439 protein-coding genes, 11 tRNA genes and 6 pseudogenes (2 of these 456 only partly in view) are annotated in these 456484 nt (G+C 60.8%); 180 read left to right on the forward strand and 276 right to left on the reverse strand.

The genetic code is table 11. The features are described 5' to 3' along the window. From LG281_RS02520 to dusB, 4 genes are all read right to left on the reverse strand, one after another. Window positions 1-1423, reverse strand: the 5' portion of a protein-coding gene (locus tag LG281_RS02520; RefSeq protein ID WP_404404046.1) for an ATP-binding protein. 893 nt of this gene lie to the left of the window's left edge; the window shows 1423 of its 2316 coding nt (coding positions 1-1423); the start codon lies at window positions 1421-1423; the stop codon falls past the left edge of the window. A 287-nt stretch (window positions 1424-1710) separates the two neighbouring features. After that, the gene (ntrC, locus tag LG281_RS02525) at window positions 1711-3159 is read right to left on the reverse strand and encodes a nitrogen regulation protein NR(I) (RefSeq protein WP_404404048.1); all 1449 of its coding nucleotides are present in this window, start codon (window positions 3157-3159) and stop codon (window positions 1711-1713) included. Between the two features lie 244 nt (window positions 3160-3403). Continuing rightward, window positions 3404-4537 carry a nitrogen regulation protein NR(II) gene (locus tag LG281_RS02530; RefSeq protein WP_404404050.1) on the reverse strand — a complete coding sequence of 378 codons (1134 nt, stop codon included), beginning with the start codon at window positions 4535-4537 and terminating at the stop codon, window positions 3404-3406. After that, complete coding sequence (gene dusB, locus LG281_RS02535) at window positions 4534-5532, reverse strand: tRNA dihydrouridine synthase DusB (RefSeq protein WP_404404052.1); 999 nt, start codon at window positions 5530-5532, stop codon at window positions 4534-4536. The genes LG281_RS02530 and dusB overlap by 4 nt, the downstream gene beginning before the upstream one ends. A gap of 273 nt (window positions 5533-5805) precedes the next feature. Here dusB and LG281_RS02540 point away from each other — a divergent pair, with 273 nt between their 5' ends. After that, window positions 5806-6993, forward strand: coding sequence for a bifunctional 2-C-methyl-D-erythritol 4-phosphate cytidylyltransferase/2-C-methyl-D-erythritol 2,4-cyclodiphosphate synthase (locus LG281_RS02540; protein ID WP_404404054.1), 1188 nt, complete (start codon window positions 5806-5808; stop codon window positions 6991-6993). Then, complete coding sequence (locus LG281_RS02545; RefSeq protein WP_404404056.1) at window positions 6990-7478, forward strand: CinA family protein; 489 nt, start codon at window positions 6990-6992, stop codon at window positions 7476-7478. Before LG281_RS02540 ends, LG281_RS02545 begins: the two co-directional genes overlap by 4 nt. A gap of 71 nt (window positions 7479-7549) precedes the next feature. On the opposite strand, the pseudogene LG281_RS02550 reads toward LG281_RS02545, so the two are convergent. The 4 genes and pseudogenes from LG281_RS02550 to LG281_RS02565 all read right to left on the reverse strand — a co-directional run bounded on the left by LG281_RS02550 (window position 7550) and on the right by LG281_RS02565 (window position 11831). Beyond that, window positions 7550-8310 (reverse strand): annotated as a pseudogene (locus tag LG281_RS02550) (IS5 family transposase). Window positions 8311-8383: 73 nt separating this feature from the next. After that, on the reverse strand, window positions 8384-9595 hold the full coding sequence (locus LG281_RS02555) for a serine hydrolase domain-containing protein (protein WP_404404058.1): 1212 nt from the start codon (window positions 9593-9595) through the stop codon (window positions 8384-8386). 164 nt (window positions 9596-9759) lie between these two features. Beyond that, the gene (locus LG281_RS02560; protein WP_404404060.1) at window positions 9760-10923 is read right to left on the reverse strand and encodes a helix-turn-helix transcriptional regulator; all 1164 of its coding nucleotides are present in this window, start codon (window positions 10921-10923) and stop codon (window positions 9760-9762) included. Between the two features lie 47 nt (window positions 10924-10970). After that, window positions 10971-11831, reverse strand: a complete 861-nt coding sequence (locus tag LG281_RS02565; RefSeq protein ID WP_404404062.1) for a helix-turn-helix transcriptional regulator — start codon at window positions 11829-11831, stop codon at window positions 10971-10973. A gap of 449 nt (window positions 11832-12280) precedes the next feature. Between LG281_RS02565 and LG281_RS02570 the strand changes: the two genes are divergently transcribed. Next, window positions 12281-13237 (forward strand): transferrin-binding protein-like solute binding protein, encoded by a 957-nt coding sequence (locus LG281_RS02570; protein ID WP_404404064.1) that lies wholly within the window; start codon window positions 12281-12283, stop codon window positions 13235-13237. Between the two features lie 69 nt (window positions 13238-13306). Then, the gene (locus tag LG281_RS02575; protein WP_404404066.1) at window positions 13307-14635 is read left to right on the forward strand and encodes a surface lipoprotein assembly modifier; all 1329 of its coding nucleotides are present in this window, start codon (window positions 13307-13309) and stop codon (window positions 14633-14635) included. On the opposite strand, the gene LG281_RS02580 is transcribed toward LG281_RS02575, so the two are convergent. The 12 genes from LG281_RS02580 to eno form a co-directional block, all read right to left on the reverse strand. Beyond that, complete coding sequence (locus LG281_RS02580; protein WP_404404068.1) at window positions 14636-15073, reverse strand: type II toxin-antitoxin system RatA family toxin; 438 nt, start codon at window positions 15071-15073, stop codon at window positions 14636-14638. Between the two features lie 109 nt (window positions 15074-15182). Then, on the reverse strand, window positions 15183-16130 hold the full coding sequence (lipA, locus tag LG281_RS02585; protein ID WP_404404070.1) for a lipoyl synthase: 948 nt from the start codon (window positions 16128-16130) through the stop codon (window positions 15183-15185). A gap of 49 nt (window positions 16131-16179) precedes the next feature. Further along, window positions 16180-16431 carry a GlsB/YeaQ/YmgE family stress response membrane protein gene (locus LG281_RS02590; RefSeq protein WP_404404072.1) on the reverse strand — a complete coding sequence of 84 codons (252 nt, stop codon included), beginning with the start codon at window positions 16429-16431 and terminating at the stop codon, window positions 16180-16182. A 61-nt stretch (window positions 16432-16492) separates the two neighbouring features. Beyond that, the gene (locus tag LG281_RS02595; RefSeq protein WP_404404074.1) at window positions 16493-17533 is read right to left on the reverse strand and encodes a Gfo/Idh/MocA family protein; all 1041 of its coding nucleotides are present in this window, start codon (window positions 17531-17533) and stop codon (window positions 16493-16495) included. Window positions 17534-17551: 18 nt separating this feature from the next. Continuing rightward, window positions 17552-18991, reverse strand: a complete 1440-nt coding sequence (lpdA, locus tag LG281_RS02600) for a dihydrolipoyl dehydrogenase (RefSeq protein ID WP_404404076.1) — start codon at window positions 18989-18991, stop codon at window positions 17552-17554. A 29-nt stretch (window positions 18992-19020) separates the two neighbouring features. Further along, complete coding sequence (locus LG281_RS02605) at window positions 19021-19659, reverse strand: SGNH/GDSL hydrolase family protein (RefSeq protein WP_404404078.1); 639 nt, start codon at window positions 19657-19659, stop codon at window positions 19021-19023. A gap of 13 nt (window positions 19660-19672) precedes the next feature. Continuing rightward, window positions 19673-21034: a pyruvate dehydrogenase complex dihydrolipoamide acetyltransferase gene (locus LG281_RS02610; protein WP_404404080.1), complete on the reverse strand. Its 1362-nt coding sequence runs from the start codon at window positions 21032-21034 to the stop codon at window positions 19673-19675. Window positions 21035-21048: 14 nt separating this feature from the next. Continuing rightward, the gene (locus LG281_RS02615) at window positions 21049-22455 is read right to left on the reverse strand and encodes a pyruvate dehydrogenase complex E1 component subunit beta (RefSeq protein WP_404404082.1); all 1407 of its coding nucleotides are present in this window, start codon (window positions 22453-22455) and stop codon (window positions 21049-21051) included. A 42-nt stretch (window positions 22456-22497) separates the two neighbouring features. Next, window positions 22498-23514: a pyruvate dehydrogenase (acetyl-transferring) E1 component subunit alpha gene (gene pdhA / locus LG281_RS02620; RefSeq protein ID WP_404404084.1), complete on the reverse strand. Its 1017-nt coding sequence runs from the start codon at window positions 23512-23514 to the stop codon at window positions 22498-22500. Window positions 23515-23717: 203 nt separating this feature from the next. Continuing rightward, window positions 23718-24038 (reverse strand): septum formation initiator family protein, encoded by a 321-nt coding sequence (locus tag LG281_RS02625; protein ID WP_404404086.1) that lies wholly within the window; start codon window positions 24036-24038, stop codon window positions 23718-23720. An 85-nt stretch (window positions 24039-24123) separates the two neighbouring features. Beyond that, complete coding sequence (locus tag LG281_RS02630) at window positions 24124-24486, reverse strand: DUF4180 domain-containing protein (protein WP_404404088.1); 363 nt, start codon at window positions 24484-24486, stop codon at window positions 24124-24126. Window positions 24487-24540: 54 nt separating this feature from the next. After that, a complete protein-coding gene (gene eno / locus LG281_RS02635; RefSeq protein ID WP_404404090.1) occupies window positions 24541-25815 on the reverse strand; it encodes a phosphopyruvate hydratase in 1275 nt (424 codons plus the stop codon). A gap of 185 nt (window positions 25816-26000) precedes the next feature. On the opposite strand from eno, the gene LG281_RS02640 reads away from it, so the two are divergent. After that, the gene (locus LG281_RS02640; RefSeq protein ID WP_404404092.1) at window positions 26001-26297 is read left to right on the forward strand and encodes a YciI family protein; all 297 of its coding nucleotides are present in this window, start codon (window positions 26001-26003) and stop codon (window positions 26295-26297) included. A 13-nt stretch (window positions 26298-26310) separates the two neighbouring features. Beyond that, on the forward strand, window positions 26311-27228 hold the full coding sequence (locus tag LG281_RS02645; protein ID WP_404404094.1) for an alpha/beta fold hydrolase: 918 nt from the start codon (window positions 26311-26313) through the stop codon (window positions 27226-27228). 49 nt (window positions 27229-27277) lie between these two features. Here LG281_RS02645 and map read toward each other — a convergent pair whose 3' ends face one another. The 10 genes from map to gyrA form a co-directional block, all read right to left on the reverse strand. Continuing rightward, window positions 27278-28033, reverse strand: a complete 756-nt coding sequence (gene map / locus LG281_RS02650; RefSeq protein WP_404404096.1) for a type I methionyl aminopeptidase — start codon at window positions 28031-28033, stop codon at window positions 27278-27280. Window positions 28034-28036: 3 nt separating this feature from the next. Further along, window positions 28037-29677, reverse strand: a complete 1641-nt coding sequence (pgi, locus tag LG281_RS02655; RefSeq protein WP_404404098.1) for a glucose-6-phosphate isomerase — start codon at window positions 29675-29677, stop codon at window positions 28037-28039. A 14-nt stretch (window positions 29678-29691) separates the two neighbouring features. Continuing rightward, window positions 29692-30825: a tRNA guanosine(34) transglycosylase Tgt gene (gene tgt / locus LG281_RS02660; protein ID WP_404404100.1), complete on the reverse strand. Its 1134-nt coding sequence runs from the start codon at window positions 30823-30825 to the stop codon at window positions 29692-29694. Then, on the reverse strand, window positions 30822-31895 hold the full coding sequence (gene queA, locus LG281_RS02665; protein ID WP_404404102.1) for a tRNA preQ1(34) S-adenosylmethionine ribosyltransferase-isomerase QueA: 1074 nt from the start codon (window positions 31893-31895) through the stop codon (window positions 30822-30824). The genes tgt and queA overlap by 4 nt, the downstream gene beginning before the upstream one ends. A gap of 75 nt (window positions 31896-31970) precedes the next feature. Further along, window positions 31971-32447, reverse strand: coding sequence for a peptidylprolyl isomerase (locus tag LG281_RS02670; RefSeq protein ID WP_404404104.1), 477 nt, complete (start codon window positions 32445-32447; stop codon window positions 31971-31973). Window positions 32448-32478: 31 nt separating this feature from the next. Beyond that, window positions 32479-33075, reverse strand: coding sequence for a peptidylprolyl isomerase (locus LG281_RS02675; protein ID WP_404404106.1), 597 nt, complete (start codon window positions 33073-33075; stop codon window positions 32479-32481). Continuing rightward, window positions 33075-33563 (reverse strand): pantetheine-phosphate adenylyltransferase, encoded by a 489-nt coding sequence (gene coaD, locus LG281_RS02680; protein WP_404404108.1) that lies wholly within the window; start codon window positions 33561-33563, stop codon window positions 33075-33077. The genes LG281_RS02675 and coaD overlap by 1 nt, the downstream gene beginning before the upstream one ends. A gap of 13 nt (window positions 33564-33576) precedes the next feature. Beyond that, window positions 33577-34194 (reverse strand): LysE family translocator, encoded by a 618-nt coding sequence (locus LG281_RS02685; protein WP_404404110.1) that lies wholly within the window; start codon window positions 34192-34194, stop codon window positions 33577-33579. 49 nt (window positions 34195-34243) lie between these two features. Further along, window positions 34244-35500 carry an MFS transporter gene (locus LG281_RS02690; protein WP_404404112.1) on the reverse strand — a complete coding sequence of 419 codons (1257 nt, stop codon included), beginning with the start codon at window positions 35498-35500 and terminating at the stop codon, window positions 34244-34246. A gap of 3 nt (window positions 35501-35503) precedes the next feature. Then, window positions 35504-38281, reverse strand: coding sequence for a DNA gyrase subunit A (gene gyrA / locus LG281_RS02695; RefSeq protein ID WP_404404114.1), 2778 nt, complete (start codon window positions 38279-38281; stop codon window positions 35504-35506). Between the two features lie 305 nt (window positions 38282-38586). Between gyrA and LG281_RS02700 the strand changes: the two are divergent. Next, window positions 38587-38925: pseudogene (locus tag LG281_RS02700) on the forward strand (IS5 family transposase); the annotation flags it as partial. Between the two features lie 117 nt (window positions 38926-39042). Here LG281_RS02700 and LG281_RS02705 read toward each other — a convergent pair. Next, on the reverse strand, window positions 39043-40068 hold the full coding sequence (locus tag LG281_RS02705; protein WP_404404116.1) for a LacI family DNA-binding transcriptional regulator: 1026 nt from the start codon (window positions 40066-40068) through the stop codon (window positions 39043-39045). Between the two features lie 133 nt (window positions 40069-40201). Here LG281_RS02705 and LG281_RS02710 point away from each other — a divergent pair, with 133 nt between their 5' ends. The 3 genes from LG281_RS02710 to LG281_RS02720 all read left to right on the forward strand — a co-directional run bounded on the left by LG281_RS02710 (window position 40202) and on the right by LG281_RS02720 (window position 43072). After that, window positions 40202-41395, forward strand: coding sequence for an MFS transporter (locus LG281_RS02710; RefSeq protein WP_404404118.1), 1194 nt, complete (start codon window positions 40202-40204; stop codon window positions 41393-41395). Between the two features lie 65 nt (window positions 41396-41460). Next, window positions 41461-41919: a host attachment family protein gene (locus LG281_RS02715; protein ID WP_404404120.1), complete on the forward strand. Its 459-nt coding sequence runs from the start codon at window positions 41461-41463 to the stop codon at window positions 41917-41919. A gap of 265 nt (window positions 41920-42184) precedes the next feature. Next, window positions 42185-43072 carry a YihY/virulence factor BrkB family protein gene (locus LG281_RS02720; protein WP_404404122.1) on the forward strand — a complete coding sequence of 296 codons (888 nt, stop codon included), beginning with the start codon at window positions 42185-42187 and terminating at the stop codon, window positions 43070-43072. On the opposite strand, the gene LG281_RS02725 is transcribed toward LG281_RS02720, so the two are convergent. The 3 genes from LG281_RS02725 to rocF are packed head-to-tail and all read right to left on the reverse strand — an operon-like array spanning window position 43069 to window position 45887. After that, window positions 43069-43728: a lysozyme inhibitor LprI family protein gene (locus tag LG281_RS02725; RefSeq protein WP_404404124.1), complete on the reverse strand. Its 660-nt coding sequence runs from the start codon at window positions 43726-43728 to the stop codon at window positions 43069-43071. The two genes, LG281_RS02720 and LG281_RS02725, sit on opposite strands and share 4 nt — an antisense overlap. A gap of 15 nt (window positions 43729-43743) precedes the next feature. Then, window positions 43744-44946 (reverse strand): ornithine--oxo-acid transaminase, encoded by a 1203-nt coding sequence (rocD, locus tag LG281_RS02730; RefSeq protein ID WP_404404126.1) that lies wholly within the window; start codon window positions 44944-44946, stop codon window positions 43744-43746. 14 nt (window positions 44947-44960) lie between these two features. After that, a complete protein-coding gene (gene rocF, locus LG281_RS02735) occupies window positions 44961-45887 on the reverse strand; it encodes an arginase (protein WP_404406595.1) in 927 nt (308 codons plus the stop codon). Window positions 45888-46004: 117 nt separating this feature from the next. Between rocF and LG281_RS02740 the strand changes: the two genes are divergently transcribed. The 3 genes from LG281_RS02740 (at window position 46005) to LG281_RS02750 (ending at window position 49318) form a co-directional block, all read left to right on the forward strand. Then, entirely contained in the window at window positions 46005-46448 is a 444-nt protein-coding gene (locus LG281_RS02740) for an Lrp/AsnC family transcriptional regulator (RefSeq protein WP_404404128.1), read from the forward strand. 97 nt (window positions 46449-46545) lie between these two features. Beyond that, on the forward strand, window positions 46546-48810 hold the full coding sequence (locus tag LG281_RS02745) for an RND family transporter (protein ID WP_404404130.1): 2265 nt from the start codon (window positions 46546-46548) through the stop codon (window positions 48808-48810). Beyond that, on the forward strand, window positions 48788-49318 hold the full coding sequence (locus LG281_RS02750; RefSeq protein ID WP_404404132.1) for a hypothetical protein: 531 nt from the start codon (window positions 48788-48790) through the stop codon (window positions 49316-49318). Before LG281_RS02745 ends, LG281_RS02750 begins: the two co-directional genes overlap by 23 nt. A gap of 136 nt (window positions 49319-49454) precedes the next feature. Here LG281_RS02750 and ssb read toward each other — a convergent pair whose 3' ends face one another. Beyond that, complete coding sequence (gene ssb / locus LG281_RS02755; RefSeq protein WP_404404134.1) at window positions 49455-49931, reverse strand: single-stranded DNA-binding protein; 477 nt, start codon at window positions 49929-49931, stop codon at window positions 49455-49457. A 280-nt stretch (window positions 49932-50211) separates the two neighbouring features. Between ssb and LG281_RS02760 the strand changes: the two genes are divergently transcribed. From LG281_RS02760 to LG281_RS02775, 4 genes are all read left to right on the forward strand, one after another. After that, entirely contained in the window at window positions 50212-50457 is a 246-nt protein-coding gene (locus LG281_RS02760) for a hypothetical protein (RefSeq protein WP_404404136.1), read from the forward strand. 134 nt (window positions 50458-50591) lie between these two features. Then, on the forward strand, window positions 50592-53486 hold the full coding sequence (gene uvrA, locus LG281_RS02765) for an excinuclease ABC subunit UvrA (RefSeq protein ID WP_404404138.1): 2895 nt from the start codon (window positions 50592-50594) through the stop codon (window positions 53484-53486). A gap of 189 nt (window positions 53487-53675) precedes the next feature. Further along, on the forward strand, window positions 53676-53846 hold the full coding sequence (locus tag LG281_RS02770) for a hypothetical protein (RefSeq protein ID WP_404404140.1): 171 nt from the start codon (window positions 53676-53678) through the stop codon (window positions 53844-53846). Window positions 53847-53960: 114 nt separating this feature from the next. Further along, a complete protein-coding gene (locus LG281_RS02775) occupies window positions 53961-54110 on the forward strand; it encodes a DUF1127 domain-containing protein (protein ID WP_404404142.1) in 150 nt (49 codons plus the stop codon). Between the two features lie 63 nt (window positions 54111-54173). On the opposite strand, the gene LG281_RS02780 is transcribed toward LG281_RS02775, so the two are convergent. The 4 genes from LG281_RS02780 to tpiA form a co-directional block, all read right to left on the reverse strand. Further along, a complete protein-coding gene (locus tag LG281_RS02780) occupies window positions 54174-54374 on the reverse strand; it encodes a DUF4169 family protein (RefSeq protein WP_404404144.1) in 201 nt (66 codons plus the stop codon). A gap of 11 nt (window positions 54375-54385) precedes the next feature. Next, window positions 54386-56014, reverse strand: a complete 1629-nt coding sequence (locus LG281_RS02785; RefSeq protein WP_404404146.1) for a CTP synthase — start codon at window positions 56012-56014, stop codon at window positions 54386-54388. Between the two features lie 112 nt (window positions 56015-56126). Beyond that, complete coding sequence (gene secG / locus LG281_RS02790) at window positions 56127-56657, reverse strand: preprotein translocase subunit SecG (protein ID WP_404404148.1); 531 nt, start codon at window positions 56655-56657, stop codon at window positions 56127-56129. Window positions 56658-56808: 151 nt separating this feature from the next. Beyond that, window positions 56809-57564, reverse strand: a complete 756-nt coding sequence (gene tpiA / locus LG281_RS02795) for a triose-phosphate isomerase (RefSeq protein ID WP_404404150.1) — start codon at window positions 57562-57564, stop codon at window positions 56809-56811. Window positions 57565-57722: 158 nt separating this feature from the next. On the opposite strand from tpiA, the gene LG281_RS02800 reads away from it, so the two are divergent. From LG281_RS02800 to lexA, 8 genes are all read left to right on the forward strand, one after another. After that, the gene (locus tag LG281_RS02800; RefSeq protein WP_404404152.1) at window positions 57723-59594 is read left to right on the forward strand and encodes a SurA N-terminal domain-containing protein; all 1872 of its coding nucleotides are present in this window, start codon (window positions 57723-57725) and stop codon (window positions 59592-59594) included. Window positions 59595-59600: 6 nt separating this feature from the next. Continuing rightward, a complete protein-coding gene (trpE, locus tag LG281_RS02805) occupies window positions 59601-61106 on the forward strand; it encodes an anthranilate synthase component I (protein WP_404404154.1) in 1506 nt (501 codons plus the stop codon). Beyond that, window positions 61107-61703 (forward strand): anthranilate synthase component II, encoded by a 597-nt coding sequence (locus LG281_RS02810; protein WP_404404156.1) that lies wholly within the window; start codon window positions 61107-61109, stop codon window positions 61701-61703. A gap of 19 nt (window positions 61704-61722) precedes the next feature. After that, complete coding sequence (gene trpD / locus LG281_RS02815; RefSeq protein WP_404404158.1) at window positions 61723-62736, forward strand: anthranilate phosphoribosyltransferase; 1014 nt, start codon at window positions 61723-61725, stop codon at window positions 62734-62736. Continuing rightward, entirely contained in the window at window positions 62733-63536 is an 804-nt protein-coding gene (gene trpC, locus LG281_RS02820) for an indole-3-glycerol phosphate synthase TrpC (RefSeq protein ID WP_404406597.1), read from the forward strand. The genes trpD and trpC overlap by 4 nt, the downstream gene beginning before the upstream one ends. Then, window positions 63533-64012: a cyclic pyranopterin monophosphate synthase MoaC gene (gene moaC / locus LG281_RS02825; protein WP_404404160.1), complete on the forward strand. Its 480-nt coding sequence runs from the start codon at window positions 63533-63535 to the stop codon at window positions 64010-64012. Before trpC ends, moaC begins: the two co-directional genes overlap by 4 nt. Window positions 64013-64016: 4 nt before the next feature. Continuing rightward, window positions 64017-65207, forward strand: coding sequence for a gephyrin-like molybdotransferase Glp (glp, locus tag LG281_RS02830; protein ID WP_404404162.1), 1191 nt, complete (start codon window positions 64017-64019; stop codon window positions 65205-65207). 106 nt (window positions 65208-65313) lie between these two features. Then, entirely contained in the window at window positions 65314-66021 is a 708-nt protein-coding gene (lexA, locus tag LG281_RS02835; RefSeq protein ID WP_404404164.1) for a transcriptional repressor LexA, read from the forward strand. Here lexA and LG281_RS02840 read toward each other — a convergent pair. Then, window positions 66015-68129: a ComEC/Rec2 family competence protein gene (locus LG281_RS02840; protein WP_404404166.1), complete on the reverse strand. Its 2115-nt coding sequence runs from the start codon at window positions 68127-68129 to the stop codon at window positions 66015-66017. The genes lexA and LG281_RS02840 overlap by 7 nt on opposite strands. A gap of 76 nt (window positions 68130-68205) precedes the next feature. Here LG281_RS02840 and gltX point away from each other — a divergent pair, with 76 nt between their 5' ends. Continuing rightward, window positions 68206-69636 carry a glutamate--tRNA ligase gene (gene gltX / locus LG281_RS02845; RefSeq protein ID WP_404404168.1) on the forward strand — a complete coding sequence of 477 codons (1431 nt, stop codon included), beginning with the start codon at window positions 68206-68208 and terminating at the stop codon, window positions 69634-69636. A gap of 221 nt (window positions 69637-69857) precedes the next feature. Next, window positions 69858-71147, forward strand: a complete 1290-nt coding sequence (gene gltA, locus LG281_RS02850; protein ID WP_404404170.1) for a citrate synthase — start codon at window positions 69858-69860, stop codon at window positions 71145-71147. Here the strand turns inward: gltA and lpxB are convergent. From lpxB to LG281_RS03040, 38 genes are all read right to left on the reverse strand, one after another. Beyond that, window positions 71134-72324 carry a lipid-A-disaccharide synthase gene (gene lpxB, locus LG281_RS02855; protein ID WP_404404172.1) on the reverse strand — a complete coding sequence of 397 codons (1191 nt, stop codon included), beginning with the start codon at window positions 72322-72324 and terminating at the stop codon, window positions 71134-71136. The genes gltA and lpxB overlap by 14 nt on opposite strands. After that, entirely contained in the window at window positions 72263-73090 is an 828-nt protein-coding gene (locus LG281_RS02860; protein ID WP_404404174.1) for an LpxI family protein, read from the reverse strand. Before LG281_RS02860 ends, lpxB begins: the two co-directional genes overlap by 62 nt. Then, complete coding sequence (gene lpxA, locus LG281_RS02865; RefSeq protein ID WP_404404176.1) at window positions 73087-73896, reverse strand: acyl-ACP--UDP-N-acetylglucosamine O-acyltransferase; 810 nt, start codon at window positions 73894-73896, stop codon at window positions 73087-73089. Before lpxA ends, LG281_RS02860 begins: the two co-directional genes overlap by 4 nt. Further along, entirely contained in the window at window positions 73893-74375 is a 483-nt protein-coding gene (gene fabZ, locus LG281_RS02870) for a 3-hydroxyacyl-ACP dehydratase FabZ (RefSeq protein ID WP_404404178.1), read from the reverse strand. The genes lpxA and fabZ overlap by 4 nt, the downstream gene beginning before the upstream one ends. A 2-nt stretch (window positions 74376-74377) precedes the next feature. Continuing rightward, a complete protein-coding gene (gene lpxD, locus LG281_RS02875; protein ID WP_404404180.1) occupies window positions 74378-75397 on the reverse strand; it encodes a UDP-3-O-(3-hydroxymyristoyl)glucosamine N-acyltransferase in 1020 nt (339 codons plus the stop codon). 73 nt (window positions 75398-75470) lie between these two features. Further along, a complete protein-coding gene (gene bamA / locus LG281_RS02880) occupies window positions 75471-77789 on the reverse strand; it encodes an outer membrane protein assembly factor BamA (RefSeq protein ID WP_404404182.1) in 2319 nt (772 codons plus the stop codon). 189 nt (window positions 77790-77978) lie between these two features. Beyond that, window positions 77979-79091: an RIP metalloprotease RseP gene (gene rseP / locus LG281_RS02885; RefSeq protein WP_404404184.1), complete on the reverse strand. Its 1113-nt coding sequence runs from the start codon at window positions 79089-79091 to the stop codon at window positions 77979-77981. A gap of 68 nt (window positions 79092-79159) precedes the next feature. Beyond that, window positions 79160-80035, reverse strand: a complete 876-nt coding sequence (locus tag LG281_RS02890) for a phosphatidate cytidylyltransferase (RefSeq protein WP_404404186.1) — start codon at window positions 80033-80035, stop codon at window positions 79160-79162. Beyond that, entirely contained in the window at window positions 80032-80784 is a 753-nt protein-coding gene (locus LG281_RS02895; RefSeq protein ID WP_404404188.1) for an isoprenyl transferase, read from the reverse strand. Before LG281_RS02895 ends, LG281_RS02890 begins: the two co-directional genes overlap by 4 nt. Window positions 80785-80831: 47 nt before the next feature. Next, entirely contained in the window at window positions 80832-81392 is a 561-nt protein-coding gene (gene frr, locus LG281_RS02900; RefSeq protein WP_404404190.1) for a ribosome recycling factor, read from the reverse strand. A gap of 22 nt (window positions 81393-81414) precedes the next feature. Next, window positions 81415-82131: a UMP kinase gene (gene pyrH, locus LG281_RS02905; RefSeq protein WP_404404192.1), complete on the reverse strand. Its 717-nt coding sequence runs from the start codon at window positions 82129-82131 to the stop codon at window positions 81415-81417. Window positions 82132-82302: 171 nt separating this feature from the next. Beyond that, window positions 82303-83229: a translation elongation factor Ts gene (gene tsf, locus LG281_RS02910; protein ID WP_404404194.1), complete on the reverse strand. Its 927-nt coding sequence runs from the start codon at window positions 83227-83229 to the stop codon at window positions 82303-82305. A gap of 162 nt (window positions 83230-83391) precedes the next feature. Further along, on the reverse strand, window positions 83392-84207 hold the full coding sequence (gene rpsB, locus LG281_RS02915; protein ID WP_404404196.1) for a 30S ribosomal protein S2: 816 nt from the start codon (window positions 84205-84207) through the stop codon (window positions 83392-83394). A gap of 166 nt (window positions 84208-84373) precedes the next feature. Further along, window positions 84374-87823: a DNA polymerase III subunit alpha gene (dnaE, locus tag LG281_RS02920; protein WP_404404198.1), complete on the reverse strand. Its 3450-nt coding sequence runs from the start codon at window positions 87821-87823 to the stop codon at window positions 84374-84376. Between the two features lie 1131 nt (window positions 87824-88954). After that, window positions 88955-89641, reverse strand: a complete 687-nt coding sequence (locus LG281_RS02925; protein WP_404404200.1) for an ABC transporter ATP-binding protein — start codon at window positions 89639-89641, stop codon at window positions 88955-88957. Next, window positions 89634-90941: an ABC transporter permease gene (locus LG281_RS02930; protein ID WP_404406599.1), complete on the reverse strand. Its 1308-nt coding sequence runs from the start codon at window positions 90939-90941 to the stop codon at window positions 89634-89636. Before LG281_RS02930 ends, LG281_RS02925 begins: the two co-directional genes overlap by 8 nt. Window positions 90942-90994: 53 nt before the next feature. Continuing rightward, window positions 90995-92344 (reverse strand): proline--tRNA ligase, encoded by a 1350-nt coding sequence (proS, locus tag LG281_RS02935; protein ID WP_404404202.1) that lies wholly within the window; start codon window positions 92342-92344, stop codon window positions 90995-90997. 435 nt (window positions 92345-92779) lie between these two features. Further along, window positions 92780-93037 carry a DUF1467 family protein gene (locus tag LG281_RS02940; protein ID WP_404404204.1) on the reverse strand — a complete coding sequence of 86 codons (258 nt, stop codon included), beginning with the start codon at window positions 93035-93037 and terminating at the stop codon, window positions 92780-92782. A 3-nt stretch (window positions 93038-93040) separates the two neighbouring features. Next, the gene (locus tag LG281_RS02945) at window positions 93041-94723 is read right to left on the reverse strand and encodes a ribonuclease J (RefSeq protein WP_404404206.1); all 1683 of its coding nucleotides are present in this window, start codon (window positions 94721-94723) and stop codon (window positions 93041-93043) included. 189 nt (window positions 94724-94912) lie between these two features. After that, window positions 94913-95749, reverse strand: coding sequence for a biotin--[acetyl-CoA-carboxylase] ligase (locus LG281_RS02950; RefSeq protein WP_404404208.1), 837 nt, complete (start codon window positions 95747-95749; stop codon window positions 94913-94915). A gap of 1 nt (window position 95750) precedes the next feature. Further along, on the reverse strand, window positions 95751-97196 hold the full coding sequence (nuoN, locus tag LG281_RS02955) for an NADH-quinone oxidoreductase subunit NuoN (RefSeq protein ID WP_404404210.1): 1446 nt from the start codon (window positions 97194-97196) through the stop codon (window positions 95751-95753). Window positions 97197-97205: 9 nt separating this feature from the next. Further along, window positions 97206-98780, reverse strand: a complete 1575-nt coding sequence (locus LG281_RS02960; RefSeq protein WP_404404212.1) for an NADH-quinone oxidoreductase subunit M — start codon at window positions 98778-98780, stop codon at window positions 97206-97208. Continuing rightward, window positions 98777-100735 (reverse strand): NADH-quinone oxidoreductase subunit L, encoded by a 1959-nt coding sequence (gene nuoL, locus LG281_RS02965; protein WP_404404214.1) that lies wholly within the window; start codon window positions 100733-100735, stop codon window positions 98777-98779. The genes LG281_RS02960 and nuoL overlap by 4 nt, the downstream gene beginning before the upstream one ends. 6 nt (window positions 100736-100741) lie before the next feature. Next, window positions 100742-101056 (reverse strand): NADH-quinone oxidoreductase subunit NuoK, encoded by a 315-nt coding sequence (nuoK, locus tag LG281_RS02970; RefSeq protein WP_404406601.1) that lies wholly within the window; start codon window positions 101054-101056, stop codon window positions 100742-100744. An 11-nt stretch (window positions 101057-101067) separates the two neighbouring features. After that, on the reverse strand, window positions 101068-101673 hold the full coding sequence (locus LG281_RS02975; RefSeq protein WP_404404216.1) for an NADH-quinone oxidoreductase subunit J: 606 nt from the start codon (window positions 101671-101673) through the stop codon (window positions 101068-101070). Between the two features lie 10 nt (window positions 101674-101683). Further along, a complete protein-coding gene (gene nuoI, locus LG281_RS02980; RefSeq protein ID WP_404404218.1) occupies window positions 101684-102172 on the reverse strand; it encodes an NADH-quinone oxidoreductase subunit NuoI in 489 nt (162 codons plus the stop codon). A gap of 12 nt (window positions 102173-102184) precedes the next feature. Beyond that, window positions 102185-103216: an NADH-quinone oxidoreductase subunit NuoH gene (gene nuoH, locus LG281_RS02985; protein ID WP_404406603.1), complete on the reverse strand. Its 1032-nt coding sequence runs from the start codon at window positions 103214-103216 to the stop codon at window positions 102185-102187. Window positions 103217-103288: 72 nt separating this feature from the next. Beyond that, a complete protein-coding gene (gene nuoG / locus LG281_RS02990) occupies window positions 103289-105385 on the reverse strand; it encodes an NADH-quinone oxidoreductase subunit NuoG (RefSeq protein ID WP_404404220.1) in 2097 nt (698 codons plus the stop codon). Window positions 105386-105390: 5 nt separating this feature from the next. Then, a complete protein-coding gene (gene nuoF, locus LG281_RS02995) occupies window positions 105391-106698 on the reverse strand; it encodes an NADH-quinone oxidoreductase subunit NuoF (protein WP_404404222.1) in 1308 nt (435 codons plus the stop codon). 12 nt (window positions 106699-106710) lie between these two features. Beyond that, on the reverse strand, window positions 106711-107850 hold the full coding sequence (nuoE, locus tag LG281_RS03000) for an NADH-quinone oxidoreductase subunit NuoE (protein WP_404404224.1): 1140 nt from the start codon (window positions 107848-107850) through the stop codon (window positions 106711-106713). Then, window positions 107850-109052: an NADH-quinone oxidoreductase subunit D gene (locus tag LG281_RS03005; protein ID WP_404404226.1), complete on the reverse strand. Its 1203-nt coding sequence runs from the start codon at window positions 109050-109052 to the stop codon at window positions 107850-107852. Before LG281_RS03005 ends, nuoE begins: the two co-directional genes overlap by 1 nt. Then, entirely contained in the window at window positions 109049-109651 is a 603-nt protein-coding gene (locus LG281_RS03010) for an NADH-quinone oxidoreductase subunit C (protein ID WP_404404228.1), read from the reverse strand. Before LG281_RS03010 ends, LG281_RS03005 begins: the two co-directional genes overlap by 4 nt. Window positions 109652-109660: 9 nt before the next feature. Then, window positions 109661-110215 carry a NuoB/complex I 20 kDa subunit family protein gene (locus LG281_RS03015; protein ID WP_404404230.1) on the reverse strand — a complete coding sequence of 185 codons (555 nt, stop codon included), beginning with the start codon at window positions 110213-110215 and terminating at the stop codon, window positions 109661-109663. Beyond that, a complete protein-coding gene (locus LG281_RS03020; protein WP_231805053.1) occupies window positions 110206-110571 on the reverse strand; it encodes an NADH-quinone oxidoreductase subunit A in 366 nt (121 codons plus the stop codon). Before LG281_RS03020 ends, LG281_RS03015 begins: the two co-directional genes overlap by 10 nt. Window positions 110572-110897: 326 nt before the next feature. Continuing rightward, complete coding sequence (locus LG281_RS03025) at window positions 110898-111413, reverse strand: hypothetical protein (RefSeq protein WP_404404233.1); 516 nt, start codon at window positions 111411-111413, stop codon at window positions 110898-110900. Between the two features lie 184 nt (window positions 111414-111597). After that, window positions 111598-112350 carry an outer membrane protein gene (locus tag LG281_RS03030; protein ID WP_404404234.1) on the reverse strand — a complete coding sequence of 251 codons (753 nt, stop codon included), beginning with the start codon at window positions 112348-112350 and terminating at the stop codon, window positions 111598-111600. A gap of 272 nt (window positions 112351-112622) precedes the next feature. Further along, complete coding sequence (locus LG281_RS03035; protein ID WP_404404236.1) at window positions 112623-113195, reverse strand: outer membrane protein; 573 nt, start codon at window positions 113193-113195, stop codon at window positions 112623-112625. 383 nt (window positions 113196-113578) lie between these two features. Next, window positions 113579-113652, reverse strand: a tRNA-Cys gene (locus LG281_RS03040). 450 nt (window positions 113653-114102) lie between these two features. Here LG281_RS03040 and LG281_RS03045 point away from each other — a divergent pair. From LG281_RS03045 to LG281_RS03070, 6 genes are all read left to right on the forward strand, one after another. Then, window positions 114103-114711, forward strand: coding sequence for a molybdenum cofactor guanylyltransferase (locus LG281_RS03045; protein ID WP_404404238.1), 609 nt, complete (start codon window positions 114103-114105; stop codon window positions 114709-114711). A gap of 100 nt (window positions 114712-114811) precedes the next feature. Next, a tRNA-Asn gene (locus LG281_RS03050) sits at window positions 114812-114886 on the forward strand. Window positions 114887-115039: 153 nt separating this feature from the next. Next, window positions 115040-116053: a TerC family protein gene (locus LG281_RS03055; protein ID WP_404404240.1), complete on the forward strand. Its 1014-nt coding sequence runs from the start codon at window positions 115040-115042 to the stop codon at window positions 116051-116053. Between the two features lie 110 nt (window positions 116054-116163). Next, window positions 116164-118128: a putative bifunctional diguanylate cyclase/phosphodiesterase gene (locus LG281_RS03060; RefSeq protein ID WP_404404242.1), complete on the forward strand. Its 1965-nt coding sequence runs from the start codon at window positions 116164-116166 to the stop codon at window positions 118126-118128. 50 nt (window positions 118129-118178) lie between these two features. After that, entirely contained in the window at window positions 118179-118616 is a 438-nt protein-coding gene (locus LG281_RS03065; RefSeq protein ID WP_404404244.1) for an SRPBCC domain-containing protein, read from the forward strand. A 77-nt stretch (window positions 118617-118693) separates the two neighbouring features. Further along, window positions 118694-119062 (forward strand): ArsR/SmtB family transcription factor, encoded by a 369-nt coding sequence (locus LG281_RS03070; protein WP_404404246.1) that lies wholly within the window; start codon window positions 118694-118696, stop codon window positions 119060-119062. Between the two features lie 318 nt (window positions 119063-119380). On the opposite strand, the gene cysN is transcribed toward LG281_RS03070, so the two are convergent. The 3 genes from cysN to LG281_RS03085 all read right to left on the reverse strand — a co-directional run bounded on the left by cysN (window position 119381) and on the right by LG281_RS03085 (window position 122593). After that, the gene (gene cysN / locus LG281_RS03075) at window positions 119381-121273 is read right to left on the reverse strand and encodes a sulfate adenylyltransferase subunit CysN (protein ID WP_404404248.1); all 1893 of its coding nucleotides are present in this window, start codon (window positions 121271-121273) and stop codon (window positions 119381-119383) included. Then, entirely contained in the window at window positions 121273-122190 is a 918-nt protein-coding gene (cysD, locus tag LG281_RS03080; RefSeq protein ID WP_404404250.1) for a sulfate adenylyltransferase subunit CysD, read from the reverse strand. Before cysD ends, cysN begins: the two co-directional genes overlap by 1 nt. Before the next feature lie 133 nt (window positions 122191-122323). Beyond that, window positions 122324-122593 carry a hypothetical protein gene (locus LG281_RS03085; protein ID WP_404404254.1) on the reverse strand — a complete coding sequence of 90 codons (270 nt, stop codon included), beginning with the start codon at window positions 122591-122593 and terminating at the stop codon, window positions 122324-122326. 153 nt (window positions 122594-122746) lie between these two features. On the opposite strand from LG281_RS03085, the gene LG281_RS03090 reads away from it, so the two are divergent. From LG281_RS03090 to LG281_RS03100, 3 genes are read left to right on the forward strand one after another with little or no spacing between them, the layout of a single operon-like run. After that, window positions 122747-123793, forward strand: a complete 1047-nt coding sequence (locus tag LG281_RS03090; RefSeq protein ID WP_404404256.1) for a cysteine synthase A — start codon at window positions 122747-122749, stop codon at window positions 123791-123793. A 12-nt stretch (window positions 123794-123805) separates the two neighbouring features. Further along, complete coding sequence (cls, locus tag LG281_RS03095; protein ID WP_404404258.1) at window positions 123806-125245, forward strand: cardiolipin synthase; 1440 nt, start codon at window positions 123806-123808, stop codon at window positions 125243-125245. Between the two features lie 12 nt (window positions 125246-125257). Next, on the forward strand, window positions 125258-125977 hold the full coding sequence (locus tag LG281_RS03100; RefSeq protein WP_404404260.1) for an alanyl-tRNA editing protein: 720 nt from the start codon (window positions 125258-125260) through the stop codon (window positions 125975-125977). A 230-nt stretch (window positions 125978-126207) separates the two neighbouring features. Here the strand turns inward: LG281_RS03100 and LG281_RS03105 are convergent, their stop codons facing one another. From LG281_RS03105 to LG281_RS03125, 5 genes are all read right to left on the reverse strand, one after another. After that, window positions 126208-127329 (reverse strand): amino acid ABC transporter substrate-binding protein, encoded by a 1122-nt coding sequence (locus LG281_RS03105; protein ID WP_404404262.1) that lies wholly within the window; start codon window positions 127327-127329, stop codon window positions 126208-126210. 189 nt (window positions 127330-127518) lie between these two features. After that, window positions 127519-128313, reverse strand: a complete 795-nt coding sequence (locus LG281_RS03110; RefSeq protein WP_404404264.1) for an amino acid ABC transporter ATP-binding protein — start codon at window positions 128311-128313, stop codon at window positions 127519-127521. Between the two features lie 6 nt (window positions 128314-128319). Continuing rightward, the gene (locus LG281_RS03115; protein ID WP_404404266.1) at window positions 128320-129453 is read right to left on the reverse strand and encodes an amino acid ABC transporter permease; all 1134 of its coding nucleotides are present in this window, start codon (window positions 129451-129453) and stop codon (window positions 128320-128322) included. A 10-nt stretch (window positions 129454-129463) separates the two neighbouring features. Continuing rightward, entirely contained in the window at window positions 129464-130669 is a 1206-nt protein-coding gene (locus LG281_RS03120; RefSeq protein WP_404404268.1) for an amino acid ABC transporter permease, read from the reverse strand. 209 nt (window positions 130670-130878) lie between these two features. After that, on the reverse strand, window positions 130879-131898 hold the full coding sequence (locus tag LG281_RS03125) for an amino acid ABC transporter substrate-binding protein (RefSeq protein WP_404404270.1): 1020 nt from the start codon (window positions 131896-131898) through the stop codon (window positions 130879-130881). A 247-nt stretch (window positions 131899-132145) separates the two neighbouring features. On the opposite strand from LG281_RS03125, the gene metC reads away from it, so the two are divergent. After that, entirely contained in the window at window positions 132146-133339 is a 1194-nt protein-coding gene (metC, locus tag LG281_RS03130; RefSeq protein WP_404404272.1) for a cystathionine beta-lyase, read from the forward strand. On the opposite strand, the gene LG281_RS03135 is transcribed toward metC, so the two are convergent. Then, entirely contained in the window at window positions 133315-134085 is a 771-nt protein-coding gene (locus LG281_RS03135) for a phosphatase PAP2 family protein (protein ID WP_404404274.1), read from the reverse strand. The genes metC and LG281_RS03135 overlap by 25 nt on opposite strands. Before the next feature lie 115 nt (window positions 134086-134200). Here LG281_RS03135 and LG281_RS03140 point away from each other — a divergent pair. The 3 genes from LG281_RS03140 to LG281_RS03150 all read left to right on the forward strand — a co-directional run bounded on the left by LG281_RS03140 (window position 134201) and on the right by LG281_RS03150 (window position 136351). Then, a tRNA-Pro gene (locus LG281_RS03140) sits at window positions 134201-134277 on the forward strand. A 59-nt stretch (window positions 134278-134336) separates the two neighbouring features. Next, entirely contained in the window at window positions 134337-134642 is a 306-nt protein-coding gene (locus tag LG281_RS03145; protein ID WP_404404276.1) for an ETC complex I subunit, read from the forward strand. 152 nt (window positions 134643-134794) lie between these two features. Further along, on the forward strand, window positions 134795-136351 hold the full coding sequence (locus LG281_RS03150) for an MDR family MFS transporter (protein WP_404404278.1): 1557 nt from the start codon (window positions 134795-134797) through the stop codon (window positions 136349-136351). Between the two features lie 3 nt (window positions 136352-136354). Here LG281_RS03150 and LG281_RS03155 read toward each other — a convergent pair whose 3' ends face one another. The 9 genes from LG281_RS03155 to LG281_RS03195 form a co-directional block, all read right to left on the reverse strand. Next, window positions 136355-137503: a Gfo/Idh/MocA family protein gene (locus tag LG281_RS03155; protein WP_404404280.1), complete on the reverse strand. Its 1149-nt coding sequence runs from the start codon at window positions 137501-137503 to the stop codon at window positions 136355-136357. Between the two features lie 162 nt (window positions 137504-137665). Then, window positions 137666-138721 carry a sugar phosphate isomerase/epimerase family protein gene (locus LG281_RS03160; RefSeq protein ID WP_404404282.1) on the reverse strand — a complete coding sequence of 352 codons (1056 nt, stop codon included), beginning with the start codon at window positions 138719-138721 and terminating at the stop codon, window positions 137666-137668. A 263-nt stretch (window positions 138722-138984) separates the two neighbouring features. Further along, window positions 138985-140121: a Gfo/Idh/MocA family protein gene (locus LG281_RS03165; protein ID WP_404404284.1), complete on the reverse strand. Its 1137-nt coding sequence runs from the start codon at window positions 140119-140121 to the stop codon at window positions 138985-138987. Between the two features lie 11 nt (window positions 140122-140132). After that, window positions 140133-140879, reverse strand: coding sequence for a sugar phosphate isomerase/epimerase family protein (locus LG281_RS03170; protein ID WP_404404286.1), 747 nt, complete (start codon window positions 140877-140879; stop codon window positions 140133-140135). 13 nt (window positions 140880-140892) lie between these two features. Beyond that, on the reverse strand, window positions 140893-141975 hold the full coding sequence (locus LG281_RS03175; RefSeq protein ID WP_404404288.1) for an ABC transporter ATP-binding protein: 1083 nt from the start codon (window positions 141973-141975) through the stop codon (window positions 140893-140895). A gap of 5 nt (window positions 141976-141980) precedes the next feature. Then, window positions 141981-142904 (reverse strand): carbohydrate ABC transporter permease, encoded by a 924-nt coding sequence (locus tag LG281_RS03180; protein ID WP_404404290.1) that lies wholly within the window; start codon window positions 142902-142904, stop codon window positions 141981-141983. Continuing rightward, on the reverse strand, window positions 142901-143839 hold the full coding sequence (locus LG281_RS03185; RefSeq protein ID WP_404404292.1) for a carbohydrate ABC transporter permease: 939 nt from the start codon (window positions 143837-143839) through the stop codon (window positions 142901-142903). Before LG281_RS03185 ends, LG281_RS03180 begins: the two co-directional genes overlap by 4 nt. Before the next feature lie 106 nt (window positions 143840-143945). Beyond that, a complete protein-coding gene (locus LG281_RS03190; RefSeq protein ID WP_404404294.1) occupies window positions 143946-145193 on the reverse strand; it encodes an ABC transporter substrate-binding protein in 1248 nt (415 codons plus the stop codon). A 432-nt stretch (window positions 145194-145625) separates the two neighbouring features. Continuing rightward, the gene (locus LG281_RS03195) at window positions 145626-146915 is read right to left on the reverse strand and encodes a DEAD/DEAH box helicase (protein ID WP_404404296.1); all 1290 of its coding nucleotides are present in this window, start codon (window positions 146913-146915) and stop codon (window positions 145626-145628) included. Between the two features lie 645 nt (window positions 146916-147560). On the opposite strand from LG281_RS03195, the gene LG281_RS03200 reads away from it, so the two are divergent. From LG281_RS03200 to LG281_RS03210, 3 genes are all read left to right on the forward strand, one after another. Continuing rightward, a tRNA-Arg gene (locus LG281_RS03200) sits at window positions 147561-147637 on the forward strand. Between the two features lie 24 nt (window positions 147638-147661). Continuing rightward, window positions 147662-148093, forward strand: a complete 432-nt coding sequence (arfB, locus tag LG281_RS03205; RefSeq protein WP_404404298.1) for an alternative ribosome rescue aminoacyl-tRNA hydrolase ArfB — start codon at window positions 147662-147664, stop codon at window positions 148091-148093. A 77-nt stretch (window positions 148094-148170) separates the two neighbouring features. Further along, window positions 148171-148605 (forward strand): universal stress protein, encoded by a 435-nt coding sequence (locus LG281_RS03210; protein WP_404404300.1) that lies wholly within the window; start codon window positions 148171-148173, stop codon window positions 148603-148605. Between the two features lie 3 nt (window positions 148606-148608). Here the strand turns inward: LG281_RS03210 and LG281_RS03215 are convergent, their stop codons facing one another. Beyond that, window positions 148609-149103: a DUF192 domain-containing protein gene (locus tag LG281_RS03215; RefSeq protein ID WP_404404302.1), complete on the reverse strand. Its 495-nt coding sequence runs from the start codon at window positions 149101-149103 to the stop codon at window positions 148609-148611. Between the two features lie 66 nt (window positions 149104-149169). Further along, window positions 149170-149790, reverse strand: a complete 621-nt coding sequence (locus tag LG281_RS03220; RefSeq protein ID WP_404404305.1) for a cold-shock protein — start codon at window positions 149788-149790, stop codon at window positions 149170-149172. A gap of 269 nt (window positions 149791-150059) precedes the next feature. Here LG281_RS03220 and LG281_RS03225 point away from each other — a divergent pair, with 269 nt between their 5' ends. The 5 genes from LG281_RS03225 to LG281_RS03245 all read left to right on the forward strand — a co-directional run bounded on the left by LG281_RS03225 (window position 150060) and on the right by LG281_RS03245 (window position 152867). Further along, a complete protein-coding gene (locus tag LG281_RS03225) occupies window positions 150060-150479 on the forward strand; it encodes a VOC family protein (RefSeq protein ID WP_404404307.1) in 420 nt (139 codons plus the stop codon). A gap of 112 nt (window positions 150480-150591) precedes the next feature. After that, window positions 150592-151053 (forward strand): YcbK family protein, encoded by a 462-nt coding sequence (locus LG281_RS03230; protein ID WP_404404309.1) that lies wholly within the window; start codon window positions 150592-150594, stop codon window positions 151051-151053. A 69-nt stretch (window positions 151054-151122) separates the two neighbouring features. Beyond that, window positions 151123-151198: transfer RNA gene (locus LG281_RS03235), tRNA-Glu, on the forward strand. A 98-nt stretch (window positions 151199-151296) separates the two neighbouring features. Next, window positions 151297-151371 (forward strand) — tRNA-Glu (locus LG281_RS03240). Window positions 151372-151472: 101 nt separating this feature from the next. Next, window positions 151473-152867 (forward strand): dipeptidase, encoded by a 1395-nt coding sequence (locus LG281_RS03245; RefSeq protein WP_404404311.1) that lies wholly within the window; start codon window positions 151473-151475, stop codon window positions 152865-152867. Here LG281_RS03245 and LG281_RS03250 read toward each other — a convergent pair. After that, a complete protein-coding gene (locus LG281_RS03250) occupies window positions 152864-153253 on the reverse strand; it encodes an STAS/SEC14 domain-containing protein (RefSeq protein WP_404404313.1) in 390 nt (129 codons plus the stop codon). The genes LG281_RS03245 and LG281_RS03250 overlap by 4 nt on opposite strands. A gap of 168 nt (window positions 153254-153421) precedes the next feature. On the opposite strand from LG281_RS03250, the gene LG281_RS03255 reads away from it, so the two are divergent. After that, entirely contained in the window at window positions 153422-154168 is a 747-nt protein-coding gene (locus tag LG281_RS03255; protein WP_404404315.1) for an SDR family NAD(P)-dependent oxidoreductase, read from the forward strand. 1 nt (window position 154169) lies between these two features. On the opposite strand, the gene recJ is transcribed toward LG281_RS03255, so the two are convergent. Then, complete coding sequence (recJ, locus tag LG281_RS03260; RefSeq protein ID WP_404404317.1) at window positions 154170-155969, reverse strand: single-stranded-DNA-specific exonuclease RecJ; 1800 nt, start codon at window positions 155967-155969, stop codon at window positions 154170-154172. 115 nt (window positions 155970-156084) lie between these two features. On the opposite strand from recJ, the gene LG281_RS03265 reads away from it, so the two are divergent. Beyond that, window positions 156085-156618, forward strand: coding sequence for a hypothetical protein (locus LG281_RS03265; protein ID WP_404404319.1), 534 nt, complete (start codon window positions 156085-156087; stop codon window positions 156616-156618). 15 nt (window positions 156619-156633) lie between these two features. On the opposite strand, the gene glpX is transcribed toward LG281_RS03265, so the two are convergent. The 4 genes from glpX to argC all read right to left on the reverse strand — a co-directional run bounded on the left by glpX (window position 156634) and on the right by argC (window position 161722). Beyond that, window positions 156634-157608, reverse strand: a complete 975-nt coding sequence (gene glpX / locus LG281_RS03270) for a class II fructose-bisphosphatase (protein ID WP_404404321.1) — start codon at window positions 157606-157608, stop codon at window positions 156634-156636. Next, on the reverse strand, window positions 157608-158954 hold the full coding sequence (locus LG281_RS03275) for a homoserine dehydrogenase (RefSeq protein ID WP_404406605.1): 1347 nt from the start codon (window positions 158952-158954) through the stop codon (window positions 157608-157610). Before LG281_RS03275 ends, glpX begins: the two co-directional genes overlap by 1 nt. A gap of 321 nt (window positions 158955-159275) precedes the next feature. Next, a complete protein-coding gene (locus tag LG281_RS03280; protein ID WP_404404322.1) occupies window positions 159276-160490 on the reverse strand; it encodes an LL-diaminopimelate aminotransferase in 1215 nt (404 codons plus the stop codon). A gap of 179 nt (window positions 160491-160669) precedes the next feature. Further along, entirely contained in the window at window positions 160670-161722 is a 1053-nt protein-coding gene (argC, locus tag LG281_RS03285; RefSeq protein ID WP_404404324.1) for an N-acetyl-gamma-glutamyl-phosphate reductase, read from the reverse strand. Between the two features lie 208 nt (window positions 161723-161930). Here argC and LG281_RS03290 point away from each other — a divergent pair, with 208 nt between their 5' ends. Beyond that, window positions 161931-163217 carry a glycosyltransferase gene (locus LG281_RS03290; protein WP_404404326.1) on the forward strand — a complete coding sequence of 429 codons (1287 nt, stop codon included), beginning with the start codon at window positions 161931-161933 and terminating at the stop codon, window positions 163215-163217. A gap of 474 nt (window positions 163218-163691) precedes the next feature. Here the strand turns inward: LG281_RS03290 and LG281_RS03295 are convergent, their stop codons facing one another. Both LG281_RS03295 and ndk read right to left on the reverse strand, forming a co-directional pair. Then, on the reverse strand, window positions 163692-163982 hold the full coding sequence (locus LG281_RS03295; RefSeq protein WP_404404328.1) for a putative quinol monooxygenase: 291 nt from the start codon (window positions 163980-163982) through the stop codon (window positions 163692-163694). A 120-nt stretch (window positions 163983-164102) separates the two neighbouring features. Continuing rightward, entirely contained in the window at window positions 164103-164525 is a 423-nt protein-coding gene (gene ndk, locus LG281_RS03300; RefSeq protein ID WP_404404330.1) for a nucleoside-diphosphate kinase, read from the reverse strand. Window positions 164526-164694: 169 nt separating this feature from the next. Here ndk and LG281_RS03305 point away from each other — a divergent pair, with 169 nt between their 5' ends. From LG281_RS03305 to LG281_RS03325, 5 genes are all read left to right on the forward strand, one after another. Further along, entirely contained in the window at window positions 164695-166584 is a 1890-nt protein-coding gene (locus LG281_RS03305) for an ABC-F family ATP-binding cassette domain-containing protein (protein WP_404404332.1), read from the forward strand. 67 nt (window positions 166585-166651) lie between these two features. Continuing rightward, window positions 166652-166726, forward strand: a tRNA-OTHER gene (locus LG281_RS03310). A 92-nt stretch (window positions 166727-166818) separates the two neighbouring features. Next, the gene (locus LG281_RS03315) at window positions 166819-167688 is read left to right on the forward strand and encodes a DUF4344 domain-containing metallopeptidase (protein WP_404404334.1); all 870 of its coding nucleotides are present in this window, start codon (window positions 166819-166821) and stop codon (window positions 167686-167688) included. Between the two features lie 22 nt (window positions 167689-167710). Next, on the forward strand, window positions 167711-168130 hold the full coding sequence (locus LG281_RS03320; protein ID WP_404404336.1) for a cupin domain-containing protein: 420 nt from the start codon (window positions 167711-167713) through the stop codon (window positions 168128-168130). A gap of 4 nt (window positions 168131-168134) precedes the next feature. After that, window positions 168135-168584, forward strand: a complete 450-nt coding sequence (locus LG281_RS03325) for a GNAT family acetyltransferase (protein WP_404404338.1) — start codon at window positions 168135-168137, stop codon at window positions 168582-168584. Window positions 168585-168611: 27 nt separating this feature from the next. On the opposite strand, the gene LG281_RS03330 is transcribed toward LG281_RS03325, so the two are convergent. Together LG281_RS03330 and LG281_RS03335 are read right to left on the reverse strand one after the other, a co-directional pair. After that, on the reverse strand, window positions 168612-169061 hold the full coding sequence (locus LG281_RS03330; RefSeq protein ID WP_404404340.1) for a DNA polymerase III subunit chi: 450 nt from the start codon (window positions 169059-169061) through the stop codon (window positions 168612-168614). Further along, entirely contained in the window at window positions 169058-170557 is a 1500-nt protein-coding gene (locus tag LG281_RS03335; protein ID WP_404404342.1) for a leucyl aminopeptidase, read from the reverse strand. The genes LG281_RS03330 and LG281_RS03335 overlap by 4 nt, the downstream gene beginning before the upstream one ends. A 495-nt stretch (window positions 170558-171052) precedes the next feature. Between LG281_RS03335 and LG281_RS03340 the strand changes: the two genes are divergently transcribed. From LG281_RS03340 to rsmA, 6 genes are all read left to right on the forward strand, one after another. Further along, the gene (locus LG281_RS03340; RefSeq protein WP_404404344.1) at window positions 171053-172141 is read left to right on the forward strand and encodes an LptF/LptG family permease; all 1089 of its coding nucleotides are present in this window, start codon (window positions 171053-171055) and stop codon (window positions 172139-172141) included. Next, entirely contained in the window at window positions 172138-173217 is a 1080-nt protein-coding gene (locus LG281_RS03345; RefSeq protein WP_404404346.1) for an LptF/LptG family permease, read from the forward strand. The genes LG281_RS03340 and LG281_RS03345 overlap by 4 nt, the downstream gene beginning before the upstream one ends. A 38-nt stretch (window positions 173218-173255) precedes the next feature. Then, window positions 173256-175514, forward strand: coding sequence for an LPS-assembly protein LptD (locus LG281_RS03350; protein WP_404404348.1), 2259 nt, complete (start codon window positions 173256-173258; stop codon window positions 175512-175514). Between the two features lie 210 nt (window positions 175515-175724). Continuing rightward, entirely contained in the window at window positions 175725-176645 is a 921-nt protein-coding gene (locus tag LG281_RS03355) for a SurA N-terminal domain-containing protein (RefSeq protein WP_404404350.1), read from the forward strand. A 4-nt stretch (window positions 176646-176649) separates the two neighbouring features. Continuing rightward, window positions 176650-177651, forward strand: coding sequence for a 4-hydroxythreonine-4-phosphate dehydrogenase PdxA (gene pdxA / locus LG281_RS03360; RefSeq protein WP_404404352.1), 1002 nt, complete (start codon window positions 176650-176652; stop codon window positions 177649-177651). Next, a complete protein-coding gene (gene rsmA, locus LG281_RS03365; protein ID WP_404404354.1) occupies window positions 177648-178493 on the forward strand; it encodes a 16S rRNA (adenine(1518)-N(6)/adenine(1519)-N(6))-dimethyltransferase RsmA in 846 nt (281 codons plus the stop codon). The genes pdxA and rsmA overlap by 4 nt, the downstream gene beginning before the upstream one ends. A 301-nt stretch (window positions 178494-178794) precedes the next feature. Here the strand turns inward: rsmA and gmk are convergent, their stop codons facing one another. From gmk to LG281_RS03435, 14 genes are all read right to left on the reverse strand, one after another. Beyond that, window positions 178795-179436, reverse strand: coding sequence for a guanylate kinase (gene gmk / locus LG281_RS03370; RefSeq protein WP_404404356.1), 642 nt, complete (start codon window positions 179434-179436; stop codon window positions 178795-178797). Between the two features lie 139 nt (window positions 179437-179575). Continuing rightward, on the reverse strand, window positions 179576-180469 hold the full coding sequence (locus LG281_RS03375) for a YicC/YloC family endoribonuclease (protein WP_404404358.1): 894 nt from the start codon (window positions 180467-180469) through the stop codon (window positions 179576-179578). Between the two features lie 12 nt (window positions 180470-180481). Next, window positions 180482-181624 (reverse strand): endolytic transglycosylase MltG, encoded by a 1143-nt coding sequence (mltG, locus tag LG281_RS03380; protein ID WP_404404360.1) that lies wholly within the window; start codon window positions 181622-181624, stop codon window positions 180482-180484. A gap of 140 nt (window positions 181625-181764) precedes the next feature. Next, the gene (gene fabF / locus LG281_RS03385; protein ID WP_404406607.1) at window positions 181765-183027 is read right to left on the reverse strand and encodes a beta-ketoacyl-ACP synthase II; all 1263 of its coding nucleotides are present in this window, start codon (window positions 183025-183027) and stop codon (window positions 181765-181767) included. 30 nt (window positions 183028-183057) lie between these two features. Further along, a complete protein-coding gene (locus LG281_RS03390; protein ID WP_231804876.1) occupies window positions 183058-183294 on the reverse strand; it encodes an acyl carrier protein in 237 nt (78 codons plus the stop codon). 218 nt (window positions 183295-183512) lie between these two features. After that, the gene (locus tag LG281_RS03395) at window positions 183513-183794 is read right to left on the reverse strand and encodes a BrnA antitoxin family protein (RefSeq protein WP_404404362.1); all 282 of its coding nucleotides are present in this window, start codon (window positions 183792-183794) and stop codon (window positions 183513-183515) included. After that, on the reverse strand, window positions 183769-184047 hold the full coding sequence (locus LG281_RS03400) for a BrnT family toxin (RefSeq protein WP_404404364.1): 279 nt from the start codon (window positions 184045-184047) through the stop codon (window positions 183769-183771). The genes LG281_RS03395 and LG281_RS03400 overlap by 26 nt, the downstream gene beginning before the upstream one ends. A 55-nt stretch (window positions 184048-184102) precedes the next feature. Continuing rightward, window positions 184103-184840, reverse strand: coding sequence for a 3-oxoacyl-[acyl-carrier-protein] reductase (fabG, locus tag LG281_RS03405; RefSeq protein ID WP_404404366.1), 738 nt, complete (start codon window positions 184838-184840; stop codon window positions 184103-184105). 22 nt (window positions 184841-184862) lie between these two features. Beyond that, the gene (fabD, locus tag LG281_RS03410) at window positions 184863-185813 is read right to left on the reverse strand and encodes an ACP S-malonyltransferase (RefSeq protein ID WP_404404368.1); all 951 of its coding nucleotides are present in this window, start codon (window positions 185811-185813) and stop codon (window positions 184863-184865) included. A 565-nt stretch (window positions 185814-186378) separates the two neighbouring features. Beyond that, window positions 186379-187140 (reverse strand): ABC transporter permease, encoded by a 762-nt coding sequence (locus LG281_RS03415; RefSeq protein ID WP_404404370.1) that lies wholly within the window; start codon window positions 187138-187140, stop codon window positions 186379-186381. After that, window positions 187137-188084 carry an ABC transporter ATP-binding protein gene (locus LG281_RS03420; protein WP_404404372.1) on the reverse strand — a complete coding sequence of 316 codons (948 nt, stop codon included), beginning with the start codon at window positions 188082-188084 and terminating at the stop codon, window positions 187137-187139. The genes LG281_RS03415 and LG281_RS03420 overlap by 4 nt, the downstream gene beginning before the upstream one ends. 174 nt (window positions 188085-188258) lie before the next feature. Beyond that, entirely contained in the window at window positions 188259-188738 is a 480-nt protein-coding gene (gene rpsI, locus LG281_RS03425; RefSeq protein ID WP_404404374.1) for a 30S ribosomal protein S9, read from the reverse strand. A gap of 1 nt (window position 188739) precedes the next feature. After that, entirely contained in the window at window positions 188740-189204 is a 465-nt protein-coding gene (gene rplM, locus LG281_RS03430) for a 50S ribosomal protein L13 (protein WP_404404376.1), read from the reverse strand. 168 nt (window positions 189205-189372) lie between these two features. Further along, window positions 189373-190422 carry a COX15/CtaA family protein gene (locus LG281_RS03435; protein WP_404404378.1) on the reverse strand — a complete coding sequence of 350 codons (1050 nt, stop codon included), beginning with the start codon at window positions 190420-190422 and terminating at the stop codon, window positions 189373-189375. Between the two features lie 95 nt (window positions 190423-190517). Here LG281_RS03435 and LG281_RS03440 point away from each other — a divergent pair, with 95 nt between their 5' ends. After that, entirely contained in the window at window positions 190518-190721 is a 204-nt protein-coding gene (locus LG281_RS03440) for a DUF2842 domain-containing protein (RefSeq protein ID WP_404404380.1), read from the forward strand. Here LG281_RS03440 and LG281_RS03445 read toward each other — a convergent pair whose 3' ends face one another. Together LG281_RS03445 and LG281_RS03450 are read right to left on the reverse strand one after the other, a co-directional pair. Further along, on the reverse strand, window positions 190722-191765 hold the full coding sequence (locus tag LG281_RS03445; protein WP_404404382.1) for a polysaccharide deacetylase family protein: 1044 nt from the start codon (window positions 191763-191765) through the stop codon (window positions 190722-190724). A gap of 70 nt (window positions 191766-191835) precedes the next feature. Next, on the reverse strand, window positions 191836-193827 hold the full coding sequence (locus LG281_RS03450; protein WP_404404384.1) for a GumC family protein: 1992 nt from the start codon (window positions 193825-193827) through the stop codon (window positions 191836-191838). Window positions 193828-194003: 176 nt separating this feature from the next. Here LG281_RS03450 and LG281_RS03455 point away from each other — a divergent pair, with 176 nt between their 5' ends. From LG281_RS03455 to LG281_RS03470, 4 genes are all read left to right on the forward strand, one after another. Continuing rightward, window positions 194004-194561 (forward strand): polysaccharide biosynthesis/export family protein, encoded by a 558-nt coding sequence (locus LG281_RS03455; RefSeq protein ID WP_404404386.1) that lies wholly within the window; start codon window positions 194004-194006, stop codon window positions 194559-194561. 267 nt (window positions 194562-194828) lie between these two features. Beyond that, the gene (locus LG281_RS03460; protein WP_404404388.1) at window positions 194829-195944 is read left to right on the forward strand and encodes a glycosyltransferase family 4 protein; all 1116 of its coding nucleotides are present in this window, start codon (window positions 194829-194831) and stop codon (window positions 195942-195944) included. Between the two features lie 99 nt (window positions 195945-196043). Continuing rightward, the gene (locus tag LG281_RS03465; RefSeq protein WP_404404390.1) at window positions 196044-197561 is read left to right on the forward strand and encodes an undecaprenyl-phosphate glucose phosphotransferase; all 1518 of its coding nucleotides are present in this window, start codon (window positions 196044-196046) and stop codon (window positions 197559-197561) included. After that, window positions 197558-198841, forward strand: coding sequence for an O-antigen ligase family protein (locus tag LG281_RS03470; RefSeq protein WP_404404392.1), 1284 nt, complete (start codon window positions 197558-197560; stop codon window positions 198839-198841). Before LG281_RS03465 ends, LG281_RS03470 begins: the two co-directional genes overlap by 4 nt. On the opposite strand, the gene LG281_RS03475 is transcribed toward LG281_RS03470, so the two are convergent. Both LG281_RS03475 and LG281_RS03480 read right to left on the reverse strand, forming a co-directional pair. Then, entirely contained in the window at window positions 198838-199815 is a 978-nt protein-coding gene (locus LG281_RS03475) for a phosphotransferase enzyme family protein (RefSeq protein WP_404404394.1), read from the reverse strand. The genes LG281_RS03470 and LG281_RS03475 overlap by 4 nt on opposite strands. A 62-nt stretch (window positions 199816-199877) precedes the next feature. Then, a tRNA-Pro gene (locus tag LG281_RS03480) sits at window positions 199878-199954 on the reverse strand. A gap of 138 nt (window positions 199955-200092) precedes the next feature. Here LG281_RS03480 and LG281_RS03485 point away from each other — a divergent pair. Further along, the gene (locus LG281_RS03485; RefSeq protein WP_404404396.1) at window positions 200093-200263 is read left to right on the forward strand and encodes a hypothetical protein; all 171 of its coding nucleotides are present in this window, start codon (window positions 200093-200095) and stop codon (window positions 200261-200263) included. Between the two features lie 9 nt (window positions 200264-200272). Here the strand turns inward: LG281_RS03485 and LG281_RS03490 are convergent, their stop codons facing one another. The 6 genes from LG281_RS03490 to LG281_RS03515 form a co-directional block, all read right to left on the reverse strand. Then, window positions 200273-200770 (reverse strand): MerR family transcriptional regulator, encoded by a 498-nt coding sequence (locus LG281_RS03490; RefSeq protein ID WP_404404398.1) that lies wholly within the window; start codon window positions 200768-200770, stop codon window positions 200273-200275. 31 nt (window positions 200771-200801) lie between these two features. Beyond that, the gene (locus LG281_RS03495; RefSeq protein WP_404406609.1) at window positions 200802-201113 is read right to left on the reverse strand and encodes an integration host factor subunit alpha; all 312 of its coding nucleotides are present in this window, start codon (window positions 201111-201113) and stop codon (window positions 200802-200804) included. Between the two features lie 163 nt (window positions 201114-201276). Then, window positions 201277-202254, reverse strand: coding sequence for a beta-ketoacyl-ACP synthase III (locus LG281_RS03500; RefSeq protein ID WP_404404400.1), 978 nt, complete (start codon window positions 202252-202254; stop codon window positions 201277-201279). Between the two features lie 153 nt (window positions 202255-202407). Next, on the reverse strand, window positions 202408-203475 hold the full coding sequence (gene plsX, locus LG281_RS03505; RefSeq protein WP_404404402.1) for a phosphate acyltransferase PlsX: 1068 nt from the start codon (window positions 203473-203475) through the stop codon (window positions 202408-202410). 188 nt (window positions 203476-203663) lie between these two features. Continuing rightward, complete coding sequence (locus tag LG281_RS03510; protein WP_404404404.1) at window positions 203664-204200, reverse strand: YceD family protein; 537 nt, start codon at window positions 204198-204200, stop codon at window positions 203664-203666. Further along, window positions 204197-204724 (reverse strand): ubiquinol-cytochrome C chaperone family protein, encoded by a 528-nt coding sequence (locus LG281_RS03515; protein WP_404404406.1) that lies wholly within the window; start codon window positions 204722-204724, stop codon window positions 204197-204199. The genes LG281_RS03510 and LG281_RS03515 overlap by 4 nt, the downstream gene beginning before the upstream one ends. A 172-nt stretch (window positions 204725-204896) precedes the next feature. Here LG281_RS03515 and LG281_RS03520 point away from each other — a divergent pair, with 172 nt between their 5' ends. Next, window positions 204897-205343 (forward strand): outer membrane protein assembly factor BamE, encoded by a 447-nt coding sequence (locus LG281_RS03520; protein WP_404404408.1) that lies wholly within the window; start codon window positions 204897-204899, stop codon window positions 205341-205343. On the opposite strand, the gene LG281_RS03525 is transcribed toward LG281_RS03520, so the two are convergent. The 11 genes from LG281_RS03525 to LG281_RS03575 form a co-directional block, all read right to left on the reverse strand. Further along, window positions 205335-206534 (reverse strand): MFS transporter, encoded by a 1200-nt coding sequence (locus LG281_RS03525; protein WP_404404410.1) that lies wholly within the window; start codon window positions 206532-206534, stop codon window positions 205335-205337. The genes LG281_RS03520 and LG281_RS03525 overlap by 9 nt on opposite strands. Window positions 206535-206558: 24 nt before the next feature. Then, window positions 206559-207035, reverse strand: a complete 477-nt coding sequence (gene nusB / locus LG281_RS03530; protein ID WP_404404412.1) for a transcription antitermination factor NusB — start codon at window positions 207033-207035, stop codon at window positions 206559-206561. 2 nt (window positions 207036-207037) lie between these two features. Then, complete coding sequence (locus LG281_RS03535) at window positions 207038-207517, reverse strand: 6,7-dimethyl-8-ribityllumazine synthase (protein ID WP_404404414.1); 480 nt, start codon at window positions 207515-207517, stop codon at window positions 207038-207040. Beyond that, entirely contained in the window at window positions 207518-208129 is a 612-nt protein-coding gene (locus tag LG281_RS03540) for a riboflavin synthase (RefSeq protein WP_404404416.1), read from the reverse strand. Between the two features lie 9 nt (window positions 208130-208138). Beyond that, window positions 208139-209227 carry a bifunctional diaminohydroxyphosphoribosylaminopyrimidine deaminase/5-amino-6-(5-phosphoribosylamino)uracil reductase RibD gene (gene ribD, locus LG281_RS03545; RefSeq protein WP_404404418.1) on the reverse strand — a complete coding sequence of 363 codons (1089 nt, stop codon included), beginning with the start codon at window positions 209225-209227 and terminating at the stop codon, window positions 208139-208141. Beyond that, window positions 209224-209703, reverse strand: coding sequence for a transcriptional regulator NrdR (gene nrdR, locus LG281_RS03550; RefSeq protein WP_404404420.1), 480 nt, complete (start codon window positions 209701-209703; stop codon window positions 209224-209226). Before nrdR ends, ribD begins: the two co-directional genes overlap by 4 nt. Before the next feature lie 6 nt (window positions 209704-209709). Further along, window positions 209710-211008, reverse strand: coding sequence for a serine hydroxymethyltransferase (gene glyA / locus LG281_RS03555; RefSeq protein WP_404404422.1), 1299 nt, complete (start codon window positions 211006-211008; stop codon window positions 209710-209712). A 100-nt stretch (window positions 211009-211108) separates the two neighbouring features. Continuing rightward, window positions 211109-211297 (reverse strand): DUF6898 family protein, encoded by a 189-nt coding sequence (locus LG281_RS03560; RefSeq protein ID WP_404404424.1) that lies wholly within the window; start codon window positions 211295-211297, stop codon window positions 211109-211111. A gap of 5 nt (window positions 211298-211302) precedes the next feature. Next, a complete protein-coding gene (locus tag LG281_RS03565; protein ID WP_404404426.1) occupies window positions 211303-212586 on the reverse strand; it encodes a murein L,D-transpeptidase in 1284 nt (427 codons plus the stop codon). Window positions 212587-212831: 245 nt separating this feature from the next. Then, a complete protein-coding gene (ldtR, locus tag LG281_RS03570; protein WP_404404428.1) occupies window positions 212832-213341 on the reverse strand; it encodes a transcriptional regulator LdtR in 510 nt (169 codons plus the stop codon). 304 nt (window positions 213342-213645) lie between these two features. Further along, complete coding sequence (locus tag LG281_RS03575; RefSeq protein ID WP_404404430.1) at window positions 213646-214035, reverse strand: hypothetical protein; 390 nt, start codon at window positions 214033-214035, stop codon at window positions 213646-213648. Between the two features lie 201 nt (window positions 214036-214236). Between LG281_RS03575 and hemB the strand changes: the two genes are divergently transcribed. Beyond that, window positions 214237-215223: a porphobilinogen synthase gene (gene hemB, locus LG281_RS03580; RefSeq protein WP_404406611.1), complete on the forward strand. Its 987-nt coding sequence runs from the start codon at window positions 214237-214239 to the stop codon at window positions 215221-215223. Here hemB and LG281_RS03585 read toward each other — a convergent pair. After that, the gene (locus LG281_RS03585) at window positions 215213-217120 is read right to left on the reverse strand and encodes a putative bifunctional diguanylate cyclase/phosphodiesterase (protein WP_404404432.1); all 1908 of its coding nucleotides are present in this window, start codon (window positions 217118-217120) and stop codon (window positions 215213-215215) included. The two genes, hemB and LG281_RS03585, sit on opposite strands and share 11 nt — an antisense overlap. Window positions 217121-217688: 568 nt before the next feature. On the opposite strand from LG281_RS03585, the gene LG281_RS03590 reads away from it, so the two are divergent. From LG281_RS03590 to LG281_RS03605, 4 genes are all read left to right on the forward strand, one after another. Continuing rightward, window positions 217689-219173 carry an MDR family MFS transporter gene (locus tag LG281_RS03590; RefSeq protein ID WP_404404434.1) on the forward strand — a complete coding sequence of 495 codons (1485 nt, stop codon included), beginning with the start codon at window positions 217689-217691 and terminating at the stop codon, window positions 219171-219173. A gap of 146 nt (window positions 219174-219319) precedes the next feature. Next, on the forward strand, window positions 219320-219844 hold the full coding sequence (locus LG281_RS03595) for an RDD family protein (protein ID WP_404404437.1): 525 nt from the start codon (window positions 219320-219322) through the stop codon (window positions 219842-219844). 97 nt (window positions 219845-219941) lie between these two features. After that, window positions 219942-220703 carry an arginyltransferase gene (locus LG281_RS03600; RefSeq protein ID WP_404404439.1) on the forward strand — a complete coding sequence of 254 codons (762 nt, stop codon included), beginning with the start codon at window positions 219942-219944 and terminating at the stop codon, window positions 220701-220703. Between the two features lie 271 nt (window positions 220704-220974). Next, complete coding sequence (locus tag LG281_RS03605; protein WP_404404441.1) at window positions 220975-221994, forward strand: endonuclease/exonuclease/phosphatase family protein; 1020 nt, start codon at window positions 220975-220977, stop codon at window positions 221992-221994. A gap of 33 nt (window positions 221995-222027) precedes the next feature. Here LG281_RS03605 and parC read toward each other — a convergent pair whose 3' ends face one another. From parC to rpoZ, 9 genes are all read right to left on the reverse strand, one after another. After that, complete coding sequence (gene parC / locus LG281_RS03610; RefSeq protein WP_404404443.1) at window positions 222028-224289, reverse strand: DNA topoisomerase IV subunit A; 2262 nt, start codon at window positions 224287-224289, stop codon at window positions 222028-222030. Between the two features lie 37 nt (window positions 224290-224326). Then, window positions 224327-225046 carry a DNA repair protein RecO gene (gene recO / locus LG281_RS03615; RefSeq protein ID WP_404404445.1) on the reverse strand — a complete coding sequence of 240 codons (720 nt, stop codon included), beginning with the start codon at window positions 225044-225046 and terminating at the stop codon, window positions 224327-224329. 7 nt (window positions 225047-225053) lie between these two features. Beyond that, window positions 225054-225965 (reverse strand): GTPase Era, encoded by a 912-nt coding sequence (era, locus tag LG281_RS03620; RefSeq protein ID WP_404404447.1) that lies wholly within the window; start codon window positions 225963-225965, stop codon window positions 225054-225056. After that, window positions 225962-226669 (reverse strand): ribonuclease III, encoded by a 708-nt coding sequence (gene rnc, locus LG281_RS03625; RefSeq protein WP_404404449.1) that lies wholly within the window; start codon window positions 226667-226669, stop codon window positions 225962-225964. The genes era and rnc overlap by 4 nt, the downstream gene beginning before the upstream one ends. Next, window positions 226666-227439: a signal peptidase I gene (lepB, locus tag LG281_RS03630; protein WP_404404451.1), complete on the reverse strand. Its 774-nt coding sequence runs from the start codon at window positions 227437-227439 to the stop codon at window positions 226666-226668. The genes rnc and lepB overlap by 4 nt, the downstream gene beginning before the upstream one ends. A gap of 34 nt (window positions 227440-227473) precedes the next feature. After that, window positions 227474-227881: a holo-ACP synthase gene (gene acpS / locus LG281_RS03635; protein ID WP_404404453.1), complete on the reverse strand. Its 408-nt coding sequence runs from the start codon at window positions 227879-227881 to the stop codon at window positions 227474-227476. Beyond that, window positions 227878-228462 (reverse strand): orotate phosphoribosyltransferase, encoded by a 585-nt coding sequence (gene pyrE / locus LG281_RS03640; RefSeq protein WP_404404455.1) that lies wholly within the window; start codon window positions 228460-228462, stop codon window positions 227878-227880. Before pyrE ends, acpS begins: the two co-directional genes overlap by 4 nt. Beyond that, window positions 228459-230735 carry a RelA/SpoT family protein gene (locus LG281_RS03645; RefSeq protein ID WP_404404457.1) on the reverse strand — a complete coding sequence of 759 codons (2277 nt, stop codon included), beginning with the start codon at window positions 230733-230735 and terminating at the stop codon, window positions 228459-228461. The genes pyrE and LG281_RS03645 overlap by 4 nt, the downstream gene beginning before the upstream one ends. Before the next feature lie 91 nt (window positions 230736-230826). After that, window positions 230827-231195: a DNA-directed RNA polymerase subunit omega gene (gene rpoZ, locus LG281_RS03650; protein ID WP_404404459.1), complete on the reverse strand. Its 369-nt coding sequence runs from the start codon at window positions 231193-231195 to the stop codon at window positions 230827-230829. Between the two features lie 178 nt (window positions 231196-231373). Between rpoZ and LG281_RS03655 the strand changes: the two genes are divergently transcribed. The 4 genes from LG281_RS03655 to LG281_RS03670 all read left to right on the forward strand — a co-directional run bounded on the left by LG281_RS03655 (window position 231374) and on the right by LG281_RS03670 (window position 234762). After that, complete coding sequence (locus LG281_RS03655) at window positions 231374-231940, forward strand: NYN domain-containing protein (protein WP_404404461.1); 567 nt, start codon at window positions 231374-231376, stop codon at window positions 231938-231940. 23 nt (window positions 231941-231963) lie between these two features. Further along, window positions 231964-232650 (forward strand): uracil-DNA glycosylase, encoded by a 687-nt coding sequence (locus LG281_RS03660; protein WP_404404463.1) that lies wholly within the window; start codon window positions 231964-231966, stop codon window positions 232648-232650. An 84-nt stretch (window positions 232651-232734) separates the two neighbouring features. Then, window positions 232735-232995: a helix-turn-helix domain-containing protein gene (locus LG281_RS03665; protein ID WP_404404465.1), complete on the forward strand. Its 261-nt coding sequence runs from the start codon at window positions 232735-232737 to the stop codon at window positions 232993-232995. Window positions 232996-233064: 69 nt separating this feature from the next. Next, entirely contained in the window at window positions 233065-234762 is a 1698-nt protein-coding gene (locus LG281_RS03670) for a SulP family inorganic anion transporter (RefSeq protein WP_404404467.1), read from the forward strand. A gap of 7 nt (window positions 234763-234769) precedes the next feature. Here LG281_RS03670 and smpB read toward each other — a convergent pair whose 3' ends face one another. Together smpB and dapA are read right to left on the reverse strand one after the other, a co-directional pair. Continuing rightward, complete coding sequence (gene smpB / locus LG281_RS03675) at window positions 234770-235249, reverse strand: SsrA-binding protein SmpB (protein ID WP_404404469.1); 480 nt, start codon at window positions 235247-235249, stop codon at window positions 234770-234772. A 6-nt stretch (window positions 235250-235255) separates the two neighbouring features. After that, window positions 235256-236134, reverse strand: a complete 879-nt coding sequence (dapA, locus tag LG281_RS03680; protein WP_404404471.1) for a 4-hydroxy-tetrahydrodipicolinate synthase — start codon at window positions 236132-236134, stop codon at window positions 235256-235258. 202 nt (window positions 236135-236336) lie between these two features. Between dapA and LG281_RS03685 the strand changes: the two genes are divergently transcribed. Then, entirely contained in the window at window positions 236337-237269 is a 933-nt protein-coding gene (locus tag LG281_RS03685) for an alpha/beta fold hydrolase (RefSeq protein ID WP_404404473.1), read from the forward strand. 112 nt (window positions 237270-237381) lie between these two features. Here the strand turns inward: LG281_RS03685 and LG281_RS03690 are convergent, their stop codons facing one another. The 3 genes from LG281_RS03690 to LG281_RS03700 form a co-directional block, all read right to left on the reverse strand. Next, window positions 237382-237798 (reverse strand): hypothetical protein, encoded by a 417-nt coding sequence (locus LG281_RS03690; RefSeq protein WP_404404475.1) that lies wholly within the window; start codon window positions 237796-237798, stop codon window positions 237382-237384. A gap of 358 nt (window positions 237799-238156) precedes the next feature. Further along, complete coding sequence (locus LG281_RS03695; RefSeq protein ID WP_404404477.1) at window positions 238157-239617, reverse strand: OmpA family protein; 1461 nt, start codon at window positions 239615-239617, stop codon at window positions 238157-238159. Window positions 239618-239927: 310 nt separating this feature from the next. Continuing rightward, a complete protein-coding gene (locus LG281_RS03700) occupies window positions 239928-241247 on the reverse strand; it encodes a hypothetical protein (RefSeq protein WP_404404479.1) in 1320 nt (439 codons plus the stop codon). A 402-nt stretch (window positions 241248-241649) separates the two neighbouring features. Here LG281_RS03700 and LG281_RS03705 point away from each other — a divergent pair, with 402 nt between their 5' ends. Then, window positions 241650-242285, forward strand: coding sequence for a hypothetical protein (locus tag LG281_RS03705; protein ID WP_404404481.1), 636 nt, complete (start codon window positions 241650-241652; stop codon window positions 242283-242285). 143 nt (window positions 242286-242428) lie between these two features. Beyond that, window positions 242429-242504 (forward strand) — tRNA-Ala (locus LG281_RS03710). Between the two features lie 1059 nt (window positions 242505-243563). Here the strand turns inward: LG281_RS03710 and LG281_RS03715 are convergent. Next, window positions 243564-243857 (reverse strand): DUF4143 domain-containing protein, encoded by a 294-nt coding sequence (locus LG281_RS03715; protein ID WP_404404483.1) that lies wholly within the window; start codon window positions 243855-243857, stop codon window positions 243564-243566. A 214-nt stretch (window positions 243858-244071) separates the two neighbouring features. Between LG281_RS03715 and LG281_RS03720 the strand changes: the two genes are divergently transcribed. Then, window positions 244072-244356 (forward strand): helix-turn-helix transcriptional regulator, encoded by a 285-nt coding sequence (locus LG281_RS03720; protein ID WP_404406613.1) that lies wholly within the window; start codon window positions 244072-244074, stop codon window positions 244354-244356. Next, window positions 244346-245662: a type II toxin-antitoxin system HipA family toxin gene (locus LG281_RS03725; RefSeq protein ID WP_404406615.1), complete on the forward strand. Its 1317-nt coding sequence runs from the start codon at window positions 244346-244348 to the stop codon at window positions 245660-245662. Before LG281_RS03720 ends, LG281_RS03725 begins: the two co-directional genes overlap by 11 nt. Before the next feature lie 220 nt (window positions 245663-245882). Here LG281_RS03725 and LG281_RS03730 read toward each other — a convergent pair whose 3' ends face one another. The 5 genes from LG281_RS03730 to LG281_RS03750 form a co-directional block, all read right to left on the reverse strand. Next, window positions 245883-246257, reverse strand: coding sequence for a hypothetical protein (locus tag LG281_RS03730; protein ID WP_404404485.1), 375 nt, complete (start codon window positions 246255-246257; stop codon window positions 245883-245885). A gap of 3 nt (window positions 246258-246260) precedes the next feature. Further along, window positions 246261-246509 carry a hypothetical protein gene (locus LG281_RS03735; protein ID WP_404404487.1) on the reverse strand — a complete coding sequence of 83 codons (249 nt, stop codon included), beginning with the start codon at window positions 246507-246509 and terminating at the stop codon, window positions 246261-246263. Then, window positions 246506-247153, reverse strand: a complete 648-nt coding sequence (locus LG281_RS03740; protein WP_404404489.1) for a hypothetical protein — start codon at window positions 247151-247153, stop codon at window positions 246506-246508. Before LG281_RS03740 ends, LG281_RS03735 begins: the two co-directional genes overlap by 4 nt. Then, complete coding sequence (locus LG281_RS03745) at window positions 247150-247332, reverse strand: hypothetical protein (RefSeq protein WP_404404491.1); 183 nt, start codon at window positions 247330-247332, stop codon at window positions 247150-247152. Before LG281_RS03745 ends, LG281_RS03740 begins: the two co-directional genes overlap by 4 nt. A gap of 118 nt (window positions 247333-247450) precedes the next feature. Beyond that, the gene (locus LG281_RS03750; RefSeq protein WP_404404493.1) at window positions 247451-249070 is read right to left on the reverse strand and encodes an AAA family ATPase; all 1620 of its coding nucleotides are present in this window, start codon (window positions 249068-249070) and stop codon (window positions 247451-247453) included. Window positions 249071-249807: 737 nt separating this feature from the next. Between LG281_RS03750 and LG281_RS03755 the strand changes: the two genes are divergently transcribed. Both LG281_RS03755 and LG281_RS03760 read left to right on the forward strand, forming a co-directional pair. Beyond that, a complete protein-coding gene (locus LG281_RS03755; protein WP_404404495.1) occupies window positions 249808-250758 on the forward strand; it encodes a hypothetical protein in 951 nt (316 codons plus the stop codon). Window positions 250759-250782: 24 nt separating this feature from the next. After that, complete coding sequence (locus tag LG281_RS03760; RefSeq protein WP_404404497.1) at window positions 250783-251013, forward strand: DNA-binding protein; 231 nt, start codon at window positions 250783-250785, stop codon at window positions 251011-251013. Window positions 251014-251240: 227 nt separating this feature from the next. On the opposite strand, the gene LG281_RS03765 is transcribed toward LG281_RS03760, so the two are convergent. The 10 genes and pseudogenes from LG281_RS03765 to LG281_RS03810 all read right to left on the reverse strand — a co-directional run bounded on the left by LG281_RS03765 (window position 251241) and on the right by LG281_RS03810 (window position 256034). Next, window positions 251241-251483, reverse strand: a complete 243-nt coding sequence (locus LG281_RS03765) for a Fic family protein (protein ID WP_404404499.1) — start codon at window positions 251481-251483, stop codon at window positions 251241-251243. Window positions 251484-251489: 6 nt separating this feature from the next. After that, on the reverse strand, window positions 251490-251837 hold the full coding sequence (locus LG281_RS03770) for a mobile mystery protein B (RefSeq protein WP_404404501.1): 348 nt from the start codon (window positions 251835-251837) through the stop codon (window positions 251490-251492). Continuing rightward, window positions 251834-252301: a mobile mystery protein A gene (locus LG281_RS03775; RefSeq protein ID WP_404404503.1), complete on the reverse strand. Its 468-nt coding sequence runs from the start codon at window positions 252299-252301 to the stop codon at window positions 251834-251836. The genes LG281_RS03770 and LG281_RS03775 overlap by 4 nt, the downstream gene beginning before the upstream one ends. 290 nt (window positions 252302-252591) lie before the next feature. Further along, window positions 252592-252828: pseudogene (locus tag LG281_RS03780) on the reverse strand (IS3 family transposase); the annotation flags it as partial. 525 nt (window positions 252829-253353) lie between these two features. Continuing rightward, window positions 253354-253575, reverse strand: a pseudogene (locus tag LG281_RS03785) (IS110 family transposase); the annotation flags it as partial. Continuing rightward, a complete protein-coding gene (locus tag LG281_RS03790) occupies window positions 253488-253751 on the reverse strand; it encodes a recombinase family protein (RefSeq protein ID WP_404404505.1) in 264 nt (87 codons plus the stop codon). The pseudogene LG281_RS03785 and the gene LG281_RS03790, both read right to left, overlap by 88 nt. Beyond that, window positions 253748-254263: a GNAT family N-acetyltransferase gene (locus LG281_RS03795; RefSeq protein WP_404404507.1), complete on the reverse strand. Its 516-nt coding sequence runs from the start codon at window positions 254261-254263 to the stop codon at window positions 253748-253750. Before LG281_RS03795 ends, LG281_RS03790 begins: the two co-directional genes overlap by 4 nt. Beyond that, a complete protein-coding gene (locus LG281_RS03800; RefSeq protein WP_404404509.1) occupies window positions 254260-254550 on the reverse strand; it encodes a DUF1778 domain-containing protein in 291 nt (96 codons plus the stop codon). Before LG281_RS03800 ends, LG281_RS03795 begins: the two co-directional genes overlap by 4 nt. Window positions 254551-254596: 46 nt before the next feature. Next, a complete protein-coding gene (locus LG281_RS03805; protein ID WP_404404511.1) occupies window positions 254597-254800 on the reverse strand; it encodes a hypothetical protein in 204 nt (67 codons plus the stop codon). A 271-nt stretch (window positions 254801-255071) separates the two neighbouring features. Next, window positions 255072-256034 (reverse strand): aldo/keto reductase, encoded by a 963-nt coding sequence (locus tag LG281_RS03810; RefSeq protein ID WP_404404513.1) that lies wholly within the window; start codon window positions 256032-256034, stop codon window positions 255072-255074. Between the two features lie 145 nt (window positions 256035-256179). Between LG281_RS03810 and LG281_RS03815 the strand changes: the two genes are divergently transcribed. Both LG281_RS03815 and LG281_RS03820 read left to right on the forward strand, forming a co-directional pair. After that, window positions 256180-256311, forward strand: coding sequence for a hypothetical protein (locus LG281_RS03815; protein ID WP_404404515.1), 132 nt, complete (start codon window positions 256180-256182; stop codon window positions 256309-256311). After that, a complete protein-coding gene (locus tag LG281_RS03820) occupies window positions 256289-256993 on the forward strand; it encodes a transporter substrate-binding domain-containing protein (protein WP_404404517.1) in 705 nt (234 codons plus the stop codon). The genes LG281_RS03815 and LG281_RS03820 overlap by 23 nt, the downstream gene beginning before the upstream one ends. A 60-nt stretch (window positions 256994-257053) precedes the next feature. Here the strand turns inward: LG281_RS03820 and LG281_RS03825 are convergent. From LG281_RS03825 to LG281_RS03875, 11 genes and pseudogenes are all read right to left on the reverse strand, one after another. Beyond that, window positions 257054-257383: pseudogene (locus tag LG281_RS03825) on the reverse strand (TetR/AcrR family transcriptional regulator); the annotation flags it as partial. Between the two features lie 426 nt (window positions 257384-257809). After that, a pseudogene (locus LG281_RS03830) lies at window positions 257810-258109 on the reverse strand (transposase); the annotation flags it as partial. Next, window positions 258007-259338 carry a site-specific integrase gene (locus LG281_RS03835; protein WP_404404519.1) on the reverse strand — a complete coding sequence of 444 codons (1332 nt, stop codon included), beginning with the start codon at window positions 259336-259338 and terminating at the stop codon, window positions 258007-258009. The gene LG281_RS03835 and the pseudogene LG281_RS03830, both read right to left, overlap by 103 nt. 34 nt (window positions 259339-259372) lie before the next feature. Next, complete coding sequence (locus LG281_RS03840; protein WP_404404522.1) at window positions 259373-260461, reverse strand: hypothetical protein; 1089 nt, start codon at window positions 260459-260461, stop codon at window positions 259373-259375. Between the two features lie 777 nt (window positions 260462-261238). Next, window positions 261239-261763: a toxin-activating lysine-acyltransferase gene (locus LG281_RS03845; protein ID WP_404404524.1), complete on the reverse strand. Its 525-nt coding sequence runs from the start codon at window positions 261761-261763 to the stop codon at window positions 261239-261241. Continuing rightward, window positions 261763-263109: an HlyD family type I secretion periplasmic adaptor subunit gene (locus LG281_RS03850; protein ID WP_404404526.1), complete on the reverse strand. Its 1347-nt coding sequence runs from the start codon at window positions 263107-263109 to the stop codon at window positions 261763-261765. Before LG281_RS03850 ends, LG281_RS03845 begins: the two co-directional genes overlap by 1 nt. Continuing rightward, window positions 263106-264824, reverse strand: a complete 1719-nt coding sequence (locus tag LG281_RS03855) for a type I secretion system permease/ATPase (RefSeq protein WP_404404528.1) — start codon at window positions 264822-264824, stop codon at window positions 263106-263108. Before LG281_RS03855 ends, LG281_RS03850 begins: the two co-directional genes overlap by 4 nt. Before the next feature lie 12 nt (window positions 264825-264836). After that, the gene (locus tag LG281_RS03860; RefSeq protein ID WP_404404530.1) at window positions 264837-273182 is read right to left on the reverse strand and encodes a M10 family metallopeptidase C-terminal domain-containing protein; all 8346 of its coding nucleotides are present in this window, start codon (window positions 273180-273182) and stop codon (window positions 264837-264839) included. Then, window positions 273173-273424, reverse strand: a complete 252-nt coding sequence (locus tag LG281_RS03865) for a hypothetical protein (protein ID WP_404404532.1) — start codon at window positions 273422-273424, stop codon at window positions 273173-273175. The genes LG281_RS03860 and LG281_RS03865 overlap by 10 nt, the downstream gene beginning before the upstream one ends. Before the next feature lie 57 nt (window positions 273425-273481). Next, on the reverse strand, window positions 273482-274033 hold the full coding sequence (locus LG281_RS03870) for a hypothetical protein (RefSeq protein WP_404404534.1): 552 nt from the start codon (window positions 274031-274033) through the stop codon (window positions 273482-273484). Window positions 274034-274251: 218 nt separating this feature from the next. Continuing rightward, window positions 274252-275214, reverse strand: coding sequence for a hypothetical protein (locus LG281_RS03875; protein ID WP_404404536.1), 963 nt, complete (start codon window positions 275212-275214; stop codon window positions 274252-274254). 632 nt (window positions 275215-275846) lie between these two features. Here LG281_RS03875 and LG281_RS03880 point away from each other — a divergent pair. Next, window positions 275847-276601 (forward strand): IS5 family transposase gene (locus tag LG281_RS03880; protein WP_404400331.1). Its coding sequence is split into 2 segments (ribosomal slippage): window positions 275847-276180 and window positions 276180-276601, totalling 756 coding nucleotides; the frame shifts between segments, so codons are not numbered across the junction. 65 nt (window positions 276602-276666) lie between these two features. Here the strand turns inward: LG281_RS03880 and LG281_RS03885 are convergent. The 3 genes from LG281_RS03885 to LG281_RS03895 all read right to left on the reverse strand — a co-directional run bounded on the left by LG281_RS03885 (window position 276667) and on the right by LG281_RS03895 (window position 279885). Continuing rightward, window positions 276667-277269 carry a hypothetical protein gene (locus tag LG281_RS03885; RefSeq protein ID WP_404404538.1) on the reverse strand — a complete coding sequence of 201 codons (603 nt, stop codon included), beginning with the start codon at window positions 277267-277269 and terminating at the stop codon, window positions 276667-276669. Continuing rightward, a complete protein-coding gene (locus LG281_RS03890; protein WP_404404540.1) occupies window positions 277266-278003 on the reverse strand; it encodes a hypothetical protein in 738 nt (245 codons plus the stop codon). Before LG281_RS03890 ends, LG281_RS03885 begins: the two co-directional genes overlap by 4 nt. A gap of 433 nt (window positions 278004-278436) precedes the next feature. Beyond that, window positions 278437-279885: a tyrosine-type recombinase/integrase gene (locus tag LG281_RS03895; protein WP_404404542.1), complete on the reverse strand. Its 1449-nt coding sequence runs from the start codon at window positions 279883-279885 to the stop codon at window positions 278437-278439. A 464-nt stretch (window positions 279886-280349) separates the two neighbouring features. Between LG281_RS03895 and LG281_RS03900 the strand changes: the two genes are divergently transcribed. The 3 genes from LG281_RS03900 to LG281_RS03910 all read left to right on the forward strand — a co-directional run bounded on the left by LG281_RS03900 (window position 280350) and on the right by LG281_RS03910 (window position 282980). Continuing rightward, on the forward strand, window positions 280350-280892 hold the full coding sequence (locus tag LG281_RS03900; RefSeq protein ID WP_404404544.1) for a flavodoxin family protein: 543 nt from the start codon (window positions 280350-280352) through the stop codon (window positions 280890-280892). A gap of 107 nt (window positions 280893-280999) precedes the next feature. Further along, window positions 281000-282157 (forward strand): hypothetical protein, encoded by a 1158-nt coding sequence (locus LG281_RS03905; RefSeq protein WP_404404546.1) that lies wholly within the window; start codon window positions 281000-281002, stop codon window positions 282155-282157. A gap of 64 nt (window positions 282158-282221) precedes the next feature. After that, entirely contained in the window at window positions 282222-282980 is a 759-nt protein-coding gene (locus tag LG281_RS03910) for an SDR family NAD(P)-dependent oxidoreductase (protein WP_404404548.1), read from the forward strand. 45 nt (window positions 282981-283025) lie between these two features. Here the strand turns inward: LG281_RS03910 and LG281_RS03915 are convergent, their stop codons facing one another. The 8 genes from LG281_RS03915 to LG281_RS03950 all read right to left on the reverse strand — a co-directional run bounded on the left by LG281_RS03915 (window position 283026) and on the right by LG281_RS03950 (window position 289869). Then, window positions 283026-283424, reverse strand: coding sequence for a CBS domain-containing protein (locus LG281_RS03915; protein WP_404404550.1), 399 nt, complete (start codon window positions 283422-283424; stop codon window positions 283026-283028). A gap of 166 nt (window positions 283425-283590) precedes the next feature. After that, entirely contained in the window at window positions 283591-284559 is a 969-nt protein-coding gene (locus tag LG281_RS03920; protein WP_404404552.1) for an FAD:protein FMN transferase, read from the reverse strand. Then, on the reverse strand, window positions 284560-285783 hold the full coding sequence (gene nqrF / locus LG281_RS03925; protein ID WP_404404554.1) for an NADH:ubiquinone reductase (Na(+)-transporting) subunit F: 1224 nt from the start codon (window positions 285781-285783) through the stop codon (window positions 284560-284562). Then, window positions 285780-286382, reverse strand: coding sequence for an NADH:ubiquinone reductase (Na(+)-transporting) subunit E (gene nqrE / locus LG281_RS03930; protein WP_404404556.1), 603 nt, complete (start codon window positions 286380-286382; stop codon window positions 285780-285782). The genes nqrF and nqrE overlap by 4 nt, the downstream gene beginning before the upstream one ends. Next, window positions 286379-287038 (reverse strand): NADH:ubiquinone reductase (Na(+)-transporting) subunit D, encoded by a 660-nt coding sequence (locus LG281_RS03935; RefSeq protein ID WP_404404558.1) that lies wholly within the window; start codon window positions 287036-287038, stop codon window positions 286379-286381. Before LG281_RS03935 ends, nqrE begins: the two co-directional genes overlap by 4 nt. Before the next feature lie 2 nt (window positions 287039-287040). Further along, complete coding sequence (gene nqrC, locus LG281_RS03940; protein WP_404404560.1) at window positions 287041-287847, reverse strand: NADH:ubiquinone reductase (Na(+)-transporting) subunit C; 807 nt, start codon at window positions 287845-287847, stop codon at window positions 287041-287043. Next, complete coding sequence (locus tag LG281_RS03945) at window positions 287840-288625, reverse strand: RnfABCDGE type electron transport complex subunit D (protein ID WP_404404562.1); 786 nt, start codon at window positions 288623-288625, stop codon at window positions 287840-287842. The genes nqrC and LG281_RS03945 overlap by 8 nt, the downstream gene beginning before the upstream one ends. Beyond that, complete coding sequence (locus tag LG281_RS03950; RefSeq protein WP_404404564.1) at window positions 288625-289869, reverse strand: hypothetical protein; 1245 nt, start codon at window positions 289867-289869, stop codon at window positions 288625-288627. The genes LG281_RS03945 and LG281_RS03950 overlap by 1 nt, the downstream gene beginning before the upstream one ends. Window positions 289870-290015: 146 nt before the next feature. On the opposite strand from LG281_RS03950, the gene LG281_RS03955 reads away from it, so the two are divergent. Continuing rightward, entirely contained in the window at window positions 290016-291098 is a 1083-nt protein-coding gene (locus LG281_RS03955; RefSeq protein ID WP_404404566.1) for a cytochrome c3 family protein, read from the forward strand. Here LG281_RS03955 and LG281_RS03960 read toward each other — a convergent pair. The 6 genes from LG281_RS03960 to LG281_RS03985 are packed head-to-tail and all read right to left on the reverse strand — an operon-like array spanning window position 291063 to window position 295305. Beyond that, window positions 291063-292811, reverse strand: coding sequence for a SulP family inorganic anion transporter (locus LG281_RS03960; protein WP_404404568.1), 1749 nt, complete (start codon window positions 292809-292811; stop codon window positions 291063-291065). The two genes, LG281_RS03955 and LG281_RS03960, sit on opposite strands and share 36 nt — an antisense overlap. Before the next feature lie 11 nt (window positions 292812-292822). Then, entirely contained in the window at window positions 292823-293149 is a 327-nt protein-coding gene (locus LG281_RS03965; RefSeq protein WP_404404570.1) for a TIGR01244 family sulfur transferase, read from the reverse strand. Between the two features lie 33 nt (window positions 293150-293182). Beyond that, window positions 293183-293626 carry a DUF6691 family protein gene (locus LG281_RS03970; protein ID WP_404404572.1) on the reverse strand — a complete coding sequence of 148 codons (444 nt, stop codon included), beginning with the start codon at window positions 293624-293626 and terminating at the stop codon, window positions 293183-293185. Next, window positions 293626-294054 carry a YeeE/YedE family protein gene (locus LG281_RS03975; RefSeq protein WP_404404574.1) on the reverse strand — a complete coding sequence of 143 codons (429 nt, stop codon included), beginning with the start codon at window positions 294052-294054 and terminating at the stop codon, window positions 293626-293628. The genes LG281_RS03970 and LG281_RS03975 overlap by 1 nt, the downstream gene beginning before the upstream one ends. Before the next feature lie 40 nt (window positions 294055-294094). After that, entirely contained in the window at window positions 294095-294433 is a 339-nt protein-coding gene (locus LG281_RS03980) for an ArsR/SmtB family transcription factor (protein WP_404404576.1), read from the reverse strand. Next, window positions 294427-295305 (reverse strand): MBL fold metallo-hydrolase, encoded by an 879-nt coding sequence (locus LG281_RS03985; RefSeq protein ID WP_404404578.1) that lies wholly within the window; start codon window positions 295303-295305, stop codon window positions 294427-294429. Before LG281_RS03985 ends, LG281_RS03980 begins: the two co-directional genes overlap by 7 nt. 176 nt (window positions 295306-295481) lie before the next feature. On the opposite strand from LG281_RS03985, the gene LG281_RS03990 reads away from it, so the two are divergent. Further along, on the forward strand, window positions 295482-296024 hold the full coding sequence (locus tag LG281_RS03990; protein WP_404404580.1) for a VIT1/CCC1 transporter family protein: 543 nt from the start codon (window positions 295482-295484) through the stop codon (window positions 296022-296024). Here LG281_RS03990 and LG281_RS03995 read toward each other — a convergent pair. Next, window positions 296021-297202, reverse strand: coding sequence for a cation:proton antiporter (locus tag LG281_RS03995; protein ID WP_404404582.1), 1182 nt, complete (start codon window positions 297200-297202; stop codon window positions 296021-296023). The two genes, LG281_RS03990 and LG281_RS03995, sit on opposite strands and share 4 nt — an antisense overlap. A 482-nt stretch (window positions 297203-297684) precedes the next feature. Here LG281_RS03995 and LG281_RS04000 point away from each other — a divergent pair, with 482 nt between their 5' ends. Beyond that, the gene (locus tag LG281_RS04000) at window positions 297685-298164 is read left to right on the forward strand and encodes a GyrI-like domain-containing protein (RefSeq protein WP_404404584.1); all 480 of its coding nucleotides are present in this window, start codon (window positions 297685-297687) and stop codon (window positions 298162-298164) included. 76 nt (window positions 298165-298240) lie between these two features. Continuing rightward, window positions 298241-299191 carry a hypothetical protein gene (locus LG281_RS04005; protein WP_404404586.1) on the forward strand — a complete coding sequence of 317 codons (951 nt, stop codon included), beginning with the start codon at window positions 298241-298243 and terminating at the stop codon, window positions 299189-299191. Here LG281_RS04005 and LG281_RS04010 read toward each other — a convergent pair. Both LG281_RS04010 and LG281_RS04015 read right to left on the reverse strand, forming a co-directional pair. Then, on the reverse strand, window positions 299165-300109 hold the full coding sequence (locus LG281_RS04010) for a ribose-phosphate diphosphokinase (protein WP_404404588.1): 945 nt from the start codon (window positions 300107-300109) through the stop codon (window positions 299165-299167). The genes LG281_RS04005 and LG281_RS04010 overlap by 27 nt on opposite strands. Before the next feature lie 97 nt (window positions 300110-300206). Then, a complete protein-coding gene (locus LG281_RS04015) occupies window positions 300207-300629 on the reverse strand; it encodes an Hsp20/alpha crystallin family protein (RefSeq protein ID WP_404404590.1) in 423 nt (140 codons plus the stop codon). Between the two features lie 186 nt (window positions 300630-300815). Between LG281_RS04015 and LG281_RS04020 the strand changes: the two genes are divergently transcribed. The 3 genes from LG281_RS04020 to LG281_RS04030 are packed head-to-tail and all read left to right on the forward strand — an operon-like array spanning window position 300816 to window position 304569. Next, window positions 300816-301199: a hypothetical protein gene (locus tag LG281_RS04020; protein WP_404404592.1), complete on the forward strand. Its 384-nt coding sequence runs from the start codon at window positions 300816-300818 to the stop codon at window positions 301197-301199. Then, window positions 301196-301867: a BON domain-containing protein gene (locus LG281_RS04025; protein ID WP_404404594.1), complete on the forward strand. Its 672-nt coding sequence runs from the start codon at window positions 301196-301198 to the stop codon at window positions 301865-301867. The genes LG281_RS04020 and LG281_RS04025 overlap by 4 nt, the downstream gene beginning before the upstream one ends. Window positions 301868-301881: 14 nt before the next feature. Continuing rightward, window positions 301882-304569, forward strand: coding sequence for a GNAT family N-acetyltransferase (locus LG281_RS04030; RefSeq protein ID WP_404404596.1), 2688 nt, complete (start codon window positions 301882-301884; stop codon window positions 304567-304569). Window positions 304570-304827: 258 nt separating this feature from the next. Here LG281_RS04030 and LG281_RS04035 read toward each other — a convergent pair whose 3' ends face one another. The 3 genes from LG281_RS04035 to LG281_RS04045 all read right to left on the reverse strand — a co-directional run bounded on the left by LG281_RS04035 (window position 304828) and on the right by LG281_RS04045 (window position 306936). Further along, the gene (locus LG281_RS04035) at window positions 304828-305658 is read right to left on the reverse strand and encodes a universal stress protein (RefSeq protein ID WP_404404598.1); all 831 of its coding nucleotides are present in this window, start codon (window positions 305656-305658) and stop codon (window positions 304828-304830) included. 71 nt (window positions 305659-305729) lie between these two features. Continuing rightward, window positions 305730-306233 carry a hypothetical protein gene (locus tag LG281_RS04040; protein WP_404404600.1) on the reverse strand — a complete coding sequence of 168 codons (504 nt, stop codon included), beginning with the start codon at window positions 306231-306233 and terminating at the stop codon, window positions 305730-305732. Window positions 306234-306258: 25 nt separating this feature from the next. Next, entirely contained in the window at window positions 306259-306936 is a 678-nt protein-coding gene (locus tag LG281_RS04045; RefSeq protein ID WP_404404602.1) for a helix-turn-helix domain-containing protein, read from the reverse strand. Window positions 306937-307071: 135 nt separating this feature from the next. On the opposite strand from LG281_RS04045, the gene LG281_RS04050 reads away from it, so the two are divergent. After that, complete coding sequence (locus LG281_RS04050; RefSeq protein ID WP_404404604.1) at window positions 307072-307794, forward strand: response regulator; 723 nt, start codon at window positions 307072-307074, stop codon at window positions 307792-307794. On the opposite strand, the gene LG281_RS04055 is transcribed toward LG281_RS04050, so the two are convergent. Beyond that, window positions 307791-309347 (reverse strand): PAS domain S-box protein, encoded by a 1557-nt coding sequence (locus LG281_RS04055; RefSeq protein WP_404404606.1) that lies wholly within the window; start codon window positions 309345-309347, stop codon window positions 307791-307793. The two genes, LG281_RS04050 and LG281_RS04055, sit on opposite strands and share 4 nt — an antisense overlap. Before the next feature lie 166 nt (window positions 309348-309513). After that, the gene (locus LG281_RS04060) at window positions 309514-309945 is read right to left on the reverse strand and encodes a DUF2267 domain-containing protein (RefSeq protein WP_404404608.1); all 432 of its coding nucleotides are present in this window, start codon (window positions 309943-309945) and stop codon (window positions 309514-309516) included. Window positions 309946-310237: 292 nt separating this feature from the next. Between LG281_RS04060 and LG281_RS04065 the strand changes: the two genes are divergently transcribed. Both LG281_RS04065 and LG281_RS04070 read left to right on the forward strand, forming a co-directional pair. After that, the gene (locus tag LG281_RS04065; protein WP_404404610.1) at window positions 310238-311170 is read left to right on the forward strand and encodes a class I fructose-bisphosphate aldolase; all 933 of its coding nucleotides are present in this window, start codon (window positions 310238-310240) and stop codon (window positions 311168-311170) included. Next, complete coding sequence (locus tag LG281_RS04070; RefSeq protein WP_404404612.1) at window positions 311167-312114, forward strand: 1-phosphofructokinase family hexose kinase; 948 nt, start codon at window positions 311167-311169, stop codon at window positions 312112-312114. The genes LG281_RS04065 and LG281_RS04070 overlap by 4 nt, the downstream gene beginning before the upstream one ends. A gap of 2 nt (window positions 312115-312116) precedes the next feature. On the opposite strand, the gene LG281_RS04075 is transcribed toward LG281_RS04070, so the two are convergent. Continuing rightward, window positions 312117-312302 (reverse strand): hypothetical protein, encoded by a 186-nt coding sequence (locus LG281_RS04075; RefSeq protein ID WP_404404614.1) that lies wholly within the window; start codon window positions 312300-312302, stop codon window positions 312117-312119. 306 nt (window positions 312303-312608) lie between these two features. Here LG281_RS04075 and LG281_RS04080 point away from each other — a divergent pair, with 306 nt between their 5' ends. The 7 genes from LG281_RS04080 to LG281_RS04110 all read left to right on the forward strand — a co-directional run bounded on the left by LG281_RS04080 (window position 312609) and on the right by LG281_RS04110 (window position 320179). Then, entirely contained in the window at window positions 312609-313592 is a 984-nt protein-coding gene (locus LG281_RS04080; RefSeq protein WP_404404616.1) for a cation diffusion facilitator family transporter, read from the forward strand. 106 nt (window positions 313593-313698) lie between these two features. Next, window positions 313699-314604 (forward strand): 5-dehydro-4-deoxyglucarate dehydratase, encoded by a 906-nt coding sequence (kdgD, locus tag LG281_RS04085; protein WP_404404618.1) that lies wholly within the window; start codon window positions 313699-313701, stop codon window positions 314602-314604. After that, the gene (locus LG281_RS04090; protein ID WP_404404620.1) at window positions 314601-315737 is read left to right on the forward strand and encodes a mandelate racemase/muconate lactonizing enzyme family protein; all 1137 of its coding nucleotides are present in this window, start codon (window positions 314601-314603) and stop codon (window positions 315735-315737) included. Before kdgD ends, LG281_RS04090 begins: the two co-directional genes overlap by 4 nt. Continuing rightward, complete coding sequence (locus tag LG281_RS04095) at window positions 315737-316606, forward strand: amidohydrolase family protein (protein WP_404404622.1); 870 nt, start codon at window positions 315737-315739, stop codon at window positions 316604-316606. Before LG281_RS04090 ends, LG281_RS04095 begins: the two co-directional genes overlap by 1 nt. A 64-nt stretch (window positions 316607-316670) precedes the next feature. Beyond that, the gene (dld, locus tag LG281_RS04100) at window positions 316671-318356 is read left to right on the forward strand and encodes a D-lactate dehydrogenase (protein WP_404404624.1); all 1686 of its coding nucleotides are present in this window, start codon (window positions 316671-316673) and stop codon (window positions 318354-318356) included. A gap of 147 nt (window positions 318357-318503) precedes the next feature. Next, window positions 318504-319253, forward strand: a complete 750-nt coding sequence (locus tag LG281_RS04105) for an electron transfer flavoprotein subunit beta/FixA family protein (RefSeq protein WP_404404626.1) — start codon at window positions 318504-318506, stop codon at window positions 319251-319253. Beyond that, on the forward strand, window positions 319250-320179 hold the full coding sequence (locus LG281_RS04110; RefSeq protein ID WP_404404628.1) for an electron transfer flavoprotein subunit alpha/FixB family protein: 930 nt from the start codon (window positions 319250-319252) through the stop codon (window positions 320177-320179). Before LG281_RS04105 ends, LG281_RS04110 begins: the two co-directional genes overlap by 4 nt. Here LG281_RS04110 and LG281_RS04115 read toward each other — a convergent pair. The 3 genes from LG281_RS04115 to LG281_RS04125 form a co-directional block, all read right to left on the reverse strand. Beyond that, on the reverse strand, window positions 320176-321069 hold the full coding sequence (locus LG281_RS04115; RefSeq protein ID WP_404404630.1) for a carbohydrate kinase family protein: 894 nt from the start codon (window positions 321067-321069) through the stop codon (window positions 320176-320178). The two genes, LG281_RS04110 and LG281_RS04115, sit on opposite strands and share 4 nt — an antisense overlap. A gap of 3 nt (window positions 321070-321072) precedes the next feature. Continuing rightward, window positions 321073-321990, reverse strand: a complete 918-nt coding sequence (locus LG281_RS04120) for a pseudouridine-5'-phosphate glycosidase (protein WP_404404632.1) — start codon at window positions 321988-321990, stop codon at window positions 321073-321075. Between the two features lie 107 nt (window positions 321991-322097). Then, complete coding sequence (locus LG281_RS04125; RefSeq protein ID WP_404404634.1) at window positions 322098-322739, reverse strand: DUF1028 domain-containing protein; 642 nt, start codon at window positions 322737-322739, stop codon at window positions 322098-322100. A 128-nt stretch (window positions 322740-322867) separates the two neighbouring features. Between LG281_RS04125 and LG281_RS04130 the strand changes: the two genes are divergently transcribed. The 9 genes from LG281_RS04130 (at window position 322868) to LG281_RS04170 (ending at window position 332504) form a co-directional block, all read left to right on the forward strand. Further along, window positions 322868-324421: an ABC transporter substrate-binding protein gene (locus LG281_RS04130; RefSeq protein ID WP_404404636.1), complete on the forward strand. Its 1554-nt coding sequence runs from the start codon at window positions 322868-322870 to the stop codon at window positions 324419-324421. Between the two features lie 70 nt (window positions 324422-324491). After that, a complete protein-coding gene (locus LG281_RS04135; protein WP_404404638.1) occupies window positions 324492-325439 on the forward strand; it encodes an ABC transporter permease in 948 nt (315 codons plus the stop codon). Continuing rightward, complete coding sequence (locus LG281_RS04140; RefSeq protein WP_404404640.1) at window positions 325436-327226, forward strand: dipeptide/oligopeptide/nickel ABC transporter permease/ATP-binding protein; 1791 nt, start codon at window positions 325436-325438, stop codon at window positions 327224-327226. The genes LG281_RS04135 and LG281_RS04140 overlap by 4 nt, the downstream gene beginning before the upstream one ends. Continuing rightward, complete coding sequence (locus LG281_RS04145; RefSeq protein ID WP_404404642.1) at window positions 327223-328026, forward strand: ATP-binding cassette domain-containing protein; 804 nt, start codon at window positions 327223-327225, stop codon at window positions 328024-328026. Before LG281_RS04140 ends, LG281_RS04145 begins: the two co-directional genes overlap by 4 nt. 9 nt (window positions 328027-328035) lie before the next feature. Continuing rightward, complete coding sequence (locus tag LG281_RS04150) at window positions 328036-328860, forward strand: FadR/GntR family transcriptional regulator (RefSeq protein WP_404404644.1); 825 nt, start codon at window positions 328036-328038, stop codon at window positions 328858-328860. Next, a complete protein-coding gene (locus LG281_RS04155) occupies window positions 328857-329909 on the forward strand; it encodes an osmoprotectant NAGGN system M42 family peptidase (protein WP_404404646.1) in 1053 nt (350 codons plus the stop codon). Before LG281_RS04150 ends, LG281_RS04155 begins: the two co-directional genes overlap by 4 nt. Window positions 329910-330118: 209 nt before the next feature. Beyond that, a complete protein-coding gene (locus tag LG281_RS04160; RefSeq protein WP_404404648.1) occupies window positions 330119-331042 on the forward strand; it encodes a 2-dehydro-3-deoxygalactonokinase in 924 nt (307 codons plus the stop codon). Next, window positions 331039-331644, forward strand: coding sequence for a 2-dehydro-3-deoxy-6-phosphogalactonate aldolase (locus LG281_RS04165; protein WP_404404650.1), 606 nt, complete (start codon window positions 331039-331041; stop codon window positions 331642-331644). The genes LG281_RS04160 and LG281_RS04165 overlap by 4 nt, the downstream gene beginning before the upstream one ends. Further along, complete coding sequence (locus LG281_RS04170; protein WP_404404652.1) at window positions 331641-332504, forward strand: SMP-30/gluconolactonase/LRE family protein; 864 nt, start codon at window positions 331641-331643, stop codon at window positions 332502-332504. The genes LG281_RS04165 and LG281_RS04170 overlap by 4 nt, the downstream gene beginning before the upstream one ends. A 73-nt stretch (window positions 332505-332577) precedes the next feature. Here the strand turns inward: LG281_RS04170 and LG281_RS04175 are convergent, their stop codons facing one another. Then, window positions 332578-334095: an aldehyde dehydrogenase (NADP(+)) gene (locus LG281_RS04175; RefSeq protein ID WP_404404654.1), complete on the reverse strand. Its 1518-nt coding sequence runs from the start codon at window positions 334093-334095 to the stop codon at window positions 332578-332580. Beyond that, window positions 334092-334895: an NAD-dependent epimerase/dehydratase family protein gene (locus tag LG281_RS04180; RefSeq protein ID WP_404404656.1), complete on the reverse strand. Its 804-nt coding sequence runs from the start codon at window positions 334893-334895 to the stop codon at window positions 334092-334094. The genes LG281_RS04175 and LG281_RS04180 overlap by 4 nt, the downstream gene beginning before the upstream one ends. Window positions 334896-335097: 202 nt before the next feature. Here LG281_RS04180 and LG281_RS04185 point away from each other — a divergent pair, with 202 nt between their 5' ends. Beyond that, window positions 335098-335796 carry a FadR/GntR family transcriptional regulator gene (locus LG281_RS04185; RefSeq protein ID WP_404404658.1) on the forward strand — a complete coding sequence of 233 codons (699 nt, stop codon included), beginning with the start codon at window positions 335098-335100 and terminating at the stop codon, window positions 335794-335796. Window positions 335797-336036: 240 nt separating this feature from the next. Next, window positions 336037-336696 carry a phosphoribosyltransferase gene (locus LG281_RS04190; RefSeq protein ID WP_404404660.1) on the forward strand — a complete coding sequence of 220 codons (660 nt, stop codon included), beginning with the start codon at window positions 336037-336039 and terminating at the stop codon, window positions 336694-336696. Here the strand turns inward: LG281_RS04190 and LG281_RS04195 are convergent. Further along, window positions 336693-337001 (reverse strand): hypothetical protein, encoded by a 309-nt coding sequence (locus LG281_RS04195; protein WP_404404662.1) that lies wholly within the window; start codon window positions 336999-337001, stop codon window positions 336693-336695. The two genes, LG281_RS04190 and LG281_RS04195, sit on opposite strands and share 4 nt — an antisense overlap. Window positions 337002-337136: 135 nt before the next feature. On the opposite strand from LG281_RS04195, the gene LG281_RS04200 reads away from it, so the two are divergent. Both LG281_RS04200 and LG281_RS04205 read left to right on the forward strand, forming a co-directional pair. Beyond that, window positions 337137-337226 (forward strand) — tRNA-Ser (locus tag LG281_RS04200). Between the two features lie 242 nt (window positions 337227-337468). Further along, window positions 337469-337645 carry a hypothetical protein gene (locus tag LG281_RS04205; RefSeq protein WP_404404664.1) on the forward strand — a complete coding sequence of 59 codons (177 nt, stop codon included), beginning with the start codon at window positions 337469-337471 and terminating at the stop codon, window positions 337643-337645. A gap of 12 nt (window positions 337646-337657) precedes the next feature. Here LG281_RS04205 and LG281_RS04210 read toward each other — a convergent pair whose 3' ends face one another. From LG281_RS04210 to LG281_RS04220, 3 genes are all read right to left on the reverse strand, one after another. Continuing rightward, complete coding sequence (locus LG281_RS04210) at window positions 337658-338857, reverse strand: erythromycin esterase family protein (protein ID WP_404404666.1); 1200 nt, start codon at window positions 338855-338857, stop codon at window positions 337658-337660. A gap of 146 nt (window positions 338858-339003) precedes the next feature. Next, entirely contained in the window at window positions 339004-341484 is a 2481-nt protein-coding gene (locus LG281_RS04215) for an extracellular solute-binding protein (RefSeq protein WP_404404668.1), read from the reverse strand. Then, window positions 341468-342139: a response regulator transcription factor gene (locus tag LG281_RS04220; RefSeq protein WP_404404670.1), complete on the reverse strand. Its 672-nt coding sequence runs from the start codon at window positions 342137-342139 to the stop codon at window positions 341468-341470. The genes LG281_RS04215 and LG281_RS04220 overlap by 17 nt, the downstream gene beginning before the upstream one ends. A 189-nt stretch (window positions 342140-342328) precedes the next feature. Between LG281_RS04220 and LG281_RS04225 the strand changes: the two genes are divergently transcribed. From LG281_RS04225 to LG281_RS04240, 4 genes are all read left to right on the forward strand, one after another. Further along, window positions 342329-343294: a Bug family tripartite tricarboxylate transporter substrate binding protein gene (locus LG281_RS04225; protein ID WP_404404672.1), complete on the forward strand. Its 966-nt coding sequence runs from the start codon at window positions 342329-342331 to the stop codon at window positions 343292-343294. A 69-nt stretch (window positions 343295-343363) separates the two neighbouring features. Beyond that, window positions 343364-343801, forward strand: a complete 438-nt coding sequence (locus LG281_RS04230) for a tripartite tricarboxylate transporter TctB family protein (RefSeq protein ID WP_404404674.1) — start codon at window positions 343364-343366, stop codon at window positions 343799-343801. A gap of 12 nt (window positions 343802-343813) precedes the next feature. Beyond that, window positions 343814-345343: a tripartite tricarboxylate transporter permease gene (locus LG281_RS04235; RefSeq protein WP_404404676.1), complete on the forward strand. Its 1530-nt coding sequence runs from the start codon at window positions 343814-343816 to the stop codon at window positions 345341-345343. Continuing rightward, window positions 345340-346380 carry an AbrB family transcriptional regulator gene (locus LG281_RS04240; protein ID WP_404404678.1) on the forward strand — a complete coding sequence of 347 codons (1041 nt, stop codon included), beginning with the start codon at window positions 345340-345342 and terminating at the stop codon, window positions 346378-346380. The genes LG281_RS04235 and LG281_RS04240 overlap by 4 nt, the downstream gene beginning before the upstream one ends. 156 nt (window positions 346381-346536) lie before the next feature. On the opposite strand, the gene LG281_RS04245 is transcribed toward LG281_RS04240, so the two are convergent. The 4 genes from LG281_RS04245 to LG281_RS04260 all read right to left on the reverse strand — a co-directional run bounded on the left by LG281_RS04245 (window position 346537) and on the right by LG281_RS04260 (window position 352898). Continuing rightward, entirely contained in the window at window positions 346537-349953 is a 3417-nt protein-coding gene (locus LG281_RS04245) for an Ig-like domain-containing protein (protein WP_404404680.1), read from the reverse strand. Window positions 349954-350100: 147 nt separating this feature from the next. Beyond that, complete coding sequence (locus LG281_RS04250; protein WP_404404682.1) at window positions 350101-351483, reverse strand: HAD family hydrolase; 1383 nt, start codon at window positions 351481-351483, stop codon at window positions 350101-350103. Window positions 351484-351626: 143 nt separating this feature from the next. Beyond that, window positions 351627-352328, reverse strand: coding sequence for a glutathione S-transferase N-terminal domain-containing protein (locus LG281_RS04255; RefSeq protein ID WP_404404684.1), 702 nt, complete (start codon window positions 352326-352328; stop codon window positions 351627-351629). Between the two features lie 147 nt (window positions 352329-352475). Further along, window positions 352476-352898, reverse strand: a complete 423-nt coding sequence (locus tag LG281_RS04260) for a glyoxalase superfamily protein (protein WP_404406617.1) — start codon at window positions 352896-352898, stop codon at window positions 352476-352478. 325 nt (window positions 352899-353223) lie between these two features. Here LG281_RS04260 and LG281_RS04265 point away from each other — a divergent pair, with 325 nt between their 5' ends. After that, entirely contained in the window at window positions 353224-353988 is a 765-nt protein-coding gene (locus LG281_RS04265) for a sulfite exporter TauE/SafE family protein (RefSeq protein WP_404404686.1), read from the forward strand. Here LG281_RS04265 and LG281_RS04270 read toward each other — a convergent pair. After that, window positions 353985-354983: a DUF1624 domain-containing protein gene (locus LG281_RS04270; RefSeq protein ID WP_404404688.1), complete on the reverse strand. Its 999-nt coding sequence runs from the start codon at window positions 354981-354983 to the stop codon at window positions 353985-353987. The two genes, LG281_RS04265 and LG281_RS04270, sit on opposite strands and share 4 nt — an antisense overlap. Next, window positions 354980-357073, reverse strand: a complete 2094-nt coding sequence (locus tag LG281_RS04275) for a molybdopterin-dependent oxidoreductase (protein WP_404404690.1) — start codon at window positions 357071-357073, stop codon at window positions 354980-354982. The genes LG281_RS04270 and LG281_RS04275 overlap by 4 nt, the downstream gene beginning before the upstream one ends. A gap of 556 nt (window positions 357074-357629) precedes the next feature. On the opposite strand from LG281_RS04275, the gene LG281_RS04280 reads away from it, so the two are divergent. Both LG281_RS04280 and LG281_RS04285 read left to right on the forward strand, forming a co-directional pair. After that, window positions 357630-358409, forward strand: coding sequence for a transferrin-binding protein-like solute binding protein (locus LG281_RS04280; RefSeq protein WP_404404692.1), 780 nt, complete (start codon window positions 357630-357632; stop codon window positions 358407-358409). Between the two features lie 193 nt (window positions 358410-358602). Beyond that, window positions 358603-359397, forward strand: coding sequence for a transferrin-binding protein-like solute binding protein (locus LG281_RS04285; protein WP_404404694.1), 795 nt, complete (start codon window positions 358603-358605; stop codon window positions 359395-359397). 91 nt (window positions 359398-359488) lie between these two features. On the opposite strand, the gene LG281_RS04290 is transcribed toward LG281_RS04285, so the two are convergent. Beyond that, complete coding sequence (locus tag LG281_RS04290; protein ID WP_404404696.1) at window positions 359489-359710, reverse strand: hypothetical protein; 222 nt, start codon at window positions 359708-359710, stop codon at window positions 359489-359491. Here LG281_RS04290 and LG281_RS04295 point away from each other — a divergent pair. After that, entirely contained in the window at window positions 359694-360983 is a 1290-nt protein-coding gene (locus LG281_RS04295; RefSeq protein ID WP_404404698.1) for a surface lipoprotein assembly modifier, read from the forward strand. The two genes, LG281_RS04290 and LG281_RS04295, sit on opposite strands and share 17 nt — an antisense overlap. A gap of 295 nt (window positions 360984-361278) precedes the next feature. Here LG281_RS04295 and LG281_RS04300 read toward each other — a convergent pair whose 3' ends face one another. Next, entirely contained in the window at window positions 361279-362145 is an 867-nt protein-coding gene (locus LG281_RS04300) for a LysR family transcriptional regulator (RefSeq protein ID WP_404404700.1), read from the reverse strand. A 113-nt stretch (window positions 362146-362258) separates the two neighbouring features. Between LG281_RS04300 and LG281_RS04305 the strand changes: the two genes are divergently transcribed. After that, window positions 362259-362543: a DUF1127 domain-containing protein gene (locus LG281_RS04305; RefSeq protein WP_404404702.1), complete on the forward strand. Its 285-nt coding sequence runs from the start codon at window positions 362259-362261 to the stop codon at window positions 362541-362543. On the opposite strand, the gene LG281_RS04310 is transcribed toward LG281_RS04305, so the two are convergent. Then, window positions 362526-362648: a hypothetical protein gene (locus LG281_RS04310; RefSeq protein WP_404404704.1), complete on the reverse strand. Its 123-nt coding sequence runs from the start codon at window positions 362646-362648 to the stop codon at window positions 362526-362528. The two genes, LG281_RS04305 and LG281_RS04310, sit on opposite strands and share 18 nt — an antisense overlap. Before the next feature lie 277 nt (window positions 362649-362925). Here LG281_RS04310 and rpsF point away from each other — a divergent pair, with 277 nt between their 5' ends. From rpsF to LG281_RS04375, 13 genes are all read left to right on the forward strand, one after another. Then, complete coding sequence (gene rpsF / locus LG281_RS04315; RefSeq protein ID WP_404404706.1) at window positions 362926-363300, forward strand: 30S ribosomal protein S6; 375 nt, start codon at window positions 362926-362928, stop codon at window positions 363298-363300. 19 nt (window positions 363301-363319) lie between these two features. Next, entirely contained in the window at window positions 363320-363574 is a 255-nt protein-coding gene (rpsR, locus tag LG281_RS04320; protein WP_231802639.1) for a 30S ribosomal protein S18, read from the forward strand. Window positions 363575-363681: 107 nt separating this feature from the next. Further along, window positions 363682-364290, forward strand: a complete 609-nt coding sequence (gene rplI, locus LG281_RS04325) for a 50S ribosomal protein L9 (RefSeq protein ID WP_404404708.1) — start codon at window positions 363682-363684, stop codon at window positions 364288-364290. Between the two features lie 194 nt (window positions 364291-364484). Next, window positions 364485-365978: a replicative DNA helicase gene (locus LG281_RS04330; protein ID WP_404404710.1), complete on the forward strand. Its 1494-nt coding sequence runs from the start codon at window positions 364485-364487 to the stop codon at window positions 365976-365978. 72 nt (window positions 365979-366050) lie between these two features. After that, the gene (locus tag LG281_RS04335) at window positions 366051-366305 is read left to right on the forward strand and encodes a type II toxin-antitoxin system Phd/YefM family antitoxin (protein WP_404404712.1); all 255 of its coding nucleotides are present in this window, start codon (window positions 366051-366053) and stop codon (window positions 366303-366305) included. Next, window positions 366302-366748, forward strand: coding sequence for a type II toxin-antitoxin system VapC family toxin (locus LG281_RS04340; protein ID WP_404404714.1), 447 nt, complete (start codon window positions 366302-366304; stop codon window positions 366746-366748). The genes LG281_RS04335 and LG281_RS04340 overlap by 4 nt, the downstream gene beginning before the upstream one ends. Window positions 366749-366750: 2 nt before the next feature. Next, window positions 366751-366960 (forward strand): hypothetical protein, encoded by a 210-nt coding sequence (locus tag LG281_RS04345; protein ID WP_404404716.1) that lies wholly within the window; start codon window positions 366751-366753, stop codon window positions 366958-366960. Between the two features lie 132 nt (window positions 366961-367092). After that, window positions 367093-368226 (forward strand): alanine racemase, encoded by a 1134-nt coding sequence (gene alr / locus LG281_RS04350; RefSeq protein ID WP_404404718.1) that lies wholly within the window; start codon window positions 367093-367095, stop codon window positions 368224-368226. A 99-nt stretch (window positions 368227-368325) separates the two neighbouring features. Next, entirely contained in the window at window positions 368326-369723 is a 1398-nt protein-coding gene (gene radA, locus LG281_RS04355; RefSeq protein WP_404404720.1) for a DNA repair protein RadA, read from the forward strand. A gap of 110 nt (window positions 369724-369833) precedes the next feature. After that, window positions 369834-370478 (forward strand): CvpA family protein, encoded by a 645-nt coding sequence (locus tag LG281_RS04360; RefSeq protein ID WP_404404722.1) that lies wholly within the window; start codon window positions 369834-369836, stop codon window positions 370476-370478. Window positions 370479-370632: 154 nt separating this feature from the next. Continuing rightward, complete coding sequence (gene purF / locus LG281_RS04365; protein ID WP_404404724.1) at window positions 370633-372135, forward strand: amidophosphoribosyltransferase; 1503 nt, start codon at window positions 370633-370635, stop codon at window positions 372133-372135. Next, the gene (locus LG281_RS04370) at window positions 372135-372863 is read left to right on the forward strand and encodes an SDR family NAD(P)-dependent oxidoreductase (protein ID WP_404404728.1); all 729 of its coding nucleotides are present in this window, start codon (window positions 372135-372137) and stop codon (window positions 372861-372863) included. The genes purF and LG281_RS04370 overlap by 1 nt, the downstream gene beginning before the upstream one ends. A gap of 445 nt (window positions 372864-373308) precedes the next feature. Further along, window positions 373309-374994: a methyltransferase domain-containing protein gene (locus tag LG281_RS04375; protein ID WP_404404730.1), complete on the forward strand. Its 1686-nt coding sequence runs from the start codon at window positions 373309-373311 to the stop codon at window positions 374992-374994. Between the two features lie 51 nt (window positions 374995-375045). On the opposite strand, the gene LG281_RS04380 is transcribed toward LG281_RS04375, so the two are convergent. The 5 genes from LG281_RS04380 to LG281_RS04400 all read right to left on the reverse strand — a co-directional run bounded on the left by LG281_RS04380 (window position 375046) and on the right by LG281_RS04400 (window position 379012). Then, window positions 375046-375246 (reverse strand): hypothetical protein, encoded by a 201-nt coding sequence (locus LG281_RS04380; RefSeq protein WP_404404732.1) that lies wholly within the window; start codon window positions 375244-375246, stop codon window positions 375046-375048. Window positions 375247-375311: 65 nt separating this feature from the next. Beyond that, the gene (gene der, locus LG281_RS04385) at window positions 375312-376772 is read right to left on the reverse strand and encodes a ribosome biogenesis GTPase Der (protein ID WP_404404734.1); all 1461 of its coding nucleotides are present in this window, start codon (window positions 376770-376772) and stop codon (window positions 375312-375314) included. Between the two features lie 100 nt (window positions 376773-376872). Then, window positions 376873-377592: a tetratricopeptide repeat protein gene (locus tag LG281_RS04390; RefSeq protein WP_404404736.1), complete on the reverse strand. Its 720-nt coding sequence runs from the start codon at window positions 377590-377592 to the stop codon at window positions 376873-376875. Window positions 377593-378019: 427 nt separating this feature from the next. Beyond that, complete coding sequence (locus LG281_RS04395; RefSeq protein ID WP_404404738.1) at window positions 378020-378586, reverse strand: NnrU family protein; 567 nt, start codon at window positions 378584-378586, stop codon at window positions 378020-378022. A 6-nt stretch (window positions 378587-378592) separates the two neighbouring features. Then, window positions 378593-379012, reverse strand: a complete 420-nt coding sequence (locus LG281_RS04400) for a DUF1801 domain-containing protein (RefSeq protein ID WP_404404740.1) — start codon at window positions 379010-379012, stop codon at window positions 378593-378595. A 371-nt stretch (window positions 379013-379383) separates the two neighbouring features. On the opposite strand from LG281_RS04400, the gene LG281_RS04405 reads away from it, so the two are divergent. Further along, window positions 379384-380682 carry a Gfo/Idh/MocA family protein gene (locus LG281_RS04405; RefSeq protein WP_404404742.1) on the forward strand — a complete coding sequence of 433 codons (1299 nt, stop codon included), beginning with the start codon at window positions 379384-379386 and terminating at the stop codon, window positions 380680-380682. Window positions 380683-380822: 140 nt separating this feature from the next. Here the strand turns inward: LG281_RS04405 and LG281_RS04410 are convergent, their stop codons facing one another. Then, on the reverse strand, window positions 380823-382199 hold the full coding sequence (locus LG281_RS04410) for an FGGY-family carbohydrate kinase (protein WP_404404744.1): 1377 nt from the start codon (window positions 382197-382199) through the stop codon (window positions 380823-380825). Window positions 382200-382359: 160 nt separating this feature from the next. Further along, the gene (locus LG281_RS04415) at window positions 382360-383283 is read right to left on the reverse strand and encodes a LysR family transcriptional regulator (protein ID WP_404404746.1); all 924 of its coding nucleotides are present in this window, start codon (window positions 383281-383283) and stop codon (window positions 382360-382362) included. Window positions 383284-383390: 107 nt separating this feature from the next. Here LG281_RS04415 and LG281_RS04420 point away from each other — a divergent pair, with 107 nt between their 5' ends. Then, window positions 383391-385052, forward strand: a complete 1662-nt coding sequence (locus LG281_RS04420; protein WP_404404748.1) for a glutaredoxin domain-containing protein — start codon at window positions 383391-383393, stop codon at window positions 385050-385052. Between the two features lie 308 nt (window positions 385053-385360). Here the strand turns inward: LG281_RS04420 and rhaM are convergent, their stop codons facing one another. The 3 genes from rhaM to LG281_RS04435 are packed head-to-tail and all read right to left on the reverse strand — an operon-like array spanning window position 385361 to window position 389108. Beyond that, the gene (gene rhaM / locus LG281_RS04425) at window positions 385361-385678 is read right to left on the reverse strand and encodes an L-rhamnose mutarotase (protein WP_404404750.1); all 318 of its coding nucleotides are present in this window, start codon (window positions 385676-385678) and stop codon (window positions 385361-385363) included. 11 nt (window positions 385679-385689) lie between these two features. Further along, complete coding sequence (gene rhaI / locus LG281_RS04430) at window positions 385690-386982, reverse strand: L-rhamnose catabolism isomerase (protein ID WP_404404752.1); 1293 nt, start codon at window positions 386980-386982, stop codon at window positions 385690-385692. Window positions 386983-387005: 23 nt separating this feature from the next. After that, window positions 387006-389108 (reverse strand): bifunctional rhamnulose-1-phosphate aldolase/short-chain dehydrogenase, encoded by a 2103-nt coding sequence (locus LG281_RS04435; RefSeq protein WP_404404753.1) that lies wholly within the window; start codon window positions 389106-389108, stop codon window positions 387006-387008. A gap of 249 nt (window positions 389109-389357) precedes the next feature. On the opposite strand from LG281_RS04435, the gene LG281_RS04440 reads away from it, so the two are divergent. The 5 genes from LG281_RS04440 (at window position 389358) to LG281_RS04460 (ending at window position 394913) form a co-directional block, all read left to right on the forward strand. Next, window positions 389358-390158, forward strand: coding sequence for a DeoR/GlpR family DNA-binding transcription regulator (locus LG281_RS04440; protein ID WP_404404755.1), 801 nt, complete (start codon window positions 389358-389360; stop codon window positions 390156-390158). Between the two features lie 45 nt (window positions 390159-390203). After that, window positions 390204-391199, forward strand: coding sequence for a rhamnose ABC transporter substrate-binding protein (gene rhaS, locus LG281_RS04445; protein WP_404404757.1), 996 nt, complete (start codon window positions 390204-390206; stop codon window positions 391197-391199). 236 nt (window positions 391200-391435) lie between these two features. Then, window positions 391436-392935 (forward strand): sugar ABC transporter ATP-binding protein, encoded by a 1500-nt coding sequence (locus LG281_RS04450; protein ID WP_404404759.1) that lies wholly within the window; start codon window positions 391436-391438, stop codon window positions 392933-392935. 2 nt (window positions 392936-392937) lie between these two features. Then, on the forward strand, window positions 392938-393918 hold the full coding sequence (locus LG281_RS04455; protein WP_404406619.1) for an ABC transporter permease: 981 nt from the start codon (window positions 392938-392940) through the stop codon (window positions 393916-393918). Then, a complete protein-coding gene (locus LG281_RS04460) occupies window positions 393915-394913 on the forward strand; it encodes an ABC transporter permease (RefSeq protein ID WP_404404761.1) in 999 nt (332 codons plus the stop codon). The genes LG281_RS04455 and LG281_RS04460 overlap by 4 nt, the downstream gene beginning before the upstream one ends. On the opposite strand, the gene LG281_RS04465 is transcribed toward LG281_RS04460, so the two are convergent. From LG281_RS04465 to LG281_RS04480, 4 genes are all read right to left on the reverse strand, one after another. Further along, window positions 394910-395266, reverse strand: coding sequence for a YbaN family protein (locus LG281_RS04465; RefSeq protein ID WP_404404763.1), 357 nt, complete (start codon window positions 395264-395266; stop codon window positions 394910-394912). The two genes, LG281_RS04460 and LG281_RS04465, sit on opposite strands and share 4 nt — an antisense overlap. Window positions 395267-395271: 5 nt before the next feature. Beyond that, on the reverse strand, window positions 395272-396489 hold the full coding sequence (locus LG281_RS04470) for an NnrS family protein (protein ID WP_404404765.1): 1218 nt from the start codon (window positions 396487-396489) through the stop codon (window positions 395272-395274). Window positions 396490-396585: 96 nt separating this feature from the next. Then, entirely contained in the window at window positions 396586-397284 is a 699-nt protein-coding gene (locus tag LG281_RS04475) for a Crp/Fnr family transcriptional regulator (protein WP_404404767.1), read from the reverse strand. Between the two features lie 76 nt (window positions 397285-397360). Further along, a complete protein-coding gene (locus LG281_RS04480; protein WP_404404769.1) occupies window positions 397361-398260 on the reverse strand; it encodes an SUMF1/EgtB/PvdO family nonheme iron enzyme in 900 nt (299 codons plus the stop codon). A gap of 106 nt (window positions 398261-398366) precedes the next feature. Between LG281_RS04480 and LG281_RS04485 the strand changes: the two genes are divergently transcribed. Beyond that, on the forward strand, window positions 398367-398753 hold the full coding sequence (locus LG281_RS04485; protein WP_404406621.1) for a VOC family protein: 387 nt from the start codon (window positions 398367-398369) through the stop codon (window positions 398751-398753). Between the two features lie 56 nt (window positions 398754-398809). On the opposite strand, the gene nirK is transcribed toward LG281_RS04485, so the two are convergent. Continuing rightward, window positions 398810-399928 (reverse strand): copper-containing nitrite reductase, encoded by a 1119-nt coding sequence (gene nirK / locus LG281_RS04490; protein WP_404404771.1) that lies wholly within the window; start codon window positions 399926-399928, stop codon window positions 398810-398812. A 263-nt stretch (window positions 399929-400191) separates the two neighbouring features. Here nirK and LG281_RS04495 point away from each other — a divergent pair, with 263 nt between their 5' ends. After that, a complete protein-coding gene (locus LG281_RS04495) occupies window positions 400192-400632 on the forward strand; it encodes a pseudoazurin (RefSeq protein ID WP_404404773.1) in 441 nt (146 codons plus the stop codon). 103 nt (window positions 400633-400735) lie between these two features. Beyond that, complete coding sequence (locus LG281_RS04500; protein ID WP_404404775.1) at window positions 400736-401425, forward strand: NnrU family protein; 690 nt, start codon at window positions 400736-400738, stop codon at window positions 401423-401425. Here the strand turns inward: LG281_RS04500 and LG281_RS04505 are convergent. After that, a complete protein-coding gene (locus tag LG281_RS04505) occupies window positions 401419-401934 on the reverse strand; it encodes a DUF2249 domain-containing protein (RefSeq protein ID WP_404404777.1) in 516 nt (171 codons plus the stop codon). The two genes, LG281_RS04500 and LG281_RS04505, sit on opposite strands and share 7 nt — an antisense overlap. Before the next feature lie 184 nt (window positions 401935-402118). Between LG281_RS04505 and ccoN the strand changes: the two genes are divergently transcribed. Genes ccoN through ccoS form a run of 8 tightly spaced genes read left to right on the forward strand, consistent with a single transcriptional unit; the run spans window position 402119 to window position 408936 of the window. Then, on the forward strand, window positions 402119-403765 hold the full coding sequence (gene ccoN / locus LG281_RS04510) for a cytochrome-c oxidase, cbb3-type subunit I (RefSeq protein WP_404404779.1): 1647 nt from the start codon (window positions 402119-402121) through the stop codon (window positions 403763-403765). A 6-nt stretch (window positions 403766-403771) separates the two neighbouring features. Further along, window positions 403772-404500 (forward strand): cytochrome-c oxidase, cbb3-type subunit II, encoded by a 729-nt coding sequence (gene ccoO / locus LG281_RS04515; RefSeq protein WP_404404781.1) that lies wholly within the window; start codon window positions 403772-403774, stop codon window positions 404498-404500. After that, window positions 404497-404667, forward strand: coding sequence for a cbb3-type cytochrome c oxidase subunit 3 (locus LG281_RS04520; RefSeq protein ID WP_404404783.1), 171 nt, complete (start codon window positions 404497-404499; stop codon window positions 404665-404667). The genes ccoO and LG281_RS04520 overlap by 4 nt, the downstream gene beginning before the upstream one ends. Continuing rightward, window positions 404664-405539: a cytochrome-c oxidase, cbb3-type subunit III gene (ccoP, locus tag LG281_RS04525; protein ID WP_404404785.1), complete on the forward strand. Its 876-nt coding sequence runs from the start codon at window positions 404664-404666 to the stop codon at window positions 405537-405539. Before LG281_RS04520 ends, ccoP begins: the two co-directional genes overlap by 4 nt. Next, window positions 405536-405739: a hypothetical protein gene (locus LG281_RS04530; protein ID WP_404404787.1), complete on the forward strand. Its 204-nt coding sequence runs from the start codon at window positions 405536-405538 to the stop codon at window positions 405737-405739. Before ccoP ends, LG281_RS04530 begins: the two co-directional genes overlap by 4 nt. A gap of 12 nt (window positions 405740-405751) precedes the next feature. After that, on the forward strand, window positions 405752-406546 hold the full coding sequence (locus LG281_RS04535; protein ID WP_404404789.1) for a DUF2189 domain-containing protein: 795 nt from the start codon (window positions 405752-405754) through the stop codon (window positions 406544-406546). Continuing rightward, window positions 406543-408750, forward strand: coding sequence for a heavy metal translocating P-type ATPase (locus LG281_RS04540; protein WP_404404791.1), 2208 nt, complete (start codon window positions 406543-406545; stop codon window positions 408748-408750). The genes LG281_RS04535 and LG281_RS04540 overlap by 4 nt, the downstream gene beginning before the upstream one ends. A 12-nt stretch (window positions 408751-408762) precedes the next feature. Beyond that, window positions 408763-408936 (forward strand): cbb3-type cytochrome oxidase assembly protein CcoS, encoded by a 174-nt coding sequence (ccoS, locus tag LG281_RS04545; protein WP_404404793.1) that lies wholly within the window; start codon window positions 408763-408765, stop codon window positions 408934-408936. Window positions 408937-409199: 263 nt separating this feature from the next. Here ccoS and LG281_RS04550 read toward each other — a convergent pair whose 3' ends face one another. The 6 genes from LG281_RS04550 to LG281_RS04575 all read right to left on the reverse strand — a co-directional run bounded on the left by LG281_RS04550 (window position 409200) and on the right by LG281_RS04575 (window position 414866). After that, the gene (locus LG281_RS04550) at window positions 409200-410060 is read right to left on the reverse strand and encodes a GNAT family N-acetyltransferase (protein WP_404404795.1); all 861 of its coding nucleotides are present in this window, start codon (window positions 410058-410060) and stop codon (window positions 409200-409202) included. Beyond that, complete coding sequence (locus LG281_RS04555; protein ID WP_404404797.1) at window positions 410057-410746, reverse strand: aspartate/glutamate racemase family protein; 690 nt, start codon at window positions 410744-410746, stop codon at window positions 410057-410059. Before LG281_RS04555 ends, LG281_RS04550 begins: the two co-directional genes overlap by 4 nt. Before the next feature lie 4 nt (window positions 410747-410750). After that, a complete protein-coding gene (locus LG281_RS04560; protein WP_404404799.1) occupies window positions 410751-411593 on the reverse strand; it encodes an ABC transporter permease in 843 nt (280 codons plus the stop codon). Window positions 411594-411595: 2 nt separating this feature from the next. Further along, window positions 411596-412468, reverse strand: coding sequence for an ABC transporter permease (locus LG281_RS04565; RefSeq protein WP_404404801.1), 873 nt, complete (start codon window positions 412466-412468; stop codon window positions 411596-411598). A gap of 62 nt (window positions 412469-412530) precedes the next feature. After that, the gene (locus LG281_RS04570; RefSeq protein ID WP_404404803.1) at window positions 412531-413841 is read right to left on the reverse strand and encodes a PotD/PotF family extracellular solute-binding protein; all 1311 of its coding nucleotides are present in this window, start codon (window positions 413839-413841) and stop codon (window positions 412531-412533) included. Between the two features lie 47 nt (window positions 413842-413888). Beyond that, the gene (locus LG281_RS04575) at window positions 413889-414866 is read right to left on the reverse strand and encodes an ABC transporter ATP-binding protein (protein ID WP_404404805.1); all 978 of its coding nucleotides are present in this window, start codon (window positions 414864-414866) and stop codon (window positions 413889-413891) included. Window positions 414867-415135: 269 nt separating this feature from the next. Between LG281_RS04575 and LG281_RS04580 the strand changes: the two genes are divergently transcribed. After that, window positions 415136-415837, forward strand: a complete 702-nt coding sequence (locus tag LG281_RS04580) for a GntR family transcriptional regulator (RefSeq protein ID WP_404404807.1) — start codon at window positions 415136-415138, stop codon at window positions 415835-415837. Between the two features lie 9 nt (window positions 415838-415846). On the opposite strand, the gene pabB is transcribed toward LG281_RS04580, so the two are convergent. Beyond that, window positions 415847-417787 (reverse strand): aminodeoxychorismate synthase component I, encoded by a 1941-nt coding sequence (pabB, locus tag LG281_RS04585; RefSeq protein WP_404404809.1) that lies wholly within the window; start codon window positions 417785-417787, stop codon window positions 415847-415849. A 75-nt stretch (window positions 417788-417862) separates the two neighbouring features. On the opposite strand from pabB, the gene LG281_RS04590 reads away from it, so the two are divergent. Both LG281_RS04590 and LG281_RS04595 read left to right on the forward strand, forming a co-directional pair. Next, entirely contained in the window at window positions 417863-419131 is a 1269-nt protein-coding gene (locus LG281_RS04590) for a hypothetical protein (RefSeq protein WP_404404811.1), read from the forward strand. Between the two features lie 118 nt (window positions 419132-419249). After that, window positions 419250-419477: a hypothetical protein gene (locus LG281_RS04595; protein ID WP_404404813.1), complete on the forward strand. Its 228-nt coding sequence runs from the start codon at window positions 419250-419252 to the stop codon at window positions 419475-419477. Between the two features lie 142 nt (window positions 419478-419619). Here LG281_RS04595 and LG281_RS04600 read toward each other — a convergent pair whose 3' ends face one another. Both LG281_RS04600 and LG281_RS04605 read right to left on the reverse strand, forming a co-directional pair. Further along, window positions 419620-419853: a hypothetical protein gene (locus LG281_RS04600; protein ID WP_404404815.1), complete on the reverse strand. Its 234-nt coding sequence runs from the start codon at window positions 419851-419853 to the stop codon at window positions 419620-419622. Between the two features lie 143 nt (window positions 419854-419996). Beyond that, complete coding sequence (locus LG281_RS04605) at window positions 419997-420593, reverse strand: TetR/AcrR family transcriptional regulator (protein ID WP_404404817.1); 597 nt, start codon at window positions 420591-420593, stop codon at window positions 419997-419999. Window positions 420594-420703: 110 nt separating this feature from the next. On the opposite strand from LG281_RS04605, the gene LG281_RS04610 reads away from it, so the two are divergent. From LG281_RS04610 to LG281_RS04640, 7 genes are read left to right on the forward strand one after another with little or no spacing between them, the layout of a single operon-like run. Then, window positions 420704-421996 (forward strand): hypothetical protein, encoded by a 1293-nt coding sequence (locus LG281_RS04610; protein WP_404404819.1) that lies wholly within the window; start codon window positions 420704-420706, stop codon window positions 421994-421996. Next, on the forward strand, window positions 421993-422889 hold the full coding sequence (locus tag LG281_RS04615; RefSeq protein WP_404404821.1) for a hypothetical protein: 897 nt from the start codon (window positions 421993-421995) through the stop codon (window positions 422887-422889). Before LG281_RS04610 ends, LG281_RS04615 begins: the two co-directional genes overlap by 4 nt. Beyond that, window positions 422886-425294 carry a PEP/pyruvate-binding domain-containing protein gene (locus LG281_RS04620; RefSeq protein WP_404404823.1) on the forward strand — a complete coding sequence of 803 codons (2409 nt, stop codon included), beginning with the start codon at window positions 422886-422888 and terminating at the stop codon, window positions 425292-425294. Before LG281_RS04615 ends, LG281_RS04620 begins: the two co-directional genes overlap by 4 nt. Continuing rightward, window positions 425291-426385: a DUF3419 family protein gene (locus tag LG281_RS04625; protein ID WP_404404825.1), complete on the forward strand. Its 1095-nt coding sequence runs from the start codon at window positions 425291-425293 to the stop codon at window positions 426383-426385. The genes LG281_RS04620 and LG281_RS04625 overlap by 4 nt, the downstream gene beginning before the upstream one ends. After that, window positions 426382-427707, forward strand: coding sequence for a hypothetical protein (locus LG281_RS04630; RefSeq protein WP_404404827.1), 1326 nt, complete (start codon window positions 426382-426384; stop codon window positions 427705-427707). Before LG281_RS04625 ends, LG281_RS04630 begins: the two co-directional genes overlap by 4 nt. Continuing rightward, window positions 427704-428501: a hypothetical protein gene (locus LG281_RS04635; protein ID WP_404404829.1), complete on the forward strand. Its 798-nt coding sequence runs from the start codon at window positions 427704-427706 to the stop codon at window positions 428499-428501. The genes LG281_RS04630 and LG281_RS04635 overlap by 4 nt, the downstream gene beginning before the upstream one ends. Next, on the forward strand, window positions 428498-429916 hold the full coding sequence (locus tag LG281_RS04640; protein WP_404404831.1) for an AMP-binding protein: 1419 nt from the start codon (window positions 428498-428500) through the stop codon (window positions 429914-429916). Before LG281_RS04635 ends, LG281_RS04640 begins: the two co-directional genes overlap by 4 nt. Window positions 429917-430041: 125 nt before the next feature. Here the strand turns inward: LG281_RS04640 and LG281_RS04645 are convergent, their stop codons facing one another. The 7 genes from LG281_RS04645 to guaB all read right to left on the reverse strand — a co-directional run bounded on the left by LG281_RS04645 (window position 430042) and on the right by guaB (window position 438232). Next, window positions 430042-431715 carry an ABC transporter ATP-binding protein gene (locus tag LG281_RS04645; protein WP_404404833.1) on the reverse strand — a complete coding sequence of 558 codons (1674 nt, stop codon included), beginning with the start codon at window positions 431713-431715 and terminating at the stop codon, window positions 430042-430044. A gap of 402 nt (window positions 431716-432117) precedes the next feature. Continuing rightward, on the reverse strand, window positions 432118-432738 hold the full coding sequence (locus tag LG281_RS04650) for a YdeI family protein (RefSeq protein WP_404404835.1): 621 nt from the start codon (window positions 432736-432738) through the stop codon (window positions 432118-432120). 144 nt (window positions 432739-432882) lie between these two features. Beyond that, window positions 432883-434445: a glutamine-hydrolyzing GMP synthase gene (guaA, locus tag LG281_RS04655; protein WP_404404837.1), complete on the reverse strand. Its 1563-nt coding sequence runs from the start codon at window positions 434443-434445 to the stop codon at window positions 432883-432885. A gap of 226 nt (window positions 434446-434671) precedes the next feature. Further along, complete coding sequence (locus LG281_RS04660) at window positions 434672-435061, reverse strand: hypothetical protein (protein ID WP_404404839.1); 390 nt, start codon at window positions 435059-435061, stop codon at window positions 434672-434674. Further along, window positions 435058-436356 (reverse strand): RsmB/NOP family class I SAM-dependent RNA methyltransferase, encoded by a 1299-nt coding sequence (locus tag LG281_RS04665; protein WP_404404841.1) that lies wholly within the window; start codon window positions 436354-436356, stop codon window positions 435058-435060. The genes LG281_RS04660 and LG281_RS04665 overlap by 4 nt, the downstream gene beginning before the upstream one ends. After that, complete coding sequence (locus LG281_RS04670) at window positions 436356-436730, reverse strand: VOC family protein (protein WP_404404843.1); 375 nt, start codon at window positions 436728-436730, stop codon at window positions 436356-436358. The genes LG281_RS04665 and LG281_RS04670 overlap by 1 nt, the downstream gene beginning before the upstream one ends. After that, entirely contained in the window at window positions 436730-438232 is a 1503-nt protein-coding gene (guaB, locus tag LG281_RS04675) for an IMP dehydrogenase (protein WP_404404845.1), read from the reverse strand. The genes LG281_RS04670 and guaB overlap by 1 nt, the downstream gene beginning before the upstream one ends. Window positions 438233-438508: 276 nt before the next feature. Between guaB and LG281_RS04680 the strand changes: the two genes are divergently transcribed. Then, window positions 438509-439147: an SRPBCC family protein gene (locus tag LG281_RS04680; protein WP_404404847.1), complete on the forward strand. Its 639-nt coding sequence runs from the start codon at window positions 438509-438511 to the stop codon at window positions 439145-439147. Next, a complete protein-coding gene (locus tag LG281_RS04685; protein WP_404404849.1) occupies window positions 439147-439488 on the forward strand; it encodes an ArsR/SmtB family transcription factor in 342 nt (113 codons plus the stop codon). The genes LG281_RS04680 and LG281_RS04685 overlap by 1 nt, the downstream gene beginning before the upstream one ends. On the opposite strand, the gene LG281_RS04690 is transcribed toward LG281_RS04685, so the two are convergent. Next, complete coding sequence (locus tag LG281_RS04690; protein WP_404404851.1) at window positions 439485-440072, reverse strand: Crp/Fnr family transcriptional regulator; 588 nt, start codon at window positions 440070-440072, stop codon at window positions 439485-439487. The genes LG281_RS04685 and LG281_RS04690 overlap by 4 nt on opposite strands. A gap of 57 nt (window positions 440073-440129) precedes the next feature. Between LG281_RS04690 and LG281_RS04695 the strand changes: the two genes are divergently transcribed. Both LG281_RS04695 and LG281_RS04700 read left to right on the forward strand, forming a co-directional pair. Further along, a complete protein-coding gene (locus LG281_RS04695) occupies window positions 440130-441209 on the forward strand; it encodes an NAD(P)-binding domain-containing protein (RefSeq protein ID WP_404404853.1) in 1080 nt (359 codons plus the stop codon). Between the two features lie 72 nt (window positions 441210-441281). After that, window positions 441282-441815 (forward strand): RES family NAD+ phosphorylase, encoded by a 534-nt coding sequence (locus LG281_RS04700; protein ID WP_404404855.1) that lies wholly within the window; start codon window positions 441282-441284, stop codon window positions 441813-441815. Window positions 441816-442286: 471 nt separating this feature from the next. On the opposite strand, the gene LG281_RS04705 is transcribed toward LG281_RS04700, so the two are convergent. From LG281_RS04705 to LG281_RS04715, 3 genes are all read right to left on the reverse strand, one after another. Further along, window positions 442287-443117 carry a metallophosphoesterase family protein gene (locus tag LG281_RS04705; protein ID WP_404404857.1) on the reverse strand — a complete coding sequence of 277 codons (831 nt, stop codon included), beginning with the start codon at window positions 443115-443117 and terminating at the stop codon, window positions 442287-442289. Next, window positions 443117-444061 (reverse strand): diacylglycerol/lipid kinase family protein, encoded by a 945-nt coding sequence (locus LG281_RS04710; RefSeq protein WP_404404859.1) that lies wholly within the window; start codon window positions 444059-444061, stop codon window positions 443117-443119. Before LG281_RS04710 ends, LG281_RS04705 begins: the two co-directional genes overlap by 1 nt. Window positions 444062-444134: 73 nt before the next feature. Continuing rightward, a complete protein-coding gene (locus LG281_RS04715; RefSeq protein WP_404404861.1) occupies window positions 444135-444482 on the reverse strand; it encodes a TraR/DksA family transcriptional regulator in 348 nt (115 codons plus the stop codon). Between the two features lie 116 nt (window positions 444483-444598). Here LG281_RS04715 and LG281_RS04720 point away from each other — a divergent pair, with 116 nt between their 5' ends. Then, window positions 444599-446044, forward strand: coding sequence for an MFS transporter (locus LG281_RS04720; protein ID WP_404404863.1), 1446 nt, complete (start codon window positions 444599-444601; stop codon window positions 446042-446044). Here LG281_RS04720 and LG281_RS04725 read toward each other — a convergent pair. Continuing rightward, complete coding sequence (locus tag LG281_RS04725; RefSeq protein ID WP_404404865.1) at window positions 446041-446757, reverse strand: RlmE family RNA methyltransferase; 717 nt, start codon at window positions 446755-446757, stop codon at window positions 446041-446043. The genes LG281_RS04720 and LG281_RS04725 overlap by 4 nt on opposite strands. Beyond that, entirely contained in the window at window positions 446747-447955 is a 1209-nt protein-coding gene (locus LG281_RS04730; RefSeq protein ID WP_404404867.1) for a Ppx/GppA phosphatase family protein, read from the reverse strand. Before LG281_RS04730 ends, LG281_RS04725 begins: the two co-directional genes overlap by 11 nt. 430 nt (window positions 447956-448385) lie before the next feature. On the opposite strand from LG281_RS04730, the gene LG281_RS04735 reads away from it, so the two are divergent. The 4 genes from LG281_RS04735 (at window position 448386) to LG281_RS04750 (ending at window position 449813) form a co-directional block, all read left to right on the forward strand. Continuing rightward, window positions 448386-448805, forward strand: a complete 420-nt coding sequence (locus LG281_RS04735) for a hypothetical protein (protein WP_404404868.1) — start codon at window positions 448386-448388, stop codon at window positions 448803-448805. A gap of 117 nt (window positions 448806-448922) precedes the next feature. Continuing rightward, a tRNA-Gln gene (locus tag LG281_RS04740) sits at window positions 448923-448996 on the forward strand. Between the two features lie 188 nt (window positions 448997-449184). Beyond that, window positions 449185-449391 carry a hypothetical protein gene (locus tag LG281_RS04745; RefSeq protein ID WP_404404870.1) on the forward strand — a complete coding sequence of 69 codons (207 nt, stop codon included), beginning with the start codon at window positions 449185-449187 and terminating at the stop codon, window positions 449389-449391. Window positions 449392-449585: 194 nt separating this feature from the next. Beyond that, entirely contained in the window at window positions 449586-449813 is a 228-nt protein-coding gene (locus LG281_RS04750) for a hypothetical protein (protein ID WP_404404872.1), read from the forward strand. Here LG281_RS04750 and LG281_RS04755 read toward each other — a convergent pair. The 9 genes in view from LG281_RS04755 to LG281_RS04795 are tightly spaced (at most 9 nt apart) and all read right to left on the reverse strand, a layout consistent with a single transcriptional unit that may run on beyond the window. Beyond that, entirely contained in the window at window positions 449810-450946 is a 1137-nt protein-coding gene (locus tag LG281_RS04755) for a hypothetical protein (RefSeq protein WP_404404874.1), read from the reverse strand. The two genes, LG281_RS04750 and LG281_RS04755, sit on opposite strands and share 4 nt — an antisense overlap. Next, window positions 450946-451296 carry a hypothetical protein gene (locus tag LG281_RS04760; RefSeq protein WP_404404876.1) on the reverse strand — a complete coding sequence of 117 codons (351 nt, stop codon included), beginning with the start codon at window positions 451294-451296 and terminating at the stop codon, window positions 450946-450948. The genes LG281_RS04755 and LG281_RS04760 overlap by 1 nt, the downstream gene beginning before the upstream one ends. A gap of 2 nt (window positions 451297-451298) precedes the next feature. Then, a complete protein-coding gene (locus LG281_RS04765) occupies window positions 451299-453281 on the reverse strand; it encodes a hypothetical protein (RefSeq protein ID WP_404404878.1) in 1983 nt (660 codons plus the stop codon). Window positions 453282-453290: 9 nt separating this feature from the next. Then, entirely contained in the window at window positions 453291-454928 is a 1638-nt protein-coding gene (locus tag LG281_RS04770; RefSeq protein WP_404404880.1) for a terminase large subunit, read from the reverse strand. Next, window positions 454900-455313: a phage terminase small subunit P27 family gene (locus tag LG281_RS04775; RefSeq protein WP_404404882.1), complete on the reverse strand. Its 414-nt coding sequence runs from the start codon at window positions 455311-455313 to the stop codon at window positions 454900-454902. The genes LG281_RS04770 and LG281_RS04775 overlap by 29 nt, the downstream gene beginning before the upstream one ends. After that, a complete protein-coding gene (locus LG281_RS04780; protein ID WP_404404884.1) occupies window positions 455310-455627 on the reverse strand; it encodes a phage head closure protein in 318 nt (105 codons plus the stop codon). The genes LG281_RS04775 and LG281_RS04780 overlap by 4 nt, the downstream gene beginning before the upstream one ends. Beyond that, window positions 455624-456037 (reverse strand): DUF3168 domain-containing protein, encoded by a 414-nt coding sequence (locus LG281_RS04785; RefSeq protein WP_404404887.1) that lies wholly within the window; start codon window positions 456035-456037, stop codon window positions 455624-455626. The genes LG281_RS04780 and LG281_RS04785 overlap by 4 nt, the downstream gene beginning before the upstream one ends. Further along, the gene (locus LG281_RS04790; RefSeq protein ID WP_404404889.1) at window positions 456037-456456 is read right to left on the reverse strand and encodes an HK97-gp10 family putative phage morphogenesis protein; all 420 of its coding nucleotides are present in this window, start codon (window positions 456454-456456) and stop codon (window positions 456037-456039) included. Before LG281_RS04790 ends, LG281_RS04785 begins: the two co-directional genes overlap by 1 nt. After that, window positions 456446-456484 carry the 3' portion of a head-tail connector protein gene (locus LG281_RS04795; RefSeq protein WP_404404891.1) on the reverse strand. It continues 294 nt past the right edge of the window, so only the last 39 of its 333 coding nucleotides appear in the window; its start codon lies off the right edge, out of view; the stop codon is at window positions 456446-456448. The genes LG281_RS04790 and LG281_RS04795 overlap by 11 nt, the downstream gene beginning before the upstream one ends.

Genomic DNA, 456484 nt, shown 5'->3' on the forward strand with positions numbered 1-456484 from the left:
AGGTGCGCCGATCGAACCCGGTGGCCAGCTGGATCTGGTCCTGCACCCTGCCCCTGCGTGCCGACTGGGCGCGGTCCATGATGGGAGCGAGTTCGGGGGCGATCTTTGCGAGTTCCTGATCCATCAATTCGAGCTCATCCTGGCCGAGAGCCTCGCAGGCGCGGGAATTGACGAGCGTAATCCGTCCGAATGCGTCGAGCCCGATAATACCGGCGGAAACGCCTTCCACCACGGCTTCGGTAAACTGCCGGCGCTGGTCGTTGGTCTGGCTTGCAGCCACCAGTGCTTCGTGCTGGGACCGTAGCTGCTGGGTCATTTTATTGAAGCGCACGGTGAGATCGTGCATGTCCCCGCCTCTCCCGGGAACCGGGAGCTGCACGTCGAGATCCCCGCCAGAAACGCGGTTGGACGCGATCATCAGATTGCGGATCGGGTCGACGAGACCGTTGGCGAGCGCAATGCCGATCCAGAGCGCGGCAAGGAGGAACACGAAGGCGATGCCGACATACATCAGCGTAAAGGTGATCTGGAAGACGAGCCGGTTGGAGTCGTAGAGGCGATATTCGGTAATGTTCTCGTCGGTCAGCCGCACATATTGCAGGACTTCGGGATCCACGGGGCGCGCAACAAAAAGGAAGGTATCGGTATAGCCGCGCAATTTGACGACGGCCCCTACGAGGTTGATCGAGCCAGGAGCTATAAGTGTGGGTGTCCCTTCCCGGGCCTCCGACAGTACGGCATCCGGCACGCGCGGCGGAGCGCCTGGGACATTGATCTCTGCTCGCAAGATGGTTTCGCCGGCCGAATCGACAAGGCTCGCATAGGGTATCGAGCGTGTCGTCGCTACCGCTGTCAGGATACGCTGGAACCGCGCCCTGTCGGTTGCATAAGTATCGCGTGCATCCTCGAGTTCGGTTGCCATCCAGATGATATCGTCTCGCAGAACCTGGCTGTGTTCGAGCATATAAGAGCGCGCGACAAGCCGGGAACTTTCAACCATCGAACGAGTACGTTCGGAAAACCACTGATCGAGCCCCTGGTTGAGGGCGAGCGTGGCCACGACGGCGACGATGAAGGCGGGACCTGCGGCGATGATCGCAAACATGGCGACAATGCGCACCTGCAGGCGTGCGCCTGGCTGACGGCGCATGCGAGCCTGAACCAGCATGACGATTTCGGTGAGCACCAGCGCGATAACGAGCGTAATCAGGATCGCATTGGCGATCCAGATATAGGTCCAGACCTCGGGGCTCGGGTCGACCGGCGCGGCACCGCTCATGACGACAAAGGACGCTGAGGCCACGAGCACGGCGGCAAGCACGACGACAAACCCGATCTGCCGCATCAGCCGGTTGTTCTGGAATAGAGCCCGCCCCGGAATCTGCCGCGCGGTTTTGGACTGATCGGGGATCGCCTTGGTCATAAACGGCGCTCTAAGGCGCCTCCCTCTCTTGCCGACAACCTGGGGAGCCGAGTCTTGCGCAACTTATGCGCCCGTTCAAGCCACTTGTTGCCAAAATGCTACAGTGAGCCCCGACCCGGAGGGGCAAATCGTTCCAGTGGAACGTTTTGAGGGGCGAACGCTCGAGCCTGCGGCGAGAGCCTGGCATCGGCCCGGGGACGGGTAAGTCGCTCCAGTGAAGCGATTTATGGAGTAAACGCGGAGCGTGAGCGGCGGGCCAGGCGCGCATGCAGCAAGCGCTATTCCCTCTAAGACAATTGTCGCGACTGCTTGATAATCTCAATTCCATGATTGCGCACTTTCTTGCGCAATGTGTTGCGATTAAGGCCTAATAGTTCAGCGGCCTTGATCTGGTTGCCGCTACACAGGTTGAGGACCGTCGAGATCATGGGCACCTCGACCTTGTCGAGGATACGCTGATAGATTCCTGGTGGCGGCAGGTTGGGCTCGTGCTCGCGGAATATCTGGGCCAGCTCGGTCTCAATTACCGTCCCGATATCGGCCGGGCCGGCCTTGGCGGTGAACGTCGTACGATCAGCGAGGTTCAATTCGTTCTGGACGATCTCGACTGAAATTGTGTCATCGACATAAAGCGCAGCGAGCCGGCGCACCAGATTTTCCAGCTCGCGGACGTTACCGGGCCAGTGATATTGCTGCATCAGCCGCAGCGCCTCGGGCGCGATCACCTTGATCGGCTCGCCCTCGCGCTGGGCCTGCTTCAAGAAGCTTGCCGCCAGGTCCGGTACGTCGTCGATGCGCTCGCGCAAGGGTGGCAGGCGGATAGGGACGACGTTGAGCCGATAGTAAAGATCCTCGCGAAAGAGGCCTTGCCGGATCAGTTGGCTCAGATCCCGGTGCGTGGCGGCGACGATGCGGACATCCGTCTTGATCGAGGTCCGCCCCCCCACCATGGTGTATTCGCCCTCCTGGAGAACGCGCAAAAGGCGTGTCTGGGCATCCATCGGCATGTCGCCGATCTCATCGAGGAATAGCGTGCCCCCCTCGGCCTGTTCGAACCGGCCCGAAGAGCGGGCCGTGGCGCCGGTAAATGCGCCCTTCTCGTGTCCGAAGAGTTCGGCCTCGATCAGATCGCGGGGTATCGCGGCCATATTGATCGCGACGAACGGACCGTTCTTGCGCTTTCCGAAATTGTGCAGCGCCTTGGCGACGAGTTCCTTGCCGGTCCCGCTTTCGCCGGTGATCATTACCGTCAAATCGGTCTGCATCAGCCGGGCCAGTGCCCGGTAGATATCCTGCATCGCCGCCGAACGACCCACTAGCGGCATATTCTCCTGCTCTTCGGCACGCTTTTCCGCGTCGGCGGGCCGCGTCGCATCGGCCAGCGCGCGGCCGACGACGTTGAGCACTTCTGTGATGTCGAAAGGTTTAGGCAGATATTCGTAGGCCCCGAGCTCGGATGCCCGGATTGCCGTCATGAACGTGTTCTGCGCGCTCATCACGACGATTGGCAGATCTGGGCGCAGCTTCTTGATTTTCGGCATAACGTCGAACGCATTGCCGTCGGGCATGGAGACATCGGTAATAAGAAGGTCCCCTTCCCCCCTGGCCACCCAGTTCCACATGGTCGAGATGTTGCCGGTAGGCCTGACATCGTACCCGGCGCGGGAAAGCGCCTGGTTGAGCACCATACGGATGGCGGCGTCGTCGTCGGCGAGAAGGATAGTTTGGCCGGGCATGAAGGACCTGTTAGTACTTATGGATAGGGGGTTGACGTGTCATAGTCCAAGCAACTTTCGTGGAAAATCGCGCGCCGTGGACCAATGTCCACAAGCGGGATTTTTCGCGACAAGGGGCTGGACTATGACCCGCCCGAGGGGTTTTGCATAAATCGTCCACTGCCTTCGGTTTTCCCCTTGCCAAGGGGAGCCCTTGGCTGCGGGAAAATCCTCGACATTGAACGATTTATGCAAAATCAAACCCCTATCCATAAGTACTAACAGGTCCTTCGCTCTCATTGGGTTGAGCATCGCCGGGTTTTGCGACGGGTAACAGGATACGGAAACGGGTGCGCCCGGGGCGGCTTTCGCAGTCGATCACGCCTCCATGATCGCCTACGATTTTTGCAACAAGCGCCAGACCGAGGCCGGAGCCGCTGAGCTTGGTGGTCACGAACGGATCGAAGAGGAACGGAAGGATATCGGCGGGTACGCCGGGGCCGTTATCTTCGATAACGATCTCCAGCGGCAATGAAATGCGCTGGGATACCCCGGTGACGCTGATACGGATGCCTGGACGGAATGCTGTTGCAATCCGGATTTCCGGTTTAGCTGTTCTTTCAAGGGCTTCTGCGGCATTCTTGATCAAATTTAGGAAGACCTGAATGAGCTGGTCGCGATTGCCCAGGACCGGCGGCAGGCTCGGGTCGTATTCTTCGGAGAAGGTAATCCCCTTTGCAACGCCGTTGGCGGCAAGCAGCTTCACCCGTTCGAGCACAACGTGAATGTTGATCGGGCTGCGCTCGACGGGGCGTTCATCGCCGAAAACCTCCATACGGTCGACGAGGTCCACAATCCTGTCGGTTTCGTCGCGGATCAACCGCGCCAGCGAGCGGTCATCCCCGGTGGCCGATTGCTCAAGCAGTTGCGACGCGCCGCGAATGCCCGAAAGTGGGTTCTTGATCTCATGCGCAAGCATTGCAGCAAGGCCGGTCACGGACCGTGCGGCGCCGCGCGAGACGAGTTGCCGGTCGATCTTGTCGGCCATTGTGCGCTCCTGGAAAATCAGGGTCACATAGCCATCGATTTCGGGGATCGGACTAGCGTAGACATCCGCGATCCGGTCTTCGTTCATCCGCGAGGAGCCGATCTGTACACGGTATTCTATCATCGAGGCATGCCGGGTGAGGACGCTGTCGATGAGGCTTAGAATGGGCGAGCCGAACGCGATGAAATCCGAGAGCTTCTGGCGCGTCAGTATGCTCGACGACGCCTGGAAAAAGGCCTCAGCGGCATAATTGGCGAAGACGATAGCGCCTTCATTCCCGCAGACGATCACCGGCTGGGGCAAAGATTGCAGAATCGCGGTCTGAAGGTCGATACTCAATGCAGCACTCATGCGGCACAACTCCATTGGGCACCGATAAGGTCCGGCAGCATGGCCCTCACTTCAGCCGGATTGTCCGCGGTCATCGCCCGGCGCCGCAACGCGGGATCGCCGGAGCCAAGGGCATCGAGATACCAGCCGATGTGCTTGCGCGCGACGCGGACACCAAGCCCGGCGCCATAATCTTCGAGCATTTCGTCGTAATGATCGGCAACGAGACCGATAAGCGCGTCACCGGATGGCGCGTCGGCGACCGGCGTGCCGGAGAGCGCGGCGCCGACTTGCCCAACGATCCAGGGCTGTCCCTGGGCCCCGCGCCCGATCATAACCGCATCGGCACCGGACGCGTCCAACGCGGTGTGCGCGGCTTCGATTGACGTGATATCGCCGTTGACGACAACGGGAATGGATACAGCGTCTACGACGGGGCGCACGAGGTGCCAGCGTGCCTCGCCCTTATAGAATTGCTGGCGCGTACGGCCATGCACGGTCACCATCTTGACGCCCGCGTTTTCGGCGCTCCTGGCGATGTCGGCGGCATTCAGGCAGTCATCGTCCCAGCCGAGCCGCATCTTGACCGTCACCGGCAGGCGTGTCGCCTTGACCGTGGCTTCAATCAGCCGCAGCGCGACATCGGGCACGCGCATCAGCGCCGAGCCTGCAAACCCATTGGTGACTCGCTTGGAGGGGCACCCGAGATTGAGATCGATAATATCGGCGCCCGCCTCCTCTGCGATCCGCACGCCTCTAACCAGCCATTCCGCTTCGCAGCCGGCAAGCTGGATGACATGTGGCAGCCCCGCGCTTTTACGGGTCTTGCGGACCATATCTTCCTGTCCTGTGCTCAAACCGGCACTGGCGATCATTTCCGACACGACGAGGCCGGCGCCAAACCGCGCCGCGAGGTCGCGCATTGGCCGATCGGTAATGCCTGCCATAGGCGCAAGAAATGCCCGATTGGGCAGAGCCACGTCGCCTATGCTTATTGTGGAGGCAGAATATGCCACGCGTTATGCCTTAAAACTGTTCAAGACGCCTTCTTTGGTGACAGATTAGTCAAAATTCGCGCCAATTCAATGCCCCGTTGAGGATCGTTTTGCTAAAGTCAGAAATGCTGACCTTGTGCTACGGCGTGCCGGGAGATAGAGCGTGTCCAGAAAAGGGATCACCACTTTTTCGGTTCGGACGCGCGACCAAACAAAGACTTAGAGCCCGATTTTGATTCCATCAAAATCGGAAAAGCTCTAGAGCATCGCTTATGCTCGGGAAGGACTAAGATTATGGATCGCATAGCGGCAATCATCGTCGCGGGGGGGATGGGTGCGCGCGCCGCCATACGCGATGACGGTCTGCCCAAGCAGTACCGGCATGTCGCGGGCCGCCCCCTACTGGCACGCACCATTGACACCTTTCTCGCTATGAACCGGGTCACAGCGGTGCTGCCCGTTATCGGCTCCGAACACCGAAGTCTTTATGAGATGCTGGGCCTCTTTCACGACAAGCTTCTTCCGCCCGTTACAGGCGGAAACACCCGGCAATTGTCGGTACTTGCGGGCCTCGAGGCACTGGAAGCCGACGCGCCGGATGTCGTTTTGATTCACGACGCGGCGCGGCCGTTTGTTTCGCATGATGTCGTCGACAATGTCGTTGCCGCACTTGCCGATGCCGAAGGTGCGGTTCCGGTGACCCTCGTTACCGACACCATCAAGCGCTCAATCGACGGCAAGACGGTTGGCGGCACGGAAGACCGTACGCAACTCTTTGCCGCGCAGACTCCGCAGGGTTTCCGCTATCGCGATATCCTCATGGCACACCGGCGCGCCGTCGAAATGAGCGACGGGTTCACCGACGACGCGGCGGTTGCCGAATGGGCCGGGCTGCGTGTCGCGTTGGCTCAGGGTTCGACGCGGAATATCAAGATCACGCTGCCGAGCGATTTCGCGCGGGCCGAGCGGATGATTTCGGGAGACAGGGTTATGGAAACGCGGGTTGGCTCGGGATATGACGTGCACGCGTTCGAGCCGGGAGACGCGGTCATCCTGGGGAATGTCGCGATCCCGCATACCGCAAAGCTGAAGGGCCATTCGGATGCCGACGTCGTCCTCCACGCGCTGTCGGACGCAATCTACGGCGCGCTGGCCGAAGGCGATATCGGCGCGCATTTCCCGCCAAGCGAGGCGCGATGGAAGGGCGCGGATTCCCGGGTTTTCCTGGAGCATGCGGTGGGACGGGTTCTTGCCCGGCACGGGCGCATCCTTCATCTGGACGCGACCATTATCTGTGAGAAGCCTAAAATTGGCCCGCACGTCCCCGGGATCCGCCGCCGGATCGCAGAGATTGCCGGGGTCGACATAGGCCGTGTCGCGGTCAAGGCGACGACGTCCGAGCGTCTCGGTTTTACAGGCCGCGAAGAAGGTATCGCCGCCCAGGCGATTGCGACCATCGAACTGCCAGGAAATCACGCATGAGAATCGAGCCGGTACTTTACGACCTCGCCCAAGCGGTCAACGACAAGCTGCGCGATGCCGGCGCAACGCTGGTGACGGCGGAAAGCTGCACGGGCGGCCTGATTGCTGGTGCAATCACCGCCGTGCCGGGCTCTTCGGATATTCTCTATGGCGGTTTCGTCACCTATTCGAACGCCGCCAAGACAGCAATGATTGGCGTGCCTGAAGATCTGATCGCCCATTACGGCGCGGTTTCCCCCGAAGTCGCCCGCGCGATGGCCGAAGGCGCTCGCCGGACGGCGCAGAGCGATTTCGCGATTGCCGTGACCGGCGTTGCAGGGCCATCGGGCGGAAGCGTCGATAAGCCCGTTGGGCTTGTGCATTTTGGGTTGGCAAGCGCAACAGGGACGGTTCATGTCGAGCGCCGGTTCGGGGATATCGGACGGGATCAGGTGCGCGCGGAAACGGTCGCGACTGCACTTCAGATGATTCTCGACGCGCTATAGGTTGGCGCGGACGAAGGGCGGCGCAGCACGCACCGCCCTTCTTGCTTGGCGTATGTCTCTAGGGTCGGGACTCAATTGAGCCACCAGATGATAGTGGCGGCGATGTAGACGGCGGACAGGAAGGTGTCGGCGCGTTTGTCGTAGCGAGTTGCGATGCGGCGGAAGTCCTTGAGGCGGCAGAACATGCGCTCGATGAGGTTTCGGCTTTTGTAGGCGGTCCGGTCCCATGCATGTGGATGCTTGCGGGTCGGATTTGGCGGGATGACGGCTTGGCAGCCGCGTTCGGCCAGCCAGTCTCTGAGCTTTTTAGCGTCATAGGCGCGGTCGGCTATGAGCTGACGGGGCGTGGGAACGCGCGCCAGAAGCGGGGCTACCCCAACCAGGTCATGGGCTTGGCCGGCTGTCAAAGTGAAGGCGATGGGCCGGCCCGAAGCGTCGCTCAGGGCATGAACTTTGGTCGTCCGTCCGCCGCGCGATCGGCCGATGGCGTGCTCGAAGTCCCCCCTTTTGCCCCGGCTGCCGACCGGTGTGCCTTGACGTGAGTGGAATCGACGGCCGTGGTCGAGATCACGCCGCTGGAGCCACTCAGGGCATAGAAGACATCCTCCCACACACCCTGTTTGCTCCAGCGGTTGAAGCGGTTGTAGATCGTGGTGTAGGGGCCGTATTCCGGTGGGCAATCGCGCCAGCGCGCCCCGGTCTTGAGCATGTGAATGATCCCGGAAATCACCCGCCGGTCGTCGACCCGGCGCGCACCTCGCCGTCCCTGCGGCAAATAGGGCTCAATCCGATCCCACTCCTCTTGGCTCAACCAGAACAGCTGCCTCTTCATCAAAACCTCCGAATATCCGGAAGTCTTGAAGCACGACTATCCTCTCAACGGAATCCCCAATTGAGTACGAACCCTAGTCGAGATTGGCAACGATGCGCTCGAAGGCGGCAATGGTCTCTTCTTCCCGGCCCAGCGGCTCCATCGAGTAGGACAGTTTGACGATGACCGTGTCGCTGTCGGGATCGATGAAGATGTACTGATCATGCAGGCCGATCGCCGCGAAAGCGTTGGAGTCCGGGAGCGTCCACCATTGGTACTGATAGCCGAACGGCGCGCCTTCCGATGTCGGCTCAAAGCCGTCTTCAGGCACCGTCGCTTCCGCGAGCCAGTCGCTGGGAACGATTTGCGTGCCGTTGGCGACGCCGTCGTTGAGGATCATGAGCCCGAACCGCCCATAATCGCGGAGCGTGGCGTTGAAGCCGGCGCCGTAGAACTCGCGGCCGACATCCTCGGGGCCATCCATGATCCAATAGCCGGCCTTCTCCATGCCGGCCGGTTTCCAGATTTTCTCCGACATGTATTCAGCGCCGGTCTTGCCGATGGCGCTCTCAAGGACGCACCCCAGCACGCTCGTGTCGAGCGTTGCGTAGTTGAAAACGCTTCCGGGCTCGGTATCGGGCTCGGATTGATCCGTGGCGTAGTCGCACCAGCGGTAATTATACGCGACGAGTGCATTGTCGTGCACTTGGGTCAGCTGGGTGTCCGACCCGAACTCGTAGCGCTCCTCCCAGGCAACGCCGGAGCGCATCAGCAGGACGTCCCGGATCGAAACCCCATCATAGCCCGACCCTTCAAGCTCGGGCACATATTTCGTGACCGGATCGTCCAGGCTTTCGATATAGCCATCGGCCAGCGCCAGCCCTATGAGGGTCGAGGTGATCGACTTGGCCATGGAAAAGGAGACCAGCCGCGTATCGGGGCCGGCGCCGTTGCGATAGGTTTCATAGACGATCTCACCGTCCTTGATGACCAGAAACGCATTCGTCCGGGTCGCCTCGAGAAACCGGTCGAGAGTGACTTCGCCCTCGTCGTTCAGCGTAAACCTGTTCCCGATATCGCGCGGAGCATACAGCAATGCCCACACATCACCGGACGCTTCGACCTCCCGCGTCGCGAACAGCTTATCCATGTGCTGGAAAGTGAGATAGGTGAGGCCCGGATAGAACATATTCGCCCGGCCCTCGATGAGCGTCGGCGAGGTCCAGTCGACCACCTCGTGATTCTGGGCACTGGCCGACGAAACCGCCGCTGTAAACAGCGCTAACGTTGCGATAATTGTCTTCACGTTTTTCCTCCCAAAAAGTTTTAGCAACAATATTGTTATATATCATAACAATTGGATTGGGAATGCGCCATTCGCTCTATGTCGGCAGTACCGCAAAGGCTGTGCAAGGATGATCGTCGGTTGTGGCGTGGCGCGTCAGCAACAGAGTGGCGGATGCGCTTGGATCAGGACAACCGGCCCGCGACCAGCCGCACCACCTCGGCCTGACGGCGCACGTCCAACTTGGACATCGCGGATTTGAGCTGGTTTCGGACCGTATGGATGCTCACGGCGCGCGCCTCGGCGAGTTGGGCTTGCGTCTTACCCTCGGCGATGCCGATGACGATCTCCAATTCGGCGGCGGTCAGACCGAATCCTTTGGCAAAAGCTTTGGCTTTGGTCGAGGCCTGCATGTTGGGTGCGATCGTTATGAGAAGGCTCCGCCCCAGATATCCAAAGGTCAGCGGGAAAGGCGATACTTGGTGCTGGGCTGGATCGAAGGCGATCGCGCGCACGCCATAGCGCTCCGGACGGCCCATCGGGTCGCGTGCATTCGCGTGGGCGAGGAATGTACCGGAAACCGCGGGGTCACCCGCATTGAGCGCGCGCAGGCAACGTTCGAGTTCTCCATCCGCCCCGCTATCGGAAAACGAAACGCGCCCATCAGGGCCATCACGCAGGACGGACCCCGTGGACAGCATGTCCGCTGCGATGTCGTTGGCATAGAGCACAAAGCGATTGGCGGCTATGAGCAACAAGCCGGCCGCGGCGGTCATTTGTCCTTTCCGCAAAAGGTCGCGTTCGAGGGAATGGCTTGCCAGCACCCGCGCAACCTCGAACGCCTGTTGAAGATGCGGCGTCAGCAAACCAACCGTACTCAGCCATGGGCGTTCGAGCTTTTCCTCATCCTTGAGCCGGATATTGCCGCCGAAGGCGATCATCCGCGTGTCGTCTTTAAAGAGGATCGCGCCACCGCCCGCCGCAACGTCCTCCTGCGGGCGTATCCAGTCATTGTAGAATTCGGACTTGAACAGCTCGGCCTTCGGACACATCCATTCCGATGGAAGAACCACGCCAGGATCGGCTGTCGCAAAGCCGGGCGCCCAAGAGTTCATTTCGCCGTAGTACTGGTTGTAGCTCTCTATATATTCCGGTGCATAGCCCGACGCTGTAAGCCCGAGCGATATACCTGCAGGGATATCGAAACCGAACAAATGCGTGTGAACACCGCCGGTAACGCGCGTTAATTCTTCAAGAAAACTCTGCCATTGGCTTCCGTCGAAGACGGCGCTGTAGATCAGTGCGGTCAGCTTTCCGAAGGTCGCAATGTCAAGTTCGTAATCCGCCATAATCCAGATAGACTATTGAGATAATTAAACTTTAAAGGTGCTGGGCGCTACGACTTGAGGCGCCCGACCACCCGTACGATATCGGCCTGCCTGCGTACGCTCATCTTCGACATGGCGGATTTGAGTTGGTTTCGGACCGTATGAATGCTCACCGACCGCTCATGAGCCAGTTCCGCCTGCGTCTTTCCCTCAGCGATACCAAGGACGATTTTCGTTTCCGCCGCAGTTAGTCCGTGTTCGGTGGCCAATGCCTGCAGATCGCTGGATTCCGGTTCGGCGCGAGTGATCGTTACCAACAGGCTTTGCCCCACATATCCGAGGGTGAGCGGAAAAGGGGATACGTTGTGCATGGTCGGATCGAAGGCTATCGCACGCACGGTGTAGCCGTCCGGATACGCTGCCAAACGCATCGTGCGTGCCGGGAAGGTGGCGGAAACGCCGGGATGTCCCGCACGGAGCTTGCTCAAGCAGTGTTCGAGCATCGCTTCGGCGTGGCTGTCCGCAAACGACATGCGGCCGTTATGGCTATTGCGCAGGACTGAGCCGGATGAAAGCATGCCGGCGGCAACGTCGTTGGCATGCAGCACGAAGCCATTGTCCGCGACCAATAGCAAAGCCGTTTCGCCGCTCATATCTCCTTTATGGAGAAGGTCACGCTCCAGCGATTGACTGGCCAGAACGCGTGCGATCTCAAACGCCTGTTGCAAGTGTGGTGTTAGAAAACTGACGGTCTGCAGCCATGTGCGTTGGAGCTTGTCGGCATCCTTGAGGCGCATATTTCCACCAAAGGCGACCGTACGCTTCTCATCCTTGAAGAGTAGCGCGCCGCCGCCGACTGCAAGGTTTTCCTGGGGGACGACCCAGTCGTTATAAAACTCCGTCCTAAACAGGTCATCGTCGCCGCACATATGCTGCGAAGGTATCGCAACCCCAGGTGCACAATTGGCCCAGCCCGCCGCCCAGGCATTTATTTTTCCGTAATATTCGCGGTAGCTCTCAAGGAAATCCGGATCGTAGCCCGCCGCCAGGTGCCCGAGCGATATGCCTGCAGATATATCGAAACCGACCATATGCGTTCGAACGCCGCCGGTAACGCGTGCCAGTTCTTCAAGAAAACTCTGCCACCGATTTCCGTCGAAGACGGCGCTGTAGATCAGTGCAGTCAGATTTCCGAAGGTCGCAATGTCAAGTTCGCAGTCCCCCATAGTCCAGATAGACTATAGAGAATATTAAAATTTTAAAATAGCCCAAATGGGTCATGCGAACACGACTTCTTGTTGCGCATATTCCTGAGAGGAAATTCAGTTTCCATTCGATTCCAAGCACAACGAAAAATCAACAGGATCGGGGGCGCAAGATGGAGAAAACGCGTAACTTGCTACTTTGGGGGACGGCTGCCGTCTCGGCAGTTCTTGCAGGCTGCACGACTACGGGAACAACCGGCGGGGGCAGTACTTCGAACGCAGTCTATGCCGATGATGCCGGGACCGCGTCAGCGGCGTTGGCCGGGGGCGAGACCTTGATGGCTTACAACGCAAGCATGTCCCGCTCAGCCGTGAAGACAGGCGACGGAAACTGGGTCTGGTTGAGCGACCCTGAAGCGCCGGAAGTCTCGTTTGAGCTGAACGATCAGGGCGGCGTCGATGTGACCATTGACGGGACGACGGTGAGCTTTTCGGCGTCGGACCTGAACGGTGAGTTCGGCTGGCAATCGGGTAACAACGGGATTTACACTTGGAGCGCGGAGTCCGCCCAACAGGCTTTGGACGGTGACGGTTTCGGTGAATATCACCAAGTCTGGTCCTATTTCTGGGACACGGGCGAAGAGACGCTGAACGGATACGCCGTAATCGGCACGGAAACGACATCCGATGCCGTTGCGGCACGGACGGCCTCCGCGACCTACTCGGGATGGGCCGTCGCCGATTCCTACACGGTTGGCTCCGATAGCAATGATCGCACGCGGCTCTCAGGCGATCTCACCCTCGCGGCGGATTTCGATGCGGGAACGATCGGGGGGACGGTTGACGATATATCCGTCAAGGCTCAGTCAGGCGGCTCCTGGGGTGCGGCAACCGCGCTGACGGGCACGATCGCGCTGGAGACCGCGACGATCTCCGGTAACGGTTACACGGGGACATTGACGCCGGATGCGACGTTCTTGACCGAAACGTCTATGTCGGAATTTGACGGTACTTACGGCGGTAAATTCTACGGCCCCGATGCCGAAGAAACCGCCGGAACGATCGGGTTTTCGGGGTCGGATGGTGACGACTTTGTCGGTACCGGCTTCTTCTCGGCAGTGCAGGACTGATCTGTCCGATCCAATGCCTTGGGACTGGCGGCATGCCCGCCAGTCCTCCTCTGCTGCGCGGGGAACAGCATGGTCCACCTTTTCCACCCTATCCGCATCGCTTTTCTGGCGCTGGCGCTCATGGTGTTCGCGTTTCTGCCGTTGGGACAGGCTTTGCCCCAAAGCGGACAAGCCCCGGAGGTCGGTCCGGTGCTGGCCCGGCTTCTTGCCGAAGCGCGCTATGACGATGCGCGCAGTCTCGTCGCCAGCACGCTCGCCGGCCGGCCGGACAGCGCTCTTCACCGCGCGCAACTCGAGGGCGTCATCCGGTTGCGCGAGGGACGCATCGACGATGCCATCGCTGTTTTTCGCGCGCTTCTGGCCGCCGAACCGGATTTCACGCCGGCGCGGGTCGAACTGGCCCGCGCCCTGCGCATGAAGGGCGAAACCGACGCCGCCTACCATCACTTCGAACTTCTGGCCAATAGCGGCGTTCATCCGGCGCTTCGGCAGTTGGCGGTGGACGCGATGGAGGCGATGCGCTCAGACAGGCCCTACGGCGCCTCGGTTCGCTTTGCGCTCGCGCCGTCGACGAATTTCAACAAAGGTAGCGGACAGGAGACCTACGATTTCGGCGATCTTGTCTTCTCCATCGATGACGATTCGCGCGCCAAAAGCGGCCTGGGCGTCGCCCTCGGCGGTACGGCTTTCGGCGCGTACAGGCTCGATGAAAACAACGAGCTGACCGTTTCGTTCGATGGCGACGTGACCAAATATATCGAGAACTCAGATTTCGATCATGCCTTGGTCGGTGCGGAGCTCACCTATACGCACCGGCGCGAAGGGCTGATGGTTGGCCTCGGACCGGTCGCACGATACCAATGGAGCGGCTGGGAACCCTATTTGGCAAGCTATGGCCTCGCGATGCAGGCCGCCAGCCCGATCGGGCCGGGCGATATTGTCAGCGCAAGCTTTGAAGTGCTCGCGCGCGACTTCACCGAGCTCGACTACCGCGATGGCTGGCAAGCCACTGGCACGGTTGGCCTGCAACATCATTTTTCTCCATCCACAAGCCTATCGGTGAGCTTCGGCACGACGCTCGAGCGAACGCAAAGAGCGCATCTCGACCACAACGACGTCGTCTTCGGCGTTGTTCTCCGCAATGAATGGGATGGCGGACTGATCACATCGCTGTCCGGGTCATACGAACACCACGCCTATCTCGGCGACTATCCTGCCGCCGGAGCGCCACGCACCGACCACAAGGTTACGCTAGGGGCTACGGTAGCGCACAGGGCAATCGAAATCGCCGGGTTCACGCCACAGGTCAGCTACCAGTATTCGCGTCAGTTCTCGAATGTGAGCTTTTTCGACTATGACAGCCACGACATCAGGCTGGGGCTGACGCAATATTTCTGACTAGGAAAACCGCCGGGCGGCCTCGCTCACGAACGCGTCGATGATCTCTTCCTGCTTGGCCGCGAAGGCCGGCTCCGCGACCGAGCGGAGCAGCGGATTGGCGATCTTGAAGTCGATATCGAACCGGATATGGCTCCCCTGCCCCTGCGGAGAAAAACGCCAGAGTGAGTCCAGATGGCTGAATGGACCATCGATGGCGCGGGCGCTCAATGTTAGCGCGTCACGGTCGACCACGATGCGGCTGGTGTAGGACTGCGCGATGGGGCCGAAACGGATGTGCATACGCGCCTCGAAGCGGTTGTCGGGTGCGGCCGGGTCGCGCTTGACTTCCATATGTTCGCAATGAGGAATAAAGCGCGGATAAGCCTCGACGTCGGCGACCAGCTCGAGCATGCGCTCGGGCGCGTGCGGCGTTATCCGTTCGAACGTCCGTTGCATCAGGCAACGCCGAGCCTTGAGCGGGATGCGAAAAAGTGGGAACCGGTTTTTCGCAAAAATCTCGCGACAACAAAAACATACATCATGATGGCGATTCGAAGAAAAGCCATCATGATCTTGCCTGCCGTGCAGCGCGCAGCTCTGCAAAATCCTCGCCAGCGTGGTGCGACGAACGCGTCAACGGGCTCGATGAGACGAGCAGGAATCCCTTGGTCTTGGCAATCGTGGCGTAAGACTTGAATTCTTCCGGCGTCACGTACTTTTCGACCTTGTGGTGCTTGCGCGTGGGCTGGAGGTACTGCCCGATGGTGAGGAAATCCACATCCGCCACCCGCAGGTCGTCCATCAATTGCAGCACTTCATTCCGCGTTTCCCCCAGACCGACCATAATACCGGACTTGGTGAACATCTGCGGGTCGATCTCCTTGACCCTCTGCAACAGACGGATCGAATGGAAATAACGCGACCCCGGACGCACCGTGAGGTATTTTGACGGGACGGTTTCGAGGTTGTGATTGAAGACGTCTGGCTTTGCGGCCACGACAATCTCCAGCGCTCCCTCCTTGCGCAGAAAGTCGGGCGTCAGGATCTCAATGGTCGTCCTGGGATTGCGTGCGCGAATCGCGTGGATCACCTCGGCGAAATGCTGGGCACCGCCATCGGGCAGGTCATCGCGGTCGACCGAGGTGATCACCACGTGCTGGAGACCGAGCTTTTCGACGGCCTTGGCGACGTTTTCAGGCTCATTGGGATCGAGCGGTGTCGGCAGGCCCGTGCGCACGTTGCAGAATGCGCAGGCGCGGGTGCAGATTTCGCCCATGATCATCATGGTCGCGTGCTTCTTGCTCCAGCATTCCCCGATATTGGGACAACCGGCTTCCTCGCACACTGTGGCAAGCCCATGCTCACGCACGATGTCCCGGGTCTCGCGATAAACGGGCGAGCCCGGTGCCTTGACCCGGATCCAGTCCGGTTTGCGCAGCATTTCGGTGTCGGGCCGGTGGGCCTTTTCCGGGTGCCGCGGGCGATTTGCTGTCGTATCGAGCAGTGTAACCATGGTGCCTTTCACTCTCCGCATCGCGCCCAAGCGCCAGGCGGATGTGCCGTCAGGTGATGATACGGGCGATGACGATCACGATGATCGCACCAACCGTCGAGGTGACGATCTGACTGATGACGGGATTGCCCAGCTTGAGATCGATCTTGAGCGCGGAAAACAGATACCCGCCGACGAACGAGCCCAGGACACCGGCGATGAGGTAGGCAATCAATCCACCGCTGCCGCCGACCACAAGACTGGCGAGAAAGCCGGCAGCCACGCCGACAAGCAGAAATACGATCAACGATTTAGCGTCCATTACGACCGTCCTTTTTTGTGCGCGGCGCGTCCGGTCAATATCGGCGCTCGCGCGATTGCGTTCAAGCCATTAGGTCCGCGATCTCGACCCATTGACCGTGTTGTGCCGCCGACCGGATCGTCGCCTCGACGAGCGCGAAGCTCAGGAGATTGTCTTGGCCCGAGCTGAAATAGGCCGGCGTCTTGCCAGTCTCGATAGCCATGGCTATGGCGTTGAGCGTTCCTGCCCGGTCGGCATGATCGAGTTCGGGCAATGCAAGCTCCTCGGTTTCTCCGGTGAGATCGCGCGTGCGGACAATATCGGGCAGGTTCCCGGTCGCGCGATGATCGCGCGAGCGCCACCAGATCTCACCCTTTGAGCAGTCCATCGACCATTCTCCCGACCATGCCGTGTCCTGTGCGCCGCTCATCCATGAGCCGCGATAGCTCACCACCGTACCCTTTTCGAACTCAAGGGTCGCGACGCCGATCGGGTGATGGACGAACTGGCTGTCGGTCGTGTTCCATGTCCGGCAAGAGACGCGCTTGGGGTTGTCGCCCAGCACCATCCGCATCAGATCGAAATGATGGATCGCCATGTCCGCGAGGAGCGGGTCGGGCATATCCCAATAGCGGTAGCCGACGGAAGGAGCGTGCTTGCGGAAATCGATCGAGACCAGACTCACATCGCCCAAAGCCTTCTTGGCGACCATCTCGGCCACCTTGCGCGGCGCGGGATTGTGCCGGTAGTTCTGGCTGACCATCAGGAAGCGTCCAGCCTTCTCCGCCTTGGCGACCAACGCGCGGGCCTCGGCGAGATCGGAGGCGAAGGGCTTTTCGACGAGGACGTGGAAGCCCATGTCGAGCGCCTGGCTGACAACCGGATAATGCGCCTCGGTCCGCAGCGTTGCGAGGACGAGGTCGGCGTCGACCTTCGCCGCCGCTTCCTCGAGGCTCACAAAGCACAGGTCCGGTGCAACACCGAGTTCTGCCCGTACGCGCGCGATGGCTTCAGGACTGGGGTCGACATAGGCGGCCGGTGTCACGCGCCCCACCGTGGGCACGATCTCCTTGGCCCAGGAAAAGCCCCATCCGCCAAGTCCGACCTGAATTGCCCTGACCATACCGCCTGCGCCTCCGCGCTAGATGTTGAGCGCCTGCCCATAAGCGTCGAGCACGCTCTCCTTCATCGTTTCCGATAGAGTTGGATGCGGGAAGATCGTGTGCATCAAGTCTTCCTCGGTCGTCTCCAGGTTCATCGCTACGACAAACCCCTGGATCAACTCCGTCACTTCCGCGCCAACCATGTGTGCGCCCAGAAGCTCGCCAGTCTTGGCGTCGAAAACGGTCTTGACCAGGCCGTCCGGTTCTCCCAGCGCAATGGCCTTGCCGTTGCCGACAAACGGGAAGCGCCCGACTTTGACCTCACGCCCGGCTTCCTTGGCCTTTGCCTCGGTCAGCCCCACGCTCGCGACCTGCGGCTCGCAATAGGTGCAGCCGGGGATCTTGTTCTTTTCAAGCCCGTGGACTTTCTTGCCCGCGATCGTTTCGACCGCGATCACGGCCTCATGCTCCGCCTTGTGCGCAAGCATCGGCGGGCCGGCGACGTCGCCGATGGCCCAGATGCCCTCGACATTGGTGCGGCAATGATCGTCGACAACAATGATGCCTCGGTCGATCTTGACCCCGATCTTCTCGAGCCCGAGATTTTCCGAATTCGCCTGCACGCCGACGGCCGAGATCAGCTTTTCGGCCTTGATCTCTTTCTTCTCGCCATTCTTAAGCTCGACATGGGCTGTGACGCCGTCTTTGGTCTTGTCGACCTTCCCAACCTTGGCGTCCGTCAAAATGGTGATGCCGCGCTTTTCGAAACGCTTACGGGCGAGCCCGGCGATTTCGGCGTCCTCGACCGGCATGATCTGCGGCAGAAGTTCGATCACCGTCACCTCGGCGCCCATGGAGCGATAGAAGGAGGCGAACTCGATACCGATGGCGCCCGAGCCCATGACGGCCACGGATTTCGGCATCTTTTCAGGCTTCAATGCCTCGAAATAGGTCCAGATCTTGTCCCCGTCGGGCTCGATCCCTGGCAGAACGCGCGGACGCGCGCCGGTGGCGATGATTATGTTCTTGGCCTTATAAGTCCCTTCCCCGAGCGTCACTTTGGGCTTGGGATGCTGGGGTTCGACGGGTTTTTTCTTGGGCGCCTCGACCTTGACCTCACCGGCCTTGGTAATTGTCGCCTCGCCCCAGATGATGTCGACCTTGTTCTTTTTCATCAGGAACTGGCAGCCATCGTTCATCCGGCCCGCGATCTGGCGCGAGCGCTTGACGATTTCGGAGATGTCGAAGTCGAACCTGTCGGCCTTGAGCCCATAGTCCTTGGCGTGGCCCATATGGCCGTAGATTTCGGCCGAGCGCAGCAGCGCTTTGGTGGGGATGCAGCCCCAGTTCGAGCAGATTCCGGCCATGTGCTCGCGCTCGACGACCGCCGCTTTCATCCCGAGCTGAGACGCGCGAATAGCCGCGATATAACCGCCCGGACCGCCGCCGATCACGATGACATCGTATTGATCTGCCATACGAGAAACCTCTTTAGTGTTGGCGCGGCCTAAAGGCCGAGCAATTTCGAGACGACCGGCGCCAGTGCGTCGCCGATGGCACGTGTGTTCGCTGCGTCGAGATGGACACCGTCGAGCGGCGAAGCCTTGGCGACGGTGGCTGCGTCGAAGAAGGTGCAGCCGATGTCGTTGGCGACCCGCGCGTAATGACCCGCGAACAGGCGGCTTTCAGTGATGCCGGTTTCGAACATGGGCGAAAGGTCGGCATGCCCGGTTTCGATGCAATGCGGCGGCGCGACGAGGACGACCTCGGGCACAGGCGCCGTGGCGTCGTAGGGATGTGTTTTCACGATCTCCGCCAACCGTTTGATGCCCATCGCCGCCCCCAGCGCCGACCCGCAAATATAGGATTTGAGATCGTTGGTGCCGAGCATGATGACGACGCAATCAATCGGCTGGTGGCTCGAAAGCAGCATCGGCAGCGTTTTGGCGCCATTGCGCTCGGCAACCGACGAGAAATCGTCAAAAACCGTCGTCCGCCCCCCCAGCCCCTCGGCGATCACCCGCGCCTTGCCGCCAAGGCCCGCTTCGAGCCGGGTTGGCCAGCGGTCCTCAAGGGCATGGCGCGGGCCACCGGCGGGATCAGCGCCAAAGGTCAGGCTGTCGCCGTAAGCGAGGATGGTTTTCATCGCGGCCTGCCCCTTACGCCAGCATCATCGCCGGGGTTTCGATCAACTGCTTGAAGACCCCGAGGACTTCGGCCCCGAGCGCGCCGTCCACCGAGCGGTGATCGCACGAGAGCGTTACGGTCATGAAATTGCCGGTCTTGATCTCGCCCTTTTCGACATAGACGCGCTCTTCGCCCGCGCCGACCGCGAGGATCGTTCCATGCGGCGGGTTGATGACCGCCGAGAAGTTCGAGACGCCATACATGCCGAGGTTCGAAACCGCCGTCGCGCCGCCCTGATATTCATGCGGGGCGAGTTTTTTGGACCGGGCACGGGTCGCCAGGTCCTTCACTTCGGCGGAAATCTCCCGCAACGTCTTGGTGTCGCACGATTTCACCACGGGCGTGAAGAGCCCGCCGGGGATGGCCACGGCGACAGCGACGTCCGAGCGCTTGTGGTAGAGGATCGAATCCCCGGCCCATGTCGCATTCGCCTGCGGCACGCGCTGAAGCGCGACGGCCCAGGCCTTCATGATGAAGTCGTTGACCGAAAGCTTGTATTCGGGCTTGCCGTCCTTATCCTTCTTGGCCGCTGCGTTGATATCGGCGCGGGCCTTCAAAAGCGCGTCGATCCGGACGTCCATGTTGAGATAGAAGTGCGGAACGGTCTGCTTGGCCTCGGTTAGCCGCGCGGCAATCGTCTTGCGCATGCCGTCGGCGGGGACGAGTTCGTAAGTGCCTTCCTCATAAAGCGAGAGCACCTGCTGCTTGCCCATGCCTGTAGCCATCGGCGCGGCGGCAGCCGGAGCGCCGGCAGGTGCCTTGCCCGGAACGCCCTCTTTCTTGGCCTTCTCGATATCCGCCTTGACGATGCGGCCCTTGGGACCAGAGCCCGAAAGCGCGGCGAGATCGATCCCCGCATCCTTGGCCAGGCGCCGCGCGAGCGGCGAAGCGAAAATGCGCTCGCCACCGCTTGTGGTCGGCACAGGGCCAGCGCCCGTCGCGGGAGCGCTACCCTTGGCCACTTCGGGCGTGGCGCCAGCAGGCGCTGCCTTTGCCGCGTCCTTGGCCTCGCCATTGGATTTGGCTTCCGGCTCGGGCGCCTTTTCAGTCTTGGGAGCTTCGGGCGCCGCCTTGATATCCTCGGCGCTCTCGCCCTCTTCGAGCAGCACGGCGATCACCGCGTTGACCTTGACGTTCTCGGAGCCCTCGTCGACGAGAATTTTGCCGATCGTGCCCTCGTCGACGGCTTCGACTTCCATCGTCGCCTTGTCGGTCTCGATCTCGGCGATCACGTCCCCGGAGGAAACGCTATCGCCCTCCTTGACGTGCCACTTGGCCAGCGTGCCCTCCTCCATCGTCGGCGACAGGGCGGGCATTGTGATGTTGATGGGCATCCTATGGCCTCCCCTTAGCTGCGATAGGTGACGGCATTCACCGCCGCGATGACTTCGTCGACATTGGGCAGCGCGAGCTTCTCAAGATTGGCCGCGTAAGGCAGCGGCACGTCCTTGGCCGTCACGCGGGTGACCGGTGCGTCGAGATAATCGAAGCCCTGCTCCATCAGCCGTGCGGCAATCTCCGAGCCGACCGAACCCTGCGGCCAGCCTTCCTCGACGGTCACGCAGCGCCCGGTCTTCTTGACGCTTTCGAGTACGGTATCGAAATCCATCGGACGGATGGTCCGCAGGTCGATGAGTTCCACGTCGACCCCGGCTTCGACCAGCTTTTCGGTCGCCTGGGTCGCATAGCGCATGCCCATCGAGAACGAGACGATGGTAACGTCCTTGCCCTCGCGCGCAATCCGCGCTTTGCCAATGGGCAGGACGAAATCGTCCATCTTGGGGACCGGGCCGGTCGAACCGTAGAGAATCTCGTTTTCAAGGAAGACCACCGGATTGGGGTTCCGGATCGCTGCCTTCAAAAGCCCCTTGGCGTCCGCCGCCGAATAGGGTGCGATGACGATGAGGCCGGGCACATGGGAATACCACGCGGTATAGTCCTGGCTATGTTGCGCACCCACGCGCGCCGCCGGACCGTTGGGGCCACGGAACACCATCGGCGCCTTGATCTGTCCACCGGACATATAGAGCTGCTTGGCTGCCGAGTTGATGATCTGGTCGATGGCCTGCATGCTGAAGTTCCACGTCATGAACTCGACGATGGGCTTCAGCCCCGCAAACGCGGCGCCGACGCCGAGACCGGCAAATCCGTGCTCGGTGATCGGCGTATCGATGACCCGCTTGCCGCCGAATTCCTGCAAGAGGCCCTGGGTAACCTTATAGGCGCCCTGATATTCGGCCACTTCCTCGCCCATGACGAAAACGTCCGGGTCGCGCCGCATTTCCTCGGCCATGGCATCGCGCAGCGCTTCACGCACCGTGGTCTCGACCATTTCAACGTCGTCGGGCAGATCGGGGTCGGCAGCGGGCTTGAACTCGGGCGCCTTTGGTGCGGCATCGGCTTTCGCGGACACCTGAGGCTGGCTCGTTCCCTCCTCGGCGGCGTCCGGACCAGGCTTTTCGCTTTCCTTGGGCGTCTCGGCAGCCTTCTCGGCAATATCGCCGGCGCTCTCGCCTTCACCGAGCAGCGTCGCGATCGGGGTATTGACCTTCACCCCTTCGGTACCCTCGGCAATATGGATCTTGCCGATCGTACCCTCGTCGACGGCTTCGACTTCCATCGTCGCCTTGTCGGTTTCGATTTCGGCAATAACGTCACCGGGCGCGACGCTGTCACCTTCTTTCACGACCCATTTGGCCAGCTTGCCCTCTTCCATCGTGGGCGACAGGGCGGGCATGAGAATATCGGTTGGCATGAAACAGTCTCTCTTGAAAAGCGGTCAGGCGACCGTTTCGGATCAGGCGCTGATGGTCACGTCGGTATAAAGTTCGGACGCGTCCGGCTCGGGATCGTCGGTCGCGAAATCCGCCGCCGCTGTGACGATGGCGCGGATATCCTTTTCGATCTCCTTGAGCTCATCCTCGGTGGCATGACCGCCCTCGAGAAGGCGCTTCCTGACCTGTTCGATCGGGTCGCGTTCGGAACGCATGGTGGTGACTTCTTCCTTGGAGCGGTATTTCGCCGGGTCGGACATCGAATGCCCGCGATAGCGGTACGTCAGCATCTCGAGGATATAGGGCCCCTTGCCCGAACGGGCGTGCGCGATTGCGCGCTCGGCGGCTTCCTTGACCATGCGGACGTCCATACCGTCCACCTGCTCACCGGGAATGCCGAAGGACACGCCGCGTTGAGAGAGGTCGGTCGTCGAGGCCGAGCGCTCGATCGACGTGCCCATGGCGTATTTGTTGTTTTCGATCACATAGATCACCGGCAGGTCCCAGAGCTTGGCCATGTTGAAGCTCTCGTAGACCTGGCCCTGATTGGCCGCGCCGTCGCCGAAATAGGTGATCGAGACGTTGTCTTCCTCGCGGTACTTGATCGCGAACGCAATGCCGGTCCCCAGGCTCACCTGCGCGCCGACGATGCCGTTGCCGCCGTAAAAGCGCTTGTCGGTCGAAAACATGTGCATCGAGCCGCCCTTGCCTTTTGACAGGCCGCCCGAGCGCCCGGTCAGTTCGGCCATGATACCATTGGGGTCCATGCCAACGGCAAGCATATGGCCGTGATCGCGGTAGCCGGTGATCGAGGAATCGCTATCCTTGGCGGCCATCTGGATGCCGGTAACGACAGCTTCCTGGCCGATGTAGAGGTGGCAGAAGCCCCCGATCAGCCCCATGCCGTACATCTGGCCCGCCTTTTCTTCAAAGCGGCGGATCAGAAGCATCTCACGAAACGCGTGAAGCTCTTGTTCCTTGGTAAATTCGGGGGCGTTGGATTTAGGCTTGGCCTTGGTGGCCGTCGCTTTGCGCGCCATGCGGGACGTCTCCAAAAATGGTGGACCCAGGCCACGCGAAAAGGACGCCGCGCGGCCGCAGAATGCTTCTTACACAATATCGCCGCGTCGGTCACTGGGAAAGCGCCGTAACATATGTTATTCTCGTTTTATGTGTTTGAAAACACACTAGTAATTCCAATTAACCGGATTCTGGATAAAAAAACAAATAAATCTAAATCCAGTTAATCTTTCTCATCAGGAACGATGATGATATCGTCCGGATGAACGAGTCCGAGCAGCTCCCGGGAGCGTTCGGTGATGATATCAGGGTCGAGCCTTTGCGGCTCGAAAAGTGCGATGCGGTGCCGATACGCTTCGATCTCGGTTTCAAGGGAAGCCCTGCGCGCCTTGAGGACCTCGATCTCGGCAAGCATATCCTTCTGGCTTTCCAGCCCGAATGCGCCGGTCAGCAAATGGTAGCCCAGGTAGCCCTGAAACGCCACCAGCCCTGCGGTGATGGAGAGTTTCAGAAGGATAGATGGGCGTTTGACGCGCGTAGGCATGCTGAAGCGGAACTCGAAACGGGATGCTATCGTCCCTTATGACTCGATTAGCCTTAAGGACTGGTTTCGCATCTCCGCAATTGCGTCAGGCGGCTCTCAGCGTATCGCCGAACTCTTCGAGCGTGGCCACAAAGCGAATGTGACGGCCCGTATTGCATTCGTAGACGAAGTCCCGAAGCGCCTTGCTTTCGGCCAGGTGATCGGAGATATCGCCAATAATGGCCGCTTTGATGTTGTAGTTCATCAGCTTTTGAAAAAAGCCGCCGGCCTGTTGCGTGCTGAGGATGAAAAACTCGCGCGCAAGCCGCGTCGCGGGGATGGCAACCCAGTCGGCGCCGGTTCCGTAGGTCTCGCCGATCACCTTGAGCGCGTCCTCTTCCCCGGCGAGCATCGCGCCTTCCCGGTCAAGCTCTACGACGACTAAAGGGCCGAAAGTATGAACCTGCATGACGCCCTCCCAAACGGCACTGGGCAGGGCGGTGCGCCCTGCCCTGTTTGATCATTATCCCTTGAGGATCGACCGCCCGGCATAGGTGGCCGCCGCACCGAGATATTCCTCAATACGGATCAACTGGTTGTACTTCGCCAGCCGGTCCGACCGCGCAAGCGAACCGGTCTTGATCTGCCCGCAATTGAGCGCGACAGCCAGATCGGCAATCGTCGAGTCCTCGGTCTCGCCCGAGCGGTGCGACATCACAGCGGTATAGGACGCCTTGTGCGCGGTTTCGACCGCGTCGAGCGTTTCCGAGAGCGAGCCGATCTGGTTGACCTTGACGAGGATCGAGTTGGCAACGCCCATCTTGATGCCCGAAACCAGCCGCTCGGTGTTGGTGACGAAGAGGTCGTCGCCCACCAGTTGCACCTTGCCGCCAATCGCCTGGGTCAAGGCCTTCCAGCCTTCCCAGTCGTCCTCGGCCATGCCGTCCTCGATCGAGATGATCGGGAAGCGCGCCGTCAGGTCCTCGAGATATTTGACCATCTCGTCCGAACCGAGCGTCTTGCCCTCGCCCTTGAGGTTGTACTTACCGTCGGCAAAGAACTCGGTCGAGGCGCAGTCGAGCGCGAGGTAAACGTCTTCGCCGGGCGTATAACCCGCCTTTTCAATTGATCGCATGATGAATCCGAGCGCATCTTCGGTCGAAGAGAGGTTCGGCGCGAAGCCGCCTTCGTCGCCCACATTGGTGTTGTGGCCGTCTGCCGCGAGGTTCTTCTTGAGCGTATGGAAAATTTCCGAACCGATCCGCACGGCGTCCGCGATGGACTGCGCGCCGACCGGCATCACCATGAATTCCTGGATATCGATGGGGTTATCCGCGTGCTCGCCGCCATTGATGATGTTCATCATCGGCACGGGCAAAACGTGCGCGTTCGGCCCGCCGATATAGCGGTAGAGCGGCAACCCGCTCGATTCCGCGGCAGCCTTGGCGACCGCGAGTGAAACGCCGAGGATGGCGTTGGCGCCCAGCTTGCCCTTATTGGGCGTGCCGTCGAGGTCGATCATCGCCTGGTCGACCGTGATCTGGTCGAGCGCGTCCATGCCCTCGATCTCATTGGCGATGACGGTATTGACGTTGTCGACCGCCTTGGTGACGCCCTTGCCCGAATAGGTGTCGCCGCCATCGCGCAGCTCGACCGCCTCATGCGCACCGGTCGAGGCGCCCGAAGGCACCGCCGCGCGGCCGAAGCTTCCATCTTCGAGAACCACATCGACCTCGACGGTCGGGTTGCCACGGCTGTCGAAAATCTGCCGGCCGATGACGTCAACAATTGCGGACATGCGCGAATAGCCCTCTTTTCTGGGATGAAACCGATAGATGACCTTCTAAATAAGGTCACGCAGCTATGAAAGGCCCTTCGCGCAGAAATATTGCAGGGTGATGACGTGTTTGACGCGCCAGCGGATGACCGCCTAAGACACGGTTACGATTCCGCCGCGACGGGCTTGAGCATTGGGGGCAGGACATGAAGCAATTTGCATTGGTAGCTTACGACCACACCGACGCGGGGGCTCTCGATCGTCGCGTGGCCTGCCGGAAAGCGCACCTGGACCGTCTGAGAGACCTTGCAAGGAAGGGCAATTTCCTGAGCGGCGGCGTTATTCTGAACGATGACGGCAAGATGATCGGCTCGAACGCTCACTTCCAGTTCGACAATCGGCAGGACCTGGACGCATGGCTTGAGACGGAGCCCTATGTGACGGAGCGTGTCTGGGCGCGCGTGGACGTGCGCGAGGTAAAACTGTTCGACCCGAACGCGTGAGTAGTGTGGATCAATGACCATCTTTGAAGATGCGGACCAAAGGCTCTTGCCCGGGTTCCGACGCCAGCCGGTCGAAATCGACGGCAATGTGATTATGACGCTGTCAGCCGGGCAAGGGCCGGCCTTATTGATGCTGCATGGCGATCCGCAAACGCACTTGTGCTGGCATCACCTTGCCCCTGCGCTGAAAGGCAGGTTTAGCGTTGTCCTTACCGACATTCGAGGGCGCGGCGAGAGCCATAAGCCGGGCCATGTTGAGGGGGACAACGCCTATACCAAACGCAAAATGGCCGATGAACAGCTCGCTGTAATGAAGAAATTGGGGCACGACAGGTTTTCGCTCGTGGCCCATGATAGAGGCGCGCGCGTTGCAAGACGGCTGACATTGGACCACCCCGAAGCAGTCGAGCGTCTCGCTGTCATGGATATCATTCCGGCGCTGGATTTCTATGAGCACGTCGATGCCGGGCTTGCGCAGGACTATTTCTATTTCTCGTTCCTCACGCAGGATCATCCGATCCCCGAACGGTTGATTGCGGGAGACCCGGAAGGTTTTCTGAGCCTCATTTTGCAGGGGCTATCCGACAGTCGCGTTCCTTACGATGATCACGCCCTCGAAGCATATATGACTGCAAATGCGGCCCCCGAAGCAATCACCGCGATGTGCGAGTGCTTCCGAGCGGGGTATCATATCGACCGCAGGCATGATCGGGCGGACCGCGAGGCCGGTAAGCGCATCTCCTGCCCTACGCTCGTAATGTGGGGCGAAAAGGGCATAATCGGCAAGCACTTCGATGTCAGGGCTGTCTGGGAGCGCTGGTGTGAGCAGGTCAGTTTTGCTCCTGTACCCAGCGGCCATTTCATCCCCGAAGAGGCACCGGAGGAGGCTCTGGCGCAGTTGATCGCATTTCTCGATACCGACGTCGGATAAGCGTAAAACCGCAACTGGTGGCGGAGGGTGTTGTATCGCTTGGGCGGACCTACGCCCCGAGCGTCACCACCACCGCCCCGCGCCGGGTCGCGACAACCGTATGCTCATACTGCACGCAAGGCGCTTGCGGCACGCTCACCAGCGTCCAGGGATCTTCGGCGTCTTTTTCCTCAGCCATCTGCCCTCCCAGCGAGAGGAACGGCTCGATGGTGAAGACCAATCCATCAGCGATACGTCGACGCTCGGAACGATCTGGCCAGGTGGGGATTTCTCCGGGCTCGTCGTGCAGGCTGTCCCCCACGCCGTGGCTGGCAAGGTTGCGGATGAGCGTATAGCCGTGCATTCCAGCAAACTTGCCGATGGCCGTGCCGACATCGGCCAGCCCGCTTCCGGCCCTCACTGCGCGGATCCCCGCCCACATCGCCTTCTTGCCGTCGCGGCAGAGCTTTTCGATGCGCTTGTCGGCTCGCGGGATGATGTAGGACGCCCCGGTGTCGGCGAAAACGCCGTCCTTTTCCGCCGAAACGTCGATATTGACGAGGTCGCCAGCAGCGATCACGCGGGCGCCCGGCATACCGTGCGCGATTTCCTCATTGACCGATATGCAGGTCGCGCCGGGGAATTGATAGGTGATTTCCGGCGCCGAGCGCGCGCCGTTGTCCTCGAGCACCTTGCGCCCGATGTCGTCGAGTTCCTGCGTCGTGATTCCCGGCTCAAGCGCGGCAGCCATTGTGTCGCGCGCCACCGCGCATATCCGCCCAATGGCCTTCAAACGCGCAAGATCTTCTTCCGAGGTGATCGTCACACGTCAGCTCCTGAGCTTATGGAAATGCGCCAGCAGTCCTTGTGTCGAGCTGTCGTGACTGTCCGCCGAAGCCGTACCCTCGACCTTGGGCAGCAGCGCCTTGGCAAGCTGTTTGCCGAGCTCAACACCCCACTGGTCGAACGAATTGATGTTCCAGAGCGTGCCCTGAACGAACACCTTGTGCTCATAGAGCGCCACGAGTTTGCCGAGCGTCGCCGGATCGAGCCTGGAATAGACGATGGTATTCGACGGCCGGTTGCCCGGGAACACCTTATGCGGCAGCAGCGCCTTGATCTGCGATTTTGAAAGTCCGGTGCCCTTGAGTTCGGCCAAGACCTCTTCCTCGGATTTGCCCAGCATCAAGGCTTCCGACTGGGCAAAACAGTTCGCCACGAGTTTGTCGTGGTGCGGCGGCAGCGTCTCGTGCGGGTTGGCGGCGACGAGGAAGTCGCACGGGATGACGCTCGTGCCCTGGTGGATCAACTGATAGAACGCGTGCTGACCGTTGGTCCCCGGTTCGCCCCAGATGATCGGGCCTGTCTCCCACGGCGTCGGCTTGCCGTTAAGCGTCACGGACTTGCCGTTCGATTCCATATCCTGCTGCTGCAGATAGGCCGGGAAGCGCGAGAGGCGCTGGTCGTAGGGCAGCACCGCGTGGCTCGCGAAGCCCCAGGCATTGCGATACCACGCGCCGATCAGCCCCATGATGACGGGCAGATTTTCCTCAAGCGGCGCGGTGCGAAAATGCTCGTCCATCTCGCCCGCCCCGCGCAAGAATGCTTCGAAATTCTCGAACCCGACGGCAATAGCGACCGGTAACCCGATGGCCGACCACACCGAATAGCGCCCGCCGACCCAGTCCCAGAATCCGAAAATCCGATCTTGGCGGATGCCGAAGGTCTCGCAGCCTTCGATATTGGTCGAAACAGCGGCGAAATGGTCGATCACCGCGTCCTCGCCCAGTGCTTCGGAAAGCCACTTGCGCGCCGTATGCGCGTTGGTCATCGTCTCATCGGTCGTGAAGGTCTTGGACGCGACGATGAAGAGCGTCCTGGCCGGATCGAGTCCCTTGAGCGTATCGGCAATATGCGCGCCATCCACATTCGAAACATAATGTGCACGCAGATCGGCCCGCGTATAAGGCGCGAGCGCCAGCGTCGCCATCACCGGCCCGAGGTCGGAACCGCCGATGCCGATATTGACGACATCGGTAAACTGCTCGCCGCTATGCCCGCGAATGCCGCCGTCGCGGACATCGTCGGAAAAGCCCTTGATCCGGGCCAAAACGTCCCGCACCGCGGGCATCACATCCTCGCCGCCAACCGTGACCGGCGCATCGCCGAAATAGCGCAGCGCCATGTGCAATACCGAGCGATGTTCGGTCGAATTGATCGGCTCACCGGCCCACATCGCATCGCGGCGGGTCTCGAGGCCGACTTCGCGCGCAAAGGCAAAAAGCGCCTTCAGCGCTTGGGCATCGATCCTGTTCTTCGAATAGTCGAGAAGGATATCTCCGAAGCTTGCCGAAAATTTCGCGAACCGGTTGGGCTCATTGGCGAACATCTCGCGCATGGAGGTGCCCGAAAGGCGCTTCCTGTGTTTGACGAGATCGGCAAAAGCGGCCTTGCGGGTCTTGTTCGACATGGACAGATCCTCGATTAATCCAGCGCAGGCAGATCCCCTCGGGCCCATCCCTCGCGGACCGATGCGCAGTATGATACGAAAGTCGCATCCTCAATCGCACGCCGCATCCCGTCCATCAACTCCTGATAATAGGAAAGATTGATCTGAGAGAGGATCATCGCCCCCAGGATTTCTTCGCATTTGACGAGGTGATGAAGATAGGCGCGCGAAAAGCGCCGCGCCGTCGGGTTGGGCGAGGTCTCATCGAGTGGGCGCGGATCGTCCCGGTGCCGTGCGTTCTTGAGGTTGATGACGCCGTACCGTGTATAAACATGCCCGTGCCGCCCGGCGCGCGTGGGGTGCACGCAATCGAACATGTCGATGCCCCGCGCAACGGCGCCCAAAAGATCGTCGGGCTTGCCCACACCCATCAGATAGCGCGGCTTGTCCTCGGGCAATTGCGGTGTGATGTCTTCAAGCACCGAGAACATCACGTCCTGCGGTTCCCCGACGGCGAGCCCGCCGACCGAATAACCGTGAAATCCGATATCCACGAGCCCCGCCGCCGAGCGCGCCCGCAATCGCGGCACATCCCCGCCCTGCACGATCCCGAAGAGCGCCCTGCCCTTGGCATCGTCGAAAGCCCGCTTGGACCGCTCCGCCCAGCGCAGCGAGAGTTCCATACCGCGCTCGATCTCCGCGTGTTCGGCGGGCAACCTGACGCATTCGTCAAGTTGCATGATGATGTCGGAATCCAGCAGCTTCTGGATCTCAATTGAACGCTCGGGTGTTAGGTTATGGCTCGACCCGTCGATATGGGATTTGAACACAACCCCGTTCTCGTCGAGTTTGCGCAGCGTTGCGAGGCTCATCACCTGAAAACCGCCGGAATCGGTGAGGATCGGCCGCTGCCAGTCCATGAAGGTGTGCAGCCCGCCCAGCCGCGCCACACGCTCCGCGCCTGGGCGCAGCATCAGGTGGTAGGTGTTGCCCAGAAGCACGTCCGCGCCGGTCTCGCGCACCTGCTCGGGATACATCGCCTTCACAGTCCCCGCCGTACCCACGGGCATGAAGGCCGGCGTGCGGATGTCTCCGCGCGGCGTATCGATCTGTCCCCGCCGGGCCATGCCGTCGGTCTTGAGGAGGGTGAACGAGAAATCTTCTGTCATGAACGGGCTTTGAACAGCAGCGAGGAGTCGCCGTACGAATAGAACCGGTAGGCGTTATCGATCGCGTGCTTATAGGCTTTATGCATGGTCTCCAAGCCTGAAAAGGCCGAGACCAGCATGAAGAGCGTCGAGCGCGGCAGGTGGAAATTGGTCATCAGGATGTCCACCACGCGGAAAGCGAACCCCGGCGTGATGAAGATGTCGGTATCCCCGGAAAAGGGCCGGAGCGTCCCGGTCTCTCGCGCCGCGCTTTCGAGCAGGCGCAGGCTCGTCGTCCCCACCGCGACAACCCGCCCGCCCCTGGCCTTGGCCTTTTCGATCCGCGCGACGGTTTCGGACGAAACGACGCCCCATTCGGCGTGCATCTTGTGGTCCGCGGTATCCTCCGCCTTCATCGGCAGGAACGTGCCCGCGCCCACGTGCAGCGTCACATGTTCGATGGAAACGCCCATCGCTTCGAGCCGCGCCAGCAACTCTTCGGTGAAATGCAGCCCCGCCGTCGGCGCGGCCACGGCGCCGTCATGTTCGGCATAGACCGTCTGATAGTCCTCGGCGTCCCGCGCCTCGATCTCTCGTTTCGCCCCGATATAGGGCGGCAATGGCATCGCCCCGCGCGCCTTGATCGCCTCGTCGAGCACGGCATCGGAAAAGTCGAATGCCAGCGTTACCTCGCCCTCTGAAACCGCCTTGACAGTCGCGCAAAGCTCATCGAGCAGGCACACCTCGGACGTCGCGCCAAAGACCACCCGGTCGCCCTCCTTGAGCCGCTTGGCCGGTCGGGCAAACGCGCGCCAGGTATTGCCGTTCTCGCGCTTGTGGAGGTTGAACGAAACGTTCGCGGTATAGTCCCCGCGATGCCGTACGCCCTTCAAGTCTGCCGGGATCACGCGCGTGTCGTTGACGACGAGCACATCCCCGGCCCGCAGGATATCCGTCAGCTCGGTCACGACGCGATCCGACAACGCACCATCCGGCCCCACGATAAGCATCTTTGCACTGTCGCGGGGCGAAACCGGATGCAGGGCGATCCGGTCATCCGGCAGCTCGAAATCGAAGAGGTCGACTTTCATGGGAAACTCAAGGACACCTTCTGGGCCCGTATTCGCTGCGCCCGGGGTCTCGTCCCGGGCGCAGTGCCAATCGGTTCACGCCAGATCAGCCGCCACGCGCATGGTGACGATTTTGTCCGGATTGCGCACCGGCTCGCCGCGCTCCAGCGCGTCGATGGCGTCCATGCCCTCGATCACCTTGCCCCAGACCGAATATTGCCGGTTGAGCCATGGCGCATCGTCGAAACAGATGAAGAACTGCGAATTGGCCGAGTCCGGGTTCGCCGTCCGGGCAGCCGAAACCGTGCCGCGCACGTGCTTTTCCTCCGAGAATTCCGCTTTCAGATCCGGCTTGTCGGACCCGCCCGTGCCGTTGCCTTTCGGGCAACCAGCCTGGGCCATGAACCCGTCGATCACGCGGTGAAAGACGATCCCATCGTAGAAGTTCTCGCGCGCGAGTTCCTTCATGCGCTGGACATGGCCGGGTGCGAGGTCCGGGCGCATTTCGATTACGACCGTACCCTTGGACGTTTCCAGAACGAGCGTGTTTTCGGGGTCTTTATAGTCGGCCATTGTTCTTATCCTGACTTATATAAGGAAAATTTTATTCGCTGACGCGCAGTGACACGATCGTGTCCGGGTCTTCGACCATGCCGTTGGCGCGCGCGTCGCCCTTTTCGATCTGGTCGATATATTCCATGCCATCGATCACTTCGCCAAAGAGCGTATATTGCCCGTTGAGGTGCGGTGCGTCGGCGGTGACGATGAAAAACTGCGAGTTTGCGGAATTGGGGTCCATGGTGCGAGCCATGCCAAGTGTCCCCCGCACGAACGGCGCATCGGAAAATTCGGCGTCGAGATCCGGCAGGTCCGATCCGCCCGTACCATTGCCCAGCGGATCGCCGGTCTGCGCCATAAAGCCTTCGATCACGCGATGGAATTTGAGCCCGTCATAAAAACCGGAATTGGCCAGTTCGGTGATCCGGGCGACGTGTTCGGGGGCAAGATCAGGCCGCAGCGCGATGGTCACGGTACCGTCTTCGAGTTCGAGCGTTGCAATCGGAGCGCCTTCGGGGGCTTCAGCATTTGCCTGTGAGCCCGGCAGGAAAGACCACGCCGTCATTGCGGCAAAAAGAGCGACAAAGGCAAAGACAAGGGCGCCAACCACGCGGTTGGTCGATTTTTGGGAGTGAGCAGCCATCAGGACTCCAGAGCTTTAAGAACGTTACGTGGAACAAAGGCGGTAATGTCACCACCCATCTCCGATATCTGGCGCACAAGCGTTGCCGAAATGTGGCGGACGAAGGGGCTCGATGGTACGAACACGGTCTGAAGGTCGGGCACCATCTGCGCGTTCATCCCCACCATCTGCATTTCGTAATTGTAGTCGGTGGTATCGCGCAGTCCGCGAATGACGATATTGGCGCCCGCTCTTTGAGCCGCCTGCACCATCAGCCCGTCGAACTCGACGATCTCGATGATGACTCCGATCCGCTGGGCGATCGGTCCGGTAACCTCGGCCAGGAGTTGCGTGCGGAGGTCGGCGGAAAGAAACGGTCTTTTCGCCGCGTGCACGCCGATACCGACGACGAGCCTATCGACGAGCTTGGCGGCCCGCTCGATCACATCGAGATGGCCGTTGGTCACGGGGTCGAAAGACCCGGGATAGAATCCGACGCGTTCTGTCATGGCCCGGTTTGTGTCACGCGCGGCGTTGGAGCGCAAGCCAGATGCCGCCGCAGATGAGCACGGCGCCGGAAACGCGGTTGACCAGCCGCACGCGCGCGGCCGACAGCAAATGCCGCGCCTGCCCCGAGGCGAAGGCATAAAGCGCGTCGGTCAGCGTTGCGACAGCCATAACGATCAGCCCGAGCACCATGATCTGTTCGAACGCCGGGCGGCCCAAATCGACGAATTGCGGCAGAAAGGCGCCGAGAAACAATAACGTCTTGGGATTGGACCAGTTGACCAGCGCGCCCTGCCAGATATAGCGCCGCGCCGATTGCCGCCGGTTGGCATGGAGATCGATCTCGCCGGACGAGTTGAGCATCCTCCAGCCGATCCAGATAAGATAGCCGGCGCCCACCAGCTTGATGATCGTGAACGCCTCGGAAACGACGGCCATCACTGCCTCGAGGCCGAGTGCAACGATCAACACCATTGAAAACATGCTGATTTCCGTACCCAGAATGGTGAGCAGCCCGGCCCTGGTGCCGCCACCCAATGCGTTGGCGACCACAACCGAAACCGACGGACCGGGGACGATGGAAAAGAGAAAACAGGCGGCAATATAGGTAATCAGGATTGTGGGATCGATCATCGGGCGCACTCCAGTTCGCTGTCAAGCCATCCCCAAATCCGAGCAAAAATCAAGCGGAACCGAGTCCACCCCCGGGCAAGCGGCGCAGCAACATCCCCGCGAGCGTCACCGTGCCCAGTGCGGCCAAAAGCAGTCCTCCTGCGAGAAACGCGGCTCCCGTTCCGTAACTGACCGCGATCAGGCTGCCGAGGAACGGCGCGGAAAGCATGACGACCATGGTCACCGCCTCTCCGGCGGCGAAAACCCGTGCAATCCGGTCGGGCGGCGTATGGCGCTGGATGATGGTTCTGTAGGGTACCATCATGAAGGCGGTCGAGCCGCCCATAATGCCAGCCCCAACGAGAAATGGGAGCAAAGGAAGTGGAAACCCTGTGAGCGCTGCTGCCGCTAGGGTCACGGTTATTATGCCCGAAAGGAGCGACGATGCCGCCATAACGTTGAGCGGTTGCCGAAGCGTGAGAGCGCCGGCAATCAGCGCCCCGACCAGCCCACCTGCGCCAGAAACGGCAATTGCAATGCCGAAAGCCGTCGCATCGAACCCGAACTCCGCCATCAGGAGCGCGATAAGCGCGTCGTAGAGGAAGAAGGCGAAAAACGCGACGCCGGTATAAATGAGCGCAACGAACAGCAAACGCGTGCGCCCAAACTCGCGAACGCCGGCAAATATTGCGCCAAAGAACCCCTCGGGCTTTTGGTCTTCGGGTAACGTTGCGCGTGGCAGATCGAGCCTAATGACCATGAGCGCCGCGACCACCGAAAGCATGGCATTGATTCCGAAAACACCCTGCGCAGGCATTACCGCCAAAAGGAAACCGCCCGCCGCAGGCCCCGCGATTTTCGAGGTCTGGTTGATGGCCTGATGCAGTCCATTGGCCGTGGGCAGAAGGTCTTCGGGCGTCGAGGCCTGTATCGCCGATTGCCGCGCGGGCGTGAACGCGGAATCCACACAGCCGCGTGCAAAAACGAGCAGCAGCACCGCCGCCGGATTGGGCGCAAAGACCAGCGCAAGTGTCGCAAGCCCACGCCCAAGATTGCTTATGAACAGAACTCGTCCGAGCGGGCTGCGGTCGACCAGCAGCGCCGTAAATGGTCCGACGAGGATGTAGGGCAAGGCCAGTGCCACGGCAAAGAAGGCCAGCACAAACGGCCCTTCGCCCCAGCTATAGACCAGCAGCGCAACGATAGCGGCATAATCCAGCCAGTCGGCGAAATCCGCCGGTATGCTTGCCAGAGCGAGGCGCCGCGGCACCGGCAGCGCGAGAAGGGCGCGATAACCGCTTTGGGGCCGGGACCGCGCCGTTTCCATAGTTTACTCGCCGTCTGCCGGCCCGTCTTCCGCCGTAGCTTCGTCCTCGTCGCCGTTCCCGCCTTCGGGTTCGCTGATGCGCTCGACGGAAACTACTTTCTCGTCGGCCGCGGTATGGAAAATACGCACGCCCTTGGAGGCGCGGGAGGCGAAGCGGATGCCGTCAACCGGCACGCGGATCAACTGCCCGCCATTGGAAACGAGCATCAACTCATCAGTCTCGTCCACCGGGAACGCGGCGATCAGGCTGCCGATTTCACCGATTTTGGAAAGATCCGTCGCCTGGATGCCCTTGCCGCCACGGTTCGAGGTCCGGAAATCGTACGAGGAGGAAATCTTGCCGAAGCCCTTCTCGTTGATCGTCAGGATGAATTGCTGGGCCGCGTCCATCTGCGCATAGCGTTCGACCGACAGAGCAGTCTCGCCCGCCTCGCCGTCGCCCTCATCGGTCTCCGGCACGTCGGTTTCGGCCTCTTCGCCGGTTGCTGCGCGACGATTGGCGCCATATTGCTTCAAGAACGTATTGCGCTCGGCCGGCGTCGCCTCGAAGTGCCGCAGGATCGAAAGCGAGATCACCTCGTCACCCTCCTCCATGCTGACGCCCCGAACACCCGTTGAATCCCTCCCCTTGAAGACGCGGACATTATCGATCTCGAACCGGATTGCGCGACCGGCGGAGGTCGTGAGCAGGATATCGTCGTCCGCACTCGCGGTTTCGACCCCGACGATGCCGTCGCCCTCATCGAGCTTCATGGCGATCTTGCCGTTCTGGCGCACCTCGACGAAGTCCGAAAGCTTGTTGCGCCGGACATTGCCGCTGCGGGTTGCAAAAACCACGTCGAGCTCGCTCCAGCTCTCCTCGTCTTCGGGCAGCGGCATGATCGAGGTGATGCGTTCGCCTTCTTCGAGCGGCAGCATGTTGATGAGCGCTTTGCCGCGCGCATTGGGCGCCGCGACCGGCAATCGCCAGACCTTGAGCTTGTAGACGATCCCGCGCGAGGAGAAGAACAGCACCGGCGTATGCGTATTGGCCACGAACAGCCGCGCGACGAAATCCTCGTCCCGCATCGCCATGCCCGAGCGCCCCTTCCCGCCGCGCCGCTGCGCGCGATAGGTGGAAAGCGGCACGCGCTTGATGTAGCCGGCATGGGTGACGGTCACGACCATATCCTCGCGGGCGATCAGATCCTCGTCGTCCATATCGCCGGCGAATTCGTCGATCTGCGTAATACGCGGGGTCGCATACTGCTCTTTGACCTCGTTGAGCTCGTCGCGGATGATCCCCAGAACGCGGTCGCGCGAACGCAGAATCTCGAGGTAATCCTCGATCTGCTCGCCAAGGCTGTTGAGTTCGTTGCCGATCTCGTCGCGCCCCATCGCCGTAAGCCGCGAGAGCGTCAGCGCGAGAATCGCGCGGGCCTGCTCGTCCGAGAGCTTGAACGTGCCATCCTCGTTGATTTGGTGGCGCGGATCGTCGATCAGCCGGATCAACCCTTCGACATCGCGCGCCGGCCAGCTCCGCTCGAGCAGTTTTTCGCGCGCGGTCGCGGGATCGGGCGAAGAGCGAATGAGGCGGATCACTTCGTCGACACTCATGATCGCGACAAGCAGTCCGACCAGAACGTGCGCGCGGTCGCGCGCCTTGTTGAGCAGGAAGCGTGCCCGGCGGGTGACGACCTCTTCGCGGAACTGGAGGAAGCTCTGCAGGATCCGCTTTAAAGGCATCAATTCGGGCTTGCCGCCGTTGAGCGCAACGAAATTGCACCCGAACGAGGTCTGCAGCATCGAATAGCGGTAGAGCTGGTTGAGGACCACATCCGCAACCGCATCGCGCTTCAACTCAATCACCACCCGCATGCCCTGGCGATCGGATTCGTCGCGGATGTCGGAAATCCCCTCGATGCGCTTGTCGCGCACCATTTCGGCGATTTTCTCGATCATCGTCGCCTTGTTCACCTGATAGGGAATTTCGGTGACGATGAGCGCCTCGCGCTCCTTGCGGATTTCCTCGATCTCGACCTTGCCGCGCATAAGGATCGAGCCGCGCCCGGTTTCGTAGGCCGATCGGATGCCGGACTTGCCCAGGATGATCCCCGCGGTCGGGAAATCCGGCCCGGGCATGATCTGCATCAGCTCTTCGACGGTGATGTCGGCATTGTCCATCACCGCGAGACAGGCATCGATTACCTCGCCGAGATTGTGGCTCGGGATATTGGTGGCCATGCCCACGGCGATGCCGCCGCCGCCATTGACCAGGAGGTTTGGGAACCGCGCGGGCAGCACCGAAGGCTCCTGCACCGAGCCGTCATAGTTGTCGCGGAAATCGACAGTGTCCTTGTCGAGATCGTCCAGCAGTTCCTTGGCAACCTTTTCCATGCGCGCTTCGGTATAACGCATGGCCGCCGGCATATCGCCATCTACAGAGCCGAAATTCCCCTGGCCGTCGATGAGCGGCACGCGCATCGAGAACGGTTGCGCCATGCGCACAAGCGACATGTAGATCGCCGCGTCGCCATGCGGGTGATATTTACCCATCACCTCACCGACCGTCACGGCGGACTTGCGGTAGGATTTATTGTGCTCGAACCCGAGCTCGTGCATCGCGTACAAAATGCGCCGGTGCACGGGCTTGAGCCCATCGCGCACGTCCGGAAGCGCCCGGCTCACGATGACGCTCATGGCGTAATCGAGATAAGACTGGCGCATTTCGTCGGTAATCGAAACAGGATTGATGCCGGAAGGCAGAATGCCGCCAGCGTCGTCTTCTGGAGTGTCTGTCACAATACTCAGTCTGTATCGTTCGCGTTAGCGTGAGATGTAGGCGATTCCGGAAGGAAATGCCAATGATAGCGCCTCGATATGGGGCGTTAAAGACCGAGAGTCCACACAAAAGCGTCAGCGCGCTCTTGTTTCCGGTGCGATCGCTGCGAGGGGCGGCAAACGCCCCCACACGTCGGATTGCAATCCGGCTCCAAACGGCAGAGTTCCTAATTTGCCCATAAGCAACCTTCGCCTCTAGGTCGCGCGGGCTCCTGAATTTTTCAGGAGCAGGAATTCGGATTCAGGACTGCTTTTTGGAGGCAGCTATGCGTGCTTTGGACTGTCTGGTGCTACGGGATGACCAATGGGAGCGGATTGCGCCGCACATCATAGGGAACGAACATACGCGCGGCACCTCCGGGCGCGACAATCGCATGTTCGTCGAGGCGGTGCTGTGGGTGGCACGCACGGGGTCGCCATGGCGCGAGTTGCCGGAGGTTTTTGGCGAGTGGAACAGCGTTTTCCGCCGTTTCAGCCGCTGGAGCCATAAAGGCATCTGGTGGCGCGTTTTTGCGGCCATGTCCGACGATCCGGAGTTCGAGTATGTGATTGTCGATTCGATGATCGTGTTCACCCGTCGGCACGCAGGGCTCTCGAATAAGGGAGGCCTGAAGATCAAGCCCCCTACGGCGCTGGCTGCGTAGTTCGCGTGCGCCGCGACATTTCTTTCCCCATCGCCCGCCTTCCCGGGAAGGGCTTTGCGATCGAGGGTCGGCCCGAACCTATCGCGCTTGCGGCGGTCCACCCGGCGGCGCTGTCGATCCCCGCACGACGAGTTGGAGCGGCAGTTCGACCGTACGGGCCGGTTCATCCAGCAGCAACCGCGCCGCTGCGGCCCCCTTCTCCCACGCAGGTTGCCGGATCGTCGTCAGCTTGGGTGAGCATAATGCCGCTTCAGGTACGTCATCGAATCCAATCACGCTGACATCCTCGGGGACGCGCAGGTTCATGGCTTCGGCGATGGCGAGGACGGTTATCGCGAGTTTATCGGACATCGCAAGAATGCCGGTTACCGGGTCCGGGCCGCCCAGCAGGCGTTCCATGGCGCTCCGAATAGCGTGCGGTTCGCTCCCGGTATGCTCGATCGTCAGCGCATCGGCCGGTAGGCCCGCTGCGGCCTCGCGATAACCGCGCGCGCGTTCGGGAGCGGCGCCGCAATAATATTCTCCGGTCAGACCGGGCGAGCCTGTGAGAAACGCCGCCAGACGGTGGTGTCCCAGGTCGATGAGGTGGCGCGCAGCCATCCGAGCGCCCGCCCTGTCGTCTATGATGACGCCGCTCGCCTTACCATCCGACGGCGCATCCACGCGCACGGTGGGCAGCCCACGCGTTGCGGCCTTGGTGGCCAGCGGGTCGCCCTCCTCGGCGCACAGCACGATAAATCCGTCCACCAGGGCATCGGAGATAACGCGGTCGGCGACCGCGCCGTCCTGGGTGGAAATGAGCGAGATCGTGCTGCCCGTCTCGCTCATGGCATCGGTCACCCCGCTCATGAACAGCCGGGCAAACGGGTCGTCGAAGAAATAATGCGAAGGGTTGGAAGTGACGATGCCGATAGCGCCGGCCTTGCCGGCCCGCAGAACGCGTCCGGCCGGATTCGGACCTCGATAGCCAAGCGTTTGTGCAACCTCGTGCACCTTCTCGCGCAATTCCGGCCGCACCAGTTCTGGACGATTGAACACGTTGGAAACCGTGCCCTGCGATACACCGGCGGCTTGAGCGACATCTTTGAGGCGGGGCTTGGCCATGTCGGTCGGCAGTCTCCTCCCTGTCGATCTGAATCGATTCAATACAGGATTGACGTCGCTTGCACACTATGCTCATTTTGAATCGATTCAAAATACTTTTCTATACGCGAGACTCAACGAACGGGAGCACCTCATGATCGAGCGGGTTCTGCGGCAGCGGCCGCGCCGCGTGCGCTTTGCCGGAATTGCGCCAGAGCGTGTCGCGGTCTCGGCGCTGTTCCTTGCCAACGGCTTCCTGATCGGAAACTGGGCGCCCAAGGTGCCGCTGCTGATGGAGCGGCTCGCGATCGGCGAGGCGATAGCGGGCATTCTCGTGCTTGTCCTCGGCCTGGGCTCGGTTGTCGTCATGCCCGTTTTCGGCGCGCTGACCGCCCGCAACGGATCGGCCTACGCGGTGCGGATCGCTGCCGTGCTGGTCCTGCCGACCCTGCTGCTGGTTACGCTTGCGCCCAATGTCTGGCTGGTGGGCGGCGCCATTTTCCTCTTCGGCGCCTTCGTCGGTGGCATGGATGTTGCGATGAACGCCAATGCCGTTGCGGTCGAAAAGCATATGCGCAAGGCGATCATGTCCTCCTGCCACGGTTTCTGGAGCCTTGGCGGGCTCATCGGCGCCGGATCCGGCGGCATTCTGGCGTCGGTCATGGGTGAAGTCGGGCACGCCCTCGTCCTGACCCTTGCCGCGACGGCTGTGGTCGCGTTCGCGTTCCCTCGGATCGTCAAGGATCGCCCGACACCCGAGGCCAGGGCAGCAACACGGCTCGTGCTGCCGAGTTCGCCCCTGCCCTACCTCCTGGGGCTGATGGCGCTGTTTTCCATGGTCCCCGAGGGTGCGATTCTCGATTGGGCAGCCGTCTATCTACAGAAGGAAATGGGTGCGGACATCTCTTTTGCCGCGTTCGGGTTTGCGGCGTTCTCGGGCATGATGGCCATGGTGCGTTTTGCCGGCGATACGATCCGCCACAAACTCGGTGCCGTCACCACCCTGCGCGTGAGCAGCGGCTTCGCGCTGGTCGGGCTCGTCATTGCCGGTCTGGCCCCCAATATCGGGATTGCGATCCTCGGCTTTGCCGTTGCCGGCATCGGCATCGCCAATCTGGTTCCCATCGCTTTTTCGGCGGCCGGCAATCTGCCCGGTATCCCCGCGGGAATCGGCATGTCGGTCGTAACCGTCATGGGCTATTCGGGTATTCTGGTTGCACCGGGCGCGATCGGATTTATCGCCGAGCGCACTTCATTTTCAATCATTTACGTCTGTCTTGCTTCCCTTCTCCTTGTTACACTGGCCTTGTCAGGTCTTGCTAAGTCCGCTGATTTTTCGTCAGACTGAAAAGGCGGGAACAGCGGTGCATCCTGCGAGTTGCCTTCGAGACGACCGATACAAGGAGACGTGGCATGCAGGAGATGGATTTCAGGTTGGACAAGAAGGTCTGGGTGCTCGTCGCCGATGGCGAAAAGGCTCTCTTCTTCGAAAACACCGGAAATCGGAAAACGCCCAACTTCAAGGTCGTCCGGGAACTCGAACAGGATAACCCTCCGACCCGCGAACAGGGCACGGATGCGCCGGGACGGTATAACGACAGTGGCGCCAACCAGCGCAGTTCGGTCGAGCAGACCGATTGGCACCGTCTGGCCGAAGAACGGTTTGCCAAGGATGCCGCGGAATTGCTCTACAAATACGCGCATAACAACCGCTTCAAGGAGATCGTTCTGTGCGCTGCGCCGCGCATTCTGGGCGAATTGCGCAAGGAGTTGCATCCAGAAGTCTTGAGCAGGGTGATCGGTGAAGTGCCCAAAACGCTCACCAATCATCCGGTCGAGAAGATCGAGGCTATTCTCAGCAGTACGCCCTAGGGCCTGTTGATACTATGGATAGGGGTTTGATTTTGCATAAATCGTTCAATGCCAAGCGTTTTCCGCAGGGCGGGGTTATCTCCCGTGCTGCGGGAAACGCGCCGGTAGTGGGCGATTTATGCAAAACCCTCCGGGCGGGTCATGGTCCGGCCCCTTGCCGCGAAAAATCCGCCTTGCAGGCGCCAGCCTGTGGCGGCGCGTTTTCCACGAAAGGTTCTCGGACTATGACCCGTCAAACCCCGATCCATAGTGCCAACAGGCCCTAATGGTTCGCACGTTGCACGGCGCTTATAAGCCGACCCGTATATCCCGGTCCGGCTGGACCGCGATTGTCTGGCGCACTGTTAAAGCGATGGCGAACATGGATACGTCGCTGCGCTGCGCCGGCGTCGCCTTTTTTGGCTTCCTTTCGATCTTTCCGGCCATCGCAATCGGCGTTCTTCTTGTGGGTCTGCTGGCCGATCCTGGTTTTATCGATGAGCAGCTCACCCGAGTCGCGGTCTTTGTTCCTGAAATTGCGCTGAGTGTCATCGAGGAGCGCCTGCAGAGCCTCGTCGATCAACCGCAAGACGGTTTGAGGTTGGGACTCATAATTTCCACACTGATTGCATTCTGGAGCGGTTCGCGCGGCACGAACGCGCTCATTTATGCCGCAAGCGCGGCTTACCACGAGTCCGAAGACAGAGGATTCTTCGCCTGGGTTTTGATGTCGATCGGTATCACGGTCGGTGGCGCAATGTTTCTGATCGTTGCCTTGTCGCTCGTTGCCGCCTTGCCTGCGGTCATTGCCTTCCTACCGCTACCCGGATCGGGTGACTCAATCGCGTTATTCGTACGCTGGCCCATCCTGCTTGCTCTGGCAGTGATCGCGTTCTCCCTGCTCTACCGGTTTGCTCAGGGCAAACGCCGCGTAAGGCTGCGCTGGATCTGGCCGGGTGCCCTGCTGGGCTCGCTGCTCTGGATCCTGGGTTGCCTGTTGTTCTCGCTCTATGTCGAGAATTTCGGCACCTTCGAAACCAGCTTCGGCTCGCTCGCCGCGGCGGTCGTCCTGCTGCTCTGGCTTTATAATTCCGCGCTTATGTTCGTTCTCGGCGCGACGCTCAACGCCGAAATGGAGCTGCAGGCCCGGCTCGAAGCGAATTTGCGGTCTTAATCTGAACTCCGCACGAAAAACGTCCCGGCAAGCTCCGGCGCGCGTGCGCCACAATTCTCGCTTTGCAGGTCTTCGTTACTTTGCGTGTCCGGCACGAAAAGTCCGGTCCCGACACTTTCGGCGTCGATGGACATGCCGTCCCCGAAGTCCCCATGCAGATTGCCTTGTGTCATAGTCGCGGTGCCTGAAACCGGGCCGCATGTGTAATTTGCGCCCGCACCTAAAAAATCTACCTTGTAACCGGTGTCAGGCGTTCCGGTAATCTGGATTTCGAGGCCGCCCTGTAGCGCATCGTCATAAGTGCCCGCCCATCCGGGAAACAGATCGTAGGTCTGGGTGAGGCTACCGATCCGCTCGCGATAGGCCTTTCCGATGCAGGCAGCATCGCTACCGCAGGCGTTTCTCTGCGCAATCCACTGGTGTTGAGCGGTCCTGAGATTACTTGCTCCTTCGCCGTTATTTGCCGAAAGCGCCGCCCGATAAACATGCGCCAGTTCGGTATCGAATGCGCTGAGCAAATCGGAATTGCAGACCGCTGTCTCGGTTGCGTCGGAAGCCTTGGCGCAGTCGAACGATTGCGCAGCAGCCGGGCCTGCCAGGATTGCCAGAAGCCAGATTGGTGCCCTAGCGAGCAGTCCTAGGACCTGTCGTTTCATATTGCGTCCCCGTGCTTAGATGGAAAGCACCTTGTCGAACACCTCCAGGGCGTCGTCAATCTGCTCTTTTGTGATCACCAGCGGCGGCGCGATGCGGATCGTATCGGTGTGGGTGTCCTTGGCCAGTATCCCTTGATCGCGCAGCTTGTAGCAGAACTCCCGCGCCCCACCGGCCTCACGATGCAGGTCGACCGCCAGCATGAGCCCCCGCCCCCGAACCTCGCGAATATGGTTGGACTTGATCGATTTCAGCCCCTCAAGAAAATACGGCCCGAGATTGGCCGCGTTCTCGATCATCCCCTCTTCCACCAAAACCTTCAGCGCCATCCGCGCAACCGCGCAGGCCAGCGGATTGCCGCCGAAGGTCGATCCATGCTGTCCGGGTTTCAAGACACCCAACACTTCGGAATTCGAAAGCACTGCCGAAACCGGATAGTAACCGCCCGAAAGCGCCTTGCCCAAAAGCGTGACATCGGCCTCGATTCCCTCGTGCTCTTCGGCGAGCAGCTTGCCGGTTCGCCCGAGCCCTGTTTGAATCTCGTCTAATATAAGCGTGACATTATGTTCTGTGCATAAGTCCCTGACGCGCTTGAAATATCCCGCCGGCGGGATGATTACCCCGGCCTCCCCCTGGATGGGCTCCACGAGGAACCCCACCGTATTGGGTGTGATCGCTTTTTCGAACGCCTCCGCGTCCCCGAACGGGATGATCTTGAACCCTGGCGCAAACGGTCCGAACCCGTTGCGCGCGTCCGGGTCGGTCGAGAACCCGACGATGCCCATCGTGCGCCCATGGAAGTTGTTGGCGCACACGATGATCTCGGCCTTATCCTTTTCGACGCCCTTGACCTCATACCCCCATTTGCGCACCGCCTTGATCGCGCTCTCTACGGCCTCCGCGCCGGTATTCATCGGTAGTACCTTATGCGAGCCCGTCAGCTCCGCGATTTCCTGATAGAAGTGCCCGAGCTGGTCATTATGAAAAGCCCGCGAGGTGAGCGTCAGTTTTTTCGCCTGCTCGACAAGCGCCTCGAAGATGCGCGGGTGGCAGTGCCCCTGGTTGACCGCCGAATAGGCCGAGAGACAATCAAGATAGCGCTTGCCCTCGACGTCGTAGACAAAAACCCCTTCGCCTCTGACGAGCGCCACATCGAGCGGCTTGTAATTATGCGCGCCGAGGCTGGATTCCAGTGCGATCAGATCCTGCGTGATTGTCATCTTTAGTATCCCTTCTAAGCGGGTTGCGTCGGGCGGTCGAAAATGCGGCGGCCGAAGGCGCTGGCGGTCAGTTCGACCATCAGCCTTGCGCTTTTCCCCCGGTCGTCGAGGAAAGGGTTGAGTTCGACCAGGTCGAGGCTCGCCATGCGTCCGGTGCGTCCGATCATCTCCATGGCCAGGTGCGCCTCGCGAAAGGTCGCGCCGCCCGGAACGATCGTACCCACGCCCGGCGCGATATCCGGCTCGATGAAATCGACATCCAGGCTCACATGCAAAAGCGCGTCATCCCGTTCGGCCTCTGCAAGAATTCGCCGCATCACCGCGCCGATCCCGTGCTCGTCGATCACTGCCATATCGTTGACGTCTGCCCCGCGCGCGTCGAGCAACTCCACCTCCGCCGGGTCGATCGAGCGCGCACCGACAAGGTGGAAGTTGGCCGGCGGCAGCTTCGGGCATTCGAGCAGCCCTTCGAAGCCCGGCTCCCCGCAAAAGAACGCCGCCGGCATGCCGTGCATATTGCCCGACGTCGACGTCGCGGGCGTATTGAAGTCCGAGTGCGCATCCAGCCAGATCACGTGCAGCTTGCGGCCCAGCGCCGCCGCATTGGCGAGCGCCGCCGCGACGGTGCCGAACGCGATGGCGTGATCGCCGCCCAGGAACACCGCCGTCCGCCCCTCTTCGAGCGCTTGCCGACCGGCGGCGTCGAGCGCGCGGGCGAATCCGGTGACGATTTCGGGGTTCCTTGCGTTTCCCGGAAAGCCGATTTCGACCTCGTGCGGAACGACATCGCCGGCGTCCGAGACGCTGTGCCCCAGTGCCGTAAGCGCCTCGGCGATCCCCGCGACTCTCAGCGCCTTTGGGCCCATCGAGCAGCCGGGCCGGCTTGCGCCCTCTTCGAGCGGGGCACCGATGAGCGTGATCGACTGAGATGGCCGCTGAATCATGGAACTCCCCTGTTGCTTATCTCCAGACTGCCGCGCCTCTCCGCCGGCGAATAGTTGGTAGAATGCGCAATATTGCCCTATATTCGCGCAATTCGATGAACGCGACTGAGCAAAATGATCAATCTCGACGACACCGACCGCCGCCTCATCGGCCTTTTGCGCGACGATGCCCGCCTTCCCGTTGCCAGTCTCGCCGCGGCGCTGGGCATTTCGCGCGCCACCGTCAAGGCGCGCATGGACAAGCTCGAAGCTGCGGGTGTTATCCAGGGTTACACGGTCATCCTCACCCAGGACACCGCCAATGCGCCGGTCCGGGCCATCGCCATGATCGAGGTCGAAGGCCGTGTCACCGACAAGGTCGCCAAAGCCCTGGCGGGATTTCCACAGATCCGCGCGCTATCGAGCACGAATGGCCGCTGGGACCTCGTCGCGGAGATCGAAACGGCGTCGCTTTACGATTTCGACAAGACATTGAATGCCATTCGGCTTATCGAGGGCGTCACGCTCACCGAAACCAGCATCCTTCTGGCGTCCCGATTGCGCCGCGAGCGCAATTGACATTCATCCGGACCCCTCCGTGCTGGACGGCACGCGGCCAAGCCATTACCACTGGCTGATCGTTTTGTTTGACTCGCCGGAAAGGGGTCGTGGAATAGTGTCTATCGGTTTCGGACTGGAGCGCCTGGGCCTTCTGACGCTCAAATGGCCACGCATCGCCGCCGCCATCGTTCTGGCATTCTCGGCGCTCTGTATTTTCGGCCTCTTCCGGTTCGAGATCGATAGCGATCTGTTGCGCCTCTATCGCGGCACCGGGGCCGAGTACGAGCGCTATATGCGACTCTCGGAAAGCTTCGAGACCTTCGAGAACGACGTTTACCTGTTTGTCGAGAGCGACGATCTGACCGACCCGGCGGTCATCGAGGAATTGCGCTATCTCGGGCTCGAACTCGAGGTCAACCCGTTCGCCGCCGGCACACTGTCGCCCTTCTCGCTGCGGCAGCCGACAGAGGACGGTGCCAGTGTTCCGGCGGTCCCCGAAGGCATGGAAACGCGCGCCGAGGTCGAAGCGGCCCTCACACAGTTGCGCGAGACCGACCCGATCATGCGGAATCTGATTTTCGCGGACAATTCGGGAATGGTGATGATCTTCTTCCCGGATCCGGACAAGCTCGCCGCCGAAGGTGAGCGTGCCATGATCGCCAGCCTTCAAGACCTCGTTTCCTTTTACGAGACCGACGACATTTCCCTGCACCTCACCGGTCCGCCGGTCTGGAAACAGGAGCTCCTCAACGCCGCCAAGGGCGACCAATGGATATTCATGGTTGTCGGGCTCGTCCTGGGCTTCATCACCGCGCTTTTGAGCTTCCGCACCTTCTGGGGCGCCCTGATCGCGACGCTCACCCCCGCCGTCAGCGCGTTCTGGCTCATGGGGACGGTCACGCTCTTGTTCGGCGCGTTCACCTTCCTCACCAATATCGTTTCGGTCCTGGTGCTGGTCATCGCCTTTGCCGAGAGCATGTATTTCTGCCTTTACTGGCTGCGCATGTCCCAGGAAGGCATTGAACCCCGCGCGGCGCTGCAGCGCACCGTCGAGCGCGTCAGTCCGGCTTGCGCGCTCACCACACTCACGACGATCATCGCCTTCGCAACGCTCACCCTCGCCCCCGGGCAGGGGCTTCAGGAGTTCGCGATTTCAGGCGCCATCGGTATGTGCGTGGCCTTTATCGCGCTTGCCACCGTGCTGCCGCTCACCCTGCTACTGGCGCTGAAGCTGGGCTACAAGCTGCGCAAGCCCCCCTCGGTGGCGCTGACCGCGCCGATCCCCATGGCACGACGGCTTGCGCGTGTGATGCCGCGCAAGATTGCGTTCGCCTCCGTCGGCATCGCGATTTTGCTGCTCATCCCGCACTTCTCCCTCGAGCCGCGCTTTGCGTTCCAGCACTTCCTGCCCTCGAACAGCGAATCCCTCGCGATCAGTAGCGAAATTGACGAGGGTGTCGGCGGTGTCAGCCCGATCTATGTTCGCGTGCCGCTCTCGGGGACAAGCGCAACGATGACCGACGCGGATTACGAGCGCCTCCAGACCGCGCATCGCATCGCAGAACGGTTTTTCGGAAAAGGCAAGGTGATCTCTGCTGCGAGTTTCGACCAGTACACCGATAAGGGATTTTCGCGCGAAGAGGTTTTCGAAGCGATCGGAGACTTCCTGCGGGCCCGGCTCGTTTCCGGCGACGGTTCGCAAGCCCTCGTCACCGGTTTTTCCCCGACTTCGGAAAATGCCGAACAGACCGAAGCACTCGTCGCCGATCTGCGCGCGGGCCTCGATGCGGCAGGGTTGAGGGATGCTGAGATAACAGGTTTCCGTGTGTTGTCCGCGTTTGCGAGCACGGAGATGATCGGCACGCTGCAGATGAGCCTGGGGCTCGCCGTTGTTCTCTCGATCGTCCTGATCGGTGTGGCGTTCCGATCCTGGAAGATGGCGCTGATCGCGATCGTGCCCAACAGCCTGCCCATTCTTTTCACCGAGTTCGTGCTCTATTCATCGGGCATTCACCTGCAATTTACGACAGTGATTTCGCTGACCATCGCCTTCGGCATCGCGGTCGATGATACGATCCACTTCCTTGCCCACTATGCCCGGGCGCGGGAGCGTGGCGAAACGATCGGCGGCGCCGTGGACACGACGCTCGACCGTGTCGGTCCGGCGCTGATCGCCACGACGCTGATTCTTGTCGTAGGCTGTTCGGTCCTGATCGTGTCGGTTCTGCCGCAGGTGGCGATGTTCGGGATGCTCTCGGTCATCACGCTGCTCGCGGCGCTGGTCGGCGATATTATCGTTCTGCCCGCCATCATCATCGGCGGGTCACGCCTGTTTGCGCCTCGGAGAGAACTATCGCATGAAGAAGTTACGTCGTCCTAGCCTGGCCCTTGCCTTCGGCCTTGCAACCATTGCGCTCGGTGCCGCACAGCCGGCTTGGGCCGCACAGGAAGATATCGATCTGCTCAAGAGCTATGTGGGGGACTGGCGCGGCCGCGGCGTCGCGCAGGTGGCCTCGACCGGCGAAAACGAAACCATGGTCTGCCGACTTGGCATCCGGGATTCGGGCACCGCTCGCGTCGCCTTCGACGGCCGGTGCACCGTTGCCGGACGCACGCTCGCCGTCGCCGGGACGCTGGCCTATGTCGAAGAACACGGCCGATACGAGGCGATCATGTCCTCGGTCGCCAGCTTTCAGGGTGTGGCCGTCGGAGAACGCGAGGGCAACGATATCAGCTTCGATCTCATCGACCGCAATGCCGACGACGGCGAGAACACCATCGCCGCCGGCATCAATCTTCTGGGCCAGCAAATCGTCATGGACCTTACGATCACCGACAACGAAACCGGTGATGTGACAACGGCGAATGTGCCTTTCGCCGGACAGTAGCGAGAGGAAGCCGGCCACAAATGACAAACAGGGCAATCGTGCGAAGGATATGGGCCCGTTTGCCCCCTCCCCCGTCATCACCCGATGCCCTGAAATAACAAAGGGCGGCCTTGTGCCGCCCCTTTCTTTGTTCCGATCAGAACGGGATATCGTCGTCCATGCCGCCCGGCTCGAAGGCGGGCTGGCTGGACGGACGCCGGTTTTCGGCCTGTCGCGGGCTGGAATATCCGCCCCCGCCGCCCCCGAAATCCCCGCCCTCACCGCCTCGGCCGTCGAGCATGACGAGGGTGGAATTGAACCCCTGCAACACGATCTCGGTCGTATACTGGTCCTGACCGTCCCGTTCCCATTTGCGGGTCTGGATCTGGCCCTCGATATAGACCTTCGAGCCTTTGCGCAGATAGTTCTGCACCACCTTGACCAGCCCTTCGGAGAAAATCACCACCCGGTGCCATTCGGTGCGCTCGCGCTGCTCGCCGGTGTTGCGGTCGCGCCAGCGTTCGGAGGTCGCGATGCGCAGATTGGCGACCTGGCCGCCATTGGGCAGGTTGCGCACTTCCGGGTCGGCGCCCAGATTGCCCACCAATATCACCTTGTTGACGCTTCCCGACATCGTCTTTGCCTTTCGTTCTCTCTGGCCGAGATCATCCGGCCGCTTTTCGTGCCGCGCACTATAGTCGGTCCACACCCCGGCGCGAAACCGCGCGCTGGGCTTTTACACAGGCACGGGACGCTCTATATGTTCTATTTTTGTTCATATTATACAGGTGGAGTCAATTCCCCTGCCGGCGATTGCGCATATCGCTGGCACATGAAGAAAAGGGCTTGACGCGATTCAACGTGTTCCTATTATGTTCTTGCATTGTCGGCATGCGACGGCAGGGAACGCGCTAATGGCTTTCGCCTTCGATACACTCGGTTATACTAAAGCTCTTGAGGCAGCGGGCGTGGAACGCTCACAGGCAGAAGCGCGTGCCGGTGCCGCAAGGAATTTTATTATGATTATGGCCGAACTGGTGACGAAAACCGACCTGAACGACGCTTTGGAGCGGCACACGCTCAAGTTCACGGTTCGCCTTGGTGGTCTCTTGATCGCAGGGATCGGTGCGCTTGCGCCTCTTCAGCGCCATCCGGTTTAAAAACTGCCGGACGGCTCTCTTGCAGCACGTTGGCAATGTGCTTAAGTGAACCGGGTGCCGCCTCGGGCCCGCTTCCCGACACGATATAACAACCGTCCCCTCACTAAGGGACAGCAACTTCCTTGGACTGGCCCATGACGGATTTTTCGAACCCCAATCGCGACATCGTCATTCGTGGCGCCAAGGAGCACAACCTCAAGAATGTCGATGTCCGCCTGCCCCGCGACAAGCTTATTGTGATGACCGGACTTTCAGGGTCGGGCAAATCCTCGCTGGCGTTCGATACGATCTATGCCGAGGGGCAACGCCGCTATGTCGAAAGCCTTTCGGCCTATGCGCGTCAATTCCTCGAGATGATGCAGAAGCCCGATGTCGAGCAGATCGAGGGGCTTTCGCCCGCGATTTCCATCGAGCAGAAGACGACCTCGCGCAACCCGCGCTCGACGGTCGGCACGGTCACCGAGATCTACGACTACCTCCGCCTGCTCTTTGCGCGCGTCGGCATCCCCTATTCTCCCGCCACCGGCCTGCCCATCGAGAGTCAGACCGTCTCCCAGATGGTGGATAAGGTGCTCGCGCTCGATGAAGGCACGCGGCTTTATCTGCTCGCGCCGATTGTCAGGGGCCGCAAGGGCGAGTACCGCAAGGAACTTGCCGATCTGATGAAAAAGGGCTTCCAGCGCGTCAAGATCGACGGAACCTTTTATGAGATCGAGGATGCACCGGCGCTCGACAAGAAGCTCAAGCACGATATCGAGGTTGTCGTCGACCGTGTCGTAGTCAATTCCGATATTTCCAGCCGGCTGGCCGAGAGTTTCGAGACCGCGCTGCGGCTTGCGGACGGTATCGCCTTTGCCGAGTTCGCCGACCAGACCGAGGACGACGGGACACCGAAGCGCCTGACATTCTCGGAGAAATTCGCCTGCCCGGTTTCCGGCTTCACCATCGCCGAGATCGAGCCGCGGCTGTTTTCATTCAACAATCCCTTCGGTGCGTGCCCGACCTGCTCGGGGCTCGGCACAGAGGCCAAGATCGATCCCATGCTGGTGGTTCCGGACCCCACGCTGTCGCTGCGCGATGGCGCCATCCTGCCATGGTCCAAGACCTCCTCGCCCTATTACATGCAGACGCTTCAAGCCGTTACGCGGCATTACAAGGCCTCAACGGGCACGGCCTGGCAGGATTTGCCCGAGGAGGTCCAGAACGCTGTCCTGTTTGGGACCGGCTCGACGCCGATCGAGTTCGTTTATGACGACGGGTTGCGCAAATATACGACCAGGAAGCCGTTCGAAGGTGTCGTCGGCAATCTTGAGCGGCGGTATCGGGAGACCGAGTCCTCGGCGGCGCGCGAAGAAATCGAGCGCTATATGGCAGCGGCCCCCTGCCCGTCATGCGATGGCAATCGCCTCAAGCCCGAGGCGCTCGCGGTCAAGATCGATGGCTGGCACATCGGCCGGGTCGCCGATCTTTCGATCAAGGCGGCGGCGGAGTGGTTCGAGGCCTTGCCCGCAAAGCTCAACGATACGCAATTGGCCATCGGCGAACGTGTGCTCAAGGAAATCCGCGAGCGGCTGGCATTCCTCAACGATGTCGGGCTTGAATATCTGACGCTTTCGCGCAATTCGGGCTCGCTTTCGGGTGGCGAGAGCCAGCGCATTCGCCTTGCCAGCCAGATTGGCTCGGGGCTGACCGGCGTTCTCTATGTGCTCGACGAGCCGTCAATCGGCCTCCATCAGCGGGACAATGCGCGACTGCTCGATACGCTGCGCCGCCTGCGTGACCAGGGCAACACCGTGATCGTGGTCGAGCACGACGAGGACGCGATCCTCACTGCAGACCACGTGCTCGACATCGGCCCGGGCGCGGGCGTGCATGGCGGGCATATCGTCGCCCAGGGTACACCCGACGACATCATGGAAACGCCTGATAGCCTCACCGGCCAATATCTTTCCGGGCGGCGGGCCATCGCCGTGCCATCGGAACGGCGCAAGCCCAAAAAGGGCCGCAAGCTCTCACTGACTGGCGCGACAGGGAACAATCTCAAGGACGTTTCGGTCGATATCCCGCTCGGCATGTTCGTGACCGTCACCGGCGTTTCGGGCGGCGGCAAGTCTACGCTCACCATCGATACGCTCTACCAGGCGGTCGCGCGGCGCCTGAATGGCGCACGCGTGCACCCTGCCCCACACGAAAGCCTTACGGGACTGGAATTTCTCGACAAGGTCATCGACATCGACCAGAGCCCCATTGGCCGCACGCCACGGTCAAACCCGGCAACCTATACAGGTGCGTTCACGCACATCCGCGAGTGGTTCGCCAATATGCCGGAAGCCAAGGCGCGCGGTTATGCGCCAGGGCGGTTCTCGTTCAACGTCAAGGGCGGGCGCTGCGAGGCATGTCAGGGCGACGGCGTCATCAAGATCGAGATGCACTTTCTGCCTGACGTTTACGTCACGTGCGACGTCTGCAAGGGACACCGCTACAACCGTGAAACCCTTGAGGTTCAGTTCAAGGGCAAGTCGATCTCCGACGTTCTGGAATTGACTGTGGACGAAGGCGTCGAATTCTTTTCAGCGGTGCCCGTCATCCGCGACAAGCTCGTCACGCTCCAGCGGGTCGGGCTCGGCTACGTCAAGATCGGTCAGCAGGCAACGACCCTATCGGGCGGAGAGGCCCAGCGCGTCAAGCTCGCCAAGGAACTCTCCAAGCGCGCCACGGGCCGCACGCTCTACGTCCTCGATGAGCCGACCACGGGGTTGCACTTCCACGATGTCGCCAAGCTCCTCGAGGTGCTGCAGGAACTCGTGGAGACTGGAAACACCGTCGTTGTCATCGAGCACAATCTCGAAGTTATCAAAACGGCGGACTGGATCATCGATCTGGGTCCCGAGGGTGGCGATGGCGGCGGCGAGATCGTTGCGGTTGGAACACCAGAGGATGTGGCGGGCAATCCCCGCTCGCATACGGGACGTTTCCTCAAGGAAGTCATGGAGCGTCGCCCGGCACGGATGGGAACGGCTGCCCAGTAGCCGTTTGGCGTAATTTTCGCCCATCGTAGCCGGCACGATTGTCATCGTAGCCGTCAGGATGGTGTCATTGTGTCATCGTAGGATGACGGGTCCATGCGGCCTGCGCATGGGCGTGTTGCAAGCACCTCGATTCACGTTTCCTCGATTCGCTCCTATCTTAGGGCCGTGCCGCAACAGCATGGAGGCACCATGTTCATACGCATAGCCTGGGGCCATAAAGTCGTGCCCCTCCAACCCGCTAGCGGGCGCGACGGCCTGCGCCGTATCGCGTTCACCGATCGACGGAAGTATGACGATCTCGGTATTCCACCGCGCGACTTCGATAAAATGACCCGCGGCCTATTCGATCGTCAGGACTGAACCTCCCTCCTTTCGAGACATGCAGAAATCGCATAACGGACTTGAACAAAACCCCAGTGCACAAGTCGAGATTAAGCGATTATATCAGGGGCAACAAACGAAAGGAGATTTTCCATGGGTATCCGTAAGACGCTTAAAAAGTGGTCGGCTTACCAGCAGACGGTCCGGGAGCTCAACGCTCTGGGTAACCGCGAACTCAACGACCTGGGCATCACACGCGGTGACATCGACCGCATCGCCCGCGACCACGCTAGCCGCCTGTAAACGCGGCTAGCGACGACTAAATCAAACTGCCAAAACAGGCGTCCTTCCAAGGGCGCCTTTTTTTTATTGCTCGGAGTTATCCCCGCGACCGGTTTCTCGCTTATGCTGGTCGACGCGTTTGGCATCGAGCGCATTCTTGGCGTCGGAAAGGTTCCGTTCGGCCTTGGTGCGTCCGAACTGGATGCGATTTTGCGCCGCCTTTGCGTCTTTTTCGGCCCGCGCCTTGCGTTTGCGCGCCTGCCGGAGATTGACGATCTCGGCCAAGGCAGGCACTCCTAAACGAGCCGGCTCTGCTCGACCGCGGCCGCGATGAACGATTTGAACAGCGGATGCGGCTCGAACGGGCGGGATTTGAGTTCGGGGTGGTATTGAACGCCGATGAACCAGGGATGGTCCGTCCGTTCGACGATCTCCGGCAGCTTGCCGTCCGGTGACAACCCTGAGAACAATAAGCCGTTTGCTTCCAATACCTTACGGTATTTCATGTTGACTTCATAGCGGTGTCGGTGGCGCTCGGAAATCCGGTTGGTGCCATATATGTCGGCCACGCGCGAGCCGCGCACGAGCTGCGCCGGATAGGCCCCCAGCCGCATGGTGCCACCGAGGTCGGTGTCCTCCCCGCGCTGCTCCATGTTGTTTTCCTTGACCCATTCGGTCATTAGTCCAACGACGGCTTCCTTGGTCGGTCCGAACTCGGTCGAAGACGCTTTGGGCAGGTGCGCGGTGTTACGCGCGGCTTCGATGCAAGCCATCTGCATCCCGAAGCAAATCCCGAAATACGGCACATCCCGCACACGCGCGAACCGCGCCGCGTTGATCTTGCCTTCAGAACCGCGCTCGCCAAAGCCCCCCGGCACGAGGATGCCGTGGATGCCCTCAAGGTAGGGTGCTGGATCGTCATTCTCGAAGACCTCGGAATCGATCCATTCGAGCTTGACCTTGACGTTGTTGGCGATGCCGCCGTGCACCAAGGCCTCGGAAAGCGACTTATAGGCATCCTTGAGGCCCGTGTATTTGCCGACAATAGCGATATTGACCGTGCCCTCGGGATTGTGAACACGCCTGGAAATCTCCCGCCAGCCGTCGAGTTCGGGCGCCGGGGCGTCCTTGATTCCGAAAGCCGCCAGCACTTCGTCGTCGAGCCCTTCCTCATGATAGGCGATCGGCACGTCGTAGATCGAGGCGACGTCGAGCGCCTGAATCACAGCCGAAGGCCGCACATTGCAGAACAGGGAGAGCTTGCGCTTCTCACTCTCGGGAATCGGCCGGTCGCAACGAACCAGCAGCACGTCGGGCTGGATGCCAATCGAACGCAACTCCTTAACCGAGTGCTGGGTTGGCTTGGTCTTGAGTTCCCCCGCGCTCGGGATAAACGGCATCAGCGTCAAATGTACGAAAACCGCATCGCCACGCGGCAGCTCGTTTCCAAGCTGGCGGATCGCCTCCAGGAACGGCATCGCCTCGATATCGCCCACCGTGCCGCCAATTTCGCAAAGAACGAAATCGAACTCGTCATTGTCCGAAGTGACGAAGTTTTTGATTTCGTCGGTGACGTGCGGGATCACCTGAACTGTCGCGCCCAGATAGTCGCCGCGGCGTTCCTTGGCCAAGATATCCGAATAGATACGGCCGGTGGTGACGTTGTCCTGCTGGTTCGCCGAACGCCCGGTGAAGCGCTCGTAGTGTCCCAGATCGAGGTCCGTCTCCGCACCGTCGTCGGTGACGAACACCTCGCCGTGCTGATAGGGCGACATCGTGCCCGGATCGACGTTGAGATATGGATCGAGCTTGCGCAGGCGGACCTTGTAGCCGCGCGCCTGCAGCACCGCGCCGAGCGCTGCCGAAGCCAAACCCTTGCCAAGCGATGAAACCACGCCACCGGTGATGAAAACGTACCGAGCCATGGGCTTAATACCTTACACAAGCTGCCATCGATTCGAAGCGCGTTGTTGCGCGCCCACACAAAAAAGAAGGGGATGTTGCCATCCCCCGCTTTGATTCTTCCCTGCCGGGCCTTTAGTTGTCCGGCGTTTCGCCTTCGGAGCTCTCCGAACCTGCAGAAGGCTCGGCGGCCGGTTCCTCTTGCGACATGGTCGACATCATCGAGCTTTCTGGCACGATGAGATCGGAATTGCCCGACGTTTCATTGGTCGGCGCAGGCGCAGTTTCAGGAGCCGTCACGTCGCTTTCAGCGCCAGCCGGTGCTCCCGGCGCGGCCAGATCCTCGTCGCCCGTCCCCATTGCATCGAGGGCGTCAAGAACCGTCGTGGGGCTGCCGTCTTCGTTCTGGGTGGCCTGGTCGAGAATCGAGGTCGAGCTTCGATCGAGCTGACTGACGATGGTGAGACCGATCGCGGTGACCATGAAGAGCCCGCCAAGAATAGCGGTCGTCCGGGTCAGAAGATTGGCCGAGCCGCGAGCGGACATGAACCCGCCACCACCGCCACCGCCCATGCCCAGCCCACCGCCTTCGGAGCGCTGCAGCAGGATGACGACGATCATGGCGACCACGATCAGGAGATAGGCGACAATCAATACTGTTGCCATCGGGCGGACATGTCCTTCAAATACCAAGGACGCCCGCAACTTGGCCCAACGGACCGTGCTGCGGCGTCCCCTTCGTTCTCATGTTGCGCGCGGTTCTACACGCAATAATTCGCAATTGCCAGCCGTAACGGTGACTTTTTACGCACCCGTTTTATGCAGCCACGACGATCGAGAAAAAGTCGTCGGCAAGAAGGCTTGCGCCGCCCACGAGCGCGCCATTGACATTCGCGGTGCGCAGGATTTCCGCTGCGTTGGACGGTTTCACCGAACCGCCGTAAAGAATGCGCGCATGCTCACCCGCCGGTCCGTACTTCTTGACCAGCAAAGCTCTTATATGGGCATGCATTGCGGCAATGTCATCGGCCGTTGCCGTTTTCCCCGTGCCGATGGCCCAGACCGGCTCATAGGCCACGATAATCTGGCTCATATCCTCGTAAAGCGGCAGGGAATCGGCGATCTGTTCGGCGACTACCCGATTCGCCTCGCCGGCATCGCGCTGCTCTTGCGTCTCTCCCACACATATGATCGGCGTCAGCCCGGCAACCAGCGCTGCAACAGCCTTGTTACGCACCAGGGCACTCGTTTCCCCGTGATCGGCACGGCGCTCGCTGTGCCCGAGAATAACATAGGTTGCTCCGGCATCGGTAAGCATCGGGGCGCTGATATCGCCGGTATGGGCGCCAGAGGCTTCTGCATGGCAGTCTTGGCCGCCAACGGCGATAGCGCCGCCGTCCGCGACCTCCGCAGCCCTGTGTAGAAGGGTTGCGGGCGGGCACAGCAGCACATCTGCCGCAACTTCGCCGGCCTCTTCGAGCAACGTGTTCAATCGCGCGATCTGCTCAAGCGCGGCGCCCGCGCCGTTCATCTTCCAGTTCCCTGCAATCAGCGGCCGCAACCCGGTGCCCATTCCTGCTCCTTTAACAACGCTTGCCTCGGCAGGTCGAATGGCTTAGCACCGTGCCTGCCTTGCGGGTGGATTTGGACACTGTCTATTATGCGCGCGCGGGAAAAGCCACACAGTTTGTACCTTTGCCCGGTACGAACAAGGATCAAGAACGGGATCGCATGCTCGACAATTTGCGTAATTTCGGCCGCAGTTGGATTGCCAAAATCCTGCTCGGCATTCTCATAGTATCCGTCGCCGGCTTCGGCATTCCGAGCGTGTTTCTCGATCTCAATGCCAACACCGTGGCTCGGGTCGGCGACCAGAACATTTCGGTGCGCGATTTCAGCCGCATTTATAATGCGCAACTCAATCAGTTCGCCCAGCAAACGGGACAGATGCCGACCGGCGAGCAGGCTATGGCCTTCGGCTTGCCTGGTGCCGCACTGAACCGGCTGGCGAACGACGCGGCGCTTGCCCAATTGGCGCAGCAGCTTGATCTGGGCGCGTCCGACGCCAAACTCGCCGAACTCGTTCGGCAGGATCCTGCTTTCGCTGGCGCGCTGGGGACTTTCGACCGTGAGTCCTTCGTGTCGGTTCTGCGCCAGGCCGGGTATTCGGAAACCGAATACCTCAACCTCCAGCGCCGTACCGCCATGCGCGAGCAGATTGGTACGATGTTCGAAAGCATCGCGCTGCCAGAGGTTGCGCTCGATATTGCAAATGCCTATGCCAACGACCGCCGCACCGTGGACTATGTGACGCTCAACCCTGTACTCTATGCAGTCACCGAGGAGCCGTCCGAGGAAGAGTTGACGTCCTTCTTTGAAGAGAACCAGGATCGCTTCCGCACCGAGGAAATGCGGCGTGTCCGGCTCTTGCCGCTCACGCCGTCGGCGCTTGCGGAAAACATCGAAATCAGCGACGAGGCCGTCGAAGCGGAATACGAGCGCATGCGTGACCGGTACGCCACCGTCGAGCGCCGCGCCATCGTGCAGGTTCCGCTCGCTTCGGATGCGGATGTGCAGTTGTTTGAGCGGGGCGCTGCCGACGGCCGCAACTTCGAGGATCTCGTCGCCGAAGCAGGTCTTGAGGGTGCCGTGATCGATCTGGGCATGCGAACCCGCGCGGCCATGACAGACCCGACCCTCGCGGACGCCGCATTTGGGCTTTCCGAGGGCGATTTCACCGTCATCCAGGGTCCAACCGGCCGGCGGGCGGTTTGGGTTTCCGAGGTTGAACCTGCCGGCACACAGCCGCTCGAAGCGGTGCGCGACGAGATCACCCAGGACCTGGCGCTCGATGAGGCCCGTGATCTCTATCTCGATGCCTACGATGCCATTGAGGAAGCGCGCGCGGCGTTTCTTCCGATTGACGATGTGGCCGCTCAATATGGATTGAACGTCTACGAGCTCGAGCTTACGCGTGATGGCGATGCGCTTGCCGAGGTCGAGGAGTTGCCTGACGGCGCGGCTTCGCAAGTGACGCAGAGCGTTTTCACGGCGTCTGAAGAGGCCAACATCACGCCAGCGATCACACTTGGTGCGGATGAAACGGTGTTCTTCGACCTTCTCGAGGTCACGCCGGCACGTGACAAGACGCTTGATGAAGCGCGCAACGAGGCCGTCGCCGCATGGCAGGAACTCCAATCCGATCTGAACATGACAGAAACCGCCGAGGATATGGTCTCCCAGCTCGACGCGGGTTCGGATATCTATGCGCTCGCGACCGAGCAAGGCCTCGTCCCACAGGCGTCGCAGCCGTTCGGGCGCCAGGGCACGGAGGATGGTACGATCGGGCCAGATGTCGCGCGGTCGGCGTTCATGGGGCCGGAGGGGCACGCTGGCTACGCGACCACACCGAATGGGGACGTTGTCGTGTTCCAGGTGACCGATGTGATCGAGGCCGCCCCCGATAGCCAATCGAATGTCGCTCAGACCGTCGCCCAAGGTTTCCCCGATACAGTATCTGCCGGCTTTGTCGCCGGGCTGCGCGCCGATTTGCCTACGCGTGTCAATCAAGATGCGCTCAACGCGCTGCTCGGGCTCGAGTAAAACGCGATGACAGCCGAGTTCGATACGTTTGCTGCGCGCTATGAGGCTGGCGAGGGGCAAGTGCTGTTCAAGCGTGTCGTTGCCGACCTTGAAACCCCTGTTGGAACGTATCTTAAGCTCGCCGAAGGACGGCGGTACGCGTTCCTTCTGGAATCGGTGGAGGGCGGCGCTGTCCGCGGGCGGTATTCAATTATCGGGCTCGAGCCGGATCTCTTGTGGCGCGTTGTCGGCGGTCGCGCGGAAATCAACCGTAAGGCCGGTACGCAGCCGGATGCTTACGAACCGCAGGACGGCGCTCCGCTCGACGAACTACGTGCGTTGATTGCGGAATCGCAGATCGATATGCCTCACGCCCTGCCGGCCAATTCGGCGGGCGTTTTCGGGTATCTCGGATACGACATGGTGCGGTTCATGGAAGAACTGCCCGACAACAATCCCGATACGCTCGGCGTGCCGGACGCGATCATGATGCGGCCATCGATCCTGGCTGTTTTCGACACGCTTAAAGACGAACTCGTGCTCTCCGCGCCGGTCTATCCACGATCGGGCGTAACGGCCAAGCAGGCCTTTGAAGCGGCGCAGGGCCTGATCGACGATGCCGTCGCCCGCCTCGAACGCCCCCTACCCCGTGGCGACGCGCTACCGGACCTCGCCAAGCTGGAGGTCAAGAGCAATACGACCCGCGAAGACTATTTCGACATGGTCCGGGTCGCCCAGGACTACATTGCGGCGGGCGATATCTTCCAGGTTGTGCTGAGCCAGCGGTTCGAAGCGGACTTCACCTTGCCTCCGACGGCACTCTATCGCGCTTTGCGCCGCACCAATCCGTCGCCCTATATGTATTTTCTCGAATTTGGAGACTTTGCGGTTGCCGGGTCGAGCCCAGAAATTCTCGTACGGGTCGACGAGGGCCAGGTGACGATCCGGCCGATCGCCGGGACCCGCAAGCGTGGAGACACACCCGAGCGCGACAAGGCGCTGGCGGAGGAACTGCTGTCCGACCCCAAAGAGCTTTCCGAGCATCTGATGCTGTTGGATCTGGGGCGAAACGATGTCGGGCGGGTTTCGAAAATCGGGACGGTTAAGGTCACCGACAAATTCTTCCTCGAATACTATTCCCACGTCATGCATATCGTTTCCAACGTCGTGGGCGAGCTTGATGCCAAATATGATTTTATCGACGCGCTGAGCGCAGGGTTTCCCGCAGGTACGGTATCGGGCGCTCCGAAAGTTCGGGCCATGGAGATTATCGACGAGCTCGAAAAGGTGCGGCGCGGCATCTATGCCGGGTGTGTGGGCTATTTCGGCGCAGACGGACGGATGGATACATGCATTGTCCTGCGGACGGCGATCCTCAAGGATGATAAGCTCTATGTGCAGGCGGGCGCCGGTATTGTCGCCGACAGCAAACCCGAGCTCGAGCAGCTCGAGTGCGAAAACAAGGCGCGCGCTCTTTTCAGCGCGGCCGAGGAAGCGCTACGCTATGCCGGCCAAGCGAAGGTAGGCCAATAAATGCGCGTGCTTTTCATCGATAATTACGACAGCTTTACCTACAACCTCGTTCATTATGTGGGCGAATTGGGCGCGGATCCCGATGTCGTGCGCAACGATAAGATCACGCTCGAAGAGATTGAGGCCAAGGCACCTGAAGCGATCATCCTCTCTCCGGGTCCCTGTACACCCAACGAAGCTGGAATTTGCCTGCCGCTGGTGTCGCGCTTTGCCTCGTCCATCCCGATTTTCGGTGTGTGCCTGGGGCTGCAATCGATCGGTCAGGCATTTGGCGGCGAGATCGTACGGGCGCCCGTTCCGATGCATGGCAAGGTCAGTATCATCACGCATGATGGGCGGGGTGTCTTTCGCGGGCTAAACAACAGCTTCGAAGCGACGCGGTATCATTCGCTGGTCGTGCGTGAAGAGAACATGCCGTCGGCTCTTAGCATCACAGCGCGTGCAGAAGATGGGCAAATCATGGGACTGCAGCACCGTGATCTCCCTATACACGGCGTCCAGTTCCATCCCGAAAGTATCTCTTCGGAGAACGGGCACGCCATCTTGCAGAACTTTCTCAATATCGCGCGCGATTTCAATACGCGCCGCGCAGCGTAAGGAAATTGGGGGTATCGGCGTGGAGATCAAGGACGCGCTCAACCGTATAGCATCGGGTCACGATCTGACTGGCACAGAGATGCGCGACGTGATGAACGTCATCATGTCGGGCGAGGCGACGCCGGCGCAGATTGGCGCGTTTCTCATGGGCATGCGGGTCAAAGGCGAGAGCGTGGGGGAAATTGCCGCGGCGGTCTCCATTCTGCGCGACAAGATGGTGCAGGTTTCGGCCCCCGCCGATGCGATCGATATTGTCGGTACGGGGGGAGATGGCGCGGGGACGCTCAATATCTCGACCGGCGCGGCCATTGTCGTGGCGGCTGCCGGAGTCCCGGTGGCTAAGCATGGCAACAAGGCGCTTTCATCGAAGTCCGGCTCCGCCGAAGCGCTGCAGGCGCTTGGCATCAAGCTCGATTTGACGCCCGAGCAGATCGGCGCATGCATTGCCGAGGCGGGGATCGGCTTCATGTTCGCACCCAACCACCACCCCGCGATGCGGCACGTTGGACCGGTGCGCATGGAAATGGGCGTGCGGACGATGTTCAACCTGCTCGGCCCGCAATCCAATCCCGCCGGTGTGCGGCGGTATGTTCTGGGTGTTTTTGACAACGAGTGGGTCGAACCTGTCGCGGCGGCGCTTCTGGCCAACCGTGCGCAGTCGGCTTGGGTTGTACATGGCGATAGTGGGCTCGATGAGCTTTCGACGACGGGACCTTCTTTCGTATCCTCGATCAAAGGCGGAAATCTCACAAGCTTTGAAGTGACCCCTGAGGAGGCCGGTCTGCCCCGCGCGCAGCTATCCGATCTCGTCGGTGGCGATCCCGAATACAATGCGGGCGAACTGAGCAAGCTGCTCATGGGTGCGAAGGGCCCCTATCGGGATATCGTGCTCCTTAATGCCGCGGCGGCGTTCATAGTTGCGGACAAGGTCGAAACGCTTAAGGAAGGTGTCGCCCTAGGCGCGGACCTGATCGACAGCGGAAAGGCCAAGGCGCGGCTCGATATGCTGGTCAAAGCCAGCCAGGCGGTCTGATGACGGACATACTCAAGCGCATCGAAGCCTATAAACGCGACGAGATCGCTGCAGCGAAAACGGCCCGTCCGTTGTCCGACGTTGCGGCGATGGCGCGCGATCAGGACGCAGCGCGTGGCTTTGTGCTGGCACTTAAGGCCAAGCGGGCAGCCGGAGGGTACGGCTTAATTGCCGAGATCAAGAAGGCCAGTCCTTCCAAAGGGTTGATCCGCGCCGATTTCGATCCGCCTGCATTGGCGCGAGCTTATGAGGCGGGCGGAGCGGCGTGCCTTTCGGTTTTGACCGATAGCCCGTCGTTTCAAGGTCGCCCCGAATTTTTGGGCGCAGCGCGGGAGGCTGTACAGCTTCCTGTCTTGCGCAAGGATTTCTTGTTCGAACCTTATCAGGTCGCCGAAGCGCGCGCCTGGGGTGCCGATTGCATCCTCGTTATTCTCGCCTCGGTCGATGACGGCGCCGCACGGGCGTTGCTCGACGCAGCGACGGAATGGGGCATGGACGCGCTGGTCGAGGTTCACGACGAGACCGAGATGGAGCGCGCGCTGGCGCTTGGTGCTACGTTCATCGGCATTAATAATCGGAATCTGCGAACGTTCGAGGTCAGTCTAAATACCACGATCGGGTTGGCAAAGATGGTGCCGGACGATCGGCTTCTCGTGAGCGAAAGCGGTATCTTCGCCCATGCCGATCTGGTTCATCTGGAGCAAGTAGCAAATGTCGGCTCATTCCTCGTGGGCGAAAGCCTTATGCGCCAGGATGACGTCGCGTCGGCAACGCGAGCTTTGCTGACCGGAGTGCCATGATGGCGTATCTCACACACCTTAACGAGAAGGGCGAAGCCCATATCGTCGATATCGGGGGAAAAAACGAAACCCGCCGACGTGCCGTTGCGACCGCGGAACTTCACGCGAGCAGGGAAATCGTTGCAGCGATTTTCGGTGGAGGGCTCAAAAAAGGGGACGCAGTTGCCGTAGCTCGGGTGGCCGGAATCATGGCCGCGAAGAGGACTTCCGAGCTTATCCCGCTGTGTCATCCTATTCAGGTGACGAAGATCGGTGTCGAAATAGAACCAAAAGGCGACGGCGCAGTTACGATTGAGGCGACCGTCGAGACGACCGCGCGCACTGGCGTGGAAATGGAAGCGCTCGCTGCCGCGTCAGTGGCCGCCTTGACGCTCTACGACATGGCCAAGGCCATGGATAAATCCATGACCATCACGAACGTCCGCTTGAACGAAAAAAGTGGTGGCAAGTCGGGCGACTTCAAGCGCGAGGACTAAATTCTTGATTTCCGTTGACGAAGCACTGGCTCGTATTCGCGCGGCGGTTCTTCCGAGGCCCTCGATTGTGGTTCCCCTCGAACAGGCTTCTGGTCGCGTGCTCGCGGAACCGGTTGCAGCGCGGCTCGATCAGCCGCCTTTTGCAGCAAGCGCCATGGATGGCTATGCGGTGCGCGCTGCGGACGTTTCGATGGGCGCAGTTCTCACAAAAATCGGCGTATCGCAGGCGGGCAAAGGATTCGATGGGCTTGTCAGTCAAGGACAATGTGTTCGGATTTTTACCGGCGCGCCAGTCCCCAAGGGTGCCGATGCTGTCGTCATGCAGGAGCGTACCGAGGTCGACGGCGCGAAAGTAACGGTCCTGGCCGGTGTCCAAGCGGGCACCAATATCCGCCCACAGGGCAACGATTTCGCCCAAGGCGACATTTTGAGCGCGGCTGGAGAGGTCATGACGCCGGCTCGCATTGCGCTTGCGGCCGCTGCTAACCATGCGACCTGCACAATTATGTCGCCCCCCAGCCTGGCATTGATGGCGACGGGCGACGAACTCATTCTGCCGGGCACGACGATTGAAACCGATCAAATCGTTGCATCGAATTCCTTCGGTCTGACCGCGATGTTCAGTCCCTATTGCGGCGACATTATCGATTGCGGGATCGTACCTGACGACCGCGCCCGGCTTGCCACCGAAATCGGTTCCGCGCTCGACCGCAATCCGGATGTTTTCGTGACAACGGGCGGCGCGAGCGTCGGCGAGCACGATTTCGTAAAGGACGTGCTCAAGGAAAACGGCGTCGATATCGATTTCTGGCGCATTGCCGTGCGTCCGGGTAAGCCGCTGATGTTCGGGCGCAAAGGTGCGACGCTCGTCTTCGGTCTGCCGGGCAACCCGGTATCGGCAATGGTGACGGCGCATGTTTTCGTCCTGCCGGCCCTGCGGGCACTGCTCGGTACCTCAGAACCTGCCCCCTTGCGCCTTCCGCTTGGTGCGGAGATCCCGCAAAATGGCCCTCGACGGCACTTTTTGCGTGCCCAAATGCGTGCTGGCCCCGACGGAATGACCACGGTTCTGCCGATTGCCCAGACCGACAGCGGCCATCTGTCCTCACTTGCGCAAGCGGATTGCCTTATCGTCCAACCCGAGGGTGACATGGGCCGGATCGCGGGTGAGCCGGTTGAGGTTGTTGTGCTTTAGCGGCAAGCAAATTCGTGCCATTTTCGCAAAACACTTGCAGAACATTTACGGAACAAGTATATAAAAGTTCAGTCTTTGTTCCGATTCTGTGCGACGGAGGGAGCCGATGCTCACGCGCAAACAGCACGAACTGCTTATGTTCATCCACGAACGGATGAAGGAAAGCGGTGTTCCGCCCTCTTTCGACGAGATGAAGGAGGCGTTGGATCTCAAATCCAAATCTGGCATTCACCGGCTGATTACGGCGCTTGAAGAGCGTGGGTTTATCAGGAGATTGCCCAATAGAGCACGCGCGCTTGAGGTCGTGAAGCTTCCCGATTCGATGAATCCTTCTCTCGGCGGTCGAAAGGCCCGGTTCGAGCCGAGCGTGATCGAAGGCAATCTGGGTAAAGTGCCGCCCAAGCGGGTCGACACTTCGGATCAGGGCGGCCAGGCCGTATCGGTGCCGGTCATGGGCCGGATTGCCGCGGGTACGCCGATCGAAGCCATCCAGACCCATAGTCATTCTGTCACCGTTCCCCCGGAAATGCTTGGCTCTGGCGAGCATTTTGCGCTTGAAGTGCGCGGAGATTCGATGATCGACGCAGGGATTTTTGACGGCGACACGGTACTGATCCGTAAACAGGACGCCGCCGGTAACGGGGAGATCGTAGTCGCTCTGGTGGACGACGAGGAAGCGACGCTCAAGCGGCTACGCAAGCGCGGCAATGCCGTGGCCCTCGAAGCTGCAAATCCAGCTTATGAAACACGGATATTCGGACCTGACAGGGTGAAAGTACAAGGACGTCTTGTAGGGCTTTTGCGGCGCTATTGATAATCAATTCGCCATGGGCGGTCGGGATCGGTGATGGCCGATTTCACCACAAATCGGCGTGTTTGGGTGTCCCAATAGAGCATGTGCGAACCGTGCCTTTCCAGAGCGCCTTGATCAACGACGGTTGCGACGTCTTTGCAAGCGAGAGGTGCAGTTAGTCGCGCAACGACGACGCTTGCCAATGTGCAATCTTCGGAAAATGCTGCGACATTTTTGATGTATGCCAGCGTGAATCCCAAATCCGAACTGAGAATGCAGCCGATTGCGTCGCATCGGGCCGTTTCGTGGCCCGAGCCGATGTGTTCCATGTAGCGCTCGGACCAGACATTGGTTGCGAATGTGTTTGTACGACCAGCAACAAGCGCAAGTTCTCCGTTGTCGCGCACTGCAAGGGCCTGGCTTGCATCGGCGACGAGGATATCGGGCGCGCGCTCAAGCCCGAATAGCACAACCATTGGTACCACTAGCGCAGGTCCCCACAGTCTAAGCGGCGTCTGGAAGAATGCGAGCCACGCGAGCGCAAGCAGTCCGAAGACGAGCGCTATAGGGGAAAGTATTGGACTAGGATCGAAACCGCCGCTCAGGGCGTGAACGAAGGCGGCGCACCAGATGACCGCTTCAATGGTCCAACCCATGAGTTGATAAAGCGGCCCATCGAGGCCGATTGGAATGGCCAGAGTGGCAAAAAGTGCCGAAGGCATCATCACGAAGGTGACGATGGGCATCGCCATAAGGTTGCCCAATATCCCAAAGGGAGCAGTTTGCTGAAAGTGGTAGGCGGAAAAGAGCAGCGTCGCGAGACCGGCAATGACACTGGTCATCCCGATGTCGATAAGGAACGTCAATATGCGTTGGCGCGGCTCGGGTTGCTTTTCGCGTCGGGTGCGAGCGAGTTCGTAGACGGAGATGAGGGCGACGACGGCGGCGAAGGAAAGCTGGAAGCTGGCACGGAAAACGCTGGTCGGGACAATCGCGATAATGATCAGCGCGGCGATCGCGACATTTCGCATGGTGAGGGCTTGCCGACCGGCAAGAATTGCAGCGAAGATCAATGAAAGCATCACCGTCGCGCGGATTGCCGAGACGCCCAAGCCGGAGATGACGAGATAGGCACACGCCGTCACAAGCGCACCGCCAGCCGCGATGCGTTTGACCGGGATGCGTTGCGCCACGCCATAGAATGCGGCAAGTCCGAGCCGAAGAAGAGCAAACATGGTCCCTGCAACGATAGTGAGATGCAGGCCGGAGATGGCCAGAACGTGGGCCAATCCGGCGGAGGCCATGAGATCGCGATCTTCCTCACGAATCCGGCTTTGATCACCGGTGATCAAAGCCAATGCGATACCGCCGATGCGGTCATCGAGCGTAGCGAGGACCCTTTGCGCTATTTCGGAGCGGATCGCGCTGCTCAGGCGAGCAAAACTGTCCGCCTCAGCCGGTGCTACCGCAACATCCCCCAATACGGTCCCGTACGCGCCTATCCCTTCGAAAAAGCTCACGAACTGGGAGTCATAGCCCCCCGGAACGATTGGGCTCGGTACGGGATAGAACCTCATGCGGGCAGACAGCGTATCGCCCGGGGCGATGCCAGAATCGCGGGAAACCGTTACCCGGGCGCGGCGTACCCCTGGATCGTCGCGCGAGTCTTCAGGCTTGATGTCGGAAATAACCAGGCGTTGCGCCTCGCCGTTGTCGTAGACGACGGCATCGACTTGTACCTCGTAGAACCCATACCGTGGCGCGTCGAGCATAGGAGTGCCGAACAATGCGCCATGGATCGGCAACGCGATAAAGCCGGCATAGCCCGCGCCGAGCACCAAAAGGACGCGCACTGCGGCATAATGGCTTCGGTTGACGAATGTCAGCACCAGCAGCACTGCAAGTCCAGCACCGAGAGCTGACGGCGATGGCTCACTCGACATGAGCCGATAAACGATCATGCCTCCGATCATCGCAAACGGCAAAATAGCGAAGAGGCGGCGCTCGGCCGTGGCGAAGGCAATCTCCCCTTGCAAGCGGACAAGGCCTGCAAGGCCAAGCGGAATGATCCGCCGGAAGACCCAACCTGCTTTTTGCCCATTTCCGCCGGTGATCGCCCCGTCGATCATTGGCGCCCCCTGCCCTTGCGCTCAAGAGCCGCTATGGTACACACGGGCGCAACTATTCTCCAAACGGTCTTATCGGATGTCCAAACCTGTCGTTACGCGTTTTGCGCCTTCTCCTACCGGCTATCTGCATATCGGTGGGGCTCGCACCGCATTGTTCAATTGGGCCTTTGCCCACAAGATGGGTGGCAAGATGTTGCTGCGCATCGAGGACACCGATCGGGAGCGTTCGACTGAATCTGCGGTCACGGCGCTTCTGGATGGGCTGAGTTGGCTCGGGCTGACGTGGGATGGAGAACCTTTTTCGCAGTTCGCCCGCGCGCCACGGCATGTGGAGGTTGCCGAGCAGCTTCTGGCCCAGGGCAAGGCCTATCGGTGCTATTGTTCTGCGGAGGAGCTTGCCGAGATGCGCGAAAAGGCGCGCGCGGAAGGCCGGCCACCACGTTATGATGGCCGGTGGCGCGATCGCGATCCGTCCGAGGCACCCGAGGGGGTCAAGCCCGTTATCAGGATCAAGGCTCCCCGGTCAGGCGATGTCGTCGTTAGGGATCGCGTCCAGGGCGATGTGACGTTCAAGGCTGAAAACCTCGACGATTTTATCATCCTGCGCTCCGACGGCACCCCCACCTATATGCACGCCGTCGTGGTCGACGATCACGATATGGGTGTCACGCACATTATTCGCGGCGACGACCACCTTACCAATGCTGCCCGCCAGATCGTCATCTATCAGGCGATGGGCTGGGACGTGCCGGAAATGGCCCATATCCCCCTCATCCATGGGCCCGATGGTGCCAAGCTCTCAAAACGGCATGGAGCCATGGGTGTCGAAACGTACCGTCAAATGGGGTATCTCCCCGAAGCGTTGCGTAACTATCTCGCAAGGCTAGGCTGGGCGCATGGCGACGACGAGATTTTTTCGACTGAACAGTTTGTCGAATGGTTTTCGCTCGAGGCGCTGGGCAAAGGTGCGGCAAGGTTCGATTTCCAGAAGCTCGACAATCTCAACGGGCATTATATTCGCGAGGCGTCGCCTGAACGCCTCTACGAGGTTATGGTCGATACGGCATCAGAACTGGGCCGGAACGCGGACTATCTGGGATTGGTCAACAACAAAAACACGGCTCTAGCGGCCATTCCGGAACTCCAGCCGCGTGCCAAGACGGTGTTGGAACTCATAGATATGGCCCAGTTTATATATGCGCAAAGGCCGCTTTCAGTCGATGAGAAGGCCGCGAGCTTGCTCAACGCCGATGCGTTGAGACATCTCGCAGCGCTCAAAGAGCGGCTTCAGGGAGTCAACGACTGGTCGGTGCCTGCCATCGATGCGGCCGTACGGGAATACGCAGAAAGTGTGGGGCTCAAGCTTGGCAAGGTCGCGCAGCCTTTGCGCGCGGCGCTGACGGGCCGAACCATCTCCCCAGGAATTTTCGAGGTCATGGTGCTCATTGGCCGCGAGGAAAGCCTTGCGCGGTTGGGCGATCAGGTGCGTGCTGTCGAAAGTCACTGAACTCCGAGGGCGGTGACCGAACTGTGCTTTCCGCCAAACAATCCAGATCCTTAAAGCTTTCCCTATACGTCAAGACTTATGACGTAGTTGCAAGCATGCGCTAAATCGGATACCGAGAAGCACTATTATTGCGATGCAGATTTTTCGCCCTTTTTGAACCGTGCAGGCTTTGCTTCTTGCGCCGGTTATATTGGGCAGGTACCTGGCTTGGGAGGCGATGCATGAGTGAGAAAACCGCGAAACTGTCGATCGGTGACGAGACCTTCGAGTTTCCCGTTCTGAACGGCAGTGTTGGGCCCGACGTCATCGACATCCGCTCGCTTTATGCCAAGACGGGCATGTTCACTTACGATCCCGGTTTTACCTCGACCGCGGCGTGTGATAGCGCGATTACGTATATCGATGGCGACAAGGGCGAGTTGCTCTATCGCGGCTATCCGATCGACCAGTTAGCGTCGCAAAGCAATTATCTCGAAGTCTGCTACCTGCTCCTTTATGGCGAGTTGCCAAGCAAGTCGGAACTCAAGGACTTCGCTAACCGGGTGACACGGCACACCATGGTGCACGAACAGATGCACTATTTCTTCCGTGGCTTCCGTCGAGATGCACACCCGATGGCTGTCATGACCGGTGTCGTCGGCGCCATGGCGGCCTTCTATCACGACTCCACAGATATCGGCGATCCTGTGCAGCGCGAAATTGCATCGATCCGAATGATCGCAAAGATGCCCACGATTGCGGCAATGGCCTATAAATACTCAGTCGGCCAGCCCTTCGTTTATCCGCGTAACGATCTCGATTATGCGTCCAATTTCCTCCACATGTGCTTTTCGGTACCGGCAGAGGAATACAAGGTTGATCCGGTGGTTGCCAAGGCGATGGATCGCATCTTCACGCTGCATGCCGATCATGAGCAGAACGCTTCCACCTCCACGGTGCGGCTTTCCGGGTCTTCGGATGCCAATCCGTTCGCTTGCATCGCGGCGGGTGTGGCTTGCCTCTGGGGTCCGGCTCATGGCGGTGCGAACGAGGCGGCACTCAACATGCTTCGGGAAATCGGCACTGTCGATCGCATTCCCGAATTCATTGAACGCGCCAAAGATAAGAGCGATCCCTTCCGTCTGATGGGCTTCGGCCATCGCGTCTACAAGAACTATGATCCGCGCGCTGCCGTCATGCAGGAATCCGCACGCGAAGTACTTGAGCTTCTGGGTGTCGAGGACAACCCGACACTACAGGTTGCCCAGGAACTCGAAACGATTGCGCTCAACGACCCCTATTTCGTAGAGCGCAAGCTTTATCCGAATGTCGACTTCTATTCAGGCATCATTCTCGATGCCATCGGGTTCCCGACTTCGATGTTCACCGCGATCTTTGCACTTTCGCGTACGGTCGGCTGGATCGCGCAGTGGAAGGAAATGATCGGCGACCCGCAGAAGAAGATCGGTCGGCCGCGTCAGCTCTATAATGGATCGGGTGCTCGGGACTATGTGCCGCTCAGTGAGCGCTAGAGCCGCGCTCGAGCCAGAATGATACCCGCTCAGCGGGATCGGAAAGGGGCGCGTCGGGCGCCCCTTTTTCCATCAATCCTCGGATTGTTGCGAATGCGGCGCACTGCGCCCGGCGCTCTGCTTCGTCCTCCAGCAGTCGGGTGAGTGCCCCAACAGCTCTTTCCGGCTCAGGCTTGTGTGCAAAGAGGATTTCGGGGACGATCTCTCGCTGGGCGATGATGTTGGGTAAACCGATCGTTTTGATCAGCGCCTTTTGATAAAGGCGCACCTGCGCGCCTTCGGCTACATATGTGACGATGTGGGGCACCCCTGCCAGAGCCAGCTCGAGCGTCGCGGTGCCACTCACGGCAAAAGCCAGTATTGCTGCATCCATCGCTGCCCGTCGCTCGGCTTCGTCGCTTGTTACGGTGACCGAAGCGGGCCAGTCGGCGACAGCGCGAGTGACCTTTCCTTTCAAGTTTTCCGGGGTTGGGATCGCGAACCCGTCGACGGCAGAATGGTTGGCAAGCGCCGTTGAGACAGCGCGCATAAGAGGCAGATGCCGCGTCAGTTCACCGGCACGACTGCCCGGGAGGAGCACGATCGGACCGCGCCGCGGCTGGATCTGGCGCATCGGGAAACGAGCAAGGGCCGGATGACCGACATAGCTCGTCCGCGGGCCGCCCAAGTCTGCCATCACTTGGGGCTCAAACGGCAGGACACTGAGAACTTCGTTATACAGCTGCGCGATTTTTGCCGCGCGTTCCGGTTTCCATGCCCAGACGGACGGCGCAACGTAGAGAATAATGGGTTTGTCATATCCCTTGCGGCGTAGGGCTCTCGCGACCGTATGGGAGAATACCTGCGCGTCGACAAGAACAACCGCATCGGGCCGATTCCGCAGAATGGTCTGTACTGTTTGCCGCGCCCGCCACAACAGAAGCGGCAGCCGGCGCAAGACATCAACATAGCCCATAACGGCCAGGTCCTCGATAGGGAAAAGCGTTCTGAGACCTTCGGCCGCCATGGCTTCGCCACCAACCCCGGAGACTTCAACGTTCAGTTGCGCCTTCAGCCCGGCGATAAGATTGGCACCAATCCGGTCGCCCGACGCTTCACCGGCAAGGATGAAGAGGTCACGCATCTTCAGCCTTGAAGCCGACGAGTGCGATGCCGGCTGCATCTGCGCGGGCGACAAGCTTCTCACGCTCGATAAGCAGCGTTCGTCCCGCTTCAACAGCGATGGCTGCGATACCGGCTTCGACGGCACCCGTTACCGTGTCCGGGCCAACAGCTGGCAGGTCCACATGAAGAGGTTGGCCCGGTTTTGAAACCTTGGCCAAAACCATGCGCGCCGCACCGTCGCCGACAAGCCCTCGGGCGCGGAAATCCCTGCAGCGCGCCAGAAGCGTGTCCGTGCCAGCGATGTCTTCGGTCGCGATAATACGCGCGCCCGATACCACGAGCGCCTGGCCCAGATCGAGTTCCCCGGCCCTGCGGGCCGAGTTGAAGGCGAAGCGGGCGATAGCCGCCAACTCGCTATCGAGCTCCAGGGCGCCGAACTGACCTTCAGGTGCAAGCAAGTCTGTGACGATCTCGTGAACGCCGATAAACGGAATACCGAGCATTTTCAAAAGCACCGAGCCCAACTGAGAGAGCTTGGCATCTCCTTTTGCTTTAGCCTTGTCATCATCGCCTGTGAAGTCCGCCAGGGTTTCGCGTTCGCGGTCCGACATATGCATACCACCGACAGCGCAAACATGAGTTGCGTTGAACTTCCTGATCTCGCGAAGGACCTGATCGGGCCGCGACACTTTGATCTGGAACGGGTCTTCATGTGCCAGATCGGCGCGTGGATGTAATGTGAGTACGCGGACTTCCCAACCGGCTTCCCGTGCGGCCGCGAGCGCCCGGGGCACCAGAGCGCCGGAGCCGGCGACCAATGCCAGGCGCCGCCTGCTCATACCTCGGCGCTGTGCCCGTTGCGCGGCATGCACAGGGCGCGCTCGGAAGGCTGGCGCACGAATTCGATCACCTGTTCGACCAGCTTCTCGCCCTTAAAGATCTCCGCGGCGTCTTCGACACGTTCACGCAGTGTACCTTCGTTGGAGAAGATCATACGATAGGCTGCGCGTAGGGCATGGATCGACTCCCGATCGAACTGGCGGCGTTTCAGACCAACGAGGTTGAGACCTCCGAGGTAGGCTCGGTTGCCTAGAACAGACCCGTAGGGGATGACGTCGTTCTCGACGAAACTCATCGCGCCTACAAAGGCGTGAGCGCCGATCCTGACGAACTGGTGCACCCCGCAGATGCCGCCGAAACGGACATAATCCTCAACGATGCAGTGACCCGCGAGGCTCGCCTGATTGGCCATAACGACGTGATTGCCCACCCGGCAATCGTGGGCGACGTGCACACCGATCATAAGCAGGCAATTGTCACCGATGCGCGTTTCCATGCCGCCGCCCCGCGTGCCGGGATTGACGGTGACATACTCACGCAGCACGCAGTCCTTGCCGATTATGACACTGCTCGGCTCGCCTTCATATTTCAGGTCTTGCGGTGGGTGACCAATCGAGGAAAAAGGATAAACCTTGGTACGCGCGCCAATCGTCGTGCGACCATCTACGGAGACGTGCGAAGTCAGTACGACGCCCTCGTCAAGCGTCACTTGATCGCCGACAGTGCAATATGGCCCAATTTCGACGTTCCTGCCGATCATTGCTGAGGAGCTGACGATGGCAGTGGGGTGGATAGCGGAACTCACGCGTCTTCCTTGACAATCATCGCACCGATTTCGGCTTCCGCAACGACCGTGCCATCTACGATCGCGCGTGCTTCGTAACGTCCCACGGTCTTGCGACGATGGATTTTCCGTATGTGATATTCCAACCTGTCACCGGGCTTGGCGGGCTTGCGGAATTTCACGTTGTCGATCGTCAGCAGATAGACAATGTGCTTCTCGCCGGATTTGTTCTCCAGGTTGATGACGATTGCGCCTGCGGTCTGGGCCATCCCCTCGATGATAAGAACTCCAGGGAAAATCGGCTCGCCTGGAAAATGGCCGAGAAATTGCGGCTCATTATAGGTCACGTTCTTGATGCCGATAGCGGATTCGTCGCCATTGATATCGATGATCTTGTCAATCATCAGGAACGGATAACGATGCGGCAGGGCCTTGAGAACGGCGTCAATCTCCATAGTCGAGAGTGTTTCACCCGCAGCGCGCGATTCTTCCTCAAGCATGGTCACTTCTTGTCCCCTTTCGTCACCCGTCTAATGGCAGCGATTTCGCGCTTCCACATCCTTACATCCTGCGCCGGCGCCCCGGCAATATTCGATCCAGCCGGGAAGCTGTGTGATACGCCGGCCCTTGCCAGAACCAGAGTTCCGGCACCAAGCGTCAAATGCCCTGCCGTTCCCGCGCCGCCGCCCATAACCACGCCATCCTCAAGGATAGTGGAGCCGCTCAGCCCGCACATGCCGGATATCACACAATTACGACCGATGCGGCAATTGTGACCGATCTGAACAAGATTATCGATCTTTGAGCCTTCACCAATGACGGTATCGCCGAGTGTACCCCGGTCGACCGTAGTATTGGCGCCGATCTCCACGCGGTCCTGGATGATGACCCGTCCCAATTGTGGGATCTTTTTGTGACGATCCGGACGAATTTGAAAGCCGAACCCCTCCCCGCCTATGACAACGCCGGATTGCAAAACGACATCATTGCCCAGATAAGCGCATTCCACGACGCATCCTGCGCCGATAACGCAGTTGCGGCCTATGGCGACACCCGCACCAATCACGGCGTTGGCGCCGATCACCGTTCCAGCGCCAATTTCCGCACCGGGTCCAATGACGGCGCCAGCGCCGACATCGACGCCATCCTCGCATTCATATTTTCCGGACGCTCCACCGCTGGCGACGACACGGCGGGTATCGTCAGGGTAAAGAATATTCAGAACGTCGATGAAAATGCTGTAAGGCTCGTCGCAGACAAGCGCGGTCGTGTCAGGACCGACCTCGTCAGCCATGCCTTCTGTGACGAGCACGGCGGCAGCCGATGAGGTGTTCAGTTGCGCCTTGTAAGCGGCGCTTGCCGCGAACGAGATAGAAGCGCTGCTTGCGTCGTCAAGATCGCTTGCGCCGGCAATTACGGCCTCACCGGCACCTTTGAGGTCAATCCCGGCGTGCCCGGCGCGAGCCATGAGCTCGGAAAGGGACAAGGGTCCGTCGCAGGGGTGGAAGCGGCTATCGATCATTTGGCTGTGCCGAAAAGGAAGCCGCGGAGCGAAGGCGCACCGCGGCTTTGTTTCGTTCGTCCTGACGCGGCGATCAGAACAGTGTGGACAGTGTCAACTGGAAAACCTGCGTACGGTCGTGCGCCGCAGAGTCGATCACGTGCGCAAAGTCACCACGCAACGGCCCAACCGGCGAAGCCCAGATCAACGAGGCACCAACCGACGATTTTATGTTTTCGCCGATTCCGGTTGAACCTGCACCGTCGACATCCGGCGTTCCGTCAATCCAGCCAACATCACCCCAGACCGCACTCCGCAGACCCCAGGATTCGGGCAGGAAGGGAACCGGGAAGTCGACTTCGGCAGACAGTCCTGCGTAGGACAGAACGCCGAATGCGTCCTCATTGCCAGCCGTCCAGCGGGCACCCATTCCACCGGCGGCAAAGCCGCGAACGAAATTGGGACCAAGACGGAAGGCTTCGGTCGGGTTGATGCCGCCGCCACCGATATCGGTGATTGTTCCGCCCATTGCCCGAATGCTGCCGATCACATCGTACTCTTCCCAAAGTGGGTGGTAATACCGGGCCCGCGCTTCGGTTTTGAGGTAGTCGAAATCGATGCCCGCATATTCCTGACTGAAGGTCAGAATCAAGCCTTCGTTCGGGCTGCGCTGATCGTCGAGCGTGTTGAAAGTCAACTCATAGCCAACCGTGGCTTTATCCGTTCCGGAAGACGGCAGGCTCGTAATGTATGGCGGCGCATCGTCCGTGCCGACATAGTCCTTGTGCTCGTAGCCCACGAAGGTCGTCAACGAGAGGCTGTCCATCAGCGGCAAGCCAAAACGCAGCCGCCCACCCGTCGCGTCGGTACCGTACGAACGCGTGCTCGATTCCTCCACGATGCGGCGGTAAAGGTCGACGCCCGAAGAGATTTCGAGGCCCATGAACCGGGGCTCGGTGAAACTGAAGTCATAGGTCTGACCGGATTCGGAACGGCCAATGGCGGCGCGCAGGTATTGGCCACGGCCCAGGAAGTTGCGTTCCGTCAGCGAAATCTCACCGAAGAACCCGTCCTGGGTCGAATAGCCGCCACCAATGCCGTACTCACCCGTCGGCTGCTCAACGACGGCGACGTTGAGAACGACACGATCAGGTGCACTGCCGGGTGCCGAAGTGACTTGAACCGAAGAGAAGAAGCCGAGCGCCTCGATATTGGCGCGGCCCTGAGATACGAGCGTCCGGTTGAAGGGGTCGCCTTCGGAGAAATTGAACTCGCGACGGATCACGAAGTCACGGGTCTTGGTATTCCCCGTGATGTTGATCCGCTCGACATAAACGCGCGCACCTTCGTCGACCAGATAAGTGATATTGAAGGTCTTGTTGGCAATGTCGCGATCGATACGGGGGCGCACTTCGGCAAAGGCAAAGCCCTGCTGGGTTGCCCGGACCGCCAGGTTCTCCGTGGAGTCCTGAAGCTCCTGCAGAGAATAGCGGGCGCCACGATGGGTCTCGATCGCCCCGCGGAGAGAATCTGTATTGAGCCCATTGATACTGGTTTCAATGGCGATATTGCCGAATTCGTAGCGCTCGCCCTCATCGATGGTGAAATTGATGAAATACGCATTGCGCTCGGGGTCGAACTCCGCGACCGACGACAAAACGCGGGCATCCGGATAGCCCCGGTTCGCATAGTAGACACGGATACGCTCACGATCGACCGCGAGACGATCCTCATCATATTGGTCGTCACGGAACAACCAGCTCAGAAGATGCGACTCTTTAGTGAGGATCACGGACTTGAGCTGCATCGAGCCGATATTGTTGTTGCCGGTAAAATTGATGGCTGCAATGCCAGCGCGGTCGCCTTCGTTGATATCGAAGATCACCCGAATCCGACCATCTTCGGCCGTTTCGGTGCGCGAGGAAACGGTGACGTTGGTGTAACCGGCACGATCGTATGCCGCCTTGATGACGGCAACGTCCGACGCGATTGCATCCGGGGAATAAACCCGGCTGGTCGCAACCTCGACCATGGTGTTGAGCTGTGCGTCGGTAAACCGCTGATTGCCATCGAAGCCGATAGCGGCAACCGAGGCGCTCTCGCTCACACGAACCACAAGCGTGCTGCCGGACATCGAAATCGAAGCCGACTGCACGACGCCGCTGTTCAACAGCGCTTGCTGCGAAGCCTCAATCTGCGCGGGCGTCGCAGTCTCACCGGGGCGAAGCGTCAGGTAGGAAAGAATTGTCGCGTCATCGACACGCACATTACCTTCGATGACGATTTGGGAAATCGGTTGTGCCTGTACCTGCGTCGAACCGAGGAGCCACCCCGAATTCCCGACCATTGGCGACACGGTCAATAGCGCCAGTGCGAGAACGACGCTGTGCAAAAGCTTGGCTTTATTCATCATGATTATGCTTGCTTGCCCTATGAGACGTGTGCCGGGAATCGCACAAAGACACGGATTCCCCCATTTCCGATCAACACGTTTTTACCGGTTTTTGCCATGAGGGCAAGGTGAAACCCCTGCTACCGAGGCTAAAAGATCGGTGGACATGTAATCGTGCAACACTTGCTAACCCTTTGATCCGCCGTCGCGTTAGACGATGTCATTGATGACCGTGAAGATCATCAGCGAGATGACGAGCGCAAACCCGATACGGTATCCTATCTCCTGGGTTCGTCGGCTCAGCGGTCGGCCACGCAGCGCCTCGAACACGTAGTACATCAGATGTCCACCATCCAACATTGGCACTGGCAGGAGGTTAACTATGCCGATGTTGAGGGACAAAAGTGCAGTTAGGTTAACCAAAGCCAAAAAACCGAGCGTGGCCACTTCGCCAGAAACCTGGGCCATGCCAACCGGGCCAGCGATCTGATCAAGGTCACCCCGCCCTACGAACAGATCGGCAAAAAAGGCCAGAGTCCGGTCGATGATGAAATGAATCTCTTCGAACGTCATGCCGACCGCCTCGATCGGGCCGGGCCGGTAAAGAAACCAATCACTCTCCTGTGCCGACCGGGTCACGCCGATGACGCCAAGCGTGATTTCGCGGCCAAAGCGCGTCGTGGCCGTTTGCGGCTCCGGGACGACTGACAGCGTGACCGGCCCACTCTCGCGCTCGACGATGACGGAAACCGTGCGGCCCGGCGCGGTCCCAATAAATCTCTGAAAGTCCGAAAAACCGCGCACGGGAAACCCGTCGACGGACAGCACCCTGTCTTGGGGCAAAAAACCGGCTTCTTCGGCAGCTGACTGCTCGATAACCTCGCCAACCACCGGCTCGAGCGTCATACGGCCGTAACCAAGCAGCACCGCATACAGCACCAGAAATGTGAAGAGAACGTTCGCCATGGGCCCCGCGACCACGATGGCCATGCGCTGCCAAACGGACTTATTGACGAAAAGCGTCTTGCGGGTTTGTGCATCATATCGATCGGACGCATCGGGATCGGGCACGCTGGCGGCGTTCATGTCGCCGGTGAAGCGGACATATCCTCCGAGAGGAATTGCCGCGATGCGCCAACGGGTGCCGCGCCTGTCCGTCCAGCCGAAAAGTTCGGGGCCGAAACCGATCGAAAAAGCATCTACGGCGACGCCATTCCAGCGAGCGATCAAGTAGTGGCCCATCTCATGAACCACAACAATGACGATGAGAATCGCAAGGAACGGGATGATGTAGTTTAGAAAGAGCGGGAGGGATTCGATCATCGTCTTTCAGCATCCTTTGGCTCGACCGGGATAAATCCGGTCGTTTTCGGACGCAAGGGCTACTCGCGTTACCAAAATAATATGCCCTGCGGTACCGCGCCCAATCCCCTATGGGCAAGTCCTATGCACCAGAGAATCAATGCCGCCATGGTGAGGCTGTCGATGCGGTCCATGAGCCCGCCATGCCCCGGTATGATATCTCCGCTGTCCTTGACCGCAAAGCGCCGCTTTATCGCGCTTTCGGCAAGGTCGCCGGCCTGCCCTGCAATAGAAACAATAACAGCGATAAGCAGCCCGATGATGAAAGGAGACGGTGCATCAAGCGCCCAGCCAGCGATAAACCAGACGATCAATCCCCCAATCGTGCCGCTGACGAGCCCGCCTGCCGCTCCGGACCATGTCTTTGACGGCGAAACGTCAGGTGAGAGTTTGGTACCTCCCACGATGCGGCCGACGAAATACGCTCCTGAATCGGTTAGCCATGTAACCGAGACGAGAAACAGTCCTGCCCAGATTCCCGCTCCAGAGCTGCCGCGAATGGCCAGAAATGCCATAGTGACCAGACCGAAATACGCGATTCCCGCGATCCGCCAGCCGCGATTGGGCGCCGCGATGACAGCACCGGCCGCGACGGCGACGGCAATTATGATGGCGGCGGTCCAGGCGCCGTTCATGGGATGAGCCAGTGCAGCGAGCGCGAGCAACCCCATCATGAGCGCCGCCGGCCACCCTTTGTGCTCGCCCGATATCATGGTTTCCCATTCCCTATATGCACCGGCCATGACCAGTGCGACCAGGAGCGCGAAGGGTAACCAGCCGGCAATGAGTGCGATAGCGGTTAGAGGGATAAGAACGACAGCGGACAATAGCCGGGGGAGAAGGTCGGACCCGAAGGGCCAAAGAGGCCTATTTGCCGATTTTTCGCTCGTTTTTTCTTCGGTCACGTCCCGATACCGCCAAACCGCCTGTCGCGTTCCGTGAAGGTTTGCAAAACCCGTACGAAGACCGATTCGTCGAAATCCGGCCAGTTTTCCTCCACGAACACCAGTTCGGCATAGGCAGACTGCCAAAGCAAGAAGTTTGAAAGGCGCATTTCGCCGCTTGTGCGGACTATGAGGTCGGGGTCGGGAAGCCCATGCGTGTCCAAGTGCTCGGCAATCGCGGCTTCGTCAACATCTTCCGGCGCAAGCACGCCATCGGCCACCTTACGTGCGATAGCACGAGTCGCAGCGGCGATTTCGGCCTGGGCGCCATAATTGAAGGCGATGACGAGATTGAGGCCCGTATTCGCAGCGGTCGTCGTTTCAACGTCCTCAATGATCCTGCGCAATTCCTTGTCGAGCGTCTCTCGGTCGCCGATGATGCGAATCTTGACGTTATTGCGTGCCAAACGATTGAGGTCGGACGCTACGAAGCGGCGCAGCAGCCCGAAAATGAAACTCACCTCTTCCGGCGGGCGGCGCCAGTTTTCGGAGCTGAAACTGAAGAGCGTCAGGCAGGACACCCCATAGGCCGAAGCAAGCTCGACAATGCGACGCACCGCGTCAACGCCGGCCTTGTGCCCTTCGGTTCGCCGCAAGCCGCGCAATTTCGCCCACCGGCCGTTGCCGTCCATAATCACCCCGATATGGCGGGGGATCGACAGGCTTTGCTGCATTGGCGGGGCCGAAGCAACGGCTGGCTTGGTCGACATGGCGTTACTCGCGGTTCGAGCCGGTCTTCCGGCCCGCAGGTCCTAAGTTAAACCTGCATGATTTCCTGTTCCTTGTGGGCGACCATTGCATCAATCTCGGCGATCGCCTCGTCCGTCGCCTTCTGCACTTTGTCGGAATTAACGCGCGCATCATCCTGACTCATTTCGCCGTCTTTTTCGAGCTTTCGCAGAATATCCATGCCGTCGCGCCGGACGTGGCGCACAGCGACGCGCGCCTGTTCGGCATACTGATGGGCAACTTTGGACAATTCGCGGCGGCGCTCTTCATTGAGTTCCGGCAACGGCACGCGGATGAGCGCACCCTCCGCAATCGGGTTAAGACCGAGGCCGGATTCGCGGATGGCCTTTTCCACCGCACTCGCCATCGAGCGATCCCAGACCTGGACAGAGAGCATACGGGGCTCGGGAACCGAGACAGTTGCCACCTGATTGAGCGGGGTTGCGCTGCCGTAGGCGTCGACGTGAATCGGATCGAGCAGGCTCGCGCTGGCGCGCCCCGTACGCAGACCGGCAAGGTCGTTTTTCATGGCATCGATGGATTTGTGCATCCGCGTGCGGAGATTTTCGAGCGAAAATGCGTCAGACATGATTTCTCCCCGTGTTCGACCTCTAGCCGACACGCGTGCTGGGCGCGCGGCCCTCAAGCACGCCGACGAGGCCTTCATTTGTTTCGAGTGCGTAGACGATTATCGGCAATCGGTTGTCCCGGGCAAGGGCAAAAGCCGCCGTATCCATGACCCGCAGATCGCGTGCGATGACCTCTTCATGCGAGATCGTATCAAACCGCTCCGCTTTGGGATCCTTCGCCGGATCGGCCGAATAGACGCCATCGACCTTGGTGCCCTTGAGCAGCACGTCGCAGCGCAATTCGATCGCCTTGAGCGCGGCAGCCGTATCTGTGGTGAAGAAGGGATTACCGGTTCCGCCTGCGCAAATGACCGTGGCACCGCCCTCCAGCGCTGCGATTGCCGCTCGCTGGGTGAACGTGTCTGCAATCGAGGGCATGGTCACGGATGAGAAGACGTGCGGGCGCCCCCCTGCCCTCCGAATGGCGTCGCCCAACGCGAGAGAATTGATGACCGTTCCGAGCATGCCCATATGATCGCCGATCACACGATCACCGCCCTTGGCTGCGACGGCCATGCCACGGAAGATGTTGCCGCCGCCGATCACGATGGCGACCTGCACGCCCAAACGTGTCAGATCGACGATCTGGCGGGCAATCTTATTGAGGAATTCGGGCTCGATTCCATATGACTGGTCTCCGGTGAGCGCCTCACCGGAGACCTTGAGCAACACACGGGAATAGCCGGGTTTTGACATCAATCTGCCTTGTTCACCCAAAGCTTGCCGACGAACGCCGTTCGCAGCAGGCCTTCAAGTCTTGGTTTTACCGCGTCTTCGTTTGTCGCGCGGACAAACCGAAAAAGTGGCAGCCACTTTTTCTGGACACGCTGACATCCACGTTTAAGCGAATCCCCGGATTTCCGGGACACGTTACGCGGTGCCGGCGGCGGCGGCAACCTCGGCAGCGAAGTCGGATTCCTGCTTTTCTACGCCCTCGCCGAGCGAGAACAGGACAAACCCCGTCACTTTGATGGGCGCGCCAACGTCGCTTTCGGCATTCTTGACGGCTTGTTCAACGGAATTTTCGCCGTCGATGACGAAGGTCTGGGCAAGGAGCGTAACCTCCTCGTAGTATTTGCGGATCCGGCCTTCGACCATCTTTTCAACGATGTTGTCGGGCTTACCGGACGCCTTGGCCTGCTCGCTGAACACCACGCGTTCACGCTCGACGGCCTCGGGATCTAGGTCTTCGGCGGAGAGCGAAAGCGGCTTGGTGGCGGCGATGTGCATCGCGATCTGCTTGCCCAGCGCTTCGAGCTTGGCCTTGTCGCCGGTCGATTCGAGGCCAACCAAAACGCCGATACGGCCGAGACCGTCGGATACCGCGGAGTGAACATAGCTGCCGATGACGCCTTCGCCGACTTCGAGCACGGCGGCGCGGCGCAGGGTCATGTTCTCGCCGATCTTGGCAATCGCTTCGGTCAATTCGCCCGACAGGGTACGACCGGTGCCGGGATAATCGGCATCCGCGAGCGCGGCGACATCGCCGTTCACGTCGAGGGCAAGCTTGGCGGCGTTGCGGACGATGGACTGGAACTGCTCATTGCGCGCGACGAAGTCGGTTTCAGAGTTGATCTCGACGAGCGCGGCGCGGTTGCCGTCGGCGGCTACGCCAACCAGGCCCTCGGCGGCAACGCGGTCGGCCTTCTTGGCGGCCTTGGCAAGGCCCTTGGTCCGCAGCCAGTCGACCGCAGCTTCGATATCGCCATTATTTTCGGCCAAGGCCTTCTTGCAGTCCATCATGCCCACGCCGGTCATCTCGCGGAGCGTTTTCACATCTGCTGCACTAATCGACATCTCGTCACCTCTTTGAAACACATTGGTGCGCGGCTTTCGCCGGACTTGGCCAATGATCCGTATCCATCGCGCTTATCACGCACGCATGTGACAGTTCTATGCGGGCGGAATGCGCTGCCGGGCTTCGGAAGCGGAGCCCGGCGCGTTTCATATTCGCTTGCGTTACGCCTGCGCGTTCTGCTCGTTGGCAGGCTGCTCTTCAGCGGCAGGCTCCTCGGCGGCCGGCGCTTCGAGCGCGGGCTCTTCGATCACCTCGGCGGAGGCGCCGAGGTCAGCGCCCAGAGCAGCAGACGAACGCGAAATACCGTCGATTGCGGCCTTGGAGACGAGCGAGCAGTAAAGCTCAAGCGCGCGGGCGGCGTCGTCATTGCCCGGGATCGGGTAATCGACGACGTCCGGATCACAGTTGGTGTCGACGATGGCGACGACAGGAATGCCCAGGCGGCGGGCTTCCTTGATCGCGTTGGCTTCCTTGTTGGTATCGATCACGAACAGGAGGTTCGGGACGTTGCCCATGTCCTTGATACCGCCAAGATCGCGCTCAAGGCGTTCCTGCTCGCGGCTGCGCTGGAGGCGTTCACGCTTGGTGAGACCCTGCGCGCCTTCCGCCTGGAGCGCTTCGAGTTCGCGCAGGCGGGCGATGGAATTCGAGATCGTCTGCCAGTTGGTCAGCATGCCGCCGAGCCAGCGGGAGTTGACGAAGTATTGCGCGGACTGGCGGGCCGCTTCGGCAACGAGCGGCGCAGCCTGGCGCTTGGTGCCGACGAACAGCACGCGGCCACCATCGGCAACCGTGTCGCTGACGAGCTGCAGCGCGCGGTAAAGCGCGGGAACGGTCTGGCTCAGGTCGATGATGTGAATGTCGTTGCGGACGCCGAAGATGAAGCGTTCCATCTTGGGGTTCCAGCGGTGCTTCTGGTGGCCGAAGTGAACGCCGGCCTCAAGCAACTGGCGCATGGAAAAATCTGGCAAAGCCATCTGTCGTAGTCTCCTTAACCGGTTATGCCTCTGCAAAGGATGTGCAGCGGAAAAACTCCGCCACCGGTTTGGCGCTGCCTTGATGCAGAACCAGCCTTTGCATGTGGATTTTGACGAGGCGGGCTATACCCCAGTGCCCCCGCCTTGGCAAGCCCAAGATATGGGGTCAATTGAGCCGTACGTCAACGACCCCATTGATGGCTTTGAGCCCGCCCGCGAGTTGAGGCGTGAGCCGGAAATGACCCGGCAGCTCGATTTCGAACTCCCGCGCACCGGCATCGCGGATCAGAATGAGACTCACCACCCCTTCCCCGCCCGGCTGAAGCTGGGTCTTGATGGGCGCAAGGCATTTCTCGTCGCCCGCAAAGATCGTAAGGCGCCGGCCGAGTTTTTCGACCGAACCGTCTATGGGCTCGGCCTTGAGCATGCGCAGGCGCACGCCATCGGGGCGGGATTCGGCGCCGACTTCGAGCACGAGCGATTTTCCCGGTTCGAGCAGATGCGCGTAATCGCTGATCTGTTCGGAAAAGGCAATGCATTCGTACGATCCGCTCGGATCGGAAAAGATCATGATCGCCATGGTCGATCCCTTGCGGGTCTTGCGGTCCTGGCGCGACACGAGCGTGCCGGCCAGACGCCCCGCCACGGCGCCATCGCGGGCTGCGCGCTCGAATTGCGCCCATTGCTGGACGCGCAGGCGATCGAAGAGTTCGACATAATCATCGAGAGGATGCGCAGAAAGATAGAAGCCGATGGCCGCGTGCTCTCGGGCAAGGCGCTCGGTCAGCGTCCAGGGTTCGACGTTTTCCGGCAAGCGGATCGGTTCAGGCTGAGCCGAGGCGAACATGTCCTCGATGCCGTCGGCGCGGCCCGAGGTTTCGCGCTGGGCCGTGCTGATGATCGTGTCGGCAACAGCGATGATCTGCTCACGGCGCTTGGTGATCTGGTCGAACGCTCCGGCATTGATTAGCGTTTCAAGCGTGCGTTTGTTGATGATCTTGGGGTCGATGCGGCGCGCAAAATCGGCAAGATCCTTGAATGGCCGGTCGCCACGCACCTCGACAATATGCTCCGCGACCTGCCGGCCCACGCCCTTGACCGCGCAAAGCGAATAATGAATGCGCCCATCCCGCACCGAGAAATTGACCTCGGAACGATTCACACAAGGTGGCACCACCTCGATGCCCTTCTTTTGCGCTTCGCGCCGGAAATCCGAGAGCTTGTCGGTCTGCGCCATATCGAGCGTCATCGATGCGGCATAGAACTGCTCGGGGTAATGTGTCTTCAAATAGGCCGTCTGGTAGGACACCCAGGCGTAAGCAGCAGCGTGGCTCTTGTTGAAGCCGTAGTTCGCGAACTTGGCCAGGAGATCGAAGATATTGTCGGCAAGGGCTTCGGAGAGCCCGTTCTTGAGAGCTCCGTCACGGAAGCGGACGCGCTGCTTGTCCATCTCGGCCTTGATCTTCTTGCCCATAGCGCGGCGCAGCACGTCGGCTTCCCCGAGCGAATAGCCCGAAAGAAGCTGGGCGATCTGCATCACCTGCTCCTGATAGACGATGATGCCGTAGGTTTCATCGAGAACTGCAGATAGCGTCTCGTGGGGATATTCGACCTTTTCGGTACCGTGCTTGCGGTTGATGAAGCTCGGGATGTTATCCATCGGCCCGGGCCGATAGAGCGCATTCATGGCGATCAGGTCTTCGATCCGGTCCGGCTTCAACTCAACCAGCGCGCGCCGCATGCCCGGACTTTCAAACTGGAAGATGCCGTAGGTATCGCCATCGGCGTAAAGTTTGTAGGTGGGCGCATCCTCCAAGGGGATGGCGTCGATATCGAGATCGATCCCCTCCTTCTTGAGCATATCGACGGCGTAGCGGATGGTCGTAAGGGTTTTTAGACCCAAAAAGTCGAATTTAACGAGCCCAGCGGGTTCCACCCATTTGAGGTTGTACTGGGTGACGGGCATATCCGAGCGCGGATCGCGGTAGAGCGGCAACAATTGGTGCAGAGGCCGGTCGCCGATCACAATGCCGGCGGCATGAGTCGAGGCATGGCGGAACAGGCCTTCAAGCTTGCCGGCGATACGCAAGAGTTCGGCGACGGTCTCGTCCTCGTCGCGCATCATCTGAAGGCGTGGCTCATCGTTGATGGCTTGCGCGAGCGTTACCGGATTGGCCGGGTTGTTGGGCACGAGCTTGCAGATGCGGTCGACCTGCCCATAGGGCATTTGCAACACCCGGCCTACATCGCGTAGCGCCGCGCGGGGCTGCAACGTTCCGAAGGTGATGATTTGCGCTACCTGATCGGAACCATATTTGTCCTGGACGTAGTGGATGACCTCTTCGCGGCGCTCCTGGCAAAAGTCGATGTCGAAGTCCGGCATCGATACGCGCTCGGGGTTCAGGAAACGCTCGAAAAGGAGGTTGTAGCGGAGCGGATCGAGGTTAGTGATGGTGAGCGCGTAGGCAACGAGCGAGCCTGCCCCCGAACCGCGACCGGGGCCCACCGGAATGTCGTGGGCTTTGCTCCACTTGATAAAGTCCGAAACTATAAGGAAATAGCCGGGGAACTTCATGTCCCGGATGACCTTAAGTTCGAATTCGAGCCGCTCTTCGTATTCGGCCTGGGTACGGCCTTCGGCCAAGCCATAGTTCTCGATGCGCATCTTGAGGCCCTCGCGGGCCTGGCGCGCAAGTTCATCCCCCTCCGCGGCAACCGCTTCAGCTTCGCTCTGATCGGAGGTCGCGGCAAAGCGCGGCAGGATGGGATCGAGCGTGTGCGGCCGGAAATTGACGCGCTTGGCGATCTCGACCGTATTCTCGACAGCCTCGGGCAGGTCCGAAAAGAGCGCGAGCATCTCCTCGCGCGTTTTGAAGTAGTGCTGATCCGAGAGCCGGCGGCGCTCGGTCTGGGCAACGACGGACCCCGCCGCGATGGCAAGCAGCGCGTCGTGGGAATCGAAATCGTCCTGCTTGGGGAAATAGGGTTCGTTGGTGGCAACGAGCGGCCAGCCATGGCGGTAGGCCAGTTCGATAAGACGCGGTTCGACGCCATTTTCGATGGGGCGATCGTGGCGCTGGATTTCGACATAGAAGCGGTCGCCGAAGATTTGGGCGAGCCTTGTGAGGCGCGTTTCGGCCTGAGCATCCAGCCCGGCGGCGAGAAAGGGATCGATGGCCCCCTCGGGGCCACCGGTCAAGCAGACGATGCCTTCGGCATGGCCGCCTTCAAACCAGGCGATATCGGCGGCGACCTTGTTGTCGACACCCTCGAGGTAAGCCCGGCTGACGATGGTCGAGAGGTTGGCGAAACCCGTTTCCGTCGCGGCAATCAGAACGACGCCGCCTTTGCCGAGATTCACACGGTCGTTGGGTTTGTCCTCGTCGGCGCCGAAATCGACGGCCAATTCGCAGCCGATAATCGGTTGAATACCTTTGCTTGAAGCTTTTTCCGAGAATTCGAGCGCGCCGAAAAGGTTGTTGGTATCGGCGATGCCGATCGCCGGCTGTCCATCCTTGGCGGCCATATCGAGAATGGTCGCAAGCGGAAGCGCCCCTTCAAGCAGCGAAAATGCGGAGTGAACGTGAAGGTGAACGAACCCGGGACTAGCCTGCATTCTTCACACTCCTTGTGCCCTGCGCCATATTCGCTGACGCGGACCTTCGGTTCGACCGGCCCTTCGGGCCGGACTTTGGCGGCCGCCTCCGGGCACGGCGCGAGAAAAGCATATGTTGAATACGCTTTTTCGCTCCGCACCCGTATCCGACTCGCAAAAATCCGACGCAAGGCGCAAGGAGTGTGAAGAATGCAGGCTAAACATCGGCGGCTCCTTGACTTGAGTCTCCTTGTGCCATGTCCGGCCCGTTGCGCCAACAGCGAGGCCGGGCAATTCACAGGACGGGCACTCATGAGAGGCGGGTGAGGATGTCCAGGTAGAAGATAGCGGTGCCGCCAAAGGCGGTCAGGGAAACAAGGGCCATGAAATCTTTGACGAAGGTGTGCATGAATGCCTCCTTTGTGTTCCATGTTTGTTCTTATAAGTTCTTTTTTTGTTCCTGTCTATAGCGCTCGATCTGTCGCTGCGTGCATTGCTAACAATTTCTAAATCGGGGAGTGTTGCGGACATGCGTATACGTCCGACAGCCCTGAAGCCTCGGTCATTGTTGGGTAGGGCGGTATGCGGCGAGACGTGGCCTCATACTGTGTAGATATATAAATGCGAGGCACGCCTCGCCGCATACATCCGGGATTTTCGGCTTATGGGTACCCCGCCGGGGACGATCCCCTCCCTCTTTCGAGGGTATGGCGCGCTGAACTGACCGGGCGTCCCGGGGTCGTGTCGCCTTGGCGCGAGTGAGCACCCTTTGGGCCTCCGCTGGAGCGACCTCCATCGGACCCGAACCGGCCTGGCGGACACACCCGGAGCGCCGCGGGACCAAATGAGACCTCGGCCCGGCCCCACGCTTCCCGTCTCTCCAGCTCTGCCCTCACCGGAAGCTCGTATGCATCCTCGCCCTTGGTGCGGCCGTGGGAGGAAGTATGGCAGAGGTTTTGAGGGCGGGGATAAGATTGCGGCAAGTGCCTGGGACGTCTCCGAAAATCGTTCCCGTTCTCGCCGCGTCAGCCGTGCGGTGCGGCGCCTAACCAAACATTCGTGGGTTTCCCCGCGAATGTCTGCTTAGATTCATTTGTTTGTTGCCGGTTCTTGCCGCAAAACCGCGCGACACTTTTGCGGAACCTACTTAGATCACAAGCTTGCGGGGATGATGCAACCGTCCCGAATGGTGACGATACGGTCGGCGCGGCGGGCCAGGTCGTGGTTGTGGGTCGCGATGATCGATGCCGCGTCATGTTTTTTGACGAGGTCAGAAAGCGCAGCAAAGACAACGTCGGAGGTCGCGGGGTCGAGATTGCCGGTGGGTTCGTCGGCGAGAACGAGCGTCGGGGCGTTGGCGGTCGCGCGGGCGATGGCGACGCGCTGCTGTTCGCCGCCCGAAAGCTCGGCCGGACGATGGTCATGGCGGTGTGCGATGCCCATCACCTCAAGCAGTTCCATACCGCGCGCCCTGGCCTGGCGGTCCCCTACCCCTGCGATCAACTGCGGCATCATGACGTTTTCAATGGCGCTGAATTCGGGCAGAAGGTGGTGGAACTGATAGACGTAGCCGATGCGATAACGGCGCAAGAGCGTGCGCTGGCGGTCCGAGAGTGTCGCCGTGGATTGGCCGGCGATCGAAACGTCGCCGCCTGAGGCGCGTTCCAGCAGACCACAGATGTGCAGAAGCGTCGATTTGCCGGCGCCGGAGGGCGCGACAAGGGCAACGAGTTCGCCTTTTGCGACCGTCAGATCCGCGCCTTTCAAAACATGAACGGCACCCTCGCCGTCACCATAGCTCTGGCGCACACCGGTCAAAGACAAAAGCATGTCACTCATAGCGCAAGGCCTCGACCGGATCGTATTGCGCGGCGCGCCATGCCGGATAGAGCGTTGCCAGGAACGAAAGCGCCAACGCCATCCCGAGCACGGCAATCACCTCGGCGGGGTCGACGCGCGACGGCAAGGCCGAGAGCAGGAACACCTCGGGCGGAAAGAGCGCGATGCCCAAGAGATCGGAAATCCAGGCACGGATGGTTTCCGCGTTGACCGCGAGCACCACGCCGAGGATGAAACCGATGAACGTGCCGAGGAAGCCGATGGCGGTGCCCGTCATGCAAAAGATGCGCATCACCGAGGACCGGGTAGCGCCCATGGTGCGCAGCACGGCGATGTCCTGCCCCTTGTCCTTCACCAGCATCACGAGGCTCGAGATGATGTTGAAGGCGGCAACGAGCACGATCATCGAGAGGATGGTGAACATCACGACGCGTTCGACCTGGAGCGCGGAGAAGAAGGTCGCGTTGCGTCGCTGCCAGTTGGTGAAGATCATGGGCCGGCCGGCGGCTTGCTCGAGCGGAAGCTGCATGACGCCGGTCGCATCGGGGTCATCGAGGAAGACTTCGACCGCAGTGGCTTGATAAACGCGCTCATACGCCTCATCGATTTCTTCGTCGGTCGCCATGAGCGGCAATTCCTCGAAGCCTTCGCGCAACTGCTCGGAATAGGCTTTGAAATAATCCTGGGCGGCCTGGAGCGGCATATAGACATAGAAGCTATCGAACTCGACCATGCCGACGTCGAAGATGACGTTGACCGGATAGGAACGGATGCGGGGGGTCGTGCCGAAGGGGGTCTGGCTGCCGCGCGGGCTGACGATGGTGACGGAATCGCCGATAGTGACGCCGAGGGTTTGCGCGAGGCGCTGGCCGATGGCGACGCCTTCGAGGTCGTCCCAGTCATCCCAGCCGCCGAGTTCGGCGCTGTTGTAGAGCAAGGGAAGTTTACGGATGTCTTCAAGCGTCATGCCCCGCACGTTGATGCCGGCGGAATTGTACGGCCCGGATGCGAGCGCCTGGCCTTCCACGAAAGCGACGGCGTTGATGACGCCGTCGACCTCTTCGAGGCGGACCTTGACGTCTTCGTAGTCTGTGAAGGTCTCATCGACGGGAAAGGCCGTGAAATGGCCGTTGAGACCGAGGATCTTGCTCAAGAGCTCGTCGCGGAAACCGTTCATGACGCTCATCACAACGATCAGCGTGGCGACGCCGATAGCGATGCCGACCATGGTGAGCGAGGCGATGACCGAAATGAACGTATCGCGCCGGCGCGCGCGGAGATAGCGCCCGGCGACGAGCATTTCGAACCGTGAAAACGGGCGCGTGCCGTTTTCCTTGCCGTTGGTGACTGCGGTCACACCTTGTCCCTGCGTTCGGGTTCGATAAGCGATTTGAGGCGGTGGACGGCGTCTTCGATGCCGATGGTTTCTCGCTCGCCGGTTTTGCGGTGTTTGATCTCGACCTCGCCGGATTTGAGCCCACGGGGGCCGACGATCAGCTGGTACGGGATGCCGATCAGATCGGCCGTGGCGAACTTGCCGCCGGCGCCGAGGTCACGATCGTCGTAGAGCACGTCAATGCCGGCGGCCTGGAGCTGGCCGTAGAGCTTTTCGTTAGCCGCTTCGCATTCTGCATCGCCGGATTTGAGGTTGATCAAGGTAACCTCGAAGGGGGCGACGGAAACGGGCCAGATGATACCATCATCATCGTGGCTGGCTTCGATGATGGCGGGGACGATGCGGCTGGGGCCGATGCCGTAGGAGCCCATATGGACAGCCACCTCCTTGCCGTCGGGACCGGTGACGGTGGCGCCCATGGGTTCGGAATATTTGGTGCCGAAATAAAACACCTGGCCAACCTCGATGCCGCGGGCGGCGATGCGTTTATCCTCGGGGACCTTGGCGTCGAACTCGGTCTCGTCGTGCATGTCCTCAGTGGCCGAATACAGTGACGTCCAGTCCGCGACGATGCCTGAGAGATCGCCGAGGAAATCGGTGTCCGGGCCAGGAATGGGCTTGTCGAGCAGGTCGGCGTGGCAGAAGACACCGCTTTCGCCGGTCTCAGCGAGCACAATGAATTCGTGGGAAAGGTCGCCGCCGATGGGGCCGGTTTCCGCGCGCATGGGGATCGCGGTCAGACCCATGCGGTGATAGGTGCGCAGGTAGGCGACGAACATGCGATTGTAGGCCTTGACCGCGTCTTCCTTGGAAAGGTCGAAGGAATAGGCGTCCTTCATCAGGAATTCGCGGGAGCGCATGGTGCCGAAGCGGGGGCGGATCTCGTCGCGGAACTTCCACTGGATGTGGTAGAGGTTGAGCGGCAGGTCCTTGTAAGACTGCACATAGGTGCGGAAAATGTGGGTGATCATCTCCTCATTGGTGGGACCGTAGAGCATGTCGCGCTCATGGCGGTCCTGCATGCGGAGCATTTCCTTGCCGTAGTCGTCGTAGCGCCCGCTTTCGCGCCAGAGGTCGGCTGGCTGGAGCGTGGGCATCAAGAGCTCGATGGCCCCTGCCCGGTTCTGCTCCTGTTCGATGATCTCTTGAATCTTGCGCAGCACCTTGTAGCCCAGCGGCAACCAGGCGTAGAGGCCGGCGGACTGCTGGGAAATCATGCCCGCGCGCAGCATCAGCCGGTGGGAAACGATTTCCGCTTCCTTGGGGGTCTCTTTAAGAACGGGCAGGAAATATCTGGAAAGGCGCATGAGTTCTCTTTTTTCTTTCGCTTCGACTCACAACCGGCTTGGGCCGCTCTATGAAGCGCAAACCAGCCCGTTCTGGCAAGGGTTTGAACCCTAACCCGTTACATGTCGCTTTTTTGACATTTGGTGTGACAAAAGACCGCAAATTTCTCTTGGCAGAGCATATCGTCCTTGGTAGTGTCCCGGCCATAAAACGAACGGCGGAGATAAACCGCCCGACGCCGACAACGTCAAGGGAGGAGCACTGGCCGCCCATTTTGCGCGCTGTAAGACCAGTGGATTGTCGCGAAACTCGAAATTTGACGCAGGGCCAAAAGCCCTGCTTTTTTTTACATTTTGGTTTGTTGCGTTCGCTTGCGCGGCCCTTCGGGTCCGAACCGAAAAAGTGGGAGCCATCCCCGGATCACATCCGAGGACACGCTTTTTCTGGAAACACTCTTACGACCAGTATTCCTGCAACCAGGGGCTTGAAAAGCCCCACAGTGCCAGCGCCATGAAAATGGCCGCCAGCACAGTCGTTGCCAGGAGCTTTTGCCAGAGGAACGGCCGGACCGGAGCGCCCGGCTCGGTGCCGTCGGTCACCTCCCCATCCTCGTGCTGTCCGCGCACGCCGAATGGAAGCACCATGAACAGGCATAGCCACCAAATGACAAAATAAACAGCGGCGAAGGTGAAAATCTGTGTCCAAAGTTGCATCGGTTAAACCTGATGAACGAAAACCTTGACGATCGGCTTGCGGCCCCACGCGGCGTTGACTTCGGAGCGAACCGCGCGACGGATGGCTTCACCGAACCGTGCGGTATCCGCGCGGCGTTTGGCAGGGAAGCTCTTGATCGTGCCCTGCGTAGCCTTGACGACGACGTCGCGGAGCGGATCGTCGTCTTCCTCGAGTTCGGGCAAACCGTCGAGGTCATAGGACGGGCCTGAGACGACCTTACCCTGCCGGTCGACCACCAGCGTTACGACAACGAGGCCGCCGAACGCAAGCTTACGACGGTCGCGGACATTGCTTTCTTCGGGCGCACACAGCAGGTTGCCGTCGAGATAGAGAACGCCGGTGGGCACTTCCTTCTCGAACTTTTGTGGCGTTGGAAAGAGCCGCACCATGTCGCCGTTGCGGATCGAGAGCACAGTCTTGATGCCCCTTTCGCGCCCGAGCGCGGCGTGGGCTTCAAGGTGCATGGGTTCGCCATGGGCGGGAACGAGGATATCGGGCTTTACCCAATCGTAAAGCTGAACGAGTTCGTGGCGGCGCGGGTGGCCGGTAACGTGGATCAACTCATCGCGGCTGGTAATGACCTCGACACCGCGATCGACGAGCTGGTTCTGAATGTCGATGACCGCCTTTTCGTTCCCCGGAATGGCCCATGAGGAAAAAAGGACGGTATCGCCGGGTGAGAGATCGATGACCGGATGCGTGCCGGCAGCGATGCGCGCCATGGCAGCTCGAGCCTCACCCTGACTACCGGTGCATATAAGCACGACCTTATCGCGGGGGAGATAGCCGTAGGCGTCCTGGTCGTGGAATTCGGGAACGCCTTCGAGCAGGCCGAGTTCACGTGCGATACCGGCGACACGATGCACCGCCCTGCCCGCAGCAACGATTTCCCTGCCCGCCTTGGCGGCGGCACGGGCAATTGAAATCATACGCCCGAGATTCGAGGCGAAGATGGTGACGGCCACGCGGTGCTTCGCCGTAGCGATCAGGCGCTCGATGTTGACGGCGATCTCGGTTTCGGACGGGCTGTCACCCTCTTTCATCGCGTTCGTCGAGTCGCAGACGAGCGCCAGCGGGCGGTCGTCATTGCCGATCTGACGGAAACGCTCGATGTCGGTCATGGGCGTGCCGACGGGCGTTGCATCGATCTTCCAGTCGCCGGTGTGGAGGACACGACCGGCGGGCGTGTCGATAAGAAGAGCGCAGCTTTCGGGGATCGAATGCGAAACGTTGATCGCTTCGACGGTGAACGGACCGACCTTGAAGGGGTTGCCGGGCTCGAAGATCGTGATGTCGACATCGTCGTCGATGCCGTTGGACACGCGCTTGGCCTCAAGCATAGCTGCGGCGAATGCGGTCGCATAGACCGGCTTTTCGTAGCCCGGCCAGAGATCGAGAACGGCACCGTAGTGATCTTCGTGGGCGTGGGTAAGGACAAGGCCAACGACGCGGTCGGCTTCCTCTTCGAGAAAGCGAGTATCCGGCATGACGAGTTCAATGCCAGGCAGTTCGGGCCCGCCGAAGGAGACGCCGCAATCGACGACGAGCCAATAGCGATCATCGGCCGGGCCGAAGCCGTAAAGCCCCATATTCATACCGATTTCGCCAATGCCGCCGAGCGGTACGAAGACGAATTCCTCCACCGAAGTGCTCTGTTTTGCCATATCTTTTCCAATAGCCGACCGGGCGGCAGAATGCCGCCGACCGGACTTCCTTCCATGTCAATTCCTCAGCATCTTCGCTTGTCTTTGAACGCGAAAATGCTCCAAATTCTTGTTTTATCGTGCATTCAAACCGCAAAAGTGGTTTCCACTTTTGCTGAAAGCACGACGCTATCGCGCCGGCTGAACGCGTTAAAGCTTCAGCGTCGCGGTTGTCCCGAAGTGGACGTCGCCGGCCGCTATGGCAATACGATGCCCCTCAGGATCGCGGACAATCAGACGGCCCGCATCGTCAATTGTTTCGAAAACGCCCCGGACGACGTCACGATTGCGCTGAACGGCGACTTCCGCGCCGATGCCCGCCGCAGCCGCACGCCATGCGTCAAGAATTTCGGCAATGCCCCGACCGTTATCCCAGACCTTGAAGCAGGCGACCCAGCTTTCAGCCAGCGCTTCGAAAACCGTTGCAGCGTCTACCGCTATTCCGAGATCGCGCAGGGCTATTGCCGGATATGGCAATCCCTCTGGCGCGGCAACGACGTTGATGCCGAACCCGATGACGATCGCCTGGCGCCCGTCGGGGCGCTTGTGGCCTTCGAGGAGAATGCCCGCAAGTTTGGCGCCGTCCGCAAGCACGTCATTGGGCCATTTGAGCGCAATGCGCGCAGATGCGCCCTCGCTACGTCCATCGGCACCGTCGATACCGCTAGCGATCCTTGCGTTGGGGATGAGCTTTTCAAGCGCGCAGTTGAGCGCGACACCGGCAACGAAACCGAGGCTCGCGAAGCTTTCGGTTTCACCATCGGGGGTGATCAGCAGGCTGGCGGCGAGATTGCCGTAGGGGCTTTCCCAAGGGCGGCCTCGCCTGCCCTTGCCCGCGGTCTGCTGGAGCGCGGCGAACCACAGTTTTCCGCTATCCCCTGCCATGGCCGCGTTGGCAGCTTCGGTATTGGTCGAGCCGACCGTATCGAAACCGATGACGCGATATCCCTCGACGTCTGCCGAAGCGGGGAGCGGAAAGCCTGCCACGTTAGAATAAACTTCCCGCCGCCGCGTGGGCCCACTGGCTCAAGGGCGCGCCGATGGTGAAGTAGTAGGTGACGACAAGGAAGCCCGTGAGCGCGATTACGACGCGCAGTTCCATCGCTGGAAGCGCAAAGGTCTGCGTCGGCTCATCGAAATACATCACCTTGACCACGCGCAGGTAATAGAATGCGCTCACTGCGCTCGCCAGCATACCGATGACAGCAAGGACGAAAAGCTGTGCTTCCATCGCCGCAAGGAAGACCTGCCATTTGGCGAAGAACCCTGCGAGCGGTGGCAGTCCGACCAGTGAGAACATGAACACCGCGAGCATGGCAGCGACGAAGGGGCGGTTCTGCGCGAGGCCTGCCAGATCATCGATGGTTTCGACATAGCCATCCTCATTACGCAACGCGAGGATGCAGGCAAAGGTGCCCACGGTCATGGCAAGATAGATCGCCATATAGATCACGACACCTTCAACCCCGACGAGATTGCCCGCTGAAAGTCCAACGAGCGCGAAACCGACATGCCCGATGGAGGAATAGGCCAACAGGCGCTTGAGGTTGTTCTGCCCGATCGCGGCGAATGCGGCGAGCACCATCGAAGCGATGGAGATGAAGATCACAACCTGCTGCCAATCCTGCGCAATAGGCTCGAAGGCGTCGAATACAACGCGGATGACGAGTGCCATGGCCGCAACCTTGGGCGCGGACGCGAAGAACGCGGTGACCGGCGTCGGGGCGCCTTCATAGACGTCGGGTGTCCACATGTGGAAAGGTACTGCCGAAATCTTGAATGCGAGGCCTGCCAGAAGGAAAACCAGGCCGAAGATCACACCTGCGCTCCGATCGCCAAGCGCGATGGCTTGAGCGATTTCGTTAAGTTGGGTGTGGCCCGTAAAGCCATAGACCAGCGACGCGCCGTAAAGCAGCATGCCCGAGGAGAGTGCGCCGAGAACGAAATATTTGAGCCCGGCTTCCGTAGCCTTGGCGCTGTCGCGCTTGAATGCGGCGGCGACATAGAGCGCGAGAGACTGTAACTCCAGGCCGACATAGAGGTTCATGAGATCGTTGGCCGAGATCATCATGAACATGCCGAGCGTCGCAAGGACGACGAGTACCGGGTATTCGAACTTGTTGAGCCCGTGGGCCTCGGCATTGGAGACCGCGAGGACGAGCGCGGAGACCGAGCCAGCGATGACAAGCGCTTTCATGAAGCGCGCAAAACCATCGTTGATATAGCCTCCGGCAAAGAGCACGCCTTCGTTCGGGGCGGCGACGACGAGAACACCTACGCCGATCAGCAGGCCGATCGTGACCCCGGTGATCCAGGGCGCGGCCTCTTTTTTCGAAAGGACCCCCATGAGCAGGAGCACCAGCGCTCCGATCGCGAGGAGCATTTCGGGATAGGCGGGCGCCAGGGAGGCGAAGCCGGCAAATTCATACACCATATTCACCTCCTAATGGCTCGTGTGCGCGGGCTCGGCCGCCTCGACGGCTTCAACCGCTTCGACGGGCATAGACACATCGACATGGGCAACTGCCGTTTCGATGCCCGTGGCCGCTACATATTGATCGACAAGGGCCTGAACCGACGCATTGGTCGCATCGAGTATCGGCGCGGGATAGAAACCGAAGAAGATCGTTAGTGCGACCAGCGGCACGAGGGTCAGGACCTCGCGGCGGTTGAGATCGAGGATGGACTTGAGATTTTCCTTCTCGAGCGCGCCGAAGATCACCTTGCGGTAAAGCCACAGGGCGTAGCACGCCGAGAGGATGACACCGGTCGTCGCGAAAAGCGCGAACCATGTGTTGACCTGGAAGATCGCCAGAAGCGTCAGGAATTCGCCAATGAAACCGGACGTGCCCGGAAGGCCGACATTAGCCATGGTGAAGATCATGAACGCGAAGGCATATTTGGGCATGCGCTCGACGAGACCGCCATAGGCGGCGATCTCACGGGTATGCATGCGATCGTAGACGACGCCGACGCACAAGAAGAGCGCGCCGGAGACGAAGCCATGCGAGATCATCTGAAAGATTGCGCCCTGCACGCCATAGATGTTGCCGGCAAAAATCCCCATAGTCACAAAACCCATATGGGCGACCGAGGAATAGGCAATCAGCTTCTTGACGTCAGTCTGCACCAGCGCGACCAGCGAGGTAATGATAATCGCGGCGACCGAGAGGACAAACACGAAGTTCGAGAACATCAGCGAGGCGTCGGGGAACATCGGCAGCGAGAAGCGCAGGAAGCCATAGCCGCCGAGCTTCAGCAGGATCGCCGCCAGGATGACCGAGCCGGCCGTTGGCGCTTCGACGTGCGCTTCGGGCAGCCAGCGATGGAACGGCCACATGGGCATCTTGACCGCAAGCGAGGCGAAGAAGGCGAGCCAGAGCCAGGTCTGAGCTTCCGGTGGGAAATCGACGTTCATGAGCCGCGCGATGTCGGTGGTACCACCGATCCAGTACATCGCCATGATGGCCAGCAGCATCAGTACCGAGCCGGTGAAGGTGTAAAAGAAGAACTTGTAGGTCGCCTGAATGCGCCGTTTGCCCCCCCAGATACCGATAATGAGGAACATCGGAATGAGCGTGCCTTCGAAGAAGACGTAGAACATCGCCAGATCCAGGGTAGCGAAGACGCCGATCATCAGCGTTTCGAGCACCAGGAACAAGAGCATGTACTCACGCACGCGGTTGGTGACCGAGTCCCAGCTGGCGAGGATGCACATAGGCATCAAAAGGCCGGTGAGGACGATGAAGAGCACCGAAATGCCGTCGACACCCATACGGTAGCCGATGACGTCACCGAGCCAGACGTGGTTCTGGACGAACTGGAAATCCGCCGTCGTCGAGTCGAACATCCCCCACATGACCAGCGTGAAGATGAAGGTCACGACGGTCGTGGCGAGCGCGATGCGCTTGATGTTGAGAACCGAAACCTCGTCCTTGCCGGGCGTCAAGAGAATAAAGAAGGCGCCGACGAGCGGGAGGAAGGTGACGATTGTTAGTATATTGTTGGACAGGATCATCCCAGCAGTCCCCCGGCGGCAATAGCCCAGGTGATGAGCGCGGCGACACCGATAAGCATCGCGAAGGCGTAGTGATAGAGGTAGCCCGATTGCAGGCGTGTGACTTGGTCGGTCACCTGCCTGACGCGGCGGCCCAGCCCCTCAACGATGGTCTGGTCGACGAACCAGTCGTCAAAGCCCTTCCAGAGCGCATTGCCGATCCAGCGTGCCGGCTTAACGAAAATCACATCGTACAGCTCGTCGAAGTACCATTTGTTCAAGAGGAACTGGTAGAGCCCGGGGTGCTCGCGGGCGAGTTCGGCGGGGGTCTCCGGCCGGCGGATGTACATGTACCACGCCACCACGAAGCCAATAACCATAGCGATGGTTGCGGACCACTTCGCCCAAACGGGAACGTGGTGCGCCTCCTCGAGCACGTGCGCATCGACGACCAAGGAGCCACCGAAGAATTCGGCAACGTGCTCCGCGTTCTCAAAGAAAACGCCGTAGAACACCGCACCTGAGAGCACCGCACCAGCGGCAAGCACATAGAGCGGAACCAGCATGACGTTCGGGCTCTCGTGAGCGTGGTCGAACGTGTGGTGGTCGGCGCGGGTCTTGCCGTGGAAGGTCAGATGGATGAGACGCCAGGAATAAAAGCTCGTAAAGAGCGCGGCGATCACCAGCGACCAGAAGGCGAAGGAGCCGGTCCATCCGCCGAAGGCATAGGCGGATTCGATGATGGAATCCTTCGAGAAAAACCCGGCGAAACCCAGCGGCGTGCCCGGAATACCGACGCCGGTCAAGGCCAGCGTGCCGACGATCATGAGCCAATAGGTGATCGGGATCTTTTTCGCGATGCCACCCATATTCCGCATGTCCTGCTCGTGGTGCATGGCATGGATAACGGAGCCGGCGCCCAAGAACAGGAGCGCCTTGAAAAAGGCGTGGGTGAAGAGGTGGAAAATGCCCGCCGAGTAGGCCCCCACTCCGAGCCCGACGAACATGTAGCCAAGCTGAGAACACGTCGAATAGGCGATCACGCGCTTGATGTCGTTCTGGACAAGGCCGACGGTGGCCGCGAAGAAGGCGGTGATAGCGCCGATGGCGACGACGACAACGGTCGCGGTTTCGCTCATCTCGAACATGGGCGAGAGGCGGGCAACCATGAAGACGCCCGCCGTCACCATGGTTGCGGCGTGGATGAGCGCGGAGACCGGGGTCGGGCCCTCCATGGCGTCCGGCAGCCAGGTGTGCAGCAGGAACTGCGCAGACTTGCCCATCGCGCCCATAAAGAGCAGCAGGCACAGGACCGTGATGGCATCGAAATTCGCGCCCAGGAACGGGATCGTTGCGCCTTGCATGGCCGGGAGTGCGGCGAAGGTTTCGTCGAATCCGAGCGTGCCGAGCATGAAGAAGGTGCCAAAGATGCCCAGAGCGAAGCCGAAATCGCCGACGCGGTTGACGACGAACGCCTTCATCGCCGCGGCGTTGGCCGAGGGCTTGGTGTACCAGAAACCGATGAGAAGGTACGAGGCGAGCCCCACGCCTTCCCAGCCGAAGAACATTTGAAGGAAGTTGTCGGCAGTCACCAGCATCAGCATGGCGAAGGTGAAGAGCGAGAGATAGGCGAAGAACCGCGCGCGGTGCGGATCGTCGTGCATGTACCCGATGGAATAAAGGTGCACGAGGCTCGATACGGTGGTGACCACGACGAGCATGATCGCGGTGAGCGTATCGACGCGGAGCATCCACCTGAGGTCGAGATCACCCACGACAACCCAGCGCATCACTTCGACACTGTAGGGCTCAGGATGGCCGAGCCAGAAGGGGATGAAAACGATCCACGAAAAGAGCGCAGCGGCGCCCAAGAGCGCGGTCGTGATGATCTCGGCCGGACGGTGGCCGATGGCGCGGCCGAAGAGACCGGCCACGAGCGCGCCGATGAGCGGCAGGAAAACGATAGCCTGGATCATTGCCGCCTAGCCCTTCATCATATTGACGTCGTCAACCGCGATGGAGCCGCGGTTACGGAAGAAGATTACCAGGATCGCCAGCCCGATTGCGGCCTCGGCGGCTGCCACGGTGAGGATCACCAGGGCAAAGACCTGGCCCACGAGATCGCCCAAATGCGCAGAAAAGGCGACGAAGTTGATATTGACCGCCAGAAGGATCAACTCGATCGACATCAGGATGATGATGACATTCTTCCGGTTGAGGAAAATGCCGAAGACCCCGATGGTGAACAGAATGGCGGCGACGGTCAGGAAGTGACCGAGCCCGATAACCGGTGTCATCATTTGCCCTCTTACAACCCCTTGCCGCTCTCGACTTTGACGATCTCGAGCCCGCTCTTGCCGCGGGCCACTTGCTTGGCAACGTCCTGGCGCCGGACGCCCGGCTTATGGCGCAGTGTCAGGACAATTGCGCCGATCATGGCCACCAGAAGCACCAGCCCGCAGGCCTGGAACAGATAGATATAACGCGTGTAAAGAATCTGCCCCAGCGCCCGGGTATTCTCGATTCCCCCGGCGATCGGCAAGACCCCACTCCCCGCACCTTCGGGCGCCAGATAAGCTGTACCCGCAACGAGCAGAAGCTCAAGCAGCAGGACGATCCCGATCAGGGCACCAATGGGCATGTATTGCAGCATGCCGGAGCGCATCTCCGCGAAATCGACGTCCAGCATCATCACGACGAACAGGAACAGCACTGCGACGGCGCCGACATAGACGACGATCAGGATGAGTGCGAGGAATTCCGCACCGGCCAAAAGGAAAATGCCCGCGGCGTTGACGAAGGCAAGAATGAGAAACAGCACGGAATGCACGGGATTGCGCGAGGCAATCACCATGAGCGCGGATGCGATCGCGATGGCCGAGAAGAGGTAAAAAAATAAAAGAGGCAGAACCACGTCGATGCTCCTAGCGGTACGGCGCGTCGAGCGCGATGTTGGCGGCCAGCTCGCGCTCCCAACGGTCGCCATTGGCCAAGAGACGCTCTTTGGAGAAGTAAAGCTCCTCGCGCGTCTCGGTCGCGAATTCGAAATTCGGCCCTTCAACGATGGCGTCGACCGGGCAAGCTTCCTGACAGAAGCCGCAATAGATGCATTTGACCATGTCAATGTCGTAACGAACCGTCCGGCGCGTGCCATCGTTCTGGCGCGGGCCAGCCTCGATGGTGATGGCCTGTGCCGGGCAGATTGCCTCGCACAGCTTGCACGCAATGCAGCGTTCCTCGCCGTTGGGATAGCGGCGCAGGGCATGCTCACCCCGGAAGCGCGGGCTCACACGCCCCTTTTCAAAGGGGTAGTTTATGGTCGGTTTAGGCGCGAAGAAGTAGCGCATCGCCAGGAAGAAGGTCGATACGAATTCGCGGAGGAGAAGCGCGTCGAGGAATCTCAATGCCTGCATTTCGATTTCTCCTTACATGCCACCGTGCCAGCCCCAGCCAGTGAGCTGGAGAACGAAGGCAACGGCAATGACCATGAAAAGCGACAGCGGCAGGAACACTTTCCAGCCCAGCCGCATCAGCTGGTCATAGCGGTAACGCGGGACGATGGCCTTGACCAGAGCGAACATGAAAAAGGCCACCGACAATTTCAGAACGAACCAGACAACGCCCGGTATCCATGTGAAAGGCGGCAGATCGATCGGAGATGCCCAGCCGCCGAGGAAGAGGAGCGTCGTCAGTCCGCACATCAAGATGATCGAGACGTACTCGCCGAGCATGAACATCATGTACGGGGTCGAGCCATATTCCACCATGAAGCCCGCAACAAGTTCGGATTCGGCTTCGGGCAGATCGAAGGGCGGACGGTTGGTCTCGGCCAGCGCGGAGATGAAAAAGACGATGAACATCGGAAAGAGCGGCAGCCAGAACCAGTTGAGGAACGACAGCCAAGGCACGCCCAGCATATGCGCGAGCCCCATTTCCTGCTGCGCGACCACGATGTCTGTGAGGTTCAGCGACCCCACGCACAGAAGCACCGTGATGATCACGAAGCCGATGGAAACCTCGTAGGAGACCATCTGTGCAGCTGAACGCAGCGCACCAAGGAATGGGTATTTCGAGTTCGAGGACCAGCCCCCCATGATGACGCCGTAGACGCTCAGGGACGAGATCGCGAAGATATAGAGAATGCCAACGTTGATGTCGGCCAACGCCCAGCCCTGATCCAACGGAACGACGGCCCAGGCCGAAAGCGCCAGCAGCACCGTAACAAGCGGCGCCAGCAGGAAGACCACCTTATCGGCACCCGCCGGAATAACCGGCTCCTTGAGCGCGAATTTCAAAAGGTCTGCGAAGCTTTGCAGAAGGCCGAAAGCACCAACGACGTTGGGTCCGCGCCGGATTTGCACGGCGGCCCAGATCTTGCGGTCGGCAAGAAGGATGTAAGCGGTGAACAGCAGCAGCGAAACGAGCAGCAGCAGGGCTTTCCAGACAAACCCGACCATCGTGCCCCATCCCAGGATGGGTACGCCAAGAAGATAGTCGAGCGCGTAAATAATCCAGTCCATATCGAGGCCTTATTCCGCTGCCTGTTTGAGGCCAGCCATCAATTGCGAACATTCGGCCATAACGGCAGAGGCCCGCGCGATGGGGTTGGTGAGGTAAAAATCGGTGATCGGCGAGATGAGCGCGTTGCCCTTTTTCGGCGCCGTGGCTTTTGCGAGCTTGGCGACGTCGGATGCCTTGCCCCCTGCAATGCCGTCGAGCCGGGCCAAGTGCGGGAATTCCGCATAAAGGTTGGCGCGCAACGCAGTCAGCGAGTCATAGGGCAAAGTGACACCCAGGACTCCGGAAAGCGCGCGCAGGATGGCCCAGTCTTCCTTGGCTTCTCCGGGAGCGAAGACGGCACGGGTGGTCATTTGAACGCGCCCTTCGGTATTGACGTAGGTCGCGCTCTTTTCGGTGTACGCGGCGGCTGGCAGGATGATGTCGGCCTTGTGCGCTCCGGCATCGCCGTGCGTGCCAATATAGATGACCGTCGTGTTCTCGCCAATGGCCGAGAAGTCAATCTCGTCGGCACCAAGAAGGAAGAGGACGTCGAGTTCGCCCTTATTGGATGCCTTGAGCATGCCGGCAGTGTCGAGCCCACCTTTGCCTGGCACAAAACCGATATCGAGGCCCCCGACACGGGCTGCAGCGGTGTGCAGGACGCCGAACCCATTCCACTCGTCACTCAGCGCACCGTTCTTCTGCGCGACCTCGGCGGCGAGCCCGAGGACATCCTTGCCCGAAGCGCCGGTCATCGCACCTTCGCCAACGATGACGATCGGGCGCTTGGCGTTCTCGAGCGTCTTGGCAAAAGCCCCCTTGCCTGCGGCAAGTTCCGCCAAAGTATCGATGCCTGCGCCCAGATGAGCATAGTCGTAGGTCAAATCGGCAGGTTCGCCAATGAGGCCGATTTCGACATTGCCGGCGCGCCACGCCTTGCGGATGCGGGCATTGACGATGGCAGCCTCGCGGCGCGGGTTCGTGCCGACGATAAGAATGGCGTCGGCCTGTTCGATCCCGGCAATCGTTGGGTTGAAAATGTAACCCGCCCTGCCTTTCTTAGGATCGAACGCAGAACCGGCGGGACGGGAATCGATATTGCCCGAGCCAAGCGATGCCAGGAGCGCCTTGAGCGCGAACATCTCTTCAACGCCGGCCAAATCGCCTGCAACAGCGCCGATCTTCGCGGGATCGGTTTTCTTGATGCGCGCGGCGACGGCGGCGAAGGCCTCGTTCCAGGTCGCGGCCTGGAGCTTCTTGCCCTTTTTAACATAAGGTCGGTCGAGGCGCTGGGTGCGCAGGCCGTCCCAGACGAAGCGGGTCTTATCGGAAATCCATTCTTCGTTGACGCCTTCGTGGATACGCGGAAGGATGCGCATCACTTCGCGGCCACGGGCGTCGACACGGATGTTCGAACCGACGGCGTCCATGACGTCGATGGATTCGGTCTTGGTCAATTCCCAAGGACGGGCCTGGAAGGCGTAGGGCTTGGAGGTCAGCGCGCCAACGGGGCAGAGGTCGATGACGTTGCCCTGCAACTCGCTGGTCATAGCCTGTTCGAGATAAGACGTGATCTCGGCATCTTCGCCGCGCCCAATGAGTCCCAGTTCGGAGACACCGGCGACTTCGGTCGTGAAGCGCACACAGCGGGTGCAGTGGATGCACCGGTTCATGATGGTCTTGACCAGCGGACCGATATGCTTGTTCTCGACGGCGCGCTTGTTTTCCCAATAGCGCGAGGAATCCACGCCGTAGGCCATCGCCTGATCCTGCAGATCGCATTCGCCGCCCTGATCGCAGATCGGACAATCGAGCGGATGGTTGATCAGGAGGAATTCCATCACGCCTTCGCGGGCCTTCTTGACCATAGGCGTATTGGTGAACATTTCCGGCGGCTCACCATTGGGGCCAGGGCGCAGATCCTTGACACCCATGGCGCAGCTCGCCTGCGGTTTCGGGGGACCGCCCTTCACCTCGACGAGGCACATACGGCAATTGCCGGCGACCGAAAGGCGCTCGTGATAGCAGAAACGAGGGATTTCGGCGCCGGCCGCTTCCGCCGCCTGCATCAGGGTGAAGTGATCAGGCACTTCAATGAGTTCGCCGTCGACCTTGATTTGCGCCATGAACTTTACTCCGCCGCAACCGACGGCACAGCGCCGTCAGAGCTGGACTTGTAGGTGTATGCGTCGATCCGCTCTTCGATGACGTGCCGGAAGTTGCGGATCAAACCCTGGATGGGCCAAGCCGCCGCGTCGCCGAGCGCGCAGATGGTGTGGCCCTCGACCTGCTTGGTCACTTCGAACAGCATGTCGATTTCGCGCTTCTGGGCTTCGCCGCGCACCATGCGATCCATGACGCGCATCATCCAGCCGGTGCCTTCGCGGCACGGCGTGCACTGGCCGCAGCTTTCGTGTTTGTAGAAGGCTGAAAGACGCCAGATCGCCTTGATGATGTCGGTGGACTTGTCCATCACGATAACCGCCGCCGTGCCGAGCGAGGAGCCAACCTCGCGCAGGCCGTCGAAATCCATATGCGCGGAGCGGATCTTTTCGCCTGGAACACACGGGACCGAAGACCCACCCGGGATGACGGCGAGGAGATTGTCCCAGCCGCCACGAATACCGCCGCAGTGCTTCTCGACGAGCACGTCGAACGGCGTGCCCATCTCTTCTTCGAACGTGGCGGGGTTATTGACGTGACCCGATACACAAAAGAGCTTGGTGCCAGTGTTGTTTTCGCGGCCAAGGCCGGCAAACCAGGATGCTCCGCGACGGAGGATTTCCGGGACGACGGCGATGGATTCGACGTTGTTGACGGTGGTCGGGCAGCCATACAGGCCCATTCCGGCCGGGAATGGCGGCTTGAGGCGCGGCTGCCCCTTCTTGCCTTCGAGGCTTTCAAGGAGCGCGGTTTCCTCCCCGCAGATATAGGCCCCTGCCCCGTGGTGGACGATGATATCGAAGTCCCAGCCGTGGATGTTGTTCTTGCCGATGAGCTTGGCGTCGTAGGCCTGCTGCACCGCGGCTTCGAGGCGCTCTCGCTCGCGCATGAACTCGCCGCGGACATAGATATAGGCGTGGTGCGCGTCCATGGCGCGGCCTGCGATCAGGCAGCCCTCGACGAGGTGGTGCGGGTCGTGGCGAAGGATTTCGCGGTCCTTGCAGGTGCCCGGCTCGGATTCGTCGGCGTTGACGACGAGGTAATGCGGGCGCCCATCGGATTGCTTGGGCATGAACGACCATTTAAGGCCGGTCGAGAAGCCCGCGCCGCCGCGGCCGCGCAACCCGGAGGCTTTCACCTCGTTGGTAAGCCAGTCGCGGCCCTTGTCGAGCAAATCCTTGGTGCCATTCCAGGACCCACGGCGTTTGGCGCCTTCGAGCCCCCAATCGTCGAGCCCGTAGAGATTTGTGAAGATGCGATCTTTATCTTCAAGCATAGCTCATCTCTCCTAGCGCGGCTTCTTGCCGAAAACGCGGACATACTCGTCCACGCCGCCGTCGGCCAGCGCCTTGGCCTGACCGGTCCAATTGTCCCGCGCGATGCGGCCCTTGAAGCGCAGAGCATCATCCACTTTGGCGATCTCGCCGTCGGTCAGGGCAGCAATCTGGGCATATTTGGTGATGCCCAACGCGTGCAGCTTACGTTCGAGCGCGGGGCCGACGCCGGAAATGAGCTTGAGATCGTCGGGCTTGCCCCTGGGCGTCTTGAATAGCGGTGTTGCCGGTCTATCGCGGTGCGGTGTGACAGCCTGTGACTCGCTGCCTGTCGCCCCTTTGCGTCCTGCCTGGCCAAGTTTGCCCTTTACCGGGGCAGCGGCCTTGCGCCGCGCCTTTTCGGCGCCTGCGACCGAAACCTTGGCTTCGTCGGACGGACCGTCAATCGCTGGAGCGGCCTCCTCAGTCACCTTCCGCTTCTTACCTGGCGCGGTTCCAGTGGCCGGTTTCGCTTTCGTACCGTTTTTGTGGCCGGGCCGCGCCGGAATCTCGGTTAGCGTCGTCTGCCCTGCCGCCGGCATGGCATATTGCCGGCCATTCTGCGGGCCGGGCGTGATGGTATCGCCCTTGCCGTCGCGGAAGGCGATGAGGATTTCCTCGAAGCGCTCGGGGGTCAGGTCCTCATAGGTGTCCTTGCCGATGGTGACCATCGGGGCGTTGACGCAGGCGCCAGCGCATTCGACTTCCTCCCAGCTCAGCGTGCCATCCTCGTTGAGGTGGTGCGGATCGGGGTGGATGTGCTTTTGGCAGACGGCGCGGATATCCTCGGCGCCGCGCAGCATGCACGGGGTGGTGCCGCAGACCTGGACGTGGGCGCGCGTGCCGACCGGCTGGAGCTGGAACTGGGTATAGAAGGTTGCGACTTCGAGCACGCGGATATAGGGCATGTCGAGCATGTCCGCGACGCTTTCAATGGTCGCGCGGGATACCCAGCCGTCCTGCTCCTGCGCACGCATCAAAAGCGGGATCACGGCGGACTGCTGGCGGCCCTCGGGATATTGCTTGATTTTAGCCTTGGCCCAAGCCGCGTTCTCCTTGGTGAACGCGAAGCTCTCGGGCTGGATGGCTTCATCTGCAAGGCGACGCACACTCATCAGCGATCAACCTCTCCAAATACGATATCGAGCGAGCCGAGAATGGCCGTCACGTCGGCGAGCATGTGCTTGCGCGACAGGAAATCCATGGCCTGAAGGTGCGCGAATCCGGGCGCCCTGATCTTACAGCGATACGGCATGTTGGTCCCATCGGAGACGAGGTACACGCCGAATTCGCCCTTAGGGGCCTCGACGCAGGCATAAACCTCGCCCTCAGGTACCCGATAGCCTTCGGTGTAGAGCTTGAAGTGGTGGATGAGCGCTTCCATCGAGCGCTTCATCTCGCCGCGTTTGGGCGGCACGACCTTACCGTCGGTCGCCGAAACGGGCCCCTGCCCTTCGGGCGAATTGAGCAATTCGATACACTGGAGCATGATCTTGTTGGACTGGCGCATCTCTTCCATGCGCACGAGATAACGATCATAGCAGTCGCCGTTCTTACCGACGGGGATGTCGAAGTCCATGCGGTCGTAGCATTCGTACGGCTGTGCCTTGCGCAGATCCCAAGCTGCGCCCGAACCGCGCACCATGACGCCGGAGAACCCCCAAGCCCAGGCATCCTCGAGCGACACGACGCCGATATCGGCGTTACGCTGTTTGAAGATGCGATTGCCGGTGAGAAGGCTGTCGATATCATCGAGCGCCTTGGGGAACTTTTCGCAGAACGTTGCGATATCGTCGATGAGATCCTGCGGCAGGTCCTGATGGACACCGCCGGGGCGGAAGTAGGCCGCGTGCATACGGGCACCCGACGCGCGCTCGTAAAAGATCATCAGTTCTTCGCGCAACTCGAAGCCCCAGAGCGGCGGTGTCAGCGCGCCAATATCGAGCGCTTGCGTGGTAACGTTGAGCAGATGCGAGAGCAGCCGGCCCATTTCCGAATAAAGCACACGGATCAGCTGGCCGCGGAACGGGACCTCGATGCCGAGCAGACGCTCCGCCGCTAGGGCGAAGGCATGCTCCTGGTTCATCGGCGCAACGTAGTCGAGCCGATCGAAATAGGGCACGGCCTGGAGATAGGTCTTGTGCTCGATGAGTTTTTCGGTGCCGCGGTGCAAAAGCCCGACATGCGGATCGACACGTTCGACGACCTCGCCGTCAAGCTCAAGCACCAGCCGCAGCACGCCGTGCGCGGACGGGTGCACCGGCCCGAAGTTCAGCGTGAAGGTCTTGACGTCGACCTCAGGAGCTACAGACGTCATTGGTTAGCCTTTTCATCTCCGGGGAGCACGTAGTCAGTCCCTTCCCAAGGCGACAGATAGTCGAAGTTCCGGAATTCCTGGGCCAGGTTCACAGGCTCGTAGACGACGCGCTTGCGGGATTCGTCATAGCGAACCTCGACGAAGCCGGTGAGCGGGAAATCCTTGCGCATCGGGTGCCCGTCAAAGCCATAATCCGTGAGAAGACGGCGTAGATCGGGATGTCCGGAGAACAGAATCCCATAAAGATCGTAGGCTTCCCGCTCGAACCAATTGGCGCCGGGATAGACGTCGGTGATCGAGGGAACCGGCGTGTCCTCGTCGGTCGTCACCCGCACCCGCACACGCGTGTTCTGGGTGGGGCTAAGGAAGTGGTAGACGACATCGAAACGTTGCGTGCGGTCGGGATAGTCGACACCGCAGACGTCGATGATCGAAACGAACCGGCACCGCGCGTCGTCGCGCAGGAAACGGGCTATGGAAACGATCTGGCTGGCCTTGGCCTCCAGCGTCAGCTCGCCATAGGCGACAAAGAACCCGTCAAGCGCGTCTTCGAGCTTGAGCGCAATATACTCGCCCAGTTCATTAAGAGCTTCGTCCATGGCCTGCCCTTACCGTTCTATCGTGCCTGTGCGGCGAATCTTCTTTTGCAGAAGCAGAATGCCGTAGAGCAGCGCTTCGGCGGTCGGCGGACAGCCAGGGACATAGACGTCGACTGGCACGACTCGATCACAGCCACGCACCACCGAATAGGAATAATGGTAGTAGCCGCCACCGTTCGCGCAGCTTCCCATCGAGATGACGTAGCGCGGCTCGGGCATCTGGTCGTAGACCTTGCGCAAGGCAGGAGCCATCTTATTGGTCAGTGTGCCGGCGACGATCAGAAGATCGGACGTGCGAGGGGACGCGCGTGGAGCGGTGCCGAAGCGTTCAACATCATAGCGCGGCATCGACATCTGCATCATCTCAACCGCGCAGCATGCGAGGCCGGTCTGCATCCACATGAGCGAGCCGGTACGGGCCCAGTTAATAAGCTCGTCGGTAGTGGTGACGAGGAAGCCCTTGTCGGCGAGTTCGTTATTGACCTCGACAAAGAGCGGATCGGTGTCGGGAACAACGCTCGTCGGCTGGGCCGTCGCTATCGTTTGCGTGCGACTCAATCCCATTCGAGTGCTCCTTTCCGCCACTCATATATGAAGCCGATCGTCAGGACGCCAAGGAATATCATCATAGATGTGAACCCGAACCAGCCGAGTTCGCCGAAAGCGACCGCCCACGGAAACAGGAACGCCACTTCGAGATCGAAAATGATGAAAAGAATGGCGACGAGGTAAAACCTGACGTCGAACTTCATACGGGCGTCTTCGAATGCTTCGAAACCGCACTCGAAAGCGGAAACCTTCTCGGGATCGGGGCGTTTGACCGCAATCAAGAAGGGTGCCACGAGAAGCGCGAGGCCGATCACGCCGGACAGCCCCACAAAAATCAAAATTGGCAGGTAGTTGCTGAGCAATTCGTTCATAAGACAGCCATGCCTTGTCAGAAGCCCGGCGGGGGAGTGCCGGACGCAAGGACCACGCACCTCCGTTGGCCGGGCCCCTAGTGTCGGACAGGGCTTAGCCCAGCCCCATCCCTGTTTCAAGGGGGCATAATATTGACCATTTTTGTCATGTATTTACGACGAAAGAACGATCTGCCGCCCATTGGCAGCGCATCGCAATACCTGCGCGGATTTGACGCCGCGCATTGCTCCCAAAAAGGCTAAGGCGCCCGCCTAAGCGGACGCCGGAAATCTAGCGCTGTTTTGACCTTAGGGTGCCAAGCCGCGACGGCATTGGCGGTCAACCGTTACATATGGAACGCGACGCCTGCGGTGAGTCGCATCTCGTTCGGACCCGAGCCCCATTCCCCTGTTCCGAGCGCCTCGCCTCGCACGCTGACATAGTCGGTTACGCCGTATTCGATACCGCCGCCGAATGCGTACCCAAAATTACCGGCAATGAGCCCGGTGCCGCCAGCACCATAGATAAGGGCATCGCCGAAGGCGGCGCCGCCTTTTGCAAGGACCAGAGCATCAAGCGCGATCGTGCTATCGAAGTCACCGCCAAGCTGAGCTTCCGCACCGAGCACGAAAGTCTGGTCAACAGCGACATTCACACCGGTGAAAATACCGGCGCTCCAGGATTGCTCCCCATCGGTCACCGGAACGCCGCCGCCATAAACGCCGGAATAAAAGCCGTCCCAGTCAAACCCGAGACCCATATTATAGTTGTAGCCACTATACACGTCTTGCGCGAACGCCGGGGCAACGGCGAGGCCGCCGGTCATCGCAATCGCCACAAACATCGCTTTGAGGGCACGCATTTCACGTCACTCCGTTAAGGTTAATTCGTCGGCATTATTGCGCACGCGCGTGAGCGGGCAACAAAAGCCTCCGAACGTGCCTAAGACTTTACTAAAATTGTAGAGATCGACGCCCTGCCCTCACATACGACAAAAAAGAACCCCGCTCGACGGCGGGGTTCAGGTTCTGCGTAGGGTTCAAAATCTAGAAGTGGAACAGCATCTGGGCGCTGATGGTGTGTGAGTGCGAAGACAGGCCTTCAAGTTCGGGAATCTCCTCCGCCAGCCATCCAGCGGCCGAAAATCCGTACTCGTACTCAAAGTCGACGCTCACGGCGTCGGAGAGCGCAACTTCCACACCCGCGCCGATGGTGCCGAACAGATTGCCGAAGTGTTCGAGTTCTTCGGTGACCTCGTCGCTGGTCATCGGGTCCACGTATGTGAACGAGGTATTGTTGTTGCTGTAGATCGCGCTCGCACCGCCCGAGCCGTAAACCAGCACGGTAGGCGTAACGAGATACCCCAGGCGCGCCGAAAGGTCAGCCGAATAGCCGCCCGACCTGTAGTCGAAATTGATATCGTCCGGAGCACCGCTGAACAGCTCGCTCAGATCGCCGGTACCACTCCCCGAAAAGCCATAGATACCAGCGGCAGCCTCAATGCCGAAAACCACCGAATCGAACTGCGCGTTGCCACCGAGGACGATCTGCCCGCCATAAACGGTGGGATAGAATGCAAAATCCGGCTCCGACGCAGCCGCGTCGCCGTCGAATTCGTAGCTCTGCCAGGATGCAGTGCCGCCCAGACCGGCATAGAAACCGGACCAGTCGAATTCATCCTCAATGACGGGCACCACCGGGACAATAGGCGTCGAAACAACCGGATCGGCTGCTTGAGCCACCGAGGCTGCGAGCAGTGTTCCGACCGCCAGTATGAGTGGTTTATGAAAATAGGTCATCTGTCCCCCAAGACAGTTTAAAATCCAATCGAGCCATCCCTCATTCCAGCGCGAACTATGGCTGAAGCGGGAATGCACATGCATGATCCATTTGGACCATTTGCCATTCCTATCCTATCAGGAACCTTGAATTGGGTGCCTCTCAAGGTCATCTTTCGTCTACAATTCGGCCATAATCTAAACATTGCATTACCAGGGCAACAAACAAAGAAAAACGGCCCCGCCGTGTGTGGCGGGGCCGTTCTGTAAATTCCCGTATACGGGCGGCGCGCCTAGAAGTGGAAGTTGGCGCCGACCGTAAACTTGTGGATGTCCGTGCTCGGCACATCGTTGGTCTGATCCCAGCCATAGAGGTACTGGCCGCGCAACGTGACGTCGTCGGTCACGGCGAATTCGAGACCACCACCGGCGAGAATGTGGTTACCCACGCCATCGGCGGCGTCGAAATCCGAACCGAAGCCGACAGCGGCATAAGCAAGCATCTCGTCAGTGATGACGACACCGCCGCGGCCCAGAATCGAACCGTAAGCATAGATGTCGCCGTTGTTGGGCGGGAAGACACCATCAATGGCAACTTCAGCACCGACCAGGAAAAAGTCGAACGTAGTGTTCACACCGGCCTGGGCACCGACAGTCCAGGACGTTTCCGAATCGTCGATATTGTAAATGCCACCGACGCTGGCACCGGCATAGAAGCCGTCCCAGTCAAAGCCACCGTCATCCATCATCACAGGAGCAGATGCAACCGGCGGCGGCGGGGTAGTGATCGCGTCAGCAGCGAGCGCACCGCTGAAAGCGGTCGTGGACAGAAGCGCGGCAATGGCCGCTTTCTTGAGCGAGTTCATAAGTCGTTGTCTCCTTTTTACCGGCGTGTGCAAACTAGAACCTTGCCGGTTAGCACTTGTTCCAAAGGACCGGACGTCACAGCCTTAAAGCAAGGGAGGTGTTGCTTTGATGCCACAACAACGCCTGGCCGCCAGCCCTCGTGCCGTGAACCGGACCTTCACGCCCGACTACGGACGAAGTGGGGCCGACTCGTGGCAAGAATAGGGCAAGCCGTTGATGTTGCTCAAAAGCAACGTTTTTTTGGTTAGCGAGCGGTAAATTCACGTACCGGCGACACGCAAAATGGATCGCCTTGTCCGTGCCATTACGGAGCCCCCGAAACCATGCCACGCGCTCCCGCACCACACGCGCCGAATCATCCAGAATATCAATAGAGGGGGAATGGAGGCCTCGACCGGAATCGAACCGGTGTACACGGATTTGCAATCCGCTGCGTCACCACTCCGCCACGAGGCCTCTGGCGGGCGGTTCTAAGCGATGGGCGGGGGTTATGCAAGCGCATGAAGCACCCCACCGTCATTTTTCATCCAAAGCCACGCAGAGGGTTGCCAAGCCGGTGGATTGCAGGGGCTTTTGCGCCGAAATTCGCATATCACCACATGCCGTAGCGGTACGTGCCTAGCGAAAGAACCCAATACCTACCCATATGACCAATACCCATAGGATAGCCGAGACTACCGCGGCCAGAAGACACCCTTTTGCGTGCTTGGTCATTTCGTATGCTTGGCCGCTTTGACATTTTCAGAGGGTAAATCACAATCCGAGCATTTGCCCATAATTGTCAGCGCCACCCGAGCGCATTGCATTGCTATAGTATCAATTATGGCGGCATTGTGGGACTCTTGGCTGAGGACCGCATCGTGGCCCGATAATTCGGGTCCGTAAGTGTCAGAGTCTGGAGGCATTGTGAATAACGTCGGTGTCATTCTCTCCGGTGGGGCCGGATTGCGGATGGGGGGTGTCCGCAAGGCCGACCTGAGATTGGGGGGAACTCCCCTTCTGGCCCGTGTCTTCGGTCGCCTAGCGCCCCAATGCGACCGTGTATTATTCTCGATCGCGCGAGAGGCGGCAGTTTCAAAAGCGGCCGAATCGCTCGCTCTTGAAACAATTGAAGATGAGCCCGACGGTCCGCCTGGGCCAGTTGCAGGACTTTTCGCCGCGATCCGATGGTGCGCGGTCAACGCACCTGAGGCCCGCATTTTGACTGTGGCTGTCGATACGCCTTTTTTCCCAAGCGATTTTTCCACCCGGGCGAATGCCTTGCTTACGGACGACGTGGGGGGTGTGATTGCCGCATTTGGCGAAAACCGCTACCCGACCAACATCCTTTGGCGGCAGGAGGCGCTCGAAGCGACGCTTTCGGGAGCGTCGCGAGACCGGCGCGGCCCCTCGCTCTTTTCGCTTGCCGAGGCGGCGGGATGCGTATCGCTCGATTATGCTCCGCTCGCTACGGCGAACCCTTTTGCCAACGTCAACGCCCTGCCCGACCTGCTCGCGCTTTCTCGGCGTTCATAGGCGGTTTTTCCCATCGAGCGGGCGTATTCGATTTGGGGGTTGGCAAGCGCGAACAAATTGGATAGATCAACGCCACCTGTTCATCAGGGCTACCTCTTGTTCCCCGGTAGCTCAGTGGTAGAGCAACCGGCTGTTAACCGGTTGGTCGCTGGTTCGAATCCGGCCCGGGGAGCCATTTCCTTCTCAAATCGTGATCTGGGCGGCCCTTTTCATTGCATATGAAAGAGCGTATAGCTCGCCGCGCAGTGCCGGGCCCCTCTGGCGATTGGCTCTTGAGCCTTTCGTGATGTCGGAACTGCTCCACTTCTAACATGGAGACGGTCCGGCGATGGAAATCCTCGCACATTTGCACGAAACCCAGTTCCTGGGTACGCCTGCCTGGTTCTGGCTGGCATTCATAGTCATTGTCGTCGCCATCATGGTGTTCGATCTGGGCTTTTTGCACAAAGAGCAAAAAGAGATCAGCGCCAAAGAGAGCTTCATGCTCTACGGCATGTATGTGGCCGTCGCGTTCGCATTCGGCGCGTGGGTCTGGATTGCACGCGGATCGGATTCCGGGCTCGAATTCTTCACCGGCTATATCATCGAACAGAGTCTGGCGATGGACAACATCTTCGTCATCGCCTCAATCTTCACGTTCCTTGGCGTTCCACGGGTCTATCAGCATCGTGTCCTGTTCTGGGGGATCATCGGCGTGCTTTTGTTTCGTGCGATCCTGATCGGGGCCGGCGTGGCGCTCGTCCAGGCGTTTCAGCCGATTCTCTTCGTTTTTGGTGCATTCCTCGTCTTTACTGGCGCGCGGATGTTCTTTGAAGTCGAGCAAGAAGATGACCTCGAGAACAACAAAATCCTTAAATTCCTGCGCCGGCATTTCCGAATCACGCCGCAGTTCCATGGCAACAAGTTCTTCGTCGAGCAGGAGCACGCCAAGACTGGCAAGGTCGTGATGTATCTCACCCCACTGGCGGTTGCGCTCATCATGGTCGAAATTATCGACGTAATCTTTGCGGTTGACAGCGTGCCGGCGATTTTCGCGATCACGCAGGACCCTTTCATCGTCTATACCTCGAACGTCTTCGCTGTGTTAGGCCTGCGCGCGCTATTCTTCGCGCTGTCTGCTGCAATGGTGCGGTTTCGCTACCTGCAGTTCGCCCTGGCGCTTGTGCTGGTGTTGATCGGCATCAAGATTTTCCTCGTGCCGCTACACATTCATATCGACACCGCGCTTTCGCTCGTGGTGACCGTTTCGATCCTGGCTGCAGGGGTGGCCTACTCTCTTTGGAAAACGCGAGGAGAAAACGGACGCGCAACGGAAAGCCCGCAAACGAGTGAAGATTCCTGACAGGCCCCAACAAACGTCGAGGCAGTGTTTCAGCGCGCCGGCGCGTTTTCATACAATCTTAAAGCTGTATCTTCGATCATCTCATTTCAACCTTGAAGCGGACGATCTGGATGCAGCTCGCACAGAAAGTGGCGGCACTGTTTTCCATCCCGGTGCATAATCGGGAGCTTATCGGCTCGCAAGCGCGAGCGTTTTCGCGACAAGTGCCGCTGCTCTATTTCATTCTGGTGATTAACACCGTCGCGTTGGCAAGCACGCATCTTGGTACCGCACCGGATTATCTCACCATCTGGATACCGATGGTTCTCTATGCTGGTGCGCTCTTCCGGCTGGCCAAATGGTGGCGCTTACGCAACCGGGCGTTGAGCTATCGCGAAACGGTCGAGATGCTCAGAGGGACGATCCGGTTCTCGTTCGTCCTGGGCGCGGGGTTCACGGGGTGGGCTCTCATGCTCTACCCTTATGGCGACGCTTATGCGCAAAGCTTTGTGCCGTTCTATATGGCGGTGACGGTCATATGCATCATCCTGTGCCTGATGCATATGCGTGCGGCGGCGCTTACGGTTACCCTAATCGTGATCCCGGCCTATACGCTGTTTTTCGGCCTGAGTGGCAATCCAGTCTTTGTCGCAATGGCGCTTAATGTATGCCTCGTGGCGGGCGGCATGATCTACATGCTACAGACCAATTATCGCGACTTCGCCAATCTGATCGAGACCCAGAAGGCCCTAGTCGTCAAGCAGGCGGAAACCCAGCGCCTTGTGGATGAGAACTTCAAGCTTGCGAACATAGACAGCCTGACCGATTTGCCGAATCGGCGCAGTTTTTTTGCATCTCTGGCGAGGCGCACCGATCGCGATGCCCATGCCGACAAGTTCGCGGTGGGCGTCATCGATCTCGACGGGTTTAAGCCGGTCAACGATCTATACGGGCACGCAGCCGGCGACCGGGTTTTGCTTGAGGTTGGCCGGCGCCTGAGTCGCCTTGCGAAGGAGGATATCCTTATCGCGCGCCTCGGGGGCGATGAGTTCGGCATCATTATGGATGGGGTCTCTTCGCCGGAGACAATCATAGGATTCGGGCGCGCGGTTTGCGACAGTCTCGCGGATCCTTATCGCCTGCCCGAAGGCACCGTACAGATTTCGGGGACGATCGGCTTTGCCATTACGCAAGGCGCAGATGACGCGCCGGCACATATTCTCGAGCGGGCGGATTGCGCTCTTTACCACGCAAAAGCCAACGCACGTGGCGAAGTTGTGATCTTTTCCAAGCATCACGAAGCGCAGATGCGGCGCGGCGGGATGATCGAACAGGCGCTGCGCAACGCCCACCTGGAAAAAGAAATCTCGCTCGTCTTCCAGCCTATCCATGACGTGCGTACGGAGCGGCCGGTCGCGTTTGAGGCGCTAGCGCGCTGGACGAGTCCGGCTCTGGACGTTGTCCCGCCGGATCAGTTCATTCCTGTGGCCGAGCGAACCGGGCTCATTTCCCCGCTCAGCACGCACTTATTGCACCGTGCGTTGAGCGTCATGACCGCATGGCCGGAAGACGTCTGGCTTTCATTCAATCTTTCGGCCTGCGACATCGCCTCGCCCGACGCTGTTGATCGATTGATGCGAGTCGTCGCAGAAAGCGGGATCTCTCCATCGCGCCTCGAACTCGAAATTACCGAAACCGCTGTCATGCGCGATTTCGATCAAGCTTGCACGGCGCTCGGTCAGTTGCGCGCGATGGGCATCCGGGTCGCGCTAGACGATTTCGGAACCGGTTATTCCAGCCTCTCGTATGTGCACCTGCTGCCACTCGATAAGATCAAAATCGACCGCAGTTTCATAGCCAGCATCGAATCCAACGAGACGAGCCGCAACATTGTAAAGTCTATCGTTGGCCTATGCCGAAACATCGGTGTCGATTGTATCGTTGAAGGGCTGGAAACTACAGGGCAACTTTCTGCCATCAGCGGGCTGGGCGTTTGGCTGGTCCAAGGGTATTTGTTTGCCAAGCCGATGTCGGGTGACGCTGTGCAAGGCTATATTACCGAACGTTCGAGGGCCGAGCGCATCGCTGGCGCTTGACCCGCCAGGACCTGAGGTTTACGAGCGAGGACCTGGAGGCAAGCCCGCTTATGGACCCGGAAACCGAAAACAGCATCACTCTCACGCGGACAATTGACGCGCCAGCCGAAGAGCTGTTTGCGGCATGGACGGACCCTGCCCTGCTCGAACAATGGCAAGCAGAAAAGGTGAGCTTCGAGCCATTCGAGGGCGGTGCGTTCCGGTTCGAGACTGTCGATACCGATGATCCTGAAATCGTGCACGTGGTGAGCGGTACGGTGCTCGTTTATGAGCCCGAAACCAAACTTGTCGAGCACTGGCACTATCAAGGCGAGAACGAAGATATCGAGCAGTCCGTGCTTACCGTCGTGTTTCAGGAGGTGGGCGACGGGCGGACGGAAATCATACTCACGGAAGAAGCCGAGGCACACAAAGATCCGGAGTCGCGGATCTTTTCCATCGAAGCATGGGACGCGGCGATTGGCGAACTTGCCGAGCTTCTGGAATAGAGAGCTTTCCACAGTAAAGCGTCGATCGGGTACAGCACCCGCTTGCCTTTGGACGGCGCTTATATAAATCGCATCTTATGGATGTTTTTGCTGTAATTGCCGACCCTACCCGCCGCGCCATGCTCGACATGATGCGCCAAGGCGAACACCCCGCAGGGGCTTTTGTCGCCGCATTCCCGAATGTAAGCCAGCCGGCAATCTCCCAGCATCTCAAAGTGCTGCGCGACGCGAACCTCGTACAGGTGCGCGCTGACAAACAGCGGCGTTTCTATGCACTCAAAACAGAAGGGCTAGCGGCCATTGCCGAATGGGTGAAACCTTACGGTTCATCCCCTGCCCCAACCGCTCAAGAACCGGCACGGGTGGAAAAGAGCAAGCCGAAGTCGGCCAAGGCGAAGCCCAAGCCGAAATTCGAGGCAGAGCTTACGCTCGACCTCTTCGGATAAAATTCTTCGCTAGTTGTTCTGCGCGGTGATTTTGACAGGTTGGCACCGTACCTGCCCCCCACCGCTGTCATTCCGGGGCTTGTCCCCGGAAACCAGCCACGCGCTGTCCAGCGCGTGAAAGGACTCGTCTTTGCGTTCAAACGAACCGGGTGATGATCATCACCCGGTTCGCACTCACAAAGTCCTGAGCACCTGGCACTGGCCCCCGGGGACAAGCCCCGGGGTGACACGGTGGCGGGGGAGGCGCAGCTTTGCCCTGAACCGGACACCAGTGGATTACGTCCGAAGACATGTTTTTTCTGGACTCGCTCTGGGCCTTTATCCGAAAATCCGAGCGTAGAGCGCTTCAGCCATCTGTTCGGGGCTCTCGTCAGCGCCGTGCAGGACAATATCGGCACGTTCGGGCGCCTCGAAGGGGCTGTCGATACCGGTGAAGTTCTTGATCTCACCCTGCCTTGCGCGCGCATAGAGCCCCTTGGGGTCACGCTGTTCGCAGACCGAGATCGGGGTGTCGACGTAGGCCTCGATGAAATCGATGTCGCCGGCGATCTCGCGAGCCATGCGGCGTTCGTTCTTGAACGGCGAGATGAACGAGACAAGCACGATGAGACCGGCGTCCGCCATCAGGCGCGCGACCTCGGCCACGCGGCGGATGTTTTCCACGCGCGCGGCGTCGGTGAAACCCAGATCCTTGTTGAGCCCGTGCCGAACATTGTCACCATCGAGGATATAAGCGTGCTTGCCTTCGGCGGTGATACGCTTTTCCAGAAGGTTGGCGACGGTGGACTTGCCTGAGCCGGATAGGCCGGTGAACCAAACAATGCGCGGCGTTTGCCCCTTCATCTGGGCACGGACATCGCGGTTTACGTCGAAAGACTGGTAGGAAAGGTTGTGCGCACGCCTCAATCCGAAGTCGATCGTACCGGCGCCCAGCGTCGTGTTGGCGATCCGGTCGATGAGGATAAAGCCGCCGGTCAAGCCGTTCTCGCCATAGGAATCGAAGGCGACGGGACGGTCCGTGGCGAGCGTCACGGTTCCGACTTCGTTAAGCTCAAGGCTCTTGGCCGCGCTTTTTTCCAGCGTGTTGACGTTGGTGCGGTGCTTGAGATCGGTGATCGTCGCGGGGACGAGCTGACTGCCGAGTTTCAAAAGGTAGGAGCGGCCCGGATAGGCCGGCTCTTCGGCCATCCATACGAGTTCGGCTTGGAACTGGTTGGAATAGTCGGGAGTCTGGCCGGAATGGCTCAACACGTCACCGCGGGAGATATCGATCTCGCGGTCGAGCACCAGCGTGACCGCCTGCCCCGCAACGGCGCAGTCGAGTTTACCGTCCATCGTGACGATCTCTTTGATTTTGGCCGGCTTTTTCGAGGCGGCGACGAGCACTTCATCGCCGACCTTGACGGTGCCGGAGGCCACAGTGCCCGAAAAACCGCGGAAGTCGAGATTTGGCCGGTTGACCCACTGAACCGGGAAGCGGAACGGCGTTTCGCTTGTGTCCTTGTCGACCTGGATGGTCTCAAGATAGGGCAATAGCGGGGTGTCCGCATACCACGGCGTGCGTGTCGAGTTGGCGACGATGTTGTCGCCCTTTAGAGCGGAAACGGGAATCGCCTGGAAGCTCTCGAAGCCGAGGTCCTTGGCGAAGGCCTTGTACTCGGCCTCTATAGCCTCGAAGGTCGCGCGGTCGTAGTTGACCAGATCGATCTTGTTGACCACGAGGACGACGTGCTTCACGCCGATCAACGAGAGAATAAAGCTGTGACGCTTGGTCTGAGTCAGGATGCCCTTTCGCGCATCGATGAGCAAAAGCGCCAAATCCGCGTTGGACGCACCAGTAGCCATATTGCGCGTGTACTGTTCATGGCCCGGGGTATCGGCGACGATGAATTTGCGCTTGTCGGTGGAAAAGAAACGGTAGGCGACGTCAATGGTGATTCCCTGCTCGCGCTCGGCGACAAGCCCGTCGACAAGCAGCGAGAAGTCGATGCCCTCGTCGCCGACATGCCGGTTATGACTTTCCTTCTTGAGGCTCGCGAGCTGGTCATCGAGGATCAACTGGCTGTCATAGAGCAGCCTGCCGATCAGCGTTGATTTCCCATCGTCTACGCTGCCGCAGGTCAAAAAGCGCAACAGCGACTTTTCGGTCTGCTGTGCGAGCCAGAGCGCGATATCGGTGTCAGGCGTCGCCTCCTGGGCCAACTGGGTCATCAGAAGTACCCTTCCTGTTTTTTCTTTTCCATTGAGCCAACCTGATCGCTGTCGATCAGCCGCCCTTCGCGTTCGGAGTTACGGGAAGCCTGCATTTCCATGATGATCTCGGGGAGCGTCGCGGCTTGCGAGGGAATGGCGCCTGTCAGAGGATAACAGCCGAGTGTCCGGAAACGCACGACCTCCTCGCGGGGTTCTTCGCCATCTTCGAAACGGAACCGGTCGTCGTCGACCATGATCAGCGTGCCGGAGCGGTCGACCACCGGACGTGGCCGCGCAAAATAGAGCGGTACGATCGGGATGTTTTCAGCGTATATGTAGGTCCAGATATCCAGCTCGGTCCAGTTCGAGAGCGGGAACACGCGCATCGACTCGCCGGGATTGAGCCGGGTGTTGAAAATCCGCCAGAGCTCGGGCCGCTGGTTCTTGGGGTCCCAGGCATGGTTGGCGTTGCGATGCGAGAAGATGCGCTCCTTGGCCCGGGACTTCTCCTCATCGCGCCGCGCGCCACCGATCGCCGCGTCGTATTGCCCGGCGCCGAGCGCCTGGCGCAGCGCCTGCGTCTTCATGATGTCGGTGTATCGGGCCGAACCCTGATCGAAGGGGTTGATGTTGTTGGCAACGCCCTCGGGATTGGTGTGCACCCTCAGTTCGAACCCGTATTCCTCCGCCATCCGATCGCGGAACGCGATCATTTCCTTGAACTTCCAGGTCGTATCAATGTGCAGCAAAGGGAACGGAATACGCGAGGGGTAGAACGCCTTGCGTGCAAGGTGCAGCAGGACGCTCGAATCCTTGCCAATCGAATACATCATCACGGGCCGCTCGAAACTCGCGGCAACCTCGCGGAAAATTTCGATGCTTTCCGCTTCAAGGCGTTGAAGGTGTGAAAGACGCGGGGCGACTGGAGCTGACATCACGTGTCCTGATTATGGCGTTGCTAAGCAGAAAGAGGAGATACGCTTCCCACCGGCCCGGAACAAGGCGGTTTTGGCAGGATTTAGCTGCCAAAAACGGCGCGATTTCGTCAGGCGGAAAAGGGCGGTCAACCTATTCCGCGCTAGCGAATTTCCACGCCAAGCGGTGCGGCGCGCCTGCATTTGGAGAGAAAAGTTTTTCAAGTCCGGCGCGGCGCTTATCCCGCATCGAACGCATTTCGCAGGAGACGGTTCCGCATCCGGTGGGGAAATGGTGCAGAAACATGCGCCTTAGGATACGATCAAGAATAGCCGCATCGCCTCGCTTGGTCTTTTCGTCCCTGGCGGCGGCGCGATCCGACGCAGCTATTCTTGATCGTGCCCTTACTTCAATCTTGAGCATGGACTTCTGCGCTTTTTCGAGAAAGCGGCATTGCGTTGCGCCATTTACCGTGGTCAGGAAATGCCTTGGCGTATGAACCGGTTATGGCTTGCCGCCCCGACTGGCCGACACTACTCTCTGGCAACCCACCACCAACAACAACACAGTCACGCCATGAACCGATATTCCGACATCACCGCTGCCATCGGCAATACGCCGCTGATCCGTCTCAACAAGGTTTCAGAGGCAACGGGATGCGAAATCTGGGGTAAAGCCGAGTTCCTCAACCCCGGACAATCGGTCAAGGACCGTGCGGCGCTCTATATCATTCGCGATGCGATTAAGCGCGGTGCACTCGGGCCGGGCGGTACAATCGTCGAAGGCACGGCGGGCAATACCGGGATCGGGCTCGCGCTCGTGGGCAATGCGATGGGTTTCAAGACCGTCATCGTTATCCCCGAAACGCAGAGCCAGGAGAAAAAGGATGCGATCCGGCTCGCGGGTGCGGAACTGATTGAAGTGCCGGCAAAGCCCTACCGGAATCCCAACAACTACGTGAAGGTCTCAGGCAGACTGGCGGAGAAGTTGGCGTCCGAACTCCCTGGCGGCGCGGTTTGGGCCAACCAGTTCGATAACGTCGCGAACCGGCAGGCGCATGTGGAAACGACCGGACCGGAGATTTTCGAACAGACCGAGGGCAATATCGATGGCTTCATCTGCGCGGTAGGTTCGGGCGGCACCCTGGGCGGTGTCGCGATCGCGCTCAAAGAGTGCAATAAGGACGTAGAGATCGGTATAGCCGATCCCGAGGGGGCGGCGCTTTATAGCTACTATACGACAGGCGAGTTGAAATCCTCGGGAACGTCCATCACCGAAGGTATCGGACAAGGCCGGATTACGGCCAATCTTGCAGACCTCAAGGTGGACCAAGCGTATCAGATTTCGGACAGGGACGCCTTGCCCTATATCTTCGATCTTATTGAGGAAGAAGGGTTGTGCCTCGGCGGTTCATCGGCCATCAATATCGCGGGCGCCGTTCAGATGGCGCGGGAGATGGGACCAGGCAAGACGATCGTCACGATGCTGTGCGACTATGGTAATCGCTACCAGTCGAAGCTTTTCAATCCCAGTTTCCTGCGCGGCAAGAACCTACCGGTGCCCGAATGGCTCGAAACGGCTCCGAGCGTCGACGTCGGCGCAGTCATGGAGCCAGCGGAATAAGATCGGGTAGTCGTGGATCTCGGGCGCGCGTTTCTTGATAATTTCAGCTTCATCGCGACGCTGTATATTGCCAATTACGGCCTCGCGCTGATTTGTGCGGTGCGCGAGATTATGAATTCGCGCACCTCTCAAGGTACGATCGCATGGCTCCTGTCGCTGGCGTTGCTGCCTTTCCCCACGACCTTTATCTACCTGATTTTCGGCTGGAAGCTCTTTGATGACTATGCCGAAACCCAGACGCATTCCGGCCGTGGCTGGCGGCCGGCGCGTTCGCAGGAGTTGCGGATCGTTGACCAGGGCACCGGAAGCGACTGGCCAACTTTGACCAATGTTGCCGAGTTACCCTTCCTCTTCGGCAATGCCGCGAACCTTCTGATCGACGGTGAGGAAACATTCGCTTCGATTTTCGACGGTATTGCTCGCGCCAAGGACTACATTCTCGTCCAGTTCTACATCATTCGCGACGACAGTCTGGGGCAGCGATTTGCGGATGCGCTGGTGGCGCGCGCGCAGGCTGGCGTCAAGGTATATGTACTTTACGACGATGCTGGCAGCTATCGGCTCCCCGAGCGGTACAAGCAGAGGCTGCGTGCCGCCGGTATCGACATCTTTTCCTTTAATCACCGGCATCCATTTTTGCGATTTTATGGACCCGCACGGATCAATTACCGAAATCATCGCAAGGTCGTGGTCGTCGACGGCAAGGAAGCCTGGATCGGCGGGCACAATGTGGGCAACGAATATCTGGGCCTCGATCCGAAATTTGGTCGCTGGCGCGACACGCATGTTCATGTCCGCGGACCGGCCGCGCTCGCGTGTGCCCTGGTGTTCATGGAGGATTGGCACTGGGCCACAGGAGCGGAATTGCCGTTACACTTCCCCAGGGACATCCCAACGCCCGGGAACGAGCCGATCCTCGTAATGCCCACCGGCCCGGCCGACACGCTCGAAGACTGCTCGATTGCGTTTTCAGAGGTGATATCGCGGGCGCGCAAGCGGCTTTGGATCGTGAGCCCCTATTTCGTTCCGGGGATCGAGATCCAGACCGCGCTTTTCGCCGCGGCGATGCGGGGGGTGGAGGTCCGTATCCTGCTACCTGAAAAGGCAGACCATATGCTCGTATGGCTGGCAAGCTATTCGCACGCCGACCAGATGGGCGCGCACGGGATCAAGGTCTATCGCTACGGGGGCGGCTTCCTTCACCAGAAGGTCATTCTGTGCGATGACGAAATCGCTGGCGTGGGAACCGTTAATTTCGACTATCGCTCATTCAACATCAATTTCGAAGTCACACTTTGGTTCACCGGCCCGGATATGATCCGAAACATCGCCGCTATGCTTGAGACAGACTTTGAGGAGTCGCTTCTGACCACGGAGCAGAATCTCCGCCAGCGCAATTTCTTCTTCCGCTTGGCGTGTCAGGGTGCGCGACTGTTGTCCCCTATCCTGTAAGCGAGCTTCACGATGACAGAGTTCCTTTTTCGAAACGACCCTTATGCCCGGAAAGCATCGGCGGTCGTCGTTTCGGCGACTCTTGAAACCGGCATTGTTCTCGACCGGACGATCTTTTATGCGACCTCCGGCGGGCAGCCGGGAGATACTGGAACGATGACCTTGCCCGACGGCTCGAGTCTCACAATTTCGGGCGCAGCTCATCCGAATGGAGACAAAACGCAAATCGCGCATCTGACGGACGGCGTCCTGCCTAAGCCTGGAGATACAGTCTTGCTGGCGCTCGATTGGGAGCGACGGCACAGGCTGATGCGGATGCACTCGGCTCTGCATCTTTTGTCGGTGGCATTGCCATTTCCTGTGACAGGAGGGTCGGTGGGGACTGACAAAGGGCGACTGGATTTCGACATGCACGACGTGCCGGAGAATCTTTCTGCAATCGAAAGCCAACTCAATGCATGGGTCGAGGAAGATCACCCGATTGCGGCCGAGTGGATCACCGACGACGCGCTCGCCGCCAATCCCGGAATGGTGAAGACCATGAAGGTAAAGCCCCCCATGGGCCAGGGCCGCGTGCGGCTGATCCGGATTGGTACGCCCGGGGCAACGATTGACCTCCAACCCTGCGGCGGGACGCATGTGGCATCCACCGGCGAGATTGGCCCGCTCAAGATTGGCAAGGTCGAGAAGAAGGGCCGGCAGAACAGGCGGGTCAGTTTGCTGTTGGGCTAACCTGCATTTCTCAAACTCCTTGCGCCCTGCGTCGGATTTTGGGGAGTCGCATAAGGGTGCGGAGCGAAAAAGCGTATTCAACATACGCTTTCTCGCGCCGTGCCCGGAGGCGGCCACCAAAATCCGGCGCAGGTTACCAGGAGTTTGAGAAATGCAGGTTAAATGTATTCGCGCGTCCCGCAAATACGAAAATCATAGATTCCGCCCGGCAGAAGCGATGTAGCAACCGTTCAATTAAACGGCGGAGCGAACATCAACCCGCCATTTGTCCAGAGCGCGTTCTGCCCTCTGAGCAACGGCGTACCTGTGTCGGGACCGAAATGACGCGCATAGATCTCGCCGTAATTGCCAACGGCACGGATCACATCCCGCATCCAGGTTTGCGATAACCCTAGCGGCGTTCCCAGATCGCCCTCAAGGCCGAGTAAGGAGCGGACAGCCGGAGAGCGTGCCGAAAGCATGGATTCGATATTGACCGATGTGACCCCGAGCTCTTCGGCGTTGATCGTCGCAAAGAGCGCCCAACGCACGATGGCGAGCCATTGCTTGTCATTGGAGCGCACGACTGGGCCATACGGTTCCTTGCTCAGACGCTCGGGTAAAATCCGGTGGGTACCCGGTTCGGGAAGCGTACGCCTTATGCCGTGGAGCCAGCTCGCCGAAGCGGAGATGGCGTCGCACTGCCCCGACCGATATGCGACGGCAAGGTCTTCGCGATCCTCATAGAGGATTTCGTCAAAACTGCCCTGAATATCGAAGAAGAATTCATTGACCCGCGCGAGGGCTTCGCCGCCCGACGCGACACAAACTGTAACGTCATCCAGTTCATAGGCCGAAACGACGCCGAGGCTATCGGGGACCATAAATGCCTGGCCGTCATAAAAGGATGTTGCGACATAACTCGCACCGTACGCCGTATCCCGCATCATTGTCCAAGGCGCGTTGCGCGCAAGCAGGTCCACTTCCCCAAGAGCGAGGTGGGCAAAACGGCTCGTTCCCGAAAGGGGGCGAAACTCGACGCGCGAGGGATCTCCGAAGACGGCGGCAGCAACGCCCCGGCAGATATCGACGTCGAAACCCGACCAGAGTCCCTCCGAGCTCACCTGTGCGAAACCGGCCATGGGTTGCGAGGTCGCGCAAATCAGATAACCGCGCGTGCGGACAGTTTCGAGCGTCGATATGGTAAACGGCGTGGCTGCGGCTTCCGTTTCGCCACCCACGCTCGCCTCTTGCGCCGCGGCCGGCAGCGCGATCGCCACAACTGCGTACAGCGCCGCAAGGTTTCCCGCCCGAATAAAACGGCGCGTACTCAACGACAGCACTTTCAATATATTCCAGCCCTTGGCCCGCATTTCTAACACTCCCTGCGCCCTGCGTCGGATTTCGGCGAGCCGGATGCGGGGTCGGTGCTCCCCTCCCTCGTTCGATGCCATATTCGCACGCCCCGGACTCGGGTCAAGGCGAGCAACCTCTTTCCAACAAAAGAGAGGCGGCGCACGTGGTCATACGCCGCCGCCTCAACACCATTATGGCCCGTGCCCCTAGTGCAGAATCTGGCTCAGGAACAACTTCGTACGCTCATGCTGCGGATTCGAGAAGAACGCTTCGGGTTCATTCTCTTCAATGATTTGTCCCTGATCCATGAAGATCACGCGATTGGCCACCTGACGCGCGAACCCCATTTCGTGGGTCACGCACAGCATGGTCATCCCGTCCTCGGCGAGTTGCACCATGACATCGAGAACTTCCTTGATCATCTCGGGATCGAGCGCGGAGGTTGGTTCATCGAAGAGCATGATCTTCGGGTTCATGCACAGCGATCGCGCGATCGCAACGCGTTGCTGCTGTCCGCCCGAAAGCTGGCCAGGGAACTTGTTGGCTTGTTCGGGAATCTTGACCCGCTCAAGATATTTCATCGCGGTTTCCTCGGCTTCGGCCTTGGGAATACCGCGAACCCAAATGGGCGCGAGCGTCAGGTTCTGCAGGATCGTGAGGTGCGGGAACAGATTGAAGTGCTGGAACACCATACCCACTTCGCGCCGGACTTCGTCAATGCGCTTGAGGTCGTTCGTCAGCTCGATGCCATCCACGATGATATCGCCGTCCTGGTGCTCTTCGAGCCGGTTGATACACCGGATCAGCGTGGATTTGCCCGACCCGGAGGGGCCGGCAATGACGATCCGCTCCCCACCCATCACCTTGAGATTGATGTCGCGCAGAACGTGGAAATCACCATACCACTTGTTCATGTGGTTGATTTCGACGGCGACATCCGTGTCCGACACGGTCATCCTGGAGCGATCGGCGTGCGGGACCGTTTCCATATCGGTTGACATGATCAATTACCTCTTATGTCCGGTGTGCAGCCGGTTTTCCATGTAGATTGAATAACGGGACATACTGAAGCAGAACACCCAGAAGATGAAGCCGGCGAAGATGTAGCCGGTCACCGCCATGGTTGGCGAAATCCAGTTCGGATCTGCACCCGCCGAACGGACAGCGCGCAGCAACTCGAAAATACCGATGATCGAGACGAGCGAAGTATCCTTGAATAGCGCGATGAAGGTGTTCACGATCCCTGGAATGACGTGCTTGAGCGCCTGCGGCAAAATGATGAAAACCATGGTTTTCACCTTGCTCAGTCCCAGGGCGTTGGCCGCTTCGTACTGTCCACGCGGTATTGCCTGCAGACCGCCGCGGACGACTTCGGCCATATAGGCGGATTCAAAGAAGATGATGCCGATGATGGCCCGCAATAGCGTGTCGGGGTTTACCCCGCGCGGCATGAACAGCGGAAACATCACCGAAGCCATGAACAGGACCGTGATCAACGGAACCGCGCGCCACAGCTCAATAAACGCCACGCTAAAGAGCTTGACCGCCGGCAGTTTCGACTGCCGCCCGAGGGCAAGAAGAATGCCGATGGGCAGAGATGCGATGATGCCGACAAATGCGATGATCAACGTCAGTGTCAGCCCGCCCCATTCCGCGGATGGGACATATCTCAGGCCAAGAATGCCGCCGGTCATCAGAATAAAACTTACGACCGGATAGACCAGGAAGAACAGAAATGCCGCGGTTCGCGTAAACGGCGCTCTGGGAAGCAGAAGCGGGATCAGAAGGACGATGCCCAACAGGAACATCGTGTTAACCCGCCAAATCTGATCGTCAGGATAAAAGCCGTATATGAAGAACTGAAAACGGGCCTTCACGAATATCCAACATGCACCGACATCTTCAACTCGGCACGCCGCGCCGCGTAGCTGTTCAGGGTCCGTAAAGACGGCACGGGCTACAAAGAAATCATAAAGAGGCGGGACGATCCAGGCGATGAAGGCAAACCCCAACAGGGTCATGGCCGTGTTGCCGGGTGAAGAAAACAGGTTGGCCCGCACCCAGGCGCCTATCCCGGTTGTCCGGCGTGGAGGCGGCAAAGCGTCCTGCATTTCGCTACGTACGAAAACGGAATGTGTCATCGTCCCCTCCTCACCGTTCCACCAACCGGACGCGCGCGTTGTACCAGTTCATAAACAATGAAGTGGCCAGCGAGAACGTCAGGTAGACCGCCATGGTCAGTGCGACGATTTCGATGGCACGCCCGCTCTGATTGAGCGCCGTACCCATGAACACATTGACCAGTTCGGGAAAGCCGATGGCCGCCCCGAGGGAGGAATTTTTTGTCAGGTTGAGATATTGGCTGGTAAGGGGCGGAATGATCACCCGCAGCGCCTGCGGGACGATGACCAACCGCATACGGTCGCCATCCTTGAGCCCAAGCGCCGAAGCGGCCTCGACCTGCCCGTAGTTGACTGACTGGATACCCGCACGCACGATCTCGGCAATGAATGCGCCCGTATAGATAATCAAGCCAAAGGTGAGCGCGGCCAACTCAGGCGGGATCGTAAAACCGCCGGCAAAATTGAACCCGCTGAGAACCGGGGGATCGATCCGCACCGGAGCGCCCGAAGCAAAGTAGCCCCCGATACTGATCACGGCAAAAATCGCCAGAACGGGTATCCAGACCGGACGCCGTTCGCCCGTTTCCTCGATCCGCTTGAGCGTTCTTTTGCGCCAGTAACCGGCAGCAACGATTGCTATAGCTACGGCTGCGACCACGATCAGAAATCGTGAATCGGTTACGAGCGCTGGTGCGAAAATACCGCGCTGGTTGAGAAACACGTCACCTGGCAGCGCAATGGACTGCCTGACCGCCGGAAGTGCATTGATGAGCAGGAAATACCAGAACAACAGCTGCAGAAGCAGCGGCACGTTGCGGACGATCTCTACATAAAGCATCGCCAGCGTACGGATGATAAAGTTCGGCGAAAGCCGCGCGATGCCCATTATGAAGCCAACGATCGTTGCAAAAACGATGCCGACGGCAGCGACCAACAGCGTATTGAGGATGCCGACCAGATAGACCTCGGCATAGCTCGAGGATCGGTCGTAAGGAATGAGCGAGAATTGAATCTGAAAACCGGCGGCCTGGTCCAAGAAACCGAAGCCAACAGTTTTGTTGAGCAACGCAAGATTGTAAGCGGCGTTGGACTGGAGCCACCAGAACAACAAGATAACTCCGCCGACAAGCAGAACCTGATAAACGATGCCCCGGAACGTCGGATTATAGATCAGTGACGAGGCTGCTGCATTGCGGCCGGGCCCGTCCGATCGTCTTTCTTTGACGTCTGTCATTGTGTCGTATGCCTTGTCGTGCCTTTACCCCTATTTGGGTTGACGGATAACGCGCTCTACGAGCGCGCCCGCAGGAGAACAAGGCCCGGTCCCGTCCGGAATTCCCGGCCAAGGACGGCCTACCTCTGTCGACTGCGCGCCCCTTACCCAAAAGGCAAATACGAAAACTCCCGGCCGTCGATACGGCCGGGAGCGTCGAATAGGCGGAGTTACCGAATCGGCATGCCGTACTGGATGCCACCCTCGGTCCAAAGATTATTGACACCGCGGGGAATGGCAATGATCGTGTCCATGCCGACGTGGCGATCATAGATTTCGCCGTAGTTACCGACATGCTTGACGATACGGTAAGCCCAATCCGGCGACAGGCCGATCGGGGTACCGAAATCGCCCTCGACGCCGAGCAGACGGCGAATCGAGGGGTTTTCAGAACCCAACATGTCGTCGACATTTTCCGATGTTACGCCAAGCTCTTCAGCATTGAGAAGCGCGAAGTAGACCCACTTGGCGATGTTGAACCACTGGACGTCATCCGAGCGCACGACCGGGCCGAGCGGTTCTTTCGAAATGATTTCCGGCAGAATGACGTAGGCGCTAGGATCCGCAAACCGGCTGCGTTCCGCGGCAAGCGCGGAGCTGTCGGTCGTATACACATCACACCGGCCGTCGATGAAGGCCTGTACCACTTCGTCCTGATTGACGAACACGACCGCGTTGGACAGGTCCATGCCGTTGGCGGCGAAGTAGTCGGCGAGGTTGAGTTCGGTCGTTGTACCGGACTCAACGCAGACTGCGGCGCCGGAAAGCTCCAAAGCGGACGTTACACCCAAATCCTCACGAATCAGGAAGCCCTGCCCGTCGTAGAACATGACGCCAGCAAAGCTGAGGCCGAGGTCTGTGTCGCGGGTCATAGTCCAGGTCGTAGTACGCGACAGCACGTCGATGTTGCCATTGCCAAGGCTCTCGAAGCGCGAGGACGACGTCAGAGGCGTGTAGCGCACGGCATCAGGATCATCAAAGATCGCCGCAGCCATGGCACGACAATAGTCGACGTCAAGGCCGGTCCAGTTGTTGTTTTCGTCGGGGAACGAAAAGCCCGGAACGCCTTCGGTCACGCCGCACTGGAGATAGCCACGCTCCATAACTTCATCGAGCGTCTGGCCAAAAGCCACGGACGACGCAGTCGCCATGGCGGCTGCCACTGCGAAAGTGAACAGTTGCTTTTTCATAAGTTTGCCTTTGTTTCCTAACCCTTGAATTGGATACGGCCGCGGGTCAGTTTACCCCGGCCGTTTTCCGCATTTGACGCGGATAACCTCCAGTCCTATTGCCATCGGACCATCGGTCGTTCAGCATCGAAGCCCGGTTTTGACGCTGGCGTCAAGGCAAAAACGCTACGACAATAGTCACATCCCCAAGCCTGCCTAATTACGCAGCAGCAATATTGACCTATTTTCTTCCAGGTTCGCGCTCCTCATGCCCAATTCTTCAGAAAAGCCGCCCTTTCCCGCCGGCATCGAAACCCTCCTGACTCATGCCGGCCGCAAGCCGGCGCAACACGCCGGCTTCGTCAACACACCTGTCTATCGGGGCAGCACGGTTATTTTCGAGACATTGGATGCGCTCGAGGATCACACGATACGCTACCGATACGGCCGGCAGGGCACGCCGCTGACCACCGGGCTTGAAGACATTATCTCCGAGCTCGAAGGCGCTGAGGGGACCGTTCTTGCGCCTTCAGGCGTCGCCGCGATTTCAACCGCGCTTTTGAGCTGCCTGTCGGCAGGTGACGAAGTGCTCATTACAGACAGCGTTTATCAACCAACCCGCGATTTGGCCGATAGCGTACTGGCGCGACTTGGCATTTCGGCACGATATTTCGATCCCCGCATCGGCGCGGAGATCGCCAATATCGTGAGCGATACTACACGGGCAGTCTTTCTCGAAAGCCCTGGATCGCTGACCTTCGAACTCCAGGACATTCCCGCGATCACCAACGCGCTACGTGGAATGGATATCGTCACATTAGTCGACAACAGCTGGGCGACACCGCTTTTCTGCCGGCCGCTCGCACTTGGCGCCGACATCGTTATTCATTCGGGCACCAAGATGTTTGTCGGACATTCGGATGTAATGATGGGAACTGTTTCGGCCAACGCACGCGCGCTGCCCGACCTCAAGAAAACGCACAGAAGCCTTGGTATCACGGCTTCACCCGACGATAGCTATCTCACCACACGCGGTATGCGGACGCTTGCCGTGCGTATGGCCGAGCATCGGGATCGGGCAATGGAATTGGCCGGGTGGCTTGATGCGCAAGAGGGTGTATTGGCGGTGCTGCATCCCGCTCTCTCCTCGCATCCGGATCATGCTCTTTTTAAAAGGGACTTTTCCGGCTCGGGCAGCTTGTTCTCATTTGTCCTGCCCCCTGCTCCGCGTGCTGCAATCGCGGCTTTTGTCGACGATCTTACACTGTTCGGAATGGGTTACTCGTGGGGTGGCTTCGAAAGCCTCATCCTACCCGCCAAACCGGACAAAATCCGCACTGCCGTACCCTGGCGCGAAGCGGGCAACCTGTTCAGAATCCATGTCGGGTTCGAGGATATGGAAGGTCTAAAATCCGACCTTGCGGCGGGGCTTGCGCGCTATTTCAAGGCAACCGGGATGTGACCTCGGCGTATCTTGCGCAGAAGCGGAAGAAAGCCTGTGTATATGCGGAAGCGAATCTGCCCGTCTTTGAACCGCATCGACCAATTGCGCGTTGCAAAGAAGTCGCGGATGACGATGGCCGTCAGCGTGCCGACGACCGTGCCACCAATAACGTCCGAAAGGTAATGGTCGCCAACGACGATGCGGCTGAGGCCGATGGCGAGCCCCGTACCGAAGACAGCAATACGATACCGGCCGTTGAGAATCGTAAACAGGACGACCGAAAAAGCCATCGCAGTCGTCGCATGGCCAGACGGGAAGCTGTGGAGGCGCCAGTCGAGAATCTGCAATGGATCGAAGTAGAGAACGCCGTAATCGTCGAGATAGAGCGGTCGGCCCCGACCGATCAGACGCTTTAATACAACGGTAACGAGCCCACTAATGCCCACGCTTGCGAAGATGTAAAACGATGTGCCGGCAAGTGAACGCGCTGCCCAGCGCCAACTATAGGTCAGTGGCAAATAAGTCCCCCCCTGTCCGACGAGCATGCCCAAAAGCGTAGGGTAAAGAATCCAGCCTGAGGTGCCGAAATCCGTGATGAATGCGAAAAAAGCGCGCTCGTACCCAGGCCAGCTCTGAAGCGCAAGGCTGACGTCACGGTCGAACAGGATGGCGACGAGCAGGAGAGTCAGCAGGCCGGCCATCGGCCAAAGTACCAGAAGGCGGCGCCTGGAGTTGCGCGCGCGCAGATTGCGCCAGACGCGCATTGTCAAACTGTCTTCGTTAAGCACGGGCAGATCGCCTCAGAAATGTCGTTGGGTGGTCCGGTATCATGACTTGCCGGAACAAGAAAGAATGTGTATCGGATCGGCATGGCCATGTCGGGGTATAGCTCAGCCTGGTAGAGCACCGGTTTTGGGAACCGGGGGTCGCAAGTTCGAATCTTGCTGCCCCGACCAGCCATTAAGCAGCACCCCTCTCGCAGGAGGGCGTGCGGAGCCAGACAGGAATATACGCTATGGTCGCACGCATCTATCGCCCCGCCCGTAACGCCATGCAGTCCGGCAAGGCCAGGACGCATGAGTGGGTGCTGGAGTTCGAGCCCGAACAGCCACGGTCGATCGATCCGCTCATGGGGTACACCTCGTCAGGCGACATGAAGCAGCAAATCAAGCTGCGCTTCGAAACTCTCGAAGAAGCTGAAGCTTATGCCGTGCGTGAGGGTATTCCTTACGTCGTTCAGCCGGTACAGGAGCCTTCGATCAAGAAAGTTGCCTATTCGGACAATTTCCGATTCGACCGCAAGGCACCCTGGACCCATTGAAGCGGCATTAGGGTCCCGCCTTACTGGAATTGATGGTTTGGTCTTTGCTTCCCCCTCCGTCATCACCCGGCTTGTCCGGGTGATGACGGAGGGGGAATGTTGGGCACCCCGCCCTTCACGGCGAGGCAAGACACCAGCACGAGGCCTTTGCAATGATCGATACGCCCGTTGGCGCTTCCCTTTCCCCTACCCGGAAGCTGACAATCTATCTTGCCGTTCTGTTTGGCCTGTTCATGGCCACGCTCGATGCGCAAATCATTGCAACTGCGTTGCCGACAATTGCCGCAGACCTGGGCAAACTCGAATTGTTCGGCTGGGTTGGCGCCGCCTATCTCCTTGCAACCGCATCCGTTACACCATTTTATGGCAAGCTCGGCGATCTTTTCGGCCGCAAACCGGTTTTCATGGCGGCGATCATTCTGTTTGTGCTTGGATCTCTCGCATGCGGGCTAGCCTGGTCGATGGAGGCGCTGATCGCTGCGCGCGTCCTGCAAGGCATTGGCGGCGGTGGGCTCATGACCTCGGCCTTTGCAGTTATCGCAGACCTATTCGAACCGCGCGAGCGGGCTAAATATCAGGGGTTCACCGCTGCGGCGTTTACGCTGTCAAACTTGGTAGGCCCGGTTGCCGGTGGAGTTATCAGCCAAGCAATCGGATGGCCGTTCGTCTTTCTCGTCAATCTGCCGATTGGCATCGCGGTGATTGCGGTCGTCGTCATCGCCATGCCGCGTTTTGAGACCGGGCGCAGCCCAAAAATCGATTACATCGGCGGATTTCTGCTTGCCGCTGCCGTGACATTGGCGGTTTTCTGGGCAGAAGAGGTTGTCGGCAACGGCTATGGCGGCGCGATGGGCTATGTTTTGCCGGTTCTCGTCGTTCTATCCGCTACAGGCTTTGTGCTTGTCGAGCGGCGGGCGGTCGAGCCGATCATTCCGCTTCGGTTATTTGCCGATTCGACGATCTCCTTGACGCTGATCATATCCGTTTTGGCAGGTGTTACGACGCTCGGAATGCTCAACTATTTCGCGCTTTTCTTACAGACAGTGACGGGGTTGCCTCCGGCTTTGGCAGGGCTCCTGTTCCTGCCGGCTTCCGTGGGCTCGCTCGTGGCTTCGATTGGCAGCGGATATCTGGTGGCGCGGAGCGGGCGGTACAAGATCTACCCGGTGATCTCGATGGCGCTCGGCATTGCCGTTCTGTTGGTCTTTGCGACCGTGCATGCGGGCACGCCTGTGTGGTTCATCGGCGGACTGATGTTCCTGTTCTCGATCAGTATCGGGCTGCAAATGCAGACGCTTATGGTAGCCGTGCAAGCGGCCGCTCCGCATCGTGACGTGGGCGCGGCGACTGGTGCATTGACGCTTGCGCGGATGGTCGGCGCCTCGCTCGGACTGGCGGCAAATGGCGGATTGCTCACAGCGGCGCTGACGCGGGGTCAGGCGGTCTTGAGCCCCCAAACGCTGACGACGATGAACGAAAGAACGATGACGGATATGACGCCGGATGTCATCGCGACCCTGCCTCCCGCCGCAGCCGCCGAAGTTGTCGAAACCTTCTCCGGCGCATTCGGGACACTCTTCTATTTTGGTGCGGCAATGCTTGCGGCGGGCCTGGTTTGCGCACTCATGATGAAGGATGTGCGCTTGGGCACGCCCGAAAAGCAGGAACCGCAGGCGAGCGCCGAGGCACAGCCTGCGGTTGCCGAATAATCCTTACGCCCCCAAAGCTGTCCAGCGGCTGTCGTCCTGGCTGGACTTGACCGAGGCCATGATGAACTCCAGCCCCTCGACACCGTCGGCGAGCGAAGGCAGCAACGGTTCGTACGCCTGCCCCTTACCACGAATGACGGCGGCGAACTGGCTGTAGAGCGTACCGAAGGCCTCGAGATAGCCTTCAGGATGGCCGCCGGGGATGCGGATGCCCATGGCACTCGCGGGTTCACCGTCAATGGCACCGCCGCGTGTCAGGCGCTGGCGGGGTTTGCCGAATTCGGTGAACCACATGGCATTGGGGTTCTCCTGTTCCCATTCAAGGCCGCCCTTGTCGCCATAGACCCGCAGCTTGAGTCCGTTCTCGTTACCGATAGCAACCTGGCTGGCCCAAAGCATGCCCTTGGCACCGCCTTCGAAACGCAGCATGACGTGGACGTTGTCGTCGAGCTTGCGGCCCGGAACGAAGGCCGTAAGGTCGGCCGCCACTGCCTCAGTCTTCAAACCGGTGACGAAACGGGCCAGGTTGTAGGCGTGGGTGCCGATATCGCCGATAGCGCCGCCTGCGCCTGATTTGGCTGGATCGGTGCGCCAGGCAGCCTGCTTGTTCTCTTCATCGGCTTCGGCGGCCAGCCAGTCCTGGGCATATTCGACCTGTACGACGCGCAGCTTGCCCAGAGCGCCTGACTGAACGAGTTCACGGGCCTGCCGGATTAGTGGGTACCCTGTGTAGTTGTGGGTAAGCAGGAACTTCGCGCCGTTTTTGGGCTGAATCTTCGCGAGCGCATAGGCGTCCTCGAGTGAAGCGGTCAATGGTTTATCACAGATGACGTGGATACCCGCTTCAAGGAAAGCCTTGGCCGGAGCGAAATGCATGTGGTTCGGCGTCACGATCGATACAGCTTCAATGCCATCAGCGCGGGCGGCTTCGGCTTTGGCCATCTCGTTGAAGTCGGTGTAGATGCGGTCCTCGGCCAGGCCGAAATTGCGCCCGCTCTCTTTGGCCACCTCGGGGCGAGAGGACAGTGCGCCGGCAACGAGCTGAAAGTCGCCATCAAGGCGCGAAGCCAACCGGTGGACGTAGCCGATGAAGGCACCGGTGCCGCCGCCGACCATGCCGAGGCGGATCGGGCGGTCTCCTTGTTCTGACATATTCGTCTTCTCCTTAAACTTCCATCGCGATGCCATCGGAATGGAAGTTTCAAATTGTTATGTGATCGCGTATTCGCTTTCATGACCCTTCGGATCGAACCGAAAAAGTGGCATGCATCCCCGGATCGCGTCCGAGGACATGCTTTTTTCTGAAAACGCTCCTTAATCGAGTCCCAGCATCTTGCGGTTGGCTGCCTTGTCCGTACCGCCACCGGCGAAGTCGTCGAAAGCCTTCTCCGTCACCCGGATGATGTGTTCGGCGATGAATTGTGCACCCTCACGCGCACCATCCTCTGGGTGCTTGAGCGCGCACTCCCATTCGAGCACGGCCCAGCCCTTGAAGTCATATGCAGCCAGCTTGGAGAAGATGGCCGCGAAGTCAACCTGGCCATCGCCAAGCGAGCGGAAGCGCCCTGCCCTGTCGACCCAACTCTGGTAGCCACCATAGACGCCCTGACGCCCCGTCGGGTTGAACTCGGCATCCTTGACGTGGAACATCTTGATCCGGTCTTTGTAGATGTCGATGTAATCGATGTAATCGAGCTGCTGGAGTACGAAGTGGCTCGGGTCATAGAGCAGGTTGGCGCGAGCGTGGTTGTTTACACGCTCAAGGAACATTTCGTAGCTGACGCCGTCGTGGAGATCTTCGCCCGGGTGGATTTCATAGCATAGGTCCACTCCAGCCTCATCGAAGACATTGAGGATGGGCGTCCAGCGGCGGGCAAGTTCGTCGAAGGCTTCCTCGACAAGGCCCGCCGGGCGCTGCGGCCAAGGATAGACATAAGGCCAGGCCAGCGCACCCGAGAAGGTAGCATGCTCGGTGATCCCAAGGTTCTGCGAGGCCTTGGCGGCCATCATGAGCTGGCCAACGGCCCATTCCTGACGGGCTTTAGGGTTACCTCGGACTTCAGGCGCCGCAAAGCCGTCAAAGGCGACGTCATAAGCCGGGTGAACGGCGACAAGTTGGCCCTGCAGATGGGTCGAGAGTTCGGTGATGGTGATGCCATGCTTGCCGGCGATGCCTTTGAGCTCGTCGCAATAATCCTTCGAGCTGGCGGCCTTCTCGAGATCGATGAAATCGGCAACCCAGCTCGGAATCTGCACGCCCTTGTAACCGAGCCCTGCAGCCCATTCGCAAATGGCGTCGAGCGAATTGAATGGCGGCGTGTCCCCGGCGAACTGCGCGAGAAAAATCGCCGGTCCCTTGATCGTCTGCATTTGGCTCCTCCGCGTTATGCTGTTCGGCTTTCGCATGCATCCTGATGCACGTACATCAACCGTAAACGTTTACAGGATAGTTGCGTGCTGTTTTCTGTCAAGCGTGTCCGGTACGCAATGCTTTGCATAGCAATGATATAAAATCGCGACGCACAATCCTCTCATGCGTCGCTAAATGTTTCGTCAAGCGCTCCGATCCAGCCTACGGTTTTGTTGCCGTGGGATTTTCGCGAAAACCGGTTCCCGCTTTTTCGCATCCCGCTCTAAGCCAGAAGCGCCCTCGCTTCGTTCGGGCCCAGCGCCAGCGGCCGTTCGCAGGTCGTTGTCAGATCGACCGCATTGCCAGTTTCGCCGGCACGTAGGATCGAAGTCATCACATCGACCGCGTGGAGGGCGACATCGAGCGAGCAACGGGCAGGCCTACCCTGGTCGACCGCCTGCATCATGTCGGCCAGTCCCGCAGTGCGGTAGTTCGCGAAGGCGGGGCCATTCGGGCGGTCCCAATTGGCGACGCCTAGCGGATGCTCCCAAGGCGTTAGCGTTTCGCGCCCGCCGTCGCGGGTCGCCTTGATGAGGTCGCCGCCGAAGAAGTTCGGATCAGGAACGAAGAGGCTCGCATCGGTGCCATAGAGTTCCATGTTGCGATGCTCATGGGCTTCGACGTCCCATGAAGCACCCAGCGTGATGACGGCGCCGTTTTCGAATTCCAGGATCGCATGGATCGTCGTCGGCGTTTCAACCGTGACGTACTCGCCTTTACGCGGTTCGCTGCTGATCAGGCGCTTGTCGCGCGGGGTCGCGGACATCGCCGTCACGCGTTTGACCGGGCCGACGAGGTTGATGAGGTTCGTCACGTAATAGGGCCCGATATCGAGCACCGGGCCGGCACCGGGCTTGAAAAAGAAGTCCGGATTGGGGTGCCAGTGCTCGAGGCCGTAGCTCATCACATGGCAAGTCCCCGAAACGATGCGGCCGATCGCGCCTTCGTCGATCAGGGCACGCGCCTGCTGGTGGGCGCCGCCCAAGAAGGTATCGGGGGCCGAACCGACCGTAACGCCCTTCTCCTCGGCGAGCGTCCGCAGCGCCTTGCCGTCATCGACCGACAGGACAAAGGGCTTTTCAGAATAAGCGTGCTTGCCCGCGTGGACGATCTCCTTGGTCACCCCGTAATGCGCCTCGGGAATCGTCAGGTTGACGATAACGTCGAGTTCGCTGTTGGCGAGCAATTGATCGGGCGTCTGCGCGGCGACGCCGAACTCCTCGGCGCGTGCTTTCGCGGCAGCCGGAACGATATCGGCGACGGCGCGGACTTCGATGCCTTTAAAAAGCGGCGCGAGCTTAAGATAGGCCGTGGAAATATTGCCGGCGCCCATAATGCCGACGCCATAAGTCTTTGCCATGATGAACCGTCCTAATAGGTTTTGGCTGCGGTGATCGACCGCGAGGCAAAGCGTTCGAGATCGGATGGATTGTCGTGCTCCATCACGAAGTGCCGTGCCTTGGTTTTTTCCTTGATGAGCGGCAAAAGCGTCACCCAATTCATAGTGCCCTGCCCGACATCCGCCCAGCCGTCTTCGTCCTTTGCCTCGCCTTCGGGTGCGATGTCCTTGACGTGGACCGCGACGATGCGGCCGCCATATTTTTCGAGCCAGGCTTTGGGATCGTTTTCGCCCCGGACGACCCAGGCGACGTCCATTTCCCAATCGATGTCCGGCGCACCTTCGAGGAGGATATTCATCGGCAATTCGCCGCTCGCGGTCGGCCAGAACTCGAAGTGGTGGTTGTGCCAGCCAAAGCCGAAGCCTTCGGCTTTGTAGAACTCACCGAGCGATGCAAGCTCCTCGGCGAGCGCTTTCCAGGCGTCCTCCTCCTGCTCCCAGAGCGGGCGTGGGATGGCCGGGCAGAACAGGGTTTCCACACCCAGGGTGCGCGCCGTTTTGACGGCGGTGGCTTTATCCTGGAGCTGATCGAGCCCGAAGTGCCCCGTCGGCATGGTGAGATTGTTCTTTGCGAGCAGGTCCTTGATCTCGTCGGCCTTGTCGTAAAGCCCGCCGAAGCCCTCCACGCTCTTGTAGCCCAGCCGCGCAAGCAGCTCGAAGACATAGGCGAGCGGCGGGAAGTTCCGCGCGCTATAGAGCTGGAACGAAAAGTCGGTCATTTTGTATGGTCCGTTAGATGCGTGTGCTGGTTTTTGCGTCGAATATCGAAGCGCGTACCGGATCGAAGCCGAGTTTGACTTTCTGTCCTTCGGCGAGCGGCACTTCGGAATCGCAGCGGAATTTGAAGGTCTGGCCGGCGAGCGTCGTCCACCCCACGGTGTCCGAACCCATCGGTTCGATGATTTCAACCTCCGCCTCGAATTGAACAGGCTGGCTCACCGCCGCTTCGCCAATCGCAACGTGTTCGGGGCGGACGCCGAGAATGACGTCACCGGAGGCATGCTGGTTGCCCGGCTCGAACTCGTAGCGCGCAATACCGATCTCGGTCGACCCGGCCTTGATCATGCCGCCGGCCAGCTCGCCTTCGATGAAGTTCATCGAAGGCGAGCCGATGAAGCCGGCCACGAAAAGGTTGACGGGTTTATTATAGATCGTGTGTGGGTCGGCGAGTTGCTGGATAACCCCACCCTTCATGATCGCGATCCGGTCGGCGAGAGTCATCGCCTCGACCTGATCGTGGGTCACGTAGATCATGGTGTTCTTGAGCCGGTGATGCAGGCGCTTGATCTCGACGCGCAAGTCCGAACGGAGCTTGGCGTCGAGGTTCGAGAGCGGCTCATCGAAGAGGAACACGTCCACATCGCGCACCAGCGCCCGGCCGATGGCCACGCGCTGACGCTGACCGCCGGAGAGGTTGGCGGGCTTGCGATCGAGCAGCGGTTCGATCTGTAGGATTTCCGCCGCGTGCGCGACGCGCTTCTCGATTTCGTCCTTCTTGAAGCCGGCAACCTGCAGGCCGAAGGAAAGGTTCTTGCGCACCGACATCTGCGGGTAAAGCGCGTAGGACTGGAACACCATGCCGATGCCGCGATCCTTGGGCTCTTCCCAGGTGACGTTCTTGCCGGAGATGAAGATCTGGCCGCCGGTCACATCCAGAAGTCCGGCAATGCAGTTCAAAAGCGTGGACTTGCCGCAGCCTGAGGGGCCGAGCAGGACCAGAAATTCGCCCGGTGCGATATCGAGATTCATCGACTGGAGCACATTGACGTGCCCAAAGCTCAATGAGAGGTCTTTTACCGAAACGCTTGGTTCCATTGCATTTATCCTTTCACAGCACCGGCGGCGATGCCGCGGACGAACCATTTACCGGAGATGAAGTAGACCGCCAGAGGGACGGCTGCCGCAAGGATGGTGGCGGCCATGTTGACGTTGTACTCCCGGGTACCAGTGGTCGTCGTGACGATATTGTTGAGCTGCACGGTCATAGGCATGTTGGGACGTCCGGCGAAGACTGTGCCGAACAGGAAGTCGTTCCATATGCCCGTAGTCTGCAGGATGACCGCAACGATGGTGATGGGCACGGCCATGGGCACCATGATCCTGAAGAAGATCTGCCAGAACCCTGCTCCGTCGATACGCGCGGCCTTGAAGAGTTCTTCGGGGAGTGAGGCGAAGAAGTTGCGGTACAGGAGTGTCAGGATCGGCATGCCGAAGATGGTGTGTACGATGATGATGCCAGGCAGAGTTGCAAACAGCCCGAGTTCGCGCATGAAGATGATGAGCGGATAGATCACCACCTGATAGGGCACGAAGGCGCCGAACATCAGGATGCCGAAGAAGACTTCCGATCCCTTGAACTTCCAGAAGCTGAGCGCATAGCCGTTGATGGCCGCGATCAGGATCGAGATGGCAACCCCCGGCAGCGTGATTTTGACCGAGTTCCAGAAGCCTGGGCTCAGGCCGTTGCAATCACGGCCCGTACATGCGGTCGCCCAGGCTTTGATCCAGGGCTCGAAGGTGAGTTCCTGCGGCCAATTGAACAGATTGCCCAAGCGAATTTCGGGCATTGTCTTGAGCGAGGTGACAATCATCACCCAAAGCGGCAACAAGAAGTAGATCGCCGCAATGATGAGGAACGCATAGACGCCGATCCGCGAAAGCGTGATGCGCGCGGGTTTGGGGCCAATTGGCTCGACGCGCGACTGGGCACCGGCGCTGGTGGTGGAAACTGTCGTGTCGGTCATTTCGCGGCAACTCCCTGACCCTGCGGCAGCGCTTCGGCTACGGTCGTAGCGCTCACAGATTTCCGCCGGCTACGCCAGGCGAAGAATTGCTGAAGGCCGACCAGGATCATGATCGGCAGCAGCATCATGGCGGCTGCCGCCATGCCGAGCCCGACATTGGACCGGCCGGTGATATGCTGGATCACGAAGACTGCCGGCATTTGGGTTGCAATGCCCGGTCCGCCCTGGGTCATGGCGATGATGAGATCGAAAACCCGCACCACGCCAACGCATTGCAGGACGAACGCCGTGACGAACGCGCCGCGCATCATGGGCAGTACGATGAAGAGATAGGTTTTCCACGGCGGGATGCCGTCAACGCGGGCGGCCTTCCAGACCTCCTCGTCGACGCCGCGCAGCCCGGCGAGCAGGATCGCCATGGTCACGCCGACGCCGTTCCAGACACCGGCGACGATGACACCGTAAATTGCGGTTGTTTCATTGGTAAGCGGCGAGAAGCGGAAGTTTTCAAAGCCGAAATTGTTCATCGCGGCCTGGAGCCCGAGATTGGGGTCCATGATCCACTGCCATACGAGGCCGGTCACCACGAGCGACATGGCAAAGGGGTAGAGAAAGATCGTCCTGAAGGTGTCCTCGGCCTTGATCCTCTGGTCCATGAAGACGGCCAAGAGATAACCGAAGATCATGTTGAAGCCGATCGACAGAACGCCGAAGAGCCAGATGTTGCGCACCGACACCAGCCAGCGCTGGGTGGTCCAGAGGCGCTCATACTGCTGCCATCCAATGAAATCGAAGCTAGGAAGCAGACGAGAATTGGTGAAGGACAGGACGATGGAATAGATAATACAGATGACAAAAACGCCGACGGCAGTTGCAATCATCGGGCTGAGCCCGAGCAGCGCCATCGGGTTGGCATATCTGCGACGCTTGGCCATGGCTCGCTCTCGCATTGTGGGCTTAGGGAGAGTCCCGTAGCCCCGATTACACCTGGGTGCGGTGCGGCTTGAGCCGCACCGCACCTTAATCGAATGCCGAACCGAATTATTCGGCGGCGGTTTCGATGATGTTTGCGAAGCGTTCCTGGGCCTCTTCAATCGTCATGTCGCGATTGAAGGAGAATTCGGCCCAAAGATCGTCTAGGCGCCCTTGGTCGTCCTGCGTAAAGAAGATACCCGTGCCTTGGAACACGCGATCAGGGTTCTTCAGGATCTCGATGCCCTTGAGCATGCACGAGTCAGCGAGCGACATATCGACGTCGTCACGGACGGGCAGCGAGCCCTTGGCGTTGTTGAACAGCGCCTGGACGCGCGGGTTGACCATCATCGACGCCATCTGGAGCTGAGCGGCTTCGACTTCGGGGTCATCCTGCTTGGGGAAGATGAAGACGTCGCCGCCAGTATCGAGGTATGGATCCTCGGACGGGCCAGCGATACATTCATAGTCTTCACCGGCAACTTCGCCGGCCACGGCGAACTCGCCACGAGCCCAGTCGCCCATGATCTGCAGAGCGGCTTCGTCCTGGATCACGAGATTGGTCGTGTCGTTCCAGTTACGGTTGGCCGCACCGTCATCGATATTGGCCGTAATATCACGCCAGATCTGGAGCGCTTCGGCGACTTCGGGACCACGCGCAAACTCGGCATCGCGGTCGCGATAGAGCCGGTAATGCCCGTCAATACCGATGACAGAAAGCATCACAACGCCGAGGGCACCGGAATGTTGCCAGGTTTCACCACCAATAGCCAACGGGATGATGTCCGCGTCCAGGAGCGCCGGAACCTGATCGCGGAACTCGGCGATATTGGTCGGGGGTTCAAGACCGGCGGCCTCGAACGCAGGGATGGATGCCCAAGCCCACTGCCAGGAGTGAATGTTGACTGGAACACAATAGATACGGCCCTCGAATTCGCAGACGTCGAGAATGGCGTCGGGACGGATGAAGTCGCGCCAGCCTTCTTCCTCGGCAAGGTCGGTCAGGTCGAGCAACAGGCCGGCTTCGGCGAGCTCTTCGAACTGACGGGAAATGTTGAACTGCGCGGCACCGGGCGCGTCACCGCCAAGGACACGCTGCAGCGTTGCGGAACGCGCGTTATCGCCACCGGCAATGGCAGTATCGATCCAGCTATGCTCGCCCAGAGCGTCGAATTCCTGCGCGAATACGGAAACGGCCGCCTGCTCGCCGCCGGACGTCCACCAGTGGATAACCTCCACCTCGGCAGCCTGGCTCGGCGCAATCGCACCCATAAGCGCGGCTGCCGAAACGGCACCCGCCAGCACATAACGATTCATTGTCTTCCTCCCAAAGGGTTCCAAGGGGCCAACGGCCCCGTCTCCTCACATTTTGCGCCGGTTGCGCTATACTTACGCACTCTCCTCCAGCAACAAAATGTAATCGATTACATCTCAGCACTATCGCTTGGTGCAATCGATTTCATCACCTTCCCGCGTTTGTGCAATTGCTGTCAAGGGCCAATGCGACAAAAGTCGTAGATGACGCTCAGTCCCTGCCCGCAGCGCACTCTCAAACACGCCATAAACCGAGCTTAGATGACATTACCCACAGCTCAAATAAAAAAGACGCGCCCCAGACCGAGGCGCGTCCTTTGTCGTCGGCAATCGCCGTGAAGAAGACGGTGAGCGCATGTCGCACCGAGTTGCATTCGGTGCGACACACTCAAATTCTTTATCTTATCGCGCGTCCGAACTGAAAAGCGGCGCGCTCTATGCGGCGTAGCGCGCGCGCTTGCCCCGACTTTTTTTAGCACGCACAGGCGTGGCTTTCTGCGTATCGACGCGCTTGGCCTTGGCAGACTTGCCCTGCCCGGCTTTGCCGCGCGGCCCCTGTTTCTTGCCGCCCGGACGTTCGAAGCGCGGCGCATGTTCCGGGCGTTCACCGCTGGCAGTGTCGACAGTTATGCCCATCAGTTTTTCAACCGCGCGCAATAGCGCAAATTCAGCAGGTGCACACAGCGCAACGGCTTCACCCTCGGCGCCAGCGCGGGCGGTACGGCCAATACGGTGCACGTAATTCTCGGCAACCTCGGGCAGTTCGAAGTTGTAGACATGGCTGACACCAGGGATATCGATGCCACGCGCGGCAACGTCGGTTGCCACGAGGACGCGGATGGTGCCGTTGCGGAAGGCCTTGAGTGTACGCTCGCGCTGGCTCTGGCTCTTGTTGCCGTGGATAGAGCCGACGGCGAATCCCGCACCCTGAAGGAATTTCGCGAGCTTTTCGGCACCATGCTTCGTCCGTGTGAAGACGAGCGAGAGCGAATCGGATGCATCACCGATCAGCGAGGCAAGCAGCTCCGGTTTCGTCTTTGCATCGATGTAGTGGACCGACTGGCTGATCTTGTCCGCGGCTTTGCCCGGCGTGGCAACCTCGATCCGCACCGGATTGGTGAGATAGGTGGAAGCGATTTCAGCCATTTGCCTGGGCATGGTCGCCGAAAAAAGCAGGGTTTGGCGCGGTTCGCCGACGAGACGCGCAATTTCGCGGAGGGCGTGGATGAAGCCCAGGTCAAGCATCTGGTCGGCTTCGTCGAGGACAAGGAATTTTGCAGAGTCCAGCCGAACGGCCTGGCGCTTGACGAGATCGAGCAGGCGCCCCGGAGTGGCTACGAGAATGTCGCTGCCATGGGCAAGCGCCTTGACCTGAGCCTGGATAGACATGCCGCCGACCACACAATTGACCTTGATAGGCGTGCTCTTTGTAAAGCCGCGAAGGTTGACGGCGATCTGGTTCACCAGTTCGCGGGTTGGCGCCAGTATGAGCGACTTGATGGTCTTGGGCGCAGGCTTGCCCGGGATGGCCATGAGGTGATGGACGAGCGGGAGGCCGAACGCGGCGGTCTTGCCGGTGCCGGTTTGGGCGAGGCCCATGATATCGCGGCCGGCGAGCACTTGGGGGATAGCCTGGGCCTGGATCGGCGTTGGGGTGTCAAAGCCGAGTGAATCGAGCGCTTTGACGAGGGCCGGATTGAGGCCGAGGGGAAGAAATTGAGTCAAATGGACTACCTTTTTTCAGGCGCGGCTTTGCGCGCGCCCGAGACAAACAGACATGGGATCCGAAACGCATCGAGCGTATCGGACCTATGTTGCGGTTTTCGATTCTGAACGCGCTCAGAGGCCTTATTGCCTAGCCAAGCGTCAGAAGCGTCAGAACCCCGCGTGATGTGGGAACTATTGGAAATGAGCGCCGGAACACCTGAAGTATCGTACAGAGCAGACCGAATACCGGTCGCCGGTGCGGGCCGCTCACGCGGCGGCCATGCGGCAGCTGCGTTCATATCGGCGCGATCCGGCGCAAAGTCAAGCAGGCATTTGGCCGTTGTCGGCAAACTCAGGACCTAGCATCGATTATGAATAGGGGTTTGACGGGTCATAGTCCGAGAACCTTTCGTGGAAAATCACGTGCCGTGGACCAATGTCCACAAGCGGGATTTTTCGCGACAAGGGGCCGAACTATAACCCGCCCGGAGGGTTTTGCATAAATCGCCCACTGCCGGCGCGTTTCGAACAGCACGGGCGATAGCCCCGCCCTGCTCGAAACGTTTGGCATTGAACGATTTATGCAAAATCAACCCCCTATCCATAAGTGTTGACAGGTCCTATCCTGACAAAGCTGGCAAATTGGGTTAGATGACCCGCGATGGCCCCGTAGCTCAGCTGGATAGAGCAGTAGCCTTCTAAGCTATTGGTCGCAGGTTCGAATCCTGCCGGGGTCGCCAGTCTCACACACCGGAGCCGGCGGGATGACCGGACGCTACCGCATTACCGATACACTTTGGCTTGATCCGTCTGAACTCAGCTTTACTTTTGTTCGCGCATCGGGGCCCGGCGGGCAAAACGTCAACAAGGTTGCTACGGCAGCGCAGTTGCGGTTCGACCTTTCCGGTTCCCCCGCCCTGCCCCAAGCTGTCAAGGCGCGCGCAGCCAAGATCGCCGGCGCGCGACTGACGACGCAGGGCGAAATCGTCATCACCGCGTCGACCCATCGTACGCAAGAGCGCAATCGCGAAGACGCCGTAGATCGACTCATTACCCTTTTGCGTCGTGCGGCCACTCCACCGAAAAAACGCGTCCCTACGCGCCCGTCACTTTCCGCCAAACGGAAAAGAACCGATGCCAAAACCCGGCGCGGCGTCATCAAAAAGTTGCGGGGAACCAAGCCCCCTATCGAGTGATGCTCCCATTTGATTTCGGTCAATATGCAACGGGATGTCAGCGATTAGCATTTGCCTGACAACGGGGAGAGTATCGAATGTATAAGCATATACTTATTGCGACAGATGGCTCCGAACTCGCCGATAAGGGGCTTCAGCAAGGCTTGTCCCTCGCCAAGGCCGTGGGCGCAAAAGCATTAATTGTCAGCATTACCGATGTCTGGTCTTCAGGGATGATCGCCGCCGCTTCGCCGGCAACGATCGCCGACTACGAAGCGGCGATGAATGCCTCAGTCGAGCAAATCCTTAAAGACGCGGCTGTCGCGGCCAAGGACGCGGGGGTTCCATACGAAACCAAGCATATACAGAACCGCTATCCCGCCGATGCGATCGTCGAGACCGCTCAGGATATGGGGTGCGACCTTATCGTGATGTCGTCCCACGGGCGCCGGGGTATCCGCAAAATGCTGCTCGGCAGTCAGACGAGCGAAGTGCTCGCGTCAACTACGATGCCGGTCCTTGTGGTCCGGTAAACACTACTCAGCAGTAGCGCGGGGATGCTCGAGGGTATCCCCTGCTTCGATCCCCAGCTCGGCGGCGCGACCGCCGGGTATTTCGAGAACGAACCGAACCGGCTCTCCAGAGGGAATCGGTGTCCGGTCGTGCGGGATGGCATTAGCATGCACGCGCACGATCTCGCCATTAGCGCGGGCGAAGATCATATCGAGCGGGATGAACGTATTTTCCATCCAGAACGATGCGGGGCGTTCGGCAAGGAAATCAAAGAGCATACCCGCGTTCGGCGCGAGTTCCTGCCGGAACATCAACCCCCGTGCCCGTGCGGCATCCGTGTCGACGACTTCGACCTTGAAAGCGTGCGTGGCTTCGCCGGTATGAATGAGCACGGTATCTTCGGAGGCTTGCGCGGAGGTTTGCGTCACGATCCAGCCGATACCGGCCGCTACAATGAGCGCTGCCACAACGAACGCGAAAATCTTACGGCGGCTCGGGACTGACATGGCCGTGGTCATTACTCTCTCGGCATATAGGGCATTCGGCACTGCACTGCCACGCCTTCCGACTCAAACAAGCAAACGTTAGTGAGACGACGGCCCTTCGCCCCAACCGTCGGGGCGGATTTCGGCGACCATGAGGCCTTTGGGGCCATCGCCATAGCGCGCGAGGACCATCTGACCGGGCCGCAATTCGGTAAAGCCGAACCGGCGCAACGTCTCCATGTGAATGAAGATATCTGGATGCCCTTCTCCGGCGCTCAGAAAGCCGAAGCCACGGACGCGGTTGAACCATTTGACTTCCAGCCGCTCAAGCTTGGAGGTCGGCTCGACATGGACGTGAGTCCGTGCCGCCGGCATCTGCGCGGGGTGACGCGCGGTCGATTCGTCCATGGATACAATGCGGAAAGCCTGCAACCCGCCAGGCCGGTTGAGAGCTTCGACCACGATGCGGGCGCCTTCATACGCAGTCTGATAGCCGTCGCGACGCAGACATGTCACGTGCAACAGGACGTCAGCGCCACCCTGATCGGGAATGATAAAACCAAATCCTTTACCGGCATCGAACCATTTGATGGTGCCGGCAACCTCGATAACGTCCAGCTCGGCGCCCGCGTGAGACCGTTCCGTGTTGTGCTCGGTACCGTCCTCACGGTGCGAATCGACTCGCCCCTGCCCCGTGCTGGATGCGTCCTTTACCCCCATCGTCCACGCCTCTGCCACTTCCGGCCCCGCAACGCGGGTACTTACAAACAACTAACCAGTGGCACTTTGGCCGATTCAATGGAAAAAGTTAAGGACCATTCATAATTTTGTTTCCATTCATTAACCACTCTTTGAGCGACCCCTGCAATTGGCGCGAGCGGTATCCCTCTGTTAGAAAGGCATCGCATCTGCGACATGGGGCCTGTTAACACTTGTAGACAGGCTCGAGCGGACAGCCGATCTTGATCTCCAATCGGAGGCACACTGCCGTGAAATATCTGCACACAATGGTCCGCGTGACCGACATCGAAGAGAGCCTGCGCTTTTATTGCGAGGGCTTGGGGCTGGTCGAATCCCGACGGATCGACAACGAAAAAGGGCGGTTCACGCTGATCTTCCTCAACGCCCCAGGCCAGGAGGAAGCACAGGTTGAACTAACCTATAACTGGGATCCGGAAACCTATACCGGTGGACGCAATTTCGGCCATCTCGCCTACCGGGTCGAAGATATTTACAAGCTCTGCCAGCATCTTGCGGATATGGGCTACACCATCCACAGGCCACCGCGTGACGGGCACATGGCGTTCGTCAAGTCGCCAGACGGGATTTCGGTCGAGCTGTTACAGGAAGGCGACAGGCTTCCTCCGGCAGAGCCTTGGGTGTCCATGGAAAATACCGGCACCTGGTAAAAGCACTTAAGGTGCTCTTAACCACATTGGTTGACCGGCGGTTAGGTAACCGCCGGTATTTTTATGCGCATTGTTTGGACATCCTCCACCGAGGCCCGGGACGCCGGTTTCTATGCGCTTTCTTGCCAGTCTCATCGTTATGCTCGGTCTTTTGGGCGCATGTGTGCCCATGGCCATGTTCGCCTCAGGCAGCGGGCTGGGTTATCGCGGCTTAGATACGGATTGGGGAACCTACGTCTCCCACGACAACGTCAACGCCTTCTGTCTTTCGCCCGCGCTGCGTCTCTTGATCTGGGACATCGAAGGGCATTTCGGCAAAAAGATCGTTATGAACTCGGGCTACCGGACGCCTTGGCACAACGCGTCGGTGGGGGGCGCGAGTTCCTCCTATCACACCAAATGCATGGCGGCAGACATCTACATTCCCGGCGTCGAGAAAGAACGACTCATCGCCTATGCTTTTCGCAATTCGCTAACGGGCGGACTCGGCTGTTATCCCGGGCAGCGTTTCGTCCACATCGATGTTCGCGACCGCAAGGGGCGTTCGACGCCGGTTACCTTTAGTGGCTGTTAAAAAGAGACGATTTTGAATTTGGGGTATTGCGCATCCGTAAAGCCCCCTCTATACAGCCGCTCATCGTTAGCGCCCTTCGTCTAGCGGTCTAGGACGCCGCCCTTTCACGGCGGAAACACGGGTTCGAGTCCCGTAGGGCGCGCCAGCGATTTTCTCCGGCAAATCCGTTCTTCGATTGCCAATCAACGGCAAGGGTTGTAACACTTGCCGAATATATCGGGCTTCGCCCGAACCATATGATCCGCGCCCTTCGTCTAGCGGTCAGGACGCCGCCCTCTCACGGCGGAAACAGGGGTTCGATTCCCCTAGGGCGCGCCATTTTCTTCCCAAGTGAATTTTCCGTACCGTATATCGCCGTGACGATCTTGCGTGATAGTCTGCCATGACCGATCGCTTGTTCTGAACGGAAATTCATAGCCATGGCCGACCCTACCTCTTCGCTCGACGCGGTGCTTGCTCATGTCGATGACCAGATCGATGCAAGCGTCGAGCGGCTTTTCGCGCTTTTACGCATCGCTTCGATTTCGACCGAACCGGCTTATGCCGGGGAATGCCGAAAGGCCGCCGACTGGCTGGCACGGGAGCTCGACGAGCTTGGCTTCGATGCAGACGTCCGGGCGACCGAGGGGCATCCGATGGTTGTTGGGCACCAGAAGGGCAAGGATGCGCCGTCAGTCCTGTTTTATGGGCACTATGACGTGCAGCCGGTCGATCCGCTTTCGCTCTGGGAGAATGAGCCGTTCGACCCGAAGATTCGCGAAGAGAATGGACGCAATGCGATCTTCGCACGTGGCGCGTCGGACGATAAGGGACAGCTTATGACCTTTATCGAGGCATGCCGGGCCTATAAGGCGGTGCGAGGCAGCCTGCCCGTCAACGTGACCGTGCTTTTCGAAGGGGAGGAAGAAGCAGGATCGGCTTCGCTCGGGCCGTTCCTCGATGCAACGGCTGACGAGCTTAAAGCCGATATCGCGCTGGTGTGCGACACCGATATGTGGGACACCGAGACGCCTTCGATCATTACTATGCTGCGAGGGCTCGTAGGCGAAGAAGTGGAAATCACGGCTGCAAACCGGGACCTGCACTCGGGGATGTATGGCGGCGCGGCGCGCAATCCGATCCAGGTCCTAAGCGACATCGTCGCTTCATTGCGCAATCCCGATGGCTCGGTGGCAGTTGCAGGGTTCTATGACGACGTGACCGAGTTGCCGGCGCATGTCGCCGAACAATGGCAGCGTCTGCCCTTCGATGGTGCGGCCTACCTCAGCGATGTGGGACTCAGTATGCCGGCCGGGGAGAGAGGGCGCTCCGTGCTCGAACAGATCACCTCGCGACCAACCTGCGAGATCAACGGGATTACGGGCGGATATACCGGAGATGGGTTCAAGACCGTGATTCCATCCAAAGCGAGCGCGAAAATTTCGTTCCGCCTTGTCGGCAATCAGGACCCAGAGAAAATCCGCGAAGCCTTCCGGGCGCACGTCAGAGCCCGGGTGCCGTCGGACTGCTCGGTGACGTTCGCGTCGCACGGCGCTTCGCCGGCGACGACGATCCCGGCGGATGGTGCGTTCCTCACCAAGGCACTTGCGGCGCTCACGGACGAATGGAACCGCGAGGCGGCGATTGCCGGGTCAGGCGGCTCGATCCCCATTGTGGGGGACTTCAAGCGTAAGTTGGGGATGGATTCGCTCTTGATCGGGTTCGCCCAGACCGATGACCGCATCCATTCGCCGAACGAGAAATACAATCTCGAGAGCTATCACCGCGGTATCCGCTCCTGGGTACGAATCCTTGACAAATTTGCCGAAATCTAGGGCTGGAGCGGTTTGATCTGTACGCTTGAAACGAAATCGAGAGCGGCGGCGCGCTCGGACGGTGTGAAAGCGCGGACCTCGACCTGCGGCATGAGAGCACCCATAGCTTTGGCAACCGCCGTGAGAAAGCCATTCTCGGCGATCAGCGCGAGCTTGCTGAACCGCTCCCAGTCACCGATGTGTTTGATCTCCCAGGTGATGTCGCGTGCCAGGGCGTCTGCACTAACGCCTTTGAGGTCGCTCGCGTCGACCAGGACGCCGACCTCCTCGAAGCGCGCGAGCATGGCATCGGCCTGGGAGGTGAGCCGCTCGACCTCACTGGCCTCAAGCTTGCCTTCTAGCCGTACCACGATCACGTTCTCTGGAATGGCGGTGCGCGAGTCCATTTCCGTCGATCCCCTTCGCGTCTTAAAGACTTGCCGGTGCAACTCTGCCAACGGTTTGCAGGTTCCCGATCCAAACCGCTCACATCGCGGTAGCCGGTCCACATCGGGTCCACTGCCCCGACGAGAGTGCAGAAGACTATGTGTGTCTACGCATTACGAGCATATCGCATGGCTAAAATAGCATGGATCCTGGGCGGCGGCACGGGCATCGGCGCGGCCCTCGCCAAAGAACTCATCGACCGGGGTTGGACCGTCGCTATTTCGGGACGGCGCATGGAACCGTTACGGGATTTGGCCCATAGTTATGGGGCGCGGCCTTACCCGCTCGACGTTACCGATGCAGCGGCGGCGGCTACAGTCACACGGCAGATCGTGGCCGATCTTGGCCGAATCGACCTTATGGTGTTTTCCGTCGCAACCAAAGCGGTGACCAAGACGGCGGTCTATGACCACGCAACGTTCGAAATGGTTATCGATACCAATCTTTTGGGCGCGATGCGCGTCATCGACCCTGTGGTGACGCAAATGCGCGCCCAGGGTGGCGGGGAAATTGCCATAGTCGCTTCGGTTGCGGGCTATTTCGGGTTGCCGCGGTCGGCGGCCTATAGCGCAGGCAAGGCAGCCCTTATTGCGCTGGCACAGACGATGAAGACCGAACTTGCACGGGACGATATTGCCGTGAGGCTGATCTCACCGGGCTTTGTCAGGACGGAGTTTACGGCGCGGAACGCATTCCCGATGCCGTTTCTGATGGAGGCGGATGAGGCAGGGCGACGCATTGCCGATGGGCTTTTGCATTCCCGGCGTTTCGAAATCGCCTTTCCGCTGCGGTTCGTTCTGACGCTCAAGCTCGTGCGGATGCTACCATACCCGATTTTTTTTGCTCTTATGCGCCGATTGCTGCCGAAAGGCTAAGTCAGCCCGAGGCGCCGGGAATCGCGGCGTCGATTACACGCAACTGTACGGTCTCGCGACCCTGGTAGTGGTCGATATTGAGTGTACCGCACAGGTGTAGGCCCTGTCCGTCCTTCGCCTTGAGCAGCGCTTCGCCCAACGGCGTGCCTGCTGCCCGGAAGGCGATGGCCTTGAGCCGGGCTCCATCACCCGAATTCGCGGAGAATCGGACGTGCCCCCCTGCCCCCACGACTTCGGGAAACCGGATCTGATGAGACGGAAAGGCAAAAACCGGATTGGCGTTTCCGGCGCCGAAGGGGCCGGCGCGCTCGACGTCGTGGACGAAATCGGTCGTTGCGCCGCGGGCCGTCAGTGCTGCGTCAATCTTGATCTCGTTGCGTTTTCGGGCGGCTACGACATCTTCTGCCAGCATCTCGTTCATAAAGCTGCGGAACGGCCCCAGCTGACCCGCATCAACGGTGATGCCGGCCGCCATGGCGTGGCCTCCACCCTTACGAATGATCCCGGCATCGACGGCCGCAATGACCGCAGCGCCCAGGTCGACACGCGGCATGGAACGGCCGGAGCCCGTACCGCTCCCATCGCGGCCAAGAGCGATGGCAAAGGCGGGGCGGTCGAAACGTTCACGGAGCCTCGCGGCAACCAGCCCCACGATGCCCTGGTGCCATTCAGGAGATGCCGTAACAAGGACTGGCGGCCCCTCGCCATCGCCAATCTCCATTTCAGCCGTTGCGAAGGCCTGCTCGACGGCTTCGACCTCGATACGTTGGCGTTCGGCGTTGAGCTCGTCCAATCGCGCGGCGATGGTCAGGGCTTCATGTTCGTCATCGCTCGAGAGAAGGCGAGCACCGAGCCCTGCATCGCCGATGCGTCCGCCAGCGTTGATGCGCGGGCCAAGCAGATAGCCCAGATGATAACATCCGACCGGACCGTTGACGCGCGCCGCAATAGCAAGGCTACGCAGGCCGGGGTTGGCGCCCTGGCGCAGGACCTCGAGCCCGCGCGTGACGAAGGCGCGGTTAAGCCCGGTCAGCGGAACCACGTCGCACACCGTTGCAAGGGCGACGAGATCGAGAAACGCCATAAGATCAGGGAGATCCGCGCGACCACGATGGCGCAGAATGCGGTTGGTCGCGACGAGTACCATGAACGTGACACCAGCAGCGCAAAGATAGCCTAGGCCAGAAATGTCGTCAGGTCTGTTTGGATTGACCAAGGCATCGGCAGGTGGCAGATGATCGGCCGCGAGGTGGTGGTCGACAACCAGGACGTCGGCGTCCCTGGCTTTGGCATGGGCGATCGGCCCGTGGCTGGTTGTGCCGCAATCGAGAGTTATGATCAGGCGGGCGCCATGCGCCACGAGATTCTCCATCGCTGCGTCGTTGGGGCCATAACCTTCAAAAATCCGGTCCGGGATGTGAACGAGCGGCGATAGGCCGAAGGCGCGCAGATAGCGTAGCATCAGCGCCACCGAACTGGCTCCATCGACGTCATAATCGCCGAAAAGTGCGATCTTTTCTCCCGCATCGATGGCATCGGCAAGCCGCTCTGCTAGCTTTTCCATATCGGCGAGCGTTGCAGGATCGGGCATGAGGTCGCGCAGCGTGGGCGCGATGAAACTTTGAGCGGATTCTACCGTTATACCTCTGCTGGCAACGATGCGAGCGAGGATTTCGCTCAACTCCGTTTGCTGGCCGATTGCCGCGGCCATACGCACCGCCGCCGGGTCGAGACGGTCAATCCAGGCGCGCCCGGTGACCGATCGGGCAACGTTCAGAAAGGGCTCGATTTCAGGTTTCATATGGAAGTAGACCGATCAGGGTACATAAAGGTACGCCTACTCCTATCGTGGTGATGGCTTGCTCGCAAACCGACAACGCAAGCCATTACCCGATTGCCAGGGGACTAAATTGATTATGAATGCCAAATTCCTTTTTCCCATAGCCGCAATTTCTCTCATCGCCCTCGCCGGGTGCGAGAACCCAACCGATGCACCTGAAATACCCGATCCCGATGCTGGTCCGCCGCCGATCGAATCCGATGCACAACGGGAGACTTCCGCTACCGAACTCGAACCCTCGCAGGACATCGGAGAGAGTGTGCAGGAGATCGAGCAGGAGGCTGCCGAAACCTTCGAGACGATCTTGCAGCAAACCGAGGATGCGGCGAGCCGGACGCGGGATGCGAGCGAAAGCGCGATGGAGTCAATCACAGAGCAGATGGACTCGATGCAGGGCGCACTTGATGAGCAAATCGACTCAATTGTCCAAAGTGTGGAAGAAATCCGCGACGAGAACATGACCGATACTGAAAAGGCCAATGCCGTCGCCAATGCGCGCGCTGCAGCCGAGCAGGCCGCACGGTCCCTCGGCCAGAGCGAGGCCGAGATCGAAGCGGCGGGCGACCGGGCCGAGCGGGCTGCTGCCGAGGTTCTGGACTACGAGCTATAGTAGTCGGCGGCCCGCCTACCGCTGGTGTTCGGCGGTAATCCAGCGAGTTGTCTTGGACCATGAGCGCATGACGACACTGGACGTCACGATCTTGCGCGGCAGAATTTTAACGCCGTTTAGGAGGCTGCCCTTGGTGACGCCGGTGGCGGCGAACAGAACGTCACCATGTGCCATATCTTCAGCCGAGAACTTCGCTTTCGGGTCCGTGATGCCGATCTTTTCCGCCTGTTCGCGCTTGGCCGGCGAATCCAGGATCAGCCGACCTTGCATCTGACCACCGATGCAGCGCATTGCGACGGCGGCGAGAACGCCTTCAGGTGCGCCGCCGGAGCCCATATAGATGTCGATCCCCGTATCGTCGCTGTTGGCTGCGTGGATGACCGCAGCAATATCGCCATCCGGCAAGAGTTTGACCGCGACGCCTATCTCGCGCAGTTCGGCCAGAAGGTTCGCATGGCGCGGACGGTCGAGGACGCAAGCGACGATGTCCGTCATCGGTACGCCTTTGGCCTTGGCCAAGGCCTCTATGTTCTCACGCGGAGAGTTGTCCAGATCCACGACGCCTTCGGGGTAACCTGGGCCGATGGCAAGTTTTTCCATATAGGCGTCGGGCATATGCAGAAGGCCACCACGCTCGGCGAAAGCGAGCACGCTGAGCGCATCGGGCAGATCCTTGGCGCAGCCGGTTACGCCTTCGAGCGGGTCGACAGCGACGTCGATTTCCAAGCCCTTGCCCGTTCCAACCGCCTCATCGAGCCCCAGCTTTTCCGAACCCCGCACCTCGCCAATGACGATCCTGCCCTTGAAAGCGATCCTGCTGAGCGCTTCGTGCATGGCTTCGACGGCAGCCTGGTCAGCGCGCATCTCATCGCCCTTACCGCGCCAGCCGGCGGCCGCGATTGCGGCGCGCTCGGTGATCCGGGCGATCTCGAGCGTCAGATTGCGATCGACGATTTCGGTTTCAGGCGCTTGAGTTTTGGATTTCGGCATTAGAACTCCTCGATGCGGATGAGCTGCGGCTGACCCACGATAAATCCATCCTTGTCGATCCGCGCCAGGGCATCCCGCACGGCACTTTCAATCGTCTCATGCGTGATCAACACTACGGTCCGGCTCGATTCGGGCTCGACGCCAGGTTCTGTAGCGTGCAAATCCGGACGCTGGATAACACTTTCAAGCGAAATGTTGCTCTCTCCCATGCGTGTCGCGATCGCCGCGAGGGCGCCGGGCACGTCTTTGGCGTTGAGCCTAATATAGTATCCGCCCTCGTGCACGCGCATCGGTGCGCGCTCGCATTTGGCGAGCTCCGCCGAAGGGACACCGAGCGGCGGTACACGCGTGCCACGGGCGATGTCGAGGATATCGCTGAGAACCGATGCGGCAGTCGCCTGTCCACCCGCGCCGGGGCCTGCAAGGAGCAGTTCCTGGACATGATTGGTTTCGAGCGCGATGGCGTTGAGCACACCATCCACACCCGCAATCGAGCTTTTGGCCGGTACCAGCGTGGGGTGGACACGCTGCTCGATGCCGTCGGGCGTCTGGCGGGCCATACCCAAAAGCTTGATCTTGTAGCCGAGGTCGGCGGCGACCTTGATATCGGCCTGGGTGATGCGGGATATACCTTCTACGAAGACCTGATCTGCGGCGATTTCGGTTTCAAAACAGAGGGTTGTGAGGATCGCCAGCTTGTGGGCGGTATCGAAGCCCTCGATGTCAAAGGTTGGATCGGCCTCGGCGTAGCCCAACTCCTGCGCGTCCTTCAGGCAGGACTCGAAGTCGATACCCTCATTGCCCATGCGGGTGAGGATATAGTTGCACGTGCCGTTCATAATGCCGTAGACGCGCGTGATCGCGGCGGAACCCAGGCCCTCGCGCAAGGTCTTGATGACCGGGATCCCCCCAGCAACCGCGGCCTCAAAGCCAAGTTGGGCTTCGTGCTTTTCGGCCATGTGGGCGAGCGCTACGCCGTGCCGGGCAAGGAGCGCCTTGTTGGCCGTGACGACCGGGCAGCCGCGCTCGAGGGCGGCGGTGATCGCGGCGTAGGCGGGGCCGTCCTCGCCACCGATCAGTTCGACGAAAAGGTCGATATCTTCGGACTTTGCGAGTGCGACAGGGTCGTCGTACCAGTCGATATTGGAGATATCGATGCCGCGATCGCGCGAGCGCGAGCGGGCGGAGACCGCTGAAACGATCAATGGACGGCCGAGTTTCTTGGCAATCGCGGCGCCATCCTCTTCGAGGATGCGGATCAGCGCGGCGCCGACGGTGCCGAGCCCGGCGATGCCGATGCGGATGGGACGCGAGGTATCCTGGGCGTTTGCGGCGAATTCCTTCATGGCCCTAGCGATGCGCTGGCGCGTGTCAGTGCGCGGCTCCCGGCCCTCGCGAAGATCGAAGACAAAGAGCGGATCGCCGGCGATTTCACGCCCGAACCGGGTGGGTGTCCAGCCATAATTGGCGATGAAGGCTTCGACGGACTGCTTGAAACTGGCAAGATCGTTCATGGTGCACGCAAGGCTTTTTCAGTGTGCGTGCACCACTATAGGATTTAGCCTATTGGTCAACCCTTGAGGTGCTTTTCAAACCGCCGGCGATGGCGACAATGGAACCATCGTGGGGCCCACGATGAGCATCGTCGCCATCCTATAGGGCTGCCCCTATTTGCTCTGGAACGAAACGACGTTGCCGTGGCTGGCGCCGCCGGCCATGAACTTCTTGATCGCGCGGGCCGCCTGACGGATGCGCTGTTCGTTCTCGACGAAGGCCAGGCGGACGTAGTGATCGCCATATTCGCCGAAGCCGACACCCGGAGCGACGGCGACGCCGGTCTCCTTGATGAGGAGCTTGGCGAATTCGAGCGAGCCAAGATGCGCGAACTGATCGGGGATGGGCGCCCAGGCGAACATGGTGGCCGCCGGGGACGGAATGTGCCAGCCGGCGCGGGCGAAGCTTTCGACCATCACGTCGCGGCGGTGCTTGTAGATATTGCGGACTTCCTCGATGCAGCTGTCGTCGCCGTTGAGGGCTGCTGCGGCGGCGACCTGGATCGGGGTGAAGGCGCCGTAGTCGAGATACGACTTTACCCGCGCAAGCGCGGCGATCAGGCGTTCATTGCCGACGGCGAAGCCCATGCGCCAGCCGGGCATGGAGAAGGTTTTCGACATCGAGGTGAATTCGACGGCGATGTCCATGGCGCCGGGCACTTCGAAGATCGAATGGGGCGGCTCGTCCTCGAAATAGATCTCGGCATAGGCCAGATCGGAGAGGATGAAGATGTCGTTGGCGCGGCAGTAGTCCACGACCTCCTTGTAGAAGTCGAGGCTCGCGACATAGGCCGTGGGGTTGGCCGGGTAGTTGAGGATGAGCGCGATCGGCTTGGGGATCGAATGGCGCACGGCTCTATCGAGCGAGCGCAGGAAATCCTCGTTGGGATCGGCGGGCATGGAGCGCACGACGCCGCCGGACATGATGAAGCCGAAGGAATGGATCGGATAGGTCGGATTGGGGACCAGCACCACGTCGCCCGGCGCGGTGATGGCCTGCGCCATATTGGCGAAGCCTTCCTTGGACCCGAGGGTGGCGACGACCTGGGTGTCGGGATTGAGCTTTACGCCGAAGCGGCGGCCGTAATAGGAGGCTTGGGCTTTCCTCAGCCCGGGAATGCCGCGGGAGGTCGAATAGCGGTGGGTGCGCGGGTTCTTGACCGTTTCCTTGAGCTTTTCGACGATGTGCTCGGGGGTGGGCAGGTCGGGATTGCCCATCCCGAGGTCGATGATGTCGACCCCGTCGGCGCGCGCCTTGGCCTTGATCGGGTTGATGTGCTCGAACACATAGGGCGGCAGGCGGCGGATGCGATGAAATTCTTCGCTCATACTATCCTCATTGGGCCAACAATGGCCCGTTCCTAGCCCCCAGCTGCGGCACAAGTGTGGTGGCCGCGCATAAAGGGCATTGTGGGTTCATTATGGTATCGAAAGTCTAAACGGAGCAATGCGCCGAAGGTCGGGCGCCGGCGCGCCGTGGTCTTTACCGGCCCTGCCCCTATTTCCCGTTATGGGAAAAGCGGCAGAGCCTCGATAGCGGTTGCCTCGTCGTAGCCAAAGGCGACGTTGAAGTTCTGCAAGGCCTGACCGGCGCTGCCCTTCACGAGGTTGTCCAAAGCACCGATGACGATGGCGCGGCCGGGAATGCGGTCGTCGAAAACGTTGATCACGACAAAGTTCGAGCCGCGCACATGACCGGTCGAGGGAATGACACCCTTATCGGCGACGCGAATGAAGGGCTCACCGGCATAGGCCTCGCGCAGCCCGTCGCGGAGCGCGTCTGCATTTTTGGCGGTGCCGAGCTTGACGTGGGCCGTGATCAACTCCCCACGGCTCATGGGGATGAGGTGCGGCGTGAAGTTGACGGCGACCTTTGTACCCGCAGCAAGACCGATTTCCTGCTCGATCTCGGGCGCATGACGGTGCGTGCCGACGCCATACGGCGTCAGGCTTTCGCCAGCCTCGGCCATCAGCGTGTTCTGCTTCAATCCCCTGCCCGCACCCGTGACGCCGGATTTGGCGTCGATGATCATATCCTCGGTCAAGACCGCGCCCGACTTGACGAGCGGAAGCAGCGAAAGGAGCGCCGCCGTGGGGTAGCAGCCTGGGCACGCGACGATGCGGGCGGACCGAATCGCGTCGCGGTTATGCTCGGTGAGCCCGTAGGCCGTGACCTTCTGCAGGTCGGGCGCCACGTGTTCAGCGCCGTAAACCGTTGTATATTCGGCAGGATTGCGAAACCGGAAGTCAGCCCCCATATCAATGATACGGATGGCGTCGTTTTGCGCTATGATGGACGATACGAGCGCCTGAGAGGTGCCATGCGGGAGGCCACAGAACACCACATCGATGCCGGAGAAATCCACGTCCTCATTGGCGACAAGGTCTGGAAGCCCGGCATTGGCCAGGTGCGGAAAGACGGCCGCCATGGGTTTTCCCGCGTGCGTGTTGGCCGTAAGCGCAACGAATTCAAGGCCAGGATGACGGACGCCAAGGCGCAGCAGATCGGCTCCGGTGTAACCGGAAGCACCGAGCAGCGCAGCTTTCTTTGGCGTATGCATCTGACTTGCCCTCATCAAGGGATTGTGTAAATGAAACAAGTGCGAGGGGCCGTCTTACTTCCGCGCTACGGCAATGTAAATGGCCCTCTATGCGTACGGTTTTTTGGGTCGCGTGTTCGAACCGAAAAAGTGGTAACCACTTTTTCTGAACACGCTCCAGAGCGACAAAGCGAATCCGCCGCGCATGGACCGGTGATGTGAGGTATCGATGACAAAGCGCATTGCGATGGCCACGCTGGGCACGCAAGGTGACATTCAGCCCTATGTTGCACTCGCACGCGCGCTCAGGGAGCGCGGATATTCCGTGGTTTTAGGAACCACGGACGATTTCGAGGCGATGATCACGGGCTATGGCATCGAATTCTGGAGCCTCGGCTCCTCAATGCAGGAATTCGTCAAGCAGGCGCAGTTTGACAAGGCCATGAACAAGAGCCTTCTCGTCAATGCGCCGGGGCTCTTGCGGCAAGGCCAGCGAATCGTCGACCGCGCGGCGCGCGAAGCCTGGGACATGTGCCAGGGCGCGGACTGCATCATCCTCAACATGAATACGAGCTTCACGATCGACATCGCCGAAGCGCTGGATATCCCCTCGATCGTTGCGGCGCTGCAGCCGCTCAATTCGACCAGCGAATTCCCGCTGTGCATCTATTATGGCCCGTCGTTCGGACGGACGATCAACAAGCTCACCTATTCGACGATGACGGTGCAGCAGATCTACTACAACCTGCCGCGCAACAAGCTGCGGCGCGAGCTGATGGGACTCGAACCGCGCAAGAATGGCGGGTTCTTCAAGGACACCGACGGTACGCCGCTGTGGACGCTCAACGCCTATTCCGAGCTCGTCTCCCCGCGCCCGCGCGACTGGCCCAAGACGTCGGTTGTGACGGGCTACTGGATGCTGCCCGACAATACCGGGTGGGAGCCGTCCGAAGAGTTCAAGGCGTTTCTCGCCAAGGGCGAAAAGCCGATCTATGTGGGGTTCGGCTCGATGCCCTTCGGGGCCGACCGGAACACCGATATTTTGCGCGAAGCCGTTGCGCTTTGGGGTGGCCGGGTGGTTGTCGGGCGTGGCTGGGGCGGGATCAAGCCGGACGAGCTTTCGCCCGAGCATGTCTATGTGATCGACCGGGCGCCGCACGATCAGTTGTTCAAATACGTCAAGGGCGTGGTGCATCATGGCGGCGCCGGCACGACAGCGGCGGGGCTGCATCTGGGACGCCCGACATTCGTGGTGCCGCAAATGGTGGATCAGCCTTATTGGGGCCGCCGGGTTTATGAACTCGGCTGCGGGCCCAAGCCCGTGCGCCGCCGCAAGCTGACCCCCGCGCTTCTTGCGGATGCCCTGCACGACCTCAATACCAATGCGGATTATGCCCGGAACGCCGAAAAGCTGGGTGCCGAACTGCGCGCCGAGGACGGCACCGGCAATGCGATCAAGGTAATCGAGCGGGTGATGGCGAATTATCGCAGCCGGAGCGAGCGGAAGCGGGCTTAGATTTGAGGCAATCGCCTACGACCTCGGCTTTCGCCAAATACCCCTCCTAACGAGCCCTTCCAACTGAGGGCGCTTGCCCCTTATATCGCACTCGCCGTGCCACGTCCTCGCCGTTCGAGGCCCGCTATCGCGGGCACCTCAGGATGAGGACTACTGATTCTGCACATGATTGAGATGGTTGCACGCCTACCCCACTCCGCCGTCATCCTCGCGCTTGACGCGAGGACCCGCACGCTCGAAGCGGCCCGAGCAGGAGTCGGGCGCGCGCTTGCCCTCACACAGTGCGCGCCCGACATCTGTTGTGCAACGTGGCTGCGTTGCGGGTCCTCGCGTCAAGCGCGAGGATGACCGTGTGGGAGAGGGGGTAGGTGCAGTGCGTCCAGCAATGCCGCATCCGCACAGGACAATTTGCTTCAAGCGATTGCCCTGACTGCGCGCTGTCCTGTTCGTGCGTACCGTCGAGCGCAGGCGCCACTAAAACCCTTCAGGCTCCGCGTCATACACGCGGAGCGAGCGGTCGCTGATGCCGATCTCGTCCCAACGGGCGCGCCAACGGGCTATGTGCTCGGTTTTCAAATGACGGGATAGAGCTTCGCGGTTTTCCCAGCGCTCGCTGACCCTGATGAGTGTCGGATCGAGTAGGTCGATTGCGTAGGCATAGTCGATGCAGCCGGCTTCGGCGCGGCTCGCGTTGATCATGGCTTCCATATCGGAACGGGCCGATTGCAGGTCCCGAACTCTGATGGTGCCTTCGACGACGATCATGGGTGCGCCTCCCTATAGTGCGTTCAGTGAACAAAAAGGCCGCCCCGGATGAGGCGGCCTTGATTTTGTGCCTTGTGCAAGCGCTTCCCGGCGCTCGCCGCAGGCTCGCGCGTTCGGCATTCACCCAACGATTTCGTCGTCGGAAAAGAAGAACTTGATCTCTTCGGCGGCGGTTTCAGCGGCATCCGAGCCGTGGACGGAGTTTTCGCCGATCGAGAGGGCGAATTCCTTGCGGATGGTGCCCGGAGCAGCTTCGGCGGGGTTGGTGGCGCCCATGACTTCGCGGTTTTTCGCAATGGCGTCTTCGCCTTCGAGGACCTGGACGACGACCGGGCCGGAGATCATGAAATCAACCAGTTCGCCGAAGAAGGGGCGTTCCTTGTGGACCGCGTAGAAGCCCTCGGCCTGCTCGCGGGTCATGCGGATGCGCTTTTGAGCGACGACGCGCAGACCGGCGTCTTCGAACTTGGCAATGATCTTGCCGGTGAGGTTGCGCGCGGTGGCGTCAGGCTTGATGATCGAGAAGGTGCGCTGGATGGCCATGGGGCTTCTTGTCCTTGGAGTTGGCGATAAACGGAAAGTGGCGCCTTTTAGCTTCCCTCTTTGGCGGTTGCAAGACACGCGACGGTTGCCAAAGCGCCTGTGCCGCCTTATGTCGCGGGGGCGCGGCACTGCATCGGTGCGCCCTGCCCTCATTCTTTTTGTTTGTCCCATGCTCACGATCACGAACCTGCATTACAAGATCCAGGGCCGTCCCCTGTTCGAAGGCGCCTCGGTGACGTTGCCGACGGGCGCGAAGGCCGGGTTCGTGGGTAAGAACGGGTCGGGCAAGACGACGCTGTTTGGGCTTATTCAGGGGCAGTTGGCGCCCGAGCAGGGCACGATCGAAGTGCACAGGCGCGCGCGGATCGGGGCGGTGGCGCAGGAGGCGCCGGCGTCCGATATGAGCGTGCTCGATATGGTGCTGTCGGCCGATACCGAGCGGACGGCGCTTCTGGCCGAGGCCGAGACGGCAAGCGATCCGCATCGGATCGCGGACATTCATACGCGGCTCGCCGATATCGACGCCCATACCGCGGAGGCACGGGCGAGCGCGGTTCTGCGGGGACTCGGGTTTTCGCTCGAAAAGCAGCACGCGCCCTGCCGGGAGCTTTCGGGCGGCTGGCGGATGCGGATTTCGCTGGCGGGGGTGCTGTTCACAAAGCCCGACCTGTTGTTGCTCGACGAGCCGACGAACTATCTCGATCTCGAAGGGACGTTGTGGCTGGAAAAGTATCTCGCCACCTACCCCTATACGGTCTTCATGATCAGCCACGACCGGGACCTGCTCAACAAGGCCGTGGATTCGATTATCCATCTCGAGCGGGGCAAGCTTACGTTCTACAAGGGCGCCTACGATACGTTCGAGGAAACGCGCCGGATGCAGATGGAGCTCAACAACAAGGCGCGGGAAAAGACGCTCGCCCAGATCGAGCATATGCAGAAATATGTCGACCGGTTCCGCTACAAGGCGAACAAGGCCAAACAAGCGCAGAGCCGGTTGAAGGCGATTGCGAAACTCAGGCCGCCCGAGGCGCTGTTCGACGAATATGCGGCGCCGTTCAGCTTCCAGCAGCCGCAGAAGCCGCCCGCGACGCCGATGATCACGTTCGACAACGTGGCGGTGGGGTATGGCGATACGGTGGTGCTCAGGGGGATTACCAACCGGATCGATCCCGATGACCGGATCGCGCTTGTCGGCGTCAACGGCAATGGCAAATCGACATTCGCGAAGCTGATCGCGGGGGATCTGAGGCCCATGGACGGGCGGATGCAGAAGGCCAAGACGCTAGATGTGGCGTTCTTCGCCCAGCATCAGCTCGACAAACTGAAGCCCGAGCAGACGCCGTACGAGCATGTCATCGACCTTATGCCACTCGAATCGGAGGCCAAGCGGCGCTCGCGGGTGGCGCAGATGGGGCTTTCGACCTCACGGATGGACACCAAGGCCAAGGACCTTTCGGGCGGCGAGCGGGCGCGGCTTCTGATGGGGCTCATCACGTTCAACGGACCGGGGATGCTGATCCTCGACGAGCCGACGAACCATCTCGATATCGACAGCCGCGATGCGCTGGTGCATGCGCTCAACGACTATAAGGGGGCGGTGCTGATCATTTCGCACGACCGGCATCTGGTGGAGGCGACCTGCGACAAGCTGTGGATCGCAGAGGGCGGAACGATCTCGGTCTTTGACGACGATCTGGACGGATATCAAAAGAGCCTCGTTGGCAATTCGGGGAACGGGTCCTCGGGTGGCGGAGGTTCGGCATCCGAGCGCAAGCGCGAACGGCAGGAGGCCGCAGCGCGGCGGGCGGAATTAGCGCCGTTACGCAAGGAAATCAAACAGATCGAGCAGAAACTTGAATGGAAGCGGAAGGATCTCGACAAGATCGATTCCGAGCTTTCGAACCCCGCGCTCTATACCGGAGACCCGGACCGCGCGATCGCGCTGGGGATCGACAAGTCCAAACTCGAGACCGTGATCGGCGAGCTCGAGGAGCGTTGGCTGGAGAAAAGTGCCGCCTATGAGGAGGCGCAAGCCGAGGGTTCGGATGCGCGGTAACCATTACTGCCTCATTTTTGCCATTATGGCTTGACGCTCACAACTCCGTGATTAGAGTTTGATCCGCGGCCAGATGGCGGAATGTTTACGCGACGGGTGTGCAAACTCGTTTATCCTGGTTCAAGTCCAGGTCTGGCCTCCAATTTTCCTCCCTGTTCACGCCGTGGGAGTTGACGCCCCGCCCGAGTTCGGGCTTTTCTTTTCACTTATGATCAGCCGATGTGAGCGGGACGCATGCGTACGGTATCGAGTTTGATTTTTGCCGGCCTGACGGCTGTGGCGCCTGTTGGCGATGGCTTTACGCAGGACCTCACGAACGCGCAACGCGAGGCGGCGATCGAATTTACCCTCAACAACAGCCGGCACGTGCTCCTGCACGAAATCGGACACCTTTTTGTCGACCAATTGAAGCTTCCTGTACTCGGACGAGAGGAGGACGCCGTCGACACCATGGCGACGCTGGTCATCCTCAACGAGCAACCAGAAGCCGCGCACCAGATTCTGGTCGACACGGTCGATGGCTGGCTCTATTCGGAAAAGACGCGGCCGGTGCGCGGATATACCAACGCCGATTTCTACGGCATGCACAGCCTCGATATCCAACGCTCATTCGCCATCGCGTGCCTGATGGTGGGGAGCGACTACGAGACCTATTCGACCTATGCCACGCGGATCGGCATGCCGATCGACCGGCAGAAGAGTTGCGAGGAGGACCACGAGGTCGCCGAGTTCGGCTGGCAGCAGGTGCTCGCGCCGCATACGCGCAAGGATGTGTTCGGGGCGAATGTGGCGGTCGAATACCGTTCGGACGAGCGGACCTACCGGGATATCGCGGCAATCCTGCGCGAATCGGGCGTGCTTGAAGAGGCGGCGGACTGGGTCACCAAGAACTACGTCCTGCCCCGGCCCGTCCGGATCACCGCAGAGGTTTGCGGCGAGGCGAACGCGTTTTACGTGCCGGACGAGCGGCGCGTGATCCTGTGCTACGAATGGGCCGACTCGTTTTATTCCATGTTCGTCGAGGAGATCATGCCCATCCGCGAGCACTTCGCGATGATGAAGGACCTCAAGCTCGAAAAGCTCAGCGCGCTTGGGGGGCGTTGATCCCCTGCCCGGCTTGTCGCACATGACCGCGCAAGAGGTTATCGATCTCCTCGGCCTCGAACGCCATCCGGAAGGCGGGTGGTTCGGGGAGACGTTCAGGGATCCCGATCCGGTCGAGGGCCGCGCGCATTCGACGGCGATCTATTATCTGCTTGCGGAGGGCGAGATTTCGGCCTGGCATCGCGTGGATGCGGTCGAGGTCTGGCACTTTTACGGCGGCGCCCCGCTTGCGCTCTCCATCGCGCCGGAAGCCGGGCCTGCGGAGCGGCACATCCTGGGGATGGATCTGGACGCGGGAGAACGGCCGCAGATCGTGGTCCCACGACATTACTGGCAGAGCGCCAGGAGCCTCGGCGCGTGGACGCTGGTCGGGTGCACGGTGGCACCGGGGTTTGAATTTTCGGGCTTCGAGATGGCGCCGGAGGGCTGGGAGCCGGAATGAGATCATGGATGCAATACTAACCGACCCAAAGGTCATGCATATTCGCGCTTTTGCCCGGAGCGATACCGAGGTTGTTATCCAGCTATGGGAGACTTGTGGTCTCACGCGCCCATGGAACGATCCGCGCAAGGACATCGAACGCAAACTTTTGGTTCAACCCGAACTGTTCGTCGTGGGCGAGCTCGATTCGCACATCGTAGCGAGCGCTATGGGCGGCTACGACGGTCACCGGGGGCATGTTTACTATCTCGCCGTCGCACCTGACCAATCAGGCAAGGGCCTTGGCCGCGCCCTGATGACGCATCTCGAAACAGAATTCGTAAGCATGGGCTGTCCAAAGACGAATGTCTTCGTGCGCGCAGACAACACAGTCGCCGCCGGCTTTTATGAAAAGCTCGGATTTGTCCGTGAGACCTCCCCGGCTTATGGACACCGGCTGATTTCCGACGTGTGAGCCGATACACCGCAATCCCGGCTTATCCTACGCCTTCTTTACCCAACGACCGTTGGCTTCCTGCTGCCAATAGGTGAGATCATAGCGTTCCTTGAGGCCGCGCCAGACGGTGCGGGCTTCGGCGATGGCGTCGGGATCGTGGCCGTTGAACATATAGACGAAGCGCTCATAGCCTTCCGTAGGGCGCGGTGTTGCGCGGTCGACGAAGAAGCGGACGTTGGCGCCGTTGGGGTTGGTCTCCTCGTGGGTGAGGAGGATCGGCTGGAGGGAGTCCTTTTCCGAGCCGTTCGCGACGCCATGGGGAAGGAAGCTGTCGTCCGCGTAGGTCCAGAGCGCGGCGTCGAGCGCTTCGAGGCGTTCGGTGCTGCCCACTTCGACCACGGCGCGCCAACCGCGCTGGAGCGTTTTTTCCAGAAGCGCGGGAAGCACCGTTTCCAAAGGGCGAGCCTCCAGATGGTAAAAGAGCAGTTCGGTCACGTGCGCTCCCCTTCGCCGTGATCGCGGATGAACCTGTCGAGCACGGCGACGCCATAGCCGGTGGCCCAGGAGGCATTGGTTTCGCTTGGGTTGGCGCCGAAGGCGGTGCCGGCGATGTCGATGTGGGCCCAGGGGACGCCGTTGACGAAATGGCGCAGGAAATGCGCCGCTGTGATCGAGCCGGCCTTGCGTCCGCCGGAATTCTTGATATCGGCAAACCGGCTTTCGATGAGTTTCTCGTAGGCTTGGCCGAACGGCATACGCCAGAGCTTTTCGCCGGTCTCCTGCCCGGCGGCGAACAGCTTGTCCGCTGTCGCATCGTCTTCGCAAAAGAGCGCGGCGTGGTCGTGCCCCAGGGCGACGAGCGCGGCACCGGTCAGGGTCGCGAGATCGACCATAAGGCGCGGGCGGAAACGTTCTTGCGTGTACCAGAGCGCGTCGGCGAGAACGAGCCGGCCTTCGGCATCGGTGTTGACGATCTCGATGGTTTTGCCCGACATGGCCGTAACGATATCGCCGGGCCGGTAGGAGCGGCCATCGGCCATGTTTTCAACCAGGCCGATGACGCCGACGGCGTTCACTTTCGCCTTGCGCAGGGCCAGGGTTTTCATGAGGCCCGTGACGGCGGCAGCGCCGCCCATATCGCCCTTCATGTCTTCCATGTTGGCGGCAGGCTTTATGGAAATTCCGCCGGTATCGAAGACGACGCCCTTGCCGATGAAGGCGAGCGGTGCTGCGTCGGGGTTGCCGCCACGCCATTGCATGACGACGAGCCGGGCCGGACGCTCGGAGCCCTGGGCAACGGCAAGGAGTGCGCCCATGCCGTGGTCGGCCATATCCTCGGGAGTGAGGGTTTCGACGGTGATTCCAAGATCCGAAAGGCGGTTGGCGATGCCGGCGAACTCGACCGGACCGAGCACGTTAGCGGGCTCATTGACGAGCGTGCGGGCCATGAGGGTGCCTTCTACGACGGCCATGCGGTCAGCGACCGCATCGTCCAAGCCGCCGGTTTCCTTGAGGACAAATGTGACGCTCATTGCCTCGGGACCGTTTTCCGGCGGCGTCGTACGGTACTTGTCGAAGCGGTAACGGCGCAGCTTTGCCCCGGCGGCAAGCTCGGCGACGCGGCGAGGTTCAAGGCCCGGTTCGTCGAGGATTACGGAGGCGGATCTGGTGCGCGTCGCTTCAAGCTTGGCCATGAGAGAGCCGCCGCGGTCGGTCCAGGCCGAGAGCGCGTCGAGCGCGCCATTCTTGCCACGACCGAGAACGAGAAGGCGGTCGCAGGCGAGGTTCGGCGGGGCGACCAGATCGATCATATGGCCCGGTTTTCCGGAGAATCCGACGCTTTTGGCGATCGCTGCGAAGTCCTTGCCGGTCTTGTCCCAGACGGATTTGGCCTCCCCCTCGGGTACGCCATCCTGCTCGACATAGATGACAATGGTGCCGGCTTTCGCGGCGGGAAGCGGGGCAAAGTCGAGAGACAAATCATGGGACATGGTGTGAACTTTTACTCGAAAGGGTCGCAATAGCGCGGATATGGGGAAGCATCCGCCGTGGATCGGGTCAGGTCAATCGCGGCGGAGGCCTGTCTCAACATAAATGTACGCGCAGGGGCAATATTGACCGAGCGCCCGCCCTCCCCCACGCTCGCCTCCCCACCACCAAGCAAGGACGAGCCCCTTTCACGCGCTGGACAGCGCGTGGCTGGATTCCGGGGACAAGCCCCGGAATGACGGCAGTGGGGGCAGAGCCGGAGCCAGAGAACACCTCCATCCGGGTCGATAGAACGTCCCTTCAAGCGATTGCCCTGCGGCAGAGTGGGGGGTGGCGCGCCAATCTGTCAAAATCACCAAGTGTGATCGAATCGCAACGGAAACGGTCCGGCGTGCCTGTTGTCGCAGTTTGAACAGGAAAGTGGTGTATCGCCTTTTTATCAAAACGATCTAAGGTGGCGCAAAACCTCGTCTGCCGACCCTAGCGCCAGAGAAGCAATGGACCGCCTATCGCGATACCTTACGGCCCAGTTCTTCGTTCAGGCGCTCACGATCTTTCTGGCCGGCGGTGCCCTCATCTGGCTGATGCAGCTTTTGCGGCTGTTCGATCTCGTTTCCTCGCAGGGACAGAACATTCTCACCCTCATGGGGCAAAGCGCGCTGACGACGCCGACTTATGCCCGCTCGATCCTTTACGTCTGTCTCGCGATCGGACTGGTGCGCGGCCTCAGGGCGCTGCAGTCCTCGCGCGAGCTGCATACCATCCACGCGGCGCAGCGGACCCCGGCGCTCTGGAGCGCGATTATCGCCTTCACGGTTATCGGCACGTTGGCCGTGGGCGCCGTTGCGCATTGGGCCGAGCCGCTGGCGCGGCGGGTTTCGGCGGAGTGGTCGGCGGATATCGCGGCGGATGTGGTGGGCCGGGCGCTGGTGCCGGGGCAGTTCACCGAGCTTGAGGACGGGCTGGTCTTTTCGATTGGCGGCCGGCGCGCGGACGGTACTCTTGCCGACTTCTTCTTCGACGATACGACGCATGACACCCGCCGGACGTATTTTGCCGAGACCGCGCGGGTCTTTAAGGACACGAGCGGGTATCAGCTCATTCTCAACGATGGTGCCATCCAGTACGAAAGCGCCGAGCAGCGCGGGCTGAGCCAGATCGCGTTCGGGCAGTATCACATCAGCCTTACGAGCCTTGTCGAAGCCGGGCGGCCCGATGCCGGGATCGAACAACTCGATACGCTCGCGCTCATCGAAGGGCTCGGACTGGGCACGCTCGACAATCCGGAGCGGGCGCTGGCGGCGGTGCATTCGCGGCTCGCGGATGGGCTTCGGGCGATTGCCTTCTGCGCGCTCGCGGCGAGCCTTGTCGCCTTCCCGCATGGCCGGCGTGGCGGGTTCCGGGTGCCGATGGAGCTGGTGATCCTCGTCATTGCCTTTGCGGAACAGGCAGTCAGCGCGTTTTCGGGTGGCGGGGCGAACCATTATGTTGCGCCGGGGCTGATCCTCGCGTTCGCCGTGGCGCTCTTCGCCTACAGGCTGCGCTATGCGAGCCCGCCGTCGATGTTCCGGAGGGCGGGGGCATGAGCCGGATCGGGCATCTGATGGTCGTGCGCCTCGCCGCCCGGATCGGGCTGGTGGTGGGGATATTCTACGGCATAATCCTGCTCGTCGAGTTCCTCGATATCGGGCGGTTCAACCAGACCGCAGAGATCGCGGGGCCTTGGACGGCGACGGCGCTCTCTTTCCTCTCGGCGCTGCGCTGGAGCCTTCTGGGCCTGCCGGTGACGGTGCTGCTCGGGGCCATCGTCGGGCTTATCGAATTGCACCGCTATCGAGAGATGGTGGTGGTGAACGCGTCCGGGCAGTCGGTCTGGTCGGTGCTGCGCTGGCCGCTCATCACCATCGTTTTGTGCGGTGCGCTGGTTGCAACGGTGGTCGACAGCCTCGCGATCCGCGCTTACCAGAGCTTCGACGCCGCGCAGATCGGCTGGGGGCGCGCATACGGAGTGCAGAACCGGGCGACGTGGTTCAGCCAGACCGGGGATGACGGCGACTTCATGCTCTTTGCCAAAGCGGTACTGCATGGCGGAGCCGAACTGCGCGACGTTTCGGTGTTCCGGCAGCTTCCGGCAGGCGAACGCGGCACGCGCATTCATGCGGAGGCGGCTTATCTCGAACGTGGGGCATGGCGGCTTGAAAACGGGGTCACCATGGATGTGGACAGCCTGCCCCAGCCGTTTGCGACCTACAGGCTCGCTACGGATGCGTCGCTGTCGGAATTGAGCCTGAAGCTGGGGACCGCGGAGGATCTGTCGTGGTTCGCGCTGGTCGATGCGCTGCGAAGGGGAATCGGGGACCGCTATGCACAGTCGGCGGCGGAGACGCGGTTTCACAAGCTCACGGCGATGCCGTTGCTGCTGGCGGGATCGTTGCTCATAGCATTTGCGTTTACAGGAGGTTACCGCCGGGCTGGTCACTACGGCTGGACCGTGCTTTATGGTATCGTACTTGGACTTGTTGTGTTCATGATCACGGAAATGGCCGACCGGGCGGGGTCGGCCGGCGTACTCGATCCGATTGCCGCGGCATGGGGACCGGCCATCGCGGCGGTCATCATCGGATTGTCCGTGATCTTGTATAGGGAAGATGGGCGCGTTTGATGGGGGGGAGGAACAGGCTGCGTCCGTGGCATAAATGCTTGTGTGCCCTCGTTGCGCTCTCGGTGCTCGGCAGTCCCGCTTTCGGGCAGCAGATCGTGCCTGCGAACTTTTTCGCGCTCATCCCGGACGCGCCGGGCGGGCAGATGGCAGTTTCCGCCGATGCGATGGTGTTCAACGCCAAGACCGAGACGGTTATCGCCAGCGGGCATGTGGGGATCGCCTTCCAGGGCTATCGCGCGACTGCGGACCGGGCCGTCTATTACCAGCGTTCGGACAAGGTCGAGCTTATCGGCAATGTTGCCTTTATCGATCCCGAGGGCGTGGAATATGTCGCGGACCGGATCGAATTGACGGACAGTTTCAAGCGCGGGTTTCTCGAAGCGCTGACGGTTGCCTTCCCGGATGGTTCGCGCTTTTCGGCGGCGGAGACCAGTTTCGACGAGGGGGTCGAGCGGGTTTATACCGAAGGGCTCTATGCGCCGTGCGGGGAATGCGTCGGGACGCATGGCGGGACGATCGGCTGGACGGTCAAGGCCGCGCGGATCGTGACCGACGAGAGCGACCGGACAATCTATTTCGAAGCCCCTACCCTGGCACTGCTGGGCGTGCCGGTGCTGTGGCTGCCGTGGCTGACGCTGCCTTCGGACGGGGAACTCGAATTGCCCGTTTATAGCTATAACGCGCAGAGAGGGCATGGGCTCTCCTTCCCGCTGGTGCGCCAGCGGGTTCCGGGCGGCACGCTGATGCTCACGCCGACGCTTTTTTCGCGCCAGGGCCTGATGCTGGGGGCCGAATTTTCCGGCGAGGCGGGACCGGTTTCCTATACGGTCGAGGCTTCGGGGATCTATCAGCTCGATCCCGGCGCTTATACCGGACTTGCCGACCGGCGCTTTCGTGGCGCGGTGCAGACGGCGGGAACGTTCAGACCGATCAAGGAATGGAAACTCGGATGGTCCTATACCGCGTTCACCGATCCGGGGTTCCTGCCCGATTATGACCTCGATAGCGGGATCGAGCGCAACGAAATCTATGCCGAGTATCTCACCGCCGGGAGCTGGGCCGATATCCGGTTCCGGCAATACGTGCCACTGGGCAATCAAACGGATTGGGGAGCGTTTGAGAACGCGCAGAACCGGCAGGCATTGGTGGCGCCTTTCGTCGAAGGCGCACACGTCGTCGATCTCGGTGACGGCGCCGGACAGGTCGCGTTCAGCGGCACGATGACGGGGATCGCTCGGGGGCTGGACCACCAGAGCGCAGCTTTCGATGGCAAGCAATATACGTACGGATATGCGGGGAACGCCTGGCACTTGTCGGGAGAGGCCGGGTGGACCGAGACGTGGATCGCGCCGGGCGGCGTGACGGTTTCGCCCTATCTCGGCGGGCGGATGGATCTTGCCTATTACGATGGCGCGAGCCCGCTCGCCGGTGCGCCGGGGGAAGAAACGCGGTTTACCGCGACGCCGATTGCCGCGCTCGACGTGCGGTATCCGCTTCTGGCGGAGGCACAGGGACACGCGACGACGATCGAGCCCGTTGCGCAGCTGGTCTATCGCGGGAGCGATGAGAGCGTTGTCGGGATCGTCAACAACGACGCGCAGAGCCTCGTGCTCGACGGGTCCAACATCTTCAGCTTCAACCGGTTTTCCGGCGCCGACCGGCAAGAGACGGGGTTGCGGGCCAATCTTGGAGTGCAGAGCCAGACGCAGTTCGACAACGGCGCCTGGGTCAATATGGTCGTGGGGCAGACGTTCCATCTCGCGGGCGCGAACGGCTATACGCAGACTGACGGTTCGACGGCGGGGATCGGGTCGGGGCTCGACCGGGACGCGTCCTATATCGTGGGAGCCGTCGAGGGTGGATTTACGCCGTATCTGAGCGGCGGGCTCGGGGTTCAGTACGATCCGGAAACCGGGACGGTGCCTCGCTTCGATGTACGGGCGAGAACCCAATGGAACGATTTTACCGTGGCGGCGACCTATTCGTTCGCGGATGCCAATGAGGCGCTCGGGGTTACGGAGTGGCGCGAGGATGTCGGCATCGACGTTTCCGTGCCGGTTTACGACTATTGGCGCGTTAAACTCGGTACGCAGTACGATCTGGAGGAAAGCGAACTCATCCGGACGACCGCTGCGCTCGAATATGACGACGATTATCTCGCCTTCGGGCTGGGCGCGCGGGCGGACGGGCCGCCGGCGAATTGGCACGATGATTTCGCCGTCGAATTCAAGCTTGTCCTGCGCACCGGCGGGCGGCAAGAGATCGTCGATTTCGGGTATAGCTGGGAAGACGAATAGCGGAATTTGGCCGCATTTATGTCGGACCACGCAGGGGTATGCACAAGATTTGAGTTGCGCGGCGGGCGAGATTATGGTGCCAAGCGTTTTATACTTGGTTTGTCGCGTGCCCGAACCGAAAAAGTGGGGACCATCCCCGGATCACGTCCGAGGACATACTTTTTCCGGACACGCCCGCCCTACCCCCGCGTCAATGGGAGCACAGTGACGATGATACGTTGGATTGCCGTACGGACCGCAGCGGTTTTTCTGGCCTTGGGCCTTGTTCTTGCAGGTGCGGCGGCGCAGGCGCAATCGGTTCAGGTGACCGTCAACGGGACGCAGATCACCGATCAGCAGATCAACGCACGCGCGCAACTGCTTCGACTCGAAGGGCGCGGGAGCTCGAATTCCAACCGTACCCAGCTTGCCACCGACCAGTTGATCGATGACGCGATCAAGCTTTCGGAAGCCGAACGCGTTGGGATTTCGGTTTCGGATGGGCAGGTGGACCAAGCGGTCTCCAATATCGCCTCGAACATGAATCTGAGCGTTTCTAACCTCAATCAGGTCCTGAGACAGAACGGCGTCGACCCCAATACGCTGCGGGCCCGGCTGCGCGCGGCGATCGCGTGGCAGCAGGTAGTGCGGCAGGTGATTTCGCCCCGTGTGCAGATTTCCGAGCTCGAACTCGATATCGAGGCCGAGCAGCAGCTCGAGGCCACTTCGAGCTTCGACTATATTCTTAAGGAAGTGATCTTCGTGATTGCCGACGGCTCGGGCATGTCGGCCTCGCGGCGGACTGCCGAAGCCAATCAATACCGTGCGAATTTTTCGGGCTGCGATTCGGCGGTTCAGCAGGTGCTGCAGTTCCAGGATGCCGCCGTGGTGGATGTAGGACGCCGGCACGCAACGCAGATGCCCGAGGCTATCGCCAATGAACTCGCAGGGCTGACCGTGGGGCAGCTGACGCGTCCGCGCGTCACCGAGAACGGCGTTTCGATGTATGCCGTGTGCGAAAAGGCCGAGGCGCGCGACCTGACCTTCATCAAGCAGGATTTGCGGCAGGAAGCCGGGCAGGACGCCCTCGAGCAGCAGGCCGAAGCCTATCTCGAACGGCTGCGCAACGAAGCGGCGATCATCCGCCGGTAAGTCGATGACGGAGACAAAGGCGCTCCCCCTCGCGGTGTCGATGGGGGAGCCGGCCGGGATCGGCCCCGATCTTATCGTCCAACTTTACGCGGACCGGCAGGCACAGGCCCTGCCGGTTTTCGCTGTCTATGGCGATGCGGAATTCCTCGCTACGCGGGCGAAGCGGCTGGGGCTCGCGATTGACTGTGTGGAAACGGATATCGCGGATGCGGCGGACGCGTGGGCGCATGGGCTGCCGGTTATCGATCTGGGCGGCGATGTCATGGATCAGCCGGGGGTGCCGGATGCCGCGGCGGCGCCTGCGGTTATCGAGGCGATTGCGCGGGCCGTGGCCGATGTGCGTGACGGGCGCGCACGAGCGCTGGTGACGGCGCCGATCCACAAGGCGGCGCTCTACAGCACCGGGTTCAGCTATCCGGGGCATACGGAGTTTCTGGCAGCGCTTTGCGCCGAGGACGGCGTGGTACCCCATCCGGTGATGATGCTCGCGCATGAGGATTTGCGGGTGGTGCCGCTGACGGTCCATATTCCGCTGGCCGACGTGCCCGGAGCGATTACGGGAGCGCTGATCGAGGAGACGGTGCGGATCGTCGTGCACGACCTCATGGTGCGGTTCGGAATTGCGGCACCGAAGATCGGCGTTGCCGGGCTCAATCCGCATGCGGGGGAAGACGGGACGATCGGGCGCGAGGACATCGAGGTGATCGCCCCTGCGCTGGCGCAGCTTCGGGCCGAGGGGCTGGATGTCGTGGGTCCGCTTTCGGGGGATACGCTGTTTCATCCACCACATTGGCGCAGCTTCGACGCGGTTATTGCGATGTATCACGATCAGGCGCTCATTCCGATCAAGGCGCTGGCGTTCGATTCGGGGGTGAATGTGACGCTGGGACTGCCGATTGTGCGCACGTCGCCGGATCATGGAACGGCGTTCGGTTTGGCAGGGACGGGCAAGGCATCGACGAAATCCATGCTGGCGGCGCTCAAACTGGCGGACCGGATGGCATGAGCCAGATCGATACCCTGCCCCCTTTGCGCGAAGTGATTGCCGAGCACGGCCTGCGCGCGAAAAAGGAATTGGGGCAGAATTTTCTGCTCGATCTCAACCTGACCATGAGGATCGCACGGGCGGCGGGGGAGCTTTCGGACGTTACGGTGATCGAGGTTGGCCCCGGGCCGGGCGGGCTGACACGGGCGCTTCTGGCGGCGGGAGCAAAGAAGGTTATCGCGATCGAGCGGGACGAACGAACCATGCCCGCGCTCGCGCAGATTGCCGAGGCGTATCCGGGGCGGCTGGAGGTTGTCTCCGACGACGCGCTGGCGGTGGACTATCAGGCGCTGGCCAAGGGGCGGACGAAGATCGTCGCCAACCTGCCCTACAATATTGCAACGCCGCTTTTGACGGGATGGCTATCCGAGGAGCCTTGGCCGGCGTGGTTCGAGAGCCTGACGCTGATGTTCCAGAAAGAGGTCGCGGACCGGATTTGCGCTGCACCGGGCGACAAAGCCTATGGACGGCTCGGCGTGCTTTCGGGATGGCGGACGGATGCGCGGATTGCGCTCAAGGTGGACCGGAACGCGTTTACGCCGCCGCCGAAGGTGACCTCGGCGGTTGTGCATATGGTGCCCAAGCCGGTGGAGGTGGATGTGACGACGAGGGCGATGGAGGAAGTCACGCGCTATGCGTTCGGGCAGCGGCGCAAGATGATCCGGCAGAGCCTCAAAGGGCTTGGGGTGCCGCTGGAGGCACTGTTGGGGCCGCTTGGGCTGACAGGCGAAGAGCGCGCTGAAAACTTGCCAGTTGCGACGTATGTGGCGTTGGCGCGGGCGGTTGCCGCAGCGCGGGGGTAGCGCCAACTTAAAGCATTATTCAGCCGGATTGAATCATTGGCTCTCCCCCTCCCCGTCATCACCCGGTTTATCCGGGCGATCCAGGGCAGGTCCGGCGCCAAGCGCAAACGGTTGCAGGGTCTCCCGCGCGCTGGACAGCGCGCTACTGGATCACCCGAATTAATCGGGTGATGATGGGAAGGGCAGGACGTACGGCGATCCAATATGAACGAATTGCGTTCTAATCAAGGTCCGCGGGTCAAGCCCGCGGATGACGTTTGAGAGGGCGTGCCTGGTTCGATCCAGTGTGAGCAAGAATGCCCTACCCCAGCGCGTCGATCTGCCCCTGCAGCTCGCGGACGAAGCTTTCAAGCCTGGTCTGGCGGGTGCGGTGGAGGCGGGCCGCGGCGAGGATGGAGCGGACTTTCTGGACCGAATCCTCAAGGTCTTCGTTGACGATGACGAAATCGTATTCGGCGTAGTGGTCCATTTCCTTGCGGGCGTTGCGCAGGCGCTTTTCGATGGTGCCAACGCTATCTTGCGCGCGGCGCTCGAGGCGGGCGCGGAGTTCGGCGATCGAGGGGGGGAGGATAAAGACCGTCACCATGTCCTCGCGGCAGCTTTCGTAGAGCTGGAGCGTGCCCTGATAGTCGATGTCGAAGAGGATGTCCTTGCCCGCGGCGAGGCGGTCTTCGACCTTGGCGCGGGGGGTGGCGTAGTAGTTGCCGTGGACTTCCGCCCATTCGAGCAAATCGCCGTTGTCGCGCATCTTCTCGAAGGTCGGAACATCGATGAAGTCGTAGTGCGTGCCGTCGATTTCGTCGGTGCGGCGGGCACGGGTGGTGACGGAGACCGAGAGGCGGATGTTGGGATCCTGCGCGAAAAGCGCGCGGGAGATAGAGGATTTTCCGGCACCCGAAGGCGAAGCAATGACCAGCATGACGCCGCGGCGCGCAAAATCCATCGTTTATCTCCAATACCAAGCACCGCTTGGCATTTCGTTGTCAGTCTTCCGAACCGCCCCAAAAGGGCCGCGCAAACGAAAAAGTGGGAACCATCCCCGGATCACGTCCGAGGACATGCTTTTTCTGGAAGCCCTCCGTTTACTCCAGGTTCTGAACCTGCTCTCGTAACTGATCGATTGCCGCCTTGAGGTCAAGGCCGATGCGGGTTACGCCCACATCATTGCTTTTCGAGCACAGCGTATTGGCCTCCCGGTTGAATTCCTGGGAAAGGAAATCGAGCTTGCGGCCAACCGGGCCGCCTTTTTCGAGGAGACTGCGCGCAGCGTCGACATGGGCCTTGAGGCGGTCGAGCTCTTCGCGGATGTCGGCCTTTGTCGCGAGGATCAGGGCTTCGGCATTGAGGCGGTCTTCACTCAGCCCGTTGTCGCCCGTAACCAGCATCTGGACCTGTTCCCTGAGGCGGGCGAGGATGGCCTCTCGGGTGCGGGCGGGATGGGCTTCGGCCTGGGCGACGAGGACTGCGATATCGTCAATGCGCGCGGCGATGACTGCGGCGATCTGTTCGCCCTCGCGCTTCCGGACCTCGACGAGACCGTTGAGGGCGGTGCCGACGCATTCGCGGATCGCGGCAAACAGGCGCTCTTCGGCTTCGGCGGGAAGCTCTGCATCGACGGTATCGACGACGCCCTTCAGGGCGAGGATGCCGTCTATGGACGGCATTTCCGCGTCGATCTTGTATTTGAGCGTGTCGATGGCTTCGAGAACGGATTCGAGGGCCTGCGCGTTGACGACGAGCCGTGTCGCGGCGGTCTCACGTTGGACGTTGAGATAAACCGAGACCGAGCCTCGCGCGATCTTTTCGCCGACGATGCGGCGGATATCGGTTTCAAGCGCGTCAAAGCCGGGCGAAAGCCGTGTGCGGATATCGAGGCCACGGCCGTTGACGGCCTTGATCTCGCAGACGATGGAGCAGCCTTCTGCCTGCGCCGCGGCGCGACCGAAGCCGGTCATGCTGGCGAGCGTATTTCCCATCGTCGTCCCCGTTTACTGACCGTCGGTCTCGTCTGTTGTGCCGTCTTCTTCGGCGACGCCGGCTTCTTCGGCCTCCTCACGCGCGATCGCATCCATTGCAGCCTGGGCTTCGGCTTCCGCTTCCGCCGCCGCGCGCTCGGCCTCGATTGCGCGCCAGGCCGCGACGTTGGCCTGGTGCTCGGCGTAGCTGTCAGCGAAAACGTGCCCGCCGGTGCCGTCGGCGACGAAATAGAGCGCGTCGGTTTCTTCCGGATTGGCGGCGGCGCGCAGCGATTCGATGCCCGGATTGGCGATGGGGCCCGGCGGCAAGCCGTCGATCTGGTAAGTGTTATACGGCGTTTCCGCCTCGATCTCAGAGCGGCGCAGACCGCGGCCCAACGTGCTCTGGCCACGGGTGATGCCGTAGATGATCGTCGGGTCGGACTGGAGCCGCATGCCGATGTCGAGACGGTTTATGAAAACGCCGGCGATCATGGGGCGTTCCTCGGGAACGGCGGTTTCCTTTTCCACGATCGAGGCGAGCGTCAGGAGTTCTTCGGGTGAGGCGAGCGGCAGGTCCGGGTCGCGGTTCGCCCAGACTTCGGCCAGCGCCTCGTCCATGGCGAGCGCCATGGCGTCGATGACGGACTGCCGGGAATCGCCACGCTGGTAGGAATAGGAGCCGGGCAGCAGGCTGCCCTCGACCGGCAACACATCGATCGATCCGGTCAGATCGGCATCGGCATTGACGCGTTCGACGACCTGCCAGGAGGTGAACCCCTCGGGCACAATGACATGGTGCAGGATGGGCGTGCCTTCGGTGAGCTCGCGGATAATATCGAGCATCGAAGAACGGGCGGCGATGTTGAATTCTCCGGCCTTGAGGTTGCTGCCACGGCTGATGAAGCGGGACCCGTAATTGAAGAGGTCGGCGTTGGTGATGAGCCCCTGCTCTTCGAGGCGCTGGGCGACCGTCGAGAGTACGTTTCCCGGTTCGACGATGAAGGTGCGATCCTCCGCGAACGGGCCCGCGGCGTTGAACTGCATGACCGCGTAGACGAAGGCGCCGGCGGCAATCAAGAGGACCAGCAGCACCAGCGAGAGCAGGCCGTTTATGGCCTCCACGAACCCGTTTCGGGACCGGCGGCGTTTCTGCTTTCTCGTCTTCTCGGCCATGCGCTGATGCTCATCCCTCGATCTGGCGGGGATTGGCTCCCCTGTTGACCCATTCAGGGATTCGGCGCTGCCGATCCCCATCATCATATGGGCCAAGAAATCCCGCAAAAACAAGTGGCGGGGCGGGATTTCGACAGGCGTCAGGTGACGGCGCGGAAAATCAGCGAGGCGTTAGTTCCGCCGAAGCCGAAAGAGTTGGACAGCGCGGTGTTGATTTCGCGCTCGACCGGCTTGTGCGGAGCGAGGTTGATAAGGGTTTCGACGGAAGGGTTGTCGAGGTTGATCGTCGGGGGGGCGATGTTGTCCCGGATGGCGAGGAGCGAGAAGATCGCCTCGACCGCGCCCGCGGCGCCAAGCAAGTGGCCGACTGCGGATTTGGTCGAACTCATCACGGCTTTTGAAGCCGCATTGCCCAGGAGGCGGGTGACGGCGCCAAGCTCGATTTCGTCGCCCAAAGGCGTCGAGGTGCCGTGGGCGTTGATATAGTCGATGTCGGCGGGCGTAATGCCGGCGCGCTTGATGGCCGCTGCCATAGAGCGGTAACCGCCATTGCCGTCTTCGGACGGCGCGGTGATGTGATAGGCATCGCCGGAGAGGCCATAACCGATCACTTCGCCATAGATGTGGGCGCCGCGCGCCTTGGCGTGCTCGTATTCTTCCAGGATCACGATGCCCGAGCCTTCGCCCATGACGAAGCCGTCACGGTCCTTGTCGTAGGGGCGCGAGCCTTTTTCCGGCGTATCGTTGAAGCCGGTCGAAAGCGCGCGGCAGGCGGCGAAGCCGGCGAGCGACAGACGGTTGACTGGAGATTCGGCGCCGCCGGCCACCATGACGTCGGCATCGTCGAGCGCGATCAGGCGCGCGGCGTCGCCGATGGCGTGGGCGCCGGTCGAGCAGGCGGTGACGACCGAGTGGTTGGGGCCTTTGAGGCCGTGATTGATCGAGACGTAGCCCGAGGCGAGGTTGATCAGACGCCCGGGAATGAAGAAGGGGCTGATGCGGCGTGGGCCCTTTTCATGCAGGGCTATGGAGGCATCGTAGATGCCACCAATGCCGCCGATGCCCGAACCGATGAGAACGCCTGCGCGTTCCTTTTCTTCCTCGGATTTGAGCTCAAGGCCGGAATCGCGGAGCGCCTGAGTGGCCGCCGCCATCGCGTAGACGATGAAGGGATCGACCTTACGTTGTTCCTTGGGCTCCATCCAATCGTCGGGATTGAACTTGCCTTCGGCGGTATCGCCCAAGGGAACACGGCAGGCGATCTGACAGGGCAGATCGTCTACCTTGAAATCGGTCACGCGCTGCGCGCCGCTCTTGGAAGCCAAAATATTGGACCAGACAGTCTCGTGACCGACACCCAGAGGGCTAACGATCCCGAGACCCGTGACGACGACGCGGCGCATGTTCATGGGATGAAACGGGCTTTAAACCGCTTACGCGCTCGCCTTGGACAGGAACGCGACGGCATCGCCGAAGGTCTGAATCGACTCGGCGGCATCGTCGGGGATTTCGACGCCGAATTCTTCTTCGAACGCCATCACGAGTTCGACCTGATCGAGCGAGTCCGCACCCAGATCGTCCATGAAGCTGGCCTTCTCGGTGACTTTATCGGCTTCGACGTTCAGGTGCTCCACAACGATTTTACGGACGCGATCTTCGATGTCGCTCATGTTGACTTCCCTTATTTAGAGACTGATTGGGGTTAAAAACTCACTGTGCGTGCCTACCGGGCAATATCCCTTGTGAGGACCCTTTTGGCAACGCGGTTGAAGGTCTGGTATCAGCCTTGTTCCTGCCCTTCCGACCACAATGTGCGGCGGGGATTATCACACTTTGTTGGGATTGACCATATCGCCAATGGGCGGCGGCGCAAGCCTGTTTTCGCTCCCTACCCCGCCCTTTTTACGGCCTTTTTCAAGGTTTCGTTTATCCGACTTTGCCAACCGGGACCTTGTTCGCGAAAATAGGTGATGACCTCCTCGTCGAGCCGCAAAGTGATTTGCCGTTTGGTGGGAGCCCTTTGCGGTCCCCGCTGACCGGCCTTGCGCTTGGGCAGCACCGCGACGAGATCGGCAGGAAGCATGTCCGCCGCCGGCTTCATCGACTGAAGGTCGTCCCGTGTTAGTTCGCGCACTTCGCCGTCCTTATCTGTCAGCGATTTCCTGCTCATATCTACGCACCTCCCGGCTGTTCGCCTTTCGGAAACTGATCACCCGAATACCGCCTGAGACGGGCGTAAAACAAAGAACGTGCAGCCTTTCATCCAAATAGCTCACTGCAACAAAGCGGCGTTCGGGATATTCGTTCCGTACGTCCTCAGCGATAATCGCAGTATCCCAATCGAAGTCAGAAGCCCGATCGAATGGCAATTGGCGCTCGCGAATGTTGCGGTCGTTCTTCGCGGGATCATATTCTATCTTCATCGTAACAGATACGCTTCACCACGACCGCTTTCAAGTTTTCCGTAGCTACAAAAAACTAAATCATCACCATCCCGCCGTTGACGTTCAGCGTATGCCCGGTCACGTAGCCGGCGGCGTCGGAGGCCAGGAAGGCTGCACAGGCGGCGACTTCGTCGGCGGTGCCCAGGCGCCCGGCGGGAACCTTGGCAAGGATGGCTTCGTGTTGCTTTTCGTTGAGTTCGTCGGTCATCGCCGAGGCGATGAAGCCCGGAGCGATGGTGTTGACCGTGATGCCACGGCTCGCGACCTCATAGGCGAGCGATTTCGACATACCCGCAAGGCCCGCCTTGGACGCGGCATAATTGCCCTGGCCGGGATTGCCGACGACGCCCACGACCGAGGTGATCGAGATGATGCGTCCGAAGCGGCGCTTCATCATGCCGCGGATGGCGGACCGGGTGAGATGGAAGGGCGCGGTCAGGTTGATCGAAAGGACATCGTCCCACTCCTCATCCTTCATGCGCATGAAGACGTTGTCGCGGGTCATGCCGGCATTGTTGACGAGGATGTCGACGCCGCCCATCGCGGCTTCGGCATCGGGGACGAGGCGTTCGACGGCGTCGAGGTCGCTCAGATTGCACGGAAGGATGTGGGTTTCGCCGGGGATGTCCTTGGCAACATTCTCGAGCGCGCCGACGCGCGTGCCGCTCAAGGCAACGATGGCGCCCTGGGAGGCGAGCGCTTTGGCAATGGCGCTGCCGATGCCCCCCGAGGCGCCGGTAACGAGCGCGCGCTTTCCGCTTAAATCGAACATGAAACTCACTCCCCTTTCGTCCTTATTGGCCGCGCGCCTGAAGGAACGCGGCGATATCGTCGGCCGTTCCGATGGCTTGCGCGTTCGCGTCTTTCGCGATGCGCTTGGCAAGGCCGGTGAGCACCTTGCCGGTGCCCAGTTCGTAAAGCGCGGTTACCCCGCCCTCTCCCGTGAGCCAGATTACGCTTTCGGTCCAGCGGACCATGCCGGTGACCTGCTCGACGAGGCGGCGGCGGATTTCGGCAGGATCGGAAATGGGAGCGGCAAGGACGTTGGAGACGACCGGGGCGACCGGCGCCTTCATGTCGACTTCGGCGAGCGCGATCTGCATGGCCTCGGCGGCGGGGGCCATCAGCGCGCAGTGGAACGGGGCGCTCACCGGCAGCGGCAGAGCGCGCTTGGCGCCCTTTTCCCTGGCCAGTTCGATGGCGCGCTCGACGGCGGCTGCGTCGCCGGAGACGACGACCTGGCCGGGTGCATTGTCGTTAGCGACGTCGCAGACGGCGCCCTGGCCAGCGGCCTGGGCGATTTCTTTCACGGCGTCGAAATCGAGCCCGAGGATTGCGGCCATGGCCCCCTGCCCCACGGGCACAGCCTGCTGCATGGCGCGGCCACGGATTTGCAGGAGACGGGCGGTATCGGCGAGCGAAAAGGTCCCGGCGGCGCAAAGGGCGGAATATTCGCCGAGCGAGTGACCGGCGACATAGCTGGCTGTGTCGGCGACGGTGACGCCATTGGCTTCGAGCACGCGGATGACGGCCATGGAGGCGGCCATCAGTGCGGGTTGGGCATTTTCGGTGAGACGGAGGGTTTCGTCCGGCCCCTCGAACATGATTGTCGAGAGTTTGAGGCCAAGCGCATCGTCGACCTCGTCAAAGACCGCGCGCGCCTCTGGATAGGCGTCGGCAAGGTCCTTGCCCATGCCGACGGCCTGGCTCCCCTGCCCAGGGAAGGTGAATGCCGGTTTGCTCATCAATGCCCTCGTGCCGGAACCGTATTAGTGCACCCGTTTTGACAGAAATAAAAACGGGTGCACTAAGTCTTTCACTTGCCGCGTTCCCGAACCGCAAAAGTGGTATCCACTTTTGCTGGAAACGCTCTTTTGTGGCGAGGTGCCCCGAAATCCGGGCGAAGTCAAGAAGGCAGGCTTAAAGCCTGTGGGCAATCGCTTGAAGCCAACATCTCCGCCTCCCCGCCGCTGCCCCCGACTTGATCGGGGCCCATCAGCGTTTGCGCGCCCGAATTGGGTGTGCTGCGCAATGGGCGGCCTTGAACCGCGTGCGTACCGAATGATGAGGCCGCAAGGGGCTCGCTGTCGGCCCAATGCACCCTATGTCCTCACCATTCGGCACGGCAGTGGTCGGTGGTGCCGCCGTGCATCGCACCACGATCCCGGATCGGAAAAGTGCTGATGGGCCCCCGATCAAGTCGGGGGCGACGATGGGGCGGTGGAAGCGCCAGAGCGAAAGCCAGAGCATACCTCCATCCGGGCAGACAGAACTTCACTTCAAGCGATTGCCCTATCGAAAGCCTGTGGCTTATGTCCGGAGCCGATAACCCGTTCTGAAGATCCAGGTGACGATACCGAGCGCGATGCCGAGGAAAACGAAGGTCATCCCAAGGCTGATCCAGACGTCGACATCGGCTGTGCCGTAGAAGCTCCAGCGGAAGCCGGAGACGAGGTAGACCACCGGATTGAAGAGCGCGATGGTCTGCCAGGCATCGGGCAGCATCGAGATCGAATAGAAGGTGCCCCCCAGGAAAGCGAGCGGGGTCACGACCAGGAGCGGGATCAGCTGCAGCTTTTCGAAATTGTCCGCCCAGATGCCGATGATGAAGCCCAGCATCGAGAAGGTTATCGCGGTCAGGACGAGGAACGTCGCCATCGCAATGGGGTGCTGAATCTGCACCTCGACGAAGAAATTGGCCGTAATGAGGATGATGAGCGCGAGAATGACCGATTTGGTCGCGGCGGCGCCGACGAAGGCGATCACGATTTCGATGTGGGAAATCGGCGCGGAGAGGATTTCGTAGATCGTGCCCACAAATTTGGGGAAATAGATGCCGAAGGACGCGTTCGAGAGCGATTGCTGCAAGAGCGTCAGCATGATGAGCCCAGGCACGATGAAGGCGGCGTAGGATACGCCCTCGACGGACTGGATGCGCGAACCAATGGCGGCGCCGAAGACGATGAAATAGAGCGAGGTCGAGAGAACAGGCGAAATGATCGACTGGGTGATGGTGCGCCACCAACGCGCCATTTCAAAGGTATAGATGGCTTTGATCGCGTAGAGATTCATGACCGGTCCTTCAGCAATCCGATGAAGATGTCCTCGAGCGAGCTCTGATGGGTCGAAACGTCCTTGATCCGGATCCCCTCCGCGCTGATGGCGGCCATCAGAGAGGCGATGCCGGTGCGCTCGGACTGGCTGTCGTAGGAATAGACGAGTTCGGTCCCGCCATTGGCGAGATTGAGGCCAAGGTCGGCCAGCGCCGAGGGCACCGTTTCGAGCGGTTCCTGGAGCTGGACGGAGAGATCCTTCTTGCCCAGCTTGCGCATCAGCTCGTTCTTTTCCTCAACGAGGATGATTTCGCCGCGCGAGATGACGCCGATCCTGTCGGCCATCTCCTCGGCTTCCTCGATGTAGTGCGTGGTCAGGATGATGGTGACGCCGTTTTCGCGCAGACGGCGGACGATTTCCCACATATCCTTGCGCAGTTCGACATCGACGCCGGCGGTGGGTTCGTCGAGAAAGAGGATAGACGGCTGGTGAGCGAGCGCCTTGGCGATCAGGACGCGGCGCTTCATCCCGCCCGAAAGGGTGATGAGCTTGTCGTTGCGCTTGTCCCAGAGCGAGAGATCGCGCAGGAGCTTTTCGATATAGGTGTCATCCTGGGGTTTGCCAAAGAGGCCGCGGGTGTATTTCACGGTGGCCCAGACGGTTTCAAAGCGGTCGCCGGTCAATTCCTGCGGGACCAACCCGATCATGGCGCGGGTCTTGCGGAAATCCTTGATGACGTCGTAGCCGCCGACTCGGATTTCGCCGGAGGTCGGGTTCACGAGCCCGCATACGGTACCGATCAGGGTCGTCTTGCCGGCACCGTTGGGGCCCAGAAGCGCGAAGATTTCGCCTTTCCGGATTTCGAGATCGACGGCTTTGAGAGCCTGAAATCCCGTGTCGTAGACTTTATCGAGTCGGGAAATGGAAACCGCCGCCGTGGCGGTCGCTGCATGGATGTTCATGAGGCTTGCCCTCCGGCTTTGGTGCGGGGGCAGAGATGTGCCGCAGTTGGGAGTCTGCGATCGGGCCCCGGCGCCTATATAGGGTGCTGCGACAGATTGACCAGACCTGAGCACAAAAAAAGATGGGCCCGCGCGATGCAGGCCCATCCAAAACATTGAAAACGCGTTTTAAACTTAGCGTTTGGAGAACTGGAAGGACCGGCGGGCCTTGGCCTTGCCGTACTTCTTGCGTTCGACCACACGGCTGTCGCGCGTGAGGAAGCCGCCCTTCTTGAGGACGCCGCGCAGCTCGGGCTCGTAGAGGGTCAGAGCCTGCGAGATGCCGTGACGAACGGCACCGGCCTGCCCGGAGAGACCGCCGCCAGCGACCGTGGCGATGACATCGTACTGGTCAACACGCTCGGCGACGACGATCGGCTGCTGCAGGATCATCTGGAGCACCGGACGGGCGAAATACTGGGCGAATTCCTTGCCGTTGATGGTGATCTTGCCCGAACCGGGCTTGATCCACACGCGGGCGACGGCGTCCTTGCGCTTGCCGGTGGCATAGGCACGGCCATACTGGTCGAGCTTCTGGGTGCGCACGGGCGCATCAGAGGCCGCGACTTCGGTGGCCTGCCCAAGATCTTCGAGGGAGTTGATGGTCTCGGACATATTACTTCACCCTCACATTCTTGGCGTTGAGCGCGGCAACGTCGATCTTTTCGGGCTGCTGGGCTTCATGGGGATGTTCGGAACCGGCGTAAACGCGCAGGTTCTTGAGTTGAGCGCGCGAGAGCGGGCCACCCGGCATCATGCGGCGCACGGCGTTCTCGACGACACGCTCGGGAAAACGGCCCTCGAGGAGCTCGCGCATGGTGCGGTCCTTGATGCCGCCGGGGTAACCGGTGTGCCAGTGGAAGCGCTTGTCGTCCATCTTCTTGCCGGTGAACTTCACCTTGTCGGCATTGATGACAATAACGTTGTCGCCCATGTCCTGGTTGGGGGTAAAGGTCGGCAGGTGCTTGCCGCGCAGGCGGGTGGCGATCAGAGCAGCGAGACGGCCGACGACGAGACCCTCGGCGTCGATCAGCACCCACTTCTTTTCGATCTCGCCAGCCTTGGCAGAGTAGGTTTTCATCTTTGGTTTCCTTAAGATCCTCCCTGCTTCCGGCGTGCGGGACGGCAGGGATTGCAGATAAATTGCGATCCGTTCGGCGCGGGTGATACAGGTGGCGTGACAGGCCGTCAAGCGAAAAGAATTTCGTGTTTTAAAACAATGTCTTGAGAAGGCGGTATAATAGTACCGCTACGAAAGCCGTTTCATATCAGAGAGATAGGCTACCACCATCGCCGCCAACATGAATGCGAGGGCCTGATGGCCTAGCGCGAGGGGGATGCTTACGACGCTCAGAAGCGTCGCGACGCCGAGAGCGACCTGCAAGAGGACGATCAGGGCGATACGGGGTAGCCAGCCGTGGATGCCTGAAAATCCGGGGTTTTTGCGTCCGAGCCATAGAAGCGCGCCAACGAAAACGACGATTGCGTAGGCGATGTTGCGGTGATTGAACTGCACCGTCATCACGTTCTCGAAATGGTTGACCCAGGCCGGGTCCATGACGAAGAGGCCGTTGGGGATCAGACGCCCATCCATCAGAGGCCAGGTGTTGTGCGACAGGCCGGCATCGAGCCCGGCGACGAGGGCACCGGCGGCGATCTGAATGACGATGAGGACGAGAAGCGCCCAAACGGCGGCAACCCATCCCCTGCTCGGCCGGACGCCATGAGCCGGTGGCTCGAGGCTGCGGCCGACCCAGACGAGCGCCAGCAGCAGAAGGCAGGCGGCGGAGAGGTGTGCCGCGAGGCGGTACTGGCTGACCGAGGTGAGTTCGGAGAGGCCCGAGGAAACCATCCACCAACCGAGGAAGCCCTGGAAGCCGCCGAGCAGGAAGAGAACGACGAGCGGACCGATCAATGTCCTGGGAATACGGCGCTGGGCTACAAAGATGGCGAAGGGAATGGCGAAGGCGAAGCCGATCATGCGGCCAATGAACCGGTGCAGCCATTCCCACCAGAAAATGAGCTTGAATTCCTCGACGCCCATCCAGTCCGCAAAGAGCTGGTATTGCGGGATGCGCTGATAGGCTTCGAATTCAGCTTGCCAATCGGCGTCCGAGAGCGGCGGGACGATACCGGAGATGGGCTTCCAGGCCGTGATCGAGAGGCCGGATTCGGTCAGACGCGTCGCACCGCCCACGAGCACCATCAATAGGACGAGGGCCGCAAGGGCGTAGAGCCAGATGCGCACGGGGCGCAAGCGGTCGTAGTCAAGCGATGGTGTAGCGGAAAGCGCAGTCACGTCCTGGTACCGGAGTTGTGTTTGTGCGCCGAACTGCTAAAGCGGGGCCCAAGCCAACGCAATGTCAACAATCGCCGCAGGGGTTAAGCATAGCCATGACGCAGAGCCAGCGCAAAGCGATCGGGGTCGCCCTCACGCTTTTGACCCTTGTCGCCTGGGCCATCGTCGGGATGTGGGGGTATGAACGGCTGCTTGTCGGCGCGCCCGGCTGGGTGCATCTGATTTACTTCGTGGCGTTCGGGCTGGGGTGGATGTTTCCGGCGATGGCGGTGATCCGGTGGATGTCCAAGCCGGAGTAGCTACCCTACATTGACCTTGCCGCCGGCGAGCATGGAGAAAATCGCGCCGGTCAGGAAAACGTCGAGGAAACGTTCTTTCTGGAAGCGGCCGTTGAGCGATATACGCGGCAAGGCTTCGAGGTGACCGGCGTGCTCGTGGTAGAGGCCGCCGGGGCGTGTGGTGACCGCAGTGCGGAAGCCCAGCTCTTTGACTGCCGCGAATTCGCGCGGACCGGCGGCGACGGGGCTGCCGATCGGATAGGAAAAATGCGCCGGCGCCTTGCCAAACTGCGCCTTTATGATCGAACGGGACCGGTCGATCTCGAAGCGCATTGTGTCTTCGGGCAGCTTGGACAGCTCGTAGTGATGCACAGTGTGTGCGCCAATGGCGCAGAGCGGATCATCGGCGAAGGTCGCGAGTTCGGCCCAATTCATGATGAGAGAACGGCAGTGGGCGCCGAGATCGAGGCCGGCGCGGTCGGCGAGCGCGTGTAGCGCCTCGACGCGCCGGGGCTCTGGCATCGTCCGGTGCCGGGCGTAGAGCTCGTCATAAAGCTTTTGTTTCTGCGCCAAAGTAGCGGCGTCTGCGTAGCGCGGACCCGAGCGCTCGGGAATGACGACGACGGTGCTGGCGGCGACGATATCCTCGAGCGCCAGCCACCAAACTTCGGCCTTGCCGTCGGTCAGCGCCGTGGAGACGAAGAGCGTGAAAGGCACGTTGTGCTTTTTCAGGATGGGCAGCGCGTATTGGAGGTTGTCGCGATACGCATCGTCGAAGGTGAAGACCACGAAGGGTTTTGTCTTTTCAGGCGCTTCTATCCGGCGGGCCGCCTCGTCGAGATCGACGATGTCGAAGCCGGCGGCCCGGGTTTTGACGATAGCCGCTTCGAGAAACTCGGGAGTGACCTGCAAAATCGCGTTCGGAGAAAAGGCCGCGGGAGCGTCCGGCAGGACGCGATGTAGGGTGAAAATCACGCCCTTTGCGCGCGACACTCTGCGAATGAGCGGCGAAACGCCGGTCAGCGCCAGCGTTTCGAACGCCGCCCGATAGACTGAATACCGCACCGAACCACCCCCTATGCGGACACTTGTTTGTTTGCCCAGGTTCTTATTGCAAGACCGAGAGACCTTTGGCCTAAGCAACTTCCGACTTGGATTCGGACACAACGACCACATGAACAGGTTCAAAACCCAGGGCCTCGATTTCGTGCCGTGCCATTTGCGCTCTGGCCGCGTCACGCGTCAGCAATATGCAGCACCCCCCCGCCTGCGCGAAGATGGGCAATGCGGACGCCATGCCCACCGTACCGGTGACCACGACGACGGCTTCATAGATATCGGACAATGCCTCAACAAGCGTTTCGCCTTTGGCGGGCTGGCGCGCAAGTCTCGCGACCTGCCCCCAGGGCACAAAGGCAAAGCGTTCATCGTGGCCGGTATGAACGACATCGCCGAAATCGGCATCGCCGGCACATAGGTCGGTCAGTCCCGGCTCAATGCCCTGCTGAGAGCTTGCGGCATCGACCTCGGCAACCGATTGGCCGTTCTCGACGATCCGGGCGGTCAGCCGTTCGGCGAAATCCGCGCTGTCGCGCCAATGATCGAGCGTCGCGATGGAAATGCGGCGAACGGTACCCGCAAGAACGCGCGCCGCGAGGCTTTCGACTTCAACCGCGACGGGCGCGAGCCGCGGCGCACCCTGACCAACCGGCTCTTCCTGAGGATCGTCCTTCTTCTCTTCGGTCGCCGGTTCGGGCATCCGCGACGCCGGTTCGGGAGGTTCCGGCTCCGTGCGCTCGACAAGCGCACGGCCGGACAGCAGCTCCGAAAAAATGACGGCGCCCACTTGCAGGATGATCGAGCCGATGCCGACGGCAAGCAGAATGAGCGTGGTGCGCGGCGAGGCTGGCGTATCCGAAGGTGCAGCCGTACTGACTATGCGCACATCGGGCAGCGCCGAATCCGCATCGGTACGGGCAGCGGCCTCGGAATACCGCAGCAGGAAGGCGTTGAGCAATTCGCGCTGAGCCGCCGCCTCGCGTTCGAGTTCAGCGAGCGTCACCCCGTCGCGGGTCGCGGCGCCGGCACTCTGCTTGAGGTCTTCGAGGTCTGCCCGCAGGGAGGTTTCGAGGTCCGCTTCGATCTCGGCCTGGGCTTCGAGCGCTTCGGCGACGCGGCGTCCTTCGGCAGCAATTTGCTGATCGATTTCGGCGATCTGCGCATCGAGCGCACGGATGGTCGGGTGGTTGGAAAGCAGCGTCGCCGATTGTTGGGCGCGTTGCCCCTGGAGCGTCGCTTTTTGCTCGATAAGTCTCTGGACGACGGACGAGTTCTGCACATCCGAAATGCCGATAACGGACTGGCCATTTTCCAGCATGCGCCGGATCAGTTGCGCGCGCGACTGCGCGGCATTGCGACGCTCGGCTGTCGTCGTGATCTGGGTGGCGATATTGGAGAGCTGCTGGTCGACGATCGAGGTGTTGTTCTGCCCGATAAACAGGTCATTTTCGACGCGGAACTCGGCGACACGGCGCTCGGCTTCAAGCACGGTCTCGCGCAGTTCATCGATCTCGCGCTGGAGCCATAAGGTGGCGCCGGTCGTATCCTGGATCTGCTGATCGACGAGCCGGGCGATATGCGCCTCGGCGATTGCGTTGGCGAGGTCGGCGGCGACTTGAGGATCTTCGGCGCGAAAGGCGATCGTCACGAGCCGGGAATCGCGCTCCTGGGCGACCACGAGGTTATCGCGCACTTTTTCGACGAGCTCCGAATCGCTCAGCCCGGCGAACTCGGAGGCCTCGCGCAGCCCGCTGCCATCGACCGCGGCCAGGATGGTTTCGCGCGAGGTGATCAACTGGATCTGACTGGCAACCGTCGCCGCATCGACGACCGCGCTTGTTGTCGTATCGTTCGTTACCCGCGTAAAAGGTGTTGTACGCGGTTCAATCAGAAGGCTGGTGCGCGCTTCATAGAGCCGCGGCATGAAGGTGAGAATCGCGAAAGTGACCGCGCACAAAATCAGCGTGACAAACAGAATGCGCGGGAGGCGGACAATGACGGCCCGCACAATAGCACCCATGGCAATGCTTGCGTCGGGCTGATCGGCGCCTTGTGCCGGACCGGTCATAACTCTCCCCTACTGATACTCGGGCAGGTCCTAGATTAAAGACTCACCGCATGCCTTTTCTTATGGCGCGTCATGGTAAGCATTCGGTTAAGCCGCCACGGCCCGCCCCGCAATAAGGGGAATGTTAACTATAGCATGGCAGCAATCGATAAGTTCCCAATCGCTTGGATTCTGCGATGCGTGTACCGCGCTTCTTGCTCGTTCTGCTTCTTCCGTTACTGCTTGCCGCGTGCGCTCATGCCGGCGGGCCCGCGACCTATCTCGTCGAGCAAACGGGGCCATATCGTCTCGATAGTGGCGATGTCGTACGGGTTACGGTCTACGGGGACGCAAACCTTACCAATACCTATCGGGTAGACGATTCCGGCGCCATCGCATTGCCGCTTGTCGGTGCCATTCCGGCGCGCGGCTTGACGGCCGAGGTCGTGGGGAGCCGGATCACCGCGGCGCTTGCCAACGGCTTCATGCGGAACCCGAATGTCGCCGTGGAGGTTGCTGAATACAGGCCCTTTTTCATTCAGGGGGCCGTCGCGTCTCCCGGAGCCCTTCCGTATGTCTATGGCATGACGGCGCGGGCGGCGATCAGTGCGGCGGGCGGCTTCACGGAAGTGGCAAACCGCGACAGTGCCGTCATCTACCGGCGCCAGGGCTCCGACATGGTGCGGGGCTCGGTGGGGCTCGACTTCCCCATCCTCCCGGGGGACACAATCGTCATTTCCGAGCGTTGGCTTTAGGGCCTGTCATCGCTTATAGATAGGGGTTTGATTTTGCATAAATCGTTCAATACCAAGCGTTTCTCGTGGCTCGGGGTTGTCCCCCGTGCCGCGAGAAACGTGCCGGGAGTGGACGATTTATGCAAAACCCTTCGGGCGGGCCGTAGGCCGCCTCCTTTCGCGAAAAGTCCCGTTTGTGGACATCAGTCCACGGCACGGCACTTTCCACGAAACGCGCTCGGCCTATGGCCCGTCAAACCCCTATCTATAAGTGATGACAGGCCCTAGATGCGCATACTCCACGTCATGCGCGCGCCGGTCGGAGGGCTGTTCCGCCACGTCGCGGACCTGACCGCAGCTTTGAGCGAACGCGGTCATCAGGTCGGTATCGTTGCCGATAGTCTTTCGGGCGATGCGGCGACCGAAGCCAAACTCGAAAAGCTCAAACCCTACACCGAACTCGGTATTCACCGCTTGCCGATTCCCCGGCTGCTCGGCGCGCAGGACATAGCGACGCCTTGGCGGATATGGCGACTTGCCCGGTCACTCGGGATCGATGTCCTGCACGGACACGGCGCTAAAGGCGGGTTCGCGGCACGGGTTGCAGGGCTTTGGCAAAACGCCGCTGTCACGCTCTACACGCCTCATGGCGGGGCTTTGCACTTCGATCAGAAAACGCCGTCGGGGGCGCTGTTCATGACGATCGAGCGCGGACTGCTCGCAGCGACGGACGCGGTTGTTTTCGAAAGCGCGCATGCGGAGCGGGTGTTCGGCGAGAAGGTTGCGCGGCCGAAATGCGTAACCCGGGTGATCCATAACGGGCTCGTGGAGGCGGAATTCGTGCCGATTGCACCACCTGAGGACGCGGCCGATTTCGTTTTTGTCGGGGAGTTGCGTCAGCTCAAGGGCATCGATCTTCTGGTCGAGGCGCTGGCGCCACTTCGGCGACCGGACGGAACGCCCGCTACGCTGGTCGTGGCAGGAGACGGGCCTGACGCGGACGCTCTGAGGGCGCAGATCGCAGCGCTTGGCGTTACGAACCGGGTGACACTTGCGGGCGTTCAGCCGGCACGGGAAATGTTTGCGCGCGGCCGGTGCGTCGTCGTACCGTCGCGGGCGGAATCCCTGCCCTATATCGTCCTCGAGGCCGCCGCGGCGGAGCGGCCCGTGATCGCAACGGATGTCGGCGGGATTTCCGAGATTTTCGGACCGCAGGCGGACCGGCTGATCGAGCCCGATAGCAAGGATGCGTTGGAAAAGGCCATGGCGGCGTTTCTTGCGGAGCCCGGACGGTATGCCGAGGACGCAGCGGCACTGCGCAGCTTCGTGCATGAAGGGTTTTCGGTCTCGCGGATGACCGACGGGATCGAGGCGCTTTACACCGAACTGCGCGCAGGCCGATAGGTTCAGCCACACCGCCTTATTTTTCACCGAGTTTTCATATCTCATGAACGATATTAGGACGCGGGGGCATTCTGGTTTTGCGTAAAAGGTAGTTTTGTCATGTTCCGTGTCGATCCCAGGCAGGCGGCAGTCGATCATATTGAAAGCGGCGGGTCCCAACGCTCGGGAGGGCTTTCCCCGCTCGCCGAGGAAATTGCATCCCGGCCCGTCGAATCCGGCTACTCCCACACGGTTCTTTCCGGTATCGCGCAGATCATCGAAGCAGGCCTGCTTGCGTTGACCGGTATTGGCATTTTCCTTTGGTATCTGCCGCTGAGTGAAGCGCTCTTCTATGTGCCGTTGATCGCCGGGTCGGTGCTGCTCGCCAATGTGAGCTTCAACATGGCGCGTACGCACAGGATCGTCGCGTACCGGTCGATTTTCAAGCAAACCTTCCGGGTCATGATCGGCTGGTCCGCGGTCTTTCTCGTTCTGATGACCGGGCTGTTTTTGTTCAAAGCCGGGGACATGGTGTCCCGCGTCTGGCTTTTGAGCTGGTTTGCCGCCGGTGGCGTGGCGCTCATTGCCTTCCGGCTCATCTGGCGCGCACTTGTCCTTAAGTGGTCGAAAGACGGGCGGTTGAAGCGCCGGACGGTGATCGTTGGTGGCGGGCCTTCGGCGGCGTCCCTGATCGAAGCCATCGAATCGGGTGCGAACAACGACATCAAACTGATCGGGCTCTTCGACGACCGTGTGGGCGAGCGCTCGCCCGACGTGGTGGCGGGGCTCCATAAGCTCGGCAAGGTCGCCGATCTCGTCGAATTCTCACGCCGGGCCAAGATCGATCTCGTTATCGTCTCGATGCCGCTTTCAGCCGAAGCACGCGTTCTGGAGATGCTGAGGCAATTGTGGGTATTGCCGGTCGATATCCGGCTCAGCGCGCATATGAGCAAGCTGCGTTTTACCGACAAGACCTACTCCTATGTCGGGGACCTACCGGTGTTCGACATGGCCGACCGGCCGATTTCGGACTGGAACCGTGTTTTCAAATGGGTGTTCGACAAGGTGGTCGCGATTTTCGCGCTTATTGTCCTCTCCCCGATCATGATCGCCACTGCGATCGCGATCAAATTGACTTCCAAGGGGCCGGTGCTGTTCCGGCAGAAGCGCCATGGGTTCAATAACGAGCTGATCGAAATCTACAAATTCCGCTCGATGTACATCGATATGAGCGACACAAAGGCTTCGAAACTGGTTACACGCGACGATCCGAGGGTGACCCCGGTCGGACGGTTCATCCGCAAGACATCCATCGATGAGCTGCCGCAGCTCTTCAACGTCTTGAAGGGGGAACTCTCCATCGTGGGGCCGCGTCCGCACGCGCTGGAGGCCAAGGCGGCCAATACGCTCTATCATGAGGCTGTGGACGGGTATTTCGCGCGGCACAAGGTCAAGCCCGGGATTACCGGTTGGGCGCAAGTGCATGGCTGGCGGGGTGAGACCGACACGATCGAAAAGATCATGCAGCGTGTGGATCACGATCTCTACTACATCGAGAACTGGTCAATCTTTCTCGATCTCTACATTCTCGCGATGACGCCGGTCTCGCTGTTCACCAAGGCCGAGAACGCCTTTTGACGGCTTTTGGCGACAAGAACGCACCACTGCATGACCGGCGGGCGCTGGGGGCGGCCTACATGAGCGGCCTCGCACAGGCAGCCTTCGGGCCGCTTGTAGCGTTGTGGGTCTTTTCCGGCGCATTTGTCTTTATAGAGCCCTCGCCCTATGAGGTGCTGTTCCTTGCCGTGCTGGGGCTTTCGATCTTCGCGGGCCTGAAACTCGACAAGGGCACGCTACCCCTGCTCTATGTCGTTCTGGCGTTTACACCGTTCGCGCTGATCGCGGTCTTTCAGGTCAAGCATCGAGATCTCGACAAGACGCTGCTCTATACGCTCGTCACCATCTTTCTGATGCTTACGAGCTATATCGTCGCCAATTTCGTCGCGCAGGTACCGCTGAGATCGATGCGGATTGTGGGGAAGGCCTATATCGCGGCGGCGATCGTTGCGGCGGTGGTGGGCACCGCAGCCTATCTGGGGTTTCTGCCCGGGGAAGGCGCGCTGGTTCTTTATGGGCGCGCTCGGGCCTTCTTCAACGATCCCAATGTCTATGGGCCGTTTCTCATATTGCCGGCGATGTTCCTCCTCCAACGCACGTTGCTCGGAACCCGGCGCGAGGCGCTTATGGGCGCGGCGCTCTACCTCGTCATTTTCGTCGGCGTTTTCGTGAGTTTTTCGCGCGGTGCGTGGGGCCATATGGCGGTGTCGTCGGCGCTCGTATTTTTCCTGTGCTTTTTTCTCGAGGCGAAAGCGCACGACAAGGTGCGCATGCTGATGCTCGCCATCGGCGGGATCATGGTGGTCGCCGCGCTTCTGATGGCGCTCTTGAGCATCGAATCCGTCGCGGCGCTTTTTGCGGAGCGCTTTGCGCTGACCCAAAGTTACGATTCGGGGGCGACGGGGCGGTTCGGGCGCATCGGCTATGCCTTCGATCTAGCGCTTACGCATCCGTGGGGACTGGGACCGCTGGAATTCAGCTCACTGCGAATCTCCGAGCAGCCGCACAACACCTATATCAACGTGCTCCACGCCTATGGCTGGGGTGGCGGGTTCGCCTATTTCGTACTTGTGATCTGGACGCTGGCGAAAGGCACGGGCACGCTTGCGCGCCGCTCGCCGAACCGTCTTCTGCTCATTCCGGTCTATGCAACATTCGTTCCGATGATCATCCTTTCAGGCATCATCGACACCGACCACTGGCGGCACTGGTTTCTCGTAACTGGCCTTTTATGGGGCGTTTGCGCGGGCTATCGGCGGACCGATCCGGCCCAGACGGATGGTCGACGCGCGCTGGTTTAACAATCAATCCGGCCGGTTCTGAGATAGCGCTCGGCGAGATCCGCAGTGCCTTGCGCGAAGGTCGGGGCGAGGCTCCGGGCAAGCTCTGTTTCGTTGTGCGAACCGATCCAGGCCAGGAGCGCCATACGGCGCAGCATGACCATGGTATCGAGCATCGCCGCATCCTCTCGCGAAAAAGCACGGTGCCGGCGGTAGCCGGTCAGCCAGGCATCGCGGAGCGCGGGCACGGTGGGGTCGTCCTCGAAAAAGGATATGGCGGCGGCGAAGTCGTAGCCGAACCAGCAAAAGCCACAGTCATCGAAATCGATGATGCGGGTTACGCCATCCTCGACGAGGAGGTTTGCGAGGCGCATGTCAGCATGAATAAGACCGAAGCGGTCTGCCCCCTTGCCATAAGAGGCGAGCATCAACCGCAATTGCGCGTCGAGGCGGTCGAGTTGCTTGCGGATGGGACCGTTGATGCCCGGTGCCCGGCGCCAGTCGCCCCAGATGGCGTCGCGGTCGAGTATCGCTTCGGCGGTCCAAATCTGGCGCTCGAACGGTTCGGGTTGGGTCCAGCGCTCGACATGGGCATGACATTGTGCCGCGAGCGCGCCCAGTTGGGTAAACACGGGTGCGAGGTCGTCCCCGACTTCTGGCTCGGTGCCGGTTTCGAAGGCAAAGAGGACCATGTGCCGGACGTCGTTATGGCTTTCGAACGGTGCTTTCTGGACGAAGGCACCATCCTCGCCGGGAATTGGCCGGGGCGTAAAAAGCCCGGCGTCGGCGCGCAGTGCGCGCATCCAGGCCAATTCGCTCTCGATAGCGAGACGGGAATGATAATCGGGCCTGTGAACGCGCAGGATGTGCTTGTCGCCTGTCGGCGTGTCGATCCGGAAGGTATGGTTTTCCGAGAGATTGACGAGCGTCGCGTCACTCCCTTCAAGGCCGGACCAGTTTGCCAGCGCGGCGTCCAAGCTTATTTCTGCCAGCATTCCTACCCCATATATCCTGGCAACAAAAAAGCCACCCTTTCTTGGGGGTGGCCTTTTGAAAATGGTCGGAGCGGCCGGATTTGAACCGACGACCCTCTGTCCCCCAGACAGATGCGCTACCAGGCTGCGCTACGCCCCGACGTGGCCTTTCCCCTATATAATCACTGCAGTCAGCGCAAGAGTGCAAATGCCTTTTTCGCGGATCGCAGGGGCGGATTTGCAGCAACCCAATCGTGCGTCGGCCGTTATCGGTATGCGTATATGAGGGACCAGCGTCATGCCAATTCTGATCATCATCCTTCTTGCCCTTCTCATCGGAACGATCGGGTTCTGGGATGCGCTTGCCGCGCTGCTGGGCGCGGTGGCTGTGATCGTACTGTTCTGGGTTATTCTTTCTGCTATATCCGTCGTTGCGGTTCTTTGGCTTTTGCAGCGAATGACGCGTTAATACGCGGAATCAGCCGTTCCGGGCTTTGTCGAGCAACACTTTGCAGTCCATGAGTTGCGCCAGGGTTTCCTTAAGCCGGGCACGCTGGCCTTCGGTCAAGCGCGGGGGCTCGGATCGCGGCAGCGCGTGGGTCGCTGCGGCACCATTCTCGGCGACGGGCGCAGCGTCATGGTCTTGGTCTTCCACGAAGCCCGGTTCATCGGGCTGGGGCTGGGGTGCAATGGGTTGAATCTGGCCAGTCTCGCCTATTGCGATGACGTGGCGTGCGCCCTGCTCCTTCAAGATGCGCTGGACGCCCTTGATGGTGAAGCCTTGATCATAAAGCAGGTGACGGATGCCCTTGAGAAGCTGAACGTCGTCCGGGCGGTAATAACGCCGCCCGCCGCCGCGTTTCAGGGGCTTGATCTGGTTGAACCGCGTCTCCCAGAAACGCAAGACATGCTGAGGCAGGTCGAGTTCATCGGCCGCTTCAGAAATGGTCCGGAAGGCATCTGGCGATTTGTCCACGCTTAGGGCCTGTTATCCCGGTAAAAACGCTTTATTTTCCGGTTCGGACCATAGATTTGTTAATCTTGGATTTCAAGACATTGGACGGTTTGAACACAAGAACCCGTCGCGGGAGGATCGGAACTTCCTCGCCGGTCTTGGGATTCCGGCCGATGCGCTCATTTTTGGAGCGGACCTGAAACGATCCGAAGGAAGAGAGTTTGACGTTGTCGCCGTCGGCGAGCGAATCGCTGATCAGTTCAAGAACACGCTCAACGAGCTCAGCCGACTCGGTGCGTGACAGACCCACGGACTGGTAGACCGCCTCGGCCAGGTCCGCACGGGTTACAGTTTTTGCCGCCATACCAATCCCCTCAACGTCAAATTGTCTAAACCCCCCAATATCCCGGCACTCTACATTCGTCACGAGACGATCCGAACGGGATCTAACGGCGCACTTGGATGCCTCAGGCTCCTAGCGCCCTTAAATCAATTACTTAACGCCGTTATTGCGGCACGGTCAACGCCTACCAGCGGATGAGACTGGCGCCCCAGGTGAAACCGCCTCCCATTGCTTCGATCATGACAAGGTCGCCTGACTTTATACGGCCGTCGGCCACAGCCACGCTCAGGGCGAGCGGCACGGAGGCTGCCGAGGTGTTGGCATGCTTGTCGACCGTAACGATCGTCTTTTCCTCAGGAATGCCGAGCTTTTTGCCTGCGCCGTCAATGATGCGCTTGTTGGCCTGATGCGGCACGAACCAATCGAGATCGTCTGTGGTCTTGCCGGTCTTGGCCAGAACATCCTCAATCACGTCGGAAATCATGCCCACTGCGTGCTTGAAGACCTCACGGCCTTCCATATGGACGTGCCCCACGGTCCCGGTCGAGGATACGCCACCATCGACATAGAGCTTTTTCCAGTGCGCGCCATCCGTGCGCAGGCTCGAGGCAAGGATGCCGATTTCCTCTTCGTCCTCGGTTTCGACGGCCTCAACGACCATGGCCCCTGCCCCGTCGCCGAAGAGCACACAGGTCGCGCGGTCGGTCCAATCGAGGATGCGTGAGAAGGTTTCCGCGCCGACAACCAGCGCCCGCTTGGCTTGCCCCGTGCGCAGATAGGCATCGGCGGTCGTAAGCGCGAAGACAAAACCCGAGCAAACCGCCTGCACGTCGAAAGCGACGCCATGGGAGATGCCGAGCTTGGTCTGGAGAATCGCGGCGGTTGCCGGGAAGGTCTGGTCGGGAGTCGTGGTCGCCACGATTATGAGGTCGATGTCTGCCGCCGTCATGCCCGCGGCCTCGAGGGCTCGTTCTGAAGCCTTTAGACACAGGTCCGACGTCATCTCGCCCTCGGCGGCCAAGTGGCGCTCCCGGATGCCCGTGCGCTGGACGATCCATTCGTCCGAGGTGTCGACGATCGTCGCCATCTCATCGTTGGTCATCACCCGCTCGGGCAGATAGCTACCCATGCCGCGCACTTGGGAGGTAATCCTAGCCCGCATTTCTCAAACTCCTTGTGCCTTGCGCCGGTCCAAAATGGCGGTCAGGGCAGGAAGAGAGGCAGTGCGTATTGGCCATACGTGCAAGCTCTCTGACGCCCCCTGTCGCCATTTTCGACCGGCCCTTCGGGTCGGATTTTGAGAAATGCGGGCTAGTCACGCTGAAGGTGCCTCCGATTGCAGATTTTCGACGGGCAGGGCAGCCGGGTGGAAACGTTCCAGTCCGTCAGCGATCTTGCCGATGAGTTCGTTGCGGGCCATGTCGTAAGCGAGCCCAAGCGCGCTTTTGTAACCGATTTCGTCGGTCGAGCCATGGCTTTTGATGACAACGCCGTTGAGGCCCAGGAAGACCCCGCCATTGACCGTGCGCGGATCCATTTTGCTCCTGAGCGCAGAGAGCGCGCTCGTGGCGAGCAGCGCGCCGATGCGCGAGAAAAAGCCCGCGCGCAGGGCTTTGGAGAGGTAGGTCCCGACCTGGCGGGCGGTGCCTTCGGCGGTTTTTAGTGCAATATTGCCGGTGAAGCCTTCGGTGACGACGACGTCCACCGTCCCCTTGCCCAGGTCGTCGCCTTCGACGAAGCCGTGGTACTTGAAGCCGCCGCCTTCGGAGGAGGCCAGTATCCTGGCGGCATCCTTCACCCATTCATTGCCCTTGGCTTCCTCGACACCCACGTTAAGAAGCCCGACAGAGGGCGTTTCCATATCGAAAAGCGCACGGGCCATCGCCGCGCCGAGAATCGAAAAGTCAACGAGCTGGTCGGCATCCGCGCCGATGGTGGCGCCGACGTCCAGCACAATGATGTCGGATTTGAGTGTCGGCCAGATCGCGGCGATGGCCGGGCGGGAAATGCCTTCCATGGGACGTAGACAGAATGTCGCCATCGCCATCAGCGCGCCGGTATTGCCACCCGAGATCGCAACGTCGGCATCCCCGTCCTTGACCGCCTGGATTGCTGCCCACATCGAAGATGTCCCCCTGCCCTTGCGCAGGGCCTGGCTGGGCTTATCCTCCATCGTGATGACAATCTCGGCGTGCCGGATGTCGCTTCGCGCGCGCAAATCGGGATGCTGCGCGATGAGCGGTTCGATCACTTCGGCTCGGCCGTGAAAAATGAATTTCGCGTCAGGCCGCTCCCGCAAGAGCAATCTGGCTCCGTCAATCGGCGCTTTGGGGGCATTGTCGCCGCCCATCGCATCCACGGAGATCGTTATCGTGTCACTCATTGACCGCCTGTCGTTAGAGCGGGGCATTCGCCACAACCCGCCCAAGTTCTACGTTGGTCGCGCGTTCGAATCCCAAAGTGGTACCCACTTCTTTTGAACACGCTCCGAATACACTGCCTCCGGCGCTGGCGCACCATAGCCGAGGAGCCCATGTGTGCAAGGTTCTTAGACCAAAGGTCAAGCCGCGTTCAGTCCTTTTTAAGGCTCTTGAGAGCGGCAAAGGGCGATGCTTCGGCCGGATCGTCTCCGGAAACCCCATCGGGCAGGTGCGCACCGGGCGCACGGGGATAAAGATCAATCGCCAGGGCAAAAACCTCCATGACGAGGTCGGCAAGATCGATTTCGTCGCCTTCGAAATAGTCCGGGAAATCCTCGTCCTCGAGATTGACGAACACCTCCGCGCCAGCCCCGGCGTCGTCCGCCCTGTGCCGGCCAGGCAGGAAGACGCGGTCGACCGGTTCATCAATTTTCTGAACGACGGGGTCCCGGGTAATGACGCAAGGCTGGACAACCTCGCCAGTGACGCGTCCTTGCGCCCTGACACCACCCCGGAACCGGGTCGCGGTGACCGTCGCGGCAAAGGCGTTCACCGCCGAAACCTGGAATCGGTCCGCCAGATGGGTCCGTTGGTCATCGTCGGTCTCAATCGTGACGACACGGCCCTCTGCGGGAATCTTGTCGACCTTTACGCGTGCGTCGAGATCGAAATGTTCGGGCTCGGTCAAGCGGGCTCTCCAAATGTGATGTTGCCGCCGAGGATCGCAGCCGTGTCTTGTGTTGCGAGCACGTCGTCGCACAACAAAACGTAATCGGCAAACGCGTCCAGCGCCGGGTGAGTTGCTCCATCGTGCAAATTTCGCGAGAGAACGGCTTTGAGCTGAGCGGGATCGCCGCTGTCCATCGCCTCGTTGACGGCCGCAAGCAGACCGTAAAACAGGCTCCCCATCTTCTCTATGCGTTTTCCAACGGAAAGATCGCCTACCCCCATTTCGCGCAGGGAGCGGTCCATATCGTGAAAAAAGCAGTCAAACAGATTCTGCGAGAATGCCTTGGCCGTTTTGTCTTCCTGGCGCAGACGCCGGAATACGAGCGCCATATGAAGCGAAAGCATGTCGAAGCGCCCCGTCAGCGAATCCTCGATACCCCATTGTGCATAGAAAATTTCCCGCCGGGATTGCGCCACAATGCAGTTATAGGCAGCCAAGACTGGGCCTGTGAGGCGTGTCTTTCTGAAGAGCGGGAGGATCATGCTTTGGGGGACCTCGAAATCGGCAGCGGTCGCATCGAAAAGGATTGCTCGCTTGCCAGAACAGCCTTTGGACGGCTATAGCGTGTCGCATCGAACCGCGTTTGCCGCAACACCCTCGTCCTCGGCGCGCTGCGCGAGGCTATAGTCGAGAGCCAAGAGGAAAGTCAATTCCATGCCTTTGCGTCCGGTCCGCCTTCGCCTGAGCTCCATCGCCGTTGCCGCCGCCCTCGGGGTCGCGCTTGCCGGTTGTTCTGGCACCGGTTTCATCGCCAACCGCACGCTCGGCTACGATATCCCCGACGACGCCATTGCCCAGATCCGCCCCGGGGTCAGCCGCGATCTGGTGGAAATCGTTCTGGGTACGCCGCAAACGACCAGCACGTTCAGCGGTGAAACCGCCTGGTACTATATCGAGACCAAGGTAACCGAGACGGCGTTCGGATTGCAGACGGTGCAGGAACGCACGGTGCTGGCGGTCTATTTCGGCGCCAACAACCGTGTTGCCGACAAGGCCGTCTATACGCTCGAGGACGGCAAGGTGGTCGCCATCGAACAGCGCCGCACGGCGTCGTTCGGCGAAGACCAGGGGTTCATCGAAGCGATCCTGCAATCAATCTGATGGCATCGCGGGACCGCGCGGCCTCCGGCTGCGCAGGTCCGCCCAGGCCAGAAGCAAAATCGCCGCGGCGACAATCGGCATCACCATGAGATTGATCGCCTCCCAGCCAAGGACGTTGAGCAGCACGCCTGCGCCGATCGAGGCGACGGCCATGGTGCCGAAAACGAACTGTTCATTGAGCGCTTGTGCACGCGCGCCTTCCTCGGGCCGGTAGCCCTTCGAGAGGAGCACCGTCGAGCCGATAAAGCCGAAGTTCCAGCCCAGACCGAGCAGGACAAGCGCGATGTCGAAATGCAGCGTCGTGATGCCATTGAGCGATGTCGCCGCGGCAGCGAGAATCAGCACGAGCCCAATGCCGATGGTCATATGCGTGCCGATCCTCGAGATGATGGCACCAGTGACAAAGCTCGGCGCGAACATGGCCACGACATGCCACTGGATGGAATTGGCGGCATCGGCGGTCGAGTGGCCGCAGATATAGACCATGGCCAAGGGCGCGGCGACCATGACGAAGGTCATGAGCGCGTAGGACGCCATGGCGGTGATCATGGGCACGAAGATGTCGGGGTCGCGCAGCAATTGAGTCGTCGAACGGCCGGAAGCCCCCGGTTGCGGTTTGGGTTCACCTTTGGGCAGCCGAGTGAAACTCAGGAATGCGAGCGCCACGATGCCGAGCGCAGCGAGCGAAATGAACGAGCCCGCATAGGGCGCGCCGGGAACCGTTTCGGCCGTCATGCTCGCCAGACGGGGGCCGAGGAAGCCGGCAAGTACGCCACCGAACAACACCCAGGACACGGCGCGGGCCTTCATGTCGGGCGGCACGCTGTCCGCCGCCGCAAAGCGCGTCTGCTGGCCGAACGCGCCCGCCGCCCCGATGAGCCCGTAGGCGAGCGAAAGAACGATGAAACTGCCCAGGGCAAGGCCCAGGGCGGCAAGCAGGCCGCCAGCCATGCCAATCGTGACCCCGAGCATCAGGCCGCGCGTGCGGCCAAGCCGGTGCAAAATGATCGCTGCCGGGCCAGCGGTCAGCGCCATGCCAATAATCATGATGGTCGTCGGGACGGTGGCGAGGGCGCGGTCAGGAGAGAGCGTGGCAGCGGCGAGCGCGCCAACGGCAATTACGATACCCTGCGACGAACCGGCGATGGCCTGATTGCCCGAGAGCAGGACGATGTTGCGTGTGGCGCTCAATGGACTTCCCCTTTTCAGTCGGGGTCAGTCTTTGGCCCCATAGCCTTCCGAATACTGCCGTGCAACCGCGTCGAGCACACCGTTGACCATGCCCGGCACCTCGTCCTCGTAGAAGGCGAGCGCGACATCGACATATTCGCGTATCACGACCTTAAAGGGAATATCCTTGCGCATGGTCAATTCGAAAACGCCGGCGCGCAGGAGGGCGCGGAGGGTGGCGTCGATCCGGGTCATCGGCCAGCCGCTCTGAAGCGTCTTGTCGATGATGGGATCGAGCTTCAATTGATTCTGCACGACGCCGCGCACGATATGCTTGAAGTAGTCGGCATCGGCAGGAAGATATTGCTCGCCTTCGAGTTCATGGCCAAGCCGGTAGGTTTGGAATTCGGCGAGCGTATCTTCGAGCGTGGCCTGCCCGATGTCCATCTGATAGAGCGCCTGCACCGCAGCGAGGCGGGCCGAGCCGCGTTTGTTGGCCTGTCGCGTGCTTTCGTCGGCCATTATCAATCCTCTAGCCGTGTCTTGAGTGCGACCATGGTCATTGCGGCTACGGCAGCGCCGCCGCCCTTGTTCTGTTCCGAGATCCGCGCCCGTACCCAGGCCTGGTTCTCGTTCTCGACCGTCAGAATGCCATTGCCCAGGGCAATGCCGTCGGCGATGGTGAGGTCCATCAGGGCGCGGGCGCTTTCGTTCGAAACGATCTCGTAGTGGGTGGTTTCGCCCCGAATGACGCAGCCGAGGGCGACGTAGCCGTCGTATTTCTCGCCTTGCAGATCGCTCGCCATGGCGATGGCGGCAGGGATTTCGAGCGCGCCGGGGACGGTGACGACGTCAAAGCTTGCGCCGGCATCCCCGAACGCCTTGGTAGCGCCTTCGAGGAGGGCATCAGCGAGGTCGGAATAAAAGCGGGCCTCGACAATCAAATAATGTTGTCCCTTGGCCGAGCCCGGCGCAACGGTGTGGGTATCGCCTGAGACGGCCATTTAGTGTCCCTTATCGTACTGGAGCAGGCGCGCGGCATAGCGCGCCATCTGATCGACTTCAAGGTTTACCGCATCGCCCTCGTTGTAATCGGGCCAATTGGTCGCCTGGAGCGTGTGGGGAATGAGGTGGACGCTGAAGCGGTTGCCGTCGACCGAATTGACGGTGAGGGACGTGCCATTGAGGGCAACGCTGCCCTTCCTGGCGATGAAGGGGGCAAGATCTTTCGGCGCTTCGAAGGTAAAGGTGATCTGGTCACCCGTATCGCGGCGCTCGACGATTTTCGCCAGTCCGTCGACATGGCCGGAGACGATGTGCCCGCCGAGTTCGTCGCCGACCTTGAGCGAACGCTCGAGGTTGATGCGGCGGCCAAGCGCCCAGGCACCAACTTCCGTCACGTCGAGCGTTTCACGCGCGGCGAAGACGTCGAACCAGTTGCGCTCCTGGCCAGCCCCCTTGTCTGTGACGGTGAGACAAATGCCCTCGCACATGATCGAGGCGCCGAGGTCGATGCTTTCGGGGTCGTATTCGGTGGCGATACGGAGGCGGCGCCCGTCGTTGCGGTCGTCGATCTCGATCAGCGTGCCGATATCGGTGATGATGCCAGTGAACATTTGCGCGCGTTAGCCAGGTTCGAAGGTGCGCAGTCTATCGCACCCCAGGGCGCGGCGATCAACTTCCCTGTAGCCCAGTTGTGTCAAACGCTCCGGCAAGGATGCGTGAACAGTGGCAGGTACACCGTCGGCACCCAGTTCTACATCGCTTTCGAGCAGGTGGAAGCGGTCGATGAGACCGGCATCGAGCAGCGCGTCGTTGAGGACGGCGCCGCCTTCGCAAAGCACTGTGCCGATGCCGATCCCGGCGAGCGCTTCGAGCCCGGATTTGAGAGCCAGCCGGCCGTCTTCGGTCCCTACGGGAAAGCGCTGCACGACTTCAGGCAATGATTCAAGAGTGTGATTTTCTGCAATAACCGCAGTGGGATAGTCTGCAGCGGTGGCAAAGAGATTCAGGTTGGGATCGAGCGGCTTGCCGCTCCCGACGACGACCCGGAGCGGTTTTCGATTTTCCAGCCCCGGCAGGCGCACCGTCAAACTGGGGTCATCGATCCGTGCTGTTCCGGCGCCCACCATCACGGCGTCGGAAAAGGCGCGCTGCATATGCGTCCAGCGCCGGGCAACTTCGCCCGTCACCGGGACATTGCCGCGGTCGATGACTCCGATGCGGCCATCGGCGGAGACCGCGAGTTTGGCCGTGAGGAACGGGCGACCGCGCGTTACGCGAGAGAAGAACCCCTCGTGAAGGCGCTTCGTGCCTGGGTGGTCCGTAACGACAAGCGCTTCGACGCCGTGTTCTTGCAGCTTGGCTATGCTCGCGCCGCCAGTGCGCGGGTCGGGATCGACGGAGCCGACCACCACGCGGGTAATGCCGGCCTCGATTACGGCATCGACGCAGGGCGGCGTGCGGCCCCAATGGTTGCACGGTTCGAGCGTGACATAGAGCGTGGCCCTCTCCGCCCCGGATCCCGCCATAGCAATCGCTTCGGTTTCCGCGTGTGGCCGCCCGCCCCATGCCGTGACGCCGCGGCCTACGACGACACCGTCAGGGGAAACGACGATTGCGCCGACAGTGGGGTTCTCCGCGGTCGTGCCCAGATACGGCATGGCGATGCGGGCAGCGGCGTCGAGCCAGCGAAAATCGAGGGTGGCGCTCACACGTCGTCCTTGACCACGGCGCCCCTGCCCTCATCCATCTGGCGCAGGAAGGCCTCGAAATCCTCGGCACTCGAAAAATTCTTGTAGACCGAGGCGAAGCGGACGAAGGCGACGTCGTCGAGGCCTTTAAGGCCTTCCATGACATAGTCGCCGATCTGGTCCGAGCTCACCTCTACGTCGCCGAGGCTTTCGAGCTGGCGGACAACGCCGGAAATCATGCGCTCAGCAGCTTCAGGATCGACCTGGCGCTTGCGTAGTGCGGTCATCACCGAGCGGGTGAGCTTTTCGCGGTCGAAGGGCACCTTGCGGCCGGATTTCTTGACCACGACGAGGTCACGCAACTGAACGCGCTCGAACGTCGTAAAGCGGCCGCCGCAGCCGTTGCAGACGCGGCGGCGGCGGATCGCGTTGGAGTCCTCGGTGGGGCGGGAATCCTTGACCTGAGTATCGTCATTCCCGCAGTAAGGACACCGCATCGTCGGCTACCCGTAGATCGGGAAGGCTTTGGTCAACGTCATGACCTTCTCTTTCACCTGAGCCTCGACCGCGCCGTTGTTGTCCTCGCCATTGGCGGCAAGGCCGTCGAGCACTTCGATCATCAGATTGCCCACCGCGCGGAACTCCTCCTGACCGAAACCGCGTGAGGTGGCGGCCGGTGTACCAACACGGATGCCCGAGGTAATTGCAGGCTTTTCGGGGTCGAACGGGATGGCGTTCTTATTGCAGGTGATGAACGCGCGCTCGAGCGCGGCTTCGGCAGCCTTTCCGGTCACCTTTTTGGGCCGCAGGTCGACCAGCATCAGGTGATTGTCGGTGCCACCAGTGACGATCTCGAGGCCGCCCTTAACGAGCGTATCGGCCAGCGCCTGGGCGTTGGCAACAACCTGGCGGGCATAGGCTTTGAATTCGGGCGTCAATGCTTCGCCGAAGGCGACGGCCTTGGCGGCGATCACGTGCATCAGCGGGCCGCCCTGGATGCCCGGGAAAATGGCCGAATTGATCTTCTTGGCGATGGCCTCGTCATTGGTGAGGATCATGCCGCCACGTGGACCGCGCAGGGTCTTGTGGGTGGTGGTGGTAACGACGTGGGCGTGGGGGACCGGGTTGGGATAAATCCCGGCAGCGACCAGACCGGCGACGTGCGCCATGTCGACCATCAGGTAAGCCCCGACCTCGTCGGCGACCTTGCGGAATTCCGCCCAGTCCATCACGCGCGAATAGGCCGAGAAGCCCGCGACGATCATCTTGGGCTGATGTTCTTTGGCCAGAGCCCGCAGCTCGTCCATGTCGACGCGGCCATCCTGCTGGCGGACGCCGTATTGAATGGCGTTGAACCACTTGCCCGACTGGTTGGGCTTGGCGCCGTGGGTGAGGTGTCCGCCTGCATCGAGGCTCATCCCCAGAATGGTGTCGCCGGGCTGAAGCAGCGCCTGATAGGCGCCCTGATTGGCCTGTGAACCCGAATTGGGCTGTACGTTGACAAATTCGGCTCCGAAGAGCTGCCTGGCCCTGTCGATGGCAAGGTTTTCAGCGATATCGACGAACTGACAGCCGCCATAATAACGGCGACCGGGATAACCTTCGGCGTATTTGTTGGTGAGGACCGAACCCTGGGCCTCAAGCACCGCGCTGGAGACGATGTTCTCGGACGCGATCAACTCGATCTCGTGCCGCTGGCGACCGAGTTCGTCGGTAATCGCCTGCGCGATGATCGGATCACTGTCCGCGAGAGTGCGAGTGAAGAAGTCAGGGAATAGCGGTGCTGTCCCGGTGGCGCTCATTGGCAAACCCTACCCGTGTTGCAAAAAAGGCAAGCAAGCGCGCTCCGCTTAGCATGAAGGGGAGCGCGATTCCAAGCAAAGATAGGAGGAAGGGAGCGCTTTAGTACCCCTCTTGCTCCAGCTTGCGTTTGAGCTTGGCGAGCGCGATGGATTTCATCTGCGTCTCAGTTGCCGTCGCAGGCGCGACGATGATCACTTCGACGCCGGTTTCCGGGTCGATGGCCGCCACACGGACCTGCTGGCCCACTTGGCGGAACTCAAACAGCGTTTCACGCGGCGCGCCGGACACAGACGTCAGGACACCAGTTCCGGGAAATCCACCCGACCGGTCGCGTCGAAATCGTAGACGTCGTCGCGGAAGCTAACGACGCCGTTGCGATTCGCCCAAGCGGTGAAATAGGTCGTGAAGATCGGCACGGGATTCTCGACGCTCTCGTCCAGCCGCTCGCCCGAGGCGAAGACCGAGTTGACGTCGATGATGCTGTAGCCGTTGTCGCGCAGTATCCAAGCGACGAATTCATCAACGTTGGACACACGCACGCAACCCGAGGAGTGGAAGCGTTGCGTACCCGAGAAAAGATCCTGTTGCGGCGTGTCGTGCAGATAGACCGAATAAGGGTTGTGGAAGTTGATCTTCACGTTACCCATCGAGTTCCGCACGCCAGGATCCTGGCGCAGCGTATAATTTACGGCCTCGCTGGTCGTCCAGTCGATCGATGACGGGGGTACTTCGTTCCCCGAACCGTCGAAAATGCGGATGTTGTATTCGGTCAGGTAGTTGGGATTTTCCTGCATCAGACGCGTAATATCGCGCTCGATGATCGACTTGGGCACCGTCCAGTACGGATTGAAGTTGATCTGGTGGATGCGGCTTTTGAGGATCGGCGTCTGCCGGTCGATACGCCCGACGATCGCCGTATGGCGCTGCGCAATCTGCGCACCCTCAACCGCTTCGATGGCCGCGGCGGGGATATTGACGTTTACGTAACGGTCAGTGAGCTGGCCGGCCAGCCCGCGCACGCGCTCGAGATTGAGATTGATCTGGCGGAGGCGTTCATGGGTCGGCACGGCCATAGCCCAATAGGTCGCTTCATCCACCTTGCCGGTAATCTGCAGACCATGGCGCGCCTGGAAGCCGCGCACGGCAACGTCGAGCGGGGCATCGAACATCTCAGACATTTCGGCGTCCTGCGGCAGGTCGCCCGTATGGGTAAGATAGACCCGCAGGTCACGGACCGCCTTGCGATGGTTGCCCAAGATCAATCCATAAACATTGGTGGGCACTTCCGGCCATCCGCCGATATTGACCAGACGCTGATAATAGTCAGCGACACGCTGGAGATTATATTCGGTATCGAGCGAGACGATGGGATCCGTCGTACCGATCGCGTCCATGGCGATGCGGGAATTCGCTTCGCGATCCGTCTCACTGAGGATGCGCCGCTGAGTCAGCGAGCCCAGGACCGACTCTGCCATCGCCGGCATCGGAAAGGCCGCGCCTGCGGCGACTGCCGCCAAAGTCTTGATTGCGTTGCGCCGGCCCTTATTGATCGAATTCTGCACCATCCGTCGTGTCACCTAGTCCTAAACCCTTCGCGAAAACACGCTCTTTTGCACCAATCCTCCCTGCCCCACAACGGCGCTCAAGGAGGTTTTACCGTCCGACCGCCGGACAGCGTGATTCATCTAGCCCGGCGTAAGACGCCCAGCTAGGACCGGTTTGCGGCGCAAATAAGAAACGCCGGCGCGCTGGCCGGCGTTTGCCTTATTGGTGTGGCAATGTCGCCACAGTCCTGTGTTGCGCGCCCCGGCGGAAAAGTCGTTCAGAGCTTATAGAGGATCTGATCGACCCAGAAGCGTTCAAGGCGCGAGAGTGCCGTGTTGAGACCGGAGAAGTCCGATTCGCCCAGCCCACCGACCTTTTCGATGGAGTTGAGGTGGCGTTCATAGAGTTCGTCGATGACTTCAGCAACTTCCTCACCCTTCGGGGTCAGGCGGATCCGCACCGAGCGACGATCTGTCTTGGAGCGCTCCTGAAAGATATAGCCGGTCTCGACGAGCTTCTTGAGGTTATAAGAAACGTTCGAGCCCAGGTAATATCCGCGGGTCCGCAGCTCGCCTGCAGTCAGTTCGCTATCGCCGATGTTGAACATCAGGAGCGCCTGAACCGGGTTGATGTCGTCCCATCCCATCCGGTCGAACTCATCCTTGATGAGATCGAGCAGGCGGCGATGCAGACGCTCGACCCGGGCGACCGCTTCGAGATAAAGGGGTTTCAGGCTGCGCTCGCGTTCCGGCGTATCGGCCTTTGCGGCGGAAACATTGTTAGCCATCGGTTTTGCCTCACTGTCAAATGCGCACGTTTTTCGTGTCTATGACGCCAAATTACCGGTCTCCCGATAAGAACGGTTTAAGAGACAGGATTAACTTTATCTTACGGGAAAACTTGAGGTTTTTTGGTTTTTGCTTCGTTACACCGATACCGAAATTTGTAACCTTTACGGGGCGTAAACAGGTCGAGAAGAGCGGCCTTGACCCTGCTCACGTCCGATGCACGGCCTTTTGCGTGGGGGCCGATAGGGATTTATCCACAGGACCGAAAAGCAGATGCGAGCCGACGGGCGCCGGCCTCGCGCGCTATTCAAATGCGCGGCGGCGAGCGGCAAGGGCCGCGAATGCCACAAGGAGTATGGTTGCCAGCATGAGCACAGTTTTGAAGATAAATGCCGTCAAACTCATGGCAATTGCCGTACTTCCGGAAAGGTAGAGCACGATTTCGACCGCGAGCGTCAAGCCGAGCAGAAGCAGCCCCCAATGCACCTGGAGCCAAAGCCCGACGGCCGCGAACAGGCGCGCGACCGCAACCACAGCCAGCAACGTAAAGCCGACGGCTCCCAGTGCAGTGAGCGGGCTTGTGGTACCACCCGTAACGCCCAGCAGACGTCCCGCGTCAAGCAGCCCCAGGCACAGGCTGGCAACAGCGAGAAAGCGGGTCGCAAAGCGCGCAATGTCGGATTTGAAATCCATCGAGGTCCCTCTTGTCTCTTGCTATCGCGATTTGCCGGAAAAGGACAAGGCTTGGTTTTGTGTACCGGGGATGGCTGCGACCGCTACCAAATGCCGCCGCGCCATCGCCAGGAGTTGACGCCGCGTGTCCGGGGGGTACACCAAAGGGCGCTGCCGCATGAACCTGGAGACAACGCCGTGAGCGGATTTATCAAGCACGACATGAGCTTTCTTGAGGGGCGGCGGCTGCGTCGACCACGTATGGCAGCGTGGAGCCGCGACCTCGTGCGGGAAACTCTGCTCACGCCTGCCGATTTCATCTGGCCGATCTTCGTCATCGAGGGGCAGAACGAACGGCAGGCCGTTACCTCCATGCCGGGCGTCGAGCGGCTGACGATCGACCTGGCCGTTGAGGCCGCCATGGCAGCGCGCGCCGAGGGCATTCCGGCGATCGCGCTCTTTCCCAATACGGCGCCGGACAAGCGCACCGAGGACGGGCGGGAAGCGGTCAATCCCGACAATCTCGTTTGCCGGGCGCTATCGGCGATCAAGGAGGCGGTTCCCGAGATCGGGCTCATAGCTGACGTTGCGCTAGACCCCTATACCAGCCACGGGCATGACGGGGTGATGGCGGGCGAGGAAATCCTCAATGACGAAACTGTCGATATCCTCGTCGAACAAGCGCTGGTGCAGGCGCGCGCCGGGGCGGACGTGATCGCCCCGTCCGACATGATGGATGGACGCATCAAGGCGATTCGTGCCGCGCTCGACGTCGAGGGGTTCGAAAAAACGCTCATCATGTCCTATGCGGCCAAGTATGCTTCGGCCTTTTACGGGCCATTCCGGGAGGCGGTCGGATCGGGGAGCCGGCTGAAGGGCTCGAAACTCACTTACCAGATGGACCCGGCCAATCACGAGGACGCGGTCCGCGAGGTCGGACAGGATATTTTCGAGGGCGCCGACTGGGTAATGGTCAAGCCCGGCATGCCCTATCTCGACATCTGCCGCATGCTCAAGGACCGGTTCGACATCCCCGTCTTCGCCTATCAGGTCTCGGGCGAATACGCGATGATCGCGATGGCCGGGAACGCGGGAGCGATCGACAAGGACGCCGCCATGGCGGAAAGCCTCATGGCATTCAAACGCGCCGGATGCTCGGGCATTCTCACCTATTTCGCGCTCGACATGGCCCGGAAGCTCAACGGGTAACGCTGTTGGCGCAAATTTTCTGTTCCGCTGCGCCGCGCGTCAGAAAGGCTATGGCATCTGCAGCCGGCATCGGCCGTGCGATATAATAGCCTTGCGCCTGCGCGGCACCAACAGCACGAGCCACCTCCAATTGCGCGGCCGTTTCGATGCCCTCGGCAATCACGTCCATGTCCAGCGCGACGCCTATGCCAACCATCGCCGAGAACACCGAATGAGCACGCCTGTCGCTGTCGATCTTATCGGCAAACGCGCGGTCGATCTTGAGGCATTGAAAACTGAAGCGTCTCAAGCTGGTCATGGAAGAGAAGCCTGCGCCAAAATCGTCGACAGCGAGACGTATCCCCATTTCCGCAAGGTTCTTCAGTTCAGTCTCGACAGCATCGATATCAAGGAAAATTTCTTCGGTAACCTCGACCTCGAAATCCGATCCTTTGAGCCCCTCTTGTGCAAGGACCTCTGCGATCAAGTTCGATACGGGAAAGGCCGAAAGGTCTCGCGGAGAAAGGTTGAACCCCACCCGAATATCGTCATGTCCGGCAGCATAAAGCATGGTGCGAAAACGCGCGGCGCAGCGGACGACATGCCGCAGCAATTCGTAACCCAGCCCTGCACGCTGGGCTGCGGCGACGATTTTGGGCGGAGCCACTGCTCCGCGGCGAGGATTGTGCCAGCGCAACAGTCCTTCGTACCCGATCGTGTTTCCTGAGCGAAGGCATACTTGCGGCTGGAAGTGAAGCGTTAGTTCCTCGCGCGTCAACGCAATGGCCAGTTCACTCTGAAGCAGGCTGTCTTCGACCAGATCATCGAGCATATATTGCTCGAAGCGAACCGCCTTGCCTCCCGTCCCGCCCTTTGCCTCCATGAGGGCGAGATCGGCGCTGGTCATGGTGTGTTCTCTAAGAATTCCCCAAACACAGCCAAGCGAAGCGCTTATCGCTTGCTTGCGCCCAGAGATTCTGGCGGGCTTCTGCAAGATATCAGCGATTTCTTCGGGGAGCCGGCTTTCTGCCGTGATGCCGGGCCTGTCCGCGATCACAACAAATTCGTCGCCGCCCAGGCGAGCCAAGAAATCGTTGTCAGAGGTCACCGAGCGCAAGCGCTCGGCTATGGTAATGAGAACCTCGTCGCCCGCAGTGTGGCCGAACCTGTCGTTGACCCATTTGAAGTTATCGACATCGATCAGCATGAACAGAACCTGGCGCCGGTCTTCGGCAGCCGCCTCATACCGATCGAGATAGCGCTGAAACGCCCGACGGTTGGCGAGGCCGGTCAGTGGATCGAACCAGGCCAGCTTGTCCAGCTCCTCATTCCGGCTGGCCAGTTCCTCACTGTAAACCGTGAGCTGTTCATGCGCCGCATTGGCTGTCTCGAGCAGCTCATCACGTTCGTATGAGGCTATGCGGTTGCGGATATCTTCGGACTGAAGGCGAAGGATCATGAGCACGCACCCAACGTATGCACCCGTGGCAATGACCCAGAAAAAGGGCAGCGAGTCCTCCGAGACGAACCCCTTGGCATAAAGCGTCGCGACAAAGATAATTGTCAGGGTGACAATGCTTGTCAGCGCGTAGCTGCGTGCGAATAGCGCTATGCCGAAAAATGTACCCGTCAGCAATTGCAGCATGGCGATGTCATACATGCTGCCGAGCCGGGGAATGACGAAGATCGTTACGATGCCCGTTATAAGGCCGTGATTTATGTCCTTGAACGCGAGGAGGACCAACAGGCGGCCCTGGTAACGGTCCACCAACGCGTCCAGGTTGGGCAAACAAGCGACGACCCCGGGAAAACACGCCGCAAAAGCGATGATGACTGACAGCGCCACAAACCAGTCGAACGGGGTGAGAACGTAAAGCAGTGCCAAAATAGCCGGCACCATGATGATCGCGCCGACCAATTCCGCCCGTATGCGCCTGAGCATATCGGCAATATATGCCCGCCGAATCGCCGCGTAGCGAGGCGCGGGATCGCGTATAAACCGTATGACGTCGGCTGCCATAAGCTTAGCGCCAAACGCGGCAAGCAGCCTGAACACGCGCCCTTTCGATTGGATCATCCCGCGCCCCCTTTTTCTCCAACCCGAAGGGGACCAATGGTCGGGCTGGCTCGCTAACTTCCGGTAAACTCTGGAGATTTGCTCAGTATTCATGCGCAAATCGGACAGAATCTGCGCTTTCCGGATATTAGAGTCCAACCGAAGACTCTGCCGGGTCGGCCTTGCGGGTCTTGTATGCTCAGGAAAAACCCCTTGCAGGTCCTCAACCGCCGAGTTTTCGGTTGGGCTCTTACCGCACCAGGAAAACGTGCCGTTGCCCCGGCCATAGTGGCGTCGTGTACCGATCGTCGTTGAGCTGCCGAGGGTTGACTTTCTGCGCGGCAGGGAGGACAAACTCGTCCCGCACGTTGGCATTTGCGTGCGGGTCACCCCAATTCATCAAATTTGACCCTTTCGGGCAGGAAAACTCATGTCTTTCGACCCTTCGGACGCGCACGCGCCGGCGGAGACTCCTTCGGGCGCGGATGTCGCGGCACGGAATCGTCTCGTTATCGCGTTGCTTCTGATTTCCACCTTCGTTGTGATTCTCAACGAAACGATCATGAGCGTGGCGCTGCCTACGCTCATGGAGGAGCTCGTCGTCACCGCGAGCGCCGCGCAATGGCTCAGTTCCGGCTTCATGCTCACGATGGCCGTTGTGATCCCGATCACTGGATTTTTGATTCAGCGCTTCAATACGCGCCCGATCTTTATCGCAGCAATGACGCTGTTCAGCATCGGCACCCTCTTGTGCGCCATTGCCCCGAGCCTTCCGCCGCTGATCTTCGGACGTATCGTTCAGGCGTGCGGCACTGCGATCATGATCCCGCTGTTGATGACCACGGTTATGACGCTCGTGCCGCCGCAATCTCGGGGCAAGACGATGGGTAACATCTCGATCGTCATTTCCGTTGCGCCGGCGCTCGGACCGACCATTTCAGGGTTCATCCTCGACAATCTGACCTGGCGCTGGATGTTCTGGCTGGTGCTGCCCATTGCGCTTGCCGCGCTGGCGGTGGGGTACATGCGCATGAAGAACGTGACCACCCCCAGGATCGCGCCGATCGACGTTATTTCGGTGGTTCTTTCAGCGATCGGATTCGGCGGACTGGTTTATGGGCTTTCGCATTTCGGCGAAGGGGCTATCGGCGTGCCTACCGTCGCGCTCTGGACGCCGATTGGATTTGGCGTTGCGGGTATCGCCGCTTTCGTCGCGCGTCAGCTCATCTTGCAGCGCGAAGACAAGGCGCTGCTCGATCTGCGGACCTTCCGATCCGGGATTTTCACGGTTTCAACGATCATGATGGCCCTGGCGATGATGTCGCTTTTCGGCGTTGTCATCCTGCTGCCGATGTTCACACGGAACGTTCTGGGCTTGGATGCGTCGCAGACCGGGCTCCTTCTGTTACCGGGCGGGCTTGTCATGGGGTTGATGGCACCTTTCGTCGGACGTCTCTACGACAAAATTGGCCCAACAATGCTGGTGATCCCCGGTTCGATCATTGTGAGTAGCGCACTCTGGTCGCTAACCTTCATGGACCAGAACACGGTATATGGCTGGCTGCTGGCGGCGCATATCACGCTCAGTGTGGGGCTGGCGCTCCTGTTCACGCCGCTGTTCACCGCGAGCCTCGGCTCCCTGCCCGGGCATCTTTATTCGCACGGAAGCGCCATTATCGGCACGCTGCAACAGGTCGCAGGCGCAGCCGGCACGGCGCTTTTCGTCGCGCTGATGACAGGACAGGCGGCTGCCCTGATTGCCGAGGGTGCCGATGCCACTCCGGCGATGGCTGGCGGCATTCGGCTTGCGTTCCAGGTTGGCGGCGCATTTTCGCTACTGATGGTGCTTTCGGCATTCTTCATCCGCAAGCCGGAGGATGCCGGGGTCTCGGGCGAACCGGTGCCCGAACACTGAACTTGGTGCATGCCGAATTTGGGGCGGCCGCTTGGCTGCCCCTTTTCGTTTTTGCCGCCTCACCCGCGTGGGAAAAACTTTCCACCACAACCTTGCTATTGGCGTCGGATACACCAATCTTTCGCTCAGCAGCGGAGGGTTGGCCCATGGTTTCGGATATATTTGGCCGTATTTTACGTAGCGACTTGCCTGACCCGGCAGAGGCACCGGAATTGTTCGATGGCATTCTCACCCGGCGCGTGGTGGCGTTTATTGTCGATTGCGTGATCATGGGCGTTCTGATTACGGCAGCGTTCATCGTCGCGGCCATAATGGGTATCGTGACCCTCGGGCTGGCGTGGCTCACTTTTCCCGTCATCGTTCCTATCGTTTTTGTCGCCTATTATGCAGTGACGCTCGGCTCGGCAGCGCGGGCCACAATCGGTATGCGGGCGATGGACATCGTGTTGACCCCGACGCGGGAAACGACGCTCGATGGATGGATGGCGATGATCCACGTCGTGGCGTTCTGGATTTCCTGTGCGATCTTTACACCGTTCATCGTTCTGGTGGGGCTGTTCACGAACCGCAGACAGTTGCTGCACGACATCATCGTGGGCACGTTGATGGTGAGGCGGTCTCCGATGGAGCGACACTGGGTCGCCTATCAACGCGGAACACTTGGGACCTAGCCAGTCATCACCATCCTTTGACCAAGCTTGATCCGTTGCACGCCCAAGGTTGCGCGACTACACTCAATTTGAGTGCAACCCAAGCGCCGGATCGCGAATGGATCACACACCCGAAAGCGCGCAGTTCTTCCTGACCGCTCCCATGCCCTGCCCTTACCTCGAGGGCCGGCAGGAGCGTAAGCTTTTCACGCACCTGAGCGGACGGCGCGCCGGTGCCCTGCATCATATGCTTTCTGAGCATGGTTTCCGCCGCAGCCAGAACCTTATCTACCGTCCGGCGTGCCTGGATTGCGATGCCTGTCAATCCGTGCGTGTCGTGTGTAACGCATTCGCACCGAAAACCCGGCACCGGCGCAATCTCAAAACCAACGGCGATATTGTCGCCGAAGCGACCTCGCCGATTGCCTCGAGCGAGCAATACGCGCTCTTCAAACGCTATCTGCAGGCCCGACACGACGGCGGGGGCATGACCCAGATGAGTTATCTCGACTATGAGTTCATGGTCGAGGATACGCCGGTTCAGTCGCTGCTGGTCGAGTACCGGCTTAGCGCCGATTGCGACGACGGCGGAGAGGGGCAACTCGTTGGGGTGGCGCTGACGGATGTGCTGCCCGATGGGCTCTCGATGGTCTACAGCTTTTTCGACCCGGATATGCACAAGCGCGGTCTCGGGACTTATATGATCCTCGATCACATCACCCGTGCACGCGAGGTCGGCTCCGGCTATCTTTATCTTGGCTATTGGGTCAAGAATTCTCCCAAAATGGCCTATAAGGTCTCCTATCAGCCGCTCGAAGTGCAGCGCGGAACCCAAGGGTGGGTCCGGCTGGACCCGGAACAGGCTCAGGACGACAGCTAGGGCCTGTTAACGCTTATGGATAGGGGTTTGATTTTGCATAAATCGTTCAATGCCAAGCGTTTTCCGCAGGGCGGGGTTATCCCCCGTGCTGCGGGAAACGCGCCGGCAGTGGGCGATTTATGCAAAACCCTCCGGGCGGGTCATAGTCCAGCCCCTTATCGCGAAAAATTCGCCTTGCAGGCGTCAGCCTGTGGCGGCGCATTTTCCACGAAAGGTTCTCGGACTATGGCCCGTCAAACCTCTATCCATAAGCGTTAACAGGCCCTGGGGCGTGAACATATTGACCGGGACGATCAGGGGGCTTGTCGCCGCGGGTTACGCAGCGATCTGCTGTATTTTCGCCGGCGCGGCCATTGGTGCTGCGCTGGGGTTCGCCCATCCCGTTCTGGACCTCTTCAACCATGCCCAGCCGGTTCTCTTTTACGGGTCGATCGTGCTGATGCTTTTCGCTCCGCTTTTCGTGCGGGGTGCAGTGCTCAAGCCATTCGTTTTGACCGTTGCGGCTACGGGACTTGTCGCCTCAAGCCTTGTCTACATTCCCGAAGCGGTTCGGGGATTTGCACCGCGACCGCCGGTACCGGGTGGCGACCGGCCGGTTTACACGGTGATGACGTTCAACGTCTTTGGCCGGAACCGAGAGCCTGAGCGGCTGGTTGCATCCATTCTCGAGGCTGATCCGGATATTCTCGCGCTGCAGGAATATAGCCGGGATATGCGCCAGGAGATTCACCGCACGCTCGCAGAACACTATCCCAATTTCCAATACTGCGCGGGCGGGGAGCGGGCATTCGTGGGGCTTTATGCGAAATTCCCCTTCGAGCCACTCAACGAAGACGCATGCTCGTCCACGATCATGAGCCCAGACCGGACGGCGCGGATCATCGTGCGGTTCGAGCCCGAGGGTGGTCCGCCCTTTTCCGTGGCGACGACGCATCACGACTGGCCAGCGCCGATCACGCGGCAGGCGGTGCAGTTCGAAACACTGGCTGAAGCACTCTCAACGGTCGAACCGCCGGTTCTGCTCGTAGGCGATTTTAACTCAACGCCCTGGTCGTATGCGCTACGCAATTTCGTAGCCGTCGCGGGGGTAACGCGGCATACCTATAACATACCGACGTTTCCGCAGATCTGGCACTATTTGGGCGACTGGCGTCCTATCCCGGCGCTCCTGCCAATCGACCACGTCATGACCCGTGGCGGAATCGCGATCCACTCGATCACAACGGGCGACCCAGCCGGCAGCGATCACAAGCCGTTGCTCGTTACATTCTCGGTGGGCGACCCGGCTTAAGAGCGTGGCGAAAAGCCGAGTCGTCAGAATCGGTTAGCCGGCGAACCTGTTGTTCCGCGGGAAGCCGGTCGGTGGCTGCCGTCCGGCCTGAGCGCGGTCGCCGAGCCAGTCGCGGAGGTCGTCCATCGACTTGGTGAAGACGCGGCCCGAGGAGTCGGTCCAAGTGAGCCCATCGCTCGCGGCGAAGACCTTGGCGTCGGAAATGCCGCCATCCTTGTATTTTTGCAACCGCACACCCTTGCCGCGTGCCATGGCCGGCAATTGTTCGAGCGGGAAAACGAGAAGCTTGCGGTTCTGCCCGATGACGGCGACCGTATCGCCTTGGGCCGGAATGCAGAGCTTGGCTTCCTGGGGGCCTGAGACATTGAGGACCTGCTTGCCCTTGCGGGTGTTGGCGACGAGATCGTCTTCGGCGACGATGAAGCCGTTACCTATATCTGAGGCGATCAGGCGTTTGGCGCCGGGCTTATGAACGAAGAGGTCCACGATGCCATGCCCCTCGTCGATATCGACCATGATACGCACCGGTTCGCCGTGGCCGCGGCCACCCGGGAGTTTGTCAGCGCCCAGCGTATAGACCTTGCCCCCGGTTGAGAGCAGCAGGAGTTTATCGGTCGTTTCGCAGGTGAAGTGGAGCTTCAGCCTATCGTCGGACTTGAACGCCACGCCAGCCACGTCGCTGGTGTGGCCTTTGAGCGCGCGGATCCAGCCCTTTTCAGAGAGGATGACCGTGATCGGTTCACGCTCGATCATGGCCGTCTCGATATCGGCAAGGTCGGTCTGCGGGGCTTCGGCGAGCTGTGTGCGGCGCGCACCAACCGGATCGGGGATGCCGCTGCGTTCCTTCGGGAAGTCCTTCTTGAGTTGCTCGACCTGTTTGCGGACTTCGCCCCATTGGCGCTTTTCCGAGCCGAGAAGGATTTCGATATGGCCCTTTTCTTCGGTGAGCTTGTCGAATTCGGTCCTGATCTCGATCTCTTCGAGCTTGGCCAATGATCGCAGGCGCATGTTAAGGATGGCGTCGGCCTGCACCTCGGTGAGGTCCCATTTGGCCATCATCTTCTGTTTGGGCTCGTCCTCCTCGCGGATGATACGGATCACCTCGTCGAGGTTGAGATAGGCGATGAGATAGCCGGCCAACACCTCGAGCCGATGCTCAATCTGGTCGAGCCTGTGTTGCGAACGGCGGACCAGAACCTCTTTGCGGTGGTTGAGCCAGGCCTTGAGCGCGTCGGCAAGGCTCATGACGCGCGGGACGAGCCCACCGTCGAGCACGTTCATGTTGAGCGAGATGCGGCATTCGAGCTCGGTCAGCTTGAACATCGATTCCATCAGAAGGACAGGATCGACATTGCGGGCGCGCGGTTCGAGGACGAGACGGATATCTTCGGCGCTCTCGTCGCGCACATCCTTGAGGAGGGGTAGTTTGCGGGCCAGAAGCAGCTCGGCGATCTTCTCCACCAACCGGGATTTCTGCACCGCATAAGGGATTTCGGTGATGACGATCTGGTAGCCGCCGCGGCCGGTGTCTTCGGTCTCCCACTTGGCGCGCACGCGGAAACCGCCACGGCCGGTGGCGTAGGCCTGTTCGGTCGCCGCGGGATCGTCGACGAGGATACCGCCAGTGGGGAAGTCGGGACCGGGTACGAAGCGCATCAGGTCGCGCGCGGTCGCCTCGGGGCTTTCGAGCAGGTGCAGCGCTGCGTCGCAGAGTTCGGCAACGTTGTGCGGCGGGATCGATGTCGCCATGCCCACGGCGATGCCGCTGGCGCCATTGGCGAGAAGGTTGGGGAAGTTGGACGGTAGGACGACGGGTTCCTCGTCCTCGCCGTCATAGGTCTGGCGGAAATCGACGGCATTTTCGGTGATGCCTTCGAGGAGCCGCGCGGCGACGTCGGTCATGCGGCTTTCGGTATAGCGCATGGCGGCGGGACTATCGCCATCGATCGAGCCGAAATTGCCCTGGCCGTCCACAAGCGGGTAGCGGACAGCGAAATCCTGGGCGAGACGCACCAGAGCGTCATAGACGGCCTGATCGCCATGGGGGTGGAACTTACCAATGACATCGCCGACGACGCGCGAGCATTTCTTGTAGCCCTGCCCCGGATCGAGCTTCAGAATCCGCATGGCGTGCAGAATGCGCCGATGGACGGGCTTGAGCCCATCGCGGGCGTCGGGCAGCGCGCGTTGCGTGATCGTCGAGATCGCATAGGACAGGTAACGCTCTTCGAGCGCCTGCCGCAGATCGACGATGCGCTCCCCGCCGCTCTTGGGCGGATCGAGAACTTCTGCCATGAGCTATCCTTCAAAGAACATACGAATCAGGGATCGATTATAGCCTGCCGGTCAACTTCAATGTGAGCCAATCGCGGGTTGCCGGGGGCTCGATTTGGCGGGCTGTCCACACATGTCTGTCGAGGAAATGTCCTGTCAATGCGAACGCGGCGGCGACGTCGCCTTGTTCGGGTGGGATATCCTCGATCAAAAAGCGGGGCAGACGAAGCAAGCGGTCCTTGTAGGGCTCGGCCTCTTGGGCGCAGACCGCCCTGCCCGTCTTGGGCGAAACGTGCGTAAGATTTTCGTGCACGCCAGTCACCGCGCAGGTCTCGAGGTCGAGGCCGAAGCCCAGCTCGTCGAGCAGAACAAGCTCGAAGCGCGCGAGTTCGGCGCCCAGTTCGGTGTCGTTGAAATCCTCATCGAGCAGCATCACGACAGCTTCCAGAAGCATGTCGTGTGGATCGCGTTCGGGCAACAGGCGCAGGTGATCGGCAAGCATTTGGCTGAGATAAAGGCGCGTCCGGTCCGCGATCAGCGTTGCCGCGCGCATCCGGGTCACTTCGGCAGTGAAGAGCCCCAGATGGTCCTCAAGGCGCGCCCTCCAGGTCAAGAGCGCCGAGTTGCCCGGCTGCAGCGCCGCAGCCTGCTTGCGCGAGCGCCCGCCGCGCACGAGGCCGAAACAGCGTCCGCGACCGGGCACCATGGTTTCGAGGATGAGGCTCGTTTCCCCGTGCTTTCGAATGCCGATGATCAGGCCTTCGGCAGACCATTCCATGCCGAGCTCACTTCGTCCAATCCAGCCCCATCTCGCGGTAGCGTTCGGGGTCGTCGGCCCACTTGGCGCGGACCTTGACGAACATGAAGAGATGCACCTTGGTTTCGAACATCTCCATCATCTCCGCGCGCGCTTCCGCGCCGATGGCCTTGATGGTCTGGCCCTTGGCGCCGAGGACGATCTTCTTGTGCGTATCTCGGGTGACGTAGATCACCTGATCGATGCGGTAGGAGCCGTCGGGCTGGACCTTGAAGCTCTCGGTTTCCACCGTCGCCTGATAGGGGATTTCGTCGTGAATGCGCATAAAGAGCTTTTCGCGGGTAACTTCCGCGGCGGTGAGCGCAAGCGTCAGGTCGGTGAGGTGCTCTTCAGGGAAATGCCACTCCCCGAGCGGCGCGTTGGCGATGCACCAGTTGGTGAAGTCGGCAACGCCGCTGCCCTTGAGCGCAGAAATCATGAAGGTCGTTTCGAAACGGACCCTCTCGTTGAGGTCTTTCGAGAGCTTCAAGAGCGTCTCAGGCTTGACCTTATCGACCTTGTTGATGACCAGAACCTTGGGCTGGCGGATGTTGTCGAGCCCTTCAAGCAGCGATTCAACTTCCGCGTTCAACCCTTTGTGGGCATCCACGATCAGCGCAACGATGTCGGCGTCCCCTGCCCCGGTCCAGGCGGAGGCGACCATGGCGCGATCGAGCCGGCGCTTGGGCGCGAAGATGCCGGGGGTATCGACGAAGACGAGCTGGGCGTTACCCGTCGTGACGACACCGCGCACCTGGGCGCGGGTCGTTTGCGCCTTGTGCGTGACGATGGACACTTTGGTGCCAACGAGCGCGTTGAGCAGCGTCGATTTTCCAGCGTTGGGAGCGCCGACGAGCGCGATGAAACCGCAGCGGGTCGGGTCGGTTTGCGGCGCGGTCATTGCAGTGTCTTCCAGACTTTTTCGCGCACGAGAAATTGTGCGGCTCCCTGATGTTCGGCGAGTTTCTTGGAGGTCCCCGCGGCCGAAAGCGGCTCATAGCCCTTTACAGTGACCTCGATGGTGAAGGTTGGGGCGTGATCCGGGCCCGACCGTCCAACCTCAGTATAGCGCGGCGGCTCGAGCCCCTGGGCCTGTGCCCATTCCTGCAGCGCGGTCTTGGCGTCGGCACGGCGTGCCTGGGCGACGTCCAGATCTCCGCCGAACATTTTCTCAACGAAGGCGTAAGCCGGATCGAGCCCGCCGTCGGCATAGATCGCTCCGATCAGTGCTTCGCAGACATCACCAAGGATAGCGTCCTTGTCCGCCCCTCCGGTGCGCGCCTCGCTATCTCCCAAACGCACGAACGCGCCGACCTCGAGATCGCGAGCAACCTTGGCACAGGTTTCCTTGCGCACCATCGAATTGAGTGTCCGCGACAACTCGCCTTCATTGGCCTTGGGCAGCAGCTTGGACAAAAGATCGGCAACCACCAAACCCAGCACGCGGTCGCCCAGGAATTCGAGCCTTTGATAGGAGTCCGCCGTGCGCTTGGAGGGCGCAACGGCGCTGGAATGAGTCAGCGCGCGCTTAAGCAGGGCCGGGTCCTCGAAACGATAGCCCAGCTTGCGTTCAAGCTCTTCCCTGTCGCGCGCGCGAAAGCTCATTCAGCGTATACCGAGGTGAACATGCGGTCCCAACGCACATTGCCCGGCCAGCGCCATATCTGCCAGGGGGGAATGTTGTCCTCAATCGAGAAGAAGCGCCACTGCGCCTTGCCGACGAGGTTTTCGAAGGGCACATAGCCAACCGTGTTGAGGGAGCGGCTGTCGAGGGAGCGGTCGCGATTGTCTCCCATCATGAAGAAATGCCCCGGCGGCACGACATACTCAGCCGTATTGTCGTACTGGGCCGTGTTGGAGACTTCCTGGATCGTATAACTGACCCCGTTCGGCAGGGTTTCTCGGTATTCCATCACCGGCAGTGTCAGGCCATTGCTGTCGCGGTCTTCACCACGCCCGATCAACTCGCGGTCGATTGCCTCGTCGTTGATATAGAGAATACCGTCGATCATCTGAACCGTATCGCCGGGCAGGCCGATCACACGCTTGACGTAATTGTCGGTCTGCGGCACGGGGCGGAAGACGACGACATCTCCACGCTGGGGCTCGTTGCCGAAGATACGGCCGTTCAAGGGCACTTCCGTGAACGGCAAGGAATAGCGTGAATAGCCATAACTGTATTTGGACGCGAGAATATAATCGCCGATCAGCAGGTTGGACTGCATCGAGGCCGTCGGGATCGAAAACGGTTCAAAGGCAAGCGTGCGGAAGACCAGCGCGATCAACAGCGCCTGGATCAGAATAACGACGGTTTCTCGCAGTTCGCCCTTGCCGGATTTCTTCTTCGCTTTGGTATCCGACATCGGGTTGCTCATGGTTTTGTCTTTAAAATGTCTGTTACGGGAGGGATCAGGACCGGTCAACCGGCAGCGCTTCGATGATGACAAAGGCTTGGGCCATGCCGTTGTCATCGGTGATTGTGACGTGGATATGGGGTTCGTGTCCTTCCGGCATAAGCCGGGCGAGGCGTTTGGCCGCGCCACCTGACAGGACCATTGTGGGTTTACCGCTGGGCAGGTTCACAACACCCATGTCGCGCCAATAAACGCCATGGGACAGTCCCGTGCCCAACGCTTTGGCGCAAGCCTCCTTGGCGGCGAAGCGCTTTGCGTAGGACGCTGCGCGCAGGCGTCGGCGATCGGACTTGGCGCGCTCGGTATCGGTAAAGCAGCGTTGGGTAAAGCGCTCGCCAAAGCGTTCGAGCGTGCGCTCGACATGCGCGATTTCGCAAATGTCGTTACCCAATCCGATGATCACTGCAGCCCTCTACTCCCCGGCTTGACCGCCGGAATGGCCGCAAGCTCGGGCGGAAGATCGTCCGGAGCATAGGCGGGAACCTTGTACTGCGTCAGCGCGACCAGCGGCACGCCGATATCGGCCTCGCCGCCCGAACGGTCGACGATGCAGGCCGCGGCGACCACGTCGGCGCCCAGAGCCTTGATGCAGTCGATGCATTCGCGGATCGAAAGGCCGGTCGAAACGATGTCCTCGACAACGATGACCTTTTCGCCAGGTTCGACCGCGAAGCTGCGGCGGAGTTCGAAGACGCCGTTGACGCGTTCGGTGAAGATGGCGGGCACGCCCAGGTGCCGCGCGGTTTCGTATCCGGGAATGATACCCCCGACGGCGGGCGAAACGACCTGGGAAACATCGCCGTAGCCTTCAGCGCGGATCCTGGCAGCCAGGGCCTTGCAAAGCGTTTCGGCCTTTTCAGGGTGCATGAAAACGCGGGCCTTTTGTAAAAAGACCGGCGAGCGCAGCCCCGAGGAGAGAATGAAGTGGCCTTCGAGCAGCGCATCGCAGCTTCGGAAGATATCGAGCACTTCATCCTGGGTCATGCCGGCAACTCCTTTTCCGCGTCAAAGACCTTTTCGATGCCCGCAATCGCGCTCGCCTGCAAGGTCGAGGCGCGACCGACGCGCGAAAGCCCTGGAGTGCGTTTGAGCGTTGCGAGCACGTCTGTCAACTGCGGCAGGTCCTTTACCTCGATCTCGAAGATCAATTCATGGAAATCGTTGGCGAGCGCGCGCATGACGAAATTGGTGATATTGGCATCGCAGGCCGCAATCGCGGAGGAAATCTGCGCGAGCGAGCCCGGCCGGTTTGCCGAGTTCATGGAGATGACGACGCGATAGAGTCTGTCACCCCTGCCGTCGATATCCCAGCGCACGTCGATCCAGCCCACATCCTCGTCGTGGTACTGGGTCAGAGCGTCCGAATCGATGGGGTAAACTGTCATCGTGCCGTTCTGGTGCAGGATGCCGACGAGCCGGTCGCCCGGCACAACGCCCTCGCGGGAGATTTCAACGGGCATGTTGAAATCGAACCCGACGAGCGCAGCGAAGCGCTTCACGGCACTGGTCTGCCCTCCCGGCATGCGGAAGCGGAAGAGTTCGGCCTGGCGCAGCGAGAACCAGCCCTCCGCATTATCACCCACCGGCAGGCTGATCTTGCTCTTGCGGCGCCGTTTGCCTTTGAGCGCGGCGGCTTCGCGCGCGAGATCGTCGGCGCTGATGCGGCCCTCTCCGACCTCGGTGAGAAGTGCCTTGCGGTCCGGCTGCTCAAGTCTTTTGGCGAGCGCAGCGATGTCATCTTCGGAGAATGTGAGGGATTCGCGCTCAAGGACTGCCATCAGCACCTGCTCACCCAGTGAGAGCGCACGCATCTGGGCGCTCAGCCGGACGGCGCGGCGAATGGCGGACCGCGCCTTGCCGGTCACTGCGATGTTCTCCCAATTTGGCGGCGGCGCATGATTGGGGTCGCGCAGAATTTCAACTTCGTCACCCGAGTGCAGATGCGTGATCAGCGGCATGACGGCGCCATTGATCTTGCAGCCCACGCAGGTGTCCCCGACATCGGTATGGACCGCATAGGCAAAATCGATCGGTGTGGCACCGCGGGGCAGCGCAATCAGGCGCCCGCGCGGGGTAAAACAGAAGACCTGATCCTGAAACAGTTCGAGCTTGGTATGCTCGACGAATTCCTCGGGATTCTCTCCCTCGGTCAAATGCGCAATCGTGCTGCGGAGCCAATTATAGGCCTGGCTTTCCTCCTCGAGCCTGCGCATATCGCCCGAAATCGCTTCCTTATAGAGTGCATGCGCGGCAATGCCGTATTCGGCGATGGCGTGCATTTCGCGGGTGCGGATCTGGAGTTCCACGCGCTGACGAGAGGGGCCTACAATCGTGGTGTGCAGCGAGCGGTAGTCGTTCTGCTTGGGGACCGAGATGTAGTCCTTGAACCGACCGGGCACAACTTTCCAGCTCTGGTGGATGACCCCGAGCGTGCGGTAGCAGTCATCGATGGTATCGACGATGACGCGGAAACCGATCATGTCCGAGAGTTGCTCGAGCGCAATCGCCTTGCGCTCGATCTTCGAGTAGATCGACCAGGCGGATTTGAGCCGCGCGGAGACTTCCGCCTTGATCCCCTGTTGCGTGAGGTGTTCCTCAAGCTCGGTGCGGATCTCCGAAATGATTTCCCGGCTCGAGTGCTCCATGGCCGCGAGCCGGCTGGTAATCGCGTTGTAGTGCTCGGGATGGAGCGTTTTGAACGCCAGATCCTCGAGCTCGGAGCGCATGTCCTGCATCCCCATACGACCGGCGAGCGGCGCATAGATATCCATCGTCTCCTGTGCGATACGGGCGCGCTTGTGCACAGGCACGAAATCAAGCGTGCGCATATTGTGCAACCGGTCGGCGAGTTTGACGAGGAGGACTCGAATATCCTCGGAAATCGCAAGCAGGAGCTTGCGGAGGTTTTCGGCCTGAGCCTCCTCGCGCGAGACGAGGTTCAGCCGGTCTATCTTGGTAAGCCCGTCGACAATCTGGCCGATTTCGGTGCCGAACATGTCGTCGATCTCGGCTCGCGTTGCGTCGGTATCCTCGATGGTATCGTGCAGGAGCGCCACGGCAATCGTCGCGTCGTCGAGCTTCAAGTCAGTGAGAATCGCCGCCACTTCGAGCGGGTGCGCGAAATAGGGGTCGCCGGAGGCACGCGTCTGGGTGCCATGCTTTTGCATGCCATAGACGTAGGCCTTGTTGAGCAGATTTTCGTCGGCGTTCGGATTGTAGGCCAGAACGCGCTCGACGAGTTCATACTGACGCATCATGCGCCGAGGTACCCCGTTTTAAACAACAACAAAGGCGTCCGGCTCGCCGCCAGACGCCTTTACAAAAGATATAGGCAAAGCCTGCCGGCGATCAATCGTCGCGGCGTTCAGGCGGTGCCAGGGATTCGATGCCGCGGAGCAGCTCTTCTTCACTGATCGTGTCGAAGACGGGACCGTCCTCGTCGGTCGTGGTCTCGATGCGGGGCGCGATATCGGCCTCGGGCTCATCGACCTCGACATATTTCTGGAGCGAGTGGATGAGCTCTTCCTTGAGATCGTCGGGCGAAATCGTAGCGTCGCCGATCTCGCGCAGAGCAACGACGGGGTTTTTGTCGTTATCGCGGTCGACAGTGATCTGGGCACCTGAAGAGATCATGCGGGCACGATGGGCTGCCATCAGGACCAGTTCGAAGCGATTCGGAATTTTTTCAATGCAATCTTCTACGGTGACGCGTGCCACTTGCCGGTCTCCATTGCTTTAGGGGGAGCGAGCCGCCGTCATACACGAGGCCCAGGGGAAAAACAAGCGTTCTGGTCGGCGCCAGTCGGGCAATTTGATGTGAACTTAACGACGTGCCATACGTTGTGGTTTACGGCCCCAGCCATTAAGGAGGTCGTTTTTTTGGAGTTTTTTCACAATGTTTGATCCGCGCGAAAAAGTCGTTCTGTTCATCGATGGCGCGAACCTTTACGCCACCTCCCGAGCCCTGGGGATCGATATCGACTACAAGCGCCTGCTCGGCGAGTTTCACGCCCAGTCCTATCTGCTTCGCGCGTATTATTATACCGCGCTTGTCGAGGACCAGGAGTACTCCTCAATCCGTCCGCTAATCGACTGGCTTGATTACAATGGCTACACCGTGGTGACCAAGCCGGCCAAGGAATTCACGGACGCGCAGGGGCGCCGCAAGGTGAAGGGCAATATGGATATCGAGCTGACCATAGACGCAATGGAGATGGCGCCCCACTACGATCATCTGGTCCTGTTTTCCGGAGATGGGGACTTCACAGCACTCGTGGCAGCGCTGCAGCGCCGGGGCAAGAAGGTCACCGTCGCTTCGACGCTTACGACGGCGACGCCGATGATCTCGGACGACCTGAGGCGGCAGGCCGATCATTTTCTCGACATTGCCGAATTGGCCAAGACCGTCGGTCGCGCCCAGGTTGACCGGACGGGCTCGAGTCGGGAGGATGCGCATAACTAAGGTGCGTATTCAACTAATCCGATATGGACCTAGTCGCCCGCGCCTCACTGAAAGACCGCCTTACCTTGCTTGAAACAGACCCGCCTCACGACTGCCCGCTTTGCCCGCGGCTCGTTCAATTCCGTATAGACAACCGTGCCCAGTTTCCAGGCTGGCACAATGCCCCCGTTCCAGCCTGGAGTGGCGCGGCACCCAAACTCATGATCGTAGGGCTTGCGCCGGGACTACGGGGAGCCAACCGCACCGGGCGACCGTTCACGGGAGATTATGCGGGGGACCTGCTCTATGCGACTCTGCTGAAATTCGGATTGGCATCGGGCACCTATGCCGCGGACCCGAACGACGGACTGACGCTCAAGAATGCGATGATCGTCAACGCCGTGCGCTGCGTACCGCCTCAGAACAAACCGACCGGTGCGGAAATCGCGACCTGCAGACAGTTCCTGACGGCAACGATAGCGGCCAATCCTCAGGTTAGAGCCTTTATCGCACTCGGCCGCATCGGCCACGATTCGCTGCTCGCCGCGCTCGGACGCCGCCGGGCATCGTATCCCTTCGGGCACGGCGCCGAACACGCGTTCGACAATGGCACGCGGCTTTTCGACAGCTTCCATTGCTCGCGCTACAATACGAATACCGGCAGGTTGACGACCGACATGTTCGAAGATGTGATCGGGCGCGCGGCAGATTTTGTCGGCGCTCGCGCGTAATCGTAGTTCCATGCAGCTATTGTGACGCTTGAAACATCACTTAACATACTTTATCCCTTCATCTTGATTGCTGAAAGGCTACCCATGATAACGGCCGGCCAAATGCGCGCAGCACGGGCCCTGCTCGGAATTGACCAGAAAACGCTGGCGGAAATGGCTGGGCTGTCCCTGCCGACAATCCAGCGGATGGAGGCAAGCGAGGGGAACGTGCGCGGTGTCGTCGAGAGCCTTACAAAGGTGATCGACGCGCTCAACCGGGCCGGTATCGAACTGATCGGCGATGGCGCGCAGAGCCTAGCCGGCGGGCGTGGCGTACGCCTCAAGCAGTCATCGACACCGAACTGATCCTTCGCGACGCGACCGCCGACTTCTGCCGACGATCCCGCCGCCTTTTTTGAAAGGCTGCCGGACACCATGACGATCCCCCGCTCACCGGGTTTTGCCGAACTGTTTACGCCCAAGCTGATCACGACCCTCCGGGAGGGCTATAGCCTTGAGCATTTCCGATCTGACGTCATAGCCGGCCTTACTGTCGCCATCGTGGCGCTCCCGCTTTCGATGGCGATTGCGATCGCATCCGGTGCATCGCCGGCCCAAGGCCTCTATACGGCAATCGTGGGTGGATTTCTGGTTTCGGCGCTGGGTGGCAGCCGATTCCAGATCGGCGGACCAGCCGGCGCGTTCATCGTTCTGGTGGCATCCACCGTCGAGGTCCATGGCATAGATGGCCTCATTCTTGCGACCGTGCTGTCGGGGATCATGCTGGCCGCAATGGGGCTCATGCGGTTGGGCACCTACATCAAATTCATCCCCTACCCCGTGACTGTCGGTTTTACCGCCGGCATCGCCGTAATTATCTTCGTGAGCCAGATCAAGGATCTCCTCGGTCTAACGCTAAACGAACCCGAACCCGGACACCTGCTTGAGAAATTGCCCGTCCTGTGGGGCAGCCTGCCGACCATAGATCCGGTGTCGGTTGTGCTGGCGCTTGGGACAATTGCCGTCATTTCGGGGCTCAAAATGCTGAGGCCACATTGGCCGGGCATGCTTATGGCCGTCGCTGCCGCGTCTGTTGCGGCGGCCTTCCTTGGTCTTCCGGTGGCCACCATCGGTTCGCAGTTCGGCGGCATTCCCTCTAGCCTGCCAGCGCCGTCGCTGCCAGCATTGGATGTCGACAAGGTTCTCGCCGTCTTGCCCAACGCCGTGGCGTTCACGCTTCTGGGCGCAATCGAATCCCTTCTCTCAGCCGTTGTTGCCGACGGCATGACGGGACGGCGCCACCGGTCGAACTGCGAACTCGTGGGACAAGGCATCGCCAACGTCGCCTCGGGGCTCTTCGGCGGGTTTTGCGTGACCGGAACGATTGCCCGGACAGCAACGAATGTGCGTGCAGGGGCGCACGGTCCGATCTCGGGTATGCTCCATTCGGCCTTCCTCTTGCTGTTCATACTCGTCGCAGCACCGCTCGCCAGCTTCATTCCGCTTGCAAGTCTTGCCGGGGTTCTTGCGGTGGTCGCCTGGAACATGGTGGAAAAGCAGGCCATTGTCAGCTTGCTCCGCGCCTCGCGCGGCGATATCGCGGTTCTGCTGGTGACGTTCCTGTTGACGATCTTCCGCGAGTTGACTGAGGCGATTGTCGTTGGCTTTGCGCTCGGATCGGTGCTCTTCATTCACCGCATGTCGCAGGCCACCTCGATTACACAGCGCGCGCCCTATGTCCCTGAGGACAAGCCCGATGCTGCCAACGGAGACAGGCGGCCGTATGACGAATCCGTCAACGACCCGGATGTTGTGATTTATCGGATTTCCGGCGCGTTCTTCTTTGGAGCAGCGGCGTCCATCGGCTCGGTGCTGGACAGGATCGGCGAGCGGTGCAAGACGTTGATTATCGACCTGTCCGCCGTTCCGGTCCTCGACTCGACCGCGGCCCATACGATTGAAGGGTTGGCGCACAAGATGCAGCGCCGGGGTGCACGACTCGTCCTGACCGGAACCTCCCATGCCGTCCGCCGGGAACTGTTCGCCCATGGACTGAGGCCGCCATTGGTTGGATATCAGCGCGATCCGCAGTCTATCGCGCGGAACAAACCGCTGGCCGGCGAGGCCATGTGACGCCGCGCTATCCAGTCTTCAAGAGCCGTTGCTTTTCACGTGACCAATCGCGCTCCTTTTGCACCTGGCGCTTGTCGACGGTCTTGCGCCCCTTGGCAAGGCCGATCAGGAGCTTGGCCATGCCACGCTCATTGAAATAGAGCTTCAAAGGCACGATGGTGTTGCCGGAACGTTCGACGCCACGGGCGAGCTTGGCCAGTTCCTTTTTCGAAACGAGCAGCTTGCGCTTGCGTTTTTCGTCGTGGTTGAATCGGTTGGCCTGGACGTATTCGGGGATATTGGCGTTGATGAGCCAGAGTTCCCCACCCTCAGGCGAGACATAGGACTCAGCGATCTGCGCCTTGCCGTTGCGCAGCGATTTGACCTCGGTGCCGCGCAAGACGATGCCGGTCTCGAGCGTCTCCAAAATCTCGTAGTCGAAACGGGCGCGGCGGTTGTCCGCGACCGTTCCATGTTCGAGAATATTTTTGTCCTTTTTTGGGGCCATATTGCTCTAGTTGATAAGCCCCGCGTGCACCAGCGCATCATCAATCGCTTTCCGCGTCGTTTCGGTGACGGGTACAAGCGGGAGCCGCAAATCTTCCTTGATGAGCCCGATCCGTGCGGCGGCATATTTGACGCCGGCGGGATTGGGCTCGATGAACAAGGCCTTATGTAAGGGCGCAAGCCGATCCTGCAAGGTGAGCGCGGTGGCATAATCGCCTGCCTGGCAGGCATTCTGGAAGTCGGCACAAAGCCGGGGCGCCACGTTCGACGTTACCGAAATGCAGCCCCGCCCACCATGGGCATTGAACCCGAGTGCAGTCATATCCTCACCCGAGAGCAGGATGAAATCCGGCCCAAGCACGTGACGCTGCATGGTCGCCTTGTTCATATCCGCCGTCGCGTCCTTGATGCCGACGATGTTGGGATGTGCATCGCGCAAACGCTTCAAGGTTTCGACCGAAATATCGATCACGGTGCGCGGCGGTACGGAATAGATAAGGATCGGCAGGCTGGTTGCCTTGGCAATGGCCGAAAAATGCTGGAACAGCCCCTCCTGATTGGGCTTGTTGTAATAGGGCAGAATGGTGAGAATCGCGTCCGCGCCGGCCTTTTCGGCGAATTCGGCAAGGTGGATCGCTTCGCGCGTCGAGTTGGACCCGGCGCCGGCAATCACCGGAACCTGCTTGTCGGCCACCTCTATGGTGATCTCGATGACACGGCGGTGTTCTTCATGACTGACCGTGGGAGATTCTCCGGTGGTGCCGACAGGGACCAGGCCGTGCGAGCCCTCCTCGATCTGCCATTTGACGAAACGGGCCATGGCATCTTCGTCAACCGCACCATTGTTGAACGGCGTAATGAGCGCCGTGATCGACCCGCTGAACATATGTCGTCCTCAATTATCGCCGCCGGCGCGCCCGGCAAGCCTTCGTTTTCCTGGGGTTCACCCGATAGCAAAGGGCGTGCCCATACCCTGACCGGAATGGAAGCGCACCATAATGTCACTTGTGCGGCATCGCAACCAGCCCGCAAAGCACGTATTACGTTGCGCCTTTTACCTTCCCGCGTCGGGCGTGCTATGAAGCATCATGGCCAAACGCGCAACACCCATCGACGATCTGGAGCAATTTGCGGCCCTGCCTGTCGAGCGCATTTGCCCAGGGCCGGCCGGGCGAACACTTGCAGTCCATTATACCGGCCAACTGTCCGGCGAATCGACGCCAATCGTCTGTATTGCTGGCTACAATCGGACCATGCTCGACTACCGCGCGCTGGCTGACGGGCTGAAGAGCGAACGGCCCGTCGTCCTGTTGGATCTCGCGGGACGCGGACGATCCGATCCCCTGCCCCGGAATGCCGCCTATACGACGCCGGGCGATGCGGCAGACGTTATCGCGGTCTGCGACGCTCTGGGCGTCGCCCGCGCAGTTCTTGCCGGTCAGGGGCACGGGGGGCAGGTCGCGATGATCGCGGCGAAGCGCCGACCATCATTGGTAGCGGGGACGATGCTTATCGATTCCGGACCGGTAACCGATCCGCGCGGCCTCGTGCGCCTGCGGAATAATTTTCGGCACCTCACCAGCCTGCGCGACAAACGCGCGAGCAAGGCAGCGTTGCGCAAGATTCTGGCGGCCGACTATCCAAGCGTTGCGGATACATCGCTCGACGCGCTGGGCGAGCATGTTTATGCGCCCGGCAAACGCGGCGGGATGGTACCGCTTTTCGATCCCAAGCTTATCAGTCAGATCGAGCAGTTCGAGTTCGACGATGTGCTCGAACCCCAATGGCCACTCTTCGACTGCCTTCATCACGCGCCGCTCATGTTGGTGCGTACGCAATTGTCCGACCAACTCCGGCGCGAGACTTATGACGAAATGCGCCGTCGCAGGCCTGACGCCGCGCTTCTGACGATTTCCGGACAGGGCAGCCCGGCACTCCTCGATGACGTGGAAAGTATCGACGCGATAGCAGCTTTTGCAAAGCTTGCCGATGACGCAGACGACGCCGAGGATGCAGCCTGACGCTTTAGAGCCTGATTTAAAAGTCGGCGGCTGAGGCCTGGCGAGGGATTTTTGCTTTTCACGGGCAAACAAGACCCGCCAGACCGACCCGACCGACTTTTAAATCAGGCTCTTACTGTCCCCGCGCAAGCGCCTTAGCCTGCCCGACCCAGTCTTCCCGCTCGACACGGCCATGTGCGTTGAGCTTTTCGTCCATTCGAGCGGCGGTCTTCTTGTCCCAGGCGGCGATTTGGGCGAAATCGTGGATGCCTTCGGCTTTGAGCCGCTTTTCCATCGTGGGCCCGATACCCTTGATCTGTTTAAGATCCACCGAGAGCGGCCTCCCGGGCGCAGGGGCAGGCTCGGGCGTTGTTACCGGCGTGGGTTCGGGGACGACTGCGGCGGCAGAGGCGGCGCTCCCGTCCTTCGTAGCAGTCGGGGAGACAGGTTTGACGAAGATTCGGCGCAGGGCATAGCCGATGAGACAGCCAACGAAGAACGCTGCGAGGAGCAGGAGCGCGCTTTCGAGAATATGAGGGGTTGCATTCATCGCGCTATATCCCGTCCTGGCTGTACCAGCCCGTGGCTATGCCGATGAGCAGTGCAATCGCAAGAAAGGGCCAATAGGTGTAAAGCAGGAAAACGAGGCTATCGATCATTGCAGTACCTCCACTCGGTGGCTTTGACAGATTGCGCAGCCTTCCCCCACACTCCGTCATCCTCGCGCTTGACGCGAGGACCCGCAGAGCCGCCGCGTCCCCGGCAGAAGTCGGGTGCACTACGCAAGCTCAAAGCCCTCAACTCCTGCTCGGGCTGCTCAGAGCTTGCGGGTCCTCGCGTCAAGCGCGAGGATGACGGCGGAGGGAGGGCGAGGTCGTTCAACCTTTCAAAATCGCTGTGCAGCACCACTACTCCTCGAAGGTGAAAGCGATGCGCCGATTTTGCCGCTTGCCCTGGGCGGTGTCGTTCGACGCAATGGGTAAACTCGCCCCATATCCCACAGCATAGAGGCGCCGAGCCGAGACACCAAGGGCTATGAGTTCGTCGACAACCGCTTCGGCGCGGGAAACCGATAGGGGCAGATTGAGCGCTTGCCCGCCATCGCTATCGGTGTGACCTTCAACATAAACAGTGGTTTGCGGGCAAATGCTCAAAAGTTGCGCGATATCGGGCAGCAGAGCCAGGGATGCGGGTGTCAGGTTGGCGCTGCCCGAGTTGAAGAGGATGGATTTGTCCGCCATGAAAGCGGCGACCTCGGCCTGGCACACCGAAGACGCCGAAGGCGCGGTGACCATGGTACGAAACCGCTCCGCACCGCCCAGCCGCGCAAGCGTAGCGAGCGCCTCGTTCTTCCGCGTATCGATCCGCGCGCGACCCGTCAGCAGCCAATTTCCGTTGGCGAACGCCAATTGCCCCTGATCGAGATGGTTGAGTGCCGCAAGGCCCGCATAGAGCGCGCTTACGAAATCCTGCGGCGCGTGCGGATTGACGTCCAGGCTGCCCTGCCCGGTTTCACCTGCCAGCCGCATCACCAGCGCCCGTGTTGAAGCGTCGGGCACATCGCCCTGTACCATTAGCGTACCGTCGAATCTTTTGAGCGCGGAAAACCGGTATTCGGGATCCGGTTCCCCGATGCTTGTAGACTCGTCCGTCTCGGACGGCGCTGTCGTGCGCTCATCGGCACTTTCCTCATCGCCGGCCGGCGCGATCACCTCGCCGGAGTTAGCGTCCTCAACAGATTCGCTTGCCGTAGCCGTTGTCTCTTCATCCCTATCCGGAACAGATGCCGTGCCGGACGTATCGGCCTGCATATCGTCTTCAGGTTGCGTGGCGATATCCAAGGTCCATGCTTCGCGGGGCGTCGCCGCCAGGTCCAGAATGGTTTCAAGCGTGTCGACACGCCCTCCCGGCGCGAGTTGCCCCTGAAGCGCCCACATGCCGTCCGCGTAACGCAACGATCCCTTTTCCAGAGCCGCAAGCGCATCAAGGCCGGTAAGTGCGTCGATGAGAAAGCCGTCGGGCGCGCCTGTGCCGATGTGCGTGTCGTCGTCGACGTCGCCACTCGTCGTTACCGCAATGAGGGATTGTGTAGCCGTGCTGGGGACAGTGCCCGTAAAAACAATGCCCGACCCGTCTTTCTGTGCCTGCCAGGTGAAAACATCGACGTCCGCTTCCTCAGCCGCTTCGCGTTCTCCACTCTCGGTGTCGAGCACTTGAAACTGCGCGACGCGGATGAGCGCGCCGGCGCGATGGGCAGAGGCTGCATCCGAGGCATCGTGACCGGATGCCGCCGCGGCGGCTGTTGCCGGCAAGGCAAGAAGAGCGGCCAGCGCAAGCGTGTGCAGGGCGACCAGGGGATAGTTCGGCATGAATATCAAATAACTCCGGCGACAGGCATTTGAGGCTGATTCGTAATAGGTGACATCGCAATCATATCGTCGGTACCGCCAGACGCTACCCGTCCAAAGCAGCAATTCCAACTGAACCGGGGGATGTCCTTCACCTTGCACTCTCCGTGCCACGCCCCCGATCTGGAGAACAAACGCCGCTCCGTTGGAATTGCCGGGTTCAAAGGAGAAAGGATTGCGTGTCAGGTAACCTTCGCGGCTGTGAGCCGGGACAAAAAGAAAGGGCCCGGCGAACCGGACCCTTTCCCTTTTGTATATCGACTAAGCCCGATTAGAAGGACTTCTTCGCACCGAGGTGAACAGCGTAGTCGGTCTCGGAGTTGACGTTGTCGTAGAACACGCCAGCGCCGCCATCGAGAACGAAGTCGCCGCCCGGAGCGTATTCGGCAGTCACGCCGGCGCCGTAGCCGTCAACCTGGCTGGCGTTGGTGTCGTAGGCAACAGTTGCCCAGACACTGCCGGACAGCGTGTCGGTGAAGGCGTTGGACAGGGTCACGATGCCGTGGACACGGTCAGCACCCAGATCGCTCGAGAGCGGGTAGGTGTTGAAGTTGTCGTCAAGTGCCGTGTTCTTGTCGTTGTAGATCACCGCAACGTCGAGATCGACAGTGTCGGTCAGCGCGAACATCACACCAGCACCGGCAGCGATTTCGGTGTTACCCGAACCGTCTTCGTACAGAGCACGAACACCAGCACGGATGGTTGCGATATCGAGAGCAACTTCGCCGCTCAGGCTACCACGGACGTAGGTTTCGTTGCCAGCGATACCGGTGTTGGCATCACCGTAACCGGCAGCGATGTCGGCATAGATGCTGACGATGTCGAAGGACGTAGCGACGTCGGCATAGACATCCCACAGCGTGTCGCTGCCGTTGTCGATCGTGTTGTACAGATCGTAGACATAGGCACCGAGGTTGGCGACGATCGAACCATCGTCATAACCAACGACCACACCGGCGCGGCCGCCCGTCTGCTGACCACCAAGGATTCCACCAGGATCATCGGCAAGCGCTTCGATGGCCGCACCAACGGACAAGCCATTGCCAAGATCGGAAACGACCTGGAACACGGCGCTGGTGCCAGGATCGCCGACCAAGCTGGTGTCGGACAGGATGTACTGGTCGTTGGCGAGGCCGAAGAGCGAACCCGTCAAACCAGCGGTCAGCACGGTCGTGTCACCGAACGAAACGTAGGCCTCGTCGATGGCAACACCCGGAATCAAGCCAGCTTCGCCAGCATCGATGAGACCGTCATCGTCAGCGTCGCTCCAAGCAACTGCCTCAGCATCAACCAGCTTGATCGCGGCGATAGCGCGACCAGCGTCGGTCTGGGTCGTGGCTTCGAAGCTCAGGTTCCAGTCCAGAAGCGACGCGCGGCTGGTGGTGCCGTTGACCTCTTCGTACCAGTAGTCGTACTCGACTTCACCGGAGATGAGCAGGCAGGTGTCGTCCGACGCAACGGTCAGACCGGAGATGCCATACGCATCGCAGACGTCGAGCGATACGAACTCGGCAACCGGATCAGCGGCCTGGGCACCCGTCGACAGGGCCAGAGCGGCTGCAGAACCCAGAAGAAGGCTCTTAAGTTTCATAATTTGACCTCCAAAGTCAGTCATTCAGTTTGCCGGACTTATCCGGCGGTTTGTCGAAGCGCGACCACATTTTTGTTGGTGTCGTGTGTTGCCGTCGCGCCGCGACCGACAAACGATCCCATGCATGGATTCGCAAAGCTCACTCTAGTCAGACCGGCGCCCCACGCAACATCCCATTGCCGCATGAAGGCACTTGCGGACAGGGTTGCCAAGCGAATGTTGCAAATTGGGCACACATCTATAAACCACTTGTTAATACTCGTTATCACCGCTGGTTGACGCACCTTTAACGCTCCGCGCGCGAGAAACACCGCGGCGAATCGTGAACGGTTTCGAAATCGCGAAACAGCCACAAAGAAAGCGTGTATGGGGAGCATTCGAAATGCGGGAGTTATGCCTATTATGATGAGTGGCAGGCCGTGCCTGGCCGTAGCGGTGGTTGCCGCAACACTTGCCTCCCCCGTCTTCGGCCAGGATCCCGAACCGGCCGATGCGCTCGATCAGCAACTGATGGATCTTTACGCGATTGTCGTGGGAACCCAACTCACGACGCGCTGCGCGATTTTCGACGACACGACAACCTATCTCACTCCGCTCGAACAGACAGCCGCCGAGTACCGTCTCCGGCAGATGACGTCGGCGCTCGCCGCGGAAGTTGAAAATATTGCCGATGTCGTGGCCAACATGCGCGCGGACGCGTTGCAGATTCCGTGCGGTGCGGCTTCCCTTGATCGGCTTCTCGATTTCAATCGCTCTCTCTCGCGCGATCTGGTCGATGTCGCGCTGCTTGCCTGGCGTGAGATCGAGATCGCCGAATGCAATTATTTCGTCGACGATGACTTTTTAGAGTCGGCAGCCCATGCGCAAGACCAAGCCGAGGGAATCGATATTTCGGGAACGCCCGCGCGGGTAGCCTATGTCCAACGGACGGCTGCGGAGTGGGTGACGACCTTTGAGGAAAATTGCCAGAACCTTGCGTTCGATCCGACCCGTACATTGCCGGGCCTTGTCGCTCTGGCCCTGCCAACCGGACAGTAGTGGGCCAATTCCTTGTTTTGTCGCGCGTCCGAACCGAAAAATGGTGCCCACTTTTTCTGGACGCGCTCTCAAGACCCTACGGCAGAAGGCAGGAAATTCCCCTTTGCGCGTCGAAAAATTTGTTATATGACGCTCACCGGAATGGGGCTGTAGCTCAGATGGGAGAGCGCGTCGTTCGCAATGACGAGGTCAGGGGTTCGATTCCCCTCAGCTCCACCATTCCCCTCGCGGTCGTAATTTCTCTTTATTTTCAACAACATACAAGACGGATGCAAGTGAACTTGTACCCAAGCTTGTACCCGGATTATGTACCCAAGGATTTGATACCGCATTCTTGGCGTATCCTCTGGGCTCGGATGTGACCACGCCTGCACCCTGACCCGCTCGTGAATTCCGGAACGCACTTAGGGCCGTTCCGGCCTCCTATCGACGACCGGTGGCGCGTTGTTTACCCGTCACGCGCCACCGTTTCATTACTGGCCGACTGAACTCGCCGCCTGGCCGAGGTCGCCCGATCCGTTGGCGCCGTACGAATCCTTTGGGCTCGGACATCTCCGTTCCAGGCGGAGGCGTTGGTCTCAGATGGATTCGGATTTGAATGCGACGCCATTTCGGCACTTCGAGGGCATTATCGCGCTATCGGCAGGCCGGAAGGGCCGGATATGCTGTCCGACCAGAGGGCCGCGCTTGCTATTGCGCCGGGCTTATGACGAACTCCACAGGCACGTGTGCTGTGCCTCTGGATGAATAGGCGCGTGGCGCTACCCTGCTTAGCATCGGCGTTTGTCGCTTTGGCGGAAGATTTGGGTGGGGCTTTTAGGAAACCTGCCTGCATATTTACTTATGCGGCATGTCGGCCCCGCAACGAATTTGAAGGCTATTGAGCGGGTTTGTGCGGGGCGTTCCGGCGGCGCTACTCGCCCGGATGCATTTTGTCCCGTCGGGTGAGGGCCAAGCCGAACAGCGCCACGGCGATCAGGAGCGCGGGCGCCCAAAGCCAGAATACGAGTTCAGTCATAGCGTTTCGCATCAACCTAGCTGCGCCAGTCTCCGGCGCGCAATCAAATGTAGCACAAGGCCCAATACAAATCCAAATGCCGAGAGGCCTACGATGCTCCCGAGCGGCTACATGGTACCGAGCGCCATCCCTATATATGGGGCGATGATCGACTCTAGAATAGTCCCCGATGACAGGGAATTGAGAAGGTTCGCGGTGAGTTTGATCTGCCCGATCTTGCCATGGACTCATGGAAATATCATACCTGATTCTACGCCGCATCACCGTTCCGCATCCACTCGATCACCTCGAGGCTGACCCCACCCGGAAAAGCGCCGCGCACGCATGCCGGAGAATTCGCCGGCGGAAACCGTAGCTGACGCCTTTACCTCGATCCCAACGGCCTCTCCGCGCCGGTTCTCCAACACAAGATCGACCTCGTTCCTGTCTTTATCGCGGGAATGCGAGAACGAACACCTCTGATCGCTCCGGGATGCGATCTTACGAAGCTCGCTGAACACGAAGGTCTCGAAGGGTCCTTCGTGAGGTCCTAAAAGGTCATTGAGACGATCCACTGATGGGACAGGCGATGCACTGCCTGTCCATATAACTGGACATCAGAGCACTTACGTCCATTTTAATGGACACTTATTTGACAAAGATGCTGATTTACACCACAATGTTCAGTGGAATGGACATGAGAGGCCTCGTGTTCATTTAAACGGACACAAGAATCGAACCATGAAGCGCAAAAGAAGCTACTCACGTGTGACACGTCACGCCTTGTCGATCCTCGGCAAGCTGATCCGCGTTGGGCGGACGGAACGGGGCATGACAGCGCAGGAGTTGGCCGACCGTGCCGGAATTAGCCGCACCACGCTCTACAATATCGAAAAAGGCGCGCCCGGTCCGGAGATCGGAATTGTTTTCGAGGTCGCTACCCTTGTCGGTGTCCATCTGTTTGAACCCGACAGCCGATTGCTTGCGATGCACGATGCGCGACTACAGGAAAAGCTGACATTGATCCCGCAAAGCGTCCGTCCTGCGAAACAGGAGGTCGATGATGACTTCTGATTTCAAAGAACCGAACGAAGCCTTTGTATGGATCTGGTTGCCCGATGAAACGGAACCCGTCGTTGCCGGTCGCCTCACAAAGGATCGCGATCGGTTGTTCTTCACCTATGGCGCAAGTTATCGCAACCGCAAAAATGCCGTTCCGATCTACGAGCCTGAACTTCCGCTCCGCATAGGACTGATCGAACCGCTAAATGGCCTTTCGATGGCAAGTTGTATCCGGGACGGCTCGCCTGACGCCTGGGGACGACGTGTCATCATAAACAGGCTCACAGGTAAGAAACCCGACGCCGGGGATGTCCCGCATTTCAGTGAACTCACTTTCCTGCTGCAATCCGGCTCCGACCGTATCGGCGCGCTTGATTTTCAGACATCTGCAACGGAATACGTGCCGCGCTTGGCAGTGGACGCTTCACTGGACGAACTGCTAGCCGCTGCGGAGCGTATCGAAAAAGGCCTGCCTCTCACGCCCGCTTTGGATCAGGCCTTGAACCACGGCACCTCCATCGGCGGTGCTCGCCCCAAAGCCATGATTGACGATGGCGAGAAGAAACTTATCGCCAAGTTCTCAGCGAGCAACGATCTCTACAGCGTCGTGAAAGCCGAATTTATCGCGATGCGACTGGCTGCCGATTGCGGCCTGAATGTCGCGCCGGTGTCCCTGACACGCGCCGCGAACAAAGACGTCCTGCTTATTGAGCGTTTCGACCGGATCAAATCTGGCAACGGCTGGACACGTCGCGCGATGGTATCGGCACTGACAATGCTTGGTCTCGATGAAATGATGGCTCGCTACGCCTCCTATGAGGAACTGGCCGAAATCATACGCCACCGCTTTGCCAATCCCAAAGATACGCTGAAAGAATTATATGGCAGGATTTGCTTCAACATCCTGTGCGGTAACACGGACGATCATGCACGAAACCATGCCGCATTCTGGGATGGCAAAACGTTGAGCCTGACACCTGCTTATGACATTTGCCCGCAGGGCCGTACCGGAAACGAGGCAACACAAGCCATGCTGGTCAAAGGGGATGCTCGCTTTAGCACGCTGGCAACCTGCCTTGCTGCCGCACCTGACTATCACTTAAGCGAAGGCGAAGCAGCTTCAATCATCGAAGAACAAATAGTGGCCCTCGCGAAGCGCTGGTCTGATACCTGTGCCGAGGCCGATTTGAGCCCAGCCGACCGAACGCTATTTGCCGGACGGCAATTCCTGAACGCTTATTGCCTTGACGGTCTTGGCAACCGTTACGCGGGCCTTAAAGACACTTTCACGCAGGCACGCGCCGACATCATGGCATAGCCTCACCCAGAACCCACAACCAAACCATTCAATCAACCTCGCCGCCAATTACGCGATCTTCGCGGGATTTCGTACACCCAATGCCTGGTTCAGTGCCAGCCTTGTGCCGTTGATGATCGTTGCTATCGGTGCAGTCGCCGCGGTGCATTTTGCCGAAAAAACCGACCTCATCCCCAACGGCTAGGTCACCGGCTCGTCGTACACGCCCGATCCCTGCCCCTTATGGTGATATGGCCCCCGGACGGTGGCGGCTGGCGGGGCCGCCGGGCATTTCCATCGCCCGGAGGAAGAGGGCCAACTCCTCGGGCCCGCTGATCAGGTAGTCGCTGCCCGGGTAAGTCAGCATGTAGCGAGCCTTCATCCTCGCCTCATCGAAAGACCGGACAGGATGGGCAATGAGCGACAACCGATATTCCGATTCGAGACGCTGCCAGCGGCCGAGATCAGCGGCGGCGCCAGGGAGAAAGCGCCGGTCGAGAGGATCGGCACGGGGCACCAGGTGGTCATAGCCGCGCCACGCGGTACGGTGGCGGGCGATGCGCGCCAGAAGTCCCGGGCCGGTGCGGGATGATGCGGACGGGTTGGCAGGGGCCATGCTTCACCTCCGCTCCCGGCCACCCAGACTCCGCGCGAGAAGAACCCGCCCGTCAGCGACATAAACCTCCTCTTCGAGACCGTATTCCTCGCGGACCATCTTGGTGATCAGCTTGCGATAGACAACCACCCTCCTCCGCTCCGGCACCGGGATCGCGATGAGTAAGGCCTTCGGATCAGCGACTGCTGCATCGAATGCGCGAAGCGTATCGGCAACGACCGCACCGCCGGCGATGACACGGACATCGCTCATCGCCGCCGCTCCGCATGATCATCGCACAGCGTGCGAACCCAGCCGCCGGCGCGCAGCTCGCCAGGGGCTCCGCACTCTTCGCAGATGCACATCGAGAGGTGATCGGCGATTTGCTGGAGACCGCTGCTCATACCGCTCTCGTAGAGCCTCAAACTGCCGAATTTCTCCTTGATCTGCACGAACCTCGGCACCTCGCCGCGCTCTCCTCGCATTTCGACATACGCCCGAATGAGGTCCGCCCAGCCAGACCCCACGGACATCTCGCACTCGAACATCCCCGGATGCTGCGCTCGGAGATCGTCCTTCCAGTCCGCGTCCACGGGCATTACCCGATGGCCGTCGAAACGGCGCGACCGGTGGGCAAGCGTGCGCGCGGCGAGTTCGACCGTGGGGCGGCGGGCCGGCATCCAGTATCGCGGGTGATCCGGATGCACCCCGTGTCCCTCGGGAACGCCCGTCAGCCGCGGCCGGATCGCCCCGGTCTCGACGTCGAGTGCAAAGTCCGTGGCCCGCCAGCCGTGCATGGCCGGATCGTCGGCAAATGCCCGATCGATGATCGCATGGAACTCGGCCAGTAGCGGCCTCATGCGGTTTAGTAACCAGTCGAGATCGCGCAGTGCGCTGTTGTCGTTGTCATCACTCATTTGAAACCCCGTTGTGCATCCACCCAATCACCGAGCACCTCCCACCAGTCGTCGGCGACACCTGGTTTGTGAACTTCGTGGATGGTGATCCCGCCGCACATCCGCACGACGATGTCCACCAGGACGCGGCGGTCGAGCGGCCTCCGCGATGTCTTCCTATGGCGGATCGTGACCGGCATATCCCGGTTGCAGCGCTCCCGACTTCCGCGGGAGCGTAGGCCTGCGTCGACACATTGCCCGCCCGTCGCGTTTCGAGATCGGCCGGTGCGGCCGCGCGTGTTTCCTAGGCGATCGTCATCAACACCGCCCCATCAGCCTGTCGCGTCCGTCGACCAGGATAGTGACGATGCGTGTGAGCTGCCGGATCGATCCGCCCGGCCATACCTGCCGCACAAGATCGAGTTCGTCCTCGGCGAGGCCGGGATACCAGCGGCGATCGACCCCGCGTTCGACGGCGATCCGGTCGATGATCTGGCGGGTGAGCGGACCGAGGTGCTGCCAGCCCGGCTCCGGCATCTGCAGGATGCGGAAGCGGTCCCTCACCGGGCCGGGGATTCCCTGGGTCGAATTCGCCGTCGCGAAGTGCGACACCATGCTCAGGTCGACCTCTACTTCGAGCGCGAGGTCTCGGTATTTTCTGGCCTGCTCGATCTCCAGCATCGGCAACAGGGCCTCGATGGCGTTGCCGTTGTGCCGGCCGTCGCCGGCCTTCTCGATCTCGTCCCAGATCATCGCCACCGAGGCGGTCCTCGATGTCTTTACCAGTTGCAGCGGAGCGCTCTCGCGGGCGGTGGCCCATTGCGCCGAGGTGCCCATCATCGACGCATCGGCCAACCCCGCCATGGGCACCAGCTGGCAGGGCAACCCGACCTGCCCGCAGATGGCGCGGACGAGGGAGGATTTCCCGGAGCCGGGTTCACCGGTGAGCAGCGTGGGCCGGAACCGCACTGCCTCGCTTGCCGCCAGGTCGCCGAGGACGATGTCGATCACGTCCGCCGCATGCGGCCAGCGCTCGACCAGTGCCCTGCGGTGACCGGCGACGTCGCCACGGCTCACCAGCGGCAGCGGCCTACCGGCCAGCCCCCTCCAGCTCTTGCGGATGTCTTTGGTGCCTCCGGAGCCGCCTTCGGGCAGCGCCGGCACGACGACCCGCCTCGGGACGCGCCCCGCACCGGTATCGTCCTCGTCGGCGTCTCTCCGAAGAGCCGTGAGGGTACCGTGTGTCGCGTCGGTCCCATCCAGCGCGCCAGTGTTCGCGTCCTGCCTTTCTGGCTTCTCATCCGCAATGAGTTTGAGCAGGGCGGCCGCATCGCCATCGATCAGCGCGGGCAACAGCGGCCGCACCAGATCGATGAGCGGCTGGAGTTGGACGGCCCCGTAGGAGACGGGATCGGACGCGTCGTCCGGCGCATAACCGCCGGCGCTGCGCCGCCATGTCAGGCCGATGGCGAACGCGATGCGGCACAGGCGTGGAATCCCGCTTCGCTCCCGGTCGGATCCGGGGTCCAACGCCGCCCGGACGGTCCGGGCGTGGCCGTCGGGCTCTCCCAGCGCGGCAAGCCAGATATCGCAGCGCAGGATGAAGTCGACTGCGAAGGGTTCGCCTTCGAGCGCCGCGCGCAATGCGGTGATCGCGTCGCGGGAGGCGTCCGCACGGGCGGCCTCGAGCGCCACCGCCAAACCCCCGTCCGGCTCGGCACCGCCGGTCCGTTGGAGTCGCCAGGCATCGATATAGGCCATGACGTCGGCCTGCAGATCGGTTTTGCACGGCGGCAGGCCCTCGAGCAGTTCCGCGGTCCTGGGCAGAGCGCCGTCAAGTATCTGTTCCATCCTAAGCGCCCGCATGCGGATCGCGGCCTTGTCGTCGTCGGAGAATGCGAATGCGGTATCGGTCCCCGTGCTGGTCTTGCCGGTCATTGCAGCACCTCCGTGCCCAGGCGAACCGTTGCGGAATTGGGACGGATACCGGGTCGGAGCCAGAGGCTAACGGTAGCTCTGCTTTTTGCGCCGGCGACATGGTTGGCCATTTCGCCCTCCGTGAGTGCCCATGCGCCAGGCTTAACAGCAGGCACTTCCGCTGTAACAGGCACTCCTGTCCGTTATGTCCTCGGCCGTGCGCATGGTTGGAAACATTGCCGATGCCTCGCCATCATTCCGAGTCTGGCCGGCACAACGGCGACTGCAGCCCGAAGAAAAGCTAGGTTCGGGCGCTCCCACCGAGGCGCCATTCGCCGTTCAGGACGGAGGCAGGCAATTCCGGAGGTTCCGGCCGTTACGCTCCATTTCAAATGCACCCCATACTTCCTGTTCAAAATTGAATTCGAATGCCGTACAGTATTACTGCTGCGCTCTACGCGCGATATACTGCTGCGTTGTACGCACGAAATGGCTTGTGCCGATGCCTTTTGGCAAGAGGACTGCAGAGTTGTTGGCGCATCTCTCCATTCTGATGGCGCTTGCCGAAGCTAAAACAGGAGATGTTACCATGCCCCCTCTGGTCCTCAGGCGATCCTCCAGTCGGCGCACGAGCGCCTCTCTCTAGCCAGCACATACCCCACAACCGCCCGGCGCCCGCCCAAGTGGCTTGGAGTGCTGGTTGTCGACAGTAACGCGCGCTTGACGCGCGTTACGGTTCTTTCCGGACGAGTGCTTGAATGATCACGGATTCTCTCGGCCTTACTGCGACCCATATGAAGAGCGGCGATGGTGTCTGGCTACACATACCTTACCGGATTCCGGTCCATGGCTTGACACTCATTGCGGCGGACCGATCAGTAGCTGCACTTGTGCTCCCGGTTTGCGCGATCGAGGATCCGCGCTTCGGGAGCTGGCTGGGCCAACGGGGAATATACCGCGTCGAGAACGAAACGGGATCGGTTGCCAGAATTGGCGAAGGCTGTGTCATCGATCGTGTCCGCAAGCACCGTTCGGCACCGATTATCATACCCGCGCGTGTCGTCGCCGGTTTCGGCGCGACCGTGCAATGGGCGCTTCCCGAGAGGCGCTATCTTGAGGGGCGGTTCGCGTCGGCGTGGGTGTCCGAAGGAAACGCTCTGGCCGCGACGACCTTCGAACAAAGGAGTGTCGGGCAGTCTCACGTGCGAGCTCGATTGGATGCGGACCTGCGAACACTCCTTCATCTCATCAGAACCGCCGAACGCGTATTGGATAATGACGCGGATCATTTTTCTGTTTGCTCCAGCGCCGAGGGTTGGCCGATGGCACCGATTGCCATCAAGGGACCAGCCGAAGAAGTGATCGGAACCGAGGTGCCCCTTCCCAGCGCCGGGACGGCGCTCACCACCCGCACGTTCGCAGCGGGTACACGTCTGCGCTACGAGGACGGCAGGATTTCGGCATTGGCGACAGTTCGCCCGGACAGGATCGTCCTGCACCCTGGCTCTTCGATATATATGCAAACCAGCAAAAGCGTAGGCGCGCGCTTCGTAGCTATGCATAGCGAGTTTCTTGTGTCGTCCAAGGCTATAGGCAACGGAAGCGTTGGTTTCACCAGACTTGCCGTCAGCGCATGGTCGGCAGCATCCCTTCTCAAGTTCGTAACCGGCGGCAGAGCTCACGCCGCCTTTCGTTGGAGGTTGGCTTAGCCACCGGTAAATGGAGATGCCGGCATGGAAGATTCCCATTATGAATTGAGCGACGATTTGATATATGGCGCGGAAGCCATCGCGGCTTTCCTGGGGATGTCGCGGCGACAAGTTTATCACGCCGCCGAGCAGGATCATCTGCCCGTTTTTCGTATCGGGTCGACGATCTGCTGCAGAAAATCGACCCTAATGACTTTCATTACCGAGCGAGAAAAACGAAGCGCTTCATACCGGCGCGGACTGGACCGGGAATAGTGGCGTGGACGGCTTTGTTGCGGCCGACAATCCTTGGAGGGTGCCATTGAATTCCAGACCTGTACCTGCAATCCTTGACGCCGTAGCCAACTATCCTTCACAACGTATGGTTAGCCCTAAGCGCTATCCTGTCGCGGACGGGTCAGGCCGTTCCGCGGCGCCAACCGTGGGAACGGCCGCCTTTACCTTCGGGCCTGACCGTCAGCGGCCGGCAATCGTGCGAGCCGTTACTGTTCTTCGGCTCCGACAAAGGCCAGTAGCGGGCCAATGTCGCCGCCATCCGCAGCACGCAGGGCGGCAATGTAGGCATCGCGCCGCTCATTGTCGGCCTGTAGATCAAAGCCGCTTGCCCAGGCTATCGGTGGATGCCCGTAAACGTCTTCAAGCAGGATATCGGCAGCAATACGGGCATGGCGGCCATTGCCATTCGGAAATGGATGAATTTGCACCATGCGATGATGAAAGCGCACGGCAGCTTAGAGCGGCGGGAAAACCCCGTGTTCCGCCCAATAGGATGCATCGCCCAGCAGCGAGCGAAGCTGTACGGGAATCTGAAACGGATCGATGCCGATATTTTTCTCGGTCAGGCGATATTCTCCTGCCCATGACCAGACATCGCCAAAAAGCCTTTTGTGCAACGTCCTGATAAAGCCACCATCAAAGACTGATCCGCCGCGCCGCCGTGCAATCCAGGCGAGGCCTTGCTCGACGTTGGCTTGCTCCAGTTCGTCGAGTTCGCCGCGCGTTGTCACATGCGGGAATTTCAAGCCCTGCATTTCATCAGGATCAAGGGGCCTTGCACCGTCCGGTTCTTCGAACCTCATTTCACCTCCCAGAAGCCGGGCGGCATATCCCGGATAAATTCGTCGGCAAGATCCTCAATGCGCTGCGCTGTCTGCTCAGTCGTTAGCGATTGTTTTTCCAGAGCCATATGAGCGCTGGCGCGCATTATCCGCGCCTCAGCCTTGCGGCGCGCCTGGGTGCGAATAATGTCTTCGACTTGGCCGCTCTCGGCGACGATGGCATAGACGAAACGCCCGCCCATCGCTTCGGCGAGTTTGTGCATCTGATTGATCGTGATCGCACCGTCGCGTTCATTGCGCTCGGCCTGATAGACGGCATTGCGGCTTACACCCGCACGCGCGGCAACCTCCGCCCCGGACATACCAAGCGCCTTGCGCAGCACGGAGAGCCATCCTTCAGAAGGCTTCCTAAGGGATTCAAGCTGCCGCGCAGTGCGATCTACGATCTGCACATATTGCTTTCTGGCTGTACTTTTGACGCTCATTGCACATTATCCAATAGGCAAAAGAGGTTATCTAGCATATTAAATAATAGGCAAAATGCGTGAAATTGTCAATCTATAAATATGCAATATAACTTCATATGCCTATCCAATCATGGGCAAACGCATTAATTGAGGAATCAGAAGCGACTGGAGCTTGACAGCCGCCTATGTGGGGTAGCGGCTGTTTGCTCATCGGGTTGTGCCTGCAAGCCCTTGGTTCTGCTCCGCGCTGATGGCCTACGCCTGGTATCGATTGCTTCGTCCGGGGTCAGCAGCCCATGTGATCAGCGCGGGCGTCTTTCCTTATAAAAGCTGATCCCGCTGCGGACCTCCAAACCGGTTTCGAAGGTATTCAGATAGACGCATTCGCACTTCAATGATCGCCAGAACCGCTCGATCATGCGGTTGTCGATCCAGCAGCCGCGGCCATCCAGGGAGATCTTCACCTTGGCATCTTGCAGAACGTCGGTGAAGCCGGTGCCGGTGAACTGGGATCCCTGATCGGAATTGAAGATCTCGGACGGGCCGCTCGGATAGCGCAGCCGGTCACAGTTGTAGCGGGTGCGATTCTCGACAGTCCACATCGGCACCTTCCTTCTCAAATCGGCGCCAGACAAGGCAACATTACCCGATCCCGACCGCACAACCCAAAGCCGCTAACCTATTCTACCGGTTCACAACGTTCCTGGACGGACACTTACGCCACTCAAGATCATCGGCTGACATTAGGCTCCGCGGCTCAAATGTTGCTATCCTAATTTGCATATAAGAGCCTTCTCTGATTGGGGTCGTTGTGGTCAAGGTGCTCCTGCGGTTTTTTCCTGGACCGTTCCGCGGGTCACTCGCTTCTCTTCGCGGTCGGCGCTGGGCCGCCGCATAATGGAGTCAGGAGAGCGAGGCGTCTCAATCTGTTTCACGACCTTGCGAACCTTGGTTCGGCAGGTTCGGGACTCTCAACGAGATCGCCTCGCCCATCGGCCCCACGGAACGGTCCGGGCGTCGCCCTTTTGGGCTAAAGCTTTGTTCTTCTTGCTCCTTTGATCTGCCTCGGCTCACACCGCCAGTACGGCAGGCTCCTTTCCAAAACTGAACTCGGTTGCGTCAGCCCACATGCGGTGCAGGATGACGGACAGTTTGCGGGCCACGGCCACGCGGGCCCGCGCCATGCCGCAGCGTCTGGCGATGTTCATGCCCCACGCCCTAAGGCTCGACCATTTCTTCGAGCGCACCAGCAGCGAATGCGCCGCCTCGTAGAGGGCAGTGCGGGCGAGTTCTTGGTGGCGGTCGCGCCGAGTTCGATGAAAGTCTCGACCAATTGCAGGCCGCGCGACTCACAATAGGCTTCGCCCTGCCGCTTCTGGTCGGGAATGGAGACAGCATGCTCGGCCTGACGGCTGGCGGAAACGCGCAGGTACAGGGCAGCGCGCAACGGTACGGTTGAATTGGTCATGAGGCTTCTCCCGACAAAAGGCGCTCCGTCGTCGCGACAGGCAGATAAAGCGTGTTGGGCCGGTCACTCAGCGCCGTAAAACCGAAAGCCGCGTAGAAGGCCGCCGCCTTCCCGTCGATGGCGTCGGCGAATATGGCATGAGCACCTATCGGCGCTTCGGCGACCGTTTTGATCGCGTCGAACAGCAATGCCTCGCCGAGTCCAAGCCCTGAATAGGATTGGTCCCGTCCAAGCCAGCCGATCAGCACCGCTGGGACGGTCGGAAAACGCGGCAGGCGTTTCGCCAACGGCTCGGGCACGGCCGTGAGCGGCACGTTGCTCGATGACAGCGTGTAAAAACCCGCGACTCGGTCGGTTCCAAGGTCACGAGCGACAAAGCAGGTCGCGTATCGGCGCTTGATGTCCTGCGTGACCGCCTCGCGGAAATAGCGGTCTATCCGCTCATTGCCGCACGAGAACGTCTTGCGCTGGTGAGCCTTGGTCAGCGCCTCTATCGCAAACCTTGCACTCACCGGGGGGTAATCAGGTCAGCATGACGTTTCGCTGCGCGCTTCAGGCGTGCATTGGGCGCGGGCGGATCAATCAGCGCCTTGGCAAAGCGCACCTGATCCTCAGTCGCGAGACGCAGCACGTCGGCTTCCTCGACGGCGCGACGGGCATCCTCGCCTGCCGTGGCAATGAGATAGCCTGTCAGCGTCATACCGCGCAGCCTGGCTGCGCGCTGCATCTGCTCATAGACATGGACGGGCACACGTGCCTCAAGGCGGGCGGTTTCCACTTCGCTTGCGGGTCTGGGCATGGCTAAACTCCTTTCCTCGATTATATACGGCACATTGCCGGGTTTATCAAGGATCAGATGAGCCGAAGAGTTCATCGAACAGGTCACCGAACCATTGCTCGAACACCTCGATTTCGGCCTCCGTGACCGGAACAGGATCGGACCAGTCGTCGGTGACCGTCCATGTACTGAGATCGTGTTTGGGCGGCCGCCCAGGGAACGGCCACGGATAACCCAGTGCCGATGATCCACCACGCGAGATTCCGCCCACGATTTGGAGAGATACCGGGACATCCTGTACTGTTTGGCAAACGACATCTCGAAGCCTTGTCGCTGCTCGCGGGAGACAACGGGGCACGAGCATTGCTTGCCGGAACGAGGGGGCCGACCGCTTGGCTGGATTGGCCGCACGACAGCGTTGTTCACGATATTGACGAACCAGGCGATATCCCACCGAAGGGGCGACAGCGGCGCTACAGGAAAAACGCTTGACGAACAGCCCCGGCGGAGGCCGCATATCCGACGGCGCATCCGGCCTGCAATCAGACCCACTCGGGAAGCATATATTCCTCATAGCGTGAGCCGAACGCACCGTTCGGCAGAATCTCGGCGATCCGGGCCAGATCGTCCGGAGTCAAGCTCAGCTCCGCGGCTTGCAAATTATCCTTCAGCCGTTCGCTGCGACGGGTTCCCGGGATGGGGACGATATCGTCGCCCTGCGCCAGCAGCCAGACGAGAGCAAGTTGCGACAAACTGGTCCCCTTGTCCTGCGCAAGCAGAGCCAATTGCCGGGCGGCTTCCACGTTCTTTTCATAATTGCCAGGCTGCCAGCGGGGGAAGGTTCGGCGCCAATCGCCCTCTTCATATTCGGCGGCCGGCTTTACCGCGCCGGTCAGAAACCCATGTGCCAGAGGCGAATAGGCAACGACCCCGATGCCGAGTTCGCGTGTTGTCGGCAACAGCGTTTCCAACGTCCGCTCGAAGATCGAATATTCCGTCTGGAGCGCCGTCACTGGCTGAACGGCATGCGCCCGGCGCATGGTCTGCGGGCCGGCTTCGCTCAAGCCGAAAAACTTGACCTTTCCTTCTAAGATGAGATCCTTGACCGCACCGGCCACATCTTCGATCGGCACGTCCGGGTCGATGCGGTGCTGGTAGAGGATATCGATGTGATCGACACCGAGAAAGCGCAGGCTATTATCGGTGACCTTGCGAATGTGCTCGGGCCTGCTGTTGCGCCCGAACTGAGGGGTGAAGCCAAATTTTGTGGCCAGAACGACATCGTCGCGGAAAGGCTTGACCGCTTCCCCGACAATCTTCTCGTTCTCGCCCCATCCGTACATTTCCGCGGTATCGAACAAGGTGACGCCGAGATCGAAGGCCTGCCTGATAATCTCAATGCCGTTTTGCGTACCCTCGGAGCCATAGCCGACGCTGATGCCCATCGCACCATAGCCGATCGCGGAGACGTCCGGTCCGCTTGCACCCAGTTTACGTTTTTGCATGTGAATTCCTTTCGCATAAAGCGTTTCCAGGAAAAGTGGAAGCCGGTTTTCCGTCCGGAAACGCGACCAAACAGAGATTTCAAGGCTCGATCACAGATAGGCGCCGATATGAAGAACCGCGTGGCGGATCACCGAGGCGCCGTTCATGTCGCTCAATCTTTTCCTCGATCCCGCCGTCGTCTCCTCGGCGCTCCTCGACAGCGGGAGCGTGCCGACGGTCGGCATACGGACCGGCTTCGGCGTGAGCGCCGCCGATGCGCAGCTTCTCGATGCCTGAAGACCTCAAAACCCTCGCGCGAAGCGGACGCCTTCGCGCTGCGATCAACACCGGAAACAGAGCGCTGGTGCACATTGAAGGCGGCCGGCTTGGCGGCATCAGCCCCGAACTGGCCCGAAGGCTGGCGACCGAAATCGGCGCGACGCTCGAAACTGTCGTCTATGACGGGGCCGGCAAGGTTTTCGACGACGTGGGCCGTGACATATGGGACGTCGCTTTCCTTGCGATCGATCCCACGCGCGCTCAAAAGATCACATTCACGCGCCCCTATGTCGTTATCGAGGCGACCTACGCTGTAAGGAGCGAGAGTTCGATTGTCACCGTCGAGGATGCCGACCGGGAAGGCCATACGGTTGTGCTCTCGCGCGGGTCGGCCTACGACATGCATTTGACAGCCACGTTGCAGCACGCCGCAGTCGAACGCGCCGCAACGCCGGCCGAGAGTTTCACCGATTTCAGAAAAGGGCGAGGCGACGCTGTGGCCGGCGTACGCGAAACGCTCGAAAGCGCGTTCGGCGGCGATCCGGACTTCCGCATTCTCCCCGATGCGTTCAAAAAAGTCGAGCAGGCGATGGCGCTTCCCGGCTTTGGCAACCCAAGGGTCGCGGCCCTTGACGCCTTTGTTGAGCGCGCGATCGGCGATGGCTTCGTTGAGCGCCATTTTTCCTCGTCGGAGCGCTAATGCCCTGCGCGCCGGTCACCGCGATCTGTGGCAGATCGCTCATCGTTGCCTCCCGGATTGCTATTGGGCATAGCCGTGCCGGGCAAAAAAGCGGTCGAGCTCGTTCTGGGCCGCGGGATGGCCGGTAAAGACCTCGACGTATTGGGGGATGCGCTTCATGCGGACGGATATGTCTTCCTGCGTCTGCATCGAAATATACCCGATCTGAACGAGATAGATCGTGCGGGCCCTGACATCTGCCGACGCCTCGCCCAATCCAAACCGCATAAGCATCCGGGCGAGCGCATCGAGGCGCTGCCGGTCTGCTGCCCGCACCTCTTTAAGGATGTCCGGCGATTGAAGCGCCCAGCTTCTGACCGCGAACTCAAACCGCGCGTCAAAGAGCGCACTATCCAGTCCTCGTTCAAATGCGAGTTGGCGTTGGTCTTGCGAACCTTGTGTGGCAAAGGCGACAGCCTCGCGCACGAAAGCCTCCGCCAAGGGCGCCGAACCGTCCACGGTATCGACAAGCTCATCGGCCCGAGACAGGACGAGGCGGCCAAGGCGGTCGAACTTCTTCTCCATGCCCAGAGAATTGTCGTCCGGGACCTCCGACTCCCGGCCGAGGCGGAGCACAATCTTGTTGATCTGCGTGTGCGTACGCACCTCCGCGGCGACGAGTTCGTTTGCAGCAATGATTGTGGGTCGGGTGAAAGGCTTCTCGCGCATCGTCAGTTCCAAATCCTCGGCAGGTCGTGCGCCTAGCTGTTGATGGATTCCTGCAGCTTCTCGATCGTGGAGAGAATGTCGTCGAAGGATGGCGGGCTGTCGTCGAACATCATCAACGCCGATGCCGACGAACCAGCGGAACAGAAGATCATACTCCAGCCGCTCCATCATAAGCCGCTCCGACCGGATCGGGTAGAATGCCTGCAAAAGCATCGCCCGAAGCAGCTTCTCGGGCGGGATCGACGGCCGGCCAAGCGGCGAACACAGCGCCGCAAAGTCCCGCTCGAGCGCGACCGGCGCTTCGTTCACGATCTCCCGGATGGCGCGCAGCGGATGATTGCGCCGCACCCGTGCCTCAAGGTCGACATAGCTGAACAACTCACCAGACCGTCCGTCCCCGCCACGCATGCTTCGTCCTCCGAACCCTTCGGAGACAGTGAACACCACACAAGCCCCACCGCGAGTGCCTTTTTCAACAGCCTGCTGGGCGCTCCCGCTATGCCCTCTTGCCCCGGTGCCGGGCAATCGTCCGATCCGGGCGTTTGGCGGACTTGCAGCGTGTCAAAGGCTGCGCCGGCACTCCGCTCTCTCGCGCGCACGGCCAAGGCCGTTGCATAGGTGTTAACCGTCGTCCGCAGGTCGGCGTGCCCGATCCACTTTCTGACCAGCCTTAGGGCGATTCCGGCATGAATCCAGACCGAAACGCAGGCGTGCCGATACGAGTGGAAGGTGAAGTGGACCAAGCCGTGATCGCGCTCGAAAGCGGTGTGCCATTTGCGGGCGAGATCGTAGTCGACCACCGCGCCGTCTTCACCGGACACCACCTGGCGATTGGGCTTTTGACAGCCACAGGCGAGCCAGTCGCGCAGCGTGCGCTCAAGCGCCGCGCTCATGGGAACATCGCGTATGCCCGCCGGCGACTTCGGCACCTTCCGTATGCGTTTCTTGTCGATCGTCGACCGCACGCGGAGGACATGCCTCGAGAAGTCGACGTCGGACCGCCGCAAAGCGAGCGCCTCGCCGATACGCAGGCCTGCCAAGATCAGGATACGCAGTAAGACCGAGAGGGCACCTTTCGCCATCGTCAGCCGGTCGGTGAGATCCTCCCAGTCGGGGTAAGTCGACTGGGTCCTGCACTGCGGTGCCCGCGTTCCGTAGCCGGCCTTGCGCGGCCGCACCGGCAATTGCGCAAGACGGTGGACAGGCGGTTCGATCCCCCTGCTTCGGCACGCATGGACGATGACGCGGATGACGAGCCGCATGCGCTCTTTCACCTGCCTGTCGCTTATGTGCGCGCGTTCGAGATCGGCATACAGTTCCGTCAGGTAGACCAATGTCATGGCCGCGATCGGGGTTTCCCTGATGTCGTCGCGAAGTGCCTTGGCTGTGGACCGCAATTTCTGGCCGGACCCGCTGAACGCCTCGGGGTCGGCAAGCATGGTCGCGCAAGCGCCCCCAAACGTGACACCACGCAATGCAGCGGCGATCGCCATATCGGCGGCGAGTTCGGTGCGGGCAACCTCCGCCGCCTCCCGGCTCGGATACAAGACTTGCGATCGAGGCGCAAAAGGGAGGTTGACGTCCAATACGGCGCGGCGTTTGCGCTTGGTGGGGCCGATCGGCCGGATCGTGATCATAAAATCTCTCCGTAGCGAGTGGAAAGCACTAGCACTAGATGACGCGCATCAGAGCGGCGACACGTTCCATTTCGTCGCGCTCGTCGGGCTCCCGGATGAAGGTACCGAACCGATTCATGAAATCGGTCGGAGCCGCGTAGCCACTGAAGGCCATCACCTTGAGAATGTTGACGTCGGCGCCGCCCGCTTCGATCCTGTCGATGACGGCGGCGCGTCGAAAGGCGTCCGGCTGGTACGGCCCGCTGGTCTCGGGGCATTCGATGCCGATGTGTTTTTGCGCGTCGCGCAATTGCCGGGCAATCTCGCGACGTGCCATCGTGGACTTGAGGATCGTCCCTGCCCGGCCCCTGATCCTCACCAGATAGGGGTCGGCGGCGGGCACCGCGGCCGCGAGCCGTGCGGCGAGACCTTCGTCCTCAACGCCGACGGGCCGAGCACGCGCAGCATTGCGCATGTGAACGATCTGGTTGGAATGGCTGTCATAGGTCGCAAACAGCTCCAACCTTTGCGTTATCGGATCATAGCAGTGCGCGGTCAGGGCAACGACCTCGCTCAGTCTCAGCGCGCAGGTGTTCATGAGGTCGAAGGCGAGCGAAACGCCTCCGGTAAAATACTCGGCCAAGGCGCCGCGTTCTCCCCGCGTGGGCGAGAACAGCGGCCCGGGTTTGGGGCGCTTGACGTACCCGTGATCGCTGGCACGGATGGGATTCCTGCGGCATAGCCCGCTCGCGAGCGCAAAATCGAACGCCGCGCGCAGAACGGCAAGGCAAGCGTGGGCCAAATGCGTTGACGGGTCCGGGGCGACGGCACGACGCCACGCCAGCACCTCGTGCGGCGCCAACCTGTCCAACGGGGCAACGGGAGCGTCCGGGATGCACCGGGACAGCCAATAGGCGCAGTTGCGACGTGAGGTTTCGGATCGCGTGGCGTCGACGCGCACGGCGTCGCGATAGAGCGTCACGAAGGCGCGTGTCGACATGGCGGGGCGAAAGATTCCGCCATGCGTATTGAGATCGTGGTGGAGGATGGCGCTGTCGCGATCGGAAAACAGCTTCTGGCGCCTGTTGCCTTGGGCATCGGGATAGTCGGCGACGTATCCGGTTCCTTGCTGCCGAATAGACATGGGGGCTCCTTGGGTTGTGGAGCCACTATGTTGCAAGGAGTTCGTTTCCCCAGACAATCAGAAAGTTCAGCACTTGCAGTGACTTGCATGGAGCGCTTGGCAAGGATTGTGAAGGAAATGAATTTGCGTCACAGAAAGGAATATCCGGAATGACGAGGAATAGACGAAACTATCCTTCCCCTCACTGTAAGCCACTGGATTTGCCAGCTTTTCCCGGATCGACCGCATACGGCCTACGAAACCGTGTTCTAAGGTTCCGGCACCGGCGGGGTCGCTGACTTGTGACTTTTTAAAAATATCAAATAAAATGAGCGACTTAACGGAGGGAACCTTGCAACGCTTGCGTCGTGCGGCAGACAAGGATTAACTTACGTTGTATTTTTGCAACATGCCGCTCAAATATTTGCTCCTGCGAGGGCTCGCGAGCGCGGGAAGAGCTGTCGCAACATGGCGGCGCAGTTTGGCGTGCTCCATTGAGCGTATTGAAATGGGCATAGCGGCCGACGCGAACAGGCTCGATCAGCTCAGGTAAGATCGGCAGACGGCACAAGCCGGCTCTGGAGGGACAACGCGCGAGTCGCTCGTTCGGTCCGGAAGCGCCCATGAAGGGGTTTCGGGCGCCTATGGCCGAACGCGGGGGCAGGGCCAGCCACGTTTCGGTCGGGCGGTTTCCGGGGCTTATAGACGCGGTTTTAAAAAGGATTTTGGGCGCGGACCAACGTAAGCCTCCGCTGAGGAGTGCGCCCGCGAGCTGCAACCTCCTTGGCCGGATGAGTGTCAAGTGTCATCAGATGCCAGGAAATCGAGGTCGTTTACTGCCCCGCCAGCACCCTTCACTCTCGCGCCATAGAACTTCCGTACCCTTTTGGAACCGTTGGCCGCATCAAGGTCAGGAGCGAAGCCAATCTTGTCCGGAAACACGTTGCTCCTTAGGTCCTCCGCGATCTTTGCAGCATGCCCATACGGTGCGATAAAATCGATAAACCACAGGTAATCCCCACCGATCCAGGTGGATATCTGGAAGTCGAAATTGCCGGCCATATAGCCGCGCCCTTCGTCGGCGGTCATAAAGGCCCAACTGACCCAACCGACCGGCCTTTTGGCATCGCGGTAAATGCGGAACTGGTCGAAGTGAATCGCCGGAAGGATCGAGACGGAAAACTCCGATATCGTCGCATCCCTGTGCCGCTCGGAAGCGCGAAAGAGGTCCAGCGCCTCTCCCTGCAGTTGCGCTAGCTTTGCCGCCGGCATTCGATGCAGAAGCCCTTCGTGACTCAATAGGGTCTGACGCATAAAAGTCATTAATCTTCCCTGAAAGCTCGGTATACGGCATCGAGAATGGGTGCGAGCAGGTATTCCGCCATGGTCCGCTCGCCCGCGATCATGAAGACGTCGGCCGGCATGCCGGGCGACAGTTCAACGTCACCGGGAAGTTCGGCCAAAGCAGCCTCCCCGACCTTGAGCCTCGCCAGAAAATATTGCTCACCCGACATCTCGTCGGTCAGAATATCTCCCGACACGGTAATCACCGTCGCATCGAGCTTATCCACTTTCTTTGCCTTAAAGGCCGAAAGCTGCACCTTCGCAAACATGCCGGGCGAGACGAGGTCAATATCTGCAGGTGACACGCGTGCCTCTATGATCAGATCGTCTTCGTCAGGCACTACATCCATCAAAGGAGCTCCCGGAGAGATAACCGCACCGATGGTGTGAACCTGCATATCCAAAACGCGTCCGGACACAGGCGCGCGGATTACCGCACGCGACTGACGGTCCATTAAAGTGACGAGTTCTTGCCGAATGCTCTCTGCGGAGACCTGAGCTTCCTGAAGCTCGCCAAGCAGTGCTGATGCGCGATCATTCCGCATTCTGAGCACTTCGACATCCTGATCGAGTACGGACTGCTCGAGCCGGGCGATCGATGCGGAAAGAGAGCCGATTTCACCTTCGAGAGCAACTTCCGTTCGCGCAAGCGCATTGACCTGGGTTTGTGAACTCACGCCGCGTGCGAGAAGAACTCTCTGCGCCTCGAGGTCGTCCCTTATGAGCGCAAGTTCCCGCTGCTTTGCCTCGAATTGGGCGGACAACCCCTCGATTTCCCTCCGAATCTGCACCTTGCGAGATTCCGAGAGCTGAATGGCGGAATTGATCGACCCGGTGAGATTGAGAAACACATGCAGATGCATATCCGCAAAGCGGTCTACGACGTCAGGAGAAACGTCGAGGTCCGCCGCGATAGCGCTGAAATCCGGTGCGGTCGAGCCTTCATTTTCCGCGTTCAGGCGCGCAATCTGTGCGTTCGTATTGACCAACTGAACCGTGAGCGCATCGATACGCGCGCGTTCCGCCAGATCCTGAACCACAAGTAGAGGTGCGCCCTGAGGTACGGCCTGTCCCTCGGCGACATAGATTTCCGTTACCAACCCACCCTCGAGGTGCTGTACAGTCTTCCGTTCCGAGCTCAGTACAATGACACCCGAAGCGATCGCGGCTGAATTCAAGGGCGCGAGCATGGCCCATGCCGCGAACGCGACCAAAATCGGGATCAGGAACACCAATCCCATCAGCATCGGCCCACGACCGGCCTTTCGCCGATCATAGGAAAACACACGCCATCCCGGCGCAGAAGACGCCGTGCTGTCGCTCATGCCCCCGCCCGATCGATCTTGAGCGGCTGCACCGACGTGTTCGTTCCTGCAAGCGTGTCCATGACTTCCCTGGCAGGCCCGTGCAACGCGACTTCCCCGGCCTTGAGGACGGCGATCCGGTCCATGTGATGCAACAAGGCGGGGCGATGCGCGACCACGACGGTCGTTATCCCTCTTTCCTTCGCGTTACGCATGGCCTGAACGAGCGCGTGCTCACCCTCGGTGTCGAGATTGGAGTTCGGCTCGTCGAGCACGAGGAGTTTCGGTTTCCCGAAAAAGCATCGGGCGAGCGCTATCCGTTGCCTCTGACCGGCCGATAATGCCGATCCATTTGCACCGATGTCAGTTTGATATCCTTCAGGAAGGCCAAGGATAAAGTCGTGCACCTCGGCCAATTGAGCAGCCTCAACGATAGCCCTGTCATCAGCATCATATTGCATCCGGGCAATGTTAAGAGCCACAGAACCGGAAAAAAGTTCAATATCTTGCGGAAGGTAACCAATCGCGGGAGCCAATTGCTCGGGCCGCCACTGGTCTAGCGATGCGCCATCCAGCCTGACCTGACCTGTTGTGGGGGATTTGATCCCGACGAGAAGCCGGCACAGCGTCGTCTTCCCGCTTCCGCTCGGCCCGACAACTCCGGTGGCTCCACCTGCCGGGAAATCAAGCGAAACGCCCTTCAAGAGCCATCGCTTCGACAAGGGGGCCTGATAAGAAGCGTTTGTTAGGCCGAGTGCTCCCGTTGGTTCAGGTAACTCGATGTTGTCGCCGGCGCTGTCCTTGAATTCGAAAACCGGCGTGAGGCGCTTGCGTGCTTTTTTGACGTTCGTCCAACCTTGGTAGATTGCGACAGCGGCATCGAAGGGGGCCAGTGCCTTCCCGGTCAGCATATTGACCGCAATGATCGCGCCCATGGACATCTGACCGTTTATCACCAGCCAGGCGCCGAGGCCCGTGATCAGGATTTGCAGCCCCATGCGAAAAGTCTTGGCCGCACTGGAGATCACAGTGCCAATGTTCCCCGCCCGATAGCTGTCTTCCAGCGCCTTGTTGTTCTCAAGTCGCCAGACGCGTGTTGCAGATGTCGTCATGCCCATGGCGCGCACAACTTCAGCGTTCCGTATGACCGCATCCAGCGATTGCATGGATTTGACCTGCGCATCGCCGGAAGAGGCCAGGAGTTTCGACGGTGCGCGCTGAGCAAGAATGGCAAGGCCGAGAAGAAGCACTGCGGCGATGGTGACCACGATGCCAATCGTTACGTTGATGATGTAGAGAACGATGAAAAACAGAATTGCCCAGGGCGCATCGAGAATGCTGGCAATCGTGGGCGACGCAACGAAGCTCCGCACGGCATTCAGATCGCGGAGGGGTTGCGCGCCGACATTCTGCCGGTGCAGGGCCAGGGGAATGACCTTGCTCACGATTTTCGACGATATCTCGTCATCGAGCCATCGCGAAATCTGCGAGAACACGATGGAGCGCAACGCCGTCAACAGCCCCGAAAACACGACCGAGGCCACAACGATCAGCGTCAACATGACCAGCGTGTTCAGCGACCCGCTCGAAAGCACCCGGTCCAGCACCTGCATCGAATAGATCGGAACTGCCAGACTTAGAAGGTTGATAACCAAACTGAATGCGAGCGCCCCGACCAGGAGAGGGCGGCACGCGTTGAGTGCCGCCTTTACAAGGTCTTCGCCTACGTCCCCCATATTGGCCTGGCCTTACAATTGAAAGTGCTCGGCCGATAGATCGTGATGATCGCCCAAGAGACGCAGTTTAAACTCCGTTCCTTCGAGGGAGACCTCGGTATCGCCGTTTACGACTGCAATTTCGAGGTCATCGAAGACCATATCGAGGTCGCTGAGGTCGATCTTGTCTTCGTTGCGGTCGAAGTCGGCAATGACATCGATCGACGCAGACGTGCTCTCAGCGAGCGCATCGTAGTTGAAGATGTCAGCGCCGGCGCCCCCGTGAAGAAGGTCGGCGCCCGCGCCCCCTACGATTATGTCGGCACCATCGCCGCCAAACAATCGATCGGCGCCACTTCCGCCTGCGAGGAGATCATCGCCCTTGCCGCCGTTAAGGATATCGTTGTGGGCACCACCGACAAGCCAGTCACTACCTTCGCCGCCATCGAGCGAGTCCTTGCCATTGCCGCCGAGAATCCGATCGTTTCCATGCTTACCAAGCAATCGGTCATGACCATCACCACCGTCGATGACATCACCGTTGGTGCCGCCGTCGATATGGTCGTCACCTTCAAAGCCGCCGATCAGATCGCTCCCCGAGCCGCCGTGGATAATGTCGTTTCCGGCTCCGCCAGCGAGAAAGTCAGCGCCGGCCCCGCCATGGACGAAGTTTGAACCCGAAGCATCGAATATAGCATCGCGGTCTTCGTTGCCTTCGAGATAGTCGTCACCATCGCCGCCTTCGATCAGATCAGCACCCGATTGTCCTTCGATGACGTCGTTGCCTGCTTCCCCGAGCAAATGATCGTTACCGGAACCACCCAAGAGGTGATCGTCACCAGCCTGACCGTTGATCCGGTCGTTCCCGGAACCGCCATCGGCAAGGTCGTTTCCGGCCCCAGCCGACAGGGTATCATCCTCGGAATCTCCGAAAAGGCGATCTTCTCCGTCGTGACCGTAGAGATAGTCCTCTCCCGTTCCGCCGTGGACGGCGTCATTCCCGCTATTACCCGAAAGCGTATCGCTGCCGCTTCCGCCAGAAAGAACATCGTTGCCACTATGCCCGACGAGTTCATCGTTGCCATCATCGCCGTGCAATCGGTCGTGCCCCTCGTCGCCAGCGAGATAGTCATTTCCCTGGCCGCCGCTTACCAGATCGTCACCATTCCCGCCATGGAGGCGATCGCTACCGTCGTCGCCGTATATGCGATCATCACCATTGCCACCGGTTCCGGTATCATTCCCGTCACCGCCATGAAGATGGTCATTGTCGTCATGGCCGTTCAGGCGGTCGTCGCCGTCATTGCCGTAAAGAACGTCATTGCCGCTGTGGCCGTCGACAAGATCGTTGCCAGCACCACCTTCGGCATGGTCACTGCCGTTGCCGCCCAAAACGGTGTCGTCACCATACCCCCCGTAGAGCCTGTCGTTTCCGTCATCCCCCGAAAGGTAGTCGTTTTCGGCGCCGCCATTAAGGTGGTCATTCCCGCTACCGCCGGAAATCCGGTCGTAACCCGAGCCACCATCGGCCAGATCATTGCCGCTATCACCCGTTATGTCGTCATTGCCGGAACCACCATAAAGCCTGTCATCATGATTGCCGCCATGAAGGTCGTCGTCGCCGGAGCTGCCATGCAGTTCGTCGGCTCCGTCTTCACCGGTGATGTAGTCATTATGATTACCACCATTGGCGTAATCGTCGCCGGAGCCGCCATTCAGGACGTCGTGACCGTCCTCGCCATACAAACGGTCGTTGCCCTCTCCTCCATTGCCGGTATCATTGCCGGAACCGCCGTAGAGCTGATCGTTGCCGGAGCCTCCGGACAGATAGTCGTTGCCAGACTGGCCTTTGAGCGTATCATCGCCGGCATTTCCATAAAGCCGGTCGTTTTCCGGGCCTCCATCGACGATGTCGTTGCCATTCCCACCGGAGAGTACGTCGCTTCCAGCCTCGCCATAGAGCCTGTCATTACCGTCGTCACCATGCAGAGCGTCGTTTCCGGTACTGCCATAAATGGTGTCGTTATCGTTACCACCCGACACATAATCATTACCACTCTCGGCCCAGATCGTGTCGTTCCCATTGCCGCCAAGAACTTTGTCATCGCCGGCGCCGGCCCAGATTTTCTCGCTCCAGTACGAACCGTGCATCAGGTCATCAAGGGATGTACCGAAAAATTCTCCCGGCCTGACGAGGTTCTTTCTGCACCAGCCGGTGTAGTACTCGTTGTTTTCCAGCGTACGATCAAATCCGCCATCAGGCCCTGTCGCGGTATTAATGCTCCCGCTGCCGACTGCGTTAGTGCCGTAACCTGCATTGCCAGCGCCATATCCCGATGCACCTGCACCGGTTCCAGTGCTTGCATCCGCGCCTGCGGCGTCTGCTACGCCTTCGCCATAATCCTCCGCTGCAATTTTAACATCGTCTTCGAATATTGCGGTTTCTTCCTCGATGACGTCGTCGCCCGCAAGATCATGCAGGATTGGTCCGGCATAGCGGTCGATATCAGGCCGGTTCTCGAAGAAATCGAACTTGAAATTCTCCATCGTCAGTTCGGATTTCTGAACGTTCTCCAGAATAAGGTGCTGATCGTTCCCCAGGGACACCGTAACATCAGCACCTTGCTGCACGACGTCGAATTGATGTACCGACGCATTGTCGACGAACGCAGAGAGGTCAACGACGTCCTGCGACACGTCGAAATCCGCAATCGTATCGATATCGCCAGCATGATCGCCTATTACGAAAACATCAGCACCATCACCACCCGTCAGGATATCGAATCCCGTTCCCCCATCGATGACATCGTCCCCTGTGCTGCCCGTGACGATCTCGTTCAGGGACGTCCCCGTCACTCCAGAGATCTCCCGTAGATCGAATTCAAAATCGCTCTCTGAAAGCACCTCGAAATTGACGTCCTCAATGGTGACTTCCTGGTCTCCATCGAAGGTCAGAACGGAATTTGCGCCCTCCATCGCAAACTCGGCGCCGAAATATTCCATTTGCTTGAAGGAAACGAACTGATTGCCGAAACTCTTGAGATCGATCCTGTCGACGCCCTTCTGGAAATCGGCAATAGTGTCGTGATCACCTGCGTTTTCCGTCAACGCGAATGCGTCTGCGCCATTTCCGCCGACAAGCATGTCGCTACCGATACCATCGTTGATGAAGTCGCCCCCCTCTCCCCCGTTGAGAAGGTCGTCCTCCGATGAGCCGTGAACTAGGTCATTGCCGTCGTTGCCAAACAGCACGTCCTTGCCGGGCCCGCCGTCAAGGAAGTCATCGCCGCCGGCCCCAACCACGATATCATCGCCTGCGAGCGCGAGAACAACATCGTCGTTTTCACTCCCGGTGATGTTGTCGTCGCCGTCCGAGCCAATGATCACGTTCGTCAGATCCAAGGCGAAGTCGTGCGATACAAAGGTGACAGCCTCAATCTTGGGAGAGCCGTCGAACTGATTAACGATACGGATGTGATCGTCAGGATTTGCGCGTGAGCGCAGCAGAAGGTCGTTCCCGTCCTTCTCGAGTACAATGTCCTTTGGCTCAAACTGCGAGCTCAATTCGATCTTGTCGACCCCGTTGACGTCCTCGATGGTACCACGCAGGCCCGCCAGGTCGATCCTGTAGAGGTCGTTCCCCTCACCACCGTCGAGACGCTGGATACCTCGACCCGATATCAACGTGTCGGCATCCGCGCCGCCGGACAGATCATCGTCACCATCGCCGGCATCCAGTACGTCCGAGCCCGCACCGCCTTGCAGTTGGTCGTTGCCCGCGCCGCCAGTGAATCGATCACCTCCGGCCCCGCCCAGCACGGTATCGTTTCCGGTGCCACCATCGACGACATCGCCTTCCGTATCACTCGCGATAGAAACGAACCGGTCGTTGCCTTCGCCGAGCGTGACCGTATCGGCTCCCTCGTGATCGCTGACAAAATCATTGCCTTCACCCGCGTTGATCCGGTCCGCACCGGCACCCCCAAAGAGTTCATCATTGCCGCCGCCGCCGTCGAGAAGGTCGTCGCCAAAGCCCCCATCGAGCGCATCATCACCGTCGCCGCCATCCAGCCTGTCATTGCCGGCCTCACCCTTCAGCGCGTCGGCACCATGTCTGCCCCAAAGCGTATCGTCGCCAGCGCCTGCATGGACAATATCGTCCCCCGCCCCGGCGTCGATCGTGTCGGCACCCCCGGTACCACCTTGTTTGGCGTCGCCGTATATAATGTCATTGCCGCCGTTGCCGTTGAGCGCGTCGTTGCCGGTGCCACCTTCGAGCTCGTCGTTTCCGAAACCGCCCGACAACACGTCGTCTCCGGACCCGCCGAGAAGCGTGTCGCTATCGGTACCGCCGAAAAGGACATCGTTGTCCGAGCCGCCAACGAGCACGTCCTTGCCATCGCCACCCGAGAGCGTGTCCGCACCGATCTCGCCCAAAAGCGTATCGTTGCCCGCTCCGCCATCGACGATATCGTTGCCTAATCCTGCCTGGACGATGTCATCACCCGAACCTCCACCGATATCATCATTGCCTGCGCCACCATTGAGCATATCGCTGCCAGCACCGCCGCGCAGGATATCCCCGCCATCACCGCCGTTCAGAACGTCTTTGCCATCCCCGCCGTACAGGGCGTCATCCCCGTCATCCCCGGAAAGAACGTCTTCGTCATCGCCGCCATACAGCGCGTCGTTGCCGTCTCCGCCGCTGAGATAATCAGCGCCACCCTGGCCGTAAACGATGTCGTTGCCGACTCCTGCGTTGACGATGTCCTGCAGGGCAAAATCGTCCGCGGTTTCTCCATCGTTCCCGTCAGGATTACCGGAGTCCCCGGCATAGATTACATCGTCGCCATCTCCTGAAGAGACAACGTCCGCACCCGCCCCGCCATAGATCGTATCGTTTCCGCTCCCGGCGATGATGCGGTCGTCGCCATCGCCGCCATAGACGTCATTATTGCCGTCCCCGGCAATAATCTGGTCATTGCCGGCACCACCGTAGATCCTGTCATCCCCGGCGCCCACATTTTCGATGATCGGGTTTCCGTCAGCGTCGAGCGATGAGGCCAAACCGTCACCGTAAAGGACGTCGTCGCCGGAACCGCCATTCAGCATGTCATTGCCAAAACCGCCGTAAGCCACGTCTTTGCCCGCGCCAGCCTTGATCTCGTCGTCGCCGCCGCCAATTGTCACGAGAAGCTGACCCGGCACACCTTCGGCCTCGTTTTCCTCCGTATCCGGGTCGTCGACAGGTGCCTCGTAATCCGAAGACAGGTAATCAAAGGCACCGTCTTCGATCTCGGCCTTGAGGTCGGCATCCGTATCCGCAAGCCAGGCCATGAAAGCCGCGAAGACCGGGGCGGTCTCGCCTTCAAGCCCCGCCACCAGCGCACCTTCGACGGAGGATACCTTGGTCGTGAGCAGTTCCCCGAGCGTCAGCGCCCCAGCGAACGGCGCCACCGATAACGTCGTTGTTGCCTGATAGACCTTGTTGATGCCCAGTTGCTCCTTGAGCGCGTTCGAGGTCCGAACCTTGGTCTCCAGCCATGTACGGATAGCGGCCGTGACCGCCGTGTCCCTGAGCACGACCATCTTGTCGCCGTGAAGGACATCGGCGCCCGTACCGCCGTGGAGTCTGTCGGCCCCAGCGCCGCCATCGACGACGTCGTCCCCCTTCCCGCCATCGATGAAGTCATCGTGCGCGCCACCGACGACGACGTCGTCGCCGTCCTGCCCCAGCAGGATATCGTCGCCAAAGCCGCCGTCTACGAAGTCGTCACCCTGGCCGGCAAACGCGCTGTCATTTCCGGCGCCGCCGAGCAGGACATCGTTGTGGGTGGCGTCGGGATCGTCCGTGGTATTGCCCGTTCCGCCATCCTCTTCGGCGCTTTCGTCCTCGTCCGCTCCATCCGCGTCGGCATCGGGTTCCCCCTCCTCGCCCAACCGCGAGACATCGCCGCGCTGTGTATGGTCCACCTCTTCCTCATCGGACCTGCTGTCGCCATAAAGAATATCGTTTCCGTCTCCGCCCGAGACGATATCGTTACCGGCGCCGCCATCGACAACATCGTGACCGCTTCCGCCCAGCGCGGTATCGTTCCCCGCGCCGGCCTCGAGGGTGTCCGTGCCCTTGCCGCCGGTGAGAAGGTCGTTCCCGCCATGGCCTCCCAGACGGTCGTCGCCATCCCGGCCATGCAGTTCGTTGTTCCCGGACGAGCCGATCAACGCATCATGCCCGTTCGACCCAATCAGGTCATCATCCGCCCCCGGACGCGCGGCATAGATATAGCCCCCGGAGTTCTCCGTGATGTACACGCTCAGCGTGCCGTCCGCGTTCTCCTCGATATGGAACAGGGGCGGCGGAGGCGTGAACAGGCCGCCGAACAGACTGCTGATCACACTTCCCAGGATGCCGCCCAAAACGGGGCCCAAAGGTCCTAAAGCCGGTGTGAGCGCTACGCCGATGCTTTGGCCGATATAGGTTGTAGCGCCCGCGATGGCCGTTTGCAGGACGGTCTCTCCGAAATCCTCGAAACCATGATCGATAAGATTGGAGAAGAACGTGACCGCAGCGGAAACCGCCGCCGCGCCGGCCGGCGTGAGGTGGGCCGTTTTTGCGATTTCACCGGAGCCCGCCAGGATGGCGGAGGGAACCGTGTCAGCGGCCCAATCGAACTGCTTGACCACTTCGGTTACCGCGAATCGGATCGATGCGTTGGCTGCAAGCTTGGCATAATCCGACCCGTCCAGCTCGCCGCCACTCAGAGCCGCGACCACTGCAAACTGGATAATGGCACCCTTTATCGCCTGCCCTGCCGAGCTATCGAAGAACTTAAGCTCGTCGATAATCGGCAATCCCGTCGCAGCGTCGATATCCAGGATGTCCGCGTTGAGATCGAAGACGTCGGCGAGAAAGTCCACGCCCAGATTGACCGCCAGCTGAACGGCATAGCTTTCGGCAACCTCCTCAAGATCACCGCCCATGACGAGGTCCGCAATGATCTGCGGCGCGAAGCTCTGGATATACCCTGGAATATTGTCCAGCGTATCGCCGACCGCCTCGCCCAGCACCTCCGCGCCCTCGAGGGTCATACCGACATAGTCGCCCAGGGGCGTAGTGGTTCCGTCGGCGTGGATGACCTTGAAATCCTTGTCGAGGAAGTACATGAACTTCCCGTCCCCGACATCGATCAGATGGACCCGCCCGTCCGGGAACATGTTTTTGAGAATACCCGCTTCCTTCGCCGAGATGGTATGATCCGAAAGCGTGCTCTCATTATGCACGCGCACCCCGCCCGCGACATAGGTATGCAGGTCCGCCACCTCGAAATTATACGTCGCCCAGCCCCCGTCCGGCATGGGCTTGAGGGCGGCGTTGCCGGAAGCGGCAAGTCTTGACGAGGCCTCTTCAAAAAGGTGCGCGGTACTGGCGCCATAAACAATGGACCGCACAGTCACACATTCAACCGCGCCATCCGCCAGCACGATCCGTGCCAGGCCCGCGGCGTTCACCATGTCGCCGATCTTGCGGAAATCACCTTCAGGCGTCAGGAACGCGTGCCCAGGCGTCACAACAAGGGGCGCGCGACCGTCCTCGAACGACAGTTCCAGCCATTCTTCCGTGACGTTGGAAAACAACCGCACCACCGCGCGCGGCTCGAGCCCACCCAGCCCGTTGAAGGCCATAACCATATCGCCGGGCCGGACCGCCTCGATCGGCATCTCCGTACCATCGGCAAGCAGGACAGGCGTACCGGCGGGGAAACATTGACCGTAGGCATCCCCAAGCGTCTCTTTAATTTGCTGGAATTGGTCAAACGACACACTCTCTTGAGTCGCTTGTTGCAGGCCCATCCAGAGATAGATGTCATCGGTGCTCATATCGCCGGTTGCAACGGCTTCGATGAGTTCACGATTGTCCAGATATTCCTTTGGAATATAGCTGCCGAGATCGGGCCGGTAATCGACCATCCCCTCGCGCTCGAGCAGGGCGCCTTCCGAGGCATTGTAGAACCATACGGAGAAGGCTTCCCTTTCCGCACCGCTCAATTCCGACCAGTTGCTGACATGCTGCGCGCCCCATTCCAGCGCCGCTTTCACCTTCAGGGCCGCGAAATTGGCCGTTGCCGGACTGTCGCGATCAAGCAGATCGCTCACCAAGCTCGTATAGTCGGCATTGTATTTCTTGATCCCCAGTGGATCACTGTCGGGATATTGCGTGTTGTAACCTTCGAGCAGGCGAAGCGCCGTGTAAACCTGGATATTGCCGTCGCCGATGTCGCGCATTAGCCAGGCGTCGTCATGCCGCGCCTTATCCCAGGCGTTCACTGAATCACGGAAGTCAGGGCTTTGCGCTTTGAGCCACGCATATGCTAACGCCATGCGCTCATGCCCGCCAAGAACCACATGCGAAACCCAATCGGCGACAATACCCCCACGGCGGCGCCAGGCCCGTTAGTATAATAATCGTTCACCTCTTCGAGGATCGACCCGACTACCGCGGAACTGCCCACGCCGTAATTCGAAAACCCCAACGCCAACGCGGCATACTGCGCCGCAGCTGCGTGATCGGCCCCGTAAAGGGCAATATTCGGAGCATAAATTTTCGGGTCAAGATCACTCATTTCGCATTCCCACCTAATTAGAGCCACATATTTTACTGATTTCTATACAGACAAACTCTATCCTGACAAAAAATACACAGCCAACATCGAAACAAAAATATAGCCAATTACCAACAATGAAGAAAATATAGCAAACCAAACAGAGTTTCGCAAAGAATACCCCACAAGGTAAATTGCCACAAGAAACGAAATATTTATTGTGCTATAGCACACAGCAACAAATAAGATAGTTACACTTAATACAAAGTCATATGAATAACTACTTGCATCGTAACTATTCTGTAATACAGTGCCAAAAAAATTACCCGCAACTGCCGCCGCATACGCATGTATGCCGCTAATACGGTAAAACAGTATCCTGTCCTTGCGGATGACCGAGATAACAGCCCCTGTCGCAGCAACCAGCATGGGAACGCCAAACGCGAGACTGGTTAACAACCAAGACGGCGGATCGGAGCATTTTTCCGCACACCATTGCCCAAACGCCCTGAATAGGGCCTCACCCATCCCAAACGGCTCAACCCGCAGAAAAATGACGAACAGGACAACGCCGATCGACAGCCACACATCGAACGGCAATCGGAACCGACGCATTTCTGAAACGCCCACTCTACACACTCAAATCAACTCGCTCTGCCAGATTTCGAATCTACGCGATCAACGGACCTGTCGTACCGTTCATTCGACCGCCCCCCCCCATTAACATAACCACCGCCGACAATGCCTCGGAGGCGATCAGGCTGATGCCCACAAATGAGATACCGCCCTTCAAAAGGGAGACCTCTCTTTCTCTGCCCACGACGGCGCGCCTCAATGTTGCATTAACGCTACGTCAACTCGGCAACCGGGCGTCTGGCCACAATCGTGCGCATAGCGGATAGAAACTGCGGCAATCGGCCAGCCTTCTCCCGGCTCCCCGACAGGTCGACGCGGCTGGTTTCGCAGGAATTGAACATGTCGTAGCTCAGTTCGAAAACGTCATGGATGCCGAAGCCTGCCGGATATTGGGTCACCCCCACACTCCCGATCGCGTCGCCGACATGCTGGGCATAGTCTGAAAAGACCTCGATGACCTGGGTGAGCAGTTGGCCCTCGAGCGCGCCTTCGGTAACGTGGCGCCCCTCCTGCGTGAAGAGCAGATACTGGCCGCTCTCGGTCTGAATGATGGTATCCGTATCCGGGTCGATAATCCCCGCATCGACAAGCGCATTCAGCGTGGTTTCCGTGACGACGTTTTCAAGGCACCGGTTGTGCACGCGTACCCCGCCCGCGACATAGGTATGCGTTCCTTCGACTTCGAAATTGTAGGTCGCCCACGCGTCCTGCGGCCGGGGCTTGAGCGCCAAATGGCCCTGGGTACATACGGCAGCGGCCGCCTCGTATTGCCCCGCGGTTTCACGCGTCCACCGCACCAGCCGCGCCTTGGCCGATACGGTCCGGCCGTCGACAAGGACGATCTCGGCATGGCCATTGGCGTCGATCAGTTCGGCAATCGGCGCGAACGTGCCATCGGCCGTCAGGAACGGATGACCCGGCGTGGCCGTCAAGGTTTGCTCCGCGCCGTCCGCTGCCGCATAGCTCAGTTCAACCCAATCATGGGTCTCACCCCTGAACGTGCGCGCCACCCGGCCCGGAACGAGCCCGCCATCCGCGCCGTAGGACACGACCATGTCCCCCGCGCGAATATCGGCAATCGGTTTGCGCGTACCATCCCACAGGGCGATGGGTGTGTCGGCAGTGAAGCAATGTTGCCCATCAAAGCCCGCATGAGGAGCTATGCCCGCAGCCATATCAGCAGCAAGTTGAGGGTCCCCTATGCTCCTGAATAAGGTTTCCGACTTGCCATCGGGAGAATAAATAGTCACCTTTACTTTTACATTTGGATATTTTGCGTCTCCCGGAAAATTCTCCGTTGCTATTACAGCTCCACTTGGCATTACGGTTATATTATTATAGGATGAAAGATTGGATCCATCATCTGCTAGGACGAAACCAGCGCCAATTCCAAATAAATCCGTGCCCACACTCGCACCAATTACCGGCAAGATATCCCCTTGCTCGGTAATAACTATTCCCACATCTACAATTCCAATTAACCCGCTTATACTTGCTGTCATTCCATCGTTTCCTGTACCGAATGCAATATCTGCACCCGAAACAGATGTAGAAAATTCAGCGCCTTCGCTGGTCCACCGTCCCGTATTTGGATTGAATTCCGAGCCAAAATTGTATATTCCCAATTTTATCTCAAAATACCCATGGCTATTCAAAACACCATTTCGGAATATTTTTGTTCCATCGCTGAATTCCGCAATCAACGGCCCCTTGTCTAAATTATCCACCACATCCATCCTTCACTAGGCTCAGGACCTATTAATTTGATGTGAGATGTGATTCAGGGTCTCCGATGAAGGAGGTCCTGATGAGTGATTTGTTTCTGTTGAGCGAGCGCCAGATGGCGCGGATATCACCGTATTTCCCGCTTTCCCACGGCATTCCGCGGGTTGACGACCGGCGGGTGGTTAGCGGCATCATCTACGTGATCAGGAACGGCCTGCAGTGGAAGGACGCACCAAGCGGGTATGGCCCGCACAAGACGCTCTACAATCGCTTCATTCGCTGGAGCCGGCTGGGCGTGTTCGACAGGATCTTTGCAGCGCTGGCCGGCGAAGGGCCGCAACCCGAGCGCATCATGATCGACGCCACGCATCTGAAGGCCCACCGCACCGCGGCGAGCCTTCTTAAAAAGGGGATGTTCCCCGTCGTATCGGGCGGACGAAAGGCGGGCTGAACTCCAAGCTGCACGCCGTTTGCGACGCCGAGGGCCGGCCGCTGATACTGCTTTTGAGCGAAGGCCAGATGAGCGACCACAAGGGCGCCAGGCTCTTGCTCGACGTGCTGCCGTCCGCCGACAGCCTGCTTGGCGACAAGGGTTACGACAGCAATTGGTTCCGCCAAGCTCTCGCTGACAGGGGCATCGAGCCATGCATTCCGCCGACCAAAAGCCGCAAGCAGCCGATCGACTACGACAAAGCGCTCTATCGCCAGCGCCATAGAATTGAGAACATGTTCGGCAAGCTCAAGGACTGGCGGCGCATCGCTACCCGCTACGATCGATGCGCTCACACCTTCTTTTCAGCCATCTGCATCGCCGCAACCGTCATCTTCTGGCTCTGATTAACGAGTCCTGAGCCTAGCTAACGACAATTCATAGAAAATGGAAACAACTATCAAACGCTGAATCAGTTTAGTTGTAGCGAGCAATTCATTTCGTCGTCATAATCCCCTTGATCTTTAACTAATGTTATCATAGATGAATAATATATGTTTTCTTTGTGGTGATAAGTACATGACAATATTATTGGAGACATGCTTTCTCCATATGGAATTTTCTTAAGGTATTCTGGGATTGTCCCTACCTCTTGATCCTGCTTGAGGACGGCCTCGATCCAATCACCTTCCATTAGCGCGTTGCCTTTGAGGCAACTTAAGACGTCTTGCCCAATGGGTTTTGTGGCTACAGAAACGATCAAGATCGGCGCCTTGCTTTCATCGGGCACCAAGTTGCTGTCCGCGGTAAAAACCGGAACTGACCGCTCCGGAAACCTCTCAATATAGAACTCCCGAAATCGATCGGGATCAAGTTCCTCGAAATCGGTGCAAATATAAACATATTCAAACTCAATCTCGGAAAAGGATATCCGATTGGCACCCCATGATATTGTATCAGCGGCTAGTGCAACCGTTCCGAACAACGTGAGTACTGTAGAGTATTTTAAATATCTTATAGCAACATTCAAAAATTTGAAAATATTGTTATTCCAGTTTATAAACTGCTCACTCACCGGATAAGATCCCCATTCTCAATTTGTTTTTGGATATCGTCTGTAAATTGCATTGCGCTCGGCAAGCCGCGCCAATCGCTATGGAGAAACGCAACAAGGCGCGACCTTAACCCGGTAAAAAGATCTGCCCAGATCAACAACATCTCGTCTTGCTGCTCCCGGCTCTCAAATTTGTCGGATTTACCAGAAATACGATCCTGCCAGGAAAGCCCTGTCACAAACCCCTTTGTCCGGGAGGCGGACAAATCGTATTTGAGCTCGCCGGTTTTGTAATAGAGGATTTCACCGTGCCAGTTTCGGGCGAGAATCGCCTCCTCATCGAAAACCGGCGTCCCGATTCCGGTGACAGTCCAGATCGAAATCCCTCTTTCGCGGTCCCTGTCAGGGAAAACGTCTAGCTGTGGAAAGGGCCGTCCATTCAGCTCGTGAAAGAGAAAGCCGATCTGGAAGCCGCGATAGCGAAAAAGATAGGTGCCCCCTCGTTCACGCCCCCCCCCATAATAATGCATGGAAATCGAGGCATCCTCGGTCAAAACGGCACTCTGGCACCCCAACTTCGACCCATACTTCATCAGCCAGTATTTCAGCCCGGTTTGGGTTTCGAGGAAGGGTTCGCCTTCCGGCGGCGGCAGGGTCTTGTTGTAGACCGGTTTAACGTCGATCTGCGCCACGTAGCGCGCCAACGCTTCCGATGCGATCGGACTGATGCCTTGATATCTGTCGTTACCGTTCATTTGACCGCCCCCCCATTAACATAACCACCGCCGACAATGCCTCGGAGGCGATCAGGCTGATGCCCACAAATGAGATACCGCCCTTCAAAAGGGAGACCTCTCTTTCTCTGCCCACGACGGCGCGCCTTAATGTTGCGTTAACGCTACGTCAATGCGGCAACCGTGCGTCTGGCAACAATCGTGCGCATAGCGGATAGAAACGGCGGCAATCGACCAATCTTCCTCTCCCGGCTCACGACCGAAAGCGCCCCAACGCAGGCTTCGCCGAGGCGCAACTAAACGCAGCGCACCTTGCAGCCACCAGCCTTTCCGGCTTTGGGGCAGTGCCTTGCGCATTCTGGATGGTTGCCGCAGGCTTTCGGGAAGACCGGCAGCATAGAGGGCGGACGAGACGCCTATCGCAGGGTCGGGTGGAACGCCCGTGCCCCGCAACTTAGCGGCGGGGCGTAACGGCCTGCGGCTGGACTATCGTGGATCCGTCCAGAGGCGGCAATTTAACTTTGTTCACCGCCTGGCGCGCCAAACGCATGTCCGGACCCTCCGAGTATACGTCGAGTGTAATACTCCCCCTCGTATGACCCATAATCGATGCGGTGACCCCGGCCCTGACTTTTGCCCATTCCTGCTTGGTTGCGAACCAGCGTCTCCAGGAATGGAAATTCACACGCGAGCGACGCTTGCCCGGAAGTTGTTCGTGCACACCCATCGACTTCCGGTATGTCGTGAACTGCTTCGAAGCAGCGAAGCTCCTTTCCCGCCTCGGGTCCTTCGAATTGGGTGGATATTCAGGAAAGAACTCCTCCTCCGGCGATTTACCCGCCGTCCGACGTCTCACGATTTCAACCAGATCCCGATGAATGGGAACGAACCTCTCCCCTCGCTCTCGCTTCTGTGGTTTGAAGCGAAACGCTTTTCCGTCGATCACGTCTTCCACTTTCAGATCAACGATGGCGTCCAGCCGTGCTCCTGTGAGCGCAGCTATCATCATCAGATCCTTCATAGCTGGCTTGGCCGGCCCCAGCAGGAGGTCGGCGACCTCCTGCTCGGTGAATGGCCGCTCCACTTCATTGTTTTTCTCAAGCGGCGTATAGACGTAAACGTCCCTCCAGGGATTGACGACTGGCCTGCCCTTGGACTTCAGGAAAGCGAAATAGAGATTTAGCCGCGAAACATACTTCTTGATGGTTCGATGCGCCCGACCCTGGTGCTCCATCCAGGAAACGAACTTGGCCGCAACGACATCATCCACCTTACGCATGTCATCGCCGTATCCATTATCGACACACCACGCCGATAGCATTCCCAAGGCACGGTCATGATCATCGACAGTCCTGGGTGACACCTTGAGACGCAGTCCTTTGTAATCCGCATCGTCCAGGGCAATCTGCAGTTGGTCGCCTGCGGCCACTGCTGCGTAGTCGTCGGCAAGCTTTTCCTTCTCCGGATCATAGACGTAGCGGGAAATGGTTTCTTCAACCATTTCGTCCTCACCGTTGCCGGACGATATGATCGTTTCATAAACGACGTCGATCGGATTGCCCAGTATTTCCGGAACGCGCGTTGCAAGGAACTCTTGGAGCAGATGTTCTCGTGTATGGGCGGAATATCCGTTGGCGGCGGATGCGATCTGACTTGCCTCCTTCATCACCGCCGCACGATTACCCGCCACTATGTCGGCAGCGGCTGCCAATTGCGCCTTCAACTCGCCGATTATCTTCCATTTCAAGGCATTGGCGATTGCCAAACTGTCGGTATCAAGCGATCGCTTCAGGCGACTGGCTCCGATTCTTGCGCGCAACTTCTTTGGCACGCCCAAAGTCACGCGCCACTTGCCCCCATGCAGTTCGAGATACCGTAAATCGTTGATCGCAGACCGAGCCATATCGCACGTCTCTTGTACCCAGGTTTGTACCCAAAGTATGTACCAGTAGGCACCGGATTTCCTTAGAAATCCTTGCAAGAGCGGCGAAAAATCCTTTCGGAGTGGAGCGTCCCCTCAGCTCCACCATTCCTCGCTCTTCGAGCTTCGGGTGGCGAGCCATCCAGAGATCGAAGGTTTTTTCATAAATCGTCCACTGCCTTCGGCTTTTCCCCTTGCGAAGGCACACGCCCGTGCGCGGCGGGGAGACCCTTGGCATCAACGATTTATGCAAAATCAAACCCCTCTCCAATAAGCATTGATAGACCCCAGGCGTCGGAGCGCGGTTTTCCGGTCCTCAGACCGCGGTGCCATTGGCGGTTGGCCGCGCGCCGAACGCGCATGATTACTGCCCCATCTCCTTGATTTTGATCAACGACCGTCAGGCCGGTGAAGGGTTACGCTGTGCGTAAAACGGAGGTCACGCCATGCGCAGTCTCGTTCTTTATTATTCACAGACGGGCAATACCGAAAAGGTCGCCACGCTGTTGGCCAAGGCACTCCATGCCGACATCGCGCGGTACGCATGCCACGCTTACGAAGGGCGGTTAGGCGGATTACGCCAAGCCTGGGATGTTTTTACCGGGGGGACGCCTCCGATTGAACTGCCTGACGAGGCCGGAAATTCCTACGACCTCGTCGTCGTCGCCGGACCGGTCTGGGCGGCCCGGCCCGCGCCCCCTGTGCGCTCGCTTCTCAAGCGTCGGCTGCCGGTGGGCCGCCACCTGGCCATTGTATTGACTTGTGACGGAAGCTCGACGCGTTTCCCTGGCGAAAAGGCGCTCGGCGAAGCCTCCAACCTTACTGCCGGCAAACCCTTGGCTTTAGGTCTTTTCAAGGCTGCCGATATCCAGAACATAAACCTTCCTGCCAAAATCGGCGCCTTCACCGCATCCTTGCGCGCGGCGGCGGCAACCTTTCAGGGGAGCGCCAAGGTGATTGCCCTGGATCCGGCCGCAAGGCGCGCATGAAGCCTGCAACGGCCCATGCCGTTGATCTCGATCAACGCCGGGATGCGGCTCTTTGCGTAAGGCTGTGGCAAGGCTCAAACGAACGATCGCAATCGAGGGGCTTTCAGATGACGTCTTTATCCAGCGTTTTGCGCGCCGTACCGATCCTCGCGGCGCTGCTTTATTCGATGACGCCGGCTTCCGCACAAGATGCACAATTTGCGTTCGGAGGCGATCGGTATGCCGCCGGTCAGCAGACGAATGTATCGGCACCAGTGGAAGGGGATGCGTTTCTTGCCGGCTATGATGTCACACTGAACGCGCCTGTGACCGGCAGCGCTCATCTGGGCGGGTTCAATGTCACGAGTAATGCCGATGTTGACGGCAATCTCTATGGCGCAGGTTTCACGGTCCACATCAATGCGCCGATCACTGGTAATCTTAGCGCCACGGGCAGCACGGTGGGTGTAACCGACAACGCTGCCATCGGTGGCAATGCGCGGCTCGCGGGCGCCAGCGTCTCCCTCGCCGCGCCCGTCGAAGGGTCAGTCCTGGTTTCCGCCGACGCGTTAACGCTTTCCGGGACGATTGCGGGCGATTTCAGCTTTTTCGGCCGAACTATCACGTTTGCGCCGGACGCCCGGATCGACGGAACGGTTCAGATTCACGCGCCCGAGAACATCGCGGTGCCAGCGAGCGTCGCCGCGCCGGACCGCGTGTCGTTCTCCGTGCTTGAGGATGCCGACTACCTTGACCATGCCGGACGTACGGCCGAAAATGTCGTCCGCGGATTCTGGCCTGCGTTCTGGGGGCTTGCCGTATTCTGGCTGGTTCTGGTTATCGCCGGTGCGGTGCTCATGGCATTCATGCCCAAGCGCCTTGCGAACATGCAGATCATGTCGGAAACGCGTCCTTTCCGGTCGCTGGGATGGGGCGCGCTGACGTTTGCCATGCTGCTCGGGCTCGTCCCGCTGACCGCAATGACGATCATCGGCATCTTCATTGTGCCATTCGTCCTGATCTTCATCGCGGTCTGTCTAGGCCTTGCATATGCCCTTGGCGCGTATCTGCTCGGGACGCGGGTCACGAATGCGTTCGTGACCGTCGATACCAACCTCAAGCGTCTGATCGTTATGGCTATTTCGCTCATCATCGTAGTCCTGCTTGGCATCATCCCGTTTATCGGTTGGCTCCTTACGCTCATCGTGGTCGCATTCGGTCTGGGCACGACAGCCAGAACGGCCGTCATGCCGCGCGATGAACGGGGAACCGGCGCGCCGGCGTGAGCATGCTTCTCGTGGGTGGGCGCTTTCTCCCGCCTTCCTTCAAACCCAGGTTCAGGAGTTTTTCATGAGTACCGAATTTTCCGGCAAAACGGCCATCGTCACGGGTGCGGCATCCGGTATCGGGGCTGCAGTTGCGAAGATGCTCGCGGAGCGCGGCGCGAATGTCGTAGCCGCCGACCTTGATATTGACGGGCTCAAAACGGTCGTCGGTGCGCTTGAAGCCAACGGCGCCAAAGCGGTTTACCAAGCGACGGACGTCGCGGATCCGGGTGCCGTCGAACGTCTGGTCAACAAGGCCGTCGAGGTGTTCGGACATCTCGATCTCGCTGTCAACAATGCCGGCATAGGCGGCCCATCCGCGACAACGGCAGACTACCCGCTCGACGGCTGGCAGCACGTGATCGATGTCAATCTCAACAGCGTCTTTTACTGTCTCAAATATGAGATCGCCGCGATGGCCCGGGCCGGAAAGGGTGGCGCGATCGTCAACATGGCCTCGATCCTTGGCAGCGTCGCCTTCGCGCAGGCGCCGGCGTATGTGGCGGCCAAGCACGGCGTCGTCGGCCTGACCAAAACAGCGGCGATCGAATGTGCCAAGGACAACATCCGGATCAATTCCGTAGGTCCGGGTTTTATCGACACACCATTGCTTTCGAAAAACCTCGAAAAAGATGCTTTGAGCGCTATTGCGGCCATGCACCCCATCGGCAGGCTGGGCAGGGACGACGAAGTCGCGGCGTTGACCTGTTTTCTCCTGTCCGACGCTGCCTCGTTCATCACCGGCAGCTACCATCTGGTGGACGGCGGTTATACCGCGCAATAGGGGGACGACTGGGGACGCGTAGCGGTCCGGCCTGGTGCCGGGCCGCTACCACATTTCGCTGAACGCCCTGAGCAGGTCGCTCCGGCTTAAGAGCCCCACCATCTCCCCTTCCCGCATGACGGGGAAGCGCCGATAAGGCGTATCGAGAAATCGCTGAGCCGCGCTAAGCAGGTCGAGGCCCGCATCGAGCGTTTCGACCTTGCGGCTCATGTAATCCGAAACAACCCCGCCCCACTGTTGATAGTAGCTCGCGTTGAGTGTCGCCTTGAAGCAATCTTTCTTGGTGAGGATGCCGATGAGGGCGCCGGATTCGTCAAGTATGGGCGCACCGGAAAGGGCTTTGCCGAGCAGCAACGCAATGGCGTGATTGATTTCGAGATCGGGCGGCAATGTCGTGACATTGGTCACCATATAGCGTGCGATCGTCAGGGATGGGGCAGTCATGGCCGTATTTCCCGTCGGCGCCGATTGGAGCAGGCTGCGCAATCGACGCCCCTTACGCAAGATAAACCACCGCACGAACCTTTGATGGGTGCCCGGCCCAGTATCAGCCCGATGGCAAGTCCACCAATGGAGAGCGCGATGACACCGAGGGTAAAGATGAATGTCGTCATGGCGTCACCTCCCCCACCAGATACGCTTCGAAGCCCGCAATAGGGATTGCGCGCATGCCTGCGCCATCGTGGATCTGAAACAGCGCGGGCAGCCCAAGGGTTTCGGCTATGGCGGCACCGTCCTCAAGGCCTAGTGCGATGAGAGCCGTAGCCCAGCCGTCGGCAGTGCAGGCGGTGTCGTGAATGACCGAGACCGAGGCGACATCGCCGGTGACCGGCGTATCGTTTCCGGGATCAATGATGTGGCTGTAACGCCGTCCGCCTACCGCAAAGCTGTTGACCGCATCGCCCGAGGTGGCGACTGCCTTGCCGTTGAGTGCGAGTATGTGAGTGATCGCCGGGGCCTCGACAGCGGTATGCCAGTCGCGCCCGCTCGGATGCCGACCCTTGGCAAGAACCTCGCCACCGAGCTCGAGATAGGCATGCTCGACCCCCTCGTCCGTGAGCGCGGCGGCCATCAGGTCGAGCGCATGCCCCTTGGCGATGCCGCAGAAATCCAACGTCAGCGCCGGGTCGCCCTTGCGCACGGCGTCGCCGCGTAGTTCGAGGCTATCGAACGCGCCGCGCCCCTGCCCCGTGATCGGACCGAAACCATAGCGGTTGACGGTTGGACCGACGCCAGGATCGAAGGCGCCGCCGCTGCGGGCAAAAATGTCCTGCGCCGCACCCGTGACGGCGCGAAAATCCCCGGGCACTGGCTGCCAATCGGTTTCCCGCGACGTGTTGAACCGGGAGACATCGGTCGACGCCCTGAAGGGAGACATCTGCGCGTCGATCCGCGTCACAATCGCCTCTATGGCGTGGATCGCCGGTACCGGGTCGGCATCGTGCCCGAGTGTCAGCCGCCAATAGCTGCCAAAGGCGTTGCCTCCGACGACCCGGGTTTCCGATGCGCGGACCGGCAGGCTCCAAGCGCCTACGACGGCCGCGGATAGCGTTAGAAAATCGCGTCGAGAGATCATCATCTAGCTCCCAAAATCGTCGTTGTAGATCGACTCAGGCGCCACGCCCGCCTCGTCGAGCATGGCAAGGACCGCATCGATCATGAGCGGAGGGCCGCAGAGGTAGTATTCGCAAGCTTCGGGTTCGGGATGCTCCTTGAGGTATTCGCGCCAGATGACCTCATGGATAAACCCGGTAGCACCCTGCCAGGTGCTGCCCGGCGCGGGTTCGGAAAGCGCCACGGTCCAGGAGAAGTTATCGTGGTCCGCCGCGAGCGCGGCGAATTGCTCGGCATAAAAGATGTCAGCTTCGCTGCGCGCGCCGTACCAGTAGCTCATCCTGCGTGTGCTTGCCGCGCGGTCGAGCTGATCGTGGATGATCGCCCGCAGCGGCGCCATGCCGACGCCACCGCCGATGAAGATCATCTCGCGGTCCGTATCCTGCGCGCAGAAGGTGCCATACGGCCCCGAGACCGCGACGCTGTCGCCCGGCTTGAGCGAAAACAGGTATGACGAGACCTTGCCGGGCGGGATATCGGCGTCCGCGCCCGGCGGTGGGACTGCGAGCCGGATGTCGAGGACGATTTTCCCCCGATCCTCGGGCCGGTTGGCGATGGAATAGGCACGGGTGGTTTCGGAGCCCACTTTGATGCCGAGCGCCCGCCAGCCGAGCGTATCCCAGACGGCCGCATGGGCGGGCAGCACGTCGATGTCCGAAAAGGCCAGCTTGTAGGCAGGCGCGGTGATCTGAATGAATTGGCCTGCTTTGAAAGTAAAATCCCGGCCCTCGGGTACTTCGAGCACGATTTCCTTGATCAACGGCGCCAGCATGGTGCTGGCGGCCACGCGGCAGATAAAGCTCTCCGCACCCAAGACATCCTCCGGCACGGTCAGGTCTATATCGCCCCGCACCATCACCTGACAGGCCAATCTCAGGCCGTCCCGGATTTCGGCGCGCGAGAATCGCGCGGCTTCATTGGGCAATATCTCTCCGCCCCCGGTGTCGATCTGCACCCGGCAGAGCCCGCATGTCCCTGCACCGCCGCATGCCGACGGCACGGGGATACCAGCCCCCGTCAGTATCGGCAGCAGCTTACCGCCGGTGACCGCATTGATTTCACGATTCCCGTTTACCCGAATGGTTGCTGGCATGGCGGGGCTCAATACCGCCCGTGCCGCCATCACCAGCACGGCGAGTGCCAGGATCAGCAAAACCGACAGCGCGGTCGCGAGCGCAACTTCGGTCATGGCAAATTCACCCCGGAGAATGCGGAGAATCCCATGGACATCAGCCCGGTGACGATGAACGCGATACCCAGCCCCTTGAGGCCGTCGGGCAGATCCGCATAGACGAGCCGTTCGCGAAGCGCGGCCAGCCCGATGATGGCGAGCGCCCAGCCGAAGCCACTTCCCACGCCGAATACGGCGCTCTGAACGAAATCGTAGTGCCGTTCGGCCATGAAGAGGCTACCACCGAGGATGGCGCAGTTGACCGTGATCAGTGGCAGATAGATGCCCAACGCGCGGTAAAGCGCCGGCATGTAGCGATCGAGCACCATTTCGAGAATCTGCACCATCGCTGCAATGACGCCAATAAAGGCGATGAACCGCAGGAATGTGAGATCGATTTCGGGGAAACCCATCCAGCTCCAAGCGCCAGGCGACAGCAAATAGGCGAAAATCAGGTAGTTGACCGGTACCGTGATGGACTGGACGGCCATTAGCGCGATGCCGAGACCCACAGCCGTTTCGACACGACGCGAGACCGCGAGGAAGGTGCACAGCCCGAGAAAGAAGGTGAGCGCAAGATTGTCGGCGAAGGCGGACTGGACGAAGAGGTCGATCATGGCAGGCGCGCCTCCTCCTCGCGAACGATTGCAGGGCCTTCGCGCTCGACCTGCTCTGTCTTGATGGCCCGGATGGACCAGACCAGCAATCCGAGGATGAAGAACGCGCTGGGCGCGAGCATCATAAGGTTGAGTGGCGTGAACCAGCCGCCCTCCGTTGCGTTCGGCAGCACGGAATATCCGAACAACGCACCGGCGCCGAAAAGCTCGCGGATCGCGCCGACGATCAAGAGAATAAGTGCGTAGCCCAGACCGTTACCGAGTGCATCGAGTGCGCTCGCACCCACGCCGTTCTGCATCGCGAACCCCTCGGCACGGCCGAGAACCAGGCAATTGGTAACGATGAGCCCGACGAAAATTGAAAGCCTCTGGCTCATCTCCCATGCGAAAGCCTGGAGGATCTGGTCCGCGACGATCACCAGTGAGGCAATGATGGTAATCTGGATGATGAGCCGGATCGCGTTGGGGATATGCCGCCGGATCAGGCTGATGATGCTGCTCGACGCAATCAGAACGGCGATCACCGCAAGGCTCATGGTGAGCGCTGTCGCGAGCGACGTCGTAACTGCGAGCGCCGAACAAATACCGAGAATCTGCAGGGTGATCGGATTGTTGTCGAGAATTGGCGTAAAGAGGCGCTGAAGGGTAGCAGTCATGGCTAGACTCTTCCTGCCTTGAGGGCCTCAATGAGCGGCCCATATCCCATGGGACCCATCCAGAATGCGATCATGTTGGAAACCGCGGTACTCGTGCGCGTTGCGCCGGTGACGCCGTCGACCTCAAAGACCGAACTCGCACTGCCGCGTACGACTTGCAGCCGGATTTCGCCGGTTTCGTCGGCAATTTCCTTGCCGGGCCATAGGGCCTGCCAACTCCGTTCCGTGATCCGCGCGCCAAGCCCCGGCGTCTCGCTGTGTTCGGTGATCGAGAGGCCGGCAACGGTATTGAAGTCATCCTGGAGCGCCAGAAGCGCCTCTATGCGCCCTCCGTACCCGGTAGCGGAAACCGGCAGGAGGACGAGCCGGACGGCATCGCCTTCGCGCAGGATGTAGATCCGCTGATAGTCCGAGCGCCTTCCGAGCCCCGCAACGTCTTCCTCCGGCCCCAGCACGGTGCTGGTTTCCGGATCAGCTGCGAAAGCCGTCCGATCGAACGTGTCGGGGTCGATATCCTCAGCGACGGTCCCGGATGTGAGGTTTACGATGACGGTATCGAGACCGTCGGCGCCGGAGCCTGCGAGGATGTCCTGCATCCCCGGCAATTCGTCCAGCATCGCCTCCAGCCGCGCCTGGCGTTCCGCAGCGCGGTTTGCGTCCTGGAACGGCCGCAGAACGACGGTCGTCGCCGAAACGAGCGCTGCACAGGCCAAGGTGACAAGAAAGGCGACTGCGAGGGTCTTGGTTCGGCTTTCGTTGGGAAGCGCCAGAAGCCGGCGCCATAGCGCAATGAGGTTGAGCTCAGCCATGGCGGCTCCTTCTTGCGGCGGCGCCGGCCGCGATAACAGTGTGATCGACGAGCGGTGCGAAAAGCGATGAGAGCAGCGTTGCGAATACGATCGCTTGCACCGATCCGATGCCATATGCCGCCCAACCAAAGAGCCCCGCCAATGCGCCGGTGAGTATGCCATAGACCCAGCGGCCGGTTGGCGTCGTGCTTGAGGTTACCGGGTCGCCGGCGAGAAAAACGATGCCGAAGGCAAGTGCGCCGTACGTGGCAAGTGGTGCAAGGTCGCGCCCCAACAGGAGCCCGACGGCCATGAGGCCGAGGGCGGCGCCTACCGGGATCGGCCAGGCAAGAATGCCAAAAAGGATGAGTAAGATCGCGCCAGGTAGGCTGGCGAGCGCGATGAGCCAACCAGGTTCTGGCGTTGCTGCCTCAGGAAATGCAAAAAAGAGAAAGGCAAGCGTTGCTACGGACGTGTTGACGATATTGCGTCCCCAACCGCCAAAAACCTGCTCGCCAATAACCGCACCAAAGCTCACGCCCAGAACGATCTGCCACGGCGCTAGATTCGGCGGCACCAGAAGCGCTACGGCGAGCGCCGTTACGATGCCAATCCCAGTCGCCGGCTGGGCACGGACGAACAGGAATACGCCCTGCCAGAAGGCAAGGACCGCAAGCGCGAGCACGAAGGTTGTAGCAAACGCCCAGCCGTTCTCAACCACTCCGGCGACTCCGACGGGCAGCGCAGCCGCGAGCATGGTCAGCGCGATAGTTTCCCGTGCCCAGAGTCCCCGGATCATTATTCGGCCTCCAGCGTGTCGAGCGTCCGGCGGAGCAATGCACTGAACGACGTGGAACCGCCCGTGACGTAGGTTGCGAGCGCCAGATCGTCCTCGGCGAGTTCAAGTACGCCCAGTTTTTCGGCGCCTTCGGTGTCGGCAGTGCTGATGGCTCGCAGGAGGGCAACGAGCGGGAGCCTTGTGCCGGAAGCGAGGTCGAGTGCGCGTGTCGGGATCAGGGGGGCAGGCGCCGCCGCACGGCGCAGTGCCGCCACCAGCCAGTTACTCGTGGCTCTTTCCTTGCTGGTTTTCAGCACCGTTGCCTGCCAGTGATAGCGGGACAGAAACCGACTTTCGCGCCCATCCAGGGCCGATCCTGAAAGGACGTGCTTTTCCCCCGGTACAGCACCGGCGCGCGCGAGTTCGAAGAGGTCGGCACCCGCCGGGATTTCGACAAGCCGCGGATCGGCGACGCCGGACCCGGACAGCGCGATAATGCGGGTCGCCGGCAGCGTTCCCATACGCAGGAGGTGGCCGATCGCGACGACGTCCTGGTAATGAATGTGCCAAACTGCCCCGTTTCGGCTGGCGGGTGCGATATGATGGATATGCGTGCCCGGCAGTCCTGCAGGGTGCCGACCGTCCACTTCGACTGGACGTATTTGGCCGGTCGCCACGCTTGCTGGCACATTGCCAGCGTAGCAGATATAAACCGGTACTGGCGCAAGGGTTGCCAACAACGAAACCCCGAGTGAAAAGTCCTCGGCACTCCTTTCGATCACTACTGACGCATCGACCGCGTGGGGCCGTGTATCCATCGCCGTAACGAAAAGCGCTACGGGGATCGTGTCGGGATCTGGTATCCGGTCGAAGGGCCGTGCCTGTAACGCTGTCCAAAGCCCAGTTTCAAGAAGCAGCTCGCGGGCATTTTCCGGCGTCCGGGCGTGGGCGGTGTCGAAGGAAATCGCCGCCTCGCCTTCGACTGCGATGACGAGGGTGGAGAGTCTGCGCTTCGCGCCGATCGCAATATCCTCGATAATGCCGCTGGCGGGCGACGTGACGACGATACCGGGTCTTGCCCGGTCGCGCAGTAACGGCGTGCCGCGCCCGACCGTGTCCCCCGTGGAAACGAGGATATCGAACCGGGCAGGTCCGTAGTCGGATCCGATAATTCCTACGCGGTTTACGGTGACGGCTCCGCCGATTTCCTGCCGTGGCGCGCCGGGAATCGCGATGTCCAGGCCTTTGCGGAATTTCAGACGCATCGTGGGGGGCTCCGAGCGGTCGTTGTCCCGTGCTTAGCGCTGCGCAGCAGCCTCTTCTTTGACCGAAATCAATGCGCCGGCGCGAATGAGCCGGTAAGCCCTCAACAAAATGGGATATCGGCCCTGCCGAACCGGAGGGAATTGCCATGCGTTCGAACCCGCTCGCGATCTTTGCTCTCGTCTTTCTCTCGCTGGTAGCGCTTCTTGCTCCTGCGCTCGCGCAGTCCGACCCTCAGACGCAAATCGTACAGAACTGGCTCGGCTCGGGACATGCCGATGCAACCTCCCCCGCGTTCACGCATTGGGATGACGAGGGAGAAATCCCGGGGACCTGCGCGCGCTGCCACGCCGGTCAGGGTTTTCGAGACTTCTATGGCCTGGACGGCAGCGCTATCGGCAGTATCGATCATCCGGTTCAAACCGGCGGTGTCGTCGATTGCGACACCTGCCACGTCGAAGGCGTCCGCGAGATCGCTACGGTAGCCTTTCCCTCCGGCGCCGAAATCTCGATTTCGGGGAACACAGCCACGTGCTCGACCTGCCATCAGGGTCGGGGGTCGGGTTTGTCGGTCGTGAGCGCCGTCGCAGAGCGTGACGAAGACACGATTGATCCCGAGCTTTCGTTCATCAATCCGCACTACGCGGTTGCCGCGGCTATTCAGCTTGGCGCCGAGGTTCAAGGGGCGTACGAATATCCGGGCAAGGCCTACGCAAGCCGGTTCGGACATGTGCCGCCGGCGTCCGAATGCATCGATTGCCACGATCCGCACAGTTCGCTCGTACAGGCCGAAACGTGCGTTGGGTGCCACGAAACCGATGATCCGACGGCCATCCGGACCTCGGAGATCGATTTCGACGGCAACGGGAATGCGGACGAAGGCATGGCTTCGGAAATCGCTTCCCTTCATGCGCGCTTGATGGAAACCATGGTCGCCTACTCGCGCGAGGTGAGTGGCCAGGGCCTTGTCTATGATGGCGGGCGCTATCCGTATTTCTTTGCGGATGCCGACGCCGACGGCGTGCCCGACACGACCGAAGACGGTGGCGTCGTCCGGTTCGCGGGCTGGACACCGCGGCTGCTCAAGGCGGCATACAATTACAAATTCATCGCCAGCGATCCGGGCGCATATGTGCACAATCCGCACTACGCGGCGCAGGTGCTCTACGACTCGATCGAGAGCCTCTCCGATCCGCTAGGACGCGACATGACTGGCCTCGCGCGGCCGTAGGACGGCCCCTGCCCCGCCCAGCTCTGCAATCGCTTCGTGCTGGCTGAGGAAAACTTGACCGGTGAGGTGTTTGAGGAAATCCGAGCGTTCGAGCCGATCCATCACCGGCCCCTTGACTTCGGTCAGATGGAAATGGATTCCCAGGTCCCGGAGGCGCTCGTTGATGGCTTCGAGGCTTTCGAGTGCCGACATGTCGATAGCGTTGACCGCCGGGCACATCAGGATGACGTGCCGGATTTCCGGGTGCTCGGCGACGCGGGCATAGATGCAATCCTCGAGAAACCGGGCGTTTGCGAAATACAAGCTCTCATCGACCCGCAGCGAGAGAATTTCGGGTGTGGTTTCAACGCTGTAGCGGAGGACGTTGCGGAAGTGCTCGGTGCCGGGCACGCGGCCCACGACGGCCGTATGCGGCTTTGAGGTCCGGTAGAGGAAGATCAGGATCGAGGCGGCGACGCCGAGCGAGATGCCTATTTCCACGCCGAAAACCAAAGTAACACAGAGGGTTACGGCGACGCCGATGAAGTCGGCCATCGCGTAGGTGTAGGCCTTTTTGAGGATGGACAGGTCAACCAGCGAGAGCACAGCGACGATGATGGTCGCTGAAAGCGTTGCCTTGGGCAAAAGCGCGAGGAATGGCGTCAGCGCGAGGGTCGCGACGGCGATGCCGATGGCGGTGAAGATGCCAGCGGCGGGCGTTGCGGCGCCGGCATCGTGGTTGACGACCGAGCGCGCGAAACCGCCGGTGACCGGGTATCCTGACCCCATGGCCGCCGCGATATTGGCCGCTCCCAGTCCGATCAGTTCCTGGTCGGGATCGATGCGTTCGCGCTTTTTGGCAGCGAGGGTCTGAGCGACCGAGATGGATTCGACGAAGCCGACGATCGAAATGATAAAGGCGGGAACGATGAGGACAATGAGAAAATCGATGCTGACGTTCGGGATTGTCAGCATGGGCAAGCCTGGGGGCACATCTCCGACCAGCGCGACACCCTTTCCGCCCAGCTCAAAAATGGCCGACGCTGCGATGGCGACAAGGACGACCACGACCGGGCCGGCGCGTACCATGAACGTGGCAATCGCGACGGGAACCCCGAGCGCGACGAGCCGGCGCTTCATGTCGAGGCGGATCCAGACGAGCGCGGCGAGTGAGGCCGAGCCGACGGCGAGCGTATAAGGATTGAACCGTACCAGATTGTCCCAGATCGAGGCCAAGAGCTCGGGCATGGCGTGGCCATGGCTCGGAATACCCAGAATGCCGCCGAGCTGGCTTGCCGCTATGATCAGGCCCGAGGCGGTGATGAAGCCCGCGATCACAGGATGAGAAAGGAAATTGGCTACGAAGCCTAGGCGGAACAGGCCCATCAGAGCGAGAATACCGCCCGAAAGCAGCGCCAGACCCATGGCGATGCTCGCATAGTCCGCCGTCCCCTCGGCCGCGAGCCGGCCAACGGCGGTTGCCGTCATCAGCGAGACGACGGCAACCGGCCCGACCGCGAGCGAGCTCGAGGAGCCGAAAATCGCGTATGCGACAAGCGGCAGAATGGACGCGTACAGTCCCGCTTCAGGTGGCAGGCCGGCGAGGAGCGCGTAGGCCAGCGATTGCGGGATCAGCATGATGGTGACAATGACCGCCGCGATGAGATCGCGGCCGAACTGATCCCGCCGATAGCCTCTGCCCCAATTGAGGATGGGGACGTATTTCGCCAGCATGATCTTGTGCCTTACCGGTTTAGCGTCGCGTAGAGGCTGCCAGCGCGGGCGCCGGAGCGGCAATAGCCGAGGACCGGGCCGTCGATTTCGGACATGGCCTCGTGAAACCGGATGATCTGCCCCTCGGTCAACATGCCCGAGACGGGGATGTGGACGACGAGGAGGCCGTGTGCCTCAGCGGCACGGGCGACGTCATCGAAGGCGGGCTGGCCGTGTTCCTCGTTGTCGGGCCGCGCGCAGACTATGCCCGAAAAGCCCATGCGCTTGATTTCAGCAATGTGATCGGGGGTGATCTGACCGGTGGTCGCGAAGCGGCTGTCGATCCTGTTGATGTTCATTTTTGGTACCTCTTGGGTTGAACGAGGGGACGCTCACGCGTTCCGGGTATTTGCTCTTGCCGCAAGCGCCAATCTCGCGGACCGCGCAAGGGCAATGCCGCCAATCATTGCGGCAACGAAGATCAGCGCGTCCGGCTCGCCCAATCCAAGCGCCGGGATAGCGCCGCCCGGGCAGAACCCGGTGATGCCCCAGCCGATGCCGAAGATTGCGGCACCCGCAACGAGCGGAGTATCGATCTGACGCGCGGTGGGCAGATGGAAGGACTTATCGAAAAGCGGCGTAGGGCGCTTGAGGACAAACCGATAACCGATGGCCGTCACCGCCAGTGCGCTACCCATGACGAAGGCCAACGAGGGGTCCCAGGTCCCGGCGAAGTCGAAGAAATTGAGCACCTTGGCCGGGTTCGCCATGCCCGAGATCGCAATTCCCGTGCCGAAAACGAGGCCGATGAGACCAGCGAAAAAGACCTTTTGCATCAGAGACCTCCCAGGACATGGCGAATGACGAAGACCGTCGCGGCGGTCGAGGCCATGAAGACGGCGGTTGCGGCGATCGACCTTGGGGACAGCCGCGCGATGCCGCAGACACCGTGGCCCGAAGTGCAGCCGGAGCCGAAATAAACGCCAACGCCGACGATGAGACCGCCGGCAATCAGCCAGGGCACGGGAGCAGGACTAACGAAGCCCACGACATCGCCGAAGAGCCCGCCGAGCAGGACGGGCGCCACGATAGCGCCGGCAAGGAAGGCCGCGCGCCATCCCCAATCGGGGGACAGCGGCGGAATAACGGAGGCAAGAATGCCGGTCATGCCCGCGATACGGCCGTGCAGCGCCATCAACAAGACAGCGGCAAGTCCGATCAGCGCGCCGCCGGCAAGCGACAGGAACGGTGTAAATTCAGTCAAGATAAGCCTTCAAAGTTCGGGGTGGCTATGTCGGGCGCGCTCAGTCGGCGTCCGGGCGGCAGAAGAGATCGTACATCGTGCCGATGATCGCCTTCACCTTGGGATCGGCGAGGCTGTAGAACACGGCTTTGCCTTCCTTGCGTCCGGCAATCATGCTGGCGGCACGCAATTCGGCGAGTTGCTGGGAGAGGCCGGGCTGGCGAATGTCGAGCAGATCCTCGAGTTCGCGGACGCTCTTTTCGCCTTCCACCAACGCGCAGACGACGAGTAGACGGTCGCGATTGGCGAGCTTTTTGAGAAAGGCCGATGCCTCATCGACCTTTCCCTTGATGACCCGGGTTTCCCTTGAGAGTTCGGTTTGCGTCATCAATTCTACCATGCCGCGCCCTCGAGCGCGTTGAGCGGAATCTTGAGGTACCGCCGCCCGTTGCTCTCGGGCTGAGGGAGCTGCCCGGCGTTGGTGTTGATCTGCAAAGCGTGCAGGATCAGCTTGGGCATGGGGAGCGTCCGGTCCCGGGCGTCACGCGCGGCGACGAACTCTTCCATGCTCTTGAACCTGGCCATGTGGATGTTTGCGGCTTTTTGCTCGGCGACCGTGCTTTCCCACATTGGTTCGCGGCCACCGGGCTGATAGTCGTGACCGGTAAAGATGCGGGTTTCGTCAGGGAGCGCGAGGATATCCTGGATCGAGTTCCAGAGCGCCTTCGCGCTGCCGCCGGGGAAGTCGGCACGCGCGGTGCCGCTATCGGGCATGAACAGCGTGTCGTGCACGAAGGCCGCATCACCGATCACATATGTGATCGACGCCAGCGTGTGCCCAGGCGAGAACATAACGTGCGCCGGAATATTGCCGACCGTGAAGGTCTCCTTGTCCGCAAAGAGCTTGTCCCACTGGCTGCCGTCTTCGCGGAAATCGGGCCAGTTATAGATACCCTTCCAGAGCTTTTGTACCTCGGTCACCTTCTCGCCGATGGCCGTCGGCGCACCGGTCTTTTCCTTGAGGTACTGGGCCGCGGAGAAATGGTCGGCATGCGGATGCGTATCCAAAATCCATTCGACCCTGTAACCCTTCTCTGCAATGAACGCGAGAATCCTGTCCGCCTGCTCGGTGCCGGTCGCGCCGGACTTCTCATCGTAGTCGAGCACCGGATCGATGATTGCGCAGTTTTTGGTTCCCGGGTCGGCCACAACATACTGGATGGACCACGTACGGGGTTCGAAAAAGCCGGTAACTTCGGGTTTGGCTGTCATGGATGTGTCCTGAACCTGGATATTCGCGCGGCGAATGCCGCTGTTGATCGCTACATAATAATGATTGCATTTTTCTGCAAGCGTTATTTTGAATTGAACTGCTTGACCGAGGTCAAGGACGCTGCCTTGCCCTCATTTCACATTGGCGTTCCCCGCTATCCAAACCGAGCAACGCCATGGCAAGCAGCCCCCCGCCCCGCCCTCCGTCGGCAGGAAAGCTGCGCGCGACGCTTGGCGCCTACCTGCCGGAAATCGTCTACGGTGCCAACGACGGCGTCGTGACTACACTCGCGGTGGTTGCCGGGGTAGCGGGCGCGCAGTTGCCCAACCAGATCATCGTGATCCTGGGGCTCGCCAATCTCGTCGCGGATGGATTTTCGATGGGCGCGAGCGCGCTCCTGTCGGAGCGCTCCAGGCCGAGCCCCCTGCGATTCGGCCCGGCCGGGCGCAAAGGTGGCGTTACGACGCTTGGCTTCGTTCTTGCGGGATGCATTCCCCTCTCCGCCTATCTCGTTCCCGGGCTGGGAGATATCCGGTTTGCGCTCGCGACATTTCTTGCCCTGGCGACGTTGTTCCTCGTCGGCGCCGCGCGGTCGTTCTTTACCACCAGATCGTTCGTCAAGGCGGGCGCCGAGATGCTTCTGATCGGGTCGGTCGCCGCGCTCTTTGCCTATGGCATCGGCCTCGTTGGTGCGCGGATCACGGGCTTTGCGGGCTAGGTTCTTTTGCGAGCGGCGGCATGTCCGGGACCGGACGCCGTTTTGAGTGCATAGCGGGTGACGATGGGCCCCAGCACCTCGAAAACCACGGTGCCGCCGACCGTGACAGCGAGAATGGTTTCGCCGTATTCGGGAAATTCGGTGGCGGCGAGCAGCGCCATGCCGACAGCGACGCCAGCCTGGGGCAGAAGGCTCATGCCGAGCCAACCGGATTCGCGCAATGACAGGCCCGAGATGACGCCACCTGCCCATCCGCCCATCAGCCGGCCAAGCACGCGGAAAACGAGATAACCTGCTCCAAATATGCCGCTGATCGCCAGCATGCGAATATCCAGCATGGCCCCGGCGAGAACGAAGAACACCGTCACGAAGGGCCATTCGAAATGCTCGATCTGACGGAAGGTATAGGCGTGGTGCCGCGCGAGATTGGCCACGAGCGCACCCGCAATCGTCGCGGCCAGAAGAAACGACGCACCGATCCACACCGCGAGACCGCCGCAGACCAACACAAAGCCGATCGCTTCGAGCAGAGAGGGTCTGCCGGGCTTCATACGACCGGACAAAAGCGCCATCGGGACGCCTGTCCCAATGCCGACGGCCACCGCGCCACCCAGGTGAACGGCGAGCGTGGCCAACCCACCGTCGCCTGCGCCATTGAGCGCGGCAATCGCTCCGATGGCGAAGCCGAAAATGATGAGGCCCCAGGCGTCATCCACCGCGACGATACCCAGGAGCAGACCGCCGAACTCCCCTTTGGAGCCAACCTCGGAAACGACGTCCTGCGTGGCAGCGGGGTCGGTCGCCGTCGCTACCGCGCCGAGAACGATGGCGACCACCAGCGGCGCACCGATGAGCGCAAGTCCGCCGCCGACAATTGCAAACGTCACGATGACGACGGCGAAGGACAGCGTCAGAACCTTGCGGCCGTGGGCGCGCAATTTTTCACCCGAAAGCTCGCTGCCCAACAGGAAGGCGATCATGGTGAGCGCCAGCGTGGCAATCAATTCGGAGGCCTCGTGGACGGCCTGCGGAAGCCAGTTGAGCCCGCTCGGACCAACGCCAACGCCGATCAGCACCAAAAGCGTGACGCGCGGCAACGCCGTGCGCTGGCCGATCCAGTCCGCAATAATGCTGACCAGCAGGATGATCCCCAGCCCAATCATGAGTTCATGCGGCATGCCAATCACCTCCCGGGGCCGACCCGTCAGCGAAACCGCGGCAAGGCTGCCGCAATCGATGTGGCGCGGTATTGATGCAGGTCAAAGGCACCGGTGTTTGCGTGCTTGACCCGGATCAATTCAATATGGCGGCGCGAGGGTCTATGCTCTTGATCTCAGCGACGGAGGCCGGACGATGGGCGAAATCAATCGGGAGTGGCACGAGACCCACAAGATGCCTAAGAACCCGACATTCGAAGAGCGGGTACATTGGCATCTCCAGCATGCCGCCAATTGCGCGTGCCGGCCGATCCCCAAGAAACTGCTCGAAGAGATGGAGCAGCGAGGAATGCCGCTCATAACGCCTCGCAGTCTTAAATAGGCGCATTCGCAGCGGCATGAAATAAGCGCATTCGCAGCGGCATGCGTCCCCTTGATCGCGATCAAAGCTGGAGCATTAGGCGCGTGTTACGCGTTGCAAGCAATAAAGAAGGAGCAATCCGATGCATGATTTCGAAGTTATCGAAACGCACGCGCAGCCAATGCTCTACGTCACCCGGCAATCATCCATGGACTCAGAGGAGATCGCCAAGGTGATGGAGGACGCTTTCGGTGCGATCGGCCGGTTCATCGGCGAAAATCAAGTCAGCCCCGCAGGCCCGCCGCTCGCTATTTACAGCGACTGGGACGGCGCAGAGATGACGGTCAAGGTCGGTTTTCCGGTTTCTTCGGACGACGCTGGAAAGGCCGGCGGCGACATACACGCCGGTGAAACCCCTGCGGGGCGCTGCGTCAAGGCGATCCATCACGGCGCCTATGACCACCTGCGCGAGACCTATGCCAAACTCGAACAGCATTTCAAGACCGCACATACCGGCATGCCGGCACTAACGTGGGAGGTTTATCCCAACGACCCGGATACGACGCCCGAGGACGACCTCATCACCGAGATTTACATGCCGCTGCCCAATGGCCAGCCTTGAAGATAAAGTCCGGTTCCTGTCTGACCCGCGCGTTTACCCTCACCGGCCAGATTCGGTCGAGGTTATCGAGACGCATATGTCATGGGTCTTTCTGGCCGGTGACAGGGTTTACAAGTTCAAAAAGCCTGTAGCGTTTCCGTTTCTGGACCATCGGTCCCTTGCCGCCCGCGCGCGCAATTGCACGGTCGAGGCCAAGGACAATGCGGTCCTGGCTCCCGACACTTACCTCGGTATAGCTGCGCTTCTTGACGAGGGAAACGGACGGCTGCGATTGGGGAGCGTCGGTGAGAATGGTGAGGTGGTCGAGTGGCTCGTCGTAATGAAGCGCCTCGACCGCGAAAAGACACTCGAAGCCAAACTTGATGCGGGAACGGTTCGCGAACACGACATCGCATGCGTCGCGGACCGGCTGATTGCCCATTATCGCAGCGAGGATGCGCGAACGGCGGATGGTGGGGCCTATCTGCGTCATCTCGAGGTCGAGCAGGAGGCCAATCGCAAAATCTTATTGCGGCCTGGCTTCGATCTTGGCGGTGAACTCAATGCAGTGGCAGTCGACGAGGTGGACCAGAGGTTTGCGGCGGTGCGGCCGGAACTCGCGGCCCGCGTCGCAGCAGGCTTCATCGTCGACGGGCATGGCGATTTGCGGCCCGAGCATATCTGGCTCGGGGACCCGCTGCAAATTTTCGACCGGCTCGAATTCGACCCAAAGATGCGTCTTCTCGATCCTTATGACGAGCTCAATTATCTCGGCCTCGAATGCGCCATTCACGGCGCACCGTGGGTGCAGCCGTTTCTGCTCGACAGGCTGAGAACGGCGCTTGGCCACCCGCCCTCCGATGCGCTTTTGGACTTCTACACGGCGTTTCGCGCAGTCCTGCGCGCGCGGATATGCTTGGCACATCTTCTCGACGACGTTCCGATGACACCCGAAGTCTGGCCTGGGATGGCCCGGGCGTATCTGGAACGCATGCCGGGAGCGCAAGCGAATATGACACCCTCAGATCGGATTGGCGGCCGAATTTAGGTGCCGGATCTTCCTGGCAAGCAAGGATGCGCAGGAAAGCGTCCTGATCTTTGCGCCGTTGGCGACGGTTCGGTCGACGGAGTCCGTGACGGTGACCGAAGCGACTGCGTCATTTTCCAGAAGTGCATTGATCTGGGGGCTGAAGACGCCGTGCGTCGCATAGGCGTGTACGGTGCGCGCGCCACGGTCCTTGCACGCTAGAGCCGCGCGCAGAATGGTTCCGCCGGAGCTGATCATGTCGTCGGCGATGATCACGTCCTTGTTCGCGACATCGCCGGTGAAAAGATCGCCCGAAACCACGCCCGCGCTTCGGTGCTTCTCCATGAACCCCAGACTGGCGGGCGTGCCGGTTGCTTTTTCCAGAGCCTCTTTGAGCATCTGAGCGCGTTTGACGGCGCCGGCGTCCGGCGCGACTACGGCAATCTCACTGCCCTTGGTGCGCTCGACGATGTCGGCGGCAAAGAGGCCCATCGGCTCTATGTGGACGGTATGGCACCGGAAAGCGTTCTGGAACGCGGCGAGGTTGTGCACATCGAACGCCACCACGGTATCGGTGCCCATGGCCTCGAAGAGTTGGGCAACGTAGCGCGTCGTGACGGGATCGCGCTGCTTGGTCTGGCGGTCCTTGCGGGCGTAGGCAAGGTACGGCACGACTGCAGTGACCCGCTCGGCGCCATTCTCCCGGCACGCGGCGAGGAAGAACAAGAGCTGCATGAGCTTGTCATTGGCCGATTGACGCGTGTCCCCGGCGAGGCTGTGGATAACGTAGACGTCGTCCGAACGCACCGTGACGAGCGGGCGCGCTTTGTGTTCGCCATCCTCGAACATCCGCTCCTCATGCGGATCGAGTGTAGCGCCCATCGCCTCGACGACGGCCATTCCCAGCTTGTGCGTTCCCTGGAGTGCGAAGATTCGCATGGGCGGCGTGCTCCAACTCGCATGGCAAGACCGTACGCAAGAAAGTCGGAGCGCCAAACCTCTTTTCCGGTCCGGCGCTCAAAGTATGACGCGTTGGCTAGCCGTGAATTTCGATTTTCTGCGCCGTGGCCGTATATTCGGCGGGCTTTTTCACCTTGATCTTGAGCACGCCCTTATCGAAGGCGGCGTCCACGGCCTTGGAATCGATCCTGAACGGCAGCGTCACCGAGCGGCTGAAGGAGCCGTAATGGCGCTCGCAGCGGTAATTTTCGCCGTCTTTCGTCTCGGTTTCGGACTTCTTCTCCCCCGATACCGTCAGGGTCTGATCGGTGACCGAAAGGTCCACATCTTTCTGATCGACACCGGGCAATTCGATGGAAACCGTAATCTCTTTTTCGGTCTCGTGAACGTCCATTTCCGGAAGCACTGCGGCATTCCGGTCGAACCACATGGCAGGGAAGTCGGTAAAGACCCTGTCGATTTCGTTGCGGAGCGAGGGTATCCAGTTACGGTTAGGCATGATGACGACCTCTTTGTCTCAACTAATCCGGGCGTATGCCCGGCTTGAAGAGACTATGACCGGCCCGGCATGCGCACATTGACCTGCGTCAAATGGATGTCGTGGCCCGCAGTTTGATCGAGGTCAACGCGCGGACTGGCGCGGGCGCGCAAAACTGGAACTCCAGCACCACTCCGGAGTTCCTACATGAACCAGATGCCCGCACATTTTTTCAAGGTCCGGCTCGAACTGGCGCGGGAAACCGGCCATCCCGGAGGGGATCGTGAAACCGGCTACGAGTTCGTCGCTCCTCTCGACGACGACGGCCGGATCGATACCCACCTTTGGCAACACAACGCCGCACCCTGCCCAGCGCGTTTTTTCGCACGCGGTCAGGAGGACCGGCACGGCACGCTGGCACGGACCGAGGGTGGCGAGTGGTTCTTCGACTACGACCCGGCCGCCGCGATTGACGATGAATACGGCTACCGGTTCGGCGACGAGCGTTTCGTGCGCGGCGAGTACGTATCGATTGCCGATACCGCAGGCAAGACACATACCTATCGCGTGATCCAGGTCGAAAAGCCATGATGCACAGCACACTCCACCCATCCGATCTCGCGCTGCTCGACGCCGTGCGCGCCGAGCTTGCCTACGAGCCCGGGCTCGACGCGGCGCGGATCGGGGTCGTGGTCAACCATGGCATCGTCACGCTCGTAGGGACCGTCACAAGCGCCGAGAGCAAGGGGCTTGCGGCGCGGGCAACGTTCCGACCGTCCGGCGTACGCGCGCTCGTCAATCACCTGAGGATCGACGAGGACGGCATGACGCGCTGGTCGGACGAGGCCATCGCGCTCAACGCGGTGGAGTGGCTTACCCAGAAGCTCGGTGAGGCAGCACGCTTCATAAAGATCGCCGTCGAAAAGGGTCATTTGACGCTTTCGGGCACGATCGAAACCGAAAGCCTGAAGGCTACAGCAGCCAAGGAAGCCGCAAAGCTAGCGGGTGTCGGTGCGATTACCAACGCCATTACGGTCACCGAGGCCCCCAGCGCCGAAGACATATTGCGCCAGATCCATGAAACCCTCGAGCCTCTGGGGGAGTTGACCCATAAATCCATTGCAGTGGATGTCAGCCACGGCAGCGTGACGCTCACCGGCAACGTCAATTCCTGGCATGCGCGCGAAGAGGCCGAACGCGCAGCATGGGCGTGCGAGGGCGTTCATCACGTTGAAAACAGACTGTTCGTCGACTGGTAGCGGCGGAAAATCGCATGAGCATCCGTAATCTCGACAAGGCGTTTCATCCTTCCTCGATCGCGGTCATTGGCGCCTCCGAGCGCGCTGGCTCGGTCGGGCAGAAGCTTTTTTCCAACATCCTCGAAGCGGGTTTCGAAGGGCCCGTCTGGCCAGTAAACCCCAAATACGACAGCATCGCCCGCCGATGCTGCTATGCAAAGGTCAGCCAGTTGCCCTATGCACCGGATCTCGCCGTGATCGCAACGCCGGCGGCGACCGTTCCTGGGCTGATCGAGGACCTTGGCGCTATCGGCACGCGCACGGCCGTTGTCCTGAGTTCCGGGATCACGACCGGGAACGGGCTGCGTCAAAAAATGCTGTCGGCGGCAAAGCCATATCTGCTGCGCATTATCGGTCCCAATACGATCGGGCTGATGCTGCCGGGACAAAAACTCAATGCGAGCTTCGGGCACATTGCGCCTCACGCGGGCAAACTGGCACTGCTCAGCCAATCGGGCGCCATCGCAACCACCCTGATCGACTGGGCACATGCGCGCGACATAGGCTTTTCGCATGTCATCTCGATGGGCGACATGGCCGATGTGGATTTCGGTGACTGCCTGGACATGCTTGCCCGCGACGGCTCGGTGAAGGCCGTGCTCATGTATCTCGAGACGGTCACAAACGCCCGCAGGTTCATGTCCGCGGCCCGCGCGCTCTCGCGCATCAAACCGATCGTTGCAGTCAAATCGGGGCGGCATGCGGAATCTGCGAAGGCCGCTGCAACCCATACCGGCGCCCTGGCCGGCGGGGATGCCGTTTTCGGCGCGGCGCTCGAGCGCGCCGGTATCGTCAGGGTCGATACGCTTGAGGAGCTTTTCGCGGCCGCGCAGGTTCTCGCGCACTTCCCGCCCCGGGCGAAGGGCCGTGTCGGTATCGTCACCAATGGTGGCGGCGCCGGGGTCATGGCGCTTGACAGCCTCCTCGACCATGGCGGCCAACTGGCGACGCTCGCGCCGGATACACTTGCGCGCCTCGATATGCTCCTGCCACCCAGCTGGTCGCACGCTAACCCCGTCGATATTCTGGGCGATGCACCGCCGGAACGTTATGCAGAAGTCATCGAAACGGTGGCCTGCGACCAGAATGTCGATACCGTCCTCGCCCTTGCCTGCCCCACGGGGTTGGCTTCAACCAAGGATAGCGCCGTTGTTCTCGCCGGCGCGGTAAAGGGTGGGCTCGTTGCGGGCAAGCCGCTGATCACGTCGTGGCTTGGGGATTTCACGGGCGCGCCGGCACGCGCCATACTGGACGATTCCGGGATCGTAAGTTTCGAGACGCCGGCACAAGCCGTCCAGGCCGTCACCTATCTCGACCGGCGCGCAACGGTTCGCGAAGCGATGATGCGTGTTCCAGATGCGGGTGCGGAAGACCTTCGCGTCGACAAGGCCACGCTCGCCGCGATTATCTCCCGGGCAACGCGGGAAAATCGCACGATGCTGACCGAGGAGGAAGCCAAGACCTTCCTCGCAGCCTTCGGCGTCGCGATCCCGAGGGCCGCATTCGCGCAAACGCCCCAGGAGGTCGGCGAAAGGGCAACCGCTCTTCTGGAAACAGCGGACGCTGTGGTGGTCAAGCTCGTCTCCAAATCCATCAGCCACAAGTCCGATATCGGCGGCGTGGTGCTCGGCCTCAAGACAGTCGCGGACTGCGTACTGGCGGCCGACGGCATTACCGAACGCCTCGAAAAGGCGCATCCGGGGCTCACGCCTGACGGTTTTTCGATTCAGGAAATGGTCGACATTCCGCACGCACGCGAACTCCTTGTCGGTACGAGCACGGATCCGATTTTCGGGCCCGCAGTCCTCTTTGGCTCGGGTGGCATTTCCGCCGAGGTCGTTGCGGATACGGCGATGGCCTTACCCCCGCTCGACGACCGGCTTGCCGGCGACCTCATCGACCGCACGCGCATAGGGCGGCTCCTTGGGGCGTATCGTAACGTTCCAGCCGCAGACCGGGATGCCGTTGTCAGGACACTGATCGCGGTGTCGCGGATGATCGCCGAATTTCCGCAGATCGAGAGCCTGGACATCAACCCGTTGCTCGCTGGCCCAAATGGGGTGATCGCACTCGATGCGCGCATTGCGCTCGACGCCGCTGCGGTCGACCGGCTCAGCCTCAAGCCCTACCCGTCAGGCTGGGACAAGCGCTTTACCTCGGCTAAAGGGGACGCGTTCGACATCCGCCCGATCCGACCCACCGATGCCGCGCTATATCCCGGCTTTTTCAAAAAGGTCTCGGCCGAAGACATCCGGCTGCGCTTCGATGTGTCTGTGTCCGAGTTGCCGCAAGACATGCTCGTGCGCCTTACACAGATCGACTATGACCGGGAAATGGCCTTCATTGCGCTTGAGGCCGAAACCGGCGCGCTTGCCGGCGTCGCGCGGCTTGTCGCCGATCCGGACCATGAAATGGCTGAATACGCCATTCTGGTGCGCACCGACCTTCAAGGCCGCGGCCTTGGCTGGGCGCTGCTCGATCATCTTCTGAGCTATGCGGCAGCCGATGGCCTTAAAACCGTCACGGGCAGCGTCTACGCGGAAAACGTCAAGATGCTCACAATGTGCCGGGAAATGGGCTTCTCGGTATCCGCAAACCCGGGCGACCCGGGCGTCAAGCGCGTGAAGATCGCCCTAGGGGAACGATTGCGGGCGCAGGCTTAGAGCCCGATTTAAAAGCCGAACGGGTCGGTCCGTCGGGTCTTGTTTGCCGTGGGCGGTCGAAAATCCCTCGCCAGCCCTCCGCCGCCGACTTTTAAATCAGGCCCTAGTGGCCAGCGTCATTGAAAATGACGGGCTACCGCTTCCCCCTCCCCGTCATCACCCGGCTTGTCCGGGTGATGACGGGGGGTGGGTTGGGAAACCCGCCATTTTCAATGACGCTGGCTACTAGCCCGCGCAGGTCGGCCTAAGTTGCTGGGGTCAGTGCGCGATCAGCACTGGAATCTTCGCATGCGTGAGGATTTCCCGGGTCACGCCGCCTAAAACCCATTCGCGCAGACGTGAATGACCGTATCCGCCCATGACCAGCAGATCTGCGTCGGCAACCTGCGCCTCTTCGATCAGCGTTTCGGCGACGCCTCGCCCCGGCGGAACCGGGTTGAGCTGGACCTTGACCCCGTGCCGGTCGAGGTGACGGGCGATATCGGTACCCTGAGCGGCTCGCTCGACGCTGCTCATGCTGTCATCGCCCACCATGCAGACTGAAACGGACTTGGCATGGGCGAGGAACGGGATCGCTTCGGATACCGCACGCGCCGCCTCCCGGGTATTGCTCCAAGCAATGACGACGGTCCCGGGATCGAAGGTTTCGATGCCACCGGGAGGCACAAGCAAGGTCGCGCGGCCGGAACCGAACAGCACAGCCTCGGTGACTTCGACCGCCGGATTCTCGTGGCCATAGGGACGTGTCGTCACAAACAGGTCGAAAAGCCTCGCCTCGTGGAGGACTACGTCGCGCACGTGCGCTTGAAGGACGTCGTGACGGCGCAGCTCATGCCTGGCGTCGAGGCCGCTGAACCGCTCCTTGAGGGCCTTCATGTCCCGGTCTCCGCGCTCGCGGGCGTCGCGCTGGAGCTCATCGATCTCAATCGCGCCGAAGGCATAGCCGCCGACGGCCTGAATCTCGGGGAGCGATGTGACGTAAAGACCGGCGATGAAAGCATCGAACAAGGCCGCGATCTGCCGGGCCGTTTCGATCCGGGGGCCGTCATCGGCCCCGCCGTCGAGATAGACACAGATATCCTTGATCATTTCGGGCTCCCTTGGCCTGTGCTGATAACAGGTATCAGACGCCCTGCGTTCCATCGGCGCCTTGACTTGGGTCAACTCGCGAGGTGGCCGGGAGGGATGTCGTGCACCTCGACGCGCGAGGCAGCAACGTGCAACAGCACATCGGCCATCAACGTCTGCAACATGCCCCGCAACCCGTAAACGAGCAGCACCACGCAGCCGCGCGAGAGATCATGCCGCATCGTGGCGACCGTCCGTTCGGACGCCCAATCGGATACGTCAGCAAGCCGACGCACCGTAAACGATGCGGGCGCACCCATATGCTGCCATTCCGGCTCGCCCGGCGCGTGACCGCTCAGGAACAGTGCCGGGCAATCCTTGTCGCCGGACAAAAGCGCGTCCGCCGCCTGCGGGGTGGGAACGATAACCGCCATGTCGGATACGCTGGCGCCGTATGCGGAAATCTGCTGGAGCCCCTTGAGCGCGCTTGCGGCTTCGGGGAACACACATATCGCAACGCGATATGGCCAGCGCGTCGCACCGACAGTTGCCGCTTCGCCGGTCCGGCGCCCGCGTGATGGATCCGAGGTGGCCATTTTCGCCCCACCTTCCCTTCAAACGTCACGCCGCACGGGTGTCCACCTCGCAATCGCCGATGCGCTTGAGGCGTTTCATGTCGTGGATCAATACGGTCCCCGGGGTAGGAAGGCTGATGACGTCGAGCGATTTGAGCTTGGTGATGTTGCGGCTGACGGTTTCGATGGTCAGGCCCAGGTAATCCGCGATGTCGGCGCGGGTCATGGGAACGCTCAGCGTCTGGCTCGTGCCGATATCGCGCCGGCGCTCGGCAAGGCTGCACAGGAACGATGCGACCCGTTCAATGGCGGACTTGCGGCAAAGGGTAATCGAGAGGCTTTGCGCGGCGGTGATTTCGCGGCTGGCCATTTCCAGCATCTGGGCACCCAGTTCGGGCCGTTCCCGGACAGTGCGCAAGAGATCGGCCTTCGAAATGGTCCGTACGCGGGCGAATGTCAAAGCGTCGCAATCGAAGCTGTAGATGTCGGCCTGCCCCAGCCCGATGATGTCGCCGGGGAAAGCGAACGCCATGATCTGCCGGCGTCCGTCGTAAAAAACCTTGTAGACCCGGATGACGCCTTCGATGACTTCGTAAAGGTGGTCGGCGTCGTCGCCCTCGAAAATGAGCGGGTCATGCGCACGCAGCGTGCGGAGGCCCGTGTCCAGTGCCGAAGACACCGGCCAGGCGGATATTCCGTCTTGAGCTGACTGTATTTGACCCATGGCTCTTACCCCTGCACGCAATTTTGTGTCAGAAGCACTATGGGGCCGGGCCGTAACGCGCTTGCGCCGCCCCTGTAACGCCATGTAACATTTCGTATCAGGCAATCCTCTTAGACAAAAAGTAGTACCCAAGGGATGAAAACACCAGGTGCGCCTCACATCCTGGTCGTAGACGATGACGAGAAGGTTCGGCGTATACTCCGCCGCTGCCTGGAAGACGAGGGTTACACCGTTTCCGAGGCCGCTGACGGTCAGGATGTGCAGGACCACCTCGGCCGGTCACTCGATCTCATCACGCTCGATCTCAACCTGGGTGGCTCGGACGGGCTCACCATCGCGCGCGAGATTCGGCAAACATCCGACATCCCGATCATCATGATCACCGGCAAAGGCGATATGATCGACCGTATCGTCGGGCTCGAAATCGGGGCGGACGACTATATCGCCAAGCCGTTCCATCTGCGCGAGGTCCTGGCACGGGTGCGTTCGGTTTTGCGCCGATCAAGGCCCGAGCGTCCGCAAGAACAGGCCCGGACGACGTCTGACGACGTCATCCGGTTCAACGGCTTCGCGCTCGATATTGAAAGGCGCACGCTCACAGGCCCCGAAGGGGCAGTCAACCTTACGAGCGGTGAATTCGACCTTCTCACCGTATTTGCCCGGCGTCCCCATCGGGTTCTGAGCCGCGACCAGATCATGGACCATCTCAAGGGTCACGACTGGACTCCACTCGACCGGAGCATCGATAACCAGATCGCGCGGCTGCGGAAGAAGATCGAAGCCGATCCCTCCGAACCCGCGCTGCTCAAGACCGTTCGCGGCGCAGGCTATACCTTCACACCAAGCCGCACACCTTAGGCACCGTTGCCCTTGAGCGCGCCGGCGACTGCTTCCGCAAGGTCCGCCATGCGGTAAGGCTTGCGGAGCACCTTGAGATGCGCCTCCGCGAGCGCATCGGAGCGCGTAAGCTCCTCAGCATAGCCGGACGTCAGAAGGGCCCTGACATTCGGGTAGAGGGCCCGCGCCTTGTTGCACAGCTCATAGCCGGACATGCCGCCGGGCATCACGAGGTCGGAGAACAGGAGGTCGACGTCCGGATTGGCGGCGAGAACAGCGAGAGCCTCCGCGCCACTGCCGGCTTCGAGGACGTTGTAACCGAGTTCCTTGAGGCGGGTAACCGTCAGGCGGCGGACACGCTCGTCGTCTTCCACGGCAAGAACCAGTTCGCCATTCCCGAGGGTTGCGACCGCGTCCTCGCCCCTTTCCAAGGCTTCACCCTGCTCGCGGTAGCGCGGCAGATAGAGGTTGACCGTCGTGCCCTTCTCGGCCTCGCTGTAGATCGTCGCGTGACCACCAGATTGTTTGACGAAGCCGTAGATCATCGACAGACCCAGCCCGGTTCCCTTACCCTTCTCCTTGGTCGTAAAAAAGGGCTCGAAGGCGCGCTCACGCACTGCGGGCGGCATGCCGGTGCCGGTATCGGAGACTGAAAGGCGCACGTAATTGCCCGGCGCGAGCCCCATTTCACCGGTTCCGTTCTCGTCATCGATCTGGACATTGGAGGTTTCGATTACCAGCCGCCCGCCCGAGGGCATTGCATCACGGGCGTTGACGGCCAGGTTGACGATGGCACTTTCGATCTGGGATGCGTCCGTGCGCACCATCCAAAGGTCTGGACTGAGCGCGTTGGAGAGGAAAATCGTTTCCCCAAGTGTCCGATGCAGCATATCGGTCAAGCCCAACACGAACGTGTTGAGGTTGACCGGTTCGGCCTCGAGATGGCTGCGCCGTGCGAAAGCCAGCAGCCGCGAGGTCAACCTGGCGCCGATTTCGGCAGCTTCGAGCGCCTCGGAGGCGAGTTCGCGCTTGTCGTCGGTGGTGAGCTTGGCATCGAGCATCTCGAGATTGCCGATGATCACGGTCAGAAGATTGTTGAAATCGTGCGCGATCCCGCCCGTGAGCTGCCCCATCGCCTCCATCTTCTGCGCCTCGCGCAGCGCGCGCTCGGTGGCCTTGTGTTCGGTCAGGTCGCGAATGATCCCGGCGAAATGGATCTGGCCATCGACGAAGAATTCGCTCACCGCCAGATGAATCGGGAAAACCGTCCCATCGGCCTTGCGCCCGACGACCTCGCGCCCGATACCAATGATCTTCTTGCGGCCGGTTTCCCGATACGCGCGAATATAGCCATCATGCTCGGAATGATAAGGTTCGGGCATGAGGAAGTGGACATTGCGACCGATGAACTCCTCCCGCGTATATCCGAACAGGTGTTCGGCCGCAGGATTGACCGTCATGATGATGCCGTTGCGATCAATGGTGACGATCCCGTCGACGGCGGAATCGAGAATGGCGTGAAGCTTAGCGGCCTCGCCGGCAAGGGATTCATCGGTCTGGAGATTGTCCGCCATCGGCCCCTGGCCCGCCCGCGTTCGCAGATTCCTTGCAGGCGATTTTAGCTTACGCCCGGCAAACAAGAAAGCGGTAAGGGTGTGACCCTCTGCCCCAGCGCTATTCAACCCGGGAGGAACATATGGGTGACCGCGCAGGCGGCGACACTTTAATCGCCGGGATACCTCAGCGCGCCTCCTGCGGCCAAAGTGCCTTCAAATGCCCCGGCATCTGGTCGATGACCTTGGCTGTCTCGCCAACGTCGAGTTCCGCCCACAGAACCTCGAATACACCTTGGGCGACCGACTTGGGATCGCGCGGAAACTTCGGTGGCAGCTCTTTTTCGATGTGTGCGCAGAATTCGTCGACCGTATGGTCATTAGTCGGCTTTCCGGAAATCCGCCACCCTTCGAAATAGAGCCCGCGGATCACCATGGGCAATTGCGCGGAAAGGTGCACGGCACTCTCGGGCGTCAGCCTGTCGCGCAGGGCGTGAAGGGTGGCCCGCAACGCCGAGTAGGCGTAACGGCGGTCCTCGAAATGGAGCGTTTCGGTGATTTTCTTGAGCCAGATATTGGCCTGCTGGACCGTATGATCGAAAGTTTCGTGCCCACTCATTTCTGTTCTCCTCCAAGGGGTTGCCGGATGGTTTCCGGACCTACCCTAGAAATGCAGGAAGGCCGAACCCGATCCATTCATCGACAATCCGATTGCTCGAACCATACGACCGGCTTTTCGTTCATCCCAATGACTGCCTCACCGTTGCGTGGCCGGCGATGGCACTGCCCCGGCGGCTGGCACGGTAAAGCCGGGAACAGCGCCCCGCCTTGATGCGGATCAAATCCCGCTCTTTGCGGCCATGTTAATCGGGAAGCATGTTGAACCGATATTACTCTACGAGGATATGCCGATGCCGAGTGCAGCGGTTCGCGACATTCTTGCGCATTACGACTCGGAAAGCCCGGGCATAAGAATGCATCTGGCCCGCATCCTGATGCATGGGAGGCTGGGCGACACCGGGAAACTCGTCATTCTCCCGGTCGATCAGGGCGTTGAGCACGGCCCGGCGCAATCGTTTTCGGCCAACCCAGCGGCCTACGACCCGGAATATCTCTTCGATTTCGCCATTGCCGCCCGTGTCAGCGCCTTTGCCGCACCCTATGGCCTGCTCGCGGACGGCGCCGCACGGCACGCAGGCGCGGTTCCGCTCATCCTCAAGGCCAACAACAGCAACAATCTGAGCTCCGAAAAGGACCAAGCGGTCACAGCGACAGCATCCGACGCACTGCGGCTGGGTTGCGACGCGATCGGATATACCATCTATCCCGGCGCCGATAAGCAGTATGAAATGATCGAGGAAACCCGTGCCGGTATCGCTGCGGCGCGCGAAGTGGGACTGCCCACGGTCATATGGGCCTATCCGCGCGGCGGCAACCTCTCCAAGGCCGGGCAAACTGCCCTCGATGTTGTCGCCTACTCCGCCCAGATCGCAGCACAATTGGGTGCGCACATCATCAAGGTCAAGCTGCCGTCCCGCCACATCGAACACGAGGACGTGCGCGTGGCCTATGCCCGGGAAGATATCGACCGCAACGTCGCGCGCGAGCGGGTTGCGCACGTCATGCAGTCCGCCTTTGCGGGCAAGCGGATCGTCGTTTTTTCCGGTGGTTCGTCCAAACCGACCGATGAGGTTCTCGCCGATGTCACGGCCATCCGCGATGGCGGCGGATACGGCTCGATCATCGGCCGCAACAGTTTCCAGCGCCCGAGAGCCGAAGCGCTGGATCTCCTCTCACGCATCATGGCCGTGTACGAAGCGCCGGTTAGCAGCACAACGCAATGACAGCATCCATTCTCACAATCACGCTCAATCCCGCGCTCGATATCACCACAGAGACCGAGACGCTGGCTCCGCGGAAAAAGCTCCGCTGCGCGGCACCACGGCTCGACGTAGGGGGCGGCGGGGTCAACGTCTCGCGCGCTATCAAGGAGTTCGGCGGCGACAGCCTCGCCTTCGTCGTCCTGGGCGGGACTATGGGCGAACTCTACAAACGCATGCTCGAGCAAGCCGGCGTCGCCGCGTGTATCTGGCAGGGTGAGGGCGAGACGCGATTCTCCCTGACAGTGATGGAAAAGACGAGTGGAGAGCACTATCGTTTCGTCCTGCCTGGCCCAATGCAGCCGCACAATGCAGATGACGCGTTGTTCGATGCGATCCTTGCAACCGTTTCTCCCTCATGCCGGTACATCGTGGCCAGCGGCAGCCTGCCCGAAGGGCTGCGCACTGACTTCTATCGCAGGATTGCCGCGTTCTGCCGGGTCAACCGGCTCTCGTTCATCCTCGATACGCACGGCGCGGCGCTCAAGGCCGCGCTCGATGGCCGGCCATATCTCGTCAAGCTCAACCATCTCGAGGCACGCGAACTCATCGACGGTCCGCGCATGGAAGACAAAAGCGCCGCCCAGCTCGGACAGGCGCTGCGCGAACGCCATGCCATCGATGTCGTGATCATCACACTGGGTGATAAAGGTGCAGTCGTCGTCTCGGCGGACGAACCCGTCCATATCCGGCCGCCCAGAGTCAAGATCGACAGCACAGTGGGTGCGGGCGACAGTTTCGTGGGGGCGCTGACCTATGCGCTTAATGCGGGCTGGCCGCTCGATGAAGCCTGTCGGTACGGCGTATCCGCAGCGGCGTCAGCGGTCACCACTCCGGCCACCGCGCTTTGCGAGAAAGACCAGACCGACAAGATATACTCGGAACTCTCTACGCGCGTGTTGTCCTAACGCTAAAGCGTCCGTTCCGCTTCTTTGCGGGCAACGGTCTGCGCGCTGATGGTCCGCCACAGGCCGATTTCCGCATGACAGCGCGAGCAATTGACGCGTGTATTGTCGGCCACCTCGTCGACCGTGATGTGGTTCGTCGCGCCGCAATGCGGGCAGACTACTTCACGCTCAACATAGATGCCAGCCATGATGTCGCCTCTCCGTTTGCTGACAGGCGGGTGCGGGTTTGTCGCCCGGCTTGCAATCGTCGTGTCATCCCGACTTGCCGCATGTCGAATGTCTATGGAAGGCATTGTACACGCAAAATCGGCGAATGCGTGACAGGGATGACGCCAATTGCTGCCGTTGGACACAAGATGCCGCCCAAAGATTGAAAGACTACCCTGCCAAGAGGCGGTAACGGCCAAAGCCGGGTCGACATGTCGCACTTTACGGCATATATATGAACACGTATTTATATGTTGATTTAACCTTTGCCAAACAATGGACTGCGCATGACCAGCGAGAGCACGAACAGGAATGACCATGAGGCCATGAACGACAGCCATGGGCACCATCACCATTCGCCGGAGGTGACAGGCAAGAACGAGCGGGCCGTTCTCATTGGCTTTCTTTTGACCTTCGGCTTCATGATTGCCGAGGTGATTGGCGGACTTCTTGCGGGCTCTCTGGCGCTGATCGCGGATGCGGGGCACATGCTCACCGACGCGGCGGCGCTGGCGCTCGCCTGGGCAGCGTTCCGCTTCGGCCGGCGCACGTCGGATGCCAAGCGCACTTTCGGTTATATGCGTTTCGAGGTGCTTGCGGGCTTTGTCAACGCCGTCACGCTGATCGGCCTGGTTGCATGGATCGCTTATGAGGCTGTCCAGCGTTTCATCGATCCCCATCCGGTCCTGGCCGGACCGATGTTCGCCGTCGCGGTGCTGGGCCTCGTAGTCAACGGCGCGGTCTTTTTCATGCTCAATACCGGCGACACCGAGCATGTGAACATCAAGGGCGCCCTGCTCCACGTTCTGGGCGATCTTCTGGGTTCGGTCGCCGCAATCGTTGCGGCCATCGTCATCTACTTCACCAACTGGACCCCGATCGATCCGATCCTGTCGGTCCTGCTTTCGGCGCTGATCCTGCGCTCGGCTTGGGCGCTCCTGAAGAACTCCCTTCATATCCTGATGGAGGGCACGCCGCCGGATATCGAGATCGACGCGCTCAAAAGGCATCTCATCGAGACCGTGCCCGATGTGGCGGATGTCAGGCATGTGCATGTCTGGTCGATCACTTCGGGCAAGTCTGCCGCGACCCTGGAAATCACACTGGGAGAAAACGCGGACGCACCGACAATCTCCGATCGGGTCAAGGCCGCCCTTGCCAAGACCTATGGCATTCGCCATGCGACGGTGGAGATCGATTGGGGCAACACTCCGGCGACATGCGAAATCTCCGCGCCGCCAACCGGTCATGACCACGGGCACGTCCACTAGCCCATATTTCGCGATGTCCGCCCACAAAAGATATCATACAAGCTGTTGACTTCTATCAGTCAACTCAATATCCCGGTGAAGGAGAGTTTGAGCAAAGGACATCGTCATGGATCCCAAGGACATCAAAGCCGTGCTCGGGGCCGGCCTTTTGTCGTTCCCCGTTACGCATTTTGATGCCGAGGGTAAGTTCAATCGCGATTCCTATAGCAAGCACGTCGACTGGCTCTCGGGCTTCGATGCAGCGGCGCTGTTTGCGGCCGGAGGGACGGGCGAGTTCTTTTCGCTGAGTCCTGACGAAATTCCGACGATCGTCGCAGCGGCCAAGGACGCCGCGGGCGATACGCCGATCGTCTCGGGCTGCGGCTACGGCACCGAGATTGCCGTTTCGATCGCCAAGGCCGCTGAAAAGGCTGGCGCGGACGGTATCCTGCTGCTCCCGCACTATCTTATCGACGCCCCGCAGGAGGGGCTGTACCGGCACGTCCTTGCCGTCTGCCAGTCCGTCGGCATCGGTGTCATGGTCTACAATCGCGACAATTCGATCCTGCAGGCGGACACGATCCAGCGCTTGTGTGACAACTGTCCTAACCTTATAGGCTTCAAGGACGGTTCGGGGGACATCGGGCTCGTGCGCCAGATCACTGCCACGATGGGTGACCGGCTCACCTATCTGGGCGGCATGCCGACCGCCGAACTCTTCGCCGAAGCCTACCTCGCGGCCGGGTTCACGACGTATTCCTCTGCGGTCTTCAATTTCGTCCCGGATCTCGCGGTCGCGTTCTACAAAGCACTGCGCGCAGGTGAAACCGGGACTTGCGAAAAAATCCTAAAGGACTTCTTCTATCCGTTCATGAAGCTGCGCAGCCGCAACAAGGGCTATGCCGTCTCGGCGATCAAGGCCGGTGTGCGGCTCCAGGGCTTTGACGCCGGTCCGGTGCGCGCGCCGCTCGTCGATCTGACCGGGGAGGAGGAAGACATGCTGGCCGGGCTGATTGCGTCCTGCAAGAAATGAAGATCACCGACGTTCGCACCCATCTGCTCGAGCACACGCTCGATACCGCCTTCGAAAGCGCCTCGATGCGCTTCGACAAGCGTGTGCATGTGCTGGTCGAGATCGTCTGCGACGACGGCACGACGGGCTGGGGCGAGTGCCTCGGGCCCGCCGGACCGAATGCCGCAATCGTTGCCGCCTACAGGCCGTGGCTGATTGGCAAAGATCCGCTCGAAACCGAAAAGCATTGGGCCGTGCTCTACAACGCGCTGCGCGACCAAGGCCAGCGGGGGCTCACGATCACAGCGTTGTCGGGAATCGACATCGCGCTCTGGGACATCAAGGGCAAGCATTTCGGCGTGCCGGTCTCGACGCTTTTGGGCGGCCGGTTCCGCGAGAGCGTCAAGGCATATGCCACTGGCTCGTTCAAGCGTGATGGTGTCGACCGGGTCGAGGACAATGCCCGCGAGGTTGCGGAACACCGCGCAGCGGGCTTTCATGCCGCAAAAATCAAGATCGGCTTCAACCCGGAAGAAGACCTACGCGTCATCGCCGCGGTCCGCGAGGCAGCGGGCAGCGAGATGCGGCTGATGATCGATGCCAATCATGGTTATGACGTCCTGGAGGCCATTCGTGTCGGAAAGTCGGCGGCCGACTATGGTATCGACTGGCTTGAAGAGCCGGTCGTACCCGAACACCTCGGCGCTTATCGCGAGGTCCGCGCAAGCCAGCCCTTGCCCGTCGCAGGCGGGGAGACCTGGCATACGCGGTGGGGTATGCGCGAACCGATTGAAACGCGTTGCATCGATATCGTCCAGCCCGACATCTGCGGGGTCGGCGGGTTCACCGAGATGAAGCGCGTGGCCGATATGGCCGCGCTCCACGGCGTTCGGCTCATTCCCCATGTCTGGGGCACTGCCGTGCAGATCGCGGCGGCGCTGCAGTTCATGGCCGCGATGGTGCCCAATCCGGTACGGAACGATCCGATAGAACCGATCCTCGAATTCGACCGGACGCACAACCCGTTCCGTCAGGCGGTCGTCAAAACGCCGATCGAGCACAAGAACGGCATCGTCGCCATTCCCGACGGCCCGGGCCTCGGCATCGAGATCGACCGCGACGCGCTTAAGGAATTCGCACCGAGAGACGCCTGATGCTCGAACGCACCTATACCGGCGACAAGCCCAAGACGGTTCTGCCAAAAGGAACCATCGACACCCAGATGCACATGTATCTGGAGGGTTTCCCTGCCCTCCCCGGCGGCCCTGCGCTACCGGAGGGGCTGCCTGGCCCGGCGGAATACCGCCAGACGATGGCATGGCTCGGGATCGACCGCGTGGTCATCACGCAGGGCAATGCGCATCAGTTCGACAACGGCAATCTCGTCGCCGCGCTCGAAGCGATGGGCGACGCTGCGCGCGGGGTCGCGGTCATCACAGGCGAGACCAATGACGCCGAAATGCAGCGCCTTGCGGACGCCAACGTCACCGGCGCGCGGATCATGGACCTGCCGGGCGGCGCGATCGGACTTTCGGGCCTCGAAGCAATCGATGCCAAGGCGCAAGCCTTCAACTGGTGCATCGCCATCCAGTTCGACGGCTCGCACATCCTCGATCACATGCCCCGTCTCGAAGCGATCCGCAGCAATTGGGTCCTCGATCACCACGGCAAGTTCTTTGCCGGGGTGACGCCGGACAGCCCGCAGATCGACGCGGTCAAGCGGCTGATCGACAGAGGCAATTGCTGGTTCAAATTCGCGGGCTGCTACGAATCGAGCCGGACCGGCGGGCCGGACTATGCCGATATCGCCGCCGTTGCGCGTGACCTCGCCGCCTATGCGCCCGAACGCATCGTCTGGGGCACGAATTGGCCGCACAATCTTGCAAAATCGACAGCAGAATACCCCGACGACGCGGCGCTGCTCGATACCGTCATGGGCTGGTTCCCGTCCGAGGACGCAAGGCACAAGGCGCTGGTCGAGAACCCCGAGGCGCTGTTCGGATTTCCGCCTGCCAGAGTGTGAAAAACTTGTCCTCGACGGGCTATCCGTGATTTAGACTGTGGCGTTGTCGAAAGATCGAACGCCTATGTCCTCTGCCCTCCTGTCCGAATTCCGCTCCATCGTCGGCCCCCGCCACGTCCTTGTCGGCGACCGCGCCACCCGCCGCTACCGCAAGGGCTATCGCTATGGCGATGGCAAGGTGCTCGCGGTCGTGCGCCCCGGCACGCTTGTTGAACAATGGCGCGCACTCAAGGCTGCGGTCGAGGCGGGCGTTATCATCATCGTGCAGGCAGCCAATACGGGCATCACGGGCGGCTCGACGCCGTTCGGCGAGGGTTATGACCGCCCCATCGTCATCATCAACACCATGCGCATCCGCCGGATCGACCTCGTCGACGGCGGCAATCAGGTGATCGCCCTGCCCGGCGCGACGCTCGACCAGCTCGAAAAGGCGCTACGCCCCATCGGGCGCGAACCGCATTCGGTGATCGGTTCGTCGTGCATCGGAGCATCGGTGACCGGCGGGGTGTGCAACAATTCGGGCGGTTCGCTGATCCAGCGCGGGCCGGCTTATACCCAGTTCGCGGTGTTCGGACAGGTGGACGCGGATGGCACGCTCAAGCTCGTCAATCACCTCGGGGTGGAATTGGGCGAAGACGCCGAGACCATCCTGTCGCGGCTCGATGCGGGCGACTATTCGGACGCCGATATTCAGCGCGAAACCAACCAATGGGCGTCGGACCGGGAGTATCACCGGCATGTCCGCGATATCGACGCGGACACCCCTGCCCGCTTCAACGCCGATCCGCGGCGGCTGTTCGAAGCTTCGGGCAGCGCGGGGCGGCTGGCGATTTTCGCCCTCCGGCTCGATACGTTTCCTGCCGATAAAGATACCGCCGTCTTCTATATCGGCACGAACGATCCCGCCGAACTCACCGAAATCCGGCGGCATATCCTCTCACGCTTCGAGACCCTCCCGATTGCGGGAGAGTATCTGCACCGCGACGCCTACACGATGACCCAGCGCTACGGGAAGGACACCTATCTGGTGATCCGGCATCTGGGGACGGATTCGGTACCGAAAGCCTTTGCGCTCAAGAGCTGGGTCGACGGGCTGACCGAGAAATTCGGGCTCGGCGGCGCGATTTCGGATCGGATCGTGCAGATGGTGATGCGGATATGGCCCGAGCACCTGCCCAAGCGCATGAACGCCTATCGGGACAAATATGAGCATCACCTTATGCTCAAGATGGGCGGCGCGGGCGTTGCGGAGGCACGCGAATATCTTTCGGAGATGTTCCCATCCGAGAGCGGCGCCTATTTCGAATGCACGAAGGATGAGGGCGAGGCCGCGTTCCTGCACCGCTTCGCGTTCGGCGGTGCGTCGGGCCGCTATCGCGCCGTGCATCCAAATGAGGTTGAGGATATCCTCGCGCTCGACGTCGCGCTGCCGCGCAACGAGACCGACTGGCTGCCCAAACTGCCGCCTGAGATCAGCGCACAACTGACGCATACGCCAGTCTGCGGGCACTTCTTCTGCCACGTGCTGCATCAGGATTATCTGGTCAAGAAGGGCGCGGATGTTGCGGCGATCAAGGCGCAATTGCTCGAGCTTCTGGATCAGCGGGGGGCAGAGTATCCTGCCGAGCATAATGTGGGGCACCTTTACGAGGCCAAGCCCTCGCTCGCCGAATTCTACAAATCCCTCGATCCCACCAACAGCCTCAATCCTGGCATCGGACGGACGTCCAAGCGCCGGAACTGGGCCTAGTGAGGCGCTTCACGTTATTTGATAGCTTATGATGAGAAGCGCCTCACTCATTTTTTGCCGTGGCCCCGTTACCTTCATCCAAATCGCCAGGCTGACGCCTGCCAATTTGTATGAAGCGGGGCACTAGGGCCAGCCAAGGAGAAGAGCGTGAAAATACTCGTTCCGGTCAAGCGCGTGCTTGATGCCAATGTCGCCGTGCGGGTGAAGCCCGACGGATCCGGCGTGGAACTCGCCAATCTCAAGATGTCGATGAACCCGTTCGACGAGATTGCCGTCGAAGAAGCGATCCGGCTCAAGGAAGCGGGGATTGCCAGCGAAATCGTTGCGGTGTCCATCGGACCGGCGCAGGCGGCCGATACGCTGCGTTCAGCGCTCGCGATGGGGGCGGATAGCGCGATTCTCGTTACGACTGACGCAACGGTCGAACCGCTCGCGGTTGCGAAGATCCTCAAGGCGATTATCGGACAGCGGAGCCCCGATCTCGTGATCATGGGCAAGCAGGCAATCGACGACGATGCCAATCAGACCGCACAGATGCTATCGGCGCTTTTAGGCTGGCCGCAAGCAATGTTCGCGTCCAAGGTCGTGATCGCGGACGGCACGGCGACGGTGACGCGGGAAATCGACGGCGGACTGGAAACGCTTAAAATGCCCCTGCCCGCGGTGATCTCGACCGATCTACGGCTCAACACGCCACGCTACGCTTCACTGCCCAATGTGATGAAGGCCAAGAAAAAGCCGCTCGAGGAGATCGAGGCCGAGAGCCTCGGCGTTTCGCTGACACCGCAGCTCAAGGTTGCGAACACCGCCGAGCCCCCGGCGCGCAAGCCGGGATCGACGGTCGGCTCGGTGGCCGAGCTTGTAGAAAAACTCAAGACGGAGGCGCGGGTCCTGTGAGCATCCTGATTCTGGCCGAGCACGACAACACGGTGCTGAACCCGGCCACAGCCAAGGCGGTCTCGGCGCTCTCTTCTCTCAGCGTACCGATCCACGTCCTTGTTGCGGGCAATGTGTGCAAGCCGGTTGCCGACGATGCGGCGACGCTGTCCGGCGTGGACAAGGTCCTCCTTGCGGACAATCCGGTCTTCGCCGAAGGGCTCGCGGAACCTCTGGGGGACATTCTTAGGGAATTGGCCGCCGAATACGACCACATCGCCGCAGCCGCGACGAGCTTCGGCAAAAATGTGATGCCGCGCGTGGCCGCTCTGCTCGACGTGATGCAGGTATCCGATGCCACCAAGGTCGTTTCCGCGACGACGTTCGAGCGACCGATCTACGCAGGTGGGGCGCTTCAGACGGTCGAGGCGACGGCGGAGAAGGTTGTCCTGACCATTCGCGCTTCGGCGTTCGATGAGGCGCCGCGCGGCGGAAATGCGACGGTCGAGACGGTTTCGTTCGTGCCGGAAGCGCCCAAGACGAAATTGGTTTCTCGGGAAAGCGCCCAGAGCGAAGGACCGGATCTCGCGACGGCAAAGATCGTCGTATCCGGCGGACGGGCGCTCGGTTCGGCCGAGCAGTTCAATGCGTTGCTGGGCCCATTGGCCGAAAAGTTAGGGGCGGCACTCGGCGCGAGCCGGGCTGCGGTCGACGCTGGATACGCGCCCAACGACTGGCAGGTGGGGCAGACCGGCAAGGTCGTCGCGCCGGATCTCTACATCGCCGTGGGGATTTCCGGAGCGATCCAGCACCTTGCGGGGATGAAGAATTCCAAAGTCATCGTCGCGATCAACAAGGATCCCGACGCGCCGATCTTCGGGGTGGCCGACTACGGACTTGTCGCCGATATTTTCGAGGCAATTCCTGAGCTTACCGAGGCGCTTTAAGACGCCGATTCCGGCTGGGCGCCGATTTTCGACACGGCTTTGGCGCCCGCCTCTATAGCGGCATCGAGAGCATCCGCATCCGGCGCGCCACGCGTGCTGGCGGCAAGGAAGCCGGCGGCGAAGGCGTCGCCAGCGCCCGTCGTGTCGACAGCCGTGACGGGACGCGCCGCGCGGGCAATTCGCGTTCCGTCGCGGTGCGCCAGAATCGCGCCGTGCGCACCCTTTTTAAGAATGACTGTTTCGTAGTCCTTCAAAAGGTCTGCAACCTGATCGTCCGTGTCGGCCTTTCCGGTGAGGCGTTGAGCTTCGTCAGCATTGGGGAAGAAAACCTGCGCGCCGCGCGTCCAGCTTCGGAACTCGACCGGGCCGATTTCTTCAAGGAAGCCGGTTGAGGCGGGGTCGAGGCTAACGGGGATGTCTCTTTTATGCGCTGCGGCCATGAGGGACAGAACGGCAGCACGGGGACCGCGTTCTACGAGCGCATAAGCTGAAACGTGGAGGAGCGACACGCCATCAAGAAGCGATGCAGGCAGATCCTGCGCGGCGAGCGCAGTGTTGGCGCCCCGGTCGGTCAAAAAGCTGCGTTCGCCGTCAGCGTCGACAAGGCAGATGAGCGTGCCGGTTGGCAGCGCGTCGTCGGTGGCGAGTTTCGGCGTCACGCCGCGGGCGGCAAAATGGGCTGAAAGAGTTTCCGTGTCCCCTGCTCCGACCTTGGCGACAAGCACAACCTCCGCACCCTCGGCAGCGAGCCATAGGGCCTGATTGGCGCCTGCGCCGCCGTGCATCCGGCGGATCGTCGCGCGGCGGTCCGTGCCGTGGACTATGGGCCCCTCGGGCAAAACGACGATGTCGGTCATGACATCGCCGATAACGAGGACGTGGCCCGCCATCGATCAGCCGCGCGCGGCCAGCGCGACAGCGATCTGTGCGGCGACGGCGGCATTGTTTTTGACGAGCGCGATATTGGCCGCGAGGCTCTTGCCGCCGGTCAGCTCAAAGATGCGGTTGAGGAGATAAGGCGTCAGGTCCTTGCGGGCAACGCCCTGCGCATCGGCATCCGCGATGGCGGCGGCGATGCGGCTGTCGATCTCGGCGGCGTCGAGCGCATCGGCTTCGGGGATCGGGTTGGCAACGAGGATGCCGGCAGTCATACCAAGATCAGCCTGGGTTGCGATGAGATCCGCAACCTCGCCGGGCGTGTCGAGCCGGTAGTCGACGCCAAAGCCGCTTTCGCGCGCGAAGAAGGCCGGGAAAGCGTCAGACTTATAGCCGATCACCGGAACGCCATTGGTTTCAAGGACTTCGAGCGTTTTTCCGATATCGAGAATCGACTTGGCACCGGCACATACGACAGCGACGGGGGTTTGAGAGAGTTCCTTGAGGTCGGCGGAGATATCGAAGGTCGTCTCGGCCCCGCGATGAACGCCGCCAATGCCGCCGGTCGCGAATACTTTGATGCCGGCCATGGCCGCGATCTGCATCGTGGTGGCAACGGTTGTTCCGGCGGTCAGTCCCTTGGCCAGGATGGCAGCGAGGTCACGGCGGGACGCCTTGGCGGCATCGAGTCCGGTTTTCGCCAGCGCTTCGAGATCGTCGCCCGACACTCCGACGCACAACTTTCCGCCCATGACGGCGATGGTTGCGGGTATCGCACCGTTCTCGCGCACGACGGCCTCGACCGCGAGCGCGGTATCGCGGTTCTGCGGATAGGGCATGCCGTGGGTAATGATGGTGGATTCGAGGGCGACGACAGGCTTTTGGGCATCGAGCGCAGCCTGAACTTCAGCGCTGGTCGCAAGGAAGGGATTCACGGGTGGCCTCTTTTCGCGGATTGGCTGGCGCGATGGAAACCACAGCGCGCGGCGTTCCGCAAGGCGGTTTTGATCGTTTGGTCAAGAATGCGCAACATAGCGCCCGTTTAGCGGCGCGGGAGGCCTGCGAAGAAATCCGCATAGGACTGATCGCGTACCTCGTCGAGCAGAGCTGCCAGATCGGCGATCGGCGTAGCAGAGGAATCAATCCGCATGTCGATGGCGGGGTAAAGCTGGTCGGTATAGGTCTTGAGTGCGGCCGAGCGTGTGCCGCGGGCGTCGCCTCCAGTGTCCTCTCCGGCGCGCATGGCGGCAAGGAGACGGTCTTCCAGGTGTTGGCCTTTGGCGGCGTCGAATGCATCCATCATGGCGGCCAGCACACGGTCGTTGGCGAGCAGGTTGCCAGCAACGGCGACACCCGTTTTCAGTTGCATGCCCACAACCGGAGTGAGGTCGCGCCCCGACCAGCCTGCCGTTTTCCCATCCCGGTCTATGATAATGACCTGGCGGCCTTCCCGCCCGTCGTCATCCCGTGTCAGCCGGGTGACAATGGATTCGGCACCCTCGCCGTCCTCGAGCGCGGCAAGACCGTCGAAGGCGTAGAACGGGTTGGTATAGCCTTGCGTCGCCAAGGCCCCTGCTCCGGCCCGCGCGTGCGGCACCAGGGAACCCACAGCGGGGCCGCCCGTGGCCGTCGCCACGCCGAAGGCGCCCGAATGCGGGTCTCTGGCGACGATGGAATATGTCATGGCGGTCCTCCGATTGGCGATATTTATACTGATAAATCGGTTGCGCTGTCCATTTATGCTGATAAATTAATTTTTGGGACCGTTGCTCCTGACGCAATGGGGGCACGTTCTTGCTCAAGGAGGTTGTCATGAAAAATATGCTACGAGGGGTAGCGCTCGCGGTGCTTTTGGCTGCCGCGCCGGCGGTGGCGCAAACGCCGCCGAACGTCCTAGTCGTGGGGCAGATCGCCGAACCCCAGACGCTCGACCCGCAGGTCGCGACCGCGGTCAACGATTTCCGTATCGCGGTGAATCTCTACGATGGTCTGGTGCGCTACGGCGACGGTACGCTCGAGGTCGAACCTGCGCTTGCGACCGATTGGGAAATTTCCGAGGACGGGCTCACCTATACATTCACTCTGCGCGAAGGGGTCACCTTCCACGATGGAACGCCGTTCAACGCCGAGGCGGTGAAGTTCAACTTCGACCGCATGCTGGATGAGAACCATCCCTATTACGATACCGGACCGTTCCCGCTTTCGTTCAACTTCTCGGCTGTCGACAGCGTCAACGTGATCGACGAACACACCGTCGAATTCGTTCTGTCCGAACCTTATGCGCCGTTCCTTTCGAACCTCGCCTATCCAACGGGGCTTATCGTTTCGCCCACAGCGGTTGCCGAGCAGGGCGACGATTACGGCCGCAATCCAGTGGGAACCGGACCTTACAAGTTCGTCGAATGGCAGTCGAACACGCGCGTCGTGGCGGAAGCCAATCCCGATTATTGGGACGGAGCGCCTGAACTCGAAGCGGTCGTCTTCCGTCCGATCACGGACGCGAATACCCGCGTTGCCGAGATGCTTTCGGGCGGGATCGACGTGATGGTCGAAGTGCCGCCCGACAATGTAGGGCAGTTCGAATCCGATCCCGCATTCGAAGTTTACGAACAGGCGGGGCCACACGTCTGGTACGTGATGCTCAATGCCCAGAATGGCCCGTTCACCGACAAACTCGTCCGTCAGGCGGCGAATTACGCGGTCAACAAGGAAACGCTGGTCGAGGATGTGCTGCAGGGAACCGCAACCGTCGCGGACAGCCCTGTCGCTCCGGCGTTCAACTGGGCCTATAACGAGGACCTCGAACCCTATCCTTACGATCCGGAGATGGCGCGCGAACTCCTGGCTGAGGCCGGCGTCGAGAATCCGTCGGTGACCTTCTATGTCACCGAGGGTGGCTCGGGCATGCTCGATCCGATCACTATGGGCACGGCGATCCAGGCCGATCTCGAAGCCGTCGGGTTCGATGTCGAGATCGAAACTTACGAGTGGAATACGTTCCTGGGGATCGTGAACCCGGGGCTGGGTGAAGAGGCCGATATGGCCGAAATGGCCTGGATGACCAACGATCCGGACGTCCTGCCCTATCTGACGCTGCGCACCGACGCATGGCCGGAGGCCGGCGGGTTCAACTCGTCCTATTATTCCAACCCGGAAGTGGACGAACTGCTCGAGGCGGCCCGTGTCGAAACCGATATCGAGGCGCGCGGCGATCTTTATAAGGAGATGCAGGAAATCGTCTTCGAGGATGCGCCATGGATCTTCGTCGCCAACTGGAAGCAGAATGCGGTGACTTCGGCAAACGTCGAAGGCTTCGCGCTGCAGCCGAGCTTCCTTCTGGAACTGGCTGACGTGTCCAAGCCGTAAGGCGCTGCAATTCCGGGACCGGCGGGATGCTGCCGGTCCCATGAGGAGGCACAGAGGGGAGGCCAACACCATGCTGGCCTATATCGCCAAGCGGCTTTTGGCCGCGATACCCGTATTGTTCGGGTTATCGATCATCGTTTTCGGGATCATGGCATTGATCCCAGGAGACACCGCGACTGCTATTTTGGGCGCCTACGCGACGCCGGAAAACGTCGCGCGGGTCAACCGTGAGTTGGGGCTCGACCGGTCTCTGCCCGAGCAATACTGGGTGTGGATCACCAATGTGCTCCAGGGCGATTTCGGACGGTCGTACAATCTCAACCGGCCCGTGCTCGACGAAATTCTCGAACGCTATAACGCGACGCTCATTCTTGCGGGCGTATCGCTTGTGCTGTGCTCGATCTTCGGACTGCTCGCGGGCATCGTTTCGGCGGTGCGGCAGTTCGGCTGGGCCGACAGGATCATCACCTTTTTCGTCCTCATCGGCATTTCAATGCCCGCCTTCTGGCTGGGGCTGCTGCTGATCCTGCTCTTTGCCGTGCAATGGCGTGTCCTGCCCGCCTCGGGAATGTTCGCGGTTTATGGCGGGGGCGATTTCATGGATCTGTTGCGCCATCTCATATTGCCTGCGGTGACGCTCGCCGTGGTCGCCACCGGCGTGATTGCGCGGCTGACGCGGGCTTCCATGCTCGAAGTGCTGCGGCAGGATTTCGTGCGGACGGCGCGGGCCAAGGGGCTTTCCGAGCGCAAGGTCATCTATGGGCACGCCTTCAAGGCCGCCTTCGTCAACGTCATCCCGGTGATCGGCATTCAGGCGGGGTTCGTTCTGGGCGGCGCGGTCTATGTCGAAACCGTGTTCCAGTGGCCGGGCATCGGGGCGATGCTGGTCAACGCCATTTCCACGCGTGACGTCCTGCTCGTTCAGGGTGGCGTGCTGCTCGTTGCGGCGAGCTATGTGCTTTTCAACCTTGTGGCCGATGTCTGTCAGGCCCTGCTCGATCCGAGGCTGAAGACATGAGCCAGATTGCCGCCACACCGCCGGTCACCGAGCCCAGTGCCCGTTTATCGAGCTGGAGCCTACTGCTCAACAATCGTCTTGCGACGGGCGGGCTGATCGTTCTGGGGATCATCGCGCTTCTGGCGATCCTCGCCCCCGTTTTGCCGCTCGACAACCCGAACGCCACAACCCCGGCCAATCGGCTACAGCAGCCCTTTTCCGAAGGCCATATTCTCGGCACGGACCAATTGGGGCGCGATATTCTCTCGCGGCTGATCTGGGGTTCGCAGGTTTCGATCGCCGTGGGGCTTTCGGCGACCGCCATAGCCGCACTCACGGGTTCGCTCATCGGGCTTATCGCGGGGTTCGCGCGCGGACGGACGGACAATATCCTGATGCGCCTGATCGATATGCTGATGGCGTTTCCCTACATCCTGCTCGCGCTCGCCATCGTCGCGGTGCTCGGGCCAGGGCTTTTGAATGCGCTTTACGCCATCGCCATCGTCAACATCCCCTTCTTTGCGCGGAACGTGCGCGGGGTGACGATCGGGCTGGCCAGCCGGGAGTTCGTCGATGCGGCACGGCTCTCCGGCAAGTCGTGGCTGGCGATCCTCTTTACCGAAATTCTGCCGAACGTCCTGCCGGTCATCGTCATCACCATGTCGACGACGGTGGGCTGGATGATCCTCGAAACCGCCGGTCTCTCTTTCCTCGGCCTCGGCGCGCAGCCGCCGCAATCGGATCTGGGCTCCATGCTGGGCGAAGGGCGGAGCCTGCTGTTTAACGCACCGCACGTCTCGATCATTCCGGGCCTGATGATCTTCGCGCTCGTGATGAGCATCAATCTTCTAGGCGACGGCGTGCGCGACGTTCTTGACCCGCGCCTTCGCGCAGGCGATCTCACGCGGCCGCGCGCAGTGACCAGGATCGAACGGACATCTGTGCCCGACCCCAAGGTCGAAACCGATGCCATTCTCGACGTGCGCGGGCTGGAAACGAGCTTTCAGAAAGGCCGCGCGACGGTTCCGGCGGTCAAGTCCGTTTCTTTCGCGGTCAGGAAGGGCGAATGCGTCGGGCTGATCGGGGAGTCCGGTTCGGGCAAGTCGGTGACGGCGCTTTCGCTCCTCGGGCTCGTTGCCTCTCCTCCGGGCGTCATCACCGATGGCGGGGCCTATATCGAGGGCGAGGATGTGCTGAGCAAATCCGAGAGCGGCATTCGCGCGTTCAGGGGCGGCAAGGTCGCCTATGTCTTCCAGGACCCCCTGACCACACTGCATCCGCTCTACAAGGTCGGCGATCAGATCGCCGAGGCGATCCTGGCGCACCAGCCGGTCAGCAAGGAAGAGGCAAAAAAACGAGCCGTCGATCTGATGGAACAGGTTGGCATCCGCGACGCGGCGGATCGGGTCGATGCCTTTCCGCACCAGTTGTCGGGCGGGCAGCGCCAGCGCATCGGCATCGCCATGGCGCTGGCGAACGATCCGGACATCATCATCGCGGACGAACCAACGACCGCGCTCGACGTGACCGTGCAGGCGAAGATCCTCGACCTGCTGCAAGATTTGCGGACGCAGCGCGGGTTGGCGCTTCTTCTCATTACGCACGATTTCGGCGTGATCGCACAGGTTTGCGACAAGGTTGCCGTGATGAAGGACGGGGAGATCGTCGAGGCCGGTATGACCGAATCTGTGCTGCGCAGTCCCCAGCACGCTTATACGCAGAAGCTCAAGGCGTGCGTACCCGAACTCGGACAGGGCAAGGCCTTCCTCGACGGCGTGCGGCCCCTTTTCGCGGAGGCGGCACAATGAGCGACGCGATTGTTGTCAAAGATTTGGTGAAATCCTTTGGGGGAAAGCGGACGCTCTTTGGCGGCAGGACACACGAGGTCCATGCCGTCAAAGGCGTCACCTTCGAACTCAAGCAGAACGAAACGCTAGCTATCGTAGGCGAGAGCGGGTCGGGCAAGTCCACGATTGCGCGGATGCTGGTGGGGTTGGAGACGCCAACTTCGGGCGAGATGGTCATCGACGGCAAGAGCGCAGCGGAGCTCCGCGCGCAGGGCTCGGCGGTCTTCGGACGCGTCGTCCAATACGTGTTTCAGGATCCGGTCGCCTCGCTCAACCCGCGCAAAACGATCGACAAGATCCTCGACGTGCCCTTGCGGCTCCTGTGCGGGTACGAGGCCGACAAGCGGGCAGCGCGCAAGAAGGACCTGCTCGACGCGGTGCAGATGCCCAAGGATACGCTCGAGCGGTATCCGCACGAGTTTTCCGGCGGCCAGGCGCAACGGATCGCGATTGCGCGGGCTCTGGCCGCGGAGGCGAAGATCATGGTGCTCGATGAGCCTGTCTCGGCGCTCGATGTGAGCGTGCAGGCACAGGTTCTCCTCCTGCTCGACGATTTGAAGCGCGAGTTCGATCTCTCCTATCTCTTCATCAGCCATGATCTTGCCGTCGTTGAATCCGTGTCGGATCGTGTGGCGGTCATGTATCTGGGGGAGATGGTGGAGCTGGATACCGCGCAAACCTTGTTCCGGGCACCCAGCCATGACTATACAAGGGAGCTGATTGCAAGCGCACCGCGCCTCGAAAGCGCTGCGGCGCAATAAGAAAGAAAAATGTCCCAGTCCCGCCCTTCCCTCCCGGCCAGCCCAACAGAACCGCCCATCCGCCGCAAGCGTACCGATGAAATCGTCGACGCGATCAAGACGACGATCATCGAGCATGGGCTCCAGCCTGGCGACCGCCTGCCGCAGGAACGCGAACTGATGGAGCAGTACCAGGCGAGCAAGGGGACGATCCGCGAGGCTTTAAAGTCGCTGGAGGTGCAAGGGCTCATCCGGACGCGAACGGGGCCGGGCGGCGGGGCGTTTATCGAAAGCATGTCCGAAGGCCGGGCGATGAGCCTCTTGTCGAATTTCCTTTTTGCCAAATCGATGTCGATTTCCGACATCTATGCGCTGAGGAAGGTCCTCGAACCGTTGGTCGCGGTCAGCGCTATGCCGAACATGGACGAGGCCGGTTACAAACGGCTCACCGACATCATCGCGATCTACGATCACGAGCCGGCGGATGCGCAGGAACGCTGGGATCAGCGTATGGCCGAGCTCGATTTCCATACCGTCGTCGCCGAATATGCGGACAATGCGCTTCTGGCCTTCGTGTGCCGGTTTCTCCAGCGGCTCTTGAAGGAGCTCGCTGTCTGCCGCGACATTTACATGCAACCCAAGCCTGTGCTGCGCCAGCAGGGTATCGAATATCAACGCCAGCTTATCGAGGCGATGAAGGCGGGCGACAGAAGCCGCGTGCACAAGATCATGACCGATCACATGGTCTATGCGGAACATGCGATGCTGGATCTGCAGGCCGAGCTTTTGGGGAATTTCATCCACGATCCTGTCGCGCGGGGGCGCGGAGAAAAGCGGCGCAAGGCGCTCTCATGATCGATAGGGACTATCTTACGGATCGGCTTGAAACGCTGGTTCGGACACCCAGCCCCGTGGGGATGACAGAGCGCGGGACCGCGAGGGTTGCCGGATGGCTTGAAGAAATGGGATATGCCGTCTCCTATACGCGGCGCGGCGTCCTCTATGTAACGCTGGGCGCGGGCAACCCGAAACGGACGCTGGCCGCGCATATCGATACGCTCGGGGCGATGGTGACGGGGCTCAAGGACAACGGTCGCCTCGCTTTGCGCAATACCGGCACCTGGGCGGCGCGGTTTGCCGAGGGCGCGCGGGTAACGGTTTTCACCGATACCGGCGAGACGCGCGGGACGATCCTGCCGCTCAAGGCATCGGGGCATCTTTATAACACCGAAGTCGATACCCAGCCGGCGGATTGGGACAATCTCGAAATCCGGCTCGACCTGCCCTGTTACACGCGGGAGGACCTCGTCGAGTATGGCTTTGACATCGGCGATATCGTCGCCGTTGACGCGCAGCCGGAATTCCTCGACAGCGGCTTCATTGTCTCACGGCATCTCGACGACAAGGCTGGTGTGGCGTGTCTTCTAGCCGCGCTCAAGCATTTTTCAGATGCAGGCAAGGCACCCGATGTTCCGGCGCAGATCATGTTCACGATCTCCGAGGAAGTCGGAATTGGTGGCACGCATGGCTTCGGCCCCGAGGTTCAGGAACTCCTCGCGATCGACAATGGTGTTACCGGCCCCGGCCAGGCGACGCGCGACGATTCGGTGACCATTGCCTTTCGGGACCGGACAGGACCGTTCGACCTGCCGATCGTTCGGCATCTGGTATCGCTTTGCCAGAAGAATGGCATCAAGCACGTGCGCGATACCTTCCGCTCCTATCGGTCCGACAGCGCCGCGGCGATCGACGCGGGTTGGGATTTACGTGCCGGGCTCGCGTGCTTTTCGCTCGATTCCTCGCATGGGTGGGAGCGGACGCACATTGCGTCGCTTCTGGAACTCACCAAACTCATCGTCGCCTATCTCGAGAGCGGTCTGGTTCCCTGCCCGGTCAGTGATTGACGCCGCGCGCATGATCGCGCAGATAAGGGTACGAGCACCAATACCTGCGTCGGATCGCGCCGGGATTTTTGGTCCTGGCCAGGAGCGATGAGCCGGGAATATCGAGATATTTCCGGCTCGGTCGCGACGCTGCCAGGGACAAAAAGGCCAAGCGAGGCGACGCAGGTATTGCGTGCGAGTGTCCTAAGTCCGGTCAAGGGAGGACATGTTTGACACACGCATCTGACATCGTCGCGGATTGGATCGCCGTGGACTGGGGTACGACCAATATGCGCGCCTGGGCCATGGGCGCGGACGGCGCCGTGCGTGCGCAAAGCGGTTCGGACACCGGAATGGGATCGCTCCGCCCCGAGCAGTTCGAGGGTGCGCTGCTTGCTGTCATTTCGCCGTGGCTCAAGCCTGAGTGTGTTACGGAGGTTATCGCCTGCGGCATGGTCGGGGCACGTCAGGGCTGGGTCGAAGCAAGCTATCGTGCGGTCCCCTGCCCGCCTGTCGGTGGTCCATTGACCGATGCACCAGCGCACAACCCGCGAATCCGTATCCGGATCGTCGCAGGCCTCAAGCAGGATGCGCCCGCGGATGTGATGCGAGGCGAGGAAACGCAAATTGCGGGACTGATTGCGCAGCGGCCGGAATTTTCCGGGCCGGTCTGCCTGCCGGGAACACATACCAAATGGGCCGATGTGCGAGCGGGCGAGGTTGAAACCTTTACCACGGTGATGACCGGGGAGGTGTTCGCGCTCCTAAGCACCCAGTCGGTATTGCGCCACTCGATGGGCGATGGCTGGGACAAGGCCGCCTTCGAAAGTGGGGTAGCCGATGCACTCGCCGCGCCCGAGCGCGTTACGAGCAGGCTTTTCGCGCTGCGTGCGGAAAGCCTCTTGGCCGGCCTGTCGCCGGATGCTGCCCGCGCGCGGCTCTCGGGACTCCTGATCGGGCTGGAACTGGCGGGTACGCGGGAGCGCTGGGACAGCGGACACCCCGTCGCCATAATCGGGAATGGAAAGTTGGCCCGGCTTTACGCCGATGCCCTCGCGCTCAAAGGCGCACGATCGACTATTGAAGACGCCGATGCGCTGACGCTCAGCGGGCTCTCGACCGCTTATACATCACTCAAGGAGACCGCCGCATGAGCCGTGCACTGATCGCGATCCTCAGGGGACTGACGCCGGAAGATGCGCCAGGGGTGACCGAAGCGCTTATCGAAAGCGGCATCACCCGGATCGAAGTGCCGCTCAACTCGCCGCGTCCGCTCGAGAGCATTGCGGCCATGGCGGAGGCGTTCGGCAATGACGCGTTGATCGGCGCCGGTACGGTCCTGACAGCAGAAGAAGCCGACGCGGTCGCGGATGCGGGGGGCAAGCTTGTCGTTTCCCCCAATTGCGACGCGGAGGTAATCGCGCGCACCAAGGCGCGCGGCATGCAATCCTGGCCGGGTGTATTCTCGGCCACCGAGTGCTTTGCAGCGCTCAAGGCCGGTGCGGACGGGCTCAAGATCTTCCCGGCGTTCACGATGGGACCCAAGGGGCTGTCCGCGCTGCGGGCGGTGCTCCCGGCGGGTACGCAGGTCTTCGCCGTGGGCGGCGTCGGGCCGGACAATTTCGCCGAGTGGAAAAAGGCCGGCGCGGACGGGTTCGGCATCGGCACATCGCTTTATACGCCGGGGCTTTCGGCCCACGAGGTTGGAGAACGCGCGAAAGCCCTGGTTACGGCATATGACGAGGTTATGGGATGAGTGCGCAGCTTTTTGACGACCGCGATTGCTTTCTGGGCGAAGGGCCGCTCTGGCATCCCACGCGTGAGCAACTCTTCTGGTTTGACATTGTCAACAAGACGCTCCTGACCGCGAAAGACGGGAAGAAGAACGCCTGGACCTTCGACGAGATGGTTTCCGCTGCCGGTTGGCTCGATGACGATCGGCTCGTTATCGCGTCCGAAACCGGATTTCTCGAGTTCAACATCGAAACGGGAGAGCACAAGCGCGTCGGCGACCTCGAGGCCGATATGCCGCTGACACGCTCGAATGACGGGCGTGCCGACCCCTGGGGCGGGTTCTGGATCGGAACCATGGGGAAGAAGGCCGAGCCGGGCGCGGGCGCGATCTATCGCTATTACCGTGGCGAGGTGCGGCGGCTCTTTCCCGATATCACCATTCCCAACGCGATCTCGTTTGCGCCGGACAAGTCGTACGGACAGTTCGCCGATACCGATACCTCCATCGTCTACCGCGTCGCACTCGATCCCGAGCATGGCTGGCCAGTAGGCGAGCCGGGCGTTTTCCTCGATCTGGCGCCCGAGCATCTCAATCCGGACGGTGCAGTGATCGACGCGAGCGGGTTGACCTGGATCGCACAGTGGGGCGCCGCGCGGGTTGCCGCCTATGCTCCGGACGGACAGTTCGTCGAAGCGATCGGATTTCCAGCGCCGCATACCTCGTGCCCCGCCTTCGGCGGACCCGATCTTGCGGCAATGTTCTGCACGACGGCCAAGGAAGGACTCGACGCGGCCGCGCTCGAACGTCACCCGCAAAGCGGTATGACCTTCGTTGTCGAGACCCACGCCAAGGGCCAGGCCGAGCATCAGGTCATCCTTTAACGTATTCGATCATCCTCAAGCAAAACGGCGGGCCCGATGGACCCGCCGTTCTTTTTCGCGGTCTCTGAAGAGCTCAGCCCCGCAGATCACCCGGCAGCAGCGCGTCGGGCATGGCCTGATAACAGACCGGACGCAGGAAGCGGCGGATCGAGAGTGTACCGACCGAGGTCGCGCCAAAATTGGTCGACGCGGGGTACGGGCCGCCATGGACCATGGAATCGGCAACTTCAACGCCCGTGGGAAAGCCATTGGCAAGAATCCGCCCGGCTTTACGCTCGAGGATCGGCATCAGCGATTGACCGAGTTCGGTATCGCCGGCGTCCATGTGCAGCGTGCAGGTCAACTGGCCGTCGATGCTGCGGGCGATCTTGCGCATCTCGTCGACATCCTTCGCCCGGACCACGAGACCGAGCGGGCCGAAAACCTCCTCGCCCAATTCGTGATTGGCAAGCCAGTTCTCGCCGGTCGTCTCATAGAGATAGGGCGTTGCGTTGCGCAGATCGCAGCTGGTGGTGAGCAACTCTTGCACGCCGGTATTCCCGGCAACACGGTCACGGCCCTTGCGATAGGCCTCGGCGATGCCGTCCGTCAGCATGGTCTGCGGGCCGACCCCGCCGAGCGCTTCCTTGGCGGCGTTGACAAAAGCGTCTGCCTCCGGGCTATCAATCACGACGGCGATGCCGGGGTTGGTGCAGAACTGCCCTGCCCCCATGGTAAGCGACGCAGCCCAGCCCTTGCCGATCTCTTGCCCGCGCGATGCGACGGCTTCCGGCAAGAGGAACATCGGATTGACCGAACCCAGTTCGCCGAAGAACGGGATCGGTTCGGGGCGTGCCGCGCAGAGATTGAAGAGCGCGCGACCGCCGCCGAGCGAGCCGGTGAAACCGACAGCCTTGATGCGCGGGTGCTGGACGAGTGCGGCGCCAACCTCGCGGTTGCCGCCCTGGATCAGCGAGAAGACGCCCTTGGGCAGACCGCAGGCTTCGCGGGCGGCGTTGACGGCCTCAGCGACGATCTCTCCGGTCCCCGGATGCGCCGAATGGCCCTTGACGACGACGGGGCAGCCCGCGGCAAGCGCAGCCGCAGTATCGCCGCCAGCAGTCGAAAACGCGAGCGGGAAGTTGGACGCACCGAACACGGCAACCGGGCCGATCGGCCGCTGGACCATCTTGAGGTCCGGGCGCGGTAAAGGCTGGCGGTCCGGCATAGCCTCGTCGTGACGGCGATCAAGATAATCGCCCTTTTCGATGTGGCTCGCGAACAGGCGAAGCTGTCCGGTCGTGCGGCCGCGTTCGGAGTTGAGCCGGGCCTCCGGAAGGCCCGTTTCCTGTGAGCCGATTTCGGCGATCGCCTCGGCGCGCTTTTCGATCTCGTCGGCAATGGCGTTTAGGAACTTCGCGCGCTCGGTGCGCGAGGTGTAGCCATAGGTCCAGAATGCCTCTTCGGCGGCCTCGCAGGCCCTATCGACGAGTTCGGGGGTGCCGACGGCAAAGTCGTGCGCGGGCCCGGTAGCGGGCTCGGACGCGAACGTCGTCTCTCCGGCAACCCAGTCGCCGGCGATCAGATGCTTGCCGTGGGGCGTAAAAGTCATGATTTGTCTGTCCTTTTGATCGGTTCTTGCGTGTGAAGCCCGCCCTGCCAGATGGCTTGCGGGGCCCCCGGATCGGGTAACTCAAGGCTCTGTTCGAGCTCGGCCCGGAACTTGGCGCTGTTGTCCTTCGGAGTCCAGCCCAAATAGCGCACGGTGCTATTGTCCCACCATGCGGCGTCATTGGCGGAAACGCCCCAGATTATGGGGCATCCAAGCCTGGGCACAGCAAAGACGCGCTCGACCAGGCCCGCAAAATCATCGTAGCTCAACCATGTGGCAAGCATACGATGGTCGGTCGGCTTTTCAAAGCAGGAGCCGATGCGCACAACCGCCGTCTCCTGCCCGAACTTGTCGTGATACATCGTCGCAAGCGCCTCCCCGAAACACTTGGAAACGCTGTAAAGGGTATCGGGTCTGAGCCGCACGTCGGGCGCGAGATATTCGTCTTGCCGGTAATACCCCACCACATGGTTCGAGCTGGCGAACAGGATGCGCGGCATGCCATGCGCTCGCGCGGCCTCGTAGAGGTTGTAGAGCCCCACGATATTGGCGTTATTGATTTTTTCGAAAGTATCCTCGAGCGAAATCCCGCCCAGGTGCACAATGCCGTCGCATCCGGCGACGAGCGCGTCGACCGCACCAGCGTCTCCCAGATCACACTGGACGCACTCCTCGTTCCCGGCAGCCTCGCTCAATGGCGCAACGTCGGATATACGGATCGTTTTCGCGAGGTGCGCGAGTCGGGTACGCATGGCGCGGCCAACGCCGCCGGCTGCTCCGGTGATCAGGAGACGTTTCAAGGCTATCACTCCTTGGGTGATGTCGGGCGCTGGATGTTTGCCGAACAGACGGGCGCATAGTATAGATTAGACAACTGAGGTCAATCTGTCAGACTGATTTTCCGGCTGCTGCAAGGTTCGCCTTGACGCGTATGGGGCTGGCGTGTCTGATAAGCTTGGATATGGGGTTCGGAATGCTAAAATTCAGCGGAGTTCGCGGTTTATGAGCGGGGGCACTCTTGTCGTCAAGGTGGCCGAAGCCTTGCGAACTGCGATTATGGCCGGTGCGTTCAAGCCTGGGGACAAATTGCCGAGCGAAGCGCGGCTGACCGAAACGCACAAGGTCAGCCGTACCGTAGTGCGTGAGGCGATTGCCGCGTTGCGGGCGGATGGGCTTGTCGAACCGCGGCGGGGTGCCGGCGTCTTCGTGCTCGAACCTGTCGCTGCTGCGGCACCGCCGTTTCAGGACGTCGACCATGCACGACTGTCCTCTATCGTGGAGCTTTTGGAGTTGCGTGCCGCCGTCGAGTCCGAGGCAGCTGCGCTTGCAGCGGTGCGCCGCTCGCCGGCCCAGGACGAAGAGATTCTGGACCGGCACAACGCCGTCCAGGCGGCCATGGCCGCTGGCGCGCCGACGGCGAGGGCCGATTTCGCATTGCATCTTGCGATCGCCAAGGCCACGAACAACCCTCGATTCGCAGAATTCATGGAACTGATCGGGGAAACCGCAATCCCACGCGCCGCGCTCAAGACCGGCGCGGGAGATCGCGCGTCGCGCGCCTATCTCGACCAGATCAATGCCGAGCACGTCGCCATCGTTTCGGCAATTTCCAACGGGGACGCAGAAGCGGCCCGCGCCGCGATGCGCGAGCACCTTCTGGGCAGCCAGCGGCGTTATCGCACGTTGCTGCAGGCAAGTTAAAAGCGGCCCACACGCAACGACCGGCTCTGGGTCCGCGTTGAGACTTTAGAGCCTGACCCAAAAGTCTGACGGGTCGGCTTGGCGGGCCTTTGTTGCCCAGAAGCAGGGAGGAATTTGGGGCAATATGTCCAATATTCCCCCAAATTCCTCCCTGCTTCTGAACAAAAATGCCTCGCCAATCCTCAACCGCAGGTTTTTGGGGCAGGCTCTGAGGGTTTTACGACGGCAAGCAGGCTGGCCATGCGGGCATATTCAGCGCTTTTTCGCGACAGAGCCGATGCGGGCAGACAGCTCGCCGCGGCTTTGCGCGACACGCCGCCACCCGACATCGTCTTCGCGCTTCCGCGCGGCGGCGTGCCCGTTGCGTACGAACTCGCGATTGCGCTCGAAGCGCCGCTCGAACTCTTGATGGTGCGTAAAATCCCCGCTCCCGGGCATGAGGAATACGGGATCGGCGCCGTCGTCGACGGCGCCTCGCCGCAGGTCGTGCTCAACGATATCGCGATGACCATTCCCGGCGTCACCGAGGACTATATCGATGCACAGGTTGCTGAAAAACTCAAACAGATCGAACGCAGGCGGCAACGCTATGTCGGAGACCGTCCGCCGCTTCCGGTCGAGGGAAAATCGGTGATCCTCGCCGATGACGGGATCGCGACCGGCGGGACGGCCCTCGCCGGGCTCAGGGCGTTGCGTAAGGCCGGCGCACGATCGGTTACGCTGGCGATCCCGGTGGCGCCACCCGAAACCATCGGCCGGATGGAAGCCGAAGCCGACGCGGTCGTATGTCTCCATACGCCCGGCGATTTCCGCGCGGTCGGTCAGTATTACGAAGTGTTCGACCAGACCTCGGACGAGACAGTCATCGCGCTTATGGCGCGGGCTAAAGTCGGCCATTAAGGCTTTGCACGTGCAACAGTGACATCGCCGGCAAGCACAGCGCGGTCGCCGTCTTCAGGAAACTGTGGCGTCTCGATCCGTTGAACGCCGTACATTTTCTCGTCGGTAAATGCACTCGCCCGCACCGAATAGACGTCATCATTCTCATGCCGTCCATCCCCAGCGGACCGTGCTTCGGCCTCAGCGGCAACGAGCCGCGCATCGCCCGTGGTTTTGGCCCTCACGATAATCTCGCCACGGTTGGCGGCGAGGTCCCAGTTTGAGGCCGCCGGCCCGGCAACCGGGTAGAGCCTATAAATGTTCATCGCAAAGCTCCCTGCCCTCTTCAGCCCCAACGCTTGACCGTGGCCCGGGTTGCATTCGAGGGCGCGTTACCGGCTTCCCAAAGAATTTTCCGGCAAGTCTTGCTTTGCGGCGAGAGTTGATATTTAAGCGGCAGCGGAGAGGTGGCCGAGTGGTCGAAGGCGCGCCCCTGCTAAGGGCGTAGGCGCGGAAGCGTCTCGAGGGTTCGAATCCCTTCCTCTCCGCCATCAGGCCCCGGCGCCCAGCCGCTTCCGACGGACCGGCACAGCGAACGGCAAATTTTAGCGATACGATCTCTACATCGATCTGCCTACGCGGCTCCCGCTTCCAAAGCCGCATGGCGATGACCCGATTGCGCATGTCCCAGCACCGGTTCAGAGCGTCCTAGTCGGCGCGCGGAGCTTGGCTAGGGAACGTGTAGGGCGCTGCCGTATTGAACGGGAAGACCTGGTCCACAAAGGAGGTTGCAATGATGCGACCTGACTTGCATGACCCACATCGTCCGGACGTTGAAGCGCAAGGCGAAGCCCTTACCCCGGAAGCCGGCCGCGACATGGACCGCCCGCGCGGCGGTCCCACGGCCGTTCTGCTGGCAGCATTCCTGCTCGCGCTCGTTGTCCTGGCAGCCCTCAACTGGCCCGGATGAGCCCCGCTGGGTTCATGTCCCGAACGGATAGGTTTCGGGCACACCATGCGGCGCTTCGGAGGGAAGCGCCTTGACCGCCCGCGTCGTTGAAAACCACACATAGGCATCAAACTGAGCAGGGAGCACGGCTTCGAAATAGTGGCTCCATCGTTCGGTCTCAGGTCTATAAATGACCCCGATGGCCCGCTCGAGATGGACCACGGAAAGTGCAGCGAGAAGCTCCCGGTTTGCCTGCGGGCGCAGGTCGGTGAGCGAGCATGCGACACCGGCATCCTCAAACGCTTTCTCATAGGAATCGTGATGCGCCGGGCGCACGTCCTTTAGCTGCATCGGTCCGTCCCAATCATCAGCGGCAGCAACCGTGCCAGAATTGGTGCCGAACCCGATCAGAACGGCGGCATCGCCATAAGACCGCTTGGCGAGTTCACCTATGTTGAATTGCCCTTCCCACCCCATGGATGTCGCGGAGGCATCGCCAATATGAGAGTTGTGCGCCCAGACGACGATCTTGTTTCGGGGATCACGCTCCAGAAGGGTTTGCAACGTGTCGAACATGTGGCGGTCGCGCTGGTTCCAGCTCTCGGTCGAACCGCGATACATTATGCGGTAATAGCGCTCGGCGGCGTGAACGACGCGCGCGTTCTGGGCCGCATCGAAAACGTCTTCGCCATCGCCCGCCTTCAATTGGCGTGCAAGAATGTCAGACAGCTGCGAGACCACCGCATCCTCGCACGGATCACTCTGCCCACGCAGCACCGAGAGACCATATTGTGACGGATCGCTTTGCCAAGGCGTGAGGCAGCCATAGCGCCGCCGGGCCTCGACCGCAGCGGCCGGATCGTGCTGATCGAGATACTCGAGAACCGCCGCGACCGAGCCGCGCAGGGAGTAAACGTCGAGTCCGTAAAACGCCGTCCGGTGTTCAGCCGGCAGCTGCTCGTTGTACGCGCGCAGCCAGTCCACGAAGTTTGCAACCTCCTGGTTGCGCCACATCCAGGTGGGGAAGCGTGCGAACGCGGCCTCGTCGTAGGCCCCTCCGGCCTTATCGGGACGCACAGCGTCGCCATTGGCCTGGACAATCTGGAAGTCGTCAGCGACGGCAATCAATGGGCGATCTATACGCCCTTCAGTCGCGAAGAGCTGGAAAATCAACCGGCTTATGACGAGCAGACTTACAACGACGCGCGTGACCAGCAACGGCTCATGGTGCAATAGCGTCGTCTTTTCGGGGACGCACCGGTGCGGTCGGTTACCCTGATCGCACCGGATATTCCAGACGCCCCAGGCGTCTTGCCCTCCTCACCTCCCATCCAAACAGAAGGCAACGATCGACGGCGGCGAAGGAGGTGGACCTTGGTTCAACGCCCGCCGGCGGCAGGGTCTTGGATTGCCGTTTCCCAGTTGCTCAAGAAAGACTCACGCTTCATCCGGTCGAGATAAGTCAGCAGCCCGACCGAAAGGCGGATGGGAACGAAGCGCCCGGTATCCTGCGAGATCGAAGGCACCTCGCGGGCGGGACTGAGCGGGAGATAAGCGGGATCGATCGGCAAGAGGCCGGATTCTTCGGCGATGGCCCGCTGGCCTTCGGGAGACAGTAAGTAGTGAACGAAGCGTGAGCCGAGATCGGGGTCGTCCGCGGTCCTGGGCACGAAGGCACTCCGCAGCATGACCGGGTTGAAATCCTCATAAAAGTGCACTCCCAGATCCGGATTCTCCTGCGCCGCCGCCAGCGCATACGAGCCAATGACGTTGAGCCCCAGCAGCAGACGCCCGTCTGCCGCTTTGCTGGTCACCTCGGTGGTGCAACAGAAAACCCGCACGCCAGCGCGGCCGAGCGTTTCGGCGATCCGGAAAAACTGTGGATTCAACTGCGCGTCCTGCGTAGCGAGCAGGTAGCCCGCACCGGACGTTCGTATGTCGTACGTTCCCACGCGGCCGAAAAAGCGATTTTCGTTTTCGCGGAGGAAAACGGCCATGTCGGCATGCGTGCGCGGCAGGGCATCCGGGGCGAAGGACGGACGGTGATACACGACGGCGGAGGGCTCGAAGGTGAAGCCGAAAAGCTCCGAGCGCCATACCGACCACGGACTGGTCCAGGCGCTTTCAGGCATGTCCAGGGGCAAGGCCAGGCCGCGATTGACCAGATCCACCTGCAAATCCATAGCCGAACTGACTGCCACATCCGGCGCCTCGCCGTCGGGATCCATCATCGCCGCGTACAGATCCGAAGTTTCGAACTCACGATAGTTGACGGTGAATCCAGGGTTGCGACGTTTGAAGTCGTCGACGACGGGAAGCATGAACTCGCTGTCAGTGGCGCTCCAGATGTCCAGAACGCCCACTTCCGCCCGCCCCTCGTCCGGCAGGACCAACACCAAGAGGAGTACCAAGAGCGCGGCTGCACTGGATGTGAGGCCACGCCTGGCTTTACCGGTCCCGCCCCCCGGTTTGGGTTTGGCTTTGGGAAACGTCAGACGCACGAGCAATCCTCCCTTTGCGCCCGAGCTCAGGGCGACCGCCCCGTGGTGAGCGTCGGCAACTTCCTTGACAATTGCAAGACCCAGCCCCGACCCCTTGGTGTCGTCGTTGAGGGATTTGAAGCGCTCCAGCGCCACGGCACGCAGTTCCGGGCTGAGGCCCGGTCCTTCGTCTTCGACCTCCACGACAACGGAATCTCCCTTTGTGGCAAGCCGGACGATGATCGTATTCTCGGGCGGGCCGTGGCGTCTCGCGTTCTCGATCACGTTGCGCAGCGCCTCGCGCAGCGAAATCTGATCGCCCCTGATTTCCGCGGCTGCGCCCGCAAGGCCGGCATCGTCAAATTCGACGTTGATTGTGCGGAACACCGTGTCGCGCAGCATTTCCGAGAGCAGGCCGCGCACCAGCGGCTGAAGGTCGACGTTCGACATCGTCTGGTTTTCGGCACGGTGGATGACCATGGCGTGCGAGAGAAGCTGATTGGTCAGACGCGTCGTGCGGGATGCCTGATCTTCCGCACGCAGCAAGCGCCGGCGCATCGTGGCGAGATCTTCGGCATCGCTCGCCATGGACAGATGGCCATGCAAGGCGGAAAGCCCCGTCCGCGTTTGGTGTGCGACATCGGCCATAAAAGCCTCGCTTTGACGGCGGGCATGGTCGAGGCGATGCATGAAACCGTTGATGGCACTTACCAGGCCAGCCACCTCGCGGGGCGGTGCGATGTCGAGGTACGTGAGATCGGTCGGATCACGGGCATCGAGGTCGCCCTGAATCCGGGCCAGAGGCTGCAATGCAGTGCGGATGGCGACCCATACGAAACCCAGCCCAATGACTGAAACAAGCCCGACACCTCCCAACCCGAGTATAAAAAGCGAAAGCGCGTGATAGTCCCGGGCGAGGGTCGTATGGGCAACATGAACGGTAACCCAGCGGCGCCCCTCTGGAGTGCTGATCCTCCGGCTCTGCGCCGCCCCCCGCAGGCGGGTATCGCCGAATGTCTCGTCGAAGAATTTGGGTTCCGTAGAAGCCTCCGTCGGCGGGCGCGGCAGGTCCTCCTGCCCCGTCAGCAATCCCCCGTCGCTCGTTACCGCATAGAACACGCGATCGTCCGGTGCGAGACTCAAAATGTCCAGGGCAGAATGCGGCAGGTCGACGGTAATTTCCCGATCGCTCGATGAGACCGTCTCGAGGATCGAGAGCGCGGCTCCGGCCAGCAAAAGGTCATAGGTTCGGTTGGCGGCACCTCTGGAATAGTTCCAAAGCAGAACCGCGATTATGACCAGCAGGACGGCGAAGACTGCCGTCATTCTGACGAGAAGGCCGCGGCGCAGCGATGTCGGGCGCTTATCCCTCGTCGACATAAACCAGATATCCCAATCCCCGCACGGTCTTGATCGATACCGGCGTGGCCTCGAGTTTCTTGCGCAGGCGCGTCACATGCTGTTCCACCGCATTCAGACTGGGCGCCTCCTCGTAGGAATAGAGCTTGTCGGCCACCTCCTCCTTGCTCAAAACCGAGCCGATATTATTGAGGAAGATTTCGAGAAGCTGCACTTCCTTGTTCTTGAGGTCAATGTCGCGCCCGTCGACGAGCGCGCGCTTGGAGCGGCGGTCGAAAGTGAGGTTGTCGGCAACGAACGTGTTCGTCGCTGCCCCGGATCGGCGCCGTCCCAGCATACGGCACCGTGCGACCAGTTCGCGGAAATCGAACGGCTTGACCATGAAGTCGTCTGCGCCCGCATCGAGCCCAAGCACCTTGTCCTCGATCTGGCTGCGGGCCGTGAGCACGAGCACCGGCACTTGGTTCTCCGCAGCGCGAAGGGAACGCAGAATTTCAAAGCCCGAACGGCCCGGAAGATTGACGTCCAGAATGACAAGGTCGAACCGCGCGTGCCTCAAGAGCCGGTTCGCCTCCTCGCCGTCACGCTCCACATCGACGACGTGCCCCTCGCCCTGAAGGCGGTCCATGATAGCTTCGGCGAGGTCAGCATTGTCTTCGACGACGAGTATCCGCATGCGGGGTAAAATACACCGCATAGTGAAAGCCGCGAAGCGGCATTCGCTCACGTCAGCATCATGTCAGCTACAAATCAGCCGCAAGTCAGCCACCCGAAAGGACCGAGTCAGCCGAGAGGACTACCGTATGTGTGGACATAAGGGAACGAGGAACCCTGTCCATCCGATTAAATCTTGGGAGGAGAAGTAATGACTTTGACCCGCTTCGTCGCGGCGGCCGTTCTGGCTGTCGGCCTTGCTGGCCCGGCCTTCGCACAGGTCGACGACCCCGAATGCATCGCGCCCGCCGAGCCCGGTGGCGGATTCGACCTGACCTGCCGTATCGCGCAAACTGGCCTTGCTCCGCAGTTCGACAAGCCAATTCAGGTGACCTTCATGCCCGGCGGCATCGGCGCCGTGGCGTTCAACCTGTTCAACACCACGCGTACGGACGATCCGAACGCCATCGTGGCCTTCTCGTCAGGTTCTCTGCTCAACATCGCAACCGGCAAATACGGCCAGTTCGATGAAAACGACGTCCGCTTCCTGGCGACAGCAGGCGCGGACTTCGGCGCCGTCATCGTCAAGGCCGACAGCGAATACGAAACGCTCGATCAGCTCATGGCGGACTTCCAGGAAGATCCCGGCGGAGTGGTCGTCGGTGCCGGCGGCTCGGTCGGCTCGCAGGATTGGATGAAGGGCGCATTGCTGCTCAAATCCGTCGGCGCCGATCCGCGCGCCATGCGTTATGTCGCCTTCGACGGCGGCGGCGAGGCGATTGCCGCCCTGCTCGGCGGCTCGATCGAAGTCTATATGGGCGATGTGGGTGAGATGTCCTCGCACCTCGATGCCGGGACCATGCGCATTCTCGCCGTATTGGCACCCGAGCGCCTCGATGCGCCGTTCGATGCGTTCCCCACGGCAATCGAGTTGGGCTATGACGTCGAATGGACGATCATGCGCGGCTTCTACATGGGCAACGACGTTTCGGACGAGGCCTATCAGACGTGGGCCGATGCCTTTGCTGCCGCTTACGAGACCGAGGAATTCCAGCAGATCCGCGAAGAAAAAGGCCTGATGCCGCTCGATCTCGCGGGCGAGGAAATGGATGCCCAGGTCAAGGCGCTGATCGCCGAACTTCGCGACATCGCCACCGAAGCCGGGCTGATCCAGTAAGTCCAGTCTTCCGGCCCGGCGGCACGTTCCGCCGGGCCTCTTCCATTTGCTCATCCCCAGGGGGATCCCATGGCCGACCGGATTTTCGCCGGCGTACTGCTGCTCGTTACGCTGGCCTATGGTTTTATCGCCTTCACAGCCATCAGCGCACCGTTTCAGTACGACCCGCTTGGCCCTGAATCCTGGCCGCGGCTTCTGGCAGTCGCCGCCGTCATCTGCCTGATCGCGCTGCTTTGGAAACCGGATGTCGAGCGCTTCGACACAGCCCGGCCGACATGGCTCAAGCTCGGCGCGGTCACCGTCATGCTCTTCGCCTATGCGGAACTCTACGAACCGCTGGGCTTCATTATCTCGACATTCCTGTTCTCGGCCCTGATGGGCCGTGTGCTGGGCGCGACGTGGCTGCGCGCCACCGCGTTCGGCCTCGCCGCCGGTATCGCGGGTTATCTGCTGTGCGCCGGCCTTCTCGACCTCAACCTGCCCGCCGGGCCCTTGCCCAAGATCTAAGGAGGCGGAACGATGCAAGAAGTTCTCGCAGGGTTAGCGACCGGCTTCGGTGTCGCGCTGGCCCCTTTCAATATCATGCTCGTGCTGATCGGGTGCTTCGCAGGCACGCTGATCGGTGCGCTTCCGGGCATCGGCCCAATCAACGGCGTCGCCATCCTGCTGCCCATCGCCTATGGCCTCGGCCTGCCGCCGGAAAGCGCCCTGATCCTTCTGGCCGGCATCTATTACGGCGCCGAATATGGCGGGCGGATCTCGTCGATCCTGCTCAACGTGCCGGGCGACGCGGGCGCCGTGATGACGACGCTCGACGGCAATCCGATGGCAAAACGCGGTGAGGCCGGACGCGCGCTCTCGCTCTCGGCCATCGCCTCCTTCGTGGGCGGCACCTTCGCAGTGATCCTGTTGTCCTTGTTCGGACCCATGCTGGCCCAGTTCGCAGTGACCTTCTCGCCCTCGGATTATGTCGCGCTGATGGTCTTCGCCTTCGCCTCGCTGGCTTCGCTCGTAGGCAAGAACTCGTGGAAGACGCTGATGGGCGCACTCATCGGACTGATGATCGCCACCATGGGCATCGATGCCAATACCGGCATCGCACGCTACACCTTCGGTGTCCCCGACCTGCTCGCCGGCATCGACTTCCTTGTCGTGGTTATCGGTCTCTTCGGCATGGCCGAGCTCTTCCACCTCGTCGAACAGCAGGTCTCTGGCCAGCTCAAGACGCTTCCGGTGGACAACACCTTCGTGCGCATGTCCGATCTGGCAAAAACCAAGTGGACGATCCTGCGCTCGTCGATCATAGGCTTTTTCATCGGCATCCTTCCCGGAACCGGCGCTTCGGTCGCTTCGGCGGTGGCCTATGGTTCGGAAAAGCGGGCGGCCGGTGCGGACGCCGGCGAGTTCGGCAATGGTGACGTGCGCGGCCTCGCCGCGCCCGAAGCCGCCAACAACGCGGCGGCAGGTGGAGCCATGGTCCCCATGCTCACCCTCGGCATCCCCGGCTCGGGCACGACGGCGATCCTCCTGGGTGCGCTGCTGCTCTTCAACGTGCAGCCCGGCCCGCTGATGTTCACGCAGCGCCCGGAAATCGCCTGGGGCCTGATCGCGTCCATGTATGTCGGCAACGTCGCTCTGTTGATCATCAACCTGCCGCTCGTTGGGCTGTTCGCGCGGATGCTGACCATCCCGCAGCATTACCTCACGCCGCTCATTGCGGTTCTCGCCTTCATCGGGGTCTATTCGATCGTTGGTAACCCGTTCGATCTGTTCCTGATCACACTTCTGGGCATGTTCGGCTGGGTCCTGCGCAAGCTCGAATTTCCGCTAGCGCCGGTCATCCTCGGCTTCGTGCTGGGAGGTCTCTTCGAAGACAGCCTCCGCCGTGCGCTTTCGATCTCGGCGGGCGATTGGTCCATCCTGATTGTGAGCTGGAAGAGCGTTGCACTCTATGTCATGGCTGCCGCAGTGGTGATCCTGCCCACCTGGGCGAGTCGCCGGTCCAAGCGGCTGGCGGCGGCTGGCGGACCTGTCGAGGAGGACGAATGATCCCGGAAACAATGCGCCGTACCGCCGTCACTTTGGTGATCGGAGGGTGCGGCGCAGCGTTGGCGGCACTGGCGGGCATGCCCGCTGCGCCGTTGATCGGAGCCTCTCTGGCCACCTCCGCTGCTGCATGGGGTGGCCTTCGGCTTGCCATGGATACCCGTTTGCGGGACGCAGGCTTCCTCGTGATCGGCTTGTCCCTGGGGTCGGGCTTCGACGCCGACGCGCTTGACCACGCGGGAGACTGGGCCCTCAGTCTCGTTCTGCTCTGCATGTCCATCCTCGCGACGCTTCTTGTCAGCCGCTGGCTGCTTGTCCGCTTCTGGCGGAAGGATCGGATGACCGCCCTGCTCGCCACCTCGCCAGGCACCATGTCCCTCGCCTTGTCCATAGCGGCAGAAGGCAAAGGCGATGCGACGACCGTTGTCATCATGCAGTCAATGCGCCTGTTGATCCTCGCTGCCGTTCTGCCTTTGCTCGTGGCAGGCTTGGGTGCCGGAGCCATCGCGATCGAACCCCGAGAGGAGTTCGACCTTCTCGCCTTCGGCCTGCTGGCACTGTTCGGAACCGGCGCGGCGCTCGTGCTCAAGCGCACGGGTTTCCCCGCGGCCTTTCTTGCCGGGGGCATGATCGCCAGCGCAGTGGTGCATGCCGGTGGCATCGTCCATGGGCTGCCTCCTTACGCCCTGCTTTTTGCCGGCTTCACGATCACCGGTTCGGTAATGGGCAGCCGCTTTAGCGGGATCAAGGTTTCGGCGATCCTGCACTTGCTCAGGGCGACCGTTGCCACTGTCGGCACCGCTGCGCTTGTTTCAGCCGCGTTTGCTGCGGTCGTGAGCGTTTTGACAGGCCTGCCCATCGGCCAGGTCTGGATCGCTTTCGCGCCCGGCGGGGTGGAGGCCATGGCGGCAATCGGGCTCGCCATGGGGTTCGACCCAGCCTATGTCGCCTTGCACCATCTGGTACGCATCGGCTTCCTCATCGTCCTGCTGCCCATATTGAGCCGTGGGGAAAGCCGGAGCGCTCAGGCCGGCGAATAAACGGTGGTCGGCGGCAAACAGCCATATCAGCGCCCGCGATAAGACACCCTTTCGGCATGAGAAGCCGGCAAATTCGCTTGGCTCCAGTATAAACCGTCGCCCCGCAAGTGAGCGCCCGAGGCCGGGACGAGAAGCCCCGGGCTGGGACATCGGGTCTCAGGTGATGATGAGATTCATCTCCGACATGAGCGAGAGATTGCCGCCCAGATCCACGGCGTAGGCGTGGTAGGTCGCGTTATTACCATGCGCGAGGCCGGTCGTATCGAGCGCGAACGATTGCGTCTCGTCGGTGATCTGGACCGCGTTCCAGAGATTGTCGGCGGCATTGGTGATGTCCTCGAGGGAGTTCACCGTCACCTGGTCGTTGACGAGATAGACGGTGCCTTTCTCGCTGCTCCCGACATCGACGCTGTCACCGGCAGCAATTTTGTGGTCGTCACTGAGCCAGAGAATGTTCTGGCTAACATAGTTCGCGACATAGATATCGGGATAACCATCTCCGTTAACATCGTCCATCGCAGCGCCATAGCTATCCCTGAAATCGGTGGGAATATCCTTGGACGTAAAGTTCCATTCGCCGTTATTAATCCAGAGCCGGTTCAAACCATTGTTAAAATTCGGAACATAGATATCGAGATCCCCATCGCCATCGACATCACCCATTACCGGTTGATGACTTAAACCCAAATCGTTTTGAATGATATGTTTTACAGAGAATTGTTCAGAGCCGTTATTTTCCCAGAAATAGTTTTGCTCATTATAGTTCGAAACATAAATATCAGCGTCGCCGTCACCATCGAAATCTCCGATTACCGCGCCCTGACCTCTTCCCGTGTCTCCTTGGATGTCCCTGTTTTCAGGGAAATGCCCGCTCCCATCGTTGAGCCACAGATGATTTTGGCCATAGGGTTGGCCATACTTTGTAGAAGTATCGTTCACAGCATAGATATCGAGGTCGCCGTCGCCATCTATATCAGCCATCACGGCCCCCTCAGTGTCTCCGGTATCACCGTTGATCTCTCTTTTCTCGGTGAACTTCCCGGTACCGTCATTGATCCAGAGAAGATTTTGGCCATCAGTTAGAACATAGATATCAGGATGACCATCGCCAGTGACATCGCCCATTACGATACCCTGACCGTCCCAGGAATCGACGTCATCCGCAGACGTAAAGGTTCCGCTACCGTTGTTGAGCCAGAGGCGATTTTGACCATCAGTTAGAACATAGATATCAAGATCGTCATCCCCATCGACGTCGGCAATGGCCACGCCGCGACTAACCCCGGTGTCGTCGGGAATAGTCTTGTTGTTCGTGAAATTTCCCTCACCGTCGTTATTGGTCCAGAGAGGGTTATGGCTAAATTCTGAGACATATATATCCAGATGATTATCGCCATCGAGATCGGCCATCACAGCGGCATTCGCGCTCTCCGTATCGCCGTTGATAATCTTTTGTGTAAACGTGGCATTCTGTTTCGCGATCCTTGCCACCGGCTTTGTCCCATCCACAGTCCTCGTCGCCACCTCGGAGATATTCCCGGCCGCATCGGCGGCCCAGACCTTGACCTCGGTGCCGTCGGCCAGTGTGAGCCCATCAAAGCTCCACTTCCCGTCGCCATCCGCCGCCGCGGTCGCATCGGCCTCGCCGTCGCCGGTATAGTCGATGGTGATCGTGGCGGACGCCTCGGCCACCGTGCCTGAAACCGTGCTGGCGTTCGCCGTGGCCACCTGTGCCGCCGCCGGCGCCGTGGTGTCGATGGTCACCGCGAGCGGGCCTGACGCGGTCGAGACATTGCCCGCCGCATCGGCCGCCTTCGCCGTCAGACTGTGTTGGCCCTCATTGAGTGTGCTCGTCGTCACCGACCAGCTGCCATCATCCCCCGCGACAGCAGTCCCCAGCACCGTCGTTCCGTCGGTATCGTAAACCGTGACCGTCGCCCCGGCCTCCGCCGATCCCTTGACCGTTGGCGTGGTGTCCTTGGTGATCCGGTCGCTGTCGCTCGAGCCCGAATCCGAACCCGCATCCAGCACCAGATCCGTCGGCGCCCCTGGAGCCGTCGTGTCCGTTCCGCTGTCGCCGCCCGACGAGTTGACGACCGTCACGCCGGAGCTTTGCGAGTCGTTGCCGTTCGTGTCGGTCTCGACAACCGAGACCTGATCGCCGGTGCCCGGCTTGGGATCTGGCGCCACCGACCACTTGCCGTCCGGATCGACCGTCGTCTGGCCGATCACCTGCCCCGTCGTCTCGTCCGTCACGGTGATCGTATCCCCCGGCGTCCCCGTCCCCGAAATCGCGTCGGGGGTCGATTGGGTCACCTCGGGCGCCGCCGGGCGGTTCTCACCGATGGTGACCCCGGAACTCTGCGAGTCGTTGCCGCTCGCATCGCTCCCGGTCACCGAAACCTGATCGCCGGTGCCCGGCTTGGGGTCGGGCGTCACCGACCACTTGCCGTCCGAGCCGACAGTCGTCGAGCCGAGAACCTGCCCCGTCGTCTCGTCCGTCACCGTGACCGTGTCGCCGGGCGTCCCCGTCCCGGAAATCGTGTCGGGGCCGTACTGAGTGATCTGGGGTGTTTCCGGACGGTTCGTGCCAATGGTGACCCCGGAGCTTTGCGAGTCGTTGCCGTTCGCATCGCTCCCGGTCACCGAAACCTGGTCGCCATCGCCCGGCTTGGGGTCGGGCGTCACCGACCATTTGCCGTCCGAGCCGACAGTCGTCGAGCCGAGAACCTGTCCCGTCGTCTCGTCGGTCACCGTGACCGTGTCGCCGGGCGTGCCCGTCCCGGAAATCGTGTCCGGACCATATTGGGTGATCTCGGGCGCCTCGGGCCGGCGCGCGCCGACCGTCACATCGGTGGTGCCGGACGTGTTGCCGTCCGGATCCTTCTCGCTCACCGAGACCTGATCGCCATCATTGGGCCTGGGATCGAGGGTAACCGACCATTTGCCGTCCGGATCCACCGTCCCGGTCCCGATCACCTCGCCCGTCGTCTGATTGGTGACCGTGACCGTATCCCCGGGCGTCCCGGTCCCCGAAACCGTGTCCGAGCCGTACTGCCCCACTTCGGGCGCAGCCACATGCGCGCCGGTGCCGCCGCCATTATTGTTGCCGCTGCCGCCCCCGCTGCCGCCGGCCACCGCGACGACACCCCCGACCGCCAGCGCCCCGAGACCGGCCACTCCGGCCATGCCCAGCCCGCCCAACGCGCCGGCGGCACCGGCGGCTGCCGCTGCTCCCGCCGCCACGCCGATGGACGGCGTCAGAACGCCCTCCACAGCCGCCGAGGTACCGAAATCGACGGGCACATAGTCGCCCGCGCCGTTGAGCGTCTCGAGGGACGGCACGTTCTGGTCACCGTCGTCGAAATAGTCCGACAGTACGATCACCTCGCCGTTCCTGAGGTGGATCACCAGATCGTCGCCCTGGCGGACATAGCCCGCCACATCCCCGGCCGCGACATCGAGCTGCACATGCGCCGCGTCCGCGGTATCGACGGTCGCCCGCGCGCCCATCAGCGCCTGCGGCACGTTCTGCACGCCGTTTTCCATAGTGACTGTAGCTATATGAAGCATCGTTCAATTCTCGCAAAAATAACTCGAAGGGAGCCATAGGCTCGACCATCGTGTTAATCTGCCACCTGATTGGTTACGACACCATGAAGTCCAATATATATAAAATACTTACTTCATCGAGGAATAAGATTTACACAAATCCCATCTCTATACGTAAATATACTTATAACTGAATGATGCAAACGGGGGCTTTCTGGAGCTACCGTCATCCTTGCTGGATTGCATTTGGCACGTCCCTCTCCCGAGCCGCTCGGTCACCGCGCGTCGCGCAGCCGCCATATGCGGGTTCATCGCCGCACGGCCCATGGCGCACTCGATTTCGGCGAGAACGACGGGAAGCTGGCTCGGATTGGTAATGGTGTAATCCGGGTGCTCGGTGGGATCGGCTGGCACCTTGTGGCGGCGCGGGGCCCAGTCGAGCCAGATCGACGTGATGCCCATACCGTTGGCACCCTTGACGTCGCGCCCAAGGTGATTGCCGACCATCACCACGCGTTCCGCATCGTCAAGGGTCAGCCCGAGGGCTTCGAGCGCAGATTCGAACATCTTGGCTGCGGGCTTGTCCACGCCCTGCACCTCGGAAATGATTTCGGCCTCAAAATGCGGTGAGATCCCATGATGGCCCAGCACATTGGCGAAGCTCTGGACCAGACCATCGGCAACGAGCGCAATACGATAGCCATCTTTTACAAGGGCTTGAATCATTTCTTTCGCGCCGGGGATGAGGTCTGCCTTCAGAACATGATCGGTGTCGTCCCGAACCTCGGTGGCTTCATCGACCATGGTGTCGCCACTGTCGAGCAGCACCGCCTTGATGAGCGGCTGGTCGGCCTTCACCTGCGCAAGAACCTGCGGCACCCTCGCGGCGATGAAGGCATGCAGATCAGGCCAGGAGACGAAATCGACACCGGCAAGATCGAAGCCTTGCGTAAAATCGTATGACGGCACGAAGGCGCGGTTCTGGAGATAGCGGCGGACCGCACGGTGGTCTTCGGGCGTGATGCCGGTGAGGACATCCTCAAACATATGATTGACGAGGACATGCCCCGCACTGGTCATCGAGGTGCACATGGCCGTAAGCCAGACCTCGCGCTCGCGGATGGGTTCGGGGGCGGCGTGGAAGGCGTGTTTGCCGGGTTCGGAATAAAGCGTCACCCTCCCCTCTTCGATCGGCAACGATCCGTCCGCACGGTGCATGGGGAAGAGCTTGCCGTGTGCGCTGGCGTCGACGCCGACGATGTTGTCGTTTTCATCGAGCTTGAGCCAGACATGCTCGAGTTCGTAAAGGTGCTGAATGTCCCAATCCCACCAGATGGCGTATTCAACGACCTTTGCCACGCCGGGCTCAAAGGTAACGTCGAGCGGCGCCGAGGGGGAGACCGCGGGAGAGGTTAGGACCGTGATGCCGGCTTTGGTAGGGAGGAACGGCTCGTTCGCGGCGAAGCGAATGATTGGAGCGATCCGCCGGGCGAGATCGAGGTCTTTTTGGGTCGGGAGCACCGGAACGGCGGCACGTTCATCGTAGGGCATAAGATTGTCTCATTGTCGTCATCGTGGCGCGTGCTTTCTGTAGAAAAGAAAACACCGCGAGATGACAAGGTGCAATGCCATAAAAGGCAAGCCGGGAGCGGGTCCCGGCATACCTATTGGAGGTCGAAAATCTGACCGCAACCCTAGCGCTGGCCGAAGAGCACCTTTTGGGCGCCCTTATCCTCGGCGAGGTTCATCTGCTGCTCTTCGGGGAGCTTGACGGCAAGGCCGCGCTCGACAGCGGGCCGGGCTTTGAGCCGCTCCTGCCAAGCGGCAACGTTGGGGAATTCGGCAAGGTCCATCCCCTGACGCTCCCAGCCAAGCGACCAACTCAGAGTGGCGATATCGGCGATGGAATAGTCGCCGGCGATATACTCCTGGCCTTCGAGCTGCTTGTTCAGAACACCATAGAGCCGGTGCGTTTCGTTGCGATAGCGGTCGATGGCGTACGGAATTTTTTCCGGCGCATAGATCGCGAAGTGGTGGTTCTGGCCAAGCATTGGACCGAAGCCGCCCATCTGCCAGAAGAGCCACTCGTCGACCTTGACGCGGGCACGCGGGTCGGTGGGATAGAACTTGCCGATTTTCTCGGCGAGGTATTTGAGGATAGCGCCGGATTCGAAAACCGAAATCGGCTCGCCGCCAGGGCCTTCGGGATCGACAATCGCGGGAATTTTGTTGTTGGGGGAAATCGCCAGAAATTCAGGCTTGAACTGATCGCCCTTGCCGATGTGGATCGGGTGGACATTGTAGGGCAGTTCCAGTTCCTCGAGGATAATCGAGACCTTGTGGCCATTGGGGGTGGGGAAATAATAAAGCTCAATGGGCTTGGTCTGGGTGGTCATGAGAGGTCGACCGCTCCTGTGGATCAATGGGAAATCGAGTCGCGCCCGAACAGGCGCTCAAGATCATTTCATCGTTATTTGCCGATGAATGCAAGGGGCCGCTTGGAAAACACCGGTGCGATAAAAGCGGCACCGGTGTTTTCTGTTCTACGAAACGGGCGTAAGGCGCATATGCGGTTCACGATCGCTGGTACGAGTCGGAGAGATGCCGTCCCGGTTGACGGTGATTGACACGCGGTGGCGGAAGGCGGAAAAGCTATCGAAGGTCACCACGTCGACAGGATCGTCGAACTGGACGGTGAGCCGGTGCATTTCGCCCGATCCGAGCGCAGAAACGCCAATAATGGTGCCCTTGAACGCCTGCTTTAGATAATGGCCCTTGACCCGCTGGCCAACCGCGAAGGCAGGGCCGCGGGTGACGGGCAGCACACCCGAAGCGGTATTCCAGTCCCGGAAGCCGTGAAAGCGCGCGACCATTTCGAGTGCCTGGCTGTGGGTTACGGGGTGGCCGGCCTCGGCCTGGTCGACGCGATATTGGCGCGCCTCGGCCTTGAGGTCGGTCGTGGTCAGTGAGGATGCCGGTTTGCGCATCGTCTCATTCTCCACGGCGGAAATTTGCTGCCTGGGAGCCTGCATTGCCATGCACCGCCGAAAGAGAGAGGACGATGAATAGTAGGCACGCGGCGGATTTCGCGGCGTGGAAGCCTTCACCAAAGGGCATTGCCCCGCAGGCGGCCGGCGCTTCAACCGAGGCGGGAGATAGGACTGGGCGCGGGTTTTGTCAACGCATGGCCGTCATGCGTTGCATACTGGTTCTCTAATCTTGGCCGAATCCGGCACTGGACATCGCTGCGCTGCAGCGTATAGCTCGCCTGTCTGACTGAGAGATCAAGCCGTGACGTTTATTCTGCTTTTTGCCGCCGGGGTGCTCGGCGGCGCCATTAATTCTCTGGCCGGGGGCGGATCGTTCGTGATGTTTCCGGCGCTTTTGTTCGCCGGGGTACCACCGGTGCTGGCGAATGCCTCCAATACCTACGCGTGCCTGCCCGGCTATGTGAGCGGGACGGTGGGGTATTGGAAGCATATCGCACCTCACCGGGACAAGCTCATCGCTTACGCCATAATAGGGCTCATTGGCGGGTATCTGGGGGCGGAAACACTAATGCGGACCTCCGACGCTCAGTTTGCGGCGATTATTCCGTGGCTGATGGCGTTCGCAGTAACGGTTTATGTTTTTGGGCAGCGGATCAATCGCTGGATCCGGGGGCGATCGAACGGCGCTAAGCATGCAGCGCGGGCCGGTGCGCTGGGGCTAGCGGCGCTTCTGCTGGCGATCTCGTTTTATGGCGGATTCTTCAATGCCGGGCTCGGGATCATCCTTCTCGCCTATCTGGCCCTTGCGGGGTTCGAGGACGTGCATGCGATGAACGGGCTCAAGCTGTTCATCTCGGCGCTCGTCTCAGTGACGGCGGTGGTGCGGTTTGCGGCGACGGGATCACTTGCGTGGGTCGAGGGATCGGTGGCGCTGGCAGGAGCGGTGGCCGGTGGGTTTGCTGCGGCCTATTTTTCGCATCTCGTCCCGCCGAAAGCGATCCGGGGGTTTGTAATCGTCTACGGGATTGGGCTGACGGTGTATTTCTTCTGGACGACATATGCCTAATCGCTCGGTGCAAGGCGGTCTTCGACGACCTCGGCCGTGCACTGGTTGACGAGTTCGTTGAGGCGCAGGTCCTCGTCGGGGGTGCGGGAAGGGTTGTTGACGAGCGGCCAGAGGTCGTTGTCTTCGATCTCATCGAGGGCGCAGGCGCAATAAGCCGTGCAGAAGGCTGCGTCGCCTGCGGATTGCCGACAGCTTTGTTCGCAACTTTGGGTGAAAAGCCGTGCCTGCATGGCGGCGCCGGGATTAGTGAGCGCGGCGATGCCCATCAGGATGGCGAGGAGGATGGGCTGGTGGGCGAGGTAGATGACGAGGCTCCAGCGGCCGGCTTTCGCGAGTCCACGACCCGCGGCACCCCCGGCCGGGATGGTGGCAAGGCGGTCGAAAAAGCCTGAGGCCCTGCCCCAGCGGGCAAAGGCGATACCGAGGAGAGCAACGCCGAACCAAGGGAAGATAGGGACGAGATCTTCGGCAGGAGGCGGTTCATCCCAGAGGCCGATCCAGGACCAGATTTTTTCACCGAAAAGCGGGTGTTGGACTGAGATCGAGGTTACGATGATGGTGGCGCCGAGGGCGATGACGAGCCAGAGCGGCGCGCGCAGGAACGCCAGCCCCATCAGGCTGAAGAGCGCGATGGCGTGGAGGACGCCGAAATAGACGAAGGCGTTCGGTGAGAAGAAAAGCGTGCCGACGGTGACCAGGAACGCGGCGCCAACGATCAAGGCGAAGCGGCGCCAGAAGGCGCGCCAGCGGATGGCTTCACCGTGGGCGAGGACAAGCGAGATGCCCGTCAAGAAGATGAAGCTGCCGACGATGAGCTTTTGGAAAATCACCCAGCCGATTTCAGCGCGCAGATCGAGCACGATGAACTGGAGGTAGGCCAGATCCCAGGCGAAATGGTAGACGACCATCGCGAGGATCGCGAGGCCGCGGGCGATGTCGATGACCGCAAGGCGCTGGCGCCGCGGGCCGCCTGTGAGGTCAGTAAGGCCACTCACGCGTTGGTTGCCTTTATCCAGACTGCGGCGTCATGGAAGGCTGCGCCGCCGAAGGGGCGAACGGGGTCCGAGCCGATTAGGGTATTGATTCCTCTGCCCTTTCTATGCGCCTTGTGGGGGTGAAGGCCTTCAGCGACGACGACACCGGGATGGAGGCCATCGAAGAGTTTCAGCGTCAAATCGACCGCGCCGCGGTGGTTGCCGACGGTGACGTAGCTGCCTTCGGAAAGGCCAAGGTTTTCAGCGTCTTGGGAGTGCATGAGCAGTGACGGCGCGCCTTCGCGCTTCTGGCTGCCGGGGGTTTCACCGAAGGTGGAGTTGAGGAAGGTCCGGGCCGGGCTCGTCGTCAGGCGGAAGGGGTGTTTCGCGCTCGTGGGCTCGTTCCAGTCCACATAGTCAGCGTATCGAGGCATTTCGGCGGGATCGCAGACCCATTCGGTGCCGCGTTTGATACGGGTTTCCTCCCAGTCGGGCTTGAAGCGGAATTTGCCGTCCGGCCAGCCGAAGCCATTGGAAAAGCGGGCCTTTTCGTCGGGGAGCGCGCGATCGACGAAGCCGGTTTTGGCGATCTCGTCGAGGTTGCCATAGCCGGATTTTTCGAAGGTCTCCGCAACCAGCTCGCGGTCGGTTTTTCCGGTCACAGCGTCGGTCGCGCCCACCTTTTCGGCGATGGCCTCAATGACACAATCGTTGGATCGCGCCTCGCCGGGCGCATCGATCAGTTTCGGACCGAAAAGGACACGGGTGTGGCCACCGCGGGTATAATAATCGTTATGCTCAACAAAGGTCGTGGCCGGCAGGACAATATCCGCCATCTGTGCCGTCTCGGTCATGAACTGCTCGTGGACAACCGTAAAAAGGTCTTCGCGTTCAAAGCCTTGGCGGGTGAGGTTGTGATCGGGAGTCACCACCATGGGGTTGGTGTTCTGGATCAGAAGCGCCTTGACCGGGGGGCCGTTCTTGAGCGCTTTGGTGTCACCGGTGAGGATGGCGCCGATGCGGGAGAAGTCGAGCGCGCGGACATTGGGGTTTTTCCACGATGACCCCACGATGGACGACTTGTCCAAACCCCATGCGCCGGAGTTGGAATGGAAGGCGCCGCCGCCGCGATGTTTCCACGCACCGGTCATGGCGGGGATCGAAAGCGCGGCGTGCATGTTGGTCGCGCCGTTGCGCTGGCGCGAGAAGCCGTAGCCGAGGCGGAAATAACTTTTGGGGTTTGCGCCCACGAGATGAGCGAAAGCTTCGATATCTTCCACCGAGAGGCCCGTTATCGCGGCAGCCCATTGCGGGGTCTTGGTGCCGAGGTGCGCGGCGAAACCCGGATCGAAATCGGTGCGGGTTTCAAGGAACTCAATATCGGCGAGGTTATCGCGCAAGAGGACATGCATGACCGCAAGCGCGAGAGCGCCGTCGGTGCCGGGGCGGATGAGGAGTGGGACGTCGGCCTGCGCCATGGTGGCGGTGTGATAGATATCGACGACCACGATTTTCGCGCCGCGCTCGCGGCGGGCACGGATGGCGTGGGTCATGACGTTGATCTGTGTATTGACCGGGTTTGTACCCCAGATGACGACAACATCGCTTTCGGCCATTTGCTCGGGGTTGGGGCCCGTGAGCATCCCCGTCCCGGCGATGTAGCCGGTCCACGAGATCATGGTACAGATGGTGTCGTACTGCTCGGAGTAACCCTTGGCGCGGCGCAAGCGGTTGAGGCCGTCCCGCTGCACATGGCCCATGGTGCCAGCGTAATAATAGGGCCAGATCGCTTCGGCGCCGAACTCAACCTCAATTTCGAGGAAACGGCGAGCGATCTCGTCGAGCGCCTCATCCCAGGTAATCCGTTCCCACTGCCCTGCGCCCTTCCTGCCGGTCCGGCGCATCGGATGGAGCAGCCGGTCGGGATGGTGGACGCGCTCTGCGTAGCGGGCGACCTTTTCGCAGATGACGCCAGCAGTATAGGGGTCGTCCTTGGCACCACGCACGCGGCCGATGGTGCCTGCATCGACGATGTCGATGTCGAGCGCGCAGGTCGAGGGGCAATCGTGCGGACAGACGGAACGGGCGGTGCGGGCGGCAGGCTTGTTCATGGAGTGAGGCGTGTCCTTGGTTGGTGGCCATTCTATGGCCGCATATCCGCCCTGTCAGCTGGGCGAGTCATTCATTTCTCTGATCAAGACGACATCGGAAACTGATTCAACTTGCTAAAACCTTGATTCAAGGCTTTTGCGAACAGATTCGGTTGGTTCGGATAACCCATTGACGCGACGTAGCTTTGTTGGCCGATGAAGCGGATAGCGGTTCCACATTGTCGAGACCGAAATGGTGGAGGTTGTTCTTTTCCAGGCGCAACACCGGCGATGGCGGCAGCCGCCGGATGCTCTTCAACCGGATCGCACTCGCCGGAGCCGGAACCGTTTCCCGACGATGTTTCGACAGATTTCGCTGGAAACCGGGCCAATTGCGGGAGGCACACGTTGGCGCGCCCCTCTTTAGAACTGGCGTGGCGCTTATGCTGGAATCATTTCGCTGCGTGTGCGCCCCGGAAAAAGCGCCGCTCGAAGCAAATCCTCCGTAACGGACTTGACCCGACGCATAAAGCGCGTCTTTTTTCTCGCGGCGGGGGGCATCGCATTGGAGGCATTTTTGACACATTTTCGCTCTCTCACTCTTTCCGTTTTCGCGAGCATGGCGCTGGCCGGCTGCAGTTTTATGTCGGGCGGCGGCGGCACAACGGATGTCTATGACGCGCTCGCCAGCGGGATGTCCGCCCGCTCGGTGGGAAAAGTCGGCAATCTGGTCGGAGCCGGGCCCGCTGAGGTATCGATGACCCGCAGCGGCAGCCTTATCGAAGTCGGTGTCAACGGCGAGGTTTATGAGCTTCCGGGAACCTCGCAAACCCCGTTCACCAACCCGCAATGGGTCAACCGCCAAGAGTATATCGATTACCGGTTCGCCGGTGGAGCCGATTCGGCGTCGCTGATCGCCGGGCAGTACATGGCAATCGCCGGTGTGGAAGACGGCGTTACAGGTGACATTTACCTCATGCATGGTGGCGTCGAGACGCCGACGAGCGGCTTGCCACTCCTGAGCGCTATTTACGAGGGCGCGTGGGAAGTCAGACATGCGGATGGCGATCCTACAGATTCCGGTGTGTTCGCGGCCGCCGCCGATTTCGATGCAGGGTCGATGAACATCGATATTCAGAACAGTTCCGGATCAACTGTCGGCTCAGGTGCCGGCGGGATTTCGGGCAACGCTTTCGCCACAAACTTCGATGTCAACATTAGCGGCAGCCCATCGAACAACGAACTGGCTGGCAAATTTTACGGTCCCACCGGCCAGGAAATGGCCGGGGTCATAGAGGGAGAGGAAGTTTTCGGAGGCAATCCGACTTACGGCGTTCTTTACGGACACCAGAGATAGCCAGGCACAGACGGCGGGCCGGGCTGCTTCGCCCGCCCGCCTGAGCGGGACAGGGTAAATACGTAGAAGCCGTTTACTGCATGTGCACCTAAAAACGCTGCGCTCGAAGCGCGTGCCGGTGGCTTACTTGATCCGATGCGCGATTCCGTCCTATATCCGGCCTCGCAGGGGTACAAGCATCGGAGATACGCTCTTGACCCAACTGCGCTTTCTTACCCTTCCTGTTATTGCGAGTCTGGCCTTGGCCGGCTGTTCGACCACTTCGGGCGGCGGCACCAATGGCGGCGGCGCTACGCCGCCTCCCGATCCGACGACGGAGAAAACCTTCCGCGAACAGCTCGCCGAAGGCGTGAACGCTGAGACTACCCGCCTTTCTCAAGGTGCAGTAGCAAACGGCACGGCGAACATCACTATGGCTGGGTCCACTACAATTGGGTCCGTGAATGCCCCAAAAACTCTGAGCGTAACCCTGGATGGCACGACCTATGATATGACGTTGTTCAGTCTCAGTACTACCAAGGGCACAAACTATTCGACCTTTAAGTTCCACGATAGCGCCGACAATAACCAGGTCGGAACTCTGATCGTTGGCGATAATGTCGCTGTCGGGGACGTCAACCTGGATCACAATGCCAGCATTTTTGGCGTTCGCGCTGGCATCCTAACTGCGGCTGATGCGATGCCGAACCAGACGGCCTCCTACGCCGGCAAGTGGCACCTTGGCGCTTCCAGCACCGGTTCTTTGGATGCGACAGCGAATTTCGATTCCGGAACGATCGCGTTTGATATCCAAGACCTTGCAGGCGCTCCAACGGGTGCCGGCATCGGCTCAATTTCAGGCAATAGTTTTGCCAGTTCGTTTGATATCTACCCCTCGACAAACACTGTATTGGGCAATTTTTATGGCCCCGATGCTGCGGAGATGGCTGGAATCATCACTGGCGACAGCGCGCCGGACGTTGGCTACCTCTACGGCAGCAAAAAGTAACGGGATAGCCATTTGCCCAATCGCGGATGCCGCCGGCTGGCATTAGCACGTATCGAGCGCTGACTGGCCGGACCACAACACCAGCCAGCGCTCATTGTGTTCTCATCGAATAGTTGAGATCTTTCCAACGACAAAAAATAATCGGGAGAACCTGCGTGCCCCGCATTCCCTTCCCTGCCATCGCTGCTCTCGCCGCCCTCGGCTTGCCGGGTTTATCGACGATAACGGCGGATGCGAAACCTATGGCCAGATCACCAGGCATCAGCGCTAACCGGCGGGTAAAGGGAAATACAAATATGATCAAATCGGGCATTTTGGCCGCGCTCCTCGCCAGTTTCATTTTGTGCACGCCCCCGGCACATGCGCAAACGCTTACCGACGTTATCCAGGCCATGGCGGAGGATGATTTCGTGCAGGCAGAGGCACTCGCGCGGCAGGTTGATGCCAGAGAAGGGCGCGGGGATATTCTTGCGGCCTTCGTCGCCGCCTCCCGGCTCGAGACAGAGGGTCGGTGCGCAGATGCGGCGACGCTCGCCGATGCGGTGATCACCGCGATCCCGTTTTTCGCTCCCGCCTATATGATCGCCTACCGTTGCCACAGCCAATTGGGGCGCAATGAGGTTGCCGCCGAGCGGCTGCGGGCGCTGTCGGGGGTCATGCCGCCGGGGCCGGAGCGCGATGTGGTGCTGCAACTGCTCCAGAACGAGGAAGCGCGGTACCGCCCGACGGTGAGCGGGTATTTCAACGTTGTGCCCTCCTCGAACGCGAACCGGCAGACCTCGCAAAGCGAGCTCATTCCGGGGCTGCCCTGGATCATCCCCGAAGAGGCCCGGGGGCAATCGGGGGTGATCTTCCAGGCCGGGGGCGCGGTCGCCCAAAGGCTCTGGGGAACGAACGATCTCTATCTGACCGGCGTACTGCGGACCGACATCCGGTATTCGACCGTCGACAAGCAATTCGAGCCCTATTTCACCGCCGAATTGCCGCTCACCTTCCGGCGGGACGCGGACACGACCTATGTGACCGCACCCTATGGACGGATCGGATTGACCGATAACGTGCATACGCTTACCGAAATCGGGCTGCGCAACAGGGCGTCGCTTGCGCTTTCGGAACGGCAGCGGCTGGCGCTCGAGTTGACCTTCGCCGCGCTCGAACGGCCCGAGGACACGCGCCGGAGCGGCTATGCGATCGATGGATCGGTGGCGCTATCGACCATTCTCAGCGAGACGATGACGCTGACGACGGCGCTCGACGTGGAGTTCGAGCACACCGACGATGCCGCGTTGCGCACCTTCGAGGTGAGCGCGCGCGGGCGACTCGACACGCTGTTGTGGGACGGACTGCTGGTGGGGCTGGAAGGCACGCTGGGGAGGCGCTTTCATAACCGCCCGCCCCCGCTCTCGTTGGGACCGGATCAGGTCGACACATTCGCGACCGGAAAGATCGATCTCAGCCACCGCGAATTCGCGATCGGGCCGGTGATGCCATCGATCTATTATCAGTACACACGGAGTTGGTCGGACAACGTCTATTACGACTACGACAGCCACGATATCGGGCTCACCTTACGGACGAGCTTTTAGTCCTACTGGCCAGCGTCATTGAAAATGGCGGGTTTCCCAACTCACCACCCGGTTTATCCGGGTGATCCAGCGGCGCGCCGTCTGGCGCGCGGAAGACTCTTCATGATGCCGTGTCTGGCGCAGATGCTGGACTGGATCACCCGGACGAGCCGGGTGATGACGGGAGGGGAGGATGCAGTAACCCGTCATTCTCAATGACACTCGCGACTACTGCGTCACAAGCACCATATCGGCCTGCAAATGGCAGTTTTCCTGCGGTTCGATGCTCACGTGCTTACGGACGAGCTTTCAGGATTTACGCTGCAACCGCCGGGGAAGCGAACTGGCGGCGCAGGTGCGAGAGGAAGGTCTCAAGCGCGGCATCCTCACTGCCAGCCCGGCGCTTGATGCCGATATTGGCATCGACCAACGGACACTGGGCATCCAGATCGGAAAGGATCGTCAAGCCCTCGGAAACGAACCAGCGCGGGGCGATGGTGATGCCCAGCCCGTTGCGGACGGTGACCGAGAGCAGCGATGCGTTCGAAGAGGAAAAGGCGATGCGCCATTGCCGTCCTGCCCTGGCGAGCGCGGCAACACCGGCCTCGCGCCATGAGCAGCCGTCCGACCAGGTCGAAAGCGGGATTGGATCCTCGAAATGCAGCGTGCGTCCCGGCGCGCCGATCCAGTGCAAACGATCAACGCGTAGCGTTTCCATATTCCCGTCGTCGGGATAGCACGAGACGATCGCCGCATCGAGCGTGCCATCGTCGACCTTCGGACGCAGCTGCCGGGTGGTGCCGGTCATGACGTCGACTTGAACGGACGGATGACTGACCGAAAAGGTCGAAAGCGCCTCGGGGAAAAAGGCCTGGGCGTATTCGTCGACGGCCCCAATACGGATGGTTCCGCTCACCTCGGGCGGACGGAAGGCGTTTACGGCCTCGTCGTTGAGGCGAACCATGGACGCCGCATATTCCATAAGCTTCCGGCCATCGGCGGTGAGCACGTTGCGGCGCCCGTCCTTTTCGAAAAGCGCAACGCCAAGGATTTCCTCAAGCCGCTTCATCTGGGCCGAGACAGTTGACTGAGTCTTGTTGATGCGCGCGCCGGCAGCACCGAAACTGCCGGTTTCAGAGATCGCCAGGAAGGTACGCAGAAAGTCCGGATCGAGGGAAAACAAGGCCCCGCCTCCATATCATTAGAAATTTCGATGCTTATATCAAAAAACATTCGTTAGATCAATTAATCGAAATGAGCGATGGTTTTGTCATGATCAATCGAGAGGATTTGATTATGACCATGATCGAGCGTAATCGCTATATCGAACGGAGCCCGTTCTTCTGGATCGGCAAGGCTGTGCTGACGGCAACCATGACGAATGCCCAACCCCATGCCGAGCAGCACCCCTCCCGCCTCGGCAAAACTGCCGCGAAAATCGTCGATCTTGCGCAGGCCTGGAAGCGCAAGCGCAGGCACCGGAAGGCACTTTTGGACCTGAAGGATATGGAGGACTGGCAGCTCAAGGATATCGGGGTCACCCGGTCCGCGGTGGAGGACGCGCTATTCACCCGCAAATGAAAGTCCCGCCTTCTCCATGGCGTCGAGCACCGGCGGAAGCGATCCGGGTCCGACGCCATGGAGCGCAAGGAATTCCGTGCGCGTGAGTTTGGGGATGGGTGTCATTGGCGTTCTCGTTGGAGACTATTCCGGTCAATTGTACGGGAACCTCACAATTGCCTTGCCTTCCGCGCTTTCCCGCTATAGATACCGCCCAGCATTCGTCCGGCCGGGGGCTGAACGGAGGGTTGGTGTATTGTTTCGCCAATGGACCGGTAGTCAAGTGGTCCGTCCTCCAGTGTTCCCGCTCTTTCGATGAACCTTTGATGGCCTTTCGCAAGGCATCAAGGAGGCTCCGCGCCGATGGATGTGTCGTTGCTAACGCTTAAACGAAAGGCACTCAATGCCCCTTTACGAGCACATCTTCCTGTCGCGCCAGGACGTTTCCGCGCAGCAGGTCGAAGATCTGACCAAGACCTATTCCGACCTCCTTTCGGAAAATGGCGGCAAGGTCGCCAAGACCGAATATTGGGGGGTGAAGTCGCTCTCCTACCGGATCAACAAGAACCGTAAGGCGCACTACACGCTCATGAACATCGACGCGCCGGCCGCTGCCGTCGCCGAGATGGAGCGCCAGATGCGCATCAATGAAGACGTGCTGCGCTTCATGACCATCCGCGTCGACGCGCTCGAAGACGGCCCGTCGGTGATGATGCAGAAGCGCGACGAGCGCTCGGACCGCGGCGATCGCGGACCCCGCGGCCCGCGCCGGTCGTAAGAAGAAAGGTTCTTGAGAAATGGCTATTCGCAATCTCACCACCACCCAGACCCGCCGCCCGTTCCAGCGCCGCCGCAAGACGTGCCCGTTCTCGGGCGCCAATGCGCCGAAGATCGACTACAAGGATGTGCGGCTGCTGCAGCGCTACGTTTCTGAGCGCGGCAAGATCGTCCCCTCGCGCATCACTGCTGTTTCGGCCAAGAAGCAGCGCGAACTCGCACGTGCCATCAAGCGCGCGCGTTTCCTTGGCCTTCTGCCGTTCGCTGTGAAATAAGGCTTTGACTGGCGGTGCGCCGCGTGTGCGCCGCCAGCGTTGGGCGCTTCGGAATGGTCCGGACGCTCTAACCGCCACTCCCGGCGGGACAGCATTGGAGAAAAATCATGAAAGTCATTCTGCTTGAACGCATCGGCCGTCTCGGCACGATCGGCGACGAAGTGTCGGTCAAGGACGGGTTTGCCCGTAACTTCCTTCTGCCGCAGGGCAAGGCGCTGCGCGCTTCGGAAGCCAACCGCGCCAAGTTCGAAGCCGAACGCGCCGCGATCGAGGCGCGTAACGCCGAGCGCCGCTCGGATGCCGAAAAGAACGCAGCTTCGCTCGAAGGCAAAACCATCGTCATGGTGCGTCAGGCCGGTGAAACCGGCCAGCTCTATGGCTCGGTCTCGGCTCGCGATATCGCCGAAGCGCTGATCGCGGACGGCGCCAAGATCGAACGCAATCAGGTGGATCTGGCCGGCCCGATCAAAACCGTCGGCCTGCATGAGGTGACCATCAACCTGCATGCGGAAGTTTCGATCCACGTGACCGTCAACGTCGCGCGCTCGTCCGACGAGGCCGAGCGTCAGGCGCACGGCGAAGACCTCACCGTCAAGAGCTATGACGACGAGGAAGAAAGCACGCTGATCGAGGGCGAGGGCGAAGGTGTCGAGGAAGGCAGCGAAGCCGAGGATGCCGCAGCAGCAGAAGAGCTGGAGCGTCAGGAAGACGCGTAAGGCGTCGTTCCGACCCAGACCGAATCAAAAAGGCCGGACCAAACGTCCGGCCTTTTTGCTATGAACCATTCCAGTTTTACCCGCACTTCACAGGGCCGCGAATCAGGTATCATTTTTCCTGCACGTCAAGCTTGCGCCGTGCAGGGCGATGATGGTTAAGAAAGCGTGCCTTTCTTATTTTCCAAGAGCGTGTGATGGAAGCGGTACGGCGCCTTGCGCCCCTACAGGCTGAGTCTGAACCCAGCATCAAAGTGGCTCCGCACAACATCGAGGCGGAGCAAGCCCTGCTGGGCGCGATTCTGGTCAACAACGAAGCCTTCTACCGCGTTTCGGACTTTCTTGAGCCGATCCATTTTTATGAGCCGATCCACCGTGAGATCTTCGAAGTCTGCGGCAAGATCATCCGCACCGGCAAGACCGCGACGCCGATCACCGCCAAGACCTACCTGCCCGACAATCTCATCGAAGGCGTGACGATGGCGCAGTACCTCGCCCGGCTTTCCGCCGAGGCGACGACGGTGCTCAACGCAGCGGACTATGGGCAGGCGATTTACGATCTTGCGATCCGGCGGAATCTGATTCTGATCGGGGAAGAGGTTATGGACTCCGCGTATAATGCGGATGTGGAGACGTCCGCGCAAAAGCAGATCGAGGAAGCCGAAAAGCGGCTGTTCGATCTGGCCGAGAAGGGCCGGTACGATGGCGGGTTCCAGGGCTTCAACCAAGCGCTCATCGAAGCCATCAATATGGCCGGCGAGGCCTATAGCCGCGACGGCTCGCTTTCCGGCACGGCGACGGGGCTGACCGATCTCGACAGGCTCATGGGCGGGTTGCAGCGCTCGGACTTGATTATCCTCGCCGCGCGTCCAGCTATGGGCAAGACCTCGCTTGCAACCAATATCGCGTTTTCGGTGGCCAAGGCCTACAAATCCGAGCCGATGCCCGATGGGCATATGAAGACGATCAATGGGGGGGTCGTCGGGTTCTTTTCGCTCGAAATGAGCGCAGAACAGCTTGCAACGCGTATTCTCGCCGAACAGTCGGAGATCTCCTCGGCCGATATCCGCCGCGGCAATATCCATGAAAGCCAGTATGCCAAGCTGGTGGACACCTCGAACCTCATGGCTCAGGTGCCGCTTTATATCGACGATACCGGCGGCATCTCGATTGCCCAGCTTTCGGCGCGGGCGCGGCGCCTGAAGCGACAGAAGGGGCTCGACCTTCTTATCGTCGACTACTTGCAGCTTCTCTCGGGCTCCTCCAAGCGCGCGGGTGAAAACCGCGTGCAGGAGTTGACCGAAATCACGACCGGGCTCAAGGCGCTAGCCAAGGAACTCGAAGTGCCGATCATTGCGCTGTCGCAGCTCTCGCGCCAAGTGGAAGCGCGCGACGACAAGCATCCGCAGCTCGCTGACTTACGTGAATCGGGCTCGATCGAACAGGACGCGGACGTCGTGCTGTTCGTTTATCGCGAGGAATACTACCTCAAGAACAAAGAGCCCAAGGAAGGCACGCAGGAACATCTCGAATGGCAGGCCGAGATGGAAAAGGTACACGGGCGCGCCGAAGTCATCATCGCCAAGCAGCGCCACGGCCCCACCGGCACGGTGCAGCTGCACTTCGAGGCGAATTTGACGCGGTTCTCGAATTTGGCGCGGGAGGATTACCTGCCCGAGCGGTTTGAGTAGCTTGGGGCCTACGCTTGTAGCTCCCCCAACGTTGTAGTAATGTAACTACATTCGACTCTGGTGGGAACTCTCATGCCGATCACCACACTCACAAGCCGCGAACTCAATCACGATATCGGCCGCGCCAAGAAGGCGGCCAAGCACGGTCCGGTGTTCATCACCGACCGTGGCAAGCCTGCGCATGTGCTTATGAGCATTGAGGAGTATCAACGCCTCACCAAGCAGCGGCGCAATATTGCCGATGCGCTAGCCATGCCCGGCGCCGCCGATATCGATATTGAATTTCCCCGGTCTCGGGAGCTTCCGAACGCCGCGGATTTCGATTGATGCTCCTGCTTGACACCAATGTCGTTTCCGAGCTCCGCAAGGTCCGGTTCGGAAAGGCAGCGCCTGGCGTCGCCGCATGGTCGGAAGGCGTTGATGCGTCCGATCTCTATGTGTCGGCGATTACGCTTATGGAACTGGAGTTGGGCATTCTTCGATTGGAACGGAAAGATGCCGATCAGGGCGCACTACTCCGCGCGTGGATGCAAAGCCATGTCTTGCCGGAGTTTTCCGAGCGGACGTTGTCCGTCGATCCCGCGGTTGCGCTGCGTTGCGCCAAGCTGCATGTGCCGGCCCCCATGCCCGAACGGGATGCCCTCATAGCCGCAACAGCCATCGTTCATGGGATGGCCATTGTTACGCGGAATATTGCCGATTTCGAAACAACCGGCGTTCCTATTATCAACCCTTGGGACAGTTCAGCACAATTGCACTTGGGAACCTAATCATGGCAAGCAAGCTCACCGTCACCCATCTCAGCCACGACCTTGGCGCCAGGAAGTCTTACGTCTCGTTCGTTTGGGCGGACGATCCGTCCAAACGCCTCGGGCTCGAAGTTCCGTTCGGGACCGAGCTCAAGGACGCCGAGCGCGAGGCGATAAAGGCTGTGCGTCAGCTCTCGGGTGAGCTTGCGACGATAAATATCTCCATGCCTTGAAGTTGTCCCCACGCTGGTCCATGTCTCGTGACCGGCGGCATGTCTTTTGTCTTGTCGCGTTTTCGCTTGCGCGGCCCTTAGGGTCGGACCTGAAAAGTGGTATCCACTTTTCTTGAAAACGCTTGGGGTTCAATGATTCGAAATTGCACATTGCTCGGCGGCGGTATCGAGATCGATCTGGATGCGATCGCGCGGAACTGGCGAGCGCTCGATACGGTTGCGGCAGATGCGCTGACGGGTGCCGTGCTCAAAGCCGATGCCTATGGCACCGGCATCAAGGCCGTATCGCGCACGCTCTTTAAGGCGGGGGCCCGGTTTTTCTTCGTTGCGACGCCTGACGAGGGGCTGAGTCTCAAAGCGGCTGTGCCGCAGGCGCATGTGTTCGTGCTCGACGGGCTCCTGCCTCGCACGGCGCGGGACTATGCAGAGCATGGGCTGATGCCGGTGCTTGCCGCACTCGAACAACTCGAAGAATGGCTGCAATACTGTCTGAGTGTCGGAAGGGCCGAACCGGCGGCACTGCATTTCGACACCGGATTCAACCGCGTCGGATTCAGGATGAGTGAGGCTGAGCAGGTGGCCGATGCGCTTAAGCGGTCGGGGTTCGAGCCGCAGATGATCATGAGCCACCTCGCCTGCGCCGACCAGCCGCAGCATGAAATGACCCGCAAGCAGTACGGGCTGTTTCAGGGGCTCCGCAATCATTTCCCCAACATCCCCGCCTCGCTCGCCAATTCGGCGGGGCTGATGGCGTCCAAGGACTACCATTTCCAGATGGTGCGGCCCGGCATTGCGGTTTACGGCGGACGCGCGATCAACGGACGGCCCAACCCGATGGCCCCGGTAATCCGCATGGAAGTGCCGGTGCTACAGACCAAATCCGCGCGCATCGGAGAGACGGTGGGCTATGGCGCCTCGTACCGGCTGCGGCGGGATTCGCGGCTTGCGATCATCGCAATGGGGTATGCGGACGGACTTTTCCGCTCGCTTTCGGGCGTGCCCGGCCAGAAGGGCGGGGCCGTCGCGATCGGAGGGCAGATCGCGCCGATTGTGGGCCGGGTTTCGATGGACATGACGGCGGTCGATATCACCGACATCGAGGCGCCCGTCGGGGCGGGCGACACCGTCGAGGTCCTGGGCGAGACGATCGGGATCGACGATGTGGCCGAGGCAGCCGGGACGATCGGCTACGAAATCCTCACCCAGTTCAACGGACGGTTTCCACGCCGGTATGTGAATGTGCCCGATGGGATCGAGGTGGACTGAAGCGCCATATTTCGGCATCTTTCTCGCGCATGTTCTTTATTTGTTCTTGTTGAGACACCGTTTGTCTGTTACATGGGCCTGACGTAACCGGAACCCGCCATGGCCAAACTCAAATCCACATTCATCTGCCAGGCATGCGGCAACGTCACCCCCCGCTGGGCCGGGCGGTGCGATGCCTGCGGGGAATGGAACACCATCGTCGAAGAGGTCGAGACCTCGGGGGTCGGCGCTGGACCCAAATCGGCGAAGGCGTCGGGGCGGCCAGTGGAGCTGGTGCCACTTTCGGGCGAGAGCGAGGATGCAATCCGGATCGTCACGCGCAATTCCGAGCTCGACAGGGTCTTGGGCGGTGGCTTCGTGATGGGCTCGGCAACGCTGGTGGGAGGTGATCCCGGGATCGGGAAATCGACGCTTTTGCTGCAGGCCGCCGCCGCGCTGGCGAGCCAAGGCAAGCGGGTGATCTATATCTCGGGAGAAGAAGCGATTGCGCAGGTGCGGCTGCGCGCGTCGCGGCTGGGGGTTGCCGAGGCGCCGGTGGAGTTGGCCAGCGAAACCCATGTCGAGACGATTCTCGCGACGCTCGAAAAGGGCAAGGCGCCCGACCTCGTCATTATCGATTCCATCCAGACCTGCTGGACCGAACGAATCGAAAGCGCACCGGGGACGGTAACGCAGGTGCGCACCTCGGCGCAGGCGCTGACGCGGTTCGCCAAGAAATCCGGTTCGGCGGTGGTGATCGTGGGGCATGTCACCAAGGACGGGCAAATCGCCGGACCGCGGGTCGTCGAACACATGGTCGATGCGGTCTTGTATTTCGAAGGGGATACGTCGCTCACCTACCGCATTCTGCGCGGGGTGAAGAACCGGTACGGGGCGACCGACGAGATCGGCGTTTTCGAGATGATCGGATCGGGACTGCGCGAAGTGCCGAACCCTTCGGCGCTGTTCCTCGATCAGCGCGATACCGGAGCGGCAGGATCGGCTGTGTTTGCGGGCATAGAGGGGACGCGGCCGGTGCTCGTTGAAATCCAGGCGCTTGTCGCCCCCTCCCCGCTCGGCACGCCGCGGCGTGCGGTCGTGGGGTGGGATTCGAGCCGGCTTTCGATGGTGCTCGCCGTGCTCGAGACGCGGTGCGGCGTGAGGATCGGGGCGAACGATATCTACCTCAACGTCGCGGGTGGGCTTAAAGTCAACGAACCGGCGGCAGACCTTGCGGTTGCCGCGGCGCTGATTTCCTCGCTGACCAATGCACCGCTGCCGCCCGATGCGGTCTATTTCGGCGAAGTGAGCCTTTCAGGCGGCGTACGGCCGGTGGTCCATGCGAACCTGCGGGTACGCGAGGCGGCCAAGCTGGGCTTCGGGATCGTCCATACCGCCAAGCTCGGAGACGGCGAGCGAGCCGACGGGGTCCGGGTGGAGGAATTTTCCGCGCTCGCGGCACTGGTTGGCCGCATTGCAGCCAAAGGAGACGCCCAACCTGTGGGTGAAGACGCGTAAAGCCTCGCCAACACTTGGCTTTATGCAACAGAAACGCTAAACGAGGCGCAGAATTATTTGCCGCACGGGTGGCAAAGCGTTTTGTCGGGCAATCCTGGAGAGAAGATCCCATGCTGACCGCGTTCGACATCGGTGTCGGTATTCTTGTGCTCATTTCGGCGCTGCTGGCGACGACGCGAGGCTTGACCCGCGAGGTGCTTTCGCTCGTTACATGGGCAGGCGCGGCGGGTTTTGCGGTGTGGATGTATCTCAACCATCCCGATATCGCGCGCCAATATGTCAACGACGATCTGTGGGCGGACGTGGCGACCGTGGTCGCAAGCTTCCTGATCGCGCTGATCATCCTGCATCTTTTGACCATGCGGATAGGGGATTGGATCACCGACAGCCGGCTCGGGCCGCTCGACAGGACGCTGGGGTTTGTATTCGGCGCGCTGCGCGGCATTCTGATCGCCGTTGTCGTTGTGATTTTCGGCGTCTGGCTGATGGGTGGCCGGGACAATTTGCCCGATTGGGCGGCCGAGGCGCAGAGCCTGCCGACGCTGGAGGCGCTGGGCGAAGGACTGATTTCGCTCCTGCCGCAGAACCTCGAGGAGCAGGTCAACGACTTCCTGCAGGGCAGCGGTTCGTTGGGCGAAACCGTCGAAGGTGGTGCGGTGACGAACGAGGAGAGCACGGAGGGCACGCAGCAGGTGCCCGAGCAGCCGACCTCCGATCCGGCGCCCGCCGAGGATGGCTCGATCACCCAGCTTTGATGCCGTGGACCGCGCTGGCGGATGGTAGAGTTTGACGTGGGCGCGTTTTGAACCCGGAACGTGCTTCGAAATGTGACGTTGAGTTGACTTCACCATGGGAGGGGCGTAATTCGCCCCAAGGTGACGCCTTTCTTCTTGCATACGGTGAACTGCTTTGGCGACGACCCTCGACCATTTGACCGGCTTGTCTCTCGATCTCGACGGCGACACGCTGCATGAAGAGTGCGGCGTGTTCGGCATTTTGGGCCATCCCGATGCCGCCGCGCTGACGGCTCTTGGCCTGCACGCATTGCAGCACCGGGGGCAGGAAGCCGCGGGCATCGTGACCTATGACCGGGGGCAGTTCCATTCGGAGCGCCATCTGGGACTGGTGGGCGACCACTTTACGGACCCAGCGACGCTCAATCGTCTTCCCGGAAAAATGGCCATGGGCCATGCGCGCTATTCAACGACCGGCGAAACCGTGCTGCGCAACGTGCAGCCGCTTTTTGCCGAACTCGAGGTTGGCGGCATCGCGATTGCGCATAACGGCAACCTGACCAACGGCCTGGCGCTTAGAAAGCGGCTCATTGCCCAAGGGGCCATCTGCCAGTCGACGTCGGACTCCGAGGTCGTCCTGCATCTGATCGCCCGTTCGCAGCGGACCGGATCGGCAGACCGGTTCATCGACGCACTTGGTGCCATCGAGGGTGCCTATGCGATGGTGGCGATGACGCGCACCAAACTGATCGGCGCCCGGGATCCCAACGGGATCCGCCCGCTGGTTCTGGGTGACCTCGACGGCAAGCCGATCTTTGCATCGGAAACCTGCGCGCTCGACATCATCGGCGCGAAGTTCGTGCGCGACGTGGAAAATGGCGAGATCGTCGTGGCCGAAATCCAGAAGAACGGCGAGATCACGATCGAATCCTACAAGCCGTTCAAGCCGCGCCGCGAGCGGATGTGCCTTTTCGAATATGTCTATTTCGCGCGCCCCGACTCGGTGGTTTCCGGCCGTTCTGTCTATGCTGCGCGCAAGAAGATGGGCATCAACCTCGCCAAGGAAGCCCCCGTCGCGGCGGATGTCGTGGTGCCGGTTCCCGATGGCGGGACGCCGGCGGCGCTGGGCTATGCGCAGCAATCGGGCATCCCGTTCGAGTACGGCATCATCCGCAACCACTATGTGGGCCGCACCTTCATCGAGCCGACGCAATCGATCCGGGCGCTGGGCGTCAAGCTCAAGCATTCGGCCAACCGCCACGAGATCGAGGGCAAGCGGGTCGTGCTTGTCGACGACTCCATCGTGCGTGGAACCACCTCGCTGAAGATCGTGCAGATGATCCGCGATGCGGGCGCTAAAGAGGTGCATATCCGCGTGGCGAGCCCGATGATCTATCATTCGGACTATTACGGCATCGATACGCCGGACCCCGACAAGCTTCTGGCCAACCAGTATGCAACGCTCGAGGATATGTGCGCCTATATCGGTGCGGATTCGCTGGCGTTCCTTTCGATCGACGGGCTCTATACCGCCGTGGGCGGGGAGAAGCGCGATCCGAAGAAACCGCAGTTCACCGACCACTACTTCACTGGCGACTATCCCACGCCGCTCACCGATCTCCAGGATCGTGGCAAGAACGATCCCAAGCAGATTTCTATGCTGAGAGAAGCCGTTTAATGTCCGAAAAAGACCTCGAAGGCCGCGTCGTCCTCGTTACAGGCGCTTCGCGGGGGCTCGGTTACGCCGCCGCAAAGAACGCAGCCGCGCGCGGCGCACATATCGTTGCCGTGGCGCGCACGGTGGGCGGACTCGAGGATCTGGACGACGATATTCAGGCGCTGGGGTCGTCGACCACGCTGGTGCCGCTCGATCTGACCGACAGCGAGGCCATCGACCGGCTGGGCGCGGCGATTTTCGAGCGCTGGGGACAGCTCGACGGGCTCATTGGCAATGCGGGACTTCTGGGAACGCTGACCCCCCTGCCCCACATCGCGCCAAAGGAATTCGCCAAGGTTTTCGAGGTGAACGTCACGGCCAATTACCGCTTGCTGCGCTCGCTCGATCTGTTGCTCCGCCAGTCGGATGCCGGGCGCGCGGTGTTCGTCTCCTCGGGGGCCGCACTTTCGGCCAAGCCCTATTGGGGTCTTTATGCAGCGACCAAAGCCGCGCTCGATGCGATGATCAAGGCCTATGCGGGCGAAATGGCGATCACCAACGTGAAGGCCAACATCTTCTATCCCGGCCAGGTGCGCACAGCGATGCGCGCAAAGGCCATGCCAGGTGAAGACCCGATGACCCTGCCTGCGCCCGACGAGATCGCGCCCAAAATGGTCGATCTCATCTCCCCGGCTTATGGGAAGACCGGCATGCGGGTGGATGTGCTGAAGGGCGAAGAGCCACTTTAGACCGGCGCAGAAACTTCGTTTAGGGAAACTTTTTCGGCCCGTTATCCGAAGCAGTCTCAAGGACTTGGGTGTGTCCAGTCCTTCGATTCACCAAACTACATTCCCCACCCCTTGTAATACCGGGCTCCGCGGTTATCCTATCTAACCATCCTGCGGCAGCCATCCGTGTCCGCGTGCCCATGCGATATGGATGCCTTTTTGCCGCGACCTGATGCATTGCTGCGCCTGTTCGAACGAGGGCCGATTCGTGGCTTGCGATCCGGCGTAGCGTGATGAGCCCGCAGGGTGCAAACACGTCCCCGGCCCGGGAACGCCGCACCCGGCACGAGAACATCGCAGAGCTGACGTTCCAACCGCGGATTTACCGTTTCGCGGCACCTGTTGTTGCGCCCTTCGCGCGATACGGGCGGGCAGGACATATCGAAACCAGACCGGAGAGGGAGACATGGTGCAATCGGACCTCAACACTCAAAACGCTGAACTCCATATGGAAAGCCAGGCCTATGGGGCTGATCCGCTCGAAGACAGGGAAACGGATCTCTATCGCGGCGAATACGTAATGAGTTTCGTCGAGAAATGGGACGAACTCATAGATTGGGACGCGCGGGCCGAAAGCGAGGGGCAATTCTTTATCGACGTGTTGCGCGCGCGGGGGAAGGAAAGCGTGCTCGATGTAGCGAGCGGTACGGGTTTTCATTCGGTAAGGCTGAGCGAGGCCGGATTTCGGGTGATCAGCGCGGACGGTTCGGCTGCGATGCTGGCCAAGGCATTCGAAAACGCGCAAGCGCGCGGCCTCATCCTCAACACCGTGCAGGCGGACTGGCGTTGGCTCAACCGCGACATCAACGGCAAGTATGACGCGGTCATCTGTCTGGGGAATTCCTTTACGCACCTGCACACAGAGCAAGACCGCCGGCGTGCGCTGGCGGAATTCTATGCCGCGCTCAAGCATGACGGGATTCTGATCCTCGACCAGCGCAATTACGACGCTATGCTCGACCACGGGTTTTCGACCAAGCACAGATACTATTATGCCGGCGAGAAGGTGAAGGCGGAACCTGAATATATCGACGAGGGGTTAGCGCGGTTCAAATACACGTTCCCCGATGGCGCAGAGTACACGCTCAACATGTGCCCGGTCCGCAAGAACTATGTGCGGCGGCTGATCGCCGAAGCGGGCTTCCAGAGGGTTCGGACATATGGGGATTTTCAGGAAACATACGCCGAAGACGACCCGGACTTTTTCATTCATATCTGCGAAAAATCCATAACGCAGCCCTCCCGCTGGGGCGGCGGCGACGCGGACATCCGAGAGGTTGCCGAGGACTATTACGACAGCGCCGATGCAGATGCGTTTTACAGCACGGTATGGGGCGGCCAGGACCTGCATATCGGATGCTACGACGAAACGCGCGATATTCGCGTGGCGAGCGACGGAACCGTCGACCGTATGGCCAGGATGGTACCTACCCTCGGGCCGGGCACCCGTATTCTCGATATCGGCGCGGGTTATGGTGGTGCCATGCGGCGGGTGGTCGGGCAATATGGCGGCACGGCGACTTGCCTCAACATCTCTGAAACCCAGAACGATACAAACCGGCTGCGCAACAAGCAGCAAGGGTTCGGAGGCAAAATCCGGGTCGTGCACGCCTCGTTCGAGGACATTCCCGAGCCGGATAGCAGTTATGACGTTGTCTGGAGCATGGATGCGATCCTGCATTCGGCCGAACGTGAGCGCGTGCTCGCCGAGGTCTACCGCGTGCTCAAGCCCGGCGGATATTTCATCTTCACCGATCCCATGCAAGCGGACGACGTGACGCCGGGAGACCCCGATCTGCAGCCGGTTTACGATCGGCTTGAGCTTAGGGATCTGGGCTCGATGGAGTTCTATCGCGAGACGGGTGAAGAGCTGGGCTTCGAAATCGTGGCGCAGGAGCAGATGGTGCATCATTTGCGCACGCATTACGCGCGCGTGCGCGAGGATCTGATCGCCAATTACGATACGCTACGCGAAACCGGCGCATCGACGGCCTATCTCGACAAGATGATCGTGGGGCTGGAGAACTGGGTGAAAGCCGCAGATGCGGGCAAGATGAGCTGGGGAATCCAGCTATTCAGGAAGCCCGCATAGCCCCCGCCCTGCCGGTGCCCCCGGAGCGGCGCTTCGCTTCGGGGGATTAGCCTAGAACGAAAGTAACGCAGCCAGAACAACCAAAGCGACCGCCACGCCTACGAGCATTTTGTCGTTCAACATCGAGGCGATTGCCGGCTGCGACCGCCGGTCGCCGCATTCGCGTGGCGCGGTATCCTCGGGCAGCATCTTGAACTTCTCTTCGGGGTCGCCCCATTTGAGGCGGCGGAATTTAAAGACGTTCTTTTTCATGGCCTTGCCGAGATAGGCAGGCAATGTGGCGATGTAAAGCGGGTTACGAAATTGTAAGGTTCGCCTTACCGGGCACCTTCATCCTTCACATACGGATTTTTCCCGCCGCGCACCCAGAGCCTGATCGTCGTCCCGGGCAGGCCGAAGTCCTGCCTCAGGCCGTGGATCAGATAGCGCTGATATGCCTTTGGCAGCGCTTCAGGGCGTGAGCAGAAGATGATGAAGCTCGGGGGGCGGGTCTTGGCCTGGGTCATGTAGCGGATTTTCAGGCGCCGGCCAGAGATCGCCGGGGGCGGATGGTGCTCGATCATGTCCGCCAGCCAGCGGTTGAGCTTGGCGGTGCGGATACGGACGTTCCAGACGCGCTCGATATCGAAGATCGCCTTCATCAGCTTGTCGATATTGCGCCCCTGAAGCCCCGAAAGCGTGACGAGCGGGATGCCCCGCAATTGCGGCAGCATGCGCTCGCAGGTTTCGCGCAGTTCGAGGATTTTGGCGTTCTTGTTCTCGATCAAATCCCATTTGTTGACCGCGATCACCATGGCGCGGCCTTCACGCTCGACGAGATCGGCAAGCTGGAGATCCTGCTTTTCAAAAGGGATCGTCGCGTCGAGAAGGAGGACGACGACTTCGGCGTACTGGATAGAGCGCAGGCTGTCGGAGACGGATAGTTTTTCAAGCTTGTGCTGGACGCGGGACTTGCGGCGGATGCCGGCGGTGTCCACGAGGTTGATGACACGCCCCTCCCACTCCCAGGGGACCATGATGGAATCGCGGGTAATGCCGGCCTCGGGACCGGTGAGCAGCCGTTCCTCGCCCACCATGCGGTTGATGAGCGTCGACTTGCCCGAGTTGGGCCGGCCAATGATGGCGACGTTGAGATAGCGGTTGGGATCCCAGCGCATAGGCGCCGTATCGCCCGTCTGGTCCTCGCCCTCGTCTTCGAGAACATCCACATCGACGACGGGCCGGTGCGCCATGTCGTAGTCGGTTTCTTTCGGAGCCGCGGCTTCGGCTTTTTTCTCCTCCTGCGTTTCGACCGCCTCGGAGACGATCGCGTAGAGGTCTGCGAGCCCGAGGCCATGCTCGGCGGAAAGCGGGATGGCTTCGCCGAAACCGAGGCTATAGGCTTCCATCAGGCCCGGCTCGGCGGCCTTGCCCTCGGCCTTGTTGGCGACGAGGTGGATGTTCTTGTCGGCGCGGCGCAGGAGGCGGGCGAAATGCTCGTCGGTGGGCGTGACACCGGCGCGGGCGTCGATCATGAAGAGGATGATGTCGGCCTCGGCGATCGCCATTTCCGTTTGCGCACGCATGCGCGCTTCGAGGCTGTCGTCGTTCGCATCCTCATAGCCGGCGGTATCGACGAGCGTGAAGGTGAGATCGCCGATGCGGCCCTGCCCTTCCCGGCGGTCGCGGGTGACGCCGGGGGTATCGTCGACGAGCGCGATCTTGCGGCCCACGAGCCTGTTGAACAGCGTGGACTTGCCGACATTGGGGCGGCCGACAATGGCCACGGTGACGCTCATGGCGTTTGGTCCTTGTGTATTTCTGTCTACGTGGCCTTGTTATCCTCACCTTAAATGACGGGTTGAGTCCGTCATTTAAGGTGAGGCAAGGCGCTAGGCCTTATTCGGCGGGCGTTTCTTCGGGTGCAGTTTCACCATCAAGAGGCAAGATTTCCTCGGAGACCTCCGCGCCCACGGCCGCAAGCTGCTCGAGATAGACCATGGCGCGCACCTGCATGTCCTGCGAAGCGTTGGCGTCCGCGGCGACTTCTTCGAAAAGCGCGCGGGCTTGGCCGTACTCACCGGCCTTGTAATGCGCCAGCCCAAGCGCCTCGCGGGCGAGGTTGCGCATGGGGTGCTGGGCGATATTGAGGCTACCAACTCGGGTCTGGACATCGGCAACCGTGCCCGTATCGACGGCGACGTAACCGCCGAGAAGGAGCGCAAGTTCGCGCAGGCGCTGGGAATCGAGCGATGAGGCGAGCGCGTCGTAAGTCGCAAGCGCGCCGGCGGAATCGCCTTGCTGGCTTTGCACCGCGGCCTCGCGGAATTGCGCGAGAACGGCATAGCCGCGCGGGCCGTCCGCGACGATCGCGGTGAGGGCTTCCTCTGCAGCGGGGTAGTCGCCTTGGGCGGCGAGATCCACGGCGGCGTAATAGCGGTCGGACGCGGCGGCGGCCGTCGAGGCGCGCCACCAGTTCCAAGCTTCGTTGGCCGCAACGAGAACGACGATCAGGACGGCTCCGCCGATGATATAGGGTGCATATTTGCGCCAGAAGGCGCGCATCTTATCGCTGCGCAGTTCTTCCTCGACCTCGCGGAGAAAAGAGTCGTCGCTCATTGGGAAAGCCCTATCGGTTTACGTCCGGCACAATGCCGCCATCAAAAGTCCGGCGGACAATAGTGGCGGCGCGCCCGGATTGCAATTGAAAGGAGGCGGTTTTCAGGGCCTTAGGGCCTGTCATCGACTGTAGATAGGGGTTTGACGGGTTCACGCGGGTGTCGGTGGCGCGCCGTGCCGGGTCACACGCACGGTTTCCCTTCTCCCCTTGAGGGAGAAGGTGGCCGCGAAGCGGTCGGATGAGGGGTGCCTGCGGCGTTGCGAACAGCACAAAAGCGGAGCTTTGCCACAGCCGCGCACCCCTCATCCGACCTTTCGCTTCGCGAAAGCCCACCTTCTCCCTCAAGGGGAGAAGGGAAGCCGTGCGGACGGTAAGGTCGTACCTCAAACAGGTGCGCCAACTTGTCAAAATCACTGCGACGGGGCCTTAGGCGAACGGTGCGACGCCGATCAGCGGGGCGTGGAGCCAGAGCGCGAAAACGAGGCCGACAGCCGTGCCGATTGCGATGGCAAGGATGTCGTTCGTGATCGGACCGGCCTCGGGTACGGGCTCGCGACGACGGCCTGCGGCAATGCGGTCGACGATGGCCCAGATGAGGAAGGCGCCAAAGAGCAGCAGCGAGGCGAGATCGCCATTGGCGAGGAGGTGACCGACGGCCCAAAGTGCAACGCCGACAACCATCGGGTGCTTGAGCCATGCCTTGATCCGTCCCGCGGGCAGGTAGGCAGCAGTGATACCGATGAAGCCGAGGATGACAAGGAGCGAGGCAGCGTGAACGCCCCAGCTCGGCGGCGTGAAGAGAAAGGTCGTTTCCAGCCGGGCAAGGCTAAAGCCCCAAATGATAATGACGAGGCCGGCGAGGGAAACGAGGGCATAGACGCCCTTGAAGGCGCCGGGATGCTCCGCAACCTGGGCATCGCGCCATTGCGGCGCAACGATGCGTACCGAATGCGCGCCTAGGAACAGAACAAGTCCAACGATCAACAGCCACATTTCCACTTACTCCTCCAGATGCGCGACAATATGCCGACCATCGAGATCGGTGGCGGCACGATGAATGATCTGCTCGAGAACGTCCATGTCGACGTCCGAAAGCTTGTTGATATAGAGGCATCCCTTGCCACGCTTGTGCTTTCCCAGCTTGCCGAGCAGTTCGTCATCCTCTGGCTGGTACCAAAGCACGTAAAGCGTCAGCGCCGATTTGCGGGGCGCGAAACCGGTGAGGAAGGTTTCGCCTTCGTGTCCGGACGGATAGCGGTATTTCACGCGCCCGAACCCGATCATATTGCCCGGAACCAATCGCGCAGGCTTGCCGGTATGCTTTTCCATGAGCGCGATCAGGCTTTCGCAATCCGCCCGCTTTTGGGCAGGCTCGACCGTATTGAGGAAACGTGCGACTTCGGGATCGCGTTGGCTCATCACGTCTCTCCACAACGAGGTGCCGACCCAGGGCATATGCGGACGGCCCCGTCTTGCAAGTGTCTTTTTTTGATGTCACGTCTGGATCTCATGCGGTCATATGTCCGGCCTTTGTGTCAAGTATAGCCGGCTTCCAAGGAAACCGGGTATAGGTGGTGGGCACGGCTTATCGTCCGACGGCGCGTGCGCCTCGGGTTTCATTGAGCTTGGACGGTATGCGGCGAGACGCGTCTCATACTGATTATAGAAATGCGAAGCGAGTCTCGTCGCGCATAGCGCATTGGGCGTCCGCGCACTTGAAAAGCTTCACCGGAGCTTTTCATTCGGCTACGCCGAACCGCTTCGGACTCCGGGGTTTTTGGCTGGGTACTGTGAGATACGCTATTGTTGGCACCGGCGCGCGGCACCAGATGTTCCGCGGCGCCATTACCGAAACCTACGACCAAACGAGCGAGCTCGTGGGGCTGTGCGACACGAACGACGCACGCCTTGCACTGTCGGCGAGCACGGTGCCAGACCAGTCGGGCAACGGGGTGGCGACCTACAAGGCCGAGGATTTCGGGCAGATGCTGGATGAGCAGAAGCCCGATACCGTCGTGGTGACCGTGCCGGACTATCTGCACCACGAATATATCGTGGCGGCGATGAAGGCCGGGTGCAATGTGATGACTGAAAAGCCGATGACGACGGATTTGTCGCGGCTCAAGGCGATCATCGATGCGCAGAAGGAGACCGGGAAGTCGGTTACCGTCACATTCAACTATCGCTACACCCCTGCCCGCACGCAGATCAAAGACCTGCTACAATCGGGCGCCATCGGCGATATCGTGGCGGTGGATTTTTCCTGGCACCTCGACCGGGTGCACGGGGCGGACTATTTCCGGCGCTGGCACCGGTACAAGGACAAGTCCGGTGGGCTTCTGGTGCATAAGTCGACGCACCATTTCGATCTCGTGAACTGGTGGCTGGGGTCTTCGCCCAAGAGCGTTTCGGCTAATGGACGGCTGGCGTTCTATACGCCGCAAATGGCCGAGGCCCTGGGACTTTCCGGGCATGGGGAGAGGTGTTACGCGTGTCCGGTTGCCAAGAAGTGCGACTTCCGCATGGACCTTGAGAGCGACGCGGCGCTCAAGGCGCTTTATCTCGATGCGGAGGAGTTCGACGGGTACGCGCGCGACAAATGCGTTTTTGCCGACGACATCACCATCGAGGACACCATGCAGGTGCAGGTGGGCTACGAGAACGGTGCAATGCTCAACTATACGCTGTGCGCTTACTCACCCTGGGAAGGGCTCGAAATCCGGTTCCATGGAACCAAGGGCGAGTTGGTGCACAAGCATGTCGAGGTGCATGGGGTGTTCGGCGGGCAGCGGGCACGACCGGCCCAGGATGCGATTACTACGACGTTGCATGTGGCGGGCAAGGCGCCCGAGAAGATCGGCGTCTGGGAAGGCACGGGCGATCATGGTGGTGCCGATCCGGTGATGCTGGGGTATCTGTTCGATCCCGAGGGGATGGATCCGGACCTTTACGGGCGCAGTTCGAGCCATGTGGACGGGGCCTGGTCGATCCTCACGGGGATCGCGGCAAACGCCTCGATGGCGAGCGGCGAGACCACGCATGTGCGCAAGATGCTGGACGAGAACGGGATCGAGTTGCCGTCGCAATAGCACGTCTGCACGGAGGATTTGACGGTTTGATCTTTGCTTCCTCCCTCCCCGTCATCACCCGGCTTGTTCGGGTGATGACGGCGGAGTGGAGGGAGAGGGTGGCGGGCAACCTCATGCATCAATTCCTCTGTGCGGAGGCGCTAACGCGCGCGGGCGCGCCAATCTCTCGCGTAGGCTCCGATTTGCGGATGGTCGAACGGCGTAACCGGATCGGGTAGCGCAGTGCCTCTGCCAAGGCCGGTCAAGAGCATCGCCGCGCCCTTGGCCGTGCCGGTCGCATCGCGCGAGGGGCGGACCGGGACTCCGGTCAGGGCGGCGAGGGTGGAGCAATAGACGGTATTTTGGGCGAGCGGACCTTCAATGACGATGTCGCTTCCTTGCCCCGCCAGTGTGAGCGTTTCGCAGGTCATCAGCGCGAGGTAGAGGCTCGCCGCGGCAGCGCGTTGCGATGGTGTCAGAGCGTCGGCATTGCCGTGCCAACCGCCTTTGCCATTCGGGAACGGGCCGGTGCCTTCAACCCAGGAAGGCAGAGCCATGATGCCGGTTTCGATAACGGCAATCGCGTCTGCGGACGTCGGTTGGGGGGCGTTCGCTCCGGCGATGAGCGTGTATTCCCGACCGCCCATAAAGCGCGCAGTCGGCACAGGGCGCCCCAGGGCGTCGACATTGGCGAGACTGTCGCGAGCCGGGTCGAGACGCCCGGTTGTGCCGCCAAGGGTCATGGCGATTGTCCAGGTGCCCGAGGAGACGACGGTGAGCGGGGTCTCTTGGTGGCTGAGATAGGGAACGAGGGAGGCGTTGGAATCGTGGATGCCGCAAGAGACAGGCGTTACCTCCGGCAGGCCGGTGGCGGCGGCGATTTCGGGGCGCAGGGGGGACAGCGTGTCTGTGGTGGCGCCGGGTTCGGGGAGCAAATCCTGCCAGTTCATATGATCGACGAGGCTGGAATAGCAGGCTTTGACGGGGTTCCACAGATCGGTATGGCAGCCCAGAGACGTGCGCTCGGAGACGATCCTGCCCGTCAAACGGAAAGCCCAGTATTGGGGATAGGGAATGATGGCGGTGACGCCGGCGAAGGCTTCGGGGAAAGCGGTAGCCTGCCAGAAGATTTGGGCGCCGAGATTGAGCCCTGCGGGAAGGCGCGGCGAGAGGGTTTCGACAAAATCCGGGCGGATGGCATCATAGTCGGCGGCGGTCTCTTCGGGGCCGGTATGCTCGTAGTCGAGTACCGGCATGGCGAGAGCGTCTCCGGCAAGGAGCGCGGCGGTGGCACCGTGGGTGGTAATGGCGATGGCACCGATGCCATGGCGGGCATGGAGGGACTTGAGGCCATCGAGGATAAAGGTCCAGAGCCCATCAACGTCGCAATGGGGGTAAAGGCCGGATGCAACCGGCGCGTTGCCACGGCGCAGGGTTTCGATTTCCATTCCGGACGCCGCGTCGAGCGCGACGAGCTTGGCATTGGTCTTGCCGATATCGATAACCACAATCGTGCCGGTGTGCGTTACCTCCGTCATGTGGACCAGACCTGCCTCCCCGTTGTTGCCAGCACCTTAGCGAGAGAACCGTCATTTTCAATCAAGAAGCTCTCATATCCGATCATAATTGACAGGAAGGAGACATCCGACATGACAATGCCCCGCATGTCTTCCCGGGCAGGCCATGAAAAAGACGTCTCTACGCCTCGATTGATGCCTTAAGCCGCCGGATGTGCACGTCCATTGTATCAAGAAAGACCCGCACGGCGGGCACAGTAGCGCGGCGGGGCGGCATGGAAGCATAGACCTCGACGACCGGGCCGGACCAATCGGGCAGGACGCGCGCGAGCGTTTGGGCGCTGACAAGATGTTCGCCATAAAGCTGCGGCAGGAAAGCGATACCCTCGCCTGCCCTCAGGACGCTCACGGCAACCGCCGGGTCTTCGACGACGAGGCGCGGCGGACTGTCGAGAACGAGCGTTTCCTTGCCGTTCGTAAGCTCCCAGTTCTGTGGCACGCCCTCGACATCGACGACGAGGCGGCCTTGAGCGGCGATGGCCCCTATGTCGTTGGGACCTATTTCCGACGCTGCGGGCACGAACAGCGCCAGGTTGCTTGCGAGCACGCGCTTGGCGACGAGATGGGGTTCGTGAGGTCGCCCCAGCCGCAGAACGACATCGAGATTTTCCGCAAGCGGGTCGGGGCCGAGGCTCGAAACGCGTAACTCGGTGCGTACCTTGGGGTAGCGCCGTGCGATCTCCGCAAGGACCGGGGCGAGGATGTGCTCGCCGAGCAGTGCGCTGGCGGCGACCCGAAGCGGGCCGCTCGGCTCGCTCTGGCCGCGACGGAGCACTTCGTCGGCCTGGCGCGAGGCTTCGATGGCAGCTTCGGCGGCGGGGCGCAGGGTTTCACCGAGCGGGGTGAGCCTCAGCCCCCGGGCCATTCGGTCAAAGAGCGGAGACCCGGCAGCCGCTTCGAGCCGGGCGAGCGAACGCGAGAGCGAGGCCTTGGAGTGGCCAAACCTGCGGGCCGCCGCCGAGAGCCCGCCCGCGGCAGCAATAAGCCCGAAGGTGCAGACGTCCTCGATATCGAAATCGCGGGGATCGAACTCATGCTGGGTCATGGTGCAAGCCTATCGTTCCGTTTCCGGAACGTCCAGTTTCATTCTGTGCGCTTTTTGGGAACGCTGTGGAGGCGTAGCCTTTGCGATGCACGACAAAGGAGTGAGCCATGAGCATCCTCGTTTTTACCAAGCCCGATTGCCCTTACTGCGCCCGCGCCAAGGCTGCGCTCGACGCCCATCACCTGCCCTACCAGACGCTCGACATCACCGCGAATGCGCGGAATGCGGATGCGAGCGTTTATTTCTCCGGAGTTGGGACGGTACCGCAGATCTTTATCGGAGAGCGTCATATCAACGGCTCTGAGGATCTTGCCGCGCTCGCCGATGCCGGCCGGCTGGAGGCGCTTTATGAGATCGAGGACGGCGGGTTGCCGATCGACGGGCCGGCGGATGAAGAGCTTGCCGAAGGGGCTACGGATTTCGTTCTACGCGAGGTGATCCCCGAGAGCGACGGCACGCATGACGACGACCCGGAGGCCTGGCCGATCCTGCGGCTCTACAAGGATTTTTTCGGGTTCTGGCCGAACTGCTTTTATTTCATGCACCATTGGCCGGAGGGCTACAAACTCTTCGTTTATTGCCACAACGCAGGCGCGATCGGCGCCGGTCGGGAGATTTTGGGGCCGCCGGTGATGATGGCGACGGGGTTTGCAACCTCGAATGCCCATGGATGCAATTACTGCAAGGTGCATATGACGGCGGCCGGGGGCGACGCATCCCTGGGCATTGCGAAGCTCGTCGATATGGCGCGGGACGGCAAGGCGCCGCCCGACGCTCCCATCGGACCCTATGAGGTGGCCCTTGCGGACCTGGCGGCGCATGCCACCACCAATTCCGTCGCGCCGGACGCGTTTGCGCGGATCACAGCGCTGGCCAGCCAGGCGCGAGGCCCGAAATGCGAAGCGCATGAGGCCATCATGGGAACGGCGATGATCGCCTCGGCTTTCGGGTTTCTCAACACGTTCAACGACATGACCGGGGTGAAGGTGGAAGCCGAATGGGCAGCCAAGGCCGAGCACGCCAACGGGATCGAAGCCGGACGACACGGCGTGAGCACCGATCGGACATCGACCAATCTCGACCATGATCTGCCACAGGGTGGGCCGACGATGGCGGAGATGATCGCGAAATACGAGGCGGTCGTTGCCGAAGCTGGCGGGGTTGCGGCTTACCTTATCGGCGAGCTTGGGTTGATGCCGGAATGGGTATCGCTGTGGCCGTCGCATTTGCGGGCCCGGCATGCATATTTTTACTGCGAGATCATGCAGCCCCGGGGACATTCACCCATACCGTCCGAACTCAAGCACCTGATGGCGCGGGTGTCCGCCATCGTGCGGGGGCACGATTATCTCGCTGCCGTGGAAGCCTATCTCGCCGCTCGGGCAGGTGGGGATACGAGCAAGGCGGTTGAGCGCGTGCGCTACGCATTCGACGCGGCCAAGGGATATGCGGTGCCGGGTGGCCTCTTCACACCGGCGGAGACGGCGGCGCTGCGGCTCGCCTGGGTGTCGGCACAGATTCCGCTCGTGACGCCGCACCGGTTCGTGGCGCCGGCCGTCGCGCATTACGGGCCGGTGGCGCTCGTGCATCTCATCACCGTCTGCGCGCTTGCCGGGCTGGTGCAACGCTTTTGCGCCGTCGTTCGCCCGGAGATGGAGCCGGAGGTCGAACGGTTCATGGATGCACACCGGCTCGAGACCGATACGCTGGCGGTGCGCTACCCGCTCGCGGAAGAGACGGCTGCACTGAGCGCTAAGGCCGTGAACTGACGAGAAAGCAGCCTCTCCGTCGTCATCCGCGGGCTTGACCCGCGGACCTAAGTGCCTCCACCTCCACGCCGTGCGGAGGATGGGCACAGAGGTCGCCGGGTCAAGCCCGGCGATGACGTGTGAGTGGGGATATGCCCTGCACAAAACCGATCCGATGAGGACGCATAAAGCTGTAGCGGCCTGGCCTCTACAAAGCGCTCGCGGACGTGCAGCCAGATCCGCGGGTCAAGCCCGCGAATGACGGCTGAGAAGGCGGGGACAGGTGGCGACAGAGGCGGGAGAACGAGACGGTTCGACCGGCTTGCACCCTAATCGAGTTGGAACACGCGCTTGAGATCGACCTGGACAGGAGAATTGTCCGGGTTGGTCTCCATGATGTCGGCCATCATGGCCCACCAGCGCTTGACGATCTCGGTGTCCGGCAGGGCGTCCATTTTATGGTCGTCGGAGCGGATGAGGGTCGCAAAGAGGTGGTTGGTTTCCGGGTCGAGCCAGATCGAATAGTCCGAGACGCCGGCGTCCTTGAGCATCTCGGCCAATTCGGGCCAGATTTCATCGTGCCGGCGCTCGTATTCGACGGCCTGGCCGGGGTTGAGGGTCATGCGGAAGGCGATGCGTTCGCTCATTGTGTTCGCCCCTAGACGATGCCGCCCGAGCCGCCCGCGCTTTCAGGGCGGATGGCAGCGACCTTGGCGCGGTAACCAGCGGCGCGGTAGGTCGCGATGGGGTCTACGGCAGCGTCCTTACGCTTGCGGGCCATGGCGAGGATGGGTTCGACATCGGTGCGGAAGGCGGTCTTGAGCGTCTGGCTCGCCATCAGCGCGTCGTTGTCCTCCTGATAGGCGGCGAGCGCCTTGCGGTCGACGAGGAGAGCCTGGGCATAAGCGCGCTGGACCTCCATGGCGGACTGCATCAGGCTTTCGATGGGGTCGGTGACGTTGTGGCTTTGGTCGAGCATATGCGCGGGGTCGAAATTCTTCGCGCCGCGCTGTTCGGCGTCCACGAGTTCGTTGAAGACGAGGAACAGGCGGTAGGGATCGATCGAGGCGGTGTCGAGGTCGTCGTCGCCGTATTTGCTATCGTTGAAGTGGAAGCCGCCGAGTTTGCCGAACTGGATGAGCCGCGCGACGATCATCTCGATATTGACGTTGGGCGCGTGGTGGCCGAGGTCGACGAGGCAATAGGCCTGATCCCCGAGTTCCTGGGCAATCATGTAGTTGGTGCCCCAGTCCTGCACGACCGTGGAGTAGAACGCCGGCTCGTACATCTTGTGTTCGGTGAAGATGCGCCAGTCGCTGGGGAGCGCTTTGGCGACCTCCTTCATCGACGCGAGGTAGCGCTCGAACTGGGCGGTGAAATTGGTCTGGCCAGGGAAGTTCGAGCCGTCGCCGATCCAGACGGTCAACGCCTTCGAGCCGATGGCCTTGCCGATTTCGATGCATTCGATGTTGTGGTCGATGGCCTGCTGGCGGGTGGCGGCATCGGTGTGGCTCAATGAACCGTACTTATAGGAATGCTGCTGGCCGGGGGAATCCTGGAAGGTGTTGGAGTTCATGGCGTCGAACCCGAGGCCCAGCGCGTTCGCTTTTTCCTTGAGCTTTGCAGGGTCGGCCTTGTCCCAGGGGATGTGGAGCGAGACTGTCGGCGTGGCGCCGGTCAGCTGGTGGATGACGCCGCAATCCTCGAGCTTGTCGAAGATGTCGCGCGGTTCACCCTTGCCGGGGAAGCGGGCAAAGCGCGTGCCGCCCGTGCCGACGCCCCAGGAGGGGACAGCAACGCCGTAGGTGCCGACCTTTGCCGTGATTTTTTCGATGTCGATGCCGCGACGGTCGAGGTGTTCGCCAAGCGCTGCGTAGTCGGCTTCGAGACGGGCCGAGGCTGCAGCGTTTTGTGTTGCGATGACGTCTTTGGCGATGCCGGTTTCACTCATGATGTTGTCCTCCCTCGCCTCGATCAGCGCGTAAAGCTCTGGGCGTTGCCCGCGTCGACGTTGATGATGTTGCCGGTCGATTTTGCCGACATGTCGGATGCGAGGAAATAGATGGCCTCGGCGATGTCCTCGGGGAACACCGAGCGCTTGAGCATGGAGCGCTGGCGGTAGTGTTCTTCGAGGTCGTCGGTGTCCATTTTATAGGCCGCCGCGCGCTGTTCTTTCCACTCGCCCGTCCAGATTTTCGAGCCGCGCAGGACGGCGTCGGGGTTCACCACGTTGACGCGGATCTGTTCGCCCGCGCCTTCGAGCGCGAGGCAGCGCGCCAGGTGGATTTCGGCGGCCTTGGCCGTGCAGTAGGCCGAAGCGTTGGGGGACGCGGCGAGGCCGTTTTTCGAGGCGACGAAGACGACATTGCCGCCGATCTTCTGGGACCGGAAGAGCTTGAACGCCTCGCGGGAGACGAGGAAATAGCCCGTCGAGAGGATGTCCATATTCTTGTTCCAGAGCGCGAGCGTCGTTTCCTCGATGGGCGCCGAGGAGGCGAGGCCGGCGTTGGAGACGAGGATGTCGAGCCCGCCGAATTCCACAGCGGCGCTGACAAAGCCCGAGATGACCGCATCTTCGCTCGTGACGTTCATTTCGACGGTGCGCACGACGTCTTTCGAAAACGCGCCAGCAAGCTCGTCCTGCGCGTTGGCGAGGCCGCCCGCGTCAATATCGGCGAGGACGACGCAGGCACCTTCGCGCAGGAGCCGGGCGGCTGTGGCCTTGCCGATGCCCCCTGCCCCACCGGTCACAAGCGCGACCTGGCCAGCCAGTGATTTGGGCTTGGGCATGCGCTGGAGTTTGGCTTCTTCCAAGAGCCAGTATTCGATGTCGAAGGCTTCCTGTTCGGACAGGCCTTGATAGGTCGAAACGGCGGAAGCGCCGCGCATGACGTTGATGGCGTTGACGTAGAATTCGCCGGAGATACGGGCGGTGGCCTTGTCCTTGGCGAAGGTGAACATGCCCACGCCGGGCATCAGGTAAACGACAGCGTTGGGGTCGCGCATGGCCGGGGAATCGGGGCGCTTGCAACGCTCGTAATAGGCGGCGTAGTCGGCGCGATAGGCTTCGACGTCCTTTTCGAGGTTGGCGATGACCGTATCGACGTCGGGATTTTTCGGATCGAACCCGATCACCAGCGGACGGATTTTCGTGCGCAGGAAATGGTCGGGGCACGAAGTGCCGAGGGCAGCGAGCGGTTCGAGGTTTTGCGAATTGACGAAATCGAGGACGGCGGCGCTGTCGTCGAAATGGCCGACCTTGTGGCTGTCCGCCGAGATCATGCCGCGGATACGGGGCATCAAACGCGCGGCGATGGCGCGGCGGTCGGCCTCGGGCAGAGATTCCACGTTCGCGCCGCCGAATGCGGGAACGCTTTCGGTTTTCTTTTCAAGCCACGCGATGGCTTTATTGATGGTCGCGATGGTCGTTTCGTAGCATTCCTTGGGCGTATCGCCCCAGGTGAAAAGGCCGTGGCTTTCGAGGATGACGCCCCTGGCTTCGGGGTTTTCGAGGCAGAACTTTTCGAGCCAGAGGCCGAGTTCGTAGCCTGGGCGCTTCCAAGGGAGCCAGCCGATCTCCTCGCCGAAGATCTCCTGTGTCAGCGCTTTGGAATCCTTGGACGCGGCGATGGCGATGATGGCGTCGGGGTGCATGTGATCGACGAAGGGGCGCGGCACATAGGCGTGCAGCGGAGTGTCGATGGAGGCGGCGCGGGGATTGAGGTTGAAGGTGGCGTGCGGGAGGTAGCCGACCATTTCGTCTTCGTATTCGACGCCGCGATAGAGCTCCTTGAGCGCCCGGAGCTTGTCCATATAGAGCGTCGCGAAGCCGTCGCGCTTGATGGTGCCGACGTCGCCGCCCGAGCCCTTGACCCAGAGGACTTCGACCTCCTCACCGGTCAGCGGGTCTTTTTCAAAAATCTTGGAGGACGTGTTGCCGCCGCCATAATTGGTGACGCGCTTATCTGAACCCAGAAGGTTGGAGCGATAGACGAGGCGCTCAGCTTCGCTCATGGACGCGGCCCTGGCATCGTCCCACAGGTTCTCAAGGCGCGCCGGCGCGAATGAATCAGCCATTTGGTCCTCCCGGGATCTTGGTATTGTCCTTCATTTCCATGACCGCACGCCGAAAGTCAATCAGTTTCACTCAACTTCCGTCACTTCCACAAACCACGAAACCGGCGCAGTTTTAACCGCACACGGCTGACAATCTCGACACTTCGGAGATTTTTCCGCGCACAACCGCAGTGTCAAACGCCTGGTTGACAGAAATTTTGATTGACTTTGATTGAATGCTCTCGGATGTTGATCGGCAGGAGGAGCCAAATGCACGAAAAAGAACGTCACCGCCTGATCGTGTCCGCCGTCCAGAGCAAGCCGGTCGCCACCGTGGCCGAGCTCGTTGAGCTGACCGATTCCTCGGAAGCGACGATCCGGCGGGACATTGCGGCGCTGCATGTGCAGGGCCGGCTGCGGCGCGTGCGCGGCGGCGCGGAAGCGCTGACGCCGCCTTCGACCTCTTCGCTCATTGGACGTCCGTTTGCCGTTAACGAGGGCATCAACGCCCCTTTGAAGCGCGCGATTGCCAAGGAGGCGGTTGCGCTGTGCAAGGACGGGGAATCGATCATCATCAATGGCGGGACGACCACCTTCCAGATGGTGCACTACCTCGCGGCGCGGCGGATGCAGGTGTTCACCAACTCCTTCCCCATCGCCAGTCACCTGCTCGCGCACTCCAAGAACAGCGTCATCGTGCCCGGCGGCACGATTTACCGCGAGCAGAACATCATCCTCTCACCCTTCGAGAGTGATGTGACCAAGCATTTTTACGCCCAGCGCATGTTCATTGGCGCCCAGGGGCTGGGGCCGCACGGGCTGACCGAGGCCGATCCGCTGATCATCCAGGCCGAGCAGAAGCTGATCGGCCAGGCGGACGAACTGGTCGTTCTGGCGGATTCCTCGAAATTCAAACAGCGCTCAAGCCTCATTCTGTGCACGCTCGGGCGGATCGATACCGTCATTACAGATCGCGGCATTCGCGACGAAGACCGGCAGATGCTCGAAGACGAAGGCGTCAAGGTCGTCATTGCGGACGCGGAGGCAAAAGAATCGTCGTCGGTTGCCTAAAGCCGGCGTCGGAAAACCAACCAAATCGCTCCAGGGAGGACATTCATGAGCTTGGTTAAGACACTCATCACGTCGACAGCGCTTGCGGCAGCGATGCTGACCGCCGCCGCTCCGGCACAGGCCCAGACGCGCATCGCGCTTGTGGTCAAATCGCTCGGCAACGGCTTTTTCGAAGCCGCCGCTGCCGGTGCCCGCGACGCCGCCGAGGAAATCGGCGATGTGGAAATCATCTATACCGGCCCGACCGAGCCGACGGCGGAAGCGCAGATCGAAGTGATCAACACGCTGATCGCCCAACAGGTCGATGCCATCGCGATTTCGGCCAACGATCCGGACGCCCTCGTTCCGGCTCTGCAGCGGGCTATGGATCGCGGTATAACGGTGATTTCCTGGGACTCGGGCGTTGCCCCTGAAGGCCGCGAAATGCACCTCAACCCGTCGTCCAATGAGCTGATCGGCGACACGATCATCCGGCTTGCTGCCGACCATCTGCCCGATGGCGGAGAAGTTGCCATCCTCTCGGCTACGGCGACCGCGACAAACCAGAACATCTGGATCGAGGAAGCCCAGAAGGTGCTGCCCAACTACGAAGGCATCGAACTCGTCGACATCGTTTATGGCGACGACCTTTCGGACAAGTCGTATCGCGAAGCCCAAGGCCTGATTCAGTCCTATCCCGATCTCGACGCGATCATCGCGCCGACGACGGTGGGCATCGTGGCCGCAGCACAGGCGGTGACCGACGCTGGCAAGATTGGTGAAATCAACGTGACCGGCCTTGCCCTGCCGTCTGAAATGGCCGGGCATATCGAGTCCGGCGCATCGCAGAGCTTCGCGATCTGGAACCCGATCGATCTGGGTTATTCGGCGACCTATATCGCTCATGCGCTTGCGACCGACGCGGCGACCGCCGAGCCCGGCGCAACGATCGGCATCGGGCATGTGGGCGAAGTGACCATTGGCGAAGACGGACAGGCTGCGATGGCCGAGCCGTTCACCTATGACGCGAGCAATATCGATCAGTTCAAGACGATCTTCTGATTGTGGGAAGTTGCGGAGCGCGGGTCTTCCGTGCTCTGCACCTCCGTTCACCGTCAATGATGCAAGATTCATGCAGCGGCCCCCTTCTCCCTTAGGGGAGAAGGGGAGCCATGCCTGCGTAAACGCCGAAGCCCTCCATCGGCGGGCAGGAAGCTGCTTAAGGGGAACGCGACCAACGGTTTACCTGCGCGCATTTGGGAGCAACAATGCTCAATAGACCTGAGAAACCAGCAACGATGACCGCAGAACCGATCCTGCGCCTTGAGGGGATCACCAAGACGTTCCCCGGCGTCAAAGCGCTCAACGACATTGCGCTCGAGCTCTATCCAGGCCAAGTCACGGCGCTCGTCGGCGAGAACGGCGCGGGGAAATCGACGCTGGTCAAGATCATGACCGGTATCTACCAGCCTGACGCCGGAGAAATCACGCTCGATGGCGAGCCGGTACATTTCCCCTCCGCGCACGCAGCGCTCGAGCATGGAATTACCGCCATCCATCAAGAGACCGTACTGTTCGACGAGCTGTCGGTCGCCGAGAACATCTTTTTGGGCCACGCGCCACGCACCCGGGTCGGCTTTGTCGACTGGAAAACGCTACGCGCCGAGGCTACCGACATTCTCAAGAGCATGGGCGCGCCAATCGATCCGGGCGCACGGCTCAAGGATCTTTCCATCGCCAACAAGCACCTCGTTGCTGTGGCCCGTGCGCTCTCGATAGAAGCGCAGATCGTGATTATGGACGAGCCGACCGCCGCGCTCTCGCACAAGGAGATCGAGGAGCTTTTCGTGCTCGTCGATTTGCTGCGGCAGGACGGCAAGGCGATCCTTTTTATCTCGCACAAATTCGACGAAATCTTCCGCATCGCGGACCGCTACACCGTGTTCCGCGACGGGGAGATGGTCGGTTCAGGGCTCATGGCCGAAACCGATCAGAAAAAGCTCGTGCAAATGATGGTGGGCCGGTCGGTTGATCAGGTCTTCCCCAAGCAGGACGTCGCGCTCGGCGAGACCGTGCTGGAGGTCAAAGGGCTCTCGCACCCCACCGAATTCGATGACATTAACTTTACCCTGCGCCGCGGCGAAATCCTCGGGTTCTATGGGCTCGTTGGCGCGGGGCGCTCGGAACTGATGCAGGCGCTTTTCGGGGCGACACGCCCCTCGGGCGGCACGGTGACGCTCGAAGGCAAGCCGGCCCTGGCCAAAAGCGAGGCGGACGCAATTGAAAAGGGCATCGTTTATGTACCCGAGGAGCGCGGGCGCCAGGGTGCGGTGATCGGCCTGCCGATTTTCCAGAACATCTCCCTACCCTCTTTGAAAAAGACGTCTCGCAACGGCTTTCTCGACCTTGCGCGCGAATTCGCTCTGGCGCGGGAATATGCCGGGCGGCTGGACTTGCGCGCGTCGTCGCTGAGCCAGGACGTGGGCACGCTTTCGGGCGGGAACCAGCAGAAGGTCGTGATCGCGAAATGGCTGGCGACCCAGCCGAAGGTCATCATTCTCGATGAACCGACCAAGGGCATCGATATCGGCTCGAAGGCCGCCGTGCACGCATTCATGAGCGCGCTGGCTGCCGAGGGGCTGTGCGTCATCATGGTCTCGTCCGAGTTGCCGGAAATCATGGGCATGTCGGACCGGGTGATTGTGATGCGCGAAGGCCGGATGGCCGGAGAATTCACGCGCGACGCGCTCGACGCCGAAACGCTGGTGCGCACCGCCGCGGGTATTGAGGATCATTGACCGTGCAAGCACTTTTGAAACATCGCGAACTCATTCTGGTTGCCGCCATCGCGGTGCTCGTGGGGCTGATCGCCCTGCGATTTCCCGGCTTTATCGCGCCGCGGAACATCGTGCGGGTATTCGACGATACTTCGATCCTGATGATGCTGGCGCTTGGGCAGATGGTGGTTATCCTGACCCGGTGCATCGACCTCTCGATTGCCGCCAATCTGGCGCTGTGCGGCATGATCGTCGCAATGATCAACGCGGCGTTTCCTGACATTCCGATCCCGGCATTGATCGTCGTCGGCGTTGCGTGCGGGGCCGCGCTTGGGGCGATCAATGGATTGCTTGTCTGGAAGCTCGATATTCCTTCCATCGTCGTGACACTGGGGACGATGACGATTTTCCGTGGGTCGATTTTCCTTCTCTCGTCGGGCGAATGGGTCAACGCGCACCAGATGAGCGCAGCGTTCAAAGGATTCCCGCGAACGGACATCCTCTCGGTGCCGGTCTTTTCGTGGATCGCGATCGTCGTTATCGCACTCTTTTACGTGCTGATGACGCGGACGCCGCTGGGCCGGTCGTTCTATGCGGTCGGGGTCAATCCTACCGCGTCGGTCTATACGGGGATCGATGTGGGGCGGACGCGGTTCTTCGCGTTCGTTGTGTCGGGCCTCGTGGCCGGGCTTGCCGGGTACCTTTGGGTGTCGCGCTATGCGGTCGCCTATGTGGATATCGCGGGCGGGTTCGAGCTTGAGGTGGTCGCGGCATGCGTGATTGGCGGTATTTCGATTGCTGGGGGGATCGGGACAGTGGCCGGGGCTGTGCTCGGGGCTCTGTTCCTCGGGGTCGTCAAGAACGCTCTGCCGGTGATCGATGTCTCGCCGTTTGCGCAAATGGCGATTTCAGGGGCGGTCATCGTCATCGCTGTCATCTTCAACGCCCGCGCCGAGCGCAAGAAGGGCCGGATTATCCTTAAAAAAGCGGAGGTGGCAGCATGAGCGATACCACTCTTTCCCCCCGTGCCATTCCCGACCGGCTGGAGAGCCCCGTAAAGGCGGCGCTCAAGAGTTGGGAAATGCTGCTGCTGCTCGTGGCGGTCGCGATCTTCATCTTCAACAGCCTTGCGACGCCCTACTTCCTCAACCCGTGGAGCCTTTCGGACGCAACATTCAATTTCACCGAGCGGGGCATTATCGCGCTCGCGATGGCGATGGTCATTATCTCGGGGGAGATCGACCTTTCGGTCGCTGGTATTCTGGCGCTGGCCTCCACCGCGATGGGGGCGGCGGCGCAGTTCGGCGTGGACGTGCCGGTGCTCATTGCCATCGGACTCGGGGTCGGCGTCCTCTGCGGGGCGTTCAACGGGTTGCTGGTCTCGGGGCTCGGCCTGCCATCGATCGTCGTTACCATCGGGACGATGAGCCTTTTTCGGGGCATTTCGTATATCGTTCTGGGGGACCAGGCGTATCGCGGGTATCCGTCGGGCTTTTCGTTCTTCGGACAGGGTTACGTCTATTGGGTGATCTCGTTCGAGATCGTGCTGTTCCTCGTGATGGCGGTGCTTTTCTACATTCTGCTGCACCGGACGAGCTTCGGACGGTCAGTGTTCGCCATCGGAAATAACGCGATGGCGGCGCAGTTTTCGGGGATCCGGGTGCGGCGGGTGAAGTTCGTGCTTTTCTGCCTGACCGGGCTGATGGCCGGAATGGCCGCGATCCTTTTGACGTCGCGGCTTGGTTCGACACGGCCTTCGATCGCATTTGCGTGGGAACTTGAGGTGGTGACCATCGTTGTGCTCGGCGGCATCTCGATCCTGGGGGGTTCCGGGAGCATCCTCGGGGTGGTGATCGCTGGGTTCGTCATGGGGCTGGTGACGTTCGGGCTGGGGCTTTTGAACGTGCCGGGGATCGTGATGTCGATCTTTGTGGGGCTGATGCTGATCACGGTGATCGCGATCCCGATCATTGCGGGACGTATCCGCAATCGCCGTTAGGCGGTCGGGCGGGTCAGGACGAAGAGCGCTGCAGACGCCAGAACGACGGCCTGAATGGCAAGCACCCAAAGTGCGAGCCCAAAGGCTGCTGAAAGCGCCAGCGTGGCGATCATGGTTGCGACGGCGAGCGTCTTTGCCCGGGCGGAGATCGCGCCGGCTTCCTGCCAGTCGTGAATCAGCGGGCCGAACATGCGATGGGTTACGAGCCAGCGGTGCAGGCGTTCGGAGCCCTGCATGAAGCAGAAGGCAGCAAGCAGGATGAAGGGCGTCGTCGGCAGGAGGGGCAGAACGGCGCCGAGCATTCCAAGGGCGGTCGCGGTGCAGCCGGCGCTGATCCAGAAGATGCGGCGCATGGCGCTTATCCTTCGGCAGGACGCGGGTTGAGGCGGGGCGCCACAAGGATGGGGCCGTAGACCGCAACGAAGCTTATGAAGGTAAGGATCCACAATAGGCCGCTGATCGCGAAGAGCGCGTAGTAGGCTCCAGGGAAAAGGTCTACCGCAGGACGAACGAGCGTTGCGAGGGTGAGGTAGCCGTAGGCCATGACTGTGAAGGGGCTGGCCTTTATGGGCCGGCCCGTGTGCCCGAGCGACGCGCGGGTCATGACGGCGAGGGTCATGCCGCCAAGGGTGCCGATGGTGAGGACATGGAGCGCCGAAGGTTCGGTGAGGACGCCCAGCGCGGCAAGGCCGATGCAGATGAGGCCGAGCGCGAGGAAGGCGTAGGCGATGTGGAGGATCAGGACGATTGGCTCGCGCCATGCAGGCCAGCCGTGCCAGCGGTAGAGGCGGATGCCCTGCACTGCCCCGGCACTGATCGCGAGCGCGGCGGTGGGCCAGGATTGCGGGCTCAGGTTCCATGCGGCGAGCGCGATGGCCATGTAGAAAATTGCGAACTTGTCCCAGGTATCGAACGGCGCCGGAAGGCGGCGGGCACCCCGGCGCGAGAGCCAGTTGCGCGTAAAGCTGGGGATGATGCGGCCGCCGACCAGCGCGATGAGCAAGACCCAGCCGGTGATGCCCAGACGGGTGGCGGGCGTAGTATCCAGGCCCCAATAGGCCGCGAGGTGGAACCATATATTGGCGGCCGAGAGGATGCCCAGGCCGATGAGGATTTTGAGGTTTTTCCAATTGCGCCCGGCGACGATCTCGCGCATGGCGATCACAGCGAGGGCGGGGAGGAATGCGCCGTCAACGATAAGCGCAGCTTCGAGGTTCACGAGGTCGGGCTGGATGAGCAGAAGCCGGCCCGCAAGCCAGAGCAGGAATAGGCCGAGCAAGGGGCGCCCGGAGACGGGCAGCCGTCCGGTCCAGTTGGGGATGGCGGTGAGCATGAACCCGGCAAGCGCGGCAGCGGTATAGCCGAAGAGCATTTCGTGGGCGTGCCAGTTAACCGCGCCATAGGCACCACCGACGGGCCAGCCGGTGGTCAGCGTTGCGACCCACAGGGCCACGGCAAGCACCGCCCAGACGCCCGCGCCGAGAAAGAACGGACGGAAGCCGTAGGACAGGAATGCCGGTCCGGTGCGGGCGAGACCGCGGGGGATGCCGCCGGTTGCTACGCGCGTGAAGAACAAGGAGCCGCCTCAAATGTTCGTGCCAGATGCACGGGGCGTAGCGTGGCCGGGTGGCAGCTGTCTTTGCGATATGTCAAAGAGCCCGAGGCCGACCGGTTAGCGGCCACGGCCCTCGGCGAGCATCAGAAGGCGGTCGGGGTTGCAGATGAGGAGCTTCTGGCGTCCGGCCTTGACGAGCCCCTTTTCCTGCCAGGCGGACATGATGCGCGATACCGTGTGGAGCGTGGTTCCGGTCATCTCGGCTATGTCCTGCTTGGACAGGGGGAAGTCGATGCGGATGCCGTCCGGTTCTTTTTTTCCGGACTGGTCGGCCAGCCGCAGCACGGCGTGCGCGACGCGGCGCTCGACCTCCTCGGTAGCCATTTCACGCAGGCGGACATGCGATTCCTGGAGGCGCTGGCCTATGGTCTGCATGGCGCTGGTCGCCAACGGGGCATGCTGTTCGATGAAGGTCGACCAGAAGCTCATGGGCCAGGCGAGCGCAACGCTGTCGATCGCGGCCGTCGCGGTGCCGGGATAATCCATGCGCTGAAGGGCCTTGGCGAACCCGAAGAGTTCACCGGGGTTGACGATGCGGATAATGACCTGCTGGCCGTCCTCAGTGACTTGCGTAACCTTGAGCCGGCCCTCAAGCAGGACGAAAAAGTTGAGCGCATCCTCGCCTTGCTCGAAGACGGACGTTCCGGAGGGATAATGGCGGACGGCGGCCTTGGCCAGCACTTCATCGAGCTTGGCGGCGTCCATCTTCTCAAAGAGAGAAAAGTGGCGCACAGCCGCGCTATTGATTGCCACCATGTCGCGCGCTCTTCCCGGTTCCGGCCTGCATCGGAACCAGAATAGAGCCCATGGGAGGCACTAGCAATGGTCCGCGCTAGGCGAATATCGGCTGCACGATTTGCCGAACTGCCTTGATGAGCGGATCGTACCAGTGCCGCTCGCGGATGAGGCGTATACCGAGGTGATCGGGCGGCACGCCCACCGCGCAGGCTCCAACGACGGCATCCCGGATGAAAACCGAGAGATAGGCCCTATGCTCGCCCTGGAGCGTCCGGACACCGCAATTCTCGTGCCGCGATATCTCATCGCCGCCATTGTCGAACCGGACCCGCGCGTAGCAGGTGCTGGTCCACTCCCAAAGATTTCCGTTGGCATCGGCGACACCGAAGACGTTTTCGCCGAATGCGCCCAAGGGCTGTACCATGCTTCTGCCAACCTGCGAGCGGTCAGCGTATTCGCGGTATTCGGCGAGCCATTGGCTCACAAAACTATCGGTTGGGGCCTCGATGGCGGTCTCCGCCTCCGCCATACGATAATGCGCCGCCTCAACATCGGTCGGCAAGCGCCAGGTTTCACCGGTAACGTTCGAGAGCCAGCTGGCATAGGCTTCGGCGTCCGTATAGCTCACCCCGGTCACCGGCAAATCCGGATCGACGGGCGTATTTTCGTCGAGCGCGAGGCAAGCGCCATCGGTGACGCATCGCGCGTAGTCTGCCACCGAAACCTGATATTTCATGACTTCGAGCGCGCCTCGCAAGAAGACACTCTCAACCGGCGCGCCAACGACGTGTCCACCTACGGTAAACTCTCCGGGCAACACGTATTCGAACCGGCCTCGCGGAACCTGCACAGTCTCTATGTCCGGTTCGAACTGCACGCCTTGGCCGGCGTGTTCGGGCAATGAAAGCCCGGCGATCACGGCGCCGAGCGCGGCGAGGAGCAGCACGGGCGCAGCGAGTGATGCGGCTGGTCCGATCTCAATGCGCTGTGCCATGCCATTTCTCCATCTGGAATTCCTTGCGGAGCAACGCCCCAAATCAACCATAATTCGCCGCGTATTTTTTCCTGCGGGGGGAGACAGGAGAACTACTGTGATTGAGATGAATCCCGTTGTGCATTTCGAAGCCCCTTATGCTGACGGCGAGCGCCTGGCGAAATTCTACAAGGACGCCTTCGGCTGGCAGATCACGATGATGGGCGAGGACATGGGCAACTATATCCTCGCGACGACAACAGAAACCGGCGACAGCGGCCCCAAAAAGCCCGGGGTCATCAATGGAGGCTTCTTTCCCAAGGATGGAGCACCAATGACCGGGCCATCGTTCGTCATCCAGGTTGAAAACATCGCCGGCGCCACGCAACGGGTTAAAGACTCCGGGGGCAAAGTTTTGGGCGAGCCGGTCGATATCCCCGGTGTTGGGCTGTATATCCTTTTCGTGGATACCGAGGGTAACAAGCTCAGCATGCTACAGCCTGCACAACGCTAAACGGAAGGCGACCCGTGGGCTGTGCCTATGGGTCGCCTTCCCAACTCCCCCGGCTGTTACTGGATCGGGCGCGGCTCGACGACCTGGGTCATCAGATCATCATTCCACTCGCCCTCGACGATCACATGCGCGGTCGCACCCAGCTGCTCGGCCTCGATCAGGTTGTGATTGACGTAGGCATAGACGCCCGGTTGCAGGAATGTGTAGACGGCCGCGCCGGCTGCACCGCCTGGGATATGCCAGGTTTCGAGGTCGCGTAGCGGGGGATTGTTGAAGCTGCCCTCGGCCCAGACATAGTCGCCGTGCCCACCGATCAAGTGCGGACGCGTATCGCGGTTGGCCGAACTGTGGACGAACAGCACTGTTTCCCCGACATTGGCGGTGAGTGCGTTCTCCCCTGTCAGTGCGCCGACGGCGCCGTTGAAAACGACGTGGCTGGGGGTCAGCGTCGTAATGGTGTCCATCGTATCGGCATACGACTCGCCGAGCGAACCGTAGCTCTTGAAGTCGCCGTTCTCGTCGCGGGGAATATAGAAATCGTTCTCGCCGATATAATAGGTGCGGTCGAAGACGATCGGATCGCCATTTTCGTCCTTGAGGCCATCACGCGGCAGGACCATGATGGCGCCACTCATACCGGTGACCACGTGCCAGGCGATCATGCCCGGAGGCGCGCAGTGATAAACGAAGACGCCGGGACGGGTCGCCTTCCAGCGCAGGACGACTTCTTCACCGGGGTTCACGTGGGTCAGCGCGCCACCGCCCAGGGCACCGGTTGCAGCGTGGAAGTCGATATCGTGCATCAGGCTATTGGTGCCGGGATTGACGAGGGTCAACTCAACATAGTCGCCTTCGTGGACAACCATGAGCGGGCCCGGAATCGATCCGTCAAATGTCATCGCCTGGAGCGTCGTGCCCTGCCGGTCGATGACATGAGGCCGCTCTTCGATCTCCATCCTGAACTGGACGACGCGCGGCTCGGTTGGCGCGACCTGGTCGTAACCGTGCACGAAAGGTGGCGCGACAAGGTCGACCTGCACGTGCTCGAGAGCCGCAATATCGGTCGTTGCGTCTTGACCGAAGGCCGGGAGGGCAAGACCGAAAGGTGCAGCAATAGCCGCCGATGCGATCCCGGCAAGAAAAGTACGGCGAAGCATTGCTGTTGTCCTGGTCATTTTTGTTCTCCTGAATCTGGCGGACCAATTGCGATCCATGCTTTTATTTTTATCGCAGGCAGGGCGGAGAACTTTGACCCCGATCAAACAAACAGAACTATAGCCGCGCCAGAACGTCGCACCTTCCAAAGTATTCAATCGAGATAATGAAAAACGAACCAAATTTCATCGCATCCTTGATGTAAATCAAAGAGCGAGAACATCGGACATTCTAAACGTCCTGAAGAATGCACTATGTTGTATTCCAACTCAGGAGACGGAAAATGAAGAAACCGATCGCACTCGCTCTGGCTACGGCACTCGCCGCGGCGACGGTACCTGCCCTCGCAGAAGATTTTGAAGTTCAGATGCTCAACCGGGGCGAAGCCGGCGTCATGATCTTCGAGCCCGCGGCGCTCAAGATCGAACCGGGCGACACGGTGACGTTCGTTGCGACCGATCCGGGGCACAATGCCGAGACCATCCCGGGCATGTGGCCTGAAGGTGCCGAACCGCTGCGCACCGCCTTAGGCGAAACCGTGACGGTTACCTTCGACGCACCGGGTGTATATGGCATCAAATGCGCGCCGCACTATGCGATGGGCATGGTGGCACTGATTCAAGTTGGCGATGCCCCGGCCAATCTCGATGAGGCCAAGTCGGTCAGCACGCCGCCGGTCGCGGCGCAGCGGTATGAAACAGCATATGCGGCGCTCGGGCTCTGATTGACCGATCATCAATGTGCCTGCAGTCAATCGATTGCGGGCACATTCTTTTTGTTCCATACGTAGGGCCTGTCATCAATTGTAGATAGGCCCTGGCTTCGCGATGACAAACCTTGCTCTGGCGCTTTCCGTCTTTCTCGGAACACATCTACTGCCCTCGATACCCCGACTGCGCGATAGACTCATTTCGCGCTTCGGCAAGCGACCCTATCTCATCGGCTACGGGCTGGTTTCGACAGCCTGTCTCGTCTGGGTCATCGCCGCGGCCGTTACCGCGCCCGTTGTGTTCTTGTGGATGCCTTCGGGCTGGCAGGCGTGGATTACCGTTATCCTCTCTCCCGTCGCGCTTTTTCTGATTCTCGCCGGTGCGTTTTCGGTCAATCCGCTTTCGCTGTCGGCGCGGGGCAGCCGGGTCAATGAGGCCGGCGCCATTGTCGCAGTGACGCGGCACCCGGTCTTCTGGGGAGCGGCGCTGTGGGCGGGTTCGCACATTCCTCCCAACGGCGATACGCGCTCGCTGTTTTTGTTCGGAACCCTGACGCTGCTCGCCATTTCGGGCTTTTGGCTCGGGGACAAGCGGGCACGGCGGAGCCTTGGGTCCCGTTGGGACGATCTTGCCACGCGTACTTCGATCGTCCCATTCGCCGCCATCGTTTCCGGCCGCACGCGGTTGCGCGTGGATATGCCGATGATTGCGGCGGCAGTCGCTTCGGCGGGGCTCACATTCTGGCTATTGTCCGGCGGGCATGCCCGGCTTTTCGGCGCCGATCCGATCGCAGCCACCTTCTATTGATGGACGCCCTGCACCCTCACAAAGAGACGGTAAAAGCCGGTTTCAGGGTCGGACTGACCGACCCATTGATGGCCTATTTCCTCTAGAGCGGCCAACAAAAGCAACGGCTCACGCGGGACAAGCGCGAAGATCACCTCGCCAGACGCCATCGACCGCGCGATATCGAGAATCCGCTCGACGGGATCGGATACCGCAGGCTCGGTCAAATCGATGCTGCGCGCTGGCTCCGGCCATGATTCAGGCGCTTTTGCATTGGCCGAAATCCGCAACCCCGCCATGCTGGGCGGCATGAACGTAACCTGCCAGTCACCTTCCTGGGTTTGCTTGGCGAGATAGGTGAATCCCTTGCGCTCCATCACCTGGAACAGCGGATAAGGTTTGAACGGCACGAGAAGCCGGAGCGATTGTCCTGGCTGGAGGCTATCAACCGCTTCCATGATCTGGACAAACGGCTCCTGCCCTGCCGCAAGCGCTGGCCGGACGTCGAGTTCGAATGGTTCGGGGACCATCGGTCTCCCCTTTTTCTGGCGTGTCCAAATGCCCGCCAGGCGGGCCGATTTGGTCAATAGATTCGATGTGCACGGAATCTCCGTCTTTGATGCAGATCAAATAAGGCTCGGGCATTGGCCGCTATAGCACTCCGACCCGGCCAAATGGCCACCCGCGTCGACATCTGATTGGGGGAAATGCCACATGATGGCGCAACTGACGCGCGATGAGCGCGCGCTTTCAATTCTGCTTTTCGCCGTGCTGACCGTCTTCGGTTTCGCGCTTGCCGCGGCGGGACGTTACGATCCGGCCGGAGCCCATGGCTGGATCATGGTGTTTTTCGGCTTGGGCGGCGTCATCGTCATGCTGCGTGGCTGGAACGCACCCCTGCCGGCGCAAGACAGATCTGGAGAGTATTTCGACGACCCGACAAAAGTGGGGATCGTACTGGCGCTGATCTGGGGGGCCATCGGCATGCTGATCGGCGTGTGGGTGGCCTTTTTGCTCGCCTATCCCGATTTCAACCTGCAGGTACCCTGGACGAGCTTCGGACGCATCCGGCCGATCCATACGTCGGGGGTTATATTCGGGTTCGGCGGCAACGCGCTGATCGCCACCTCGTTCCACGTGCTGCAACGGACCTCGCGGGCTCGGATTCCCGACCAGTTCAGCCCGTGGTTCGTGCTTGTCGGCTACAACATCTTCTGCGTCCTCGCGGCGAGTGGCTACATGCTGGGGATTACCCAGTCCAAAGAATATGCCGAGCCCGAATGGTATGCTGATATCCTGCTCGTGGTTGTGTGGCTCGTCTATTTCTCGATCTACATCCGCACGCTCGCGCGCCGGAAGGAGCCGCATATCTATGTGGCCAACTGGTACTACATGGCGTTCATCCTGGTTGTGGCGATGCTGCACATCGTCAACAACCTCGCGGTTCCCGTCTCGCTCGGGCACGCCAAGAGCTATTCGCTCTTTTCGGGCGTGCAAGATGCGATGACGCAGTGGTGGTACGGGCATAACGCGGTGGCGTTCTTCCTCACCGCCGGCTTCCTTGGGATGATGTATTACTACCTGCCCAAGCGGGCCAACCGCCCCATCTTCTCCTACCGGCTGTCGATCATCAGCTTCTGGGGCATCACCTTCATGTATATGTGGGCGGGCTCGCACCATCTGCATTATACCGCCCTGCCCCACTGGGTGCAGACGCTGGGGATGGTGTTCTCGGTAATCCTGCTGATCCCTTCGTGGGCCTCTGCCGGCAATGCGCTGCTGACGCTCAACGGCGCCTGGCACAAGGTTCGCGACGATGCGGTGCTGCGCTTCATGGCACTGGCGGCACTCTTTTACGGCATCACGACCTTCGAGGGCTCGTTCATGGCTATCCGGCCGGTCAACTCGCTCTCGCACTATACGGACTGGACCATCGGACACGTGCATGCCGGCGCACTCGGCTGGGTGGCGATGATCACGTTTGGCTCGCTTTATGCTCTGGTGCCGTGGATCTGGAAGCGCGAGGACATCTACTCGAAGAAACTTGTCGAGGTGCACTTCTGGCTCGCGCTCATCGGCACGCTCATCTACGTCTTCGCGATGTGGAACTCGGGCGTCACCCAGGGGCTGATGTGGCGCACCTACAACGAAAGCGGCACGCTGACCTATTCGTTCCTCGAATCGCTGGTCGCGATGTTCCCTTACTACATCGCCCGGACCGTCGGCGGGGCGCTGTTCTTCATCGGTGCCGTGCTCGCGCTCTACAACGTCGTGATGACCATCCGGAGGCCGGCGCCGCAATCGGCAGAGTCTGTGGCCGATGTTCCCCACAGCCCCGTTCCGGTTCAGGCAGGAGAGTAAACGCCCATGTTCGGACTGCATTACAAGCTCGAACGCAGCGCGATCGGCTTCGTCCTTGCGATCGTCGTCGTCGCCTCGATCGGCGGTTTCATCGAAATCGCGCCCTTGTTCACCATAGACGAGACGGTGGAGGACGCCCCGGACATGCGGGTCTATACCCCGCTGGAGGTGGCCGGGCGCAACATCTATATCCGCGAAGGATGCTATGCGTGCCACTCGCAGATGATCCGCACGCTGCGCGACGAAGTGGACCGGTATGGGCCTTATTCGCTGGCTGTCGAATCCCAATACGACCACCCCATGCTGTGGGGCTCGAAGCGGACCGGGCCGGACCTTGCCCGGATCGGGGAGAAATATTCAAACGACTGGCATGTGGCGCACCTCGTCAACCCACGCGACGTTGTCCCCGAGTCGAATATGCCGCGCTATGGCTGGCTGATAGACACGACGCTGAGGACAGACGATCTCGGCGCACATCTGGCGGCTCTGCGCGCCGTGGGCGTGCCCTATACCGACGAGATGATCGCCAACGCGCCCGTCGACGCTGTGCACCAGGCCGATCCAATGGCATCGGCCACGGGGCTGGTCGAGCGGTACGGCGCGGCGACCAATATCGCGCTCTTTGACGGTAATGCCGAGCGGCTGACCGAGATGGACGCGCTTGTTGCCTATCTGCAGGTGCTCGGCCAGCTCACCGATCTTCCGACAACCACCCAGACAGCGGAGGTGCAATGATGCTGCCCGATCACGAGACGCTCGTCGCCTTCTCGAAATCCTTTGGCCTTTTCTACCTGATCGCCATGGCGATTGGCGTGCTGATCTACACCTTCTGGCCGTCTAACAAGAAGACCTTCAAGGCAGCGGCGCAGCTTCCGCTCGAAAATGGCGAGGATCGGCCATGACGCACAAGAACGAGCGCGATCCTGTAACCGGTCAGATCACGACCGGACACGAGTGGAACGGGATCAAGGAACTCAACTCGCCGGTGCCAAAGATCGTTTTCGGCGCGCTGATCATCGGCGCGATCTATGTCGCGGTCTGGACAGTGCTGATGCCGGCATGGCCGATGGTCGATAGCTACACCAAGGGATTGTTGGGCATCGACCAGCGAGACCAGGTGAACGAACAGGTCGCATTGGCGCGTATCGAACAGGCGGCGTGGGCCGACGCCGTTGCCTCCCGCCCGCTCGAAGAGGTGGCAGCCGACCTGCAATCGATGGCGGTCGTCCGGGAAGCCGGACCGACGCTCTTCCGCGACAACTGCGCGGCGTGCCACGCCGGCAGTGGCACCGGGCAAACCGGGTTCCCCAACATCGCCGAGGCACCGATGATGTGGGGCGACGGCGTCGATGCGATCTACCAAACCGTCCGCGTGGGGATCAATTCGGGCCATCCGGAGACCCGGTACGCGCAGATGTTGGCTTTCGGCAAGGACATGATGCTTCCGCGCGCCGATGTGAGCCTGCTCGTCGACTATGTACGGTTTATCTCGGGACAGGTGCCGGCGGACCCGGAAATCGAGGCGGCTGGCGCGCAGCTTTTCGCGCACAATTGCGCTTCGTGCCATGGCGCCGACGGCACCGGTGTTCCCGAAGTCGGCGCGCCGAACCTGACAGACGCTTACTGGACGTATGGCGGCGACAGGGACGCGATATTCCAGACCATTTTCTATGGCCGGCAAGGCCACATGCCACATTGGGAAGGCCGGTTGTCGGATACCGACATCCGCATTCTGGCGCTCTATGTGAGCGACTTGCGGGAGGAACGGCAATGAGTGCGGATGCCGTTCGCAAGCCCGCATCGCTGGTCAAGCTGACCGTGATGGCGGTCATCGGGGCAAGTCTGGCAGTGCTTGTCGGTGCAAATGCCCACCTGGTCTATGTCGCGTTCAGTTCCCAGCCCGATTGCGTCAGCCATTCAAAGACTGCCGGAGAAGCCGGAAGCGGCTTTCGGGCGGCCAAGTCCTCCTGCTAACAGGCCCCTGCCATGACCACACTGCCTCCTCTCGTTCCACCCCTCCCCAAGGCCATAGACCGGAACCGCCATCTGCCCGCGAGGGCCGCCTTCGGATGGCTCGCGCGCGGCTGGATGGATCTCTGGACCCAGCCCGTTCCCAGCCTGCTGTATGGGCTCGGCGTTGCGGCCATTTGCGCATTGGCTGTCTGGGCGATGACCGCGTTCGGCTGGGACCAGGTGCTGTTCCCCGCCTTGGCGGGCATCCTGATCCTCGGGCCGGCGCTGGCCGCGGGGCTCTATGAAAAAAGCCGCAGGATCGCTGCTGGCGAACCATTCACACCCCTTGCGATGCTGCGCCCGGGACATGGCGCGGGCTACCACATCCTCTTCATCGGTGCTGTATTGTGCACGCTGATGCTCGTGTGGATGCGCGCCGCCGTGCTCCTGTTCGCGCTCTTCTGGGGCTGGCGGGCGTTTCCGGGATTCGACCAGGTAACCCAAATGCTGATCGGGACGCCGAACGGCTGGGGGCTCCTGATCGTCGGCACGCTCGTAGGCGGGCTTTTCGCGGCGCTCGGGTTCGCGATCAGCGCCTTTTCGATCCCCGCGCTTATCGACCGCAAGCTTGATGCGTTCACCGCGATGGGACTCTCGATGACTTATGTGTGGCACAACCTGCCTGTCATGCTCGTCTGGGGCGGCATCGTTCTGGCGCTCTGGCTTGTGGGCTTCGCAACGGCGTTTGCCGCGTTCATCGTTGTCTTCCCTTGGCTCGGCCACGCCACATGGCATGCCTATCAAGCCATTAAAGACCCCGACCAATGACCTGTTGCGCCCCGTCTGAATTCGCCGATATCGCGCAGCCGCTGCCCGCCGGTCCGGCCGATGCCGAGATCCGGTCTGTCAGTCGTGCGCTCGGCGACGGGGCGATGCAGGCCGACATTTCGGTTCCAGGCATCCATTGCGGCGGCTGCATGCAGAAGATCGAGGACGGGTTGAGTGCCGTGCCCGGCGTCATCGCGTCGCGGGTAAACCTGTCGACCAAACGCGTGAGCCTGCAATGGCAGAATACGGATGCGGTGCGCCATGCGCTCGAGACGCTGCGGACGATCGGCTATGAAGGCCATCTCTTCGCGCCCGAGGACGGCGCCACCGATCCGGAATTGCGACGACTGGTGACGGCGCTTGCCGTCGCCGCGTTTTCGGCGATGAACATCATGATGCTCTCGGTGGGCGTGTGGTCGGGCGCCGACGCGGCGACGCGCGACGTGCTGCACTGGGTTTCCGCCGCCATCGCCCTGCCCGCCCTCGTCTATTCAGGGCGCGTCTTCTACCTCTCGGCCTGGAACGCGCTCAGGCACGGGCAGACCAATATGGACGTGCCGATCACCATCGGCGTCGTCCTCGCTCTGGGGCTCAGCATCTACGATACGGCGACGGGCGCCGCGCATGCCTATTTCGATGCGGCGGCTTCGCTGGTCTTCTTCCTGCTCGCGGGCCGCACGCTTGACCATATGATGCGCGAACGCGCACGGACCGCCGTCAAAGGGCTCGCCAAGCTGGCTGCTCGTGGCGCCGTTGTCGTCGACGATACGGGTACGCGAGAGTACCGCCCGCTTGAGGACATCGTTCCCGGCATGCGCATTCAACTCGCGGCGGGCGAGCGGGTGCCGGTCGACGCGATGGTGGACGCCGGCGCCTCGGATATCGACCTGTCGCTCGTCAACGGTGAGAGCGCGCCGGTTTCGATTACAGCTGGAGCGCGGCTGCACGCTGGAACGCTGAACCTCACCCAACCCATTACGATTGTCGCGCAAGCCACTGCGAAAGAATCGTTTCTCGCCGAAATGATGCGGCTGATAGAAGCCGCCGAAGCTGGGCGTGGGCCGCATCGGCGGATCGCGGACCGCGTGTCGCGGTTCTACGCACCGGTCGTCCATCTTGCGGCGGCACTCGCGTTTGCTGGCTGGTTTGCGCTGAGCGGGAATCTGCATCTGTCGGTCAGCGTTGCGATTTCGGTGCTGATTATCACCTGCCCCTGCGCGCTGGGCCTGGCGGTGCCGATCGTGCATGTGGTCGCGGCGCGAAAGCTTTTCGAGAGCGGTGTCATGCTCAAGGATGGCGATGCGCTCGAAAGGCTCGCAGAGGTCGATACGGTCGTTTTCGACAAGACCGGCACTCTGACGCTGGGCCGGGCCAGACTTACCAACCGCGACGAAATTGCTCCGGACGCACTCAAGATCGCGGGTGCGATCGCGGCGCATTCACGCCATCCATTCGCACAGGCAATTGCGCACGCGGCGCGGGACACGCTTGCGCTCGACGTCGAAGGTGTGACCGAAGCCCCGGGGCTCGGGCTCGAGGCGACGATCGGTGGTGAGCGCTACCGGCTGGGCCGCGCGTCGTGGGCCGTCCAGAGCTCGGTTGCCGGGGATGCGACCGGTACGGTGCTGGCGCGCGAGGGCCGGCAGATTGCCAGCTTCGCGTTCGAAGACGCGGACCGCCGGCAGGCGGCGGAGGCGATCCGTGCGCTCGAGCATAACGGATTGGCGACGGCGATGCTCTCGGGCGACAGGAAAGAAATCGCCAGGGACCTCGGAAACCGGCTCGGAATAGGCGAATGCCATGGCGATCTCATGCCCGCGGACAAGACCGGCTACATCGCCACGCTGTCGGCGGCGGGCCACAAGGTCATGATGGTCGGAGACGGCCTCAACGACGGCCCTGCCCTCGCTGCGGCGCATGTTTCAATGGCTCCGGCCAACGCCGCCGACGTCGGCCGGAACGCCGCCGGTCTTGTTTTCCTGCGCGAAAGCCTGATGGCCGTTCCAGCCGCGCTCGGCATCGCGAAGAAAGCTGCCCGGCTCGTGCGCGAGAACTTCGCGCTTGCGATTGCTTACAATGTCATCGCACTACCCATCGCCGTTCTTGGACATGTAACGCCGCTTATTGCTGCATTGGCGATGTCTGCATCGTCCGTTGTGGTCGTCGCCAACGCGCTGCGCCTGATGCGCGCGCGGCTCGACTGAAAGGAGACTCATATGCCTGATTTCTTCTACCTGATTCCGGTATCACTCCTCCTGGGCGGGCTCGGTCTGGCCGTGTTCCTCTGGACACTCAAATCGCACCAGTATGACGACCTCGACGGCGCAGCCGAACGTATCCTGTTCGATGACCAGCCGGCAGGCGGCGAGGACCGCGCAACGCGTCGCTAGCCCGGATTTCTCACACTGGCTACGCCCTGCGTCGGATTTTGGCGAGTCGCATACGGGTGCGGAGCGAAAAAGCGTATTGTCCATACGCTTTTCTCGCGCCGTGCCCGGAGGCGGCCGCCAAAATCCGACCCGAAGGGCTGGTTGAAAGTGGCGACAGTGTGCGCCGGAGAGCTTGCACGTATGTCCAATACGCACGGCGCTCTCCGGCTACCCTGACGCCACTTTGAACCAGCGCAGGGCATAGCCAGTGTGAGAAGTCCGGGCTAGCCCAGCTCAAATGTGGTGATGCCGAAGACGCCGGAAATGTCGGTTTCCGGCGCCGTCCCCTTGTACATACGGGCGGTTTCGAAGACCTGCTGCATGCCAAAGCGTTCGGCCAACTCGAGCGCGGCCGTATTGGCTGCCGGGACGTCGAGAAATATGGGTGCGTCGGGTTCGGCGGTCTCCGCCAGCGCCGCGAGAAGGGTCTCGGCGATTTCCGGTGTGTCGGCGAAAAGCGGGCCGATCTTGTAGCCTTCGATGCAGGCGCGGATGGTGCCATAACCGGTGAGGCGGCCATCGGTTTCGGCGATCAGGGTCCGCCTGCGCGTGCCCTCGGGCGGCAATGTCCAAGCCGTGATGAAAGCCGTCCGGTCTTGGGGAAAGAACCTACGGTCGTAGTGCCGGAGTGTTTCGATATCGCCGTGACGAATGGGCCGGAAGCGTTGCGCGCCGGATGCTTCGAACGCACGCGAAAGCGCGGTGAACCGTATGTTGCGGCCCGCATAGACGAAACCGGATTTGCGGTAGTTATCCTGCTGCGCGACGACCCCATCGAGCCCGATAATGCGGCCGGCGAGGTGTGCAAGCCCGGCGCTCCAGGTTTTGAGCCCCAGTCCTTTGCCGCGATGCGGCTCGCGGACGATGTAGAAGCCGAGAAAGCCGAAGGTTTCGCCGTAACGCACGACCGAGATCGAAGAGACCGGCTCACCGCCGAGATAGCCGATCAGAAAACCCTCCGGGTCAGCGGCGTGAAAGGCTGCGAGGTCGTCGGGGCCAGGATTCCAGCCTTCGGCTGCTGCCCAATCGATTGCGACCTGAAACTCTTCGATGGTCGCTGGGCGAACTTCGAAATCCTCTTTCATACAGCAGACATAGCAGAGCGCCCCCGCGATGGCATCCCGCGCGCGACCGTCTCACACAGCCCCACCGCAGCGGCGACGCCGTCGATGACAGGGACACCGAAACGCTCGGACATATCGTCGGCAAGGCCGGCCATACCGGCGCAGCCGAGAACGATGCTATCGCATTCGTCCTCACGCAGCGCGGCTGCGATGGTGTCAGCGATAGCTTCAATCGAGGCCTGCCGGTCGGTCTCGAGCGCCAGAACGGGCACGCCCGAGGCGCGCACGCGCGCGCAGCGTTTGGCGAGGCCGTAACGCTCCAGATTGCCCTCGAGGACAGGGACAGAAATCTGCAGCGTGGTAACGACGGAAAATCGCATGCCCATGACGCTCCCCGCGAGATAGCCCGCCTCACCGATACCGATCACCGGAACACGGGCGCGGCGGCGCAGCTCCCAAAGGCCGGTGTCGTCGAAACAGGCGATGATCACGGCGTCGTGGGAATGCGTGGCGACTTCCTTGTCGAACAGGGCGAAGAGCCCCGGTAGAGCCGCTTCGCCATCGGCCGCCCCTTGGATCGCTGCCGGGCCGTCGGGCGGGTTGAGTGCAACGATCTCGGTATTGCCGCGTGCCGCGAGCCGGGCTTCGCTCGCGATCGAGGCGGTCATTTCGGCGGTCGAGTTGGGATTGATAAGAAGGATACGCAAAGAACTACACCATTCCCTTTCCGGCGTCGGAGCCCTGCTGGGTCCGGCGGCGGCCGAGGATCAGGAAGGCCACCAGGGCCACGCCTATGACGATGAAAGAGAAGGCTGTTGTGAGCGTACCGAGCGCGAAGATGACCGGCGTCGTGACGTTGGTCGTCATGCCGTAGATTTCGAGCGGCAGCGTGTTGTAGCTGCCCGCCGTGAGGAGCGTTCGGGCGAATTCGTCGTAGCTGAGGGTGAAACCAAACAATGCGACACCGATCAGCGAGGGGGCAATGATCGGGAGCACGACGAAGCGAAACGTCTGCCACGGCGATGCGCCAAGGTCGCGAGCGGCTTCCTCATAGCTTTTGTCGAAGCGGTTGAAGACGGCGAACATGATCAGGAGCCCGAAAGGCAGCGTCCAGGTGAGTTGGGAACCATAGCCCGAAGTCGCCCAATGCACGGACAGCCCGGACTGGCTGAAGATCAGCCCCACGCCCAGCGATACGAGGATCGAAGGGATCACGAGCGAGGCGATGACGAGATAAAACAGCAACCCCGAGCCCGCGAATTTCTTGCGAAAGGCAAGCCCGCCCATGATCGAGACGACGACCGTCGTCACCATAACCATCAACCCGAGGATGAGGCTCCGCGAAAAGCTGCCCCAGATGTCGCCGACGGCCTGCTGTTGGAAAAGTTCGGCGAACCAGTGCAGCGAGACGCCGCGCATAGGGAATGTGAGCCCACCGCCCTCGCCCTGGAAGCTAAGGATGCCGATGGTGATTGTCGGGCCATAGAGGAACAGGATGAAAAGCGCGAATACGGTCGCGAGAATGTAGAAGCTCAAGGGGCGTTTGCCGTCCATGGTCAGAGCTCCTTCCGGATATCGACGAACCGCAGCAGGATACCGATGACGATCAGAACGGTGATGAGCAGCACCACCGCGGTCGCCGCCGCCGAGGGGTACTGCAGGAGCGCGATGTCGTTGGAAATGAGACGCCCCACATTGGCCGATTGCGAGCCGGACATGAAGCGCACGGTGATGAAATCGCCCATCACGAGCGTCACGACGAAGATCGAACCGATGACGATCCCGGGCTTGGCGAGGGGAATGATGACGTTAGTAAGCGTCTGGAAGCCCGAGGCACCATTGTCATACGCAGCCTCAATCAGGCTTTTGTCGATGCGCATCATGGTGTTGAAGATCGGCACCACCATGAAGAGCGTATAAAGGTGCACGAACGCCAGGATCACCGAGAAATCGGAAAAGAGCAGCCATTCGAGCGGCTCGTCGATGACGCCCATCGAGATCAGCGCGGAATTGGCAACGCCGTTGCGCCCCAGGAACGGGATCCAGGAAATCATGCGGATGATGTTCGAGGTCCAGAACGGGATGGTGCACAGGAGGAAGAGCACGACCTGCCAAGTGAGGCTCCGGACGTGGAACGCCAGGAAATAGGCGACGGTGAACCCGAGGGTCAGCGTGATCGCCCATGTTATGACCGCGTATTTGGCGGTGTTCAAAAACACCGTATAGGTGACCCGCGACGACAGCAGGAATTCGTAGTTGTCGAACAGGAATGCCGGATAGATCGAAAACTCGGTAGCGCCCCAGAAGCTGACGATGACGATCATCACGATCGGCAGCACCAGAAAGCCCACCAGTACGAGCGTCAGAGGCGACGCGAGGAGCCAGGCTATGGCTGCCTCGGGCAGCGATTTTCGGGATTGAGCGTGCATGTCCGTTCCGCGGTTTGAGCCGAAATGGGTGCCCCGCGTACGAGGCACCCTCGCGCTGTGTGTCAGGACGCGATGAATTCGTTCCACTTGCGAACCATGTACTGGTTCTCGTCCATGACCGAATTCCAGCAGGCGACGGACCCCATGCGGTCGTAGAAGGAACCGCCATCGCGGACTTCGCCGGCACTGGCGAGCTTGTCACCGAAGGGGCTCAAGATATCGTCGGTGGCTGCCTTGCCCTCGAACCAGTAGCCCCATTCGTTATTGGACATGTAGTCCTGGGCGTTCCAGGGGACGGCCGAATAATAGCCCTGGCGCATCAGGAAGGCGCCAACCCAGCCGGCGAGGTAGTAATTGATGTACTCATAGGCCGCGTCGAGCTCGAGACCGGAGAGGTTCTTGGAGAGGCCGAGGCCCCCGCCCCAGGAGCGGTAGCCTTCCTTCAGGGGCTGATAGACGCAGGGAATACCGCGCGACTTGACGGCCGTGATCGCAGGCGACCACATGGACTGGATGACGACCTCGCCGGACGCCATCAGGTTGACGCTCTCGTCGAAAGTCTTCCAGAAGCTGCGGAACTGGCCGGCCTGCTTGGCCTCGGTGAAGATCGCGATCGTCTTGTCGATCTCCTCGCGGGTCATGTTGCCCTTGTCGCCATAGGTGATCTCGCCCATGGCTTCGCAGACCATGGCCATATCCATGATGCCGATCGACGAGATGTCGAGGATCGAGGCCTTGCCCCGGAATTCGGGGTTCAGGAGCTCAGTCCAGCTTTCGATGGGACGACCGATGAGGTCGGGCCGGATGCCGAGGGTATCGGCATTGTAGATCGTCGGGATCAGTGTCATCCAGCCGCTTTCCTCAGCAACGAAATCGGTCCCTCCGGGGCCTGAGGTAAAGCCGACCGTGTGCGGTGCAGTACCTTGGGCGATTTCGGAATCCGGGGTCAGCTTGCCGTCACGGAAGATACCGACGATCCTGTCGTAATTGGTGATCCGCGAGGTATCCATGGCCTGCAGGTTACCCGTGGGCCAGACCTTCTTGCAGATCCAGTATTCGATGTCGGCAATATCGAAGCTCTCGGGCTGGGTGGCGGCGCGCTGGGTGACGGCGTCGGAATCGAGCGCGGTCATCTCAAGCGTGAAGCCGAGATCTTCCTTCACCTTCTGGGCGACCTCGTTGAGGTTCGAGACGCCGGTGCCGAACTGCCGCAGCGTAACGTTCTTGATGTTCTGCGCCCAGATGGTTGGGAAGCCGGTGATGGCGCCCGAGCCGGCGGCGACGCCGAGCGCGGCAGCGCCGCCTTTAAGGAAGCCGCGGCGGTCGACGCCGCCCTTGGCCGGTTTGGTCGTCTTGTCAGGTGTGTCAGTCATATTTCCCTCGCCTTTGGTTTTTCAAGGTCTCGTCCGGGGGCCTCCGCCTACCCGGCAAGCTGATGTTCGTCGGCGGCGTCCCAGGAAAGGGAAACATCATCGCCGAGCGAAAACGGATCGGAATAGAATGCCGCGTCGGGCATGAGCGCGACGATGTCGCCCGCCAACCCTGCGTCAAGCGTAAGTTTGACCGTGGCGCCCAGATATTCGACACCGGAAATCCTTGCCCCGAGCGCACCCGCGCCGCGCTTGACCGCAATCCGGTCAGCGCGCACCGCCACGGAGCCCTGGTCCGTCGCAAGGATATTATGTCCGCCCATGAAGCGGGCGACGAATTCGTTGCGCGGGGCGTCGAACACCTCGCGCGGCGTTCCGGCCTGCTGGATCGTCGCGTCGTTCATAACGATCACGAGGTCGGCAAGTGCGAGCGCTTCATCCTGGCTGTGGGTGACATGAATGAACGTGATGCCGAGCCGGCGCTGGAAGCCCTTGAGTTCGGATCGCATCCGCTCACGCAGGAACGGATCGAGCGCTGAAAGCGGCTCGTCGAGAAGGAGGATCTGCGGATCGGTAACGAGCGCGCGAGCCAATGCCACGCGCTGCTGCTGGCCGCCCGAAAGCTGGCTCGGAAGCCGGTCGGCACGGGCGCTCATATCGACGAGTTCGAGCAATTCCCCTGCCCGCGCGCGCCGCTCGGTCTTGCCGACGCCCTTCATCTTGAGGCTAAAGGCAACGTTGTCGATAACGCTTAAGTGCGGAAAGAGCGCGTAGCTCTGGAACATCATCGCGGTGCCGCGTCTGGCTGGCGCCGCCTCGGTGATGTTCTGGCCCGAGAGGATGACATCTCCGGACGTGACCGTTTCATGGCCTGCGATCATGCGCAGGGTCGAGGACTTGCCGCAGCCCGACGGCCCCAGGAGACAACAATAGGTACCCTGGGGAACCTCCAGATCAATCGCGGCGACGGCAGTGGCATCTCCGTAGCGTTTGGTAAGGGCAACGAGTTCCAGATCTCCGGTGGCCATGACATTCCTTTGGCATTACGTCACGAGGATCAGCAGCAATCGCCATGCCAAACGCGGCGGGAGGGAAGAAATTGCGCCTAACTCACTGTAACGAAATTATTTTCTCACTCAGTATCGACACGGATGCCATATCGGCGAGTTGGCACCCTGCCTATCGCTTGTGCATCTGCACACGAAAAATGCACATATCGTATACAACAATCAAGATGCTTGTATCGTATTTGCGGATACACTAGAGCTTGAAACAGAGATCGGAAACGGAGCGAACGATGCCTTCGGAAACGGCAGCACCGATGCACACCACATCGCGAAGCACGGCTGTTTATTCGGGCATCCGCGATGCCATTTTGCGGCACGCTTTGGCGCCCGGCATGAAGCTCTCCGAGGATGAGCTGGGCGGCATTTACGGCGTTAGCCGCACCATAGTCCGCTCGGCGCTCCAGAATCTGGCCAGCGACCGCCTCGTCGTCCTCGAACCCAACAGGGGCGCATTTGTCGCCAAGCCGACGACGCGCGAGGCACGCGAGGTATTCGAGGCGCGGGCGCTATTGGAGCCCAAGGTCGCAGCGATGGCAGCAGAGGCCGCGAAGCCCAAAGACGCCCAGCGGTTGCGCACGCATATCGAACGGGAACACGCCGCGACCCGGGCGGGGAAAGATGGCGAAGCCCTGGTGCTATCGGCGAAATTCCATATCGGTATTGCCGAGATCGCGGGGCACTCCATTTACACCGAATTCGTCCGCGACCTATGCTCGCGCTCGTCGCTGATCATCGCACTTTACTGGAAGCGCCGGGACACGACATGTGAAAGCCACGCCCACACGGCTCTCGTCGAGGCCATCGCGGATCATCGACCCAAGGACGCGGCCGAGTTGATGACCAGCCATTTGGTGGACTTGCTCTCCGGCCTCGACTTGTCTCAGAAGCTGCAAGGCCAGGTGAGTCTGGCGGAGGCATTGCGCAGCCAGTAAGGCCGGCAATTATCCTCTGATCCATTCCGCCCGCATCAAGCCCCGCACCGAATTGCCTAGATAAATCGCGTCGGCGCCTTCCAAATCCTTCAAGGTAAGCGCGGCTTCCCTCGCGCGACCGGTTTCGAGCAGGTCCGCACGCAATGTGCCGGGCAGGATGCCCGCGGAGAGCGGCGGGGTCAGTAACATACCGCCGCGCTCGATGAAGACCGATGTGATCGAGCCTTCCGATACTTCATCCCGTTCGTTGAGGAACACGACCTCGTCAACGCCCAGCGCGGCCTGAGCGGTCTGGCGCGGGATGTCATAGAATGCACGGCTGGTGGTTTTGTGGGCCTGCCAGAGGTTTTGCGAGTCGAGCCGCTCGGACGCGATCGCAAACCGGAACGCCGGAGCGTCCTTCGTGGGCGCCGGGAGTTCGGAGACCGTAAGATCGAGACCGTCAGCTTCGTGCAAGGTCAAGCGGACCCTATAGCGATCCCCGGTGGCCGCCTGTGCCCATTCCTCGACGCGCTTGCGTATGGTCGCCTCATCGAACGCAATCGCGAAATAGCGGGCCGATGCGGCCATCCGGGCAATATGCCGGTCCAGAAGAAAAAAACCCTCCTCTCGCGTCCAAAGCATGGTTTCGATGAGACAGACGGGCTCGGCCTTGTCGGATAGAAACTGCATCTTGAGAAGCGCCTCTGCGTATTCGTTTTCGCAACGGCTGTCGGCCACGATGCCGCCGCCAATGCCGATTTCTCCCGCCCCATCCATGCCAACCACCAAAGTGCGGATGGCCACGTTGAGGCAAAAATCGCCATCGGGCGCAAACCAGCCGATCGATCCGGTGTAAAGCCCGCGCGCACCGGCCTCGACCTCGTCGATCACTTCCATCGCGCGGATCTTGGGCGCACCGGTGATCGAACCGCAGGGGAAAAGTCCGGCGATAATATCGCGCCGCGACAACCCGGGCTTTAGCCGCGCTTCGATCCCGGAGGTCATGGTGTGCAGATGCCGGTAGGTTTCAACCGTGAAGAGGTCCGTGACGTGCACCGAGCCGATTTCGGAAATCCGCGCCAGATCGTTGCGCAGAAGATCGACGATCATCAGGTTCTCCGCGCGGTTCTTGATATCGGTGGCCAGCGCCGCACGACCGGCGTCATCCTCGGCGAGCGAGAGCCCGCGCCTTGCCGTGCCCTTCATGGGGCGCGCCGCCAGCCTGTCGCCCGTCAGCGAGACGAAAAGCTCTGGCGAGCGCGAGAGGACCCAGTGGTCACCGGCATGAATCAGCGCGCCATAGGTGCTCGCCTGCTTGCGGCAGAGATCGCGATAGAGCGCAACGGGATCGCCCTCAAGCGCGAAGTCGGCCTTGAATGTCAGATTGACCTGATAAATGTCTCCTGCCGCGATGAGTTCTTTTGACCGTTCGAACGCATCGCGATAGGCGGCTTCGCTCACCCGTGGCACTATGGCTTCGGTCCTGGCCTCGTTCCCAGCGTGGGCGGCAAGCCATGCCTCCACCGACTGGGTATCCAGCTTTCGGGGAGCATCGAAAATGCCGAGCCATATCAGAGGTGTATCGCTGCGGCCGGGCAAGCGTTGCGCCAATCGCTCCTCGAATACAAACCCCAGCTCATAAGCGAAATATCCCGCCGCCCAGCGCCCGTCCGCTTGCAACGCCTCCAGCCGGTCGAGCGCGGCGACAGCTTCCTCGCGCGTATAAGCGGCAACGATCTCGCGGGGCTCCTCGAACAGCAGGTTAGCGGCGCCCGGGGAAAGGTTGTCGTTGAGCAGGACGGTGCCCGGCCGTAGTTCGTTTGCCAAAATAATCCGCCGCTGGAGCACTGTTTGTATCGATCCCAGCGCCGCTTCTACCGCGCTGTGTACCGACAGCCAAGGCCGCAGTTCGGGATTGGCATCCGTTAATTCGAAGCTGACAACAGTCGGCTTAAAAGTCATCGACATTTTACTATTTGACGCCACAGTTCATATGTCGCTTGCGAATTGGGTTAATCGCAGCGCCGGACGGTATTGGGGGCAATGAGCGTACTACGTCAGGTAAGAGGCCTTCTACGGCGCGAGGAGGCCGTCCAAAAACAGGCACCCGCGCGCGTCGTGCAGCGCGTGAAAGATGCGCCGGCCAATGCTGATATAGCCGCCGAACAGGAATTGGCATCGCTTTCCGGCGCGGTATGCGTATTGGAACTCGGCGACCTTGCCGACCGCGACGATGCCGACAGGCTCGATGACATCGCACGGTCGGTCATCGAGTGGCATATCTCGGATGCCGGCCGCGTGCGGCATCAAGGGCCGATGCGCTACTCTGTTCATTTTACCGAACTGGACGCCGAGCGCGCAAACATCAAACTCGACCAGATCGGCGATGCGCTGAGGGTGAGATTGCTCGAGGCGACCGGCGACACCGTTGATATCCGCATCAGCAGCCTGGCCGCCGCCGCGCCGAAAACCGCTGGCAAGCCGGAGGCCGTAAACGACTATGTCGCCACACTGTTCGGAGAGCTCGAAGCACGCCAGCTCGCACTGGCCCAGGAACACGAAGGCAAGCTGCGGGCGTTGCGCAAGGATGCCGCGGCGCTGTTCGTGCCTGCCTGGAACACACTCAGCGAAAAGACGGACATAAACCGGTGCGTGCTCGATTTCTCCCTCAGGTCCGCGGCGATCAAGCAAATCCGGTCCGCGGTCGACGAGGATGAACTGCAGGCCATTTATGCAGAATATGACCTCATGGTCCTCAAGAAGGGCCTTCTTGGGGTCTATAATGCGAAGCGCCAGCGGCACGCGCCAGACATCATAGTCCCCGTCACCATGTCCACTCTGGGCAACAATGAGCGCCGCACGCACTATCTCGAGCAGATCTGGAGCGCGCCGGAAGCCTACCGGCAAGCACTCATCGTGGAAGTCCTCGAGCCAAACGATCAGCCCGTTCACGAAGCGCTTGCGGAAACTGTTGCGACCCTTTCCGCGGTCCTCGTACGGGTCGTACTCGGGGTGGGAAAGGAGCGCTCGCTTTTGCGTGAAGCGCTTCAATCCCGCGTCTGGGGCGTGTCCGTCGAACTGGGATCGTCCCGCCGGCTCGCCGGAGATCAGGAAACATGGCTCAAAGGCGTCGGTGGTGTTTGCGGACGGGCCGGCCTTGTCGGACTTGCCCACGGTGTAACGACGATTGCGATTGCAAGCCGCGCGATGGAGTACGGCTTTCAATATCTCGATGGCAGTGCTGTCCATATGGCGCAAAGCCAGGTCCGGCCTGCCACGCGGCTCAAGCCCTTTCCCACGCGCGCGCAGTAAACCGGCAAGTTTGGCGTATCGGACATATTTAAGGCGGCGCCTGCCTGCTTCCCACCCAAAGACCGCCGTACTCTCCACGCAGCATGTGCTCAATGTCATTCTTGCACGGAGTACCGCCATGCTTGAGGTGGAAGTCATCGATCTTCACTATCGCCCGGATACCACGACCGTATCGTTCACTGCGAAAGTCACCGGGCTGGAAGGCACGACGACAGTGGCATCGTTTGCGCGAACGCGTGGCGGGGCGGTGGGAGTTGGCGATATCCACCGGCTTATAGAGCATAGAATCGCTGAGGTGCTCGAGCACCCGTCACCATCGGGCAAGCGCTACCGGCCTGCGAGCTGACGACGGCTCGATAGCCGCATTGAAAAAATCCGTGAACCTCTCGACGCGTTGTTCGTTATATCGAGACGGGGGCAAGTTTCGTTTTGCTTTCCGTGGAGCCGTTCGCCGACGTTTGCCCCCAAACGTCTGGCGGGCGGCTCTCTTATTGTAGCCTGCCAGTGCGACCTGCCCGCATCCTGCTGTAGAGATGCAGCAGCACTTTAGCAGCAAGCACGCTCGCTGCCAGGACGATGAAAACAAGGGAAACGCCAAAAATGCGAAACCCTCTTTCAATGACGAGTCCATTGGTATCGACGTAATCCCCAAGCACCGTCATGCTCAGAACATACAGTGCCAAACCGACGACAAGCAACGTCCCCGAAACCTTCATCAGCATGGATTGCTCTTTCGTTTGCTGCGTACTGCGAAGCCTCCGGGCGCTGTTGCACACCTCGGATTGAGCCTCTGCATTTTCTAAACACACCGGCTCCGGGAAAAATATCGGTCGAGTAAGGCGCCAACGTGGCGCGCCGGTCCTGGCTATGCCTGAAACGCCACCAGATGCGTTTCGACAAGATCGGAAACCAGCTCGTCGAAGCTGCCCTGCATTATGCCGTCGAGGCGCCCCTCGGCTGCCAACGCTGTTAATCCATAAATCCCTGCCCACAGCAGATGCGCCTGCCGCTGGGCGGCAGCAAGCGACCGCTTCGGCGCGTGGTCGGCAAAGCATTGGCCGATCATCGCCGTCAGGCGCCCAATATAGGCCTGGTACCATTCAGGCGCGGGCAGTGTCGCGTTGCGGCGGTATTCGAACAGCGCGTTCCAGGCATTGGAATTAGCCGAGATATATTCGAGATATTTGCGGGCATAGGCGTGCATTCTCTGGCGAGGTTCAAGGCCTTGCGGCACCTCGGCCAGCGCATCCCCCAGCCCGCGTAGCACGTCGCCGAGAGCGGCAAGCCGGATGTCCTCGATGGACGGGAACAGATTGTACAACGAACCCGGCAAAAGCCCCACGCGCTTTGCCAACGTCCGGGCCGATATCGCCCCCGGTCCCTCCTCCGCAATCATGGTCCGCGCCACATCCAGCACCCGGGCACGGGTGGCTTCGCGGTCAGCATCGCTGCGTCTTGCCATTGCGCTCCTTTCATGAACACTGTTCAAAATAAATCTTGACAGCCTTGGCGTGTCTCTTATTATGAACACCGTTCACGTAATGATGCAACTCGTTTTTGGACGCAAAACATATGGCCCGGGACGCCAATTCGATTTCCGAATATCTCGACACCCTGCGCGGCCGCATGCCGGTCGAGGACATTCGCGCCCGCCTGGCGCCAAAACCGTCCGAGCGTAAAGGTATCCGGCCATTTACCGATATCAGGCGTGAGAACGTCGAACGCACCTGGGATCAGCTTGAGGAAAGCGCGAGCACTCCGTCCAACGCGCGCCCGGCGCTCTTGGATCCCGAAACCCGGCGCGATCTCGACGCATATAGCGGCAATATCGAAACGCTCATCGGCACGGCGAAGGTTCCCATGGGAATCGCCGGACCGGTCCGGGTCAACGGCCTCAACGCGCAAGGTGAATATCACGTCCCGCTCGCGACATGCGAAGCGGCGCTTGTCGCTTCCTATCATCGCGGCATGCGCGCAGCGACCGCAGCGGGTGGCGTTACGGCGGCGGTGCTCACGCGCGGCGTCATGCGCTCTCCGGGCTTTGCGTTCGCCAATGAAATCTCGGCAGGCCTTTTCGTCGACTGGGTGCTACGCAACCGCGACATGCTTTTCGCGGCGGCCCAGGCGACGACCCGCCACGGCAGACTGACCGAGCTTTCGCCGCATATCGAAAACGAGGTCGTTTTCCTCTTGTGCCGCTACGATACCGCCGACGCGTCGGGGCAGAACATGTGCACCATCGCGACCGATGCGCTATGCAACGCCATTATTTCACACTGTCCTGTCCAGCCGGAGCACTGGTTCGTCGAGGCCAATTTTTCGTCCGACAAAAAGGCCTCGGCGCTCGCATTCCTCTCCGGGCGCGGCCGGAAGACGACGGCGAGCGTTGTGCTCGAGGAAGCCATCGTCAAACGCCATTTGCGGACGTCCATCGACCGGATGGACAAGTATGTGCGCATGTCCTCGCTTGGCGGCATCGTCTCGGGCACGATGGGCGTTCAGGGGCATTACGCCAACGCGCTTGCCGCAATTTTCATCGCCACGGGACAAGATGCTGCCTGCGTTGCCGAATGCGCCGTCGGCGTGACCCGGCTCGAGCGCAGCGAAGGCAGCATGCGGTTTTCCGTTACGCTGCCCAACCTGCTCGTGGGCACGGTCGGGGGCGGCACCGGCACACCGACGGCCCGTGCGGCGCTCGACATTCTGGGGCTCTATGGCGCCGGAAATGCCGACGCCTTCGCGGAAGTCGTTGCCGCCACCTGCCTTGCAGGCGAGCTTTCGATCATCGCGGCGCTCTCGTCGGGACAGTTCACCGGCGCGCATCACAAGCTTGCACGTACGCGTATTTCCGGAGAGGCACAATGAGTGCCGTCGAAACCGACGATCAACCGCTCCCGCAGCGTCTCTGGACCTATACAACCGAACGTTTTCCGCTCGCCGGCAATGGATTTCTGACGGCGCTGATGTGCGCGGGCTCCATCGCGCCACTCGGTTCCGAAGCCCCCCTCTGGAAGGTCGTACTGAGCGTTTTCGCCGTGCTACCGCTTTTCTTCATCATGCGGGTCGCTGACGAACACAAGGACTATCATGACGACCTCGTCTACCGCCCGGAGCGCGCCGTCCCGCGCGGACTGATTTCGCTTGGCGAATTACGAACGGTTGCCGCCGTGGCTGCGCTGGTGCCGCCGTCGTTGGCAATCTTCGTTTCTCCCAACACTATCGTTCCGCTCATTCTGGCGGTCGCGTGGATCGCCGCCATGTCGCTCGAATTCGGCGTCAAGAATTGGTTGCGGGCTCGCCCTGTGCTCTATCTCGTATCGCACATGCTGGCGATGCCGCTCCTAGCGCTTGTTGCAATCTCGTTCGCCGACCCTGCCCGGCTCCTATCGGGCCGTGTCGCCATTATCCTCCTTCTCGCCTTTGCTGCCGGGCTGGTTCTGGAAGTCGGACGCAAGCTCTGGGCGCCTTCGGAAGAACGCGAGGGCGTCGAGACCTATTCGAAACTCTGGGGCGTACGGACGGCGGCGATCGTCTGGCTTGTCGCTGCCGGCGCGGCGTTGATGCTCGGTGCCCTCGCTTCGGGTTATCATCCTGTCACACTTGGGGCCGCGCTCGTTGCCTTCATTGCGGCTACGCTTGCCGTTTTGCGCTACCTGCGCACGACGAATGCAACACGCGCCAAGCAAATGCGCTTTACCGCCGTCCTGGCCACGGCCCTCGCCTATGGCCTTGCCGTTCTCGGAGCGCCGATCCAATGACCACCGCATATCCCGCACTGGGCGGCAAAGCCGCCAATCTCATGCGTCTCAGCGCAATGGGATGGGCCGTTCCCGATTTCCATGTCATCCCCAGCGCCGATTTCAAGCAAACCGGCGAGATCGCGTCCGAGGCTATCGAAAGGCACCGCAAGGCTATGGCCGGGCTCGGTGGCGACATCTTCGCCGTGCGCTCGTCAGCAATCGATGAGGATGGCACAGACAATTCCTTTGCCGGGCAATTCCTTTCACTTCTCCACGTCAGCCGCAACGACCTCGAAGCGGCAGCGGCGAAGGTGTATCTCTCGGGGGCCAAAGCCTCGGTCGCAGCCTATCGCGCGCAGCGCGGAAGCGGCGAAAACGCGGCCCCCTCGGTCATCGTCCAGCGCATGATCGTGCCACTCGTGGCGGGGGTCGTCTTTTCGACCGACCCCGTCACCTCCCGTCCGGACCATATGGTTATCTCTGCCATCAGTGGCGTCGGCGAGGCGCTGATGGCCGGGACGGTGAACGGTTGGACCTATCTTGTCGACAGTCAGTCCGTCGAAGTGCTCGATACCACGCCTGGTGAAGGCGACGCACCGCTTTCGCCTGCCGACATCACCGCAATCGCCGACGCCGCGCGCAGGATCGCAGCTCAGATGGGCGCGGCGCAAGACATCGAATGGGCCATCGACGCCGACGGCCTGCACATCCTGCAATCGCGCCCCATCACCACCATCCAGACTGGAGCCTGGCGTATCTGGGACAACTCGAACATCGTCGAAAGCTATCCCGGCTGGGTTTCGCCGCTCACCTTCTCTTTCGCCCGTTCGGTCTATGCCCATGTCTACCGCCGCCTCCTCGCCAATCTTGGCGCTCCGAAGGCGGCCATCGCCGAGCGGCATGCGGCCTTCGAAGGATTGCTCGGGCGGTTCGAGGGCCGCGTCTACTACGAACTGGGCAATTGGCATCGCTTACTCTCAGCCCTGCCCGCCTACCGGCTCAACGCGAGGTTCATGGACCAGATGATGGGCGTGGATGAGCCGCTCCCCAAGGCCTTCACCGCGCCGCTCGAAGCTCAGGCTGGCACCGGCAGCCGCCTTGCCGCCGGTGTGCGAATGGCACGCGCGGGGTTCGGATTGGCGACGCGCTCCATGCTGTTGGGCAAGACGATCAAGCGGTTCCGCGCGCGCCTCGAGAGGGCACTCAACCAAGACGCTCTCGATTTTACGGTCGCCGACCTCGATGCGCTGGCCGCCCATTGGCGGGGGCTCGAACGCGACCTGCTCTCGCGCTGGGACGCGCCTCTTCTCAACGATCTATGCTGCATGATCGCCGTCGGGCTTGCCCGCAAGTGCCTCACGGACTGGGGTGGCGAACGCGGCGCGGCGATCTTCAACGACACGCTCATCGGCCAGGGTGAAATCGTCTCCGCCGAGCCACCCCAGCGCATCCGCGCCATGGCCGAATCCGTAAGCGGCAATCCTAAGCTCCTTGACGCCCTGCGCGCCCGCGACCTCGATGCCTTGCGCTCCGACCCTGCGTTTGCGGACCAGTTCGACGCCTATATCGAGAAATTCGGAGACCGCTGTGCCGCCGAACTCAAGCTCGAGAGCGCGACGCTCGAGGACGATCCGGCGCCGGTTCTGGACGCTGTTCTTGCGGCAGCGACGCGCCCGGCGCCGCGAGCAGAAACCGGGGCAGCGCGAATCACCGGCCCGCTTCTCCCCGGCAGGCCGGTACGGAGTGTCATTGCAGGTTGGCTTCTTGGCCTTGCCGCGCGGCGTGTTCGGGACCGCGAGAATTTGCGCTTCGACCGGACCCGCGTGTTCGGCCGCGTCCGCCGCATCGTCCGTGCCATGGGTGCGCGCCTGGCTGACGCCGGGACACTCGAACGGGCCGACGACGTCTTTTACCTCACGATCGATGAGCTCCAGGGCGGTGTCGAAGGCTGGGGCGTTTCCGCCAATCTTTCGGGGCTTGCCAAAAGCCGCCGCAAGCAGGCCGAAACCGAGCATGGCGCGTCTCTCCCCGACCGCTTCGAAACGCGCGGCGCCGTTGCCACTGCCACGCCCATCGTTCCGCGCAAACGCATAGCGGAGACAGGAGACCACCGCGCCGGTCTCGGATGTTCGGCAGGGCGTGTAACCGGGGTTGCACGGATCGTGCTCGATCCGGTCAGGGCCAGCGTCAACGCAGGTGAGATTCTCGTTGCCCGCAACACCGATCCGGGATGGATCGCATTGTTCGCCAATGCCGGTGCGGTCGTCGTCGAAAAGGGTTCCATCCTCTCGCACTCGGCCATTGTCGCACGCGAAATGGGTATTCCTTGCGTCGTCGGCATCAAGGCCGTCACCGATTGGATACCCGATGGTGCGACCATCGCAGTCGATGGCGGCGCGGGCACAGTGAGGATCATCCGATGAGCCAGGATATTTCCAGCCGCGCCCGCTTCGATCACGTGCGCTACGCGCAGGTATGGGAGGATGCCGACGTGCTCATGGCCGGCCTGCGCATCCGCCCCGGCGAGAGCGTTCTTTCGATCGGCTCGGCGGGCGATAACGCGCTGGCGTTGCTCACCGCCGATCCGGGCTCCGTCGTCGCGCTCGATCTCTCCAAACCGCAAATCATGTGCATTCTCCTGCGCGTCGCCGCCTATCGGACGCTCACCTATTCCGAACTCCTCGAACTCATGGGGTCGCGCTCGAGCACACGCCGCGGTGCTCTGCTCGACCGCGTTCTCAAGGCGTCTGGCGTAGACGAGCGCTGCGCCCAGTTCTGGGATAGCCAGCGTGAGGCCGTTGTCGCCTATGGCGTCGGCGGCGTGGGCAAATTCGAGCGTTATTTCCGGATATTCCGAGAGAAGGTGCTGCCGCTCGTTCACTCGGGCACCACTGTCGATGCACTGCTATGCGACCGCCCGCATGCGGATCGCGCCCGGTTCCACGATGCGCGCTGGAACAACTGGCGCTGGCGGCTGATGCTCAAGGCGTTCTTTTCCCGCGCCGTGATGGGCAGGTTGGGCCGGGACCCGGCCTTTTTCACCCACGCGGAAGGCTCGCTCCCGGATCAGGTCGCGGCGCGCACGCGCCATGCGCTTGTCGAACTCGAGCCCCACCGCAACCCCTATCTGCACTGGATCCTCAAGGGCCACCACGGCGCCGCACTTCCGCTTGCGCTGCGCGAAGAGCACTTCGTCACCATCCGCGCGCGCCTCGACAGGCTTGAGATCGCGCAATCGACACTCGAATCCTTCGCAGGACGCCGGTTCGATGCGTTCAATCTGTCCGACCTCTTCGAATATCTCGACCCTGCAGGCTTCGAAGCCCTCTATGGGGCGCTGCTCGATATGGCCAATCCGGGCGCGCGGCTGGTCTACTGGAACATGATGGCGCCACGCAGCGCACCGGTGAAATTCGAAGACCGCATTACGCGCGAAACGGCGCTCGCGAAACGCCTCCACGTCAGCGACAAGGCCTTTTTCTATTCCAACCTCGTCGTGGAACGCGTGCGATGACCGGCGTCGATCTCGTCACCGTCATCCTGTTCGCGGCACTGCTTGTCGCCGTTCTGCTGCTGGCCGACCGCGCGGGCAAGGCATTGAACCTGAGCGCCGAGGTGCGCCGCAAGATCGTTCATGTCGGGCTCGGCCTCTCGGTTCTCACCCTGCCGTTCCTGTTCGATACCGTCCTGCCAGTCATTCTCCTTTGTGGCGTCTCCATCGCGATCCTCATCGCCGCGCGCCGCAGCCCGCGCCTCGGTGCCGCGCTCCACGGTGTCGGCCGGACCTCCTGGGGCGAGGTCTACTTCGCCATTTCGGTCGCAGTGCTCTTTGTGTTGCAGGCCGTTGGAGGGCGCGCGCGGGATACGGCGCTCGACGTTGGGGCAGATCCGGCGATCTTTTTCGTCATTCCCATTGCCGTCATGACGCTGGCCGACACCGCTGCGGCACTGGCTGGGACGGAATACGGCAAGCGCATATTCCCGGTCGAAAAGGGCACGAAATCGCTCGAAGGTGCGGTGGCGTTCTTCGTTGTCACCTGGCTGGTTTCGATCATTTTGCTGCTGCTCTTCACCGATATCCCGCGCGATACGATCATCGCCCTGTCGGGCTTCGTTGCGCTCGTGGGCGCGACTATCGAGATCGAAAGCTGGGCCGGGCTCGACAACCTTTTCGTTCCTTTGGGCCTGCATGTCATTCTTGTGGCCATGGCCCCGGCTGGCCTCGTGCCAATCGTCGGCGTCGCAGCGCTCTATGCACTGGCTGTGGCGCTTGGCTTCCGCATCGCTCGCGCACAGGACGTAGAACAGCAACCCTTGCGCGCTGCCATTCTGCTCCTGGTCGTGGTCCTCCTCGCCTTCGACCCGCTCAGCGCCGCGCTTCTGGCCGTCGTCGTTTTCGCCACGATCATGGCCAACCGCATGGCCCGTCAGGTCGAGGCGTATGCCGATCTGCACGCCATCTTCGCGGTTATCGCCATAGGAATCTTCTGGATGGTCCTGGGCACCGTAACGGACCGGAACCTCATTCTCCATTTCACCCTGACGGTCACGGCCTATGGCGCGGGAATGGCTGCGCTGGCGCTCGTCCGCCACGCGCTCTGGCGCATTGCCGCGGTCGCAGCGTTTTCCGCCCTTGTCGCGACCCGGATCGCCATCGATCCTCTCGATCCCCCGGAGATGGCGCTGTTGCTGGTGTTTGCGCTCGGCGCCATCGTCTTGATTGCCGGCGCGTGTGTCCTCCGCCCTGCATCGTTCGCACGCCATCGGGCAGCAAAGCTGGCGACCCTCTCGCTGGCCGCATCCTTGCCCCCAGCCTTTTTCGGAGCCATCCAATGACCGAACAGCTTTCTCATGCGTCGGCAAGCTGCACGCTTCTGTGGATCGGCAACGAAGGCCGGATTTCCGATTTCCATGCCGAAACGCCCGCCGACGGGACCGCCCTGATCGCCACCGCCCTGCAGCGGCTGAGGGATATCGGATGCACACGGGTTCTCGCGCCCCTGGGACGGGACACCTGGAGCGCTTACCGGCTGGTCGTCGAAACCGACGGAACGCCCGCGTTTCCCGGCGAGCCGGACAACCCGCCATTTTTCGTCGAGTGTTTCGCCGCAAACGGGTTTTCCGCGGTTGCGCACTACGTCAGCACCATCGACATGGCTCCTGCGCCGCCAACGCGCCCTTGCCCTGCCGATCTCGTGATTGACGAATGGAACGCCGCTCGTCCCGAACAGGACCTCGCCGCCATCCACGCGATCGCCAATCAGGCATTCGCGGAGGCGCCCTATTTCGCGCCGATCGATCTTGAACGCTTCACGGCCATCCATCGCCCGCTTCTGTCATCTCTGCCCCCACGCTATTGCCTGCTTGGCCGCGATGCGGCAACGCGTGCCATCGTCTCTTGCCTTTTGGGATACCCAAGCGCCGCAGGTCTGATACTCAAATCGCTGATGGCCGTCCGTCCCGGCGCAGGCAGCGCTTTGGTCGATGCGTTTTATGCCCGCGCCATTGCCGACGGCTATCGCGCCGTCGTGCACGCGCTCATGCACGAGGACAACCGTTCGACCCGTATGAGCGCCAAACGCAACGCCTGCATTTTCCGGCGCTATGCGCTTTTCGGACGGTCCCTATGAGCAACGTTCTCGACCCGTTCATCGCCTCCTGCCGGCGCGCGCCGGACCGTGTCGCCCTCATCGACCGCGACGGCAGTGACATTACCTATCGCGCGCTTGAACGGCAGGCTTGCGCGCTGGCATCTCATTGGCGTTCGCGCGGGCTTGTACGCGGGCAGCGCGTGCTCGTTACCACGCCCGTATCGATCGGTCTCTATCGCAGCCTCATCGCCATCTGGATGGCCGGCTGCGAAGCGGTGTTCCCCGAGCCGTCGGCGGGGCTCAAAGGCCTGCGCCAAGCTTGCCGTCTTCTCTCCCCCTCCTCCGTGGTCGCGCCAAGAGCGTTTCGCTTTGCGCTCCCCTTCCTCGCCGGACACCGGATGCGTCCGCTTGCGCCCGATGCCGTTGGAGAGGACGCCTGCGCTCCGGAGCAACCGTCCGAAATCGCGCTCTATTCCTTCACCAGCGGCTCGACCGGCACCCCCAAATGCATCCCGCGCAGCCACCCGTTTCTTCTGGCCCAATCCGGTGCGGTATCGCGCCTTCTTGCCTCTCATAAACCGGAAACGGATCTGGTCTGGTTCCCGGTCTTCGTTCTGGCCTGCCTCGCCAACGGCGGAACCGCCGTTCTCGCCAACAGCGCGCTCAAACGTCCCGATAGCCCGGATACGGCCGCGCTCGCGGCGCAGTGTATCCGCCATGATGTAACCCGGCTTCTCGCGCCACCGTCGGTTGCCGTTTCCCTTGCCAGAGAAGCGCTGATGCCGCGCCTGGAAAAAGTCTTTACCGGCGGCGGGCCGGTCATGCCCGGTCATTTCCGGGCGATTGCCCGCTACGCCGAGGAAACCGTCGCGGTCTATGGCTCAACCGAAGCCGAACCCATCGCCACCGTCTCCTCACGCGACATCTCAGATGAGGTCTTATCGGCAATGTCCGGTGGAGCGGGTCTTCTCGCCGGTCAACCCGTCAGCGACCTGAGTATCCGCATTCGGGACGATGAGATTCAGGTGGCAGGCCCGCATGTCGTCCAGTCCTATCTGGACCCCGCCCAGAACGCGGAAAACAAAACCGCAGAAGACGGTATTGTCTGGCATCGCACGGGCGATGGCGGTCGCATCGACGAGGCGGGTCGCCTCTGGTTGCGCGGCAGACTCGCTGGACGTGTGGGCGGCCACTGGCCGTTTGAGGTCGAAGTCACCGCGCGTGCCTGGCCCGGCGTTACTGCTTGCGCGTTGACGCAACGCGACGGCCGCCCGCTTCTGGCTATCGAGGGCGAACAGCAATATCGGGACGTATGGCAAGAAAAGGCGTTGGCCATTGGCATGGACATCGTCACGGTTCCGTCCCTCCCCATGGACAGCCGGCACGCCTCCAAACTCGACTACCGCAAGCTCGCAAAAATAACGAAAGCCGCTGTGAAACGGCCGGGCCGTTAGAGCCCAACCGAAAACTCGAAAGAATGACGCTACCCCTCCAGCGCGCCAATCATCTCGACTCGCGTCCCGTGCCGGCCATCCAACTGCCGAGCCGTATCGCTAACAGCGGAATCGCTTGGCCGATTTCACCCTGCTGCAGATGCCCGGGAGCCAATCGAGAACACATTGTCATCCGCGGCGATGACGCTGAGCCGATGGGTAATTGCGAGGATGGTGACTTCGTCGCGAATGAGTCGTAGTCGGTCCATGATGTCCTTCTCGGTCTCGGCATCGAGCGCCGAACTCGCTTCGTCCAGAAGCAAGATGCCGGGATTGGCGTATAAGGCGCGGGCGATGGCGATGCGCTGGCGCTCGCCGCCTGAGAGTTTGAGCCCCCGCTCGCCAACCACGGTTTGGAAGCCGGCCTCAAGGCCTTCGACGAAGGTGAGGATCGCGGCGCGCTCGGCGGCGCGACGGAGACGGGCTTCGTCGAATGGGCGACCAAGGACGATGTTGGTGGCCAGTGTATCGTTCAAGAGAACAACGTCTTGTGGCACGGCGGCGACGTGGGCGAACCAGTCGGCGCGTGAAACGGCATTGAGATCGGTACCATCGATTGTGATCGTGCCGTGTGCAGGGTACATGGCCTTCAAGAGCAGCTTGAACAGCGTGGATTTGCCAGATCCAGTATCGCCTGTGATGTAAGTAATGGTACCGCGTCGAGCCGTGAAACTGACATCGGAGACACCGCGACCGTTGGGGTAGCGATAGGACACGCCGGTGAACGCGATGACACCTTCCGTTACCTCGAAGGCGCGGCCGGTTTCGGGCTCGTCGTGAGCTTCAGCCTGCCACATACGGGCAAAGGGCAGAAAGTTCGAATAGGATTGCGCAAATTGCTGGATCGCCTGGCCCATCATCTGGAAGGGAATGTTGAGCTGGAGAAGGAGGGTGTTGAACAACACAAGATCGCCAACAGTCAGCTCTCCGGCGGCAACGCGCGGCACCAGCAACCAAAGGGTAATGGCAAACTGCGCAGCCAGCGCCAACCCGAAGACGAAAGCGTAACGCACCTGGGTGAGCGCGTAGCGGCCGAAAGCTTCGAGCACCGTACGCTCCCGATCGGTGAACTGGCCGATCATCCAGCGGTCGGACTGGAACTGACGCAGCGTATCCATCGACGAGATCGCATTGCCGACGAAGCGCGAACTGGCTTGGGATTGTTCAATGGCTTTGTCCAGATGCGGGCGCGTTGCGGAGGAGGCTTGGGCGACGAGCGCCACATAGACGACGCCGTAACCCAAGACGATAAGCGCGATGTGGTAATCCAGCACGGCGCCAAGCAGACCCAAAGCGAGGATGAGTTGTGCCATGCTGGGAAGGATGGCTGCGAGTGCAAATTGGACGACGATATTGAGGGCACGGGCGCCCTTCTGCTGCGCGCTTTCGATCTCGGCAGGGTTGTGATCGAGGAAAAAGGCTGAGGTTTTGTCAACCAGCCGGGTGAAGAACGAGGTGGAGGTGACGAAGTTGAGGCTCTCGGAGGTCATGAAGGTCAAAAAACTCGACATGCGTTGGAACGCGTATGCAGCCCCCATCAGGACGGCATAGATCATGAAGCCCAAGAGAAGACCGGTAATGACCGAAGCCGACGTCAGCTCATCAATGAGACGCGAAAAGAGGTAGGGCGCACCAATGGTTGCGATGGTGCCCAGCATGGTCGTAACGAGCACGGCCAAAAGCGCCATCCGGGCGGTCTTGAGATAGCGCGAGAGAATCGTCTTCAGCGGCGGACCAATCAGGCCTAGATCGAATTTCACGTCGCCTCCTCCGCCGCAGGGGTAGAAAGCCTATGCGATTCGAATGGCGGAGACGACGTGGTGTGCGGGCCGCGCGATAGCGCATCCGCGTAGGCTAAGGCCGGTGTCAGGAACTCGACCATTGCCTCGGAATGGAGATACCGGCTCATCATCTCGGTCCCGATCCGGAAGCGCTCGTAGAGGTAGGTTCGTCCGTTGCGTTACCGCTCCTCGATGGTGCCAACCAGAGTGGAGGCCCGTTCATCGGGATGAAGACGCAGCAGCTCTGATACGCCACGACAGCCGGACGGCTGTGGGCAACGATTTCCATGTCTCTCCATCCCGCGCTATGTGTGCATAAAAAATACTGATGCACACATCAGTCGGGAGATATAATCCGGTAGTGCCGGCGCAAGTGGATCGTCAGTATTCCATGGCACCCTTGCCGGCGATGATCTTGTCACGGAATTTGGCGATGCGGGCGATGCGTGTTTCGGATTTCTTGGCGCCGTTGAGATTGAAAAGATAGCTCTTCTGCCGGCCGGGCGTCAGCGCATGGAACGCTTCGGCGAGCTCGGGGTCGGCGTCCATGGCGTCGATCAGCTCTTCGGGCATGTCGATCTCGGTTTTCTCACGCTCAGGCTTGATCCCCGCCTCGGCATACCCCTTGGCTTCCTCCAGATAGGCGCGGATGATGGGGTCTTTCTCAGCCACCTGGTCCGAGGCAGTGAACCGGATCATGTCGGGGTGCCTGGTGTTCTCGCCCTGGCGCGCGAGCACGCCTTCTGGGTCTTTCATGAGCGCGGCATTAAAGAAAGAGAGACGAAAATCGGTGCGGAAGGCACCTAGGATCGCGATGTTGCGCCCCGCATGCATATAGCAGGGATGGGCCCACTTCACCTCTTCGACAAGCCCCATGTCCCGGCAAATGGTCCGCAGCGCGTTGAGCCCATCGATCCACAGCCGTGTCGAGCACTCCGGGGTCGCAAACCGCGCGCAGCGGCCACAGCCGAGGGTAAAATAGTCTTCTATATCGGTGATCATCGCCATCGGGCCAGTTTAAGCGCAGGCATATGACGGGACAATGCCGGTACCAATCAAAGAACAGACGATACGGCATACGGTTATTGTTTCCGATAAATTAAGGCTGACGGAAATTTCTTCCCGCCAGCCCTTCATGGAAAATCACTATTCCCACTCGATCGTCCCCGGCGGCTTCGAGGTCACGTCGTAGACGACGCGGTTGATGCCCTTGACTTCGTTGATGATCCGGGTCGCCGCGCGGCCGAGGACGTTCATGTCGAAGGGGTAGAAATCCGCCGTCATGCCATCGACCGAGGTGACGGCGCGCAGCGCGCAGACGCTTTCATATGTCCGGCCGTCGCCCATCACCCCCACGGTTTGGACCGGCAGGAGCACGGCGAAGGCCTGCCAGATGGTATCGTAGAGCCCGGCCTTGCGGATTTCGTCGAGATAGATCGCGTCGGCCTGCCTGAGAATATTGAGCTTTTCGCGCGTCACGCCGCCCGGCAGGCGGATGGCGAGGCCGGGACCCGGGAACGGGTGACGGCCGACGAAGTGTTCGGGCAGTCCGAGTTCACGGCCAAGCTTGCGAACTTCATCCTTGAACAACTCGCGCAGCGGCTCGACGAGCTGCATGTTCATACGCTCGGGCAGTCCACCCACATTGTGATGGCTCTTGATGGTGACCGAGGGGCCGCCTGAGAACGAGACGGATTCGATGACGTCGGGATAGAGCGTGCCCTGGGCGAGGAATTTGACGCCGCCGATCTTGTGGGCCTCTTTCTCGAAGGTCTCGATGAACAGCCGCCCGATGATCTTGCGCTTGGCTTCAGGCTCGACGACGCCTTCCAGCTCGCCAATAAATTCTTTCGAAGCATCAACGTGTACGAGCGGAATATTATACTGATGCCTGAACATCGCGACGACTTCATCGGCTTCGTTCTTCCGCATCAACCCATGGTCGACAAAAATGCAAGTGAGCTGATCGCCGATCGCTTCATGGATGAGGACCGCGGCGACCGAGGAATCGACCCCCCCTGAAAGTCCGCAGATCACCTTTTCCTTGCCGACCTGCTCCCGGATCGCAGCGATCGCCTGCTCGCGATAGGCAGCCATGGTCCAGGTTGCGTCGCAGCCACAGATTTTGTGGACGAAATTGGCGTAGAGCCTGGAGCCGTCCGGTGTGTGCACCACTTCAGGGTGGAACTGCACACCATAAATTCTGCGCTCTTCGTTGGCGATCATGGCGAAGGGCGCGCCCGGCGATGTCCCGACGACCTTGAAGCCCGGCGGAAGCCTGGAGACCGAGTCGCCGTGGCTCATCCACACCTGATAGGAATGATCGAGGTCCCAGACCCCGTCGTAGAGCAGGCATTCGGCGCCGATCTTGACCTCGGCGCGGCCGAATTCGCGCACCTCCCCCGGCTCGACGACCCCGCCCAGCGCCACGCACAACGCCTGCTGCCCGTAGCAGATGCCCAGAACCGGCACACCGGCCTCGAAAAGCGCCGGATCGGCCTGGGGCGAGCCGTCCTCAACCACGCTTGCCGGGCCGCCCGAGAGGATGATGCCTTTCGGCTTCAGCGTCTCGAGCGCTTCGAGCGCCTTGGAAAACGGATGGATTTCGCAATAGACGCCGGTTTCGCGCACGCGGCGGGCAATGAGCTGCGTCACCTGCGAGCCGAAATCGATGATGAGAATGGAGTCGGGGGGCGTTTCGATCTGCATGGCGAGGCTTTAAATGGAATCGCTTTGTCAGGCAATGGCCCACGCATCCTGCGACCGATTATCCCGCCCATGCAACCGCTACGACGTCCGTGGCGTTGTTCACGAACAGATAAACGGGAGCGGGCCGAACCGGCGTCGTGTTCTCCCGGCCCGCCCCGGGTTAAGGTTCCACACGCCATTGCCTTTTCGGCACCACCCCGGAGCTCCTCCCCTTCGGGGTGGTGTTTTAACCCACGCAATCACGCGCAAAATCGAGCGTGAAGCCGTCCGATTGTCCATCGGCGTTGGTGTAGGTCACATCGACCGTGTTCTCGTCGGGTCCCCATGCGACATCAAGAGCCTCGAACTGTGGTTCGGTCGCGGTGATATCGATGCCGCAGCGCAATTGCGCGATGGGGCCTTCGACGCTTGGCAGTTCGAGAACCGCCTGATGCACACAGGAGTCTTCGAAGCACACCTCGAAGATATGGATCGTGCGTTCGCCCGAAGGTGAGGTTGCAGAATGCCGCGTATCGGGTTCCGGAATGGCGAGCCAGACCGCCCAGCCGAACCCGCCCAGCAGCACAGCCACAAAAAGCACGCCGCCGAGAATGAAGGCCAGCCGCCTCGTGCTCATATTGCTGTCCGCGTGAACAGCGCGCAGAAAAACCCGTCCGTATCCGTGCGCGCCGGGGTCAAGGTGAGTGTCGCGCCATCGGCGCTGAAGGGCCGCGCTTTCGCGTCGGGGAAAACCTGCTCGAACACCGGCATTGCCGGCACCCCTGCGAAATCCGGGTGCCGTGCGAGGAAGGCCTTGGCCTGGTCGTCGTTTTCCTCGGGCAGGATCGAGCAGGTAATATAAACGAGCATGCCGCCGGGGCGCACGAAGCGCGCCGCATCGTTGAGCACGACGATCTGTTCTGCGATGCGGGCCTGCAATTGCTCGGGCGTGAGCTTCCACTTGGTATCGGGCCGCCGCCGCCACGTTCCCGTCCCCGTGCAGGGCGCATCGACCACGACGCGATCCATCTTCTCCACCAGATCGTCGAGCGCGCCCGCTTCAGGATTTCGTGTCTGCACGTTGCGGACGCCCGCGCGTTTCAGGCGCTCGAAGATCGGCGCGAGCCGGGTGCGCTCGGCGTCGTAGGCGAAGATCTGCCCCGTATTGCCCATCGCGGCCGCCATGGCGAGCGTCTTGCCCCCCGCACCGGCACAAAGATCGAGTACCTGCTCGCCGGGCGCGGCGCCCGTAAGCAGCGAGACGATCTGACTGCCCTCGTCCTGGATCTCGAACCAGCCCTTCTGGTAGGCCTCGTCCGCCTGCACATTGGCCGTACGCGCGTCACGCGGTCCAGCGGCGATGCGCAAGCCCTCAGGCGCGATGGCCGTCGGCTGCGGCGAAAACCGCGCCAGCGATTTGGCGACCTTCTCGCGATGTGCTTTGAGCGTATTGACGCGCATATCGAGCGGCGGACGCGTCGTCATACCCTGCCCTTCGGCGATCCAATCGGCGCCGAAACCGCGTTCAAGCGATGATTCAAGCCAGTCGGGTATGTCGGCCCGGACAGCGGCAGGCGCATGGGAAAAAGCAGAGTCGTTTGAAAGGCTTGCCGCTTCCGCCTCGGAAATCGATTCCGGGGCGAATTTGTCGTCCTTAAAGCTCTGATTCAACGCCGCGACATCCTCGCCCCAATCGTTGACCGCGACCGAAAGCACCAGCGCACGCGGCGTATCTTCCCCCATGCGCCAGGCATGGCTCGCGCGCCGCCGCAATGCGTCGTAAACGAGATTGCCAATGGCCGCCCTGTCCCCGGCGCCTGCAAAGCGATGATCGAGCGCCCAGCCTTTAAGCGCCTCGGACGCCGGCCGCTTGCGCCGGTCCATATCCGCGAGCACTTCGATAGCGGCGGCGAGCCGTCCGGGCAGGCGCATTAGGCGTCTTCCGCAAAGCTGCAGACATTGACGCGGTTCCCGGCCGGGTCGACAAAATCGAACCAACGCATCGCGCCTTGGTCGTGGATCTCGGTCACCTCCCGGCCGTCGGCGATCAGCGCCTCTCGCAACGCCTCCGGATCGGGGCTGAAAAAGTTGAAGGCCACATGGGCGTCGGGATCGACGCGCTCGGCGGGAATGAGTGTCAGAGCCGTACTTTTCGGATCGCCGCCGGCAAACCGCAAACCGATATAACCGGCAGAGCGGAAAATTTCCGTCATCCCGAACAGCCGCGCATACCAGGCCGCAGCGCCCTCGGTATCGCGTGCTGGAACGAAGATCGTATCGATCCGTGTCGCAAGCGGTGCGTCCATTATTTCCCACCGCGATAATTCGGGCTTTCGCGCGTGATCGTCACGTCGTGCACATGGCTTTCGCCCAGCGCGGCGCTCGAAATCTTGACGAACGTCGCCTCGCGCCGGAAGGTTTCGAGGTCTTTCGCACCGGTATACCCCATCGCCGCGCGCAGCCCGCCCGCGAGCTGGTGCAGCACGCCGCTGGCCGGGCCTTTATAGGCCACCTGCCCCTCGATCCCCTCGGGGACGAGCTTCATCTGGTCGTTGACTTCCTGCTGGAAATACCGGTCCGCCGAACCGCGCGCCATGGCGCCCACCGAGCCCATGCCGCGATAGGATTTGTAGCTGCGGCCCTGGTAGAGGTAGACCTCGCCGGGGCTTTCGTCGGTGCCCGCCAGTAGCGAGCCGACCATGGCGACCGACGCGCCGCCCGCCAGCGCCTTGGCGAGGTCGCCCGAGAACTTGATGCCGCCGTCCGCGATCACCGGCACGCCCTGCTTGTCGGCTTCCTCCGCACACGCCATCACGGCGGCAAGCTGCGGCACGCCGACGCCCGCGACAATACGGGTGGTACAGATCGAGCCCGGCCCGATGCCGACCTTGATCGAATCCGCGCCCGCGTCGATCAGCGCCTTCGTCGCCTCGGCGGTCGCGACATTGCCAGCGACGATACGGGTCGCGTTGCTCTCGCGCTTGATCCGTTCGACCGCGGCGGCAACGTGCACCGAATGCCCATGCGCGGTGTCGATCACGAGGAGGTCCACCCCGGCATCGATCAGCGCCATCGAGCGCTCATAACCCTGATCGCCCGTCGTCGAAGCAGCCGCGACGCGCAACTGCCCATGCACGTCCTTGATCGCGTGCGGGTTGAGTTGGGCCTTTTCGATATCCTTCACGGTGATCAGCCCGATGCAGTTCATATGCTCGTCGACCACCAGAAGCTTTTCGATCCGGTGCTGGTGCAAGAGCCGCTTGGCCTCGTCCTGCGCGACGCCCTCACGTACGGTGACGAGCCCTTCGGACGTCATCAGTTCGGCGATCTTCTGACCGTGATTGGTCGCAAACCGCACGTCGCGGTTGGTCAATATGCCCACCAGCTTGCCCTTGGCGCGCCCCCCCGCGCCGCCATTGGCGACCACCGGAATCCCCGAGATCTTGTAGCGCTCCATGAGCGCGTAGGCGTCGCCCAGCGTCGCGTCGGGGCCGATGGTGATGGGATTGACCACCATGCCGGATTCGAAATGCTTGACCTGTTTGACCTGCTCGGCCTGCTGCTCGGGCGTAAAATTGCGGTGGATCACCCCCATGCCCCCGGCCTGCGCCATGGCGATCGCCATTTTCGCCTCGGTCACCGTATCCATGGCCGAAGACAGGATCGGCAACTTGAGCGCGATATCCTTGGTCACATAGGAGCTGATGTCGACGGCGGTGGGCAGCACATCCGAGCGCGCGGGCTGCAACAGCACGTCGTCGAAGGTGAGCGCGGCATCGCCGGTGATGGAGGAAATAATCTTCGCCAAGGCCAGACCCTTTCGTGCCTTCATCGAGAAAACGATGATGAAAACCGGTAATAGCGCATCCCGCCTGCCAGAGGTGTGACACCCGGCCAGCTACGAATGCGCTTCTTGTTTCCTTAAACCCGGGCGGACGACTCAAAGACCGGGCTTGGGTTGGCGAGGGTTACTACCACCGGGGACCGGGTTTGGGAAGGGGCCGATGCAATTGCTAAACATCTACCGTTGACGAAAATACAAGCTACCACTAATATAAGTGAAATCTTGTATTAAGGAGGGCACATGGATATCGATATCGCAAAGCATCTCGGCGCCGTCACGCGCTCGGTCCGGGAAACCGAGGTCGAAGGCCAGCCGGGGCGCGCGGTCACGCTCACGCGCAGCTACGATACCGACGCCGACGATCTGTGGGATGCACTCACGAACCAGGAGCGCCTGCCGCGCTGGTTCGCGCCCGTCCATGGCAATCTCGAATTGGGCGGGCAGTATCAGGTTCAAGGCAATGCCAGCGGCACGATCACAGCTTGTGACCCGCCAAAATCGTTCGGTGCGACCTGGGAATTTGCGGGCGCGATGAGCTGGATCGAAGTCACGCTGGCGCCCGATGGCGAGGGCCGGACGCAACTGGTTCTCACCCACACCGCCCCTGTCACACCCCATTGGACCGAATACGGGCCCGGGGCCGTCGGCGTCGGCTGGGAGCTCGGACTCATGGGGCTTGCGCTCCACCTTTCCGCACCCGACGCCAAATTCGACGAGAACGAATTCAACACCTCGCCCGAGGCCAAGGCCTTCATGACCGGATCGGGCAATGCCTGGGCCGAGGCCGACATCGCATCGGGTGAAGACCCCGCGCAGGCGCGCGGCGCGGCGGACCGCACCATAGCCTTTTACACTGGCACGACGCCTCCGGACGCCTGATGCACGCCTTCGATGTCCTTGGCGACCCCGTCCGCCGGCGCATTCTCGAACTGCTCGCCGAGGAGGAACAGACCTCCGGCGCCATCGTTGCGGTGATCCAGCGCGAATTCGGCATCACCCAGGCCGCCGTCTCGCAGCACCTTAGGGTCCTGCGCGACAGCGGCTTCGCCACCGTGCGGCCCGAAGGCACGCGGCGCATCTATGCCGTCGATCCGGAGCCCATGGTCGCGATCGACCGCTGGCTCGACCGCTTCCGTAGCTTTTGGGAACCCAAGCTCGATGCGTTGGCGACAGAAGTGGCGCGGGGGAAGAAGAAGCGGCGGGCCGAACGGAAGGATTAGCGTGAAGCTGGCACGTAGCGTCCACGCGCCACACGTGCCGCCTTTCCGTCTTTAACGAGCGCCGAAAGCGCGCGGAACGTTGCTTCATGGGTCAGCCCGATTTCGCTGGCGAATGTGCTCACGGTCGTGGTCTGGCCGGTGAGCAGCAGCGCGGCCATCACCCGGTCTTTCGCACCCTTGATATTGCGCAGTTCGAGCCGGGCGCGTAACTGATCGACCTGACCGGCCAGCGTCTTGATGTAGGACAGCGCGAAGTCCGGATTGGCGGCCAGGAGGTCGACCACCGCCTGCTTGCGGATAAAGGTGATGCGCGATGCCGCGATGGCTGTACAGTCGCACTGATAGGTCGATGCGAAAAGGCACGGTTCCACAAGCGTGTCGCCGACGCTCGCCCTGTGGATCACCACCCGCTCGCCTCCCGCCCCGGTAAACGCCAGTTCCACGGCACCTTCGATCACTATTCCGAGGCCGGCAACGTCCTGTCCTGTGAGGAAGACCGCTTCGCCCTTGGCGTAGGCGCGCGAGAAGCGGCTGGCGGGCGCGATGGCATCGAATGGCTGCGGCAGCATTGTGATCTCGATCATATATTGACGCGCCTTTGAGCCATATCGTGCGGCGGAACCAGAAAAAAGGACTTTCTCATGCCGGTCGTCCCTTCGTCCTCCACACCCTCCTTCCCCAATTCCGAAATCTGGATCATCGGCGGCTATGGTGACGTCGGCCAAAAGCTTGCCCGGCTCCTTCTCGCCACCGGATCGTATCGCGTCGTTCTGGCGGGGCGGAACGCGGAGAAGGCCCGGACGGCAGCCGAGCAATTGGGTGCCAACGCACGCGGTGCGCATGTCGACGCAGCCGAGGGGCTCCCCGGGGACGCACAAGTCGTCGTCAACTTCGTCGAAACGCTTCCGCCCGCCGCGGCGGCTGCCGTCGTCGAACGCGGCGGTGTCTTCATCGATGCATCCGCCGACCCCGATTATCTCGAACGCCTAAAAGCGGCGGTCCCCAACGGTCCCGGCCTTGCAATCCTCAATGCGGGCCTTACGCCGGGACTGACCAACGTCCTTGCCCGCTCGCTCAAGACGGCCCATCCGGACACGCGGCGGATCGACGTCGTCCTCGAAATGGGCATGGGCCGGCACCACGGCCTCGCCGCCACGGAATGGACGCTGAGGGGGTTCGCCGCGCCCTATCGGGCCAAGCGCAACGGCGTCTGGCGCGACATCGCACCGGGAAGCGAGCGCCGCTCGGCATGCCTGGATCCAACGCAAAAGCTGGTACCGGCCATCGGCTTTGCCTTTTCCGACCAGATCGCGATGGCGCATACGCTCGATCTCGATGAGGCCCGGACCTTCCTCGCGCTGGCCCCGGCCAGCATGACTCGATTGCTCGGCACCCTCGCCGGAACTGGCCCGGGCCGGTTCATCGCCCGCCGCGCGACACCGATCGCGAAACTCTTTGCGGCACTGCCGGTCATGGGTCCGATCCGAACCCGTCTGCTCGTTGAGGCTTTCGATGCCCGCGGGCAGAAACGTGGTTCCTATGTGATGCGTTCGGGCGACCAATCGGATCTTACCGCCGCGATGTTGCAGGTCGCGGTGAGCGCGGGGCTGGCGTCTGAGGTAACTGGTGCAGTTGACCTTGATGAGGTTGCCGATCTGGATGCATGCGTGTCCGCGCTCGAGGAGACGATGCCTGAGACCGTGTGGGATCGTGTAGCCTGAAGCCATCGGCCGCAATGAGGTTTAGCGAGATCGGACTGGCGGTTTTCTGCTGCCTTGGCTATCGGTGAATATATGCCGCATCGCCACGCCACCACGCGCATGTCCCTGCCCTTCGACACAATCAGCGGTACGTTCTTCAGGATTGCGTTCGCGCGTGACACAGCAACTCTTCTGGACGGTGCCAAAAGCGCCGAAGGCCGGTTTCATCGTGCTGGGCAGAGGGCTCTTTATGTGTCATCGCGTGAAGATTGGGCCGGCAAGGCAATCGAAGTCTACATTAACGAAAATGATCCCCAACGGATTGTCGCGCCCCTCTATGTGGATGCAGCCAGGATCGTCGATCTTCGCAACGTGCGGCATTGCGCCGCTTGGGGCCTGGAGCCGACAGACGCCGCCATTCCCTGGCGCCCACAGCGCGAGATGGGCGTGCCCGCAACCTCATGGACGGTCTCCGACCGTATCCGCAACGGTGGTGCTGACGGCATGATCTATACGGCCCGGACCGCTCCGAGCCGCTGGCATCTGGTGTTGTTCGCATGGAATTCGGCAGAACGGCCAAGAGTAACGTTGGCTGGAGCGCCGCGTGGCTACAGGCTTCCCGGATGATCTCGACCGTGCTGTTTAGGGCCGGGCGATGCCCTCGCCTCTTGCCTCACCATAGCGCATTGGAAGATGCCCTCGCCTCTTGCCTCACCATAGCGCATTGGAAATGGCGAAAGCGGGAAACTTATCCCCGCCGCGAAAACCTCATTTATGATGCTTCTCACGGACCCGCTTTTGATGGGCGCAGGCGCAACGAACGTTTGGGCGGGACCGGTCCGGGTCCGATGGGAGTCGTCCCAGCGGAGGCCCAAACGTCACCGTGGCCAGCCACAGCGATCCTGTGGTCACCGGGGAAACCTGGCGGGGATTGGCCCCAGCCCGAGCGGACGCCAAGCCAAAAATCCCGGTCGTATGCGGCGAGGCTCGTCTCGCACTTTAATAATCAGTATGAGGCGCGTCTCGCCGCATACCGTCCACGCTATTTGAACCTGATGGCAGATTGCCGGAGGGCGCTTTGGCTTGCCTTGGCGCCGATTATGCGCTCTGCGTGGTTTCTTCGCGTGTCATCCAGCCGCTTTCACCCCATTCGCGCACGTCGACAGTGATCGTACCACCCTCGATATCGATGCGGTTATAGGCGTTGAGGTGGCCGCGCAAGCGGGTCGAGGTCGCGGAAGCGGCCTGCGCGACGAGAATCGAGGCCGCGGCAGCAAGCCGGGGACCGGTCGGCGCAGCATGGCGGATTTCGCCGGCATGTTCGTGCTCGCGTACATAGGACATGTGGAAATGCCCCGAGAGCACCAGCCGTACGCCCAGCCGCGCGAAGGTTTCGAGCGCCCGGTCAGCCCGGTGAACCCGTCTTTGCTTGTGCACCATGGGCTCTTCAGGGTGCAGGAGCGGATGGTGTGCAACGACGATACGGACCTTGTGTTCGGGCACCTGTGCGAACCGGTCCGCGAGGCGCTTGAGCTGATCGCGGCTGATGGCGCCGTCGGACCAGTTGAGGCTGCGCCAATTGGCGCGGCGCGAGGTCTTGAGACCGGCAAGGGCAATTTCGTCGAGCTCGATGAAGGGTTCGAGATCGAAGCCGACATAACGCCTGTACCGGCTATAGGGCGCTATGAAGCGCAGGAGCAAATTCCGCTGCGGTACGTCATGATTGCCGGGCACCGCGAAGACGGGCGCGTGAAGCGAATCCAGAAACTCACGCGCCAGCGCGAATTCGCGCACGCTCCCGATCTGTGTGAAATCGCCCGAAACGACGATCAGATCGGCATTCTGGCTTTCGAGTTCATGTGCCAATCCTTCGACCACCGCCGGATCGTGGCGGCCGAAATGCAAATCGGACAGGTGGACGAGCCTCATTATGGCGCAATCGCGAATTTGGGTTCGGTGTCCGTCGCTGCTTCTCGCGCCGGGGGCGCCAGGATGGGCAAGGCCTTGTGCTTGATCGTAAAATGCAAGGGCGTCTCCAGGCTTTCGATCTCCCCGTCGATCATAACCTGCAAGCGAGGCTTGCGGCTACGGATGGTAACGCTGTGGGCTGGCTGGATGTGCAGCGAGGGGTCGTCGCGCCAGCGGCCGGCGAGCATACCGGCGGCCAGCCGGAGGAACCCCAGAGGCGACGACCGGGAGACCTTATAGAGCGTCATAAGCCCGGTATCGAGGCGTTGACGCGTCATGAAGTGACCGAACGCCTCGTCATAGGCGTTCGATGCCACGCCGATGGCGTGTACGCGCTCGATGCGCTTTTCGCCTGTTTCGGTGATCACTTCGAGGGCAAACCGCCGCGACCGCGCCACACGGCGGAAAACGTAAAGCAGATAGCGGAGCTTTGCGAGCAGCCCCGCCCCCCGGATACGCTCGCGGGCAGCGGCGATGTCGGGCAAGACGCCGATGACGGCCTTATGAAGAAAAATCCGGCCGTTCACATCGGCAACGTCAATGGATTTAGGCGTCATCCCCGGCAGCGCCGCGAACCAGGCGTCGATGTCGAGCGGCACACCGAGATCCTTGGCCAGCAGGTTCAAGGTGCCCAGCGGCAGGATGGCGATTGCCTTGCCGGTGCCCAGGATGCGTTCGGCGACCGAGGTCACCGTTCCGTCGCCTCCCGCCGCTACGATAACCTCTGCATCGCTGGCGGCGGCACGTGCGATCCGGTCCTCAACGCGGCCTTCAAGATCGCCATCGATGGTCGCGTCCAAACCGTGCCGTTCAAAGCGCGCCGCAAGTCCCTCGGGCGTAACGCCGAGGGCTCGGACAGCACCCGATCTGGAGTTGAGCAGAACGTGGTAGCGGTCCAGTGACATTCACTCTCAACCATGCCTTGGGATAAACGGAGAATACACGGCTCTAATGCACGAATGACCCGAAAGGTTCGGGTTAGGCGCATCGCACACACCGGGGGAAGACCGGATCGACCTCAAGCCGCTTGATGCCGATGGGCTCGCCGCAATCGATGCAATAGCCGTAGTCGCCATCATCGAGACGCCGCAAGGCGGCCTCGACGAGCGCCGCGCGCTGTTTGCGCCGCGCTTCCGAAGCGGCCGCCATGGCCTGCCCCTGCATCGCATCCATGCGGGAAAGCCGGCCGACGCTCTGCTGGTCGAGTTCCACCGGCTTGCGGCTATCCTCGGACTCTTTGGACTCCACAGCGAGCGCTTCACGCTCGGCAATGAGCCGCGCGCGGAAGTGCTCCTTGAATTCCGTGCTTTCTGGGTCGTTGTCCATGCTTCCTATTTGGATCAAAGCCGCGGACTTGACCAGTGGGTGCGCCACAATTGCGTTCTCCGCCATAAGCATCGAAGATGGGCTGCCAACGACTCGTCTGCCAACCGGTCCGGACCTTGACCCGTATCATCCCGCTCGTCCTGGCGGTCGCCCTGTTCATGGAGAATATGGATGCGACCGTCATCGCCACGTCCCTGCCCGCAATCGCGGCGGATATTGGCACCACGCCGGTCGCGCTAAAGCTTGCGTTCACGGCCTATTTCGTGGCGCTGGCGATCTTCATCCCCATAAGCGCGTGGATGGCGGACAAGTTCGGCGCCAAGAATATCTTCAGGGCCGCGATCGTGGTGTTCATCATTGGATCGATCGGCTGTGCGTTTTCCGGTTCGTTGCCTGAATTCGTCATGGCACGGTTCGTAAAAGGCATGGGTGGCGCGATGATGAGTCCCCTCGCCCGCCTCATTTTGCTGCGCACGACGGCGCGCACGGACCTCGTCAGCGCCATGGCATGGCTCACCGTTCCGGCGCTTATCGGTCCAACGCTTGGCCCGCCCGTCGGCGGGTTCCTGACGACGTTCCTGAGTTGGCACTGGATCTTCCTCGTCAACGTGCCCATCGGGCTGATCGGCCTCGTGCTCATCACACGCTATCTGCCGCCGGTGGCATCAGCGCCGCCCAAGCCCATGGATTTCCCGGGCTTCCTGCTTGCAGCCATCGCCTTCTCGGGCACGGTTTTCGGCCTGTCGCTCCTTTCGATGCCGGTGCTGCCGATCTGGATCGCCTTCGTTTCGACCGGCATCGGCATCGCCGCTGCGACCCTTTACATTCCCTACGCACTGCGCATCGAGCACCCCCTGCTTGACCCGCGGCTTTTCACAGAACCGACGTATCGCGCTGCTGTCGTCGGCACTTCGCTGTTCCTGATCGGCGTAGGTGCAACGCCCTTCCTGCTGCCGTTGATGCTGCAGGTGGGCTTCGGCTATACGCCCTTCGAATCCGGCATGATCACCTTCGTTGGCGCGTTCGGTGCGCTTTTGATGAAGTTCGTCGCAAAGCCGCTCTACGCCAAGATCGGTTTCCGCACGGCACTCGTGAGCACGGCACTGCTGTCCGGGTTCGGATCGGCCATCAAGGGCACTTTCGTACCCCAGACGCCGGTCGTCGTGATGATGCTCGTCATTTTCATCGTCGGTCTGGTCCGCTCGACCTATTTCACTGGCCAGAACGCCATGGCGTTCGCCGATATCGACGAAGACCAGGCTGGCGCCGCAACCGTCATCCACTCTGTGATGCGCCCGATCATGACCGCGCTGGCGGTTGCGCTGGCGGGTGGTATTCTCGAATTGAGCAGCACGCTGCGTGCGGCACCGCTCGGCGTGCCGGATTTCCAGATCGCCTTCTTCATCGTCGCGGGCGTCTCGATGCTGGCAGCTATCCCCTACATGCTGCTGCCGGCCGATGCGGGCCATGCGGTGTCCGGCCACCGAACGGCTGCCCAGCGCGCCGCCGCGCTCGAAAAGACCAGCAGCCAAGGCTATGAAGGCCGCTCGCCGCGGTTTTAGTCGACCCGTTCGCCCTTGAAACCGCGTGCCACGAGGTAGGTCTCGGCGGATTCCGCCCGGCTCGCTGGCGGTTTGGCATGGAAGGTCGACGAAAAGTTCCGCTTGAGCATGGCCAGAAGCTCATGCTCGGTGCCACCCTGGAAAACCTTGGCGACGAACGTCCCCCCACGCGCCAACACGTCCAGGGCAAAATCGGCGGCAAGCTCAACCAGCGCGACGATGCGCAGATGGTCGGTCGGCTTATGCCCCGTGGTGGGGGCGGCCATGTCCGAAAGGACGATATCGGCCTTGTGCCCGCCCAATGCCGCAATCAGGGCTTCGGGGGCGTCGTCTTCAGTAAAGTCCTTTTGCAGCAGGATCGCGCCGGGCACCGGGTCCATTTCGAGATAGTCGATCCCCACGACGGTTGGATTTTCCGGGTCTGATCCGACGGCCTTGACCGCAACCTGACACCATCCGCCCGGCGCGGCACCCAGATCCACGACACGCATACCCGGTTTGAGGAGCTTGTGCTTTTCGTCGATCTCGATCAGCTTGAACGCCGAACGCGCGCGCAGTCCCTCGGCCCGGGCGCGGGCGACATAGGGGTCGTTGAGCTGGCGCTGGAGCCAGGTCGTCGAGGAGATCGAACGCTTCCTTGCGGTTTTGACGCGTACCTTGAGGTCGCGATCGCCCCTGCGCCCGCTGCCCTTTCCCGTGGGCTTATTTGGCATTGCGCCCTCCACGCCGCTTGCGGCCCGAACGGCCGCGCATCCAGACGCGGTCCTCGGCCATCATCGAAATCAGAATACCCTCGCGCAACCCCCGATCCGCGACGCGTATCTTCTTGCACGGCCATTCGCGGCGGATGGCCTCAAAGATGGCGCAACCGGGGATGACGAGATCCGCGCGTTCCTTGCCGATGCACGGATTGGCCATGCGGCGCTCATAGCTCATGGTGAGCAGAACGCGCATGGTCGCATCGACATCCTCGGCGCGCATCCAGAGCCCGTCAACCTTAGAGCGTTCGTAGCGCTCGAGCCCCAGATGGAGGCCGGCAAGCGTCGTCACGGTTCCGGACGTCCCGAGGAAATGGAGCGGATGGGTTTTGAGCATCTCGCGCAACTTGTCGCGTCCTCGGAAATGGCGCAGCTCGGTGCTTACATGTCCGACCATCGCCTCGAAAATCTCGGGCGTTACATCGATCCCGCCGAACTTTTCCGCGATTGAGACCACACCAACGGGCAGCGATTGCCAGGAACGGATCGACGCGGCGGTCTTGCCCTGGTTCTTCGGACGCCCGCCGCGGAAATCGAGCCAGGCGAGCTCGGACGAACCGCCACCGATATCGAATAGGAGAGCGCCGGGTGTATCCTGCTCGATCAGGTCGGCACAACCTGTAACTGCAAGCTGTGCCTCGGTCTTGCGGTCAACGACCTCGAAGGTCATGCCGACCTCACGTTTGACCCGCGTCAGAAAGCTGGCCGAATTGACAGCCGAGCGGCAGGCTTCTGTGGCAATGATCCGGGCGCGGATATTCTCGTGCTGGGCGATCTTGTTGCGGCACAGCTTGAGCGCCTCGATGGTGCGCTCCATCGCCCCTTCCGAGAGCCGCCCGGTTTGGCTCAGCCCCTCACCGAGGCGAACGATACGCGAAAAGCCGTCAAGAACGCGAAACCCGTTGTCGGTCGGCCGCGCAATTAAAAGCCGGCAATTGTTGGTGCCAAGATCGAGTGCCGCATAGACTGGCACACGGCGCTTGCGGGCGCTGGCTGGCAGCTTTGGCGGCGTCCGCCGTGGCCGTGCACGACCGCCCGGCTTTGGGGCGTCCGCACCATCGGATTCACGCCGTTCGGGAGCGTTCCCCAAGGCGTGAGCTTGCATCCCGGATTCGGGCTGCGCTGCAACGGCGGACCGATCGGACTCGGTCAACGTCTTAATTCTCCGGCCTGCCAGTCGCAACGGCCCCGATCATGCCACATGGAACGCCGAAATTGCGGAAATCCTATGTGGTTTGATGCCGGGATATGCGCCCCTGGCAGGTGTGTTTATCGTTCGAAGGAAGACTAGAGCATCGTGCCAGGCAACGCAATCGCAGGCATACGCTCAAAGCGCTATGACAGAACTGTCAAGTTTTCGCCACAAAAATCCTCTTTATCCCCGCACCGGCGGGTACGGCTTCCAATTGAGAGCCGTCATATTTCAGGCAATCTGCGCTATCGGGAAATCGTCATAAATCGAATCCCCCGATGCAGGCGCGATGTGCCACAAAACATGCCGCGATAAGGTCACCAAATTTTGGTGCACCCGACGCATGCGGTCGGCAATGCTGGTTTGCTGCAAATTTAAGGACAATATTACTGTGTTGCGTCTTATCGCCTCCGCTTTTGTTGCGTTCATCGCGGTTCTTGCGGTGGAATCCCCGTCCCAGGCGCGCGACGCACAGACAGTCATCAACCTGATGCTTGGCGAGTTGGGCACAAGCCGGCCCTCTGGATGCCCAGGCCGCTGGTGTGCGTGCTATATGGACGTCGCACTCGTCCGCGCCGGATTGCCGCCGCTCGGCTCGAACCGCGCCCGTGATTTCGCCACATACGGGGAGCCGGCGGAACCCGGCGCGGTCGGTGCAATCATGGTGATGCCGCACCATGTCGGCATCGTGGTCGGCGCTTGCGAGAATGGTCAGGTCCAGATCGTCTCGGGCAATTACTCGAACACAGTCGCCCTCGGCTGTTACAACCCAAACCGGGCTATCGCCTGGCGCGCACCGGTACGGTCGTAAGCCTTGACTTTATCGCGGCACGCACAAAATACTGCACGGCAAGGCTTGAAATTGCCACCGCGTACCGCTAAACAGGCGCCACTTCAGACGCGCCGCTTTGTGCGCGACGCATCGTGGTGGGGAATAGGTTAACGGTAGACCCACGGACTCTGACTCCGTTAGTCCTGGTTCGAATCCAGGTTCCCCAGCCAAAAATTTCTCCAAGAAAATCAGCGGTTTGAACAGGTATCGGCGCCGATACCTGTTCTTTTCATGTTGCAATATGTTGCACGGCAAATTCCCCGCTTTTCCGGGCTTTCCGTTTGGAACCCGGCAAATCCATGCGACATGGATGCAACATGGGAGCCCGGCAAACACACGGTACATGGATGGTGAGGAAATGATCGAGCCCAGGCTGTTATCAGAAGGGAAAACTCCAGCCCAATGGGTTGATGAGTTTCGCAAGAAGGGCGTCAAGGTGTCGGAACGTCAGCTGCGCGCCAAGGCGCGAGAAAAGGGCGCGTTTTGGTCCTTGGGCAAGGCGATGATTTTGATGCCCGAGCACATCGATGAGATCTTCGAAGAGCCGTCCTCACCCGAGACCTAGCCTTGTTCCGATGCCGAACCTTGCCTCGAAAAAACTGACTCCTGAGCCGAGAAATTCGACTCAGGGTGAAGAGGTAACCGGGGTGTAGGAGGGGGTGCCCGCGCGGATATTCAATAAGGACGTTCCTGCATCGATACTTGATGCGCCGTCATGGCCTATGCTTCAGTGTCGACTTCAAGGTTGGGGGAGACACCATGAAGAAGCTGATTTTGATTGCACCATTCCTTGCGTTGTCCGGATGCTCGGCAACTCAAACGGCATCGACGCCGCGATCGGTCATGTACGCCGGTGTTGGTAGCTTCAACATCGGGGAGACCACCGCCGAAGCGCAAGCCTACTGCGAGCAATACGGTCGCGATGCCGAGTACATCCCCGATGACCGTCCGGACGGCAACGCCAGCTTCCGGTGCGTCGACCGCTAAGCAGCCTCTAGCAGCTTATCCAGGGATGATGGGGTGAGCTGGGCCGGGCGCATGGCGTTAGTCGGCAGGGTGAAAAAGTGGTCGAAGACGGGCCGGGATATCCTCTCGGGGATTTGGCCGTTTCGATAATTGATGGCCAGTTGCCGACAGCGGGGCGTGCAATATGTGCTCTTGGGGCTCTTGGCGAAATAGCCATCGCCGCACCATGCGCATGATTTCGGGATTTGCCGGTTCCACTGGTCGGATCGAGCGCAATCCACGCTGCAGTACTTTTCTGGTTTCGCGCTGTTGACCCGATAGCTCTTGAAGGGCTTGCCGCAGCATTTGCAGGTTGCGTTGAGCGGCTTGACCTGGTGCTTGGTCACACAGGCTTTCGAGCAAAGATGCTGGGTCTCGGTCTTCGGGCGGAAGGTCTTGCCGCAGACGGTGCATTCGCGATCGGCGAAAATGCGCATCGAGGCGTTGTGGCATGCTACCGAACAGAACTTTCCTTTTCCGCTTTCGGTCTTCTGCTTTTCGGTGATGCCGGCACGCTTGAACGGCTTCTGGCAATGCTGGCATGTCGCGGTGGGCGCTCTATCGGTACGGATAATGTGATAGGCGTTCCGGGCAATTTCCGATTGTTTCCGAATCTCGCCATATGACCGGCGCTCATAGGCACCCCGCGCGCAGTCCGGCGAACAGAACCGGTGCCCTTTGGCCATTTCCTCGTCGGGCATGGGGCCACCGCACCCGACACAGTAGTCGGGCGAGATAGCATATTCCCATTGCCCTTCTGCCCAATCCGGGCGCTTTGCACCGATGCTGAGCAATGCCTCATGGACGATGTGAGCGGCCTCGTCGTCTGACCGCTGCCATGCATGGCCATCTTCGCAAAACGACTGACGAAGGCCGTGCCGGCAGGAAGCCTCAAATTCGAAAGGTGTGCTGTCCCAATTACGTAGTTGCTCGGCCGCAGCACCTATCAATTGCTTCTCGCGTCTGCTGTCTTTGACAATGCGGCGCTTGGCGGGTTTGGCGGGATTATGGACCGGTCGAGGCTCGGGCTTTCCGTAGCGGTACTCGGGCCAGTTGCCCCCCGTATAGAGGCCCATCCCCCTCAGGTGCCGTCCCTGGTTGCCTTTGCGCGCCATTATCCGAACACCGCGTCGAACGCGCCCCTGTCTAGAGTGGGATCGTTGGCCGAAGGCTGATTTGCCAATCGGCGTCTTTGCTGCCGGTAGGCGTGTTCGATCCAGATCCGATCGAGGGCGAGGATCTGATCGACGTGGTGAGGTTTCAGCGGCCAACGGTAGAGCCGGGCATAGGCCTCGATCTCGGCATGACTGATCGGGTTCGGCCCGGTGCCGTTGTGTGTCCGCGTGCGGCATAGGTCGAGGAACCATCGCCATGCCAGCAGGCCGGGCTCGGGGATGTGCGGCGAGGTGCCCGGGGCGTTCAGATGATCCCTCAGGGCATCGGCCAGGAGGACAGAAAGCGCCATGATCAGCCCTTCCCTATGGACATGCGCGGATGGCGCTGATTGCGGTTGACGTCGTTCTTCAACTGGCCCGAGCGGTATTCCTGCACCGCGCCACGTGCCTCATCGCGGGCAATGATACGCACTTCGTCATGGCTGATTTGCTGAACATCAAAGTCCTTCGAAGTGCCATAGTTTTCGATGTTGACGTTGAGCGCCCGCGATGCCGCTACGCCAGCGGTGATTTCAACAGGTACCTTGCCACCATTCGGCAGGGGGATGATCGCCTCCTGGCCGTGCACGACGCCGCGAGGCTCACCCCTCGCACCGCCCGTGTTCGGTGTGCCTGTAGCAAAGCCGGGAAGGCCGAACGATGATCCGATGCCGCTGAAAGCCGCGTTGAGGAAGAAATTCCCCGCCATGGACAAGACGTTTGAGAGAATGTCTCCGAATTCCTCGGCCTCGATCTTGCCATCGGCCAAGGCGTCAATGATGCCGTCGACGGCGCTGCGGCCAATATCGCCGAGTTCTTCCATCATCTCGGCATTGTGCTCGATTTCCGACCGCTGCGCCTGCAGCGGTCCGAGTGTGGCCTCGATCTGCTGACCGAACTCGCTCTCTCGATCGACCCCCACCTGCTTGAGGAGGTTGTAAAGTTCCTGCTCTTCGGCAGTGCGGCCCAACTGGTCCTGCTCGTGCTTGAGATTGGCGATTAAAGCCTTGACGGCTTCAGCCTGGCGGATTGCGGCATCGGCGCCGGCATTGCCTCCCCCGCCTCCAGTATCGACCTCATCGTCGTCGAGAAGCCCCTCATAATCTGGGGCACCTGGGGTGCTGAATGTCGGACGGTCGAGGAGGATCTGGTTGATGCGCGCCTCTTCGTCGGCAATCTCCGAAAGTCTGTTCCGATGCTCCTCGAGCGCAGCGTTGATGTTCCACGTTTCCATGTCGAGGGACGGCCCGGAAAGGCCGGAGTTTTCCAGTCGATGAAGTTCAGATTCGAGCCGCAGTATCTCCCCTTCGATCCGGCCGCGCTCAGCGCCGAGGTTTCGATGAAGCTGATCGAGGTTCTGTGAGCTGATGTTGTTTAGGTTGCCGCTCCAGTACTGCAGGGCGTCGCCGATATCGCGCACGGCCATCGCGACGTTGGCCGCAAGCTGCGCGGTTTGGATCAGGAAAGGCGCGAGGGCGATCAGGGCTTGCTGGAATTGCCGGTTGAGAACGGTTGTCGCGGTCGTGAACTCGTCGTTCAATTCCTCGGCGCGGGTGATCAGGTGGTCATCGATCACAATGCCAAGCGCGCGAGCCTTGGCAGCGGTCTGATCGAGACCAGCCGAACCATGCCGAAGCATTTCGACCATTTTGGTTCCAGCGTCACCGAACGCCGCCGCCGCGATGGCGGCTTGCTTGCTGGCGTCGGTTTCCTCTTTGATGGCGTCGGCCACAAGGCGGAAGCGCTCTTCCTGTGTTCGGGCAAGCTGAATGGATTCAAGCAACTCGGGATTGAGAACCCTGAGGTTCTCGACCAGTTCGCCCTTCCCCGCCGCTGCCCGACCTGCATTCCGGTTGAAAGCGTCCAGGGCAGAGCTGAGCGAGTCGGTGCTTACGCCGGCAAGGTCGGCGGCATAGGCATATTCCTGGAAGGTCTCGGGGTTGAGCCCGCTCGACTTCGCTTGCTTCCCGATCCGGTCAAGATCGGTCAGAGCCTGTTGAGCGCCTCGCATGGCGGCGGCCAGCGAGAGCATCGGCACCGCCGCGCCAAGCAGTGGTGCAAGGCTTCGGCTGAACGATCCCACCCGCGTTGAGGTGACTGCAAGCGCCCGGTTCATCCGTCCCGTAGACGTGACCATGTCGCGCTCCATGCGATCTGTCGCCGTTCGACTGTCTTTCCGCATCTTGCCGTACGACTTGGCGGCCGTTCCGCTGGCCTTGGCCATGTTCTTTTCGAAGTCCTTGATCCGGGCTTCGAGTTGAACGACCAGCCGCTCTACATCACCTTGCGTTGCCATTGCGATCTCCTATGCGACGGCCCATTCCTCGATGTCGCCATCGAACGTTTCGTAACTCGACAGGCCCTGATCCCCGGCTGCGCAGCGCGCCACAGCCATGGCGGTCGCGACAGCCCCGTCGATGCGATCCCTGGACTTGCCCTTGTGAAAGCTGAGGTTTCCGGCCTTGTCGGTCTCGACTGCGATGTTCTCGAAATGCCAGCGCAGGATGGGATGCCCGCCGTGCTTGATGCGCCGGGCCACGATGGCGCGCTCCAGTTCCTTAACGGCGGGCGCCATGGTCACCCATCCCTGCCGCATTTCGACCACCGGGAAGCCGTCCCCCATGAGATTGTTCATGGTGTTGCGGGCCATGTGCGGATCGAAGGCGATCTCGACAACGCGGAACCTAGCGCAAAGCTCCCGGATATGATCCTCGACGGCGTGAAAGTCGACCACGTTGCCCGGTGTGGGGATGATCAGGCCCTGTTCGGCCCAATGGGGATACTTGGCCTTTTCCCGGTCTGACCGGTGGATGATGTTGTCCTCGGGACAGAAGAACCACGGGTGCACCTCATACCCTTCCTCCCGACTCCCCCAGCAGCCCACAACGGCGGTGAGGTCTCTGTTGGAAGAAAGGTCCACGGCCAGCCAGCACGCCTCCTGTGAGGCTTCCTTGTCCTCAAGGTCTACCTCCCCGGCGCCTTCGTCATAGATCGGCATCTCGACGAATGGCGAGGCGCTGTAATCAAGCCAAGTGTTGAGGTGATACTGCCGGAAGTCGTCCCGATCCGCAGGGCGCGCGCGACACTCTCTAGCATAGTCGCGAAGGCTCTGAAGGTCAGGGTACCCGTCGGCAAGACCCGGATTGACGAAATGCCACAGCGCCTCGTCTTCCCAATCGGCATCGGGATCGGTTTCGAACAGAACCGGAAGGAAACCCGGATCCTCGAGTTCGCCGGATTGCACCTTGCGGGCATATTCGAGAAGGTCGAATGCGAGGTTTTCCTGTCCGCGTCCTGCCTGGGTGATGATGACCAACAGCGAGCCCGGTGCCTTGTTCATGCCGGTGCGCAGGGCCGACCATGTCTTGCGGCTCTTTTCGCCCTCCCAGGCAATCAGCTCGTCGGCCAGGACGAACTGGGGCGTCTTGCCCAGCTTGCCCTTGCCCCCGGATGCGAGGGCCCTGAACTTCGCCCCGGACAGGGGATGCTCCAGAATGTACGTGCTCTCGTTGAGCTTCATCTTGCCGTCGAGCCAGTCGGTTGCGCCGATGATGCCCACGGCCTCCTCATAGGCGATGGTCGCGTCTTCCTCGGCTGAGGCGGCAACCATGGCCTGCCCGCGCGGGACGCGCTGGTAACCGACCGTATGGAGGAGCGCGAGTCCCGCGCCCAGGGTGGTCTTGCGGGCGCCTCTTGGGAGCATGACGAAGGCGGTGCGCACCTGCCGGCGCCCATCGGGAAAGCACGGGCCATAGATGCGCCGCACGATCCGCTCCCAGAAGCGGGGCAGCTCGAAGGTGCCACTCTCGCTCTTGGGGTGCTTGAGGCAGCGCAGGAACTCGACCGCCCTTTCACCGTGGCCGAAGGGGTCGGCGATCTCGCTGTCGTCGAACACCCATTCCGGGCGTGACGCCTTAAACCTGGAGGTCTGGGGGCGCGCCATCTTTGCCCTTTCCTCCGCCGTTCTGGAAACCCTGCTTGGACCGGGCCGCCGGGGTAAGCCCCAGTTCGGCCCCGAGGCGGGCCACGGACTCGGTCGACTTGTTGAGAATGGCCGCGGCCGGGTTCGGCTTGAGCATGCCGTGCGCCGTCTTGGTCAACGGGCCATGCTCAGCAAGTGCCTTTTGGCATTCCCGCACCGTCCAACGCGCGATGATGTAAGTTTCGACGATGCCGAGGCCGGTGGTAGCGAGGATCTTGCGCTCGACCATCTCGGAGACCACGGCCTGCCACTCGTCCACCATATCGGCGGGGATCGTGTCGGGAACGGGCGGTAGGCCGCTCAGCCCGCCCTCTATGGCTTTGAGATGAGCCTTGGCGCCCTTCATGACCGCACCACCTCGCATCGGATTTCGAGGCCCCTATGGCGCCCGATCTCCTTGATCTCCCGGATGTTGTAGGGATCGCCGCCGAACATCACGCGGTGCTCGGTCGTGACGCCCGCCTTGTAGCGGGTGCGAAAGATCATCACGCTCTTGTCGGTCTGTCCGTATGTCTCGATGAACTCCTCGGTCGATTGCTGCACGATCTGGGCGCGGAGCTTGGCGAAATCCGTCCAGTCCTCGACGGGCGTGCCGTAGTCGTCCACTGTGCTCTCGTAGCTCTGGAGCGTGATCGTGCGATCGAGCTTGCCTGCCCTCATGACGACACCTCCCCGACCATGGCCGATACAGTCACAACGGCATGGCTGGTCTCGCCGTCGGGATCGCGCAGATACCGCATGCCGATGACGTGACAGTCGCCGCAGTGGAACCCGGCTTCGAGCTGGAGCCGGGCCGAATGGATCGCGGTGCGCATCGCCCCGGCGATGGTCTTCACCCCGACTAGGGACAGCTCTTTTTTCCAGACGTGCATGTCGAAAATGATGTTCCGATTGGTGCGGGCGATGTCGTCGCCCTCCAGCTCCTGCCCTTCGCCGATGATGATGGACGGATCGGGGTTGGGCCTGGAATTGCGATCGAGGATGTTCGCCGCGGGCACCAGGTTGGTGACAGCAGTGGTGCCCACGAGACGGGCGCGTAGCGCCTTCTGTGCGGCCAGTCCGGCGCTCATCAGCCTTTCCCCCAATTGTCTCGGACCGCCTTGCCCGCTGCCCGCTTGATGCGGTTCGCAGCCCGTTTGCGATACAGTCGAACCGCGGGCCAGAAGAATGGCTGCGCTTGGTGGAAGGTCGTGCCGTATTCCTGGAGGTGTGGATACCGGACGTCGCTGTTGCCTACCGTCACCACGACGGCATTCTCGGGTACGGTGTGCGACCCGCCCGGCTGGCTGTAGGGCGGTGTCGTCTCGCCGGGGCCGGTGACAGTGATGCTCTCGATAAGATCGCCCTCATCGCGCGGTGCGAACTGGCGCATCGCGTTGGCCATCTCCTCGCCCGACTTCATCAAAGCGGGTCTCACCCCGTCCTTTATCTCCTTGGGAATTGCCGCGAGACGGCGCTGCAATTTCCCGATGCCGCCATCATTCGCCATCGGACACCCCATAGGTGTAGTTTCGGTA

This window comes from Pelagibacterium halotolerans (assembly GCF_044811015.1).
GTDB lineage: Bacteria > Pseudomonadota > Alphaproteobacteria > Rhizobiales > Devosiaceae > Pelagibacterium > Pelagibacterium halotolerans_A.

Excerpts from the sequence above, each read along its gene's own strand:
- ntrC (WP_404404048.1), bottom strand. The coding sequence starts at position 3,159 with ATGCCCGGCCAAACTATCCTTCTCGCCGACGACGACGCCGCCATCCGT.
- LG281_RS02530 (WP_404404050.1), bottom strand. The coding sequence starts at position 4,537 with ATGAGTGCTGCATTGAGTATCGACCTTCAGACCGCGATTCTGCAATCT.
- LG281_RS02540 (WP_404404054.1), top strand. The coding sequence starts at position 5,806 with ATGGATCGCATAGCGGCAATCATCGTCGCGGGGGGGATGGGTGCGCGC.
- LG281_RS02545 (WP_404404056.1), top strand. The coding sequence starts at position 6,990 with ATGAGAATCGAGCCGGTACTTTACGACCTCGCCCAAGCGGTCAACGAC.
- LG281_RS02560 (WP_404404060.1), bottom strand. The coding sequence starts at position 10,923 with ATGGCGGATTACGAACTTGACATTGCGACCTTCGGAAAGCTGACCGCA.
- LG281_RS02565 (WP_404404062.1), bottom strand. The coding sequence starts at position 11,831 with ATGTGCGGCGACGATGACCTGTTTAGGACGGAGTTTTATAACGACTGG.
- LG281_RS02570 (WP_404404064.1), top strand. The coding sequence starts at position 12,281 with ATGGAGAAAACGCGTAACTTGCTACTTTGGGGGACGGCTGCCGTCTCG.
- LG281_RS02575 (WP_404404066.1), top strand. The coding sequence starts at position 13,307 with ATGGTCCACCTTTTCCACCCTATCCGCATCGCTTTTCTGGCGCTGGCG.
- LG281_RS02580 (WP_404404068.1), bottom strand. The coding sequence starts at position 15,073 with ATGCAACGGACGTTCGAACGGATAACGCCGCACGCGCCCGAGCGCATG.
- lipA (WP_404404070.1), bottom strand. The coding sequence starts at position 16,130 with ATGGTTACACTGCTCGATACGACAGCAAATCGCCCGCGGCACCCGGAA.
- LG281_RS02590 (WP_404404072.1), bottom strand. The coding sequence starts at position 16,431 with ATGGACGCTAAATCGTTGATCGTATTTCTGCTTGTCGGCGTGGCTGCC.
- LG281_RS02595 (WP_404404074.1), bottom strand. The coding sequence starts at position 17,533 with ATGGTCAGGGCAATTCAGGTCGGACTTGGCGGATGGGGCTTTTCCTGG.
- lpdA (WP_404404076.1), bottom strand. The coding sequence starts at position 18,991 with ATGGCAGATCAATACGATGTCATCGTGATCGGCGGCGGTCCGGGCGGT.
- LG281_RS02605 (WP_404404078.1), bottom strand. The coding sequence starts at position 19,659 with ATGAAAACCATCCTCGCTTACGGCGACAGCCTGACCTTTGGCGCTGAT.
- LG281_RS02610 (WP_404404080.1), bottom strand. The coding sequence starts at position 21,034 with ATGCCCATCAACATCACAATGCCCGCCCTGTCGCCGACGATGGAGGAG.
- LG281_RS02615 (WP_404404082.1), bottom strand. The coding sequence starts at position 22,455 with ATGCCAACCGATATTCTCATGCCCGCCCTGTCGCCCACGATGGAAGAG.
- pdhA (WP_404404084.1), bottom strand. The coding sequence starts at position 23,514 with ATGGCGCGCAAAGCGACGGCCACCAAGGCCAAGCCTAAATCCAACGCC.
- LG281_RS02625 (WP_404404086.1), bottom strand. The coding sequence starts at position 24,038 with ATGCCTACGCGCGTCAAACGCCCATCTATCCTTCTGAAACTCTCCATC.
- LG281_RS02630 (WP_404404088.1), bottom strand. The coding sequence starts at position 24,486 with ATGCAGGTTCATACTTTCGGCCCTTTAGTCGTCGTAGAGCTTGACCGG.
- eno (WP_404404090.1), bottom strand. The coding sequence starts at position 25,815 with ATGTCCGCAATTGTTGACGTCATCGGCCGGCAGATTTTCGACAGCCGT.
- LG281_RS02640 (WP_404404092.1), top strand. The coding sequence starts at position 26,001 with ATGAAGCAATTTGCATTGGTAGCTTACGACCACACCGACGCGGGGGCT.
- LG281_RS02645 (WP_404404094.1), top strand. The coding sequence starts at position 26,311 with ATGACCATCTTTGAAGATGCGGACCAAAGGCTCTTGCCCGGGTTCCGA.
- pgi (WP_404404098.1), bottom strand. The coding sequence starts at position 29,677 with ATGTCGAACAAGACCCGCAAGGCCGCTTTTGCCGATCTCGTCAAACAC.
- tgt (WP_404404100.1), bottom strand. The coding sequence starts at position 30,825 with ATGACAGAAGATTTCTCGTTCACCCTCCTCAAGACCGACGGCATGGCC.
- queA (WP_404404102.1), bottom strand. The coding sequence starts at position 31,895 with ATGAAAGTCGACCTCTTCGATTTCGAGCTGCCGGATGACCGGATCGCC.
- LG281_RS02670 (WP_404404104.1), bottom strand. The coding sequence starts at position 32,447 with ATGGCCGACTATAAAGACCCCGAAAACACGCTCGTTCTGGAAACGTCC.
- LG281_RS02675 (WP_404404106.1), bottom strand. The coding sequence starts at position 33,075 with ATGGCTGCTCACTCCCAAAAATCGACCAACCGCGTGGTTGGCGCCCTT.
- coaD (WP_404404108.1), bottom strand. The coding sequence starts at position 33,563 with ATGACAGAACGCGTCGGATTCTATCCCGGGTCTTTCGACCCCGTGACC.
- LG281_RS02685 (WP_404404110.1), bottom strand. The coding sequence starts at position 34,194 with ATGATCGATCCCACAATCCTGATTACCTATATTGCCGCCTGTTTTCTC.
- LG281_RS02690 (WP_404404112.1), bottom strand. The coding sequence starts at position 35,500 with ATGGAAACGGCGCGGTCCCGGCCCCAAAGCGGTTATCGCGCCCTTCTC.
- LG281_RS02705 (WP_404404116.1), bottom strand. The coding sequence starts at position 40,068 with ATGGCCAAGCCCCGCCTCAAAGATGTCGCTCAAGCCGCCGGTGTATCG.
- LG281_RS02710 (WP_404404118.1), top strand. The coding sequence starts at position 40,202 with ATGATCGAGCGGGTTCTGCGGCAGCGGCCGCGCCGCGTGCGCTTTGCC.
- LG281_RS02715 (WP_404404120.1), top strand. The coding sequence starts at position 41,461 with ATGCAGGAGATGGATTTCAGGTTGGACAAGAAGGTCTGGGTGCTCGTC.
- LG281_RS02720 (WP_404404122.1), top strand. The coding sequence starts at position 42,185 with ATGGTTCGCACGTTGCACGGCGCTTATAAGCCGACCCGTATATCCCGG.
- LG281_RS02725 (WP_404404124.1), bottom strand. The coding sequence starts at position 43,728 with ATGAAACGACAGGTCCTAGGACTGCTCGCTAGGGCACCAATCTGGCTT.
- rocD (WP_404404126.1), bottom strand. The coding sequence starts at position 44,946 with ATGACAATCACGCAGGATCTGATCGCACTGGAATCCAGCCTCGGCGCG.
- LG281_RS02740 (WP_404404128.1), top strand. The coding sequence starts at position 46,005 with ATGATCAATCTCGACGACACCGACCGCCGCCTCATCGGCCTTTTGCGC.
- LG281_RS02750 (WP_404404132.1), top strand. The coding sequence starts at position 48,788 with ATGAAGAAGTTACGTCGTCCTAGCCTGGCCCTTGCCTTCGGCCTTGCA.
- ssb (WP_404404134.1), bottom strand. The coding sequence starts at position 49,931 with ATGTCGGGAAGCGTCAACAAGGTGATATTGGTGGGCAATCTGGGCGCC.
- LG281_RS02760 (WP_404404136.1), top strand. The coding sequence starts at position 50,212 with ATGGCTTTCGCCTTCGATACACTCGGTTATACTAAAGCTCTTGAGGCA.
- uvrA (WP_404404138.1), top strand. The coding sequence starts at position 50,592 with ATGACGGATTTTTCGAACCCCAATCGCGACATCGTCATTCGTGGCGCC.
- LG281_RS02770 (WP_404404140.1), top strand. The coding sequence starts at position 53,676 with ATGTTCATACGCATAGCCTGGGGCCATAAAGTCGTGCCCCTCCAACCC.
- LG281_RS02775 (WP_404404142.1), top strand. The coding sequence starts at position 53,961 with ATGGGTATCCGTAAGACGCTTAAAAAGTGGTCGGCTTACCAGCAGACG.
- LG281_RS02785 (WP_404404146.1), bottom strand. The coding sequence starts at position 56,014 with ATGGCTCGGTACGTTTTCATCACCGGTGGCGTGGTTTCATCGCTTGGC.
- secG (WP_404404148.1), bottom strand. The coding sequence starts at position 56,657 with ATGGCAACAGTATTGATTGTCGCCTATCTCCTGATCGTGGTCGCCATG.
- tpiA (WP_404404150.1), bottom strand. The coding sequence starts at position 57,564 with ATGGGCACCGGGTTGCGGCCGCTGATTGCAGGGAACTGGAAGATGAAC.
- LG281_RS02800 (WP_404404152.1), top strand. The coding sequence starts at position 57,723 with ATGCTCGACAATTTGCGTAATTTCGGCCGCAGTTGGATTGCCAAAATC.
- trpE (WP_404404154.1), top strand. The coding sequence starts at position 59,601 with ATGACAGCCGAGTTCGATACGTTTGCTGCGCGCTATGAGGCTGGCGAG.
- LG281_RS02810 (WP_404404156.1), top strand. The coding sequence starts at position 61,107 with ATGCGCGTGCTTTTCATCGATAATTACGACAGCTTTACCTACAACCTC.
- moaC (WP_404404160.1), top strand. The coding sequence starts at position 63,533 with ATGATGGCGTATCTCACACACCTTAACGAGAAGGGCGAAGCCCATATC.
- lexA (WP_404404164.1), top strand. The coding sequence starts at position 65,314 with ATGCTCACGCGCAAACAGCACGAACTGCTTATGTTCATCCACGAACGG.
- LG281_RS02840 (WP_404404166.1), bottom strand. The coding sequence starts at position 68,129 with ATGATCGACGGGGCGATCACCGGCGGAAATGGGCAAAAAGCAGGTTGG.
- gltX (WP_404404168.1), top strand. The coding sequence starts at position 68,206 with ATGTCCAAACCTGTCGTTACGCGTTTTGCGCCTTCTCCTACCGGCTAT.
- gltA (WP_404404170.1), top strand. The coding sequence starts at position 69,858 with ATGAGTGAGAAAACCGCGAAACTGTCGATCGGTGACGAGACCTTCGAG.
- LG281_RS02860 (WP_404404174.1), bottom strand. The coding sequence starts at position 73,090 with ATGAGCAGGCGGCGCCTGGCATTGGTCGCCGGCTCCGGCGCTCTGGTG.
- fabZ (WP_404404178.1), bottom strand. The coding sequence starts at position 74,375 with ATGCTTGAGGAAGAATCGCGCGCTGCGGGTGAAACACTCTCGACTATG.
- lpxD (WP_404404180.1), bottom strand. The coding sequence starts at position 75,397 with ATGATCGATAGCCGCTTCCACCCCTGCGACGGACCCTTGTCCCTTTCC.
- bamA (WP_404404182.1), bottom strand. The coding sequence starts at position 77,789 with ATGATGAATAAAGCCAAGCTTTTGCACAGCGTCGTTCTCGCACTGGCG.
- rseP (WP_404404184.1), bottom strand. The coding sequence starts at position 79,091 with ATGATCGAATCCCTCCCGCTCTTTCTAAACTACATCATCCCGTTCCTT.
- LG281_RS02895 (WP_404404188.1), bottom strand. The coding sequence starts at position 80,784 with ATGTCGACCAAGCCAGCCGTTGCTTCGGCCCCGCCAATGCAGCAAAGC.
- frr (WP_404404190.1), bottom strand. The coding sequence starts at position 81,392 with ATGTCTGACGCATTTTCGCTCGAAAATCTCCGCACGCGGATGCACAAA.
- tsf (WP_404404194.1), bottom strand. The coding sequence starts at position 83,229 with ATGTCGATTAGTGCAGCAGATGTGAAAACGCTCCGCGAGATGACCGGC.
- rpsB (WP_404404196.1), bottom strand. The coding sequence starts at position 84,207 with ATGGCTTTGCCAGATTTTTCCATGCGCCAGTTGCTTGAGGCCGGCGTT.
- dnaE (WP_404404198.1), bottom strand. The coding sequence starts at position 87,823 with ATGCAGGCTAGTCCCGGGTTCGTTCACCTTCACGTTCACTCCGCATTT.
- LG281_RS02925 (WP_404404200.1), bottom strand. The coding sequence starts at position 89,641 with ATGAGTGACATGCTTTTGTCTTTGACCGGTGTGCGCCAGAGCTATGGT.
- LG281_RS02930 (WP_404406599.1), bottom strand. The coding sequence starts at position 90,941 with ATGCTCGTCGCCGGGCGCTATCTCCGCGCGCGCCGGCGCGATACGTTC.
- proS (WP_404404202.1), bottom strand. The coding sequence starts at position 92,344 with ATGCGCCTTTCCAGATATTTCCTGCCCGTTCTTAAAGAGACCCCCAAG.
- LG281_RS02940 (WP_404404204.1), bottom strand. The coding sequence starts at position 93,037 with ATGCAACTTTGGACACAGATTTTCACCTTCGCCGCTGTTTATTTTGTC.
- LG281_RS02945 (WP_404404206.1), bottom strand. The coding sequence starts at position 94,723 with ATGGCAAAACAGAGCACTTCGGTGGAGGAATTCGTCTTCGTACCGCTC.
- nuoN (WP_404404210.1), bottom strand. The coding sequence starts at position 97,196 with ATGGTGTATGAATTTGCCGGCTTCGCCTCCCTGGCGCCCGCCTATCCC.
- LG281_RS02960 (WP_404404212.1), bottom strand. The coding sequence starts at position 98,780 with ATGATCCTGTCCAACAATATACTAACAATCGTCACCTTCCTCCCGCTC.
- nuoL (WP_404404214.1), bottom strand. The coding sequence starts at position 100,735 with ATGATCCAGGCTATCGTTTTCCTGCCGCTCATCGGCGCGCTCGTGGCC.
- nuoK (WP_404406601.1), bottom strand. The coding sequence starts at position 101,056 with ATGACACCGGTTATCGGGCTCGGTCACTTCCTGACCGTCGCCGCCATT.
- nuoI (WP_404404218.1), bottom strand. The coding sequence starts at position 102,172 with ATGCAGGCATTGAGATTCCTCGACGCGCTTCTCCTCCGCGAATTCGTA.
- nuoH (WP_404406603.1), bottom strand. The coding sequence starts at position 103,216 with ATGGTCGGGTTTGTCTGGAAAGCCCTGCTGCTGCTCGTTTCGCTGCTG.
- nuoG (WP_404404220.1), bottom strand. The coding sequence starts at position 105,385 with ATGGCGCAAATCAAGGTCGACGGCGAACTCATTGAAGTGCCTGATCAC.
- nuoF (WP_404404222.1), bottom strand. The coding sequence starts at position 106,698 with ATGCTTGAAGATAAAGATCGCATCTTCACAAATCTCTACGGGCTCGAC.
- nuoE (WP_404404224.1), bottom strand. The coding sequence starts at position 107,850 with ATGAGTGTGCGTCGCCTTGCAGATGAAGCCATCCAGCCCGAGAGCTTC.
- LG281_RS03005 (WP_404404226.1), bottom strand. The coding sequence starts at position 109,052 with ATGACGTCTGTAGCTCCTGAGGTCGACGTCAAGACCTTCACGCTGAAC.
- LG281_RS03010 (WP_404404228.1), bottom strand. The coding sequence starts at position 109,651 with ATGGACGAAGCTCTTAATGAACTGGGCGAGTATATTGCGCTCAAGCTC.
- LG281_RS03015 (WP_404404230.1), bottom strand. The coding sequence starts at position 110,215 with ATGGGATTGAGTCGCACGCAAACGATAGCGACGGCCCAGCCGACGAGC.
- LG281_RS03020 (WP_231805053.1), bottom strand. The coding sequence starts at position 110,571 with ATGAACGAATTGCTCAGCAACTACCTGCCAATTTTGATTTTTGTGGGG.
- LG281_RS03025 (WP_404404233.1), bottom strand. The coding sequence starts at position 111,413 with ATGCGTGCCCTCAAAGCGATGTTTGTGGCGATTGCGATGACCGGCGGC.
- LG281_RS03030 (WP_404404234.1), bottom strand. The coding sequence starts at position 112,350 with ATGACCTATTTTCATAAACCACTCATACTGGCGGTCGGAACACTGCTC.
- LG281_RS03035 (WP_404404236.1), bottom strand. The coding sequence starts at position 113,195 with ATGAACTCGCTCAAGAAAGCGGCCATTGCCGCGCTTCTGTCCACGACC.
- LG281_RS03055 (WP_404404240.1), top strand. The coding sequence starts at position 115,040 with ATGGAAATCCTCGCACATTTGCACGAAACCCAGTTCCTGGGTACGCCT.
- LG281_RS03060 (WP_404404242.1), top strand. The coding sequence starts at position 116,164 with ATGCAGCTCGCACAGAAAGTGGCGGCACTGTTTTCCATCCCGGTGCAT.
- LG281_RS03065 (WP_404404244.1), top strand. The coding sequence starts at position 118,179 with ATGGACCCGGAAACCGAAAACAGCATCACTCTCACGCGGACAATTGAC.
- LG281_RS03070 (WP_404404246.1), top strand. The coding sequence starts at position 118,694 with ATGGATGTTTTTGCTGTAATTGCCGACCCTACCCGCCGCGCCATGCTC.
- cysN (WP_404404248.1), bottom strand. The coding sequence starts at position 121,273 with ATGACCCAGTTGGCCCAGGAGGCGACGCCTGACACCGATATCGCGCTC.
- cysD (WP_404404250.1), bottom strand. The coding sequence starts at position 122,190 with ATGTCAGCTCCAGTCGCCCCGCGTCTTTCACACCTTCAACGCCTTGAA.
- LG281_RS03085 (WP_404404254.1), bottom strand. The coding sequence starts at position 122,593 with ATGCTCAAGATTGAAGTAAGGGCACGATCAAGAATAGCTGCGTCGGAT.
- LG281_RS03090 (WP_404404256.1), top strand. The coding sequence starts at position 122,747 with ATGAACCGATATTCCGACATCACCGCTGCCATCGGCAATACGCCGCTG.
- LG281_RS03100 (WP_404404260.1), top strand. The coding sequence starts at position 125,258 with ATGACAGAGTTCCTTTTTCGAAACGACCCTTATGCCCGGAAAGCATCG.
- LG281_RS03105 (WP_404404262.1), bottom strand. The coding sequence starts at position 127,329 with ATGCGGGCCAAGGGCTGGAATATATTGAAAGTGCTGTCGTTGAGTACG.
- LG281_RS03110 (WP_404404264.1), bottom strand. The coding sequence starts at position 128,313 with ATGTCAACCGATATGGAAACGGTCCCGCACGCCGATCGCTCCAGGATG.
- LG281_RS03115 (WP_404404266.1), bottom strand. The coding sequence starts at position 129,453 with ATGACACATTCCGTTTTCGTACGTAGCGAAATGCAGGACGCTTTGCCG.
- LG281_RS03120 (WP_404404268.1), bottom strand. The coding sequence starts at position 130,669 with ATGACAGACGTCAAAGAAAGACGATCGGACGGGCCCGGCCGCAATGCA.
- LG281_RS03125 (WP_404404270.1), bottom strand. The coding sequence starts at position 131,898 with ATGAAAAAGCAACTGTTCACTTTCGCAGTGGCAGCCGCCATGGCGACT.
- metC (WP_404404272.1), top strand. The coding sequence starts at position 132,146 with ATGCCCAATTCTTCAGAAAAGCCGCCCTTTCCCGCCGGCATCGAAACC.
- LG281_RS03135 (WP_404404274.1), bottom strand. The coding sequence starts at position 134,085 with ATGCGCGTCTGGCGCAATCTGCGCGCGCGCAACTCCAGGCGCCGCCTT.
- LG281_RS03145 (WP_404404276.1), top strand. The coding sequence starts at position 134,337 with ATGGTCGCACGCATCTATCGCCCCGCCCGTAACGCCATGCAGTCCGGC.
- LG281_RS03150 (WP_404404278.1), top strand. The coding sequence starts at position 134,795 with ATGATCGATACGCCCGTTGGCGCTTCCCTTTCCCCTACCCGGAAGCTG.
- LG281_RS03155 (WP_404404280.1), bottom strand. The coding sequence starts at position 137,503 with ATGTCAGAACAAGGAGACCGCCCGATCCGCCTCGGCATGGTCGGCGGC.
- LG281_RS03160 (WP_404404282.1), bottom strand. The coding sequence starts at position 138,721 with ATGCAGACGATCAAGGGACCGGCGATTTTTCTCGCGCAGTTCGCCGGG.
- LG281_RS03165 (WP_404404284.1), bottom strand. The coding sequence starts at position 140,121 with ATGGCAAAGACTTATGGCGTCGGCATTATGGGCGCCGGCAATATTTCC.
- LG281_RS03170 (WP_404404286.1), bottom strand. The coding sequence starts at position 140,879 with ATGACCGACTTTTCGTTCCAGCTCTATAGCGCGCGGAACTTCCCGCCG.
- LG281_RS03175 (WP_404404288.1), bottom strand. The coding sequence starts at position 141,975 with ATGGAACCAAGCGTTTCGGTAAAAGACCTCTCATTGAGCTTTGGGCAC.
- LG281_RS03180 (WP_404404290.1), bottom strand. The coding sequence starts at position 142,904 with ATGACCGACACGACAGTTTCCACCACCAGCGCCGGTGCCCAGTCGCGC.
- LG281_RS03185 (WP_404404292.1), bottom strand. The coding sequence starts at position 143,839 with ATGGCCAAGCGTCGCAGATATGCCAACCCGATGGCGCTGCTCGGGCTC.
- LG281_RS03190 (WP_404404294.1), bottom strand. The coding sequence starts at position 145,193 with ATGAATCGTTATGTGCTGGCGGGTGCCGTTTCGGCAGCCGCGCTTATG.
- arfB (WP_404404298.1), top strand. The coding sequence starts at position 147,662 with ATGACCGGACGCTACCGCATTACCGATACACTTTGGCTTGATCCGTCT.
- LG281_RS03210 (WP_404404300.1), top strand. The coding sequence starts at position 148,171 with ATGTATAAGCATATACTTATTGCGACAGATGGCTCCGAACTCGCCGAT.
- LG281_RS03215 (WP_404404302.1), bottom strand. The coding sequence starts at position 149,103 with ATGACCACGGCCATGTCAGTCCCGAGCCGCCGTAAGATTTTCGCGTTC.
- LG281_RS03220 (WP_404404305.1), bottom strand. The coding sequence starts at position 149,790 with ATGGGGGTAAAGGACGCATCCAGCACGGGGCAGGGGCGAGTCGATTCG.
- LG281_RS03230 (WP_404404309.1), top strand. The coding sequence starts at position 150,592 with ATGCGCTTTCTTGCCAGTCTCATCGTTATGCTCGGTCTTTTGGGCGCA.
- LG281_RS03245 (WP_404404311.1), top strand. The coding sequence starts at position 151,473 with ATGGCCGACCCTACCTCTTCGCTCGACGCGGTGCTTGCTCATGTCGAT.
- LG281_RS03250 (WP_404404313.1), bottom strand. The coding sequence starts at position 153,253 with ATGGACTCGCGCACCGCCATTCCAGAGAACGTGATCGTGGTACGGCTA.
- LG281_RS03255 (WP_404404315.1), top strand. The coding sequence starts at position 153,422 with ATGGCTAAAATAGCATGGATCCTGGGCGGCGGCACGGGCATCGGCGCG.
- recJ (WP_404404317.1), bottom strand. The coding sequence starts at position 155,969 with ATGAAACCTGAAATCGAGCCCTTTCTGAACGTTGCCCGATCGGTCACC.
- LG281_RS03265 (WP_404404319.1), top strand. The coding sequence starts at position 156,085 with ATGAATGCCAAATTCCTTTTTCCCATAGCCGCAATTTCTCTCATCGCC.
- glpX (WP_404404321.1), bottom strand. The coding sequence starts at position 157,608 with ATGCCGAAATCCAAAACTCAAGCGCCTGAAACCGAAATCGTCGATCGC.
- LG281_RS03275 (WP_404406605.1), bottom strand. The coding sequence starts at position 158,954 with ATGAAGGAATTCGCCGCAAACGCCCAGGATACCTCGCGTCCCATCCGC.
- LG281_RS03280 (WP_404404322.1), bottom strand. The coding sequence starts at position 160,490 with ATGAGCGAAGAATTTCATCGCATCCGCCGCCTGCCGCCCTATGTGTTC.
- argC (WP_404404324.1), bottom strand. The coding sequence starts at position 161,722 with ATGCATACGCCAAAGAAAGCTGCGCTGCTCGGTGCTTCCGGTTACACC.
- LG281_RS03290 (WP_404404326.1), top strand. The coding sequence starts at position 161,931 with ATGACAAAGCGCATTGCGATGGCCACGCTGGGCACGCAAGGTGACATT.
- LG281_RS03295 (WP_404404328.1), bottom strand. The coding sequence starts at position 163,982 with ATGATCGTCGTCGAAGGCACCATCAGAGTTCGGGACCTGCAATCGGCC.
- ndk (WP_404404330.1), bottom strand. The coding sequence starts at position 164,525 with ATGGCCATCCAGCGCACCTTCTCGATCATCAAGCCTGACGCCACCGCG.
- LG281_RS03305 (WP_404404332.1), top strand. The coding sequence starts at position 164,695 with ATGCTCACGATCACGAACCTGCATTACAAGATCCAGGGCCGTCCCCTG.
- LG281_RS03315 (WP_404404334.1), top strand. The coding sequence starts at position 166,819 with ATGCGTACGGTATCGAGTTTGATTTTTGCCGGCCTGACGGCTGTGGCG.
- LG281_RS03320 (WP_404404336.1), top strand. The coding sequence starts at position 167,711 with ATGACCGCGCAAGAGGTTATCGATCTCCTCGGCCTCGAACGCCATCCG.
- LG281_RS03325 (WP_404404338.1), top strand. The coding sequence starts at position 168,135 with ATGGATGCAATACTAACCGACCCAAAGGTCATGCATATTCGCGCTTTT.
- LG281_RS03335 (WP_404404342.1), bottom strand. The coding sequence starts at position 170,557 with ATGTCCCATGATTTGTCTCTCGACTTTGCCCCGCTTCCCGCCGCGAAA.
- LG281_RS03340 (WP_404404344.1), top strand. The coding sequence starts at position 171,053 with ATGGACCGCCTATCGCGATACCTTACGGCCCAGTTCTTCGTTCAGGCG.
- LG281_RS03345 (WP_404404346.1), top strand. The coding sequence starts at position 172,138 with ATGAGCCGGATCGGGCATCTGATGGTCGTGCGCCTCGCCGCCCGGATC.
- LG281_RS03355 (WP_404404350.1), top strand. The coding sequence starts at position 175,725 with ATGATACGTTGGATTGCCGTACGGACCGCAGCGGTTTTTCTGGCCTTG.
- pdxA (WP_404404352.1), top strand. The coding sequence starts at position 176,650 with ATGACGGAGACAAAGGCGCTCCCCCTCGCGGTGTCGATGGGGGAGCCG.
- rsmA (WP_404404354.1), top strand. The coding sequence starts at position 177,648 with ATGAGCCAGATCGATACCCTGCCCCCTTTGCGCGAAGTGATTGCCGAG.
- gmk (WP_404404356.1), bottom strand. The coding sequence starts at position 179,436 with ATGGATTTTGCGCGCCGCGGCGTCATGCTGGTCATTGCTTCGCCTTCG.
- LG281_RS03375 (WP_404404358.1), bottom strand. The coding sequence starts at position 180,469 with ATGGGAAATACGCTCGCCAGCATGACCGGCTTCGGTCGCGCCGCGGCG.
- mltG (WP_404404360.1), bottom strand. The coding sequence starts at position 181,624 with ATGGCCGAGAAGACGAGAAAGCAGAAACGCCGCCGGTCCCGAAACGGG.
- fabF (WP_404406607.1), bottom strand. The coding sequence starts at position 183,027 with ATGCGCCGCGTCGTCGTCACGGGTCTCGGGATCGTTAGCCCTCTGGGT.
- LG281_RS03390 (WP_231804876.1), bottom strand. The coding sequence starts at position 183,294 with ATGAGCGACATCGAAGATCGCGTCCGTAAAATCGTTGTGGAGCACCTG.
- LG281_RS03395 (WP_404404362.1), bottom strand. The coding sequence starts at position 183,794 with ATGAGCAGGAAATCGCTGACAGATAAGGACGGCGAAGTGCGCGAACTA.
- LG281_RS03400 (WP_404404364.1), bottom strand. The coding sequence starts at position 184,047 with ATGAAGATAGAATATGATCCCGCGAAGAACGACCGCAACATTCGCGAG.
- fabG (WP_404404366.1), bottom strand. The coding sequence starts at position 184,840 with ATGTTCGATTTAAGCGGAAAGCGCGCGCTCGTTACCGGCGCCTCGGGG.
- fabD (WP_404404368.1), bottom strand. The coding sequence starts at position 185,813 with ATGAGCAAACCGGCATTCACCTTCCCTGGGCAGGGGAGCCAGGCCGTC.
- LG281_RS03415 (WP_404404370.1), bottom strand. The coding sequence starts at position 187,140 with ATGAATCTCTACGCGATCAAAGCCATCTATACCTTTGAAATGGCGCGT.
- LG281_RS03420 (WP_404404372.1), bottom strand. The coding sequence starts at position 188,084 with ATGAACATCCATGCAGCGACCGCCACGGCGGCGGTTTCCATTTCCCGA.
- rpsI (WP_404404374.1), bottom strand. The coding sequence starts at position 188,738 with ATGTCCGAGACCATCAACTCCCTCGAAGATCTTGGGCAGGCCACCGAA.
- rplM (WP_404404376.1), bottom strand. The coding sequence starts at position 189,204 with ATGAAAACCTACTCTGCCAAGGCTGGCGAGATCGAAAAGAAGTGGGTG.
- LG281_RS03440 (WP_404404380.1), top strand. The coding sequence starts at position 190,518 with ATGACGCAGAGCCAGCGCAAAGCGATCGGGGTCGCCCTCACGCTTTTG.
- LG281_RS03450 (WP_404404384.1), bottom strand. The coding sequence starts at position 193,827 with ATGACCGGTCCGGCACAAGGCGCCGATCAGCCCGACGCAAGCATTGCC.
- LG281_RS03455 (WP_404404386.1), top strand. The coding sequence starts at position 194,004 with ATGCGTGTACCGCGCTTCTTGCTCGTTCTGCTTCTTCCGTTACTGCTT.
- LG281_RS03460 (WP_404404388.1), top strand. The coding sequence starts at position 194,829 with ATGCGCATACTCCACGTCATGCGCGCGCCGGTCGGAGGGCTGTTCCGC.
- LG281_RS03465 (WP_404404390.1), top strand. The coding sequence starts at position 196,044 with ATGTTCCGTGTCGATCCCAGGCAGGCGGCAGTCGATCATATTGAAAGC.
- LG281_RS03475 (WP_404404394.1), bottom strand. The coding sequence starts at position 199,815 with ATGCTGGCAGAAATAAGCTTGGACGCCGCGCTGGCAAACTGGTCCGGC.
- LG281_RS03485 (WP_404404396.1), top strand. The coding sequence starts at position 200,093 with ATGCCAATTCTGATCATCATCCTTCTTGCCCTTCTCATCGGAACGATC.
- LG281_RS03495 (WP_404406609.1), bottom strand. The coding sequence starts at position 201,113 with ATGGCGGCAAAAACTGTAACCCGTGCGGACCTGGCCGAGGCGGTCTAC.
- LG281_RS03500 (WP_404404400.1), bottom strand. The coding sequence starts at position 202,254 with ATGCGGGCTAGGATTACCTCCCAAGTGCGCGGCATGGGTAGCTATCTG.
- plsX (WP_404404402.1), bottom strand. The coding sequence starts at position 203,475 with ATGAGTGACACGATAACGATCTCCGTGGATGCGATGGGCGGCGACAAT.
- LG281_RS03515 (WP_404404406.1), bottom strand. The coding sequence starts at position 204,724 with ATGATCCTCCCGCTCTTCAGAAAGACACGCCTCACAGGCCCAGTCTTG.
- LG281_RS03520 (WP_404404408.1), top strand. The coding sequence starts at position 204,897 with ATGCCTTTGCGTCCGGTCCGCCTTCGCCTGAGCTCCATCGCCGTTGCC.
- nusB (WP_404404412.1), bottom strand. The coding sequence starts at position 207,035 with ATGGCCGACGAAAGCACGCGACAGGCCAACAAACGCGGCTCGGCCCGC.
- LG281_RS03535 (WP_404404414.1), bottom strand. The coding sequence starts at position 207,517 with ATGGCCGTCTCAGGCGATACCCACACCGTTGCGCCGGGCTCGGCCAAG.
- LG281_RS03540 (WP_404404416.1), bottom strand. The coding sequence starts at position 208,129 with ATGTTCACTGGCATCATCACCGATATCGGCACGCTGATCGAGATCGAC.
- nrdR (WP_404404420.1), bottom strand. The coding sequence starts at position 209,703 with ATGCGGTGTCCTTACTGCGGGAATGACGATACTCAGGTCAAGGATTCC.
- glyA (WP_404404422.1), bottom strand. The coding sequence starts at position 211,008 with ATGAGCGCCACCGGGACAGCACCGCTATTCCCTGACTTCTTCACTCGC.
- ldtR (WP_404404428.1), bottom strand. The coding sequence starts at position 213,341 with ATGGCTAACAATGTTTCCGCCGCAAAGGCCGATACGCCGGAACGCGAG.
- LG281_RS03575 (WP_404404430.1), bottom strand. The coding sequence starts at position 214,035 with ATGGATTTCAAATCCGACATTGCGCGCTTTGCGACCCGCTTTCTCGCT.
- hemB (WP_404406611.1), top strand. The coding sequence starts at position 214,237 with ATGAGCTTTCTTGAGGGGCGGCGGCTGCGTCGACCACGTATGGCAGCG.
- LG281_RS03590 (WP_404404434.1), top strand. The coding sequence starts at position 217,689 with ATGTCTTTCGACCCTTCGGACGCGCACGCGCCGGCGGAGACTCCTTCG.
- LG281_RS03595 (WP_404404437.1), top strand. The coding sequence starts at position 219,320 with ATGGTTTCGGATATATTTGGCCGTATTTTACGTAGCGACTTGCCTGAC.
- LG281_RS03600 (WP_404404439.1), top strand. The coding sequence starts at position 219,942 with ATGGATCACACACCCGAAAGCGCGCAGTTCTTCCTGACCGCTCCCATG.
- parC (WP_404404443.1), bottom strand. The coding sequence starts at position 224,289 with ATGGCAGAAGTTCTCGATCCGCCCAAGAGCGGCGGGGAGCGCATCGTC.
- recO (WP_404404445.1), bottom strand. The coding sequence starts at position 225,046 with ATGGAATGGTCTGCCGAAGGCCTGATCATCGGCATTCGAAAGCACGGG.
- era (WP_404404447.1), bottom strand. The coding sequence starts at position 225,965 with ATGACCGCGCCGCAAACCGACCCGACCCGCTGCGGTTTCATCGCGCTC.
- rnc (WP_404404449.1), bottom strand. The coding sequence starts at position 226,669 with ATGAGCTTTCGCGCGCGCGACAGGGAAGAGCTTGAACGCAAGCTGGGC.
- lepB (WP_404404451.1), bottom strand. The coding sequence starts at position 227,439 with ATGAGCAACCCGATGTCGGATACCAAAGCGAAGAAGAAATCCGGCAAG.
- pyrE (WP_404404455.1), bottom strand. The coding sequence starts at position 228,462 with ATGACCCAGGATGAAGTGCTCGATATCTTCCGAAGCTGCGATGCGCTG.
- LG281_RS03645 (WP_404404457.1), bottom strand. The coding sequence starts at position 230,735 with ATGATGCGTCAGTATGAACTCGTCGAGCGCGTTCTGGCCTACAATCCG.
- LG281_RS03655 (WP_404404461.1), top strand. The coding sequence starts at position 231,374 with ATGTTTGATCCGCGCGAAAAAGTCGTTCTGTTCATCGATGGCGCGAAC.
- LG281_RS03660 (WP_404404463.1), top strand. The coding sequence starts at position 231,964 with ATGGACCTAGTCGCCCGCGCCTCACTGAAAGACCGCCTTACCTTGCTT.
- LG281_RS03665 (WP_404404465.1), top strand. The coding sequence starts at position 232,735 with ATGATAACGGCCGGCCAAATGCGCGCAGCACGGGCCCTGCTCGGAATT.
- LG281_RS03670 (WP_404404467.1), top strand. The coding sequence starts at position 233,065 with ATGACGATCCCCCGCTCACCGGGTTTTGCCGAACTGTTTACGCCCAAG.
- smpB (WP_404404469.1), bottom strand. The coding sequence starts at position 235,249 with ATGGCCCCAAAAAAGGACAAAAATATTCTCGAACATGGAACGGTCGCG.
- dapA (WP_404404471.1), bottom strand. The coding sequence starts at position 236,134 with ATGTTCAGCGGGTCGATCACGGCGCTCATTACGCCGTTCAACAATGGT.
- LG281_RS03685 (WP_404404473.1), top strand. The coding sequence starts at position 236,337 with ATGGCCAAACGCGCAACACCCATCGACGATCTGGAGCAATTTGCGGCC.
- LG281_RS03690 (WP_404404475.1), bottom strand. The coding sequence starts at position 237,798 with ATGAATGCAACCCCTCATATTCTCGAAAGCGCGCTCCTGCTCCTCGCA.
- LG281_RS03695 (WP_404404477.1), bottom strand. The coding sequence starts at position 239,617 with ATGCCGAACTATCCCCTGGTCGCCCTGCACACGCTTGCGCTGGCCGCT.
- LG281_RS03700 (WP_404404479.1), bottom strand. The coding sequence starts at position 241,247 with ATGAAACTTAAGAGCCTTCTTCTGGGTTCTGCAGCCGCTCTGGCCCTG.
- LG281_RS03705 (WP_404404481.1), top strand. The coding sequence starts at position 241,650 with ATGATGAGTGGCAGGCCGTGCCTGGCCGTAGCGGTGGTTGCCGCAACA.
- LG281_RS03725 (WP_404406615.1), top strand. The coding sequence starts at position 244,346 with ATGACTTCTGATTTCAAAGAACCGAACGAAGCCTTTGTATGGATCTGG.
- LG281_RS03730 (WP_404404485.1), bottom strand. The coding sequence starts at position 246,257 with ATGGCCCCTGCCAACCCGTCCGCATCATCCCGCACCGGCCCGGGACTT.
- LG281_RS03735 (WP_404404487.1), bottom strand. The coding sequence starts at position 246,509 with ATGAGCGATGTCCGTGTCATCGCCGGCGGTGCGGTCGTTGCCGATACG.
- LG281_RS03740 (WP_404404489.1), bottom strand. The coding sequence starts at position 247,153 with ATGAGTGATGACAACGACAACAGCGCACTGCGCGATCTCGACTGGTTA.
- LG281_RS03745 (WP_404404491.1), bottom strand. The coding sequence starts at position 247,332 with ATGCCGGTCACGATCCGCCATAGGAAGACATCGCGGAGGCCGCTCGAC.
- LG281_RS03750 (WP_404404493.1), bottom strand. The coding sequence starts at position 249,070 with ATGACCGGCAAGACCAGCACGGGGACCGATACCGCATTCGCATTCTCC.
- LG281_RS03755 (WP_404404495.1), top strand. The coding sequence starts at position 249,808 with ATGATCACGGATTCTCTCGGCCTTACTGCGACCCATATGAAGAGCGGC.
- LG281_RS03760 (WP_404404497.1), top strand. The coding sequence starts at position 250,783 with ATGGAAGATTCCCATTATGAATTGAGCGACGATTTGATATATGGCGCG.
- LG281_RS03770 (WP_404404501.1), bottom strand. The coding sequence starts at position 251,837 with ATGAGGTTCGAAGAACCGGACGGTGCAAGGCCCCTTGATCCTGATGAA.
- LG281_RS03775 (WP_404404503.1), bottom strand. The coding sequence starts at position 252,301 with ATGAGCGTCAAAAGTACAGCCAGAAAGCAATATGTGCAGATCGTAGAT.
- LG281_RS03790 (WP_404404505.1), bottom strand. The coding sequence starts at position 253,751 with ATGACCAATTCAACCGTACCGTTGCGCGCTGCCCTGTACCTGCGCGTT.
- LG281_RS03800 (WP_404404509.1), bottom strand. The coding sequence starts at position 254,550 with ATGCCCAGACCCGCAAGCGAAGTGGAAACCGCCCGCCTTGAGGCACGT.
- LG281_RS03810 (WP_404404513.1), bottom strand. The coding sequence starts at position 256,034 with ATGCAAAAACGTAAACTGGGTGCAAGCGGACCGGACGTCTCCGCGATC.
- LG281_RS03815 (WP_404404515.1), top strand. The coding sequence starts at position 256,180 with ATGTCGCTCAATCTTTTCCTCGATCCCGCCGTCGTCTCCTCGGCGCTC.
- LG281_RS03820 (WP_404404517.1), top strand. The coding sequence starts at position 256,289 with ATGCGCAGCTTCTCGATGCCTGAAGACCTCAAAACCCTCGCGCGAAGC.
- LG281_RS03835 (WP_404404519.1), bottom strand. The coding sequence starts at position 259,338 with ATGATCACGATCCGGCCGATCGGCCCCACCAAGCGCAAACGCCGCGCC.
- LG281_RS03840 (WP_404404522.1), bottom strand. The coding sequence starts at position 260,461 with ATGTCTATTCGGCAGCAAGGAACCGGATACGTCGCCGACTATCCCGAT.
- LG281_RS03845 (WP_404404524.1), bottom strand. The coding sequence starts at position 261,763 with ATGACTTTTATGCGTCAGACCCTATTGAGTCACGAAGGGCTTCTGCAT.
- LG281_RS03850 (WP_404404526.1), bottom strand. The coding sequence starts at position 263,109 with ATGAGCGACAGCACGGCGTCTTCTGCGCCGGGATGGCGTGTGTTTTCC.
- LG281_RS03855 (WP_404404528.1), bottom strand. The coding sequence starts at position 264,824 with ATGGGGGACGTAGGCGAAGACCTTGTAAAGGCGGCACTCAACGCGTGC.
- LG281_RS03860 (WP_404404530.1), bottom strand. The coding sequence starts at position 273,182 with ATGGCGTTAGCATATGCGTGGCTCAAAGCGCAAAGCCCTGACTTCCGT.
- LG281_RS03865 (WP_404404532.1), bottom strand. The coding sequence starts at position 273,424 with ATGAGTGATCTTGACCCGAAAATTTATGCTCCGAATATTGCCCTTTAC.
- LG281_RS03875 (WP_404404536.1), bottom strand. The coding sequence starts at position 275,214 with ATGGCTGCGGGCATAGCTCCTCATGCGGGCTTTGATGGGCAACATTGC.
- LG281_RS03890 (WP_404404540.1), bottom strand. The coding sequence starts at position 278,003 with ATGAACGGTAACGACAGATATCAAGGCATCAGTCCGATCGCATCGGAA.
- LG281_RS03895 (WP_404404542.1), bottom strand. The coding sequence starts at position 279,885 with ATGGCTCGGTCTGCGATCAACGATTTACGGTATCTCGAACTGCATGGG.
- LG281_RS03900 (WP_404404544.1), top strand. The coding sequence starts at position 280,350 with ATGCGCAGTCTCGTTCTTTATTATTCACAGACGGGCAATACCGAAAAG.
- LG281_RS03905 (WP_404404546.1), top strand. The coding sequence starts at position 281,000 with ATGACGTCTTTATCCAGCGTTTTGCGCGCCGTACCGATCCTCGCGGCG.
- LG281_RS03910 (WP_404404548.1), top strand. The coding sequence starts at position 282,222 with ATGAGTACCGAATTTTCCGGCAAAACGGCCATCGTCACGGGTGCGGCA.
- LG281_RS03915 (WP_404404550.1), bottom strand. The coding sequence starts at position 283,424 with ATGACTGCCCCATCCCTGACGATCGCACGCTATATGGTGACCAATGTC.
- LG281_RS03920 (WP_404404552.1), bottom strand. The coding sequence starts at position 284,559 with ATGATGATCTCTCGACGCGATTTTCTAACGCTATCCGCGGCCGTCGTA.
- nqrF (WP_404404554.1), bottom strand. The coding sequence starts at position 285,783 with ATGACCGAAGTTGCGCTCGCGACCGCGCTGTCGGTTTTGCTGATCCTG.
- nqrE (WP_404404556.1), bottom strand. The coding sequence starts at position 286,382 with ATGATCGACCTCTTCGTCCAGTCCGCCTTCGCCGACAATCTTGCGCTC.
- LG281_RS03935 (WP_404404558.1), bottom strand. The coding sequence starts at position 287,038 with ATGACTGCTACCCTTCAGCGCCTCTTTACGCCAATTCTCGACAACAAT.
- nqrC (WP_404404560.1), bottom strand. The coding sequence starts at position 287,847 with ATGGCTGAGCTCAACCTCATTGCGCTATGGCGCCGGCTTCTGGCGCTT.
- LG281_RS03945 (WP_404404562.1), bottom strand. The coding sequence starts at position 288,625 with ATGATCCGGGGACTCTGGGCACGGGAAACTATCGCGCTGACCATGCTC.
- LG281_RS03950 (WP_404404564.1), bottom strand. The coding sequence starts at position 289,869 with ATGCGTCTGAAATTCCGCAAAGGCCTGGACATCGCGATTCCCGGCGCG.
- LG281_RS03955 (WP_404404566.1), top strand. The coding sequence starts at position 290,016 with ATGCGTTCGAACCCGCTCGCGATCTTTGCTCTCGTCTTTCTCTCGCTG.
- LG281_RS03960 (WP_404404568.1), bottom strand. The coding sequence starts at position 292,811 with ATGCTGGCGAAATACGTCCCCATCCTCAATTGGGGCAGAGGCTATCGG.
- LG281_RS03965 (WP_404404570.1), bottom strand. The coding sequence starts at position 293,149 with ATGAACATCAACAGGATCGACAGCCGCTTCGCGACCACCGGTCAGATC.
- LG281_RS03970 (WP_404404572.1), bottom strand. The coding sequence starts at position 293,626 with ATGCAAAAGGTCTTTTTCGCTGGTCTCATCGGCCTCGTTTTCGGCACG.
- LG281_RS03980 (WP_404404576.1), bottom strand. The coding sequence starts at position 294,433 with ATGGTAGAATTGATGACGCAAACCGAACTCTCAAGGGAAACCCGGGTC.
- LG281_RS03985 (WP_404404578.1), bottom strand. The coding sequence starts at position 295,305 with ATGACAGCCAAACCCGAAGTTACCGGCTTTTTCGAACCCCGTACGTGG.
- LG281_RS03990 (WP_404404580.1), top strand. The coding sequence starts at position 295,482 with ATGGCAAGCAGCCCCCCGCCCCGCCCTCCGTCGGCAGGAAAGCTGCGC.
- LG281_RS03995 (WP_404404582.1), bottom strand. The coding sequence starts at position 297,202 with ATGCCGCATGAACTCATGATTGGGCTGGGGATCATCCTGCTGGTCAGC.
- LG281_RS04000 (WP_404404584.1), top strand. The coding sequence starts at position 297,685 with ATGCATGATTTCGAAGTTATCGAAACGCACGCGCAGCCAATGCTCTAC.
- LG281_RS04005 (WP_404404586.1), top strand. The coding sequence starts at position 298,241 with ATGTCATGGGTCTTTCTGGCCGGTGACAGGGTTTACAAGTTCAAAAAG.
- LG281_RS04010 (WP_404404588.1), bottom strand. The coding sequence starts at position 300,109 with ATGCGAATCTTCGCACTCCAGGGAACGCACAAGCTGGGAATGGCCGTC.
- LG281_RS04015 (WP_404404590.1), bottom strand. The coding sequence starts at position 300,629 with ATGCCTAACCGTAACTGGATACCCTCGCTCCGCAACGAAATCGACAGG.
- LG281_RS04020 (WP_404404592.1), top strand. The coding sequence starts at position 300,816 with ATGAACCAGATGCCCGCACATTTTTTCAAGGTCCGGCTCGAACTGGCG.
- LG281_RS04025 (WP_404404594.1), top strand. The coding sequence starts at position 301,196 with ATGATGCACAGCACACTCCACCCATCCGATCTCGCGCTGCTCGACGCC.
- LG281_RS04030 (WP_404404596.1), top strand. The coding sequence starts at position 301,882 with ATGAGCATCCGTAATCTCGACAAGGCGTTTCATCCTTCCTCGATCGCG.
- LG281_RS04035 (WP_404404598.1), bottom strand. The coding sequence starts at position 305,658 with ATGATCAAGGATATCTGTGTCTATCTCGACGGCGGGGCCGATGACGGC.
- LG281_RS04040 (WP_404404600.1), bottom strand. The coding sequence starts at position 306,233 with ATGGCCACCTCGGATCCATCACGCGGGCGCCGGACCGGCGAAGCGGCA.
- LG281_RS04045 (WP_404404602.1), bottom strand. The coding sequence starts at position 306,936 with ATGGGTCAAATACAGTCAGCTCAAGACGGAATATCCGCCTGGCCGGTG.
- LG281_RS04050 (WP_404404604.1), top strand. The coding sequence starts at position 307,072 with ATGAAAACACCAGGTGCGCCTCACATCCTGGTCGTAGACGATGACGAG.
- LG281_RS04055 (WP_404404606.1), bottom strand. The coding sequence starts at position 309,347 with ATGGCGGACAATCTCCAGACCGATGAATCCCTTGCCGGCGAGGCCGCT.
- LG281_RS04060 (WP_404404608.1), bottom strand. The coding sequence starts at position 309,945 with ATGAGTGGGCACGAAACTTTCGATCATACGGTCCAGCAGGCCAATATC.
- LG281_RS04065 (WP_404404610.1), top strand. The coding sequence starts at position 310,238 with ATGCCGAGTGCAGCGGTTCGCGACATTCTTGCGCATTACGACTCGGAA.
- LG281_RS04070 (WP_404404612.1), top strand. The coding sequence starts at position 311,167 with ATGACAGCATCCATTCTCACAATCACGCTCAATCCCGCGCTCGATATC.
- LG281_RS04075 (WP_404404614.1), bottom strand. The coding sequence starts at position 312,302 with ATGGCTGGCATCTATGTTGAGCGTGAAGTAGTCTGCCCGCATTGCGGC.
- LG281_RS04080 (WP_404404616.1), top strand. The coding sequence starts at position 312,609 with ATGACCAGCGAGAGCACGAACAGGAATGACCATGAGGCCATGAACGAC.
- kdgD (WP_404404618.1), top strand. The coding sequence starts at position 313,699 with ATGGATCCCAAGGACATCAAAGCCGTGCTCGGGGCCGGCCTTTTGTCG.
- LG281_RS04090 (WP_404404620.1), top strand. The coding sequence starts at position 314,601 with ATGAAGATCACCGACGTTCGCACCCATCTGCTCGAGCACACGCTCGAT.
- LG281_RS04095 (WP_404404622.1), top strand. The coding sequence starts at position 315,737 with ATGCTCGAACGCACCTATACCGGCGACAAGCCCAAGACGGTTCTGCCA.
- dld (WP_404404624.1), top strand. The coding sequence starts at position 316,671 with ATGTCCTCTGCCCTCCTGTCCGAATTCCGCTCCATCGTCGGCCCCCGC.
- LG281_RS04115 (WP_404404630.1), bottom strand. The coding sequence starts at position 321,069 with ATGGCGGGCCACGTCCTCGTTATCGGCGATGTCATGACCGACATCGTC.
- LG281_RS04125 (WP_404404634.1), bottom strand. The coding sequence starts at position 322,739 with ATGACATATTCCATCGTCGCCAGAGACCCGCATTCGGGCGCCTTCGGC.
- LG281_RS04130 (WP_404404636.1), top strand. The coding sequence starts at position 322,868 with ATGAAAAATATGCTACGAGGGGTAGCGCTCGCGGTGCTTTTGGCTGCC.
- LG281_RS04135 (WP_404404638.1), top strand. The coding sequence starts at position 324,492 with ATGCTGGCCTATATCGCCAAGCGGCTTTTGGCCGCGATACCCGTATTG.
- LG281_RS04140 (WP_404404640.1), top strand. The coding sequence starts at position 325,436 with ATGAGCCAGATTGCCGCCACACCGCCGGTCACCGAGCCCAGTGCCCGT.
- LG281_RS04145 (WP_404404642.1), top strand. The coding sequence starts at position 327,223 with ATGAGCGACGCGATTGTTGTCAAAGATTTGGTGAAATCCTTTGGGGGA.
- LG281_RS04150 (WP_404404644.1), top strand. The coding sequence starts at position 328,036 with ATGTCCCAGTCCCGCCCTTCCCTCCCGGCCAGCCCAACAGAACCGCCC.
- LG281_RS04155 (WP_404404646.1), top strand. The coding sequence starts at position 328,857 with ATGATCGATAGGGACTATCTTACGGATCGGCTTGAAACGCTGGTTCGG.
- LG281_RS04165 (WP_404404650.1), top strand. The coding sequence starts at position 331,039 with ATGAGCCGTGCACTGATCGCGATCCTCAGGGGACTGACGCCGGAAGAT.
- LG281_RS04170 (WP_404404652.1), top strand. The coding sequence starts at position 331,641 with ATGAGTGCGCAGCTTTTTGACGACCGCGATTGCTTTCTGGGCGAAGGG.
- LG281_RS04175 (WP_404404654.1), bottom strand. The coding sequence starts at position 334,095 with ATGACTTTTACGCCCCACGGCAAGCATCTGATCGCCGGCGACTGGGTT.
- LG281_RS04185 (WP_404404658.1), top strand. The coding sequence starts at position 335,098 with ATGAGCGGGGGCACTCTTGTCGTCAAGGTGGCCGAAGCCTTGCGAACT.
- LG281_RS04190 (WP_404404660.1), top strand. The coding sequence starts at position 336,037 with ATGCGGGCATATTCAGCGCTTTTTCGCGACAGAGCCGATGCGGGCAGA.
- LG281_RS04195 (WP_404404662.1), bottom strand. The coding sequence starts at position 337,001 with ATGAACATTTATAGGCTCTACCCGGTTGCCGGGCCGGCGGCCTCAAAC.
- LG281_RS04205 (WP_404404664.1), top strand. The coding sequence starts at position 337,469 with ATGATGCGACCTGACTTGCATGACCCACATCGTCCGGACGTTGAAGCG.
- LG281_RS04215 (WP_404404668.1), bottom strand. The coding sequence starts at position 341,484 with ATGTCGACGAGGGATAAGCGCCCGACATCGCTGCGCCGCGGCCTTCTC.
- LG281_RS04220 (WP_404404670.1), bottom strand. The coding sequence starts at position 342,139 with ATGCGGATACTCGTCGTCGAAGACAATGCTGACCTCGCCGAAGCTATC.
- LG281_RS04225 (WP_404404672.1), top strand. The coding sequence starts at position 342,329 with ATGACTTTGACCCGCTTCGTCGCGGCGGCCGTTCTGGCTGTCGGCCTT.
- LG281_RS04230 (WP_404404674.1), top strand. The coding sequence starts at position 343,364 with ATGGCCGACCGGATTTTCGCCGGCGTACTGCTGCTCGTTACGCTGGCC.
- LG281_RS04235 (WP_404404676.1), top strand. The coding sequence starts at position 343,814 with ATGCAAGAAGTTCTCGCAGGGTTAGCGACCGGCTTCGGTGTCGCGCTG.
- LG281_RS04240 (WP_404404678.1), top strand. The coding sequence starts at position 345,340 with ATGATCCCGGAAACAATGCGCCGTACCGCCGTCACTTTGGTGATCGGA.
- LG281_RS04245 (WP_404404680.1), bottom strand. The coding sequence starts at position 349,953 with ATGCTTCATATAGCTACAGTCACTATGGAAAACGGCGTGCAGAACGTG.
- LG281_RS04250 (WP_404404682.1), bottom strand. The coding sequence starts at position 351,483 with ATGCCCTACGATGAACGTGCCGCCGTTCCGGTGCTCCCGACCCAAAAA.
- LG281_RS04255 (WP_404404684.1), bottom strand. The coding sequence starts at position 352,328 with ATGACCACCCAGACCAAGCCCATTGAGCTTTATTATTTCCCCACCCCC.
- LG281_RS04275 (WP_404404690.1), bottom strand. The coding sequence starts at position 357,073 with ATGAACAAGCCTGCCGCCCGCACCGCCCGTTCCGTCTGTCCGCACGAT.
- LG281_RS04295 (WP_404404698.1), top strand. The coding sequence starts at position 359,694 with ATGATCAAATCGGGCATTTTGGCCGCGCTCCTCGCCAGTTTCATTTTG.
- LG281_RS04290 (WP_404404696.1), bottom strand. The coding sequence starts at position 359,710 with ATGCCCGATTTGATCATATTTGTATTTCCCTTTACCCGCCGGTTAGCG.
- LG281_RS04305 (WP_404404702.1), top strand. The coding sequence starts at position 362,259 with ATGACCATGATCGAGCGTAATCGCTATATCGAACGGAGCCCGTTCTTC.
- LG281_RS04310 (WP_404404704.1), bottom strand. The coding sequence starts at position 362,648 with ATGACACCCATCCCCAAACTCACGCGCACGGAATTCCTTGCGCTCCAT.
- rpsF (WP_404404706.1), top strand. The coding sequence starts at position 362,926 with ATGCCCCTTTACGAGCACATCTTCCTGTCGCGCCAGGACGTTTCCGCG.
- rpsR (WP_231802639.1), top strand. The coding sequence starts at position 363,320 with ATGGCTATTCGCAATCTCACCACCACCCAGACCCGCCGCCCGTTCCAG.
- rplI (WP_404404708.1), top strand. The coding sequence starts at position 363,682 with ATGAAAGTCATTCTGCTTGAACGCATCGGCCGTCTCGGCACGATCGGC.
- LG281_RS04330 (WP_404404710.1), top strand. The coding sequence starts at position 364,485 with ATGGAAGCGGTACGGCGCCTTGCGCCCCTACAGGCTGAGTCTGAACCC.
- LG281_RS04335 (WP_404404712.1), top strand. The coding sequence starts at position 366,051 with ATGCCGATCACCACACTCACAAGCCGCGAACTCAATCACGATATCGGC.
- LG281_RS04345 (WP_404404716.1), top strand. The coding sequence starts at position 366,751 with ATGGCAAGCAAGCTCACCGTCACCCATCTCAGCCACGACCTTGGCGCC.
- alr (WP_404404718.1), top strand. The coding sequence starts at position 367,093 with ATGATTCGAAATTGCACATTGCTCGGCGGCGGTATCGAGATCGATCTG.
- radA (WP_404404720.1), top strand. The coding sequence starts at position 368,326 with ATGGCCAAACTCAAATCCACATTCATCTGCCAGGCATGCGGCAACGTC.
- LG281_RS04360 (WP_404404722.1), top strand. The coding sequence starts at position 369,834 with ATGCTGACCGCGTTCGACATCGGTGTCGGTATTCTTGTGCTCATTTCG.
- LG281_RS04370 (WP_404404728.1), top strand. The coding sequence starts at position 372,135 with ATGTCCGAAAAAGACCTCGAAGGCCGCGTCGTCCTCGTTACAGGCGCT.
- LG281_RS04375 (WP_404404730.1), top strand. The coding sequence starts at position 373,309 with ATGGTGCAATCGGACCTCAACACTCAAAACGCTGAACTCCATATGGAA.
- LG281_RS04380 (WP_404404732.1), bottom strand. The coding sequence starts at position 375,246 with ATGAAAAAGAACGTCTTTAAATTCCGCCGCCTCAAATGGGGCGACCCC.
- der (WP_404404734.1), bottom strand. The coding sequence starts at position 376,772 with ATGAGCGTCACCGTGGCCATTGTCGGCCGCCCCAATGTCGGCAAGTCC.
- LG281_RS04390 (WP_404404736.1), bottom strand. The coding sequence starts at position 377,592 with ATGAGCGACGACTCTTTTCTCCGCGAGGTCGAGGAAGAACTGCGCAGC.
- LG281_RS04395 (WP_404404738.1), bottom strand. The coding sequence starts at position 378,586 with ATGTGGCTGTTGATCGTTGGACTTGTTCTGTTCCTAGGCGCGCATTCG.
- LG281_RS04400 (WP_404404740.1), bottom strand. The coding sequence starts at position 379,012 with ATGAGCCAACGCGATCCCGAAGTCGCACGTTTCCTCAATACGGTCGAG.
- LG281_RS04410 (WP_404404744.1), bottom strand. The coding sequence starts at position 382,199 with ATGACGGAGGTAACGCACACCGGCACGATTGTGGTTATCGATATCGGC.
- LG281_RS04415 (WP_404404746.1), bottom strand. The coding sequence starts at position 383,283 with ATGACCCAGCATGAGTTCGATCCCCGCGATTTCGATATCGAGGACGTC.
- LG281_RS04420 (WP_404404748.1), top strand. The coding sequence starts at position 383,391 with ATGAGCATCCTCGTTTTTACCAAGCCCGATTGCCCTTACTGCGCCCGC.
- rhaM (WP_404404750.1), bottom strand. The coding sequence starts at position 385,678 with ATGAGCGAACGCATCGCCTTCCGCATGACCCTCAACCCCGGCCAGGCC.
- rhaI (WP_404404752.1), bottom strand. The coding sequence starts at position 386,982 with ATGAGTGAAACCGGCATCGCCAAAGACGTCATCGCAACACAAAACGCT.
- LG281_RS04435 (WP_404404753.1), bottom strand. The coding sequence starts at position 389,108 with ATGGCTGATTCATTCGCGCCGGCGCGCCTTGAGAACCTGTGGGACGAT.
- LG281_RS04440 (WP_404404755.1), top strand. The coding sequence starts at position 389,358 with ATGCACGAAAAAGAACGTCACCGCCTGATCGTGTCCGCCGTCCAGAGC.
- rhaS (WP_404404757.1), top strand. The coding sequence starts at position 390,204 with ATGAGCTTGGTTAAGACACTCATCACGTCGACAGCGCTTGCGGCAGCG.
- LG281_RS04450 (WP_404404759.1), top strand. The coding sequence starts at position 391,436 with ATGACCGCAGAACCGATCCTGCGCCTTGAGGGGATCACCAAGACGTTC.
- LG281_RS04460 (WP_404404761.1), top strand. The coding sequence starts at position 393,915 with ATGAGCGATACCACTCTTTCCCCCCGTGCCATTCCCGACCGGCTGGAG.
- LG281_RS04465 (WP_404404763.1), bottom strand. The coding sequence starts at position 395,266 with ATGCGCCGCATCTTCTGGATCAGCGCCGGCTGCACCGCGACCGCCCTT.
- LG281_RS04475 (WP_404404767.1), bottom strand. The coding sequence starts at position 397,284 with ATGGTGGCAATCAATAGCGCGGCTGTGCGCCACTTTTCTCTCTTTGAG.
- LG281_RS04480 (WP_404404769.1), bottom strand. The coding sequence starts at position 398,260 with ATGGCACAGCGCATTGAGATCGGACCAGCCGCATCACTCGCTGCGCCC.
- LG281_RS04485 (WP_404406621.1), top strand. The coding sequence starts at position 398,367 with ATGAATCCCGTTGTGCATTTCGAAGCCCCTTATGCTGACGGCGAGCGC.
- nirK (WP_404404771.1), bottom strand. The coding sequence starts at position 399,928 with ATGACCAGGACAACAGCAATGCTTCGCCGTACTTTTCTTGCCGGGATC.
- LG281_RS04495 (WP_404404773.1), top strand. The coding sequence starts at position 400,192 with ATGAAGAAACCGATCGCACTCGCTCTGGCTACGGCACTCGCCGCGGCG.
- LG281_RS04500 (WP_404404775.1), top strand. The coding sequence starts at position 400,736 with ATGACAAACCTTGCTCTGGCGCTTTCCGTCTTTCTCGGAACACATCTA.
- LG281_RS04505 (WP_404404777.1), bottom strand. The coding sequence starts at position 401,934 with ATGGTCCCCGAACCATTCGAACTCGACGTCCGGCCAGCGCTTGCGGCA.
- ccoN (WP_404404779.1), top strand. The coding sequence starts at position 402,119 with ATGATGGCGCAACTGACGCGCGATGAGCGCGCGCTTTCAATTCTGCTT.
- ccoO (WP_404404781.1), top strand. The coding sequence starts at position 403,772 with ATGTTCGGACTGCATTACAAGCTCGAACGCAGCGCGATCGGCTTCGTC.
- LG281_RS04520 (WP_404404783.1), top strand. The coding sequence starts at position 404,497 with ATGATGCTGCCCGATCACGAGACGCTCGTCGCCTTCTCGAAATCCTTT.
- ccoP (WP_404404785.1), top strand. The coding sequence starts at position 404,664 with ATGACGCACAAGAACGAGCGCGATCCTGTAACCGGTCAGATCACGACC.
- LG281_RS04530 (WP_404404787.1), top strand. The coding sequence starts at position 405,536 with ATGAGTGCGGATGCCGTTCGCAAGCCCGCATCGCTGGTCAAGCTGACC.
- LG281_RS04535 (WP_404404789.1), top strand. The coding sequence starts at position 405,752 with ATGACCACACTGCCTCCTCTCGTTCCACCCCTCCCCAAGGCCATAGAC.
- LG281_RS04540 (WP_404404791.1), top strand. The coding sequence starts at position 406,543 with ATGACCTGTTGCGCCCCGTCTGAATTCGCCGATATCGCGCAGCCGCTG.
- ccoS (WP_404404793.1), top strand. The coding sequence starts at position 408,763 with ATGCCTGATTTCTTCTACCTGATTCCGGTATCACTCCTCCTGGGCGGG.
- LG281_RS04550 (WP_404404795.1), bottom strand. The coding sequence starts at position 410,060 with ATGAAAGAGGATTTCGAAGTTCGCCCAGCGACCATCGAAGAGTTTCAG.
- LG281_RS04560 (WP_404404799.1), bottom strand. The coding sequence starts at position 411,593 with ATGGACGGCAAACGCCCCTTGAGCTTCTACATTCTCGCGACCGTATTC.
- LG281_RS04565 (WP_404404801.1), bottom strand. The coding sequence starts at position 412,468 with ATGCACGCTCAATCCCGAAAATCGCTGCCCGAGGCAGCCATAGCCTGG.
- LG281_RS04570 (WP_404404803.1), bottom strand. The coding sequence starts at position 413,841 with ATGACTGACACACCTGACAAGACGACCAAACCGGCCAAGGGCGGCGTC.
- LG281_RS04575 (WP_404404805.1), bottom strand. The coding sequence starts at position 414,866 with ATGGCCACCGGAGATCTGGAACTCGTTGCCCTTACCAAACGCTACGGA.
- LG281_RS04580 (WP_404404807.1), top strand. The coding sequence starts at position 415,136 with ATGCCTTCGGAAACGGCAGCACCGATGCACACCACATCGCGAAGCACG.
- pabB (WP_404404809.1), bottom strand. The coding sequence starts at position 417,787 with ATGTCGATGACTTTTAAGCCGACTGTTGTCAGCTTCGAATTAACGGAT.
- LG281_RS04590 (WP_404404811.1), top strand. The coding sequence starts at position 417,863 with ATGAGCGTACTACGTCAGGTAAGAGGCCTTCTACGGCGCGAGGAGGCC.
- LG281_RS04595 (WP_404404813.1), top strand. The coding sequence starts at position 419,250 with ATGCTTGAGGTGGAAGTCATCGATCTTCACTATCGCCCGGATACCACG.
- LG281_RS04600 (WP_404404815.1), bottom strand. The coding sequence starts at position 419,853 with ATGCTGATGAAGGTTTCGGGGACGTTGCTTGTCGTCGGTTTGGCACTG.
- LG281_RS04605 (WP_404404817.1), bottom strand. The coding sequence starts at position 420,593 with ATGGCAAGACGCAGCGATGCTGACCGCGAAGCCACCCGTGCCCGGGTG.
- LG281_RS04610 (WP_404404819.1), top strand. The coding sequence starts at position 420,704 with ATGGCCCGGGACGCCAATTCGATTTCCGAATATCTCGACACCCTGCGC.
- LG281_RS04615 (WP_404404821.1), top strand. The coding sequence starts at position 421,993 with ATGAGTGCCGTCGAAACCGACGATCAACCGCTCCCGCAGCGTCTCTGG.
- LG281_RS04620 (WP_404404823.1), top strand. The coding sequence starts at position 422,886 with ATGACCACCGCATATCCCGCACTGGGCGGCAAAGCCGCCAATCTCATG.
- LG281_RS04625 (WP_404404825.1), top strand. The coding sequence starts at position 425,291 with ATGAGCCAGGATATTTCCAGCCGCGCCCGCTTCGATCACGTGCGCTAC.
- LG281_RS04630 (WP_404404827.1), top strand. The coding sequence starts at position 426,382 with ATGACCGGCGTCGATCTCGTCACCGTCATCCTGTTCGCGGCACTGCTT.
- LG281_RS04635 (WP_404404829.1), top strand. The coding sequence starts at position 427,704 with ATGACCGAACAGCTTTCTCATGCGTCGGCAAGCTGCACGCTTCTGTGG.
- LG281_RS04640 (WP_404404831.1), top strand. The coding sequence starts at position 428,498 with ATGAGCAACGTTCTCGACCCGTTCATCGCCTCCTGCCGGCGCGCGCCG.
- LG281_RS04650 (WP_404404835.1), bottom strand. The coding sequence starts at position 432,738 with ATGATCACCGATATAGAAGACTATTTTACCCTCGGCTGTGGCCGCTGC.
- guaA (WP_404404837.1), bottom strand. The coding sequence starts at position 434,445 with ATGCAGATCGAAACGCCCCCCGACTCCATTCTCATCATCGATTTCGGC.
- LG281_RS04660 (WP_404404839.1), bottom strand. The coding sequence starts at position 435,061 with ATGAGCACGAGGCGGCTGGCCTTCATTCTCGGCGGCGTGCTTTTTGTG.
- LG281_RS04665 (WP_404404841.1), bottom strand. The coding sequence starts at position 436,356 with ATGCGCCTGCCCGGACGGCTCGCCGCCGCTATCGAAGTGCTCGCGGAT.
- LG281_RS04670 (WP_404404843.1), bottom strand. The coding sequence starts at position 436,730 with ATGGACGCACCGCTTGCGACACGGATCGATACGATCTTCGTTCCAGCA.
- LG281_RS04680 (WP_404404847.1), top strand. The coding sequence starts at position 438,509 with ATGGATATCGATATCGCAAAGCATCTCGGCGCCGTCACGCGCTCGGTC.
- LG281_RS04685 (WP_404404849.1), top strand. The coding sequence starts at position 439,147 with ATGCACGCCTTCGATGTCCTTGGCGACCCCGTCCGCCGGCGCATTCTC.
- LG281_RS04690 (WP_404404851.1), bottom strand. The coding sequence starts at position 440,072 with ATGATCGAGATCACAATGCTGCCGCAGCCATTCGATGCCATCGCGCCC.
- LG281_RS04695 (WP_404404853.1), top strand. The coding sequence starts at position 440,130 with ATGCCGGTCGTCCCTTCGTCCTCCACACCCTCCTTCCCCAATTCCGAA.
- LG281_RS04700 (WP_404404855.1), top strand. The coding sequence starts at position 441,282 with ATGCCGCATCGCCACGCCACCACGCGCATGTCCCTGCCCTTCGACACA.
- LG281_RS04705 (WP_404404857.1), bottom strand. The coding sequence starts at position 443,117 with ATGAGGCTCGTCCACCTGTCCGATTTGCATTTCGGCCGCCACGATCCG.
- LG281_RS04710 (WP_404404859.1), bottom strand. The coding sequence starts at position 444,061 with ATGTCACTGGACCGCTACCACGTTCTGCTCAACTCCAGATCGGGTGCT.
- LG281_RS04715 (WP_404404861.1), bottom strand. The coding sequence starts at position 444,482 with ATGGACAACGACCCAGAAAGCACGGAATTCAAGGAGCACTTCCGCGCG.
- LG281_RS04725 (WP_404404865.1), bottom strand. The coding sequence starts at position 446,757 with ATGCCAAATAAGCCCACGGGAAAGGGCAGCGGGCGCAGGGGCGATCGC.
- LG281_RS04745 (WP_404404870.1), top strand. The coding sequence starts at position 449,185 with ATGATCGAGCCCAGGCTGTTATCAGAAGGGAAAACTCCAGCCCAATGG.
- LG281_RS04750 (WP_404404872.1), top strand. The coding sequence starts at position 449,586 with ATGAAGAAGCTGATTTTGATTGCACCATTCCTTGCGTTGTCCGGATGC.
- LG281_RS04755 (WP_404404874.1), bottom strand. The coding sequence starts at position 450,946 with ATGGCGCGCAAAGGCAACCAGGGACGGCACCTGAGGGGGATGGGCCTC.
- LG281_RS04760 (WP_404404876.1), bottom strand. The coding sequence starts at position 451,296 with ATGGCGCTTTCTGTCCTCCTGGCCGATGCCCTGAGGGATCATCTGAAC.
- LG281_RS04765 (WP_404404878.1), bottom strand. The coding sequence starts at position 453,281 with ATGGCAACGCAAGGTGATGTAGAGCGGCTGGTCGTTCAACTCGAAGCC.
- LG281_RS04770 (WP_404404880.1), bottom strand. The coding sequence starts at position 454,928 with ATGGCGCGCCCCCAGACCTCCAGGTTTAAGGCGTCACGCCCGGAATGG.
- LG281_RS04775 (WP_404404882.1), bottom strand. The coding sequence starts at position 455,313 with ATGAAGGGCGCCAAGGCTCATCTCAAAGCCATAGAGGGCGGGCTGAGC.
- LG281_RS04780 (WP_404404884.1), bottom strand. The coding sequence starts at position 455,627 with ATGAGGGCAGGCAAGCTCGATCGCACGATCACGCTCCAGAGCTACGAG.
- LG281_RS04785 (WP_404404887.1), bottom strand. The coding sequence starts at position 456,037 with ATGAGCGCCGGACTGGCCGCACAGAAGGCGCTACGCGCCCGTCTCGTG.
- LG281_RS04790 (WP_404404889.1), bottom strand. The coding sequence starts at position 456,456 with ATGGCGAATGATGGCGGCATCGGGAAATTGCAGCGCCGTCTCGCGGCA.